The organism is Treponema brennaborense DSM 12168, assembly GCF_000212415.1.
GTDB lineage: Bacteria > Spirochaetota > Spirochaetia > Treponematales > Treponemataceae > Treponema_F > Treponema_F brennaborense.
In genome coordinates, this window is record NC_015500.1 from 173,015 (window position 1) to 634,387 (window position 461,373).

The 461,373-nt window shown below is 50.8% G+C and carries 357 protein-coding genes, 9 tRNA genes, 3 rRNA genes, 1 other RNA gene and 1 pseudogene (1 of these 371 running past the window's edge); 208 read left to right on the forward strand and 163 right to left on the reverse strand.

All coding sequences use genetic code 11. The annotated features are described in order from the left end of the window. The first annotated feature begins 392 nt into the window (after window positions 1–392). Entirely contained in the window at window positions 393–1,715 is a 1,323-nt protein-coding gene (locus TREBR_RS00735; RefSeq protein WP_013757324.1) for an MATE family efflux transporter, read from the forward strand. Window positions 1,716–1,890: 175 nt separating this feature from the next. On the opposite strand, the gene TREBR_RS00740 is transcribed toward TREBR_RS00735, so the two are convergent. Together TREBR_RS00740 and TREBR_RS00745 are read right to left on the reverse strand one after the other, a co-directional pair. After that, the gene (locus tag TREBR_RS00740) at window positions 1,891–2,790 is read right to left on the reverse strand and encodes a class I SAM-dependent methyltransferase (RefSeq protein WP_013757325.1); all 900 of its coding nucleotides are present in this window, start codon (window positions 2,788–2,790) and stop codon (window positions 1,891–1,893) included. Between the two features lie 124 nt (window positions 2,791–2,914). Beyond that, window positions 2,915–3,196, reverse strand: coding sequence for a CD3324 family protein (locus TREBR_RS00745; RefSeq protein WP_013757326.1), 282 nt, complete (start codon window positions 3,194–3,196; stop codon window positions 2,915–2,917). A 528-nt stretch (window positions 3,197–3,724) separates the two neighbouring features. Between TREBR_RS00745 and TREBR_RS00750 the strand changes: the two genes are divergently transcribed. Beyond that, window positions 3,725–4,417, forward strand: coding sequence for an aspartate/glutamate racemase family protein (locus TREBR_RS00750; RefSeq protein ID WP_013757327.1), 693 nt, complete (start codon window positions 3,725–3,727; stop codon window positions 4,415–4,417). A gap of 96 nt (window positions 4,418–4,513) precedes the next feature. Here TREBR_RS00750 and TREBR_RS00755 read toward each other — a convergent pair whose 3' ends face one another. Both TREBR_RS00755 and TREBR_RS00760 read right to left on the reverse strand, forming a co-directional pair. After that, the gene (locus TREBR_RS00755; protein WP_013757328.1) at window positions 4,514–4,840 is read right to left on the reverse strand and encodes a TfoX/Sxy family protein; all 327 of its coding nucleotides are present in this window, start codon (window positions 4,838–4,840) and stop codon (window positions 4,514–4,516) included. Window positions 4,841–4,857: 17 nt separating this feature from the next. Then, window positions 4,858–5,223 carry a VOC family protein gene (locus TREBR_RS00760; RefSeq protein ID WP_013757329.1) on the reverse strand — a complete coding sequence of 122 codons (366 nt, stop codon included), beginning with the start codon at window positions 5,221–5,223 and terminating at the stop codon, window positions 4,858–4,860. 298 nt (window positions 5,224–5,521) lie between these two features. On the opposite strand from TREBR_RS00760, the gene TREBR_RS00770 reads away from it, so the two are divergent. Next, window positions 5,522–5,806 carry a DUF3781 domain-containing protein gene (locus TREBR_RS00770; RefSeq protein WP_013757330.1) on the forward strand — a complete coding sequence of 95 codons (285 nt, stop codon included), beginning with the start codon at window positions 5,522–5,524 and terminating at the stop codon, window positions 5,804–5,806. Window positions 5,807–5,811: 5 nt separating this feature from the next. Here TREBR_RS00770 and TREBR_RS00775 read toward each other — a convergent pair whose 3' ends face one another. The 3 genes from TREBR_RS00775 to TREBR_RS00785 are packed head-to-tail and all read right to left on the reverse strand — an operon-like array spanning window position 5,812 to window position 9,637. Continuing rightward, on the reverse strand, window positions 5,812–6,663 hold the full coding sequence (locus TREBR_RS00775) for a GNAT family N-acetyltransferase (RefSeq protein WP_215904826.1): 852 nt from the start codon (window positions 6,661–6,663) through the stop codon (window positions 5,812–5,814). Between the two features lie 58 nt (window positions 6,664–6,721). Then, window positions 6,722–7,834 (reverse strand): DUF362 domain-containing protein, encoded by a 1,113-nt coding sequence (locus tag TREBR_RS00780; RefSeq protein ID WP_013757332.1) that lies wholly within the window; start codon window positions 7,832–7,834, stop codon window positions 6,722–6,724. 42 nt (window positions 7,835–7,876) lie between these two features. Next, window positions 7,877–9,637: a sensor histidine kinase gene (locus TREBR_RS00785; RefSeq protein ID WP_013757333.1), complete on the reverse strand. Its 1,761-nt coding sequence runs from the start codon at window positions 9,635–9,637 to the stop codon at window positions 7,877–7,879. A 173-nt stretch (window positions 9,638–9,810) separates the two neighbouring features. Here TREBR_RS00785 and TREBR_RS00790 point away from each other — a divergent pair, with 173 nt between their 5' ends. Beyond that, complete coding sequence (locus TREBR_RS00790; protein ID WP_013757334.1) at window positions 9,811–10,239, forward strand: hypothetical protein; 429 nt, start codon at window positions 9,811–9,813, stop codon at window positions 10,237–10,239. A gap of 132 nt (window positions 10,240–10,371) precedes the next feature. Here TREBR_RS00790 and TREBR_RS00795 read toward each other — a convergent pair whose 3' ends face one another. Genes TREBR_RS00795 through TREBR_RS00810 form a run of 4 tightly spaced genes read right to left on the reverse strand, consistent with a single transcriptional unit; the run spans window position 10,372 to window position 15,051 of the window. Next, window positions 10,372–11,088: a response regulator transcription factor gene (locus TREBR_RS00795; protein ID WP_013757335.1), complete on the reverse strand. Its 717-nt coding sequence runs from the start codon at window positions 11,086–11,088 to the stop codon at window positions 10,372–10,374. Between the two features lie 4 nt (window positions 11,089–11,092). After that, window positions 11,093–12,403: an MFS transporter gene (locus TREBR_RS00800; RefSeq protein WP_013757336.1), complete on the reverse strand. Its 1,311-nt coding sequence runs from the start codon at window positions 12,401–12,403 to the stop codon at window positions 11,093–11,095. A 40-nt stretch (window positions 12,404–12,443) separates the two neighbouring features. After that, window positions 12,444–14,318 (reverse strand): HAMP domain-containing sensor histidine kinase, encoded by a 1,875-nt coding sequence (locus TREBR_RS00805; protein WP_013757337.1) that lies wholly within the window; start codon window positions 14,316–14,318, stop codon window positions 12,444–12,446. Then, window positions 14,305–15,051: a response regulator transcription factor gene (locus TREBR_RS00810; RefSeq protein ID WP_013757338.1), complete on the reverse strand. Its 747-nt coding sequence runs from the start codon at window positions 15,049–15,051 to the stop codon at window positions 14,305–14,307. Before TREBR_RS00810 ends, TREBR_RS00805 begins: the two co-directional genes overlap by 14 nt. A 343-nt stretch (window positions 15,052–15,394) precedes the next feature. On the opposite strand from TREBR_RS00810, the gene TREBR_RS00815 reads away from it, so the two are divergent. The 3 genes from TREBR_RS00815 to TREBR_RS00825 all read left to right on the forward strand — a co-directional run bounded on the left by TREBR_RS00815 (window position 15,395) and on the right by TREBR_RS00825 (window position 18,345). Then, window positions 15,395–16,264, forward strand: coding sequence for a phosphate ABC transporter substrate-binding protein (locus TREBR_RS00815; RefSeq protein ID WP_013757339.1), 870 nt, complete (start codon window positions 15,395–15,397; stop codon window positions 16,262–16,264). Between the two features lie 147 nt (window positions 16,265–16,411). Beyond that, window positions 16,412–17,614 (forward strand): radical SAM protein, encoded by a 1,203-nt coding sequence (locus tag TREBR_RS00820; protein ID WP_245523722.1) that lies wholly within the window; start codon window positions 16,412–16,414, stop codon window positions 17,612–17,614. Further along, a complete protein-coding gene (locus tag TREBR_RS00825; RefSeq protein WP_013757341.1) occupies window positions 17,611–18,345 on the forward strand; it encodes a TetR/AcrR family transcriptional regulator in 735 nt (244 codons plus the stop codon). The genes TREBR_RS00820 and TREBR_RS00825 overlap by 4 nt, the downstream gene beginning before the upstream one ends. Here the strand turns inward: TREBR_RS00825 and bfr are convergent. Beyond that, window positions 18,330–18,800, reverse strand: coding sequence for a bacterioferritin (gene bfr / locus TREBR_RS00830; protein WP_013757342.1), 471 nt, complete (start codon window positions 18,798–18,800; stop codon window positions 18,330–18,332). The two genes, TREBR_RS00825 and bfr, sit on opposite strands and share 16 nt — an antisense overlap. 252 nt (window positions 18,801–19,052) lie before the next feature. Between bfr and pstC the strand changes: the two genes are divergently transcribed. Genes pstC through TREBR_RS00845 form a run of 3 tightly spaced genes read left to right on the forward strand, consistent with a single transcriptional unit; the run spans window position 19,053 to window position 22,482 of the window. Next, window positions 19,053–19,907, forward strand: coding sequence for a phosphate ABC transporter permease subunit PstC (gene pstC / locus TREBR_RS00835; RefSeq protein WP_245523723.1), 855 nt, complete (start codon window positions 19,053–19,055; stop codon window positions 19,905–19,907). Then, window positions 19,907–21,586: a phosphate ABC transporter permease PstA gene (gene pstA / locus TREBR_RS13350; protein ID WP_013757344.1), complete on the forward strand. Its 1,680-nt coding sequence runs from the start codon at window positions 19,907–19,909 to the stop codon at window positions 21,584–21,586. The genes pstC and pstA overlap by 1 nt, the downstream gene beginning before the upstream one ends. A 56-nt stretch (window positions 21,587–21,642) precedes the next feature. Continuing rightward, window positions 21,643–22,482, forward strand: a complete 840-nt coding sequence (locus tag TREBR_RS00845) for a putative ABC transporter permease (protein WP_013757345.1) — start codon at window positions 21,643–21,645, stop codon at window positions 22,480–22,482. A 58-nt stretch (window positions 22,483–22,540) separates the two neighbouring features. Here TREBR_RS00845 and TREBR_RS00850 read toward each other — a convergent pair whose 3' ends face one another. Then, a complete protein-coding gene (locus tag TREBR_RS00850; protein ID WP_013757346.1) occupies window positions 22,541–23,413 on the reverse strand; it encodes a hypothetical protein in 873 nt (290 codons plus the stop codon). A 48-nt stretch (window positions 23,414–23,461) separates the two neighbouring features. On the opposite strand from TREBR_RS00850, the gene TREBR_RS00855 reads away from it, so the two are divergent. Continuing rightward, window positions 23,462–24,037, forward strand: a complete 576-nt coding sequence (locus TREBR_RS00855; RefSeq protein WP_013757347.1) for a glycosyl-4,4'-diaponeurosporenoate acyltransferase CrtO family protein — start codon at window positions 23,462–23,464, stop codon at window positions 24,035–24,037. Window positions 24,038–24,123: 86 nt separating this feature from the next. Here the strand turns inward: TREBR_RS00855 and TREBR_RS00860 are convergent, their stop codons facing one another. The 3 genes from TREBR_RS00860 to hisG are packed head-to-tail and all read right to left on the reverse strand — an operon-like array spanning window position 24,124 to window position 26,684. Beyond that, window positions 24,124–25,158 (reverse strand): threonine aldolase family protein, encoded by a 1,035-nt coding sequence (locus tag TREBR_RS00860; RefSeq protein WP_013757348.1) that lies wholly within the window; start codon window positions 25,156–25,158, stop codon window positions 24,124–24,126. After that, window positions 25,155–25,805: an imidazoleglycerol-phosphate dehydratase gene (locus TREBR_RS00865; protein ID WP_013757349.1), complete on the reverse strand. Its 651-nt coding sequence runs from the start codon at window positions 25,803–25,805 to the stop codon at window positions 25,155–25,157. Before TREBR_RS00865 ends, TREBR_RS00860 begins: the two co-directional genes overlap by 4 nt. A 24-nt stretch (window positions 25,806–25,829) precedes the next feature. Continuing rightward, window positions 25,830–26,684 carry an ATP phosphoribosyltransferase gene (hisG, locus tag TREBR_RS00870; RefSeq protein ID WP_013757350.1) on the reverse strand — a complete coding sequence of 285 codons (855 nt, stop codon included), beginning with the start codon at window positions 26,682–26,684 and terminating at the stop codon, window positions 25,830–25,832. A gap of 456 nt (window positions 26,685–27,140) precedes the next feature. Between hisG and TREBR_RS00875 the strand changes: the two genes are divergently transcribed. Further along, the gene (locus tag TREBR_RS00875) at window positions 27,141–28,376 is read left to right on the forward strand and encodes a cation:proton antiporter (protein ID WP_215904827.1); all 1,236 of its coding nucleotides are present in this window, start codon (window positions 27,141–27,143) and stop codon (window positions 28,374–28,376) included. Between the two features lie 149 nt (window positions 28,377–28,525). On the opposite strand, the gene TREBR_RS00880 is transcribed toward TREBR_RS00875, so the two are convergent. Both TREBR_RS00880 and TREBR_RS00885 read right to left on the reverse strand, forming a co-directional pair. Continuing rightward, window positions 28,526–29,524, reverse strand: coding sequence for an NYN domain-containing protein (locus TREBR_RS00880; RefSeq protein WP_013757352.1), 999 nt, complete (start codon window positions 29,522–29,524; stop codon window positions 28,526–28,528). A gap of 62 nt (window positions 29,525–29,586) precedes the next feature. Beyond that, window positions 29,587–30,246, reverse strand: coding sequence for a tetratricopeptide repeat protein (locus TREBR_RS00885; RefSeq protein WP_083816410.1), 660 nt, complete (start codon window positions 30,244–30,246; stop codon window positions 29,587–29,589). Window positions 30,247–30,538: 292 nt separating this feature from the next. On the opposite strand from TREBR_RS00885, the gene TREBR_RS13355 reads away from it, so the two are divergent. The 9 genes from TREBR_RS13355 (at window position 30,539) to pgmB (TREBR_RS00935) (ending at window position 43,604) form a co-directional block, all read left to right on the forward strand. Then, window positions 30,539–32,389 carry an endo-1,3-alpha-glucanase family glycosylhydrolase gene (locus TREBR_RS13355; RefSeq protein WP_013757354.1) on the forward strand — a complete coding sequence of 617 codons (1,851 nt, stop codon included), beginning with the start codon at window positions 30,539–30,541 and terminating at the stop codon, window positions 32,387–32,389. Between the two features lie 212 nt (window positions 32,390–32,601). Then, window positions 32,602–33,333, forward strand: a complete 732-nt coding sequence (locus tag TREBR_RS13360; protein ID WP_013757355.1) for a hypothetical protein — start codon at window positions 32,602–32,604, stop codon at window positions 33,331–33,333. A gap of 71 nt (window positions 33,334–33,404) precedes the next feature. Then, complete coding sequence (locus tag TREBR_RS00905) at window positions 33,405–34,880, forward strand: hypothetical protein (protein ID WP_013757356.1); 1,476 nt, start codon at window positions 33,405–33,407, stop codon at window positions 34,878–34,880. A gap of 34 nt (window positions 34,881–34,914) precedes the next feature. After that, window positions 34,915–36,306, forward strand: a complete 1,392-nt coding sequence (locus tag TREBR_RS00910) for an ABC transporter substrate-binding protein (RefSeq protein WP_013757357.1) — start codon at window positions 34,915–34,917, stop codon at window positions 36,304–36,306. 176 nt (window positions 36,307–36,482) lie between these two features. Then, the gene (locus TREBR_RS00915) at window positions 36,483–37,355 is read left to right on the forward strand and encodes a carbohydrate ABC transporter permease (protein ID WP_013757358.1); all 873 of its coding nucleotides are present in this window, start codon (window positions 36,483–36,485) and stop codon (window positions 37,353–37,355) included. Between the two features lie 12 nt (window positions 37,356–37,367). Then, window positions 37,368–38,249 (forward strand): carbohydrate ABC transporter permease, encoded by an 882-nt coding sequence (locus TREBR_RS00920; RefSeq protein ID WP_013757359.1) that lies wholly within the window; start codon window positions 37,368–37,370, stop codon window positions 38,247–38,249. Between the two features lie 17 nt (window positions 38,250–38,266). Then, window positions 38,267–40,624, forward strand: coding sequence for a glycoside hydrolase family 65 protein (locus TREBR_RS00925; RefSeq protein ID WP_013757360.1), 2,358 nt, complete (start codon window positions 38,267–38,269; stop codon window positions 40,622–40,624). Then, a complete protein-coding gene (locus TREBR_RS13365) occupies window positions 40,621–42,981 on the forward strand; it encodes a glycosyl hydrolase family 65 domain-containing protein (RefSeq protein WP_013757361.1) in 2,361 nt (786 codons plus the stop codon). Before TREBR_RS00925 ends, TREBR_RS13365 begins: the two co-directional genes overlap by 4 nt. Then, window positions 42,969–43,604, forward strand: a complete 636-nt coding sequence (gene pgmB / locus TREBR_RS00935; protein ID WP_013757362.1) for a beta-phosphoglucomutase — start codon at window positions 42,969–42,971, stop codon at window positions 43,602–43,604. Before TREBR_RS13365 ends, pgmB (TREBR_RS00935) begins: the two co-directional genes overlap by 13 nt. Window positions 43,605–43,628: 24 nt before the next feature. Here pgmB (TREBR_RS00935) and TREBR_RS00940 read toward each other — a convergent pair whose 3' ends face one another. Continuing rightward, complete coding sequence (locus TREBR_RS00940) at window positions 43,629–44,645, reverse strand: LacI family DNA-binding transcriptional regulator (RefSeq protein WP_013757363.1); 1,017 nt, start codon at window positions 44,643–44,645, stop codon at window positions 43,629–43,631. Window positions 44,646–44,923: 278 nt separating this feature from the next. On the opposite strand from TREBR_RS00940, the gene TREBR_RS00945 reads away from it, so the two are divergent. From TREBR_RS00945 to amt, 3 genes are all read left to right on the forward strand, one after another. Then, on the forward strand, window positions 44,924–45,292 hold the full coding sequence (locus TREBR_RS00945) for a response regulator (protein ID WP_013757364.1): 369 nt from the start codon (window positions 44,924–44,926) through the stop codon (window positions 45,290–45,292). A gap of 168 nt (window positions 45,293–45,460) precedes the next feature. Continuing rightward, complete coding sequence (locus TREBR_RS00950) at window positions 45,461–45,907, forward strand: chemotaxis protein CheX (protein WP_013757365.1); 447 nt, start codon at window positions 45,461–45,463, stop codon at window positions 45,905–45,907. 15 nt (window positions 45,908–45,922) lie between these two features. Further along, entirely contained in the window at window positions 45,923–48,700 is a 2,778-nt protein-coding gene (gene amt, locus TREBR_RS00955) for an ammonium transporter (protein WP_013757366.1), read from the forward strand. 513 nt (window positions 48,701–49,213) lie between these two features. On the opposite strand, the gene TREBR_RS00960 is transcribed toward amt, so the two are convergent. The 4 genes from TREBR_RS00960 to TREBR_RS00975 all read right to left on the reverse strand — a co-directional run bounded on the left by TREBR_RS00960 (window position 49,214) and on the right by TREBR_RS00975 (window position 53,084). After that, on the reverse strand, window positions 49,214–50,098 hold the full coding sequence (locus TREBR_RS00960; protein WP_013757367.1) for a LysR family transcriptional regulator: 885 nt from the start codon (window positions 50,096–50,098) through the stop codon (window positions 49,214–49,216). Window positions 50,099–50,250: 152 nt separating this feature from the next. Next, complete coding sequence (locus TREBR_RS00965; protein WP_013757368.1) at window positions 50,251–51,105, reverse strand: LysR family transcriptional regulator; 855 nt, start codon at window positions 51,103–51,105, stop codon at window positions 50,251–50,253. Between the two features lie 88 nt (window positions 51,106–51,193). Further along, window positions 51,194–51,673 (reverse strand): GNAT family N-acetyltransferase, encoded by a 480-nt coding sequence (locus tag TREBR_RS00970; protein WP_013757369.1) that lies wholly within the window; start codon window positions 51,671–51,673, stop codon window positions 51,194–51,196. 376 nt (window positions 51,674–52,049) lie between these two features. Beyond that, window positions 52,050–53,084 carry an acyltransferase gene (locus tag TREBR_RS00975; protein ID WP_013757370.1) on the reverse strand — a complete coding sequence of 345 codons (1,035 nt, stop codon included), beginning with the start codon at window positions 53,082–53,084 and terminating at the stop codon, window positions 52,050–52,052. Between the two features lie 169 nt (window positions 53,085–53,253). Between TREBR_RS00975 and TREBR_RS00980 the strand changes: the two genes are divergently transcribed. Beyond that, a complete protein-coding gene (locus TREBR_RS00980) occupies window positions 53,254–53,598 on the forward strand; it encodes a helix-turn-helix domain-containing protein (RefSeq protein WP_013757371.1) in 345 nt (114 codons plus the stop codon). 37 nt (window positions 53,599–53,635) lie between these two features. On the opposite strand, the gene TREBR_RS00985 is transcribed toward TREBR_RS00980, so the two are convergent. Further along, entirely contained in the window at window positions 53,636–54,196 is a 561-nt protein-coding gene (locus tag TREBR_RS00985; RefSeq protein WP_013757372.1) for an MmcQ/YjbR family DNA-binding protein, read from the reverse strand. Between the two features lie 466 nt (window positions 54,197–54,662). On the opposite strand from TREBR_RS00985, the gene TREBR_RS00990 reads away from it, so the two are divergent. The 17 genes from TREBR_RS00990 (at window position 54,663) to TREBR_RS01070 (ending at window position 72,268) form a co-directional block, all read left to right on the forward strand. Continuing rightward, window positions 54,663–55,529, forward strand: coding sequence for an aldo/keto reductase (locus TREBR_RS00990; protein WP_013757373.1), 867 nt, complete (start codon window positions 54,663–54,665; stop codon window positions 55,527–55,529). Between the two features lie 144 nt (window positions 55,530–55,673). After that, on the forward strand, window positions 55,674–56,231 hold the full coding sequence (locus tag TREBR_RS00995) for a flavodoxin (protein ID WP_013757374.1): 558 nt from the start codon (window positions 55,674–55,676) through the stop codon (window positions 56,229–56,231). Window positions 56,232–56,296: 65 nt separating this feature from the next. Beyond that, window positions 56,297–56,761 carry an SDR family oxidoreductase gene (locus TREBR_RS01000; RefSeq protein ID WP_083816412.1) on the forward strand — a complete coding sequence of 155 codons (465 nt, stop codon included), beginning with the start codon at window positions 56,297–56,299 and terminating at the stop codon, window positions 56,759–56,761. 116 nt (window positions 56,762–56,877) lie between these two features. After that, window positions 56,878–57,435, forward strand: a complete 558-nt coding sequence (locus TREBR_RS01005; RefSeq protein WP_215904828.1) for a flavodoxin — start codon at window positions 56,878–56,880, stop codon at window positions 57,433–57,435. A gap of 34 nt (window positions 57,436–57,469) precedes the next feature. Continuing rightward, window positions 57,470–57,940 carry a cyclophilin-like fold protein gene (locus tag TREBR_RS01010; protein WP_013757376.1) on the forward strand — a complete coding sequence of 157 codons (471 nt, stop codon included), beginning with the start codon at window positions 57,470–57,472 and terminating at the stop codon, window positions 57,938–57,940. Between the two features lie 204 nt (window positions 57,941–58,144). Then, window positions 58,145–58,636, forward strand: coding sequence for a flavodoxin (locus TREBR_RS01015; protein ID WP_245523724.1), 492 nt, complete (start codon window positions 58,145–58,147; stop codon window positions 58,634–58,636). After that, the gene (locus TREBR_RS01020; RefSeq protein ID WP_013757378.1) at window positions 58,633–59,598 is read left to right on the forward strand and encodes an aldo/keto reductase; all 966 of its coding nucleotides are present in this window, start codon (window positions 58,633–58,635) and stop codon (window positions 59,596–59,598) included. The genes TREBR_RS01015 and TREBR_RS01020 overlap by 4 nt, the downstream gene beginning before the upstream one ends. A gap of 97 nt (window positions 59,599–59,695) precedes the next feature. Beyond that, window positions 59,696–60,283 carry a flavodoxin gene (locus TREBR_RS01025; protein ID WP_013757379.1) on the forward strand — a complete coding sequence of 196 codons (588 nt, stop codon included), beginning with the start codon at window positions 59,696–59,698 and terminating at the stop codon, window positions 60,281–60,283. 147 nt (window positions 60,284–60,430) lie between these two features. Further along, on the forward strand, window positions 60,431–61,219 hold the full coding sequence (locus TREBR_RS01030) for a formylglycine-generating enzyme family protein (RefSeq protein ID WP_156786580.1): 789 nt from the start codon (window positions 60,431–60,433) through the stop codon (window positions 61,217–61,219). Window positions 61,220–61,368: 149 nt separating this feature from the next. Continuing rightward, window positions 61,369–62,031: a DUF4405 domain-containing protein gene (locus tag TREBR_RS01035; RefSeq protein ID WP_013757382.1), complete on the forward strand. Its 663-nt coding sequence runs from the start codon at window positions 61,369–61,371 to the stop codon at window positions 62,029–62,031. A 263-nt stretch (window positions 62,032–62,294) separates the two neighbouring features. Next, window positions 62,295–62,504 carry a hypothetical protein gene (locus TREBR_RS14210; protein WP_013757383.1) on the forward strand — a complete coding sequence of 70 codons (210 nt, stop codon included), beginning with the start codon at window positions 62,295–62,297 and terminating at the stop codon, window positions 62,502–62,504. 198 nt (window positions 62,505–62,702) lie between these two features. After that, entirely contained in the window at window positions 62,703–64,022 is a 1,320-nt protein-coding gene (locus tag TREBR_RS13370; protein WP_052296125.1) for a TetR/AcrR family transcriptional regulator, read from the forward strand. A gap of 141 nt (window positions 64,023–64,163) precedes the next feature. Next, a complete protein-coding gene (locus tag TREBR_RS01050) occupies window positions 64,164–65,540 on the forward strand; it encodes a TolC family protein (protein ID WP_013757385.1) in 1,377 nt (458 codons plus the stop codon). Between the two features lie 12 nt (window positions 65,541–65,552). Beyond that, window positions 65,553–66,482, forward strand: a complete 930-nt coding sequence (locus tag TREBR_RS01055; protein WP_013757386.1) for an efflux RND transporter periplasmic adaptor subunit — start codon at window positions 65,553–65,555, stop codon at window positions 66,480–66,482. After that, on the forward strand, window positions 66,483–69,800 hold the full coding sequence (locus tag TREBR_RS01060) for an efflux RND transporter permease subunit (RefSeq protein WP_013757387.1): 3,318 nt from the start codon (window positions 66,483–66,485) through the stop codon (window positions 69,798–69,800). It abuts the gene before it with no gap. Then, window positions 69,790–70,173 carry a PG0541 family transporter-associated protein gene (locus tag TREBR_RS01065; protein WP_013757388.1) on the forward strand — a complete coding sequence of 128 codons (384 nt, stop codon included), beginning with the start codon at window positions 69,790–69,792 and terminating at the stop codon, window positions 70,171–70,173. Before TREBR_RS01060 ends, TREBR_RS01065 begins: the two co-directional genes overlap by 11 nt. A 181-nt stretch (window positions 70,174–70,354) precedes the next feature. Continuing rightward, on the forward strand, window positions 70,355–72,268 hold the full coding sequence (locus TREBR_RS01070) for an immunoglobulin-like domain-containing protein (protein ID WP_013757389.1): 1,914 nt from the start codon (window positions 70,355–70,357) through the stop codon (window positions 72,266–72,268). A gap of 99 nt (window positions 72,269–72,367) precedes the next feature. Here TREBR_RS01070 and TREBR_RS01075 read toward each other — a convergent pair whose 3' ends face one another. After that, window positions 72,368–75,229, reverse strand: a complete 2,862-nt coding sequence (locus TREBR_RS01075) for a M16 family metallopeptidase (protein ID WP_013757390.1) — start codon at window positions 75,227–75,229, stop codon at window positions 72,368–72,370. A gap of 165 nt (window positions 75,230–75,394) precedes the next feature. On the opposite strand from TREBR_RS01075, the gene TREBR_RS01080 reads away from it, so the two are divergent. Together TREBR_RS01080 and TREBR_RS01085 are read left to right on the forward strand one after the other, a co-directional pair. Next, complete coding sequence (locus TREBR_RS01080) at window positions 75,395–75,904, forward strand: flavin reductase family protein (protein ID WP_013757391.1); 510 nt, start codon at window positions 75,395–75,397, stop codon at window positions 75,902–75,904. Window positions 75,905–75,969: 65 nt separating this feature from the next. Then, a complete protein-coding gene (locus tag TREBR_RS01085; RefSeq protein ID WP_013757392.1) occupies window positions 75,970–77,712 on the forward strand; it encodes an ABC transporter ATP-binding protein in 1,743 nt (580 codons plus the stop codon). A 302-nt stretch (window positions 77,713–78,014) separates the two neighbouring features. On the opposite strand, the gene ettA is transcribed toward TREBR_RS01085, so the two are convergent. The 5 genes from ettA to TREBR_RS01110 all read right to left on the reverse strand — a co-directional run bounded on the left by ettA (window position 78,015) and on the right by TREBR_RS01110 (window position 84,084). Further along, window positions 78,015–79,775 carry an energy-dependent translational throttle protein EttA gene (ettA, locus tag TREBR_RS01090; RefSeq protein WP_013757393.1) on the reverse strand — a complete coding sequence of 587 codons (1,761 nt, stop codon included), beginning with the start codon at window positions 79,773–79,775 and terminating at the stop codon, window positions 78,015–78,017. Between the two features lie 159 nt (window positions 79,776–79,934). Further along, window positions 79,935–80,357, reverse strand: coding sequence for a hypothetical protein (locus tag TREBR_RS01095; protein WP_013757394.1), 423 nt, complete (start codon window positions 80,355–80,357; stop codon window positions 79,935–79,937). Between the two features lie 97 nt (window positions 80,358–80,454). Further along, the gene (locus TREBR_RS01100) at window positions 80,455–80,961 is read right to left on the reverse strand and encodes a DUF2147 domain-containing protein (protein ID WP_013757395.1); all 507 of its coding nucleotides are present in this window, start codon (window positions 80,959–80,961) and stop codon (window positions 80,455–80,457) included. 19 nt (window positions 80,962–80,980) lie between these two features. Further along, window positions 80,981–83,158, reverse strand: coding sequence for a methyl-accepting chemotaxis protein (locus TREBR_RS01105; RefSeq protein ID WP_013757396.1), 2,178 nt, complete (start codon window positions 83,156–83,158; stop codon window positions 80,981–80,983). 164 nt (window positions 83,159–83,322) lie between these two features. Next, complete coding sequence (locus tag TREBR_RS01110; protein WP_013757397.1) at window positions 83,323–84,084, reverse strand: DUF3298 and DUF4163 domain-containing protein; 762 nt, start codon at window positions 84,082–84,084, stop codon at window positions 83,323–83,325. A gap of 192 nt (window positions 84,085–84,276) precedes the next feature. Between TREBR_RS01110 and TREBR_RS01115 the strand changes: the two genes are divergently transcribed. After that, window positions 84,277–84,507 (forward strand): NifU family protein, encoded by a 231-nt coding sequence (locus tag TREBR_RS01115; protein ID WP_013757398.1) that lies wholly within the window; start codon window positions 84,277–84,279, stop codon window positions 84,505–84,507. Between the two features lie 32 nt (window positions 84,508–84,539). Then, entirely contained in the window at window positions 84,540–85,091 is a 552-nt protein-coding gene (locus TREBR_RS01120; RefSeq protein ID WP_013757399.1) for an FKBP-type peptidyl-prolyl cis-trans isomerase, read from the forward strand. A gap of 17 nt (window positions 85,092–85,108) precedes the next feature. Here TREBR_RS01120 and TREBR_RS13375 read toward each other — a convergent pair whose 3' ends face one another. Further along, window positions 85,109–85,723 carry a shikimate kinase gene (locus tag TREBR_RS13375; protein WP_013757400.1) on the reverse strand — a complete coding sequence of 205 codons (615 nt, stop codon included), beginning with the start codon at window positions 85,721–85,723 and terminating at the stop codon, window positions 85,109–85,111. A 65-nt stretch (window positions 85,724–85,788) separates the two neighbouring features. Between TREBR_RS13375 and TREBR_RS01130 the strand changes: the two genes are divergently transcribed. Next, a complete protein-coding gene (locus TREBR_RS01130) occupies window positions 85,789–86,427 on the forward strand; it encodes a PrsW family glutamic-type intramembrane protease (RefSeq protein WP_169310618.1) in 639 nt (212 codons plus the stop codon). Here the strand turns inward: TREBR_RS01130 and TREBR_RS01135 are convergent. The 15 genes from TREBR_RS01135 to TREBR_RS01200 all read right to left on the reverse strand — a co-directional run bounded on the left by TREBR_RS01135 (window position 86,351) and on the right by TREBR_RS01200 (window position 102,146). Continuing rightward, entirely contained in the window at window positions 86,351–88,774 is a 2,424-nt protein-coding gene (locus TREBR_RS01135) for a sensor domain-containing diguanylate cyclase (RefSeq protein ID WP_013757402.1), read from the reverse strand. The two genes, TREBR_RS01130 and TREBR_RS01135, sit on opposite strands and share 77 nt — an antisense overlap. A gap of 76 nt (window positions 88,775–88,850) precedes the next feature. After that, window positions 88,851–89,498 carry an ABC-2 transporter permease gene (locus TREBR_RS01140; RefSeq protein ID WP_013757403.1) on the reverse strand — a complete coding sequence of 216 codons (648 nt, stop codon included), beginning with the start codon at window positions 89,496–89,498 and terminating at the stop codon, window positions 88,851–88,853. 81 nt (window positions 89,499–89,579) lie between these two features. Continuing rightward, complete coding sequence (locus tag TREBR_RS01145; RefSeq protein WP_013757404.1) at window positions 89,580–90,431, reverse strand: ABC transporter ATP-binding protein; 852 nt, start codon at window positions 90,429–90,431, stop codon at window positions 89,580–89,582. Next, window positions 90,418–90,669 (reverse strand): AbrB/MazE/SpoVT family DNA-binding domain-containing protein, encoded by a 252-nt coding sequence (locus tag TREBR_RS01150; RefSeq protein WP_013757405.1) that lies wholly within the window; start codon window positions 90,667–90,669, stop codon window positions 90,418–90,420. Before TREBR_RS01150 ends, TREBR_RS01145 begins: the two co-directional genes overlap by 14 nt. Window positions 90,670–90,740: 71 nt before the next feature. Further along, window positions 90,741–91,034, reverse strand: coding sequence for a PTS sugar transporter subunit IIB (locus TREBR_RS01155; RefSeq protein ID WP_013757406.1), 294 nt, complete (start codon window positions 91,032–91,034; stop codon window positions 90,741–90,743). Then, window positions 91,031–92,701, reverse strand: a complete 1,671-nt coding sequence (gene ptsP, locus TREBR_RS01160; protein ID WP_013757407.1) for a phosphoenolpyruvate--protein phosphotransferase — start codon at window positions 92,699–92,701, stop codon at window positions 91,031–91,033. Before ptsP ends, TREBR_RS01155 begins: the two co-directional genes overlap by 4 nt. Continuing rightward, window positions 92,702–92,959, reverse strand: coding sequence for an HPr family phosphocarrier protein (locus tag TREBR_RS01165; protein ID WP_013757408.1), 258 nt, complete (start codon window positions 92,957–92,959; stop codon window positions 92,702–92,704). Between the two features lie 4 nt (window positions 92,960–92,963). Then, window positions 92,964–93,806, reverse strand: coding sequence for a BglG family transcription antiterminator LicT (licT, locus tag TREBR_RS01170; RefSeq protein WP_013757409.1), 843 nt, complete (start codon window positions 93,804–93,806; stop codon window positions 92,964–92,966). A gap of 12 nt (window positions 93,807–93,818) precedes the next feature. Further along, a complete protein-coding gene (locus TREBR_RS01175; protein WP_013757410.1) occupies window positions 93,819–95,252 on the reverse strand; it encodes a 6-phospho-beta-glucosidase in 1,434 nt (477 codons plus the stop codon). 24 nt (window positions 95,253–95,276) lie between these two features. Further along, window positions 95,277–96,905, reverse strand: coding sequence for a glucose PTS transporter subunit IIA (locus tag TREBR_RS01180; protein WP_083816415.1), 1,629 nt, complete (start codon window positions 96,903–96,905; stop codon window positions 95,277–95,279). Window positions 96,906–97,020: 115 nt separating this feature from the next. Then, window positions 97,021–97,257, reverse strand: coding sequence for a PTS glucose/sucrose transporter subunit IIB (locus tag TREBR_RS13380; RefSeq protein WP_052296127.1), 237 nt, complete (start codon window positions 97,255–97,257; stop codon window positions 97,021–97,023). Between the two features lie 302 nt (window positions 97,258–97,559). Next, window positions 97,560–98,882: a hypothetical protein gene (locus TREBR_RS01185; RefSeq protein ID WP_013757411.1), complete on the reverse strand. Its 1,323-nt coding sequence runs from the start codon at window positions 98,880–98,882 to the stop codon at window positions 97,560–97,562. Between the two features lie 65 nt (window positions 98,883–98,947). Then, window positions 98,948–100,429 (reverse strand): hypothetical protein, encoded by a 1,482-nt coding sequence (locus TREBR_RS01190; protein ID WP_013757412.1) that lies wholly within the window; start codon window positions 100,427–100,429, stop codon window positions 98,948–98,950. After that, window positions 100,426–101,454: a hypothetical protein gene (locus tag TREBR_RS01195; protein ID WP_013757413.1), complete on the reverse strand. Its 1,029-nt coding sequence runs from the start codon at window positions 101,452–101,454 to the stop codon at window positions 100,426–100,428. The genes TREBR_RS01190 and TREBR_RS01195 overlap by 4 nt, the downstream gene beginning before the upstream one ends. Before the next feature lie 116 nt (window positions 101,455–101,570). Beyond that, window positions 101,571–102,146 (reverse strand): hypothetical protein, encoded by a 576-nt coding sequence (locus tag TREBR_RS01200; RefSeq protein ID WP_013757414.1) that lies wholly within the window; start codon window positions 102,144–102,146, stop codon window positions 101,571–101,573. 416 nt (window positions 102,147–102,562) lie between these two features. On the opposite strand from TREBR_RS01200, the gene TREBR_RS01210 reads away from it, so the two are divergent. The 3 genes from TREBR_RS01210 to TREBR_RS01220 all read left to right on the forward strand — a co-directional run bounded on the left by TREBR_RS01210 (window position 102,563) and on the right by TREBR_RS01220 (window position 109,211). Further along, window positions 102,563–103,840, forward strand: a complete 1,278-nt coding sequence (locus TREBR_RS01210; protein ID WP_013757415.1) for a carbamoyl phosphate synthase small subunit — start codon at window positions 102,563–102,565, stop codon at window positions 103,838–103,840. A 120-nt stretch (window positions 103,841–103,960) separates the two neighbouring features. Then, window positions 103,961–108,253 carry a carbamoyl-phosphate synthase large subunit gene (gene carB / locus TREBR_RS01215; protein WP_013757416.1) on the forward strand — a complete coding sequence of 1,431 codons (4,293 nt, stop codon included), beginning with the start codon at window positions 103,961–103,963 and terminating at the stop codon, window positions 108,251–108,253. Window positions 108,254–108,617: 364 nt separating this feature from the next. Beyond that, window positions 108,618–109,211 carry a hypothetical protein gene (locus TREBR_RS01220; RefSeq protein ID WP_013757417.1) on the forward strand — a complete coding sequence of 198 codons (594 nt, stop codon included), beginning with the start codon at window positions 108,618–108,620 and terminating at the stop codon, window positions 109,209–109,211. A gap of 192 nt (window positions 109,212–109,403) precedes the next feature. Here the strand turns inward: TREBR_RS01220 and TREBR_RS01225 are convergent, their stop codons facing one another. The 8 genes from TREBR_RS01225 to TREBR_RS01260 all read right to left on the reverse strand — a co-directional run bounded on the left by TREBR_RS01225 (window position 109,404) and on the right by TREBR_RS01260 (window position 120,809). Then, window positions 109,404–110,582 carry a DUF2974 domain-containing protein gene (locus TREBR_RS01225; protein ID WP_013757418.1) on the reverse strand — a complete coding sequence of 393 codons (1,179 nt, stop codon included), beginning with the start codon at window positions 110,580–110,582 and terminating at the stop codon, window positions 109,404–109,406. 69 nt (window positions 110,583–110,651) lie between these two features. After that, complete coding sequence (locus tag TREBR_RS01230) at window positions 110,652–111,599, reverse strand: L-lactate dehydrogenase (RefSeq protein ID WP_013757419.1); 948 nt, start codon at window positions 111,597–111,599, stop codon at window positions 110,652–110,654. Window positions 111,600–111,765: 166 nt separating this feature from the next. Continuing rightward, window positions 111,766–112,911: a GGDEF domain-containing protein gene (locus TREBR_RS01235; protein ID WP_013757420.1), complete on the reverse strand. Its 1,146-nt coding sequence runs from the start codon at window positions 112,909–112,911 to the stop codon at window positions 111,766–111,768. 220 nt (window positions 112,912–113,131) lie between these two features. Then, window positions 113,132–114,661, reverse strand: a complete 1,530-nt coding sequence (gene mnmE, locus TREBR_RS01240; protein ID WP_013757421.1) for a tRNA uridine-5-carboxymethylaminomethyl(34) synthesis GTPase MnmE — start codon at window positions 114,659–114,661, stop codon at window positions 113,132–113,134. A gap of 16 nt (window positions 114,662–114,677) precedes the next feature. After that, window positions 114,678–115,757, reverse strand: coding sequence for a phosphatase PAP2 family protein (locus TREBR_RS01245; protein ID WP_013757422.1), 1,080 nt, complete (start codon window positions 115,755–115,757; stop codon window positions 114,678–114,680). Further along, window positions 115,747–118,080: a putative glycoside hydrolase gene (locus tag TREBR_RS01250; protein ID WP_013757423.1), complete on the reverse strand. Its 2,334-nt coding sequence runs from the start codon at window positions 118,078–118,080 to the stop codon at window positions 115,747–115,749. Before TREBR_RS01250 ends, TREBR_RS01245 begins: the two co-directional genes overlap by 11 nt. 23 nt (window positions 118,081–118,103) lie before the next feature. Next, on the reverse strand, window positions 118,104–119,657 hold the full coding sequence (pdxR, locus tag TREBR_RS01255; protein WP_013757424.1) for a MocR-like pyridoxine biosynthesis transcription factor PdxR: 1,554 nt from the start codon (window positions 119,655–119,657) through the stop codon (window positions 118,104–118,106). A gap of 129 nt (window positions 119,658–119,786) precedes the next feature. Beyond that, window positions 119,787–120,809, reverse strand: a complete 1,023-nt coding sequence (locus TREBR_RS01260) for an FAD:protein FMN transferase (protein ID WP_013757425.1) — start codon at window positions 120,807–120,809, stop codon at window positions 119,787–119,789. A 147-nt stretch (window positions 120,810–120,956) separates the two neighbouring features. On the opposite strand from TREBR_RS01260, the gene TREBR_RS01265 reads away from it, so the two are divergent. Then, complete coding sequence (locus TREBR_RS01265) at window positions 120,957–123,029, forward strand: [Fe-Fe] hydrogenase large subunit C-terminal domain-containing protein (protein ID WP_013757426.1); 2,073 nt, start codon at window positions 120,957–120,959, stop codon at window positions 123,027–123,029. Between the two features lie 86 nt (window positions 123,030–123,115). Here the strand turns inward: TREBR_RS01265 and aspS are convergent, their stop codons facing one another. The 3 genes from aspS to TREBR_RS01280 form a co-directional block, all read right to left on the reverse strand. Beyond that, complete coding sequence (gene aspS, locus TREBR_RS01270; RefSeq protein WP_052296128.1) at window positions 123,116–124,924, reverse strand: aspartate--tRNA ligase; 1,809 nt, start codon at window positions 124,922–124,924, stop codon at window positions 123,116–123,118. A gap of 55 nt (window positions 124,925–124,979) precedes the next feature. After that, window positions 124,980–125,357, reverse strand: coding sequence for a NifB/NifX family molybdenum-iron cluster-binding protein (locus TREBR_RS01275; RefSeq protein WP_013757428.1), 378 nt, complete (start codon window positions 125,355–125,357; stop codon window positions 124,980–124,982). Between the two features lie 87 nt (window positions 125,358–125,444). Then, window positions 125,445–126,023: a manganese efflux pump MntP gene (locus TREBR_RS01280; protein ID WP_013757429.1), complete on the reverse strand. Its 579-nt coding sequence runs from the start codon at window positions 126,021–126,023 to the stop codon at window positions 125,445–125,447. 142 nt (window positions 126,024–126,165) lie between these two features. On the opposite strand from TREBR_RS01280, the gene TREBR_RS01285 reads away from it, so the two are divergent. The 10 genes from TREBR_RS01285 (at window position 126,166) to TREBR_RS14445 (ending at window position 136,239) form a co-directional block, all read left to right on the forward strand. Next, complete coding sequence (locus tag TREBR_RS01285) at window positions 126,166–127,182, forward strand: substrate-binding domain-containing protein (RefSeq protein WP_013757430.1); 1,017 nt, start codon at window positions 126,166–126,168, stop codon at window positions 127,180–127,182. Between the two features lie 81 nt (window positions 127,183–127,263). Then, the gene (rbsD, locus tag TREBR_RS01290; protein WP_013757431.1) at window positions 127,264–127,659 is read left to right on the forward strand and encodes a D-ribose pyranase; all 396 of its coding nucleotides are present in this window, start codon (window positions 127,264–127,266) and stop codon (window positions 127,657–127,659) included. Window positions 127,660–127,672: 13 nt separating this feature from the next. Next, the gene (locus tag TREBR_RS01295; RefSeq protein WP_013757432.1) at window positions 127,673–129,166 is read left to right on the forward strand and encodes a sugar ABC transporter ATP-binding protein; all 1,494 of its coding nucleotides are present in this window, start codon (window positions 127,673–127,675) and stop codon (window positions 129,164–129,166) included. Further along, window positions 129,163–130,101 carry an ABC transporter permease subunit gene (locus tag TREBR_RS01300; protein ID WP_013757433.1) on the forward strand — a complete coding sequence of 313 codons (939 nt, stop codon included), beginning with the start codon at window positions 129,163–129,165 and terminating at the stop codon, window positions 130,099–130,101. Before TREBR_RS01295 ends, TREBR_RS01300 begins: the two co-directional genes overlap by 4 nt. Window positions 130,102–130,110: 9 nt before the next feature. Beyond that, a complete protein-coding gene (locus TREBR_RS01305; protein WP_013757434.1) occupies window positions 130,111–130,995 on the forward strand; it encodes a substrate-binding domain-containing protein in 885 nt (294 codons plus the stop codon). A 69-nt stretch (window positions 130,996–131,064) separates the two neighbouring features. Then, complete coding sequence (locus TREBR_RS01310) at window positions 131,065–131,991, forward strand: ribokinase (protein WP_013757435.1); 927 nt, start codon at window positions 131,065–131,067, stop codon at window positions 131,989–131,991. A gap of 103 nt (window positions 131,992–132,094) precedes the next feature. Continuing rightward, entirely contained in the window at window positions 132,095–133,918 is a 1,824-nt protein-coding gene (locus TREBR_RS01315; protein ID WP_013757436.1) for a methyl-accepting chemotaxis protein, read from the forward strand. A 159-nt stretch (window positions 133,919–134,077) separates the two neighbouring features. After that, window positions 134,078–134,689, forward strand: coding sequence for a LemA family protein (locus TREBR_RS01320; RefSeq protein WP_013757437.1), 612 nt, complete (start codon window positions 134,078–134,080; stop codon window positions 134,687–134,689). 25 nt (window positions 134,690–134,714) lie between these two features. Next, window positions 134,715–135,449, forward strand: coding sequence for a TPM domain-containing protein (locus TREBR_RS01325; protein ID WP_013757438.1), 735 nt, complete (start codon window positions 134,715–134,717; stop codon window positions 135,447–135,449). Further along, on the forward strand, window positions 135,439–136,239 hold the full coding sequence (locus tag TREBR_RS14445; protein ID WP_013757439.1) for a TPM domain-containing protein: 801 nt from the start codon (window positions 135,439–135,441) through the stop codon (window positions 136,237–136,239). Before TREBR_RS01325 ends, TREBR_RS14445 begins: the two co-directional genes overlap by 11 nt. A gap of 271 nt (window positions 136,240–136,510) precedes the next feature. Here TREBR_RS14445 and TREBR_RS01335 read toward each other — a convergent pair whose 3' ends face one another. Further along, a complete protein-coding gene (locus TREBR_RS01335) occupies window positions 136,511–137,041 on the reverse strand; it encodes a GNAT family N-acetyltransferase (RefSeq protein WP_013757440.1) in 531 nt (176 codons plus the stop codon). Window positions 137,042–137,047: 6 nt separating this feature from the next. After that, complete coding sequence (locus TREBR_RS01340; protein ID WP_156786581.1) at window positions 137,048–138,292, reverse strand: coiled-coil domain-containing protein; 1,245 nt, start codon at window positions 138,290–138,292, stop codon at window positions 137,048–137,050. A gap of 538 nt (window positions 138,293–138,830) precedes the next feature. Here TREBR_RS01340 and TREBR_RS01350 point away from each other — a divergent pair. Both TREBR_RS01350 and TREBR_RS01355 read left to right on the forward strand, forming a co-directional pair. Beyond that, window positions 138,831–140,678 (forward strand): proline--tRNA ligase, encoded by a 1,848-nt coding sequence (locus tag TREBR_RS01350; protein ID WP_013757442.1) that lies wholly within the window; start codon window positions 138,831–138,833, stop codon window positions 140,676–140,678. A gap of 13 nt (window positions 140,679–140,691) precedes the next feature. Beyond that, a complete protein-coding gene (locus tag TREBR_RS01355) occupies window positions 140,692–141,858 on the forward strand; it encodes a DUF7954 domain-containing protein (protein ID WP_013757443.1) in 1,167 nt (388 codons plus the stop codon). A 249-nt stretch (window positions 141,859–142,107) separates the two neighbouring features. Here TREBR_RS01355 and TREBR_RS01360 read toward each other — a convergent pair whose 3' ends face one another. From TREBR_RS01360 to aepX, 4 genes are all read right to left on the reverse strand, one after another. Continuing rightward, window positions 142,108–142,962, reverse strand: coding sequence for a GerMN domain-containing protein (locus TREBR_RS01360; protein WP_013757444.1), 855 nt, complete (start codon window positions 142,960–142,962; stop codon window positions 142,108–142,110). 172 nt (window positions 142,963–143,134) lie between these two features. Next, window positions 143,135–144,979, reverse strand: coding sequence for a 2-aminoethylphosphonate aminotransferase (locus TREBR_RS01365; RefSeq protein WP_013757445.1), 1,845 nt, complete (start codon window positions 144,977–144,979; stop codon window positions 143,135–143,137). A 17-nt stretch (window positions 144,980–144,996) separates the two neighbouring features. Next, complete coding sequence (gene aepY, locus TREBR_RS01370) at window positions 144,997–146,148, reverse strand: phosphonopyruvate decarboxylase (RefSeq protein WP_013757446.1); 1,152 nt, start codon at window positions 146,146–146,148, stop codon at window positions 144,997–144,999. Window positions 146,149–146,178: 30 nt separating this feature from the next. Next, window positions 146,179–147,480, reverse strand: coding sequence for a phosphoenolpyruvate mutase (gene aepX / locus TREBR_RS01375; RefSeq protein ID WP_041610285.1), 1,302 nt, complete (start codon window positions 147,478–147,480; stop codon window positions 146,179–146,181). A 180-nt stretch (window positions 147,481–147,660) separates the two neighbouring features. On the opposite strand from aepX, the gene TREBR_RS01380 reads away from it, so the two are divergent. From TREBR_RS01380 to TREBR_RS01465, 18 genes are all read left to right on the forward strand, one after another. Continuing rightward, complete coding sequence (locus tag TREBR_RS01380; protein ID WP_013757448.1) at window positions 147,661–149,379, forward strand: capsule assembly Wzi family protein; 1,719 nt, start codon at window positions 147,661–147,663, stop codon at window positions 149,377–149,379. 65 nt (window positions 149,380–149,444) lie between these two features. Beyond that, window positions 149,445–151,478, forward strand: a complete 2,034-nt coding sequence (locus TREBR_RS01385) for a pyruvate formate lyase family protein (RefSeq protein ID WP_013757449.1) — start codon at window positions 149,445–149,447, stop codon at window positions 151,476–151,478. Continuing rightward, on the forward strand, window positions 151,475–152,251 hold the full coding sequence (locus TREBR_RS01390) for a 4Fe-4S cluster-binding domain-containing protein (protein ID WP_013757450.1): 777 nt from the start codon (window positions 151,475–151,477) through the stop codon (window positions 152,249–152,251). The genes TREBR_RS01385 and TREBR_RS01390 overlap by 4 nt, the downstream gene beginning before the upstream one ends. A 10-nt stretch (window positions 152,252–152,261) precedes the next feature. Next, window positions 152,262–153,725: an oligosaccharide flippase family protein gene (locus tag TREBR_RS01395; protein ID WP_013757451.1), complete on the forward strand. Its 1,464-nt coding sequence runs from the start codon at window positions 152,262–152,264 to the stop codon at window positions 153,723–153,725. 409 nt (window positions 153,726–154,134) lie between these two features. Further along, window positions 154,135–154,299 (forward strand): hypothetical protein, encoded by a 165-nt coding sequence (locus tag TREBR_RS14215; RefSeq protein ID WP_156786583.1) that lies wholly within the window; start codon window positions 154,135–154,137, stop codon window positions 154,297–154,299. Next, window positions 154,300–155,412, forward strand: coding sequence for a UDP-galactopyranose mutase (glf, locus tag TREBR_RS01405; RefSeq protein WP_013757453.1), 1,113 nt, complete (start codon window positions 154,300–154,302; stop codon window positions 155,410–155,412). Continuing rightward, on the forward strand, window positions 155,390–156,301 hold the full coding sequence (locus TREBR_RS01410) for a DUF4422 domain-containing protein (protein WP_013757454.1): 912 nt from the start codon (window positions 155,390–155,392) through the stop codon (window positions 156,299–156,301). Before glf ends, TREBR_RS01410 begins: the two co-directional genes overlap by 23 nt. 5 nt (window positions 156,302–156,306) lie before the next feature. Further along, window positions 156,307–157,221 carry a glycosyltransferase family 2 protein gene (locus tag TREBR_RS01415; RefSeq protein WP_013757455.1) on the forward strand — a complete coding sequence of 305 codons (915 nt, stop codon included), beginning with the start codon at window positions 156,307–156,309 and terminating at the stop codon, window positions 157,219–157,221. Between the two features lie 4 nt (window positions 157,222–157,225). Continuing rightward, on the forward strand, window positions 157,226–158,386 hold the full coding sequence (locus tag TREBR_RS01420; RefSeq protein WP_013757456.1) for a glycosyltransferase family 4 protein: 1,161 nt from the start codon (window positions 157,226–157,228) through the stop codon (window positions 158,384–158,386). Then, window positions 158,377–159,213, forward strand: coding sequence for a glycosyltransferase family A protein (locus tag TREBR_RS01425; protein WP_013757457.1), 837 nt, complete (start codon window positions 158,377–158,379; stop codon window positions 159,211–159,213). The genes TREBR_RS01420 and TREBR_RS01425 overlap by 10 nt, the downstream gene beginning before the upstream one ends. A 94-nt stretch (window positions 159,214–159,307) precedes the next feature. Next, window positions 159,308–160,474: a nucleotide sugar dehydrogenase gene (locus TREBR_RS01430; RefSeq protein ID WP_013757458.1), complete on the forward strand. Its 1,167-nt coding sequence runs from the start codon at window positions 159,308–159,310 to the stop codon at window positions 160,472–160,474. A 6-nt stretch (window positions 160,475–160,480) separates the two neighbouring features. Next, window positions 160,481–161,647, forward strand: a complete 1,167-nt coding sequence (locus tag TREBR_RS01435) for a GumK N-terminal domain-containing glycosyltransferase (protein WP_013757459.1) — start codon at window positions 160,481–160,483, stop codon at window positions 161,645–161,647. A 27-nt stretch (window positions 161,648–161,674) separates the two neighbouring features. Next, window positions 161,675–162,802 (forward strand): dTDP-4-amino-4,6-dideoxygalactose transaminase, encoded by a 1,128-nt coding sequence (gene rffA / locus TREBR_RS01440; protein WP_013757460.1) that lies wholly within the window; start codon window positions 161,675–161,677, stop codon window positions 162,800–162,802. Continuing rightward, window positions 162,799–163,722 carry a glycosyltransferase gene (locus TREBR_RS01445; RefSeq protein ID WP_013757461.1) on the forward strand — a complete coding sequence of 308 codons (924 nt, stop codon included), beginning with the start codon at window positions 162,799–162,801 and terminating at the stop codon, window positions 163,720–163,722. Before rffA ends, TREBR_RS01445 begins: the two co-directional genes overlap by 4 nt. Before the next feature lie 13 nt (window positions 163,723–163,735). After that, window positions 163,736–164,068 carry an EamA family transporter gene (locus tag TREBR_RS01450; RefSeq protein ID WP_245523726.1) on the forward strand — a complete coding sequence of 111 codons (333 nt, stop codon included), beginning with the start codon at window positions 163,736–163,738 and terminating at the stop codon, window positions 164,066–164,068. Continuing rightward, entirely contained in the window at window positions 164,061–164,402 is a 342-nt protein-coding gene (locus TREBR_RS01455; RefSeq protein ID WP_013757463.1) for an EamA family transporter, read from the forward strand. Before TREBR_RS01450 ends, TREBR_RS01455 begins: the two co-directional genes overlap by 8 nt. Before the next feature lie 1,365 nt (window positions 164,403–165,767). Further along, window positions 165,768–166,268 carry a hypothetical protein gene (locus TREBR_RS14575; protein WP_245523727.1) on the forward strand — a complete coding sequence of 167 codons (501 nt, stop codon included), beginning with the start codon at window positions 165,768–165,770 and terminating at the stop codon, window positions 166,266–166,268. An 86-nt stretch (window positions 166,269–166,354) separates the two neighbouring features. Then, window positions 166,355–167,407, forward strand: a complete 1,053-nt coding sequence (locus TREBR_RS01465; RefSeq protein WP_013757465.1) for a glycosyltransferase family 4 protein — start codon at window positions 166,355–166,357, stop codon at window positions 167,405–167,407. Between the two features lie 91 nt (window positions 167,408–167,498). Here TREBR_RS01465 and TREBR_RS01470 read toward each other — a convergent pair whose 3' ends face one another. Both TREBR_RS01470 and TREBR_RS01475 read right to left on the reverse strand, forming a co-directional pair. Next, on the reverse strand, window positions 167,499–169,415 hold the full coding sequence (locus TREBR_RS01470; protein ID WP_013757466.1) for a hypothetical protein: 1,917 nt from the start codon (window positions 169,413–169,415) through the stop codon (window positions 167,499–167,501). A 26-nt stretch (window positions 169,416–169,441) separates the two neighbouring features. Then, a complete protein-coding gene (locus TREBR_RS01475; protein WP_013757467.1) occupies window positions 169,442–171,283 on the reverse strand; it encodes a hypothetical protein in 1,842 nt (613 codons plus the stop codon). A gap of 203 nt (window positions 171,284–171,486) precedes the next feature. On the opposite strand from TREBR_RS01475, the gene TREBR_RS01480 reads away from it, so the two are divergent. The 6 genes from TREBR_RS01480 (at window position 171,487) to TREBR_RS14735 (ending at window position 179,074) form a co-directional block, all read left to right on the forward strand. Beyond that, a complete protein-coding gene (locus TREBR_RS01480) occupies window positions 171,487–174,129 on the forward strand; it encodes a YidC/Oxa1 family membrane protein insertase (protein ID WP_052296130.1) in 2,643 nt (880 codons plus the stop codon). Further along, window positions 174,129–175,373, forward strand: a complete 1,245-nt coding sequence (locus TREBR_RS01485; RefSeq protein ID WP_013757469.1) for a CDP-glycerol glycerophosphotransferase family protein — start codon at window positions 174,129–174,131, stop codon at window positions 175,371–175,373. Before TREBR_RS01480 ends, TREBR_RS01485 begins: the two co-directional genes overlap by 1 nt. Before the next feature lie 20 nt (window positions 175,374–175,393). Then, on the forward strand, window positions 175,394–176,446 hold the full coding sequence (locus TREBR_RS01490) for a glycosyltransferase family 4 protein (RefSeq protein ID WP_245523743.1): 1,053 nt from the start codon (window positions 175,394–175,396) through the stop codon (window positions 176,444–176,446). Next, the gene (locus TREBR_RS01495) at window positions 176,424–177,542 is read left to right on the forward strand and encodes a glycosyltransferase (RefSeq protein ID WP_013757471.1); all 1,119 of its coding nucleotides are present in this window, start codon (window positions 176,424–176,426) and stop codon (window positions 177,540–177,542) included. The genes TREBR_RS01490 and TREBR_RS01495 overlap by 23 nt, the downstream gene beginning before the upstream one ends. Before the next feature lie 190 nt (window positions 177,543–177,732). After that, the gene (locus tag TREBR_RS14730) at window positions 177,733–178,857 is read left to right on the forward strand and encodes a diguanylate cyclase (RefSeq protein WP_156786584.1); all 1,125 of its coding nucleotides are present in this window, start codon (window positions 177,733–177,735) and stop codon (window positions 178,855–178,857) included. After that, window positions 178,829–179,074 carry a diguanylate cyclase gene (locus TREBR_RS14735; RefSeq protein ID WP_041610287.1) on the forward strand — a complete coding sequence of 82 codons (246 nt, stop codon included), beginning with the start codon at window positions 178,829–178,831 and terminating at the stop codon, window positions 179,072–179,074. Before TREBR_RS14730 ends, TREBR_RS14735 begins: the two co-directional genes overlap by 29 nt. Before the next feature lie 12 nt (window positions 179,075–179,086). On the opposite strand, the gene ppk1 is transcribed toward TREBR_RS14735, so the two are convergent. The 3 genes from ppk1 to TREBR_RS01520 are packed head-to-tail and all read right to left on the reverse strand — an operon-like array spanning window position 179,087 to window position 184,282. After that, window positions 179,087–181,258, reverse strand: coding sequence for a polyphosphate kinase 1 (ppk1, locus tag TREBR_RS01510; RefSeq protein ID WP_281054877.1), 2,172 nt, complete (start codon window positions 181,256–181,258; stop codon window positions 179,087–179,089). Continuing rightward, the gene (locus TREBR_RS01515; RefSeq protein ID WP_013757473.1) at window positions 181,255–182,814 is read right to left on the reverse strand and encodes a Ppx/GppA phosphatase family protein; all 1,560 of its coding nucleotides are present in this window, start codon (window positions 182,812–182,814) and stop codon (window positions 181,255–181,257) included. The genes ppk1 and TREBR_RS01515 overlap by 4 nt, the downstream gene beginning before the upstream one ends. Before the next feature lie 37 nt (window positions 182,815–182,851). Beyond that, window positions 182,852–184,282 carry an MGH1-like glycoside hydrolase domain-containing protein gene (locus tag TREBR_RS01520; protein ID WP_013757474.1) on the reverse strand — a complete coding sequence of 477 codons (1,431 nt, stop codon included), beginning with the start codon at window positions 184,280–184,282 and terminating at the stop codon, window positions 182,852–182,854. Between the two features lie 97 nt (window positions 184,283–184,379). Here TREBR_RS01520 and TREBR_RS01525 point away from each other — a divergent pair, with 97 nt between their 5' ends. Next, the gene (locus tag TREBR_RS01525) at window positions 184,380–186,713 is read left to right on the forward strand and encodes an asparaginase domain-containing protein (RefSeq protein ID WP_013757475.1); all 2,334 of its coding nucleotides are present in this window, start codon (window positions 184,380–184,382) and stop codon (window positions 186,711–186,713) included. Between the two features lie 40 nt (window positions 186,714–186,753). Here the strand turns inward: TREBR_RS01525 and TREBR_RS01530 are convergent, their stop codons facing one another. Then, the gene (locus TREBR_RS01530; protein WP_013757476.1) at window positions 186,754–188,547 is read right to left on the reverse strand and encodes a hypothetical protein; all 1,794 of its coding nucleotides are present in this window, start codon (window positions 188,545–188,547) and stop codon (window positions 186,754–186,756) included. Between the two features lie 63 nt (window positions 188,548–188,610). Between TREBR_RS01530 and TREBR_RS01535 the strand changes: the two genes are divergently transcribed. The 4 genes from TREBR_RS01535 to TREBR_RS01550 are packed head-to-tail and all read left to right on the forward strand — an operon-like array spanning window position 188,611 to window position 192,833. Next, window positions 188,611–190,119 (forward strand): tetratricopeptide repeat protein, encoded by a 1,509-nt coding sequence (locus TREBR_RS01535; RefSeq protein WP_013757477.1) that lies wholly within the window; start codon window positions 188,611–188,613, stop codon window positions 190,117–190,119. A 32-nt stretch (window positions 190,120–190,151) separates the two neighbouring features. Further along, window positions 190,152–191,345 carry a TraB/GumN family protein gene (locus TREBR_RS01540; protein ID WP_013757478.1) on the forward strand — a complete coding sequence of 398 codons (1,194 nt, stop codon included), beginning with the start codon at window positions 190,152–190,154 and terminating at the stop codon, window positions 191,343–191,345. A 25-nt stretch (window positions 191,346–191,370) separates the two neighbouring features. Then, entirely contained in the window at window positions 191,371–192,111 is a 741-nt protein-coding gene (locus tag TREBR_RS01545) for a hypothetical protein (protein ID WP_013757479.1), read from the forward strand. A gap of 23 nt (window positions 192,112–192,134) precedes the next feature. Next, window positions 192,135–192,833, forward strand: a complete 699-nt coding sequence (locus TREBR_RS01550) for an MgtC/SapB family protein (RefSeq protein WP_013757480.1) — start codon at window positions 192,135–192,137, stop codon at window positions 192,831–192,833. Window positions 192,834–192,887: 54 nt separating this feature from the next. Here the strand turns inward: TREBR_RS01550 and TREBR_RS01555 are convergent, their stop codons facing one another. Then, window positions 192,888–193,307 carry a PIN domain-containing protein gene (locus TREBR_RS01555; RefSeq protein WP_013757481.1) on the reverse strand — a complete coding sequence of 140 codons (420 nt, stop codon included), beginning with the start codon at window positions 193,305–193,307 and terminating at the stop codon, window positions 192,888–192,890. Window positions 193,308–193,702: 395 nt separating this feature from the next. Between TREBR_RS01555 and TREBR_RS01565 the strand changes: the two genes are divergently transcribed. The 4 genes from TREBR_RS01565 (at window position 193,703) to TREBR_RS01580 (ending at window position 196,880) form a co-directional block, all read left to right on the forward strand. After that, complete coding sequence (locus TREBR_RS01565) at window positions 193,703–194,545, forward strand: Cof-type HAD-IIB family hydrolase (protein WP_013757483.1); 843 nt, start codon at window positions 193,703–193,705, stop codon at window positions 194,543–194,545. 8 nt (window positions 194,546–194,553) lie between these two features. Beyond that, complete coding sequence (locus TREBR_RS01570; RefSeq protein ID WP_013757484.1) at window positions 194,554–195,522, forward strand: CBS domain-containing protein; 969 nt, start codon at window positions 194,554–194,556, stop codon at window positions 195,520–195,522. Window positions 195,523–195,640: 118 nt separating this feature from the next. Further along, window positions 195,641–196,015: a hypothetical protein gene (locus TREBR_RS01575; protein WP_013757485.1), complete on the forward strand. Its 375-nt coding sequence runs from the start codon at window positions 195,641–195,643 to the stop codon at window positions 196,013–196,015. A gap of 115 nt (window positions 196,016–196,130) precedes the next feature. Next, window positions 196,131–196,880: a PHP domain-containing protein gene (locus TREBR_RS01580; RefSeq protein WP_013757486.1), complete on the forward strand. Its 750-nt coding sequence runs from the start codon at window positions 196,131–196,133 to the stop codon at window positions 196,878–196,880. A 15-nt stretch (window positions 196,881–196,895) separates the two neighbouring features. Here TREBR_RS01580 and TREBR_RS13385 read toward each other — a convergent pair whose 3' ends face one another. Both TREBR_RS13385 and TREBR_RS01590 read right to left on the reverse strand, forming a co-directional pair. Beyond that, entirely contained in the window at window positions 196,896–197,729 is an 834-nt protein-coding gene (locus TREBR_RS13385) for a response regulator transcription factor (RefSeq protein WP_013757487.1), read from the reverse strand. After that, a complete protein-coding gene (locus TREBR_RS01590) occupies window positions 197,704–199,581 on the reverse strand; it encodes a cache domain-containing sensor histidine kinase (RefSeq protein WP_041610288.1) in 1,878 nt (625 codons plus the stop codon). The genes TREBR_RS13385 and TREBR_RS01590 overlap by 26 nt, the downstream gene beginning before the upstream one ends. A 154-nt stretch (window positions 199,582–199,735) precedes the next feature. Here TREBR_RS01590 and TREBR_RS01595 point away from each other — a divergent pair, with 154 nt between their 5' ends. The 4 genes from TREBR_RS01595 (at window position 199,736) to TREBR_RS01610 (ending at window position 204,230) form a co-directional block, all read left to right on the forward strand. Then, a complete protein-coding gene (locus TREBR_RS01595; protein WP_013757489.1) occupies window positions 199,736–201,037 on the forward strand; it encodes an ABC transporter substrate-binding protein in 1,302 nt (433 codons plus the stop codon). Between the two features lie 92 nt (window positions 201,038–201,129). Continuing rightward, window positions 201,130–202,011: a carbohydrate ABC transporter permease gene (locus tag TREBR_RS01600; protein WP_013757490.1), complete on the forward strand. Its 882-nt coding sequence runs from the start codon at window positions 201,130–201,132 to the stop codon at window positions 202,009–202,011. Between the two features lie 22 nt (window positions 202,012–202,033). Next, a complete protein-coding gene (locus TREBR_RS01605; RefSeq protein WP_013757491.1) occupies window positions 202,034–202,864 on the forward strand; it encodes a carbohydrate ABC transporter permease in 831 nt (276 codons plus the stop codon). Between the two features lie 4 nt (window positions 202,865–202,868). After that, entirely contained in the window at window positions 202,869–204,230 is a 1,362-nt protein-coding gene (locus tag TREBR_RS01610; protein ID WP_013757492.1) for a glycoside hydrolase family 30 protein, read from the forward strand. A gap of 418 nt (window positions 204,231–204,648) precedes the next feature. Here the strand turns inward: TREBR_RS01610 and TREBR_RS01615 are convergent, their stop codons facing one another. Beyond that, window positions 204,649–206,376 carry an AMP-dependent synthetase/ligase gene (locus tag TREBR_RS01615; protein WP_013757493.1) on the reverse strand — a complete coding sequence of 576 codons (1,728 nt, stop codon included), beginning with the start codon at window positions 206,374–206,376 and terminating at the stop codon, window positions 204,649–204,651. 156 nt (window positions 206,377–206,532) lie between these two features. Between TREBR_RS01615 and TREBR_RS13390 the strand changes: the two genes are divergently transcribed. The 7 genes from TREBR_RS13390 (at window position 206,533) to TREBR_RS01650 (ending at window position 213,780) form a co-directional block, all read left to right on the forward strand. After that, complete coding sequence (locus TREBR_RS13390) at window positions 206,533–207,639, forward strand: C40 family peptidase (RefSeq protein ID WP_013757494.1); 1,107 nt, start codon at window positions 206,533–206,535, stop codon at window positions 207,637–207,639. 166 nt (window positions 207,640–207,805) lie between these two features. Next, window positions 207,806–208,609 carry a hypothetical protein gene (locus TREBR_RS13395; protein WP_013757495.1) on the forward strand — a complete coding sequence of 268 codons (804 nt, stop codon included), beginning with the start codon at window positions 207,806–207,808 and terminating at the stop codon, window positions 208,607–208,609. Window positions 208,610–208,745: 136 nt separating this feature from the next. Continuing rightward, the gene (locus tag TREBR_RS01630) at window positions 208,746–209,228 is read left to right on the forward strand and encodes an NADH-quinone oxidoreductase subunit NuoE family protein (protein ID WP_013757496.1); all 483 of its coding nucleotides are present in this window, start codon (window positions 208,746–208,748) and stop codon (window positions 209,226–209,228) included. A 3-nt stretch (window positions 209,229–209,231) separates the two neighbouring features. Beyond that, entirely contained in the window at window positions 209,232–209,831 is a 600-nt protein-coding gene (locus TREBR_RS01635) for an ATP-binding protein (RefSeq protein ID WP_013757497.1), read from the forward strand. After that, window positions 209,832–210,227 carry a (2Fe-2S) ferredoxin domain-containing protein gene (locus tag TREBR_RS01640; protein WP_013757498.1) on the forward strand — a complete coding sequence of 132 codons (396 nt, stop codon included), beginning with the start codon at window positions 209,832–209,834 and terminating at the stop codon, window positions 210,225–210,227. A gap of 19 nt (window positions 210,228–210,246) precedes the next feature. Continuing rightward, window positions 210,247–212,028, forward strand: coding sequence for an NADH-quinone oxidoreductase subunit NuoF (nuoF, locus tag TREBR_RS01645; protein WP_013757499.1), 1,782 nt, complete (start codon window positions 210,247–210,249; stop codon window positions 212,026–212,028). A 9-nt stretch (window positions 212,029–212,037) separates the two neighbouring features. Continuing rightward, window positions 212,038–213,780: an NADH-dependent [FeFe] hydrogenase, group A6 gene (locus TREBR_RS01650; RefSeq protein WP_013757500.1), complete on the forward strand. Its 1,743-nt coding sequence runs from the start codon at window positions 212,038–212,040 to the stop codon at window positions 213,778–213,780. 118 nt (window positions 213,781–213,898) lie between these two features. On the opposite strand, the gene TREBR_RS13400 is transcribed toward TREBR_RS01650, so the two are convergent. Further along, window positions 213,899–215,830, reverse strand: a complete 1,932-nt coding sequence (locus TREBR_RS13400; protein WP_013757501.1) for a methyl-accepting chemotaxis protein — start codon at window positions 215,828–215,830, stop codon at window positions 213,899–213,901. Between the two features lie 230 nt (window positions 215,831–216,060). Here TREBR_RS13400 and TREBR_RS01660 point away from each other — a divergent pair, with 230 nt between their 5' ends. The 9 genes from TREBR_RS01660 (at window position 216,061) to TREBR_RS01700 (ending at window position 224,584) form a co-directional block, all read left to right on the forward strand. After that, a complete protein-coding gene (locus TREBR_RS01660; RefSeq protein ID WP_245523728.1) occupies window positions 216,061–216,261 on the forward strand; it encodes a SlyX family protein in 201 nt (66 codons plus the stop codon). A gap of 127 nt (window positions 216,262–216,388) precedes the next feature. Beyond that, window positions 216,389–217,621, forward strand: a complete 1,233-nt coding sequence (locus TREBR_RS01665) for a DUF3798 domain-containing protein (protein ID WP_013757503.1) — start codon at window positions 216,389–216,391, stop codon at window positions 217,619–217,621. A gap of 148 nt (window positions 217,622–217,769) precedes the next feature. Then, entirely contained in the window at window positions 217,770–219,368 is a 1,599-nt protein-coding gene (locus TREBR_RS01670; RefSeq protein WP_013757504.1) for a sugar ABC transporter ATP-binding protein, read from the forward strand. Beyond that, window positions 219,365–220,429, forward strand: a complete 1,065-nt coding sequence (locus TREBR_RS01675) for an ABC transporter permease subunit (RefSeq protein ID WP_013757505.1) — start codon at window positions 219,365–219,367, stop codon at window positions 220,427–220,429. Before TREBR_RS01670 ends, TREBR_RS01675 begins: the two co-directional genes overlap by 4 nt. Then, the gene (locus TREBR_RS01680) at window positions 220,426–221,574 is read left to right on the forward strand and encodes an ABC transporter permease subunit (RefSeq protein WP_013757506.1); all 1,149 of its coding nucleotides are present in this window, start codon (window positions 220,426–220,428) and stop codon (window positions 221,572–221,574) included. The genes TREBR_RS01675 and TREBR_RS01680 overlap by 4 nt, the downstream gene beginning before the upstream one ends. After that, window positions 221,574–221,954: a DUF6672 family protein gene (locus TREBR_RS01685; protein WP_013757507.1), complete on the forward strand. Its 381-nt coding sequence runs from the start codon at window positions 221,574–221,576 to the stop codon at window positions 221,952–221,954. The genes TREBR_RS01680 and TREBR_RS01685 overlap by 1 nt, the downstream gene beginning before the upstream one ends. A 140-nt stretch (window positions 221,955–222,094) precedes the next feature. Continuing rightward, complete coding sequence (locus TREBR_RS01690) at window positions 222,095–222,598, forward strand: winged helix-turn-helix domain-containing protein (protein ID WP_041610289.1); 504 nt, start codon at window positions 222,095–222,097, stop codon at window positions 222,596–222,598. A 130-nt stretch (window positions 222,599–222,728) separates the two neighbouring features. Further along, on the forward strand, window positions 222,729–224,048 hold the full coding sequence (locus TREBR_RS01695; RefSeq protein ID WP_013757509.1) for a phosphoadenosine phosphosulfate reductase: 1,320 nt from the start codon (window positions 222,729–222,731) through the stop codon (window positions 224,046–224,048). Beyond that, window positions 224,048–224,584 carry an IbrB-like domain-containing protein gene (locus TREBR_RS01700; protein ID WP_013757510.1) on the forward strand — a complete coding sequence of 179 codons (537 nt, stop codon included), beginning with the start codon at window positions 224,048–224,050 and terminating at the stop codon, window positions 224,582–224,584. The genes TREBR_RS01695 and TREBR_RS01700 overlap by 1 nt, the downstream gene beginning before the upstream one ends. Before the next feature lie 17 nt (window positions 224,585–224,601). On the opposite strand, the gene TREBR_RS13405 is transcribed toward TREBR_RS01700, so the two are convergent. The 4 genes from TREBR_RS13405 to metK all read right to left on the reverse strand — a co-directional run bounded on the left by TREBR_RS13405 (window position 224,602) and on the right by metK (window position 229,239). Then, window positions 224,602–226,212 (reverse strand): methyl-accepting chemotaxis protein, encoded by a 1,611-nt coding sequence (locus TREBR_RS13405; protein ID WP_013757511.1) that lies wholly within the window; start codon window positions 226,210–226,212, stop codon window positions 224,602–224,604. A gap of 336 nt (window positions 226,213–226,548) precedes the next feature. Continuing rightward, on the reverse strand, window positions 226,549–227,343 hold the full coding sequence (locus tag TREBR_RS01710; RefSeq protein WP_013757512.1) for a mechanosensitive ion channel family protein: 795 nt from the start codon (window positions 227,341–227,343) through the stop codon (window positions 226,549–226,551). 1 nt (window position 227,344) lies between these two features. After that, on the reverse strand, window positions 227,345–228,052 hold the full coding sequence (nth, locus tag TREBR_RS01715) for an endonuclease III (protein ID WP_013757513.1): 708 nt from the start codon (window positions 228,050–228,052) through the stop codon (window positions 227,345–227,347). Between the two features lie 14 nt (window positions 228,053–228,066). Beyond that, a complete protein-coding gene (gene metK / locus TREBR_RS01720; protein ID WP_013757514.1) occupies window positions 228,067–229,239 on the reverse strand; it encodes a methionine adenosyltransferase in 1,173 nt (390 codons plus the stop codon). A gap of 212 nt (window positions 229,240–229,451) precedes the next feature. On the opposite strand from metK, the gene TREBR_RS01725 reads away from it, so the two are divergent. Next, window positions 229,452–229,760: an isoamylase early set domain-containing protein gene (locus TREBR_RS01725; RefSeq protein WP_013757515.1), complete on the forward strand. Its 309-nt coding sequence runs from the start codon at window positions 229,452–229,454 to the stop codon at window positions 229,758–229,760. 76 nt (window positions 229,761–229,836) lie between these two features. Here TREBR_RS01725 and TREBR_RS13410 read toward each other — a convergent pair whose 3' ends face one another. Further along, complete coding sequence (locus TREBR_RS13410) at window positions 229,837–231,603, reverse strand: dihydroorotate dehydrogenase (RefSeq protein WP_013757516.1); 1,767 nt, start codon at window positions 231,601–231,603, stop codon at window positions 229,837–229,839. A 10-nt stretch (window positions 231,604–231,613) separates the two neighbouring features. Further along, complete coding sequence (pyrF, locus tag TREBR_RS01735) at window positions 231,614–232,576, reverse strand: orotidine-5'-phosphate decarboxylase (protein WP_013757517.1); 963 nt, start codon at window positions 232,574–232,576, stop codon at window positions 231,614–231,616. A gap of 244 nt (window positions 232,577–232,820) precedes the next feature. Here pyrF and TREBR_RS01740 point away from each other — a divergent pair, with 244 nt between their 5' ends. The 5 genes from TREBR_RS01740 to TREBR_RS01760 all read left to right on the forward strand — a co-directional run bounded on the left by TREBR_RS01740 (window position 232,821) and on the right by TREBR_RS01760 (window position 242,674). Further along, the gene (locus TREBR_RS01740) at window positions 232,821–234,077 is read left to right on the forward strand and encodes a radical SAM protein (protein ID WP_013757518.1); all 1,257 of its coding nucleotides are present in this window, start codon (window positions 232,821–232,823) and stop codon (window positions 234,075–234,077) included. 1 nt (window position 234,078) lies between these two features. Then, window positions 234,079–235,359, forward strand: a complete 1,281-nt coding sequence (locus TREBR_RS13415; RefSeq protein ID WP_013757519.1) for a lipase-like domain-containing protein — start codon at window positions 234,079–234,081, stop codon at window positions 235,357–235,359. A gap of 19 nt (window positions 235,360–235,378) precedes the next feature. After that, window positions 235,379–239,800: an AAA and adenylate/guanylate cyclase domain-containing protein gene (locus TREBR_RS01750; RefSeq protein WP_013757520.1), complete on the forward strand. Its 4,422-nt coding sequence runs from the start codon at window positions 235,379–235,381 to the stop codon at window positions 239,798–239,800. Between the two features lie 12 nt (window positions 239,801–239,812). Next, window positions 239,813–241,576, forward strand: a complete 1,764-nt coding sequence (locus TREBR_RS13420) for a metallophosphoesterase (RefSeq protein WP_013757521.1) — start codon at window positions 239,813–239,815, stop codon at window positions 241,574–241,576. An 84-nt stretch (window positions 241,577–241,660) separates the two neighbouring features. After that, entirely contained in the window at window positions 241,661–242,674 is a 1,014-nt protein-coding gene (locus TREBR_RS01760; protein WP_013757522.1) for a DNA-methyltransferase, read from the forward strand. Window positions 242,675–242,704: 30 nt separating this feature from the next. Here TREBR_RS01760 and TREBR_RS01765 read toward each other — a convergent pair whose 3' ends face one another. The 4 genes from TREBR_RS01765 to TREBR_RS01780 form a co-directional block, all read right to left on the reverse strand. Next, complete coding sequence (locus tag TREBR_RS01765; RefSeq protein WP_013757523.1) at window positions 242,705–243,553, reverse strand: ABC transporter ATP-binding protein; 849 nt, start codon at window positions 243,551–243,553, stop codon at window positions 242,705–242,707. After that, the gene (locus tag TREBR_RS01770) at window positions 243,553–244,530 is read right to left on the reverse strand and encodes an ABC transporter permease (RefSeq protein WP_013757524.1); all 978 of its coding nucleotides are present in this window, start codon (window positions 244,528–244,530) and stop codon (window positions 243,553–243,555) included. The genes TREBR_RS01765 and TREBR_RS01770 overlap by 1 nt, the downstream gene beginning before the upstream one ends. A 473-nt stretch (window positions 244,531–245,003) precedes the next feature. Next, window positions 245,004–246,008 carry an ABC transporter substrate-binding protein gene (locus tag TREBR_RS01775; RefSeq protein WP_013757525.1) on the reverse strand — a complete coding sequence of 335 codons (1,005 nt, stop codon included), beginning with the start codon at window positions 246,006–246,008 and terminating at the stop codon, window positions 245,004–245,006. A gap of 101 nt (window positions 246,009–246,109) precedes the next feature. After that, on the reverse strand, window positions 246,110–246,412 hold the full coding sequence (locus tag TREBR_RS01780; protein WP_013757526.1) for a helix-turn-helix domain-containing protein: 303 nt from the start codon (window positions 246,410–246,412) through the stop codon (window positions 246,110–246,112). Between the two features lie 139 nt (window positions 246,413–246,551). Between TREBR_RS01780 and TREBR_RS01785 the strand changes: the two genes are divergently transcribed. Beyond that, on the forward strand, window positions 246,552–246,899 hold the full coding sequence (locus TREBR_RS01785) for a hypothetical protein (protein WP_013757527.1): 348 nt from the start codon (window positions 246,552–246,554) through the stop codon (window positions 246,897–246,899). A 30-nt stretch (window positions 246,900–246,929) separates the two neighbouring features. Then, on the forward strand, window positions 246,930–247,571 hold the full coding sequence (locus TREBR_RS01790; protein WP_013757528.1) for an outer membrane beta-barrel protein: 642 nt from the start codon (window positions 246,930–246,932) through the stop codon (window positions 247,569–247,571). A gap of 91 nt (window positions 247,572–247,662) precedes the next feature. Here the strand turns inward: TREBR_RS01790 and TREBR_RS01795 are convergent, their stop codons facing one another. Next, window positions 247,663–249,000 carry a cyclic nucleotide-binding domain-containing protein gene (locus TREBR_RS01795; RefSeq protein WP_013757529.1) on the reverse strand — a complete coding sequence of 446 codons (1,338 nt, stop codon included), beginning with the start codon at window positions 248,998–249,000 and terminating at the stop codon, window positions 247,663–247,665. 183 nt (window positions 249,001–249,183) lie between these two features. Between TREBR_RS01795 and TREBR_RS01800 the strand changes: the two genes are divergently transcribed. From TREBR_RS01800 to TREBR_RS01840, 8 genes are all read left to right on the forward strand, one after another. After that, a complete protein-coding gene (locus tag TREBR_RS01800; protein WP_013757530.1) occupies window positions 249,184–251,100 on the forward strand; it encodes a DNA repair helicase XPB in 1,917 nt (638 codons plus the stop codon). Continuing rightward, a complete protein-coding gene (locus TREBR_RS13425; RefSeq protein ID WP_013757531.1) occupies window positions 251,097–253,493 on the forward strand; it encodes a helicase-associated domain-containing protein in 2,397 nt (798 codons plus the stop codon). The genes TREBR_RS01800 and TREBR_RS13425 overlap by 4 nt, the downstream gene beginning before the upstream one ends. A 23-nt stretch (window positions 253,494–253,516) precedes the next feature. Then, on the forward strand, window positions 253,517–254,311 hold the full coding sequence (locus tag TREBR_RS01810; protein ID WP_013757532.1) for an HAD family hydrolase: 795 nt from the start codon (window positions 253,517–253,519) through the stop codon (window positions 254,309–254,311). Window positions 254,312–254,882: 571 nt separating this feature from the next. Beyond that, window positions 254,883–256,424, forward strand: a 16S ribosomal RNA gene (locus tag TREBR_RS01820). 107 nt (window positions 256,425–256,531) lie between these two features. Further along, window positions 256,532–256,605: transfer RNA gene (locus tag TREBR_RS01825), tRNA-Ile, on the forward strand. A gap of 210 nt (window positions 256,606–256,815) precedes the next feature. Continuing rightward, window positions 256,816–259,792, forward strand: a 23S ribosomal RNA gene (locus TREBR_RS01830). 99 nt (window positions 259,793–259,891) lie between these two features. After that, window positions 259,892–260,000: ribosomal RNA gene (gene rrf, locus TREBR_RS01835) — 5S ribosomal RNA — on the forward strand. The 16S, 23S and 5S rRNA genes sit together here with 1 tRNA gene alongside, the layout of an rRNA operon. 183 nt (window positions 260,001–260,183) lie before the next feature. After that, window positions 260,184–260,606, forward strand: coding sequence for a DUF2871 domain-containing protein (locus tag TREBR_RS01840; protein ID WP_013757534.1), 423 nt, complete (start codon window positions 260,184–260,186; stop codon window positions 260,604–260,606). 142 nt (window positions 260,607–260,748) lie between these two features. Here the strand turns inward: TREBR_RS01840 and TREBR_RS01845 are convergent, their stop codons facing one another. The 8 genes from TREBR_RS01845 to TREBR_RS01880 form a co-directional block, all read right to left on the reverse strand. Beyond that, window positions 260,749–261,789: a ribonucleotide-diphosphate reductase subunit beta gene (locus TREBR_RS01845; protein ID WP_013757535.1), complete on the reverse strand. Its 1,041-nt coding sequence runs from the start codon at window positions 261,787–261,789 to the stop codon at window positions 260,749–260,751. Window positions 261,790–261,930: 141 nt separating this feature from the next. Beyond that, the gene (locus TREBR_RS01850) at window positions 261,931–264,465 is read right to left on the reverse strand and encodes a ribonucleoside-diphosphate reductase subunit alpha (protein WP_013757536.1); all 2,535 of its coding nucleotides are present in this window, start codon (window positions 264,463–264,465) and stop codon (window positions 261,931–261,933) included. Window positions 264,466–264,591: 126 nt separating this feature from the next. Then, window positions 264,592–265,779, reverse strand: a complete 1,188-nt coding sequence (rfbB, locus tag TREBR_RS01855; protein WP_013757537.1) for a dTDP-glucose 4,6-dehydratase — start codon at window positions 265,777–265,779, stop codon at window positions 264,592–264,594. Between the two features lie 12 nt (window positions 265,780–265,791). Next, a complete protein-coding gene (rfbD, locus tag TREBR_RS01860; RefSeq protein ID WP_013757538.1) occupies window positions 265,792–266,724 on the reverse strand; it encodes a dTDP-4-dehydrorhamnose reductase in 933 nt (310 codons plus the stop codon). A gap of 102 nt (window positions 266,725–266,826) precedes the next feature. Continuing rightward, on the reverse strand, window positions 266,827–267,408 hold the full coding sequence (gene rfbC / locus TREBR_RS01865) for a dTDP-4-dehydrorhamnose 3,5-epimerase (protein ID WP_013757539.1): 582 nt from the start codon (window positions 267,406–267,408) through the stop codon (window positions 266,827–266,829). A gap of 8 nt (window positions 267,409–267,416) precedes the next feature. Beyond that, on the reverse strand, window positions 267,417–268,292 hold the full coding sequence (rfbA, locus tag TREBR_RS01870; RefSeq protein WP_013757540.1) for a glucose-1-phosphate thymidylyltransferase RfbA: 876 nt from the start codon (window positions 268,290–268,292) through the stop codon (window positions 267,417–267,419). Between the two features lie 145 nt (window positions 268,293–268,437). Further along, complete coding sequence (locus TREBR_RS01875) at window positions 268,438–269,370, reverse strand: ParB/RepB/Spo0J family partition protein (protein ID WP_013757541.1); 933 nt, start codon at window positions 269,368–269,370, stop codon at window positions 268,438–268,440. After that, window positions 269,363–270,118: a ParA family protein gene (locus TREBR_RS01880; RefSeq protein WP_013757542.1), complete on the reverse strand. Its 756-nt coding sequence runs from the start codon at window positions 270,116–270,118 to the stop codon at window positions 269,363–269,365. Before TREBR_RS01880 ends, TREBR_RS01875 begins: the two co-directional genes overlap by 8 nt. 86 nt (window positions 270,119–270,204) lie before the next feature. On the opposite strand from TREBR_RS01880, the gene TREBR_RS01885 reads away from it, so the two are divergent. The 5 genes from TREBR_RS01885 to TREBR_RS13430 all read left to right on the forward strand — a co-directional run bounded on the left by TREBR_RS01885 (window position 270,205) and on the right by TREBR_RS13430 (window position 289,412). Further along, complete coding sequence (locus TREBR_RS01885; RefSeq protein WP_013757543.1) at window positions 270,205–270,549, forward strand: hypothetical protein; 345 nt, start codon at window positions 270,205–270,207, stop codon at window positions 270,547–270,549. A gap of 17 nt (window positions 270,550–270,566) precedes the next feature. Then, on the forward strand, window positions 270,567–271,946 hold the full coding sequence (locus TREBR_RS01890; RefSeq protein WP_013757544.1) for a class I SAM-dependent methyltransferase: 1,380 nt from the start codon (window positions 270,567–270,569) through the stop codon (window positions 271,944–271,946). Continuing rightward, complete coding sequence (locus TREBR_RS01895) at window positions 271,943–272,590, forward strand: HAD family hydrolase (protein WP_013757545.1); 648 nt, start codon at window positions 271,943–271,945, stop codon at window positions 272,588–272,590. The genes TREBR_RS01890 and TREBR_RS01895 overlap by 4 nt, the downstream gene beginning before the upstream one ends. A 383-nt stretch (window positions 272,591–272,973) precedes the next feature. Then, window positions 272,974–284,142, forward strand: a complete 11,169-nt coding sequence (locus TREBR_RS01900) for a hypothetical protein (protein ID WP_013757546.1) — start codon at window positions 272,974–272,976, stop codon at window positions 284,140–284,142. A gap of 17 nt (window positions 284,143–284,159) precedes the next feature. After that, window positions 284,160–289,412 carry an Ig-like domain-containing protein gene (locus TREBR_RS13430; RefSeq protein ID WP_156786586.1) on the forward strand — a complete coding sequence of 1,751 codons (5,253 nt, stop codon included), beginning with the start codon at window positions 284,160–284,162 and terminating at the stop codon, window positions 289,410–289,412. On the opposite strand, the gene TREBR_RS01910 is transcribed toward TREBR_RS13430, so the two are convergent. After that, window positions 289,383–290,543, reverse strand: a complete 1,161-nt coding sequence (locus TREBR_RS01910) for a hypothetical protein (RefSeq protein WP_013757548.1) — start codon at window positions 290,541–290,543, stop codon at window positions 289,383–289,385. The two genes, TREBR_RS13430 and TREBR_RS01910, sit on opposite strands and share 30 nt — an antisense overlap. A 106-nt stretch (window positions 290,544–290,649) precedes the next feature. Here TREBR_RS01910 and TREBR_RS01915 point away from each other — a divergent pair, with 106 nt between their 5' ends. The 5 genes from TREBR_RS01915 to TREBR_RS01935 all read left to right on the forward strand — a co-directional run bounded on the left by TREBR_RS01915 (window position 290,650) and on the right by TREBR_RS01935 (window position 295,780). Next, complete coding sequence (locus tag TREBR_RS01915; protein ID WP_041610290.1) at window positions 290,650–291,732, forward strand: hypothetical protein; 1,083 nt, start codon at window positions 290,650–290,652, stop codon at window positions 291,730–291,732. Then, complete coding sequence (locus TREBR_RS13435; RefSeq protein WP_013757550.1) at window positions 291,725–293,149, forward strand: HD-GYP domain-containing protein; 1,425 nt, start codon at window positions 291,725–291,727, stop codon at window positions 293,147–293,149. The genes TREBR_RS01915 and TREBR_RS13435 overlap by 8 nt, the downstream gene beginning before the upstream one ends. 64 nt (window positions 293,150–293,213) lie before the next feature. Continuing rightward, window positions 293,214–293,286 (forward strand) — tRNA-Ala (locus TREBR_RS01925). Between the two features lie 196 nt (window positions 293,287–293,482). Continuing rightward, on the forward strand, window positions 293,483–294,181 hold the full coding sequence (locus tag TREBR_RS01930) for a hypothetical protein (RefSeq protein WP_013757551.1): 699 nt from the start codon (window positions 293,483–293,485) through the stop codon (window positions 294,179–294,181). Between the two features lie 84 nt (window positions 294,182–294,265). Beyond that, window positions 294,266–295,780, forward strand: coding sequence for a catalase (locus tag TREBR_RS01935; protein ID WP_013757552.1), 1,515 nt, complete (start codon window positions 294,266–294,268; stop codon window positions 295,778–295,780). A 104-nt stretch (window positions 295,781–295,884) separates the two neighbouring features. Here TREBR_RS01935 and TREBR_RS01940 read toward each other — a convergent pair whose 3' ends face one another. The 5 genes from TREBR_RS01940 to TREBR_RS01960 all read right to left on the reverse strand — a co-directional run bounded on the left by TREBR_RS01940 (window position 295,885) and on the right by TREBR_RS01960 (window position 299,782). Beyond that, entirely contained in the window at window positions 295,885–297,264 is a 1,380-nt protein-coding gene (locus TREBR_RS01940; protein WP_013757553.1) for an FAD-dependent oxidoreductase, read from the reverse strand. An 18-nt stretch (window positions 297,265–297,282) separates the two neighbouring features. Further along, window positions 297,283–297,705, reverse strand: coding sequence for an RrF2 family transcriptional regulator (locus TREBR_RS01945; RefSeq protein WP_013757554.1), 423 nt, complete (start codon window positions 297,703–297,705; stop codon window positions 297,283–297,285). 3 nt (window positions 297,706–297,708) lie between these two features. Next, the gene (locus TREBR_RS01950) at window positions 297,709–298,101 is read right to left on the reverse strand and encodes a rhodanese-like domain-containing protein (RefSeq protein WP_013757555.1); all 393 of its coding nucleotides are present in this window, start codon (window positions 298,099–298,101) and stop codon (window positions 297,709–297,711) included. Between the two features lie 114 nt (window positions 298,102–298,215). Then, window positions 298,216–299,202: a carbohydrate kinase family protein gene (locus TREBR_RS01955; RefSeq protein WP_013757556.1), complete on the reverse strand. Its 987-nt coding sequence runs from the start codon at window positions 299,200–299,202 to the stop codon at window positions 298,216–298,218. Then, the gene (locus tag TREBR_RS01960; RefSeq protein ID WP_013757557.1) at window positions 299,189–299,782 is read right to left on the reverse strand and encodes a hypothetical protein; all 594 of its coding nucleotides are present in this window, start codon (window positions 299,780–299,782) and stop codon (window positions 299,189–299,191) included. The genes TREBR_RS01955 and TREBR_RS01960 overlap by 14 nt, the downstream gene beginning before the upstream one ends. Window positions 299,783–299,871: 89 nt before the next feature. Between TREBR_RS01960 and TREBR_RS01965 the strand changes: the two genes are divergently transcribed. Continuing rightward, on the forward strand, window positions 299,872–300,714 hold the full coding sequence (locus tag TREBR_RS01965; protein WP_013757558.1) for a sugar phosphate isomerase/epimerase family protein: 843 nt from the start codon (window positions 299,872–299,874) through the stop codon (window positions 300,712–300,714). 70 nt (window positions 300,715–300,784) lie between these two features. Further along, on the forward strand, window positions 300,785–303,361 hold the full coding sequence (locus TREBR_RS14585) for an FAD-dependent oxidoreductase (protein WP_013757559.1): 2,577 nt from the start codon (window positions 300,785–300,787) through the stop codon (window positions 303,359–303,361). Between the two features lie 78 nt (window positions 303,362–303,439). On the opposite strand, the gene TREBR_RS01975 is transcribed toward TREBR_RS14585, so the two are convergent. The 3 genes from TREBR_RS01975 to TREBR_RS13440 form a co-directional block, all read right to left on the reverse strand. Next, window positions 303,440–304,120, reverse strand: coding sequence for a Crp/Fnr family transcriptional regulator (locus TREBR_RS01975; protein ID WP_013757560.1), 681 nt, complete (start codon window positions 304,118–304,120; stop codon window positions 303,440–303,442). Then, a complete protein-coding gene (locus tag TREBR_RS01980; protein ID WP_013757561.1) occupies window positions 304,110–305,042 on the reverse strand; it encodes a GGDEF domain-containing protein in 933 nt (310 codons plus the stop codon). The genes TREBR_RS01975 and TREBR_RS01980 overlap by 11 nt, the downstream gene beginning before the upstream one ends. 64 nt (window positions 305,043–305,106) lie before the next feature. After that, window positions 305,107–307,623 (reverse strand): HD domain-containing phosphohydrolase, encoded by a 2,517-nt coding sequence (locus TREBR_RS13440; RefSeq protein ID WP_013757562.1) that lies wholly within the window; start codon window positions 307,621–307,623, stop codon window positions 305,107–305,109. A 187-nt stretch (window positions 307,624–307,810) separates the two neighbouring features. On the opposite strand from TREBR_RS13440, the gene glpK reads away from it, so the two are divergent. The 5 genes from glpK (at window position 307,811) to TREBR_RS02010 (ending at window position 316,121) form a co-directional block, all read left to right on the forward strand. Beyond that, window positions 307,811–309,307 (forward strand): glycerol kinase GlpK, encoded by a 1,497-nt coding sequence (glpK, locus tag TREBR_RS01990; protein ID WP_013757563.1) that lies wholly within the window; start codon window positions 307,811–307,813, stop codon window positions 309,305–309,307. A gap of 246 nt (window positions 309,308–309,553) precedes the next feature. Then, a complete protein-coding gene (locus TREBR_RS01995; RefSeq protein ID WP_013757564.1) occupies window positions 309,554–311,641 on the forward strand; it encodes a glutamine synthetase III family protein in 2,088 nt (695 codons plus the stop codon). A gap of 24 nt (window positions 311,642–311,665) precedes the next feature. Further along, window positions 311,666–311,869, forward strand: coding sequence for a hypothetical protein (locus TREBR_RS02000; protein ID WP_041610291.1), 204 nt, complete (start codon window positions 311,666–311,668; stop codon window positions 311,867–311,869). Between the two features lie 100 nt (window positions 311,870–311,969). Then, window positions 311,970–313,712, forward strand: coding sequence for an ammonium transporter (locus TREBR_RS14680; protein WP_013757565.1), 1,743 nt, complete (start codon window positions 311,970–311,972; stop codon window positions 313,710–313,712). Window positions 313,713–313,835: 123 nt separating this feature from the next. After that, window positions 313,836–316,121: a bifunctional diguanylate cyclase/phosphodiesterase gene (locus tag TREBR_RS02010; RefSeq protein ID WP_013757566.1), complete on the forward strand. Its 2,286-nt coding sequence runs from the start codon at window positions 313,836–313,838 to the stop codon at window positions 316,119–316,121. A gap of 108 nt (window positions 316,122–316,229) precedes the next feature. On the opposite strand, the gene purD is transcribed toward TREBR_RS02010, so the two are convergent. Next, on the reverse strand, window positions 316,230–317,576 hold the full coding sequence (gene purD / locus TREBR_RS02015; RefSeq protein WP_013757567.1) for a phosphoribosylamine--glycine ligase: 1,347 nt from the start codon (window positions 317,574–317,576) through the stop codon (window positions 316,230–316,232). 857 nt (window positions 317,577–318,433) lie between these two features. Between purD and TREBR_RS02020 the strand changes: the two genes are divergently transcribed. Further along, window positions 318,434–318,634 (forward strand): hypothetical protein, encoded by a 201-nt coding sequence (locus tag TREBR_RS02020; protein WP_156786587.1) that lies wholly within the window; start codon window positions 318,434–318,436, stop codon window positions 318,632–318,634. A 700-nt stretch (window positions 318,635–319,334) separates the two neighbouring features. On the opposite strand, the gene TREBR_RS14765 is transcribed toward TREBR_RS02020, so the two are convergent. The 12 genes and pseudogenes from TREBR_RS14765 to TREBR_RS02075 form a co-directional block, all read right to left on the reverse strand. Then, complete coding sequence (locus tag TREBR_RS14765) at window positions 319,335–320,243, reverse strand: type I restriction endonuclease subunit R, EcoR124 family (RefSeq protein ID WP_425358329.1); 909 nt, start codon at window positions 320,241–320,243, stop codon at window positions 319,335–319,337. A gap of 32 nt (window positions 320,244–320,275) precedes the next feature. Continuing rightward, window positions 320,276–322,489 (reverse strand): annotated as a pseudogene (locus TREBR_RS14770) (type I restriction enzyme subunit R domain-containing protein); the annotation flags it as partial. A gap of 4 nt (window positions 322,490–322,493) precedes the next feature. Next, window positions 322,494–323,207 carry a hypothetical protein gene (locus tag TREBR_RS02030; RefSeq protein ID WP_013757568.1) on the reverse strand — a complete coding sequence of 238 codons (714 nt, stop codon included), beginning with the start codon at window positions 323,205–323,207 and terminating at the stop codon, window positions 322,494–322,496. Beyond that, complete coding sequence (locus TREBR_RS02035) at window positions 323,194–324,582, reverse strand: AAA family ATPase (RefSeq protein WP_013757569.1); 1,389 nt, start codon at window positions 324,580–324,582, stop codon at window positions 323,194–323,196. The genes TREBR_RS02030 and TREBR_RS02035 overlap by 14 nt, the downstream gene beginning before the upstream one ends. A gap of 285 nt (window positions 324,583–324,867) precedes the next feature. Next, a complete protein-coding gene (locus TREBR_RS02040; RefSeq protein ID WP_013757570.1) occupies window positions 324,868–325,275 on the reverse strand; it encodes an ATP-binding protein in 408 nt (135 codons plus the stop codon). After that, on the reverse strand, window positions 325,272–326,786 hold the full coding sequence (locus TREBR_RS02045; RefSeq protein ID WP_013757571.1) for a radical SAM/SPASM domain-containing protein: 1,515 nt from the start codon (window positions 326,784–326,786) through the stop codon (window positions 325,272–325,274). Before TREBR_RS02045 ends, TREBR_RS02040 begins: the two co-directional genes overlap by 4 nt. Before the next feature lie 201 nt (window positions 326,787–326,987). After that, complete coding sequence (locus tag TREBR_RS02050; protein ID WP_013757572.1) at window positions 326,988–327,206, reverse strand: hypothetical protein; 219 nt, start codon at window positions 327,204–327,206, stop codon at window positions 326,988–326,990. Window positions 327,207–327,223: 17 nt separating this feature from the next. Beyond that, the gene (locus TREBR_RS14225; protein WP_013757573.1) at window positions 327,224–328,447 is read right to left on the reverse strand and encodes a restriction endonuclease subunit S; all 1,224 of its coding nucleotides are present in this window, start codon (window positions 328,445–328,447) and stop codon (window positions 327,224–327,226) included. Next, window positions 328,434–329,042 carry a BRO-N domain-containing protein gene (locus TREBR_RS02060; protein WP_013757574.1) on the reverse strand — a complete coding sequence of 203 codons (609 nt, stop codon included), beginning with the start codon at window positions 329,040–329,042 and terminating at the stop codon, window positions 328,434–328,436. Before TREBR_RS02060 ends, TREBR_RS14225 begins: the two co-directional genes overlap by 14 nt. Then, the gene (locus TREBR_RS02065; protein WP_013757575.1) at window positions 329,042–330,124 is read right to left on the reverse strand and encodes a virulence RhuM family protein; all 1,083 of its coding nucleotides are present in this window, start codon (window positions 330,122–330,124) and stop codon (window positions 329,042–329,044) included. Before TREBR_RS02065 ends, TREBR_RS02060 begins: the two co-directional genes overlap by 1 nt. Before the next feature lie 62 nt (window positions 330,125–330,186). Next, complete coding sequence (locus TREBR_RS02070; protein ID WP_013757576.1) at window positions 330,187–332,787, reverse strand: type I restriction-modification system subunit M; 2,601 nt, start codon at window positions 332,785–332,787, stop codon at window positions 330,187–330,189. Window positions 332,788–333,080: 293 nt separating this feature from the next. Then, a complete protein-coding gene (locus TREBR_RS02075; RefSeq protein ID WP_041610293.1) occupies window positions 333,081–333,341 on the reverse strand; it encodes a tyrosine-type recombinase/integrase in 261 nt (86 codons plus the stop codon). Window positions 333,342–334,240: 899 nt separating this feature from the next. Here TREBR_RS02075 and TREBR_RS02080 point away from each other — a divergent pair. Then, window positions 334,241–335,734 (forward strand): MATE family efflux transporter, encoded by a 1,494-nt coding sequence (locus TREBR_RS02080; RefSeq protein WP_245523730.1) that lies wholly within the window; start codon window positions 334,241–334,243, stop codon window positions 335,732–335,734. 43 nt (window positions 335,735–335,777) lie between these two features. On the opposite strand, the gene TREBR_RS02085 is transcribed toward TREBR_RS02080, so the two are convergent. The 6 genes from TREBR_RS02085 to TREBR_RS02110 all read right to left on the reverse strand — a co-directional run bounded on the left by TREBR_RS02085 (window position 335,778) and on the right by TREBR_RS02110 (window position 343,925). Further along, a complete protein-coding gene (locus TREBR_RS02085; protein WP_013757578.1) occupies window positions 335,778–337,958 on the reverse strand; it encodes a cation:proton antiporter domain-containing protein in 2,181 nt (726 codons plus the stop codon). A gap of 115 nt (window positions 337,959–338,073) precedes the next feature. Continuing rightward, entirely contained in the window at window positions 338,074–339,420 is a 1,347-nt protein-coding gene (locus TREBR_RS02090; RefSeq protein ID WP_013757579.1) for an MATE family efflux transporter, read from the reverse strand. A gap of 23 nt (window positions 339,421–339,443) precedes the next feature. Continuing rightward, window positions 339,444–340,805, reverse strand: coding sequence for a PFL family protein (locus TREBR_RS02095; RefSeq protein WP_013757580.1), 1,362 nt, complete (start codon window positions 340,803–340,805; stop codon window positions 339,444–339,446). Between the two features lie 136 nt (window positions 340,806–340,941). Further along, complete coding sequence (gene radA, locus TREBR_RS02100; protein ID WP_013757581.1) at window positions 340,942–342,330, reverse strand: DNA repair protein RadA; 1,389 nt, start codon at window positions 342,328–342,330, stop codon at window positions 340,942–340,944. A gap of 15 nt (window positions 342,331–342,345) precedes the next feature. Then, window positions 342,346–342,726 (reverse strand): NusG domain II-containing protein, encoded by a 381-nt coding sequence (locus tag TREBR_RS13445; protein ID WP_013757582.1) that lies wholly within the window; start codon window positions 342,724–342,726, stop codon window positions 342,346–342,348. Beyond that, window positions 342,723–343,925, reverse strand: coding sequence for an ROK family transcriptional regulator (locus TREBR_RS02110; protein WP_052296132.1), 1,203 nt, complete (start codon window positions 343,923–343,925; stop codon window positions 342,723–342,725). Before TREBR_RS02110 ends, TREBR_RS13445 begins: the two co-directional genes overlap by 4 nt. 165 nt (window positions 343,926–344,090) lie before the next feature. Here TREBR_RS02110 and TREBR_RS02115 point away from each other — a divergent pair, with 165 nt between their 5' ends. From TREBR_RS02115 to pgmB (TREBR_RS02140), 6 genes are all read left to right on the forward strand, one after another. Further along, window positions 344,091–345,104 (forward strand): LacI family DNA-binding transcriptional regulator, encoded by a 1,014-nt coding sequence (locus TREBR_RS02115; RefSeq protein ID WP_013757584.1) that lies wholly within the window; start codon window positions 344,091–344,093, stop codon window positions 345,102–345,104. A 97-nt stretch (window positions 345,105–345,201) separates the two neighbouring features. Continuing rightward, window positions 345,202–346,509 (forward strand): ABC transporter substrate-binding protein, encoded by a 1,308-nt coding sequence (locus TREBR_RS02120; RefSeq protein WP_013757585.1) that lies wholly within the window; start codon window positions 345,202–345,204, stop codon window positions 346,507–346,509. 89 nt (window positions 346,510–346,598) lie between these two features. Further along, entirely contained in the window at window positions 346,599–347,678 is a 1,080-nt protein-coding gene (locus tag TREBR_RS02125) for a carbohydrate ABC transporter permease (RefSeq protein ID WP_013757586.1), read from the forward strand. Continuing rightward, the gene (locus tag TREBR_RS02130) at window positions 347,678–348,586 is read left to right on the forward strand and encodes a carbohydrate ABC transporter permease (protein WP_013757587.1); all 909 of its coding nucleotides are present in this window, start codon (window positions 347,678–347,680) and stop codon (window positions 348,584–348,586) included. Before TREBR_RS02125 ends, TREBR_RS02130 begins: the two co-directional genes overlap by 1 nt. Window positions 348,587–348,593: 7 nt before the next feature. Beyond that, a complete protein-coding gene (locus TREBR_RS02135; RefSeq protein WP_013757588.1) occupies window positions 348,594–349,613 on the forward strand; it encodes a carbohydrate kinase family protein in 1,020 nt (339 codons plus the stop codon). Beyond that, window positions 349,610–352,792: a beta-phosphoglucomutase gene (gene pgmB / locus TREBR_RS02140; RefSeq protein WP_013757589.1), complete on the forward strand. Its 3,183-nt coding sequence runs from the start codon at window positions 349,610–349,612 to the stop codon at window positions 352,790–352,792. Before TREBR_RS02135 ends, pgmB (TREBR_RS02140) begins: the two co-directional genes overlap by 4 nt. Before the next feature lie 209 nt (window positions 352,793–353,001). On the opposite strand, the gene TREBR_RS02145 is transcribed toward pgmB (TREBR_RS02140), so the two are convergent. The 3 genes from TREBR_RS02145 to TREBR_RS02155 all read right to left on the reverse strand — a co-directional run bounded on the left by TREBR_RS02145 (window position 353,002) and on the right by TREBR_RS02155 (window position 356,211). Then, window positions 353,002–353,856: a carbohydrate ABC transporter permease gene (locus TREBR_RS02145; RefSeq protein ID WP_013757590.1), complete on the reverse strand. Its 855-nt coding sequence runs from the start codon at window positions 353,854–353,856 to the stop codon at window positions 353,002–353,004. 1 nt (window position 353,857) lies between these two features. Continuing rightward, entirely contained in the window at window positions 353,858–354,757 is a 900-nt protein-coding gene (locus tag TREBR_RS02150) for a carbohydrate ABC transporter permease (RefSeq protein ID WP_013757591.1), read from the reverse strand. Between the two features lie 110 nt (window positions 354,758–354,867). Beyond that, window positions 354,868–356,211 (reverse strand): ABC transporter substrate-binding protein, encoded by a 1,344-nt coding sequence (locus TREBR_RS02155; protein ID WP_013757592.1) that lies wholly within the window; start codon window positions 356,209–356,211, stop codon window positions 354,868–354,870. 418 nt (window positions 356,212–356,629) lie between these two features. Here TREBR_RS02155 and TREBR_RS02160 point away from each other — a divergent pair, with 418 nt between their 5' ends. After that, window positions 356,630–357,757, forward strand: a complete 1,128-nt coding sequence (locus TREBR_RS02160) for a hypothetical protein (RefSeq protein ID WP_013757593.1) — start codon at window positions 356,630–356,632, stop codon at window positions 357,755–357,757. Window positions 357,758–357,927: 170 nt separating this feature from the next. On the opposite strand, the gene TREBR_RS02165 is transcribed toward TREBR_RS02160, so the two are convergent. Together TREBR_RS02165 and TREBR_RS02170 are read right to left on the reverse strand one after the other, a co-directional pair. Further along, the gene (locus tag TREBR_RS02165) at window positions 357,928–359,232 is read right to left on the reverse strand and encodes a PCMD domain-containing protein (protein ID WP_013757594.1); all 1,305 of its coding nucleotides are present in this window, start codon (window positions 359,230–359,232) and stop codon (window positions 357,928–357,930) included. Beyond that, window positions 359,222–360,352 (reverse strand): glycosyltransferase, encoded by a 1,131-nt coding sequence (locus tag TREBR_RS02170; RefSeq protein ID WP_013757595.1) that lies wholly within the window; start codon window positions 360,350–360,352, stop codon window positions 359,222–359,224. The genes TREBR_RS02165 and TREBR_RS02170 overlap by 11 nt, the downstream gene beginning before the upstream one ends. A gap of 161 nt (window positions 360,353–360,513) precedes the next feature. Here TREBR_RS02170 and TREBR_RS02175 point away from each other — a divergent pair, with 161 nt between their 5' ends. From TREBR_RS02175 to TREBR_RS02185, 3 genes are all read left to right on the forward strand, one after another. Beyond that, window positions 360,514–362,493 (forward strand): adenylate/guanylate cyclase domain-containing protein, encoded by a 1,980-nt coding sequence (locus TREBR_RS02175; RefSeq protein WP_013757596.1) that lies wholly within the window; start codon window positions 360,514–360,516, stop codon window positions 362,491–362,493. 163 nt (window positions 362,494–362,656) lie between these two features. After that, entirely contained in the window at window positions 362,657–363,679 is a 1,023-nt protein-coding gene (locus tag TREBR_RS02180; protein WP_013757597.1) for an SLC13 family permease, read from the forward strand. Between the two features lie 3 nt (window positions 363,680–363,682). Then, complete coding sequence (locus tag TREBR_RS02185) at window positions 363,683–364,444, forward strand: tRNA-uridine aminocarboxypropyltransferase (RefSeq protein ID WP_013757598.1); 762 nt, start codon at window positions 363,683–363,685, stop codon at window positions 364,442–364,444. On the opposite strand, the gene TREBR_RS02190 is transcribed toward TREBR_RS02185, so the two are convergent. Then, a complete protein-coding gene (locus TREBR_RS02190) occupies window positions 364,419–365,216 on the reverse strand; it encodes a hypothetical protein (RefSeq protein ID WP_156786588.1) in 798 nt (265 codons plus the stop codon). The genes TREBR_RS02185 and TREBR_RS02190 overlap by 26 nt on opposite strands. 354 nt (window positions 365,217–365,570) lie before the next feature. Between TREBR_RS02190 and TREBR_RS13450 the strand changes: the two genes are divergently transcribed. Beyond that, the gene (locus tag TREBR_RS13450; protein ID WP_013757600.1) at window positions 365,571–366,446 is read left to right on the forward strand and encodes an Rpn family recombination-promoting nuclease/putative transposase; all 876 of its coding nucleotides are present in this window, start codon (window positions 365,571–365,573) and stop codon (window positions 366,444–366,446) included. A 120-nt stretch (window positions 366,447–366,566) separates the two neighbouring features. Here TREBR_RS13450 and TREBR_RS02200 read toward each other — a convergent pair whose 3' ends face one another. Genes TREBR_RS02200 through TREBR_RS02240 form a run of 9 tightly spaced genes read right to left on the reverse strand, consistent with a single transcriptional unit; the run spans window position 366,567 to window position 378,041 of the window. Continuing rightward, window positions 366,567–367,598 carry a glycosyltransferase gene (locus tag TREBR_RS02200; protein WP_013757601.1) on the reverse strand — a complete coding sequence of 344 codons (1,032 nt, stop codon included), beginning with the start codon at window positions 367,596–367,598 and terminating at the stop codon, window positions 366,567–366,569. A 10-nt stretch (window positions 367,599–367,608) separates the two neighbouring features. Continuing rightward, window positions 367,609–368,739, reverse strand: coding sequence for a glycosyltransferase WbsX family protein (locus TREBR_RS02205; protein WP_013757602.1), 1,131 nt, complete (start codon window positions 368,737–368,739; stop codon window positions 367,609–367,611). Beyond that, complete coding sequence (locus tag TREBR_RS02210) at window positions 368,736–369,953, reverse strand: EpsG family protein (RefSeq protein WP_083816424.1); 1,218 nt, start codon at window positions 369,951–369,953, stop codon at window positions 368,736–368,738. Before TREBR_RS02210 ends, TREBR_RS02205 begins: the two co-directional genes overlap by 4 nt. Window positions 369,954–369,955: 2 nt before the next feature. Continuing rightward, on the reverse strand, window positions 369,956–371,071 hold the full coding sequence (locus TREBR_RS02215) for a glycosyltransferase family protein (protein WP_013757604.1): 1,116 nt from the start codon (window positions 371,069–371,071) through the stop codon (window positions 369,956–369,958). After that, window positions 371,058–372,188 carry a polysaccharide pyruvyl transferase family protein gene (locus TREBR_RS02220; protein WP_013757605.1) on the reverse strand — a complete coding sequence of 377 codons (1,131 nt, stop codon included), beginning with the start codon at window positions 372,186–372,188 and terminating at the stop codon, window positions 371,058–371,060. The genes TREBR_RS02215 and TREBR_RS02220 overlap by 14 nt, the downstream gene beginning before the upstream one ends. A gap of 1 nt (window position 372,189) precedes the next feature. Beyond that, window positions 372,190–373,926 carry a thiamine pyrophosphate-binding protein gene (locus tag TREBR_RS02225; protein WP_013757606.1) on the reverse strand — a complete coding sequence of 579 codons (1,737 nt, stop codon included), beginning with the start codon at window positions 373,924–373,926 and terminating at the stop codon, window positions 372,190–372,192. A gap of 18 nt (window positions 373,927–373,944) precedes the next feature. After that, window positions 373,945–375,003, reverse strand: coding sequence for an NAD-dependent epimerase/dehydratase family protein (locus TREBR_RS02230; RefSeq protein WP_013757607.1), 1,059 nt, complete (start codon window positions 375,001–375,003; stop codon window positions 373,945–373,947). Then, the gene (locus tag TREBR_RS02235) at window positions 375,000–376,283 is read right to left on the reverse strand and encodes a hypothetical protein (protein WP_013757608.1); all 1,284 of its coding nucleotides are present in this window, start codon (window positions 376,281–376,283) and stop codon (window positions 375,000–375,002) included. The genes TREBR_RS02230 and TREBR_RS02235 overlap by 4 nt, the downstream gene beginning before the upstream one ends. Window positions 376,284–376,334: 51 nt before the next feature. Continuing rightward, on the reverse strand, window positions 376,335–378,041 hold the full coding sequence (locus TREBR_RS02240) for an oligosaccharide flippase family protein (RefSeq protein ID WP_083816425.1): 1,707 nt from the start codon (window positions 378,039–378,041) through the stop codon (window positions 376,335–376,337). A gap of 212 nt (window positions 378,042–378,253) precedes the next feature. On the opposite strand from TREBR_RS02240, the gene TREBR_RS02245 reads away from it, so the two are divergent. Then, window positions 378,254–378,637 (forward strand): helix-turn-helix domain-containing protein, encoded by a 384-nt coding sequence (locus tag TREBR_RS02245; protein WP_013757610.1) that lies wholly within the window; start codon window positions 378,254–378,256, stop codon window positions 378,635–378,637. A gap of 36 nt (window positions 378,638–378,673) precedes the next feature. Here TREBR_RS02245 and TREBR_RS02250 read toward each other — a convergent pair whose 3' ends face one another. Further along, entirely contained in the window at window positions 378,674–379,351 is a 678-nt protein-coding gene (locus TREBR_RS02250) for an HAD-IA family hydrolase (RefSeq protein ID WP_013757611.1), read from the reverse strand. A 2-nt stretch (window positions 379,352–379,353) separates the two neighbouring features. After that, complete coding sequence (gene rpoN / locus TREBR_RS14600) at window positions 379,354–380,916, reverse strand: RNA polymerase factor sigma-54 (RefSeq protein ID WP_013757612.1); 1,563 nt, start codon at window positions 380,914–380,916, stop codon at window positions 379,354–379,356. Window positions 380,917–380,973: 57 nt separating this feature from the next. Here rpoN and TREBR_RS02260 point away from each other — a divergent pair, with 57 nt between their 5' ends. Beyond that, window positions 380,974–382,353, forward strand: coding sequence for a DUF1015 domain-containing protein (locus tag TREBR_RS02260; RefSeq protein WP_013757613.1), 1,380 nt, complete (start codon window positions 380,974–380,976; stop codon window positions 382,351–382,353). A gap of 111 nt (window positions 382,354–382,464) precedes the next feature. Next, a tRNA-Leu gene (locus tag TREBR_RS02265) sits at window positions 382,465–382,547 on the forward strand. 75 nt (window positions 382,548–382,622) lie between these two features. On the opposite strand, the gene TREBR_RS02270 is transcribed toward TREBR_RS02265, so the two are convergent. Beyond that, entirely contained in the window at window positions 382,623–384,158 is a 1,536-nt protein-coding gene (locus TREBR_RS02270; RefSeq protein WP_013757614.1) for a YifB family Mg chelatase-like AAA ATPase, read from the reverse strand. 146 nt (window positions 384,159–384,304) lie between these two features. Here TREBR_RS02270 and TREBR_RS02275 point away from each other — a divergent pair, with 146 nt between their 5' ends. Further along, window positions 384,305–385,345 (forward strand): LacI family DNA-binding transcriptional regulator, encoded by a 1,041-nt coding sequence (locus tag TREBR_RS02275; protein ID WP_013757615.1) that lies wholly within the window; start codon window positions 384,305–384,307, stop codon window positions 385,343–385,345. 71 nt (window positions 385,346–385,416) lie between these two features. Here the strand turns inward: TREBR_RS02275 and TREBR_RS02280 are convergent, their stop codons facing one another. Further along, on the reverse strand, window positions 385,417–386,271 hold the full coding sequence (locus TREBR_RS02280) for a PHP domain-containing protein (protein WP_013757616.1): 855 nt from the start codon (window positions 386,269–386,271) through the stop codon (window positions 385,417–385,419). 78 nt (window positions 386,272–386,349) lie between these two features. On the opposite strand from TREBR_RS02280, the gene TREBR_RS14005 reads away from it, so the two are divergent. The 8 genes from TREBR_RS14005 to TREBR_RS02320 all read left to right on the forward strand — a co-directional run bounded on the left by TREBR_RS14005 (window position 386,350) and on the right by TREBR_RS02320 (window position 396,006). Next, window positions 386,350–387,594: a Crp/Fnr family transcriptional regulator gene (locus tag TREBR_RS14005; protein ID WP_013757617.1), complete on the forward strand. Its 1,245-nt coding sequence runs from the start codon at window positions 386,350–386,352 to the stop codon at window positions 387,592–387,594. Window positions 387,595–387,632: 38 nt separating this feature from the next. Next, window positions 387,633–387,705, forward strand: a tRNA-Thr gene (locus TREBR_RS02290). Window positions 387,706–387,878: 173 nt separating this feature from the next. Next, window positions 387,879–388,775 (forward strand): AraC family transcriptional regulator, encoded by an 897-nt coding sequence (locus tag TREBR_RS13455; protein ID WP_013757618.1) that lies wholly within the window; start codon window positions 387,879–387,881, stop codon window positions 388,773–388,775. Window positions 388,776–388,888: 113 nt separating this feature from the next. After that, on the forward strand, window positions 388,889–390,994 hold the full coding sequence (locus tag TREBR_RS02300; protein WP_083816427.1) for a methyl-accepting chemotaxis protein: 2,106 nt from the start codon (window positions 388,889–388,891) through the stop codon (window positions 390,992–390,994). A 56-nt stretch (window positions 390,995–391,050) separates the two neighbouring features. Beyond that, window positions 391,051–392,580, forward strand: a complete 1,530-nt coding sequence (locus TREBR_RS02305) for a methyl-accepting chemotaxis protein (RefSeq protein WP_013757620.1) — start codon at window positions 391,051–391,053, stop codon at window positions 392,578–392,580. A 9-nt stretch (window positions 392,581–392,589) separates the two neighbouring features. After that, a complete protein-coding gene (locus TREBR_RS02310) occupies window positions 392,590–393,600 on the forward strand; it encodes a hypothetical protein (protein WP_013757621.1) in 1,011 nt (336 codons plus the stop codon). After that, window positions 393,597–394,328 carry an HD-GYP domain-containing protein gene (locus TREBR_RS02315; RefSeq protein WP_013757622.1) on the forward strand — a complete coding sequence of 244 codons (732 nt, stop codon included), beginning with the start codon at window positions 393,597–393,599 and terminating at the stop codon, window positions 394,326–394,328. The genes TREBR_RS02310 and TREBR_RS02315 overlap by 4 nt, the downstream gene beginning before the upstream one ends. A 175-nt stretch (window positions 394,329–394,503) precedes the next feature. Then, entirely contained in the window at window positions 394,504–396,006 is a 1,503-nt protein-coding gene (locus TREBR_RS02320; RefSeq protein WP_013757623.1) for a potassium/proton antiporter, read from the forward strand. A gap of 29 nt (window positions 396,007–396,035) precedes the next feature. Here TREBR_RS02320 and TREBR_RS02325 read toward each other — a convergent pair whose 3' ends face one another. Further along, window positions 396,036–397,997, reverse strand: coding sequence for an ATP-binding cassette domain-containing protein (locus tag TREBR_RS02325; RefSeq protein WP_013757624.1), 1,962 nt, complete (start codon window positions 397,995–397,997; stop codon window positions 396,036–396,038). A 99-nt stretch (window positions 397,998–398,096) separates the two neighbouring features. Beyond that, window positions 398,097–398,894: a glutamate 5-kinase gene (gene proB / locus TREBR_RS02330; RefSeq protein ID WP_013757625.1), complete on the reverse strand. Its 798-nt coding sequence runs from the start codon at window positions 398,892–398,894 to the stop codon at window positions 398,097–398,099. 91 nt (window positions 398,895–398,985) lie between these two features. Here proB and TREBR_RS02335 point away from each other — a divergent pair, with 91 nt between their 5' ends. From TREBR_RS02335 to TREBR_RS02395, 12 genes are all read left to right on the forward strand, one after another. Beyond that, complete coding sequence (locus TREBR_RS02335) at window positions 398,986–399,855, forward strand: LysR family transcriptional regulator (RefSeq protein WP_013757626.1); 870 nt, start codon at window positions 398,986–398,988, stop codon at window positions 399,853–399,855. 158 nt (window positions 399,856–400,013) lie between these two features. Next, complete coding sequence (locus TREBR_RS02340) at window positions 400,014–400,940, forward strand: YitT family protein (RefSeq protein ID WP_245523731.1); 927 nt, start codon at window positions 400,014–400,016, stop codon at window positions 400,938–400,940. 61 nt (window positions 400,941–401,001) lie between these two features. After that, a complete protein-coding gene (locus tag TREBR_RS02345) occupies window positions 401,002–402,735 on the forward strand; it encodes a flavocytochrome c (protein WP_013757628.1) in 1,734 nt (577 codons plus the stop codon). A gap of 305 nt (window positions 402,736–403,040) precedes the next feature. Beyond that, on the forward strand, window positions 403,041–404,069 hold the full coding sequence (locus TREBR_RS02350) for a LacI family DNA-binding transcriptional regulator (protein WP_013757629.1): 1,029 nt from the start codon (window positions 403,041–403,043) through the stop codon (window positions 404,067–404,069). Between the two features lie 229 nt (window positions 404,070–404,298). Continuing rightward, the gene (locus tag TREBR_RS02355; protein WP_013757630.1) at window positions 404,299–405,237 is read left to right on the forward strand and encodes an ABC transporter permease; all 939 of its coding nucleotides are present in this window, start codon (window positions 404,299–404,301) and stop codon (window positions 405,235–405,237) included. 12 nt (window positions 405,238–405,249) lie between these two features. Further along, window positions 405,250–406,164 (forward strand): carbohydrate ABC transporter permease, encoded by a 915-nt coding sequence (locus TREBR_RS02360; RefSeq protein WP_013757631.1) that lies wholly within the window; start codon window positions 405,250–405,252, stop codon window positions 406,162–406,164. Between the two features lie 39 nt (window positions 406,165–406,203). Then, complete coding sequence (locus tag TREBR_RS02365) at window positions 406,204–407,625, forward strand: ABC transporter substrate-binding protein (RefSeq protein WP_013757632.1); 1,422 nt, start codon at window positions 406,204–406,206, stop codon at window positions 407,623–407,625. Window positions 407,626–407,725: 100 nt separating this feature from the next. Then, complete coding sequence (locus TREBR_RS02370; RefSeq protein WP_013757633.1) at window positions 407,726–410,083, forward strand: glycoside hydrolase family 38 N-terminal domain-containing protein; 2,358 nt, start codon at window positions 407,726–407,728, stop codon at window positions 410,081–410,083. Window positions 410,084–410,208: 125 nt separating this feature from the next. After that, window positions 410,209–411,987: an ABC transporter ATP-binding protein gene (locus tag TREBR_RS02375; protein WP_013757634.1), complete on the forward strand. Its 1,779-nt coding sequence runs from the start codon at window positions 410,209–410,211 to the stop codon at window positions 411,985–411,987. A 284-nt stretch (window positions 411,988–412,271) separates the two neighbouring features. Further along, a complete protein-coding gene (locus tag TREBR_RS02385) occupies window positions 412,272–413,942 on the forward strand; it encodes an ATP-binding cassette domain-containing protein (protein WP_013757636.1) in 1,671 nt (556 codons plus the stop codon). Beyond that, the gene (locus tag TREBR_RS02390) at window positions 413,939–415,054 is read left to right on the forward strand and encodes a glycosyl hydrolase family 18 protein (protein WP_013757637.1); all 1,116 of its coding nucleotides are present in this window, start codon (window positions 413,939–413,941) and stop codon (window positions 415,052–415,054) included. The genes TREBR_RS02385 and TREBR_RS02390 overlap by 4 nt, the downstream gene beginning before the upstream one ends. Window positions 415,055–415,145: 91 nt before the next feature. Further along, complete coding sequence (locus TREBR_RS02395) at window positions 415,146–416,237, forward strand: hypothetical protein (RefSeq protein ID WP_013757638.1); 1,092 nt, start codon at window positions 415,146–415,148, stop codon at window positions 416,235–416,237. 166 nt (window positions 416,238–416,403) lie between these two features. Here the strand turns inward: TREBR_RS02395 and TREBR_RS02400 are convergent, their stop codons facing one another. Both TREBR_RS02400 and TREBR_RS02405 read right to left on the reverse strand, forming a co-directional pair. After that, window positions 416,404–417,213 (reverse strand): rhomboid family intramembrane serine protease, encoded by an 810-nt coding sequence (locus TREBR_RS02400; RefSeq protein WP_013757639.1) that lies wholly within the window; start codon window positions 417,211–417,213, stop codon window positions 416,404–416,406. A 6-nt stretch (window positions 417,214–417,219) separates the two neighbouring features. Further along, a complete protein-coding gene (locus tag TREBR_RS02405) occupies window positions 417,220–417,999 on the reverse strand; it encodes an exodeoxyribonuclease III (protein ID WP_013757640.1) in 780 nt (259 codons plus the stop codon). A 66-nt stretch (window positions 418,000–418,065) separates the two neighbouring features. Here TREBR_RS02405 and TREBR_RS14685 point away from each other — a divergent pair, with 66 nt between their 5' ends. After that, window positions 418,066–418,191 carry a hypothetical protein gene (locus tag TREBR_RS14685; RefSeq protein ID WP_281054868.1) on the forward strand — a complete coding sequence of 42 codons (126 nt, stop codon included), beginning with the start codon at window positions 418,066–418,068 and terminating at the stop codon, window positions 418,189–418,191. A gap of 64 nt (window positions 418,192–418,255) precedes the next feature. After that, on the forward strand, window positions 418,256–419,560 hold the full coding sequence (gene eno / locus TREBR_RS02415; protein ID WP_013757641.1) for a phosphopyruvate hydratase: 1,305 nt from the start codon (window positions 418,256–418,258) through the stop codon (window positions 419,558–419,560). A gap of 79 nt (window positions 419,561–419,639) precedes the next feature. Here eno and TREBR_RS02420 read toward each other — a convergent pair whose 3' ends face one another. Genes TREBR_RS02420 through TREBR_RS02435 form a run of 4 tightly spaced genes read right to left on the reverse strand, consistent with a single transcriptional unit; the run spans window position 419,640 to window position 423,357 of the window. Next, window positions 419,640–420,434 (reverse strand): lysophospholipid acyltransferase family protein, encoded by a 795-nt coding sequence (locus tag TREBR_RS02420; RefSeq protein WP_013757642.1) that lies wholly within the window; start codon window positions 420,432–420,434, stop codon window positions 419,640–419,642. Window position 420,435: 1 nt separating this feature from the next. Further along, the gene (locus TREBR_RS02425; protein WP_013757643.1) at window positions 420,436–421,689 is read right to left on the reverse strand and encodes a glycosyltransferase family 2 protein; all 1,254 of its coding nucleotides are present in this window, start codon (window positions 421,687–421,689) and stop codon (window positions 420,436–420,438) included. Window positions 421,690–421,692: 3 nt separating this feature from the next. After that, a complete protein-coding gene (locus tag TREBR_RS02430) occupies window positions 421,693–422,541 on the reverse strand; it encodes a glycosyltransferase family 8 protein (RefSeq protein ID WP_013757644.1) in 849 nt (282 codons plus the stop codon). Window positions 422,542–422,577: 36 nt separating this feature from the next. After that, window positions 422,578–423,357: a 1-acyl-sn-glycerol-3-phosphate acyltransferase gene (locus tag TREBR_RS02435; RefSeq protein ID WP_013757645.1), complete on the reverse strand. Its 780-nt coding sequence runs from the start codon at window positions 423,355–423,357 to the stop codon at window positions 422,578–422,580. 424 nt (window positions 423,358–423,781) lie between these two features. On the opposite strand from TREBR_RS02435, the gene thyX reads away from it, so the two are divergent. Beyond that, a complete protein-coding gene (gene thyX / locus TREBR_RS02445) occupies window positions 423,782–424,618 on the forward strand; it encodes an FAD-dependent thymidylate synthase (RefSeq protein ID WP_013757646.1) in 837 nt (278 codons plus the stop codon). Window positions 424,619–424,786: 168 nt separating this feature from the next. On the opposite strand, the gene TREBR_RS02450 is transcribed toward thyX, so the two are convergent. Further along, the gene (locus tag TREBR_RS02450; RefSeq protein ID WP_013757647.1) at window positions 424,787–426,853 is read right to left on the reverse strand and encodes a hypothetical protein; all 2,067 of its coding nucleotides are present in this window, start codon (window positions 426,851–426,853) and stop codon (window positions 424,787–424,789) included. 24 nt (window positions 426,854–426,877) lie between these two features. Next, window positions 426,878–427,945, reverse strand: coding sequence for a DUF2804 domain-containing protein (locus TREBR_RS02455; RefSeq protein WP_013757648.1), 1,068 nt, complete (start codon window positions 427,943–427,945; stop codon window positions 426,878–426,880). Window positions 427,946–428,081: 136 nt separating this feature from the next. Between TREBR_RS02455 and TREBR_RS02460 the strand changes: the two genes are divergently transcribed. Beyond that, entirely contained in the window at window positions 428,082–429,623 is a 1,542-nt protein-coding gene (locus TREBR_RS02460) for an MBL fold metallo-hydrolase RNA specificity domain-containing protein (RefSeq protein WP_013757649.1), read from the forward strand. 49 nt (window positions 429,624–429,672) lie between these two features. Here TREBR_RS02460 and TREBR_RS02465 read toward each other — a convergent pair whose 3' ends face one another. Further along, window positions 429,673–431,061 (reverse strand): ATP-dependent 6-phosphofructokinase, encoded by a 1,389-nt coding sequence (locus TREBR_RS02465; RefSeq protein WP_013757650.1) that lies wholly within the window; start codon window positions 431,059–431,061, stop codon window positions 429,673–429,675. Window positions 431,062–431,298: 237 nt separating this feature from the next. Between TREBR_RS02465 and TREBR_RS02470 the strand changes: the two genes are divergently transcribed. From TREBR_RS02470 to TREBR_RS14250, 7 genes are all read left to right on the forward strand, one after another. Next, window positions 431,299–431,383, forward strand: a tRNA-Ser gene (locus TREBR_RS02470). Between the two features lie 69 nt (window positions 431,384–431,452). Beyond that, window positions 431,453–431,537: transfer RNA gene (locus TREBR_RS02475), tRNA-Ser, on the forward strand. An 8-nt stretch (window positions 431,538–431,545) separates the two neighbouring features. Beyond that, window positions 431,546–431,619, forward strand: a tRNA-Arg gene (locus TREBR_RS02480). Window positions 431,620–431,650: 31 nt separating this feature from the next. Next, a tRNA-Ser gene (locus tag TREBR_RS14240) sits at window positions 431,651–431,735 on the forward strand. Window positions 431,736–431,846: 111 nt separating this feature from the next. Further along, window positions 431,847–431,931, forward strand: a tRNA-Ser gene (locus tag TREBR_RS14245). 263 nt (window positions 431,932–432,194) lie between these two features. After that, an RNA gene (ffs, locus tag TREBR_RS13330) (signal recognition particle sRNA small type) lies at window positions 432,195–432,293 on the forward strand. A gap of 48 nt (window positions 432,294–432,341) precedes the next feature. Next, window positions 432,342–432,953, forward strand: coding sequence for a hypothetical protein (locus tag TREBR_RS14250; protein ID WP_013757651.1), 612 nt, complete (start codon window positions 432,342–432,344; stop codon window positions 432,951–432,953). 51 nt (window positions 432,954–433,004) lie between these two features. On the opposite strand, the gene TREBR_RS02495 is transcribed toward TREBR_RS14250, so the two are convergent. The 5 genes from TREBR_RS02495 to TREBR_RS02515 form a co-directional block, all read right to left on the reverse strand. Further along, window positions 433,005–434,519 carry a dihydroorotase gene (locus TREBR_RS02495; RefSeq protein WP_013757652.1) on the reverse strand — a complete coding sequence of 505 codons (1,515 nt, stop codon included), beginning with the start codon at window positions 434,517–434,519 and terminating at the stop codon, window positions 433,005–433,007. Continuing rightward, window positions 434,519–434,959: an aspartate carbamoyltransferase regulatory subunit gene (locus TREBR_RS02500; RefSeq protein WP_013757653.1), complete on the reverse strand. Its 441-nt coding sequence runs from the start codon at window positions 434,957–434,959 to the stop codon at window positions 434,519–434,521. Before TREBR_RS02500 ends, TREBR_RS02495 begins: the two co-directional genes overlap by 1 nt. After that, window positions 434,959–435,882 (reverse strand): aspartate carbamoyltransferase, encoded by a 924-nt coding sequence (gene pyrB, locus TREBR_RS02505; protein WP_013757654.1) that lies wholly within the window; start codon window positions 435,880–435,882, stop codon window positions 434,959–434,961. Before pyrB ends, TREBR_RS02500 begins: the two co-directional genes overlap by 1 nt. A 138-nt stretch (window positions 435,883–436,020) precedes the next feature. Next, a complete protein-coding gene (locus TREBR_RS02510; RefSeq protein WP_156786590.1) occupies window positions 436,021–437,457 on the reverse strand; it encodes a putative bifunctional diguanylate cyclase/phosphodiesterase in 1,437 nt (478 codons plus the stop codon). A gap of 3 nt (window positions 437,458–437,460) precedes the next feature. Further along, window positions 437,461–438,315 (reverse strand): cache domain-containing protein, encoded by an 855-nt coding sequence (locus TREBR_RS02515; protein WP_041610303.1) that lies wholly within the window; start codon window positions 438,313–438,315, stop codon window positions 437,461–437,463. Window positions 438,316–438,484: 169 nt separating this feature from the next. On the opposite strand from TREBR_RS02515, the gene TREBR_RS02520 reads away from it, so the two are divergent. From TREBR_RS02520 to TREBR_RS02530, 3 genes are all read left to right on the forward strand, one after another. Then, a complete protein-coding gene (locus tag TREBR_RS02520; protein WP_013757655.1) occupies window positions 438,485–438,961 on the forward strand; it encodes a GNAT family N-acetyltransferase in 477 nt (158 codons plus the stop codon). A 297-nt stretch (window positions 438,962–439,258) separates the two neighbouring features. Beyond that, a complete protein-coding gene (locus TREBR_RS02525) occupies window positions 439,259–440,629 on the forward strand; it encodes an MATE family efflux transporter (protein WP_013757656.1) in 1,371 nt (456 codons plus the stop codon). Then, window positions 440,610–441,539, forward strand: a complete 930-nt coding sequence (locus TREBR_RS02530) for a tetratricopeptide repeat protein (RefSeq protein WP_013757657.1) — start codon at window positions 440,610–440,612, stop codon at window positions 441,537–441,539. The genes TREBR_RS02525 and TREBR_RS02530 overlap by 20 nt, the downstream gene beginning before the upstream one ends. Window positions 441,540–441,631: 92 nt before the next feature. Here the strand turns inward: TREBR_RS02530 and TREBR_RS02535 are convergent, their stop codons facing one another. The 3 genes from TREBR_RS02535 to fliS form a co-directional block, all read right to left on the reverse strand. After that, a complete protein-coding gene (locus TREBR_RS02535) occupies window positions 441,632–444,028 on the reverse strand; it encodes a glycoside hydrolase family 94 protein (RefSeq protein ID WP_013757658.1) in 2,397 nt (798 codons plus the stop codon). A gap of 229 nt (window positions 444,029–444,257) precedes the next feature. Continuing rightward, window positions 444,258–444,767 carry a flagellar protein FlgN gene (locus TREBR_RS02540; RefSeq protein ID WP_013757659.1) on the reverse strand — a complete coding sequence of 170 codons (510 nt, stop codon included), beginning with the start codon at window positions 444,765–444,767 and terminating at the stop codon, window positions 444,258–444,260. Window positions 444,768–444,771: 4 nt separating this feature from the next. Beyond that, a complete protein-coding gene (gene fliS, locus TREBR_RS02545; protein ID WP_013757660.1) occupies window positions 444,772–445,212 on the reverse strand; it encodes a flagellar export chaperone FliS in 441 nt (146 codons plus the stop codon). A gap of 135 nt (window positions 445,213–445,347) precedes the next feature. On the opposite strand from fliS, the gene ftsH reads away from it, so the two are divergent. Together ftsH and TREBR_RS02555 are read left to right on the forward strand one after the other, a co-directional pair. Continuing rightward, window positions 445,348–447,330, forward strand: coding sequence for an ATP-dependent zinc metalloprotease FtsH (gene ftsH / locus TREBR_RS02550; RefSeq protein ID WP_013757661.1), 1,983 nt, complete (start codon window positions 445,348–445,350; stop codon window positions 447,328–447,330). A gap of 177 nt (window positions 447,331–447,507) precedes the next feature. After that, window positions 447,508–448,896, forward strand: a complete 1,389-nt coding sequence (locus TREBR_RS02555; protein ID WP_013757662.1) for an MATE family efflux transporter — start codon at window positions 447,508–447,510, stop codon at window positions 448,894–448,896. A gap of 102 nt (window positions 448,897–448,998) precedes the next feature. On the opposite strand, the gene TREBR_RS02560 is transcribed toward TREBR_RS02555, so the two are convergent. Both TREBR_RS02560 and TREBR_RS02565 read right to left on the reverse strand, forming a co-directional pair. Further along, window positions 448,999–449,268 (reverse strand): ACT domain-containing protein, encoded by a 270-nt coding sequence (locus tag TREBR_RS02560; RefSeq protein ID WP_013757663.1) that lies wholly within the window; start codon window positions 449,266–449,268, stop codon window positions 448,999–449,001. Window positions 449,269–449,461: 193 nt separating this feature from the next. After that, window positions 449,462–450,700 (reverse strand): deoxyguanosinetriphosphate triphosphohydrolase family protein, encoded by a 1,239-nt coding sequence (locus TREBR_RS02565; protein WP_013757664.1) that lies wholly within the window; start codon window positions 450,698–450,700, stop codon window positions 449,462–449,464. Window positions 450,701–450,754: 54 nt separating this feature from the next. On the opposite strand from TREBR_RS02565, the gene TREBR_RS02570 reads away from it, so the two are divergent. Then, window positions 450,755–453,370 (forward strand): hypothetical protein, encoded by a 2,616-nt coding sequence (locus TREBR_RS02570; RefSeq protein WP_013757665.1) that lies wholly within the window; start codon window positions 450,755–450,757, stop codon window positions 453,368–453,370. Between the two features lie 100 nt (window positions 453,371–453,470). On the opposite strand, the gene cysK is transcribed toward TREBR_RS02570, so the two are convergent. Next, window positions 453,471–454,409: a cysteine synthase A gene (cysK, locus tag TREBR_RS02575; protein WP_013757666.1), complete on the reverse strand. Its 939-nt coding sequence runs from the start codon at window positions 454,407–454,409 to the stop codon at window positions 453,471–453,473. A gap of 345 nt (window positions 454,410–454,754) precedes the next feature. Here cysK and TREBR_RS13460 point away from each other — a divergent pair, with 345 nt between their 5' ends. The 5 genes from TREBR_RS13460 to aat all read left to right on the forward strand — a co-directional run bounded on the left by TREBR_RS13460 (window position 454,755) and on the right by aat (window position 461,189). After that, window positions 454,755–456,794, forward strand: a complete 2,040-nt coding sequence (locus TREBR_RS13460; RefSeq protein WP_013757667.1) for a methyl-accepting chemotaxis protein — start codon at window positions 454,755–454,757, stop codon at window positions 456,792–456,794. Continuing rightward, window positions 456,769–457,494, forward strand: coding sequence for a DNA alkylation repair protein (locus tag TREBR_RS02585; RefSeq protein ID WP_013757668.1), 726 nt, complete (start codon window positions 456,769–456,771; stop codon window positions 457,492–457,494). Before TREBR_RS13460 ends, TREBR_RS02585 begins: the two co-directional genes overlap by 26 nt. Window positions 457,495–457,559: 65 nt before the next feature. Then, complete coding sequence (locus TREBR_RS02590; protein ID WP_013757669.1) at window positions 457,560–457,892, forward strand: ATP-dependent Clp protease adaptor ClpS; 333 nt, start codon at window positions 457,560–457,562, stop codon at window positions 457,890–457,892. Next, entirely contained in the window at window positions 457,889–460,480 is a 2,592-nt protein-coding gene (clpA, locus tag TREBR_RS02595; protein ID WP_013757670.1) for an ATP-dependent Clp protease ATP-binding subunit ClpA, read from the forward strand. Before TREBR_RS02590 ends, clpA begins: the two co-directional genes overlap by 4 nt. Next, a complete protein-coding gene (gene aat / locus TREBR_RS02600; RefSeq protein WP_013757671.1) occupies window positions 460,473–461,189 on the forward strand; it encodes a leucyl/phenylalanyl-tRNA--protein transferase in 717 nt (238 codons plus the stop codon). Before clpA ends, aat begins: the two co-directional genes overlap by 8 nt. Window positions 461,190–461,294: 105 nt before the next feature. Here the strand turns inward: aat and TREBR_RS02605 are convergent, their stop codons facing one another. After that, on the reverse strand, window positions 461,295–461,373 hold the 3' end of the coding sequence (locus tag TREBR_RS02605) for a DNA adenine methylase (protein WP_013757672.1). 1,067 nt of this gene lie beyond the right edge of the window; 79 of the gene's 1,146 nt are visible here — the last part of the coding sequence; its start codon lies beyond the right edge, outside the window; it ends in the stop codon at window positions 461,295–461,297.

Here is a 461,373-nt window from a genome sequence, read left to right on the forward strand (position 1 = left end):
GCGTAACGCTAAAAAAGCGCATCCGGTTCGCAAAAAGCGCGTATCCGGCGATAGAGATTTTTTTTTCAAATCCTGTTTTCCGTCAAATACTATAAAAACGGGATGTATTCCGATCTGCTGAACCTGCGCTCCTCCCGGCTGCGATGGTGACTTTATGGCCGCAGTGGTAACTTTCCAGTCGCAGCGATGCCATTCCGGCTCCGAGGGTTTTGCCGAAGCGATTCCTCCCTGAGCTCATATCGATTTAAAAGAGCAAGAATTCAGAGATATTAAATCCTTTTTTCTCCTATACTGAATCTGCAAGGAATAGATCGGAAGCTTCAAATCACTCCTCGTTCTCGAACCGCCGGTGCACGGCGGTATTGCTGTACAAATTCGTATAGGAGTTTTTCATGAATTCATTGAACGTGGCCGCCATTCAGGCGCATAAAACCGGAACCATCATGCAGTTTTCACTTCCGGCTGTTATCGGTATGCTGCTGACGTCGTTTATCACGATCGCCGACGGCTTTTTTATGGGAAATTTTATCGGCAAAGAAGCTATCGCCGCCGTAAATTTGGGGCTGCCGATCATATATCTGTTTCTGGCAACCGGTCTGATGATTTCCGTCGGCGGCTCGGTAATCGCAGGCATCGCGCTCGGTTCCCGGAATCTTGAACGATGCCGCGCCGTTTTCAATCAGACTATGGCGACGGTTACCGTCTGCCTTGTCGGGTTAAGCGCGGTCGTGCTGTTCTGCTTTGATCCCATGCTCCGCGTGTTGGGGGCCGAAGGAGCGGTCGCCGTCCATTTCAAGGCGTATTATCTGATCATGCTCGTCGAGCTGCCGCTGATGATTCTCAACTCGTTGTTTTCCATGTTTATCAGAAACGAAGGGCATCCGCTGTATTCGATGGGGGTGATGATTTTAGTCGTCGTGCTGAACATTGCGCTCGACTACGTGTTCGTCGGTCCGTGCCGCTTCGGTGTGCGGGGCATTGCGTTCGCGTCGCTGATTTCGGCGGCGGCGGGACTTTTATGCAGTCTGCTTTTCTTTTTGAAAAAATCGAGGGTTTTCGGATTCGCACGTTTCCGCTTTGACCGTGCGGTTTTTCGCAATACCGTTTTCAACGGATTTTCGGAGTTTATCGGTGAAATGTCCATGTGCGTGAGTATGTTCGCGTATAATTACGTCATTATGCACCGCATCGGTGTGGACGGCGTTACCGCTTTTACCGTCGTAGGATACGTTGCGTATCTGTTCAGCACTATCGTTATCGGTTTCGGGCAGGGAATAAGTCCGCTCGTCAGTTTTGCATACGGCGCCGGAGAAAAACCGCTTGCCCGGAGTTTACGCCGCCGGACGAACGCGCTGATATTCGCCGCGGGGCTGCTCATGATTTTGCTTATCAGCGGTACTTCGGTACGGTTCAGCACGTTGTTCGTCAAGGATCCCGGCGTTCAGTCGATGATCCGCACCGGTGTGCTTATTTTCATGACGAATTTCCTGTTCTGCGGCATAAACGCCGTCAGCTCGTTCTATTTTACTTCGATCGGAAAAGCGAAAGAATCCGCCGTCATTTCATCGGCTCGAGGGCTTGTCGTCCTTTTGATTTGCATTTTCACGCTGCCGGTGTTTTTCGGCATGAACGGTATTTGGCTCACCTCTCCGGTGTCTGAGGCGATTACGCTGTTCATTACGATTGCGTATATCGCCAAAGACAACCGGGCGTAATCTGCATAAACGGGCGCCGGTTTACGCTGATGCGTAACCGTCCGTATTGATGTGCAGTTGTTCGCGGAATCCGGCCGCAAACGACCGCAGAAGCCGCAAAAGGCCGCGGAAGCCGCAAACGACCGCAGAAGCCGCAAACGACCGCAGAAGCCGCAGAAGCCGCAAACGGCCGCGCTCAGCGCTTTTTGCCTATGTAAAATACGTAACCGTAATATTGACAGTACTTTGCGTACAGAGCCTGTTCGTGTTTTTGCGCGGCGACCAGGTTGCGTGCGGCCGGGCTGTCGGCGTGTTTTTGCAGAAACGTTTTTTGCACGGCGGCGGCCGGTGCGTAAAAATGATCCGTCCAGCATTCGCTGCCCAGTGTGAACGCGGCGATCGGCGTATATCCCGCTTTTTGCATCTGCGCGATTTTCTGCGGAATCGTTCCGATTTCGGGATACGCGTTGTTCCAAAACGCTTCGATTTCCGCCGGGCGTTCGTCGGTGAGCCACGTCGCTTCGGTTACGGCAAGATATCCGCCGGGTTTGAGAAAGCGCTTCCATTCGTTTACGCCGCGCTCAAAACCGATGTTGTAAATCGCGCCTTCCGACCAGATCAGATCGAGCGATTCGGGTTCAAAATCGAGCTTGTCCATAGAACCGATTTTTCCGTGAACGTACGCGGAAACGCCGCGTTCACTCGCATTCCGGTTGAACAATTCGACAAACTGCGGAAACAGATCGATTCCCGTAACGCTGAACGTCGCATCTGTATCTGAATCCGTACCCGAATCTGTCGTTTCGGCCGCGCCGCGTGCGGAATTTTCGTGCCGTCGGGAAAATCGCCGTACGAGTTCTTCGGCAAGCACCGTCGTCTGACCGCCGGTACCGCAGCCTACATCGGCGATCCGCGCGTTTGCCGGCAAATTCTCAATAAAACCGAGCGCGCGCCGCGTCGTTTCCGGGCTGCCCGGCCCCTGTCGGTTGAACGACGCAAAATATTCGCAGATGAGTGAAAAATCGAAATCGTGAATCGAATGCGGGGCCGCCGCATCGTGCGGAAGACCGCTGCCTGTGTCGTCGTTTGTTTTCATATCAGTATGATACTCTGAAACGCGCGCTTTTCAAACCGCTTTATCAATTCGGAAAAGAAAAAGAGACTGCCGAAATCCTTTCGGATTTTGACAGTCTCCGTTCAGCATACGGATCGCCTGCGCGTTAAACGCGTTCCGTTTTCAAACGATCCGCAATGATTTTATAAATCCGCTTGCCGGAAAGAAAATATGTTTCGGCAAGAACGGAAACCGGAACTCCGTCCGCATATTTATCGCATATTTCACGGTTCCGCCGGGCGAGCTGTTCGCGGGAGCAATTTGCTTCGCCCCATTTTTTTCTGCTGTCTCCGCGCCGCGGAATATACAGATACACGCCGTCGGCGTATCGCTGTACTGCGTCGAGTAATTCGGCAGGCAGCACGTCGCCGGCTTTTACGTAGCCCATTGTGCGCTCCAAACAAAATGATTTTTCAAACGATTTTGCCGAACGCGGTAGTGGCGCCGGATACCATCTCGAAACACGCCGTTACCGCGCGCTGCGAACAATATCCTTTTTCAAATTGATAGTATCGATAAGTCAAAACTCCTTATCCGTAAATCATACCACGGTCGACTCCGGAACGCAAGTACGGAAACGGACTGTCGGAATGTGCCCCGTCCGGCTGAATTTGCGGTAATGACGTAACTATTTTTCAGTTCGCTGTAATCACCGGCCGGAGGGAAGATTGTCAACGTCCATAAGTCCCTGATAGTAACGGTTCCGGCGGGCGAGATTCGTTTTTGCGTCGGCTGAATCCCGATGTCGAAGCAGCAGCCGCTGCCGGTGACCTTACTGAGTTCAAGGCGTCCGCCCTATTTTTTACCTGTACGTGGGGGCGGCGGAACAGCTTCCGTTTGGAAAGGAGCTTTGTTGTGGAGAAAGATTGTTTTCTGCTATACTTACGGAAAATACGATGCTGTGGCGGAGGCATACATGAAAACGATTGGGCTTATAGGCGGTATGAGTTGGGAAAGTACCGTAACGTATTACCGGATAATAAACGAAACCGTTAAAACGCGCCTCGGCGGGCTCCATTCAGCCAAACTGCTGCTGTACAGCGTGGATTTTGCGGAGCTTGAAACGTGTCTGCAAACCGGTGATTGGCAGACTATCACGGAAAAACTTACGGAAGCCGCGCTGACGCTTCAGAAAGGCGGCGCCGATTTCATTCTTGTCGGAACGAACACAATGCACAAAGTGGTACCGCACGTACAATCGCGGGTCGCCGTTCCGATTATCCATATCGCCGACGCTACTGCCGAAGCAATCAAAGTCCGAAACCTGACGACGGCGGGGCTGCTCGGTACCCGTTTTACGATGTCGCAGGATTTTATCAAAACCCGCATTGCACAGCGGGGAATCGGCGTCGTCGTACCTGATGGAACGGATTCCGCGTATATCGACCGGGTTATTTTTGACGAATTGTGCCGCGGAGTCGTTTCCCGGCAGTCAAAAAACGGTTATCTTGCAATTATCGATAAGCTGGCCGCGCAGGGAGCTGATTGCGTCATTCTCGGCTGTACCGAGATCGGGCTGCTTGTCAGTCAGAACGATACTTCGTTGCCCGTGTTCGACACTACGCTGATTCACGCGGAGAAAGCCGTCGAGCTTGCACTTGAAACGTGATTCGGTAAGAACGGTTGTTCCGAGCGGCGGCCTTTGACGGTCCGGCGGATTTTTTTGGGAGACTTGGGGCCTGTTTCCGTCTGCACCGCAGGTGTTTCAAGCTCCGCGTGTACGCTTCTTTTTGGGTTCGGGAAGTTCGCAATACATTTGTCTGATCATTTGCGTAAGTTGTTCCCGATCTTCAAGAATCGTAACCGGCAGCATCGGTTTTGCTCCCTCGTACGGTGGTTCCGGTTCGCTGTCGCTCATGAATTTTTTGCTTGTTTCCGTAATCTTCACGAGGAACCCGTTGCCGTATATGCCGCCGAATATCCGTCCGTTATAATAGAAGATATAACCGCCCATCATCGGTATGCAGCGGACATTTTCCAACTCCGCCAGCTGATCCAGTATGTATGCCGCCAATTCCTTGTTGCCGCTCATGCGCTCCTCCGCTGTGTTCAAATAAACAGGCACCATCGTACGCCGTACGCATCGATAAAATCCGTCATCAGCGGGCTGAAATCGCACGGGGCGAGCGGGACCAGAATTTGAGCGTCGTCTTGAAGGGTTTCATACGCGCGCCGGATTTTAGCTTCGTTTCCTTCACCGTAGTGCAGGCAGAACTGCATCACGTTTCCGCAAACGGCGGATTCCTGCCGCTCGGCAACGGCGAGAATTTCGCCTTCAATATCGAGTTCACAATGGTAGTACGACCCGTTTTCGTTCAGATAACTGCTGACGATCACCGCTGCGAACGCTTTTTTGTAACGTTCAACGGCTTGGATGCTGCCGGTAACGTACGCTTGCATTAAAACTCTTTTCATATGAATGCTCCCGTAAAAAACAGTTTGAACGCGAATTCGGCAGGTTTTATCTTACATTCCTGCTATCGTTTTGTCTACTTCGCAGTATACCGGAACAAGCGGCGTCAGTCTTGTAAAAATACGACATGCGACGCGGTTACGGCCGCATACCGTTTCGATTCAGGATCCGCGCAATCGAGTTTAAAAGCAGTACGTTCGCTTTCTCAGGTGTCGGGCGTAACGATCCGCAGTGTTTCCGCCGCCAAGTGCGTTTGCGAATCTTGTCATGCGCTCGCGGCAGCGGTATACTGAAACGGTTATGGATAATACCGAATCGATCGACGTGCTGAGAAACCACGTACGGCACGTGCACACGACGCCGCTGGGCGCCGAGCGTATAAAACGGAATCTGGGCCTTTCCGTCCCAGACGTCGTCGCCTGGTGCCGGAACAAAATACTGGATTCCCGCAGCCGCATAACGCGTCGCGGTAAAAACTGGTACGTGCTCACCGATGACTGCGAAATCACCGTAAATGCGTACAGCTATACGGTGATTACCGCGCATACTATAGAGGCATCGGTAACAATTGTCGAGTGCATTTGAAGTAATTATCGGCAAGTATTTTTGTTTTTTCTCCAACAATAAAACCCTGAAGATTCTGCAAACCCTATTTTGTGATAAAACTCTTGATCTGAAAGAACAATTGCCCGTTCTGCTCCCGACTCTCGTACCCTGTTTAATCCTTCATAAACGGCGGCTTTTGCGAGTCCAAGATTTCGGCAACGAGGTATCGTTACAACAGGTTCTATATATGCACTTCTGCCTTTCGTATACCATATCCCACAATGTGCGCAATAGTCATCCTTGTCAAATATGAATATTTTCAATTCTTCATCATAATTCGGGGAAGGGCTGAAAAACGAACGTTCCCGTTTGGCAGGAAGTCCGTCGTGATCAAACCCCCTATGAATTGCTATTTGATATTTCCAATTATCGATATCGAAATTCCTTGAACTGATTGTAAAGTCTTTGGGTAATTGATACTCAAACTTTCTGTTCAGTTTAATTTCCAACAGTTTTTCTTCAAGATTCTTTTTTATAAAACCGTACTCTGGCAAAATGGTTATCATGAATTTATCTTTTTCATTTATCTTTACATTATACTCGTCGTTTTTCAAAAGATATTCTATCATTTTCCTTAATAATTCTTCATCATCTCCTAAATGGATCAGATAATTTCTATCTTCATATGATGTATCATATAGTATCATTCCTATGATTTTTTCTTTGCTGTCTCTGAATATGGCAATCTTTTCAAGTTTTTCTTCATCAAGCATTGAATGATTCATCATCCATTCAAATCGTCCCCAATGGAAGTGTTCGTTATATCCGTAATCAGATGCTTCTGTCAGGAACTGATATATTTCTTCATACTGTTCATTAAATCTTTTGCGATTCATGTAATTTTCAATCCTCAACACTTCTTTCTCCTTGTACTGAAAACGTCTTTTGGCTTTATCAGATATGCACCAACTCGTATTTTCTGGTGCCGAGGTGCATCTTTTCCGCGTGGGAGATCTGCGTTTTCCAATTGGTGGAAGGATGGATGTCGCAGAAATGATCGCCGTGCGTGTGCTCTTTTTCATCCAGATACGAACCTTCGAGCACCGGCTGGGCGTTCACCGCGTCGGCGCACGCCTGATCGAGTGCAACCGGATCGAACGACGCGAACATACCTACGTCCGGCACGATCGGCGCGTCGTTTTCGGCATGACAATCGCAGAACGGCGACACGTCCATAACAAGGCTTATATGAAAATGCGGCCGCCCGCGCAGCACTGCCGCCGCGTATTCGGCCATTTTGCAGTTGAGAACGTCGCCGGAATGATCGGCTCCGGGATGAACGGCGTCTTTGGGACATGCGCCGATACAGCGGCCGCAGCCGACGCATTTATCGTGATTTATGGAAGCTTTTTTCGCTTCAATCGTGATGGCGCCGTGTGCGCAGTTTTTCCGGCACATACCGCAGCCGACGCACGCTTCCTGCGTGACTGAAGGTTTTCCGCTCGAATGCATTTCCATTTTACCGGCGCGCGAACCGCAGCCCATGCCGATATTTTTAATGGCGCCGCCGAATCCGGTTCCTTCGTGCGCTTTGAAGTGCGTCAGTGAGATGAAAATATCCGCATCCATAACGGCGCGTCCGATTTTGGCCTGTTTTACGTATTCTCCGTCGCTTAGATCGACGTACGCTTCGTCGGTACCTTTCAGCCCGTCGCCGATAATGACGTGGCATCCGGTGGAAAACGGACTGAATCCGTTCACATACGCGGCGTCCATATGGTCGAGCGCGTTTTTGCGGCCGCCCACGTACAGCGTGTTGCAGTCGGTCAAAAACGGTTTTCCGCCGAGTTCTTTAATCAGATCCGCAACGACTTTCGCATAATTGGGCCGCAAAAACGCGAGGTTGCCCGGCTCGCCGAAATGTATTTTTATCGCTGCGTACTTGTCGGTAAAATCGATGGTTTTCATACCGGCGGTGATCGCGAGCCGGCGCAATTTCTGTAGCAGATTTTCCGTCTGCGTCGTTCTGAACGATGTAACGTATACTTTCGATTTTTCAGTATTCATTGAATGGCCTCCGTATACAGCAGCTTATCAGTATATCCGATTTTACGACCTTTGCAAAGGGAGCCTGACCGTAAAGACGCTGCCGTGGGACGAACTCGATTCGAGCTCAAGCGAGCCGCCGTGCAGCGCTACGATGCGCCGCGACAAATTGAGTCCGATACCGCTTCCTTCCGTCTGATTTTCAACGGCCGCGTTGCCGCGCTGAAACGCGTCGAAGATCCGCTTGCGTTCTTTGCGGGGAACGCCGCCTCCGCGATCCGTAAACCGAACTACGGCGAACTCCTGTTCCCGGGAGGCTTCTATGTGCAGATAGCGGCCCGCCGCGGCGTGTTTTATTGCGTTTTCGGCAAGATTGCGGAAAACGCTCCTGATTGCGTTTTCGTCGCAGCCGACGGACAGCTCCTGCGGCGGCAGCGACAGTTCGACGCGCATCTGCGCTTCGCGTGCCGCCGGCGCAAGCAGCGCTGCAACGGATTCCAGCAGCGTACCGATATTGCATTCCCTGCACGGCAGTTTTGCCGCAGTGTTCATTTTTGCGTACAGCAGAAAATATTCAATGGAATTCCTGAGTTTTTCGCTTTCCGTGCAGATCATTTTTCCGTATTTCCTGATTTTTTCGGCGTCGGTTATGATGCCGTCGGCCATGTTCTGCGCGGAAGACGAAATAACGGTCAGCGGCGTTTTCAGTTCGTGCGTTACGGACGCAATGAATTCCTGCTGCCGATCCGCCAGGTTCTGTGCCTTCGCCATGTTCCGCAGCAAAATTCCGATTCCCGCAGTCAGTATGATGAACGCAATGAAAGAAAGCGTCATGTTCAGCGCCGCCGCCTTTTTGGCAGCGGACAGAACCGAACCGTCTTTATGAACGACTTCCAGTGTCAAATTGTACGGAAACGGTTTGATACCGCTCGAAAAATCGTCGTTGAAGGCGGCTTTCGTGCGCATATGGCTGCGCAATCCGGCGATTTCGTTTTCCTGTTTGAGCGAAAACAGTTCAATCGGCAAATCCCACGACGGATTGATCCTGTTGAACGCACCGTTTTTCTGCCGGTCGCTGCCGAAAAGCCGGTATGAAAAATCGGGATCGGTAAAATGTGCCGGATTGTAGGATTTTTCATTCGTATAGATAAGATTGCCGGTCGTTTCATCGTACACGCGAATTCGGTACGACGAATCACCGGTAAAAAACTTGGCGGTAAGAATCGGAATCAATTTTGAAGAAAGAACGGTCGAATCGATTTGGGATATCAGAACATAATCCGACTCTTCCGTCGTTATGGGCGAAACGATCAATTCGCCTATATCGGGAGATGAAATGTACCAAAGATCCGCGATTTCGGGCTTGCTTTGCAGAACCGAGTCGAGCATATCCGTAATGATCCGAGTCTGAGTCGGCGGTGCGCCGGCGAATCCCGTTCCGTCCCAGAGCTGCAGCGTTGCCGCACCGCTTTCCGTCAGGCTGTTTTTTGCATACAGATATATCGCGGAAAACAGTTCCGAAACGATCGCGTGTTTATTCCAGAATTTGACTGCATTCGATACGTTCGATGCGACTTGTTCATATGAAATATCCTGCGAATCGGTTTTTCCGCTCATTTTTGCGAGTACCGGCAGCAAAAGCAGTTCGTCTTCTATCATAAAAGCCGTCTGCGTCGTGTTGCGTGTTACTTCGTCAGTCAAATAACCGAGTTCCGCCCGATACTGGCCCAGCGTGAATCGTATCTGCATGATGAACAGTACGACGACGGCGAGTATGAGCGTCGCCGGCAGCGCAACTAAAACGATTGTTTTCGAGTGTTTCATACGTATATCATACTCCGTTTTAAGAAATCGTTCAGCGTTTTAAACATCATTTAGAATGCATTTCAGATGGATTTCAGATACTTTTAAGGTACAAACCGCCGGACTTGAGTATGTTATATCCGTAAGGCGAACGGAAAGTTTGCTAACGAAACAACATACAGGAGTGTACTATTATGAAAGCAAAGAAAATGATCGTTACCGTGTTATTGGCCGCCGTCGTAAGTGTGGGAGCGTTTGCGTCCGGTTCTGCGGATTCCGCACCGGTATATTTGAGCGCGTCGGTAAAAGGGCTGGGTACGCCGGTGATGCCGCTGGTGGTGGATCCGCCCGCAGCTATCGTGGACTGGTTTGCCGATCACGGACTGGATACGGCTTCCGTCGGAACGACGCTTGAATCGATGCCGGTCGCGTACCGCAATAAGATCCGCAGCGTATATGCCGATAACGAATCGGAACTGCGCGCCGTTGCCGCCGCCGCGCTGAAACCGTATCTGCAGGAAGGTGTCGTTGAAACCGTAACTACGACGTACGGACCGTTTTCCTGGACCGTTTCCTACGGAAAAGAAGTGGATGAAGATCTGTACGCACCGAAAGATTTATAATGCGGTGCGCGGCGGACCAGCTTACGCCGGAATCGCTTGCGCTGAACAAGCGCGTGCGGTTTCCGGTGTGAACGGTTCCGCTTTCCGAAAGCCGAGGCGTCCGATTTTCAGGACAGTCCCGGCTTTTTTCATTTACTGACCGGAAAAAATATAGCCGATGTTCCTGACCGTTTCGATATAACCGCCGGGGACTTGCGGCGTTTTCAGTTTTTTGCGGAGCCACGAAATATGCGTGTACAGCGTTCCGGATGCGGCGGCCGTTTCGTAACCCCACACGTATTCCATGAGCGTGTCTGTTTTTACCAGTTCTCCGCGGTGTACGACCAGATACATGAGCAGTTTGCATTCCATGAGCGAAAGCGGTACTGGTTTTCCGTCTTTTAAAAGCTGTACTTTTTTGAAAACCAGTCTGAACGGACCGAACACGTAATCGTTTTCATCGGTATAGTCGAGTTCGGCGGGAGAGTCCTCCGTTTCCGTTTGCGTTTTGGTGCGGCGAAGGAGCGCTTCTATGCGGGCGATCAGTTCGGGAAAATCGTACGGCTTCGTCACGTAGTCGTCCGCTCCCAATCGGAGGCCGGACACTTTATCCGTGAGTTCCGATTTTGCGCTGACGAATATGACCGGAACGCTGCCGCCGGCGCGCCGGTAATCGGTGATGATGTCGAATCCGTTTTTTCCGGGAAGCATGATGTCTATCAGCGCCAAGCTGCATATGTTTTTGGCAAGCAGCTGCGCGCCGGTCGTACCGTCCGAGGCGGACAGTACGTCGTACCCCTCCGCTTTCAGCCGGTCGGTCAGCGCTTCAAGCTGATTTTTATTGTCTTCTATAACAAGTATTTTACTCATACTTTCAAAACCCCGTTTTTTCCGCAAAATTACAGCGGCGGGAAGTGATCGTTTTGACGGCGGCCAACAGCAGCATGATTGCAAGCGCGAACGATATGGCGGCAATACCGCCGGCAATACCCGCCGTTTCGGCAACGGCGCCGACGATAATCGGCATCAGAATCGCACCGATCGTGGCCGTGGCGATGCACGTTCCCGTTGCCACGGTGGAAGACAAATACTGCTGCGGCATCGTGGACATCGTAGTCGGATAAATGCCGGACATGCTCAATCCCGTTCCCAAAAGGCCGGTAATGATGAGCGCCATATTCCGCGTGGAAATCATCAGTATGAAAAACACCGTCTGCGCCGCGGCCAAAATCAGAATGAGGACGTTTCGGTTCGTTTTTCCCGAAATCGATGCGCAGAACAATCTGCCCGCCATGATCATGATCCATAAAAACGTCGACGTGCTTTGCGCGAAAGCCTGTCCCATAAGGCCGCTGTCTTTGAAATAAGTTACGAGCCAGCCGACGATTGCCGATTCTCCGCATAAATAGAAAAACAGGAGCATCGTGTTAAGCCAATACCGGTACGATTTAAAGAACGGAACGGTATCCGCTGTCCGTCCGCTTTCCGGTGCGCGGGTGTCAGCCGAACCGTGTGCGTACGTGTCAGCCGAAGTTTGAATGTCAGCAGCCGGCCGCGCGCTCGTACGCGCCGGATGTCTGAGCGGCGGTGTGTTTGAAAGTTTAGATCCTGCCAAACAGATCAGCGCCGCCACTTCAAACGCCGCGACGACGTATACGGCGAATTTCCAGCCGTGAGGAAGCACCGCCGACGCGGCGATCGTAACGACGGGCGCGATGAGCGCGCCGACGGCAAAGCAGGCGTGCAGCAGGTTCAGCCCGGCGGTTTTGTTTCCGGTCGTTTCGGAAACGATTACGTTGCTGATATTGCTCATCGTGCCGCGCCCGACGCCGGTTGCGCCGAACGCGATCAAAAGCAGAACGGGGTTGCCGGTAAGTGTCGTGAGAACCAACCCGATCACGATACCGGTGCACAGCCCAACAGTCGATTTTTTCCGTCCGATAATATACGGCAGAAATCCCGCGATCAGTACGGCCGCCAGGTTTCCGATTTGATGAGCGGAAAGCATCATGCCGCCGAGTACGTAATTCAGCCCGTATTCTTCAGTCATTGCGGGAAGCACGGCGCCCAGCAGCGTGCTCATCATGCCGCTGGTAAAAAACGCAAAATAAACGATAAGCAGCAGCGCTGCGTCCTGTTCGCCGACCTTAGTCTGCGACAATACCGGTATAGCAGAAAGTTTCATGAGGCCGAGTATAGCACGTTTGCGGTGCGCAATCTACAACCTATGAAACCGCCGGTTCGGTGCTGCGGTCGGGCAGCGTGATTTCAAAACACGCACCCGGTTCTCCGCCGGGGCGGCCGCAGGCGCGAATGGTTCCGCCGTGCAGTTCCACGATATGCCGTGCGATCGACAGCCCCAATCCCGTTCCGCCGGTTTCCCGGCTGCGTCCTTTATCCACACGGAAAAACCGCTCGAAGATGCGCTTCCGGTATTCTTCGGGAATACCCGCCCCGTCGTCTTCTATGACGATTTTGACGGCAGGGTAGCGCCGTGCCGCCGTGCCTTCCTGCGCGGGAATCCGTTCCGCGCTGACGGAAACGGTAGAGCCGTCGGGACAATATTTGACCGCGTTGTTGACGATGTTCCCCAGCGCCTGCTCGAAAAGGCCCTCGTTCACCGCTATGCGTATGGGTTCGTTTTCCGGCACGTACGTTTGGCGGAACGCAATGTGTTTTGCATCGGCGGCGATTTGCTGGCTCAGCAGCACGTCCGCAACGCATTCCTGAACCGTCGTTTGCTGCGTTGCGAGCGTAAATCCGGTTTGTTCGAGTTTTGAAAGCGTCAGCAGATCTTCTATTATATTTATGAGCCGCGTCGACTGCTGATCCATAATGGAAAGGAACCGTTTCGCGGTTTCCGGTTCGTTCAGCGCGCCGTCCTGCAGCGTTTCTATAAATCCCTTGATGGAGGTTATCGGCGTTTTCAGTTCGTGCGAAACGTTCGCAACGAAATCCTTTCGCACCCGTTCGAGCCGTTTGAGCCGCGAAATATCGGTGATTACCAAAAGGAATTTGCTGTCCGGCTGCACGGTCGTTTTGATCGTTACGCAGCGAACCAGTACCGACCGGGTGCCGTTCCGTTCACTGTCTGCCGAGCCTGAAGACAGCAGCTGCGTTTCTATTTCGGTTTTGTTTTTTTTGCCGGAACCGTGGACGGTGTCCTTGATAAAATTGATGATATCCGTGTTCCGCAGCACCGCGATCAGCGACTTGTTTTCGGGCAGCGGCGCGTTTTGGGGAACGGAAAAAAAATCACGCGCCGCGTCGTTCATTTCCTGAATTTGGAACGATTCGTCGAACAGGATGAGCGCTTCGGTAATACCGGAAAACACCGCCACGAATTTATCCCTTCTGCGCGAAATGTCTTCGATATTTTTTTGAATGGTGCGCGCCATGCCGCTGAACGTTTCCGCCAATTCCGAAAATTCACGGGGAGAAGACACCGCCGGTACGTAGTCGAAGTCGCCCTGCTTGTACTGCTGGGCGGCTTTTTCCAGTTCTTCCAGCGGGCTGATGATACGCGCTGCGATTGCGAACGAAATGACCAAAACGATGAGCAGTACGATCACCGCCGACACGATGCTGTCCGTGCGCACGGTTGATGAAAAAAACACGTTTTTACGTACCGGAATGGAAAGCCTCAGCGCAAGGTTCCGATTCTGATACTGAAACGGTATTGCGTAGTACACGAGTGATTCGGCGTATACGGTGCTGACGCGCACCGCCGAGCTTTCCTTGCCGGCAAGGGCCGATCTTACTTCGGTACGCTGCAAATGGTTTTCGAGAATGGCCGGATCGGCGTCCGAATCGCCCAAAACGGTGCCGTCTTCGGCGATGATGGAAATGCGGAACCCCGGATCGTGCGACGCAATCTGTTTTACCAGATTGTCCAGCTGCGGCAGCGGCGCCTGATTCTGCATGAGTATTTTTTCAATCGCATACGCGAACGTCCGCAGGTTTTGCTGCGTCTGTTTGATGGACGTTTTTTCAAGCGTATTCAGACTGAGTACGATGAACGAAATAAATCCGAAACAGAGCGTGAGGCCGTTTATGAGAAAGAGATAAAACGACGTTTTAAGCGGTTTATGCTTTATCACCCGATGCTCCGGTATCTTCGGTCATGCGATAACCGACGCCGCGGACGGTTTCTATGATATTCTGAGCCGAATCGTTGCCTGCGGCTTCGGAAAGTTTTTTACGGATGCTCAGTATCTGCACGTCTATGGAACGTTCCGTTACCGGATACGAATCCCCTTTGATCGCATTGATGATCTGCTGCCGTGAAAACACGCGGCCGGGATTCTGGGCAAGGTGCAGCAGTATTGCGAATTCAGTCGCCGAAAACTGCACCTGTTTGCCGCTCACGGTGACTTCAAATTTTTCCGGCTTGATGACGAGGAAATGCCTGCTGACCGTTTGCAATCGGTCGAACGGCGACGCGGCGGTATCGGCCGGCTTCGCTTCCTGAGCGCGGCGCAGTATGTTTTTAACGCGGGCAACCAGTACTTTCGGTGAAAACGGCTTGGTTACGTAGTCGTCCGCGCCGAGTTCCAGTCCGGAAACGACGTCCGTATCTTCGGTTTTTGCCGTCGCCATCACGATCGGAATTACGGCCGTGGTTTTATCGTTGCGCAGGATTCGGCATATGTCGAATCCGCTCATATCGGGAAGCATCAGATCAAGTATGATAAGATCAGGATGTTCACTGCGGGCTATCTGGAGCGCCTTCGTGCCGTTTTCTGCGGTCACTACCGAAAAACCTTCTTTCTGCAAGTTGTACGAGACTAATTCGAGGATCGGCATTTCATCATCAACAACGAGAATTTTCATATACGAATTGTAACTTTAAAAAAGTTTTATGTGTATCCTTTTGCATCGTGTTTAACGCATTTTTAATGAAGCGCCGCCGTTTTTTTATCGGTTTCGCAACGGAAATACGGAGCCGGCATCTCTATAACGGAATAACGGTAAAAGGACAAAAACTTCACATAATTTTAACAGAACGCTGACGTTTCTTTCACGTACCGCAAGTATATTCTAGGCAAGACGAACGGAGCCGGCCGCGGATGCGGAAAATCCGGAACGTTCGCCCGAATTTGAGCGAAGTGCGGCGCCTGAAGCGCGCCGTAACACAAAACCGGCCCGTTACGGGTGTTTTGTATAGGAGATTATGATGAAAGCAGTAAAAACGATGATGTGTGCTGCCGCCGTGCTGAGCGCCGCGGTCTGTGCGTTTGCCGGCGGAACAAAAGACGCCGCGGCCTCGTCCGCAAAACAGGGCGGAACTTATTCCGGCTCGTATACGTTCGGCGGCTCGACGACCGTTCAGCCGATTGCGAACGGTATTATTGAAGCTTTGACGGCAGTCAACCCCGATCTGAAAATTTCATACGAAGGCGTCGGTTCGGGAACCGGCCTGAAACAGCTTTCCGCCGGAACGCTCTCTTTGGCCGGATCTTCGCGTGATCTGAAACAGAGCGAACTCGACGGCGGACTCGTTCCGACGGTTATTGCGAAAGACGGTATCGCGATCGTCGTCAATAAGGACGTATCGGTTGCGAACGTTTCAAAAGCCGATTTGGCCAAAATCTTTTCAGGTGAAATCACGAACTGGAACTCACTCGGCGGCAAGGACGAACAGATCCGCCTGATAAACCGCGACGAAGCGTCGGGAACGTACGCATCCTTTAAGGAAATCGTACTTGATCCGGCAAAAACCGAATTCAGCAAAAACGCGATCGTTGCAAAAGAAAACGGTGAAGTTGCGGCGAAAGTCGCTTCGACTCCCGGCGCGATCGGCTACGTCGGACTGGGCTTCGTCGGTGAAATCACCAAAGCCGGCGGAAAATCGCTTCTGATCGACGGCATTGAAGCCTCCTCGAAAACGGTGTTGGCCGGTACGTATCCGGTTTCCCGCGCGCTGTACGTTGCCACGAAAGGCCCGATAGCAGCCGGTTCCGTTGAAGAAGCGTTCGTCAATTACGCGCTGAGCGCCCGCGGTTCGGTTATTGTCTCCGACGCGGGATTCGTTCCGGTAAAATAAGCGAAATAATATAAAAAAAGTATAGCTGAAAAAGTTCGTTTCACTCGCGGCCGTTCCGGATTACTCTCTGCCGGAACGGCTTTTTTATGTTTTGTCGGGAACGCGCTGCGCTATTGACAGGCTAGCGTTTACTAGCTAATATACGGTATGTTTCAGATTTCGGCGGAACGGACGTTTCCGCACACGGAGGATTTCATGGAACCGTCGGATCTTAATTCGTATCTTGCAGGCGGCGTCGTCCGTATCGTCAAAGACGCGCTGCGCGCCGTTTTCGATAATCCTGAAGAAAGCGCGTTTGTCGCAGGTTTTGCAGCTGCGAGCCGCAAAGCCGCCGCGCTTCGGCAGTCTCACGCGTCGTCGGGTGAACACGTGCCGCCGTTTCTGATTGCGAGTATCACCGATTCCTGCAATCTGCACTGCGCAGGCTGCTATGCGCGTGAAAACCGGATATGCACGGACGGCGGCCCGAACGGTACCGGCAGCTGCGGTACCGGTAATTGCGGCGGCGGCGATCGCTTCGGCGGCAAAACGCCGCTCACTGCGGAAACCTGGGAGCGCCTGTTTATTGAAGCCGAATCGCTGGGCGTCGGTTTCATTTTGCTTGCCGGCGGCGAACCGCTTTTGCGGCGCGACGTGCTGGAACGCGCCGCCGGGCGTCCGTCGGTACTGTTTCCGGTTTTTACGAACGGTACGCTGATCGACGCTTCGTACGCAGCGTTTTTTGCCCGCAATCGGAATCTGGTTCCGGTGCTGAGCATTGAAGGCGGAAAGGAAACGACCGATCGGCGGCGCGGGAGCGGAACGTACGGCGCGCTGTCCGCCGCCATGGAACTGCTCGCGGCGGAAAAAATACTGTTCGGTGCGTCGGTAACTGTAACGGCGGCGAATATGGAGGAAGTTACCTCCGCAGAATTTTTGGAGCGACTGCAATGCAACGGATGCCGGCTGGTCGTATACGTGGAATACGTGCCGGTTTCGGCAAATACGGATAATCTGGCGTTGAACGGCGGTCAGCGCGCCGCGCTTGAACGGCACGTCGCGCGGCTTCGGGCGGAACGTGCGGCGATGATTTTCATTTCGTTTCCCGGCGACGAGCACTCGTCGGGCGGCTGCCTTGCCGCCGGCCGCGGTTTTTTTCACGTGAATCCGTACGGCGGCGCGGAACCGTGTCCGTTTTCGCCGTATTCGGATACGGACGTAACGGAAACCGGTATCCGCGGCGCGCTCAAATCGCCGCTGTTTACCGGATTGCGGGAAAGCGGTATGCTGCTTGAAGAGCATACCGGCGGGTGCACGCTGTTCCGCAAGCGGGAACAAGTCCGGGCGTTGGCGGACGGAGGCGCGCGGTGAGCGGCGTTTCCGGTGAAAAGGCCGGTTCTCCGGATTCCGTTCCCGTCTGTCCGGCAGCCGGTCCGTACGACGGGGCGCCCGCACGCTCGTCTTCGGCACAGTCGCCGACGAAAGAGCGCATAACGGACGAAGCGCTGACGCTGTTTTCCTGCCGCGGATTCAGCGGCGTCAGCGTGAAAGAGATCGCCTCCGCCGTCGGTATAAAAGACAGTTCGCTTTACAAACACTTTTCGACCAAACAGGAAATATTCGACACGATTTTACTGCAAATGACGGCGAAAATGGATGAATTGACGGTACGGCTTCACATTGCGGATGCAACGAAGGTCGATACGTCCGAATATTTTAAAAATCTTTCGACTGACGCGCTCGTCGAACTGTCCGAACGCGTGTTTTTGTTCTATCTGAAAGATCCGTTCGCCGCCCGTTTCCGCAGGATGCTTACGATCGAACAGTATTGCCGTTCGGAAATTTCCGATTTATATCGGAAAATATTTACGCGGGACAGTATTTCGTATCAGTCGCTGCTGTTTTCCCAGCTGATGGCTTCCGGCGTGTTCAAAAAAGGCGATCCGGAGATCGCCGCGCTACATTTTTACGCGCCCCTGTTTCTGCTGCTGACCCGTTACGACGGACGGCCCGAACAGGAGCGCGAAGCGTTGGAACTGCTTGAAAGGCACGTTCGGGCCTTCGCCGCGATATACGCAGCGGAAGCTCAGCCTTCCACTTGAGTAGACAGGAACAGTTGGACGCCCATCTGCGTCATCTGGTCTTTATATTCTTCAAGCGTGTCGATGTGTTTGTCTTCGTCGGCAAGAATGCTTTCAAGCAGTTCTTTGGTCGCGTTGTCGCCGACGTCGGCGGCGAGTTTTACGGCTTCGTTGTACGCTTTCCAGGCGTTGTGTTCCGCCGCAAGATCGGAATCGATCTGTTTGGGAACGTCGGCGCCGATGCGGATGTCGTTGAGAGAGCTTACGATGGGCGTTCCCTCAAGGAAGAGGATTCGTGCGATCAGTTTTTCGGCGTGTTTCATTTCCTGAATGGCGCGTTTTTCAACGCTGCCGTTCAGTTTGCCGTATCCCCAATTTTCGTCCATTTCTGCGTGAACCATGTATTGATTGACGGCGGTCAGCTCGTCTGCGAGCAGTTTGTTCAGCATGTCTATCAGTTTCTGATTTCCTTTCATTCGATACCTCCGATTGGTTTCTTGCGGGCGTTCGTCGAACCGTACGGTTTCGTTTTCGCCGTTATCTTTAAGTGTATGCAATCTTTTATGTAAGTCAAAAAAACGGCGTGCTTTTTAACGTGTTTTTAACCGACGATTGACGCTTTTCTTATGTTCGCTTTCTATATTTGGAGTGTAAGATTCGAGTAAACGGGGGGCCGGAGCATGAACGCAATATCGGCAAGAAAAAGACGGAGAGCCGGAGAGTGGTGTTTGGAAAAAACATTTCTGGTGTGTGCGTTGATTTCGATTTCCAGTGTCATTCTGATGAGCGTGTTCATATTCCGGCAGGGATTACCGCTGTTTGCGTCCGTCTCACCTGCGGATTTTCTGTTTTCGACCGATTGGGCGCCGACTCGGGATCCGGATCCCGGATTCGGTATCCTGTCGTTTGTTGCCGGATCGCTGTACGTAACGTTTCTTGCGCTGCTGATAGCGGTGCCGGTCGGAGTTTCCGCCGGAATCTTTTTGTCCGAAATGGCGGGCCGTCGCGCCGGGGCTTTTTTGCGGAATGCGGTGGAGCTGCTGGCGGGTATTCCGTCGGTCATTTACGGACTGTTCGGAATTTCGTTTATCGTTCCGTTCGTCAGGAACACGTTCGGCGGCAGCGGCTACAGCGTTCTGTCCGCCGCGCTCATTCTGGCGATCATGACGCTGCCGACGATCATCAATATGACGGAAGTTTCGGTCAGAAACGTCCCGAACGATCTGCGCGAAGGTTCGTACGCGCTCGGTGCCACCAAGTGGCAGACGATTATCGGCGTACTGCTGCCGGCCGCGCGGTCGGGAATCGTGACCGGCGTCGTACTGGGCATGGGGCGCGCGATGGGTGAAACGATGGCGGTGCTGCTCGTGGGCGGCAACGCGCCGATCATGCCGGACGGGCTTTCGTCGATGGTGCGTACGCTGACGATGAATATTATCACCGATATGGCCTACGCGGAAGGAACCCATTTGACCTCGCTGTTTACGACGGCGATCGTCCTGTTCGTGTTCATCTTGGCACTGAATCTGATAATTCAGCTCGTCCTGAAATCCTCCATGAAAGAACAGAAAGGAAGTTTGTAATGAAATCAACGGATATTGTTCGTGCAAAACGGCCGGCGCGCCGGCGGGTGCGCTTTTCAGAGCGGATCTCCGTAAGTTTTGTCTACGTTTCGGCCGGTGCCACGATTGGCGTACTGTTTCTGATTTTAGGCTACATATTGTTCAATGGATTTTTCTATAAAAACCGCGTGGAATATCCGGCGGCGTCTTTTACGTCCGATTCGGCGGCCGGTTTGGTTGCGCTGGCGAATACGGCGGTAAAACGGAAAGAGCTGACCTTCGATGTGCTGCGCGGCATTTATACGGACGGCTACGCGAACTGGAAAAAAATCAGCGATTCCGCAGCGGATATATATCCGTATCTGTCCGCGCAGGCTGCCGCCCGTGCACAGCCGGTTTTCGGCGGCATCGGACGGCTTTCGGAAGTATCCGACGGAGTCGAAAAAATGCTGCTGTACGCCGCGTCGAATCCCGGCGGAATCGTGCTGATAACCGAAGAAGAATACGAAGCGTTCGCCAAAAAGATTCCGCACCAATTGCGGCGTATTTCGCTCCGGAACGTAGCGCTTGCGTGCAATACCGACGTTACCGAATTGTTCGGCAATTTCAAAATAGGAACGATAGACGAATCTTCGATTGAAAAAATATATACCGGCAGTATTACCAATTGGCAGCAATTGGGCGGAAAAGACCTGCCGATTACGGTGATTCTGCCTTCATCCGCACAGTTTTTTGACAGTGCGGTAAGCGGCGAATCGGAAAAACAGCTGGCTTCCCTGTTCGCTCACGCCGAACGGGCTGAACGGACCGAACGGGACGGTTCTGCCCACGGCGGCGGCGCGGCGCGGTACGTGTACGCGTCGGACTCAGCGGAATATACGGCGCTGCTGCGGACGGTTTCCGGTGCGGCAGGATTGCTTCCCCTGTGGTACGCCGACGATTCGATCGACAGTTTGCGGCTTGCCCGTACCGAGCGGGGCGTGAATCTGACGCCGGCGTTCATATTTGAAAAGCCGGTCGACGGCGGCCGGTTCGGCGGAATATCTTCCATTATATTGAACACGCTGATGATGATCGTGCTGACGCTGCTTTTTTCGGTGCCGCCGGGATTGTTCGCCGCCGTGTATCTGGTGGAATATGCCAAAGAAGGACGTCTTATGCAGATATTGCGGCTCGGAACGGAAACGCTCGCGGGGATTCCTTCCATCATCTTCGGCCTGTTCGGTATGCTGATTTTCGTGCAGGGGTTCGGCTGGGGAATCTGTCTGCTGTCTGGTTCGTTAACGCTTGCGCTCATGATTTTGCCCACGGTCGTCCGCACTGCCGAAGAAGCGCTGAAAGCGGTGCCGCACTCGCTGCAGGAAGGCAGCCTCGCGCTCGGCGGTACCAAAATACAGACGATTTTCAGGGTCGTATTGCCGGCGGCGTTTCCGTCGATATCCGCGGGAATCATTCTGGCAACGGGCCGCGCGCTCGGTGAAACGGCGGCGCTCATCTATACGATGGGCTCCAGCTACAATCTTGCGCACGGCGTGTTCGATTCGACACGGACGCTCGCCGTGCACGTGTATCTGATTATCGCCGAAGGAATTTCAACCGATAAGGCGTTCGCCGCGGGAACGGTGCTCATTTTCTTCATTTTCATTATCAATTCCGCTGCGAAAATGCTGATTAAACGGATCGGAGCGAGGGGGCGGTAGGCGCTGCGATTCATTCGGGTCTTGTTTTTATTGCCTGTTGTACTTATATTTAAACCATGAGCTTATCCCGTCTTTTTCTGCTGTTTCTGGCGTATAGTTTTATCGGCTGGTGCAGCGAAGTCGTCTTCTGTTCAATAAAGGAACGCCGGTTCGTGAACCGCGGTTTTTTGTTCGGTCCGCTGTGTCCCATTTACGGATTCGGCGGAATGATGGTCATGTATCTTTTGAAGCCCTGGGCCGATACCTGGATTCCGTTGTTTTTTGCGGCAATGTTCATTACGACGGCGCTCGAATACGTAAGCAGCTGGGCACTTGAAGTACTGTTTCACACCAAATGGTGGGACTATTCCGACGTCAAAGTCAATCTGAACGGCCGCGTGTGCCTGACCGGCGCGGTAACGTTCGGCGTCATGGGAATGCTGGCCGCCCATTTCGTGCATCCGTTTTTGGAAGCGTTCGTTCTTTCGTTTTCCGATTTTACCGTCCGGCTGTGTGCGGGTGTGCTGTGCACCGTATTCTGCGCCGATTTGTACGTTACCGTAAAGCGTCTGGTCGGTTTCAACGAACATATGGCCAAGCTCAAGGAATTCGCCGAATCGCTTAAAGAACGGTACGCCGAAGAGTCCTGGTTCAAGGAAAAAGCGTCTTCGCTCAGTGAGATGTTCGACGCCGTCCGCGACCGCGCGAAGTCCGGACAAACCAAATTCAGCGAATCGCTTATGCGTAAAATAGAGTCGTTCTCCGCGCGTCAGGAAAAACTGACCGGCTTTATAAACCGCTTCCCGACGATGCGCAGTAAAAGCTATTCGGATGGAATTGAAAATCTTCGGCAGCGGACGAAAGCGCAGTTCGCGGCAAAAAAAGCTACGCGTAAAACCGGAAAAAATGCCGAGTGACGAGTTTTTGACGACTCGGCGGACGTTTTCCGGTGCAAATTATTTTGATTGCCGGCACTCAGCGTTTGAGCGCGGCTCCCAATTTTTTGTCGACTTTTTCACGGTTCAGCGTGTAGTAAAAATACGAATAGCCGGCTCCGTTCAATGCGGAAAAAGAACGTGCTTCGTACGTTCCCGGATATAATTCGTCCGCGTCCGCGAGCAGTTCGGCGCTCTCCCGTTTTTCGCCTTCTTCAAACAGAACTTGCGACAACAGCAGCGTCGCGTAGAACTGTTCCGGAACGGTTTTAGCAACGGCGCGTGCGGTTTCAAGCGCGGTGTGCGCTTTCTTTTTACCGCCGCCGCTGATTGCCGGTGCGTAAAAATACCATTGCGCGATGTTTATCAGCGTGAACACCATGTACGGATCCTGTTCCAGCGCGGTATCGTAATATTTTTTAACCGTAAGTCCTTCGGACATCGCCGTCGTAAGAGGCAAAAACTGCATACAGCAGGAAAGAATATCGCCGGCCGTATAATACAGCCACGTACTGTGCGGTTCGCCGGAATGCGTTTTGAACCAAGCTTTTACTTTTTCATATTGCGTTTTGATGAGCGGTTCCAAATCAGGATGCTTGATATCGCTTTCGTACAGGTAATTGTATTTTTCCCATACCAGAATATTTTCAAGTACCAGTTTTATTTCATCGGAAACGGCCGCGTTCGCCGTGTTTTCGGCGATGCGCGCGGCGTACGCGTCGATTTTTTCAACTGCTTCCGCGCAGCTTGCGGCGGTTTTCAGGGAAAATCTGAAATCGGTCGTTTCAGCCAACACTCCGGCTTCTGCTTCGGTAAGCACCGCCGCCGCGTGAATTGCGATCGGCGTCAGTACCAAAATAACGAAAACCGAAAAAAAACGTTTACTAATTATGTTTTGTCCTTTATACTGCATGTATCGACTATAATTGAAAATCGAAAACGCTACAAGCAGGGGTTCGGTATGCGCACGACAGTATATTTATGGATTCTCGGTATATCGATCACGATCGTTTTTTGTCTGAACGCGTTTCTGATAAATACCGGAATAGGTTTGGGCTTTATCGTATTGTGCGGATTTTTAAATCCCATTCTGATATTCGGACTTGACGCCGCCGTTGCGGCCGCCATTCACGCGCTGCCTGCGAAATGGTTTGATCCGTATGAAAAACGGTATCAGCCGCTGAAAATCGAAAATTCGATCTATCGCAGGATACGGATAAACGCTTGGAAAGATTACGTTCCCGATACCGGAAAATTGACTACGGGGCTTTCAAAGTCCGAGATTACCGGTACGGATACCGATTATCTGCATTTGTTTTTGGTGGAAACCTGTTACGCCGAAACCATTCACGTGTGGATGGCGCTCACGGGACTTATCCCCGTTCTGTTCATAACGCACAGCCTGCTGTGGTCGATGCTGATTCCGCACGCGCTGATAAACTTTTTTCTGAACATTCCGCCTATTTTAATTCAGCGCAACAACCGTCCCAAACTGATCCGGTTGTATGAGCGCAATTTACGGAACCGCGCCGGATAACGTTTGGCGCTGAAGGTACTAACCGGCGCCGGATAACGACCCGATTGCGATCCGCACTGAAGGTACCGACCCGCGCAGTTCCGAAATTACAGTTTCGCGATATCCGCAATCAGCCGATTGACGGCGTCTTCCGTCGTTGCCCAGCTGGTACAGAAGCGAACCGCCGTTCCGCCGTTTTCAAGCGGCTTCCAAATTGAAAACGCATAATCTTTGCCGAGCGCTTCAATCTGCGCGGCCGTCAGAATCGGAAACTGCTGATTCGTGTACGAATCGTACAGAAACGGAACGCCTTTTTCGGCGAACGCCCGCCTGACGCGCAGTGCCAGTGAAACGGCGCGTTCGGCTATGGAAAAATACAGCTTTTCGGTGAACAAAACGTCGAACTGGATGCCCAGCAGCCGTCCTTTTGCAAGCATTCCGCCTTTTTGCTTTATCAGATAACGGAAATCCTTTTTTAACGCGGAATTCGTAATGACGACGGCTTCACCGAAGAGCGCGCCGACTTTGGTTCCGCCTACGTAGAATACGTCGCACAGCCGCGCAAGGTCTGCAAGCGTTACGTCGTTTACGGGAGAGGCGAGTCCGTACCCGAGCCGCGCGCCGTCGGCGAACAGCAGCAGGTCGTTTTCGCGGCAAACGGCCGAAAGCCGCTCGAGCGCGGCTTTGCTGTAGAGCGTTCCGTTTTCCGTGGGGAACGAAACGTACACCATCGCGGGCTGAACCGAGTGTTCGCGTGAAGCGTCGTTCCGGTGTGCTTCGCAGAGCGCGGCGACCTGTTCGGCGGTTATCGTACCGTCGGCGGAGGGAAGCGGCAGTACTTTATATCCGCAGGCTTCTACGGCGCCGGTTTCGTGCCCGTTGATGTGCCCGCTGACGGCGGAAACGACGCCCTGGTACGGCCTGAGTGCGGCGCTGATAACGGTCAGATTCGTCTGCGTGCCGCCTACCAAAAAGTGAACGTCGGCGGCGGGTGCAGCGCACGCCGCTTTGATTTTGGAGCGAGCGGCTTCACAATATTCGTCCGTTCCGTAACCGGGCGTCTGTTCCGCGTTCGTACATGCGAGCGCTTCCAATATCAGCGGATGGGCGCCTTCGGTATAATCGCATTCAAACCGCGTCATACGATGACTCCTTTCGTCGAGGGGATTGCTCCCGTGCGGCGGCTGTCTGCGCTAACCGCGTCGCGGACGGCGCGGGCGGCTGCCTTGAAAAGCGCTTCCATTTTGTGATGATCGCTTCTGCCTCTCAAAACGTCGAGGTGCAGATTGCATTTTGCGCCCGAAACGAAGCCCTGCCAGAAATCTTCAAACGTATCCGTCTGAAAACTTGCAGCCGTGCCGTCCGCGCCGAGGGAAACGAGCGGTACGCCGGTAAGCGCGGCTTCGCACACCAGATACGGCCGTCCGCCGAAGTCGACGGCGGCGCGCGCGAGCGTTTCGTCCATCGGATAGAGGCACGAACCCGTGCGGTATATACCCGCGCAGTCGCCGAGCGCTCGGGCAAACGCCTGACCGAGAACGATGCCGGTATCTTCTATTAGATGGTGCTGATCGACGTGCAGATCGCCTGCGATGGAACCTTTCAAATCGAAAAGGCCGTGTTTGCAGAACGAGTTCAGCATATGAGCGAAAAAGCCGATCGGACACGCGACGCTGCACGCGCCCGTTCCGTCAAGATTCAGCTCAAGCGATATATCCGTTTCGCCCGTCGTGCGCGTAACGGCAGCGGTTCGCGCCGCCGCGTCTTGCCGCGAGTATGTACCGTTCATGGGAACCTCCTGTAAAAGCACCGGTTACGCAAGCACTTTGCGCAGATCGTATTCAAGAATGTCCGTTGCGCCGAGCGTTTTCAGTTTGGGCAGCAGATTGGGAACTTCGCTTTTTTTAACGGCGATTTTGATCGCGTATCCGTCGTCGCCGTACAGCGGCGAAACGGTGGGACTGCGCATGGAGGGCAGTCCGGTAACGAGTTCCTGAAACCGTGCGCGCGTAACGTTCATTTCGAGCATGACACGGTCGCGGGCATCGATGACGGCCTCGAAAAGCATTTTCAGTTCCATTATTTTACGCTTTTTTTCGGGATCGGCGAGCGCGGCTTTCGACGCGAACATGCGGGTGGAACTGGTCATGATGGTATCCACGATGCGCAGGCCGTTTTCAATCAGCGTTCGGCCGGTCGCCGTATTGTCTATGATCATGTCGGCGTCGTCGGGCGGAAACACTTCGGTCGCGCCGTAAGTGCGCACGACCAGCGAATCCATTTTGCTGCGGTCAAGCCAGCGGCGCGCGATGTGTTCGTATTCGGTTGCAACGATAACGCGTTTTGCGCGGAGAGCGTTGTCGTCGATTGCGGCGGGAACGGCGGCGACGATGCGAACCGTGTCGAATCCGAGATCCATGATTTCTTCAACGTCCGCACCGGTTTCTTCGATCCAGTCGCGTCCGGTAAAGCCGACATCGTGCGCGCCCAATTCGAGGAGTTTGCCGATATTCTGCGGCTTCATGACTTTTGCCTCAAGATCGTCCTGATTGACGGTAGGGCGGTACGCGCGCTCGGGCAGTTTTACGCTGATGCCCGCTCCGTTGAACAGTTCGACGACGTTGTCGTAAATTCTGCCTTTGGGCAACAAGATTTTCAATTTTTCCATAGTATCCTCCGTGTTCGTTACGCTCGGTTCACAGCCGAGGGCGCGGTCCGCGACTGAATCTGCCGAACGGCAGGGTGCGTGATCCGCGGGCACCAAATAAAAAACCGCTCACCCGAGAGGCAAGCGGTCTTCTGTATGACATTCGACATTCGCACGCGTCTTTCAGGCGGAAAAAGAAGAGAATGCGTGGTGATGTGAATGCAGTTTTATTTCAGTCATTATATTTGTATTAAATGCGATTTTTAGCGTTATGTCAAGAGGGCCGCTGATACGCCCGTTGACAATGCAAACCGAGTGCCGGCAAGAACCCGCGTGCCGCCCGTTGACAATGAGTGCCGATGTTTTTATAGTTGAATCGGGAATGAAGTTCTCCCGAGGAAAATCCTGAACCGGGACCGGCCGCCGCGCTGCAGAACGTAACTGCGCACGCACGGCGCGCGGTCTCTGATGACTTCTGTGATTACGATCGCAGAGTCTCCGTTCGGATTCTGCAAAGGGGAATATATGCTGGTAAGTCTCGCGCTCGTTTTTCTGTTCGGTTCCTTTTTCGGAAGTCTTCTTCAAAAACTGAAATTACCCGGGTTACTCGGCATGCTGATCGCAGGGATCGTGTTGGGGCCGTCCGTCTTGAACGTATTGGACGAATCCCTGCTGTCTTTGTCGGACAATCTGCGCCGGATAGCGCTGGTCGTCATACTGATGCGGGCCGGGTTGTCGCTGAACGCAGGTGATCTGAAAAAAGCCGGCCGTCCGGCGCTGCTGCTGTGCTTCGTGCCCGCCGCGTTCGAGATTGCGGGAATGCTGATCGTTGCGCCCGTTTTACTGTCGGTTTCACTGCTCGACGCGGCGATTTTGGGAACGGTAATCGCGGCGGTGTCGCCCGCGGTAATCGTACCCAAAATGATTAAACTTCAGGAAGAAGGCTACGGTTCCGCCAACCGGATCCCGCAGATGCTGCTCGCGGGCGCTTCGGTAGACGATATCTTCGTCATCGTGCTGTTTACGATTGCGACGGACATTGCGCTCGGAGGCACGGCGTCCTGGGCGACGCTGCTGAACGTTCCGATATCCGTCGTTTCGGGAATTGCCGCCGGAGGCGCGACGGGCGCACTTTTATCCGTCTTTTTTGCAAAAGTACACGTTCGGGATACGGCGAAAGTACTGATACTGCTGAGCGTGTCGTTTCTGCTGCTCGGCGCCGAGCAGGCGGTGAAAGCGTACGTGCCGTTCTCCGCGCTGCTTGCGGTGATGTCGTGCGGGATGGCGCTGCTGCGTTTCCGTCCGCCGGTTGCCCGGCGACTTGCGGTTAAGTTCTCCAAATTGTGGGTGGGTGCGGAAGTCGTCCTGTTCGTTCTCGTCGGTGCGGGATTGGACGCGTCGTACGCGCTGCAGGCCGGCGGTGCCGTCGTCGCGCTGATTGCGGCCGTGCTGGTTTTCCGGATGATCGGCGTCGCCGTCTGCGTGGTCGGTACGCACCTTTCCGTTAGGGAACGTCTTTTCTGTATGATCGCCTATATCCCGAAAGCGACGGTCCAGGCTGCCATCGGCGCGCTGCCGTTAAGCATGGGACTTGCGTGCGGTAACATCGTGCTGACCGTCGCCGTCGTTTCCATTCTGATAACGGCGCCGCTCGGCTCGTTTCTGATCGACCGGACGTACAAGCGGCTGCTGCCGCACGACCGCGAAAACTGACGCCGGAACCTCCGTTTCGGGCGTACTGTCGTATACGGCAGCGCTCGCCGCCGCCGCGCTGTTCCTGCGAAACCCGCTGCGTAATTCGGATGCCGGCAGTTCAGTCGGCGGTTCAGCCGGCAGTTCGCCCGTTGGTTCGGACGGCGGAATCAGTTCTTTTTGAGCTCCCAGGTGTTGCCGCTGTTGCGGATAGTGACGAAGCCGCGTTTTTCCGCGTCGAGGGCGAGCGACTTGAACCGCGTGTAACCGAATTTGCGCCAGTTGAATTTTTTGGATGCTTCGTCGAAGCGGATCCAGCCGCCGGTCGCGTCTTTGCCGGGAGCGGGTAACCCGCCGAGCAAGGCGGCAAACACTTCGGGAATGCGATCCGCGGCGGCGGCGTCGAGCGCGAGATTCGCTTCGTCTATGCCCGCGTATCGGACGTTCGTCTGCTTTACGGCGTCGTTGACGAACGATTTCCAGTTGCGGTACCCGATTTTGCGTTCGTCGAAGTCGGCGTTCAGCAGCTTCATGCGGATTTTAACGGCACCGATTGCGACCGGTTTTTTCGTTTTCTGTTTTTCTTTGGACATGATGCTGACCGCTTCTTCAAGCAGTTCAAATGCCTGCTGTTTGGTCATTTTGCGGTCGGGCTTCGATTCCGCGGAACCGGCTTTATCGTCTCCCGCAGCCGAGTCGTCGACGGACGTGTCGTCGTCGGCGATGATTTCGCGGTAGTCGAGGTATTTGTCGGCCATATTGAGCAGATCTTCCGACGCGTTGTTTTTAACGTCGCAGATGATGAGCGTCTGCTTTCCGTACTTGCGCAGCGAAAGCAGCAGCGGCCGAAAATCGGCGTCGCCGGTGATCAGTACGTAACTTTCGATATGCGGATATTGAAAGATGAGTTCCACGCCGTGTGCGACCATCGACATGTCCGCGCTGTCTTTGCGGGATGCCGGAACGTGTATCAGCTCGAAGCTGTTCGAGGCAAGCTCCGACGCGATGTTTTTGATGTTGTTTTTGTTCCAGTCGCCGAACGCCATTGCGTACGAGATTTTGCCCGCTTCGGAAATGGTGTCGATGATGGATTGAATATAGCTCGTGCCGGCCGGCGGCGTAACGTTTTCTATATCCCAAAGAATTGCGGTGTATACGTGATTTTCCATTATATCTCCTCTGATATGTATGCGCGCCGCCGTTAGAAAGTTTGAAGCGGCGGCGCGGCGGTTTACGGTTTTTCCTGCTTGAGGGCGTCTATGCGCGCGCGGATTTCGGCGGCGTGTTCGTATTCGAGCGATTCGGCTTTTGCCAGCGCCTGTTCCGCTCCGGCAAAGTCGCCGTTGAGCGCGCGTGCGAGCGCCAGATTTGCCTGCGGAACGTTTTGACTCGGATCGAGCGCGACCGCTTCTTCAAGTGCGCCGAGCGCCGCCGCTTCGTCGTTTCGCGCGATGTACAGTGCGCCGAGGCTTGCGTATGCCTCGGCCTGAGCGGGATCAAACGCAATCGCGTCGGTGTACGCGTGTTCGGCTCCCGCATCGTCTCCGGCCGCGCGGTACGTCATGCCGAGATTGATAAAACCGCGGTAGTCTTTTTTGGCGGCGAGTGATTTTTCCTGACATTCAATCGACGCAGCGTAATTGCCGGTCATCTTATAACTGTTGCCGAGCAGCATGTACAGGAGCGGCTCCGAATAGTTCGTTTTTTCGGTAAGCGCTTGTTCAAACCGTTCGGCGGCTTGCGCATAATTTCCGTTTTTATAATAATCCATGCCGGTTCGTACGGTTCGGTCTCCGGGTTTCGAGCCGAATACCGTAACGGCGATTCCCACGGCGAGGCAGGCGAGCGCGCCGATAACGAGCATACGGCTGAATTTTTGTCGATTATCCATGCGGTAACTATACTCTATTTCAGTCGGCGCGTATACGGGGTTCCGCCGCTCTCATACGAATACTGCCTTCGTACGAATACTGCCCGCTGCGCTGAAAGTGTCTGCGTGCCGCCCGCAAGCCGGTTTGCGCTTTCCGCCCGCCGCACGTGAGAAAATCGAAAAAGAACAAAAAAAGAAAACTTTTTGTTGACAGTTCCCATTTGTGGGTATAGACTAATTACAGGTTGAACGTTAAACCGATATAAGTAAAACGTTCAACCTGTAATCGGAATTATGCTTCGAGGAGGCTTTGATGAAAATTGGAAAGAGTCCGGCGGGGTTTGTCGCGGTCGTTTCAGCTGCCGTTCTGACGGTGGTGTTCGCTGCGTGTACGAGTTCAATCGGACCGAAACAGACGGAACCGGCTGATTTTTCAGCACAGATAGCGGCTGCCCGGGCGTCTTTACAGATATTTCCTCCGGCCGTGCGTGAAGAAAAAGAACCTTTGGTGCTCGTGCATTACATGCCCTGGTTTCAGGCACCGCCGGTTTCGGACGGATACGGTTTTCACTGGCATCAGGGCGGCGGCGTGTTCGATCCGTTTGAAACGGATCAGGACGGCAAGGCCAAAATAGCCTCCCATTATTATCCGCTGACGGGACCCTACGATACGCGCGATACGTCCGTACTTGAATATCAGGCCGCGCTGATGAAAATGAGCGGCGTGGACGGCGTGATTTTCGACTGGTACGGAATCGAGGACGCGCTCGACTATAAGGAAATTCAGGAATCGACGCTTGCAATGATTGCGGTGATCAAAAAAGCGGGGCTCAAATTCGCGGTTTGTTATGAAGATCAGAGCATCGGCAAAATGATAGAAGCCGCGGCGCTTGCAAAAGCCGACGCGCAGGCCGCCGGAAAGAAAGTGTTCTCCTGGATGCAGCAGAATTGGTTTTCCGACGACGCGTACGTTACGTATGAAGGCCGCCCGCTGGTGCTGTGCTTTGGCCCGCAGTTTTATAAGGATAAAGCGCAGTGGGACGATCTTTTTTCGGTTATGGAAGTGCGGCCGTATTTTATCGGTTTGGATAATCATAGTGAAGGCTGGACCGACGGTTCGTACGACTGGCCGCCGATGTGGGCTTCTTCCAGCGGAAAATTGTCGTTTGCCCGGCTGGTAAAATATCTGAACGAATTTTACGCCAAACAGAACGCCAAACCGTATCTGGTTGCGACGGCGTTTCCGGGCTTTCACGATATTTACCGGGAAGCAGGCAACGGATTTTCTTACGGATATCTTGAGTATGCGGATGGGGAAACGTTCAAGCTGACGATGGACGCCGCGCTGCAGGCGAATCCGGACGTTATTCAAATCGGAACCTGGAACGATTACGGCGAGGGCACGATTATTGAACCGACGATTGAGCGGGGATACCGTGAATTGGAATGCATTCAGGACGTAAAGCGGCGGTTCAATCCGGCGTTCGGCTGGGGATACGGCGATTTGCGTATGCCGATTGAACTTTACCGGATTTTGGCAGCCGATTCCGACCCGGACGGCCGCAAACCGTACGCCCGTGCCGCGGTAGACGCGCTGTTTGCCGGTGATGCGGCGGCGTATAAAGAAGCGCTGCGCGCCGGAAACATAAAAGCGTCGCTCGACGTAAAACCGGTGCTGCGTTCGGTTACGCAAGGTGCCGGCGGCGCTTCCGGTTCGGGAACGCCGGTATTCGACACGGCGGGCCGTAAGAACCTTGCGCTTGGAGCGCCGGTGGTCGTGTCGAGCCGTATCTACGATTTTACCGGCAATAAAGCCGTTGACGGCGATCTGCTGACTTATTGGGAGGGCGCGGCTAAACAGTATCCGGCGACGGTTACCGTTGATTTGATAGCAAGCCGGCAGCTTTCCGCGGCAGTGCTGAAATTGAATCCCAAGCGCATTTGGAACAAGCGGACGCAGACGTTTGCCGTTGAAACGAGCGACGACGGCACGGCTTTTACCGAATTGCTGCCGGCAGTGGAGTACGTGTTTGATCCGGCGGTAAACGAAAATACTGCGGTCGTTACGTTGAACGTTAAAGCTCGGTACGTGCGGTTCGTGTTTACGGCCAATACGGCGGCAAACGCCGGCCAAATTGCGGAGTTGGAAATTTACGGAGAATAAATAAGCGTAATGTAAAAAATAGATTTCGGTTCCGGTCGGCTGCCTGAAAAACGGCCGTTCGGGAACGAACTTGCTGCTGTGAAAAATCCCGTTTTTGACGATCCGTCGGATAGAAAAAATCGGGAAAAGTCGGCGGTACCGTGCGGGTGGAGAAAAGCGTGCGGTTCCGCCGCAAAACCGCTTATGCGGTGAATTATAAGGAGGAGCCGAATATGAAAAGAACGGCGAAAATTACGGGAGCTGCGCTGGCAGTTGTTCTCGGTTTGTGTATGACGGGATGTCCTAACGGAAACGGCGGTGGGGAGGCTCCTGCACCGGAAGATACTGTTCGGGATGCGGCGATCGTCAAGGATTGGCACATTGCCCCCGGAGACCAAAACAAAGTGGACGCTGCCAAATTAAAGATAGAGGCGGTAACGGCAGTCGCTGACAAGGCGAATTGCATGAAGGTTACTTGGTCTTCGTCAGCAGCATGGAAGATGTGCGAACTGTACGCCCTGCTGCCCGCCGATGTTGATTACGGTATATACGACGGACTCCAGTTCGACGTTAAATTACCCGTTTCTTCGAATTTCCTTCTTATGATCCGCAATCCGAAGGGTACCACGGTAAAGGTTGCTGAAGACTTTGTGTATCGTGGAACGGATGATGATGGCGCGTTCGTGTGGGTAACGGTTAAAAAGCCTTTTGCCGATGCGATTGACACCCAATGGGGACAACCTCTGTTAGGTGACGCTACTTTAAAGGAATGGCTTACGACGGATAAGACTACGCAAAAGCAGCTTAACCTTAACCCCGTGCTGAATCCCGGAGCAGATACCGTTATGGGTGAGGTCGATACGGATTATGTCACCTATTTTGATAATATCGGCTTTTATGTAAAAGGTGCGGCTAAGGACGGATCGGAAGATACGTTTACTGCCGTTTGGGACTTTGAAAAATAAATGAAGCGGAATGCGGAATCCTGCGGGGTTCCGCATTTAACCTTGCCTGAAGTTAAAAGGAAATTATCGTAATGAATAAAAAAATGGCAATTACGCTTCTTGTTTTTTTTACCTGTTTATGCGGATTGTTTGCCGGAGAAATTTCCCTGAGCGATTCGGCTGCGTTCAATATTACGTCGCGAACGTCGTTCGGAGTCGATTTGGATAATCCGTACCGGTACGGACTGAAACAGGAACTGACAACTTTTGAACTCGTCATAGGACTTGTTCCGTATCAGAAACTGAGCAATCGGGTTAATTCTTCGGGTGCCGTGGGGTTTATTGATTTTACGTTGTTTCATCTGGATCTGCTGTTTAGTGGCAAGGTACTAGGATACAATGCGCCCGGAAACGCCACTACGAACAGATATCAGACCGGTGAATTTATTGCCGGCATTGCAAAGGGTAACTGGGTTTTTCAGCTGAACGCCGCGGGCAACGAACCGTTTTGGTCTCCCTGGAACAAGGGAATTCAGTTTACGAACGATAAGGTGAAATTTACCTGGGCGTATCTGGATTCCATGGTCGACGTAAAGCGCGTCAGCAAAGTTTCCGAACTGAAACCGCAGGATCCCGTTGTAACACAGTTCCAGCAGGACGGGCCCGGATCGACCGACAAGTTCGGCTTGAATCTGACGGGGGCAACCGTTGCCGCGCTGTATAATAAAGAAGACGTGTTCGGCTTGAACTTGAAATTCGCAACGGAGTTTCCGTATGACAGCGAATCGATTTCAAAACACAATAAGAACGGCATCGCCGCCGGTGTGGACGCGGTTATTACGCCGCCCGCAGTGAACGGCCTTAAAATATTCGCCTCTGCAGGCGGTTCGTATCAATACGGTCCCGACGCGAACTCGGATCCGGTTGTGTTCGGAACGAAAATCGGCTATACCGTTCCGCTGAACGCAGACATTTCTGTGGAACCGTATGCCGGAACGGATATCGGCATCAAATTTAAAGACGGCGGCGGCACGGATCCCGTTGAATTTGAAGTGTCCGGCGGTCTGACGATGCGGTGGCCGGGTCAGGGCGGATGGTATACGGACTATATTTTGGAAAAAGAAGGCCGTGTGTTCCCCGGTATGTCTTTGGCGTACTGCGTGTACGGCACGAGCGACGCGGCGTCATCGCTTGATCACCGCGTTAAATTTACGTTGTTCGAGCCGCGCGGCGACGAAGGCTTGTTTTATAAACTCGGTTCGGAGATAATTGCGGACGCAACCAATCTGGGCAAAGACGATTGGCAGCTGCTGGGTACGTTTTATTTTGATTATGAGATGCCCGGATTTGCCGGAACCATGGGAACACTCGTTCCTTGGACGATTATCTGCTATGATAATTATTCGGACTCCGGTTCGCGGAAAAACGGATTTAAAACGGATATCGGTGTAAAACTTGAGAACGCCATTTCAAATACGACGTTCGGAATCGCCTGGAATACGGGAGATTTGCTGGCGGAAACGCCTGTTTTGGGATATTTGAAGCTGACTGCGGAAGTCAGGTTCTGATATAGGTATCATTTTCCATAAAAAGGAGGATTTTATGAGAAAAACTATGGTAACAGTCTGCGCGCTGTTCGTTTGCGCGGCAGGTTTGCTGTTCGCCGGTGGTAAAGGGGACGCGTCTTCTGGTAAGACGACGCTCAAATTGGGACTGTGGCCTGAGGAAACGCTGACCGGAGATATCAAGCTGCATGAAGGTTATTTGCAGAAATTCAAGGAAACGCATCCGGACATAGCCGTTTCACCGCTGTATTACAAGTACGCGACGGATACGTTCGTTTCACTGGCGGAATCGGGACAGCTGCCGACCGTTTTTGAAACCTGGTTTACCGAACCGCAGAAACTGATCGACGGCGAATTCGTCAAAGATATTACCGCCGAATTGAAGGCGCGCGGCTGGATTGAAAAAATGAATCCGTCCATTGCCAATCTGCTTTCAAAGAACGGTAAAATATACGGAGTGCCCCGCGACGCGTATGCGCTCGGTCTGATGCTGAACGTTGATCTGTTCAGAAAAGCCGGTTTAGTCGACGCAAACGGAGTGCCCAAGTATCCGAAGACATGGGACGAACTTGCACAGACCGCGAAAATCATCAAAGACAAAACGGGTGCCGCGGGCCTTTGTCTGCTGGCAAAAGATAACGCGGGCGGCTGGCATTTTTCAAATATTGCCTGGGGATTCGGCGCTGAATTCGAGAAATTCGACAAGAGCGGTAAATGCATCGCTCAACTCAATACTCCCGAAGTAGCCGCTGCGGTTCAATACGTAAAAGATCTGAAATGGAAGTACGACGTTTTGACTCCCGACCCGACGAACGAAGACTGGGGTACCGGTTTCCGCGCTTTGGGTACCGGCACTGCGGCCATGTATATTGCCGCTCAGGACGCCGTTAATATGCCTACACAGGTAAACGGCCTTGACGTTAACGACCTGTCCATCGTTCCGGTTCCCGCCGGTCCCAAAGGACAGTATTCGCTGATGGGCGGTACGCCGTATATGTTCGCCGCGAACGCGACGTCTGCCGAAATCAATGCCGCGCTGGATTATCTGGTTATCATGGGTAAATCGCCGGAAGTAACCGACGAATCCGTTGCAGGTATGAAAGCCGACGCTGCCAACCGTTACAACGAGGGAATTCCGGTCATTCCGCCGTTCCCCGCTTGGACTGATAAAGCGCTGCTTACTGCCCGCGACGCGGCCGAAAAACCGTACCGCAACGTAGACATGGCGCTGTTCAACGACTATTACGCCAAAACGACGGAAACGACGAATTTGAAGTCGGAAGAACCGATTCTTGCACAGGATTTGTACGCCGAATTGACGAAAGTGCTGCAGGCAGTTCTGACCGATAAAAATGCGAACGTGCAGACGCTGCTGAATACCGCGCAAAAGAATTTCCAGTCGATTCTTGATACGCAGTATAATAAGTAAAAATCGATACTTCGGGGAACTGTCCTGGAAGTTCAAAAAACTTCACACGGACAGTCTCCGGGTATTACCGGTTTTGAATCGGAACGGCCGGTATGAAAACTGCTGTTTTTTTACCGGCCGATTTTCCGTTTTACAACCCTTTTTGGAACGCCGGCGGCAGGAGACGGCTTGCTCTGATGAAAAATTTTATACGAAAAAATCTTCCGGGGTGGCTGCTGCTGCTGCCCGGTGTCATTTTGTTTGCCTTTTTTGTGTGGATACCGCTGCTTGAATCCGTGAAGATTTCCCTGTATTCGGCAAAAGGAATGCGTTTGATTGCGTTCGTCGGACTTAAAAACTACCGCGACGTATTCATGCATCCGGATTTTTGGCCGGCGATGCGCAATACGTTTCTTTATACATTGTGGTCGCTGGTGATCGGTTTCGCCGTTCCTATCGTTATGGGACTTTTTATCAGCGAACTTGTCCGCGGAAAATCGGCGCTTAAAATAGGTGTGTATCTGCCCAATATCGTGCCCGGCATGGCGATGGTACTCATGTGGAGTTTCATTTTCCGCCCCGGAGCGACGGGCGTGCTCAATATTCTGCTGGGAAAACTGGGCTTTCAGCCGCAGATGTGGCTTTCCAATCCGAAATGGACGATACCGCTCATCGTCGTCGCGCTGACCTGGAAAGGTGCGGGCGCAACTGCGCTGCTGTACGTAGCCGGACTGCAGGGGATTGATCCCGAACTGTACGAAGCGGCCATGATAGACGGCGCCGGTATTTGGAAGCGGCTGCGGTACGTAACGCTTCCGGGGCTGTACAATCTGATTCGGATGCTGTTCATTTTGCAGATCATTTCGGTATTCCAAATATTGTACGAACCGCTCGTCATGACGAACGGGGGGCCGAACAACGCGTCGATTTCGATCATGCAGCTGGTGTACCGGTATGCGTTTGAAAAATACGATTATCCGAAAGCATCATCCGTCTCCGTGATTATTTGTATCGTGCTGGTCATACTGACCGCCGTGTATACGAAGTTGAACAAAAAGCAGGAAGCGTAACGGGAGGCTGTCATGTTGAAAAATAAATCATCTTGCCGTGCCGGCGGTATTATCCGCGGTACGGATCTAAGCCGCATGTCCGTCCGAATTTGGTACGTCGCTATGTGCTGCGGTGCGGCGTTGTTTTTTATCGTCGGCGTACTGCCGCTGATTTGGACTGTTTTGTCGGGATTCAAATCGATTAAGGAGTTGACGGGACAGACGTCTTTACTGCCCGCCTCATTTAATTTCGATACGTTTGCAAAAACCTGGAAAGACCTGAAATTTTCAAAATATTACGTGAACTCCGGTATCACGGTTTTAGGAGCGGTGGCATGCGCCGTCGGATTCAACGCGCTGTTCGCGTTCGGGCTGTCGCGCGTCAGACCGGCCGGCTATAAAGTGCTGAACGCGCTGGTCATGTGGGGACTGCTTATTCCCGCAACGACGAGTATCGTTCCGCTGTTTTTGAATATCAACAAAGTTCATATGCAGGGAACGTTTATTCCGTTGTGGCTGTGCATGGGTGCGAACGCGTATTACGTCGTTCTGTTCAAGAATTTTTTCGATTCCATTCCGCAGTCGATGATTGAAGCGGCAAAGATAGACGGCGCTTCCGACCTGTTCGTTTTCAGCAAGATAATCGTGCCCCTCAGTCACGCGATCGTTATGGTCGTCGTGCTGTACGCGGTAAACGCGGCCTGGTCCGACTTCCTGCTGCCGTATTTGGTACTGAACAATACGGGCAAGGAAACGGTTATGGTGCGTCTGTTCACGATGGTTCGCGGTCAAAAGGTGAACGACGTTGAAATGCTGCGGGCAATCGTATTCGCAATCACGCCGCCGGTCATATTGTTTTTCATTTTTCAAAAACAGATTACGCAGGTGTCGATTCAATCCGGCATCAAAGGATAATGTAAAAGGTATTTCGTATGGGAAAAATAGCAGACAGATATTTCAAATTGGATCCGTGGAAAATTATTGAAGAAGGTTGGAGTGCAGCCCGCAATCTCGTTTCCGAGTCGGTTTTTTCGCTCGGGAACGAATACATGGGTGTCCGCGGATATTTTGAAGAAAGCACGACGGCTCCGTCCCTGCAAGGCAGTTATTTTAACGGCGTTTACGAAGAAGCGCCCGTGAAGGATACGGCGTATAAGGGCATCATAACGAAGACCCATTTTATGGTGAACGCGGCGGACTGGCTGTACACGCGCATTTCGTATGAGGGCGAGCAATTCGATATGAACACGTCGACGGTCAAAAATTTCCGTCGGGTGCTCGATATGAAAGTCGGAACGCTGTCGCGCGAATTGGATTGGATTACGCGCGGAGGTAAAACGTTACACCTCTCTTTTTTACGCTTTCTCGATATGGAAGAATCCGAACAGGGGTTTCAGCGGATTGGGGTAACGCCGGCCGGCTGTTCCGGTACCGTGCGGATCGTCTGCGGAATCGATTTTAACGCGATTCACGCGGGGCGCAAAACCTGTTTCTGGACCGAAATCAGGCACGCCTTTTTTGATTCCGCGGCGGCCGTTCTTGCCCGAACGCTTACGACCGGGCAGCGCGTGTTTTCCGGTTTCAGTTGGTATTCCAACCGGGACGTCGCTGCGGAACCGCTGAACCGCGACAAATTTGCCGCGCTGGTTTTTGATGTTCCGCTGATCGACGGTGAAGAAAGTTTCATTGAAAAGAAAGTTCTGAACGTTGTTGAAAAAAATCCGGCTGCCAACGCCGAATCGGCCGATACCGCCGTGTGGGAAAGCTCCGTAAGCAAACTGAAAGAGCTGCGGAAACGCCTCTTTTCCGACGCGGCCGCGCAAACCGAACGGTGGTGGCGGCAGATGTGGGAAAACTTCGACATCAAAATCACCGGCGACGAACCGAATCAGCAAGGCATCCGTTTCTGCATTTTCCAGATGCAGCAGACGTATCACGGTCAGAATCCGGCGAACAATATCGGGGCAAAAGGTTTAACCGGTGAAGCGTACAACGGACACGCGTTCTGGGATACGGAAACGTGCTGTTTGCCGTTTTATCTGTTTACGAATCTGAAAGCGGCAAAAAATCTGCTTGAATTCCGCTACGGCACACTCGACCGGGCAAAAGACCGGGCCGCACAACTCGACTGTGCGGGTGCGTGTTATCCGGTTGCCACGCTGAACGGAGCGGAAGCGTGCGATTTGTGGCAACATGCCAGTATTCAGTTTCAGCCCAGTACGGGAGTTGCGTACGGTATAGCCCATTACGTAAAAATCAGCGGCGATACCGATTTTCTGTACGGCGACGGGGCGGAAATGCTCGTTCAGATAAGCCGTTTTCTGCTTTCACGCGGCGCTTGGAATCAGGATAAAAGCGGTTTCGGTTTTTATGCGGTGATGGGGCCGGACGAATTTCACATGATGGTCAGCAATAATTGCTATACGAATATTATGGCAAAAAAAACGTTCGAGTACACGCTGGATACGCTTGCGCATATGCGGGAACGGTTTCCCGATCGATACGAAACGCTGGTTATGAAAACGGATTTGCGGGAAGCGGAACTGTACGAGCTTTCACGGTGTGCGGAGAAGATGATCGTTCCGTATCATGCCGAAACGAAACTGTTCGAGCAGCACGAAGGGTATTTTACGCTGCCGCATATCGCCGTCAATTCGATTCCGGTGGAAGATTTTCCGCTGTATTATCACTGGTCGTACGACCGCATTTACCGTACTGATATGATAAAACAGCCGGACGTTCTGATGTTTCTGTTTTTGTACGGCAGTGAATTTCCTGCGGACGTAAAGCGGGCAAACTACGAGTTTTATGAACCGCGGACGATTCACGAATCGTCTTTGTCGCCGTCCATTCACTCGATTTTGGCCGCCGAGTTGGGAAAACGTGCGGAGGCGTTCAAATTTTTTGAATTCGCAACCCGCATGGATTTGGACAATTACAACCGGAATACGGGTGAAGGTCTGCATACGACGAGTATCGCCGCCGCCTGGATGAACATCGTGTACGGCTTCGGCGGACTGCGCAGCGACGGCGACGTATTGTCGTGCGCGCCGTTCGTTCCGTCAGGATGGACCGAATACGAGTTCGGAATCGTGTACCGCGGTGCAAAACTCCGTTTTTCCGTTACGCGGGAAGACCTGTTTTTGACGGTATCCTGCGGCGACACCGCGTTGTGCGCCGGCAGTTTTTCCGTGCCGGCGGAGCCGGTTCCCGTTGAAATCTACGGCACGCGGTACGATTTGCTGCCGGGAGCCGTACGGATTTCCGTTCCCTGCGGAGGCCGGCAATGAAACTGGAACGGGAATGGCTTGCTTCCGATACGGGAACCGGTGAAAACGATATTCTGCTGAACGGAAATCGTATGCTTACCGGCAACGGATATATGGGATACCGCGGAACCGTTGAAGAAGCCGTAGCGGCGGATATGCCGGCGACGATCGTCAACGGAGTGTACGATAAAAACGGCGACAAATGGCGCGAACCGGTCTGCATACCGAACGCATTGTCTATCCGGCTGGAAACGGCGTCGGGAAGATCGCTGTCGCTGCGCAGTGAATCGCTTTTTCGGCATTCCCAAAGCCTCGATTTTCGCTACGGAATTTTCCGGCGGCATACGGAATGGCGTTTCGACGGAAATACCGCTCCCGGCGAGCGCGGATTCGTCCGCGTTGAATCCGAACGGTTCGTCAGTATGACGAACGCGCATTTATTGTGCGAACGGTATCTTGTTACGACGGATATGGAACTCAACGGCGAACGGCTGATAGACGGCAACGTGCGCGATATAAACGGGCCGCATTTGGAAAGTTTCGTTTGTTCCTGTGACACCGCGCGCCGCGCGTTGATTTTAACTGCGGAAACGATGGAAAAGAAACTGTCCGTAGCGGTAGTTTCCGCGTCGGCGTGGGACACGGCTCCCGCGAAAAATTTTTTTAGCGGAAAGGTTGAACGTTTTACCATTCAAGGAACGCCGATCTGCGGCAGTACGTACTGCCTGTACGTGTTCGCAGGTGTTTCCGCCGGAGAAAAAACGGCGGAAGCTGCGCTTGCGGCGGCCTCAAGTGCGGCGTTTTCCGCGGAATTCGCCGGCGGCGGCGGGCATAGTGCCGATGCGCATACTGCCGGCGGCGATTCTGCCAGCGGCGGGCACGTTCCCTCCGGTGAATACGTTCCTTCCGGTGCGTGCGTATCTTTCGCGGCCGAACGCTATATGACCGAGCTGAACGCCCACCGTGCCGAATGGGACTCAATTTGGGAGCGGGGAGACGTGGAAATAACCGGCGACGAATTCGCCCGCCGCGCGCTCCGCTACAATCTGTATCATTTGCAGATTATTGCGCCGCGCTTTGCGGCTCCCGGCAGCCGAGACGTTTCCGGCGGACTTTCCGTTCCGGCGCGCGGTCTTTCGGGTCAGACGTACAAAGGGGCGATATTCTGGGATACGGAAATGTTTATAAGTCCGTATTTCCTGTATACGGAACCGGAAATGGTAAAACGGTTCATCAGATATCGTGTCGAAACGCTCGACGGCGCGCGGCGCAAAGCTGCCGAATACGGGTATAGCGGCGCGTTTTACGCGTGGGAAAGTCAGGAAACCGGAGACGACGCCTGTTCGCTGCATAACGTAACCGACGTGTTTACCGGTCGTCCGATGCGCACGTATTTCCGGGATAAACAGATACATATCAGCGGCGCGGTCGTTCACGCGGTTCGCGAATACCTTGCGGCGACGGGCGACTTTGATATTCTGCGCGACGGTGCGCTGGAAATGGTCTTGGAGTGCGCGCGGTTTTATCTGTCGCGGATACACTATTCGCCGCTGAAAAAGCGGTACGAAGTGCTCGACGTAACCGGGCCGGACGAATATCACGAACGCGTGAACAACGATGCGTACACCAATCGGATCGTGAAAGACGTGTTCGATACCGCGGAATTCTGCATCGCGGAGGCAAAGGTCAGAGCGCCGGAAACGCTTGCTTCCGTTATGGACAAGATTCGCTTTACCGACGAATTGCCGCTGATGCGCGCAGCGTCGGCCGATCTGTACGTTCCCGCGCCCGGTGCGGACGGTATTATCGAACAATTCGACGGTTATTTTCAGCTGGAAAACTGTTCGCTGCAGGACGTCCGTTCGCGGCTGCTCGATCCGAAAGAATATTGGGGCGGTGCGAACGGCGTCGCTTCGGAAACGCAGATTATAAAGCAGGCGGACGTGATTCTGCTGCAGACGGTGTTTCCGGACGAATATACCGAAGCGCAGAAGCGCGTAAATTTTGCGTATTACGAACCGCGGACGGAACACGGCTCGAGTCTCAGTCCGTGCGTGTACGCGCTGCTTGCCTGCGCGGTCGGCGACACGGATTGGGCGTATCCGTTTTTTCTGAAAACGGCGGAGATCGATATCACCGGCGAATCGAAACAGTTCGCCGGGCTCGTGTATATCGGCGGCACGCATCCGGCGGCGAACGGCGGCGCATGGCTTTCGGCGGTACGCGGATTCTGCGGCTTTTCGGTTACAAACGGTGAGATCAGGGTTGCACCGCGGCTGCCGCCGTCGTGGGAAGAAATTTCATTCTCTGCGGTGGTACGCGGCGCGGCGTACCGAATTTCGATTACAAAGGACGGTTATACGATATGCAAAAAATAAAAGCGGCGTTGTTTGATTTGGACGGAGTGCTGGTGGATACGGCAAAATACCATTACGCGGCATGGAAACGGCTGGCGCAGTCGCTCGGTTTCGATTTTACGGAGAAAGACAACGAACGGCTGAAAGGCGTCAGCCGCACGGAGTCGCTGGAAATTCTGCTTTCGATAGGCGGTATTCATGCGGACGCCGTCCGAAAAGCGGAATTGGCTGCCCGCAAAAACGCTTGGTACGTTGAATATTTGAATGAACTCGACGAATCGGCGCTGCTCGACGGTGCGGCGGCCTATTTGCGTTATCTGCGGAACGGCGGTGTAAAAACCGCGCTCGGTTCGGCCAGTAAAAACGCTCCGCTCATTCTGGAGCGGCTGCGTATTGCGCCGCTGTTCGACGCCGTCGTCGACGGCAATTCCGTTGAAAAGGCCAAACCTGACCCCGAAGTGTTTCTTAAAGGCGCCGCCGCGCTGGAAACCGAACCGGCGGACTGCGCGGTGTTTGAAGATTCTCTGGCGGGAATTCAGGCGGCGAAAGCCGGCGGCATGTACGCGGTAGCGGTCGGATCGCCTGAAAATCTTCCCGGCGCGGATCGGTATATCCGCTGCTTGCAGGATATGCTGCCCCGCTGAGAAACGGTTTTCAGGCGGCGCCTGTTACCGTTTTTGTGAGACGCTGTCGCGTACCGTTAAACACACCGGAAGAATTTCGGTGGTACGGGGCAGCGTCTTTTTTTGTAAAAGCTGAATCATGAACTGCGCCGCTATTTCACCTTTGCGGTAGGCGTTCTGATGAATCGTCGTTAAATTCGGCTGCACGAGTCTGCACAGCGATATGTCGTCGAAGCCGATAATGGAAATGTCTTCCGGTATTTTTTTACCTGCCCGGTGGATACCGGCCATAATTCCCGCCGCCATAATATCGGCGGTTGCGAATACGGCCGTTATGTCCTGCCGGGAAGCGATGTGCATGCCGAGCTGTGTCGTCGCGTCTATGCTGAATTCCCGCTGGAAAAGCAGCGTTTCGTCAAACGGAATCCCGAACTCTGCCAACGCTTTGCGGTAGCCGTTCAATCGTTCTTCAACTACACCGTGATGAAGGATCGGCGGACAGGCGAACGCGATTCGCGTGTGTCCCCGTTCAATAAGGTACTGCGTGGCCAAATAGCCGCCCTGAAAATCTTCCAATCCGATGTTCGGCATACCGTAATAATTGTCAAGATAACTGTCTATCAGCACGATTCGTTTGCGTAATTCCGGCAGGCACTGAAAGAACGCGCCTTCGGTAATACCGACGAGGAACATTCCGTCGATATTCCAGTTTTGCAGGAAGCGTTTCAAGTCGTCGTTGTCGGTAACCGTTCTGAGCATAAAATAATAGCCGTTTTGCCGCAGGACTTCTTCTATGGAAGATATGAACGCGGTGTGAAACGGGTCTTCTATGAAACTGCCGCTTTTTTGCGGCACCAAATGGTTTATCATCGCGATAACTTTCGATGCGTTGGAAACGAGCGCCCGTGCGGACATATTCGGCGTGTAATGCAGATCCTCAATGATTTTATTGATCTGCCGTATCGTCTGTTCCGATACGTGTGACGTTTTACCGTGGATAACGTTTGAAACCGTCGTATAGCTTACACCCGCTATCTGGGCAATGTCTTTTATGGTTGCCATGCGTAAAGTTTAGCATATTATGGCTTGTGAACGCAAGTTTCCGCAGGCCGCTTTCAGGCCGCGCCGCTTACTTTCAGCCTGCTTTGCGCTTTCACCGCCGCCGTTTAGTTTCAGGCGCCGCCGCTTGTGCGTGAGGAAAACGTGAAAAACGGCCTTTTTTTGTGAAAAACGGTTTACAATTTTCATTTTTTATGGTATTTAAATTGCAACAGCAACGATGCTGCAGAAAACTGCGGCCGTTGCTGTTTTTTTTTGCAGCGCCGTACGAGGAGGCGCGTATGAAACTGATGATCGTCGATGATTCAAATATCATCAGGAAAATGATTGAAAACACGGTTCGTTCCCTGGGACTCGAAATTGCCGCCGTCGCCGGAAACGGTGAAGAAGCGGTAGAACTCTTCAAAAGGACGCTTCCCGATATCGTTACGATGGATATCACGATGCCGAAGCTCGACGGTATCGGCTGTCTGAAGCAGATCATGAACATCAAACCGGAGACGCGCGTCGTCATGTGCACCGCGCTCAAGGATCACGAAACCGGTCTGGCCGCGCTTAAAGCGGGGGCGTTCGGATTCGTTTCCAAACCGTTTACGGCGGTTCAACTGACGGAAGAATTGACGGCGGCAATGAACGATATTGCGGGCTGAAAAAGGAGTGCAAGATACAAACCGTCTGCAATATCGTCGGTTTGTATCTTTTATAAGTTTGCGTTGCAAACTTTTTCATCAAGTGCAGCTTCTCACTTTGCTGCGAAGCTGCGTAAAAAGCCAAGCCGGAAATTGACAGTTCCTCCTTGCCTTTTTAGGGGAGATCGTATGACGGATGCGGAATTGAAGATTTTTATCGATATCGTAACGGATTATTTTGAAACGGTTACCGGCGAAAAGGCCGAAATGGGGGTTCCGTATATAAAAAAGGAAAATCCCGTGATTTTGGGCTATACCGGTATCATCGGAATTTCGGGCAGCAGCAAAGGCGGGCTGTTCGTAACGGCGAGCGGCAGAATGCTGCAGATGCTCGCCTCGGCGATATTGGGAACGGAAGAGGTGGACGAGCAGGGGATTATCGATATGGCCGGTGAATTATCCAATACGATTGCCGGAAACGCGCGCGAATCGTTCGGAAGCCGTTTTATGATTTCGGTTCCGATCGTAATCAAAGGCGCGGCTGAAGATATTTTCGTACAGGTGGCGCCGCCGGTGTACGTGATTCCGGTAACGTGGAAATCGCATTCGTGCTATTTGGCGATCGGGTTGGAATGATTACGGGAGGACGGTATGGAACAATTGAGTGAGTTGCTGAATTATCTGTGGATAATCGTATCCGCGGCGCTCGTTTTTTTTATGCAGCCGGGATTTCAGATGCTGGAATCCGGTATGACGCGTGAAAAAAACAGCATAAACGTCGCCATAAAAAATCTGACCGATATGGGGATTTCTTTTTTACTGTATTGGGCGATCGGGTTCGCGTTCATGTTCGGAAATGATTTGCTGCCGGGGGTGTTCGGTTTCAGTCGGTTCTGTCCCGATTTTTGGGGCGCGGGCAGCAAGCAGCTCGCGATTTTCCTGTTGTTTCAGGCGATGTTCTGTTCGACGTCTGCGACGATCGTTTCGGGAGCAGTTGCCGAACGTATGAAATTCTCGGCGTATATTATCGTAACGTGTCTCATTTCGGGAATCATTTATCCGGTGTTCGGGCATTGGGCTTGGGGCGGTTTTCAGGGTGATGCGGTTTCTTCGGCGACCGGCTGGCTGCAGCAGATCGGGTTTGTCGATTTTGCCGGATCGTCGGTCGTCCATTCGGTCGGCGGCTACGTCGGTTTGGCGGGTATCATCGTTATGGGTGCGCGGAACGGACGTTTTGCCGCCGACGGTACGGCGCGTAAGATTCAAGGCTCGAACGTTCCGCTCGCCGTTGCGGGAGTGTTCGTTTTGTGGTTCGGCTGGATCGGATTTAACGGCGGCTCCACGCTGGCAATGAATTACGACGTAGCGCCGGTCATTTTGAATACGTGTCTGGGTGCGGCGGCGGGATTGGCCGGCGCGCTGTTCGTCGGATGGATAGTAACCGGGCTGCCGGACGTGGATTTCGTAATAAACGGAACGCTTGCCGGGCTCGTTGCGGTTACGGCGAACTGTCACTGCGTTACGCCGCTTGAGGCGATTATTATCGGCGCGGCCGGCGGCGTGATCATGCTGGGCGCTTCGTTTCTGCTCGAAAAACTGCGGCTCGACGACGCCGTGGGCGCGGTGCCGGTACATTTGGCGGCGGGAATCTGGGGAACGCTTGCGGTCGGTATTTTCGGAGATCCGGAAATTCTGGGAACGGAGCCGCTGTTCGGCAGTCAGCTGCTGGCGCAGGCCGTGGGTGTCGCCGCGTGCGGCGTGTGGGCGTTCGGATTGTCGTTCATACTGCTTTTCATTTTCAACCGGATTTCTCCGCTGCGGGTAAGCGAATCGGACGAGCACAAGGGGCTCAATATTGCCGAACACGGTGCTTCCACCGAAATTTTCGAGTTGTATGCGAAAATGGGCGAACAAGCGGCAACCGGAGATCTTTCGATCAGACTGCCGACGGAACCGTTTACGGAAATCGGGCAAATCGCGACGCTGTATAATAAAGTTATGGACGGTCTTGAGCAGACGACGATGGCGCAGGAAGAATACACGGAAATTCTCGATAACATTTCCGACGGATTATTCCTGCTTGCACCCGATTTGAACGTCTGTCCGAATTATTCGGCGGCGACGGAAAAAATCATGTGCCGGCGCGATCTTGCGGGGCTCAATTTTTCGGTGCTGATGAAACCGGCGCTTCCCGAAAAGGAATGGAAATCGCTCGGCGATTACGCGGAACTGCTGTTCGATCCGCAGTACAAAATGCACACGATTACGCGGCTGAACCCGCTGCACGACGCACACGTGTTCATCGATACGGGAAACGGACAAATCGAAAAGAAGTATCTTGATTTCAGTTTTACGCGTATTTACGGCAAAAACAAAAAAAGCATCGCGCACGTAATGGTACTGGTGCGCGACAATACCCGGCGTTTTGAAATGGAACAGGAAATGGCGGCGGAACGGCAGCGTACGGAAACGGAAATGAACGTGTTTTATCGGATTCTTCATTTGGATCCGGAGCTGTTTTCCGACTTTGTGGCAGGTTTTGAAGCCGATTTGAATAAGATCAACGGTATTTTGGAATCGGGTTCCGGTACGCTCCGGTCTCAGGCAGAAACCATTTTCAGATTGGTCCACTCCGTTAAGGGGAACGCGGCGCTGCTTGATCTGGATTTCATTGCGGAGGCGGCCCATGCGTTTGAAGATACGGTGAAAGGAATTACGGACCGGGAATCGATAGTAAGCGCGGATTTTATTCCCGTAACGGTGCGTTTGCGTGAAATGTACGATTCACTTGACAGCGTAACGCGGATGGTGGACAAACTGATGAATTTCCGCAAGGTGTTTTCGGATCATAATACGCTGAATGCGGATCTGATCGCGCTGTCGCTTAAAAATCTTGCCGAAAAAATCGCCGTGGAGCAGGGAAAATCCGTTCAGTTCCGGTACGAGGCGTTTCACGCCGCTCAGATTCCCAAAGAATGTAAAAAACGGATTCAGGATATTTTGATTCAGCTGATACGGAATTCCGTTTCACACGGTATCGAAACGCCGGAGCTGCGGATAGAACGTTCCAAAAACACGGCCGGACTGCTCGAAATCAGCACCGCGGTGGAAAACGGCATTCTGACGGTATGCGTGAAGGACGACGGTTCCGGAATCGATTTTGCCAAAATCGAGAAAAAGCTGCGCGCACAGAAACGGTCGGAGCCGCTGCCTGAGGGCGGTTTTTCCCGGAAGGATTTATTCGCGGCAATTTTTTCGGGCGGCATTTCTACGGCGGATACCGCCGACGTGCACCGCGGCCGCGGCGTCGGAATGTCGTACGTGAAAACACTCGCGGAGGAACTGCACGCGAAGCTGACGGTCAAGACGCGGCAGCATGAATTCTGCGAATTCCGTTTGAGCGTGCCGATAGAAGCGGCCGGATTGTGATTCGGGCAGCGGTGCAGCCCGGCGGAAAAGCAGCTCGCGGCAGCGCGCCGAACGTCCGCTGGCGCGTTTTTGGCGTTCGGACTGAATCCGAGCGCTTGCCGGCGTGTTTTTGACGTTCGGACTGAATCCGAGCGCTTGCCGGCGCGTTTTTGACGTTCGGACTGAATCCGAGCGCTTGCCGGCGTGTTTTCGGCGTTCGGACTAAATCCGAACGTCCGCTGGCGTATTTTTGACGTTCGGACTGAATCCGAGCGCTTGCTGGCGTGTTTTTGACGTTCGGACTAAATCCGAGCGCTTGCCGGCGTGTTTTTGACGTTCGGACTGAATCCGAGCGCTTGCTGACGTGTTTTCGGCGTTCGGACTGAATCCGAGCGCTTGCTGGCGTGTTTTCGGCGTTCGGACTAAATCCGAACGTCCGCTGGCGTATTTTTGACGTTCGGACTGAATCCGAACCGCGTTATTCCGGCTGATGGTGTCGCGCTGTATGTGCGCGCCGCTTTCCGCCGGATAATTTTAGTTAGGTTTAAGCTCGCTTTTTGCAAATCTGATGAACGCTCCGGCAAGCGGCGAAAGGCGCACGCTCTTTTTCCAGGCGATGACGGCGGAAAACGACAGTTCCGGTTCAAGCGGGCGGCAGGTAATCTGATTTTCCATGCCGAGCGGAACGGGAATTCCATCCGAGCCGATCGCCGTTCCCAATCCGTTCTGCACGAGAATCGCCGTGTTCGCTGCCAAGTTTCCGGTCGCTGCAAGGTTCAGTTTCTGCGCATACTCCCCGAACCAGGAGAACAGTTCGTTCCGCACGTTCCGGCGCACCGGAAAAATGAGCGGCAGCGGCGCAAGGTCCTGCGGCGTAACGGATTTCTTTTCGGCAAGCGGCGCGGAGCTTTGCATGACGGCGACGAACTGCACCTTTTTCTCCAGGCGGAAAAAATCATATTTTTCTATTTCCACCGGCTCAAGAAGCATCCCCGCGTCAAGCAGTCCTTTTTCCATCTGCTCCTTCACCTGGTCTGCGGTTCCCGTAAAAAAATCGAATCGGACGTTCGGATAGTGCGCTTTGAACGACACCGCAAGGCGCGCGATGTCCTGCACGGGCTTCATTTCGCCGAAGCCGATTGCAACCGTTCCCGCCATTTCCGCCGGGGATTCCGAAAGCTCTTCCTCCGTTTTGGCGGTAAGGCGCAGAATTTCTTCTGCGCGGCGCTTTAAAAGCTCGCCTGCTTCCGTGAGCGTGATTACTTTTCCGCGGTTGAGCAGCTTGCAGCCGAGCGATTCCTCCAGCTCCTGAAGCTGCCGGCTTAAATTCGGCTGCGAGGTATGGACTGCTTCCGCGGCGCGCGTGATGTTGCCTTCGTTCGCAACGGCAAGAAAAAAGGTAAGGTGTCGTAATTCCATATCTGGCATTGTAGTATGCGTAAAACGTATGGTCAATGATGGAAAATAAGTATTTTACATAAAAAATTCGTGGAATTTCACGCCGCGCGGAAAAATCGAAGGCGTTTCAAAAACGGAGCTGCAGGCGATTCTCGGAGACGGAAGCGTGCGCGTTACGACTGCTCGGTGATTTCTTTCAGACGATTTATGAATTCAAACGGGCAGACGATGTAGTACGTTACGTTCACTTCGTCGTCAAGCAGCGGAATTTCAACGCGGTTTTCCGTAGCGTATGCCGGAATAAGATGCGACTCCTTTGAAAAATCGGTGACGAAGCCGGGGAGCGTTGAGGAGCTGAGGATTTCACGCAAATCGGTCATTTCTTTCTGCGTGATGAACTTTGCATCGGGAATCATATCTTTTTTTATGCGCGACCAGAAACCTAAGTCCGCAAACATGATGAACGTTTCGCCGGCAAGTTCCGCAAGATGAAGCGAAGTGCGCCCGGCAAGCCGGTGATTCTGCGGAAGGAAAACGTACAGATGTTCGGAGAAAAATTCTTTTGCGTAGAAGGCTTCCGTCTGCGGAAATTCGTTCAGAATCGCAAAGTCAAATTTTCCGGTATGCAGGCCGTCGAGCAGGTCTTTATTGTTGTCAAGAATCTTTGTCTTGAACTGCGGTTTGTCGTACTTTTTTTTAATCAGTTCCGTCAGCTGCCACAGCGGCGCGGGCGCGATTGCCCCGATTGAAAAATGCTGCGCGTTCTTGCTGAGCTGAATAAGGCGCGATTCCATTTCCGTTTGGAGCGAAAGAATCTGCCGGGCATATTTTACGGCAAGCTTTCCGTTTGCGTTGAGCGTGATTGTATTTTTCGTCCGGCTGAAAAGCGGAATTCCGAGCTGCATCTCCAGTTTTTTGAACGACTTGGTGATTGCCGGTTGTGTGACGTGCAGCTTTTCACTTGTCTTTAAAAGCGTTCCGCATTCGGCGAACGCCGCAAGGTTTTGCAGAATATACGTTTCTATCATCGGCTGTAAGTATACTTCGTTTTTGCACTGCGGTAAACTGCTGAAAAAGGCGGCTTGAAACGGTGCCGCAGTCCGCTGAATAGCGCGCTTATTTTTCCGCGAGCTTTTTGAGCGTATCGCCGGCGGCACGGTAGACAGTCCAGTCGCTCATCTGCTGTGCGCCGAGCGAAAGGTAGAAGTCTATGCCGGGCTTGTTCCAGTCAAGGCAGCACCATTCAAGGCGTCCGCAGCCGCGCTCCACGGCGATTCGGGCAAGTTCCTTTAGAATCGCCTTTCCGTAACCTTTGCCGCGCTGTTCTTTCAGGACGAATAAGTCCTCCAGATAAATGCCGGCGCGTCCCAAAAACGTCGAGAAGTTGTGGAAGAACAGCGCGAAGCCGACTTCCGTGCCGTCCGAAACCGCGAACAGCACTTCCGCTTTTTTCTTTTGGAAGAGCCATTCTTTTAAAAGCTCCTCCGTGGCAACGACTTCATCAAGCATTTTTTCGTATGACGCAAGCTCTTTTATGAAAAAGAGGATTTTTGCAGCGTCCTTTTCCTCTGCGAATCTGAAAGATAGTGTACTCATTTTTTTTCTCCTGTTTATAGAAATTGTGGAATTATTGATTACCGTTTTGCGGGCTTTGAAAAAGTCGTGAAGGGAACCGTAAGGACCTGCTGTAAAACAGTTTTTTCAATGCTGCCTGTGATATGTTTTTCCATTCGATGTAGTCTATGCTCGCCTGGATTTTTTCTGCGTTGTTTTCCGTGTCTGGTCGTCAGTGTTTTCTGAAGTTTTTTCCTGATTGCTGTTCATAGTTTTTTTCTAGCATATCGAAAGGAATTTTGCAAGAAAAATGCGGTGATTCGTGCAGGAAAACGTTAAAAAAATTGCGAAAACCTGAAGCACTTTTTTAGTTTTTGCTTTTTTGGAGGGGCACGCTCAGAAAAATAAAAATGTTTTTCTACAGAAGATATTTTCTGACGGCCGGGATTTTCCGAAGAATCCATACGGAAACAAGAGAGCAGAATGCCGTTGCAAAAAAAGTTACTGTCCACATAAGAAATACGTTGTATCTGTCGGGCGTAAAATGCAGTGCTTTGTAGATAAAGTTGATAAAAACTGCATGGACGATGTAAACGCTGAACGAAAGCGGGACTATTTTTGTGTCGATGAAATTTTCTTTTCTGCCGCACCTCGTCTTTGCAAGAGAGAAAATTCCCAGTGACATCATTACTCCTGCTGGCGATGAAGTGCCGGAATATAAAATTGCTGCTCCAATCGATTGTTTCATTCCCGGAACAAACTGACCGAATATGCACCACAGAATTCCAAAAAGGATAAAACCGAAAGATAACGCCGGCTTGATTTTTAGTATTTGAATATGAACTGCATAGCCTAGAATATAATAGAACAGCCAGACTGAATTAAACGGAATATACCAGCCGAATGAAGTTTTTGTGATGTTATCTGTGAGCGGAACAATTATCTGAAAAACAAAAAGAACTGCAAGAAGCCATTTGACTTCATTTTGAGAAAGCGCGTGAACCATTTTCTGAAGAAACGGCGTTATAAGGTAAAGTCCTGCAATCATATACAGAAACCACATGTGATCCCATAATTTTCCGCAGTAAACATTGAGCAGGGAGCGCAGAAAAACGGAAAGATTTATCGTCCGCTCGATAGAAACGATTTCCATAAAGGCAAAGACTGTTCCGAAAAGTACTGTTACAAGAAGAATTCTCCTGAGATATTTTCTGCACATTTTTTCAAAACTGATTTCTCTTCCCAGAAAGAGCGCACCTGAAACCATCACAAAAACAGGAACAGCCCAGGCACGGAGAGCATTTGTCAGAAAATACGAAAAAAATTCTCCTGCACGGCTATAATAGTTTTCAAAAGAAGAAAACGGCGTGCATACAACGTGTATTCCGATGACTGCAAACATTCCGATGCATTTTAAAAATGAAAGATAGTGAAAATGTTCCTGATTCTGCATGAAATCCCTCTCTGCACTGTTTTATTTTGTTGTTTTAAGCGTGTTGGTGGCGTTTTACATAAAGTAATAGTGTATTTATACATTATTTTATTGTTGAATTCAAGTTAAAATATAAAAATAATAAAGTAAAAATGTAATTTTAAATTCGGTTTCCATTCATTCTTGGAGTATGGCAGAACCGTTACGCGATATTTTTATCAGGAATTTAAAATTCTACAGAAAAAGGCAGGGGCTTTCGCAGGAAAAACTGTCCTATGCAATTGATATGAGCATGAATTATGTGAACCAGCTGGAAAACAAGAATTCTTTTCCGCCGCCGGAGATTATTGATAAAATGGCAGCCGTCCTCAATGTAAAGCCGGCGCAGTTTTTTGACGAGAACGAAAGCCCTGAAAATATAATTGCGGCAAACAAAGAGGAATTTGTCCGCGAACTGACAGAGCAGATTCACAGCCGAATGAAGAACGACATTCGTAAAATAATTTCCGAGACGATAGGGGAAAAACTGCGATAGTTTTAATTTGCGGAAGTTGATCTGGCGGAGATGGGGTCTATTTTACCGCAAGCGCATAGCTTTCCTGAATGTGCTGCTGAATCTCCGTGTCCGGTACGCTTCCGTCAAGGATTTCCGCCAGCTCGTCCGAGTCGAGCCCGAGCTTTTTTTTCTGCACGGTCAGAACGGCGGCGTACCATTTGTTCGTGTCCTTTCTGCGCCATACGGCGTTGTCGTCAAATTTCTTCCATAGGAATTCAAGCTCGCCGCCCCAGGTGCGCCGCACAAAGTCTATAATCCGATTTGTCTGCTCCTGCTTGAATAGTGCCGGGTCAAAGCATTCGTCCGCGATGTTTTTCAGAAGCCGTTCTATTTCCGTTCTGATTTCCCCGACGAACGCTCCGGCGGCTGCCGTTTTGTACAGCACGTATTCCTCGCCGGTTTCCGTGTCTACAAGCTGCGTGTCCGCGGTGCCGTCAGAATCTATGCGGACGGTGAGCGCAAACGCTCCGTTTTGTATTACGGTGCCGTACCTGTGCGCGCCGCCGCCGTCGGAAAAGCCGAAGGCGCGTAGCTTGCTGGGATTCAGTTTTTTCTTGGCAAAAAGTGATTCAAACATAATTCTTACAGTATCATTTCCATATCGACCTGAGCAATTCCTTCCTCCGGATATTTTTCTGAAGCGGTGATAAAGCCGCGCCGCTTGCCGAATAGTTCCGCGTGCTTCTGCGCGTTGCTGCGGTATAACTTGCAGTTATACCGCAGCAACAAACTTTTATTGTTCAAATCTCGTTTTATGTTGTATGTTCATTTTGCAGTATGCGTCAGGGATTGGAGCACCTGCGCAGCAGTCCCGGAACGGAACGAAGTGAAGTGGAGCCAGTTTTGGTACAAAACTGGGGAAGTAAAAACGAAGTTTTTACGACGGATGAGCCGCGGTAGACGGCGAAGTGCGGAAAGCCCGACCCTTCAAAAAAGGAAAAACGTCAAAAAAAATTGCGAAAACCTGGAACAATTTTTTAGTTTTTGCTTTTTTGAAGGGGGACGCCCGTAAGAAGAAAAAATCGGAATTTTTTGGAGGTTATATGGATTTTGTAACGCTTAAAAACGGAGTGAAAATGCCGCAGCTGGGGTACGGTGTGTATCAGGTTTCGGCGGAGGAGTGCGAGCGGTGCGTGCGCGATGCGCTTGACGTCGGCTACCGGCTTATTGATACGGCGCAGTCGTATTTTAACGAGGAGCAGGTGGGCGCGGCGATTGAGCAGAGCGGAATTGAGCGCAGTGAGATTTTTCTGACGACGAAAGTGTGGATTGAGCATTTCGGCTACGAGGAATGTAAAAAGTCGGTGGAGGAGTCGATGCAGAAATTGCGGACGGACTATCTTGATTTGCTTTTGCTGCATCAGCCGTTCGGCGACGCGTACGGTGCGTGGCGCGCTCTGGAGGAATTTTATGAGGGCGGACGGGTGCGCGCAATCGGGATTTCGAATTTCTATGCGGACAGAATGGTTGAGTTTGCGAACTTCAATAGGATTTCGCCGATGGTGAATCAAGTTGAAATTCATCCGTTCAATCAGCAGGTTGAGGCGAAAAAATGGAACGACAAGTACGGAATCCAGCTTGAGGCGTGGGCGCCGTTCGGCGAGGGGCGCGGCGGTCTTTTTGAGAACGGGCTGCTTGCGGAAATCGGTGCGAAGTACGGAAAATCTGCGGCGCAGGTGATGCTCCGGTGGCATTTGCAGCGCGGAATCGTGGTGATTCCCAAATCCACTCACAAGGAGCGCATGGCGGAGAATTTCAGCGTGTTCGACTTTTCGCTTTCTGCGGACGATATGGAAAAAATCGCCGCGCTCGACAGGAACGAAAGTTCGTTTTTCAGCCATCAGGATCCTGCGATGGTGGAATGGTTTGTGAAGATGGCGGAAGAACGGAGGAACAAGGCGCAGAAATAGCGCAAACAGCGCAAATAGTGCAAATAGCGCAAATAGCGCAAATAGCGCGCAAAAATAGCGCAGAAACAGCGAATTGAAATAGGGCTCAGAAAAATGTGCAAATAGCGTACAAAAATGCGCGGTATACAAAAGGAGGATATTTTTATGAAAAAAGTAATGACAGCAATGCTGGCAGGAACCGTTCTTACGGCGGCAGCACAGGCAGAATCGCTGGTGGTGTATTTTTCTAAAACGGGCGAACAGTACGCAGTGGGAACGATAACGGAGGGCAACACGGCGAAAATTGCAAAAATCATCGCGGAGCAGACCGGGAGCGACGTATTTGAAATTGTGCCGGAAAAACCGTATCCGGAAGGCTACCGCGCTACGACTGACGCGGCAAAAACGGAGCTTTCGCAAAAAGCCCGCCCTTCGTTCAAAGGGAAAATCGAAAACTTTGACCAGTATGACACAATCTACCTCGGCTACCCGAACTGGTGGGGCGATATGCCGATGGTCGTCTACACATTTCTGGAAACGTATTCGTTCAAGGGAAAAACAATCCGTCCGTTCTGCACGCATGAAGGAAGCGGCGCTTCCGGCACCAAGCAAAAAATTGCCGCAGTATGCAAAGGCGCAATCGTACAGGACGTTCTTGCCGTCAGAGGAAGCGTTGCGCAGAACGACAGCGCTGCTCCGAAAAAGCCGTGCGCGACTGGCTGAAAAAATAGGCGGAGAAAAAATGAAAGACGTTCTTCTTTTGGCGGGCGCCGGGCGGAACGGGCATTATGATTTCAAGCCAGAACGGCTGGCGTATGCCGGCCCTTGCACCGGCGCAGGACGAGGCGCTCCCGCTCACTCCGGCGGAAAAACGTTTGTCGCTTGATTTTCTTCAGCCGGAACAGATACAAAGCACGCTCCACGCCTGCCAGCTTGCAAAACGGTGCAGCGAAAAGCGCGTGATGGCGGAAAGCGTCCGCTGGGGAATGCGCGGCGCGCGTATTAATGCCATTGCGCCGGGAATCGTCATTACGGCGCTTGCGCTTGACGAGCTGAACGGTCCGCGCGGAGATTTCTACAAGAATATGTTTGCAAATTGCCCGGCAGGTCGTGCAGGAACACCGAATAAAATAGCGAATGTCGCGGAGCTTCTGATGAGCGAAAAAGGCGCGTTTATCACCGGCTCAACGTTCCTTGCAGACGGCGGCGCTACGGCAAGTTATTTCTGCGGTCTGCTCCGACCGGAGAAATGATTTAGTATTCCTAAAACGCATACTGTGCAATTAAAAATAAGTATTTTACATATCAGGGTATCGGAATTATATTTTGTGTATGCAATGATGCGGGTGGAATTGTGATTGGAGGAAGAATGAAGCGATTTTTTGCCGTGATTTTATCGGGAGGACTTCTTATGGCTGGTGTGAGCGCAAAGACGCTTGTTGTGTACTATTCGTATTCTGAGACGGGGAACACGCGCAGGATTGCCGAACAGATTCAGAAGGAAACGGGTGCGGATATTGCGGAGATTGTGCCGGTCGTTCCGTATTCAAATGATTATGATGCGGTGGTGGACGCGGCAAAGCGCGACGTGAACCGTGACTACAAGCCTGAGATTAGGAAACTGGGCGTGAATGTCGGCGACTACGACACGATTGTAATAGGAACGCCTACCTGGTGGTATAAAATGGCTTCTCCGGTGCTGACGTTTATGAGCGGCACTGATTTTTCCGGCACGCACGTCGCGCTGTTCAGCACGCACGCCGGCTGGTCGGGAACGGTTATTGCGGATATGAGCGCGCTCTGCAAGGGAGCGGACGTGTTTGCGGCGGAGGAGATTCAGTTCGGCACGCGGGCTAAGGCCGGAACGCTTGTAACGAAGCAGGCGGTGGTGGATGAGTTCATCAGAAAAATACGGGAGCGGCGGTAAAAATTACGTCCGCGCAGTTTTATGTGAGGTGTGAATGAAAAATCTTTTTTGTACGGCGATTGTTTCTGTTCTGCTGATATTGTGTGCGGCCGCGGACGGTCAGGAATTTTTTGAGGGAAAGCGGATTTGCGGACGCATTGAAATCATCATTGCCGCGGTTAGTGGAGAAAAAACGCTGAGTGCTGTTCTGTATGACAGTTCATCTGCCCGTGCATTGCTCGAAAAGCTTGCAGGCGGCGGCATCACCCTCAATATGAATGATTACGGAGGTTTTGAAAAAGTTGCGGACTTGGGATTTTCGCTTCCTCAAAACGATACACCGACGGATACTGACGCCGGCGACTTGATACTGTATCTTGGGCGGCGGTTTGTCATTTACTACGACAAAAATTCGTGGAATTTCACGCCGCTCGGAAAAATCGAGGCTGTTTCAAAGTCGGAGCTGCAATCGATTCTCGGAGACGGAAGCGTTCGTGTTACGATTCGGAAACAGGAGCCGCGTTGAGGCGGGCGGTACCGTAATTTCTGCACGGTGAAAAAATGCGTTAGGGATGCGCAAGACGGCGAACTCCGGAGCGCGCCCGGCGGCAAACCCGCAGGTTTTGACGAACGCCCGGATTATGAATGAAAATCTTGAAAAAAGATGCGATTTGACGGAGGTTTTCAAATGAAAAAGATTTTTATGGCACTTTTAATTGGAGGTCTTATTATGACGAATGTAAATGCAAAAACACTGGTGGCGTATTTCAGCGCCACCGGAAATACGGCTCGTCTTTCACAGACGATCGCTTCCGCGCTCGGTGCGGATATAGTTGAGATTGAGCCGGCAGTTCCGTACTCGTCCGCGGATTTGGACTGGACGAACAAGCAGAGCCGCTCCACCGTTGAGTGCAACGATTCTGCGGCGCGCCCGGTGATAAAAAACCGCATTGATGTTTCCGGTTACGACACGGTAATCATCGCGTTTCCTGTCTGGTGGTACAACGCGCCCAAAATCATCTACACCTTTGTAGAAAGCGTTGATTTGAGCGGCAAGAAAGTCGTTCCGATATGCACGTCGGGCGGAAGCGGACTGGGACGAGCTCCCGGCGATCTGCAGAAAGTCGGCTCCAAGACGGCGGACTGGCGGAACGGAACGCGGTTCAGTCCGTCTGCGTCAGCGGCGGAGGTGAAGCGGTTTTTTGACGGAGCGCTGAAATGATGGAATACGCGGAATTAGGACACAGCGGTATAAAAGTAAGCCGGCTGTGCGTGGGGTGCATGAGTTTCGGAAAAGTGTTTCCGGATTTTCACCAGTGGGTGCTGAATCAGGAATCGACTGACGCGGTTGTAAAATATGCGCTTGAAAAAGGAATTACGTTCTTTGACACGGCGAACTGCTATTCCCACGGCACGAGCGAAGAATTCTTAGGTAATGCAATCGGAAAATATGCGGCGCGGAAAGACGTTGTAATTGCGACGAAAGTGTATTTCAACGAGGGAAAATTGAGCCGCAAGGCGATTCTCGCAGAGTGCGACGCTTCGCTCAAACGGCTCGGTACGGACTATGTCGATTTGTACGTCATTCACCGTTTCGACTATGGAACACCCGTAGAAGAAACGATGGAAGCGCTTGATTCGCTTGTGAAGGCAGGAAAAGTGCGCGCGCTCGGTGCGTCGGCGATGTATGCGTATCAGTTCCATACGATGCAGGTTGCGGCGGAAAAAAACGGCTGGACTCCGTTTACGTCCATGCAGCATCATTACAACGCAATCTACCGCGAGGACGAGCGCGAGATGATTCCTTTGTGCCGGCAGCTGAACGTGGCGCTCACTCCGTACAGCCCGCTCGCTGCGGGGCGGCTGAGCCGCACCGAATGGAAAACCGATTCCGCCCGCAGCCGCACAGATACGACTGCCGCCGGAAAATACGATTCCACCGAGGCGCAGGACAAACTGATTGCCGAGCGCGTGCGGGACGTTGCGGAAAAATACGGTACGAGTATGACTTCCGTTGCGCTTGCCTGGCTGTTTGCTAAAGGCGTTACGTCCGCGCTTATCGGAGCCACGAAGCCTGAGCATTTTGACGGAGCCGCCGCTGCGTTCGACGTTGCTTTAACTCAAGATGATATCAACTATATAGAAGAATTATACGTTCCGCACAAAATTGTAGGCGCGCTGTAGTTCACGCCGCTTCGTGCAGAATGTCTGTTTTTACGGAGGTGTGATACGGCGCTTCCGTACACTGCGCTAACGCAGGGTTTTTATGTGAGGATTAATTATGAAAAAAAGGAGCTGTATTATTGCGACACTTTTTGCTGCTGCCATGCTGTTTGGCACGGCTGAACCGGCGGCTGCTCAAAGTTCCACGAAAAATCAGAAGAAAAGTGATTCCAAAAAAACGCTTATCGTGTTCTACAGTTGGGGCGGAACAACACAGGGAATCGCGCGGAAAATTCAGCAGAAGCTCGGCTGCGATATGTTTGAAATTGAACTGGTAAAACCGTATTCGACTGATTACAATACCGTTCTGGACGAAGCTCAGCGCGACCAGCGGAATCAGGCGCGTCCGGCAATCAAAAACAAAGTCGCCGATTTCGCAAAGTATGACACAATCGTTCTGGGCTACCCGAACTGGTGGGCGTCGATTCCCATGCCGATTGCGACTTTTTTGGAAAGCTATGATTTTGACGGAAAGACGGTCATTCCGTTCTGCTCGAACGGCGGCGGTCGTCTCGGCCAAAGCGTTTCGGCAATCACAAAACTTGTTCCCGGCGCCAGCGTGAAAAATCCGCTTTCAATTTATTATTCAGGCGGAGCGTCGCTTGATTCAGACTTGAATAAATGGCTTTCTAAAAACGGGTTTTAGACTTTTGCTTTCAGATTTTCAGGCAGAAAAGGTTCGGTATATATGAAAAAAATTGCGTTTTTATCTGCACTTTTTTTGTTCGCGGGAGCAGCGCTGTTTTCGCAAGATTCAGGCTCCGGAAACGGTGCAGGCGGCGAAAAGAATTATATGACAAAAGACAATATGGTTTTGATTAAAGGCGGCTCTTTTGTGATGGGAAGTCCTGCGTCGGAAGCGTGGCGCGAAAAAGACGAGGTTCAGCATACGGTAACACTGGATGATTTTTACATTTCAAAATATGAAGTGACGCAGGCTGAATATGAATCGGTGATGAAGAAAAATCCGTCGTATTTTAAAGGCGCGAAAGGTGAAAATCTTCCGGTGGAAAGCGTTTCCTGGTATGATGCGGTTGCGTTCTGCAATGAGCTGAGCAGACGGGAAGGGCTCTCTGCGGCGTATACGATTGACGGAGAAACTGTCGTCTGGAACAGAAGTGCGGACGGCTACCGGCTTCCGACGGAATCTGAATGGGAATATGCCGCGCGTGCCGGAACTTCAACGCCGTTCAGTTCCGAAAAAGCGCCCGGCGATGTGGATGCGAATTTCTATGCGCACTATCCGTATAATATCGAGCAGAACTATTTTAACGACAGCGTTCTTGAAACCCGCCCCGGCTATTACCGGCAGAAAACAGTCGCTGTCGGAAGTTTTAAGCCGAATGCAAACGGTCTGTACGATATTCACGGAAACGTGAGCGAGTGGTGCTTTGACTTTTACGGCGCATATCCGAAGACTTCGGTGAAAAATCCGTCCGGGGCAGAAGACGGCTCTACCAGAGTGTGCCGCGGCGGCGGCTGGAACGATTTCGGAAAGCATTTGCGCTGTGCGTTCCGTTCAAGCGAACTGCCGGAAGAATCGTCTGCAAGCCGGGGATTCCGTGTCGCGCGGAACAAATAGGGGAGCGGAGGAATGGAGGCGAAAGCCGGAATTGCAGAAAGTCGGAATTCCGGAAAGCCGGAATTGCTAAAAGCCCGAATTGCGGAAAGCCCGACGAAGCAACCGCTGGTTGCGGCGAGCGCCCTTAAAAAAATTATCTGGAGCAAAATATGAACGGTAAAAAAATAATCCGCCGCGCACTTGATGCGGTGATGACGCTTCTTTCCGTCCTTTTGGCGGGCGGACTGTTTTTGTTTCCGAGCGATGTCGTTCACGAAGTTTTGGGAACGGTGCTGATTCTCCTATGGGTGGCGCACAATATTCTGAATCGCGGTTTTTACAAGTCGCTTATTAAAGGCAAATACACTGCCGTGCGCGTTATGATGATTGTCATAAACGCCGCGCTCCTTGTTTCGTGCGCGCTGCTTGCCGTAAGCGGCATTATGCTTTCTAACCGAGTGTTCGCTTTTATTGGAATCGAGCGCGGAATGGGTTTTGCGCGAAAGGCTCATCTTGCTGCAAGCCACTGGTACTACATTCTGATTGCGCTCCATTTTGCGCTGCACGCCGGTGCGGTGTTCAGCGGCATAAAACTGCGCAGAACGGCGCGATGGATTCGGCTCCTCGTGCATTGCACGATCGGCGCGGTGTCGCTCTACGGTTTGTATGCGTTCGTGCGGCTGGGTTTGTGGAAGTATCTGTTTTTGACGCAGGAGTTTTTCTTTTTTGATGTGCAGCGCGGATTTGCATTGTTTTTGGCGGACTATATTTCGATTTTCGTGCTGTTCGCGTCGGTGATGAACGGCGCAATGACGCTGTTCCGCAGGGTGTGAACGATATTGCTGCATATCGCAAACAGCATAGAAATGTCAGTATGGGAACACTTTTTCAGGGATGAGCGTTTAATGCGCCGCTTGCTTTCAGGACGGAGACGCAGGCGAGACAGGTGAATGCCGTGTGGGGCGGTTATATGCCGGAAAACTCAGCGGTTATTTACCGATTTTTTACGGATATTTTATCGGTTTTTCATACGAGTGCCGTACGCTGTGTGCGTACGGACGAGGCTGGCGCTTTTCGTCCGCTGCAGGAGGTTCGTATGAAATCCGAAAGACGGAACTTTGCCGGCCGTGAAGGATGGAAATCATTTCTGAAACTTGCCGCCGGAATCATTTTGATCATACTGTTATATTTGAGCGGGATTGAAAAAGTGCCGGAAAGCGCCATTTCCCGTGCGGAAAGAGAAACTTCTGCAGACAAGCCGGCGGCGCTTTATTGCGCGGTTCTTGCGGTCAATGTTATTGTATAGGTACCGGTGTCTCCTTCGGAGCTGTTACGCGCTGCGAATTCGGGCGCGGTTTGTAATTATCCGTATTATCCGGTAAAAGTTGCTTTCTGTGTAATTCCCGATGCAGCTGTTTTTTTTGTCCGTTTTTTTACTTGACAGTGTGCCGTCGATTCCGTATATTTTAAATGTTACCGAACAGTCGGTAACATTGCATTTTATATGAAACGGATGACGATTCGGGTGTTTTATGAATTTACGCCGCAGTATTTGTCGTTCGGGAGCGGTATTATGGACGGCGACGCGGTACATACTAAAATATCAACAAAAGAGCGCATCATACGGGAAACGTTCCTGCTGATGTCTTCTCAGGCATATTCAAATATTTCCTTGTCGCAGATCGCCGCCCGCGTCGGAATCAGCAAAACGGCCATTTTCAGACATTTCGCCAATAAGGAAGAGCTGCTGGGCGCGCTGAAAGAGCGTTTTATAGACGATGTCGCCGCGTGCTTTCTCAAAGACTCCGGACCGTGCGCTTCCGCCGATACGCTGCTTTCGGAAGCGTGCCTGTACCGGACCTGGAAAGAACTGGTTTCGCTTTCCTGCGTAAAGCCGGAATATATGTGTTTTTTCGTGCGGATGCTCGCCTCGTCGATCGATTTTTCGGCGATACTCGTCGACGGTCTCAAAAAACGGGGCGTTCCCATTCCGACGCATGAAACGGATAACGTACAATCGATCACCGAAATCAGTTACGTGTACACGACCACTTTTTTCTGTTTGATGAAATATTGGCATTTCAGTGAGACAGCCGATACGCGGCTGCCTCCTCCGTCTGAGTTTGCCGATATTTTGTTTTCGTTTTTAAAGAACGGCTGGAACGTATTGCAGCCGCTGTCCGCGGAAACGCTCGGCCGGCTGGACGGATTGTGCCGTTTTTCCGGCGGAGAGGCACTGCGGCCGCTCGATCGGTTTTTTATGGCGTTCGCGCAGGTGGTTCGGACAAACGGATTTCCGAACGTGACGGTGGAACTGATCGCCGCGGAATTGGGGATGGCCAAAAGTTCTTTGTACGGATACTTCAAAAACAAAGGCGAAATGATTCGTAATTTAATCGAAGAAGAAACCGTATATATAATTGAAGTAGTGGAAAAGAAATTTTCCCGATTAAAGGAGCTGTCTTTTTCCGAGCGGGTATACTGCATTCTGAGAATAAGTATCGAATACATATTGCTGCGCCCGGAAATTTTATCCGTTGCGACCTGGCTTTGCCTGCGGAACGAAGAATTCCCGTCCGCGCTCTTTAACCATATCAACGAAACCGGCGTATTCCGCGAATTGATCGCGCTTCATTCGGATCAGTTTCCCGCCGTCGGATTACCGGTGGGCGTCCTTTCGCTTCTTGAATGGCTGGTTACCGTTTCCGTATCGCAAGTGGTCGGTGGACTGCACCGGCACATGCCGGACGCGGCGCTGATCGATTCGGCTCGGCTCATGTACGGCGTACTGCAGCGAGGAGTGCGAAATGTTGCGGAAAAGTAGCAAAAAAGTAACGGAATTCATGTTGACAGGTGTTCTAATAATGAATATAGTATATCAAAAAGTAATATTATATTTAATATAATATTGTAAAATTAGTTGTATATATAAAACGCTGCGTGTGGTGTATAGAGGAGTTGTGTTATGAATAAATGGTGCGGAAAACGTTTTCTGCAATGCGCGTGCCGTTTGCTGCTGGCTGTCTTGCCGCTTGCTTCCGGTTTTGCCCAGACGGACGGGCAGCCGCTCGTTCTGACGATCGACGAAGCCGTAAAATACGCGAACGGGAACAGTAAGACGCTTAAAAGTTCTGCCATCGATTTGGAAGTAAAGAAACGTGCGTCCGATATGGTGTGGAATCAGTTTCTGCCGTCGGTTTCAGTCAGTGCGACGGCGAGCCGCAGTAACGAATATTCCGATACGATGGGAGCGATTTTATCTGCAATTCCCGGATTTCCGTATCAGCCTTCGGCGGTGACCGAGGCCGACCATTGGACGGCCGTGGGAAACGTGGGTATTTCGTGGAATTTTTCTTTCGCGCTTGTCGACGGCATCCGCATCATCAGGCAAAACTACGAAGCCGGTCTCGTTTCCTGGGATCAGACGCTGCGCCAGAACGAACTGCAGATTCGCAAACTGTTTTACGGGTTGCTGTTGCAGCAGGAAAGTTTTAAAATACAGCAGCAGTCGCTGCTCAACGCGCAGAAGCGGGTGGATCAGGCGAAGGTGAATTACCGCAACGGCTTGATTCCCGAGTTGGCACTGTTGCAGACTCAGGTAGCGTATGAAAATCAGAAGCCGGCCGTACTCAAAATGGAGCAGGCGGTAAATCAGCAACTTGATTTGTTTGCGTTTATGCTGGGACTTCCGGCGGGGACGAAAATAACGCTCGACGGAAAAATCGATCCGGTGTTTATTACGCTCGACGCGGAAACGCTGATCGACCAATATGCCTGGAATAATCCGGACATCGTATCTTTACAGAAAAATCTTGAAATACTCAGATTGAATCTTTCCGTTCAAAATCTTCAGGCGTTTACTCCCGCCTTGTCCTTGTCCTGGGGCTGGCAGCCGATGGTATCCGATATCGATTCCAATTGGATAAACACGTATACGGATCGCGGCGCGTTTTCGGCAACGCTCGCCTGGAATCTGACGAATCTGCTGCCGTTTTCCGCCAACCGTCAGCAGGCGAAAGATACCAAAGCGAATATCTCGAAACTGGAGTTGTCGCTTGAAACGCTGCTCCAAAAAGCGGAACTGGATATACGTACGCAGGTGGATACGCTGGCGCAGTCCCACGCTGCGATCGAGGCGAGCGCCGGAAACATCGCGCTCGCGCAGAAATCGTACGATATGACGCTCGCCGCATATCGCAACGGTACCAAAGAATTGCTCGACGTTCGCGACGCTGAAAATCAGCTGAATCAGGCGAAGCTCGGCCTTGCGAATGAAAAATACAATTATCTTTCAGGATTGCTGGATCTTGAATACAGTCTTAATACGAAATTTGTAAAGTAAATAGAGGATGTTATGAAATTGACGGTAAGAAAAACGATTTTTGCAGCGGCTGTTTGCGCCGTGCTCCTTTTGGTTTCGGGCTGCGGTAAAAAAGAAGATACAGCGGCAAAATCCGCCGCCGCTGCCGATGAAGAAAAAACGGTATACGCGGTAAACACGTACGTGACTTCTGCGGAAAACCTCGACGCGTATTTGGAATTCGGCGGCGACGTTGCGGCTTCTTCCAGCGTAGACGTCCTCCCCGACACGTCGGGCAAGCTGACCGGTATTCGGGTCAAGACGGGCGATTACGTTAAAAAGAACCAGCTGCTTGCGGAAGTGGATCCATCGCGGCCCGGCATGACGTACGAAACGAGTCCCGTCCGCGCGCCGGTTTCCGGTACGGTTACGTCGTTCCCGCTTTCGGCCGGTACGATGGTTGCGCCGTCCTTGTCTATCGGTAAAATAAGCAGTACCAACGATCTGGAGATTTCCATCAGCGTGGCCGAACGCTTTGTTTCCCGCATCAAAACCGGTCAGAAAGCCGTTTTGACGTTCGACGCGTATCCGGGCGAAACCTTTTCGGCAAAAGTGACGGAAGTAAGCCCGGTGCTCGACACGTACACCAGATCGATGAACGTAACGCTCCGCCTTGATCCGCCGGACAACCGGATAAAGATCGGCATGTATACGCGCGTTAAACTGATTACCGACACGAAAAGCGGCGTCGTCGCGGTTCCCCGAACGGCGATTTTGACGCGTTCCGAAAAGGAATACGTGTTCGTCGTCGATCCCGAATCGAAAACGGTTACCGCGCGGACGGTAACGTCCGGTATCACGGTCGACGATAAAATCGAAATTACGTCCGGTCTGACGGCCGGAGACGAAGTCGTCATGTCGGGACAAACTTTGCTCGACGACGGCAGCCAAGTTAACGTTGTATCCCGTACGGGAGGTAAATAAATGTCTTTGTCGAAAAGAGCGGTTTCAAAACCGACGACGGTGCTTATCCTGTTCGTTATTTTAACGGCATTGGGCATATATTCGACGACGAAATTGCCGTTGGACTTGCTGCCCGATATGGAGCTGCCGTATATTGCGATTTCCACTTCGTACACGAACGCCGGACCCGAAGAAGTCGAGCGTTCCGTTTCCCGACCGATAGAAAGCTCGATTTCCAGCGTTACCGGATTGAAAAACATGCAGTCGCTGTCGTCCACCGGTTCCAGCTTGGTTCTGCTCGAATTGAATTACGGAACCAACCTCGACGCCGCAACGAATGAAATTCGCGATAAACTGGATTTGGTCAAAGGTTATCTACCCGACGATACGGGCACGCCGCTGATCCTGAAAATGGACCCGTCGATGATGCCGATCATGCAGTACGTCGTTTCCGGTAACCGCACTCCCGAAGAGCTGCGCCTGTACGCCGAGGATATAATTCAGCCGCGGCTTGAACAGATCGACGGCGTGGCGTCCGCTTCCATAAGCGGCGGCCGTGAAAAGGCGATCGTCGTTGACATTCCGCGCGACCGGCTCGAAGCGTATTCGCTCACAATCACGCAGATTGCCCAGATGATCGGCGCTCAGAACGTACAGGGTTCCGGCGGAAGTATTTCCGAGGGAGACAAAACGTATTCGATCACGACGTCGGGCGAATATACGTCGCTGGACGACATCCGCAACACGGTAATCGCCTATAAATCTTCACCGGTTTCCGGCGGTACGCCGCAGGTACGCAAGATTCTGCTGCGCGATATTGCCGACGTGTACGAAGGGTATAAAGACGTTTCCAGTCTTGCGTATATGAACGGCACGCCGTGCGTTATCGTCAGCATTCAGAAACAGAGCGGCAAAAATTCCGTTCAGACGGCGAACAGCGTTCGTAAACAGATTACTTCTATAGAAAAATTGCTGCCGGCCGACGTCAAGTTGTCGGAAGAAATGAATACGACGGATATCATTGAAACTTCAATCAAGAATATCGTCAGTTCCGCATTGTCGGGCGCACTGCTCGCCATTATCGTATTGTTTATTTTTCTGCGGAGTATCAAAAGTACGATCATCATCGGTATTACGATACCGGTGTCGCTGATCATTACGCTCGGTTTGATGAAGTTTACCGGATTTTCGCTGAACATGATGACGCTCGCCGGTTTGTCGCTCGGTGTCGGTATGCTTGTGGATAACTCGATCGTTATTCTGGAAAACATTTACAGTTATCGGGCAAAGGGTGCAAAGCCGTCCGTTGCGGCGGTGCTCGGCTCCCAGGAAATGATCATGGCCATTACGGCCAGTACGCTGACCACGATCTGCGTATTTCTGCCGCTCGTCATGTACAGTAACGAACTGGGAATGGTCGGTCAGATATTTAAAGGACTGACGTTTACGGTCGTCTTTTCACTCGTGTGCAGTCTTGCCGTCGCCGTCGTGTTGGTTCCGGTACTTTCATCCAAGTATCTGAAACTCGAAAACATCGCCGGGCGTAAACGTACCGGTTTCGTTGGTGCGGTAGACTGCGCAATGACCCGCTTTTTTGAACGGGTCGACAAACTGTACGCGCGCGCCGTACGCGGCGTGCTGCACCATAAAGTCATTACGATCGGTATCATAGTCGCGCTGCTCGTTGCCAGTTTGGTTATGATTCCGGTTATCGGTTTCATTTACATGCCGGAGCAGGGCGCGGACAGCGTTTCAGTCAGTCTTGAAATGCCGAAAGGAACCCGGCTTGAAACGACCGACTCGGTTGTCAGACATCTTGAGGCGCTCGTTCGGCAGGACGTAAAAGGTGTCAAGTCTACGACGGTATCCGTCGGCGGCGGTTCGATGATGGGACTGGGCGGCTCAAATACGAACACGGCTTCACTGTATATCACTTTGTATCCGTTGGCCGAACGAGAGGAAGGCTGGGACAGCGACGAAACGGCGAAAGTGAAAATCAGAAAATATTTCGATCAGTTTCCCGGCGCCGTGCTGTCGTTCGGTTCAAGCGGTTTCAGCATGGGCGGCAGCGATATAGACGTCGTGATCAAGAGCAACAGTATGGAACAGCTGCGCAAAGCCGCCGACGATATCGTTGCGGCGCTGGGCGAGCATACCGGCGAGTATTTAACGGAAGTCAGCAGCAATCTTGAAGACGGTTTGCCCGAGGTCGAAATCGTAATCGACCGCAACAAACTGCAGGATTTGGGGCTGAACATTTACAGCGTGAGTAACGAAATCAAGGCGAACGTCAACGGAACGACGGCCAGCCGCTATCGCGACGGAGGCAATGAAATCGACATTACGGTTCAGCTTGCCGAAGACGATCGCACGCGGCTGCTCGATCTGGAACAGATATTCGTAACCAATTCTCAGGGACAGCGCATTCCGCTTTCGAGCTTCGCTTCGTATGAAGAATCCGAATCGCCGGTAACGATCATCCGCGAAAACCAGATGCGTACGATCCACGTTACCGCCAAAAAACAGAATTGGCGGCAGGCCACCACGCAGGTACAGACGGTGGTGGAAAAAGCCATCCGTGAAAACGTCGTATTGGGCGACGACGTGCGCGTTTCATACGGCGGAAGTTTTGAAAATCTGCAGGAAGGTTTGACGCAGTTCGCGGTCATTATCCTGATGGCGGTCATCCTCGTTTTTGCGGTTATGGCGAGCCAATTCGAGTCGTTCCTTGATCCGTTTATCGTTCTGTTTACGATTCCGCTTTCGGTTATCGGTATCGTTGCCATATATCTGATGACGGGTTCACCGCTGAACATGATTACGGCCGTCGGCGCGCTCGTGCTGGTGGGTATTATCGTAAACAACGGTATCGTTTTGGTCGACTATACGAATCTGCTGCGTAAGCGCGGTTACGCGCTGGAAGACGCGTGTATCAAAGCGGCGCAGAACCGTCTGCGGCCGATCCTGATGACGACGCTGACGACCGTTCTGGGATTGGTTCCGATGGCGTTCTTTCCCGGTGAAGGTTCGGAAATGACGCAGCCGATCGGACAGACCGTTTTGGGCGGTTTGACGTTCGGCACGCTGATGACGCTGTTTCTGATGCCGACGCTGTATTACGTTTTCAACCGTTTCCGCGAAAAACGGCAGGCCAAAAAATTGCTGAAAAAACAGCTCCGTGCGGAGCGCAAGTCGGCGAAGGCCGCCGGCGGCGACGGAAAACAGGCCGGTGCAAACGGGAACAACGCGGCGGTTTTATCCGCTTCCGGCACTCGTAAACCGGTATCGGGTCCGTCGGCGTACGGAACCGTCAGTATGGAGGATTTTGATGACGAATAAAGATATAATCGATATACCTGAATCCGACGCCGTTTCTTATGCCGGAAAAGACGCCCGGGGACCGGGCAAGGATGAAGACGGAAAACTGGTTCGCCTTGAAATCATCATGAGTCAATCGATGGAAGATGATTTTATTGCAGCCTTTACGAAGGCGGATACGGGTAAAATGTTTACCAAAATTCCGCAGGCGATGGGACAAGGGTTTTCCGTGCCCAAAATGGGGGACGCCATTTGGCCGCAGCTCAACTGCATTTATATCGTTTTCTGCACGAAAACCCAATACGCCGAAGTCCGCAAAATAATACACCGGCTGCGTAAAGAGTATCCGGGCGAAGGTCTGGCGTGTTTCCGCAGCAAGGCTAAAATGGTGTAACGAACATACTATAAAACGGCGGGCGCGTCTTCTGCGCCTGCTGCGGGAGAAAGAGCGGATGAAACGTTTCATCCGCTCTTTTTTTGTTTAAACCGTTGCGTTTTGGATTTAATGGTGAAAGTTGATATTTTATTTTTTTTTATTATAATAATTATTATAAACACGTTTTAGGAGATTCAAGATGAAACGACCTATTTTTAGGATGTTTTACGGTGCTTTTCTTGCGATTTGTACCGTATTTCTTTTTACCTCCTGCTCCGGTACGGAATCTGCTCCGGTTAATACCGATGCGGAGGCTGTTTCTGCAGCGAAAGACGCGCTTGCGATTACGTACGCGGCCGGCGATTCCGCCGCGGCGGTAACGAAGAATTTGACGCTGCCCGTTTTCGGTGCGAACGGCGTCGCAATTGCGTGGACGTCGTCGTCTGCTTTCGTTACGGATTCCGGTGAGGTAAAGCGTCCTGGCGACGTCAGTGAAGCGGTAACGATGACGGCAACCTTAACGAAAGGTTCCTCACGCGATACGAAAGTTTTCCCGCTTACGCTATACGGTGAAAATCAGGAAAAAGTTGATGCAGTAAAGGAAAAGCTTTCGATAAAACTGTTGATACTGAATTCAGAAAATAACATCACGCTGCCGCAATCTTTGGACGGTTATGATGATGTTGAAATTTCATGGACAAGCAGTGATACCGGTATCATCGGCGCTCCGAACGCAGAAACGGCTTCCGTTTCGATTCCTCAGGAAACGGTCGCCGTTACCGTTACGGCGACAATCAAGCCGAAGGCAAACGATGCGAAAGCCGAAACTTCAAAAGAATTCTCGATTAAGGTTTACGCGGCCAATGACAATCCCTCTGCGGATGATTGTATTGCTGCTGCAATGGATTCACTCGCGATTACGTATGCGGACGGCGATTCCGCCGCGTCGGTGAAGAAGAATCTGACGTTGCCCGGTTCCGGTGGCAACGATGTTGCCGTTTCTTGGGCAGTGGAATCGGGAAAGGAAAGCTGGTGTACGCCGGACGGTAAAATCACGCGTGATTTGACGGATATTCCGGTACGGCTGACGGCAACGTTGAGCAAATCGGATGGTACGCCGTTAATGAAAACCTTTGATATTATTGTCAGCCCAATCACCGAATTTCAAATTGCCAATACAAAATTCAGTTTTAATGGGAACGAACTGGTACAGATTCAGTATGGTCATGATTTTCTTAATCAGTTTGGCGGTGCCAAGTATGCGTATACCATCGACGCGGCGAATAAAAAATTGACCGTAACCCAAACAGCTCACTATAGCTACGATTATTTCGCTGCTACCGGTGAATGGATCACAAGATCTGATTTTATTCGCAAACAAACTGAGGGTATAACGGCTTTTGTGGATAGGGCTATAACGCTCACCGGTAAAAATCCCGTAACTCACGCCGACGTCGTTGCCCTTTTTCGTGCAGAAATGGAAATTGCCGGTCGAACGGATCTTTCGGATGAGAAGGTAAAATCATATATAATTTCTCATTGTGGATCGTCGAGTTACTTTTCCGTACCATTTCCTTGTGCGAATGTGAAAGAATTTGACGCTTTGCCGACTGACAAGCTGAAATCGACTGTAGAGAAATATTTAGCGCTGAGGCTTTCTCTGTTTGAACATCAATCTGAGATTACGATGACAAACTGGCAAGAAATCAAATCGCAGATAGGTTCTATAGTACGGAAAGCCGAAAAAATGAAGTTTAAAGATGCGGTATTTACTTATAAAATCGAATGTGACGAACAGGGATCGGTTGCCGATTTTCATACGGAAACAGACTATGACAACTCGAAAAAATGGTATGAACAGTATGGAATATACCAAAACGAAGCATCTTATGCTTTAGAATGCTACGGCAGACAAACGGGCTTGTTCTCCATTCCCGGTAATACTGAATATAGTGTAATATTTAACAGCGAGATTTCCTCATTTACGTATGAAAAAGATAACACCAATTTTTCATGGTCGATTACTGTGAACGCCGACAAAACTATAACGATAACCAATCTCACCACACCGTCGGAATCCCATGTGCTAACTTTTAAAGGTGGATCCCTGTAAAAGTGTTATAAAAACAGCGGGCGCGTTTTCTGCGCCCGCTGCGGTGTGAAAGAGCGGGTGAAACGTCCGTTTCATCCGCTCTTCTTTTGTTTAAAGCCGTCAGATTTCCGGTTCAAGGAATACGGTTACGTAATTGTCCGTATGCAGATACGTGTTCGCAAGATCGCGCATCGTCTGCGGCGTTACGAGAGTCGGAATGGTTTCCGTGTCGGAAACGGCGACCGGGTTCGTTCCCTCGATGACCGCTTGGGTAACGGACGATATCCAGTAGCCGTTCGTTTTGAGCGCCGTTTCTTTGGTTCTGCGGTACGTTTCTTTCAGCTTGGTCATGTACGATTCGTCGGTAAGCTGCGTTTGAAGCCGGGCGATTTCGGCAATGACGTCGTCTGCCAGTTCCTGCTCCCGTCCCGGTTCGCATCCGAACGAAATCTGCATTTCATACGCGCGCTCCGGATACGTATAAAACGAACCGTTTACGCTGACGCCGTAGGTGCCGCTCTTGTCTTCGCGGATCGATTCCCGCAGACGGATGTCAAGCAGCGAGCGCAGCATTTCAAACAGTTCCGTTTCGATGCGGCTCGTTTCCGCATCGGCGGCGGGAAGTCTGCCGCCGAACGCGATAAACACGCTGCTTTGTTTTTCAAGTCCTTTTCTGACTGTCGCCGCCGGTTTTCCCGCAGGGAATTCCGGTTCCGTAAAGACGGCCTGTTCCGGCGTCCGGTTTTCGCCGGCGCGTACGGGAGCAGCCGGCAGCGTCGCGATATACGTTTCGGCAAGTGAAACCAGCTCGTCCTCGTTAAAATCGCCGACGAATATGAACGTAAAGTCGGCGGCGTCGGCAAACCGTTCGCGGTATATGCGTTCGGCGGTTTCCCGGTTGAGCCTCGCCGCAAATTCCGGCGTCAGTGCGGATTTTCGCAGGCTGCCGCCGTACAGTATTTCCGTAATCTTATCCTGAAAAACGGTTTGCGGCTGCGCGGAACGGCTTGAAGCAATCAGGTTCGCCGTGGTGGTCAGATTGTTCCATCCGGTGTCCGTAAAATACGGTTCTGTAAAATACGAGCGCACGAGCTGCATGAGCGTCTCGAGATCGGTTGCCGCCGCGCTGCCGGACAAACCTTCGGTGTAACTGCCGATGTACGGAGACACGGAAACCTGTTTGCCGGCGAGCTTTTTCTGAAGATCCGTCGCGGAAAATCCGTTCAGGCCGGACATCGCAAGATAGTCGGTTGCAAGCAGCGCGGACGGTACGTCCGCCTCCGCCGCGACGGAAGCGCCGCCTCGGCTCACTGCCGAAAAAAGCACTTCGTTCGTTTTGAAATCGGTTTTCAGCGTGAGTACGTGCGCGCCGTTTGAAAGCGTACGGCGTACGATATTCGTTCCGGGAACCGTTTCCGTTGCGATAACGCTGCCCACGGCGGCGGGGAGTGAAGTCAGCGGCCGGTCGATATCGTTTTCACCGTAGGGTGTCAGCGGTTCTTCGCTTTTATGGGTGAGCCAGATGTTCAATATTTCCTCATCGGAAGGAACGTCCTGCGCCGCGTCGGGAACGGCTGCAATAAACAGCGTGCCGCGGTTCGTAAATCCGTCGCGGATGGCGCCGTCGACTTCCGCCGCGGTGATCGACGGTATGAACCGCTTCATCAGTTCGTAATCGGTGTCTGCCGAAACGACCGGCTGACCGGTCAGCGCATGATTGACCAGCGCAGCCGCGACGTTCGCCGATTCGACGTTGTTCCGGTTCAGCCAATCCTGTTCCGCGGCGGAAAGACTTTCGCGTTTTACGCGGTCGAGTTCGCTTTCGGTTATACCGAACTGCGTGATCCGGTCGAGCTCGTCGAGCAGCGCCGTCAGTGCTTGCGTGAACAATCCTTCTTTGGGAACGAGTGCGAGTGCGTTGAACGCCGAGCTGCGCGTCATTTCCGTTGAGAACGCAGCGGCGTCGAACCAGAGCGGATTGTCCGAATATGTCAGTTCGGCAAGACGTGCGTTAAATATGGCAAACGCCGTCTGATATACGAGATTTTGGCGAAACTGCGCTTCCGTTTCGATTTTGAGAGCCGGCATCTGTTCCAGTATCTGGATAAGCGTGTACGGCTGTTCCGGGTCGCGGATAACGAGTACCGCTTCCTCTTTTTGGGCTTTTACGTCGTATTCGGGGCGCTGCACTTTCTTTTGTGAGGCGGGAACGGATGCCATTGCCGAAACGATTGCCTGTTCCATGACCGCAGGATCGATATCGCCTACCAAAACGACCGACATCAGTTCGGGCCGGTACCATTTTTCGTAAAAATCGACGACCCGCTCGCGCGATACGTTTTTGATAACTTCCATGTCGCCGATGGGAAGGCGTTCGGCGTAGCGGGAATCCTTGAGCAGAAACGGAATCTGTTTGTCGGAAAGCCGTCCGCTCAAACCGCGCCGCAGCCGCCATTCTTCGGTAACGACGCCGCGTTCCTTATCTAATTCGACCGGGTCGAACAGCAGGCCGCAGGCCCAGTCGCGCAGAACGGTCATGCCCTGCGCAAGCATTTCCGGATTGTCGGCGGGAACTTCGATCATGTACACCGTTTCGTCGAACGAAGTATATGCGTTTACTTCCGGGCCGAACGCCATTCCGATCGATTCAAAATAATTGATCAGCTCGTTTTCGGCAAAATGTTCCGAGCCGTTGAACGCCATGTGTTCAACCAAATGGGCGACGCCTTTTTGATCGTCTTCTTCCATATTCGATCCGGCGTTGACCGCCAGACGCAGCATGATCCTGTTTTCCGGTTTGGCGTTGCGTTTAACGTAATAACTCATTCCGTTTTCAAGCGTACCGCTCAAAACGGCGGCATCCTGTTCCAGCGGCTGTGAAAGTTCCGGTTTCGTACCGGAAACGCAGCCGGCCAATATAAACCCGGCCGCAAGGCAAATGACTGCGCGGTACAGCGCAGCTTGCAGACTTTTCGTTTTCATGATAACTCCTGCTATAAAAGTAGTGCAATACGCCGTTTGTTACAAGCGGCTGAAGAATACGCGAATTCGCGGTTGTAATCAGGTGCTTCACGCGCTGCGGCAACGGTCCGTAGCGTACGGAAATTACGGCTTGACATTTGCGGTCGTTTCACCCAGAATTTACGTATGAACACATTCAAATCAATTTCCCCGTATGAAATGACGGTGAATCCGTTTACGATGATCGGCAAGGATTGGCTGCTGATCACTGCGGAAAAAGACGGCAAGGCGAACACGATGACCGCTTCCTGGGGCGGCGTCGGCATTCTGTGGAATAAACCGGTTGCGTACGTATTTATCCGGCCGCAGCGCTATACGAAAGAATTTGTCGATTCAAACGCGCGCCTGTCGCTTTCCGTGCCGGGCGGGGCTTTCCGCAAGCAGCTCAATTATTTGGGAAAAGTTTCCGGCCGCGACGAACCCAAAATCGAAAATGCCGGATTGACGCTCCGCACCGAAGACGGCGTGCCGTTTTTTGACGAAGCGCAGACGGTGCTGCTGTGCCGAAAAATGTATAAACAGGATCTGGACGGGCGGTGCTTTATCGACGCGGCTATTTCTCCGGCAATGTACGCGGAGAAGGATTTTCACACGATGTACGTGTGTGAAATCGAAAAGGTGCTGATTCGCGCATAAATGCGCATAAATACGCGTAAACGCTTTGCTTGCAGGCGGCGGCGCTTTCGGATACAATAGGCGGCATGAAAACTTCGTCGGTACGCAATGTAAAACGCTTTTTTTCGTATTATCGGCCGCATTGGAAACTTTTCGCCGCCGATATGGTGTGCGCGGCGTTCATTGCGGGGGTAGATCTTGTGTTTCCCGTATTGACGCGATTTACCGTTAATCAATTGCTGCCGGATCGGCTGTACGCGTTTTTTTTCACACTGATCGCGGTCATGGCCGGTTTATATGCGGTGCAGACGGCCGCGTCGTATTTCGTTGCGTATTTCGGGCATCTGTTCGGTACGTACGTTGAAACCGACATGCGGCGCGACGTGTTCGCCCATATCGAAAAGCAGTCGTTTTCGTTTTTCGACAATCACCGGACCGGACATCTGATGTCGCGCGTAACGTACGATCTGTTTGAAGTAACCGAGCTTGCGCATCACGGGCCGGAAGACGTGTTTATCTCCGCGGCGACCCTGATCGGTTCGTTCTGCATCATGCTGACGATCCGGTGGGAACTCGCGCTGGTTATTTTTACCGTACTGCCGGTGCTGATTTTTTACACGGCGCGCACCAGAGGCAAACTCAACGCGTCGTCCCGCGCGGTAAAAGAAAAAACGGCCGAAATCAACGCGTCGATCGAGTCCAGCATTTCCGGCGCGCGCGTTACCAAAGTGTTTACGAACGAACCGTATGAAAACGAACGGTTCGCGCGCAGCAACGGCGCTTTTCTGTGTGCAAAGCGGACGTTTTATCGCGCGATGGCGGGATTTCATTGTAAAGTCGATTTCGCCACGCACATTCTGAACGTCGTCGTACTGGCGTTCGGCGGTTTTCTGATTATGAAAGGACGCATGAATTTGGCGGATCTGATAGCCGCGAATCTGTTCGTAGCCGCGTTTTTGCAGCCCATCCGGCGGCTGACGAATTTCGTGGAACAGTTTACGACCGGAATGGCGGGCTTTACCCGATTCGTTGAACTTATGGACACGCACACCGAAACGCCCGAAAAGCCGGGCGCGAAGCCGCTTGCACCGGTACGCGGCGACATCGACTATGAAAACGTGTCCTTTTCCTACAACAACAACGTGGCGGTGCTGAGCGCCGTCAATTTTAACGTAAAAGCCGCTCAGAAAATCGCGCTCGTCGGGCCGTCGGGCGGCGGCAAAACGACGCTTTGCCACCTGCTGCCGCGTTTTTACGAAATAAGCGGCGGTTCGATCCGTATCGACGGCGTCGATATCCGCGACGTTACGATTGAATCGCTTCGGCGGCAGATAGGGCTGGTGCAGCAGGACGTGTTCCTGTTCGCAGGCACTATCCGCGACAATATCGCGTACGGAAAAGTGGGCGCTTCGGACGCCGAGGTTGCGGAGGCCGCCCGTCGTGCCGAAATACACGAAGATATTCTGAAAATGCCCAACGGATACGACACCGTCGTCGGCGAACGCGGCATCAAACTTTCGGGCGGACAAAAGCAGCGGATTTCGATAGCGCGCATTTTCCTTAAAAATCCGCCGATTCTGATTTTGGACGAAGCGACTTCGGCGCTCGATTCGGCTACCGAAGTCAAAATTCAGCGGGCGTTCGACGAATTGGCCAAAGGCCGCACGACGCTCGTGATTGCGCACCGGCTTTCGACTATCCGCAACGCGGACGCTATCATCGTCGTTACCGACGAAGGCATTGCGCAGTCGGGAACGCACGAAACGCTGATGGCGTCGGGCGGCTTGTATCGGGATTTGTATACGGCACAGTTTGCGGACGTGTGCTGAGCCGTAAGTGCGTTAGCGATTGCAGGGGCGCCGCAGGCGTAGCGCGCAAGCGCTATGGAGCGCGAAGACGCGGAACCCCGAAAAGCGCGGATGCAAAAGCCGGCGGGAGCCGGGTTTTGCATAACGCCCGAAACTGAATCCACCGGCATATGCTAACGGCGGCCTGCCTGCGGCAACGGGCGGTCGGTCTGCACTAACGGCAACGGGCGGTCGGCCTGCGGTAACGGTAACGGGCGGTCGGCCTGCGGCAACGGGCGGGCGGTCTGCACTAACGGTAACGGGCGGCCGGTAAAACCCGCCGCTTACCGCTCCATTTTGCGGTATACGGTTTTGTGAGGCCGGTCTGCGTCGGCGCCGAACTGTTTGCGCCGCCATTCGGCGTAATCGCTCCAGTTGCCCTCGAACCACATGACTTCGCTGTTGTTTTCAAACGCCAGAATATGCGTGCAGGTTCGGTCAAGGAACCACCGGTCGTGGCTGACGATGAGCGCGCAGCCGGCAAAGTCTTCTATGGCTTCTTCAAGTGCGCGGATTGTGGTAACGTCGAGGTCGTTCGTCGGTTCGTCCAAAAGCAGCACGTTCGCGCCCTGCTTGAGCATCATTGCCAAGTTGAGCCGGTTGCGTTCGCCGCCGGAAAGGACGCCGACTTTTTTCTGCTGGTCGGCGCCGGCAAAATTGAACCAGGAACAATACGCGCGCGAATTTACTTCGCGAATCGCGCCGTTGACGGGACGGCCTTTTTCGTCTACCGCGCCGAGCTTGATAATGTCGAGTCCGTCTGAAAGCTGCTCCCAGACGGTTTTATTCGGATCAAGCAGACTGCGCATCTGATCGACGTACACGAGCTTGACCGTTTCACCCACGCGGATGGAACCCGCGTCGGGTTTTTCGCCGCCGGCGGTTCCGTCGAGCCGTTCAACCGTTTGCCCCGCGGCGTCCGCAATCAATTTGAACAGCGTCGTTTTACCCGCGCCGTTGGGACCGACGATGCCGACGACCGCTCCTGCGGGAACGGTAAAATTGAGGTTTTCAAACAGCAGCCGATCTCCGAATCCTTTGGTCAGGTCGCGCGCTTCTATTACGACACCGCCGAGGCGCGGGCCTGCGGGAATGGATATTTTGGTATCCTTAACCTGTGCTTTTCCGTCCTGCGCGAGCAGCTGTTCGTATTTGGTAATGTGTTCTTTATGCTTGGCTTGGCGGCCTTTCGCGCTCATGTGTATCCATTCAAGCTCGCGTTCCAGCGCTTTTCGCCGTTCACTTTCGCCTTTTTCTTCCTGAGCCAGCCGTTTTTCTTTCTGCTCAAGCCAGCTTGAGTAATTTCCCTTGAACGGAAAGCCTTCGCCGCGGTCGAGTTCCAGTATCCAGCCGGCGACGTTGTCCAAAAAGTAGCGGTCGTGCGTAATGGCGATAACCGTTCCCTCGTATTGCTGTAAATGCCGTTCAAGCCAGGCGACCGTTTCCGCGTCCAAATGGTTCGTCGGTTCGTCGAGCAGCAGAATGTCGGGTTTCCGCAGCAAAAGCCGGCACAACGCAACGCGTCGGCGCTCGCCTCCGGAAAGTACGTCCGTTTTCTGATCCGCCGGCGGACAGCGCAGCGCGTCCATCGCCAGTTCGAGCCGTGAATCCAGATTCCAGGCGTCCATCGCGTCGAGTTTTTCCTGAACGGCCGCCTGCTTTTCGCACAGTTTTTCGATATCCGCGTCGCTTTCGCCGAACGCTTCGTTTATCGCGTCGAATTCGGCAAGCAAATCGATCACGTCTTTGACGCCCTCTTCGACGATTTCGCGCACCGTTTTGCCGCTTTCAAGTTCCGGTTCCTGCTCAAGATACCCGATCGAATAGCCGGGGGACACCGCCGTCTCGCCGGTAAAATCGGTGTCGACTCCCGCAAGAATCTTGAACAGGCTCGACTTACCCGAACCGTTCGCGCCGATGACGCCGATTTTGGCGCCGTAATAATATGAAATGCTTATATCTTTAAGAACTGTTTTTGTGCCGTACGCCCGCGACACGCGGTCCATGGAATAAATGATTTTCTTGTCGTCTGTTGTGGTTGCCATATCGGCTAGTATATAGAAAAGAACGGAAATATACAATGTGTGCGGGAGGAGCCCCTCCCCCGGTTCAAGCGAATCCGGCGCGGCGCGCCGGTTCCGCTTTTCCCTTCCCACCCTGCGGGGGAACGTTCCGACGCTCAGCCCCCGCAACGCCCCCGGTTTTTATCCGGCGGTGGCGGCCGTAAGCAGCTTATACGGCTTGTAGTCCTGCGCGCCGCACAACGCGACGGTTGCAGGGTTCATGCACAGTTTGAACAGCGCCTGGGCAGCTTGTTCTGCCGTTTCAAACGGAAACTCGAATCGGGTGTTTCCGTTGTCCGGCGCGCCGCCGAGTGCAAGCAGTTCCGCGTGCAGTTCTTTCGGCATCGTTTTCAGATGGCATACGGCGAATTTCATACCGGATTTTTTTTCGGCAATTTCAAAGGCAGTCAGCGTGTACGGATTGTGCAGCTTGAGCCGGATGTTTACGGAATGGGGCAGTTTTTCACTGCATATTTTAACCCGTCCCGGTTTGAACAGCACGTCAAGTTTCGATCGGCTTAAAACGGTTTCGAGCATGGTCCGCATTTCGGATATATCAGTCATACGCTGAGTATATCCGAATCGCGGACGGCTTGCAACACACACAGCGCTGTGTGTGTCGTTCAGCACTGTGTGTACCGCTCAGCACTGTGTATGCCGCTCAGCGCAGCGCTTCGGCTTCTTCTTTGGTTGCGCGCGTCCAGAATTGACTGCGTCCGATGCCTAATCCGATTTCTCCGCGCATTTCAAGCATATCGGTTTTATATTTTTTGCCGTCGGCCTTGCGGAACGTGATCTTGCATTTGTATTTTTTGCCGTCGTTCGGATCTACGATACTGCCCTTTGCCCAGATGCCTTCCGCCTGTTTTTCCAAATCGTAAATCCACGCCGTACCGACGGTAGTCATTTCAGCCAACTCGCCCGGTATCGGAAATCCTTCGTACGGACCGCGTCCCTTGCAGCCGAACGCTTTTACGTCCTGCGGAAACCCCGCGACCGACGTAATCATGCCGAACAGTTTTCCGTTTTCAACGTAGATTTTCCAACCGGCGGTCGCCTGATCGGTTTTTTCATCGACGCTTATCCAGTATCCTTCTACCGGATCCTGCGCTGATACGGCGCAGACGCACAGCATAACCGTTGCCAACAATACCGCAATTCTTTTCATACAAACTCCTTTAATAATTTTATTGGGACAGCGTTTCCGTCAGTTCCGCAATAACTTCCAAATTTTCTTCAGATACGGATTGAATCTGCTGCAGATTGTTTTTCAGTTTTTCGTTGCATTTTTGTTGTTCCCGTGAAGCAATCAGAATTGCGTCGGTTATCGTTTCAAGCAGCAGCAGCGATTGACGCAGATCCTCTCCGCAGCCTTTCTGATTCGCCGTCTGATCGGAAATCGTGTGAACGGTTTCAACCAGTGCGCTCATCGTCTCGCTGATACGGTTGTTCTGCGCAAGCTGATTTTCAAGGACGCGGTAAATTTCTTCCATGCCGGATTCCGTATTCGTATTTTCGGTGATGATGTCTTGCAGACGGGAAGAAACGAGAGATTCCTGCTTTTGGATGTTGCCGATTTTTTCAACCATTGTGGACAATATTTCGTTGATTTTGGCTGCGCTTTCACCGGACTGATTCGCCAGTGATCTGATTTCAGCGGCAACTACGCCGAATCCTTTTCCCGCCGCACCTGACCGGGCGGCTTCAATCGCCGCATTAATCGATAAAATATTCGTCTGCTCGGAAATGCCGCTGATCGTGTGTACGATTTCGTAAATGTTTTTTGAATAATTCGCCAGATCGTCTACAAATCGTGATGAATCGGCAACATCCTTGTCAGCGGCGGTGCACGCGTCGGTCAGCTTTCTGATGGTCAGCGCCGATTTTTTTACCAATTCGTCGGTTTTTTTGATTCCCGCAGACAAATTGTTGACGTCGGAAACGGTAACGGTAACCAGCGATTCGTGTTTTTCTACCATAGACGACATACTGCCGATCGCGTCGAAAATCTGATCGACGTTTCCTTTATTCGATTGTACCTGTTCGTACTGCATTTCGATATTTGAATTGATCTGTGCAAGACTTGTCAGATATTGTTCGGCAAGCAGACTGACCGACTCTATACTTTCACCGAGCGTCTTACTCGCTTTGTCGGCTTTGTCGGAGGCTCCGCGGATATGTTCGATAATCGCGTTTTGGCGGTCGCTTTGGGCTTCAAGCTCTTCGGCGAACAGAATGCATTTCCGGTTCGTGTCGGCGACTTCTTGGGAAATACTGTAAAATGTTCCCAGAATCAGCCCCATGAATCCGATTCCCTGCAACAGGACGAACGGCGTGTAGTCGAATACGAAATAGTACATATCGTATGCGGAAAACGCTATCGCCGCAACCAACCCGACGCCGATGCCGAGGTTTCTGATACCGTTCGTTTTGAGCGATTTAAAAAAGCCGACCGTGCCGAACGAAATGGCCGTTACCGGATACAGCAGCATAACCGAATGCCATGCGTCGAGTCCGGCGGTACTGCGCTGCAGATAGTAGCCTGCAATGAAGACTATTCCGACGGCGTTTATGGCAATTCGGAACGGTTTGGACGTTTTTATCCCGAAAAACCTCCTGAAAAACCGTATGACGAACAGCATGGACGCCGGAAAGCACGAATATAAGAACGCTTTCATGAGTACGTAGCTTCCGGGAAAATCATACACCGTAACGTTCAGCAAATAAATGGAAAACAGAAACGCTGCCAGCGCCAAATGCAAAAATTCTTTCTTACTGCGATAATTGATAAACATGAAAAACGAATATACTGCGACGAACAGCAGCATTACGCAGGCAAACCGCGGCAGCTGAATATCCAAAAATCCAAACAGCTGCATTGATTTTTCATAATCGTCCGCGTTCACAAAATCGAGCATTCTGATTTTATACGTTCCGGTATCGTTCCATATTTCCAGCCGGATAGTGTTCTGCGGCTGCAATACGGACGCCGGAATCAGCACGCCGCGCGTGATATACGGCTGAAAGAAAAAATCCGGTCCGGTTCTGCCGATCGAATCGATGCGGATATCGTTGACGTATACGGTGTACGCCATGAGGTTTTTATATAAAATCAGACCGATTCCGTCTTTCGGTACGTCTGAAAGGAAGAACGTTCCGGACAGTGTAACGGCGTCGTCAGCCGATTCCGGTTTTCCGGTTCGGACGGTAAGCGGATACGTTTCGACTTGTACGCTTTGAATCGAATTTCCGGTTGCCGACCAGTTTTCAATGCGGACGGATTCGGTTTCACGGGCAGACGGCAGTGCGGCGGCCGTAACGGCTGCGGCGGTCAGTACGGCGCATAACAACAATTTTTTTTTCACAAACTTTTCCCTCTTATGGAAAAGTATAACACATTTTTTATTTTTTTCTGTTTTTTGCGGTCTTTTGCAGGATCTTTCCCCGAAAAGTTGCGGAACCGCTCAGATAAATCTCCGTACGGTTCCGCAGCGGTCAGTACGATACGCCGTGCAGTGCGTCGTACGGATTATAGCCGTGGAATTGAAACGGTCTGTACGCCGTACGAACCCGCCGCGACTTGGTATTTGTTGAAATAAATCGTCAGTTCGGTATCGGACACGGTGAATACCCGATAATTTTCCGGTACGGGCGCCGTTCCTTCGGCGATCATCTGAGCGGTGTACGGATCGGCGGCAACCGACCCATCGGAAGAAACCGGTCCATCGGCGGATTTAAAACGTTCGGTCAGCTGTGTCCGGCAGATTTCCGCAAGTCGGTCGAGCGTGGCGGGTGCAACAAAATCGGCAAGTACGTCCGTAAGCGCGGCTTCCGTATCGGTACGGACGTTCCAGGTAAAGGAGGCAAGCTGTACGAAACCGTTCGCGCCGCCGGTATAACTGTACGATTCAAGCAGACAGCTGATATAATCGGCGTCATTTTCGGCGAGTTTCCAGGTTTGGTTGAACGTGCAAAACGGCATTTCGATTTCTTTCAGCTGGTCGGGCGCGGCGGTTTCGAGCCGGGCGGCGGTGTTTTCCCGGGCGTCGCGGCTGAACTCGGTGAACCAGTCGTCGCCCGTTTGCAGTATGCGCCGATTTAACGCCTCCCGGCCGTCGAATACGGGAAGTTCCGTTTCGGCAAGGTATATATCCGTTTCCGCCTTATTGCGGATAACGGAAACTCCTTTCTGCGGATCTTTCGCGGACGCGCAGGAAGCCGATACTGATAACAGCAATCCGCACAGAATTGCCGTTTCGGCCGTTTTACGTAATATGGTTGCAGTTTTCATAACGTAACTATATCGCGTCGTATGATTATAGGCAAGGATATTTGAATCATACAAATATCCGTAACGTTCGGAACGCGTGCTATTTACACAAAATTGACTTCCGTGTATCTTGTATGTATCTTTATAGTACGGAATGCGGCTGATTTATTCCGTGCGGTGTAAGAACATGAAACAATTTTGAGAGGAGCTTTTATGACGCTTGAAGATAAAGTAAAAGACGCGCTTGATAAAATCCGGCCGCAGCTGCAGGCTGACGGCGGCGACTTGGAGTTTGTCAGCATGGAAGCGGGCGGTAAGGTTTTCGTAAAATTGACCGGCGCGTGCGGTAATTGTCCGATGGCTACGATGACGCTCAAACAGGGTGTCGAACGTTTTTTGAAAGATACTATTCCGGAAGTAACTGAAGTCCTTCAGACTTTCTGATGTTTGCGGATAGACTTTTTATAGGAGTTTGAATGACGATAGCGAAAGACAAAGTGGTATCTATTGAATACACACTGAAAGATTCGGAAGGCGAGATTCTCGATTCGTCCGAAGGTATGGGACCGCTCGATTATATTCACGGTCACCAAAATCTGATTCCTGGTCTTGAACGGGAACTCGACGGCAAAAAAGCCGGCGACGAATTGTCCGTTACCGTGGAAGCTGCCGACGGATACGGTGAATACAATCAGGAACTCGTCGTAGAAGTTCCCAAATCGCAGTTTGAAGACGGCGTTACGATTGAAGAAGGTATGCAGTTTGAAGCATCAAGTCCCGACGGAAATCGCGTCGTTACGGTTATCGAAGTTACCGATGAAAAAGTAACGATTGACGCCAATCATCCGCTCGCCGGCGAAAAACTGTTTTTTACGGTAAAAATCACCGGCGTTCGCGACGCGACGGAAGAAGAACTCGCGCACGGTCTGCATGAAGAATGCGGCTGCGGCTGCGGCGGTGATTGCGACGACGGCTGCGACGACGATTGCTGCGGCGGACACGATCACTGCGGCTGCGGCTGTCACTGATTTTCGGAACGCCGTATTCAGGCGGACGGGGGCGAAACGGCTCCCGCCGTCCGCAGTGCGGCGGCCAGATTTTTTGCGTTCACGTCTTTGGACACCGCCTCCGGCGTCCAAGTTAGGTCGGCGATTTTACCGTATAGCGCCGTCCGTTCCTTATAAAATTCACTGAAACAGTTTCGTACGTCCTGCTCCGTCGCGGGATTTTTGCACGCGATATAGGCGGGCAGATTTCGCATGGTACCGTTCTCAAAGACGATTTCCGCCGCGATCCGGTCTGCGGCGAGCCGTTCGCCGATATCGAGAAAAACGAATATGCCGAACGTGTGTAAAATATCGAGCGCGCCCGTATTGCCGCAGATGCCGCCGCCGGTTGCGATGACGGCGGAAACCGTTTCCGCATATTTGTATTGTGCGGCGGAAAGTGTTTCCGCAAGAAACCGGCACGCGGCGGTTTCCGAAAAGGCGAACGCCTCGGCGCCGTTTTCCGTGTAGATTTCACGGGCGCTTCTGCCGGTCAGTTCGCGGATAACTGCGTCCGTGTCGTAAAACGGGCAGTTCAGCTCCTGTGCCAAGAGTCTGCCGAGTGCGGATTTTCCGCAGTGCTTTATACCGGTTAAAACGATCGCTTTATTCATTCCCCGATTATAACTTGCCGCCGGAACTGTTGCAACAGGCAAATTTTTCGGATATGCTGTACGGTATGAATTTATATGTGTCGCTCTTGCTCTGCTTCGTTCCGTTGATTGCATTTTTTATCATTTTCTGCGCGGCCGTTCCCGGATTCAAAATGCGGTACGGAATTTGGGCGGCGCTGCTCGGTTTGCTGTCCGTGATTCCGATTGCGTTCGTGCAGTTTTTCGTGCTGAGCCTGCCGGTGTTCACTGCGAACACGCTCGCCGCCGTATTGATCACCGCGCTGATCTTTAACGGATTGATAGAAGAAAGTATCAAGATGCTCTGCATGCTGTTTCTTCCGGCAAAAAAAACGCCGTTTTCGGTTTTTTTTACGATGGCACTGTTGTGCGGCCTTTCGCTCGGCTGTTTTGAAGCCGTTATTTATCTTATCGCCGGTTATCACCAGATCGGGCTGCGGCTCGTAACGGCGGTTATTATTCACATGCTGTGCGCGGGACTTTCCGGCGTGTACGTCTGGTCGTTCCGCAAAAAACGGACCCGGACGCTGCCGTTCGTGTACGCGGCGGCGCTGCACGGAATTTATAATTTTTTTGCGGGATTCAGCGGCGGATATCGATGGTTTGCGGTTATCGCGATTTTATTCGCCGCAGTCGAGTGCCGAATTTGGTATACGAAAACGCTTTCAGCCCAAAACGGTACATAAAAGCGGCACCGTTACATTTTATAGAGCGGAATGACGGGGGGGGGGGGTACTCGAAGCTGTAAACGGCAGCTTGATTTTTACCCTTACGTTTCGCGTCGTAAAGAGCGCTGTCTGCGCAGGAATACAATTGTACAAACGTTTCACCGTTTTCCGGTGCGAACGCGATGCCGATGCTTGCCGAAATAAGGTGTTCGGGGATTCCGTCGAACGTAAGCGACCAAAGCCGGCTGCAGATTCTTTCCATAAGCTGTTCGATCGATTTTTTGGACGGCAGTTCCCTGATAAAGCCGATAAATTCATCTCCGCCGAGTCTGCCGATAAGATCGTATTTTCTTGAAAAAGCGTTCAATTCGTCCGCGACGGCGATGAGCACGTCGTCTCCGGTCTGATGACCGTATTCGTCGTTGATATTTTTGAAATTGTCCAAATCCAGAATGAAAAGTGCGCACAATTCCCGCTGTTCGTCTATATGCGACAAAACGTTTTCTATCTTCATTTCAAGCGTCGCACGATTGTACAGTTTCGTAAGCGGATCGCGTTCCGCTTCAAATTTGAGCCGTTGTTCCTTGCGCGTCTGCGAATCGATATTTTTGGTATAGACGAAAACGAGTAAATCTTCGGTTACGGGATCTTCCACCAGATTGATGATACTCGCGTACCAATTTCCGCGGAATATGTATTTTTCCTGTATCTGCGAAGTTCCGTTCCGATATAGCGTGATCAGCGTATCCGGTTCGATCAGGTGCTGCATGGTCGTCCGTTTTTCTTCAGGTGATATGTCTTTGCAGGCGTCTTCGATTATTTTTTTCGTATAAGGGGTGTCGGTGAGCGGCGGAATCGTGAAAACGGCTTTTCCGTTGCTGATGACCGACAGTATCGTTTTTCGGGAAAGGTTGACCGACCAGCAGGTTTCATATTCGGCAAGCATCGTGTTCCTGAACTGTTCTTCCTGTGCGTAGCGGATTGCAGTCTGTTTTATTTCCGTAATGTCTTTTACGGTACCGATGATTGCTGTCGGCTTGTCTTTTTCATTCGTGATGGCCGACAGCGTGAGCCGGTACCACGCAGCGGGGCTTAACTCGTCGCCGTCGGTTATGTCGCAAAAAACGGGTTTGCCGGTTTGCCGTACGGTATGAAACACTTCGCAGAACTGTTTTTTTTGTTTTACGGGAATATCGTTGTCCGCATCAAGAGCGGCGGAAGACTTCGTGTGCAGGGCGGGCAATAATCTGATACTCGGCTGTGTCGTGTGCAGAACGGAAAAACGGTCTTCCGCGACGTCGTATTCAAAGATGGAAATTTGAGTTTGCGATACGGCCATGTTGAGAATCTGCGCCGATTTCTGTGCCGTGAACAAAGATGCTTTCAGAAACGCTTTGCTTCGATGATAGCGGTACGCAATAAGGAACGCGATGATCATAAACGCTGAGATCAGCTGAATCGCCAGGATGATGCTTTTGTGCTGCAGCCGCGCCGCATATATACCGACGGTGTTTTCGGGAATCGCGGTCAGAATGTACCAATCGTTGATACCGATGGGCGCGTACGCACACGTTTTCATTTTGCCGGTACCGGTTTTAATATGCAGAATGCCTTTTTTATTGTCCGCCATACCGATGCGCAGTTCGGTTATTTGATCCTGCGGATAGTGTATGCCTTCCAAATACGTAAAAAACGATTTTGAAAACAGTTTTTTCTGCGGCATTCCGCTTGAAGCGATGTTGATGCCGTCTTTAGTCATGATGTTGATCGTTCCCTGCTGATTGAAAACGGAAAACTGCAGCAGTTTGCTGATCGTTTCGGCTAAAAAAATTCCGTATATACAGCCGTTGACCGTGTTGCCGTCCGTGATCGGTGCGTAAACGTAGCAAACCTGTTCTCCCGTGGCGGGATCTTTGAGAAACGTACTGACGGATGTTTTACCCGGTTCCAACTTCGAGAAAAAATATTCCGATACGCTGCCGCTGGCTACGAATTGATTTTTAATGTTGTAGATGTTGCGGTCCGTATCGAGTACGTAAATATAATCGAAATCACTGTTTTCTTTGAGCAGCTGCAGGTATGTCTGTTTATTCCGGATGTCGGCAACGCAGTGAAGCAGCTGCGAAGCGTACGCTATCTGCCGCACGCTGTTTTTGAATTTGATATTGATAATATCGATTTCCTGCTGGGTGATTTTTTCAAGATATTCGTCTATAAGACGGGACGTGCTGTTGTATGCAGCACTGATGTAATCGAATATTCCGAGAAAGATGATAAACCCTGATATGCAGATACCGGCGGCGAATATTTGCCACGTTTTCTGATAAGGCAATAAGAGCCGGTCTTTATGTTTTTTTAGTTTCATCCGATGACCTTGACAGTATGATAACATAGTTCACTTGAAATGGCAATAAATTGTTATAGTAGTATGTTGAACATATTCAAATATCCTGCCCGTCGAATTCGGCGGCGGATTTTTTATAAGCCGCCGCGGTCAGCAAACCGTACAAAATACAGGAACCTGCCAAGACCGCAGTTTTGACGGATGCGTACAGCGGATCCGGCGTGTCGAGCCGGTCCCTGACGAACGGCACGGTATGCGTGCAGACTTCCAGTACGGCGCTCATCAAAAAAAATACGCTTGTCGCCGCGACGAACGACGTACCGACTTTCGCAACGTTTTTATAATAACGGGTAAAAAATATCAGATTGAAAATACCGTATAATAGGAAGGCTTCCGCCAATAATACGATGTTCGCGTCCATGCCGACGAGGTTGCCCGCCGGATTCGTTTTTCGGCTTAAAATCATGCACGGAACAACCAGCAGTATTTGGAGCAGCTGCAGCGTAACGGCAAACGCGAACCGCCCCGTTACGATATCCTTTTTGGCGATCGGCAGCGTCAGCGAATACGCAACGTCGTTGTTTTCGCGGCCGAGCAGACAGGTAAAAAATACGGCGAGCGTCGTGTAGAAAAAAACGACGGCGTACGGATAGTTCGGTACGAGCACCAGGGCAGATAAAATTAAACTGACGGGCGCGGTCGGATGCATGGAAAGCAGTATTTCCTTTTTGAGCAGTTTCAGCATGATAGTCTCCTGTTAAAAAGTCGGCGCGCCCTTTTCTGCCGTAAAACGCAGCTTCCGGCGGCGCAGGGTAACCGGGCCGGTTCAGGGCGCGGGTTGTTTTTCCAGATGAATCATAACGGATTCCAGATCCGCCGCGGCGGCGGTGATGCCGGGAATTTCCGGCGCGCCGGTGCGTATCAGCGCGGTGTATCCGGTTTTGCTGCGGCTTATACCGATCAAATGTTCCTTTTGGGCGGCAGTCAGCCGGATATCGGGCTCGGCAAACGAAACCGTTTTATACATACCGACGAAGGCCCGCAGCTCCGATTCGGCCAGAATACGGCCGTTTTTTATATAAATGATGTTGTCCGCACATTTATCCAAGTCCGAAGTTATGTGCGTGGAAAATAATACGGATTTTCCCTCGTCGCAGAGATCCATGAAAATGTCGAGCAATTCGTCGCGTGACACCGGGTCGAGGCCGCTCGTCGGTTCGTCCAAAACGAACAATTCCGCGTTGTGTGAAAGCGCGAGCGTGAGCGCATATTTTATTTTCATTCCGGCTGAAAGCTGCGACGGCGTTTTATTTTCGTCGAGGTTGAACGCGCGCATATATTCGGCGTACGCCGTTTCATCCCAGCCGCGGTAAAACGATCGGGTTACCGCCGTAATATGTTTGATTTTTTTCTTGGGATAGTACGTCATGCCGCTTGAAACGAAACCGACTTTCTGCTTTATGTCGAGTTCGTGTTCCGAAACGTTTTTGCCGAAAAAGGTGATCGTTCCCGCGTCGGGATGCACGAAATGCAGCAGTGAATTGAGCGTCGTTGATTTTCCGGCACCGTTGCGGCCGATGAAGCCGGTGATTTTCCCTTTTTCAAGGGAAAACGATACGTCGCTCAGCGCGAATCCCGGATACGATTTGCACAGGCCGGTTACTTCAAGTACGTTCACGATCGGCGTCCTCCTCCAATGCGGCGCTGCCGGAGCTGCCGAATATGGTTTCCGTCAGTTTTGCAAACATCGCTTTCGGCGGAATGGCGATACCCTGTTTTTCATCTCCGAGCAAAAGCAGCGTGTCTCCCGGCTTGATGCCGAAAATTTCCCGCGCTTCTTTGGGGATAACGAATTGCCCTTTTTCTCCCACTTTGACGATCCAGGCGTGTTTCCCGGGCGGCGGTGTGTTGTTCATACGGCGTTCCTTTTATTTAGGTGTGAAAAGTATGATTTGTATGACAAATATGCGCGCGGATCCGGAAAATGTCAAGTGCCGGCATCAGAGCTTGCGTCCGCAGTTATGTACTCGTACGTTTCGGAACAGAGCTTTTTGATGGCGCCGGCCTCCCACCCGATAATCAAATGTACTTCGTTTCGGCGTTCGATAATTCCTTTTACTCCGGGTAACTGCAAAAGCGTGTTTTTATCTATCCGCACATCGTTTTTCATTTTTACGCGCAGTCGGGTAGCGCAGTTCGTTATTTCCATGATGTTTTCCATTTTGCCGAGTGATTTGAAAAACAATTGGCAGGTCGTTTTTGTCCAGACGGAAGAGGTCACGGTAGACTCCTTATTTTTTTTCTGAGTGCATGGAGCGCCGAAGGTGCGGCGGACAGTTCGCTTATTCCCGCTTTTATAAAACGTTCCGTAAGGCTTGTGTCCGCGCCAAGTTCGCCGCAGATACCGCACCAGATACCGTGTTCCCGTGCGTGTTTTGCCGTGAGTTCTATGAGCCGGAGGACGCTTTCGTGATGAGGATCGCAATACTCGGCGATATCGGCGTTTTGCCGATCAACGGCAAGCGTATACTGCGTAAGATCGTTCGTACCGATGCTGAAAAAATCAACTTCAGCCGCAAGCACGTCGCTTATAACGGCGGCGGCCGGAGTTTCAATCATTATGCCCGTTTCAATCCGTTCTGCGTGCGGTACGTTTTCGTTTTTCAGATCGGCGGCCGCCGCCTTCAGGAATTGTTTTGCGCGGTGTATCTCCGACAGCGAACAGATCATGGGAAACATGACGGCAACGTTTCCCGTTACGCCTGCACGCAGTACGGCGCGCAATTGGGTGGTGAACAGTTGCGGATTTGCAAAACACAGCCGCAGCGCTCGTATGCCCAACGCAGGATTCGGTTCGTTTTGCATCGGAATGCACGCCGCCTTTTTGTCGGCGCCTATATCGAGCGTTCGGATGATGAATTTACGGGTTCCGAGTTTTTTTGCGGCTGCTTGGTAGACGGCGGTGAGTTCGGCTTCCGTGGGTAATACGGTGCGGCCGAGATATGAAAACTCGCTTCTGAATAGTCCGATGCCTTCCGCACCGCAGCGGACGGCGGCGTCTACGTCTTCAAGGCTGCCCGCGTTGGCGTATAATGTTATTTTTTTGCCGCTTTGCGTAGCGGTTTCCGGCGGCGGTAAAATTTCAAACAGTTCCCGCTCTTTTTCGGATGATTTTTCCGCAGATGATTTTTCGGCGGAGGCCTTTTCGGCAGATGATTTTTCGGCGGATCGGACCGCTTTCAGTTTTTGGGAATCGGGAGAAAAATACACGCCGCCGCTGACTCCATCGACAATGCAGGTTTGCCCGTTTACGGAGCTGTCGAACGTTACACCGTTTACGATGACGGCGGGAATGCCTAATGACCGCGCCAATATGGCTGTGTGAGACGTTGCACTCCCTTTTCCCGATACGAGGCCGAGCAATTGCAGCCCGCTGAACATGAGCGTGAGACTTGGCGTTATTTCATTTGCAACGAGAATTATTTTTTCCGTGCCGACCGGCGCCGGGGCCGTAGTTTTGCCGCGCAGTATGCGGATAATTCTGTCCGCAACATCCGATACGTCTGCCCCGCGTTCCGCGATGTATTCGCTGCCGGATTCTGCGAGTTCCCGCGAAAATTCTTCCGCGGCTTTGCCGACCGCGGTTTCCGCACTCAGCCTGTCTTCCGTAATCAGCGTTCGCATTCTGCTGTAGAAATCGCTGTCCTGCAGCATCATTTTATGTATCAGGAAAATGTCGGCGGCGGAAGTTCCCGCTTCGCGGAGCGTTTTTCTGTAAAGCTCGGTGAGTTCCGCCGCTGCCTTGTTGAGCGCGGTAATTAACCGTCTCGTTTCCTTTTTCGTGTCTTCCGTTTTTTCGGTACGGCAGACGGATCGTTCGGCGGCCGCAAAAAAAACGGTTCCCGCTGCGATTCCCGTTGAAACGGGTATTCCTTTATATTCTTTCATTTAATAATTTTCCCCGATATTTGCGGTGATTTCAGCATAGGCGTCTTCTTCGTCTTCGCCGTCGAAAAACAAACTGATTTTATCGTTCTGCTTTACTCCGAGTTTCATCAGCGCGAACAGTTTTTTTACGTTCGCTTCTTTGTCGCCGTATTTCATCGATATGCTGCATTTGTATTTCAGTGCCTTGTTTACCAGAATTCCTGCCGGCCGTGCGTGAATTCCGTCGGCGGCTTTTATCGTGTACTCGAATCGTTTCATGACATTACTCCTTGCCGGTGACTATCCGGTTTATATGTATCGTTAAATACGTTTTTTCGTTTTTATCCACCGTGTACGGATATTTTTCTTCTACGTACGCGGTAATCCGATCGACGCAGTTTCGTGCGGCGGGGAACGTTTTTGCGATTGAATCGTAGAGTTCCGTTTCGCCATCGGAACTTCCGCTTGCGGTCATGATTCTTTGGGCAAAAAAAGACAGATGCACGAGGAATCTTTGCCACGCCGGCGACGTTTCGTCGATTTTTACCGGAAGACAGCGTTTTACCAGAATGCTTACGTCCTGTACGAATTCCAGCATGGAATTGAGTTCCGGAGAACCGGCTCCGAGTTCCGCCGTAACGAAGTGCATCGTAATGAATGCGGCTTCATCAATTGAAAACGAACGTCCGGTCGCTTTTTTGATGATGTCGAGCGCATCCAGCCCGATCCGGAATTCCTCCGGATAAAAACTTTTGATTGCACTGGTAATCGGGCTGGTAACGGCGATATTTTGCTTTGCCCGTTCCATCGCGGCGTTCAGATGATCCGTGAGCGTTATGTATATGCTGTCGTGCAGTTCTTTGGGGCATAATTTTTTTGCATGTGCTATTATTTCTTCAGAAAGCAGCATATCTTCGATGGGAATGTTTTGAATGAATTCCTGAAACCGGAAATTCGTTTCTTCATTTTTGAGAATGAAGATTTTTTCGATTTTCGATTCATCTATTACGGCTCCGCATTTTTGCTGAAAAGCGAGTCCGCGACCCATCACGATTTTTTCAAATCCTTCAGGGTCCGTGCAGACTGCCGCGTTGTTATTTAAAATCTTTATTATTTTCAAAATCATATCTTCCGTATCTTATAATATCTCTCCGTTCGACTGTATTACCGCTTTATACCAATAAAACGATTTTTTAGGGGAACGGGCCAGACTTCCCTTACCGTTATCGTCTTTATCGACGTAGATAAGTCCGTAACGTTTTTTCATCTCACCGGTGGAAGCGCTTACGATGTCGAGCGGCCCCCACATGGTGTATCCCAGAAGCGGAATCCCGTCTTCCAGAACTGCCTTTTCCATTTCGAGGATGTGGGAACGCATGTATTCTATGCGGTAATCGTCCCGTATGGGTCCGTCGCTCGGTACGGTGTCGGCTGTTCCGAGTCCGTTTTCTACGATAAAAAGCGGTTTCTGATAGCGATCGTACAAATTGTTCATCGTTATGCGTAAGCCCTGCGGATCTATCTGCCATCCCCAATCGGATGTTTTGAGATACGGATTTTTTATCGTTTCAAAAATACCGTTCCCGCCTCTTTCAGCGGGACTTTCCGCATCCGCCGCGACGTTCGTGAAATAATAACTGAAGCTGATAAAATCTACGGTTCCTTCCCGCAATATTTTTTCATCCTCCGGTTCAAACGGAATCCGTATGTCTTTCCGTTTGAACAGATTGAGTGCGTATGCGGGATACGCGCCGCGGCTTTGGACGTCGATGAAAAACCAGTTTTTACGGTCGGCTTCCAATGCCGCCCATACGTCCTGCGGTTTGCACGTATACGGATAATTCTGACCCGCGGCGAGCATACAGCCGATTCGGGAATCAGGAATCATTTCGTGTGCCAATTTGACGGCTTTCGCGCTTGCAACGAGTTCGTGATGTGCGGCGGTATATTTTATGAGTTCTTCGTTATCGTCCGGTGTAAAATAAAGGCCCGCTCCCATAAACGGCGCGTGCAGAATCATATTGATTTCATTGAACGTGAGCCAGTATTTGACTTTATTTTTGTATCGTTCAAACACCGTGCGGCAGTACCGCTCGAAACAGTCTGTCATTTTTCTGTCTCGCCAGCCGCCGAATTTTCGTATCAAATGCATCGGCGCGTCAAAATGGCACAACGTTACGAGCGGTTCTATAGCGTGTTTCCGGCATTCGTCGAATATGTTGTCGTAAAAGGCAAGTCCCGCTTCATTGGGAACTGCGTCGTCTCCGTTCGGAAATATCCGCGTCCATGCGATTGAAAGCCTGTAACACGTAAAGCCCATTTCGGCAAATAGCGCGATATCTTCCTTATAATTGTGGTACATGTCGACTGCCGTATGGCTCGGATATGTGTGTGCGTCATCACAATCGAACATTTTCAGCTTTCCGAGTACGACGGGAAGCCGGTCTTTTCCGAACGGTACTACGTCTACGTTTGCGAGTCCGCGTCCGTCCATATTCCAGCCGCCTTCACATTGGTTTGCGGCCGTAGCGCCTCCCCATAAAAATCCGTCCGGCATTTTAAATCCTTTCATATAAAACTCCTATACAATTTTCCGTCAAAAATTCAGCGGAACTATCGAAAACAGCGGTTCGCCGACACTGATTATGCAGCCGGTTTCCTTTTCAACTGCGATGCTTTTGAATTCGTCCGAATTGTTTATCACGACAGGCGTAACGGTTTTATATCCTGCGGACGTAATGGCGCCGATATCGAATGTCATCAGTAAGTCGCCTTCCTGAACTTTCTGCCCTTCGATAACGTACGTTTTAAATCCTTGCCCCTTGAGTTCAACGGTATTCATCCCTACGTGAATAAGGATATCTATGCCGGAATCCGCCGTTATGCCGATTGCGTGCGCCGTTTCCGGCAGCACCGAAACGGTTCCGGTGAACGGTGCGCGGACTTCGCCGCTGGACGGCAGTATTGCGCAGCCTTTTCCCAGTGCGCCGCTGCTGAACGCTTCATCTTCGATTTTGTCGAGGTCGATGATTTTTCCTTTAAGCGGCGAAACGACCGTAATCGGTTTGGCCTTTTTGCCGGAATCATGAGTTCGTGCGTCGCGGCTTTTGGTAAAACTTCCGGATTCCGGTTCTTTATAGAAAAACATGACGAGCAGGAATGAAACGGCCATTGAGACGAGTACCGCGATGCTTGCCCATACCACTCCGTGCATCGATATCGGGACGTTGTACATTTTGGAATATTCTTCGGTCATGATGAATTCCGGGAATCCGAATACGCCGAGTCCCGCGGAAATGTATGAATATACTTTTGCCGCGGCAAGAATGGCACCGCCGACGGCGGCCCCGATACATGAATAGATGAAAGGTATTTTACGGGGCAGCGTGATACCGTAAATTGCAGGCTCGGTTACGCCGGCGATTGCGGAAATAACGGCGGGAATGCCGATACTTTTTGTCTGCTTATCTTTGGTTTTCAGCATGACGGCGATAAGGGCGGCAAGCTGTGCGAACGAAGCCGCGAACATCGGAGATAAAATCATGTCGTATTTCAGGTTGGCAAGATTGATGAACATGAGCGGAATAAGACTCCAATGCAGCCCGAAAATGACCAGTATCTGCCATAATCCGCCGAAAAGGAATCCGCCGAATACGGCCGCGCGGCTGAATACGAATATTACGCCCTTTTCGATTACTTCTGTCAGCATTGCGGCAACGGGACCGATAACGATGAACATCAGCGGAACGGTGATAATGAATACGAAAAGCGGTACGCCGAAATTCTTGATTACCGTCGGGATGACAGCCTTGATTTTTCTTTCAAGAAACGATGCGAACCAGATTACCAAGATGATGGGAACAACCGTAGACGTATAATTACCGGAAGCCGGCATGATAACGGGAATTCCGAACAACGTGGCGTAGTAATTCATTCCGAACAACGTGCCGAGCGGTTTGGGTGCGCTTCCGAATGCAACGGCGATCGCATTCGGAGCAAGGTTGACGAGTGTCGGTGCGCACATGACGAGCCCCAGCATGAGTCCCGTTATTTCGTTCATGCCGAATTTTTTTGCCGTAGTGTACCCGATGAGAACCGGCAAAAAATAGAATAACGCGTCGGCAGCGTTGTAAAGTATCGTATACGTGCCGCCGGCTGCATCCATAATATGGAAGAACGACAGCAACATCAGAATGCCTTTTATCATGCCGGTTGCGCATAACATTCCGAGCAGCGGAGCGAATACTCCGGTCAATATGGAAATGAAATTGGCCGACGGTGCTTTTTTTTTGCCTTCTTGAACTGCTTGTTCGTCGGTGCAGTTCTCAAGATGTCCTACTTCAACGAGCGCCTCGTATACGTCGGGTACTTGTACCCCCGATAACGACCTGATACAAACCGCCTGCTTTCAGCACGTTTACGATACCGTCCGTCCGTTTGAGGATATCCGTTTGGGCAAGATTTTCATCCCGCAGTTTAAAACGCAGCCGCGTTAAGCAGTAGGTAACGTTTTGAATGTTTGATTTTCCGCCGACATTTTGGAGAATAATCCGCGCAAGACCGTCGTACTTGTTCATAGTGCCTCCGTGAGCCGTGTGGGCTCGCTTGAAAAGTCTCCGCGCATAAAAAAAGGCAAAACCCGTTTCTCCCGTGCGGAGCATTCAGGTTTTGCCTGTCAGTAACAGTAACAATCCGATTTAATTTATAGTATATCCTAATATTTCATTTGTCAAATATTTTTTATCCGATAACCCGGAATTTAGATATATCGAATCGATGCGCCGTTTTTTGCACCGACGCAGCGGCCTGTCAGACGTAGCGGCTTGCTTGACACCGCGGACTGTCAGACGCAGCGGCTTGCTTGTGTGAACGCCGCCGGTTATTTCGCCTTTTGTGCGGGCGCGACGGGAATCGTCAGCTGAGCCGAAATGCCGGTCAGCTTCGTGTCCGTGTCGACGTTGAACGTAACGTCGCACACCCAGTTTTTGGGAAGCAGCACGCTCATGCCGATTTTTCCCGACCATAGGATATCCGCCCGAAAATCCCGGGCTCTGCCGTGTTGTTCGTACGACGACGACGTCTGCGGATACGTCTTTTTGACTGCTTGTTCGCGGTAATAGACGCGCGGCGTCATGCCGATAAAAAACGTGAGCGGCAGCGAGCCGAGCGCGGCGTTCAAACCGATGTCGGCGGCGACCGTTATGCCCAGATCGAACGTATGGGCGTCTTTGACGATGAGATCGGCGTACGCTTTCGGATTGAAGGCGGCGGTGAACGCGGGTGCGCCCGTTCCGGCGGCGTTCGCTTTTTGCGGCAGGCTGTAATCGTACCGGTTGGAAATGCCGAGCTGGAACATCGTTTTTTTCTGGATACCGCCGGCGAACGGCGTCGGTTCGAGTAAATCGCAGGAAAACTCCTTATTGCCGCCGGCAGCCCATACGTTCGTGCGGGTTCCGCCGGGAATAAGCGACTTGAACGCGATCTTATGATATAAGAAAAAATTGACGCCGGTGTCGCCGCCGCTTCCGGCTGCATCTTCGGTTTTCGACGTAACGACGGATACGCCGAAACTCGAATTGTTGACCGTAGTGCCGATGCGGTACGAGGCGGGAACTACGAACAGCAGCGACGCGTTTTGTTGCAGGATTCCGGCGTTTTCCCGGTAATCCGTTCGGACGCCGTTTACGGTGACCGTCTGCGTGTATTTGTCCGTGATCGTTTCGCTGCCGGTCAGATAGCATTGCAGACCGGCAGAAAGATCTTGCAGCTGCGGCACGCCGATAAGGAAAAATACGTTGGCGTAATACGTGTCGAACGCAGGCGTTACGTATTCGGTTTCGGTGACGGTTTCCGTTTTGGTGGTGCCCGAACCGCCCCACACGGTGCGGACGGTTTTGGTTACTTCTTCCGCGGCGGTCATGCGGAACGACGCGCCGACGGTGAACGGAAAGGCGGCGTGCCGGTGATAACCGAAAAACCCGCCGGTAACGGCGGCCGTACTGCCGCCGGATGATGCGGGCGTAAAATCCGTAAACGCTATCACGTAGTCCGACGACACGCGGTTGAAATTCTCACCGGGAAACAGCACCCAGTCGTTCGGATTTTCCACGACGCGGTTCGTCGCCGTCGATTGGAGCGACTGTTGGGCAAATGCCGGCAGTAAAAAAAGGCAGACTGCAGCAGCAGCAGATACTCGTTTCATGTAAAACTCCTGTAAAAATTCCGCGTGAGCCGTTCGGCCCGGATCCGCGCAACGAAACTTCCGCATTACGGAAGCGCGTCGCCCTGCTGTCCTTCATCGGCGGGATCGAGACCGCTGTCAACCGGCGGTTCGTCTATGTTGAGGTCGAACCAGGGCTTTAAAAGCAGATACGTTTCCGCCGAAAAATATTTGGGGTTATTGTAAATGAACCGCTCGAATTTATTGAGACCGTCGTTTCTGACGCCGCCCCAGCCGCGAAGCGATTCGCTGTTGTTCGCAACGGGGCCTTTGCCGTCGCCGAAGTCGAGCCAGCGGGCCCAGTCGTTTTCCGGTTTATAGTACCCGACGATGTCGGGATCGGGATACGGAGCTTTTCCGAGCCGGATGAACATGGCTGTCAGACTGGGCGCGTACGATTCGAGCGTTCCGTAACAGAACGAACTGCCGTGCCCGAACCCGATGCAGTGACCGAGTTCGTGTACGGTTACCGCCGAACCGCCTTTATAATGATTGAAAAACGCGTAGGTTGCGATTCCCAACACGGAGCCGCCGCCCAAACCGACGTATCCTTCCTTTGAATCGAGCCTGCCGAGCCGCAGGTCTTTGGGATTTTCTTTTGAGAAAAAAATCATGTCGTACAGGCGTTTCCGCTCGTTTTCCGTGCCGGCGACTTTGTTGACGTCGGTATCGGTGTGAAAGTAGACGTTTTCCTGCGGTGTGGCGCCTTTCTGATAAATGAAATAGTCGCCGGTGAGCGCTTTATAGTGATCCATGAGAACGTCGAATTCGGGGCTGCTGAACGTGTACGCCAAATTGCTGATGATAGCGATCCATTCGCGCGCGTGCGGTGCGTTCATGCGTTTCCAGCTGCTGCCGTTGTCGATGCGCAGAAAACCGATGCGCCAGTTCGTTTTGAGCGCCCGCAGTTTTTGATAGGCCGGATCGCTGCATCTGATTTCGATGCGCACCATGTCGCGCTGTAAATCGGGGATGTGCGGAATGTGGACGAGGCCGCCGCCGTCGGAAAGATATTCGCCTTCGTGCAGACTGAACGGTATATCGTATATGTTCTGCGCCAAAGCGGGCAGTTCCCGGATGGTCATAATGCGGAATGCGTGCGGATAGCCCGAAAGCGTCGCCCAAATTTCCGCATTGTACACGGGAACGACCATATAACTGGTTACGCGGAATTGATTGTGCGCTACCGGAATCTGGCGCTTCACCGGGTCCGATTTGCTTCCGCCTTCGTCGTACTGCGATTCGTGTTTTTGCGCAACGACGATCGGATCGTTTATGAGAAACACACGCAGCGAGTCGTCCGTAACGATTTCATACGGTTCCGAATTCTGCAGAATCTTTTTTTCATGCACCGAATAACGGGCGGCGTCGGTATCCGTCGGGACGCGGCCGGTTTGCAGTGCCTGATCGAACGGAACGACCGCTGCGTTGCTGCACGCGCAAACGACGGCGACGCCGATCAGCAGTGCGGCGGTTTTTAAGAGCGGAATCGCCGGTATTCTCCGGTGCGCTGCGGCGCCGTGCTTCATCGTGTTACTCCTGCGGTGCGCTCGGTGACGGGATACGCGGCCGCCGCGTAGCGTACGATTCCCCAATCCGCCTGTACGGTGAACGATATGACGCCGGCGTCTTCGGTCAGTCCGTACAGTCCGCGGATTTTATCGAACGGCTGGCCGTCCGGCGCCGACAGTACGATCAGCGGTGCGTCGAACGAATAGGACAGAAAATCCGGCAGCTCGTATATGTAAACGGCGGAACCCGCGGCGGCGGCGGCCTTCGTTTTGCCGAACGTAAACGCCCGAACCCGCTGCCCCCGAATCGGGCGGGATACCGTTTGTTCGGGCGCGGCGGCTTGCGCGGCGGTTCCTCGGCGGAACGTTCCGGTATTGAACCGGCAGACGCCGTCGGCCGAATCGGATGAAATGAATAAATCGCCGTTCCGTTCCTGCATTGAAATGCGGTTTCCTTTCCCGACGCTGAAATTCAATTTCAGATAACAAAACGGTTCGGCCGTATTTTTCCAGTCGGCGGCCAGCATGTCGGCGAGCCGGTATACTCGTACGTTCTGCCCCGTCGCTGCGACGTACACGTACGCGGTTCCCGCGTATACGTGCTGCGGATGCCACGGTCCGCTGCCGTTCGCCGCGTCGTGCGTGTACGAGTACGAACCGTTGCCTATCTGCACGGTTTTGCCGGTACCGTCCGCGTCCAGAGAAAACACGACGTTTTTGCCGTTTGCATCGCTCCAAGAGCCGACGTATAACCGGCCGCCGCTCATCATGAGCGAACTGATCCGATCCGTCTGCGCAGCCGGATAATTGACGAATTGTCCGCGCGAAAGATCGTCGTTGAGTTCGTACAGTTCGTTTTTTGCCGTAACGCCGAACAGCCGCGTCCGGTCGCTGCTGCCTCCGATCGCCGTATATCCGGAGACGACGGCGGTTTCAGGGCGCAGCGTGTAAGCGGCGTACTGCCGTTCCGACTGCTGCGTTACGCCGCTGCATGCGGTAAAACCGGCGAGTAATGCGCTTGTATACAAGAAAGCCGCTTTCATGTTCTCATATATACTATATTACGGTTTTTTCGGCAATCGGGCGATGAGTGCGGCGGATAAAAATAACGAACCCCGGAATGCGCGAATGTGCACGATTTCCGGGGCCGTGTACGCGTTTATTGTTTGATTAGAATTATTTGATTATTCCCATCCGTAGTATCCGAGAATTTCAACTTCGTTTTGGTACTGTTTACGGATAATGTGTTTCCCGATGCGGGATTCGCGATTTCTGCTTCCGTTTCTGCTTTTGTTTGTGTCACGGTCATTGTCATCGTGTACGGACTGCTTTGGGAGTATTCAGTGTTAGCCTCAGGTTGTGATGAAAAAATACTCCATGCGTCTGATGCGGAGATTTTCATGACTGCAGCTATCTTGTTTATCATGTCGGTCAAATCAAATTTTTGGATGATTTTGACGGAATCAGACCCTGCCGAAACTGGGTACATGATAGTCATTTCAGCTGTCACATTGTATGTAATTGCAGCTCCCGTGGGAGATTCGGTTGCCGGAACCGTTTCGGATCGAGAGATTTTTCCCGTCCAGGTTCCCTCCAAACCGGTTAAGGATGTAACCGGCGTCCAAGTTTCCTCTGCCGATCCCGAACCGTTTGCACACGACGTAACGCACACGGCAACCGTGAGCGCCAGAACGGCTGTAAACACTTTCACCGCTGTCCGAATTTGCTTTTTCATAAAACCTCCAAAAATCGTTTGCTTTGATAGCAAACGCCAATATCTTAGCAGTGTATATAATATGTTTTTGAAATGTCAAGTGTTTTTCGTTCATTGCACGAAAGATTTTTTTTTCACGAAGGCGCGAGGGATCGGAGCGGAAATGAGCGTACGCGCGCGTACGGGAATTGCAGCGGAGAGCCCGACCCGGGCGACCCGGCTTAAAAGGGTGGGGAACGCCGCGGAACCTGGCGTTCTGCAGCGAATCATCGTGCCGGAATCGTGCGGGGAACGCCGCGGAATGCGGTACGGCCGTGGTGAGGACGTTTTTCAGCCGGGAGCGGAGGGGCGCGCCCAAAGAAAACCGATTTAAAAGAATAAAAATACATTAAACCTCTTAAATATTTTTTAAAAATACGGTAAAATATGGCTTTAGTATGAATACTAAAGCTTATATCGTGCTCGCGAGCGGGCAAGTGTTTGAGGGAAAAAGTTTCGGCGCCTGCGGTTGTATTACCGGTGAGGCTGTCTTTACGACGGGAATGACCGGTTATCTGGAGACGCTTACCGATCCCAGCTATTACGGTCAGATTGTAATGCAGACGTTCCCGCTGATCGGCAATTACGGGGAGATTCCCGCCGATTTCGAGAGTGCGGCGCCGCACGTGCGCGGCTACATCGTCCGTAATTGGTGCGAAGTTCCGTCCAATTTCAGGTGTGCGGGAACGCTCGACGCGTTTTTGAAAAAGCACGGTATAATCGGTATTTACGATGTGGATACGCGGGCGCTGACCAAGATTATACGCGAATCTGGCGTTATGAACGCACGATTGATTGCGTTCAGCGGAGATTCGGCGCGCGACGTTCAGGCGGCTGAAGAAGCGTTCGCGGTCTGCGCTCATTCGGGGCTTGCGGCGAAAGCGGCAAAGACCCGCCTTTTGGAAGAAATCAAATCATTCAAAATTGAAAACGCGGTGGCTTCCGTTACCGGAAGCGCTGCCGGAGTCGAAAAAAGCGCCGATCGCGTATTTGCCGAATCGGCTGCGTACCGTGCGGTTCCCGTAACGGCGGAAGGGCTTAAAATGAACGATCCGTTTGAGGCTGCCCGCGCGGGAAAGAACGCCGACGGTTCGGCCCGGCGGGTGGTGCTGTGGGATTTCGGTGCAAAGGCGAATATCCGGCGCGAGCTTTTGAAGCGCGGTGTTGAAGTAGTAACCGTGCCGTCCGGCGCGTCGTGTGCCGATATTCTTGCGCTTGACCCGGACGGTGTGATGCTTTCAAACGGTCCCGGCGATCCGGCGGAAAATACCGTTATAATAGAAGAATTGCACAAATTGACTGAAAGCGGCGTGCCGCTGTTCGGTATTTGTCTGGGGCATCAGCTTTTGGCGCTTGCGCGCGGGGCAAAGACCGAAAAGCTCAAGTACGGGCACCGCGGGGCGAATCAGCCGGTGAAAGAAGTGTCGTCGGGGCGCGTGTACATTTCGAGTCAGAATCACGGGTACGCGGTCGTTTCGGATTCGCTTCCTGCAGGTGCGGAATTGTCGTTTATCAATACGAACGACGGTACGTGCGAGGGTGTTTCGTACACGGATTTCCCCGGATTTTCAGTTCAGTTTCATCCGGAAGCGTCGGGTGGGCCGCTCGACACCGGATTCCTGTTCGATCGGTTTATCGCCCTGATTGCCGACACCGGCTTTCGTGCCGGATTATAAGGAATTTTTATGCCGGACGGTCGCGCGGCTTCCGTGCCTTGCGACCTTTCGGGTTCCGTCTGTGCGGAACTCGTTGTATGCTGACACCGGCTTCCGTGCCGGATTATAAGGAGTGAACAGATGCCGTTGAATGCTAATATACACAAGGTTATGGTGATAGGTTCCGGGCCGATCGTTATCGGTCAGGCTGCCGAATTCGATTACGCGGGAACGCAGGCGTGCAAAGCGCTCAAGGAGCAGGGACTTAAAGTGGTGCTTGTGAACTCGAATCCCGCCACGCTCATGACCGATCACACGATGGCGGACGCCATTTACATTGAGCCGCTGATTCCCGAAACGATTAAGCGTATTATAGAAAAGGAAAAACCCGACAGTTTGCTTTCCACGTTGGGAGGGCAGACGGGTTTGACGCTTTCGATGCAGCTTGCCAAAGAAGGTTTTTTGGCCGAACACGGCGTGCAGCTTTTGGGCGCCCGTCCCGATACGATCGATAAGGCCGAAGACCGTCAGCTTTTCAAAGATACGATGCAGGAGATCGGCGAACCGTGCATTCCGTCCAAAGTGGTAACGGATTTGCAGAGCGCGCTCGATTTTACCGACGAAATCGGTTATCCGGTAATCGTGCGTCCGGCGTTCACGCTCGGCGGTACCGGCGGCGGCATCGCGTATTCGGAAGAAGAGCTGCGCGAGATTGCGCAGAACGGACTGCACCGTTCGCCGATTCATCAGATTCTGGTGGAAAAATGCATTTCCGGCTGGAAAGAAATCGAGTTTGAGGTTATCCGCGACGGCAGCGGCAACGTTATCACCGTCTGTTCCATGGAAAACTTCGATCCGGTGGGCGTGCATACCGGCGACAGTATCGTCATTGCGCCGACGGTAACGCTTGCGGATAAAGAGTATCAGATGCTGCGTTCGGCTGCGCTCAACATCATTTCGGCGCTCAAAATCGAAGGCGGCTGTAATTGCCAATTCGCGCTCAAGCCGGACAGTTTCGAGTACGCGGTTATAGAAGTGAATCCGCGCGTTTCGCGTTCTTCCGCGCTCGCCTCGAAGGCGACCGGTTACCCGATTGCCAAAGTCGCGGCGCTCATTGCTATCGGTTATAATCTGGATGAAATTCCCAACGCGGTTACCAAGAAAACCGCCGCGTGTTTCGAGCCGGTGCTCGATTACGTCGTCGTCAAGTTTCCCAAGTGGCCGTTCGATAAGTTCGTGTACGCCAAGCGCACGCTCGGCACGCAGATGAAGGCGACCGGAGAAGTTATGGCGATCGGAACGACGTTCGAGCAGGCGCTGATGAAAGCGGTGCGCGGCGCCGAAATTTCGGTTTCGTCGTGCCGGCTGCCGCTTTTTACGCGCGAGTCGAACGAACAGATCGTGCGCCGCGTGGGCGAATGCACCGATCAGCGGCTGTTCGCCATATACGAAGCGATGACGCGCGGGCTGCTTTCCGTTGAAAAGATTCATGAAATTACGAAGATAGATATCTGGTTTTTGGCGAAATTGCGGAATCTGGTCGCGATGGACGCGGAATTGCAGGCAGTCAAAGACGGAAACGCCGGATTGTCGCCGGAATCGTATCTGAAAGCCAAAAAGCTCGGCTATCCTGATAAAGTGATTCAGGAACTGAGCGGCGTTCATATTCCCGGTGCCGCCGGTGTGCTTGCGGAGACTGAAGCGGCGGCTTCGGCGCGCGCTGCGGGACTTCCCGCGCATTTGCCGGCAAAATACAAAATGGTAGACACGTGTGCGGGCGAGTTCAACGCCGAAACGCCGTATTTTTACGCAGGGTACGATACCGAAAACGAAGCGGAAACGTTCCTTTCCGCGCAGGAAAAAAAGCTTGCGGAATCGGGAACCGAATCAAAGGGCCGCATTCTGGTTTTGGGTTCCGGGCCGATCCGTATCGGGCAGGGAATCGAGTTCGACTACGCGTCGGTGCAGTGCGTATGGGCGCTCAAACGGTTGGGATACGAAGTCGCTATCGTAAACAACAATCCGGAAACGGTTTCGACCGACTTCGACACCGCAGATCGCCTGTATTTTGAGCCGCTGACTCCCGAAGACGTAATGAACATTATCCGTACCGAGCGGCCGCTCGGCGTCGTCGTCGCGTTCGGCGGGCAGACTGCAATCAAGCTGACCAAATTCCTGCACGATCAGGGTATTACCATTTTGGGAACGAGCGCCGATTCCATCGATATGGCCGAAGACCGCGAGCGGTTCGACGAATTGCTCGAACGGCTGAATATCAAACGGCCTAAAGGTTTTTCCGTGTTGACAACGGAAGAGGCCGTTTCCGCCGCCGAAAAACTGACGTATCCGGTGCTGCTGCGTCCTTCGTACGTGCTGGGCGGCCAGAACATGATTATCGCGTTTACGGAAGCCGACATCCGCGAATATATGGCTATCATACTCGCGCAGAATATCGAAAATCCCGTGCTGATAGACAAGTATCTGATGGGGATTGAACTTGAAGTGGACGCAATCTGCGACGGTGAAGACATTCTGATTCCCGGCATCATGGAACACATCGAACGGACCGGTATCCATTCCGGCGACTCGATCGCCGTGTATCCGGCGTGGAACCTGAACGACATCCTGACCGAAAAAATTATCAATCAGTCGCGCGAATTGGCGCTCGCCCTCGGTACGAAGGGGCTGGTCAACATTCAGTACCTGATTTACGATAACGAATTGTATATTATAGAAGTAAACCCGCGCTCCAGCCGCACCATTCCGTATATCAGCAAGGTAACCGGCGTGCCGATGGTGGAACTGGCCGTGCGCGCGATGCTGGGCGGAAAACTTACCGATATGGGCTACGGTACCGGACTGTACCGCATTCCGCCGTACGTGGCGGTAAAAGTGCCGGTGTTCAGTTTTGAAAAGCTCATCGACGTGGATACGCATTTGGGGCCGGAAATGAAATCGACCGGTGAAGTGCTGGGCATTGCCCGCACGCTCGACGAAGCGCTGTACAAGGGATTGATCGCCGCCGGGTATCGGATGAAAAAAACGGGCGGCGTGCTCATCACGGTGCGCAAAACCGATCAGTTCGAGATTGTGGACACGGCGCGTAAATATTACGACCTCGGTTTCAAATTGTACGCAACGGAAGGAACGGCGAAGGTTATCGGCGATTTCGGAATGGACGTGCAAGTGGTGAACAAGATTCACGAGAATCATTCGGACAACATTCTGACGCTGCTGGATACCGGCAAGATCGATTACGTCATTTCAACGTCCGCGAAAGGCCGTCTGCCGACGTACGACAGCGTGAAACTGCGGCGCAAAACGGTTGAGCGCGATATTCCGTGTCTGACGTCGATCGATACGGCGAACGCGATTGCGAACAGCCTCTTGAGCCGATATTCGCCTGAAAGTCTCGAACTGGTGAACATCAACGCGCTCAGTAATGCAAAGATCCGTCTCGATTTTGCAAAAATGCAGAGTACGGGAAACGATTTTATCGTATTCAACGCGATGGAACAGGAAATCATCAATCCGGAAGGGCTGAGCGTCCGGCTGTGCGACCGGCGGACGGGAATCGGTGCGGATTCGCTCGTACTGATTACGAAGTCGGCCGTTGCGGACGCGGGAATGCGGTTTTTCAACCGCGACGGTTCCGAAGGCAATATGGCGGGAAACGCGATTTGCTGCGTAGCCAAATATTTGTACGACAACGATATCAACGGTATCGCCGCGCGCGCCGCGTCGGCTGTCGGTACGCATTTTACGGCGGAAATCACGGTTGAAACCGCGTCCGGCGTAAAACGTCTGCTGGCGTACACTCAGAGCGGCAAAGTGTCGTCCGTGCGGGTCGATATGGGAAAACCTGAGTTCGATCCGGCAAAAATTCCGGCAAAACTCGCTGCGTCCGGCGTAACCGGTACGCCCGACGGTATCAGCATTATCGGCGGCGCGGCGGTTCCTTCTTATCCGTGCAGTGCCGAAAACGTCGCTTCCGGTAAACTGCCCGAAAAGGCCGTGGTGCACGCGGAATTGAGCGCGGCGGGCGAATCGTACCGCGCGGCGGTGCTTGCAGTCGGCACGCCGCACTGCGTACTGTTCAGCAGCTTCGTCGATAAAATCGACGTCCCCGGTGTCGGGCCGCTGTTTGAAAACAATCCGGCGTTTCCGCGCCGTATCAATACCGAGTTTGTGCGTGTCGCCGGCCGCAACAGTCTCAAAATGCGCGTCTGGGAGCGCGGCAACGGCGAAACGCCTGCGTGCGGAACCGGTGCGTGCGCGGCGGCCGTTGCAGCGGTGTTGAACGGGTTCTGCCCGCTCGATGAAAACATTACGGTAAAAGTGCGCGGCGGCGATCTGATCGTCAATTATACCGGTGATACGGTGTATCTGACCGGCGGCGCGGCTTTGGTCTATACCGGCGAAATAGAAATCTGACGGAACGCCCGTGCGTCGGCACAAGCGGCGTGCGGACGCAAAACGGCGGACGTTCGTCCAAATCCATGCGTTTTTAATGCCGCCGCGCGGCAGGACGATGCGGTAAGACGATGCGGTAAGACTGCGCGTTCTTGCCGGACGTCCCGTTTAACAAAAACGGGCCGGTTTACGGAACTATTCCGTGGAGTGCGTTTTACTGCGAATCGGGCCTTTTCGTTACAAATGTGCAGAAATTCGCTCCGAAAAGCGGTTATACTTAAAATAATGTGTTATTATAATGGTATATTGAGTTCGCGCGGGAGCTGCAAACTCAGATAGTTGCAGTATTTTTTTGACTTTGCCGAAAGTTTTCATAGGAGGTTTTATGAAAAAATTCACGGTCGTTTTATGCGCTTTGGTACTTTGTTTGTCTGCGGCTGCGTTCGCAGGTATAACCGATATATACGCTGCGATTCCGCTCAACTTTGATAAAAGTAACGGAACGGAAGTTCAAGGAACCGCTATCGGTGCCGGCATCATGTCCAGTACGCTGCGCCGGGACGGGATTTTCGGTATAACGATGGCGCTCACCGGATATTACCCGATGGATATTTCCATGAAAACCGACGGGGTGTCTTACACCGCTACCACTTCCGATATGTACTCGGTGCCGTTCGGACTGGACGCGATGCTGGGAATCACGCTGAATCCGTTCAAAATCGGCATCTTTTCGTTTCCGATAACGGTCGGTGCCCATGCAAAAACCGACTTCTATAAAATCGGTCAACAGTTCGATTTAGGCGCTGCCGGTAACGTCGGTCTTAAAATAAGTTTGGGCGGATTCGGTGTTTTCGTGCGTACGCAGATATCGTACGACTTTTACCGATTCACATTGTTGGATACGGGAAAAACGAGTTCCGATTCGATTTCCGTCTGGGGCGTTCAGCCGCAGATCGGTATCAGTTTCGCCGGTAAGTAAGCGCCGCTGTAATTCGCCGCTACCGGCGTAGCGCGCCGCCGTCGATTCGATGCGCGGGGTACTCCTGCCGTTTCGGCGGCACGTGGTTTCGGCGGCACGCGCCGGACGTGCGCTATGCTGCCGCCGATGCTGCCTTCTGCCGAAAGGTTTTATTGCGAAACGCTGCCGAACGGCGGCGGGAACGTCTTCCTGTCAGACTTTTTTTGTCCGACTTTTGGAATGCGTCCCGCTTTCCGGCAGCGTTTTTTTATGTTTCGTGCCGAACAGATCCGCAAGCAGCGGTATGTTTTCTTTTGCCGATTTGAATAACTGCTGCAGCGTGTCCCAGACGATGCGCCGGGTGTTTTCGTCGAGTTCAAGCAGCGCTTTGATGGCGGCCGCCGGATTTTTGGACCATTTTTCCGAAAGCTCGGAAAGCGTCGCCGCGTCGGAGCTGGTCAGAACGGTAAAAAGTGCGTCCACGAATTGTTCCCGCTGTCTGCAGTCCATTTTTGAAAGCCAATCGCGTATCGTTTTGTCGATTGCCAAACTCTTATCGGTGAGCGTGTCGAGTTTTTTGAATGCGGCGCCGACAATCTGCCATGAAAACGGGTCGTGCTGCATGATGCCGTTTTCTTCGCTTTCGATGACCGTATATTCTTCCTGATGTTCGAGCAGCATTCCGATAATCGAAGTTTGCGGCACGAAGGTTGCAATTTTATCACGAATTCCGGCAAATTCCGGCGTGCCGGTAATGTCTTTTTCAAACCCGGGACCGTCGTTATTGTACACGCTGACAATCCGCCGTTTGATTTTCGGCGGGCAGAATGTCGCTGCATATACGGCAAGGTTTCCGCCTTTTGAATGTCCGCCGATGCGGAGTTTGCCGGGAAGTTTCGCCGCTTGCCGGACGTACGCGAGTGCTTCCAGTTGGGAAGGAACCGGCGCCATGAACGCCATGTTGAAGTCTTCTTTCCAGCCGATGATCGTGTCGTCGGTTCCCCGATACGCGATGAAAACGCTTCCGTCGCCGGGGAGTGCGGTGAGTGCGGCGAACTGTTTTTCATGCGCCGGGTCGGTGCTTTCGGCATATCCGCACAGACGCACGTTTGCAAACCGTTCGGAATTCGCCATGTCGCGGAGCATTTCCACCAGCGCCGTATTTATGAGCAATCCGGTGTCGGAACGTTCCGTAAGATCGGGCGCATAGAAAAAATCATGCGCGGCGTCCGCCACCGTAATGCCGTTTTTTGAAAACGCCGCGGGTACGATGTCGTGCAGTTTAAGGTACGACAGCTCGCATAGGATAAGCGCGTCTATGGCGTTGAACGGCGACTGGTGCAGCGACAAATCTCCGCGCCACCTGATGTAGTCGAGTATACCGGTACCCATAATGCCTCCTCTATAAAGATACCGAGCTCGTGCTGAAAATGCAAGCGCGTACGCGTTTTTTCTTCATATTCAGCGAATGGATTGCAGCGCCGCTTTAAGCCGCGCCGCGCTCGCTTCGAGTGCCGTCTGTTCTTCGGCCGGCAGCGGGTTTTCAATGACGCGTTCGGCTCCGTTTCTGCCGACGACGCACGGAACGCTCAGACAGACGTCGTTCAGGCCGAACTCGCCGTCCAGTTCCGTCGAAACCGACAGTATGCTGCGTTCGTTCCGTAAAATGGCGCCGGCAATGCGCGTCAGCGCCAACCCGACGGCGTAATACGTTGCGCCTTTATAGTCTATGATGTGGTACGCCGAATTCCGCACTTCTTCGAGTATTTTTTCCCTGCTGAAGTCGAATCCGGATGCGCATTTGCCGTCTTCACAGTACGCGTCGACGCGCTGCCCGGCGATCGAAGTCATGGACCAGGCCGCGAATTCGCTGTCGCCGTGTTCGCCGAGAATATAGCCGTGGATATTGCGCGCGTCCACGCCGCATTCCCTGCTGAGCGCGTACCGGAAGCGGGCGGTGTCGAGCACGGTTCCCGACCCGACGACGCGGTTCCGCCCCCAGCCGGACGCTTCGCGCGCGATTTTGGTGAGTACGTCGACCGGGTTGCTGACGACGAGCATGACGCCGTTACAGCCGCTGCGGGCGATATCCGAAGCGATGGCGGCGATAATGCCCGCGTTGCGTTTCAGTAAATCGATGCGCGTTTCACCGGGCTGCTGTTTTGCGCCCGCGGTGATAACGACGATATCGCTGTCGGCGTAATCCGCTGCGCCGCCGGCGTGTATGTCCACTTGCTGAAGGAACGGCTGTCCCTGAACCAAGTCGAGCGCCTGTCCTTTCGCAAAATTTTCATTCATATCGGTGATTGCGATTTCATCGGCAAGTCCGCTCTGTGCGAGTGCGTATGCGAACGTTGAACCGACTGCTCCCGCGCCCACGATAGTAACTTTTCGCTTTTTTTCATCCATTTTCAATGCCCCCTGCTATAAATATAAGCGTTTTACTGGGAAATGGCAAATGGCGGCGGCACATGCGGGCGCTATGGCACATGCGGGCGCCATCGGCATCCGGAACATGCGGATGGTGTTTACGCACGGCCGATGTTTTTGTGCCGAACGGATGTTCACCGTTTTTTCATTCAGACACCGTGTAACGGCATTTTCCGTATTGCTTCGATTTATAGAGGGCCGCGTCGGCACGTGTATACAGATCTTCGTAAAATCTGCTGCGGTCGTCGTGTGAAAAAGCGATTCCTATGCTGCACGAAACGGCGACCGTTTTTCCGCCTTCCGTAACTGCCGGCGGAAAATTGCGGATAATGCGATCGGCCGCTTCCCGTGCGTCGTTTGGATCGGCAACGCAGGGCATGAATATCAGAAACTCGTCTCCTCCGAGCCGGGAAACGCAATCTTCCGGGCGGAACAGCGCCAAAAGATCCGCGGCGAGCTGTTTCAGCAATTCGTCGCCCGTATTGTGGCCGAACGTATCGTTTACGCCTTTGAAATTATCTATGTCCAAAATGAACAGCGCGTGCAGTCCGGCGTTTGAGGTAAAGGTGTTTATATATCGTTCAGCCGCCCGTCTGTTTTTCAGCTGTGTCAGACTGTCCATGTCGCGCTGCCGGATAAGCTCCGCAGTTATTTTGATTTCCGTGATTTTCATGCGTGAAAAATACGTATTGATAAAAATTCCGCAGTATAAAATGAACAGATTTTCAATACACAGAGCTGCAAGGGTGTATTTATCCAAAGTCTGAAAAAATACTGTTTCCAATATGTCGATTGACAGTAAAATTGCCAATAATATCGCGTAGGAGACGGGACTGGTGATTAAAGACATCGATGCGATAAGCATTGCGAACAATACCGGCAGAAATCCGAGAAAATCATCGAAAAGGGTGAATTGCAAATATGTGATAATGAAAAATTGGGCAATGTTGAACAATCCGAAGCATTTGACGCGGGTAAGCGTTGCCGGCGGCTTGTGTTGGATTACGACGTATAGTATGCATGAAAATGCGGATTCCGCGATTCCCAAATAAATACCGGCATTTATCCGGTGATATACGAGGTAATACAACAAAAAGAAAATAAAATTGAACGCGCCGTATATTTTTACAATGAAATGGATAAAATTTTCCTGTAAGCGAAGGGATTCTCTTATGATGTCGTCCATGTAGCGTTCGTAATCCTGCTTCGGTATTTTCTCGAAATTCGGCGATGTTAATGTGGTAAAAAAGCGGACTATTTGGGGAATCCGCCGTCTACGGTTGTTGCTCATACGGGGCTCTCTCAAGAAATGGTCTATGTATTATTGATATATAATAATAAAAATATTTCTCCGTGTACAGAGAGTAATATAATACGATTTTGTGCGGATGTCAGGTGAATCGCGGTGTTTGCCGATACCTGCGCGCGAGGTCAGCGTGCGGCGCTGCGAACCGCCGCGCTGCAACGTAGCCAAATGACTGGTGCGAACTGCGGCCGGTTGCCGGTTTCCGTTATTTTCCCAGACAGAAATTTGAAAACACTGTGTCCAGAATGTCGTCGGGGGTAACGGCGCCGGTAATTTCGCCTAACGCGTCGAGCGCGTCTTCCATATCCTGCGCGACGGCGTCCAGCGGATAGTTTTGCCGTGCGGCGAGCAGTGCGTGCCGCACCGAGTCGAGTGCGTCCTGCGCGCATTGTTTCTGCCGCGCGGAACCGAGTCCCGGCTGTTCGCGGTCGGTCGAGGCGGCGGCAGTGAGACAAGCCTTTATCGCTTTGGTCAGAGCCGCCGTTCCGCTGCCCGTCTTGGCGCTCAGCCGCACCGCTGCGGCGGGACTGAACGAGCCGAGTGCCGCGTTGGAGGTGAAATCCTCGGCGGTGGTACTGCCGGCGCTATTGAAGGCGGCAGTGTGCCGCGTAGCGGCGTCGGTGTTCATAGTGGCGGTGTTCATCGTGGCGGCGTGCATAGCGGCGGAATCGCCCGATTCGGACAGCTTATCGCATTTGTTCAATATCAAAATGAGCGGCGTGCGGACGTTCGGTGCCGCAGCGAACGCCGTAAGAAACGATTCGTCTTCATCGGTAATGCCTTCGACTGCGTCGACCACGTATAAAATCAAATCCGCGTCTTTTGTCAGATCGAAGGTGCGGCGCACGCCGCTTTGCTCGACGACGTCGTCCGTTTCGCGCAGTCCGGCCGTGTCGAACAGACGGGCGGGAATGCCTCCGAACGACGCCCAGCTTTCAAGCCAATCGCGCGTGGTACCGTGTATGTCCGACACGATGGCGCGTTCTTCTTTGAGCAGCATATTGAACAGGCTCGATTTGCCTGCGTTCGTTCTGCCGCACAGGACGACGCGCGCTCCGTCCTGATATAATTTTTCGCTTGCCCATGAGCTGCACAGCGACGCCAGTTCCGTTTCCACCCGGCGCAGCCGCGTGTCGTCGAAGGCGTCGGCAATCGTTTCTTCGTCTTCGGGATATTCGATTTCGGCCTCAACCGAAGCGAGCGTGGCGACGAGTTCTTTTTTTACCGCCGAGATTTCATCGTACAGGCTGCCGGCGAGTCTGCCCGCGGCTCTCCCGCGCGACTCGTCGGTTTTCGCGCTGATGATTTCGTGTACGGCTTCGGCGCGGGTCAGGTCGGCTTTGCCGTTTATGAACGCACGGAACGTAAACTCGCCGTGCTGCGCCGCGCGGAATCCGTTTTCGGTAAGCAGCCGGTATATTCCGGTAACGATCGCGGGGCCGCCGTGGCAGCAGATTTCGGCCATGTCTTCACCGGTAAAACTTTTGGGCGCGCGGAATACTGATATCAGCACTTCGTCTATACGGCGCACACCGCCGCCCGCCGGATCCACGATCCAGCCGTACACGAGCGTGTTTCCCGCTGCGTTCCGCAATGCTTCGGGGCGAGAAAACAGCGCCGCAACAAGTTCTATGCAGCCCTTTCCCGACGTTCTGATAATGCCGAGCGCTGCGGGTGCGATCGCCGTCGCGACGGCCGCGATCGGTTCTTCCGGGGTGTATCCGTTCGTATCCATACCAGTGTTATCTCCGTTATATATCCGATTCGCCGGATCCGTCCGCTTGCGGCCGATCCTGTTCCGGTGTGGAATCCCGTTTCGGCGGCTGCGCCAAATTGAACTTCAGAAACAGCAGCGGACTGAGAAACGAAATTGCGAATCCGGCGCCGCCGTAACGTATGAAGCGGCACAAGGCGTAATACGTGCTTTCTTTGCTGCCTGCGTCGATGACGCCGAACAGCACGGTCAATCCGGCGAATATGCCTGTACTGACGGCCGCGCCCGTTACCATGCGCAGAATCTTTTGCGTAAACGTTCCCGTTCGGGCGTCGAACCCGCCCCGTTCGCACAGCAGCACGTATCCGGCGGTAAAGCCGAACAGAAGGCCGGGCAGGGACGTGTCGCGCGCAGAAAACGTGTTCAGTGCGAAGCATACGAGCGCCGCCGTCAGCAGTTTGACGCTTCGCGGTGCCCGATTCAGCAGTTTCGCCGCGTCGTCCCAAAAAAGCAGTACGGCGAGTGCGGTCAGAAAACCGAATATCAAACCGATCAGAACGTCCGTCGGGTAATGTACGCCCAAATACATACGGGTAAAGCCGATCAGCAGCGGTACGCCCGCGGACAGCAGCAGTGCGCAAACGCGCGCGCCGGTAGTGCGGGTGCTTCCGGCGGTACGGGCATCCCCGGCGGTACGAGTAGTTTCGGTACTGCGGGTGCTTCCAGCGGTACGGGCATCCCCGGCGGTTCGCGTGTACCGGAACGAATGCATGAAAACCGGCCAGAAAGAAGCGGCGCCCTGCGCGTGACCCGACGGCGTTGAAAATCCCGTTTCTTTCATGATAAATACCGACGGATCGCGCTGATACGGGCGCGGTACGCACAGCGTTTCTTTAATCGCTGCGTTCAGCGCTCCCGAAAAGATGACGACCGTTCCCAATTTGAAGCCTTTTTTCGTATCGATGCACCAGAACGTGACCATCAGAAAAAAAAGGTAAAACGCCGGTGCGCCGAAGAACGTAATTCCCCGCACGGCGGCCGTCAGAAACGGCGACTGCACGCGCTGGATTGCGGTAATGACCGAGATTCCCCAGTCGTATACGTTTTCAAGGTTCATCGTGAACTGCCTCCGTCGTGCGCTGCGGCGCACGGGATTCACCGGCTGCGTCGAACGTACCGGTGAGTGCGGGTTTTCTGAACTCGGAACCGGCTTCGGCGGCGTTCCAGGGATACGGAGTATCGTCGGCAATATCGGGTCGGATATCGTCGAACCGGCCGGTATTGTTCCAATACATGTATCCGCGGTTTACCGAATCGCGCGTTCCGAATATTTGGCGCTGCACGTAATCCGCGTTGTAATAGGCGCGGTCGTACGACACGCCGATGTAAAAGGCCTGCGCCCAGGGGCGTATGACGCTCCGGTTGCGCGCGATCACCGAGTTGCGGTACGTACCGAAAAAGTATATCCGGTACGGCCGTTCTGCTGCCGGTGCGTGTGCCAAAAAAGTCTGCTCGAAGTGGCTCGGATAGAACATGGGACAAATGACGTCGACGTATTCGGACAGCAGCTCGACGTCCTGTCCGGTGCGCGCGCCGCTGCGGTACCAACCGTTCGCGCCGTAAATGTCGATTCCGATAGGTGCCTGAATGTTTTTGCGCGCGTACGATAGGAAGGAAATGAGCGCGCTTTCTTTGTCCATTCCGCGGTCCTGCCAGCGGTACGAAGCCTGTATCAGGTTGAGCCCGTCGGTGGGAAAGCGGATGTAATCGAACTGGATTTCGTCGAATCCGCGCGAAATGAGTTCTTTCGCGATGGCGACGTTGTACTCCCACACTTCGTGCGAATACGGGTCTACCCAGGCTTCGTCGTAATACGCCTGTTCCTGACCGGTAACGTTTCCTTCTTCGTCCGTAACGTCCTGCATACCGCGGGTTCCTATCCAGGGTTTGTTCAGCGTTTTGTTCCATACGGCGTATTTGCCGTTTGCGTATTGGGACAGATGTTTGTCTTTGAATACGACGATACGCGCGATAAGATACGTATCTTCGGCTTTGAATTTCTTTACGAACGCGTCGAGGTCGATCGCGTAGCGGCTGACGAATCCTTTCTGCATGACGAGCGGATCTTTTGCATCGTAACGGAGCAGTCCGTAATCGTCTTTCATGTCGATGACGACGCTGTTCAGTTCGTTTTCTTTGAGCGTTTTCAGTACGCCGTCCTGCCCTTCCTTTGTGCGTCCGACGTTCGCCGGTATGTATAACGACTTGATGTTTTTGAGCTGATCCGTTTCGTACGGCGTGAACACCCGATCCGGCTTGAGCAACCACAGTTCGTTCAGCAGCAGCCCCGTTTCAAATCCGCTCAAATTTTGGGGAATATACGCCGTGTAGACCGGTTCGGGAACGTGCATGAGCGACGCTTTCCACGACGCGTATTCGGCGGGAATGCCCGCGTTCGTGCCGGAAGCGATGTTGAATAAATCCAGTTCGCCGGGTTTGGTGTACAGCAGGTTCGTTCCCGTCCAGAACAGTCCGTCGATCGTGTCGGCGGGTTCGGTTCCGTGATAGATGCGCACTCCGCGTTTTTTTGCCCAGTCGAGCCGGTAGAGGTTCGGTATGAACGTCTGCGACAAATACAGTTCCGTGTACGCCGCGCCCGCCGCGTCGGTTCTGACGATGGCGGTCATATCCGCAATTTCATCGGGATACGTTTGCGTCGGCATCGTGTCGAATCCCGCGGTGATATCGACCCAGGCGGCTTTCGGCTTGTCGGGTTGAATATACGAAAGTCCGTAGATCGCATGGCTGAGAAAGACGGTCAGTTCCGTCTGATACGAGCCGTCGGCGTTTTTTTTGCCGGGAACGGGCATGTCCGCAACCGCGACCGCTTTTGCGCCGGCAGTTTTCGCGCTGAAACCGAGATCTTTCCAAGTCCGGCCGTTATCACGGCTTAAAAACACGGTGTCGCTCGTTGTTGCCGCAAGAATATTCGGATTTTGGGGATGAACGGCGATGTCTTTGATTTCCTTCGGATGCCCGGCGAGTTTCGTCTGCGTACCGTCGTATTCTTTTACGATGAGTACCGGCAGTCCGTTTTCACTGCCGATCGGAATAAAATTGACGAGATCGGAACTTTTAAGCAGACCTTTGCCGGTCGCAAAGAACCATTGTTCGCTGCCCGCCGTTTCCGTGCGCAAAATTTGCGTCACCCTGCCTTCCGTCCAGAGCGGAACCGCCGTATCGTTGCCGATTATTTTGTATAAACCGCTTTCGGTTCCTGCAAGAATATATTGTATGTGATTCGATTCCTGCTGCGGCGGTAATTTGGCGGGCAGTTGGTAAAGGGGGCGTGATTCGGTTCGGGGCAGGTCGCCGGCTTGCTGTGCCGGCAGTATTGCTGCGGTAATGCAGGAAAATAGAAAAAAAGCAAATTTGTACATATGGTGATTATCGGTTTTTTTACCTACTCCTCAAGCGGAATTGTGCTGCGCGTCTGCAAATAAACGGCCGCAGCCGTACGTGCGGCGAATCTGCACTCGTCTTCGGTCAAAAAGGGATACTTTACGATAAACGCAACGGTTTGCGTTTGCCCCTCAGTTTGCGTTTGCCTCGTGGCAACGGTTTGCGGCTTCTCGGCGATCTGCGGCTGTCCCGCGGCGTTCCGAACCGTCTGCACGAGTTGCGCCGTTATGCCGTTGCGGCGCAGCTGTTCGGCAAAACGTTCCGCGTTTACCGGCTCGGGCAATTCGACAAGAAAATGCGTTCCCGTTTTGCCCCCGATGATTACAGCGCCGGGCATCTCCCGTTCAAACTGCGCCGTGCAAAACGCCCGCCGCTGCCTGTTGAATTTGCGCGCCCGCGCGGCCAGTTTTTCCGCGTGCCCGTCTTTCAGAAACGCCGTAACGGCGCGCTGTTCCAGCAGCGGCACGGTGCACGAATAATAGGAAAACTGTCTGCGGAACAGATGCACCAGCTGCGGCGGCAGCACCAGATACGCGGTCTGCATCGACGGTACGGTCATTTGTGCGAACGTGCCGAAATATAACACTCGCCCTTGACTGTCCATGCTTTGCAGTGCGGCCGGCTGTGCCGCCGCGTAGTAATAGTCGCTGTCGTAACTGTCTTCTATAATATATCTGTTCGGCGTTTTATACGCCCAGCGCAGCAATTCCGCTTTCCGTTCAAGATTCATGGAACTTCCCGTCGGAAATTGATGCGCGGGAGTTACGCACACGATATCCGCGCCGGAGGAACCGAGAAGGTCGACGCTGATACCGTTCCCGTCAACCGGTATGCCGACGGTTCTGCCGTGCTGGTCTGCCGAAAACTCGGATTCGGCGGGAGTGAGCGCGTCGTCGAATATTTTCCTGATCGGATCGGAACCCGGTTCTTCCACTGCGTAAATCGACTGCCGGCCGGTTCGCGCCTGCAGGATGCGCACCGCGGTTTGCAGCACGTATTCCGTTCCGGCGCCGATAAGTATTTGGTCTTCCGAACAGACGACGCCCCGCCGGTCGCTCAAATATCGTGCGAGCGCGCGCCGAAGCTGCGGTTCTCCCGACGGATCGCCGCGTTTCAAATATATGTCGGTATCGGGATCGGCGAGCACCGCCCGGTATAATTTGCGCAGTACGCCGGCGGCGGCGCGTTCGGCAGCGGCCGTTCCCTCCGGTGTTCCGGTTGAAATGTCAAGCACCGCAGCCGCGGCGGCGTCCGGTGCGGCCGGATACACGAACGGTGCCCGGTCGGTCTGCGGAAAAACGAAATCGTTCGGAGTTGCGGTACGGAACCCGCTTCGGCTTTTTGCCGAAACGTATCCCTGCGCTTCAAGCAGCGCGTACGCGGCGGCGGCCGTGTTGCGGGAAACGTCCGCGAATCCGGCCAAGTCCCTGACGGACGGCAGGCGATCCGTTTTGGAAAACGCGCCGCTTCGTATCAAGGCGGCGAGATGCGCGCTCAATTGCCGGTACAGCGGTTCAGAGGAAGTGTGATCGTAAACGAATGCAGTCGGTAACATGGTCTAATCGGCTCCGTGGAATACTATATACTATCGCGCGCTCCGGTTCAAGAATACGGCCGCGCTGACCGGTACGCCGCGCCGGTGCACTATGTCAGTACGCCGTGCCGGTATACTGTGCCGGTACGATTATTCCGTTTTGAGTGAAAACTCAGGATTCATAATCGTCGTGACGCGCCGAATCTGCGGCGTTGCGTAAACCGCACGGTCTTCCGTAACGATAATGCCGTCGGCCCCCTGCGCGGCCAGCAGTGCAAGTCCGCTTTCCGGGCCGAGCAAAAAAACCGAAGTGGACAGCGCGTCGGCAAGCATGGAAGACTCGCTCACCACCGTGGCGGAAAGAACTTCGTTCCGCATCGGATATCCGCTTTTGATATCGAGAATGTGATGATAGCGGACGCCGTCCTGAAAAAAGAACCGCTCGTAAACGCCTGAAGTAACGACCGATTTGTTTTCCAGTTCGAGTTTGATAAGCGGCTGTCCTTCCGGAGCGAGCGGATTTTTTACACCGACTCGCCACGCCGTTCCGTCCGGCTTTCGGCCGTAGGCGTAGACGTTGCCGCCCAAATCGAACAGCGCCCGTTTGACGCCGTTTTCCGCCGCAATCGAGGCGAGTTCGTCCGCGGCGTATCCTTTAACGATACCGCCCAAATCGAGCTGCATACCCCGTTCCGCAAGAAAGACCGTCCGCTCCGTTTTATCCAGCCGGACGAGCCGGTAGTCGACGAGTTTTTTTGCGGCCGCGATTTCTTCCGGCTGCGGAACGTGTGCCGAATCGCTGCCGATTCCCCACAGCGAAACCAGCGGGCCGATCGACGGATCGAACATGCCGCCGGTTGCTTCCGCAATGGCAAGCGCTTTTTCGAGCACGTACAGCACTTCGTCCGAAACCGGCACGGGTTCGAGTCCCGCCGCGCGGTTTATGTTCGAGACGACCGAATCCGGCAGATTCACGCTGAATACGGCTTCAATTTCATTCAGGCGGCTGAACATCCGCTCATACAGCGCGTCGGTTCCCCGTTCGTACAGGTTGACCGTGCAGACCGTTCCCATTCGGAATTCCGTTTTTGCCGGAAGCGGCGTTTTTCTGCACGAAATAAAACAAATTGAAATTGCGGCGGCACAGCACACCGCGCTTATAATTTTTTTCATCAAAAAATCCTTCCTGAAACTGTTCCCGTTACTATATCATAAACAAGGCGATTTGTCGCCGATTACGGATTGCCGGCGGAATTAGCAATAAGAATTTGACCTATTGCAGACGATAATATAAAATGGAGAAACAACCGAGGGGCTGCCATGTCAACAAGTGTAAAACCCGTTATCCGGGTAGATAAAAGTAAATGCGTAAATTGTCATCGCTGTATCACCGTGTGTCCGGCAAAAATGTGCAACGACGGATCCGGAAATTACGTCGGCGTGAATACCGATTTGTGTATCGGCTGCGGTGAATGCATAGAAGCGTGCAGTCACGGAGCCCGCGTCGGACTGGACGATGCGGATGATTTTTTCCGTGCGGTGAAAAACGGAGAACCGGTGGTTGCCGTCGTTTCGCCCGCCGTTGCGGCAAGTTTTAACGGGGAATATTTACGTCTGAACGGTTGGCTCAAATCCGTCGGGGTAAAAGCCGTCTTCGACGTTTCGTTCGGCGCCGAACTGGCCGTACAGTCTTATGCCGAATATATGCGCAGACAGGATCCAAAACTGGTTATCGCGCAGACGTGCCCCGTTCTGGTGTCTTTTATCGAAATATACCGGCCGGAGCTGATTCCGTATCTCGCGCCGGTCGACAGTCCCGTGCTGCATACGATGAAATGGATTCGGCAGTTCAAACCGGAATACGCGTCGGCAAAAATCGCCGCGATTACTCCCTGCTACGCCGCTCGCCTTGAATTCGACGAAACGGGAACGGGCGATTTTAACGTGACGATCAAGTCGCTTGAATCGTATATCGAGTCACACGGAATCGATCTGAGTTCGTTTCCCGAAACCGAATTTGAAACTCCGCCGGCCGAGCGCGCCGTTACCTTTTCCACTCCCGGCGGACTTACGCGTACCGCGGAACGGGTCATGCCGGGTATTTCCGGTATAACGCGCCGAATCGAAGGTCAGCCGCAGATATTCACGTATTTGGCGCATCTTTCAAAGGCAATAAAAAGCGGCGACGCGCCGGTATTCAAACTGGTGGACTGCCTTAACTGCGAAATGGGATGCAACGCGGGACCGGCAACCTCGAACAGTACCTGCAACCGCGATAAGGTGGAAGGATATATTGAACGTCGTGCGGTAAAAGCCGCACTGAAAGCCGGAAAAAGGCGCAAGCCGATAACTTCGGCAAAAATGAACAAATCGCTTGAAAAATACCGGAAGCCCGGTTTGTACGACCGGACGTACGTGGATAGGTCGGATAAATTTGCGGAATCGTTCCATATTCCGACGGACGCCGAATTGAAAAACATGTACCGCGCTATGCGCAAAGAAACCAAAAACGATATGCTCAACTGCGGCTCCTGCGGATATAAAAGCTGCGAGCAGATGGCGGTTGCGCTGGCGAACAAACTCAATCGCCCTGAAAACTGCCGCCATTACATGACGTGCATGATCGGCGAATTGCATGAAAATCATCAGATGGAAATTTCCGGTACGGTAAGCTTGGTCGTCGGTTCCGCGTCGGAAAAACTCGACCGGACGAGCGAATGCGTGCAGCACCTTGCGGAAATGGTTTCGTCGATGGCGTCCTGCGTAAGCCAGTCGTCCGCCGCGATCGAGCAAATGGTTGCCAATATTTCATCCATCAGTTCCGTCTTGGATAAAAACGCAAAGGCGGTGGAACGGCTTGCGGCGGCTTCGCAGCGCGGCCGGGAGAGCCTGGACGGCGTTGTCCGGATGATTTCGGAAATCAAAGCCGGATCGAACGGGCTTGCCGAAACGAACGGCATTATCCGTAACATTTCAAGCCAGACGGGACTTCTTTCGATGAACGCGGCGATAGAGGCGGCGCACGCAGGCTCCGCCGGCCGCGGATTCGCCGTCGTTGCCGACGAAATCCGTAAACTCGCCGAAAATTCGGGTACGCAGGCAAAAAAGATTTCAAAGGTGCTGAAGAATATTAAAAACCTGATCGACACGACCGCCGCCGCTTCCGGTGAAGCACAATCCGGCTTCGAGCAGGTGGTCGATCTGTCGTCCGGCGTCCGCGATCAGGAACTGATTATCCGCAACGCCGTTTCCGAACAGGCCGGCGGCGGTTCCGAATTGCTCGCCGCGCTGCATCAGATGAACGATTTGATGCAGGGGGTAAAAGAAAACACCGAACAGTTGCAGGCGATCAGTGAAACGGTCATACGGGAAATCAAATCGCTTGCAGGCTGACGGAGCGCGCCGGCTGATAAACGAAAAACGCCGCTCGACCGGATTTCATTCCGTGCCAGCGGCGTTTTTATACCCGAACGGGGCGTTTATTCTTTGATGATCAAATGCAGTTCGTCGAGCTGCTTCTGATCGACTTCCGACGGACAGTCGTCCATGGGACTTTGCGCGAACGTATTTTTGGGGAACGCGATAACTTCTTTTATGGAAGTTTCCTTGCACATCAGCATGACCAAACGGTCGAGCCCCGGAGCGATACCTCCGTGCGGCGGCGCGCCGTATTTGAACGCTTCGGTAAGGAACCCGAACTTTTTCTGTCCTTCGGCTTCGTCGAATCCGACGATTTTGAAAATGCGTTTTTGCAGATCCGGATCGTGAATACGGATGGAACCGGAAGCCAGTTCGTACCCGTTCAACACCAAGTCGTACAGGTCGCCTTTTACGCTGCCCGGATCGGACTCAAGCGTGGCGTGATATTTTTCCTGCGGCATCGTGAACATGTGGTGAGCGGTGTCCCATTTGCATTCGTCTTCGTTCCATTCAAACATCGGAAAATCGACGATCCAGGCGAACGCGAACGCGTCGGGGTCGCACAGGCCGAGGTCTTTGCCGAGCCGCGTGCGTACGGCGCCGAGCGCGGTACAGGCGGTTTTCTTTTTGGTGTCGGCGACGAACAGCAGCAAATCGCCGGTTTTCGCGCCGAGGCGCGCGCATACGTCGCCCGCTTTTCCGTCGAAAAATTTGGCGATGCCGCCTTCAAGCAGCGGTGCGTCCGGCGTTCCGGCAACTTTCATCCAGCCCAAACCGCGCGCTTTGTATATTTTGGCGGCCGATTCAAGTTCTTCAATTTTTTTGCGGCTGTACGCTTCGGCGGCTCCGCTTACGACGAGCGCTTTTACCGCGCCGGTTACGCAGCCTTTTTCGTCCGGGGCGAGCGCGTCTTTGAACGCCTGAAACGTCCCCAGTTCCGCAAGAAACGCTCCGTCCTGCATTTTCATGCCGAACCGGAGTTCCGGTTTATCGCTTCCGTACCAGTCGATCGCGTCGTCGTACGCGATGCGCTGAAACGGCAGCGCCAAGTCGATGCCCATCGTTTCCTTGAAAACGGCCTGCATCATGCCTTCGGTCATGGCGAGTACGTCGTCACGCGAAACGAAACTCATTTCCATATCTATCTGCGTAAACTCGGGCTGACGGTCGCCGCGCGCGTCTTCGTCGCGGTAACAGCGGGCGATCTGAAAATAGCGGTCGAACCCCGATACCATCAAAAGCTGTTTGTACAGCTGGGGCGACTGAGGCAGCGCGTAGAATTTTCCCGGGTACAGACGCGACGGTACGAGGTAGTCGCGCGCGCCTTCAGGGGTCGATTTGATAAAAGTCGGCGTTTCCAATTCGTAAAAGTTGTGCGCGTCGAGATAGTTGCGCACGGCGATGGTTACTTTATGCCGCAGTGCCAGATGATGCTGCATACTCGCCGTACGCAGATCGAGATAACGGAATTTCAAACGCAAATCTTCGTTCGGAACGACTCGCGTACCGTCTTTGTTCAATTCGTCGATCATGAACGGCAGTACGTCGCTTTTTGAAAGGATCGAAATCCGCTTTGCAACGACTTCAACTTCTCCGGTGGGCATATCGGCGTTGATCATCGAATCGGGACGTCCGCGCACGATGCCTTCGACGGCGACGCAGTATTCCATTTTAAGGTCGGCTGCGGTTGCGGCGAGTTCCGCGGGAGAATCGGAATCCACGACGACCTGTGTCAAACCGTAGCGATCGCGTAAATTGATAAAAGAGATTCCGCCGTGGTCCCGTTTTCGGTGGATCCAGCCGTTCAGCGTAACGGCTTTTCCGATATCTGCCTTGCGTAAATCGCCGCAAGTGGCGGTACGTTTCATTGCTTCCATAATGGAACATATTATAGTGAGAAACGAATTGGGTGTACAGTGGCTTTTATTTGCAGCCGTGTTCGCCGCAGGTATGTGCGCTGCCTTCGTGGTGGTGATCGCATTTGCCGGCGGGGTTGTCTTTCAGATCGCCGTTTAAAAAGAACCGAAGCGCCGCTTCCGCCGCACCCGATTGTCCGGCAACGACGCGGATATTTCCGTTTTCAAGCGCGTCCCGCGCGCCTTGGCCCATTCCGCCGCAGATAACGGTATCGACTCCCAAATCTTTCAGAAACTGGAATAACGCGGAATGTCCGCTGCCGTTTGTTGAAACGACGTTGCTGGATGTTATCGATTTCCCGTCCGTTTCGGCTATTAAGAAAGACGGACATTTTCCGAAATGCTGGAAAATATCCCCGTTTTCATACGTAATGGCGATTTTCATGTGTAGCTCCTTGCATTAATGTAATCAAAAAAAGGGCGGGCGGCAAATAAGCGTATACGCCAACTAAGCACGCGGCAATCGGGCGTGTCAGGCTCCGGTCATATGTGAAATGAAGATTTTCAGCCCGATTCCGATCAGGATTACGCCGCCGAGAATTTCGGCCTTGTCGTTCAAAAACGTTCCCGATTTTTTGCCGATGCAAACTGCCGGAAAACACAGAACGGTTGTCGTGATGCCGATGATCGCCGCCGAAGTGACGATATCGGCCCGCACGGCGGCAAGGCTGATGCCGACGGCGAGCGCGTCTATACTCGTTGCGATTCCCTGCACAAGCAGCAATTTGAACGTCAGTTCGCTTTGAGCCGGGCAGCATTCGTCTTTCGGTTTTTGCCAAACCTTGATTCCCTCGAAAAGCATTTTGCCGCCGAGAAATCCGAGGAGAATAAACGCAACCCAATGGTCGAGCGTCCGTATCTGTTCGTAAAAAAGCGAACCGCCCAAATAGCCGATTACCGGCATCAGTGCCTGAAAAATACCGAACGTCAACGCGACTGCGGCGGCTTTTTTTGCCGTCATGTTGCGCAGACACATACCGTCCGAAACGCTGACGGCGAACGCATCCATCGACAGCCCGATTGCGAGAAGCAAGAGTTCCAAAAATCCCATTCGGATATTGTACCGTAACTGCCGCCGTTTATGCAACAATTTCAGTTTTTTCCGTAAAAAATTACGGCCGCCGCCGGAGTAAATCGGAAAACCGGAACGACCGGCTTGTTAAAAGTTCCCGGTTGTTATACAGTAACAGAAAATGCATACGATTCATGAAGTTGCCAAACTTGCAGGTGTCTCGACCGCGACCGTTTCTCACGTCTGCAACAATACCCGGTACGTGAGCGACGATCTGCGCCGAAAAGTGCTGGACGCCATGGCTGCGCTGCAATACAAGCCGAACGTAATCGCGCGCGGCCTGCGCGGCGGTTCATTAAAATCTATCGGACTGGTCGTTCCCGATTGTACCAATACGTTTTTTGCCGAAATCGCGCGGGCCGTAGACCGGGTGTGCTTTTCTCAAGGTTATAATATCATTCTCTGCAATACCGACAATAACGTGCAGCAGCAGTCGTTTTACATCGATATGCTTATATCAAAACAGGTCGACGGAATCATATTCATTTCCGCTGACGAAACGGATGCGGATATCCGTAAGTGTTTGGATTTTTCCATTCCGGTCGTCGTCGCCGACCGGGACGTTACGGATGATTCGGTGGACAATATTATCGTCGACAACGAATTGGGCGCATATCAGGCGGCGTCCCATCTGGTTTCGTGCGGGTTTTCCCGAATCGCCTGTATTACCGGACCGGAAAATATTCCGTCGAGCCGGCGCCGTCTGCACGGTTTTGAAAAAGCGCTGCGGGAAGCTTCCGTGCCGCTGCCGGAATCGTATGTTTTTACCGGCAATTTCCATTACAGCGGCGGCAGGGACGCTTTCGGGTATTTTTCATCGCTGCCGTGCAAGCCGGACGCCGTTTTTGCCTGCAATGACATGATGGCGCTCGGTTTTATCCATACCGCGTTGAGTTCGGGGCTCCGGATTCCTTCGGACGTATCTATTATCGGTTTTGACAATACGGAACTTTCAACGGTTATGTCTCCGAAACTTTCAACCGTGGCGCAGCCGATCGAAGAAATTGCCGAAATCGCGCTGCGTCTGCTGCTCGGCAAAATTGAAAAAACGGAAAAACGAATACGGAAAGTCGTTTTGGAGCCCCGGCTGATTCTGCGTGAAACGTGCGGAAAATCGGTACATTCAGCATCTGAATAAAAAAAATTTGACAAATACGATATCGGGTGTTATGATTCCTTTAGTTAAACGTTTACGTAAACGTTTAACTAAAGGAATCATATGAAACGCTTAGGAATTTTAAACAGCGACATTTCGCGAGTCCTTTCATACATGCGGCATACCGACACGCTGTGTATCGGCGACTGCGGCCTTCCGTGTCCGCAGTCGACTGAATTGATCGATATTGCGCTCGATAAAGGCGAGCCGCCGTTTATCAACGTGCTGAAGACGGTCGCTGCGGATATGCGGGTCGAATCGCTCGTGCTTGCCGAAGAAATCCGAACTGAAAACGGTGCCGTCCTTGCCCGGATACGGGAGCTGTTTCCCGATACGCCGGTGGAATTCGTTCCGCATGCGGAATTCAAAAAGCAAACGGCGTTCTGCAAAGCCCTCATCCGGACGGGAGAAGTAACTCCGTATGCGAACGTGATTCTGCGTTCCGCGTGTATTTTCTGAAAAGGCGGTCCGTATGCGTATTCACATGAACGGAATTTCCAAGTGTTTCGGTGAGGCTGCGATTCTTTCCGACGTGCATTTTTCACTCGAACCGGGCGAAATTCACGCTTTAATGGGAGAAAACGGCGCCGGAAAATCGACTCTGATGAAAATTCTGACGGGAGTTTATCAGAAAGATTCCGGAGATATTTTTATCGATGATAAAAAGGTTTGTTTTTCCGGACCGAAGCAGGCGGAACAAGCCGGCATTTGCTTTGTGCATCAGGAATTGAATAGTCTGCTCGATATGACCGTTCAGGAAAATATCTTTTTGGGCAGAGAATTGACTTCCGTACCGGGCGTGCTGTGCGTAAAGCGGATGAAACGTGAAACGGAACGGATACTGCAAACGTTCGGGGTGGCTATCGCTGCGGACGAATTGTTGGGAAATCTTTCCGTGGGGCAGCGGCAGATGGTTGAAATTGCGAAAGCGTTTCTCGTTCAAGCCGAGGCGGTGATACTCGACGAACCGACGGCCGCGCTGACCGATACGGAAGTTGACCGGCTGTTTTCCGTCGTTCGGCTTTTGAAGGAAAAAGGGACGTCTTTCGTTTACATATCCCACCGTATGGAAGAAATTTTCCGGTTATGCGATCGGGTAACCGTTATGCGCGACGGCCGCATCGTCGGAACGGAATCCGTACGCCGAACCGACGCCGACGAATTGATACGCTTGATGATCGGGCGCAGTTTGGGAAATCTGTACCCGAAAGAACCCGTTGCTCCGGGACCGATTTTGCTGCAGGCGGAGGGATTGTCCAAACAGGGTGTGTTTCGGGACGTCAGCTTTCGGCTCCATGCGGGGGAAATTTTGGGAATCGCGGGACTTATGGGCAGCGGCCGGACGGAGATTGCAAAAACGCTGTTCGGTTCCTATCGCGCCGATTCGGGATCGCTGTACGTCAAGGGAAAAAAGCTCTCGCTTCATTCCCATACTCCCCGTAACGCGCGGAAACTCGGCATTGCTTTCATTACGGAAGACCGCAAAGAAGAGGGGCTGATGATCCGTGAAAGTATAGCGAAAAACCTGTCGCTTACCAATTTTTCCGTGATAACTGATCACCGGTTTTTGATCAGCAAAAAGAAGGAACGAACGCTGACCGCTGCCGCCGTATCCCGGTTCCGTATTAAATGCCGGGGCGGAAACCATATTTGCGGAAATTTAAGCGGCGGCAATCAGCAAAAAGTCGTTTTTGCAAAATGGCTTTTTACGGAACCGGACATACTGATTCTCGACGAGCCGACGCGCGGCGTCGACGTGGGTGCAAAACAGGAAATCTATTCTATTATAACGGAACTTGTCAAACGCGGTGCCGCCGTATTGTTCATTTCGTCAGAATTGCCGGAGGTCATCGGTATGAGCGACCGGATTGCCGTCGTGCACGAAGGTACGATTGCGGGAATTCTTGAACGCGCCGACGTATCTCAGGAAAAAATAATGGCTCTTGCAACAGGAGGACGTGCATGAACATAACGACTGAAAAACTGAAAGGTTTGCGGGATTATGGAGCGCAAATCGCATTGATTCTGCTCATAATTGCTATCAGCATACTCAGTCCTGAATTCAGAACGGTAAACAACGCGCTTTCACTGCTGCGTCAGTCCGCGGTGAACGGTTTGATTGCGTTCGGTATGACTTTCGTCATTCTTACCGGCGGAATCGATCTGTCGGTCGGTTCCGTGTTGTGTTTGACGGCGCTGCTGTGCGCCGGAATGATCAAAGCTGCGGTTCCCGTTCCCGCGGCGCTGCTTTTGGCTTTTGCCCTCGGCATCGTTTTGGGATTTCTGAACGGTCTGATGATTGTAAAAGGGCGGCTGCAGCCGTTTATAGCGACGCTCGTTTCAATGACTGCGTACCGGGGTATCGGAATGATATACAGCAACGGCCGGCCCGTTTCCGATTTAGGGCAGAGTGCGCTCCTTGCCGGTCTCGGCAAAGGTCATTTTTTGGGGATTCCTGTTCCCGTGTGGATTCTGCTGATCGTATTTTTTATCTTCCTTTTCATTTTACAGAAAACGGTTTTCGGGCGGCAGGTGTACGCCGTCGGTTGCAATCCGAAAGCAGCCGCGCTGGCAGGTATCAGTACCGGACGGGTAACGTATTTAGTGTACGTAATTTCCGGCGCGGCGGCAGCCGTTGCCGGCCTGATCCTTGTTTCCCGGCTCGGTTCCGCGCAGCCGACCATGGGCAGCGGTTACGAACTCGACGCTATCGCCGCCGTTGCGCTCGGCGGTACCAGTATGAGCGGCGGCCGCGGCAGAATTCTTGGAACGCTCACCGGTGTGCTCATCATTGCAATCCTGAACAACGGTATGAATATACTCGGCATATCTTCATATTATCAGCAGGTTGTAAAAGCTTTGGTTATATTACTTGCGGTTCTGTCTGACCGTAAGCGGTAGGAGGCATATATGAAAAAGGCAATTGTATGGGGAATGGTTTGCATCGCTTGCTTGCTGAGCGGTTGTGCAAAAAAAGGCGAAACGGATACGGATCTGATCGGATTTTCGATATCCACGCAGAACAATCCGTTTTTCGTTACGCTTGCGGACGGCGCCAAAAAACAGGCGGCTACGGATAACAGCACTTTGGCAGTGGTCGATGCGGGAGACGACGTGGTAAAGCAAATAAGCGACATTGAAGATCTCATTTCAAAGAACGTAAAAGTGCTGATCGTTAATCCCGTGGACTCCGCCGCCGTTGCGCCGGCCGTTACCGCCGCAAAGAAAGCCGGTATTCCGGTAATCGCGGTAGACAGGGCCGTTATCGGTGAAACCGTCGCGTGCCAGATTGCGTCCGACAACGTCGCCGGTGCAAAAATGGCCGGCGAGTATCTGCTGTCGCTCGTGGGCGAAGGCGCTGAAATTGCCGAATTGCAGGGGATTCCGGGCGCTTCGGCAACTATAGACCGCGGAAAAGGATTTCACTTAGCCGTAGACGGAAAGGCGGAGGTGAAAGCAAGTTTGACGGCGAATTTTAACCGGGTTGAGGGGCTCGCGGTTACCGAAAACCTGCTGCAGTCGCACGGCGATTTAAAAGGGCTGTTCGCCCATAATGACGAAATGGCGCTTGGTGCGTTGGAAGCTGCGGCCGCCGCCGGTAAGCAAATCGTCATCGTCGGCTTCGACGCAACGGACGATGCGGTTGCAGCGGTAAAAGACGGACGTTTGGCCGCTACCGTTGCGCAGCAGCCTGCCGAAATGGGTAAAATTGCCGTACAAACCGCGATAAAACTTATCCGCGGTGAATCGGTTCCCGAATCGCTGCCGGTTGTCGTTTCATTGATCACAAAATAAGAAGTACGTCCCGGAATTCCGGTTCCGGGATACTTCGCACTATAAAATATGATTGTTTCAGGATTGCGTATGAAAATACTGAATTTCGGGTCGATCAATATCGACTATGTGTACCGCGTAACGCACTTCGTTCGGCCCGGCGAAACGCTCGCCGCGGACGAACGCTCCGTTTTTCCCGGTGGAAAAGGTCTCAATCAGTCCGTCTCGCTCGGCCGCTGCTGCGGAACTGAACGTGATATTTTTCATGCCGGATGTATCGGTCGAGCCGACGCCGATTTTATAGACGCTCTGTTGCGGGAAAACCGTGTCAGCGGCATGTTCGTGGAAACGTGCGAATCGGTTACGGGACACACGATTATTCAAGTTGACGAAAACGGGCAGAATTGTATTTTATTGTATTCGGGAGCGAACGGGGCACAGTCGGAAGCCCATATCGCCCGCGTTTTCCGCCGATTCGGCGCCGGTGATTACCTGGTGCTTCAGAACGAAATATCGTGCGTCGCTTATATTCTCGAGCAGGCTCATGCGGCGGGAATGAAGATTTTTTTCAACCCGTCGCCGTACACCGCCGATATCCGGAAATTACCGCTTGAATACGTCGACTGTTTTCTGCTGAACGAAATTGAAGCCGGAGATTTGTGCGGTACGCACGCTGCGGACGAATCGGTTTTGCTTGCAAAAACGGCCGCCGCGTTTCCGCGGGCGGAAATCGTGCTGACGCTGGGAAAGCGCGGCGTCGTCTGCAAAACTGATTCCGCCGTTTATCGGTACGGAACGTACGACGTACCGGTCGTCGACACGACGGCAGCGGGCGATACGTTTACCGGCTATTTTATCGGCTGCCGGGCGCTCGGTATGGACGCGCCGGCTGCGTTAAAGTATGCGTCGGCCGCGTCGTCGCTTGCCGTTTCGCAGCGCGGGGCGGTGCCTTCGATTCCCCGAATGCATCGTGTCCGTGATTTTGCCGACTCCGCCGCCGTTCCTTCCTTTAATTGAACGGCGCGTTCCGTTTTTTTTATAAAACGGTACCATATAAATAATTGACACCCGTCCGTCTGCGTGTTACGATTTTATCATCTAATCGGCAGAGGGGTTGTCCATGAAATTTTATTCAACGTATAAATTCCGTTTTATTTTTTTGATTACGTTGTTTATTACGCTTGTCTGTGCCGCAATAACCATTGTTGCGGTGCGCGACATTCGCAGTACCGCGGTAAAAGTTTTTGCCGAGCGCGGTGTGGCCGTGATTGAAAAAGCCGAACCGTATATCGACCCGGTGCGTTTTGCCGAGCTGTGCCGGACGCTCGATGCCGACGATTCCTATTATCTTGAAACATGGCGCAATCTGTTCGATATAAAACAGTCTCTCGGATGTGAATATTTGTATACGATGGTGCCTAAAAGCGGGACGGTTTTTACATATATTGTTGACGGAAGTTCAACGTTTGACGATGAGGATAATTTTTCACCGCTCGGAACGGACGAAGATATTTCGAGTTACGGCAGCTATCCGTTCGACGCACTTAAACGGCAGGAAATGGTCGTCGGAAACCTTCAGTATCAGGCGGACTGGGGCTGGACGATTTCCGTGTACGCGCCTATTATCGATGCGGCCGGAACGTCGATAGGGTTTCTTGCCTGCGACTTTGACGTTGAGAATCTCGTTTCCGTTATAAACGGCAGTACTATCAAAATGATCCTCGTTTTTGCGGTGAGTCTTGTCGTGGGGATTACCGCGCTTTGGTTCTTTGTCGTGTTCTTTTTCAAGCGCCTTTTTCGTGTGGTTCAGGCAATGCGGGATATTGCCGGCGGTGCAAGCGATTTGACCGCACGTATTCCCTGCGGAAATGCCGACGAACTCGACGCCCTCGCTGCGGAATGTAACGCCGTTATTGAACAAATGCAGCGGATGATACGGACGGTATCGCAGTCGGTGGGAACCCTTTCGGAAAACAGCGGTGAAATTTCCGGGCATAATCAGGAGATGCTTTCGCTTCTGAGCGAAGCGGGCACCGCTATCGACGAAATTTACGGAAAAGCCGGTACGCAATGCGGTCTTACCGAAGCCCTTTCAGGTGAAATCGGTACCGTCCGTACTGCCGTACAAACGCTCGAAGAAAAAATAGCGCATCAGACGGAAGCGGCGGCGCGTTCCTCTCTCGCCGTGGAACAGATAACGTCGAATATTCATACCGCCGATATGAATATCAGCCGAATTGCCGACGAATACGGGGCGATTGTGGATGAAACGGCAAAAAGCCGGCAAAAACAGAACAAAATGACGGAACAGATATCGCTCATTGCTCAGCAGGCAAAAAATCTTTCTACGGCGAACTCCGTCGTAACGAAAATAGCCGCGCAGACGAATCTGCTTGCAATGAACGCCGCGATTGAAGCCGCGCACGCAGGCGATTCGGGCAGAGGTTTCAGCGTTGTTGCCGACGAAATACGCGCGCTCGCGGAAACGTCGGCCAAGCAGACAAAAGCCATTCGGACGCTTATCGGCGGAATTGAGAAAACGGTTGAGGAGCTCGTCGATGCTTCCGGCAATTCCGAATCATCGTTCGGTGCGCTCGGAAACCGCATAGGCGAACTTGCCGTTCCGTTGCAGGAAATCAGGGTGGGCATGAACGGCCAAAACCGGGGTGCGGAAGATATTATTGCGATGATGCGCGTTTTGAGCAATTCGGCTGAAGCGATTGCGGACGCTTCAAAAAAAATGTCCGATGAAACGCTGCTCGTGTCCGAAAAAATCACTGAATTGCGAAAATCGGCGGACGACATTCTTTCGAGCGGCAGCGGTACGGCGGAACTTCTCAATCAGGTGAATACTTTTGCCGCCAACGCCGCCGTGTGTTCGGACGGCAACGTAACGCTTGCCGGAAACGTAAGGTCGCTCGTTGCAAGTTATAAAGTCGAGTGAGTCGGTCGATTGATGCCGGAAAATATGCATTGTACGTTTTAGAGCCGATTACAGCGCTTTACGGTCTCTGCGCGGTCCGTTTTTTGTTGACGTAACCTATTTATTTCAATATTTTTTCTATATAACATATGTCGATATAAAACCGATACGGAGGTTTGCATGAAAAGCGGAACGAAGATTTTGCTCGTCGTCGTCGGATTGCTGGTCGTTTTGGGAATTGCCGGTTGTCAATTCTACAGCGGAACGTATAATAAAATGGTCGCTTTGGACGAACAGGTGTCCGGGCAGTGGGCGCAGGTTCAAAACGTTTATCAGCGCCGCCTTGATTTAATTCCGAATTTGGTTGCGACGGTCAAAGGCTATGCGTCCCACGAATCGCAGGTATTTACGCAGATTGCCGAAGCCCGGGCTAAAGCCGGCGGCGTCGTTCAGATTTCTGCGGCGGATCTTGACGATCCGGCAAAGATGAAGCAGTTTCAGGAAGCTCAGAGTTCTTTAGGCGGCGCTTTACAGCGTTTGCTCGCCGTAACCGAAAATTACCCCGAATTGAAGGCCAATGAAAACTTTCTGGCATTGCAGGATCAGCTTGAGGGTACCGAAAACCGGATAACCGTGGAACGCGGCAGATTCAACGAATCCGTAACCTCCTACAATACGTTTATCCGCCAGTTTCCCAAAAACATTATTGCGAATATGAGCGGCTTCCGTACCAAAGAAAAATTCAGCGCCGACAGCGCCGCCCAATCCGCTCCCGCCGTTTCGTTCGAGTAACGGCGAGTACGGTAAGGACTGCATAATGAAGAAAGCGGTAATGCTTAAAAAATTGAAATTGACGGACGAGTCTCTGACCCGAATACGGGAAGCGGTTATGAAGGCCGAATCCCGTACGACCGGTGAAATCGCGCTTGCGGTAACCGCCGAAAGCGCGGCGTATTCGTTCCGGGAATTATTGGCCGCGCTGACCGCCGGTGTTTTCATATTCGCACTGCTGCTGCCGTTCGCGCACGTGATAGCGGAACTTTTTGAAAACATGATGTGGCATATGCCGCTGTGGTATCTGCCCGCGTTTTACGGCATTACCTGCTTCGGACTTGTGGCGCTGCTGTTCCGGATTGCGAACGTTCCGGCCGTCGATCGGCTGATTGTACCTCGTGCGGTCAGATCGCGCGCGGTGTATAACCGCGCCGTTCGGTATTTTGCCGAAAGCGGCGTGTATGCAACGAAGGATCATTCGGGTATTTTGATTTTCGTTTCATATATGGAACGGGAAGTACGCATCATTGCGGATACCGGAATTACTGCCAAAATATCGCCCGGTTTGTGGAATCTGATTGCGGCGGATTTGGCCGAAGGCTTGGGAACCGCCGATGCGGCCGGCACGTTTATCCGCGCAGTCGAACGCTGCGGTGAATTGCTGGAAGAATACTTTCCCGCGGTTGCCGGATCCGGTGCCGAACCGAACGGAACGGCGGAAAATCCCGACGAACTGGCGAACGGTCTTGTCGTTTTGGAGGAAGAAGATGCGTACTGATTTCCGGAACCGGCGGCGCGCTGTCTGCGCGGCCTTTTTCTGCATCGTTTTGTCGCTGCATCTGAGTGCGCTGAGTATTCCGCAGTGGATCGGCCCGGTCAACGATCAGGCGGGCGTTATGTCCGCCGCAGAAAAAAACGAATTGTCCGGTTATTTGACCGATCTGAACAATCAAACCGGCGTACAAATGGCCGTGCTCACCGTTCCTTCTTTGGGAGGCGCTTCAATAGAAGAACTGGCTATCCGTACTGCCGACGCCTGGAAACTCGGCCAAGCGGATACGGACAACGGTGCGCTGCTGGTCGTCGCGCTTGAAGAACGGGAACTGCGTATTGAAGTGGGATACGGGCTTGAAAGCGTTTTGACCGATGCAAAAAGCGGCCTGATTATCCGCAACGTCATAACGCCGTATTTCCGCGACGGAAAGTACGGTGCGGGCATTATCGCCGGTATCAAAAACATGGCGGGGATTGCGACCGACAACGCGGAACTCGTTTCGGAATCGGTTCAAAACGGTGACACGGCTTCCGATGCGATCGGTGCAGCGGCGTTCTTTTTCATCGTGTTTATCGTGATCGTAACGGCGGGCGTTTCGACTTCCATCCGTGGCCGCCGATACGGCCGTTACCGCGGTCCGATCATCATGCCCCCTCCGACGTTTCGCAGCAGAAACGATTCCGATCACCATTTCGGCGGCGGATTCGGAGGTTTCGGCGGGTTTGGCGGCGGCGGTGGTTTCTCCGGCGGAGGCGGCGGATTCGGCGGCGGCGGAGCGTCCGGACGCTGGTAGCGGCGGCGGCAAGCCGTCCGTGCCTTGCCGCCTTACGAGTTTGCCGTGCAAACTCGGCGTATGCAAAGTTGCCGCCGTCCGTGGCTGGGCGTATTCCGCCGTGTCGGCGGCAAGCCGTCCATGCCTTGCCGCCTTACGAGTTTGCCGTGCAAACTCGGCGTATGCAAAGTTCCCGCCGTCCGTGGCTGGGTGTATTCCGCATCGGCGGCGGCAAGCCGTCCGTGCCTTGCCGCCTTACGAGTTTGCCGTGCAAACTCGGCGAAGTGCGGTTTCAGCCGGAGTGCGTGCAGTCTTTTTCCAAAAGGTAAAACGTCCCTTTGACCCCGTGCGCTTCACCCGCCTTGCGGAAGCCGAGTTTTTCATACATGGCAAGCGACGGCCGGTTCCGTGAAAACGCGTCGAGCCGGACCGATTCATAGCCGCCGGTTTCGGCTTGATTGAGTACGTGTTTCATAACGGCGGAACCGTACCCGTATCGCTGAAAATCGGGGTGGACGCACAGTCGGTGTACTATCAGCGGGTTCGTCGCCGGAAAGCGCCACTGCGCCGTATCATACTGCGCGTCGCATTCGCCGTTTAAGACGACGCAGACGGCGATTCTCCCGGACGGCGCGTGCCGCGCGGTAAACAACTGCCGGCGGCGGATATCGTTCCGCAGAATATCCGCAGACGGATACCGGCGGTAGTCCCACATATCTATTCCCGTTTCCTGCATGTGCCGAATGGCCGCCCGATACAGCGCTTCTATTTCCGTAAAATCGCGGTCGGCTGTCGGAATAAGTTCAATGGGTAAAGCTGTCATAAAACCTCATGAGTTCTTTTTTGATTTACAATAAACGCTGAGAAAACACTTTTTTCTGGTATCTGTCCACGTATTTTTTGTACTCCGATTATCACTCGGCGTTTTGGGAATTGTAACGGTATAGCGCTCGTCTCCGTAATATGCAACCTTGTAATGTGCACTGCGGGGCATACTTTTGTCGATGAATTCATGTTTTCTTAAAACGGAGATCAGATCTGAACCGTTTTTTGAACAGTTTTTTATCCAATCGTCTTCGCATTTTTCATACCGTTGTGCCGCTGCTGATTCTGCAAAATTCCAATCGTCAATTTGCCCTTTTATATTTTCAACGACATGCGCTTTCCGGGAGTCGTTCTCGGCAGGTTCACTGTGAATCGTTTTGTAAAAAAGTCCTTTGACAAAATCTTTGATTTCATCAGGAAACAATTCATTTTCAGTGCAAGGTAGAGATACGGTTATGGAGGAATTGAGTTCTTGTTTATCGGAAAAACTTGCAGACAATGCGGCAATTTTCTCCGTTAGGATACGATTTTCTTCAGTTAGTTTCCGGTTTTCAGCCTCGAACGTCTCCATATACAGATTGAGTTCTTTTTGTTTTGCTTCCAGTTCTTTTTTCAAACGAGTGGACTCTTCTTCTTTTTCCTTTATTTGCGCTTGGAGATTGTCGATTCGGGCAGTACTACCGGTACTTAATCGTTCATATTCCGTTTTGAGTCGAGACTGCTCCCGTTCTGTTTCAAGCTGTAATAAGGTGAACCATGAAGTTCCTTTTGAAAACGGTTTTAAAGCCGTTACTTCGGCTATTTTATGATAGATGCTTTCTACGGTAAGTCGTTCCGATGGATGAAAATAAAAACGTTCTTTGTTTCCCCAATAAATACCAATCACGCCATTGAATACGTTATTTCCGTTAGTTTCTTTTTTTAATCGATATGAAAAATCGGTGCTCGGTTCCGTAAATACAAACGCCATGCAATGCAATTTTTCGGCAAGTCGTTCCGGATCGATAAGATACTGTCCCGACTTTTGTTTGCTGATATATACAACCGGCAGTTCTATCTTTTTTTTCCCGTTCAATATATCGATAAATAATTGAGCCATTGCGGGAGTGATGTCAGCCGATATCGATTCTTTCGGATTTCCGTTTGAGGATGTGTCTATAAGCGGAGTAATGAATTTTGAAAAGTATTGGGGTTTGTGGCCTGCGATATTTTTTGCAACTGTTCCGTCAACGGTGGTTTCAAATGTCAAATACGTTGCTTCTTTTTTTCTGCTGCATACGATATACGTGTTCCACGTTTTGTTCACTTCCTGTTCTTTAAGGCGGAATCCCCAATAAAAATCCGTATCTTTTTCAAGTTTTTTCGATTCGATTGTCGAATTTGCATCGGCAAATACTAAATGAGCCGGTGCTTTCTCATACGACAGCAGTTCCTTTTTTATATTATCCGAAGAATGAGGACTTTGAAGTCTCTAGTTTTTTACCGTTTCCCAAACATCATCTTCCGTAACGTTTTCTTTTAATTTTAGTTGTGTTCGGAATGTTGTCATGTACTGCTCCTTGCGAATTTTTATTATAACATACTGAATATCCTTTGTCACTTTCAGCAGGGATCCGTAAAATACCCGCAGCGGCGGCGGCAAGCCGTCCGTGTCTTGCCGCCTTACGAGTTTGCCGTGCAAACTCGGCGTATGCAAAGTTGCCGCCGTCCGTGGCTGGGTGTATTCCGTAGCGGCGGCGGCAAGCCGGCTTGTAAAATTCCCGCAGATAAGATAAAATCGGATAACTATGAAAACTTCCGAAACTTTGATTTCGACACTGCGGGAAGTTCCCGCTGAGGCGGTGATCGCCAGTCATCAGCTTATGCTGCGCGCCGGACTTATCCGCAAATTGGGAAACGGCCTGTTTACGTATCTGCCGTTCGGACTGCGCTCGTTCCGCAAGGTTGAAAATATTATCCGTGAAGAAATGGACGCAATCGGTGCGCTTGAAATAAAACCGTCTGTCGTCGTTCCCGGCGAGTTGTGGCGTGAATCCGGCCGGTGGGATACGATGGGGGCGGGAATGCTCCGCATCAAAAACCGCGTCGATCAGGAATTGGTCGTCAGCCCCACTGCCGAAGAAGCCGTTACCGCTCTTATCCGCGACGAATTGTCTTCTTATAAACAATTACCGATCGTCGCATATCAGATCAACACGAAATACCGGGACGAAATCCGTCCCCGCTACGGCGTTATGCGCGGCCGTGAGTTTATGATGAAAGATGCGTATTCGTTCCACGCCGATGCGGAAAGTCTTGATAAGACGTATTTGGCGATGGAAAAAGCATATAAACGGATTTTTAAACGACTGGGACTTTCGGTCATTCCCGTTTCCGCCGATTCGGGCGCGATGGGCGGCAGCGGTTCGGAAGAGTTTATGGTTGAAAGTCCCATAGGAGACGATACGCTCATTCTGTGCCCCAAGTGCGGCTACGCGGCGAATACCGAAAAAGCTGCGTGTGCTCCCGACGAGGTGCAGGATAAAGACGGTAAACCGCAGGTTGCGGCGACGCTTCCGATAGAAAAAGTCCCGTGTCCCGGCGTTGAAACGATCGCCCAGATGGAAACGTTTTTCAAGATGCCTGCCGAACAGTTCATTAAAGTGCTCATTTACCGGGTGTGCAACAGCGAGCTCGATTTGCGTACCGCGCCCGGCGGAAATACGTTCAAGCGCGATGCCGAAACCGGCGGCGCGCCGCACTATCCCGAAGCGTTTTTTGCAGTTGCAATCCGCGGCGATCTGGACGTGAACGAAGCCAAACTTGCCGCGGTGCTTAAAGCAAGCGAAGTCGAACTTGCTTGTGAAGACGACGTTATCCGGTTTTCCGGCGCGCCGCACGGATTCGTCGGACCGGTCGGTTTGACGAAACTGCCGCTGCTCGCAGACGAAAGCGTGATGGTTCAGTGCGAAGACGGTTCGTATACCGTGCGCGTGCACGATACGGTAACCGGCGGCGGTCAGGCGGACGTCGACAATCTGCACGTGGAACCCGTCCGCGATTTTACGCCGTTTATGACGGCCGACGTGCGAACAGTCGTCGCCGGCGACTTGTGTCCGTGCTGCGGCGCGGAGTTCTACAGCAAAAAAGGCAACGAGCTCGGCCATATTTTCAAGCTCGGCTACAAATACACTAAATCGATGAACGTAACGTATCTCGATGAAAACGGCAAACAGCAGGTTCCCACGATGGGCTGCTACGGAATCGGCGTTGACCGCTCGCTCGCTTCGATTATCGAAGAGCATCACGACGGTAACGGGATCGTGTGGCCGATGAGCGCCGCGCCGTATCAGGTGGTGATCGTGCCGGTCAAATACGAAGGCACGATGAAAGAGATTGCCGACTCGCTGTACGCGGAACTGCGGCAAGCGGGAATCGAAGTCCTGCTCGACGACCGAAACGAACGTCCCGGGGTCAAATTCAAGGATATGGATCTGATCGGTATTCCGGTGCGCATCGTCGTCGGTGAAAAAAATCTGCCGAACGTTGAATTGAAACTCCGTTCCGCTGCGGACAGCGATTTGGTTCCTGCGGCAGAAGCCGCCGGGAAAGCCGCTGCAATCGTGCGTGCGGAACTCGCCGCGCTCAACGGATAACGGAGCGGATGTGATGCGGGTACCGTGCGGGAATCGTAAAGAGGCTGCCGTCGTTTTTGCCGGTTTGATGTTGTTCGCAGCGAGCCGGCTGCCGGCGCTGCCGGGGATTTCGTCGTATCTGAGCGACGATTCCGGCTTGTACGTGTATTATCGCGATTATTCGTTTGAATATGAAGCGTACGTCGGATTTTTGCAGTACGACGATGCGACGTACGCGATGCGCTATTATTCACCCGTGCATCCGGTCGTGCCTGCCGATACTCCGGCTGCTTCGGCAACCGGCGGCGCGGTTACCGTAAACGGCGGGTCTCTTTCGGCAACCGGCGGTTCGCGGGGTGTACTGCCGAAATCGGTAGAAATATTGTTTACGCTGAATCCCGACGTTTCGTACACGGACATGACCGGTGAACGCTTCGTTTCGGCGGTAACTGCGGACGATACCGATTTGGTCAATTATCTGCATGATCTGGTGTACGAGCTTTCCGCCCGCCGCCGGAAAGTTCCCGGCGGCATCGTTGTTTCGCCGACGGTAATCCGGGAAGAGTTCGCTCAGTTCGGCGGCGCGGTCGATATGGCGTACGATTTTGATATTCCGCTGTTCGGTTTGAAGCGAATTTCGGCTGCCGACGGAAGCGTTTTATTCGATCTGGTAACGGCGGGACTGCTCGTTTCGTCGGCGGATACGTCGTTTTCGGCTTTTAAAGGATTTCCCGCGCCGCTGAACGACAAGCAGCGTAAATTTTTACCGGTTTCCGATGCTTCGGCGTTTCCCGTGGAATTCGGTGCGCAGAAGCTGCTGCTCGATTCGCAATGGACGCGGGCTGCGGAAAATATGTTCGTGCTCGGTGACAACGCGATTCTGGTTGTGAGCGCGTTCGACGAGACGCCCGGAGCGGAAACGGCGTATCCGGTGTTCGACCTGTTTACTCGCACTTTGTCGCTCGGTACGCAAGGTTCGTACGCTGATTGGCGGCAGCGGTCGGTGCGGCGTTCTCCGGTTCAGCTGATTACGGAAATGAAGTACCATATTCCGGCGGAAAACGCCGTTTCGCGTGATTTTAAGATTTTGACAAAACGCGATAAGCAGTATTGCATTTTGAGTCTTACCGTGTTCGACAGCGTGTACAAAAGCAACGCGGCGTATTTTGATTCCATTCTGAAAAGTTATTCCGTTCGGTAACCGCAGGTACGTTAGCGGATGAGTGAATGATTTTGCGTAACCGCCTAGCCCGGATTGGAGCAGTGCCGAAGGCAGTCCGTAGGACCGAAGCTGCGGAAAGCCGGTGTGCGATTGAGGCTGCTTCCGAATCTTGAAAAGGAAAAGGTTTTTCGGTGTCTCGGTTATGGTGCGTCGGCTGCGGCCTGCGCGGAAGATTCGCGTGGCCACTCTACTTGAAACTTGTACTTGAAAGCGGCGTTAGTCGCCGCTCTACTTGAAACTTGTACTTGAAAGCGGCGTACCGATCCAGACACCTTCGCTTCCGATGTATTCTTTGCGCTGGCCTTCTATCAGAAACTGGACGCTTTCAACGGTGGGAAAGGCTGCCGCCGTGTAGACGACTTGCATCAGCTGGCCGAGGTAGCCTTCAACTCCGTATCGGTTGTATTCGAATTCTTCGCTGAAATTGAGCGTTGCCACTTTGTTTTTGACGGCGGCGGAAAGCAGGCGCGTTCCATCGGGGATGAGTGTCATGCAGCCTTTTTCCAGTTCGGAAAGGTCCGGGCCTGAGAGCAGGGCGTTTAGGGCCGCCGTGAGCGGTGAATCGTTTTTAGGCAGATTGCGTGTCATTTCCCTGCGTGAAACCGAACCGTCGCCGTCTATCGTGACGAAGCAGAGTTTGGTCGGCAGTACGGCCGGCTGAACCGGCTCGTCGGCGGGGCGTTCCGTTTGTGCGGACTGTTCCACGGGTTGTGTTCCGGTGCCGGCGGAATCTGCGCTTGAATCGGGTGTTCCGGCAGCCGTTTTTTCTGCGGGTTTTGGACTGAGCGGAGGTTCCGTTTCCGTTTTTACTTCCGTGGAAGGTGCTGTGGGTACCGCGGGCTCCGTGTTCAGCGGAATTTGTATCGTTAGTTCGTCGGCGGTTCCTTCCGGCGGGGTTTTAGGCTCATATTGGGAAATGAAGTTTGGTTCTTTGCCGATCGTATGTTTGAAAAATCCGGTATCTTTGAGAACGCGCATGATGTCGTCCTGTTTAATGAGAAATATGATGAGCAGTACGAGCGCGATAAGTATCCAGCAGGCAACCGCAAAGCCTGCCTGATTGTTTTTTTTCTGCTGAGACATGGAATCAGTATAATACAATCGGCGCAAAGCGGCAAGACGGAAAATCGAAATGCGGAAAGGTACCCGGCGACGGATCGGTAAAATGAAAAGCCCGCCGAACCGCGGAATGCTGCTGTGCGTTCGACGGCCGGCGGGTTTGATGAATCAAGTCGGTTTTATTGTATGAAAACCATTATTCGCATTGGCCTATAGTTTTCATGTACACATGCAGTTTTTCCGTAAACCGTTTCATTTCCTCAACTTGGATATCTCCGATATTTGCGATACGGAACGTGTGTATATTTCCCAATTTTCCGGGATAAATGGTAAACGCGTATTGGCTTGCAAAATCGTGTAATTCGTTAAAATCATAGAGGGAGTTTTCTGGTTCCAAAATTGCCGTAATAAGATGACTTTGATATTTTTCTTCGACGAGCATTTTGAGTCCCATATCCTTTATTGCTTTAACCAATACTTTCCAGCAATCCGTATACCGTTGTGCGCGCGCCTCTACCGTCTCGACTTTCGTTTCAATAATGGCTTGTCGCAGCGCGTAGAAAGTCTGAACGGGCGGGGTAAAGCGGGTTTGCTTCGTTTTCTGAAAATACTGATACTGATCGTAGAGGTTCAGATAATAATTGCGTATGGGGATATCTTTGGTTTTTTCCAGTTCTTTCTTATTGCAAATCACAAATCCGATTCCGGCCATTCCCTGTATGTTCTTGTTTGATGTGGACGCCATAAAATCGATTCCCAATTCTTTCAGGTTCATCGGAATGCCGCAGTATGCGCTTACAGCGTCTACGATCGTTATCAGGCCGTATTTTTTTGCCATCGGGCCGATCGTATCCAACGGATTCAATAGGCCCGTCGTCGTTTCGTGATAAACTATGGCGAGGTGTGTGTATTTCTTTGATGCGAATTCTTTTTCGAGAGCGCGGATATCTATCGGTTCGTACGTCGAACTTGTGAATACGTCGTAATTCAGTTTATGGACTGCCGCGATCTTGGCGAGTCTGTTGCCGTATGAACCGTTATCGACTACGAGTAATTTTCCGTTTTCCGGAACGACGGAACAAACCATCGCTTCGTCCGCGCCTGTTCCCGAGCATCCGAACAATACCGTCGTATATTCTTCCGGAGATGCTGCGAAGGCGGTCAATTCCTGCGTACACCATTCCATCAACTCTCCGAATTCAGATTCCCGCGGACAAATATCCGCTTGGACTTGAGCGTATTTTACGCTGTCCGTAGTAGACGCCGGCCCCGGATTGAGTAATACTTCCCTGCGTATGGCCCGTAATTCTTCATTTTCCTTAATACGGGGATATATTACCGCAGTTGCCATTTCAAGGTGTTCTTCGCAGTCGATTTCACGCCACGCATAGTATTCTATCTTTTTTATATAAATCGGATCATTCCGTTTTGAGCTGACGTACTGCATTGCGTGTTCGTATTCCATTTTGGGCAGATCGTCATGATGAGCCGCTGCATACTCGCACATCCTTTTTAAGGTAGATTCGGAAAGACGGGTTATACCCACCAGTTCGCCGGCAACTTCGGCTATGCGGCTGCGGTCTTTTGAAAGATTTTCAAGAACGCTGCATTCGGACGTCTGTACATACACTTCATCACCGGATTCGGTCGGGCCTGAAGCAAGTATGACGTTTCGGCGCTGGTCGTTTATAAGAACTTGAAGTCCTATCGAGTCGTAAATCAGATCCGATTCAAGAACGAGCACGTCTCCTTTTACATACGGCGCGCATACTTCCAGTGTTCCCATGCTGCCGGTGTTTGCGTAGTTCGTATTGCAAACGGTTTTAATTATATGATATTTTTTTGCAAGCTTGTCGTACCACTCGTGACAATGACCGGTACCTATGATAATTTCTTCTATTCCCGCAGCAATCAATTTTTGTACCGACCATTCAACGATTGCGTGACCGTCTATTTCCAAAAAACCTTTCGGCATGGCGGTGGTACGGCCTTTGAGTCTGGAACCGAGTCCTCCCGCCATTATTACAGCCTGTTTAATCATGTTTCTTCCTCGTTCGATTATTTCTTTAAAAATTCCATAAACACTGTCTTGTTTTGTTGCGGTGTAGACTTCGGTCTGCCCAGATCCTTGCGGGCCCCTTTGCATACTTTTATTTCCACAAAGGTCAGTTCCTCTTTTCCATTCCGTTGCTTTTCTTCTATTTCCGCAAGCGCCGTGTCGAGTTCTTTTGCCGTTGCGATATCATATGTTTTTTTATAACCGCAGGAACGTGCGATATCCGAAAGCTTTATCTGCAATCCGACTGTCGGTTGGCCTCCGACTGAATCGTGTGCTCCGTTGTTCAATACGAAATGGCATAAATTTGCCGGGTTTCGGGTTCCTATCGTCGCCATTCCTCCCATCTGCATTATGGAAGCTCCGTCGCCGTCTATGCAGTACACGGGACGCCGCGGTTCCGCCTGCATGGCAAGGGATAATGCGATCTGGGACGCGTGTCCCATTGACCCGACGGTCAAAAAATCACGACTGTGATCGAAATGATGTTTTTCCCGTAACTCGTACAATTCCCGGCTGGCCATTCCGGTTGTAGAGACGAAAACTGTCCGCTCTGATGCAGAAAGCATAATCCGTTCGATAGCTTCTTCCCGTTTCATTTCTGCGTTTACAGCCGTGTTGTTCTTGAGTTTATATTCTTCAAATGAATCTTTACGCACTACGAATGCATAAGGTGCGCTTTGTGTGCCGATATAATCATATGCACTGGTGAAATCCGCTTCCAGTTTATTTTCATCCGTATCCGGTGAGAGAATCGTGTAGGGAATCTTCATTGCATCGAATAAATCACACGTTACTTTGCCTTGTTTGACATGCTGCGGTTCGTCATGAACGCCCGGTTCTCCCCGCCAGCCTATGACGAGAATCAGCGGTACCGAATATACATCCGGATCGGCAAGGGAAAGCAACGGATTTACGGCGTTGCCTATTCCGGAATTCTGCATATATACGAGCGGAATTTTCCCTGTTGCAAAATGATACCCGGAGGCAATTGCCGCTGCGCATCCTTCGTTTGCAGCGATTATGTGCTTTGAATCCGGTGTGTTATCCGTTAGGTAGGCGCAAAACGATTTCAGCAATGAATCGGGAACGCCGGTAAAAAAATCCGTTCCGTTCCGAATCAGCATATTATAAAATAGTTCCGGTTTGATCATACTGTTATCCTGATAAAATATAATTAACGGTTATTTCGTACCCGGGATCAATTCCAGAATCTGTTTGATCGGCATACAAATATCGTTTACTTCCAAAGAGCGTTCCGTACGTAAAATGGTTTCGGCACATTTTACCATTGCAGGATACGCCGCCCGCAGCATGTGGTTTGCGTATATGATAACGTTTGCACCCCACTCTTTTAATTCCTTCTCCTGAAACTGATTGTACGTTGTGGGTACGAGAACGATAGGAACGTTTTTATACATTTCACGGAATCGTTGGCAAAATTCCTTTATGTCTGCTCCCGTTTTTTCTTTTGAATGAATCATGACGCCGTCCGCTCCGGCTTTGACGTACAGATCGGCCCGTTCGAGTGCTTCATCTACGGTGTGTCCGGCAATAAGTTCTTCCAGTCGGGCAATAATCATAAAGTCTTTCGTAACTTGAGCTTTTTTTCCTTCGCTTATTTTACGGCAGAATTCTTCCGCAGGTGCAAGTTCCTGTTTTGCCTCCGTTCCGAATAATGAATTTTTCTTGAGACCGACTTTATCTTCGATAATGACTGCCGAAACTCCGTTCCGTTCCAACGTCCGTACCGTAAACACGAAGTGTTCGGTAAGTCCGCCGGTGTCTCCGTCGAATATGATGGGTTTGGTGGTACATTCGAGAATATCGGTAAGACTTTGGAGGCGGGTCGTCAAATCGACAGCTTCAATGTCGGGTTTGCCTTTGTCCGTAGAATCGGTAAGTGACGAGGACCACATGCCGTCGAACCGATGCATTCCGTCTTCTTTTTCAATTTCCGTGTTTTCGATGATCAGTCCGGAAAGTCCTGAATGTGCTTCCATAATACGGACAATCGGTTTTGCCGAAATAAGCCGTCTGAGCGTTTTCATTCTGATTTCGGGGGTCGTACCGATTCCTTTGGCATTTTCAACGAGAGCGGAAGAATCGATTCCCTTTGTGTAGGGAATTTCAATGACTTGTCCGCCCTGTCGTTTCATCGTTTCATAAACCTCTTCACGGACCTTACTCATGGAACCCGTTTTCCAGTCGTCACCGTGTATGATGTAATCGGGTTTGTATTTGATAAGGTTCGGAACGTAACTCCATTCTTTTTGCGGAACGATCTTTGAAACGCCTTTTATATTTTCTACGACCTTTTTGCGTTGTTCATACGTAAGATACGGTAACCGTTTGTGATTGACAATAGCCGAATCGGTAAGAAGGCCGATCGTGACCTCTCCGTATTTAGCTGCTTCCGCAATAATATTAATAATGCCCGGGTGAATGATATCGCCGGTAAGACCAAGATAGACCGTTTTTGCCAATGTAGACTCCTTGAACAGTGATCTGTGTTCAAAATAATTATACATTTGTTATACCTTAAAAAAATGTATTAAGTCCAGTATGTTTCGGTGATAAAATCGGATATTGCCTTTTTCCGGTATGATTACGGCAGTACAGGGGCGATCCTTTACAATAAGGAATATTTGTTTTACACTACTGGAATGAAGCCGTTCAAGATTATTACATTTATTTTTTTTATATTTTCGGTGCCCGCTCTTTTTTCTCAGGAAGCTTTAAAATCAGCAGAAGAAGAGTATTATGATTTTCTTTCATTGCAGGGCATGACGAGCCGTCCCTCGCTGAATTACCGGACTTTGAGTGACTCCGAATGGACTGTTGATGCCGGAGCGGAGCACGTGTGGTTTTCCAATAATTTGGGTACGAAACATATTCTTTTTGCGCCGGAAACGGCGAGCGGCAATGCGTTTTTGAGCGGAGTGAATCAGAATATAGCGTTTAAACTGTTCGGTCCCGAATGGTTCAACAGTTTTAATACGGCTGCCCCTTACGGTCAAAACGACGGCGCGTTATGGCAGGGTAGAGGGTACAATACGAGTTTGACCGCAGGCATACGATTTGAAGCATACGGATTGGCGGTAACTTTTAAACCGCAGCTCAGTTTTAGCCAGAATATGGCGTTTGATTATATAAAACCAAACTATAAAACAGTGGATTCAATCGGGGTTGCGACGATTTATAACGGAAAAGCTTCTGAGTATGGATATTACGGAGTTCCGTCTATAGATGCTCCCCAGCGATTCGGCGATAATGCATTTTTTACGTTTGATTGGGGTGACAGTGAAATCCGGTATACATGGAAATCTCTGACGGTCGGTTTTGGTACACAGACAATATGGTTAGGACCTGCCCAGCTGAATCCAATAATACATTCAAATAACGCCGCTTCATACCCGAAAATTGATATCGGGTTTCGCCGGACGCAAATCTGTCTCCCGTGGCTTGGCTGGTATATCGGTGATATGGAAGCCCGCGGATGGTGGGGAAAACTTACAGAGTCAGACTATTTTGATACTGATGAAAGTAATAACAATAACTTAATGGCAGGTCTTTCTGTTGCATACGCGCCGTCTTTCCTGCCGGGATTGACAATTGGATTTAATAGAACAATGCTCAGTAAGTGGAGTGATATTACCGCATATACTCTTTTTCGTATTTATACGCCTTTTATTCAAGGTGGAAGTGATGCAAGTGATCAACGTTTTTCATTCACATTTGATTATGTAATTCCAAAAGCAGGATTTGAAGTATATCTTGAATGGGCTAGAAATGATTTTAGCCCAAATTTTGATTATATCTTAAGATATCCGTTTCATACACAAGGATGGACATTCGGAGCCCAAAAAGCACTAAGTATATCAGCTAATTTTAAGTTAAAACTTTTGCTAGAACTCACGTATCTTGAATGTTCTGCTGATTATGATAGACTGATTAATTGGTATTCAACTTTCTATGCTCACCATCTTATCACTCAAGGTTATACTAATGGCGGGCAGTGGTTGGGGGCAGGTATTGGTACGGGCGGAAACAGTCAGTATTTTGGTATACAATTATATCATAAAAAAGGAGACATTACTTTATTTGCTCAAAGACGGAATCCTGACTTAGATTATACAATGTATATTGATGCAAAAAAATATGCAGAAGAATGTGCTAATGGTAACTATGTTGCAGAAAGTAACATACGTATGATGTTGAGTTTTGGTCTCAAAGGAAATTTTTACATTCAGAAAAATCTTCGTATATCCGGTGCCTATATTTTTACGGATGAAAGGAATCCATTGAATAAATCTAACGATGATCATTCTTCAAAACATCGTTATAATAATACTTTTTCAGTAAGTTTAAAGTATAATTTATAATGATTTTAGACTGCATGAAAAAGTAATAAAGATTGGTATAAATGAACTAGGTTGAGGTGCCCGTTATGGATATGAAAAAAACACTTAAAACCATGATAAAAGTATTGGTAAAAGATACTTTTATTTATAAGAGATTTATTCAAAAAAAAGAGGCATATAATAAATATTTTTGTGGTGCTTATTCCAGACTAGAGGTAATTGAACAAACAAAGAAAAGATTTTGCTATAATAATAAAAATAAAACAAAGCAATATAAAATTTTACTAAGAAAAATATATATCCAAATCAATCCTGGAAAAAGATTCCAACATTGGATTGATACTGGATATTATTTTTGTAATTTTTATACTTTACCAGATGCTTTGCCTCCTAATTATGAACTAATCATCAACTCTTCACTATATGAAATAATAAAAGAGAACAAAGGTAAAAAGAATTTAGTTGAACTAAATAATTACAATCTTCTTGTCGCAATTACAAGATATATTCAAAGGATTATAAAACTAATAAATAAAAAGAATAAAAAATTACTGGATGAAAATCTAGAAAAAACAAAAATATATTTTGAAAATATGCTATCAACCCCTGCTAAAACCTTAGAAGAAGGGCTGCAACGTATTTTATTTTGGTCTTCATTATTTTGGCAAACAGGATTTAAGTTAATTGGACTTGGAAGATTGGATAAACTTCTTGCTAATCTTGATTCCCCTAGCAATAATGAAGAACTTATTTCTTTGGTTGTTGATTTTTATAATGAACTTCATAATTATTATGCAATAAAAAGCAATGTACTTATGGGTGATACTGGTCAGGTTATAATTTTAGGTGGAACAGAAATTGACGGGTCATATTATTGTAATAAATTAACCTATATATTTATCGATAGTTTAATAAAAATAAGATCCCCTGATCCGAAACTCCTTCTGCGATGTGCTTCTAATATGCCAGACGCGCTTCTTGAAAAAGCGTTGTTCTGTAATAGTCTAGGTATTGGATGTCCTTTATTATCAAACGATGACATAGTCATTCCTTCATTAGAAAAATTTGGATATACTCATGGAGATGCATGTAATTATGCTACATCGGCTTGTTGGGAACCTCTAAATTATGGGAAAGGTTTAGGTCGTGGTAATTTGGGCGATATTAATTATGCCCAAGTTTTAGTAGATACATATGAAGATAATAATTTTGTTATTTCAAGAAAATTTAGTGAATTAGAGAATTTATATATTGAAAAATTAAAGGAACATGTTTTAAATAAAATAGCAGTTCTCAACGGAATAAAATGGGAAAAAGCACCTCTTCTGAGTTTGTTTACAGAAGGTTGTAGACTATCAGGAAAAGATATAAGTGAAGGAGGGGCCATTAATAACGATTACGGCATATCTACAGTAGGTTTGGCTAATGCGATAAATTCTCTTTTATCTATTAATGATGTTGTATTTGTAAAAAAAGTTTTTACAATGCAAGAGCTGAAGGACAGTGTTGAACATGATTATCAGGATAATCTAAAATTAAAAACCATTCTTTCAGAAAATGATTATTTTGGGCATGATGATAAAATAGTCCTTGATTTAGTAAATACCTTAACGACAGTTGTCTCAGATTTATGCAGTTCTTATAAAAATCCATTTGGAGGAAATTTAAAATTTGGATTTAGTTCTCCAAATTATATAAATTGTGGATTAAAAACACTAGCTACATTAGATGGTAGAAATGCGTATGCTCCATTGGCCGTACATCTTTCTGCCAGATTGGGAACTGCATATACAGAACTTCTTTCATTTGCTTCTCAGTTACAATATCAAGAAAACAGAGCAAATGGTAATGTTGTTGATTTATTTATTAGTCCAAATATCATTCATAGCAGTTTTGATAAATTTATGCAACTTATCAAAACTGCTATAGAAATAGGTTTCTTTCAAATTCAAATGAATGTTGTTAGTTCAAAAACTCTTATTGAAGCAAAAAATGATCCATCGTTATATCCGGATCTAATTGTTCGAGTCTGGGGTTTTAGTGCCTATTTTAATGATTTGCCAGAAGATTATAAAGAATTGTTAATTCAAAGAGCTTTAGAATCGGAAATGTCTGCATGAAAAATCTTTCAGAATCAATTATTATATCAAACATACAAAGATTTTGTATTCATGATGGTCCCGGAATACGAACTACGGTTTTCTTAAAAGGTTGTAATATTCATTGTCCATGGTGTGCTAATCCTGAAAATATTGCATTTACTCCTCAATATTATAGTAGTGATAATATACAGGGTCTCTTTGGAAAATATATTTCCGCAAATGATTTATATATGGAAATTTTAAAAGACAAACCGTTTTACAAAACAGAAGGTGGTGTTACTTTTTCTGGAGGAGAACCTCTCCTCCAGATGGAAAAACTTGTTCCTCTCATGGAAAAATGTAAAAGTAGTGAGATTAAATTATGTGCAGAAACCTCTTTGTTTGTTTCCACACATCAAATTGATATTGCTCTCTCGTATCTTGATACGATTATAATCGATATAAAAATTTTAGATTCTAGTGATTGCCTTTCAATTTTAGGAGGGCACGTTGATTGTTATTATAATAATGTAAATAGAATTATGATGTCTTCTATTCCGGTTATTTTTAGAATCCCATTAATAAATCCATATATAACGAATGAGAAAAATATCAAAGCAATCATATCTTTTCTAAAAAACAAAAGATATGATAAAGTTGAATTAATAAAAGGGCATAATCTTGCTACAAAAAAGTATGTATTGCTTAGGAAAGAAATGTATAGAGTTCCAGATTTATCAGAGGAACAGCTTCTTTTTATAAAAGAAAAATTTATTCAAAATGATATTAATGCAGAAATATGTAAAATGTAGGTAAGAGGAAATGGTAAACAAAAGTTTAAAAAGAAATTATATATATAATTTATTCCAACAGATATTAACCCTTATAACTCCTCTAATTACTGCTCCATACATTGCAAGGGTAATTGGGGCAGAGGGAATTGGAGCTTTTAGTTATACTTCATCAATTGTTTCATATTTTACCTTATTTGCTTCTTTAGGTATCTATGCTTATGCAAGTAGAGAGATATCTTATAATCAAGATAATCGTAAACAAAGATCTGTTATTTTTTGGAATGTAAAAATTCTGAGTTTAATTACGACTTGTTTATGTCTTGTTTTTTATCTAATATTTATTTATTTCAGTGATCAAAAATATAGAATAATATATTTTATTCAGATTTTTTCTCTTATTTCTATAATTGCAGATACAACATTCCTATTTTCTGGTATGGAAGAGTTTGGAATAACAGTTATGAGGAATATTATTTGTCGTATATTAAATGTTCTTTTAATTTTTATTTTTGTACATCAAAAAGAAGACCTATATACATATATTTTTCTGCTTTCTTTAACAACTTTTATTTGTAATATATCGCTATGGAGTTTCGTTCCTAAATTTATTGATAAGCCAAAATTCAAAGAAATTCATCCGTTTACAAGTTTTAATATAATTTTTTCACTATTTTTCCCTACAATAGCTATAAGTATTTATACAGTACTAGATAAAACAATGCTTGGTATATTAACATCTGGAACATTAGAAAATGGATATTATGAACAGGCTCTAAAACTTTCTAAAGTGGTTTTAGTTCTTGTAACATCTTTGGGAACTGTTATGGTTCCTCGAATTGGTTATCATTTTGAAAGAAAAGAAATATCACAGATACAAGAATTTATGTATAGAAGTTACCGTTTTGTATGGTTTTTAGGAATACCACTCTGTTTAGGTTTAATAGGAGTTTCTCCAAATTTTATTCCATGGTTTTATGGAGATGAGTTTAATAAGGTTATCCCCTTGCTTTCTATTTTAAGTTTTCTGATACTTGCCATTGGTATTAATAACGTGACAGGTGTTCAATATCTAATTCCAACTAAACGACAGAATGTTTTTACAATAACAGTAATTATTGGTGCGATGATAAATTTTATTGGAAATTTGATTCTTATTCCAAAATTTAAATCGATAGGAGCTGCAATTTCCTCTGTTGTTGCAGAAACTATTATAGCAACTATTCAAATTATAATTGTAAGAAAAGAATTAAAACCTCAAAAAATTCTGTCTAGCTCTTTTAACTATATTTGTGCAGGTATTATTATGTATGTAATTCTTTTAATGGAAAATCATTTTATGCGTTCTTCAGTTATTAATACTCTGATCATGATAGCTAGTGGTACTATCATTTATTTTATGATACTCTTTATGAGAAAAGATACTTTTTTCATATCGACAATTTTATCTTTTAAAGAAAAAATCCTAAAGAAGGTAACAAAGAAGCGGCTATAACTACCTCCTAATGCATGTTGGTCCTTATGATAATATATCTTTATTTCAGGTAAATAAAATAGGAAAAGAAAGGTTCTATTAATGTTAAAATATTTCAAGTTGAAGGAAAGCATCAAGGGCATAGAGAAGAAGTTGGTACTGTTGTGCAAAGCGGTTCAGATAAATAATCGTCTATTAATGGCATCTGGTAATAAATTGATAGCGATATGGATAATTAAGGCATATGCAAATAATATAAATCGATTTGGAATAAATAAAAAATGGAATATTAAAAAGGAGGCGAGGTAGTAATTGCCACAATTTATAAGTTTTATGAAATTGCATAGACGATTTTCTATATGTAAACTGAATTTCATCAATTTATATTTGGGAATCAGTCAATTTTTTCCCTGTCAAAAAGGGTAACTATATGGGATTGGGTGAAATCTTTCTTTGTAATTTAGCAACTAGTAAATCAAAGGCTATTATCGTTGCAGATAATGTAGTTGTAGGGCATCTTTCTTTTGGAATACAAAACGATTCTATGAAGGAATTTTTTTTAAGTCATATTGATGATTTTGATGTAGGTCGATAGATGAAATATAATTATCTTGTTGTCGGTTCTGGTTTATATGGTGCTGTATTTGCTTATAAGTTAAAGCAGATGGGAAAAAGTGTTCTTGTAATAGATAAACGACCTCATATAGGTGGCAATATCTATTGTGATTCCATTGCTAATATTAATATTCATACATATGGTGCCCATATTTTTCATACTTCGAATCAAGAAGTTTGGGAGTTTGTAAATAAATTTGTATCGTTTAATCGCTACACGAACGCTCCCGTTGCAAACTATAAAGGAAAGTTGTTCAATCTACCATTCAACATGAACACATTTTATCAGATGTGGGGAGTAACCACACCGGAAGAAGCTGTATTGAAAATTGAGCAGCAGAAAAAAGAAAGTGGGATTACAGAACCAAAAAATCTTGAAGAACAGGCCATAAGCCTTGTAGGGAAAGATATTTATCTCACACTCATTAAAGAATATACGGAAAAGCAATGGGGTAGACGGTGCACAGAACTTCCGGCGTTTATCATCAGGCGACTTCCCGTACGGTTTACATTTGATAACAACTACTTCAATGATTCATATCAAGGAATTCCTCTTGGTGGCTACAATAGATTGATTGAAGGGTTGCTTGACGGAATTGAAGTAAAGACGGCAACGGATTTCTTTGAACGCCGTGACCATTGGGAGTATATTGCTGATAAAATCGTATTTACAGGTAAAATAGATGAATTCTATGATTATCAGTTTGGAAAGTTAGAATACAGAACTGTACGGTTTGAGCAAGAAAGACTAGAATGTCAGAATTTCCAAGGAAATGCTGTCATAAACTATACTTCCCATGAACAACCGTATACTCGTATTATTGAGCATAAACACTTTGAGACTGAAAGCAAAGCTTATGGAATAAATACAACTATAATTTCAAAGGAGTATTCTTCTGAATGGAATAAAAATTCAGAACCTTTCTACCCTATTAATGATGAGAAGAATTCTATATTATATCAGAAATATAGAATTCTTGCTGATAATGAAAAAAACGTTATTTTTGGAGGAAGATTGGCTGAATATAAGTATTATGATATGGATGATGTTATTGAAAAGGCGATGAAAGATGTACAAGAGACAAATAGATAATTCAAAAATAAAAATATTAGTCTGTTGCCATAAACAATGTGAACTTCCGTTGAACACTGACAATATTTTTTTACCTATTCATGTTGGGGCTGCAATCAACAGTATCGATTTGAAAATGCAGCGTGATGACCAGGTAAATGGTGTACTGTGCGACAATATAAGTTCAAAAAATAAAAGTTTCTGTGAGTTGACGGCCATGTATTGGGCTTGGAAAAATATAAAAAAATTATATCCAAGCTTAGAATATATTGGATTGAACCATTATAGAAGGTATTTTGCATTTGAAAAATATTATGGACTGCGAGATATATATCCAGAAACAGATGTGTTGAATTATATTATTAATATGAAAAGATTGACTCATTTCCTTGCAGAAGGATATACAATAATTCCTAAGCGAAAAATTTATCCATATCCTTTACAAATCGATTATTCGGTTTGTCATGTAAGTGAAGACATTAGGACTCTTAGAAAAGTGATAATTGATTTATATCCTGAATATATAACAAGTTATGATCATGTGTTGTTACATAACAATAAATTGGCTCATTATAATATGCTAATAATGGAATATTCTCATTTTGATTCATATTCCGACTGGTTATTTTCCATTCTTTTCGAGGCAGAAAAACGAATTGATATTCATTGTTATAATGATATTCAAATGAGAATTTTCGGATACATGAGCGAACGGTTATTTTGTGTTTGGTTATACCATAATAAAATAAAAACAAAAGAAGTGCCTGTTTATTGGTTTACAAACATAGGGAAGCAAGGGCTATTACAGTATATGTTTGATAAACACAGAAATAAAACTGCATTTAGGATTAAATGGGATTATATGAATTCTCCTTTTAGAAAACTTATTAATATTTTTAAGGTAAAATAGCTATTATGGATGTTTCAATAATTATCGTAAATTATAATACTAAAAATCTTCTCAGAAACTGTCTGGAATCGATTTTTGAATATACGCAAGGCATTTCTTTTGAAGTAATCGTTTCCGATAACGGTTCCTCCGACGGTTCTGTAGAAATGGTAAAGTCAGATTTTCCGCAAATTATATTAATCGAAAATAACGCAAATCTCGGTTTTGGAACAGCGAACAATAGAGGTCTTGATATTGCGAACGGTAAATATATTTTCTATTTAAATAGTGATACCGTTTTATTGAATAACGCCGTTAAAATTTTTTTTGATTACTGGGAAACCTCTGATGAAAAAGAATCGATAGGTGCTCTCGGGTGTAATTTATTGGATGCGAATAAAAATATAAATGATTCATATGGAAATTTTTTTGATATAAATAGGACGATAATAGAGTTATTGAAAGCGAATTACGGACTATGGAAGATAGTTTTTTTGCAATTGTTTGGATATAAATATTGTAATCATGTGAAGAAAAAAATATCAGAGAAAAAGCTTGGTGAAGTTGATTGCATAATAGGAGCAGATCTGTTTTTAGCGAATACTCCATTGGCTCGTTTTGATGAACATATTTTCTTATACCATGAAGAAATGGATTTGGAATATCGATTGATGAAGTATAATAAAAAACGATTACTTATTGATGGTCCCTTAATAATTCATTTTGAAGGTCAATCATCTCGTTCTTCGGTAGTGTTTTGTATCGATGAAATAGAAAGCTTTTCTGCAAAATGTAAAAATATATCGCGGATATATTATTTTAAAAAAAATATTTCTCGTTCTAAAGCCCTTATTGTAAAAATTCTTACTGTTTTTCTTTGGATTAATCCTCTTGTGATCAAGAGCACTTATAAAACGTTACCACAATTGATCAGAAGGTGACAAAATGATTATAACTTTATATATTGCCAATATCATCTATAAATTCGGCGGTACCGAGTCTTACACGGCAAATCTTATTGAAGCTTTGCAGAAAATAGATCCTTATTTTCGGATTTCCGTAATAACGGAACATCATGCTGGAACGAAGAAACTTTCTTCGTTCCAGTTTGCGCATATGCTGAACGATGTCTACGGCGTCGATGTAAACGCCGACTATATCCGTATCGAATATGTAAAATCAAAAGAAAAAAGAGGGCGCTTTGACTCTTTTGTTTTTCAGCGCAAACTGAATTTTCTGACAAAACAGTCGGATATATTCTTCTATTGTTCAAAGGGACTGATGACCGGAAAGGCGAAACATAATGTTGCCGTAATTCATTTCCCGATGGAACGGAAAACATCATTTCCGACTTATAAAAAAATACCTTTTCTAAAGCCGTTGGCCGTGCATACTGATAAAAAATTTGCTGCTTCGTATGATTTTTTTCTTCCGAATTCGGAGTTTACTTCTTATTGGTTTAAAGAAAAGTGGTCTGTGGATGATAAAAAAATACGGATTTTATATCCTCCCGTAACGATGATTTCCGGAAAAAAGAAAAAGGAAAAAAACAAAATTCTGATTTGCAGCAGAATTGAACAATCAAAGAAAATTGAAGAACTTATAGCGGCATATTTGTCTTCCGAATATTTGAAGGAACATTGCGTATTGACAGTTGCCGGTTCTGCAAAAAAAGAATCTGCAGAATATGTTGAATCCTTGAAAAAAATCGATTCCGGAATTCGGTTTATACTGGATCCGTTAAGAACCGAAATCGAAGATCTATATGCCGAATCATTCATATTTTGGCATGCAAAAGGGTTCGGTGAATCAGATCCGTATAAAATGGAACATTTCGGTATTACAACGGTAGAAGCGATGAGTGCTGGTTGCATTCCGGTCGTCATAAATAAAGGCGGACAACCTGAAATCGTATCTGCACAGTGCGGCTTTAAATGGGATACGTTGCAGGAGTTGGTCAAATATACGGAATCCATTTATAAAAATCCGGATATGGCAGACTCCTTTGTGCGGAATAGTATCAAGCAAAGCAAGAGATTTTCAAAAGAAACCTTCATGGCGGAACTTAAAAATCTTTTGAACGAACAGGGAACCTTATGCGTATAATATCTCGTGTTTTTCGCCGGTTGGCAATGGAATGTAAACTGTATGCACCGGTATTTTCTCGTCGGTCGATTGATAATCTGACCGTCTCGTTGACTTCGTATCCGGCTCGTCTTCCTCTCCTGCATCAGGTTATCCGTTCTTTGCTTCATCAAACGGTAAAACCCGCGAGAATCGTATTGTATCTCGGAACCGATACAGAGGAACGTGATATTCCGACAAGTTTGAGAAAATTACAAAACCATGATTTTATAATAAAAACGGGATACGACGATATTAAACCGCATAAAAAATATTATTATGCAATGCAGGAATATCCGGAAGATATCATTATAACGGTTGACGATGATTTATTATATGATAGGAATTTGATACGGGATCTTTACGATTCTTATATACGACATCCGAATTGTGTTTCAGCGCGTCGGGTTCATAAAATGAGTAAAAAAGAAAACGGCAAGGATGTTGATTTGTACAATAACTGGGAGTGGGAGTGCAAAGATACGCTGCAGCCGTCGTTTTCATTGGTGGCTACCGGAGTTGGCGGCGTTTTATATCCTCCCAAAATTTTGCCTGCTGCCGCGTTTAATATTGAAAACATAAAGAAATATTGTCTGAATACGGATGATATATGGCTCAAATTTATGGAATTGGAAAATGACGTAAAAGTTGTATTTACGAATTCAAAAATTATCCATCCGCTTACAGTGAGAAATACGCAGAAGCACGCGCTTATGGCCGCGAATGTCGTTACTGAAAACGGAAATGATAGTGCGATAAAAGCTTTGCAGCAATGTACCGGAATAAATCTTGCAGATTATATAATATAGGGGTATTATCCTCTCTTGAGGCGATACAAATACTGATAGTTTCGGTTACCGGTATTTTATTACTAGCAGAAATTGCATAATAGAGGTTTTGTTTATGAACATCACAGTCGCAGGTACCGGATACGTGGGACTTTCCATTTCGATTCTGTTGGCGCAGCATAATGAGGTCGTCGCGTTCGATATACTTCAGCGGAAAGTCGATTTGGTAAACGATAAAAAATCTCCGATCGCGGATACTGAAATTCAGGAATATCTTGCGGAAAAAGAACTGCATCTCAGTGCAACGACTGACATTGGCGTAGCATATGCCGAACCTGATTTCGTTATTATTGCGACGCCGACTGATTACGATGCCGAAAAGAATTTTTTCAATACGTCGTCGGTGGAATCCGTTCTCCGTGATATTGAAAAGTATTGTCCGCACGCCGTCGCCGTTATCAAATCGACGATTCCCGTCGGATTTACGGAACGAATGCGAAAAGAACATCCTTCGCTTAAAATCATGTTTTCTCCGGAATTTTTACGGGAAGGCAAAGCGCTGTATGATAATCTGTATCCTTCACGGATCATCGTCGGTGATACGTCTGCCGATGCCCGTATGTTCGCCGCGTTGTTGCAGGAAGGGGCCGTAAAACGGGATATTCCCACGCTTTTTATGCCGCCGACCGAGGCAGAAGCGGTAAAGCTGTTCGCCAACACGTATTTGGCGCTGCGCGTCAGCTATTTCAATGAACTTGATACCTATGCGGAAGTCCGCGGACTCGATACGGCGCAAATAATAAAAGGCGTCAGTCTTGATCCCCGAATAGGCAATACGTATAATAATCCGTCTTTCGGGTACGGCGGATATTGTCTGCCGAAAGACTCGAAGCAGTTGTTGGCAAATTATCAAAACGTTCCGCAAAATCTGATCACGGCGATCGTCGATGCGAATAAAACCCGTAAAGAATATATTGCTCAGCGCATATTATCCAGACATCCCGATACCGTTGGAATTTACCGGTTAACGATGAAGGCGAATTCCGACAATTTCCGCCAGTCTTCAATTCAGGACGTGATGAAATTATTGCGGGGTGAAGGAATTGCTGTCGTAATTTATGAACCGGCTCTGAGCGGAACCGTTTTTGAAAAATATCGGGTCGAAAACGATTTTAACGTATTCAAATCCGAATGCGACGTGATCGTTGCAAACCGATTCAGTGAAGAACTTTCGGATGTAAAACGGAAAGTGTATACGAGAGATATTTTTTTGAGAGATTAAAAACCGATGCGGAAAATAGCGTTCATTACGGCACATAATTGGGATTCGCTACGGCTCGGCGGCTTTCATAAATTTGCGGAAGCGGCGGTAAACAGAGGGCTCGAAACGGTCTTTTTCAGTTTTCCCCGTCCGTATTACGGATATTTTATGAAACGGGAACAGCTGAATCCTGACGTGATTCGTACGTTGCGAAAAGGGAAATATTATACCGTCGGCGCCGAGCGGCGGACTATTCTCAATGTAACGTTTCCGACGTTCAGATTACCCGATGCGGCGGGTAAAATGCTTCCTGATTTTATCATGAATTTTCTATTGCAAAAATCGGTTACATCATTTTCCCGTTTCGCCGGTAAATTTTTGTCCGGTACCGATTGTTTCGTTTTTGAATCGTGCGAAGGAATAGTTTTTGCAGATAAAATAAAAAAGCTTTTTCCCGATGCAAAGATTGTTTACCGTCCGTCGGATCCGCTCGTATACGATTCGGTTCCGCTTCGTCTCAAACGAATGGAGCAGCGTATGCTTTATGCGGCAGATATGACTTATATCGTAAACGAAGAGGGCTTGCTTGCGTACCGTAACCGAATCCCGTTTTTTGACTCCAACGTGAGATACCGTATGCTGCCGAACGGTATCGATATGACTTCTTATAAACGAACTTATCCGGTACCGGATGTATTGGCCGGGAAAAATACCGTTTTGTACGTCGGCGCGTGGGGCGTTGAATGGGATTTGCTTTTTAAAGCAGCTGCAGAAACTCCGGAATTCGATTATATCGTCGTGTGCCCTAATTATCCGTCCGAGAAGGTTCAACGCCGAATTGCCGATTTTTCCAATTTAACGTATGTTCCCGGCATTCAACCTTCGGAAGTTCCGGCATGGATAACGAATTGCTCGGTTGTAATGGTTCCTTATGTAACGGATTTTTATAAAGACAGACCGTTGGGTATTACGGCAAAGTATTATCAGGCAATGGCTGCGGAAAAACCCATCGTGGCTTACTGTGATACTCCGAAATTAGCCGAAGTCGGTATTACCGTAACGTATTCGTATGAACGTTTTATTGAAGCCGTTAAGATCGCCGTATCTAAAGGAAAGCAAAGGTATGATTTCGATTTGCAGAACAGAAATTGGAATACCATTACCGATCGCTTTCTTGACGAAATAGCGCAATAACTATAGACTCCTTAAAAAAGGAGTTATATGATTCACTTTAATGTACCGCCCTGCACCGGTAATGAAATAACATATATTCAAAAGGCCATAGAAAATCATAAAATATGCGGAGACGGGGAATTTACCAAAAAGTGTTCCGGTTTTCTTGAAAATAAACTTGATAATCATAAAGTTTTATTGACCACTTCGGGAACAGCGGCGCTTGAAATGGCTGCCGTTCTATGCGATGTAAAACCCGGTGATGAAGTTATCATGCCTTCCTATACGTTTTGTTCTACGGCGGATGCTTTCGTTCAGCGGGGAGCAACGATCGTTTTTGTCGATATCCGTCCCGATACCATGAATATTGATGAAAAGAAAATAGAAGAAGCCGTTACTTCAAAAACGAAAGTCATAGTTCCCGTACATTATGCGGGTGTTGCCTGCGAAATGGATGCTATTATGGATATTGCCGGGCGGTATAATCTTAAAGTTGTTGAAGACGCTGCACAGGCAATCATGTCGGTTTATAAAGGTAAGCCGTTAGGTACGATAGGCGATTTCGGCTGTCTCTCGTTTCATGAAACGAAAAATTTCAGTATGGGAGAGGGCGGCGCCGTCGTGATTAATCACGAGAAAGATTTTGAGCGTGCGGAAATACTGCGGGAAAAAGGTACGAATCGGAGTAAATTCTTTAGAGGGCAGATAGATAAATATACCTGGGTCGATTACGGTTCGTCGTATTTGCCCAGTGATCTTAATGCCGCTTATTTATGGGCGCAGCTTGAACTGGCGGAACGGATCCAAAATCAGAGAATGACGATTTGGAATACCTATCAGAGCGAACTGTATGCTGTCGCGGAACGGAATGAATTAGAACTTCCGACCATACCGGATAATTGTGTTCATAATGCGCATATGTATTATTTGAAGTTCCCCTGTCAGGAACAAAGAGCCGATTTCATCAATTTTATGAAATCGAACGATATTCTTACCGTATTCCATTATATTCCGCTGCATTCTGCTCCGGCGGGAATGAAATTCGGGCGATTTGCCGGAACGGATGAACATACGACAAAAGAAAGTGAGCGATTGGTAAGACTTCCGCTCTATTACGGACTTACGTCCGCGGAGCAGATGAAAATAATCGATAAAATAAAAGAGTTTTTCCTATGAAAGAAATCAGCATCGTTATTCCGGTATATAACAGCGCTTCCTGCGTGAAAAAGCTGACTGAGCAAATTGCGGAAAGCTTGCGCGGTTTTGAATATGAACAGATTATGGTGAACGACTGTTCAAAAGATACGAGTTGGCAGGAAATAAATTCGGTTATCGATCAGGGGTTCCCGGTAATCGGAATAAATTTACGGAAAAATTCCGGACAGGATAACGCCATTTTTGCGGGATTGCAGGCAGCTGCCGGTAGATACGTCGTTATTATGGACGACGATTTGCAGCATTCTCCGGCAGATATTATAAAATTGTATGATAATATAAAAAACGGAGCGGATGTCTGTTATGCGGACTTTCCGCGAAAAAAGCAGCGACTGTGGAAAAATGTAGGCAGTTGGTTGAACGGAAAATGTGCGGAGATTGTAATCTCGAAACCGAAAGGATTGTATTTATCGCCCTTTAAAATACTGAAATCCGAAATCGTACGGGAAATACTGAAAACGCACAGTTTATATCCGTACATCGACGGATTGATTTTCCAAGTAACGAAAAATATCATACAAATTCCGATTGAACATCACGACCGGGACTCCGGAAAAAGTAATTATAATCTGATAAAATCGATCAAAGTCTTTTCCAAACTCGTTTTCGGATTTTCGGTTATACCTTTACGGATATCTTCCTATTTAGGATGTGTTTCCGCAATAGCCGGTTTCATTTTGGGCATATACTATTTGTTTGAATATTTTATGGGAAAAGTAGAAGTTGCCGGTTGGACTACTATCGTGATTCTTATTCTCTTCGTCGGCGGATTGAACCTTTTATCTTTGGGTATCATAGGCGAATATATCGGCAGATCATATCTGACGATAAATAACTGTCCCCGATTTACCGTTTCAGAAATACGAAAGAATGAAAAATAATATTCTTCACTACATGCTTATGCATACGGGATTTCTTTTGTATAGTTTTTATACCGTTTTGGGAAAAACGGCAGCAGGATATCCGTTCCTTTCCAAGACGTATTGCATTCTGTATGTTCTAGTGCTTTTCGTGTTGTTTTTATACGCCGTTTTATGGCAGCAAGTTTTGAAACATATCGTGTTATCCGTAGCGACTGCAAATAAAGCGGTTACCGTTATTTGGGGTATGTTGTGGAGTTTCATTTTTTTTCAGGAAACGATAACGATAAAAAAAATGCTGGGTGCGGGTATCATAATAACCGGTATTATATTGCTTGCCCGTTCCGAAAGGACAAGAAGTGAATAATCTTTTTTATATCCTCTTACTTTTTTTTTCCGTTTTCATATCAGCCGTTTCACAGATAGTATTGAAAAAATCCGCGATGGAACAGCACGCTTCTTTTTTTAAGGAATACGTAAATTTTAAAGTCATATTCGCCTACGTTTGTTTCTTTTCCGCAGTCTGTATTGATTTGTTCGCGTTAAAATTCGTTTCGGTTTCGTTCGTTCCGATTATAGAAACTTCGAGTTATATTTTCATAATTTTATTAAGCAGATTTATCTTTAATGAAAAAATAAGCAGAAATCAAACGATAAGTATAATGCTGATTATAGCAGGAATCGTCGTTTACGTGATATAACATAGTAAGGGCTCTAGGTTTGTTCAGGAGGAAGATATGAAGGAATTTTCAAAAAAAGCGAATATCATTTTACTTTCTTTATCATTTTTGGGGCTGATTCTCGGTTCCTTGCTCATTTTGTTTTCCAATAATTTAGTGAATGATATTCAAACTGTTCTTGAAACAAAAATTTTTCATAGAACCTTTGATATTACCAAATGGGCTGATACGATTACATCCCTGATTGCGTTTCCCCTTTTTACCGTTATCGCACTGGATGCCGTTTTATTTTTTAAATTTCCGGTAAAATCAAAAATCGTACTGTTGTCGGCGTTGTTTGTTTTATGTGCGTTTTTTACTTTATTTTGCAGTTATACGCGCGGTAATCAGGTTATTGATTCCGACATGGCTTCCGAAATCTTACTGGCAAAGGAATGTTTTCTGAAAAAATCTTTTTGGCCCCGTTCTTGGAATTATTCAACGGAAATAAGACTATTGAACACCCAAATACTCACTGCCCCCGTTTTTGCCTTCACTTCAAATTGGTTTCTTGTGAAAACGATTTCGGGTTTGATGCTTTGCCTTTTACTTCCTCTGGCACTTTTATTTCTTCTGTCACAATTGAAAATAAGATCGGTTTGGATGAGACTGCTTTCCTGTCTGCTGATTTTTTGTCCTTGGTCAGGCGAAATGTGGCGGATCGTTCAGTTCGGCAATTATTACATTCCTCACATTGCAATCGGTTTCGTTTATGTAGGGTTATTTCTGGCTTTGGCTTATTCGGAGCTTTCGGTAAAAAAACATCACATATTTCTTATTACGTTTTTTATAGTGGCGTTCGTTTCAGGTCTTTCCGGGATAAGATATATATTATATTTTCAATTTCCTTTAACCGTTACGATACTGGGATATGCGGTGTCGTCCTCCGTCAGGGCAAAGGTGCCGTATCGGTTTTCTTCTTTCTTCATAAAAAACAAGCCGACGTTCTACAGCTGCGGAGGTTTGTTGCTGGGCGGAGTCGGATATATTGCAAATAATTTAATTTTATCAAAATTGTTTACTTTTTCCCAGTTTAATACGACTGCGTTTAATACCATCGGTGACGTTACGTTCACGGATGTACATAGAGCGGTTTTTGAAATACTCGGATATAAAAACGGTGTTTCCGTATTTACGCCGTCCGGGGTAACCAATATTTTATTGTACGTTGCCCTCGCGTTTCTGATAATCTGTTTTATCGATTATTTTAAAATTCCTTTGCTGACTCCGCGGAAAGTTTTCGTGACGTTCGTTATCGTGATGTCCGTTTTTAACGCTTTTACTTATATTAATACTGAATATATAGCGCGCTATTTTATTCTCATTCTGGTATATATAGTTCCCTGTTTGGCTTTGTTTCTTTATGAAAAGGATATTTCTGCTTTGAAAAGGTATATGCTGGGCGTTTCTCTTGCAGCTGTTCTCATTTGCAGTTCTTTCATTACATACGAAACCGTTTTGTGTACCGATAATAACACTGATAAACACGAAGTTGCCGCGTTTCTTCAGGAACAGTCGTATACGTTCGGATACGCGACGTTCTGGAATGCAAACGTATTCACTTTCATGACGAACGGCAAAGTTGAAATTGCCAATTTGTACCGAAAAAACGACGGCGGAACGGATCTGATTACCGATCGATTTAAATGCGATAAATGGTTGACTCCGGAACGGTATTATGAAGATACCGAGAGAAACGATGAAAAAGTGTTTTTACTTGTTACAAACGACGAATATGACGCATCTTCCGATTTACGGATTTTTCAAACAGGTAAACGCGTATATACGGATGATTTTTATCAGGTTTTTGAATATGCAAACAATACCGTCTTTAAAAATGGGTTTTAAAATTATGAGTGTAGATTTGTCAATCGTAGTTCCCTGTTATAATGAAGAAGATGCGTTGCCGGTTTTTTATAAAAAGGAAGGCTGTGATGATAATCATAAACGGTGATTTTTTATGCAGGAATTTAACCGGAATTGAACGATTCGCATATGAAACGTGCATCCGCCTCGACTCGCTTGTTGAGAAAGATTCCGTTATGTTATACGTTCCTAAAAACGCGTTTTGCATTCCGAATTTTAAAAACATCAAAATCGTCGTATCCCGCAAAAAATGTACGTGCTTTCCGATTTGGGAACACGGTGTGTTTTCGTACTTCGTCAGGCGGAATCACGCCGTTTCTCTCGATTTTTCAAATGTGACTCCGCTGTTTTCTCCGGGGATAGTTTTCATTCACGATATCTATGCAAAACTGTATCCGCAGGACTTTCAAGGAAAACGGGATTTTCTGATGCGACTGTATATGTGTGCAATGTATAAACATGCAGTCGGCAGCGCAAAGAAAATAATAACCGTTTCGGAATTCAGCCGCCGAGAAATTGCCCGAACGTATTCTCTTGACGAATCGAAGATAAGCGTTATATACAACGGATGGGAACACGTGAAAAATATACAGGCTGATTTTTCGATTTTTAAATCGTTTCCGCAACTTGAAACAAATGATTTTTACTTTGCATTGAACAGTTTCCAAAAAAGAAAAAATTTGAAATGGATTACGGATTACGCTTTAAAGCATCCTGAAACGCTTTTCGCAATATCGGGAAAAGCCATTTCGGGACTGGTCTCAAACGAACTGCATACGTTACGTTCTTTGCCGAATATAATATTACTCGGATACGTTTCCGACGGGCAAGTCAAAGCACTGATGGAACGGTGCAAAGCTTTTATTTTCCCGTCGTATTATGAAGGGTTCGGGATTCCTCCGTTAGAGGCACTCGCGTGCGGCGCACCCGTAATCATCAGTAACGCGGCTTGTCTGCCCGAATTATACGGTAACACTGCGCATTATATCGATCCGTATAGTACGGATACTGATTTGGATAATTTACTTAAAAATCCGGTGGAACCGCCCGACGGTCTGCTGAAAAAATATTCGTATCAGAGTGCGGCAGAAGCATTGTATAACTTGATTAAATCTCGGTGAAAAACGAAATCTTTACCGGCGTAGTCGGTGTGCGTTAAAAAACGGGAATCGTATTCGATTCCCGTTTTTCAGCAATGAACTTTTGATGAGTTTACGGCCAAATTTTGATTCCCAACGTAAGCACTACGCCCGTTTGCACCGGATATTCGGAGGTATCAACGCTATGAAACGGCGTATTGCGGTCTGCTCCGCGTTTGTCATACACGACGTCATCAATAACCGTAAAATAACTGTACAAAAAGCCCGCGTTTCCGAAGAGTTGGAACGGAATTTTCGTTTTTTTGAAATCGTACGAAGCTCCGATGCTGACGATATGCATCCATTGATAGGCACCGTCCCGGAGAAAGTATTTTTTCAAACTGTCGCGGTTATACGGACTCATCTCCGAATATAAAGAACTGCCGGGAACTTGCTGTGAACCGTAATCGGCTCCGTGCCTGATAAATTGATATTGGAGTGAAGTGAGCATACTTGCTTTCGGTCTCACGTTGAAACGCAGCAGTAATTCGTCCGAGTTCGGCGGCAAGTAGTAGCCCAAGGCTTCTCCGTTGTTCGTATAATTTTCACTGATATAGTGAGCGTACCACGGAGTGTAGTTTATGGAATGGTGCGTGTAGCAGTACGGTTCGATTTTAGTGTACCGGACGGAGACCGTTGCAAACGGCAATTTGGGAATGACCACTTTCGTTCCTATTTGACCTGCAAACATTGCCCGCGCCGACGTAATGGGATTATTATTCAGCCCGTTTATTTCATCAAGATACAGCGACGCCCATAAAGAGCCGAGACCGGGCTTTTGAAATTTTACGTTGCCGAATAATGCAAGGTTGTCGTAGTCGCCTACATGATTCTGGTATTCAAGAAAAAGTGTCAGCGGGAATATATATCCGAGTTCAAACCGTTTAGGCCATACGACCGATGTTCCGGCATCGAAATGAAAATATTTAAAGTCGAGTTCAATCATGTTGATTGAAAACGCGTTTTGGAAAAAATACGAATCATCGGTTCTGTTTTTGTGATCACTCGCGTATGAATTTTCATTTATATAATCCTGATTGGGATATTCGAGAATGCCGGTGAGTCCCGAAAACTTCAGAAACGGGAAAAGTTCCACGGTAAATTCCGCCGCCATAAACGGACGGGCTTTTTTATTGAGAACGAGACTGCTGCCGTCATCCATAGCCGCCCATTCGCGGTAACCGCGGCCGGCGGATACGGATATTTTATTATTTAAAAAGGAACCTCTGATTTCACCCGTGATGTCTCCGCTCATTCCTAACGACTGCGCCCAGCCTTCAAGTCCCGACGCAGACATATTGGAAAGCAGATACATCTGTCCGCCCCATTTTTTTTGATACGAATAGGGTAAGTAGGACGTATTCAGAAATTTGTTAATCGTCCTTTTTGCCAAATCGTCCCCGTTTCCGGTTCCGTTAAAAAAACCTTCCACATCGGACTCATACCATGAGTACCCGATAAAGTAATCTCCCATTTTATGCAGCGGCATTCTTGTCAGATCGAAAAGAACGGAAGTCGCGTATGAAACGTTGTTTCCGATATCGCCGGAGAGAGATATCGACGGCATGATATCGAAGCCCCATTGGTTAAAAGCGGATTTCGTATAAAATCCGGAAGAAGCGGATGTTTCCAGCGATGCCTGAATCTGTAAGCTTAGCGGAAAGTTTTCCGCATCGTTTTCAAGACGGTAACGGGCGTTCCAGAGGTCCAAACCTTCTTTTCTGGTATGCGTTTCTTTGAAACCGTACAGGACTTCTTTTTCAGTAGGAAGCAATTTGCTTTCATTTTCCAAAATTTCATCTATTGCAATGAGAATACGTTGTTCCGAATACGGTTTTACGCCCGGTAAACTGCTGCAGAGACCGCGTAATCGGGCGATTTCAAGTACGGAATAGATACTGTCTGAGATATCTACGGACGTATTCATCTGCGGATGTGCGAACAATATGCTGAAACATAAAGCGGTAAAAAATGACAAAATCTTTTTCATATCATTCCTCCTTGGAAGATTGTCTGTTAAAAAACGGAATAGGTAAGTGCAAGTGATAATTCAAATCCCTGCTCAAAAATTCCTTGCTGATTCTTATTGTTAAAAATAAAAGTATATGCCGCGTGACCATTTAAAGTCAAATGGTCGTCGATACTATAGCTGGATTTCAATACGATCTGATTCGTGTATTGTATTATACCCGTTAGTTGATATGACTGGGCAAGCTGTTCTGCTTCTTGCGCGGTAAGACCTCCTTTCCCTTCCTGATTTAATTTATACAGTACCGACGGATAATAGGCGTAATATGTTTTTCCGTCTATGGTGACCGTGTTGTCGAGGAGGCCGAATGAATTCGTTCCGTGTGCGACAAAGAGATAATTTATTTCAGCATTCCATTTTTGCGGAACGGAATAACCGATGCGCGCCTGTAATCCTACGCAGTCGGGACCGAACGGAGTTCCGATCCATGAACATATAGGCAGTTTTCCGTTGCTCTGCATATTATACCGTTCCCGATACAGCGACCATTCCGCTCCGTGTTTTATGTATAAGAACGGTGTCGTATAAATTCCTTCCAGCGTGCCGAGCCACCAGCCGTTGTCGTTACCGGGAATGGTGAGTTCAAAACCTAATTGACCGCCGAGACTGTCCGGCATTGCCCGTCCCGTTTCCGATTTTCGTTCGGCGGGTATTTGAATTTCATTCTGGGCGTATAAACCGTAGATTCTCAAGTATTTGCACGGAGTGACATCTGCGTAAAATCCTATATATGCGCAGACGTGTGCTTCTCCGTAGTATGTTTTTTCTTCCGCAGACATGTATTCGTCCCATGCGCCGAATGAATGCATTATCATGAGCGGATTGAGAAATCGCAATTCAAAAGGTGCGTTTATGAGCGTCCCTTCTACCATGCCACCCTTAAACCATTTAATCGGGCGTATCTCAAGATTATGCAGATACATAAATTTATTTCTGGAAATTTGTATCGCATCGAGATTATATTTTATTTTTGGCGAATATATGTTCAGTTGCGTGTAACAATCTGTTTCAAAAGTCGAGTTGTAAATGATACTTCCCGTTTGCGTTTTACCTATTTGGAGTCCTTCTTTCGCAATGTTCAGATTTATACCCCAATTGCCAAAGCTTTTTCCTATGCTGCCGTAAGCGATCTGCGGCCATAAAAATTCAAAATCATCGGCCGTGTAAGGAATATTGGTAAAATTCCGTGCGGACGTCATTCCCCAAAAGCTTTTTCCGAAAAACGGAATCGTTTCCAGAAAAACGTAATCCGAAAAACCGAGATAAATCGGTATTGCGATGAAAGGTGTCGTCAGTTCGTTTCCGGAAAAAGACGAGGCGGCACCGTAGTCGATTCCCGTGTCATATGAAATGGAATCGGAAGACGTACTGGCAGCAGCAGCAGCAAAGGACTCCTTCAGTTTCGTACTTATAGTTGAGTTTTCTCCGTTTCCCGTATAATCCGTTCCGAACGACCATTTGATCTGATCGTTGCTTTTGTATAAAACACCGGGGGATACGGCAATATTCAAACCCGTGTATACGGAATCCGATAAGAACAGGTCTTTGCGGTTATCAAAAAAATCCGCCACTTGCCGGTAAAGTTCTTTGCCGGAAGAAGATAAGCGTTCGTATGAAATTTCCGAAAAATACATTGTAAGTTCGGCAATCGACAGCGGTGCGTTGGCAGTCAGGGACGTGCTGGCCGTTTCGGAATAGAGCATGGAAAGTGCATCGTAAATCCAATGCTTAGCCGGAACGAGTTGCTGCATACCCTGTGAAAAAGAATTTGCAGAAACGAAGATCAAAATAAGGAACGACAGTACGATTTTCCTGTTTGGACGGTTCATGTGGTAAACATTATCATCTTTTTATTCATTTTTCTAGTATAGGTAAATTTGATATTGAAGATACGTTCAGTTTATCGTAATCGGTTTATTTGAATACCCTTTATTGATTTTATCATATATAGAGTATATACTTTCCAACTATGGTTAGTTTTCTTTATACGGTAATTATATACCCATTAATTCAGATTATTGAATTCGCGTTCATGCTTTTTAACGGAGTCTTCAAAAATGCAGGAATCTCCGTTATTGGAGTCAGTTTTGCGGTCTCTATCTTATGCCTTCCGCTTTATATTGTTGCGGAACATTGGCAGCAGGTTCAGCGTGATATTGAAAAACGTCTTGATCCGGGGATAAGCCGCATAAAGGCCGTTTTTAAAGGCGATGAGCAGTATATGATTCTTTCTACTTTTTACAAACAGAATCATTACCATCCTATAATGGCGCTTCGTTCTTCTTTCGGGCTGCTTATTCAAATTCCGTTTTTTATTGCAGCTTACAGTTTCCTTTCAAAACTGCCCGTTCTGGCCGGAAAAAATTTTTTATTCATTAAAGACATGGGAGCGCCCGACGCTCTTTTTTCCATAGGAACTTTTCCCATAAACGTTTTGCCGATTGCAATGACCGTAATCAATATCGTTGCAGGCGCCATATATACGAAAGGTTTTAAGGCGAAAGACAAAATACAGATTTACGGAATGGCGCTTGTGTTTCTCGTCATTTTGTATAATTCGCCGTCAGGCCTTGTCTTGTATTGGACAATGAACAATATTTTTTCATTGGTGAAAAATATCTTTTATAAAATAAAAAATCCGTTAAAAGTTCTGTATCTTTTACTGGTAGTCGCTGTTGCCGGTCTGGATTATTATTTGCTGTTCATTCATAACGGCTTTCTGCATAAACGTATTCTTATGGCCGCGGTGTTTTCGCTTTTGCTTACGGCTCCGCTCGTACTCAAAGGAATCAGATTTCTGCTTGATACGGTGTTCGCACCGCTTGTGGAAGACCGGCGTGCGCGCTTGACTTTGTTTGTATGTTCTGCGGCTGCGCTTTGCCTGCTGGCCGGCTTCGTGATTCCGTCGTACGTTATCAATTCTTCCGCGGTGGAATTCGCGAATATCGACGGTTACGGAAATCCGCTGTTTTTTCTTTACAATTCGACTTTGCAGGTTTTCGGACTTGTGGTTTTTTGGGGACTTTGCGTTTATTTTCTTTTTAACGCCAGAGTTCAAGCGGTTTTTGCAATATGTATGCCGGTTGTTCTCTTTGTCGGATTGATTGACGCGTTTCTTTTTTCGGGAAGCTATGGCAATTTATCAAGATTGATTACCTTTTCAGCGACGATTACCGCAGCAAGCGGCACTATGCAGCTGCTGAATATGATCGGTATCATTGCAGCGGTGCTCGTTCCGATTATTATATTGAAATTCCGGAAAGTCAAATTGCTGAACGGTATCGTCTCGATTATTCTGATTGCGGAATGTGCCATAACGGTAATCCATATCGGTCAGATTAACGGCAGTTATAACGATTATGAAGACACCATCGCCGATGGAGTCAGCAGCGAAATGCATATTTCCCCAGTGTATCATCTTTCAAAAACAGGCAAGAACGTCGTGGTTTTTATGCTGGACAGGGCAGAAAACGCGTATGTGGAACCTATCTTTGAAACGTTTCCTGAACTTTACGATATCTACGACGGTTTTACTCTCTATCGGAATACAATATCGTATAATCAGGGAACGCTGCTGGGGGCGCCGCCGCTGTTCGGCGGTTATGAATATACGCCGGCAGAAATGAATGCGCGCAGTTCAGCGCGGCTGGTTGATAAACAAAACGAATCACTGCTGTTATTGCCGCGTATTTTTACGGAACAAGCCGATTTTAACGCGACTGTCTCTGATTTAAGTTGGGCAAATTACAGTTGGATTCCGGATATGTCTATTTGTGATCCGTACTCAGATATTACCGGATTTAATGTTCAGCGGAAATATTCAAGTTTGTGGGTAAAAGAGAATCCGGATAAAATTAAGGAAAATATTACCAGCAACGCCATAAAGCGGAATCTTACGTGGTTCAGTCTTTTTAAAATGGTTCCGCTTTTTATGCGTGACAGCGTGTATGACGACGGAATTTGGTGGTCGTCCGACGAGCAAACTGGTGATATAATGGAATTTATCGATTATTATTCTGCTCTTGCGTTTCTACCCCGTTTAACGGATTTTACCTCCGAGAAAAACGCATATTTTACTATCGTAAACGACACGACTCATTCGGGACAAGAGCTGCAAGCTCCGGATTACGAGCCTGCGATAGAAGTTACGGATAAGGGGCCGAAACCGTTAAGCGAATACAGCAGTGTCGGCGGAAATATCGCTGCTTTTAAACGGCTCGGCGAATGGATACAGTATCTTAAAGAAAACGATTGCTATGATAATACCAGAATAATCATGGTCAGCGACCACGGAATCGGCACTGCGGACGGTAAAAGGCTTGATTTTCCCGAAACTTGGAATATGGCGTATAATCCCGATCATAACCATCCGCTGCTGTTCGTGAAAGATTTTAACGCGACGGGTAAGCTCGTCATAAATAACGATTTTATGACTAACGCGGATGTTCCCGCTCTTGCGCTGAAAGACCTTGTGGAAAAACCGATAAATCCTTTTACCGGAAAAGAAATTACGGAAATAAAGCCTGAGGATAAAAAAGCGTCCGGCGTCGTTCTGACTCATAACTGGCGGCCGGGCGGAAACGGAATCAATACGTTCAAGGTTCCGCAGAAAGACTGGTATACGATAAAAGAAAATATTTTTGACGCTGCAAATTGGCAGCAGGGAATAAACTGATGAATATGATTTTTTTGCCGCTTTATATCGATCCCGGAACGGGAAGCATGTTGTTTTCGATTCTCATCGGCGCTGCCGCTACGTTGTTTTTTCTTGCAAAAGCTGCGGTAATAAAAGTAAAACTCTTTTTTTCCGGTAAGAAAAACGGAAGCTTGCAGGATATTTCCGTTTGCGATCCGTACGTCATTTATTGTGAGGGTATTCAGTATTGGAACGTTTTTAAACCCGTCGTAGATGAATTTGAAAAACGGGCGATTCCGCTCGTTTATTATACGTCGGCAAAAAACGATCCCGTTTTTGAACGGCAGTATCAGTTCATACGTGCCGAATTTATCGATGAGGGCAACGCTGCGTTTGCCCGTTTGAACCTATTGAGCGCCGGTATCGTTGTCATGACGACTCCGGGACTGCAAGTGTATCAGCTTAAACGTTCAAAAAACGTAAAGCATTATGCGCACGTTTTGCACATGACGAATGACGCGACGACTTACAGACTTTTCGGTCTTGATTATTTTGATTCGGTACTCTTAACGGGTGATTATCAGAAAGACGATTTGTGTGCGTTGGAACGGCAGCGAGGCCTTCCTCCCAAGCAATTGGTAACGGTGGGCTGTTCGTATCTTGATGTACTTGCAGACAAAATGCAATCCGTACCCGACGAAGCTGAGCATCGATTTACGGTTCTTGTTTCTCCTTCCTGGGGAGCTGCGGGTCTGCTTAAACGGTTCGGAGAAAAACTTCTTGATCCGTTGGTTGCAACCGGTTGGACGATTCTTGTTCGTCCGCATCCGCAATCAAAAAAATCGGAAGCGGATACGCTTTCCCGTTTGGAAGAACGATATAAAGCGGTTCCTAATATCGAATGGGACTATAACAGGGACAATATTTATGCCATGAAACGGGCTGATATTATGATTTCAGATTTTTCCGGAATCATATTCGATTATACTTTTTTATGTGACAAACCCGTTATATATGCCAATGCAGATATTGATTTACGGCCGTATGATGCGTATGATCTGAAGAAATCGATGTGGCAGTTTACCGTTCTTGAGAAAATGGGCATTAAGTTGGAAGAAAAAGATTTTCCGCAGATAAAAGACGTTATACAAAACGCGGCTGACAGTCCTGCACTTGCCGCCGAACGTCAGCTTGCAAAACGAACCGCATGGATGCATGAAGGAGAAGCCGGCTGCAGAATTGCAGATTTCATGATTAAAACCGTTTCTGAAAAATCAACATGAAAATTGCAATTGATTGCAGAATGATCGACAGCGGAGGCATAGGCTCTTACATTTCGTCTTTGCTTCCCTATTTTGTAAATCAAAATGAATGTCTTCTTATCGGTGCGCGTACGGAGCTTGAGCAATTTGCCGCCCGGAAGAACGTGAGTATTGTTGAATGCGATATACGACCGTTTTCCGTATGTGATTTATTTTTTTTCCCGTATTCTATAAAGAAACGGATACGTACTTGTGATGTTTTTTATTCTCCGTATTGCAACATACCGCTGCATTTAAAGATTCCCGTTTTTTCTACGATACATGATGTCGTCTTTTTGGATGTTCCCGGTCTCGTTTCAAAAATTGGAACTTTTTTGCGAAAAGTGCTTTATTTGTACGCGGTTCGGCAGTCGAACGTGATTTTCACCGTTTCGCAATTTTCTGCGGAACGTATCCGGTTTCATTTGAATTGCAAAAAACGGATCGTAGTTACTTATAATGCAGTTCCTCCGTGGCTGCTGGAAGCGGCGGAGACTGCCGTTCCGTCTGATAAAGAGAATTTCTTTCTATTTGTCGGAAACATAAAAAAACATAAAGGTTTATCCGTACTGCTTAACGCTTTCATACAGGCTCAGCAGCAAGGCGTATCGGCAAAATTGCTGATAGTCGGTAATGCTGATAATTTTCGGACGAAAGATGAATCCGTATTTGATAAGGTAGCTCTCGCGGCGCGTGGTTCCGTGGAGTTTACCGGTAAAATTTCCGATTTGCAATTGAAAAATCTTTATAAAAGGGCAAGACTGCTCGTTCAGCCGTCTTTTTATGAGGGGTTCGGAATGCCGCCGCTTGAAGCGCTGAGTCTGGGAACGCCGGCGGTGATTTCCGATATTCCCGTGTTTCGGGAAATTTACGGAGATTTTCCGGTAATATTTTTTAGAACCGGTGATTCTGATGATTTGGCGAAAAAGCTTATCGATTCCGAGCGATGTTCGATGGAACGAACCGATATCCCCCGCATTTATTCTTTTGAACGCACGGCGCGTATAATTCAACGTACACTAGAGGAATTTCATGAAAGTAGCAATCGTACATGACTGGCTGGTAAATTACGGAGGGGCCGAACTCTTTGTTGAATATCTGTTGAAGCTGTATCCCGATGCGGAACTTTTTACGCTAGTGTATGACAAAAAAAGATTGGGCGCCCATTTTGAACATTGTAAAATACACACTTCGTTTTTTCAGCGAATCCCTTTCTCTTCAAAGATTTATACCAAACTGCTGAAATTTATGCCGTCGGCGTTTGAATCGTTCGATTTTTCGGGTTTTGATTTGGTAATTTCAAGTTCTTCGTCTTGTGCTAAGGGCGTTATTACCCCTCCGTATGTTCCTCACGTGGCGTTCATTCACTCCCCGATGCGGTATGCATGGGATTTGTTTTTCGATTACCGAAAGAGAAGCGGATTTTTGACCCGTTTGTTTATGGATACATGGATGCCGCAGATCCGCTTATGGGATTACGTCAGCAGCCAGCGGGTGGATCTTTTGGCTGCGAATTCACGGTATATAGCGCGCAGAATCAAAAAATTCTGGAACAGAGACGCTGCCGTAGTGTATCTTCCGGTGGATGTCAGTCGATTTACACCGTGCGACGATGAACCGGATACCTTCTACGTTGCTTTTTCCCGTCTCGTTCCGTACAAGCGGATAGATCTCGCCGTTTCCGCATGTAAAAAGCTGGGGAGAAAGCTGATCGTCATCGGCAGCGGTTCAGAAGAAAAAAGGTTGCGGAAACTTGCGGCCGGCGACCGCAATATCGTTTTTACCGGCAGACTTTCCGACGAAGCACTTTTGAATTATCTGCAGCGGTGCCGTGCCTTGATTTTCTGTGCTGAGGAAGATTTCGGATTCGTTCCGCTTGAAGTTCAGGCATGCGGCCGGCCGGTAATTGCATTCGGGCGCGGCGGTGCTAAAGAAACCGTTGTGGACGGAAAAACGGGAATTTTTTTTGAAAAACAGGAAACGGATTCCGTCGCAGATGCAATTCTATCGTTTGAAGCATTAGATCAAAAGTCCGTCTTCAAAAAGGATGTGATATCGGCACATGCCAAATCATTTACGGAAGAACGCTTTCAGCGCGAATTCAAAGCGCTGGTTCAAGAAGCCTTCCGGAAAGCGACATATCAGCCATGATATCCGTTGCGGCGATTTTATCGAACACTGCTGCTGAATTATTGCGCCCGTAACGGAGCGGTTACGGGCAAAGGATTACCGTTTTGCTGAAAAGAACGAAACTGCTGTTTTTTTACAACTTTTCTGCTGTATATGCATCGTATTGCTGCTCTTGTTTCAGAGTTTGATTTTTTATCAGCATTACAGCAATTTGAGTTACTCCGTTCAGGCTGTTATCAACAACGATCTTAAGCAGACTACGCGGGAATGCAGATCCGTTCTGCAAAATCTGATAGATTCGTCGTTCGACATGCTGCACCGGCTTGCTTCGTTCTGGGCCGTTTCCGGCAGCAGCGACGACACGCCGTTTCGCTCTTTTTTGCAGAATTCCGAGGACTCCGGGTATATTATGGGCATCATGGACGCTTCGGGCATGGTATATTTCAGCGATACCTATCGTACGGACGTTTCTGATAAGGATTTTTTTACCCGGATCATGAACGGAGAAGACGTGATTTCCGATTCAATGCCCGTGAAGTACGCCGACGGTTCTCAGCGGGAATATGTGCTGCTGGGTGTGCCGCTGATCATCGACGGAACCCCATGCGGCGGCTTATGTATCATATACGATTCGCTTTATTGGGGAAACCTGCTGCTGCATGAAGATATCGAAGGAATCGGTACGAATATGGTGATCGACACGTCCGGCTGCCTGATCGCAACGCATGAAGATATGCGCTATTTTACCGATTTTTACGACATGATGGTAAAACGCGGTTTTATTACCGAACAGGAAGTTCCCGTGCTGAAAGAAAAAATAAATACGACCGAATCCGGTTATTTTACCTATAAAAACAAGGAAAACTCCGCACTCCGGTACGTATATTATCGGAAAGCGGATGTCAAAGATTGGATCATATTGAGTTTGGTAGTTCACGAAGCGTATGATACGGAGTTTTGGGATTTGAAAAACGAAGCAGTTGCCGTTTTTATAAAAACGGTGGTGATTTCCTTGCTGATATGCGGGTTCGTGGGAGCTTTCATCTTTTTACGCAAAAAAGAGCGGCAGCGGCTGCTGCGCGATTCCCTGACTAACGTGTACACCAGGAGTGCGGCGCGCCATATCGTCGAAAAGGATTTGCACGGCGCAAAAACCGCCGCTGCAAGCGAAACCGAACCGTCTCTGCTGTCGGGACACTTCAACTGCTGCATGTTTCTTGATGTGGATAATTTCAAATCGTTCAACGATACGAAAGGACATGCGTACGGCGAATCTGCTCGTTCAGACACTGCACCGGAACGACATCGTGGCGCGTTACGGCGGCGACGAGTTTAACGTGTGGTGCTTCGACGTATCCGGCAAAGACGACGCGCTGCAGCAGGCCGAATCGATCGTTCAGGCTTTCAGAACGAAATCGGAAATCCGGATCAGCCTCGGCGTTACGCTGATCAGATACGGTGAAAGCGACGCATCGTCGATTCTCATGCGTGCCGACAAGGCGCTGTACGAAGCAAAATCGCTGGGTAAAAACGGATTCGTATTCGCGGAGTAAAGGCGGCGCGTGTCAGTCTTTGCGTCTGACGACGAACTCGAGCGGAATTTCACGCTTCGATATTTCGGCGATTTGCCGGTACGAATGGTAAAAGTGCCGCTGTGCGCTGCTGTTTTCTTCACGCGGCGCGGCCTGCACCGGCTGCCACGAACCGTCCGGTTGGAGCCGCTGTGCGTGCGTGTTGTCCTTGAAATAGGACAGCAGCGTGTCTTTGACCGTTTTGAATATGTTTTCCTGCGTGATCGGAAACATCAGTTCCACGCGCCGATCGAGATTCCGCGGCATCCAGTCGGCACTGGAAAGATAGAGTTCTTCGGCCCCGCCGTTCAGAAAGTAAAAAATCCGCGTGTGTTCCAAATACCGATCTATGATGCCGGTAACGCAAATGTGCTCGCTTTGTTCCCGGACGCCGGGAACCAGCATACAGATTCCCCGAACGTTCAGCGCTATCTGCACGCCCGCGCGGCTTGCCCGATACAGCGCTTCGATGATTTCCCGATGGCCGAGGCTGTTCATTTTTGCCATGATCAAACCCGGTGATTCCGGCGTGGAAAGACTTATTTCGCGTTCTATTAAATCTATCAGGCGCGATTTCAGATTGACCGGCGCCATGATGAGCCGTTTCATCGGCTGAATGACCGAATAACCGGAAATGATGTTGAAAAAAAGCGTCGCGTCGTTTGCGATTTCCTGATTCGCCGTAAACAGGGACATGTCGACGTAAAATTTGGCGGTCTTGTCGTTATAGTTTCCGGTGGAAAGATGCACGTACCGGCGGATGCCGGCGCTTTCGCGGCGGACGACGAGCAGTATTTTTGCATGTACTTTCAAGTTTACGATCCCGTATACGACGATGACGCCGGCTTTTTCAAGCTGCGCCGCCCAGGATATGTTCTGCTTTTCATCGAATCGGGCTTTCAGTTCCACAAAAACCGTAACCTGTTTGCCGTTTCGGGCGGCCCGTTCGAGCGCCCGGATAATAGGCGAGTTGCCGCTGGTGCGGTACAGCGTCATTTTTATTGCGAGGACGTCGCCGTCGTCCGCCGCGTCGTTTACGAACGATATAACCGGTTCGTACGACTGGTAGGGAACGTGCAGCAAAATGTCCCGTTGTTTGAGCGTGTCCCACAGCGGAACGTCTTTGTGCAGCTCCTCCGGATAAAACCGTTCCCAGTCTTCGTATTTGAGCGCCGCGGCTTCGGGCAAATCGGCCAGATCAAGCAGCGTGGAAGGATCGAGCAGCCCTTCAACCCGATACACGTCTTTTTCCGAAAGGTGCTGTTTTTCCATCAGAAACGCCAAAATTGCGGGGCTGGTTCGGGTACACACCAGCCGCACCGGAAACGACGACTGCCGTTTTTCAAGCACTTCTTCCATCGCCTGAATGAAATCGGAGCCGGCGTCTTCGTCGACGGCAAAATCTGCATCGCGCGTTACTTTAAAAAGCATCGTTTCTTCAACGGTATAGCCGGGAAACAGCAGCGTTCCGTATTCGCTGATGATATCGTCGAGCACCGAGAACATTTTGCGTCCCGCCGGCGAGGGCAGCACGACGATGCGGGGAATCGCGGAGGGAACCTGCACGACGGCAACGGGCTGTTCGCCGTTCTGTGCCGCAAACGCGTCGTTGCGGACGGTGATGTCGGGCAGCGGCGACAGCAGAAAGGCGGCGTGCAGTTTCAGGTTCGATATGTGCGGAAATTCCGCCGTATCCGTGCGCAGCGGCGTCAGCAGCGGGAATATTTCGTCCTGAAACAGCGTTTGCGTAAACAGCCGCTGCTGCGCCGTGTAGTTCTTCGGCGGAACGTATTCGATTCCTTCAGCGCTCAGTGCGGGAATAACTTCGTTCATTAACACGCGGTACTGGTTTTCAACCAATTCGTGCACGCGTTTCGCAATCGCGGACAATTGTTCTTCGGCGGTCAAACCGGCAATATCGCGTTTGTCGGGCTGGGCTTTCTGCTGCCGTTTGAGCCCCGCGACTCGTACCATGAAAAATTCATCGAAATTTGAAGAAACGATGGCAAGAAATTTCAGCCGTTCAATGACCGGTATGTCGCGGCGGCAGCCTTCGTACAATACGCGCGCGTTAAATTCTATCCATGAGAGTTCCCGGTTAAAAAAAGTGTACGGTCGTTTCATCGTTTTCGTTACCTTATCAAAAAAATGTTTCGTGCCGTTTATACCAGAATGACTTTATAGCCGAATACCGATTCAAACACGTTCGATTTTTCGGCAACCGCCATCCGCTCCAGCATGATGTTGTGCGTTCCTTTGCATTTGATTATAAGACTGTCCTGTCTGAAATCGATGCTGAAATCGTTAATTTTTTGTGAATGCCCGCGGTCGAACGCGTCCGCGACGCGCAGAATGGCCGTCAGCTTCAGTATCGTGATGCGGTCTGCACGCGGGCGAACGGCAAACTGCGCGTCGTCCTGCGGAGAATGCGATCCGCGGTGATAATAGGCGACTTGCGATATTATCGCAATGTCGTCCTGCGTCAGCCCGAAAATATCCGCGTGTGCGATAATGTACATGCTGTGCTCTTCGTGTTTATCCGCCCGGATGAACATGCCGATGTCGTGCAGTATGGCGGCTACTTCAAGCAGCATCCGCGACCGTTCTTCAAGACCGAGTTCGGCCTTGAGCGCGTCGAACAGTTTAAGCGAAATCATGCTGACATATTCGGCGTGCTTTTCGTCGGCTTTATATTTCCGCGCGAGGCTGAGCGCCGACGCGGTAACTTGCAGGCGGAAGTCGTCCTGCAGTTTTACGTCCGGCTGCAGCAGTCTGCTTGCGATCAGTCCTTCGCGGATGCTCGTATGCGGCACCAGAATTTCCTGCGCGTTGGTCAATTTCAGAAAGAACTTGTACGCCATCAAGCCGATGTGCAGTGCCTGCGCGTCGCTGTACGGGATCTTAAAACGGGCGACGCATTCTTCTATAGAATACTCCTGAATGTCGTCGACGAAGCCGTCGAACGCCGTCCGCGAAATTTGCCGCAAATTGTCGGATATTTTGGTTCCGCAGATGCCTGCGGCGATCTGTGCTTCCGATCCGACGGCAATAAACTGCAGAACGTTCGACAGGTTCAGTTCCGTATCGAGCGAACCTCGCGTATTGCGGATGAATTCTTCCAGAAAGCGGCGCGCGTCCTGCAGCGAACCCATCATGGCCCGCAGCTGCTGTTCGATGATAACCGTTCCCAGCCGTAAACTGTGCGCGCCGGCCATTTTTCCCTGTTCGATGAGCATCAGTTCGGTAGAGCCGCCGCCGACTTCCAGAATGATCGAATTCATGCCTTCAAGGTGGAAGGTTTTATCCTTGAGACATTCACTGACCGCCAGATACATGAGCCGGTTTTCTTCTATTCCGTCGATAACTTTTACGTGAAAACCGGTTTTTACCATGATACGGTCGAGTACGGCGTCGCGGTTGCGCGCTTCCCGGAACGCGCTCGTCGCGATAACGGCGACGTGTTCGTTTTGGATTCCCCAGCCGGCGAGCTGTTCCTGAAATCGGTTCAGAATTTGCAGGCACTGCAGCAGCGTTTCGCGTGATATGAAACCGTCGGTAAAAACGTCGCGTCCGAGCGCAACGGGCATTTCCGAACGGTCTATAACCGTCCAGCCGGCTCCGTTCCGGTCGGCTTTTTCGTGCACGCCGTGTTCCCGAATTTGAGCTACCAAAAGCCGCAGTCCCGTTGATCCGATTTCTATAACTGCTTCAAGTTCCGTCATCGTTTTTCCTCAGAAGCGCCCGCTTCTCCGCAGGAACTCACAGCTTGTCTATAAGCATGGAACATTTTCCGGAGGGGATGGGCAGCGTTTTCTTTTTTTGACCTAAAATATTTATCGTAAAATAATACAGCTTTTCGCTTTCCATTTGGATTTCCCAGCCGCGCTGGCTTTTGTTGGAAAGAATGGTTATCAGGTTCCGTTTGAGCGACAGGTTTTCAATTCCCATGATTTCCAGATTCGGAATGATCCAGTCGACCGTTTTACGCGGTAGGCTTATGGACAAGCCGACGACGTTTTCGATCATAAGCGCGATTGTCGAAAGTCCCGCGTAATGGATGCAGCGTCTTCGCGGAAAATCGGGGTTTTCCGCCATGGACGCGACGCCTTCCTTGCAGGGCTGGTACGCTTCCCACAAGTCGCCTTTGTTGTGCGAACCGTTGGGAAACATTGCGTCGAGAATGTAATACAGATGCCGGATTGCGCATTCGCGGGCAAGGTCCCACCGCTGGTATTTCTCGAGTCCCTTGATAACCATAAAATTGAACGGCGGATATACGCCGCCGCGGAAACCTTCTCCGGTTTCGCGGAAGTCGAAACTGTCCGCGGACAGCGTCGGAAACGGATGTTCGGTTCCGAACGTCGCCGGATTCGACAAATGCGCAATCAACTGACTGGCGCGGTCTTCGTTCGGCATTTCGGCGAGCAGCGGCAAAAAACCCGCGATCGTCTTTTGCGGAAGTTTTTGTTCGTTTTCATCCAAATCGTGATAAAACGCGGTTTCGCCGTTCCACATCAGTGAATTGATGCGCGTCTTCAGTGAAAAATACATCCGTTTGTATTGAAAATTCAAATCCTTGTCGTTCAGAATGTCGCCGAGCGCCGCCATATACATGGCGTTTACTGCGAGTGCTGCGTTGAAGTCGATCGGGTAAAACGCGCCTTCCCGGGGTGAATTGTACATCGCGCCCGCGCACGGCGGAGCGGCGTACAGACCGTTCGGCTGTTTGAACGTGCGGTCGATCCAATCCATGTATCGCTGCAAAACGGGCATGATGTCCTTGACGCGGCGTTTATTCGCCGATTTATGGAACAGATTGAATTCCGCCCAGGCGAACAGAGGCAGCCCCACGCCTTCGGGATTTTCTGCGGAAACTATCGGAGCGTTGTCTTTTATGTCGTATTTCCAACGGATGGCACCGCTTTCTTCTTGTCTTGCATAGAAATAATCGATGTTTTGATTTGCCGGATAATTACGGTTCGAGTATACCAGAAAAAAAGACGAAAAAATTGCTTCAAATTGGTCGAGAATATATGTGTCGTTTTGCGGATAAACGAAATATCCGTCGGTTGCATTGTCGCTGTTTTTGGGATTGATCCAGTAGTCCTGGAGCCAAGCCCACGTTTTATCATAGATATCAACAAAATCCTGATCGTAAAAGTGGATTTTGGGAAAATCGCGTTTGTTCACAAAAGCTCCTATAGTTTAAACAGTATATCATATTTTCAGGAAAAGTTGTATATTAAAACAAATTTTTTTTACGGAATGTGATTCCGGGGAGAAACGCATGTACCAGTCCCACGTCTATCTTGAAGCGCGTATTCTGCTGTCCGCGGCGGACACGGTGTTTTCCGATGAAGGGAAACCGTGCGTTACGGCTCCCGGTATTCTGGAAACCGTTTGTCTGCTGGCGGGTACGCTGAGTTGTTCTTTTCCGGAAAAAGCCCGGTTCGAGCGATTGACGGGCGCGCTGCCGGAATCTGAATCCCGCCGCTTGACCGGCCTGTCGCTGAAAGTGGCGGAAAACGGACGGCTTGAGATTGAATTCCATCATCGGAAAAAGTCCGTTCATATTGAAGAAGTCCGGCTTGAAGAAGACGCGGGCAGACTGACGCGTTCGGAAGGGAAGACGCGCATGGATTATACGTACGCCGGTTATCCGAGCGTGCGCATCAAAACCGGAGCGGATTTTGAACTCGGAGAAGAAGCCGAGCTGTTTTTGAACGAACTGCGCCGGCTGATTCAGTATTTGGGAATTTCAGGCGATATTCAAATTGAAACGGCGATCCGCTGCAACGCGTACGCGGCGCTCGCCCGGTATCCTGAAATTCCGACGTACTACGTAAAACTGCGCAACCTGAATTCGTTCAATTTCGTGCGTAAAGCGATCAATTCGGAGCTCGACCGGCAGGAATCGGTGCTGACCGGCGGCGGGACGGTCGCGTCGGAAAGCCGCCTGTGGAACGAACGGCAGAATATCACCGAATCGTATAAGCAGCGCAGCCGTCAGGACGTACGCCGCTTCGAGCCGGTAACGCCCGCCGCCTACGAAACGATTCCCGCCGCAGGCAGCGTTCCGTGCGAACTGCCGGAACCGCGGCGCCGCCGGCTGTGCGCCGAATATTCGGTGAGCAGAATCGACGCGGATTTTATCTGCGATGAAAAAGAACGCGCCGATTTTTTTGAAGAAGCGGTGCGTCTCGGTGCAGACCCTGTTGCGGCGGCTCACATCATGAACGCGGATCTGGTTCGGCTTTTGAAACGGCAGAATCTTTCCATTTCGCAAAATCCCGTGTCGGCGGCGCGGTTCGCTTCGATCGTGCAGTTGTTCGTTGCGCATCGGATTCACGGCGGTTTGGTAAAACAGCTTATCCAGAACATCATAGATACGGACAAGGATCCCGAAGAAGCGGTCGAACGCAAAGGGTTCGCGCAGATTTCTTCGGAAGAAGAATTGCTGCCGCTGATACGGAAGGTAATAACGGCGAATCCTGCCGAGGCGGAAAAACTGCGTGCGGGCGACATGGCGCCGCTCGAATTCCTGACCGGACTGATCATGAAACGGACGGCGGGCCGCGCTTCTCCGCAAACGGTAAAATATCTGTTCAAGCGGGAACTGCACATCAGCATCGTGTACGTACTGTCCGCCGGCGGCGCTATCAGCGCGCGCCGCCGCCCCGACGGTTCCATTTCCGCAGAAGACGGTCAAGTGCTGCGCGAACTGTTCGCCCAGTCGGTTCCCGACGTGCGCGTGCAGGTGGTGCCGGTCGGCCGGCTGTTCAGCGAGGAAATGGAACCTGCCGATTTTGCGCCGCTGATTGCCGAAATTGCCGAACGGATCGCCGCCGGCATCGCGACAGGCATCGTCGTTGCGCACGGTAAGGATACGCTGCCGTATACCGCGGCGCTGCTGTTCTGGCTGTTTTCCGACGCGGCCGTTCCGGTCGTATTGACCGCTTCCGCGGCGCTGCCGGAAGATTCCGACGAAGCGCGGCGCAATCTGACGTTAGCTGCCGAAACGGCGGTCCGTGAAAAGAGCGGCGTGTACGTGGTTTTCGGCGGAAAGGTGCTTTCTCCGCTCAATTTGAAATTCGTGCGTCCGGCGCCGGACGGCTTCGTCAATTGGAATCTGAAAGAACCGGTTTTTACCGGTTCGGGGCCGCTCGCCGTTCAGTTTTCCGGAATTCAGGAACCCGATCCGCACGTCATGCGGAATCTGCTGCGCGAGGCCGCCGGCAGCATGATGCTGTGCCGGATATATCCGGGCTTCAAAGCCGAGCGGTACGTTTCGATGATAGAAGAAGGAACGCGGACGTTTTTTCTTGAACTGTACGAGTCGGGAACCGGCAACATGCGCGACGGAGATTATTCTCTGAAACCGCTGCTTCTGCGCGGGAAAAAACATAATTGCCGGTTTTACTGTACGTCGCAGCAGGAATGCCGCACGGAATTTTCGGATTATACCACGAGTCGCCGCGTTTGGCGCGAGGGCGCCGTTCCCATGGGGCTGCTTACGACGGAATCGGCCGTCGCGCTGTATTACGCCGCGGCGCTGCTGTGCGATTCGGCGGACGAACTCGACGCGCTGATGGAATCGTACGCCGAACAATACGCCGTGTAGCCGGCGGCGCACAAGTTAGCGGTGTGCGGTTTTACCGCCGCTATTCCGCTGCCGTTTCCGCGGCGGGTTCGGTTCGGTCGGATTCGCTATCGACCGGAGCCGGCGTATCGTAGTACAGTTTGACCGTTTCTTTCTGCGTTTTGTGCCGTGATTTCAGGAACAGCGTTCCGGTATCCCTGTTGTACACGTATCCCGATGAATTATACGTCTCGAATCGCGGATCGGTTCTGAACGCAACGCCGTAAATGTCTATTCTGCGGAACGGTTCAATCCCGTTTATGATAAGGTAGTGCGTTTCTTCCTGCGGAAAATCGACGGTCAGCAGCAGGTTCCCCGCCGAATCCCGTTCATATCCGATCGCCTGCGCCGCCGTCCAGGCCCAAACCGTTTTTCCCGTTCCCGACGACTGCGCGTTCGCAATCACTTCAACGTGCGGATAGGCCGAGTTGTTCGGTTCCAGAATCGGATACAGTTCGGACATCGTGCGCAGATCGAATCCTGCGGTACTGTTGATATACGAATTGATAATCATATAGCCGCTGTTCGTGTACTCTTCGGTACCGGTCAATTTTCCGTACGCAATCAGCGCCGTTCCTGCGGACGCAATCTGCAGCAGCGGAACCTGCGTGCCGTTTTCCGTCAGCTGCAGCGTCGTACCGTTCAGCGAACATGCGGCCGCTAGCACGTCGAGGCACTCATCGGTTACCGCACCGAGCGGCGCCGCCAATTCGGGATCCGTTTTGCTCAGCCCGGCGTACGTCAGCAGTATGCCGGCGGCCTGTGCGACCGTCGGGCTGAATTCGGTAAGCGTTCCCGGCAGGGAAAGCAGAATTCGGGCTTTTTCCCGATCGTTTTGGATACGCAGAATCGAATCCAATTTATATAAAGTGAAAATATCGAGCGATTTACTCTGCAGCGCGTAGTCGATCATCGAATTGACGTTTTCAATCTGCATGACGAGACTGCGGTTCATCGAAACGAGCGAATTGAAATACGGGGCGGAAAGATACGTTCGTTTGGCGCTGTTTTTGACCGAATCGGGGATCCGGTTAATCGCCGTTCGGTAATTGCCGTTTTCAGCCATCGCCGCCACGTAACTGACGGTACTCTGTTCGGTCAATGAATCTGAAATCGACTTTGCAAACAGCTGTGTAAAATCGGTTTTGAATTGTCTGACCGTCGTGTTGTACGCACTTTCGGAGGCGAGCGGCATTCCCGTAACGGACGTGAAATCGAAAAGACTCGTCGGGTCGTATGCTTCGTACAGTGCTGCCGCGTGTCTGCGCGAAAGCGTCAGATACGAATCTGCAACGGAAAACGCCGCGATTTCATATTGAGCCGATTTTGAACTGATGATGGATCGGGCCGCCGTCTGTTCGGTAACTATGTAGCCGCCCGCCGGTTTATAAGGAAGCGAAGCGGCCTGCACTGCTGCCGGCAGCTGCGCGGCGATGCTGAGCGAAGGCGAAGCGGTTGCTTCGGAGACGGTAAATGTGATAGAAATATCTTTGCCGAAACGCAGCGTACAGCTGAGCGGCGTCGGCTGTTCCCAGGAACTGAGCACGGCGTCCGCACGTGTGCCGTCGGCGTATTCGATTTTGACCGGATTCGTTTCGTCTCCCGACAAAATCAAGCCGCGGAACGCTATCAGAAAGCGGTTTTTCAGTTCTTTGGAGCCGTCGGCTTGCACCGTTTCGGCGATCTGCAGACGCATCTGCCCGATATTGACGGAAAACGCCGTTTCGCTTCTAAATTGAAGCAGAAAAATGCCGAGAATAATAACGATATAGAGGACGGTGAGTCCCAGAAATGTACGGATAGGATGCTTTATCATTTGTTTCAGTGTAGCTAATGATGGCGACAAAATCAACTATCCCGAACGGAAAATGGAGTTCGTATGAAAAAACTTTGTATGCTGCAGTCTTTGTCCCGTATCGTGTGCGCGGGAGTGCTTGCAGGCGGTTTGCTTTCCTGCGTCAGCACGAACGTGCCTGCGGAAAACGGCACTGAACGGGCGGAGACAGCCGCGGAAGCCGTTCCCGTTTCGCCTGCCTCAGTATCCGCTCCTGCAGCGGCGGACGACGAAGTTTTTTCACCGGTGAATTTTGCGGGCAACCTGCAGTCGGTGCTCGAATCGGGGTCTCTTGCCGAAGCGCTCGCGCTGTTCGATTCGCTTCCGCCCGAATACGAAAACGACGCGTCGCTGCAATATCTGCACGCGTCGCTGCTCATTTCAAACGGCGAATTGGACAAAGCCGCCGACATTACGGACACGCTGCTCAAAAAAAATCCCGACGATACGGACGTGCTGCTGCTTTCGGCCATGCTTGCCAAAGCTTCCGGCGACACGGCAAAAAAATCCGCCGCGCTGAAACGGATACTGAGTCTCGACCCGACCAACAGCGACGCGAACGTCGAACTGGGTGAAGAACAGATGCTGCGGCGCAATTATAATCAGGCCAAACGGTACTATCTGAAAGGTTTGTCCGGAGATCCCGGGCACGAAGGCGCGCTGTTCGGATACGGGCAGGTTTCCTATTATACCGGTGACGACGAAGCTTCCCGCTCCAGTTTTGAAAAAATACTGGAATCCGATCCGGAAAACAGTCTCGCCTACGCGTATTTGGGCAAACTCGCCGCCGAAAAAGAAAATTATAAAGTCGCCACGGAATATATCGAAAAAGCGCTGAAATTCGACGACGACATATACGATTATTGGCTCGATTACGGGCAGTATTTGCGGTATCAGGGTGATTTTGCCGGTGCGGAGTCGGCGTGGCGGCGTGCGGCGGAACTCGAATCCGATTATTTTCTTGCATACGCGTATCTTGCCGGTCTGTTCGACGAAGAAAACCGTTTCGACGAAGCGCTCGCGATGTACCGCAAAGTGATCGAACTGAATCCCAAATATTATTTCGCCTACGAGTCGCTGGGAATGTTCGCCTGGCATGAAAACGACTTTGCCGAAGTGCGCCGCGCGTTTGCACTCGCGCGCAGCATGAATGAAGAAAACGTGTCGTATCCGCTGATGATAGCCGCCGCATATTTGAAAGAGGGCAAAACGAAAGAATCGCGGGAACTTTTGGGTAAGGCGATGCGCAACAAGAGTCAGACTTCCGTTGAATACGCCGTGCTGCGTCTGTATTACGATCAGATAGGCGATCAGCAAGTCGTGCAGAAAGTTCTGAACGAATCGAACCGGAATCTGAAAGGAAAAATGCTCTATTATCTGGGGCTTTTTTATGATATAAACGGTAATGACGTTCTTGCGGAAAAGTATTATACTGACGTATTGAATCTGAACAGTCCGATGTTTTTTGAATATCGCCTCGCCGAATGGGCGGTTTCCGCTCCGGATGCGCCGGACGGTGCGCGCGCGGTTTCCGGAATATCGCCTGAAAACTGATATTTTCTCCGGAATTTTTTAGAGGAGTTACGATGAGTCAAACAGAAAAGCGCCTGATACTCGACGGGCGTGAAATCATCCTGCTGGGTACCGCGCACATTTCGCAGGAAAGTATTGCCGAAGTTACCGCCGCCATTCACACGGAAAAACCGGATTGCGTTGCGATCGAACTTGACGAACAGCGCTATCAATCCATGCAAAATCCCGAATCCTGGCGCAATCTCGACATCGTGAAAGTGCTGAAAAACGGACAGGGGTTCGTGCTTATGGCCAATCTCGTACTGTCGTCTTTTCAGAAACGGATGGGCGCCGACGTGGGCGTGAAACCGGGTGAAGAAATGAAAGCCGGTATCGCCGCCGCGGAAGAACTCGGCATCCCGTCCGTGATGGTCGACCGGCCGATTCAGATGACGCTGCGCCGCGCCTGGGCCAAAAACTCGTTGTGGGGAAAATGCAAACTGCTGGCCGTGCTGCTTTCGAGCGCGTTTGAAAAAGAAGAAATTTCCGCCGAACAGATTGAAAAGCTCAAAAATGAAAGCGAAATGGATTCCATGATGAATGAGATCGCCGAATATCTGCCCGCAGTCAAAACGGTGCTGATCGACGAACGGGACCGGTATCTTGCCGCTCACATCTGGGACGCGCAGATAAACGGTCAGGCAGCGCGGAAAATAGTCGCCGTTCTGGGAGCGGGACATTTGCCCGGCGTGGTAAAACATCTTGAAGCGCTTGCCGCGCGCAGCGAATCTTCCGATACGTCCGATATTTCCGTTCTGCCGCCGCCGGGTATCGGCGGTAAAATTGCCGGGTTGGTATTTCCGTTGGCGATCGTCGCGCTGATAGTCGCGGGATTTTTTACCAGCGGCGCAAAAACTTCACTCGACATGCTGCTGAATTGGATATTGTGGAACGGTTCGCTTGCGGCGTTCGGCGCACTTTTGGCCGGCGGCCACGTGCTGACGGTCCTCGCCGGATTCGTCGGTGCACCGATCGCGACGCTGAATCCCGTTATCGGCGTCGGACTTTTTACCGGTATCGTGCAGGCCTGGATCCGCAAACCGAAAGTGCAGGACATGGAGCGCCTTTCGGAAGACGCCGTGACGTTCAAAGGGTATTATAAAAACCGGATTCTGCGCGTACTGCTGGTTTTTTTCTTGTCGTCGATCGGCGGTGTCATCGGCAATTTTATCGCCGTGCCCGCACTCGTTTCCAGTCTCGTAAAATAATATCGCGGCAGCAGGAGGTTTCAGCGTGAAAAAAACGGTTCTTTTTGCCGGAAAGGAATATCCGGCCGGAAGCGACTTCGTTGCGGCAGCCGTTTCCTGCGGCCGGAACGCGGTCGTTACGGTTCCCGCCGCCGCCCGGGCCGAAGCCGAATCGGGTGAATTTTCAAAACCGGGTGTCAGACCCGCCGTGTGGAATAAATCGTCGTCCGTGTCCGCCCGTTCGGTCGTTTTGCAGGCTGAAAACGCGTTCCGCTCCGTCGAAGAGGCGGTGCTGCTCTTCGATACGGCCTGGTTCGCTCCCGAATTTCAAAAGATCGGCCCGGAAACCTGTTCCCGCGCACTCGATGCGATGATTGCCGGTTACGTGTATCTTTCCGCCGAAATAATCGGCCGATACGTGAAGAAAGGCGGCGGAACGCTGGTGTTCGCGCTGAAAGAACATCCGTCGTTCGCCGATTTGGCACGCACGGGTGCGCTGCGCTCCGAAGCGGCGCTGATTCCGGCGGGAATCCTGTGCGCAACCGCCGCCGGTGCGTTCGCCGCGCTTGCCGAAAATACGGCGGCCGGCTACGCGGATTCCGATACCGTTCGGATATTGCTGGCGCGCTCGGAACGCGGCGTTTCCGACGCGGCGTTTGCCGAATGGCTGTTTCCGTATCTCGACGCGTGGATCGCGTCAAAACCGAAAAGCGACGCGAAACGTGCCGCGCAGTGGGTAAAATTCGGGGCAAAGCCGCCCGCCGGGTTTACCCTGTTCCGGAAATAGCGTCCGGTATTGCAGGAGCGGGTATGAATGACGTATGGACTGAATTGACCGGCAGCGGCCTCGAATGGTACGTATGCCTGTTTCGCGTTGTGCTCAGTTTTTTTGCCGGTTGTATCCTCGGCCTCGAGCGGAAATTCCGTATGCAGTTCGTCGGTATGCGGACGCTGATTCTGATATGCGTTTCGTCTTCGGTGTTGATGATGCTTTCCGTTTATATGTCCCGGCTTGCCGGCAGTGCGGGCGGTGATCCTGCCCGGCTCGCTTCTCAAGTTGTGTCCGGTATCGGTTTTTTGGGCGGCGGCGCCATTTTGCGGCAGGGTTTCAACGTAAAAGGTTTGACGTCGGCGGCCATTATTTGGACGGCGGCCGCTCTGGGGCTTGCGCTCGGTGCGGGATTCGTTTTGCCTGCGGGAATTGCGCTTACGGTTTGCGTGATATCGCTGGTTTTCATTGAAAAAGTGGAAGATAAACTGTTCCCTACCGAGCAGCTCAAAAATCTGCGGATTTCGTATGCGAACGGTACTCCCGACGAAGCGCGTGTCAGGAAAATAGCGACGGAAAGCGGCATCGTGGTTTCGGGGCTTAAAGGCGCTTCTTCCAACCGGGCGGGGCGGATTGATTTGGTGTTCAGTGTCCGCGTGCCGAAATACGTCGATTTTTGTACGATGGCGAAGCGCCTTAAAGAAGATCCGGCCGTTACCGAAATTTTCCTGAACGATTAAGAGTGTATGCCGCCTAAGATTTCCGGGGCAAAGACTTGTTTGCCCGCGGCCGGTTTAGCGTAATTTACTCATGTTTATAAAATCTTTAGGTGTTATCGCTTCGAGCTTGGCAGCCGTGTAATCATTGATATTTCTTGTAATTATATAGTTTGCTTTGTGTCGAAACGCACATTCGATCAAGACGGAATCTTCAAAATCTTCAATTGATGATAAAACTGCGTTGCGGCAATCGGCAGAGTCAACGGCAAGAATTTCAACTAAAGAAAACAATTTCAAAAGGATTTCTTTTATTTGGACTTTGCCGTGACCGTATCTGTGCAAAATATAGGCAATGTCGGTAACGGTATTTGACGTTATACAGGCCGTCATGGATTCCCCGTTACATATGCGCATCGATTGAAAGGAATCTGAATAAAACGGTTGTCTTTGTGCCAGAATATCTATAATGATATTCGTATTAAACACAACCGTCATTTGCGTGTCCTGAGATCCTTGACTTCACTATCCGTTACACTTGGCGGAATAATTCCGCTTAATTCTTTCAGAACAGTCTCCCGGTTCCTGCGTCTCGTATTGTTTGAGGTGTTCGTATTGTTGCCGGTACGAAATTGAATAAAATCGATAAACTCGGAAACTTCTTGCAAATCCGTTTCTTTAAGCGTTTTCAATTTTTCCGCAACCAGTTCATACGGCATATTTTTACCTCCTTCAATAGTATTCTTTCCAATTTCAAGATAACACGCGGATTCTTAAAATGCAAGAAGATCCGGCCGTTACCGAAATTTTCCTGAACGATTAAGAGTGTATGCCGCCTAAGATTTCCGGGGCAAAGACTTGTTTGCCCGCGGCCGGTTTGATATACTCGCCGTATGAATTACAATAAATTACCCGCGGAAAAACTGCGGGCGGGCATAATCGCGATCGACCTCGACGATACGCTTTTGAAAGAAGATCTTTCGATTTCGGATTATACGGTGAGCGTTCTGCAGCGCGCCGCCGACGCCGGTATATACGTAACGCTTTGTTCCGGCCGTACCGACAACGCGATTCTGCCGTACGTGCGCCGGCTCGATCTTGCCGGAAAAGAGCAGGGACGGTATATCATCGCGCAGAACGGCGCCTCCGTTTCCGACCTGCACACGCGCCGTGAAATTTTTTCACGGACGGTCGATCCCGAATTGCTGATATACGCGCATCGCGCGGCGGCCGAACGGGGAATGTTCAGCGAAGTATACGATGCGTCGACCATTTACGTTCCGGCAGACAACGAGTGGACTCAAACGGACGTCAAGCTCAGCGGGCTGAAAATGCAGGTAGTTCCCGAATACGAAGCGCTTCTGGGTAAAGGGCATCCCAAAATGGTGATTCCCGGTGATCCTGCGGAAATCCAGCTGCTGCAGGCTGCGCTGAAAGCGGCGATCGGCGATAAATGCGTTATTTTTACCAGCAAACCGTATTTTCTCGAAATCCTGCCGTATAACTGCGGTAAGGGCGAAGCGCTCGAATGGCTGTCAGACCGGCTTGCTATCCCGCGCAGCCGAACCATGTCGTTCGGAGACAGCATGAACGACGAGTCCATGATCCGGTATGCCGAACAGAGCGTTGCCATGTGCAACGGGCTCGACGCAATCAAGGAACTCGCCCGGTACGTAACCGAATATTCGCACAATGAAGACGGTTTGGCGCGCTTTATCGAAAAATATGTGCTATAATAACCGATATGGAAACCATTCCGTTAAACACTGATTCTTCGCCAAACGCTGTCCTCGACCTGCTGTTCAAGCTCAAAGTGAAAGACGTCATGTCCGCTCCCGTGCTTACCGCCGGTGCGGGTGATTCGCTGCGTTCTATTCAGCTGCGGATGAAGCGGAAAAACATCACCGGTATGCCGATCGTCGCGGGGAACCGTTTAGTCGGCATCGTTTCCATGGACGATATCGTAAACGCGTTCGACGGCGGCTGGATAGACGACCGTGCCGAAGCGCACATGACGCGCGACATCATCGTGCTTCAGGAAACCATGTCCGTTTCGTTTTGCGTTTCGTATTTCAATAAATACGGCTTCGGCCGTTTTCCGGTGCTGAACGCGGAACACGAACTGACGGGAATCGTTACGGCGTCGGACGTGATTTCCGCGCTGCTCGTTTCGATGAACAGTGAAATGGAACGCCTCGAAAACGAAGCGGCCTCGCTCGCACCGGATGCGGAAGCTCGCACCGGATCCGCCGCGGCCGGTACCGCCGGAAATGCGGATGATAAAAACGCCGTCCGCGTCGTGGAATTCAAAACGGAACCGTTCAATTTTGAAACGGCCGGAATGGCGTCTACGGAAATAAAGAAACTACTGAAAACGATGGGCACCGATCCGTCTTTGGCTCGCCGGATCGGAATTGCAAGCTACGAGCTTGAAATCAATCAGGTGGTGCATTCCTGCGGCGGCGTGATGCGTTATTTTATTGCTCCCGAAAAACTCGTTATAGAAGCACAGGATACGGGGCCGGGAATTCCCGACGTTGCCAAAGCGCTGACGGAAGGGTTTTCCACCGCCGACGACCGTATCCGTGCGCTCGGCTTCGGTGCGGGCATGGGATTGCCGAATACGAAGCGCGTTTCCGATGATTTCGATATAACGTCCGCCCCCGGATCGGGAACGACGGTGCACGCGGTGTTCTATTTTAAGAATCCGTGAGCCGTTCTTGTTGCCGGAGCCGGCGTTCCCCGGTACGTGTTCGCGGCGTTCTGTTTTCGGAATTCGAGATCCCGTGTACGCGCTGCGCTGCTTTTCATACGGATCGCAAGGAGGAGTTATGACTGTTTCCCAAATGGCGGAAGCGCTTGAACTGACGTGCGCGGTTGCCGGAGATGAAGCCCGTCCCGTTCGCGCCGCGTACGCGTCCGATCTGCTGAGCGACGTGATGGGCAACGCGCCGGACGAAGCGGTGCTGATAACCGTTCAAGCCCACAAAAATACGGTTGCCGTCGCCGTGCTCAAAGACAGCCCGGCGATCATCATCTGCAACGACCGGCCGCTTCCTTCCGATATGAAAGAAGCCTGCCGCGCTGAGGGCATCGCGCTGTTCGTAACGCAATGCAGCCAGTTTACGGTCAGCGGCCGGCTGTATCCGCTGCTGTGTGCGGAAAACGGCGCGGATCAGGCGGATGCCGCGCTGTCCGCGGAATAGCTGTCGGTTCGCGGAATAGCTGCTGCTGTTCGCGGAATAGCCGCGCTGTCCGCGGAATAGCTGCCGGTTCGGATTGCGCCGCACTATACTGACGGGATGTTTTGCCGGAGGACGTATGACGATTCTTGCCGATTTTCATATTCATTCGTGCCTTTCGCCGTGCGGCGACTTGGAAATGTCGCCGTCCGTTATCGCGCGGAAACTTGCGGAAAAAGGCGTCGCACTCGCCGCGCTTACCGATCACAATTCGGCGCTGAACTGTCCCGCGTTCGCCGTCTCCTGCCGAAAATTCGGCGTACTGCCGCTGTTCGGCATGGAAGTGCAGACGGCGGAAGAAATTCACGTACTCGCCCTGTTTTCTTCGTGCCAAACGGCGCTCGACTTCGGGGCGGAATTATATGAAACGCTGCCGCCGGTTTTAAACGATCCGGAAAAAACCGGCGATCAGGTGTACGTTGATGCAGATGAAAACATCCTCGGCGAAGTAGAAAAATATCTGATAACGTCGGTTTCTCTTTCTATAGATGAAATCGGCGCGCGGATCCACGGACTCGGCGGCTTATGCATACCGGCGCACGTGGATCGTCCCGCGTTTTCATTGGTAAGCCAGTTCGGATACGTACCGGCGGCGAAGGACTGGGATGCGCTCGAATTCGTGTGTCCGCGAAATCCGGTGCCGACCGAAGCGGGTATGGCGCCGCCTTCGAGTCTGGGGCTGCCGGTGATTACTTCGTCGGACGCGCACTATCCGGAACACATCGCGCGCCGTGCGTTCACGCTCGATATCGGAGATTTGCCGCTGACCGGACCGGACGGCGCGGTCAGTCTGGACACGGTGCGTGCGGCGCTCAAACGGCTGACGTGAATTTTCGGCCCGTTCTTACAGGATAAGGGTGTCCCGGTACTGGTTCGGCGTGATGCCGGTATATTTTCTGAAAATGGTGTGGAAGTATTTTTCATCGGAAAATCCGCATTCATACGCCACGTTGTATATTTTTTTGCCCGGATCCGAGAGCAGTTCTTTTGATTTTTCAATGCGAAAATGATTCAGGTATTCTATAAAGTTCATGCCGGTCTGCTGTTTGAACAGCTGGCTTAAATAGGCCGGTGATATGAACGATTGCGCGGCTGCGGTTTCGAGCGAAATTTTTTCGGCGTAATGTTGCCTGATATATTTCATGGCCGATTGAATTTGGAGCGATACGCGTTCGGATTTCAGTGCATTCCGAACGGGATTTTCGGGAAAGGCGATGTGGTCGCTTTCCCGCTCGTCGGCTGAATTCGGTGCGCCGGAATTGTCTTTAAATTTTTTTATCAAGCTGCTGAACAGCTGCCGTTCCTCTTCGATTTCATTTACGGCTTTCAGCACCGTTCGGACGATTTCTTCAATGCGGCTCGGTTTGAGCAAATAGTCAACCGATTTCAATTCCAGCGCGGTTTTTACAAATTTGAAATCGTCATAGCCGGTGAGAATGATGTATTTCGTTTTCAGATTATGGGATTTTGCTTTCCGTATGGCGTCGAGCCCGCTCATTCCCGGCATGTTTATATCGATGAGCGCTATGTCGGGGTTCAGCCGGATCAGTTCTTCATACGTCCGGTTCCCGTCGTATGCTTCGCCGCAGATGGAAATATCGTATTTTTGCCAATTCGGATTGCTGCGCAGTACGGTGAATTTGTCCAATTCGTCATCCGCGATAAAAAGTGTGTGCATTTCCCGTCTCCTGTTTTACCGGTTCAAAAGGCAGCGTCAATTCGATTCGTGTTCCCGTGCCGGGATCGCTGCTGATAGTGAGCGTGTACGTGTTGCCGTAATATAACTTCAGCCGCTCCCTGATGTTTTTTATGGCGTAATTCGAGCTTCCTTTCCGTTCGCTGCCGTCCTGAAAAACGTTTGAATCCGTCAAAAGCGAGTTTAAAACCGCCGGATCGATTCCCGTTCCGTTATCGCCGATCAGGAAAAAAATGCCTTCGCTTGTCAGCGTACCGCACAGCGAAACGGTTACGGTGTACGAAGTATTGCAGGCTGCGTGTACGATTGCGTTTTCGACGAACGGCTGCAATATGAGTTTGGGAATCAGAAAATCGTATACGGTTTCATCTATATCCGGCTGAAAATCGAACCTGTTGTGAGAAATCGTTTTTTGAAGTTTTACGTAATGGGAAATCAGTTCGATTTCGTTTTTTACGTACGTCAATTCGTTTCCGCGGTTAAGAGTCAATCGGAAAAGGCGTGAAAGCGAGTAAATGACGGACGAAACGTCTTTTTCACCCGCGTTCAGGCATTTCCAATAAATCGTATCGAGGGTGTTGTACAGAAAATGCGGGTTTATTTGCGACACAAGTGCTTTAAGTTCCGCCTCGCGTTCGCTGATTTGCAGACGGTACACGGTGTTGATTTGATAGTTGAGTTTATTCATGAGGCTGTTGTATTCGTTTGCGAGCGTACCGATTTCGTCGGTGCGGCGGATGTCGACTATTCGGGAGAAATTCCCTTCTTTTGCAGCCGTGATGGATTCGAGCAGCCGGTTCAGCGGGTTCGTAATGAGTTTGCCTGAAAAAACGGCGGCAAACGTAAAAATAAGCAAAATGCAGACGGCGCTGATAAGAAACAGAATCAGGACGTTGTTCATGTTCTGCATTGCGTCCGTAATCCGAGTTAATCCGATAATATACGCGTTGCAGGATTTGATATGATATTTTGCAACTATGCAGGTTTCTCCGTTAAACCGGACGTATTCTCCGGCGGATACGGACTGCGGATCTATGATTGACGTTTCGCCGTTTCGTTTCCGGACGTACGTATACGTCGGCGGCGTTTCCGCCGTACCGAGCACCGTTCCACCTTCCGTAATGAAAAAGACCGTTTGCCGTGATTTTTGGCTCGATTCGGCAAAAAACGCTTCCTGAATGGTGCTGAAATCGACGCAAATGGTCAGAAATCCTTCCGGCTTGTACGTGTTCGTGTTCATAACGGCGCGGATGAGGGCGAGTTTCGGCCGCGTTCCGGCGGCGGATACGACGGTTGAGTCTTGCGGTATGATCATCCATATAGGCGCTCCCAGCTTTGCGGCCGCCTGCTCATACGGCGCCGCGTTCCGTATTTGTTCATACGGGTATCCTTCCGTTCCGCCGTCCCTGCTCACGTATAGCGTATAGCCGTTTTTCGCGGTAAACGATACGAAACTGACGTAATCGTTTGAAACGAGCGTATTGAACGACAGGAGCGACGCCGCGTCGAGTTTCGATTTTGCGGCTGCGTCCATATTCAGAAGTTTCGATTCGGGAAATTGGAGAATATCCTGCGTGTTTTGATTCAATATCAAATACGTCGACGTTCCGTAAATCGTTTCCTGCAAAAACGTGATGTTCTGTCCGATCGATTCGAGCGACTGCTGATACACGGCGGCAGTCTGTTCTCCGGTATTTTTACGGTAAATGAATACGAACGTCGTCCACATGACGATAATGGCGGTAAAGAGAATAATGCAGATGCAGATTGATATTTGGGATTTAAGCGGTCGGCTTAACAAAAACGCTTTGATTCTCCGATTCGTTCGTATCATGATTCGATTATAGCCGTGCTCCCGTTATACTTCAAGAAAGAAAAAGACGAATCCGAAAATATTGGAATAAATCGAAAAATCGTCTACTTACAGGAGCGGAATCGGCTTATATACTTACCCTATAGTCATGATTCATGATAAAGGAGGCTTTTGCATGAAAAAGTATGTTAAAACGGCTGCCGTGATAGTGATGTCACTGGTTCTGCTCGTTCCCGTGTTCGCCGGCGGAGGTAAGGATTCTTCCGGCAGCGCGAACGGTGTTACGACACTCAGATTTTTTTCCAATCTGCCGGATCGGTCGTCGAATATGGGGCTGCTGGAACAGACGCTGCTGGACGAATATCAGAAGGCGAATCCGAACGTGAAGATTGTCGTTGAAGCGCTGCAGGACGAACCGTATAAACAGAAGTTCAAAGCGTATATGGCCGGAAACAATCTGCCGGACATATTCGCGGTATGGGGTCAGCCGTCGTTTTTTGAGCCGGTAATGAAAGAAGGTTACGCTGCCGAATTGGATCCTTCCGTATACTCGGCGTACGCTTTTGTAAACGGTTCTTTAAATGGTTTTTCTTATGACGGTAAATTGTACGGACTGCCGCGCAATACGGATATGATGGTTGTGTTTTACAACGCGAAATTGTTTGCCGATAACGGCATCGCCGTTCCGCAAACCGTACCGGAACTGATTGCCGCCGCAAAAAAATTCAAGGCAAAGGGAATCGCACCGATTTCCATGGACGGCAAAGACGCGTGGCCGCTGGCAATTCTCTATCACGATCTCGTAATGAAACGGAACGGCGACGACCGCGCTATCCGCGACGCGTTGGCAAAAAAGGATTTCAATTCTCCCGTTTTGCTGCAGGCTGCCAAAGATCTGGTCGAATTGGTTGACGGCGGAGTTTTCCAAACAGGATTCGTTTCCGCCGATTACGGTGCGTCGCAGAATATCTTTTCACAAGGCAAAGCCGCGATGTATTATATGGGATCATGGGAAATGGGAATGGCGACGAACGACGCTTTTTCCGCCGAGTTCAAGGAAAATCTTGCCGTCATGAACTTCATGAGCATTCCCGGCTCGGTCGGCAGACAAACCGATATGATGGCGTGGAACGGCGGCGGATACGCCGTGTCCGGCAAATCGTCCAATAAAACCGAAGCCGTTAAACTGCTTGATTACATGATGCTTCCCGAAAACTGGACGAAACACGCGTGGCAGCAGGGGCTCGGATTCCCCGGTCAGAAGTTTGACGCTTTCCTTTCCGGAACTGAAACCGATGTGCAGAAAACGCTGGTAACCGTTTTGGGTTCGGCCACGAACACGAGCGGTACGCCGATTAACGACAGCGCAACCGCCGTTTTCAAAACGGAATGTGAAAATGCGGTGCAGGCGCTCGCTGCAAAAATAATTACACCCGAGCAATTCATTCAAAAATTGAACGATGCAATAAAAAAATAACACGTTACTCGCCTGGGCGGTTTGAACCGGAGCGTCCGTCTTTTTCCGCGGACGCTCCGTCATACCGCGCGGGTATGGAGGAGAAAGAAAACATGAATTCGGTATTGAGTGATAAACGGTATATTTTTTGGCTTGTATTTCCGGGTTTTTCGATTTTTGCTTTTGCCGTATTACTGCCGGTCGCCGTCAGTTTCTTTTTCGGTCTGACTGACTGGACCGGTATGGGGGCGATGCGCATAATCGGTTTCAAAAATTACGTTGAATTGCTTACGAAAGACGGTGTTTTTTACCGGTCGCTGCTTCACGCGGTCATTCTTGCGCTGGCAACGGTTTGCCTTCAGCATCCGGTTGCATTGCTGTTCGCTTATCTGATATCGCGCAGTGCCGGTAAATTTGAAAAATTCTTCAGGGCTGTTTTTTTCGTTCCGTGCGTCATTTCCGTCGTCGTAACTTCAAAAATGTGGGTGTCCGTTTACGAACCCACTTACGGCTTGCTGAATAAAATTCTCGCCGTGTTCGGTGTAAGCGCCCAGCAATGGCTCGGTGATCCGAAACTGGTATTGCTGTCCGTTATTTTTATCGTCATGTGGCAGGGCTTCGGTTGGGCGATGCTCATTTATTATGCGGGCATCAAAGGACTGAGTTCCGAGATTTTTGAAGCCGCCGCCGTCGACGGCGCGAACAAATGGACGCTTCTGACTAAAATTTCCCTGCCGATGCTGCTGCCCGTCGTTTCCGTAAACGTAACGCTTGCCGTCGTTTCTTCTCTGAAACAGATGGAAACCGTATACCTTACGACGAACGGAGGGCCGGGAAACATGTCGCAATTTCTTGCAAATTATTTGTATATTCAGGCGTTTTCATCGTATCGGTACGGATACGGCAACGCAATTTCCGTAGTGTTCGTCGCTTTTTGCCTGCTGATCACGTTGGTAATGAACAGGATGTTTAAAAAAGGTTTGCAGAATTTTTAACGGTTGCCGTACGGAGGTACGTATGAAAAAGAAATCGCTGCGGAACAAATGGATTACGGCGTTTTTATTGATAACGGGAATCGGCCAATTGTTTCCGCTGATTTGGTTGTTCGATTTTTCAGTAGCGAAAAGCGGTGATTTATTCGGCTCGCACATTCTGGTATGGCCGGAAGTTTTTCAGTGGCAGAATTACAAAACGGCGTGGATAAACGGAAAAATACCGTATTACCTTTTGAATTCGGTGATCGTCAACGTGCTTACCATTTTATTGACGACGCTGTTTGCGGTAATGCTTGCTTACGCGTTTACCCGCATGAAGTGGAAACTGCGCAGTCTGTTCTTCGGCTGCGTGACGATGGGAATCATGATTCCCATCCACGCGACGCTGCTGCCGAATTACGTCATTTTCAACAGGCTGCATATTGCGGATTCCTATTTGGGATTGATTCTTCCGTACGTAGCGTTCGCGCTGCCTACGGCAACGTTTATAATGACCGGATTCATGCAGTCGATTCCCAAAAGTTTGGAAGAAGCCGCGATAATCGACGGCTGCACGTTGTGGGGCGTGTTGTTTCGGATCGTTTTCCCGATGGTTCGTCCGGCTATGGTAACGGTTATTATCATGACGTTTATAAGTACTTGGAATGAATTCATTATGGCGGCAACGTACATTTCAAATGAAGCGCTGCGTACGCTGCCGTACGCGGTTTACAATTTTGCCGGACAGTATGCCTCGAATTACGCGGTTCAATTCGCGGTAATGATGCTTGTGGCGCTACCGTCGCTGCTTATTTACGTATTTCTGAGCGATAAAATTACGAAGGGTGTTGCCGAAGGAGCCCTGAAAGGATAACCGTATGATAAAAAGAGCCCGTGTTTTTGAAACCGTTCCGGCGGAATGCCGTTTTCTTCAGGAAGCGGCGGAAATGCCGTTCATTCCGGAACAAAAAGCCGAAATGAACGTTATCAGCGTGTTCCCCGAACGGGAATATCAGGAAATACTCGGATTCGGCGGTGCGTTTACGGAATCTGCGGGATATGTATACGCGCAATTGGGCGCCGCTGATAAAAAACGTTTGATAGAAGCGTATTTTGATCCGGATAAGGGAATCGGTTATACGCTGGGACGCACGCATATGAACAGCTGCGATTTTTCACTTGAAAATTACGCATGCTACGAGTCGGAGGCCGATTACCGTGCGGAACGTTTTGATCCTTCCCGTACTTTTAAATATACGGTTCCGCTCATGAAAGCTGCGTTCGCACACGCTGAGTCGTCCGGACGCAGCATAACGCTTCACGCCGTTCCGTGGAGCCCGCCCGCTTTTATGAAGACGAACGGAAACATGAATTGCGGCGGTTCGTTAAAGAGCGAGTACCGGCAGGCGTGGGCGGATTGCTTCGTGCGTTATATCCGCGCCTTGGAACGGGAAGGAATACGGACGGGCATCGTGTCGACCCAAAACGAACCCGCCGCTGTCCAGCGATGGGATTCGTGCCGGTATACGGCTGCGGAAGAAACGGCTTTCGTCCGCGATTACTTGGGGCCGACGCTTGCGGCCGCCGGCTTGGGCGATATAAAAATACTCGTTTGGGATCATAATAAGGAATCCGTTCTGGAACGTTCCAGTGCCGCATTTGATGACCGCGTCGCTTCCGAATACGTTTGGGGCGCCGGGTTCCACTGGTATTCGGGTGACCATTTTGAGCAGCTTTCGCTCGTGCATGAACGTTATCCGCATAAAGCGCTGCTGCTGACCGAGTTCTGCGTGGAAGAGCGCTCCGACGACGGTCCGCAGGGTAACGCCGAAAAATACGCGCACGAGCTGATCGGTGACTTAAATAACTTTGCGAACGGTTTTATCGATTGGAATTTGCTGCTAGATGAAGAAGGCGGCCCGAATCATGCACGAAATTTCTGCGACGCAGCGGTACGGACCCGTATCCGCGCCGGTAAAACGGAACTCGAATTCCGTCCGGCGTATTATTATATGGGGCATTTCAGCAAATTCATCTTTCCTTGCAGCCGCCGTATTGCGGTCTCCCGATTTTCGGATAAACTTGAGACCTGCGCGTTCAAACGACCGGACGGAAAACTTGTGTTAATCGTTCTGAACCGGTCGGATACTGCGGCAGAATCCGTCATTTCCGTACCGGAATACGGAATCGCCTCCGCCTCTTTTAAACCGCACAGCATCAAGACCGTCGTGCTGCCGTAATCGCTTTAGCCGATTTCGGCGTTTCTGCACTGACCGCACCGTTCGGTGTGGTCAACCTAATGGATAAATCAGTTATCTGCATTCATTTTTTCTTCGATCATTGCAACCAGCTGTGTTAATGAAATTCCAAGGTAATCGGCAATATTCGATAAGATCAGCCGTAACGCTGACAATGGAAATACAGTCAATGAAGTGCTTGAAATTAACTTGAACGGCAAAACGTACCGCGGACAAACGATTGAAGATATCTTTTCAACGCTTGTTTTTGTCTTTGCTGCGGATGGCACGATGTCCGACGGTTCGGGTGCTGCCGTCTGCAAGCCGGCCTCGCGTAAAAAAAGCGGCTGCCCTAAAAGTGATGAACTGCAACTTCACTTTCGGGGCAGCCGCGTTTTTTTATCAGGCGGAACGTTACGCGTTATGTATTATACGTCCGTTTTACTTTTTTGGTCGTCGTCATTTCGAGCGGTTCGTCGAGTATGACGACGTGTGAAATTCGGGCGTACGGCTGCAAAACCTTGTTTACTTTGGCAACGATCTGTTCCGTTTCTTCCTGTACGGCGGGCAGCGCTTCGGGGTCTCCGCGCACGACGTTGAGCCGTTTTATGAGTTCGTCGGACGGATATACGAGCGCTTCAATTCCTTCGGATTTCATCGCCTTATCCATGATGTATCCGCGCACGGTAATCTGTTCGATATCCGTATACAGCTGGAACGCGTTTTCTATCTCTTCCGGATAGACGTTTTTGCCGCCTTCCGTTACGATCATGTTTTTTGCGCGGCCGGCGAGGTACAGATAATTTTCCGCGTCTATTTTGCCCAAATCGCCGGTTTTGAACCAGCCGTCGTCCGTAAACACTTCGGCAGTCGCTTCGGGCATCTGATAATATCCCTGCATGACCATCGGGCCTTTAACGGCGACTTCGCCGATTCCGTCTTCGTTCGGATCCAGAATCTTCATTTCCATATAAGGCGCAAAGAATTTACCGACGCTTTCGATTTTGAACGCTTCTTTCGGATTCAGCGCAATGATCGGTGACGTTTCGGTCAGTCCGTATCCCTGGATAAAATCGATTCCCAATTCGTTGTAGACGCGGAACACGCTCGGTGCGAGCGGGCCGCCGCCGCAAATGGCGATGCGCAGCGTTGAAATGCTTGCTTTTTCCAGAACGGGTTTGAACAGTTTTTTGCCGGGATTCACTTTGAATATTTTCTTGACCAGATAGGAAATGCCCATCAGGAATTTCATGACGCCGTATACGACGGGACCTTTGTCCCTGATTCCTTTGAGAATTCCCGCCAGAAGTTTGTTGAACAGTAGCGGAACTCCCAGCAGCATCGTAATTTTACCTTCGCGCAGTTCTTTGAGCATACGCGAAACGGCCATCGTTTTTCCGAATACGATTTCCGCACCTACGGAAATCGCTTCTATAAAAACGGCGAGCATCGTGTACGAATGGTGAATCGGCAGCAGGGCGTAAAAAACGTCCGTGCTGTAAATGGAAAGATTCATCTGCGCAATGTAGCAGTCCGATACGAGATTTTTATGGGTGAGCATGACGCCCTTCGGTACGCCGGTGGTGCCGGACGTGAACAGAATGGCCGCCGTGTCGCTTTCCGATGCCGGCGTGATTTCCGCCGTTTTTGAAGTTTCCAGATTATACGCGTACGTGTCGGCGTGTTTGGGCGATAATGAATAGATTTGGGCGCCGCACGTGTGTTCGCTGAAATAATCGTATTTTTCTTCATCTACAAAGAAAAACGTCGGTTTCGCCGTGTTCAGGAGATTTTCTATTTCCGTGTCGTGCAGGCCGTAGTCGATCGGTACGATCGTTCCGCCGGCGAACAGCGTCGCAAGGTATACGGTTGCCCATTCAGGCGAATTTTTTCCGGAGACGGCGACGTGGTCCCCGTGTTTCACTCCGGCCGCATGAAGCCAGGCTGCAAGTTTTTCAATGTTCCGCAGCACCTGCGTATACGTGAGCGTATGTTTTTCAGGGATAAAATCCGTAAAACACGGGCGATCCGGATACCGCGCTACGGTAATGCGGAACATTTCCGGCAAAGTCGGCCATTCGCCCGAAAACAGTTTTCCCCTCCAGTCGTCAAGAAATCCCCAAGGTGTGTTTTTACCCGTCTGTTTCATAGTTCCCGTTCCTGTTGTGTGTAATTCGGCATACTGCCGTAAGAGGCGTACCCCGATCAGATACTATATAAGTATGACATACTTTCCGTCAAAAATGTTGCAAAAAAAATGTGATTTTTCGGGAATTTTTTGTAAATATGGTTTATACTCTGTTCTATGATTACGAATAGTCGGAAGTCTCTTTTTTTTCTGATCATATGCGGTGCGTTTTCGGCGTCTTTTGTCTGGGGCGCAGCCGAACGGATGTCTGCGGAAGAATCTCTCGCGGCGCGGAACAAGATGATTGCGTACGGCAAACAGTTCGTCGGCGTACCGTACGCGTACGGCGGTATTGATGCTTCGGGTATGGATTGTTCGGGGTTCATTTTTACCGTCGCGCGCGAGTCGATCGGCGTACAGCTGCCGCGCACCGTGTCCGCGCTCTATGCGAACGTTAAAATCATCGACGATATGTACAAGGAACCGGGAGATATCGTTTTTTTCCGGACGGTCGGCAATAAGATTTCTCACGCCGGATTATATATGGGAAACAATCAATTCATGCACGCGGTGAGCGACGGTCCGAATACCGGCGTCATCGTTTCATCCCTGAAAGAAACTTATTGGAAAAACGCGTACGCCGGTGCGGGGCAGTTTCTGCCTGCTTCAACGTACGTCGCCGGTTCCGAATCCGTGCAGATTCCTGTCTCGGGAACGGAAGACGGTTCACGCCCGTCCGCTGCGTCTGGTTCCGCTGCGTCGGGTTCGTTCGCATCCGGTATTGTGCTGGACGCGTCGCTCGGCGTGAATTGGAACCTGTTTACGGCCGATCGGTTTTTGCTGAATTTTCGCGGCGTTTCGGTCGACGTGCACGCCCGGTACGGTAAATGGGCGGCGCAGCCGGGACTCGGCGTCGGATTTACGTACGATCCGAGTATGCACGTGTTTCAGATCCCGCTTTTGTTTTCCGTAACGCTTTCCCGCGGAATCCGCGTGTACGCGGGACCGGTGTTTTCGATCGGATCGGCGGTGGAACCGGGTTCCGGCGATTCCGGCGAGGGGAGCCGCATCGAGCCGTCGATTTTTCCGGGCGTAATAGGCGTCTGCTGGCAGTCCCCGTCGATTTCGGCAGGCGGCGCCGAGTTTTCGCTCATGCAGGATATCCGTTATTCGGTGTTCAATAAGACGAACGGTGCGGCTTTGCCGTTTTTGAACTCAATGGCCGCCGGATTGGTGCTTTCCTCCGGTTTGCGCGTAACGTTTCCGCTGTCCCGCTTTCTTTAACGGTATACGTGCGGCGAACCGTTCGGTTCGGGTGCGGCGCATACCGGAACGCGCTGTGCATATCCGAACGTTCAGCGCATACCGGAACGTTCAGCGCATACCGGAACGTTCAGCGCCGGATACGATGTTTTTGCCTGCCGGTTTAACGGTGTAATAAGGAATTTATATGAAGTGCGATTGCGTATATGATGTATGTGAAATTTCCTGCGCCTCCGCGGCGCCGCTGCGGAAGCGACAGCCGTTACTGTTACGGCAGGCGCGTACGACGCGTGCCGTCGTCCTGATTGCCGCGGCGCTGCTCGCGTTCGTTTCCTGTTCCCCTTCTTTGTCCGTCGCGATTGCCGACGGCGGTGGCGTTGCGTGCTCGTTTGAAGCGTACGTTCCCGATTCGATTGCCGAAACGGTTCGTTCGTTCGGTGATCTGCCGTCCGGCGTTCCGCTGTTCGACGCGCCGCAGATACGCGCTTCTCTGGTACAGGCCGGATTTACCGACGTTGCGGTCGCTGCTCCGTCCGCTTCCGCCGTAACCGTTAAGGCCGCGGCAAAGTCCGTCGCGGCGCTGCTGCCGCAAATTCCCGGTGCGGTCGCGTATACGCCCGCTTCCGGAAAAGACGCCGCGTCGGTTACCGTGTCTCTGACGCCCGACGTGTTGCAGCAAATGCTTGCGCTGCTGCCGGCTGAAACGCGCGATTACGCGGATTTGCTGTCCGCGCCGGTGTTTACCGGCGAGCGGATGGACGCCGCAGAATATACGGATCTCATCGGCGCGGTATACGGAAAAACGATGGCGGACGAACTGGCGCGGGGCGTACTGAACGTTTCCGTGAGCGTTCCGCGCGCGGTTATCGCCGCGTTCGCCTCTTCGGAAAACGCCACCGTAATTTCCGCCGGCAAAACGGTTCGGTTCGGCGTTCCGCTCGCAGAATTTCTGACGCAATCGGAAAAAATAGAATTTTGCGTACGGTTCTAAATATAAGAATACGTTAGCAAGTATTGCTGTTTGCTGACATTTTATACTGACTCCTCTTTTTTTCTTTCCTTGCAGAATTTAAAATTCCAAAGTATACTATATCAGTACATTTTAGTATTTAGACGTGGGGGTCTATATGGCAGACAATAAAAATGCAGGGTTCTCTCCGGAACTTAATGCATTTATCGATGAGTGGAAAGTAAAGCCGGGGAATCTGATTATGATTCTGCACAAAGTTCAGGAGGAACAAGGCTTTATTTCCAAGGAGGCGGCGCAAGCCGTCGCGGAACGGACAAATTCTCCTCTTGCCCGTGTGTACGGCGTTATGACGTTTTATCACTTCTTCAAAACGCAGAAACCGGGCAAGAACAAAGTCAGCGTGTGTTTGGGAACGGCGTGCTACTTGAAGGGCGGACAGGATCTGATAGACGAAGCCCGTTCTATTCTCGGCTTGAAGGCCGAAGATATTTCTACGGAAGACGGCCTGTTTTCGGTTGAGCCGGTGCGGTGTATCGGCTGCTGCGGTCTTGCACCCGTTCTTTCGGTAAACGGAGACGTGTACGGCAAACTGACAAAAAATCAGATCGCCGGAATCCTTGACAAATACAGGAACGCGTAACCGGTGCATTACACCTTGTGCGACATGATAGCCGATTTGGCACAAAACGCCGTGGAGGCGGACGCCGGTCGGGTAACTGTCGAATTTATAGAGACGGAATCGGATATAGCGTTTTATATCCGCGATAACGGAAAAGGCATGAGTGCGGAAACGCTCGAACGTGTCAAAGATCCGTTTTATACGGACGGAACGAAACATCCGGGCAGAAAAATCGGACTCGGCATCCCGTTTTTGATCCAAACCGCCGCCGAAACGGGCGGAGAGTGGAACATCACCTCCCGGGAGGGAGAGGGAACGACCGTGTACGGAAAATTCGATCTGAAAAATATCGATACGCCGCCTATCGGAGACGTAACGGGGCTTTTCAGACAGATTCTGATGATGCCCGATATGTGTGCCCGTTCGGAACGCTGCGAAATTGAAATTATCAGAAAACGGAACCGCTCCGAAACGGTTCCTGCCGGCCGGTTTGAATACCGGATCAGCCGCTCCGATTTGCTCGGCGCGCTGGGGGAATTGCAGACTGCCGCTTCACTGGCGCTTCTGGGAGATTTTCTTTTATCGCAGGAACGTGATTTGGAATCGGAACATGAGGAGACTTGAATGGCTAAGATGTCGCTTGACGAACTGCGCAAACTGCGCGGTCAGATGAAAACTGAACTTGATAAACGGGATTCGGAAGGCAAAACCTTTCAGATCATCGTCGGCATGGGAACGTGCGGAATCGCTGCGGGAGCCAAACCGACGCTCGAAGCTTTTATTAAAGAACTCGATGCAAAAGGAATGGCCGGCAGCGTTATCATCCGTCAGACCGGCTGTATGGGAATGTGCGCGAACGAACCGACGGTTGAAGTCATCGCGCCGGATATGCCCGCCGTCATTTACGGCAACGTAACGCCGGAAGTTGCGAAACAGATCGTACAGACGCACCTTATCGATAAAAAACTGCTGGACAAACTGATTTTGGATCGTCCTTCGGCAGATATCGTAAAAAATTAACCGGCGGTAGGAGAACAATATGGCATTCACTCATTATATTCTGGTATGCGGCGGGACCGGTTGCGAGTCCAGCAGTGCGGATGATATTTTCAGGAATCTGCACGAAGAGGCAAAAAATTACAACGTTGCCGATAAAGTACAGATCGTAAAAACGGGCTGCTTCGGCTTTTGTGAAAAAGGTCCGATCGTAAAAGTGCTGCCGGAAGATTCGTTTTACGTCGAAGTAAAACCGGAAGACGCGAAAGACATCATCGCCGAACAGGTGGTAAAAGGGCGCGAGGTTACCCGCCTTTTGTATAATAAAGAAAAAAAGAGCCTTGAAGCCGTTGAAGACATTCAGTTTTATCAAAAACAGCTGCGCATCGTGTTGCGTAACTGCGGCGTCATAAATCCCGAAAATATCAACGAATACATTGCCCGCGACGGTTATCTCGCGCTTGAAAAAGCGCTGTTCGAGCTGACGCCGGAACAGATTGTGGACGAAATCAAGAAATCCGGGCTGCGCGGACGCGGCGGCGCGGGATTTCCGACCGGACTGAAGTGGGAAGCCGGAATGAAGGCGAGCGGCGACGTAAAATACGTCGTCTGCAACGCGGACGAAGGCGATCCGGGCGCGTACATGGACCGTTCCACTATTGAAGGCGATCCGCATTCGATTATCGAAGCCATGATCATCTGCGGAAAGGCGATCGGCGCCCATCAAGGTTTCGTGTATATCCGCGCCGAATATCCGCTGGCGATCGACCGTCTGCGTATCGCGATGGCACAGGCGCATGAAAACGGGCTGCTCGGCAAAAACATCCTGGGTTCCGGCTTCGATTTCGACATCGAGATCCGTTTGGGTGCGGGCGCGTTCGTCTGCGGTGAAGAGACCGCGCTTTTGCGCTCGATCGAAGGTCAGCGCGGTATGCCGACGCCGAAACCGCCGTTTCCGGCGCAGTGCGGCTTGTGGGGCAAGCCGACGGTTATCAACAACGTCGAGACTTGGGCGAACATTCCCGTTATCCTGACCAAAGGCGCCGACTGGTTCAACAAGATCGGTACGGACGATTCCAAAGGCACCAAAGTGTTCGCGCTGACCGGCAAGGTGAACAACTCCGGTTTGGTCGAGGTTCCGATGGGAACGACGCTGCGTGAAATCATTTTCGAGATCGGCGGCGGCATCAAAAACGGCAAGAAATTCAAAGGCGTACAGACCGGCGGTCCTTCCGGCGGTATCATTACGGAAGAACATCTGGATACGCCGATCGACTTCGGCGCGCTCATAAAACTCGGTTCGATGATGGGATCCGGCGGTATGATCGTCATGGACGAAGACGACTGCGTGGTCGACGTCGCCAAATTCTACATGGAATTCTGCGTCGACGAAAGCTGCGGAAAATGTTCGCCGTGCCGTATCGGTACGCGGCAGATGTACACGATTCTGGAAAAAATTTCGCGCGGAAACGGCGAAATGGACGATCTGCAAAAACTGAAGGACATCGGACAGGCTATGAAAACGTCTTCGTTGTGCGCGCTCGGTCAGTCCGCGCCGAATCCGACGCTGTCGACTATCAGAAAATTCGAGCAGGAATACATCGATCATATCCGGAATAAAAAATGCGCCGCCGGCAAATGCAAAAAACTCATCAGTTTTTTCATTACCGAAAAATGTATCGGCTGCGGTGCGTGCGCGCGTCAGTGCCCGGCGAACTGTATTACCGGTGAAAAGAAAATGCGTCATACGATTGAACAGTCGAAGTGTCTCAAATGCGGTGCGTGCGAGACTACCTGTAAGTTCAACGCGATCGTAAAGAAATAGGAGTAAGTTATGGTAACGATAAATATTAACGGCAAAGACGTACAGGTTGCCGAAGGTACGACGATTCTTGCCGCCGCAAAAAAAATCGGTGTTAAAATTCCGACGCTTTGCTATAATCCCGATCTTCCCGCTTGGGCTTCGTGCGGAATCTGTATCGTGAGATTGGCGGGAACGGCGAAGATGCTGCGTGCCTGCTGTACGGCGGCGACGAACGGCATGAAACTCATAACGCACGATCCTGAAATAACCAAAGCGCGGCGTACCGTGCTTGAACTGATTCTGTCGAATCATCCGTCCGACTGTCTGCAGTGTTCGCGCAGCGGGCAGTGTGAACTGCAGACGCTCGCCGCCGAGTTCGGTCTGCGCGACACGCGGTTCCGCAAAATTCTGAAAGAACAGCCGGTCGACGATTCGTATGAGGAAATCGTCCTCGATCGCGATAAGTGCATCAACTGCGGACGCTGCGTGGAAGCCTGCCAGATTATGCAGAACGCTTGGGCGCTCGAATATTCGGGCCGCGGAGACAAAACCGTTATCGGGCCCGTCGCCGGGGCAAAACTCGCAGACAGTCCGTGTATCAAATGCGGACAGTGCGCGGCGCATTGTCCGGTCGGCGCGATTACGACGCATAATCCGCTGCAGGAGTTGTGGAACAAGCTTGCGGATGAAACGCTTACGTCCGCCGTGCAGATAGCGCCGTCGGTGCGCGCCGCCCTCGGCGAAGAATTCGATTTGCCGGTCGGCACTATTACGACGCAGAAAATTTACACGGCGCTTCGGATGATGGGATTCAAGTACGTGTTCGATACGAACTTTGCCGCCGACCTCACCATTATGGAAGAAGGTACGGAACTGGTCGAACGATTGACGAAAGGCGGCGCGCTGCCGATGTTTACCAGCTGCTGCCCCGGCTGGGTCGATTACGCCGAAAAACACTATCACGATATGCTGCCGCATCTGTCGACGGCAAAAAGTCCGCAGCAGATGCAGGGCGCGGTGACTAAAACGTATTGGGCGGAACAGGCCGGTTTGAAACCGGAGCAGATATTTTCCGTTTCGATTATGCCGTGTACGGCGAAGGCGTACGAAGCGCGCCGCAATGACGACATGAAATCGTCCGGTGCGAGCGACGTAGACCTGGTGCTGACGACGCGCGAACTTGCGATGCTGATCCGGCAGGCCGGTATCGATTTTGTCAATCTGGAAGAATCCGCGGCGGATAATCCGCTCGGACCGTATTCCGGTGCGGGAACGATTTTCGGGGCTACCGGCGGCGTTATGGAAGCGGCCGTGCGTACGGCGTACGCGTTGGTAACTAAAAAAGAACTCGGTAATATCAATTTAACGCCGGTTCGCGGTCTTGAAGCGGTAAAAGCTTCCGAGATCGATCTGGACGGAACGAAGATCCGCGTCGCCGTCGTGCATCAGATGGGTAACGTCGATAAAGTCGTACAGCAGGTGCGTGAAGCGCTCGCCGCGGGAAAAGAACCGCCGTACCATTTTATTGAAGTAATGGCGTGCCGCGGCGGCTGCGTTGCCGGCGGCGGACAGCCGTACGGTGCCACCGATGAAGTTCGTTCAAAGCGCGCTGCGGCCTTATACCGCGACGACGATGATTGCGCGGTTCGCGTCAGCCATAAAAATCCGGAGATCGTCAAGTTGTACGACCGTTTCTTGGGAAAACCGTGCAGTGAAAAATCGCATCACTTGCTGCACACGAAATACACCGCGCGCAGTCTGTATAAAGAGTAACGTAAAATGGAGCGTGCCGACGTGCCGGGCAAAAACCCGGTTTCCGGGCGGCACGTTCCCGGTTCTCCATATCGCCAATGCGGCGATATGGAGAACAGGAATCCGCTGTAAATGCAAATCAGATTTTGAATTTACCTATTTGGAGCAATAGATTTTCTATGCTCTCTTTGTTCTGACGGGTGATTCCGTTCACGTTTTGCACGGCGTTGTTTATTTGCGTTATACCGTTCGCTATTTCGTTCATGCCGTCGGTAACGATGCCGGTCAGTCCGTCCAGTCTGCGCATTTCACCCGCGACCTCTTCTCCGCCTTTGAGCATTTCGGCGGAACCTTCTTTTACTTCTATCGTTACCGTGTTGATATTCCGTATCGCCGTGAGCACTTCTTTGCCGCCGCTCTCCTGTTCTTTCATTGCTTCGGTAATTTGGATGCTCATCGATTGAGCCTTGTCGGAAAGATCGTGGATGGTGGTGAATTTTTCTTCTACGTTTTTGGCAGCCGTTGCGAGCGCTTCGATTTCTCCGCTCAGATTATTTAAGGTCGACGTAATCGCTTTTCCCTGCAACGCGGACTCTTCGGCAAGTTTTCTGATTTCATCGGCAACGACGGCGAACCCCTTGCCCGCTTCTCCGGCATGGGCGGCTTCGATCGCTGCGTTCATGGCGAGCAAATTGGTTTGATTTGCGATATGCTGGATCACGTTGCTCGCCTCCAGCAGGCTGCCCGATTCTTCCGCAATTTTTTTGGTAATGCCGTTTGAATTTGAAATCGTTTCTTTTCCGGCGGCGGTTGCGGATGAAAGGGTGTGAATGACGCCGTCGTTTTTTTCAAGCGTTTGGGTGATGTTTTGTATGTTTGCAACCATTTCTTCAATCGACGCCGAAGACTGAGTGACGTTCACCGCCTGCGACTCTATGCTGGTGTTCAGCTGTTTTATGGTGCGGATAATCTCTTCTATCGTTGCGGACATTTCCGTAACGCTCGCAGCTTGCGTTAACGACTGCTGCTTTAAGTTATCGCTGTGCACGCTGATCTGATGAATCGCGCTTGCCGTTTCCGTCATATTGACGGAAAGCGTTTCTCCGATTCGGTTCATGTTTTGCGTGCTCGCTGAGACCGATTGCAGCGATTGAGCTATTTTTTCAATCGTGCGGTTAAAATACCGTACGATGTCGCCGATTTCGGCCTTTCCCGAAACTTCCAGTCTGTTTCGCAAATCACCGTCGCCTTCGGCAATATTCCGCAGCGCGCGGGCGATTTTTTCCAGAGGTTTGCTGATGCGCATGATTAAAATGACGGTATTAAGCAATAAAAGCGCGATACAGATACAGAATATCAATACGGAAATAGAAGAAATGAAACGGGTTTCCTTTTTGAAACTGATGTAAAAGTTTTGCTTGTCATTTTCTATACTGTCGATATAACAGCCCGTACCGATCCACATGTCGGTACCGTCGACACGCATCGCCGTTCCCAGCTTCGGATACGCATTTCCGTACGGATCGTCCGGTTTGGTCCAGAAAAATTCCAAAAATAACGTACCTTTTTCTGCAACGGCATCCAGTTCCCGGATGATATAGTGCGTTTTCTGCGGATCCTGCAAGTCCCATAAGTTCGTGTTTTCAAGACTCGTGTCCGATCCGTGTATCAGACAGACACCCGTACCGTTTTGGTACGCGTAATAATATCCGTCCGTGCCGAATTTCATGTTCCGCACGGTTTCTGCCGCGAGTGCGAGCTTTTCGGTTTCATCTATATCGGTTCGCTTGTAAATCTGCTTAACGAGCGAAACGGCGATTTCCGTAGCGGTTTTCATTTCCTGCCTGAATTTATCGTACAGCAGTTGCGTTTCGATTTTTTCAAAAAAAGAGTTGTAGCGATTTTCCGACAATTTCAGAATCAGCACTACGATTGAAAACATAAAGATTGATATGAAAAAAAGCGGAACGAAAATTTTGAATACGATCCGGTCGTATATTTTTCTTCCCTCGGCGGAGCGTTTGTCTGCCGTGTGAACCTCGTTCAGCGGGGCCAGGTCCGTTTGCTTCATTTCTACAATATCTCCTTCCTATAATGTAGTATATCAGTTATAATTATAACAAATAAAATCTAAAATGTAATATTCCGTTACGCAGTATTCGGCAGACTGCCCGTTCCGCGGTGCGTAAATTCCGCTTTAAGGTGAATCTTGATATAATGCAAAGAATCGGGTACAGTAAACGGAGTTATGAAGGATTACCGATGACAGCCGAACAAATACGATCTATAGTAGAAGAAACCGTGGGCGACAGATGTACCGCTTTGGAAATAAAACTCGCATATCTGGAAGATTTTTTGAATAAACTGCAGAATATTGCAGTCGAACAGGGGGCCGCCGTAGACCGGCTGCAGGCTGAAAACCGTCTTATGAAAGATAAAATAAAAGAACTCTCCGATAATCAGGAGGGCGATATTCCGAACGTCCGGCCGCCGCATTATTGATATTTTGCCCGAGTAATTGTCTTTTTTTTGTTAAATTCTTAAATACAACTCTTTACCATTGTACATAAAGGCGATAAAATATATAGGTTAACCATATTTTATTCTATATTATGGAAGGAGCTCTCTTATGAAAAAATTGGCAACACTCATTGCCGTTATTGCATCAGTAGCGTTGATATTCACATCATGCTCCAAAAAAGACGATGCGAAAAAAAGCGCCTCAGCTGATTCCTCCGCGTATCATATCGGTATCGTAACCGGTACGGTTTCCCAGTCGGAAGACGATCTGCGCGGTGCGGAAGAATTGATTAAACGATACGGCAAAGCAAGTGAAGGCGGTGTTATCCAGCACATTACGTATCCCGACGACTTCATGTCCCAGCAGGAAACGACCATTTCCCAGATCGTCGCGCTGGCCGACGATCCGCTGATGAAAGCGATCGTCGTTAATCAGGCGGTCCCCGGTACGGCCGAAGCGTTCAAACGGGTAAAAGAAAAGAGAAGCGACATCCTGTGTTTTGCCGGTGAAGCGCACGAAGATCCTCTGGTCATTCAGGCTTCCGCGGATCTGGCTATCAACGCGGACTTCATTTCCCGCGGATATACTATTATTTGGGCTGCGAAACAAATGGGTGCGAAAACGTTCGTGCACATTTCATTCCCCCGGCATATGTCGTATGAATCGTTGGGCCTGCGCCGCCAGATTATGGAAGCCGCGTGTAAGGATTTGGGGCTGACGTTCGTGTTTGAAACAGCTCCCGACCCGACGAGCGACGTCGGCGTTGCCGGTGCGCAGCAGTTCATTCTTGAAAAAGTACCGCAGTGGGTACAGAAATACGGAAAGGAAACGGCGTTCTTCTGTACGAACGACGCGCACACCGAACCGCTTCTGAAACAGCTTGCGACGTACGGCGGTATGTTCGTTGAAGCCGACCTTCCGTCGCCGCTGATGGGATATCCGGGAGCATTCGGAATCGATTTGACGGCTGAAGCCGGTAATTTCCCCGCTATCCTGAAGAAAGTTGAAGACGTCGTCGTAGCGAAAGCCGGTCCCGGCCGTTTTGGAACCTGGGCGTACTCGTACGGATTCAGCGTGTCGGCCGGTCTGGGTGAATACGCAAAACGCATCATCGACGGTACGGCGAAAAAAGGCAGCATGAGCGATTTGTATGCAGCTCTGGGTGAATTCACTCCGGGTGCAAAATGGAACGGCGGCAGCTATATCGACGCGAACACCGGTGTCCGCGCAAAAAATCACACGCTGATCTATATGGATACCTATATTCTGGGTACCGGTTATCTGCCCACTACCGGGCTTGAAGTACCCGAAAAATATTATAACATCAAATTCAACAAATAACGCGTAAGAAGGATAAAGCCCCGTTCCGAGTGCCGCCGTACTGCGGTTTCGGAGCGGGCTTTTTTTCCGACGCTTTATCTGTATCTGCGCCGCCGATTGGACATGCGGTTTTCGGCGCGATCTTATTTTTATATTGTTTAGGAAGTATATGCCGAACGAACACCCTTTGCTAGAACTGCAGAATATTACCAAAGATTTTGCCGGAACAGTTGTCCTTGAAGATGTCAGTTTTTCCCTTAAAAAAGGGGAAATTCTGGGGTTGGTAGGTGAAAACGGAGCCGGAAAAACCACGTTGATGAGTATTCTGTTCGGAATGCCGGTCATTGCCGAAACAGGCGGATACGGCGGAAGTATCAAAATGGACGGGCAAGAAGTACGCTTCAAGACACCGTTCGACGCCCTTGATGCGGGAATAGGAATGGTTCATCAGGAATTCTCATTGATCCCCGGATTTACCACCACGGAAAATATCATGCTCAACCGTGAAATTACGAAACCGAATCCTGCCGTCAGTATTTTCGGACCGCGGATGAGTACCTTGGATCGGCCTGCCATGAAAAAAAGCGCCGAGCATGCGATTTCAAAGCTGGGTGTTCAGATAGACAGTAACATGAAAGTTGCGGAAATGCCCGTCGGTCATAAACAGTTTACGGAGATTGCCCGTGAAATCAGCCGCGAAAAAGTTCAGCTGCTCGTTCTTGACGAACCGACGGCCGTTCTGACCGAATCGGAAGCCGATATTCTGCTCGATTCGCTGAAAAAACTCGCGGCGTCCGGGATCGCGATCATTTTCATTTCGCACCGGCTGCACGAAGTAACGGAAATCTGCGATCGCGTCGTAACGCTGCGCGACGGAAAATCGATCCGCGACGTGGCGACGTCGGAAACCGATATAGAAGATATAGCAGCGTCGCTTGTGGGACGTGAAGTCGCGCAGACCCATGCGGCCGAAGCGCGCGTTATCGATGCGCCCGATATTCTGACCGTTGAACATTTGTGGGTCGACATGCCCGGTGAAACGGTGTGCGACGCTTCGTTCGCGGTTCGCAAAGGTGAAATTTTCGGTATAGGCGGTCTCGCCGGACAGGGAAAACTCGGCGTTCCGAACGGTGTGATGGGATTGTATCCCGCCGGCGGAACCGTGCGGTTTAACGGAACTGAAATCAAGCTGAACGACCCGCGCGCGGTGCTCGACGCCAAGCTTGCGTTCGTTTCGGAAGACCGGCGCGGCGTAGGTCTTTTGCTTGACGAAAGCCTCGAATGGAACATCGCGTTTACCGCGATGCAGACGCAGAACCGTTTTCTGCATTCGTTTCTCGGCGGATTGGTCAAATTACGCGATGAAGGCGCGATGAAAGAACTCGCGCAAAAATATATCGACATGCTTTCCATTAAATGTACCGGTACCCGGCAAAAGGCAAAAGAGCTTTCCGGCGGGAATCAGCAGAAAATCTGTCTTGCCAAGGCGTTTTGCCTGGAGCCGCAGTTACTGTTCGTCTCCGAACCGACGCGCGGTATAGACGTCGGTGCAAAGGAAATCGTTCTTGACATACTGCGCGAATACAACCGCGAACGGGGAACGACGATCGTAATGATTTCAAGTGAATTGGAAGAATTGCGTTCCATTTGCGACCGGATCGCGGTCGTTTCCGGCGGAAAAATCGCGGGCGTACTTTCTTCGAAAGACACGCCGATCGAATTCGCGCTGTATATGTCCGGTGTAAAGGGTGAAGGTGCCGCCGTATGATGAACAGAACTGATTTTTTTACTATGTGCAAGACCAAGCTCGCCGAATTCGGCTGGCCGCGTATCATTATCACGCTGTTTCTCGTGTCGCTTTTTATCGCCGCGCCGTTCGTCGGCGTCAGCATGTCCGCCTCTCTTTCCGATATCATAAACCGTTTCGGTATGAACGCGCTGCTGGTTTTGGCTATGGTGCCGATGATTCAGTCCGGCTGCGGGCTGAACTTCGGCCTTTCGCTCGGCGTCATCGCCGGCTTGCTCGGCTCGACTGTCGCGATGCAGATCGGTTTTACCGGTTGGGCGGGAATTTTCGGCGCGATGCTTTTATCGGTGCCGTTCGCGGTGCTGTTCGGCTGGCTGTACAGCGGTCTTTTGAACCGAGTCAAAGGTGAAGAAATGACGATCGCCATGTACGTCGGCTTTGCGGCGGTCATGCTGATGTCGATTATGTGGCTGGTTCTGCCGTATACGAGCAACAACATGGTGTGGGGCTACGAAGGCAAAGGGCTTCGTACGACGATTACGCTGGACGGTTATTGGGTAAAGCAGCTGAGTAATTTTCTTGCGATCCGTATCGGGCAGAATTTCGTATTCCCTACCGGTATGGTGCTGTTCGTCGCGCTGTGCTGTTTTCTCATGTGGGTTTTTCTCAGAAGCAAAACGGGAACGGCGATGACCGCCGTCGGCTCGAATCCGGATTTTGCCCGGTCGAGCGGCATCAGCATCAATAAAATGCGCCGTACGAGCATTATCTTGTCTACGGTGTTCGGCGCGCTGGGAATTCTGGTGTATCAGCAAAGTTTCGGTTTTATCCAGCTGTACGCGGCGCCGCTGTATATGGCGTTTCCCGCCGTTGCGGCGATTCTTATCGGCGGCGCTTCGATAAATAAGGCGTCCATTTTGAACGTGATAATCGGAACGGTTCTGTTTCAGGGAATCCTGACCATGACTCCGTCGGTTATAAACAGCGTTCTGCAGACGGATATGTCGGAAGTTATCCGTATCGTATTGTCCAACGGTATGATACTGTATGCTCTGACCCGCAAATCGGGGGCAACGAGATGAAAAAGACGCTCAACGTAAAATCTTTTTTGGCGAATAATCTGGTGGCGGTCATCTTTTTGATCCTTACGGTCGTTTCGATTCCCCTTTCGGGATTTTCGGCGCCGTACATTATCAACGAGATTTTGTCGCGCATCGGGCGCAACGCTTTTTTGGTGTTTTCCCTGATTCTGCCGATTATGGCCGGAATGGGGATCAACTTCGGCATGGTGCTGGGCGCCATGGCGGGGCAGATCGGACTTATTTTCGCGATGGATTGGCAGCTGGCGGGCATAGAAGGTATCGTGTTCGCGGCGCTCATCGGACTGCCGATTTCCGTATTTCTCGGCTGGATTGCCGGTTCCATTCTGAATCGCGCCCGTGGGCGTGAAATGGTAACCAGCTACATTCTGGGATTCTTTTTTAACGGAATCTATCAGTTCGTGGTGCTGTATCTGTTCGGTTCGGTGATTCCGATGCATAATAAGGCGATTTCGCTTTCACGCGGATACGGCGTGCGCAATACGCTGAATTTGGAGCCCGTCCGGCAGGTGCTCGACAATTCGCTGATGATTACCGTCGGCGGAATCAAGATTCCGATGCTGGCGTATTTGATTATCGGAGTATTGTGCGTGTTCATCGTTTGGTTCAAAAAGACCAAGCTCGGACAGGATATGCGCGCGGTCGGTCAGGATCAAATCGTGTCGAATACGGCGGGTATTCCGGTGGAAAAAACGCGCATACTCGCGATCGTTATTTCGACCGTGCTGGCGTGTTTCGGACAGATCATTTTTCTGCAAAATATGGGAAACATGAATACGTACAACGCGCACGATCAGACCGGATTTTTTGCCGCGGCGGCGATTCTGGTCGGCGGCGCGACGGTTTCAAAAGCGACGATTCCCAACTGTTTCGCCGGTGTGCTTTTGCTGCACCTTATGTACATCGTGGTGCCGCGCGCCGGACAGAACGTTTTCGGAGACGGAAATATCGGCGAATATTTCCGGCAGTTTATCGGATACGGTGTTATCGCCCTGTCGCTCGTTATCCACGCGTGGCGGACGAAACGCAACGCCGAGCGCGCGCGTCAGGTTTTGAGCCGCGGTGCTTCGGCTGACGGCGCGGCGGGATCTGACCATGCGGCGGAATCTGCCGGAGCGGAGGCGTAATGATGATAAATAAAAAAACTGCCGCCGTCAGAGCGGCGCTCGCCGCCGCGTACGTATTGCTGCTGGTTTGCATGTTCGTGACCGGGCGCACCCATACGCTGCTGGTTGACAACAAAGCTGCCGAAGACGGCAGCTTTACGGCCGTGCGCGGTATGGAAGTTACGGTGAACAAGGGTGAGCCCGTTGAATTCATGAAAGGCGACCGTGACAAATTCACGGTAAAGGGGCAAACCGTCCGGCTGCACGTGGAATTCTTTGACGGGACTGAAGCGTGTGATTTTAAAGTAAAGATTCCGTTGTCTCAGGATATGGTTTTGCTTTCAATTCCGAAATTACTTGCAGGTATCGAACCGGCGATGGAACCGTTTGACAGTTTGTGATATAAACGATAATTCTGTTTAAGCCTATGAGATGCACCTCGGAAATTGGATACGATTCAGTTTCGGGGTGCATTTTTTTATACGGCTGCCAGAGCAAGTCGCCGTATAATATAATACAATGGTTACGGGAGAGCGTTGCATTGAAAAAAAACATGAGTTTGATCTATTTGGATTCGGAATTTATTGATTGGCTGTGCGACCGATTGATACGGGAAGCACCGGAATGCGTGTGTGCCGGAGAATTGTTGTGCGGCATACGGGATTTGTCTGAGGGTATAATAGAAAACGTTCTGCTCGGTACCGCCGGTAACGAGCAGGCGTTCGATGGTTTTAACGACGATACCCTTTGTATCAGAAATCTGGTCATCTACCCTAAAAGGCGTAAAGTGCTGCTCGGTAAAGTGAAAATCGATTTGACTCCAACTGAATTCGATATTCTCTATTTTCTTGCGCGGAATAGAGGCGTCGTTTTCAGCAAAGAGCAAATTTACCGCGCCGTATGGGGCGAAGGCGTATTATTTACCGACAGCAATATTATGGCGTTTATCCGGAAATTACGGAAAAAAATCGAACCGGATCCCGATAAGCCGGAATATATACTGACGGTCTGGGGCAGCGGTTATAAAATTACCGATTTGCCGTAGCGTGCAGCGATCCTCTCATATCTTGTTAAATCGCAATAAAATTGCAAGTTTTTAGTTATGGTAATAGCGTGTATATTCGATTATACTAACCCCAGCTGCTAATTTTATCAGTGGAAGGGAGTAAAAGAGCTTGCAGCGCAGATATGAGAGTATAAACGTATACGAAGCTTTTCAGCAACGGTTACAATTCATTTTTGCAGAGTTTGAAAATATCTTCGTCGCGTTCAGCGGAGGCAAGGACAGTGCCCTGCTGCTGCATTTGCTCATGGATTATAAAAAAAAGCATAATCTGAGCACTGAAATAGGCGTGTTCCATCAGGATTTTGAAGCGCAGTATCAGGCTACGACGGAATACATTGAATCCGTGTTTGAACGGTATTTATCCGAAATCGATCCGTATTGGGTCTGCCTGCCGATGGCGGTGCGGACTGCAGTGAGCAGTTATCAGATGTACTGGTATCCGTGGGATGACAAAAAAAAGGATATTTGGGTCAGACCGTTGCCGGATAAACCGTACGTAATTCATCAGGGAAACAATCCGTTTTATCTATATAAGTACCGGATGCTGCAGGAAGATTTGGCCAAGCAGTTCGGCCGGTGGTATAAAAAAATACACGGCGACAAAAAAACAGTCTGTCTGCTCGGTATACGTGCGGAAGAATCGCTCCAGCGATACAGCGGCTTTGTAAATAAAAGATACGGATACAAAGAGCAGTGCTGGATTTCCAAACAATTTAAAGACGTGTGGGCGGCTTCGCCGCTGTACGATTGGTCCGTCTCCGACGTGTGGACCGCGTATTATAAATTCGATTATCCTTACAACAAGCTGTATGATCTGTATTATAAAGCGGGACTTAAACCGTCTCAAATGCGGGTTGCCTCGCCGTTTAACGAATATGCAAAAGATTCGCTGAATTTGTATCGGATATTGGAACCGCAGACCTGGACGAAATTGGTCGGCCGCGTGCACGGAGCCAACTTTGCCGCCGTTTACGGAAAAACGAAAGCGCTCGGCTACCGGAATTTGACGCTGCCGGAAGGACACACCTGGAAATCGTATACGCAGTTTCTTTTGTCAACGCTTCCCGTTCGGCTGCGGCACAGTTATATGGAAAAATTCAAAACGTCGATTCAGTTCTGGCATTACACGGGCGGCGGGTTACCTGAAGCCGCTATCGAAGAATTATTTGAAAAAGGATATAAGATTTATAAAAACGGCGTTTCCAATTATACGCTGGACAAAAAGACGCGGGTCGTCTTTCTGCAGAAAATTCCCGACGATACCGACGATATCCGTTCGACGAAAGACATTCCGTCTTGGAAACGGATGTGCTATTGTATTTTGAAAAACGATCATTTATGCCGGTTTATGGGATTCGGCTTGAGCAGACAGGAACAGAACAAAATAAATCTGATACGAAAAAAATATAAAGGTTTAGAGGAGTGGTAATGGAATTTAAAAGTCCTGTTTATCAGGTGATTTCAGTGCCGATAGAAAAAATAACGGCGAATACGTATAATCCGAACAGCGTCGCCCCTCCTGAAATGGATCTGCTGTACGACAGCATAAAAGAAGACGGCTACACGCAGCCTATCGTGTGCTATTATTCCGTGCCGGACGATACGTACATTATTGTTGACGGCTTTCATCGTTATCGCATTATGATGGAGCACCGTGACATTTATCAGCGTGAGCAAGGAAAATTGCCGGTGGTAGTGATCGATAAAGCGCTTGATCATCGTATGGCAAGTACGATTCGGCACAACAGAGCACGCGGTTCCCACGATGTGGATCTGATGAGCAACATCGTCAAGGAATTGCATGACATAGGCCGCAGCGATGCCTGGATTTCAAAGCATCTCGGAATGGATCGCGATGAAATCCTCCGGCTGAAACAAATTACCGGACTTGCGGCGCTGTTTCGGGATACGGAATTCGGCAACGCTTGGGTACCGGAAGACGAAGAGCTGGACGGAGAGTTGTAAAGCCTCGTATGGCCGGCTTAAAGTTCTTCAAAATTGAGTCCGGTATCGGATTGCAGTTGCCGGATGACCTCCGATTCGGAATTATCCGCATCCCGGTCAAATTTGAAATGTCTGATCGTCGTCAGCAGCGTCGCCGCGTGGGATTCAAGCTGTTGCGCCATATCGGCGAGCGCGACGGATTCCGATGCGTTTTCTTCAACGACGCTGTCCAGTTGTGAAATGGCGGCGTTTATCTGTTGAATACCTTTATCCTGCTCGCTGCACGCGCTGACGATTTCCTGTACGAGTTCCGCGGTGGATTCTATGTTCGGGACGACTTGTTCCATGAGTTCGCCTGATTTTTCGGCAACGGCGACGCTCTGCTGAGACAGTTCGCTGATTTCCTTGCTTGCGGTTTGGCTGCGTTCGGCGAGTTTTCGGACTTCGCTCGCAACTACGGCGAATCCTTTTCCCGCTTCTCCCGCACGCGCCGCTTCTATGGCTGCGTTCAGCGCCAGCAGATTCGTCTGGCTCGCGATGCTTTCAATAATCGTGATTTTTGCCGCGATCTGCTGCATGGCGGAAACGGTCTGCTTGACGGCTTCACCGGATATGCGTCCGTCTTCCGCCGTTTTCTTTGCAATCTCGCCGGTTTTCTGAGCATTCATATCGGTCTGGCGTACGTTCGAGGCCATTTCATCCATCGTTGCCGAAAGTTCTTCTATTGAGGCGGCCTGTTCCGACGCGCCGGTACTCAGCGTTTGACTGTTTTTGCTTATCTGCGTGCTGTTGCCGGCCACGTTGATTGCGCCGCTGTGTATCGCGCGGACAATGTCCGTGAGCGATTCGAGCAGGACGTTCAATGCTTTTCCCATGCCGGCGACGGCATCTTTGCCTTCGGTAACTTTCTGTCGGTCTTTGGCTGACAGCTCTTTCATGATAAGATTACCGGTCGACATAAGGGAAAGTCCCGTATGCACCGTGTTAACCGGCCGAATGATCGACTGTGAAAGCAGGTAGCCGATTACAACGGAAAACGCGACGACGGCGGCCATCAATACGACGGTAAACAGGATTTTTTGTGAAACGAGCGCGGTCAGTTGCTGCTGGGCGGCAAGTATGTCGGCGTCGAGCGCCGTGCTTAATTCGGTGAGACTTTTATTGTATTGCGTCGCAATGGCGGACAATGCAGCGTATTCGCTGCCGAAAACGATGCGGCGATCGGCGTTTTTTTCTATTTTTTCGCACCACGTGTTTCCGGTTTCGATGTATGCGGAAAACGCTTGGCGTGCTGTATCGAGTAGCGTTCGCGACGCAGCGCTTACTGAAATCGTTTCAAATTGGTCAAAATTCCGTTTCGCGTCGCTGGCCGCCGTATCCAATCGGTTCGTCATTTCGGAAACGTCTTCACCGTAGGTGACCGACAGTACGATTTTCGGATATGCCTGACGAAGTTCCGCCGAATCTATCAGCAGCGCTTGTAGCAGACTGCTGAGCCGTATCGTCTGCGAATGCGCTTCCTGATACTTTTTTTGGATCGACGTTGCCGTCGAGATGGAAATGATACCGAGTGCAAGCGCGAACGCGGATACAACGGTAAAACAAACGACGATGCGTGCCGTTATTTTTAATTGGCGTAACATACTCATGTTTTTTCTATCCTTATCACAGAAAGAAAAGCTCTCCCTGAACGTATTTTTTTTACATTGCCCTTATTATATAAAATTATATCCGTTGTGTAAATGAAAAGCTGCGTATTATTTCGGGAATCATGTGCAGATTTTATTTTTCATACATAAAGTGGCGTGTGAAAACTGGTCATAAATGTGAAACATATATCAAAATCATTTATTGCTTGCAGAAAAGCGGAAATTCGGCCAAAATCCCTACGAATACAAAATGAATTTTCAAAAAACTCGGCGCGGCTTGCAGATATAACGTATCCGTATCCGCCGCTTCCGTCGTTCCGCGTTATCCTGCTGGTTTTATTGACTCACGTGCACGTCCATCTGCGGAAACGGGATTTCAAGTCCGTTTTCGTCGAACGTTTCCTTGACGGCGATATACGTCTGGTTTTTTACAGCGATAAAGTTTTCGTTTTTAAGCCACACGCCCAAAACGATATCGATTCCCGAATTGCCGAATCCGTCGTAGTATATGATCGGTGCAGGATCCGTGAGCACGAGCGGGCATTTTGCCGGGACGCTCGCGAGCACGTCGTATACGCGCTGCAAGTTTTCCTTGTATGAAACCGAAACGCGCACGTTCAGTCTCCTCGTCGGATAGAACGACGTGTTTTGCAGATTCGTTTTCAGAATGGTTTCGTTCGGAATGCGTACCATTTGGTTGTCAGGCGTTTTGATTTTGACGGAGAGCATGTCGATCGAGTCGACCGTTCCCGACACGCTGTCGACGGTGATGTAATCTCCGATTTTAAGCGAATGTTCGGTCAGTATGAAAAAACCGCTGATGATGTTGCTGAAAGACGTCTGCGCCGCAAAACCGATGGCAATGCCGGCGATTCCCGCCGCACCGAACAGGGCGGTAAATTTTATATCGAAGATGCCGAGTACGTATACGACGACGAGTACGTAAAACGTATATTTAACGACTTTGGACAAAACGGAAACGGTGCGCGGTTTGAGTTTTTTTGAGGAAACTTTTTTGATAAACTTCTGTGTGATTACGTATACGAGAAAAAAAATACCGACGCCGACGGCGGTTGTCAGCAGTTTGTTGAGTATGTCCGGCGTAAAAAATTCCCGCAGTATGTCCAGCATGTCATTCCTCCTGCGCAACGTTATTGCGCATACAGATATCACCGACCGGACATTCGGCACACTGCGGATTTCGGGCGGTGCAAACGTATCTGCCGTGCAGAATGAGCCAATGATGCGCGTGCTGCATATATCGTGCGGGAATCCGCGCGACTAAATCTTTTTCTACGGCTTCGGGCGTCGTTCCGTCCGACAAGCCGAGTCTCGGACTTATTCTGAGCAGATGCGTGTCAACCGGCATCGTCGGTTCACCGTAAACGACGTTCAGAATGACGTTCGCCGTTTTACGTCCGACGCCGGGCAGTTTTTGCAGTTCTTCTCTGGTACGGGGAATGCCGCCGCCGTACTCCGCCGCCAATATGCGGCTCAGTTCCATGATATGTTTTGCTTTGGAACGGTATAAACCGATCGATTTTATGTAGGAAATGAGCGTTTCTTCCCCGAGGTCGAGCATTTTTTGCGGTGTGTCGGCTGCCGCATACAGCGCGGCGGTCGCCTTGTTGACGCTTTTGTCCGTTGCCTGGGCCGAAAGCACTACGGAAACGAGCAGCGTGTACGGATTCGGCGCGGCGAGTTCCGTTTTCGGTTCAGGATTCGCCGCCTTAAAACGCTCGAAGAGTTCCTCAATGCGTTCCGGCGGAAGCAGCCTGAAAGGTTTCTCCGAATGTGTCCGTGCGTGTGCGGATTTGTCCGCTGCGTGTGAACCGTTCATTCGCTTCTGCTCCGTTACGATCGTACCGTTTTTTTGAGCTGGTCGGCTTTATCGGTTTTTTCCCAGCTGAACTCGCTGCGGCCGAAGTGTCCGTACGCCGCCGTTTCGCGATATATCGGTCTTTTCAAATCGAGCGTTTTAACGATGCCGGCCGGCGTACAGTCGAAAACGTCGGGAATCGCGGCGGCAATCATCTGATCGGGAACGGCGCCCGTTCCGAACGTATCGACCATAACGGAGACCGGATAGGGAACGCCGATCGCGTATGCGAGCTGAATTTCACAACGTTCGGCAAGCCCCGCCGCAACGATATTTTTTGCAACGTAGCGCGCCATATACGCCGCCGACCGGTCTACTTTTGACGGATCTTTTCCGGAAAAACAGCCGCCGCCGTGCCGTCCCATACCGCCGTACGTGTCGACGATAATTTTACGGCCGGTGAGTCCGGTGTCGCCGAACGGTCCGCCGATAACGAAACGTCCGGTCGGATTGATGAAAAATTTCGTTTTCGCATCGATCAGCCCCGTCGGTTCAAGAACCGGTTTGATGATTTCTTCTATAAGACTTTCTTTTATGGTTTCATACGCGATTTCCGGATCGTGCTGGTGCGAAATGACGACCGTATCGATGCGGACGGGTTTGTGTCCGTCGTACTCGATCGTAACTTGACTTTTTGCGTCGGGGCGGAGCCACGGCAGCACGCCGCCTTTGCGCAATGCCGTCGCTTTGCGCAGCAGCGAGTGCGCGTACGTAATGGGTGCGGGCATCAGTTCCGGCGTTTCCGTGCAGGCGAATCCGAACATCATCCCTTGATCGCCGGCTCCCTGTAATCCCTTGAATTCCGCAAGTCCGTTTCCGGCGACGCCCTGATTGATATCGGGCGACTGGGCGTGAATCATGTTGAGAACGGCCATAGAATTGCAGTCGAGTCCGTAAGCGGAATCGGTGTATCCGATTTCAGCCGCAATTTTGCGGGCAACTTCCTGTACGTCGACGAACGTTCGGGTCGTGATTTCACCGCCGATAAGCACCAGCGCGGTGGAAGCGAACGTTTCGCAAGCCACGTGGCTGTCCGGATCGTCCTGCAGGCAGGCGTCGAGCACTGCGTCCGAAATCTGATCGCATAATTTATCGGGGTGTCCTTCCCCGACGGATTCAGAAGTAAAAAAGTATGAGTTCCGAGTCATAAAATCCCCTCTAAAATTGTCGTGTTGCGGGAACTGCCGCGTTAAAATGCGGCTGATGCGGGCTGCCTGCCCGTTACGGCAGCTGCGCCGTATCCCGATGTTCTTTTAAATAATAATTTTCCGGTATTCCAGAAAAATACTATACCACATATTTAAAATATAGTATACTGAATTCAAAACCGTGATTGATATCCGTATTGAGGAGGCGTAATATGGCTTTGTATAAAACGTATATGAAGACTCAGAAAATTTGCAAGGTTAAATTCGAACTTTCGGCTGAAGCTGCCGCCGGTGCGGAACGCGTTTGGCTCGCAGGTGATTTCAATAGCTGGAGCAGTGTGGATACTCCCATGAAAAAGCAGAAAGACGGCAGTTTTTCCGTAACCGTTCCGCTGGAAACGGGCTGCGAATATCAGTTCCGCTATCTGCTCGACGGTAAACGGTGGGAAAACGACTGGGCGGCGGATAAATACGTACCGGCACCCTTTTCAAATACGGACAACAGCGTCGTTATCGTCTGATCCGCGCCGGCTGGAACGTCTGGAAAGCACGCCGCTTTTCCGCCGTTCCGTGGCGTTCCATGCGCTTAAAACGGCGTCATTCCGTTTGAGCCGCGCCGCGCAGTTCGTCCAGCGAACGGTATCCTTTGCGGCGCATAAAATTTCCGATTCCTTCAATTATATGCTTCATACACAGCGGATCTGCAAAAGTCGCCGTTCCCACTTGAACGGCACTTGCGCCCGCCATGATGAATTCCACCGCATCCTGCCACGTTGCGATTCCTCCCAAACCTATTACCGGAATACGTTCCCGCTGCGGAAGGCGGTTCATTGACTGAACCAGATCGTATACAAGGCGGAGCGCGAGCGGTTTTACCGCGGGACCTGAAAGTCCAGCCCTGACGTTCGCGAAGACCGGGCGGGCCTTTTCTATGTCGATGGCAATCGCCTGTACCGTATTGATCAGGCTGATTGCGTCTGCACCCGCCGTGCGCACGGCGTGCGCTACGGCGACGACGTCGGGCGCGTTGGGTGACAATTTGACGATAAGCGGTGTGCGCGGCGCAGCTTTGCGCACGGCGGCGGTTACGTCCGCCGCACTGCACGGGTCGAGACCGAACGCCATGCCGCCGGCTTTTACGTTCGGACACGAAATGTTGAGTTCGATCATCGGTACGTCCGTGCCGGCAAGCAGCTGCGCGCCTTTGACGTAAGTTTCGATCGACGAACCGGATAAATTGGCGATTGCGACGGGTTTGAGGGCCAGCATTTGCGGCAGTTCGTGCGCGATAAAATGCGGAATGCCGGGATTTTCAAGGCCGATCGAGTTGATGACGCCCGCCGGCGTCTCGTGCAGCCTGACGCCGGAATTGCCGGGACGGCCTTCAAGCGTCAATCCTTTTGAACAGATGCCGCCGAGCGACTGCACGTCCGCAAGTTCTCCGTATTCGCCGCCGTATCCGAACGTGCCGGAGGCGGCGATGACCGGATTCGCAAAACGGACTCCCGCGATCGTTACCGACAGATCCGGTTCCGCGCCGTCGGTGCAGCTGCCGCGCCGCGTTGCTTCCTGCGGCAGCGGAAACCGTACGATGCTTCCCGGAAAGACCGGGCCGTCTGCGCAGCAGCGTTTGTTGCCTTCGGTCGTCGCGATCGTGCAGCCCAAACACGCACCCATTCCGCACGCCATGCGGGCTTCCATACTCAAATAACACGGAACGTCCGCTTCGGCGCAGATATCGCGGACGTAAGCGAGCATCGGTTCCGGCCCGCAGGCGTACACGGCGCCGTAGTTTTTTTCCCGCAGGGTCCGCACCGTTAAAACGGCCGGAAGCATTCCTTTAACGCCGCGGGAACCGTCGTCGGTGGTTACGGTGAGCGTGCGCGCGCTGATTCTTTCAAGTCCGTACGAACCGGTTTTGAAACAGGCGTAAAAGTCGTACGTTTCCTTTTCGAGCGATTCGGCAAATCCGGCTACCGGCGCGACGCCGATTCCGCCGCCGACGATACATACGGGACCGCGTTCCGGCTGCGGAAACGAATTGCCGACGGGGCCGATGAGCGTAACCGCGCCGCCCGCTTCAAGCGTGCATAATTCGCCGGTACCGGTTCCTTTTTTCAAAATCAGGAATTCAACGGCGGCGGTGTCCGGAGTAACGGTTTCCGCGTGATAGACGCTGATAGGACGGCACAGCAGCGTGCCGGACGGTTCGGCTTTAAGCATGAAAAACTGCCCGGGGCGTATCGGTGAAACGCCGTCGGGAACCGAATACGACACGGTCAGTTTACGGACGCCGCTTGCGACGTTTGACGCCGCGGTTACCGCCGCGTGCGTGTATACGGGATGCGATTCTGAACAGGCCATCGTGCTTCCTTTAACCGCGCAGCAGTTTCTGCGCGTTGCACAGATCCGTTTTTGCCGCCGCCGCCGCTTCCGCCGCCGCGTCGGCTATATCGTTGAGCGTGAGCGTACCGGCGTCGCGTTTCGCTGCGAGCGCTTCGGATTTTTTCCACGCGGTAAGAATGCCGCGCGACGAGTTGACCGTTCCGCCGGCTTTGTTGAGCAGCGTCGCCGCTGCCCGCGCCGCGCCGCCTTGCGCGCCGTAGCCGGGAATCAGAAAGTATACGTCGGGATACGCATCGCGCAGAGATCGCGCGTCGGATTCTTCCGTGCAGCCGACAACGGCGCCCACCGGCGAACAGCGTGCGTCCGGGTATACCTCGGAAAAAGCGCGTCCGATAGACGCTAATTCCGCGCCGACCCGGTCGAGCACCGTGCTGCCGGCGGGGATGCCGTGTGCCGCAGCAAGCGGCAGTTTTTCTATATCGGTCATACCGGGATTCGACGTGCGCAGCAGGACGAAAATTCCTTTGGCGCCGTTTTCCGGACGGGCAAAATCCGTAAAGGAAACGAGCGTGTCAAATCCCATGTACGGATTCACCGTGATGATATCGGCTTCAAAATCGCCGGAAAAATGCGCGCGGGCGTAGGCGCGCGCGGTGTCGGCTATGTCGCCCCGTTTTACGTCGGCGATAACCGGCATTCCCGCGCGGCGGACGGCTTTAAGCGTTTCCGCGTACGACGCGAGGCCGGCGAGCCCCATCGCCTCGTAATAGGCGATCTGTACTTTACAGCACGCAGCCAGTCCTCCCGACGCGCTGCCTTCGGCGATCCGGGAAACGATGGCTTTATTGTACGCGAGCACTGCCTGCGCGGGCGAATCGAACGCGGTGAGCACCGAATTCGGCAGATAAGACGGATCCGTGTCCAGTCCCACACACAGCGGTCCGTTCCGTAAGCCTGCTTCCTGCAGGCGCGACATAGCGTGATTGTTCATGCGGTCAGTATAGCGGATTTTCCGCGCCGTGCAAAGAGCGCGCCCCGAACCGTTCCGCGGTACGCTTTGTACGATGCCGCAGTGCGCCCCAAACCGTTCCGCGGTGTGCTTGGTACGATGCCGCGGTGGTTCCGCGGAGTGCCTCCCGCAAAAAAATAAAACCGATTTCGTTTCCGTCCGTTTTTTCCCGAAGTATGTGTTATAATAATAAGACAGAATAAAATGTTGTAAAGGAGTGTGTTTTATGGTTGGTACCCAGTTGTACGGATTCAGCAAGATCGGAGCGATGCTCGACATGCTGAAAACGCCGTCGATGAAAAAACTTTCACTGCGGGAATTACTTGCGATGAACTACGTTGCAAACGCAAGCAAGCTGACCCGCGTCGGTGACCGGGTGTATATGAATACGTTCACGCCGTATTTTCCGTCTCCGGCTTTCGATCGATACGTCGATGGAGTCATGAAAACGGCTCACGGTGTTCCGACGCCGATCATGATGAATTTTGCGGTTACCGCCGACTGTATCTGTAATTGCTGGCATTGTTCGTTTGCAGACCGTATCAAAAAGAATAAACTTTCAATGGAAGAATTAAAAGACGCTATCCGTCAAATGCAGGATTTGGGTACCAGCATGATAGGTTTTACCGGCGGAGAGCCGCTGCTGCGCAAAGATATGCCTGAAATACTGTCTTTAGTGGGCGATAAATCCATGTCGCTGATGTTTTCCACTGGATTCGGTCTGACGAGGGAACGGGTGCGTGAATTGAAATCCGCCGGACTGGGAATTCCCGTTGTCAGTTTGGATCATTATAATCCCGAAATTCACGATAAACGCCGCGGTAAAGAAGGTATGCACGCAACTGCAATCCGTGCGATAGAAATGTATCAGGCTGAAGGTATGTACGTAGCGGTTTCGTTCGTGCCCGACCGCAGTCTGATTGCCGACCGTGAAGAACTGTATAAAACGTTGGAATTTTTCAAATCGCTCGGCGTAAACGATATGCGCCTGACGTCTCCCATTTTGAGCGGACATTTGAACGATCATCCGGAAGAAAAACTTTCGGCCGACAACGTGAAAACGGTTCAGGAAGTTCAGAAATTCCTGATAAAACATGAAGGCTATCCGGCGTGTTTTGCGTACGACGTGTTTGAAAGCAGTGAATTTTACGGCTGCGGCGCGGGTTTCCATTTCGTATTCATCGATTCGTCCGGAAACGTGTGCCCGTGCGATTTTTGTTCGATTTCACTCGGCAACATCCGCGAGCGGCCTATCCGCGATATTTGGCAGGATTTTTCGCGGACGTTCCGCGCGCCCGGCTGCAAATGCTACGCGAACGTTATCAGCAACGCGATCACTGCACGCAACGTAACGGTACGGCCGCTTTCCGTTGCGGATTCCAAATCCGTTATCGCCGAATGCCCGCCGTTCAATACGCAAACGGTTCCCAAATTTTACGCGAAAATGGGATTCCCGAAAGACAAACTGACGGAACGTCCGTAACATGGCGGCGCATCGGGAACAGTCCGATTCTGCGCCGATCGTCATGGTTCACGGACTTTTCGGCTGGAACGGACAGGAACTGTTCGGTTATCCGTATTTTCGCAGTGCCGAACGGATTACGACGGGACGTAAAGCGCTGCGGTATTATCCTGAGGGGAACGCGCCGCGCCTGCTGTTTCCCGGTACGGGTGCGGTGTCTTCCCTGCACGATCAGGCGTGCGAACTGTTTTATCAGCTTAAAGGCGGAACGGTCGATTACGGCGAAGCGCATTCAGCCGAATTCGGTCATAAACGCTTCGGGCGCACGTACGATGCGCCGCTGTACGCCGAATGGGACGCCGCGCATCCGCTCGATTTCGTAGCACATTCGATGGGCGCCGCCGTCGTACGAATGTTGCAGTATTTGCTGGCTAACGCTTTTTTTCATCGGCCGGACGGGACGGCGTACGAAACGGCGCCCTCCTGGATTCGATCCGTGTCGGCGGTCGCGGGCGTGCACAACGGATCGACGCTTGCGTGGATATTGGGCTGCAGCGAGACCGACGGTACGCTCAAGAATACGGCGAATTTTATCGGTCTGCTGGGTACTCTTTTTGCAAAGTGGCAGAAGCTGTCCGACAAAAATCCCGCCGTCCGCACGTTATACGACTTGCAGCTCGATCAATGGGATATCGGCACGGGAACGCCGCCGTCTGCATTGTTTGCTTCCGATGCGCTGGAGGAATTTTTCAAGTCGCGCGATGCCGCTCCCTACGATTTAACGCCGAACGCGATGGCGCGGTGGAACACGGAATTGATCGAATATCCCGATACCTGGTATTTTTCGTATCCGGTGTGCGCCACGATTCCCGCGTGTTCCGTGCAGCTGCCGCTGTATCCGTTTCTGCATCTGTTTTTGCTGTATTTCGGATTTAAAATGGGAACGTTCGTGTGCGCGCCGGAAAATCCGTTCCGAGCCTTGCAGAAAAAATTTCGGGCGAACGACGGTATGTGCCCGACCTGGTCAGAGCTGCGCCCGATTTTGGGACGAGATTCCGCCGCGGTAACTCCCGCAGCCGCTGCCGCACCTTTCGTGCGGCCGGCGCGTTCCGATTTGCCGGCTTCCGGCGTTTTATCGGCTTCCGGCGGAACGGCAAAAGGAATTTGGCACTGCATGAAACCGGTGCGCGGTCGTGATCATGCCGATGTTGCGATGCTGCCGCGTTTTTTCACGCTTACGGGGACAGACAGACTGTACAAAACCGTTTTCGATAGGATATACTTATTGCGGCGTATTACCTGATTTTTTATGGAGAGAGAAAATGTGTAAAAACGATTGTGTCCGCTGCAAAACTCTCACCGGATTTATTCCTTCCCGCAGAGAAGTTGCTTCCATTATTACGTATTTACCGCATCGAATCGTGAATCAACTTGACGAATGTCCGTGCTGTGTTTTCGAGCGTAATAAAGAACAACTGCGCGGAACCGTCGTGTATATCGATCTGGTCGGATTTACGCCGATCGTCCTGAATTATATCAAGGATGCGCGCGGCCCGATCGAGAATCTGTCCGAAATCTTTTTTGAATATTTTAACCGGCTGATCGAACCCATTCAGAAATTGGGCGGTTCCGTTTATCAGATTGCGGGAGATTCGCTGCTTATCGGTTTTGAACTGCTTGCCGGTGAAACCGAGTATACGAACTGGAATCGGGCCTGGACTGCCGTGCAGATTTGCTGTGCGAACAGTGCTGCGTACAACGCGGAGTGTAAGGAACGGAACGGTTTCGAGCTCGTTCCCAAGACGGGCGTCGGATTCGGTGATTTTTATCAGCTGATAGTCGGCAAGCGCGGCAATCTGCACACTTTGGATGCGGCAGCCGATTCGGATACCGTATCGCTCGGTTCGGATGCCGAGCCGCTTGATTCGGCGCATCCGTACGCAGGCGAACAGTATTTTACCGCGATCATCTGCGGCCGGGCCGTCGACGATGCGGTCAACAGTGAAAAATCGTGCAAACCGGCGCGGATCGTGCTTGCGGCGAGCGCAATGTCCGCCATGCGGAAATACGTCGCTGCGCCGCCTGCGTGTACGCCGATAGGCGACTCGTTTTACGAACTGTCGCCGGCCGGAGACTGGCACGGCGACTATGATCCGGTACAATGCGAACTCGAGTTGAATCGGAAGATCGACGAATTGTCGAACGAACGGTTTTTCGGCCGTGCGCTTTCTTTTACCGCGCCGCAGCTGCACGAACAGATCATCAAAAACTTCAAACTGTTTTCGGGTGAGTATCGCGACGTTTCGTGCGTCATGGTGCAAGTGTCCGGCGATTTTATCGATACGGTCGGCGACGATCGGCAATTTAGCGCCGGTTTCGGTAATTTCAGCAATTTGTACGATATCATTCAGGAAGACGCGCTGCGGTTCGGCGGATTTTTGCTGAAACCGGATATTTCCGACAAGGGAAACGTGTTTCCCGTACTGTTCGGTGCGCCGAACGCGATCGAAAACGCCGAAAAAAAGGCGGTGCTTTTTTCCGATGCGTTGTACAAAAAAAGCATCCAGCTGCCGTTCGTCGATGCGTTGAGCATCGGCATCGCGAGCGGCAAGGTGTATTGCGGTGAAATCGGCTCTAAAATGAGAAAGGATTTTTCGGTCGTCGGCGTTACCGTAAATCTGGCGTCGAGATTTATGACCGCTTCGGGAAAAAATTGCATTTTTACGGATGAAGCGACTAAAAACGCCATTCCCGATTTGTGCGAGTTCAGTGAAAAAATGCTGATCAAGGCGAAAGGTTTTACCGAACCGCAGCCGGTGTACCGGATACTTTCGGTGAGGCACGCGGGCGGTTCCCGTAAGAAATCGGTGCTGATCGGTAGGCGTGAAGAATTGGAATTTTTGAAAAGCCGTCAAAAGCTTTCCGAAGCGGGCAACCGACTGATCACCGGTATTATCGGCGACGCCGGTATGGGAAAATCGTTGCTGGTAGAAACGCTGTTGGAAGATATCGGGCGCGGACGCAGTGTACCGGAGATCATTTGCGGGTCGTGTTACCAGTACGAGCAGACGACGACGTTTTATCCGTGGCGTGAAATTGTGCGGACTATGTTCGATATTCCCGAAGCGTGTCGGCCGGAAGAATTGGAAGAACTGCTGCGTGAAAAGACGGAGCAACTGTTCAGTGATGAACAGAAAAAATGGACGGTGCCGTTTTTTATCATGATGGGCTGTCTGGTTGAAGAACCTGACGAAATAAAAGACATCGATCCGTCCATTAAACAGATGAAAATATTTTCACTGGTCAATCATATCCTGTCCGACCGGGCGCAAGATCATCCGGTAGTTATCGTCATAGAAGACATACATTGGATAGATCATCTTTCATTAAAACTCGTGGAATACTTGGGTGCGGCGGTTGCCGATTCGCCGGTGCATTTCATTTTGCCGTCGCGGCAGGAAGACTGTTTTGCGCACGTAAAATCGTGCCACAATGTGTCCGTTTTGCACTTGAAAAAACTGGAACACGACGCGGCGTTTGAACTCGCACAGCGGCTTTTAAATTCGGAATCGGAAGAAGCGGTGCTGATAGAAAAAATTATCGGAGCCGCCGACTGCAATCCGTTCTTTATAGAAAACATCGTACTCAATTTGGTAAGCGAAGGATCGCTGCAGGAACTCGACACGGGTAAACGGCGATTGGTAAAGTCGATAGATCAGATCGTGATTCCGTCGTCGATTCAGGGAATCATTCTCTCTCGGCTCGATTCGCTGAAATTCGACGAGCAGATTATCATCAAAACGGCGTCCGTAATGGGGAGAACGTTCATTCCCGAAATACTGCAGGCGGTCATTCCGCCGTCCATTCCGGAAAACGTGTTCAAAACGGCGCTGTATCATTGTGAAGCGAACAATTTCATTCTGTGCGAACAGGCGGAAACGGTCAACTATATTTTCAAACACGTGATGATTCGCGACGCGCTGTACAACACGCTGCTTGAACGGACCCGGCATGAAATAAACAAATTGCTGCTTTTGTATTTGGAACACGCGTTCAAAGACAACCTGATTCCGATCTGCGAACGGTTGGCGTATCACAGCATCGAGTCGGGCGACACCGAGCGGATCATTACGTATTCGCTGATGGCCGCGTCGAAGGCCGAAAAACAGTATGCGATTCAGGAATCCGTTCATCATTACGAAAACGCGCTGCGCTCCATTGAAAACAGCGGCGACGCGCTCGTTCTGAAAAAACTCGGATCCGTGCAGCTGCGGCTCGCCTCCGTTTACCGGCAAAGCGGCGAATATCGCAAAGCCGTCGCCCTCTATAACGAGGCAAAAAAATCCGCGGCTTCCAAAATGGAACTCGCCGAAATTTGGCGCGGAGTCGGGCATTGCTATCAGGAACAGGGCTCGTTTTCCGACGCTATCGGCGCGCTTGAAACGTCGCTCAAGCTGCTCGGTATTCACACGCCGAAGCGCCCGGTATACATCGGGCTGTCTCTTGTGCGTGAAGTGCTCGTTCAGGTGTGCAACTGGCTGTTTTTTAAAGATTCCGCGATTCAGGCAAAAAACGCGCAGATCGATCGGATTGAAAAAATATGCCAGAATTTTCTGGTGTTGGACAAGCTGTATTATTTTGACCGTGCCGAAAAATTGGCCTGGTCTACGATTGCCGGGCATAACATGGCGGCAAAACTGGCGGGGCGCAGCGATATCCGCTGCATTTCAAACGCGGATTACGGGGTAACGCTGCTGAGTATCGGTATGCTCAAGCTGAGCCGCCACCAGTTCGGCATTGCCGAAAAGGCATCCGAGGCGATGTCGAACGCGACCGTTTCCAGTATCTATAAGGCGCGGTACGCGTTCTTCTATCTGTTTTACAATCAGCCTATCAGGTCGATGCAGCTGTTGGAAGAAGCCGTCGCGCATTTCCGCAACGCCGGTGAAATGTGGGAACTGATGACGGCGGAAGGCGCGCTCGCGCAGAATTATTTTTTGATCAGCGACGTGCGGAAATCGGAAAAAGCGTACCGCGAATCAGGCGATATTGCGACGCGGCTCAACTCGCCCATGCACATCGGTTGGGCGTATAATAAAATTCCGTTCATAAAATACTTATGTGCGGAACTTGCCGCGCGTGAAGCCGAGCAGGTACTGAAAAAAGGTATCAAGCTGAGTGCTTCGACGAACGATCACATGACGCTGTGCATCCATTACGGTCATTTGTGCTACATTGCGGAAAAAGAAAAAAACGTTCAGAAAACGGTTGAATACGTGCGGCAGATTATGCGTGAAAATGAAAAATATCCGGTCAATATTCCCCACGTCAAAATATCATACGTAAACGCGGCGGAGGGGATTCTGTTCGTGCTTGAACGGATTGCCGACGGCGCCGTCGATGCGTCGGACCTGCCGTGTTCGGTTTTTAAACTGGAAAAACTGCTGCGCCGCGCGCTGAAACAGGCCGAACGGCTGGGCGAGACGTTCGATTTGATAAAAGGCGGCGCGCTGCGTGCGCAGGCACGGTATGCGCGGTATTCGGGTAATACCGGCAAAGCTGCCCGGCTGGCGCTGCTTGCCTCGGATTTTCTGAAAACGACGCCGTTCCGGTGGGAATATGCGAACGCGCTGCTCGAAACTGCGCGCTGCATCCCCGAACGTGCGGAAGCGTGCCGCAGTAAGGCGCGCCGCATTTTTACGGAATGCGGTATGCACGGCGAAGCGCAGCGAATGGGTGAATAAATCGGAGGAAGCATGGAAGATACGAGTATCAGGACATATTCAAAATTAAAACAATGGCCGAAGCGCGTCCGGCAGGCGTTGTTCCGTTTCTTTTTATACGGCGCGTCGCTGATTGCGGGAGAAGTTGCGTTTTATACGATTACGAAAATCGGCCGTTCGATAAAACCGATTGCATGGCTGTTTACGTATCAATGGAGCGTCGATCCGCGGTTCCATTTGGATACGATTTGGGACACGGGTGTCGTGCCGATTTCAAGTCTGTACGGGCAGGCGAGTTTGTATATGTTTTTGGTATACGGCGCTATCTGCGTGTTCGGCCTTGAGCCGGCGTACCGGTGGCTTAAAAGCAAGAACGTTCCGGCGTTTTTCCGCGGGGTGCTGTATATGTTCATCATCCTGTTTATGGAGTGCCTGCTCGGCTGGGTGTTGCGGGGCATAACCGGTTTTGATATTTGGTTTTATGCCGATGCCGGCGCCATTCTGCGGTATACCAGTTGGGCTATCGCGCCGATGTGGTTTATCTGCGGCATGATTTCGGAAAACGTGATCAATTTGATAGATTCGTTCGACGCCCTGAAATTCAGGTTTTACGGATTCGACGGATACACACCGGAAACGGTCGGAACGGAAAAGCCGCGTACGAAGACCGTTTTTTTGAGTGACATTCATATTACGCACGGCAGGCGTTCCGCCGTTTTCAGCAAGGCGTATCCGTATCAGCTTGCCGTCGTACTGCGCAAATATGCGTACGACGTGCGGGTAAAAGAATTGGTGCTGCTCGGCGATATTTTCGATACGTGGATGTACGGCGTCGACGAGCGGCCGCTTTCCATTCCGGAAATTATCAAGCTGTGGGAACGGACGCCGCTGATGGATTCGCTCAAATTATGTTTGGAACGGATTCCGCAGGTGTATTATATTCCCGGCAACCACGATATGGAAGCGACGCGGGAGCGGCTTACCATTGAAGGTGTTGAAAAGCAGCTGCTGTGCGTTTCTCCGGGCGGCTTCAATAAACTTCATGCAAACGAAGGATTGTACGCGGAGCACGGTAACCGCGTCGATCTGTTCAATGCGCCCGATACGGCGCAGGACGCGCTGTGCGGACTGCCGCTCGGTTATTTTATGACGCGCATCGCCTGTTCGACTGCGGAACCGGAAAAGGTGCTGCATCGGATTTCAAAAGAACGGATTCTGGCTCGGAGTTTGAAGGAATTCGCGCAGTTTGCCGGTTCTTTGGATACGCGGCAGATGCAGGCGAACTGTGAGCTTGCGGGGCAGAGCAGCGTGCTCGTGAAACTGATTGTGGACGTTTTGGTCGCGTATGCGAACCGGAAGCGGAACGGGCTGCCCAAATTGACCGACGAGACGACGATTTTAATGGGAGCGGAAAACGATTCCGTTACTATCGGCGACATAAAGAAATCGTACGGATCGCTTTTTATCCGATGGTTCGAGCGCAAAGACGTTCCGTTCGTCAAAAGCATTTTGGCCGCCGCCGGTAAGCACGGACTCGACTGGTATGCGGACAGTTTGTGCGGCGGTAAGGATTTTCGGCTCTTTTTTTCACGGCTTTTGTGCCGCAACAAGGTTGAAAAAATCATCGTATTCGGGCATACTCATTGCAGCGTCAAATCCTTTATTCAAAACAGGAAAATCCCCGGTTTGTATGTGAATACCGGCTGTTTTTGTAAAACCGGCAAAGATCGTTCCCCCACCTGGGTGGAAGTCGTTGAGCGGAACGGAAAGCTGAAAGCGTTTATCCGCCGGTTTTAGCCGAACGGCAGGTCGTTTTAAAGCGCCGCCGTTTTTGGGGATACGCGGCCGAGAGACGATACGGTAAGGAATGGTTTCACCGGAATGGAAGAAAAAAAACGTTCATCCCGCAATAAAACGCTGATTTTGACGGACAGCGAACGGAATGCGTATCGGCGTGAATTGCGGTACGTTTCCGCTGATAGCGGCGACTGCGGCGAAGGTTCCCGTGAAGGTGCACGCGCACAAAGCGGCAAAGGTGCACGGGACGGTTCCCTTTTTTCCGCAGAATCGCTCGACGGCAGTTTGTTCTGCGGCGACCTGTTCGACGTGCTGCCGCGGCTTCCCGCCGAATTTGCCGATTTGCTGATTTTGGATCCGCCTTATAATCTTGATAAAACGTTCGACGGAATGCGGTTTTCTGCAACTGATCACAGGCAATATTCGGCATATCTTGAAAGCTGGTTTACGCCGCTGCTCGAAACGCTCAAGCCGAACGGTTCGCTGTATCTGTGCGGTGACTGGAAAAGTACCGGTTCGTTGTTTTTGCTGCTTGAAAAGCACGCGCACATTCTGAACCGGATCATCTGGCAGCGTGAAAAGGGACGCGGCGCGCTGCGTAATTGGAAAAACAACTGCGAAGACATTTGGTTCGCGGTAAAATCGCCGCAGGCCGAATATTATTTCGACGCGGAAGCCGTAAAGCAGAAGCGCCGCGTCATCGCGCCGTACCGTGAAAACGGCGCGCCGAAGGACTGGACGGAAAGCGACGGCGGCAAATATCGGCTGACTTCCGCCGGAAATTTTTGGGACGATATTACCGTTCCGTATTGGTCCATGAAGGAAAACACGCCGCATCCGACGCAAAAGCCTGAAAAACTGTTGGCAAAGCTTATATTGGCAAGTTGTCCGCCGGGCGGAATGGTGTTCGATCCGTTCGCCGGTTCCGGTACGACGCTGACGGCGGCAAAAAAGCTCGGCCGCCGGTTTTGCGGTATCGAGCGCAGTGAAGAATACTGTCTGTTTGCACGTAAGCGGCTTGCGCTTGCCGAAAGCGACCGTTCGATACAAGGATACCGCGACGGCGTTTTCTGGGAACGTAATTCCGCCCCGCAGTAACGCGCCGCGGCCGCCCTGTGCGGAAGCCGCTTACTGCAACAGAATGCGGTCGCTGGCGGCGTTCGGGTTTTTTATCGAGCGGAACCGTTCTATAAGATCGTCGAGCGTGAGCCGTTCCTTTTCCTGCGCGTTTATGTCGAGAATGATGCTGCCCGCGTCCATCATCAGGAGGCGGTTGCCGTATTCGAGCGCGTGATTCATATTGTGCGTGATCATCATGACGGTGAGCCCGTATTCTTTTGCGAATTTAAGCGTCAGATTCATGACGATATCTGCGTTCGCCGGGTCAAGGGCGGCGGTGTGCTCGTCGAGCAGCAGCAGCGCGGGCTTGGACATGACCACCATGAGCAGGGTGAGCGCCTGCCGCTGTCCGCCCGAAAACTGTTCGACGTTGTCGTGCAGGCGATTTTCAAGTCCCATATTCAATTCGGTAAGGCGGCTCCTGAAATAATTCCGCGTTTTATTGTTCAGACTGATTTTGAGTCCTTTGTAGCCTTTGCGGGAACAGATCATCATGTTGTCTTCAAGCGTCATTTTTCCGGCGGTACCCAGCAGCGGATTTTGGAATATGCGGCCGATGTAGTGCGCGCGCCGGTATTCGCGGTCGCGGGTGATGTCACGCTGCCCGTCCGGCATTTTCGCACGCGGGGCGGATATTTGCGTTGCGGTGATCTGCGGCATGTCGAGCAGAATGCGGCCGTTCGTGGGAGTGAGCGTTCCCGCGATAACGTTGTACAGGGTCGATTTTCCGGCTCCGTTGGAACCGATGACGGTGATGAAGTCTCCCTTATTGACGGACAGGTTGATATTTTTGAGCGCGACGTTTTCATCCGGCGTTCCGGCGGCGAACGTCATGCCGATGTTTTCCAGCGTAAGCATTATTCGTTTTCTCCTTTCGCGACCATGTCGGGAGCGGCGTTGCTACCGGCGGGAGTGGTATGGATGCCGGCGGGTTTCGCCGTGCGCCCTTTGCGTATTTTGTCGAGGATACCCGTTTGTGACAGAATCAGGCAGACGATTATCAAAATGCCGGTGATGAGTTTAAGGTCGTTCGCGGTCATGCCGATTTTGTAGCCGTACATGCGCGCTACGAACATAAGCGCGCGGTAGACGACGGAGCCGAGCAGCACGCGGAACGTGAGCAGTCCGATCCTGTTCGATTTCAGCAGGAATTCACCGAGCATGAGCGAGGCGAGTCCCGAAACGACGATGCCGGTTCCCGATCCGACGTCCGCGAATCCGTTGTACATGGCGGCAAGCGCTCCCGCCGCCGCGGCCAGTCCGTTTGCAAGGCAGATACCGACCGTTTTTATCACCTGCGGATTCATCCCCTGCGACATGATCAGCTGCGGATTCGAGCCGAGCGCACCCATCGTGAGTCCGAAGTCGGTGTGAAAAAACAAATCGAGCAGTATCTTGACTGCGGCTGCGACGAGTATCAAAAAAACGACGGTCAGCAATTCCGGCGCGGCTCCGGTTCGTTCCGCCAGGCGGCTGATACCGGAAAAAACGGTGTCCACTTTCAGAAGCGAAACGTTCGCGCGGTTTGCCATGATGCGCAGGTTCACCGAATACAGCATGGTCATGGTAAGAATACCGGAAAGCAAATCGGGAACGTGCAGTTTGGTATGAATCAGCGCCGTAACGAGACCTGCTCCCATGCCGGCTGCGAACGCGGCGAGCAGTGCCGGAACGGGATGCACTCCGTTGATGAGCAGCATCGCCGTTACCGCTGCGCCGAGCGGAAACGAACCGTCTACGGTCATATCCGCAAAGTTCAGCACGCGGAACGTGATGAACACGCCCAGCACCATAAGACCGTATATCATTCCTTCTATTAATATGCTTTCTATCATGACATATCCTGTTATTGTAAATAGTAACAGAATTATAACACGGTTTGCAGGTCGTGCGCAAGCGTTGCGGTGCCGGACGTCAGGACAGGCGCATTACTTTGTGCCGGAAAACTGTATCGACGTACTGTTTTCACGTTCAAACCTTACTGTTTTCACGTTCAAACCTTACTGTTTTCACGTTCAAATCCTACTGTTTTCACGTTCAAACCTTACTGTTTTCACGCTCAAACCTTACGGCCGTGGTTCTCAAACCTTACGGCCGTGGCTCTCAAACCTTACGGCCGTGACGCTCAAACCTTACGGTCACATTCTAAAAGAAGCTGTTTTGATTGAGTTCGATAGCCGGGCGCTTTCATGCCTTCTTTTTCCGGACAGAAAGCGCTTGTGCAAGGCTCTTCAACTTTTATAATCCGGTTTGCAGGCCGTGCGCAAGCGTTGCGGTGCCGGACGGACGTCCGGCAAAAGAATCCGATTTATTTCTGAGTAAGCGTGCCGTTCCGGTAAATCATGTTCGCGCTGTCAACGTAGGTTTGGGGAACGGTGATTCCGCACAGTGCGGCGGCGTCGAGGTTTATCAGCAAGTCCGAGTCGGACGGTTCGGTCATGAATCGGACGGGAATGTCGGCGGGCTTTGCACCGTTGAGAATCTGTACGACCATTTCTCCCGTAGCGTATCCGGCTTTGTAATAGTTGAACCCGGAGGCAATAAGGCAGCCGCCGTTCATTGCGCCGGTAACGTCGCCGGAGAATATCGGTTTGCGGGCTTTATCGAACACTTGAATGAGCGAATTCAGCGCCGAAAACACGGTGTTGTCGGTGGTAAGATAGACGCCGTCTACGCGGCTGACGAGCGCTTCGGCAGCCTGTTTGACTTCCGCCGAGGTTGAAATGGATTGGGTTACCAGTTTTATGCCGAATTCGTCGCAGGCCGATTCAACCAGGGCGAGCGCGGAAACGGAGTTCGCTTCATTGCTGGTGTAGATGTAGCCGAGCGTTTTGATTCCCGCGATATCTTTGAACATTTTAATATGCTCGCGGGTAGGAATGGCGTCCGACATGCCGGTAACGTTGCCTTCTCCGTGTGCGAGCGTCGAAACCAATCCGGCGCCGACGGGGTCGGTGATGGTACCGAACACGACGGGGCGGTCTTTGATGGCTGTGGCGAGTGCGACGGCGACGGGGGTTGCGATACCGACGGCGACGTCTACCTTTTCGGCTTTGAATTTTGCGGCAATTTGGGCTGCGGTGTTGACGTCGCCGTTGGCGTTTTGCAGGTCGTACGTTACGCTGAATCCCGCGTCGTTAACGGCGTCGATGATGCCCTGTTCGACTTGATCGAGCGCGACGTGCTGGACGATTTTTGCGATGCCGATTTTTACGGTTCCGTCGTTTGCGGCGGCGGTGTCTTTCGTTCCGCCTGCGAAAAGCGCTGCGGAGGCGAGGGCTGCCGTGAACAGCAGGGTAAGTGTCTTTTTCATGTATTGCTCCTTTTTCTTTATACGATACGATCGGTATGTTGTTACTATTTGAAGTAACAAGAGCAGTGTACCGGAGTTTGTGCGGTGTGTCAAGCGGTTTCTTACAGCAAATTGAGCGCGTCGGTTACGGTGCGGATGACGAGCGCTTTCGCTTCATGTGAAAGTATTTCCGCCGCAGGCTCTTTTTCAGCGGCGGGATCGGCGAACAGCCGTGCCGGGGGTATTTCCAGTACCGCTGCCATGACGAGGATAAGATCGAACGACGGCTTCGCCGCGCCGCATTCGATATTGCCGATCGTTCCGTTTGAAACGTCGCAGCGCTCGGCGAATTCGCTTTGCGAAAATCCTTTTTGCTTCCGAAAAAATTTAAGATTCCGTATAAACTGGATGTGATAATCGGACATTTTCTCAGTATAAAATGAAAAAATATTCATTGATATATATTTTAACTGAGGGTAAACTAAGATCGTGCTCAGTTATAATGAGTGAAAAGAATATGAGTAAGTTTTTCCTCTTTTCCAATGTTTTTTATCGGAGGTTGTATTGAAACGTATTTTTCTGATTGCGGTCGCCGTTATGTTCTTATTCGGCAGTTGTACCGTGGTCGTTTCCGCGCCGGAAAATTCCGGCGGCAGCGGAGACACCGTTCAATACCCTGTTTTAATTCCCGAATTTGAAGCGGGAACCGTATGGAAGATTTCGAATTCCTATGCTCCTGCGAATAGCTGTGTTTATTTGGAATTTAACAATTCTACTTCCGGCGATGTCTACGTTTACGACTCGTCGTCTTCTTCTTGGGAAAGCGAGGAATTCGGATATGTTTCTGAAACGGGTATTTTAGTATTAAACGGGGAATCCGCACTACGATGCTTTCTCGTAAGCAATCAATAGAAAGCAATGAAATGAAAGGAGAAAGATTGTATGAAAAAGGTGTATGTAATTATTTTTACGTTGTTTACAGTCATATGGAGCGGTTCTGCATTAACTTTCGGTATTCGCGGAGGTGTTTCATACGGATTAGGTACCTCTTGGTCTGATTTTGGTGCGAATTTTTCCGGTAATTTTTCTGTTAGAGATGATATTCCCATAGGTGGAAACATAGCAGTATACAGTGCTTTTCCGGTAAATGGTTTTCTTTTTTTTCAACCGGAGTTTTCTTTTATGATAAACAACGGTATGGGGGTAAGCATCAAAGAGTCAGGACTTTCGACGAGTATGCAGTTAAAATATTCGTCCCTTGATATTCCGATTCTTGTCGGATTCTCCTTCCACTCTTTCAATAAAATGAGGTTATGTTTTCTTGGCGGATTATATCTTTCATTCCCCTTGGGAGAAATGGAAGTGAGCACTTCCTCTGACGGAAAAACGGAGAGAGTTGCCATTTCGTCTGGACTCATTTGGGGGGTTACCGGTGGCATTTCCTCGGTAATCCCTTTTAAAACCGGAGCCTTTATTGTCGATTTACGGTATCTTTCTGATTTTCGTTCTATAGAAGTAGCATACATATCTATGTTTACAAGACGAACATTCGTCCTGTCAGTAGGATACGAATTCCGGTTTTAACCGTTGTTACGCCGGACTCTGAATCAGCGCCGAACGGAAAACGTGTGAACTGAGCGGGACACACGGTCCGTTCGGGATACGCGCGGCCCGTTCAGCTTTCGCCTGCGTCGCGGTTTTCGGCGGATGCCGGCTGTAGCCCGTTCAAGCGGCTCAGCTCCGATTGGAGCGCCACCGTTTTCTGCGTTTGGGTTTGCAGCCGTGCGGCGAGCAATTTGGACAGAAACAGTCCGTAATGCGGATATTTACGCAGGAGCTGCAAAAAGTCGATTTTCGGAATCTTGATGAGTTTTCCGGTATCGGCAGACATGAGCGACGCCGAGCGGCGGTCGTTCAGCAGGAACGACATTTCTCCGATGAACATGTCCCGGGGAGTAAGTACGTGAACCAATCGGTTGTTCGAGTAAACGGCGTATCGGCCCGATACGATAAAATATAAGTCGTTGGTTAATTCGTTTTGTCTGCACACAATCTGTTTCGGTGCAAACGTGATTTCTTGGTACGGTTTCATGGCAACCGGAACCGAGTTCGTCGAATCCCGTACGTTGCTGATGGAAAACGAAACGCTGTTGCCTTTTTCATTATATGAAAGCGTTTTGACCAGATCGGAAGACAGCCGTATGCCGCGTCCGTGTGTTTCTTCCGGAGCGGCGGAAACGTGCGACCGCCAATCGAAGCCCGCCCCCTGATCCGTGATACGGAACTCGGAACGTTCCGCACCGATAACGTAATCGATCCTTATCTTCCGCGCGGCGATTACCGGATCCGCGTTCCGTTCGGCGATCAGTTCCAGTATGTTTCCGCCCGCTTCCAGACAGGCACTCTTATCCTGATACGAAATTTCGCAGTTTCCGTGTTCAAGCGCGTTGGTCAGCAATTCCATGAGCGTCGTAAACAAATTGAACCGATCGTCGTTGCTGATACGGTTGGAACAGTACAGATAGTTTACCAGAAAACCGGTGTACAGGCGCAGTTCGATCGGATTGTTGCCGCAGACGAATTGTCCTTGTTCTTTTGCTCCCAACTGTTCCTGCATTCGCCGCGTAAACAGGAATTGTTGGTTCTGCCACAGCATTCCGAGCAGAATGGTAAAATTCTGCGTGAACGTATACATCGTCTGCGTGATAAGTATGTTCGGATTTTTGCGGTCTTCCGCTTCCTGCGCTTGCGCCGGTGTTGCAGTAACGGCGATAACGCCGCCGTTGTGCAGCCACGGATCGGAATCGATCGCCGCCAATACTTTTTCGGCTCCGCCCGCATCCGCCGAAAAATCCAAGATTTTTATTTCCGGCAGTTCGTAATCCATAAATACGACGGCTTCCGCCGCGTCGATGAAAAATACCGGTTCAAAAAGTTTTTCAAAATGTTTACAAGCCGATTTTACGGTGTGAATCACCCGGTCGTTGTCGGAATATACCAGAATTTTCTTCATATTCGTATAGTATACGGCAAGATTTCAGTATTTTCAATGATAATTTGAATCGATAGCAGCGGGCCGGATGCGATGTCGTGCGCGCCGATTTACCGGATGCGCCGATTTACCGATGTCGTGCGCGAACGCCGGATGCAGGTTCGCCCTTGTTCCGATGCGCGCGTTTTGGTATAATAAAATGTTATGCAATATGATAATCCGCTTATCGTTCAAAGCGACCGGACGCTGCTGCTCGACGTGCACGCACCGCGTGCGGCGGAATGCCGCGCTTCCCTGATTCCCTTTGCGGAACTGGAACGGTCGCCCGAACATTTACATACATACCGGCTGACGCCGCTTTCGTTGTGGAACGCGGCGAGCGCGGGATTTTCTCCCGAAGACGCGGTCGCCGTGCTGAACGAATTCGCCCGCTACGACGTGCCGCAGTCGGTTACGATGTGGATACGGGAAACGGCCGGCCGTTTCGGTAAATTGCGGCTGGTTCCCGCTCCGTCGATGGACGTTCCGGCGCTCCCGTCGGCTTTATTTTCCGCCGGCGGAAACGATTCCGCGGCTGCAAGTGAACTTGCCGCGGAGAGCGCGGCGGGACGTACGGTTCGTGAAGAATTTTTGTATCTGGTAACCGAATCGAAGGCCGTATTCCGTGAAATAGCGGCAAACCCCGCCGCGTGCAAGCTGCTCACGGAATGCACGTATCGGGAACCTGCCGCGGTTTCCGAATCAGCCGCGGCGTCTGAAAGCGTCGTGCCGCCGGTCAGCGAAGCCGAAAAACGGTTCTGTTTTACGCTGCGTCTGACCGATCGGGGAACGGTCAAGCAGGAACTGCTGCGTTTGGGTTGGCCGGTCAAGGACGACGTTCCGCTCGTTGACGGCGAACCGCTCGATATCGAACTGCGCGAACGGACTGTTTCGGGCAAACCGTTTGAAATCAGGAATTATCAGAACGAAGCCGCCGACGCGCTGGTCGGCGACAAACGGCCGGGAACCGGCTTCGGCACGATCGTACTGCCGTGCGGAGCGGGAAAAACGATCGTCGGCATGAATATCATGAATCGGCTCAAAACGAGTACGCTCATCATTACGACGAACATTTCGGCGGTGCATCAATGGATAGACGAACTGCTCGACAAAACGAGTCTGGCTCCGGATCAAATTTCCGAATACACCGGCGAATCGAAGACGATTAAACCGGTAACGGTCGCGACGTATCAGATTCTGACGTGGCGGCCGGAAAAAGACGCGCCGTATCCGCACTTTCAGATTTTCCGCGAACGCGCCTGGGGTTTGATTATTTACGATGAAGTTCACATGCTGCCGGCGCCCGTGTTTCGGGTGGCGGCGGAACTGCAGGCGGTGCGCCGCGTCGGCCTTACGGCTACGCTCGTCCGCGAAGACGGCTGCGAAGGCCACGTGTTCAGCTTGGTAGGCCCCAAACGCTACGACGTTCCGTGGAAAGAATTGGAGCATTCCGGCTGGATTGCAACGGCCGAATGCGTTGAAGTGCGCATCGATCTTCCGGCTGATACCGAAATAGAATACGCGGTCGCCGATTCGCGCAAGAAACATCGGATTGCAAGCGAAAATCCGGCCAAAACGCCGGTCGTGCAGGAACTGATAAAACGGTTCCCCGAAGATAAGATTCTGATCATCGGGCAGTATCTGGATCAGCTTGCGGAACTCGCCCGCCTGCTGAACGCACCGGTGATAACGGGCAAAACGCCGACGGCCGAACGCGACCGGATTTATGCGGATTTCAGAAACGGCGTGATTCAGGTGCTCGTGGTTTCAAAGGTTGCGAATTTTGCCATCGACTTGCCTGACGCCTCAATGGCGATTCAGGTTTCTGGTACGTTCGGAAGCCGGCAGGAAGAAGCGCAGCGGCTGGGGCGGATTCTGCGTCCCAAAGAGCGGACGTCCCGTTTTTTTACGCTTATCACGCGCAATACGGTGGAGGAAGAATTCGGCTCGAACCGGCAGAAATTCCTTGCCGAACAGGGATACTCGTATCGTATTATCCGGTATGCGGAGCCGGACGATCTTGACGAACTGTCCGCGCCGCTTGCCCTTCCCGGAACGGGCGGCCGAGGAGACTGCGTATGACGCTTTCAAACAGCCGTTCCGGTGTTGAATCGCCTCAGAACGAGCAGGTGCGCAAAGTGCTTTTGTGGCGCGAATCGCTTGCGCGGCTTCCGGATACTCATTTTTTCGAGTTGATACGCATGTATTTGGGCGAAGTCAAAACGCCGTATAACAAACAGAAACTGATCGAGTCGCTCGGTGCGTTTCTGCATCGTCCCGAAAATAAACGCACTATCGCCGCGCTGCTTTCCGCCGGTGATATGCAGATCGTCAGCGCCGTTTTTTTTATTCCGGCTGCGTCGCAGGAAAAGCTGTCCGATTTTTTTACCGGAACGTTTTCGTTCGCGGAATTGTACGAGCGGCTGATGAATCTTGAAGAACGCCTGCTCCTGTTTCGGTATGCCGACGCGCAGACCGGCCGCACGGTGTTCGGAACGAATCCGCTGCTCGACGACATACTGCGGCCGCTTGCGGATATCAGATATCTGCTGCCGCCGACCGGCCCGTACGAGCACCGCGTGCGCGACGAGCCGCAGCTGTCCGCACAGCTGCTGGCGGCGCTGCTGTCGTTCGCGGCGTCTGACGCGGATATGTGCAAACTGGACGGATCGTTTAAAAAGCGTACGGTGCAGCGTCTGGCGGATGTTTTTCCGTGGGTAAAGGACGAGCGCAGCGTGCCGTTTTTTCAGACTGTTATCGCGGCGTTGAAAAATCTTTCAATTCTGCGGCAGAACGGAAAAGGGCTGCAGCCCGATTTTCGCCGTGCCGCTTCGTTCGCCGCACAAAGCGAAGCCGCTCAATACGCGTACCTTGCGGCGGCTGCCGGCGGCCACTGCTCGCGCTCCGAATTGCAGAAACGGGCGCAGTACGTCCTCGATATTCTCGCCGCCGTGCCGGCGGACGGCTTTACCCGGAAAATACTCGAGCGTTCCGAATTTCTGGTAAAACACCGGAATAAAGGCGCAGCGGCGGAGGGTGCCGGAAAGAGCCGTTTTGCCCGTATGCTTGAGCGTTCCGCGTCCGCTGCGGAAAACGACGGTCCGGCTCATGGCCCGGAAGACGTTTCAGTTCCGGACGGCGGATTGCCGGCCGTGTCGCTTACGGAAAGCGCAATCCGCTTGGGGCTGCTCCGGTATGCAGGGACATTGCCGGCCGGTAAAAGCGACGGCGAGGTCGTGTACGTTCCCGCGCTTCCGTGCGGCGCGACGGCGTTTTGTGAAACGGTCGCGGCCGCATCCTCCGACGCAGGCACGGGATTGTCTGCGGCAACGGACACAGAATCGGCAACAAGCACGGAAGCGGCAACGAGCACGGACACGGCGCGGTCGGATCTTTCGGCCCGGGGTGCGCTGACGCGGAACGTATTGACGATCGACGCAGGATTTTCCGTTACGATGATGCCCGGCTTGCCGCTGAGCCGGATGATTCCGCTGATTCGCTGCATGGACATCGTGCGGTTTGACACCGTGTCCGTTTTTGAGATTACCAAACAGTCGTGCCTGCGGGCGTTCGACGACGGACTCTCTCCCGAAGATATCGTCGCGGCTTTTTCGCCGTTCCTTCCGTATCAGCTGCCGCAGAATTTAGTCGTTTCAATGGAAGATTGGGCGCGTTCGTATAACGCCGCCGCGCTGTATAAAGGATATATTCTGCACGTAACGGACGGCAGCAGGCTGATAGAAAACAATCCGGCAATCGCGCCGTATATCAGAAAGACGCTCGCTCCCGGATTGTTTTTGCTCGATTTTGCCGACGACGCGGAGGCTTCGGACGTTATCGCGCGGAGCGGGCTGGATTCAATTGGTTCGGTTAAAACGGCGGCGCAAACGGCTGTGCCCGTGCCGTTTTTACCGCTCGGTAAAGGCCGATCCGATTTTTCCAAATCTCCTTCGGCATCGGCTGGCGGCGGTGCTGTGTGCGGCGGCTGCGATACTTCCGGTGTTACTGCTGCATCCGGCGGCGCTGCCCTCGGTTACGGCGGACTGCGTGCGGAAACCGAACGGTCGGATTTTTTTAATTCGATGCGGGCCGAACTCGACGCACTGAATCTTCCGCGCGAACAGGCCGACGGACTCAAGTCCCGTATCGAGCGGAAAATCATTTTGAACGCGCAGCAGCTGCGCGGGGATTCGGTCAGATCCGAAAAAATAGAAGCCGGCGGTATGGATTTTCTGGGAAAAATTCACGTAGCCGAGCACGCGATTTCAACCGGCAATATGCTGGAGTTGGTGTTTGAAGACGCGACCGGCGGGTCGCGCAGCGTGATCGTCGGTATGCCGATTGCAATCGAAAAGAAGCAAGGCGACGCGCTGTTGTGCATAAAAGTAGAACCCGGTCAGAATGTGGAAACCCGATCGATCGGGCAGGCGTCGTTTGTGCGTCGTCTGCGCGGTGCGATTTTTCGGGAAATATAGGCACGGAGGACAGAAGCTGCCGTATGAGTGTTTTTTTTAAAGCGGTAATTTTTGATTTCGACGGCGTCGTTGCGAACACGGCGTCTGATATCGCGTCTTCGGTAAACGCGGCTTTGACGGAATTCGGTTTTGCACCGATAGAAGAGCAGCGTATCATTACGTTCGTGGGCGACGGCGCGCGGACGTTGCTTGAACGCGCGCTTGCCTGGTCAAAAGAGCGCGCTCCCCGCCGCGTCGGATCCCGGCAGCACGGCGGTGACTTTGATTTTGAAACGTTTTACCGCTGGTACGTCGACTATTACCGGATGCATTCGGTTGAAAAAACCGTGCTGTATCCGGGTATCGCGGGGTTGCTGGAATTGCTTCAGATCGTTTCAATACCCGCGGCGGTCGTATCGAATAAACCGGTCGCGGTTACACGGGAAATTCTTGAAAAATTCGAGTTGACGCCGTTTTTTACCGCCGTCGTCGGTCCCGAGCAGATCGACCGGATAAAGCCTGCTCCCGACGGGCTTTTTCTTGCGCTTAAAATGATAAACGCCGCGCGATCCGCCGCTCCCCGATCGGGTTCCGCCGATCGAAACGTGCCGTTCGAGCGCACTATGTACGAGCACAACGTGCCGTACGTGCCGATTCTGCCTGCCGAAACGCTTATGGTGGGTGATTCGGCAACGGATATTCAGGCTGGTCGTGCGGCGGGCTGCGCGACTTGCGCCGTGACCGGCGGCTTCGGTAATCGGGCCGCGCTCGATGCGGAACGCGCCGATATGAGTGTCTGTCTCGCGTCCGAACTGATGGTGCCGTTTTCACAGGTGTGACGGAATGGCGGCGTGCGCTCGATTCCATAACCGAGATGCCGGTTTCTTCCATTTATTATTGTAAATTATATTGCATAAATAATAGAAAAAAAGGAAAAAAAAGAGTTGACAAAGGGGAGAGAAGTGTGATAGATTAGTCAACGTCGCCGCTAAACAGCACTTCAAAACACTGAAAACGGTAACAATACCTTGAAAACTTTGCAGTTCCGTACCAATAAAAAAAACGGTTCAGAAAGAAAGTTCACAAAGTATCTTGAAAGAAAAGCCGAGTTGTGATAAACTCAATGCACTTGCGAAAGCAGGAATAAAGCTGAAAGCCTGAGAAAAAAGGGGAGTAAGCGATGATATTTGACAGTAAAGGGAAGGGAAAGAAAGACAAAGGTTTAATGCAAAAGCAGAAAACCGGTAAGGTCAGTACGTTCGGTACGGGAAACCGTATTGAAAGAGAAAGAACGGAAGACAGAGTAATATCTGTAAACCCGCCGAGTATGAAAATATTCGGCAGATTCCTTGAAAATAAGAAGGAATCGAACTGAAATGAAATCATCGGCTCTTCGGAGCTAATGAATAAATCATGGAGAGTTTGATCCTGGCTCAGAACGAACGCTGGCGGCGCGTCTTAAGCATGCAAGTCGAACGGCAAGAGATAGCAATATCTCCTAGAGTGGCGGACTGGTGAGTAACACGTGGGTGACATACCCTTCAGATGGGGATAGCTATTAGAAATAGTAGATAATACCGAATACGAGCACAGAGGTTAGAGAGCTGTGAGGAAAGGAGCTAAGGCTCCGCTGAAGGAATGGCCTGCGGCCCATTAGCTAGTTGGTGAGGTAAAAGCCCACCAAGGCGATGATGGGTATCCGGCCTTAGAGGGTGAACGGACACATTGGGACTGAGATACGGCCCAGACTCCTACGGGAGGCAGCAGCTAAGAATATTCCGCAATGGACGAAAGTCTGACGGAGCGACGCCGCGTGGATGAAGAAGGCCGGAAGGTTGTAAAATCTTTTGAAACTGAAGAATAAGCGTTGTAGGGAATGACAGCGTGGTGACAGTAGGTTTTGAATAAGCAACGGCTAATTACGTGCCAGCAGCCGCGGTAACACGTAAGTTGCGAGCGTTGTTCGGAATTATTGGGCGTAAAGGGCATGTAGGCAGTTTTGCAAGCTTGGTGTGAAATCCCGGGGCTCAACCCCGGAACCGCATTGAGAACTATAAGACTAGAGTTACTGAAGTGAAACTGGAATTCCAGGTGTAGGGGTGAAATCTGTAGATATCTGGAAGAACACCAATGGCGAAGGCAAGTTTCAGGCAGATAACTGACGCTGAGGTGCGAAGGTGCGGGGAGCGAACAGGATTAGATACCCTGGTAGTCCGCACAGTAAACGATGTACACTAGGTGTCTGGTCAAGAGACTGGGTGCCAAAGCAAACGTGATAAGTGTACCGCCTGGGAAGTATGCCCGCAAGGGTGAAACTCAAAGGAATTGACGGGGGCCCGCACAAGCGGTGGAGCATGTGGTTTAATTCGATGGTACGCGAGGAACCTTACCTGGGTTTGACATATACTGGAATGTGTTGGAGACAACAGAGCGTAGCAATACGCCGGTATACAGGTGCTGCATGGCTGTCGTCAGCTCGTGCCGTGAGGTGTTGGGTTAAGTCCCGCAACGAGCGCAACCCCTACTGCCAGTTACCAGCAAGTAATGTTGGGGACTCTGGCGGAACTGCCGGTGACAAACCGGAGGAAGGTGGGGATGACGTCAAGTCATCATGGCCCTTATGTCCAGGGCTACACACGTGCTACAATGGTTGAAACAGAGCGAAGCGAATCCGCAAGGTAGAGCAAAACGCAAAAAAGCAATCGTAGTTCGGATTGGAGTCTGAAACTCGACTCCATGAAGTTGGAATCGCTAGTAATCGCGCATCAGCACGGCGCGGTGAATACGTTCCCGGGCCTTGTACACACCGCCCGTCACACCATCCGAGTAGAGGGTACCCGAAGCCGGTAGTCTAACCCGAAAGGGAGGACGCTGTCGAAGGTACGTTTTGTAAGGAGGGTGAAGTCGTAACAAGGTAGCCGTACCGGAAGGTGCGGCTGGATCACCTCCTTTCTAAGAGAAAGGTAACAGCAGTATAAAAGCTGCAAAAGGTATTGTGTATATACCGCCCGTTCACTGATTCTTATCACTCTTTCTTTCCTTTTCCCTTTTTGTTATATGGGACTGTAGCTCAGTTGGTTAGAGCACTTCTCTGATAAGGAAGGGGTCATAAGTTCAACTCTTATCAGTCCCAGTAAAATCGGAATGAAGTGAAGTTCATTTTGATTGAGAGATCTTTGAAAAGAACAGGGAAGGGAAACGAAGAAGGAATTGAATGAAAGTTCAATTTCGGAATGAAGGTAAAAGAAGATACCTTTGATATGCGAGGATGCGGAAGCGAAGCTTGACGAGAAAAGAGCGGAAGTATCCGAGAGAGTGTATTGAAGGGAAGAAAAGATAATATGGTCAAGCGAAAATAGGTTTATGGTGGATGCCTAGGAGCTGAGAGGCGAAGAAGGCCGTGATAAGCTGCGAAAAGCCGCGGGTAGGAGCAAATATCTGTTAAACCGCGGATAGCCGAATGGGGTAACCCACAGGGAGCGATTCCTGTACTACAGTGACTGAATAAAATAGGTCAGTAGAGCCAGACTGTGTGAAGTGAACCATCTAAGTAACACGGGAAAAGAAATCAAGAAGAGGAGCGATCCTCCGGAGATTCCGAAAGTAGCGGCGAGCGAAATCGGAAGAGCCCAAACGTAAGTACCGCAAGGTACAACGGGTTGTAGGGCCGCATGGGGATGACCCGAAGAGTTGAGATAAAACTTATTTATAGCAGAAAGGTATGGGAATGCCTGCCGAAGAGGGTGAAAGCCCCGTAAGCGAAATGAATAGGACTCTTTGATGCGGTACCTGAGTACGGCGGGGCACGAGAAACCCTGTTGGAATCTGGGTCGACCACGATCCAAGGCTAAATACTCCTCAGCTACCGATAGTGAACCAGTACCGTGAGGGAAAGGCGAAAAGAACCCCAGTAAGGGGAGTGAAAAAGAACCTGAAACCATAAACTGACAAGATGTCACGGCACGAAAGTGTTGTGGCGTGCCTTTTGTAGAATGAACCTGCGAGTTACGTTATGCAGCGAGGTTAAGGCATAGTAGTGCTGGAGCCGGAGGGAAACCGAGTCTGAAAAGGGCGAACAGTTGCATGGCGTAGACCCGAAGCCAAGGTGATCTAGTCATGAGCAGGTTGAAGCAAGGGTAAAACCTTGTGGAGGACCGAACTATAATCTGTTAAAAAAGGTATGGATGACTTGTGACTCGGAGTGAAAGGCTAAACAAACCTGGAAATAGCTGGCTCTCCCCGAAATGCCTTTAGGGACAGCCTCATACAAAATTGCAGGAGGTAAAGCACTGGATGGGCTAGGGGGCGTCACTGCCTACCAACCCCAATCAAACTCTGAATGCCTGTAATCAACGTATGGGAGTGAGACTGCGTGCGACAAGGTTCGTAGTCAAGAGGGAAACAGCCCAGACCAACAACTAAGGTCCCGAAATACCGCTAAGTGTAAAATGAAGTGCAAATGCAAAGACAGCCAGGAGGTTGGCTTAGAAGCAGCCATTCCTTAAAAGAGTGCGTAATAGCTCACTGGTCGAGCATGTGTGCGCAGATAATGTAACGGGGCTAAGCGGTATACCGAAGTTTTGGATCAGTATCATAAGATACTGGTGGTAGGGGAGCATTCCATTAACTGAAGAAGGAAGACCTGTGAGGGGTTCTGGAGGAAATGGAAGAGAGAATGCAGGTATAAGTAACGCAAAGACGGGTGAGATCCCCGTCCGCCGAAAACCTAAGGATTCCTGGGTAAAGGCAATCTGCCCAGGGTAAGTCGGCCCCTAAGGCGAGGACGAAAGTCGTAGTCGATGGGAATCTGGTTCAAAATCCAGAACCTTCAATAGTTTCGAGGGCAGGACGCATGAGGTGAAACCCGGCCGGAGAATGGTAGTTCCGGTCGAAGCGACGAGCTGAAGAGAGATACAGGTAAATCCGTATTTTGAGGTGAGTTGTGACAGCGAGCGGAGAGAAAGTCGAAGTGAAGCGGGTGTAATCAAGGTGCCGAGAAATACTGTCTAAGGCTAGGCTATTGAAGACCGTACCGGAAACCGACACAGGTAGGAAGGATGAGAAATCTAAGGCGCACGAGCGACCTCGCGTTAAGGAACTCGGCAAAATGCACACGTAACTTCGGAAGAAGTGTGGCCCCTGATTGGTAAAAGAATGGGGGTGGCACAGAGCAGGCCCAGGCGACTGTTTATCAAAAACACAGCCATCTGCGAATCAGTAATGAGACGTATAGGTGGTGACACCTGCCCGGTGCTGGAAGGTTAAGAGGAGCGGTAATACGAGAGTAGAAGCTGTGAATCGAAGCCCCAGTAAACGGCGGCCGTAACTATAACGGTCCTAAGGTAGCGAAATTCCTTGTCGGGTAAGTTCCGACCCGCACGAATGGTGTAACGATTCTGGGCACTGTCTCAACGCGAGACTCGGTGAAATTTATATACCGGTAAAGAAGCCGGTTACCCACAGTTAGACGGAAAGACCCCGTGAACCTTCACCGTAACTTACTATTGGGATTCTATTTATGATGTGTAGAATAGGCGGGAGACAGAGAAGCATGGGCGTCAGCTTGTGCAGAGTCGAAAAGTGAAATACCGCCCTTTATGAATGGAATTTCTAACCGGAGCCATGAAGCTGGTGCCGGGACAATGGTAGGCAGGCGGTTTGACTGGGGCGGTCGCCTCCAAAAGAGTAACGGAGGTGCGCGAAGGTCTCCTCACGCTGGTTGGAAATCAGCGCACGAGTGTAAAGGCACAAGGAGGCTTGACTGCGAGACAGACATGTCGAGCAGGTACGAAAGTAGGTCTTAGTGATCTGGCGGTAGCGAGTGGAAGCGCCGTCACTTAACGGACAAAAGGTACTCCGGGGATAACAGGCTGATCTTCCCCAAGAGTTCACATCGACGGGAAGGTTTGGCACCTCGATGTCGGCTCATCGCATCCTGGGGCTGGAGCAGGTCCCAAGGGTTTGGCTGTTCGCCAATTAAAGCGGTACGTGAGCTGGGTTCAGAACGTCGCGAGACAGTTCGGTCCCTATCTGCTGTGGGCGTTGGATGGTTGAGAGGAGCTGCTTTTAGTACGAGAGGACCGAAGTGGACGAACCTCTGGTTTACCAGTTATCCTGCCAAGGGTAAGTGCTGGGTATCTAAGTTCGGAAGGGATAACCGCTGAAAGCATCTAAGTGGGAAGCCCACCTCAAGATAAACCATCCCTGAGGGTTTAACCCTCCTGAAGACTCCAGACAGACTATCTGGTTGATAGGCTGCAGGTATAAGTATAGTAATGTATTCAGCCGAGCAGTACTAATAAGTCGTGAGGCTTGACCATATTATCGTTTCTTGATAATCTTATGAAACCTTTGAAGCGCAATAGCCTGAACCGCAGCGGTTTTTGATATTGTTTCGTTTCCTTTAATCTGTTTAATTGCCTGGTGGCCATAGTGGAGAGGTAATACCCGTTCCCATCCCGAACACGGAAGTCAAGCTCTCTTACGCCGATGATACTGCTATTGCGGGAAAGTAGGTTGCTGCCAGGCTTTTTTTATTTATAGTCCCCTCATCCTGTATTTGTATACGAATCAGTGAGTTCCTTTCGACTGTATCATTTGTATATCAAACAGCTGATCATATGAATCTTTTTTCATCGATTTTTCTTGCATAATTCGTATGCAGCTTGTATTATAAAAATATATATTTTTGAGTAGCGTAAGGTGGATAATATGAAACGTCTGATTTCTGTCTCGTTTGCCTATGCGATAGCAGCCATGTGCGGCGGTGTGTTTTTCCGTGAATTTACAAAATTTACGGGATTTACCGGAATTACGGCGTTGTCTGTCGTTCATACGCATTTATTTGTGCTCGGCATGTTGTTTTTTCTTATTGCCGCATTGTGTTCGGCGGTTTTTCCCCTTATGGAGCAGAAAAAATTCCGCGTGTTTATGATAACGTACAATATCGGCGTACCGCTGTTGGCGGTGATGCTTTTGATCCGCGGTGTTTTTGAAGTGCTCGGAACCGATTTGTCTTCTGCGGCTGACGCTGCCGTAGCGGGTGTTGCCGGCCTCGGTCATGTTCTGGCAGGTGTCGGCATCATTTTCTTTTTCCTCGCACTGTTTCAGGCGGTCTCTTCCGGACGGAACTGATATCGGTATGGACGGAACTGATATCGGTATGGACGGAACTGATATCGGTATGGGCAGAATTGATATCGGTTTAAGGGAACTGATATCAGTTCAAGGCGGAGTTTTTCCGTGGCCGGCGGTTCTGCCGGCATACACGGCTGCATTACAGATCGTCGACGAGTGCGGTGCTTTTTGCATACGCAGTGGATCGGGCTTCAAAAAAATCGGTTTTAACCATATTTGCGTTTGAATACGCGCTGACCCACGCCATATCTTCCGGCTCAGTATCGAATCCCGGATAGAGCGGCGGAAAATCAAGATTCGTCCAGCGCAGATTTCCCAGATACGTGATGTAATCGCGTACCATTTTTCTGGTCAAACCGGGTATATCGTCGCCGATGACGTATTCGCCCCATTCAATCTCCTGCCGCACGCCTTCTTTCAGCATTTCCGCGTACGAGGCGACTTTCTCTTCCGTGAACATATCCGGACGTTCCTTTTTGAGTTCCAGAATGATATTTTTGAACAGCCACAAATGCGTGTTTTCATCGCGATTGATATAGCGGATTTCCTGTGCGGAGCCGGGCATTTTTCCGTTGCGCGCCAGATTATAGAAGAACATGAAACCCGAATAAAAATAAATTCCTTCAAGGATATAGTTCGCGATAAGCACTTTCATGAAACGGAAAAAATCCTTGTGTTCCTGAAAATCATTGTAGCAGCCGCCGATGAACGTATTGCGCTTGAGCAGCCGTTCGTCGGTTTTCCACTGATACAGAATCTCGTTGCGCTGTTCAGGTGAGCAAATCGTGTCGAGCATGTACGAATAGCTTTGCGAATGCACGCATTCCTGAAAAGTCTGAATACTCAAGCACAGATTGACTTCGTTTGCGGTGATATATTCGCCGACGTTCGGCAGATTTGCCGTCTGGATTGAATCCAAAAATATCAGAAAAGACAGAATCTTATCGTACGCGGTGCGTTCAGCCTCGTCCAGATGGGGATAATCTTTAGTATCTTGCGAAAGATTGATTTCTTCGGGTATCCAGAAATTGTTCATTGCCTGCCGATACCAATCGGAAACCCACTGGTATTTCATGTTGTTAAAATCGTTCAGGTTCGTGGTGTTGCCGCCCACCATACTGCGCAGACGCACGTCGGCGTCTCCGTCGGGGTTGAAAAGCGGCCGTTTTATTAAATCCATATATACTCCTGTTGAAACGTACTGATATATTCATACTCATGTGCGTTTCTGATGCAGCGTGTGTTCGCTCTCTCCGCGGTGCGATTGCTTCGGTTCCGTTAGATATCAGCCGTTACCGCGCTCACCGTTAGCTTTTGCCCGTTACGACGCGCAGCTTTCACATTCTTCAACTTCAAGCGATTTGCTGCGCACGTAATATACCGATTTTACGCCGCATTCCCACGCGAGCAGGTACAAGTCGAGTACTTGTCTCATCGTATATTCGTTCGTAATGTACAAATTCATGCTTTGCGCTTGGTCGATGTGCCGCTGCCGGATACCGCACGAACGGATCGACCATTTCTGATCGATCTGATGGGCGTTTTTGTAATACCACCACGTTTCGGGACCCAATTCCGGAGCGGTGCGGGTAAGCATATAGCCTTTTTTCTCCTCGAGGAACCAGCGCTTCATGACCGGATCGATGCCGGGAGTCGTTCCCGCGATGATGCTGGTGGAACTGGTGGGCGCGACCGCCAGCAGATACGCGTTCCGCATTCCTTGTGCCCGTACTTTCTGTGCGAGCGCTCGCCATTCGGCGGAATCGTATCCGCGCTTTGCAAAGTACGCGCCGGTCTGCCAGTCCGAGCCGTCGAAACAGCTGTATGCGCCTTTTTCTGCGGCGTTGTCGGAACTCGCTTCAACGGCGGCGCGGTTTATCGTTTCAAACACGCGATCGGCGAACGCCAGGTGTTCGTCGCTTTCCCATTTTATGGCACGTTTGGCGAGCGCGTGATGCCAGCCGCTCACACCGAGTCCGATCGGTCGGTACGCGCGGTTCGTGATTTCGGCGTACGGAACGGGATAAAAGTTCAGATCTATAACGTTGTCGAGCGCGCGTACCGCAGTGCGGACGACGCTTTGAAGGTATGCCGTATCTTCAAGCGGAAGGTTTCCCAAGCTGAGCGACGCCAGATTGCACACGACGAAGCTGCCCGGTTTGGTCGTGTGCACGACGACCGTTTCGCCGTTTTGCACCGTGATCTGCGTTGAAACCGATTCGATTCCGCTCATGTTTTGGGCGATTTCGGTACACAGATTGGAACAGTAAATCATCCCCCGATGTGCGTTCGGATTCGCTCGATTGACCGTGTCGCGATTGAACACGAACGGCGTTCCCGTTTCGACGGCGGATTTGAGCACCAGCCGCACGATGTCTTTAACGGAAACGGCGCGTTTCGCGATCCGGTTATCGTGAACGCAGTCGGCGTAGCGTTTTTCCCATTCTTCGCCCCAAAAATCTTCCAGATGATAGCCTTTTACGGTACATATTTCGTGCGGACACATCAGGTACCAATCCTGATCGAGATTTTCCTTCGCCATTTTCCAAAACAAATCGGGATAGCATACGCCGGGAAACACGTCGTGCGCTTTCATCCGGTCGTCGCCGTTGTTCGTTCTGATATTCAAAAACTCGGGCAGATCCCGGTGCCACGCGTCGAGGTATACGGCGACCGCTCCGGCGCGCACGCCCAACTGGTCGACCGCCACCGCCGTGTCGTTTACCAGCCGTATCCAGCGGATAATGCCGCCGGCGGCTCCTTCAAAACCTCGGATAGCGGAACCGGCGGCGCGTACTTTGCCGAAATACATACCCATGCCGCCGCCGAATTTGGAAACTTTGGCAAAGTTGTCTATCGACCGGTAAATGCCGTTAAGACTGTCCGGCACCGTGTCCACGAAGCAGGACGAAAGCTGATGGTACGGTTTGCGCGCGTTTGCGAGCGTAGGCGTGGCCATCGTTACTTCCATGCGGGAAAGCATATCGTAAAAACGCCGAACCCAATTCATTCGCTCAGCCGGTTCGTTCATGGCGAGATGCAGCGCGATTCCCAAAAACATTTCCTGCGGCGTTTCAAGCGGAACGTGTTTTCCGGTGCGGATAACGTACCGTTTAAGCAGCAGATCAAGTCCCGAATAGGTGAACAGATCGTCGCGTTCGGGAACGATGAACGCTGCCGCTTCTTCTATTTCAGCCTTCGTATAAGATTTGAGAATGTACGAACCGTACATTCCCGCTTCGGTCAGATATTCGAGTTTATCGTAGAACGATTTCAGCCCGAGCCGTTCCGTATCGGCGCGCAGCCGGTGGCGGAACGAATAATTGAGCAATCTGCCCGCGATGAATTCCCATTTGGGAGCTTCGGGACTGACGAGCTCGGAAGCGGCGCGGATAAGCGCGGCGAGCCGTTCGCTTTCGTTCATGTTTTCTTTGGAAAACGAAACGTATTTCGCGCTCAGCGTTTTCAGCGAATAACTTTCATCCTGATATGATTTTTGGATACCCGAAAATACTTTTTCCAGCGGTGTTTCACCTTCACCCGAATCGACTCGGATAAGGGCGCACAGTTCTTTTCGTGCGGCTCTGAATTCGGAGCGTTTTTGCCGGAACAGAATATAGCTTTTGGCCTCGGCAAAAAAAAGCGATTCCATAAGCGCCTGTTCGACCAGATCCTGTATCTTTTCTACGGATTTTACCGTTTCCCTGTCGAGTTTTTCTTCTACTGACGTCAGCAGCGCACGCAGCGTGGTTTGCGGAACGTCTCGGCCGGTACTTTTGAACGCTTTGGTGATTGCGTTGATAATTTTTTGACCGTCGTACGTTTCCGTTTTTCCGGTTCGCTTGATTATCTCCATATACTTGTTTCCTTTCGTTCAGGTAGTATTCTAGCTGAAAAGAAACGGCCTGTCCATACGTACGGGCGGTGAGGAAGTCTGCCTGATTTTGAGGATATCTGCTTGAAGGCGACTTACCGGCCGGAGCTATCTGGAACCGTAATTGCGTTCAATCCATTTCAGGTATTCGCCGCTCCTGATTCGGTCGATCCATTCGGGATGCCCCAGATACCAGCGGACGGTGGCCGTGAGCCCCTCTTCAAACGTCATTTTGCGCTGCCAGCCGAGTTCCGTTTTTATCTTGGTACAGTCGATGGCGTACCGGCGGTCGTGGCCGGGGCGGTCTTTGACGTACGTAACGGTTTCCCGTATACCGGCGGCCGTTTTGCCGCTTTCCGGACCGAGTTCCTGCGCCGTCAAATCGATCAGTTTATCGAGCAGCCGGATGTTTTCCCATTCGTTTTCTCCGCCGATATTGTATTTTTCACCGATTCTGCCGTCTTTCATGATACTGAAAACGGCCCGGTTGTGATCTTCAACGTAGATCCAATCGCGGATATTTTTGCCGTCGCCGTATACCGGCAGCGCCTTGCCTTCGGTCATGTTCAAAATCATGAGCGGAAGCAATTTTTCGGGAAACTGATACGGGCCGTAATTGTTCGTGCAGTTTGAAAGCGTAACGGGCAGTCCGTACGTGTGAAAATACGCCATCACCAAGTGGTCGCTGGACGCTTTGCTTGCCGAATACGGGCTGCGCGGATCGTAGGGCGTCGTTTCGGTAAAATAACCGGTTTCGCCGAGCGAACCGTATACTTCGTCGGTACTGATGTGATGAAAAAGCACTCCGTCGCGGAACGGACCGGACGAAATTTTATCACCGGCTGCGGTTTGCGCGCCGTCTTTTTTCCAAAAGTTGCGCGCCGCGTCGAGGAGGGTAAACGTTCCCGTTACGTTGGTGCGAATGAACGCTTCGGGACCGGAAATGGATCGGTCTACGTGACTTTCCGCCGCAAAATGGACGATCGTATCCACGTCGTATTTTTTGAGAATCTCCTCGACTGCGGCGCGGTCGCAGATATCAGCCTTTTCAAAAAAATACCGGCGGCGCGACGCGTCGGTGCAGCCGGAACCGAACGCCGCGTCGACGTCGGCAAGACTTTCGGGATTTCCCGCGTACGTCAGACTGTCCAAGTTGACGACGATGCCGTCGAACCCCGCGTCTGAAAACGCGCTGCCGCCCGACGCGGACAGTCCGAACAAATAATGGATAAAATTGCAGCCGATAAAACCCGCGCCGCCGGTTACCAGAATCCGTGAAAGTGACCGTTTTGCCATGACATGTTCCTCTTATTTCGTTGTGGGACGTTCTTTGAACATCGGACTGCTCATAAACGCAAGCAGACTTTCCTGCCACGAAGGCAGTTTTATGCCGAGTGCTTTTTTCAATTTCGATTTGGAAAGTACCGAATACGCCGGGCGGGCGACTTTTGCGCCGTATTCCGCCGTAGTACACGGTTTTACCGTACAGTTTCGCGTTACGATACCTTTCAGTTTGCCGATACGGTATATTTCACACGCAAAATCGTACCAGGTCGTTTCTCCTTCTCCCGTGCAGTGATAAATTCCGGGAGGAACGGCCGATATCGTCTGCCGGCCGGCCGCTGCGGAAACCCCGCTTTGCCGGTCGCGCAGTATGACGGTAATGATGCAGCGCGCAAGGTCCATCGTGCACGTGGGACTGCCGAACTGGTCTGCTACGACCGTGATCGAATCCCTGCCGTTCATGAGGTCTACCATCGTATAGACGAAATTTTTACCCCGCGGACCGTACAGCCACGCGGTGCGGAAAACGTACGCGTCGTCCAGCGTTTCTGTAACGAGTTTCTCTCCGTCCGCTTTCGTTTTGCCGTATACGCCGAGCGGCGAAATCGGCATGATTTCCGTGTACGGTGTTTTTCCCGCGCCGTCGAAAACGTAATCGGTTGAAATATGGATCATCCGTGCGCCGGCCTTTTTCGCCGTGCGCGCGATGTTTCCGGCTCCCTCCGCGTTCAGCCGTGCGGCGAGTTCAGGTTCTTCTTCCGCTTTTTCGACCGCCGTGTACGCGGCGCAGTTGATAATCCAGTCGATACCGTGATTGCCGTTCGCAAACGAATCGAGCGCCGCTTGATCCGTAATGTCTATTTCACGATCCGTACCGACGTATTCCAAATCAGCGCGTTCAAGCTGGCGTGCGATTTCGCTGCCGAGCATTCCGTTTTTTCCGATAAGCCAAATCATACTCCGAACATCCTCTCTTTTTATGATCAACTGCGGCGTACGGCTGTTTGCGTCGAGGCGTGCAGCCGTCGCTCAGCCGCGACGCGTTACGATTCCGGCGTGTTACGATATCCAGACGCCGTTTTCGTCAAAATACGCCGCGGCCGGATCGAACGCCGGATGCGCCGTGTCTTTTGCCGACAAAATCGGTTCCGTTCCGGGAGCGAGCGCTCTCCAATCGATGCCGAACGCCGGATCGTTCCACGGAATCCCGCCCTCATCCTCTGGATGATAAAAATCGGTACATTTATACGCGAACACCGCCGTATCGCTGAGTACGAAAAAACCGTGAGCAAAACCCGCCGGTATGTAAAACTGATTCTGTTTTTCCGCCGAAAGAACTACGCCGTGATACTGTCCGAACGTGGGCGAACCGACGCGCAGGTCGACGGCTACGTCGTATACTTCACCCGAAAGCGCGCGCACCAATTTGCCTTGCGGAAACCGTTTCTGAAAATGAAGCCCGCGGAGCACGCCTTTTGAGGACGACGACTGGTTGTCCTGCACGAACCGCATCGTGAGTCCCGCGGCAAAAAAATCCTTTTCACTGTACGTTTCAAGAAAGTACCCGCGGCTGTCGCCGAATAATTTCGGCTGTATTTCGTACAGTCCGCTGATGGAGCATGGAGTAAACGTAAATGCCATATTCGTCCCTAGTGCATACGGGCGACGTATTCGAGGTACGTCCCGTATTCCGTTTTGTATTCTTTTGCCGAGCACAGCAGCCGTTCCTGCGTGATCCAGCCGTTGCGGTACGCGATTTCTTCTATGCAGGATACGTACAATCCCTGCCGTTTCTGAATCGTCGCGATAAAATTGGAAGCTTCCAGCAGTCCGTCGTACGTTCCCGTGTCGAGCCAGGCCATACCGCGGCCGAGCAGTTCTACGGAAAGTTTTCCCTGTGCTAAATACGCTTCGTTTACGGACGTTATTTCGATTTCTCCGCGAGCCGAAGGCTTTACTGAAGAAGCGATATCGACGACGGTGTTGTCGTAAAAATACAGGCCGGGAACCGCGTAATTCGATTTCGGCCGGGAAGGTTTTTCTTCTATGCCGAGTACCGCGCCCGACGCATCGAATTCGACGACGCCGTACGAAGTCGGATCTTTGACGTAATACCCGAAAATAACCGAACCGCCGGTACTGCCGATTTTATCCGCGGCGTTTTTGAGCGTTCGGGTAAAAGTCTGTCCGTAAAATATATTGTCTCCGAGTACGAGCGCGACCGAATCGTTCCCGATAAAGTCTTTTCCGATGATAAATGCGTCGGCCAGTCCCCGCGGCGACTCCTGCACTGCGTATGAAAACTGCATTCCGAGCTGTTCTCCGGATCCGAAGAGTTCCCTGAAAACGGGAATATCGCGCGGCGTGGAAATGATGAGCACTTCCCTGATTCCGGCAAGCATCAGAACCGACAGCGGATAGTAAATCATCGGCTTGTCGTACAGCGGTAATATCTGCTTTGAAACGGCTTTCGTAATCGGATACAGGCGCGTCCCCGACCCGCCTGCTAAAATGATTCCTTTCATATGAAAAGGATACCATATTCCGAAGCGATTGTAAACAATTAATACTGAAGGCGGGCGGATGCGTCCCGAGGTCTCGTATCGATGCGATCGGGGTATACCGGCGCACTCGGATATATCGGCGCGGAATGCACCGAACCGGCCGCCGTTACCGGGCGGCGATGAGGGAATAGAGCCGATCCAAGTCGTCCCGTGAAAAGTATTCGATGGAAATGCAGCCGCGCTCGAACGAACCTTTAATGGCGACTTTCGTACCGAGCGCGTCTATGAACTGCTGTTCTATGGATACCATTTCGGGTGAAATGTCCTGCGTTTTATCTTTGACTTTTTTTGCCGCACCGGCGGCGCGGCTGCCGTTGTTCAGATCCGAAGCGTATTGTTCCGCTTCCCGGACGGACATGCCGCTGCCGGTTATGCGGCCGAACAGAACGCGCTGATCGGAAGGATTGAGCACCGAAAGGATAGCCCGCGCATGGCCTGCGGAAATCAAACCGGACGCGAGCGCATGCTGCATGTCTTCCGGTAATTTGAGCAGCCGCAGCGCGTTCGCAACGGTGGAGCGGTTTTTGCCGACGCGCCGCGCGAGTTCGTCTTGGCTGAGGTTTCCCAGCTGCATCAGCTTGTAATAAGCAGACGCCTCTTCAATAGGATTCAGGTCTTCACGCTGGATATTTTCTATGAGTGCGATTTCCAGCTTGCGTTCTTCCGAATATTTTTTGAGCTGCACCGGTATGCGGGTAAGTCCGGCAAGGCGCGCGGCGCGGGTTCTCCGTTCACCCGCTATTATATAGAAAGAACCGTTGCCCGCGTCTTCTACGGTAACCGGCTGAATAATGCCGTGCTCGCGGATGGAATCCGCCAGTTCCTGCAGCGCATCCGCTTCAAATTCAGCGCGCGGCTGGTGCGGATTGGGAACCAATTTTGAAACGTCGGCGAACAATATTCCGTCGCTTTCCATAACGAGCCCTTCGGGTAATTGCACCGCCGGAGCTGCAGCCGCCGCTGCCGCGGAAAAACGGTTTTCTTCCTCCGACTCCTGAATCAGCGCTCCCAATCCTTTGCCTAATGCAGATTTAGCCACGTTTGATTACCTCTTCTGCAAGATTTTTATAACTGCGCGCGCCGGTGCATGACGGATCGTATTTACAGATAGGCAATCCGTGGGAAGGTGCTTCCGAAAGGCGTACGTTGCGCGGAATGATCGTGCTGAACACGGCGTCTCCGAAATACGATTTGACTTGCGTAACGACGTCCTGCGCAAGCCGGGTTCGGGAGTCGTACATGGTAAAGAAAATGCCGCCGATACCCAAAGCGGGGTTGATGCTTTTCTGCACTTTTTTCACGGTCTGAAGCAGCAGTGTAATTCCTTCCAATGCAAAATATTCGCACTGCATGGGAATGAGCACCGCGTCGGCCGCGGCGAGTCCGTTCAGCGTCAATATACCCAGCGACGGCGGACAGTCGATCAGTATGTAGTCGTATTGGGAAACAAGCGGTTTTAATGCGTTTTTAAGGTAGAATTCCCGATCAGCCTGCCCGACGAGCTCTATTGAAGCTCCCGACAAGTCGATTGAAGCGGGAATTACGTCCATTCCCTCAACGTCGGAACGTTTTATGACTTGCTGGGGAGTCGCCAGTTCGGCCATCAGTTCGTAAATAGTCGGCTTCTCTTTTGATATGCCGACTCCGGACGTCATGTTCCCCTGAGAATCGAAATCAACCAGCAGCACTTTTTTACCTGCTTCGGCCAGGTACGCGCCTAAATTAATGACGGAGGTCGTTTTGCCGACTCCGCCTTTCTGGTTTACAAAAACAAAAACCTTTCCCATAAAATGAGTATATCATTTTTTTTTAAATGAGTATATATTGAAATTCAGATGTACTGACGTAATTCCCTTTTTTGAAGGAAGGAGCGATGATTACCATAGCCGATATTATAACGAGCCTGCCGGCGCACCTCGTTTCCGCCGGATCCCACGCGAAGGATATTCAGATTACGAATATTATTGCAGGAGACCTGATGAGCGATATTCTCGTATCCGTCGATACCGGCTGTTTATTGGTTACCGGACTTGCTTCCGAACAGGCGGTGCGTACCGCCGATATCGTGTGTGCGGAGGCGGTGCTGCTGGTGAACGACAAGCTGCCTTCCGCCGGAATGAAAAAACTTGCGGAAGAAAGCGGTATGACGCTGCTTGCGACTCCGCTTCCGATGTTCGACGCCTGCGTTGCGCTCGGCAATATATTATCGTACAGTTGAGGATCCCGTTTATAATTATGGAAGATTTTTTGCAGGAATTGACGGACGGGGCCGACCGCGTGCTGTCCGCCGCGTTTTCGACACCCGTAAAGGGGACGAGGTCTGTCGGCACCGGTGCAGCGGCGGTTGCAGCTGAAGCTGCTTCTGCCGAGTTCATTCCGGTTCCCGCGGGACAGACGTGTCTTAAAATAAAAGTCAGGCCTTCGGCTTCCGCGGCGGCGAACAACCGCAGCGCGGGCGTTTCGTTTTACGCCGAGTTTTTTACGGAAAAGCAGGCGTTTCACCGAACGCTGGACGCGGCGGCGTTTACGGCGCTGGTCGGTCGCTGTGCCGGCTCGTTGTTCAAAAATACGGTGATTCAGCTGACGGAGCGCGGCGGAACGGGACGGATTGAAACCGTTTCCGTTTTGGCGAACAAAAAGGGAACGGTCCGCGTTATCCGCTCGGCCGCACGCGCACCGGCGTTGCAGCCGCCGCCCGCTTCAGGCGGAGACCGGCAAAAACGGTATCTGCTGCCCGAAGGCACTCCGGTTCCGTTTCTGGTGTTTTTGGGAGTGATGACGGCCGACGGCAAAGTGGTTCAGGCGAAGCGCGACAAGTTCCGGCAGATTAATCGTTTTTTGGAATTTATAGACGACGTGCTGCCGGCGGTGCTTGACGGACGGGAATCGGTGTCGACGGAACAGCCGCTGCGGATCGCGGATTTCGGCTGCGGAAAATCATATTTGACGTTCGCCGTGCACTATTATCTGACGGAAATAAAACGGCTGCCGGCCGCGATTACCGGACTCGACCTGAAAGACGATGTCGTTGCCGATTGCGCCGCGCTTGCGTCCCGCCTGCACTGTTCCGGCTTGACGTTCCGCCGCGGCGATATTGCCGCCTACGGGAGCGACCGCACCGGAACGCCGCCTGATATCGTGATTACGCTGCACGCCTGCGATACGGCTACGGATTATGCGCTCGCGTACGCGGTGGATCACCGTGCGCGCGCCGTTTTGTCGGTGCCGTGCTGCCAGCATGAAGTGAATGCGCAACTACGCGCCGGAGACGTGCCGCCGCAGTTCGCGCCGCTTGTAAAATACGGGCTGATAAAAGAACGGTTCGCCGCTTTGGTAACCGACGCGGTTCGGGCTGAACTGCTGGAACGGGCGGGATACGCGGTGCAGATACTGGAGTTCGTCGACGGCAGCGCGACGCCCAAGAATCTGCTTATCCGGGCGATCCGCAAAAAAACGGCGGAGTCGCCGGTGTGCGCTTCTTCTCCGGCCGCGCTCGGCTCGGAAGTACAAGCCGCCGGTGGGGTTGAAGTACAAGCCGCCGGTTCCGGCGCGGCTGCGCTGACGGAAGCGCTGCGCGTGCGAACGACGATGCAGACGCTGTTGGAGCGCGAATGACCGTTGACAGCATATTGTTCGATCTTGACGGAACGCTGTGGGATTCCACTGAGGGCGTGTGTGAAAGCTGGAACCGCGTGTTCGCGCAGCGCGGAATCAGCCTGAACGCGTCGCGCCGGCTGCTCGCTTCGTTTTTCGGCAAACCGATGACGGCGATTTTCGACGAGCTGTTTCCCCTGCTTTCCGCGGACGAGCGGGACGCGCTTCGCAAAGAGTGCTGTGCGGAAGAAAACCGGTTGCTCGCGGACAAAGGCGGTACGCTGTACGCCGGCGTTCCCGAAACGCTGGAACGCCTTTCAAAATCGTACCGGCTGTTCATCGTCAGCAACTGCCAGGACGGGTATATCCAGACGTTTCTGAACGTTCACGGACTCGGCGGCCTGTTTGAAGGTTTTGAAAGCTGGGGGCGTACGGGACTTTCAAAGGGAGAAAACAATCTGCTGGTCATAAAGCGTTTCGGTTTGAAGCGGCCGGTATACGTGGGCGACGCCGCGGTGGACGAACAGTCGGCTGCTGCTGCGGGAATTCCGTTCGTTTACGCGGCGTACGGATTCGGAACGGTCGGCTCGTTCAATGCGAGTATCTCGTCGTTTCCGGAAATTGAACGGACACTGCAACGATTGAACGGACACTGCAACGATTGAACGGACACTGCAACGATTGAACGGACACTGCAACGATTGAACGGACACTGCAACGATTGAACGGACACTGCAACGATTGAACGGCCGCGCCGCACCGGTTGAGAATGCTCCGTCGTTTTAGAATACTTTATTTTGTTTATTTTCTTTAAAATGTAAAAAAAATCAAGAAAATATAATAAAAGACTATACAAATTCTCCATTATTACCGATAATATAAAAGTATAACTGTACTTTTAAAAGTCAAGGGGTATCTATGCGTTTTGCCGCCGCCGGCTGCACGTATCGCGTAGTGTCTGCCGCTCTGATATTGCCGTTATGGGGGAGTTTACGGAGTTGCTCCGGAAGATTCCGTTTTCCGGTAGCCATGCTTTTTGAGGAACGATATGAGAAAATGTAACGCTGTTTTTAACGGTATTGTCGTTTCGCTGTTGACTGTGTGCGCCGCTTTCATGTACACGACGTGTGAAGTCGGTTTGGGAAATTCCGTCGATACACAGCCGCCGGCGGTAACGATCGCATATCCGCCTGAAGCCGCCGTTATCCGCGGCCAATTCGTCGTAAACGGTACGGCCTCTGATGAAACGTTCGTTAAATCCGTCGCCGTCGTTTTTACTTCCACGGAGCAGGAAAGCAAAACGTACGGCCCGTATCAGGCCGAAATAAATAAAGAATCCAAAACCTGGGCCGTCCGGCTGAATGCACAGGACGCAAGTTCCGGTTCATACGCCATCCCCGACGGTAAATATGCGGTAACCGTGACGGCGGCGGACTCCGCTTCACGGACTTCCGTTGCGACAACCGTATATGAAATCGACAATACGGCGCCGGTGCTGTACGTGCAGCGTCCCGGTTCGCGTGATGAAACGAGCCCCGATACGTACGGAAGTTCGGTTTCCGTTTCCGGACAGGTGTACGACGCGCATCTCATTTCAAAACTGACGTTTTCCGTGTTTGAAAAAAATCCGGACGGTTCGTTTTCCCGAAAAGGCGGCAAGACGATTGAAAACGTCGCGCCGAATATTTCCGTTGTTTTGGCGGATTTTGACGACGATCTGGACTCCTTATATACATCGCTGTACGGTTCGGATAAAAACGCCGGAGAGAAAACCTTCTATTGTACCGTCTCTGTGGAAGACGAAGCGCGCCCGTATACCGGCAGTGCGGATACTTCCGGCGGAAACAAGTCGGCGGGATATTATCTGTACGATGAAGTTTCGGCCCTCGTTTCCGCAAAAGATTTGTATACGGCGCGGAGTTCCGGCTCGCTGCTTGCTGACGGCGTGGAGACCTCATTGTCGGCCGCTTTTATCAGCACGACCGATGAAACCGACGTAAAAGGCGTGTTTTCTCTTGATCCCGCCGTTTCGCCCAAGTGGACCGTAATAAATCTGTCCGTTTTTGAGACCGGCTATTTGGATACCGACGCGTATAAGGTTCCCGCCGGTTCGTCCTTGACGATTCGCGTGGAACCGAGTCTTAACAACAGTGCTATCGTCGACGATTCGCTGGCCGTGTACGTACAGCGGTGCGACCGTTCGGGCACGGTGAGCGCCGGTGCCGAAAAAATCTATCTGATGAAAAAGGCCGACGACTGTACTCCCGAAGAACGTATCGAACGGAAAAACGCCATAAAGACGGTCGGCTCGAACCGGACGCTCACCATAAATTCTCTGGCTGCTCTGCCGGTAAACACGGCGTACCGGCTGTTTGCCGAAGGTACCGACGCCGCTTTGAACATCGTCGCGGCGGCCAACGATGCACAGTACGGTTTTTTTCTGGAAGGCAACGGCGCGCCGCCGGAAATCACGCTCGACGGCCTGTCGTATTATACGAACCCTGCCGGACAATTTTCCCTTTCCGGTTCGTGCACGTCGCAGACCGGCGATTCGGTAACGTTAATCATCGCGCTGTCCGGCGGTTCGTATCTGAAAGAAACGACGGTCAATTCCGGCGCCGCGTGGAATTTTCCGTTTACAGCGGCCGAGCTGCTCGCCAAAGCGGAGGAAACCGGCGCGATCGATCGGACAAAATCCAAAACGTATTCGCTTGAAGTGCGGGCTCAGTCCGGCATCTCCACGACGGCAATAAAAAACTGTTCCGTCTATTACGATGCGGAAAATCCGATACCTGAAATTGCGTCCGTAACGCCTCAGGTGAGCGCCAACGGCAAAGATACGAACGTCAACGGCGTAATCCTCTGCAAGGGAACGGCGTCGGACGAAGATAAAGTCGAAACGTCCGTACTCAAATTGTACACGTCGGCAGACGGTGCTTCCGGCTGGACGCCGGTTGCGTGGACTGCCGGCGGCGGGGTCGTCAGCGTTCCGAACGGCGCGGTAAACGACGCCATGCGGTTCTGTTACGCTGTCGATACGAAGGCAGTCGATTCCGCCGGTGCGGCCGTTTTCGGCGACAAAAAATATTTGAAATTGGAAATCGTTTCGACCGATCGGTCCGGCAACACCGGCGCTGCGGAGTTGGTGCTGTACGTCGATCAGTCGACGGATAATCCCGTCGTGTCGTACTTTAACGTGAGCGGTACGAACACGCTGTTCGGCTATTCGGGAAACAATACGATACTCGGCACTATTACGGACGACGACGGATTGGCGTCCGTCGAGTTATACGTCGACGCTGAAACCGTTCCCCGGAAAACGTTTGTCGCGGCTGTTTTGCAGGGAACCAAATCGAAAGCGTTTGAATACGATATCTTTGCCGATATTCCGGCGGGTGCGGCGGCGCTTGCGGAAGGTTCTCACGAGCTGTATTTCAAGATAACGGATACGGAGAATGGCAGCTTTGATAGTGCGAAACAGTTGTTCGTCGTCGATACGGCGGTTCCGCTCATTGCGGTAACTGCTCCCGTTTCCGGCGGATTTGCCGGCAAGGACGTAACGGTGAAGGGCACGGCGTCAGATACGCGCGGCGTTGCAAAAGTCGAATACAAGCAGATTGACACAGCGTCGGGAGCGGTAACCTGGACGGCCGTAACGCCGAAAACTGCCGCAGCCGATGGCTCCGCGGCGGATTGGTCCGAATGGAGTTATCCGATAACCGGTCAGGCCGATACCGGCGCCGGAGCGGGGTATACGCGCGTTTTCCGTGCGACGGACCTTTCTGGGCGGACGGCGGAAACGTCGGTAACGTACAAAGTAGACACGATTTCTCCCGCGTTCGGACTCAAGCTGAAATTCAGCGGATATAGTCAAGATGATTATCCGGGACTGTCGGGAAGCGAGCGCGTATGGCTTACGGCGACGGCGCAAACGCTGTCCGGCACGATGACGGAAGTGAATCCCGGACAGATCAATTTTACCGTAACGGGTGCAACCGACGCGTCGGGAGCCGTTTCCGCTGTTGCAGGAACGAATTCTCCGTTCCGTACGACGATCATGTTTGAAGAAGGCGAAAGTTCGGTTACTTTTACGTCGCAGGATACGGCCGGAAACGCGGCAATTCCGCTGAGTCGTTCCGTTTATGTGGACGCAACGCCGCCGGTATTGTCCGACGTCTCGCTGCCGGACATGGACGATTCCCGGCATATTACGAACGGCGGCGCCGATATTATCGTTAAGCTGACGGCTTCGGACGCCGTCAGCGGTGTGAACGCCGGCAGTGCGGCATCTAAAGTCGTCGAACTCGGATCGGGAGCAGGCTTTAAAACTGCGGTTTTCTCCGGTTGGCTGACTGCGATTCCCGGCGACGAAAATGAAAATAGATATAGGCTGACCGTTCCCGCCGAGACAATCCGTGCGCTCGGCAACGGCGTGCACACGCTGTATATCCGTGTCGCCGATAAGGCCGGCAATAAGAGCGAAATTGCGCTGCCGGAATTGACCGTTGATCTTGATGCGCCGACCGTCTCGTATACGACGCCGGCGGCAAACTCGGTAGTGAATAAGAAGATAACGCTCAAAGGAACCGTTTCCGATGCGAACCTGGCTGCCGATGCCGCGCCCGCTTTATACGTGTGGAATCCGGCTATTTCAGATTGGCACTTGCTCGTTAAAACAGGTGACAAAAATGACAAACATATTCCATACGACATTGAAATTGCCGGTCTCGATATACAGCCCGTTTCGACCGGTTCCGAATGGACTGTCGGCGGCTTCGACACGGATGCCGCCGGACTAAAAGCCCTGCTACTGGCTTCCGACGGAAGCTGTAAACTGCAGGTGCGGTTCACGGACCGTGCGGGAAATCCTCCGTCAGATACCGCTGCTCAGATTTTTCAGCCTTTGTTGCTGACGGTCGATCAGTCGACGGATAATCCCGTCGTGTCGTACTTTAACGTGAGCGGTACGAACACGCTGTTCGGCTATTCGGGAAACAATACGATACTCGGCACTATTACGGACGACGACGGATTGGCGTCCGTCGAGTTATACGTCGACGCTGAAACCGTTCCCCGGAAAACGTTTGCCGCGGCTGTTTTGCAGGGAACCAAATCGAAAGCGTTTGAATACGATATCTTTGCCGATATTCCGGCGGGTGCGGCGGCGCTTGCGGAAGGTTCTCACGAGCTGTATTTCAAGATAACGGATACGGAGAATGGCAGCTTTGATAGTGCGAAACAGCCGTTCGTCGTCGATACGGCGGTTCCGCTCATTGCGGTAACTGCTCCCGTTTCCGGCGGATTTGCCGGCAAGGACGTAACGGTGAAGGGTACTGCGTCAGATACGCGCGGCGTTGCGAAAGTCGAATACAAGCAGATTGACACAGCGTCGGGAGCGGTAACCTGGACGGCCGTAACGCCGAAAACTGCCGCAGCCGATGGCTCCGCGGCGGATTGGTCCGAATGGAGTTATCCGATAACCGGTCAGGCCGATACCGGCGCCGGAGCGGGATATACGCGCGTTTTCCGTGCGACGGACCTTTCTGGGCGGACGGCGGAAACGTCGGTAACGTACAAAGTGGACACGATTTCTCCCGCGTTCGGACTCAAGCTGAAATTCAGCGGATATAGTCAAGATGATTATCCGGGACTGTCGGGAGGCGAGCGCGTATGGCTTATGGCGACGGCGCAAACGCTGTCCGGCACGATGACGGAAGTGAATCCCGGACAGATCAATTTTACCGTAACGGGCGCAACCGACGCGTCGGGAGCCGTTTCCGCTGTTGCAGGAACGGATTCTCCGTTCCGGACGACGATCATGTTTGAAGAAGGCGAAAGTTCGGTTACTTTTACGTCGCAGGATACGGCCGGAAACGCGGCAATTCCGCTGAGTCGTTCCGTTTATGTGGACGCAACGCCGCCGGTATTGTCCGACGTCTCGCTGTCGGGCACGGACGTGTCCGGTTCCGATTCCCGGCATATTACGAACGGCGGCGCCGATATTACCGTTAAGCTGACGGCTTCGGATGCCGTCAGCGGTGTGAACGCCGGCAGTGCGGCATCTAAAGTCGTCGAACTCGGATCGGGAGCAGGCTTTAAAACTGCGGTTTTCTCCGGTTGGCTGACTGCGATTTCCGGCGACGAAAATGAAAATAGATATACGCTGACCGTTCCCGCCGAGACAATCCGTGCGCTCGGCAACGGCGTGCACACGCTGTATGTCCGTGTCGCCGATAAGGCCGGCAATAAGAGCGAAATTGCGCTGCCGGAATTGACCGTTGATCTTGATGCGCCGACCGTCTCGTATACGACGCCGGCGGCAAACTCGGTGGTGAATAAGAAGATAACGCTCAAAGGAACCGTTTCCGATGCGAACCTGGCTGCCGATGCCGCGCCCGCTTTATACGTGTGGAATCCGGCTATTTTAGATTGGCAGTCGGTCGGTGCTTCCGGCAGCGGCTGCGCCATTGAAATTGCCGGTCTCGATATACAGCCCGTTTCGACCGGTTCCGAATGGACTGTCGGCGGCTTCGACACGGCCGCCGACGGACTAAAAGCCCTGCTACTGGCTTCCGACGGAAGCTGTAAACTGCAGGTGCGGTTCACGGACCGTGCGGGAAATTCTCCGTCAGATACCGCTGCTCAGACTTTGTTGCTGACGGTCGATCAGCACAAGGATCGCCCGACGGTCAAAATTTCAAACATGAGTTTTATGAATGCGGAGTCTAACGGAATGAGCGAAGCCTCGCCCGTATGGCTCAAACAGACCCGCACCTTGTTCGGTACGGTTTCGGACGACGACGGCGCGTGTACGCTGCAGATTTCTGAAAACGGCGGTTCGTTTACAGATGTGAGCGTCGACAACGGCTCGTGGAATTATGCATTGAGTGCGGACGGCGTGCGAACGGTTGTGTTCAAAGTTACCGACAGCGCCGGCACCGTTTTCACTTCTGCCGCGGCAGCGGACGACGCAGCTCTGCTTGACACGCCTATTCTCAGCGACGGTACGCATTCGTTCGGTGAGAAAGGCAGTACCGGATCCGCAGCGGATTCCCGGCTGCATATTAAAGTCGACACGAAAGTACCGGAAATACGAACCGTTAAGTGGCAGCGCCCGTCCGATTCGCAGTGGCTGGATACGTTCCCGACGGAAAAATTCGGCGGTACGCGTACTGCCGCTACGCTGCGGGTAACGGCGTGGGATGACAACGGTATCAAATCCGTCGTATTCCTGAAAAGCGGTACGGCGATATCGACTTTGACGAGTCCGTCCGGAACGCTTTCAGCAGATGAAGGCGGCGCTGATTATTGGAGTGCCTCCGTTCCCACCAATTCCGGCGACGGCTATCAGGAAGTTACGATTAAGGTAACGGATACGGCCGATCTCGAAACGACCCGCACCGTACAGATAAACGTCGACAATACGGCGCCGGTTGTGAGTATCGACAGCCATAAAAGCGGCGAACAGGTGAACGGTGAAATCGTACTGAAAGGAACGACCGACGGCGCCGCTTCCTTGCGGTATGCGGTGGCGTCTTCCGATTCCGCTGCTATAGATTGGAACACTGCTTCCGCCGTTATGAGTGACTCGTTCATTTCATGGCGGATTTACTTTGACGGTAAATCGGTTACCGGAGAGACGCACGGCCTGACAATGAACGGCTATCTGGTCTCTTTGGGTATAACGACGGATACGGCGATAAAAGACAACTCGTATGCGAATCTGACGGATCTGTTCGTCTATCTGCGTGCGGTGGATGAATGCGGAAACGTGAACGACGTTCAGCCGTTGAAATTGGTCGTCGATCCGCAGGGAGACCGGCCAAAAGTTGTGATGACGTATCCGGACCACAACGATGAAACGTTGGGCGGTACGATCCGTATGACGGGAACGGCCGAGGACAATTCAAAAGTCAGCGCGGTGTACGTGCAGATAGATCCCGACTACAACGGTGTAACGGTTGCTCCGAAACTCGCTCAGAGTGATTGGAATACGGTGAATACAAAATTCGGAACGTCGTATACGCTTGAATCGTTCGGTTCCGGCACGGCGGTTCAAACCGGATTCAAGACGACCGGAACGCTGAGCTGGAATTTCAATTTGAACACGAAAGGCGAATTTGATCCGTCCGGCGACGGCACGCGGCGGATTGCGCTGCGCGTTTACGCGGTAGACGACGGCGGCAATATCAGTCAGCCGTATGAACGTATCATCACGGTCGATAAAGACACGCCGCTTATCGGCAGCAGCGAAAAATTGTATTTGCGTAAATATGCCAATTCGGACGGCAGCGGAACGCCGATCGCGTCGGTTGAATATACCGACGGCATGTGGATAAACGGTTCCTGGTATCTTGAAGGCAGCGTCGAAGACGCTTCGGGCATCAAGGATTTGACCGTTACGAACCCGGGCGGAGCTCCCGTCGATCATATCGTAACCGCTTCGGACGATACGAGCGGAACGCTCGTTGACCCTGCAAAGGCGACGGCTGTCGAATCAAACGGTGCGTTCGGTGTGAACAGCGGATACCGAATCAAAATTCCGGTCGGTTCCGAGACAGATTCGTTCGGTATGCTTGAGTACACGATCCGGGCGACGGAGGGAACGTCCAAAAATCTGTTTGCGGAAAAAACGATCCGCTTGAATTACGATAATAAAGCGCCCGTTATTCGGCAGCCGGGAGCGAGCGGCTTCAATATCAGCGACTCGGTCGTGAACAGCAACGGTTTTTACACGTTGGGATCCGCCGTAAACGAAGACGGTTCGGGCCTCGACAGTCAGAGCGGTTTTTCCCGCGTCGTATTCTATTTTGAACGAACGCTGAACGACGTTACTTCCATATACGATCCCCTGCTGAAACCGGCGAACGCGGCGAATAAGGTTAATCAGACCGATTTGAGAAGCGAAGACGGTTTGTGGTGGAAAGTAAAAACGGTTACCCGCGACTCCAACTTGCTGACGGCTTTGACGCTGGATTCGTCGGATGAAAATATCCGCAGCGGCGGTATCGTAAAAATCGGCGGCGCCATTTACCGGATTACGAACGTCAGCGGTACGGCGGTAACGATAGACGGTTCGCCCGTGGTTTCCGAAACGGAAGCACTTTTTGCGGTAGCGCAGGTCGCCGACAATCTGACGACTGAAACGCCGAATACGGCTTCTCTTAAAAATGAAAACGGATATTATCCGGTCGTGAACGACGACGGCGACGGTATGGTGGAAGGTGTGACCAAAATCGGTACCGAATACGTGTGGGAAGCTTCCATAAACTCGAAAAATATTCCCGACGGGCCGGTTACGATCCGGTACGTCGTGTTCGATAAAGCCGGAAATCATACGGTCGGTTCGGTGAGCGGAACGGTCAGCAACAACCGTCCCCGCATTGCGGGCGTTTCGTTCGGTACGGACGACAACGGCAACGGCATCGTCGACGATACGGAATTCAATTCCGCCTGGAGCGGCTTGTACGCGAACAGTCAAGCCGGTTTGCCTAACGGCTACAGTTCGTCAAATACGAAAGTGCACGAACTGAACGTGCAGCAGACTAACGGTATGGCAGTGCTTAAAATCAAGGGAAAAACCGTTGTCAGGCCGGAAATCGTCGGCGGCAACAATTCGCTCGCATACACGTATACGGTTACTAAAAAAGGCGTAACGGATCCGTATTACACGCAGACGGTTCCCGTCAGCCTGTCAACCGAGCATTCCGATTCGGACGATATCCGTACGGGATTGTCCGATATCGCCTTGACAGTCAAGGACTTTTTATCGGCGGGAACGACCGGAACCGAAATAACCGATGCCGACGATCAGCGTTTCTCTTTTACGCTGTGGGACGCGACGGACGGTACCGTGCAGGGGCAGAACAGTCAATACGCACGGATAAATATGGTAATGGACGTCGCGCTGCGCGATACCGTTTCTCCGACGGCGTCTATCCGGCCGTTCTATTGGAACGGAAAATCGGACAATTCGCTGTACCTGAACAGTCTTGAAAACGGTCATATCGAACTCGGATCGGATCTTCCGGCCGACTCATTTAAGGATTCCGGCACGGGAGTAAACGACCGGGATCCGAAAGTTTCGGGCAAAGTCGTCGTTACCGGTACGGCGAACGACAACAACTTGCTGTCGGAACTGTATATTAAAATACCGGGGCTGACCGATTCCGGTACGGACGGTTATAAACGGATTGCGTACCGCGATGGTACAAGCGGATCATGGACTGCGGAAGGAACGCTTGATGCCGACGGCTGGCAGTTCGTTGCGGAAAGCGATACGTTCTCTCAAACTGCGGGCAATACGGTAACCTGGAAACTGTATTGGGATACGGCGAAGATTACGAACCGTGCCGCCGCCGACGTTGAGGTTCGCGTTCGGGCGGTGGACCGCGGTACGGTGTCTCTGAGCGGAGACATACTGAAGTATACGCCGAACGCGCCGTCCGCCGAATCGAACGTTCAAACTAAAGACGACGCTTTGACCTCGTACTATCGGGTCGACGTCGTACCGTACGTAAGCAAGCTGACCACGAATCTGTCAAAACTCAAGTCGAACAACCCGTCGGTATACAACCGGACGGCGCTGGGACGCTATCCGGTGAACGCTACGGAAACCGTTTCGATTGCAGGCTTCAATCTTGAAGGCGCCGACGTGGGCGGCACTTCGGCAACAGGTGAATCGTACGCAAATGGCGTCGTAACGGTTCCGGTGACTTCCATGAAAACGGGCGCGCTCGAACTTACCGTCAACGGTATCGGCGTACTCAACAACCGCAACAGCAATACGGCGGAATACAACAAGCAGCCCAACGGCGACAACAACAATTTGCTGACCGACGACGTGGAACTCGACGTGTGGGAATTCAATTCAAGTGCTGCCCGGACGAATCGCGGGTTGGTAACCGATCCCGTTATGCGTATTAATCCCGTTAACGATATCGTCGGATTCGCGTTTGCTAACGGGCCGGATTATTTCAGTATGAGTGACGGCCAATCCAATTCGTATACGCTGTGGCAGCGCAACTACGACGATTTTGCCGGCACCTCTTTTATTTATGACAGTGCGGGAGTCTCTCACGGAACAAACGTTGGCCGTGATATCAATTCGAGCAGCAATCACGCGGGTAAGTTCGTGTATCTGACGAGCCGCTGGGGAATCAGCGGAATCAATGGTCAAGGAGGAAATTACGGTAATACTAACTCGCTCCGTATGGAAAGTCTGGGACAATCCGGTTCTCCCGTTATCCTTGACAAGAGTCGCATTCGGTCTCCGTCTCTGGCTTCCGTCCGGCACGGCAGTTCAACGAGTCTGTATCTTGCGTATTATGACGATATAAATCAGGAAATACGTTTCCGGTATGGAGCTCTTGCCGACAATAGTTCCCATACGAATTTCGGTCAGTTTTATGATGAAGAAACTGACAATGCGGTTTCCGCTGTCGATTACAGTCATGTCAGTTTGATCGCCGGCGGAAACACGGGACAGAATCCCGGCGAATACGTTTCGTTGGCGATTGTTCCCGGTGCTACGGCGGATAAGGATGTTGCTGTGGTCGTTTGGTACGATGCGCTGTCCCAAAAATTGCTGTACAGTTATAATACGTCTGCGGCTACGGATCGTTCCGGTGATAAATCCGGTACCGGCTGGAGTTCTCCGCTTACGATCTACGATCAGGCGGGTGAGCATTGCCAAGTTACCGTAGATGTAGACAAAGGAATTCATATCGCCGCATATGAAACGACCGGCGCCGATCTGATATATGCGTATCTTCCGTCATATGAGAGTACGGAGATAAAATCCTGCATCGTCGATTCGTACGGTATCGTCGGAACGTATATTACGATCGATACGGCCAAAAACGTTGACGATAAGGTTATTCCGTATATAGGCTACTATATGGCTTCTTCTATCAGACCGAAACTTGCGTATTTGGTAAATACGGCGGAAAAAGCTCCCGCCGGTACGAATCTTGACGCTTTTACCGGAAATTGGGAAATAACGTTGCTGCCGACGACCAGTACCATGCTTGCAGACCGGATCAATGTAGGAGTCTGGAAGATGTCGACAGGTGTTTTGAAAAATTCCGTCACGGGAAATTCAACTTCGACTGCGACGTCCGGAACGTGTTACGGCAACGGTACCGCAAATCCCGTTTTGGGATACGCGATAAAAACGGGAACGACCGGTTTTATTGAAACGGCGCAGAAGCGGTAATGAAAAAAGGGTTTGGTATGCAAAAACGTTTGATATGGATACTCGTCGGAACCGCGGTGCTGCAGGCGGCGCTGTTCGCCGGAGGTAAAAAGGATATTACCGAGCAGCAAGCCGAATCGCTTGAGAGCTGGCAGGAAACCTTCGATATCTCCGGTAAAAAAAGCGGCAAGTATAATATCGTCGTAACGGCGGAGGATAAGGGCGGTAACGTGCAGACTGCGGGGCCGTTCAACATCACCATTGATCCTGCTTCCGATCTGCCGGTGGCAGGCATTACCAACCCCGTGTCCGAAATGCGCGTTTCCGGCAACCTGAACATCGTCGGCACGTGCGTCGACGACGACGCCGTCGATCATATCATGCTGATTTTGGACGGAGACACGGAGCATCCGGTGCGGGCGGCGGGAGCCGACTTCTGGTCGTATTATCTGGAAACGGCGGCGCTTGCCGACGGTGCTCATACGGTTCTTGCTTACGGTGTCGACGTAAACGGCGTGGAGGGCAATCCCGTTTCGGTTACCTGGCATCTCGACCGCCGCCAGCCTGTAACGGTCGTCGAAAACTACGGACAGGGGCCGCTCGTTTCCGGCAAAGTAACGCTGACCGGCCGCGTATCCGACGGAAACGGCATTAAATCGTTTGCGTATTCGACGGACGGCGGTTCGTCGTTTGTTCCCGTCAAATTGTCCGAAAATAAAAAAACGGGAGAATGCACGTTCAGCGTTCCCGTCGATACGGTAAAAATGAACGACGGCGCGGCTGTCGTCTGGTTCCGTGCGGAAGACAAACATGGCAGTGAAAATCTTTCGTCGTTTCTGTTTTTCGTCGATAATACGAAGCCCGACGTTCGGATTCTGTATCCGCTGCCGGGTGAACCGGTGAACGGTATTTTTGCGGCGGCGGGTTCCGCGTCCGATACGATCGGCATACAATCGCTGACGTGGGAATTCGACGGAAAAACCGGTTCGTTCGACTTGATTGCGGGAAATCCGTATTGGACGTGCGAATTCGACGTGCGCGGCTATACGAAAAAATCCGCCGAACTGGTCGTTACCGCGAAAGATACCGCCGGAAATACGACCGTAAAGAAAACGTCCGTTTCAATAGACAACCGTCTCGACCGGCCCGTCGTAAACGTGTCGTATCCTGAACCCGGCTCCGTCGTATCCGGAGCTGCGGACTCCCTTTTTATCCGCGGTGCTGCGTACGACGACGACGGGGTTGCCGGTGTGTATTACCGTGTCGACGGCGGTGCCGAATGGAACGTTCCGAGCGACGGCGCGTTTTACGCGGATTTCAGCGCGATGCTTGAATCTCGTACCGCACTTCCTGCCGGAAAACATTCCGTTTCCGTTTACGCGGTCGATGTTCACGGCGTCAAAGGCGAACCGCAGGTGATTCCGTTCGTTTCGCAAGGTGCGGAGCCCGCGTTTTCGGCGCCGGTCGTTGCGTTCGGAAAGGCCGAAACGCAGCCGTATTCGTTCGGGATGGAAATTCATCCGGAAGCGGCGGCCGTGTTCAAAACGGCGGTTTCCGCCGAGTGCGGGATTGCGGCTGCACAGTGGACGGTAAACGGCGAAGCCGCCGGTTCGGCAGCGCTTAAAACGCCGGCAAAGTCAGTTCCGATCGAAATTCCGCTCAATTCCGATTTGCCTTGGGGCGTGGTTCGCCTTTCGGCGACGGCAGAAGACGCGTACGGCAGAATCGTTTCGCGCGAATGGCTGGTGTACGTTACCAATTTGAGTAAACTTCCGCCGCTTCCCGCAGAGTTCGCCGCGGATGTTTCCGACACGGCTGCCGTTTCGGAAACCGTGTCGGCGGCGGCCGTCCGCTTCGATTCGGTGAGCGGCGAACCGTACAGTACCGGTATGGCCGTAGAACTGCCCGCCGCCGCTTCAAAAAGCAGCGGAAAGGTGCTGTGCGTGTCCGTTTCGTCTGCCGAACCGGTGTCTTCCGTAACATATACGATTGCGGCCGCCGCTTTGACCGGTTCAGCCGAAAGTTCCGCCGTTTACGGCGGAACGGGAACGCAGACCGGCCGCGCCGCGCTCCGTAAAACGGCGGATCCGACCGTTTTTGAAGCGGACGTTCCGCTGCAGAATCTGCCCGCCGGCTGGCATTCGATAACGGTGAGTGCGGCGGGAAAAACGGGAACGCTCGCTTCTGCCGCGGCGCTCGTCGGTGTCGTCCGATCAAAAGACGCTTCCGCCGTGCAGGATGACGGCGAAATGTATTGGAGCCGCGTGCAGGACGACCGGGTTTCGGGCTTTTTCAACATAACGCCGCCGTTTACGGCATATCTTGAAGAATCGCCGCGCGCCGCCGCGCCGCACGTGTCCGTCGAAACGGACGGAAAAACGGTTACCGTTACGGCGGACGGCGACGGTTCGTATAAAAATATTCTCATCCGGGCGGACGACGCGTCCGGAACTGCGCATCTTGCGCCGCCGATCGATATCGAGCCGAACGCGGAAGCGCCGCTGCTTGCGCTTGAAACGCCTGAAAACGGCGCCTGGGTACGGCAGGAATTGAGCGTCCGCGGCACGGCGTCCGACGCGCACGGGATACGTTCCGTGGAAATATCGCTTGACGGCGGCGCTTCCTGGCAGCCGGCTGAAATTCAGCTGGCAGATTCCGGTACGCAAGTCGGCACTCAGCCGGCAGGTTCCGGCGCTCAGCCCGGCTCGGCCGGATTCAGTGCGGTCGTGCCGCTCGCCGCTTTGCCTGACGGACTGATTTCACTGGACGTGCGTGTTACGGACTCGCTCGGCCGAACGGCGATCGTTCGCCGCGCGGTGTGCAAAGATACCGAAGCGCCTGCGGTGCGCGTGATTACGCCTGCGTTCGGCGACGTAGTGAACGGCGAAACGCGTATGGTCTTTCAGGTTACGGACAACGGCCGAACCGTTTCCGCTCAATACGTTCCGCCGCTGACTGAAACGGATCCCGCCGTTTCCGCACTGCCGCTTGAACTCACCGCGCTTCCGTCCGTGTTCACCGGTACCGCCGCCGCGCCGCTGGGCGATACGATGGCGTTTGAATTTACCGACGCCGCCGGCAACGTTCAAAAAATTTCTTTATGGGAATTTGAAATCGACGCCGTTTCCGACATGCCGCGCACCGAAATCCATCTTCCGCAGGAAGGCGCGGTTCTGACTTCTGATTTCGTCGTTTCGGGCGTCATATACGACGACGACGGCGAATCGCGCATCAGCTACAAAATCGACGACGGCGAGTACGTGCATCCGGAAACGTACGGCACCTCGTTTGCCATTAACGTTCCGATCGGGCCGCTGGGCGACAACGAACACACCGTGTCCATCTACGCGGAAGACATTCACGGCGTCCGCGGAGAAGAAGTGACGCGGACGTTCCGCATTTCGCTTGCCGAACCGCAGGGTGCCGTAACGTCGCCGCTGCTGAGCGAAACGGTTAACGGTTCGGTAAAATTGACGGGAACGGCCTCCGACGCGAACGGTATCGCGGGCGTTCAGATTTCCGTCGATAACGGAAACTCGTTCAACGATGTTTCCGGAACCGAAAATTGGGAATACGAATTCGATACCAGAGTGATTCAGGACGGCACGCACGTCGTGTTCCTGCGCGTTTTCGATTCGTACGGAATTTCGGCACTGTACACGAGCTTGGTCAATATCGACAACACGGCGCCCGAATTGTCGCTCGAGTTGCCTGCGGACGATTCGTCCACTTCCGGTATGCTGTTTTTTTCCGGTCAGACAACCGACAACATCAAACTCGAAAAACTCTACATCACGATACGTCCGCTCGGCGAAAACGCCGCGCCGCTGCCGCCGCATCTGGCGTACATCGATTTGGTGCCCGACAATATCATTTCGCACGCCGTCGATATTTCGGCGCTTCCCGACGGTTTTTACAATATTGAATTGACCGGAGCCGATGCGGGCGGAAACACGCGCCGCATTTCGCGCAATATTAAACTCGATAAAAATTATCAGGCGACGAAAGTGGACGTCCTGTATCCGCTGAACGGCGAGCATGTGCAGGGCGTGTTCAACGTATACGGAACGGCCGTGTCCGAATCGCCCGTAGAAAAGCTGCTGCTGTACGTCGACGACGCGTTCGTCGGCGAAACGACGCTGTCTGCAACCGGTTATTTCAAATTTGAACTGACGCCCGAACTGGTAACGGCGGGTGTCCACTCGCTGAGCGTTCGGGCCCTGTCCGCGTCAACTTTGCTGGTGGAATCGAACGCGCAGCGTATTTCGTACGAGCCGTCCGGTCCCTGGATCAGCATCGATAATTTTACGATGTGCGACTTTGCCGTCGACCGGCCGTATCTGGAAGGGCGCGCCGGATACGTGTTTACCGAACAGGATTTGCTGCTCGCGCGGGCAAAAGATTCGGCGAAATCGGAAAAACGGAAAATTGCGGATAAATCGGTGGCAAAAGTCGAGCTGAGCTTCGACAACGGAAAAACGTTCACGGTGGTCGGCACGGGCGGTCTGTGGCGCTATCGGATCGAAAACGAAGATATGCGCGAAGGCTACCATTTTCTGCTTGCGCGGGCAACGATGAAAAACGGCGAAACGGCCGTAACCCGCTCCATTATCAGGATCGATAAAACCCGGCCTTCGATAAAACTCATTTCACCGGGAGCCGGCGGTTCGTTTAACGACGAACTGGTGTTTTCGGGACTGGCGTCCGACGACGTCGCGCTCAAGTCGGTAACGTTCGCGCTGCGCAGCGGCGACAAATCCGCGTACGAAGTGCCTGCTTTCATACAGGGATTGTATTTCGACTGGCATTTCTGGGGCGCCACGCTGTACGACGTCGGCGTCGGGCTGACTTTTTTTGACGACAACGTAAAACTTCAGGCGCAGTTCGGGCAGTTTACGCAGCTGCAGCGCGAACTGTTCGATAAATCCGGCAACGACATGCGGTACGGCGGCAACGTGTTCGGCGTAAAACTGCTGGCAAACGTTGCGTACGTGCCGTTCCGATACTTTTTCGGGCCGAGCTGGGATTGGCTTTCGGCCGGATTTGCCGTCGGCGCGAATTTTTCGATGTTTACGGAAACGCAGAGCGCCAAACCGCAAATCCTGTCAGCCGTTTTGGCGCAAATCGAATTTCCGCGCGTGACGCTGCAGAATCAGAAAATGTTCAGAACGTTTTCCCTGTATACGGAAATGCAGGTTTGGTTTCTGCCGACGGACGTGCAGACCGGCGGCGCGGATATAAGTTCCATCATTCCGCAGATTTCAGGGGGCGTTCGCGTCAACGTATTCTAAGATGAGCGCGCGCAGTTTGCCGGCTGCGTCGTTTTGCTGCGGGACGGTTTCAAACGCCGCTTGACCCGCGCTCGGAACGATGCCGGCGGCGGCGGCCCAATAGCGGACGTCCGCGGCCTGAACGTCGGCCGTTTCCGCACGTGCGTGCACCGGAGCGAGTCCCGCATCGGACGACAGCGCGTATTGCACGTCTGCGCCGGACAGCGCTTTTAAAACGGTTTCCGCCGTGTGCGCGCGTTTTTCGGTTCGGGCGAGCGGAACGCCGTACAGAACCGGTATCGCGAGCGCTCTGGCGGGCGTTCCCGACACGGCCGGAAAAAACGACGACTGATACCGTTCGGCGCCTTTGAACGGAACGGTGCGCCGGAACGACAGCGGCATGAAAACGGCGCCCGGCGTTCCGTTTTGCATGAGCTGCGCGAGGTCGTCCTGCGTTATTCGGAACACGTACGGCGGAATTGTGCCGGAATTGATATACGAAGCGATCAGTTCGGCCGTTTCGCGTACGATCGGAGCCGAGTGCAGATCGCTCCGGCGTAACCCGTCGGCAAATTCCGCGGTTTTGTCCGCGCCGAACGCCGCTTCGGCAACGCAGCCCGCGAACGCGAGCAGCGTCGGCCCGTCGGCTCCGGCGAACGCGAGCTGCCCGTCGGCGGGATTATCCCGGCGGACGGCGAGTTCGTAATGGTCGAGCAGCAGCGGTACCGCGCAGATTCGGCCGCTCCGGTTGTCGAGCGCCGTTTTCCGTATCGAAACGGGTACGGAGGCGAGCACGGCCGGAGCCAGTCCCGGATTCAGTTCACGGGAACGCTGCGCGGCGCTTTCCGCCGATTTTCCGGCGAACGTAAAGACCAAATCCGGCAGCGGTTTCTGCGTCAGATACCGTTCGAGCGGCTGGTCGGCGGCAAACGTTTTGAAGGCCGGTTCGAGCTTGCCGGAGCGTCCGTCCGCAGAATCTTCCAGAACGCGCCGTATTTGTACGGTAAGCGCCGCGGCGGCTGCGTCCGGTATATCGTAAAAAGCGACTGTAAAGACACGCGGTTTTGCGGCGTAAAATACGGCGGCGGCTGCGCACAGAACTGCCGCCGCTGCGGCAATCGCCGCACTGCTTTTTTTGAAGGAGATGTTCATATGCGTATAGTAGCACACTCTTCGGGTGCGGGCAATGCGCGGCTGGACATATTTGACATATTATATTCAGGCTGATACAATTATGGACGTATCGACGGAGTGTACGGTGACGGAACGTAACTGCAAAAAACGGAAATATGTTTCTCTGCTTTGTCTGCTGCTGGTTGTTTCCGGCGGGCAGCTGTGTGCACAGAAAGCTATGACTGCCGACGTACTGCGTACGGTAGACGCTGCGTTTGCGGCAAAATCGTCGGATACGCTGGCGACGGTGCTGGAACGCTACGTTTCCGTATCCGACTACGCCGAGCTGGAATCGTATACGCTGAAAAAAATCAGACAGCAGGTCGTGGGCAACGAACTGGATTTTGCCCGGGAAGCGGCGCTGCTGCTCATCGACAACAATTTGGACAACGGCGAGGCGATTGCCTTGTATTCTTCCATAACGAAAGCGATCGATCGGCGCACCGCGCTGCTGCAGGAACAGAAAGAAAAAGAACGGGTCCTTGCAGAAAAACGTCAGGCGGAAGACGATCGCAACCGTACCAGTTTGCAGAAAGAATACGCTCAGGTTACAAACGTCTCTTCAGGGGAAACGTTTTACTACAATTTGGGAAAAAGCGGGTATTCGCCGATCGATTGGGATATCAATATGGGGCTCGCCGACGTCCTTCTGACGGTAAACGGTTCCGGTACGGCGGTGAAATACGGGTTGGCGCTGGACGCTTCTTTTTTCTATACGGGTGAATCCGTAACCGCCGGTACGCAAGCGTTCGCCGATATCCAGCTGCTGACGTTCAACGGCGAGCAATCCGTCGTGTCTTCGGTAAAGTTCATTCCTTCGGTGGCCTTTTCACCGGTGTCCGATTCGCTTTTTTTCAGATTCGGAGTGTTCGCCCAACTGATGGAAGCCGTGTTCGTGACTCCTGCGGCGGGGATCGGTTTCAGGGCCGGAACGGCGGGCGGCGTTGCGTTTGACGGATTCGCCGATTATTACCCGGGGCATTTCGCGTATGAAGATATGAACGCGGCGTTCGCTGCGGGCGCGGCCGTTTCGGTTCCGATCGTAAAAGCCGAAGCGGTGAATATCGGATTTAAAGCCGGAATTTCGGATACCGTATATATGCGGAAATCGGGTGTTGAAAACAATATAAAATGTATCTTTAGTATTGGAGTTGGAAAGAATGACTAGAAAATATCGTGCGGGTACCGCTGCGTTTCTCGTTTTGCTCGTTTCAGGGTTTGCCTTTGCGGCCGATCCGCTCGCGGGAAAATTCCTTTCGGAAGCGAACGACCGCTATTCGGAAGGAAAATACGATAAAGCGTATGAATACGTCAATCGAACGCTGGATTTTTATCGGGCGGAAGAGGTTCCCGCAAACGTTTCGGTCATTGCCGAACCGATTTATTACGAATATCTGCGCCAGCTCCGCGAAACCGGCGGCGAAGACGCGTTCGCCGCTTATAAAGTCCGCCTTGCGGAATTCCCTGCGGTCGTTTCGCCGCGGATACGTGAAAGCGTCGCCGCGTTCGACGCCGCGCTTGCAAAACGGGCCGCAGTTCAGCCGGCGGCGGCTCAAACCGCCGTCGCGGATACCGTGCGGAACGAAGTGCTGCAGCAGCAGCTTGAAGCCGAACGGCAGCACAACGCGCAAGTGCTGCAGGAAGAGCGTGAACAGCAGGCCCGGATCATGCTTGAAGCCATCGATGCGCAGTCCGAACAGTTCCGTTCGGCAATGGAACAGAGCACAACGCAGTCGCAGTCCGCGAATCAATCCGTGCTGCTGATCGTGATCATATTGGCAGCCGTTTTGGCGGTCGTGTTCGTGATCGTCGTGATTATCGTCGTCGTCAATTCGCGCAATACGAAAAAGCAGCAGGAACAGTTTGCCGCAACGCTTCAGATGGTTTCCAAAATGAACCGGATTCCATCGGAACAGCTGATGCTCGGCAACGTCGTGGATATTTACGGCGACGCTCAGCTGCGGTCGGCCGGCAGTTCGCGCTGGACAAAAGAGTCCTTGCCCGAACCGGAGTTGTCGGAAGAAGACCGGCTGGCGGTGCGGGAACTTGCGGTCAAATGCGAACAAATCGGTACGGAAATCGACGTTATGACCGGACGGAAAAACAATTCAAAGAACATTTCCGAAATGGTGTACAAAATCGCGCTCAATATGGGCATCGGGCAGAATACGGCGATGCTGTATTTCTGCGCTTCGATGGTATACGATATAGGATTTCTTGCGCTCGGCAAGGATTTACTGCAGGCAGAATCGCTTACGGACGAACAGAAGTACAGTATCCGTTCGCACGTCAAATTTGAACCGGATTCGTTCGACTTCGTGCCCGAGCGGTTCCGCCGCGTGTTCGCGGACGCCGCCGCGATGCATCATGAAAATATGGACGGTTCGGGATATCCTGACGGGTTAAAAGGCGATGCCATTCCGCAGATAGCGCGTATCATTCACGTGGTCGAAACGTTCGTATCGCTCATTTCGCGCCGCAGTTACCGCGAGATTTTCGATAAGGAATCGGCCATTGCGGAATTGAAAGCTCATGCGGAATTGTACGATCAGCAGATAGTCGGCGTGCTCGATTCGATCGTATGACGCTATTTATTTCAAACCGGGGCTTGCAAAAAAAAACGGTTTGTGATATTATATGAATCAACTTGGGGAATTAGCTCATCTGGTAGAGCGATTGGTTCGCAATCAATAGGTGGTCGGTTCGAGTCCGATATTCTCCACGGAACGAAGGATCCGTCTCAAAATAAAAGAGACGGATCTTTTTTATTTTAAACGGAACGTTTCGTGCCCGGTGCGTCCAGTTCCGCTTTCGGCTGCATTCCGCCGACGGCTGTTTTGCACGCGGATACGGCCGAATCCCACCGAAAACGCTTGACTTCCCGTCTGGATGCCTTATACTTGAAACCGAGGCACGCGATGGGAAAAAAACGCATCTTCGGTTTCATTCGTGCGGAGGGGCTCTCGCCCCGACGCTTCGCTTCGTTGGGTGAAGCCGTGTTCGATACGGTGTACCTGTGCACCGTTTTGGCTTTCGGTGTATATCTGATGATCCGTGCGGAAAAATCCGTTCAGCTGTTGGCCGGCGTTATGGCTTTGATTTTGGGGTTGGGCGATGCGTTCCATTTGGTGCCGCGGATACGGGCGTCGTTTTCCCGTGAACCGGCGGAACGGTTCCGCCGCGCGCTCGGCGTCGGTAAGCTCGTTACCTCGGTGTCGATGACCGTCTTTTACGTGCTGCTGTGGCACGTGGGTATGCTGCTTTTTCCCGTTCCGTCCGCAGCCGCGCCGACCGTGTGCGTGTACGTTCTGGCTGCCGTCCGTATTCTGCTCTGTTTTATGCCGCAGAACGGCTGGACTTCCGTCCATCCGCCCGTTTCCTGGGCCGTTTTCCGTAACATTCCGTTTTTCCTGCTTGCGGCGCTCGTCGCGTGGCCGTTCGCCGCGTATGCGGGAAGCGTTCCCGCCGTAACGTATATGTGGCTTGCGATTGCGCTCAGTTTTCTGTTTTACGTACCGGTCGTCTTGTTTTCCGACGCGCATCCGGCTGTCGGGGCGCTGATGATTCCGAAGACGGCGGCGTACGTTTGGATCGTGGTAATGTGTTTGTTTTTATAATCGGTATCCGGGCTGCCTGCTTATTTTTACGGAAGACTGCCTTGATAAAATGTCGGAGTTCGAGCGTATAACGGAGGAAAGAGTATGGCCGAATTCAAAAAATTGACGAACGAGGCCGGCGCGCCGGTTGCAGACAATGAAAACGCGATAACGGCCGGGCCGCGCGGTCCCGTCGTCATGCAGGATGTGTGGCTTATGGAAAAAATGGCTCATTTTAACCGTGAAGTCATACCCGAGCGCCGTATGCACGCGAAAGGGTGGGGCGCGTACGGCAAATTGACCGTTACGCACGATATTTCAAAGTACACGAAGGCGAAAGTTCTTCAGCCGGGCGCCGTTACCGATCTTTTTATCCGATTTTCTACGGTTGCCGGCGAGCGCGGAGCTGCCGACTGCGAACGTGATATTCGCGGCGTCGCCGTCAAATTTTATACGGACGAGGGAAACTGGGATCTGGTCGGAAACAATACGCCGACGTTTTTTATCCGCGACGTTCACAATTTTTCCGACCTGAACCGTGCGGTCAAGCGCGATCCGCGTACGGGATTGCGTTCGGCACAGAATAACTGGGATTTCTGGACGCTGCTTCCCGAATGTTTTCATCAGATAACGGTCGTCATGTCCGATCGCGGTATTCCCGCGTCGTTCCGGAACATGCACTTTTTCGGCGAACATACGTTCAGTTTTTACAACGCGAAGAACGAGCGGGTTTGGTGCAAATTCCATTTCAAAACGCAGCAGGGAATCAAAAACCTGAGCGACGACGAATCGGTTCGGATAAACGGCACGGACCGCGAATATCACGGCCGGGATCTGTTCGACGCGATAGAGCGCGGCGATTTTCCCCGCTGGACGATGTACGTGCAGATCATGACCGAGGCGCAGGCCGGAACGCATTATGAAAATCCGTTCGACATTACCAAAATTTGGCGGCACGCCGAATATCCGCTGATCGAAGTGGGCGTGCTCGAGTTGAACCGAAATCCCGAAAACTATTTTGCGGAAGTCGAACAGGCGGCGTTTACGCCCGCGCACGTCGTTCCCGGCATCGGGTTTTCTCCCGATCGTTTTTTGCAGGGACGGTTGTTCGCGTACGGCGACGCTCAGCGGTACCGGCTCGGTGTGAATCACAATCTGATTCCGGTAAACCGTGCAAAATGCGAAGTCAGCGACTATCACCGCGACGGTGCGATGCGCGTGGACGGGAATTACGGGCGCACGCCTTCGTATTCGCCGAACAGCGCGGGATACTGGACTGCCCGGCCCGAGGTGGCCGAACCGCCGCTCGAATTGGAAGGCGCAATGTGGCGCTACGATCCGAAGGACGATCCTTCAGACGATAATTTCCGTGCCGGCGGCGATTTATGGCGCGTCATGACCGAGGATAAAAAGCGAATTCTGATAGAGAATACCGCGGCGAACATCGCGCCGGTAACGGTGAACGTCAAATACCGGCACGCCGCGCACTGCTACCGTGCCGATCGCGAATACGGTGAGCGTATGACGAAAGCGCTCGGCCTTTCGGCCGAAAAAGTAACGGCGCTCGCCGCGCTGAACAATGACGAGCTGATACGGGCGACGCTTTCCGCATCGATGTAGCCGGATCAGCCGCAAACGGAGACCTGCTGCTTGCAGGAAATCGCCGCAAACGGGAAATCGCCGGAAGGGCGTTTTTGCTCTTCCGGCGGTTTTTTTGATGAAAGTTACGGGAGCGCGGCGAACAGATCGTTCAGGGCTTCGCTCATCGTCGGATGGGTGAAAATGCCGTCGCGCAGTTGCGTGTACGGCAGTTTCGCGTCTATCGCCAGTTTTACGAGGTTGATCATTTCGTGCGATTCGGCGCAAAACAGATGCGCGCCGAGTATCAGTCCCGTTCGGGAGTCGACGACCGCTTTCAGCAAGCCCGCGCTTTGCTTCAGTATGTGCGCTTTGGGTACGGCGGCGGCCGGAAGGCTTGCGATCGCAACGTCGTAGCCTGCCGCGCGCGCTTCGGCTTCGGTTAATCCGACGCGGGAAAGCGGCGGATCCATGAACACGCTGTACGGTACCGCGCCGCGGTTCTTCGTCGTACGGTCTGCCGTGCCGAGCAGCTGCGACTTGAGAATCCGGCTGTCGTCGAGCGATATGTACGTAAACTGCAGGCCGCCGGCGACGTCTCCCGCGGCGAAAATATGGGGAACCGACGTTCTCAGGTGTTCGTCCGTCTTCACCGCTCCGCGCTCGGTCAGTTCGATTCCGGCGGCTTCGGGGTGCAGCGCTTCCAGATTCGGGCGTCGGCCGGTGGCGACCAGTACCGCTTCAGCTCCCAATTCCTGCTGCCCGTTTTCGGTCTGTACGGTTACCAGCGCGTGTTCGCCGTCTTCGCGAACGGACAGTATCCGGGCGCCGGCGATAATTTTTACGCCGCGATTTTCAAGATGCTGCCGAACCGCTGCGGATATTTGGGCGTCTTCGCGCGGAAGAAATTCCGCTCCGTCCTGTACGACCGTTACTTCCGTCCCGAAATTTGCGTATAGCGAGGCGAATTCCATGCCGATGTAGCCGCCGCCGATGACGATCATCCGTGCGGGCAGTTCGTCCAGTTCCATAAGCGATTCGCTGGTATGGACGAATCGGTTTCCGTTCAAACCCTCGATCGGCGGCACGAACGGGAGCGAGCCGGTGTTGATCACGATTGTGTCCGCTTCAAGCGTTTCTGTACCGCCGCCGTTCAGGGCGACCGAGACGCCGGTTTCACTTATGAACGACGCGGTTCCCGTCAGGACGGTAACGCCCGCGTTTTGTAGTTTTTCCAGATTTTTTTGGCGCAGCATCGCGGTGAGCACCCGTTTTTCCGCAACGGCCGTGCGGTACCGCGCCGCTTTCCGCTCGAACGTGTCGTGTGCGTCCGCCGCGGCGGCTGAAAGGCGGGCATTGTATTCAAGCGCTTTCGTCGGAATGCAGGCGACGTTGATACACGTACCGCCGTACATTGCGGGCGAGCGTTCTATAAGCGCGACCGATTTGCCGGCAGCGGCAAGCGCTGCGGCGAGGGTTTTTCCGGCCTTGCCGAATCCGATGATAACGGAATCAAAATGTTTCATATATACTCCCGTAAAAAGTCAATACGGTTTTTTGCCCGTAAGGTTCAGCTCGATGTCTGCGACGGTTATGCGCCGCAGACGTTCCAGACAGCAGGCGTTCAAATCCGCCATAATGGTATCCATGGCGGCGGCCATCCCCGAGGAAATGAGGCACGGTTTGTCGATGCTGCCGCTGCGCCAGTTCATGACGGTAAAATCGACGTTCAGAATGCCGGCTACGTCGGCGAGCGTAACGTGCGCCGCGTCGCCGGTAAAACGGTAGCCGCCGTCGGCGCCTTCTTTGGTTTCGACGAGCGCTGCACCGGCGAGTTTGGACAGCACTTTGCGGATTCTGACCGGATTGGTGCAGATGTTTTCAGCGAGTGCGTCGCTCGACAGTACGCCGTTTTTGTGGCTGAGGTAGACGAGTGCGTGCACGGCAATACAAAAATCGCTGGTCACCGTTTATTCCTTACCCGTAACCGTTTCATACGGCCAGTCGATGATGCCGCCGAAATCGTACACGTTCGTATAGCCGAGTTTGATCAGTTTTCGGGCGGCTTCCGCACTTCTGCGGCCGGAGCGGCAATAGACCAGAACGGTTGCGTTCGTGTCGTTCAGTACCGCGGGTTTTTTATCGGCAACGGTTTCGTTCGGCAACAGAATAGCGCCGGGAACGTGCCCCGCTTCGTATTCCGCCGGCGTGCGGACGTCCACGATGATCGGAGTGCCGCTGTCCATCATGGTCTTTGCCTGTTCCGCGCCGATTTTCCGGTATCCGCCGGTTCCTTTTTCCGTTTGCGCGCTTGCGGCGAATACCGCCAGCGTCAGCACTGCCGCTGCCAAAAGATATTTCATGGTTCCTCCTGCTGCGTCGGTGCGGCGCAGTATATGACGGTAACTGTAAATTTAATTATTACAGTTACCGATTTAAGAATACTACTTTATGCGCCGCTTGTCAAATTCCGATATTCAGCTTGCGTCAGACGCGTGATCGGGATACCGTTCGAGCAGATCGGCGTTCAGCAGGTCGCTGACCGTTTGGCGCGTCATGAGCGTTTCTTTTGCGCAGGCCAAGCCGTACTGGATGCAGCGGCGCACCGGTTTACCGTCGAGACAGCCGAACAGATAACCCGATGCGAACGCATCTCCGGCGCCGATCGTGTCGATAATACGCGGCGGCGCGTACGGTTTTTCTATATATGTGCCGCCGCCGCTGTGAACGAGCACGCCGCGCTCGCCGAACGTTACGATAAAATCACGGAAGCCGAGCGAGCGGAACGCTTCCGACAGTTCCGTTCCCGGAAGCAGCGGCTCGAACGGCAGCGAAATTCCGGCGTAGTTCAAAATCGCGGCGGCTTCGAATTCGTTGCATGCGAACAGGTCTATCAAAGCGGCGTACGGAAGGCTTTTGTGCGCGATGTCCGGCGCCGTTGCGTTTTGAAAGATAAACGGCGGTTTGCACAGGCCGTTCGCGGCGGCCGGTTTGCAGGCCGTTTTCAGTCCGTACAGAGACGCGAGCGTGGTTTCGGATACGTTGGAATCTATACAAAGCACGTCTACGTTCCGTTCCGCAACGTAGCGGCGCACTTCGTCGTCGACGGTTATTTCGGAAAGCACGTCGTTGCAGTAGATGCAGGACGCCGGTTTACCGTAAGACGCCATGACGGAAAAGAGCGACGTTTTGCGCGTATCGCTCGTTCTCAGCAGCGTCGTGTCGACGCCTTCGGCAATTAAACCTTTTTTCAGATAATCGCCGAAAATGTCGTTTCCGACGACGGACAATACGGCGGACGGCAGTCCCAGCCGGTTCAGATTCATGGCCATACCGCGCGCAACGCCGCCGGGTACCAAATCGATCGTACCGTCGCGGTACGCTTCGTTTTCGTCGTCTATCGTACTGAACGCTTTGATATCTACGGAAACGGAGCCGACGCTCAATATTTTATGCTTGTTCATGAAAACCCTGCACGGCAAATTCAATTTCGGCAAGCGATAAGCGGACGTATGCCGTTACGTCCTGCGCGCTTTCTCTCCAGCCGTATAATAAAAACGTAGCCGGCTCCCATAAGGCGACCCAGCCGATTATGCCGAAGCTCTGATTGAGCGTGTTGAACAGGTCTTTTTCACGGAAGACCGGCAGTGCGAAGAATTGACTCGCGGCGAGGCAAACTGCCAGAAACGCGACTCCGGTAATCAAATTGATGCGGCCGGCTCTCATACGGCGTTTGTTCGCTGCAATCGTTTTTTCGGCTTTCCGGTGAAAATGACGCGTGATGGTGGCGCGCACGTCGTCGGTAATGCCGCTTTTTTCGGAAACGACGACGCGGATTTTAACGGGAACGGCGAGTTTTATCGCTTTCACCGCTTCAACGAGGTATTCTTCAAGCTGTCCGTTTATGTTTTTATTATCGGGCGGGGACGGGTCGAACGGATCGAAAAGCGATTCAGGTGATTCGATGCGTACTTGAATCAGTTCCGCCGGGGTCTGCCGATTTATTCCCGCAAGCAGCTGCCTGCTCCGTTTATTGAAGTCCATACGGACAGTATATCCTGAAATCGGAATTTTGCAAAATGGTATCGGCGAAATAATTTGACAGAACGGGGATTTGCCGGTAGGGTATATATATGAAGATTTGTGTCCGCGCCCACGATTTGGGAAAAATGTCCGCGTCCGCGCTTGCAGCCGCCGCCGCCGATTACGGGTTCGACGGGGTACAGCTCGTGTTGGGAAAAGCTATCGAAGGTCAAACCGGAGCGCCCGGTTCCGTTACCGCGTCTTTTGCGCAGTCCGTGCGCGAAACGTTCGCATCGGGCGGAGTGGAAATCGCCATGCTCGGTGCGTATTTTAATCCGGTGCACAGCAATAAAAGCCTTGTTGCGTCGAATATCGAAAAATTCCGGGAACATTTGCGGTTTGCGCCGCTGTTCGGTTCCCGGTTCGTCGGCAGTGAAACCGGTTCGTTTAACGACGACAAGTGGACGTATCATCCGCAGAATCGGACGCCCGAAGCGTTTGCCGAAGTGTCGCGTATTTTCGGTGATCTGGCCGTATCCGCAAAGCAATACGGTTCAAACCTCGCCCTTGAAGGCGCCTGGGGGCACTGCTGCTGGAATCCGGGTACGTTGCGGCGGCTGGTCGACTCGATCGACAACGGGCACGTGTACGTTACGGTCGATGTATACAATTATCTGTACGAAGGCAACTACGCGCGTCATACGGAGATTTTTGACGAATGTCTGGACTTGTTCGGCAGTAAGATCGTGATTTTCCATTTGAAGGATTTCGTGGTTGCCGGCGGTGCGCTTCGTCAAGTCGGTTTGGGGCAGGGAATCATGGACTGGGAATACATGATTCCGCGGATTGCGGAGCGCTGTCCCGGCGCGTATCTGATTTTTGAAGGCGTGCCGCCGCTGAACATGCGTTCGAGTTACGCGCATATTTCGCGACTGCTCGGTACTCTTCTGTGACTTAGTCACGGAAATCTCTCCTGAAAAAGAGTATATTCAAATAGAATATTTTACGAGCAGGAGAATCCGTATGGCAGACAAAACACTTATTATCGGCGGCGTGGCCGGAGGCGCTACGGCGGCTGCAAGACTGCGCAGAAGAAATGAATCGATGCAGATCATCATGTTTGAACGCGGCGAGTACATTTCGTACGCGAACTGCGGGTTACCGTATTACATCGGCGGCGTTATCCACAACCGGGACGCGCTTCTGCTCCAGACGCCGCAGGCGATGCTGAAAAAATTCAACGTAGACGTCCGAACGTCGAACGAAGTGACGGCCATACGCCCTGCCGAAAAAAAAGTGACCGTGCGCAATCTCAAAACGGGCGCCGTGTACGACGAATCGTACGATAATCTGATTATCGCGACCGGTTCGTCTCCGGTAAAGCCGCCTATTCCCGGTATCGAGTCGCCGGGAATTTTCACGCTGTGGACGGTTCCCGATACCGACCGTATCAGGAATTTTATCGAAGAAAAAAAGCCCGCGCGGGCGGCCGTCGTCGGCGGCGGTTTTATCGGACTTGAAATGGCCGAAAATTTGAAAAGCGCGGGGCTTTCCGTCAGTCTCATCGAAATGCAGGAACAGGTCATGGCGCCGCTCGATCGGGAAATGGCCGAAATTCTGCACGTCCATTTGGAGCGTAACGGCGTGGAGCTGATTTTGGGCGACGGCGTGAAACGGTTCCGCCCGGAAGCCGGCGGAACGGTCGTAGAACTTGCGAGCGGCAGAACGGTTGTTGCCGATATGGTCGTGCTCGCTATCGGCGTAAGACCGAACAGTCAGCTCGCCAAAGACGCGGGGCTCGCACTCAACGCAAAAGGCGGCATCGTCGTAGACGAGTATCTTCGGACGTCTGAAAAAGACATTTACGCCGTCGGCGACGTGATTGAAGTTACCGATTACGTTTCGGGCGGAAAAACGATGATACCGCTCGCCGGCCCCGCGAACAAGCAGGCGCGTATTCTTGCGGATAATTTGAGCGGAGACCGCAAAACGTACGGCGGAACGATCGGGACTGCCATTGCGAAAGTATTCGAGTTGAACGCGGCTTCCGCGGGTTTAAATGAAAAGCAGCTCGCCGCCGCCGGTAAAAAGAAAGATGCAGATTATCACACGGTGCTGATCAACCAGAAATCTCACGCAGGTTACTATCCGGGAGCGACGACGCTTACGCTCAAGCTGCTGTTTGAAAAAAACGGCACAATTCTGGGCGCTCAGGTCGTGGGGAGCGACGGCGTTGATAAACGGATAGACACGATCGCGACCGTGATGCGCCTGCGCGGTACCGTTCACGATCTTGCCGAACTTGAACTCGCGTACGCACCGCCGTTTTCTTCGGCTAAAGATCCGGTGAATATGCTCGGCTTCGTCGCGGAAAACGTACTCGATACGTTGGTAACTTGCATCGAATGGCGCGACGCCGAAGCGCTGTTGCGCAGCGGGTCGGACGATTTTACCGTATTGGACGTAATGGAGGACTCGGAGCGCACGGTGTTCGCCGTTCCCGGATCGTATCATATTCCGCTCGGACAGCTGCGGGAACGGTTGTCCGAACTGGATCCGTCCAAACTGATCGTTCCGTACTGCGCCGTCGGCGTCCGTTCGTACAACGCGGCGCGGATTTTGATGCAGAACGGATTTAAACGCGTCGCGATGATTTCGGGCGGCACGTCGTTTTACAAGGCGACGCATCGCGAGTCTGACGCCGTATCCGAGGACGCTGCGTATTCGGCAGCCGTAGGCGCCTTGTCGGAGACCGCCGCTCATTCGGCAACCGTAGGCGCCGCATCGGATACGGAGTATTCCGCCGACCGCTCGATCAAAATACTCGACTGCAGCGGTTTGCAGTGTCCCGGCCCCATTATGAAAGTATACGAAGCGCTGTGCGATATGGAAGATTCGCAGATTCTGCAGGTTTCCGCAACCGATATGGGGTTTACCGCCGATGCGGCGGCGTGGTGCAGGCGGACGGGAAATACGTTCGTTCGCAGCGAACGGCGCGGCGGCGAATACGTGGTGTATATCAGGAAAGGCGGCGACTGCTGCGACCCGCACGATCGGGGAACGCCTCGGAAGCAGGAATCCGCACCGTCGCAGGGGGCCGCACAATCGCCGGAAACAGCATTGTCGCCGGCACAGGGAAAGACGATCATCGTGTTCAGTGGCGACCTCGACCGGGTGCTCGCTTCATTTATCATTGCGAACGGCGCCGCCGCTATGGGCAGGCCGGTAACCATGTTTTTTACGTTTTGGGGATTGAACGTGCTGCGTAAAACGCGTACCGGAAAAATCAAAAAGCCGTTTATGGATAAAATGTTCGCTTCGATGATGCCGAAAGGCAGTGCGAAACTCAAATTATCCAAACTGAACATGGCCGGTATGGGCACCGCGATGATGAAAAAAGTCATGAACGATAAAAACGTGGATTCCCTTGAAACGCTTATCAGACACGCGCTCGATAACGGCGTCAAACTGATTGCCTGTACCATGTCGATGGATATCATGGGAATTACCAAAGAAGAACTGATAGACGGCGTTGAATTCGCCGGCGTGGCCTCCTATTTGGGGGACGCCGAGGAGTCGAACGTAAACCTGTTTATTTAGGAATCGGCGGCTGCCGTTTTTGCTGATTGCTGTGGCTGCCGTTTTTGCTGCCGTCGCCGCGGGGCGGCGGCGTTCGGCTCACCGCTTGCAGAACGAGTGCAGTTTCGCCTCGTCGCAAATCGAGATACCGCCTCTGGAAAGCGAAACGCATCTTTCACTTTCAAAATATTTGAGCATCCGCGACACTACTTCACGGGCGGTGCCCAGGCGTTTGGCAATCAGTTCGTGCGTGAACCGCAGTTCCGGTGAACCCGTGCGGGAGCGTTCTTCGAGCAAAAAGTTCGCGAGCCGTGCGTCGAACCGGGTGAACAGCAATTGCTGCATCGCCCACATTACGTCCGAGAACCGTTCCGCCGCCAGTTTGTACGCATATAATTCCGCGTGCACGTTTTCCGCGCACAATCGGGCGAACGCGGGGGCGCCGATGACTGCCGCGCTGCACTCGGATTCGGCTTCAATTGAAACGGTAAAATCGATGTGTTCCAGTACGCAGGCTGCGGACAGTACGCAGACGTCGTTTTTTGCCAGACGGTAGAGCGGCACTTCGCGCCCGTCGTCAGAGGTGAGATACACGCGGAGTGCGCCTGCCGTTACGATCAGCACGCCGATGCATTCCCGTTCGCCGCGGCCGAGCGTCTGTCCCGCGGTGAAACGAACCGTCCGCGCACCCGTGCACAGTGTCTCTTTCTGTTGCCGATCCAATTGCGGCCAAAACGGCAGCGTGCCGCCGAACAGCGTTATTGCTTCGTCAGCGAGCACGGAGCTCTCCGTGCGGTTCCGGTACGCCGTTTTTGGGGAGATTTTTCTTTTTCATTTTCGCGTCGTACATCCGCTGATCAGCGAGAGACAAGAGTGTGTTCCAGGACCACGGTTTTTCCAGTTCCTTGCAGGACGCCGTGCCGATCGTTATGCTGAACGGAATCCGGACAGTTTCCGAAAAACGGCATGTTTTATGCATACGGGCGTAATGATCCGCTATTTCCCGCGTAAAAACTTCAAATTCCGATCCGCACACGATGATCAGCATTTCGTCTCCGCCGGTGCGCACCGCCATCCGTTTTTCGTTTCTTTTGTGGGAAAAGAAATGCTGTTTCCAGAACGCGGCGATGTCTTTCAGCAGAGCGTCACCGGCTAAATGTCCGTACGTGTCGTTTACCTGTTTGAAATCGTCGATATCCATGACCGCGATGTTGATGTTCTCGTTGTTCTCTTGGCCGTAGTTGAGCGCCGGCTGAAAAATTTCGTCTAAGAAACGCCGGTTGTACAGGCCGGTCAGCGGATCGGTCATCAGCTGCCGGTTATAATTGGATATCAGTTTGGCAAATTCATCCTGCTGGTTGCTGTCGAGAATCAGCGTGTCCGTAACGTCGTTCGCCGTTTCGAGGACGAACGGTTTTCCGTCTATCCGCAGAAAACGGGAAGTAACCCAATAGGTCCGGTTGTTCAGAATTTCTATCTTGAACGCCCGCTGCTGGCTGTGCAGAACGCGCAGCGACGTGCAGTTTTCGCATCTCATGCTGCGTCCCCACAATTCGCTGCAAAGAAAACCGGTATCGTTCATACCGATGTTGTCGTACACTTTCCGTTCTGCAGGATCTACGAGACGGGCAACGTCGTTTTCAGCTTGTAGAACTTCGAGCAACGCCGCCGCTTCCTGCTGCGTGAAATCCGTTTTCCTCATACTCCTCTATACTCCTATACGCTCTTGTTAAAGAGCCTGCATTGCTGATAAGTTTGCACCGGTTTTATAGAACGGACGCGGTGCCGGCGTCGTCCGGATTGTCCGCGATAATACCGCATAAATCATGAAAATGACGCACGAACAAATCCGTAATCCGCGGGTCGAACTGTTTACCGCGTTCGGCGCTCATGATTTCAAAAACGGTCTGCGGCGGAAACGGTTGTTTGTACGACCGTCTGCTTATGAGAGCGTCGAATATATCCGCAACGGCGGTGATGCGCGCCGCGATGTGTATCCGTTCTCCGGCAATTCCTTCCGGATAGCCGCCGCCGTCCCAGTGTTCGTGGTGCTGCTTCGCAATGACGCGGGCGTACGCCATGATCGGGCCGGGCGCGTTGTGCAGCAGTATTTCGCCGTCTGTCGTATGACGTTTTACGACGGCGAATTCCGCTTCCGTCAATTTGCCGGCCTTTTCCAGAATTTCGGGCGGAACGAACAGTTTTCCGACGTCGTGCAGCATGGCCGCAATGGAAATATACTCCAGTTCGCTGCCGTCGTAACCGAGCTGCGCGGCAAGAAACCGCACGCATTTTGAAACGCGTGTAACGTGCGCGGCGGTTTGTCCCGATTTGTTTTCTACGATGCTTGCAAGCGACTCCAGTACTTCGTACTGGCTTTTTGTCACTTCCTGCATGAGTTCCGTTTTTTCACCGATCAAAGATTCGATATTCCGGCTCAAATTGTTGACGCATCGGACGAGTACGCCGATTTCGTCTTTTGCCTTTTCAGGCATACGCAAGTTGAACTTTCCGCCGCTGATCTGCTCGATGACGCTCGTGGTATGCCGCAGTTTCCGCGTGAACAGCAGCGCCGCACCGGCGCATATGCTCGCCAAAAGCAACGCGTATCCGGCGAGCATATACGGCGGCCACAGAATGAAAAACTGTTCCCGTATGCTTTCGATTGCCGTGTACAGGCACACGTAGCCGACTGCGCGCTGCACCGGATTCGCAACGGCCGAATAAGCGAGAATCAGCTGCCGCTCTTCCATGAAAAGAGTGCCGTGCGGTTCGGTCGAGCCGGAAAGCAGCCGATTGACCAGCAGCGATCTGCCGAATATGTCCGCGTATCCCCGGTTCGACGCGATGATGCCGAAATTGCCGTTTGCGTTTTCGGGAATGACGGCCAGAGCTGCGGTATCTGATTCTATTTCGTAAAGACCGTAGTTGTCCACGAGCAGCCGGCTCAATTTTGCGTAATTTTCCGATGCGGCGGCCGAACTGTTTTTTATTTCCGAAACGGTGTTTTCATCGATTATTTGCGCCGTCAGGTGTGCTTTTTTCTGCAAAAAATCCATATGCTGGCGGACGTACTGTCCGTATTCGGAATAAATGGCGAAGAAACCTATTCCGATGAAACAGAGAAACGCAGTAAGCGCGTACAGCACGAGTTTCGTCGCGACGTATCTGCCCTGCACGAGCACTAACCAGAGGATGCACGCCTGAGCGTATATGAGTGCGCCGATCAAAAGCGGCATACGGATCAGTTTTATCAGCTGCAGCACTGCTTCTTTTATGAACGGAAGAAACGGCAGTTTTGCCCGCGTCTGCAGCTGTCTGACGATGGAATCTTTCGCGTACCACGGAATTCCGTTTGAAATACCCATAACGGCGTCCGGCTGTACGGCCAGTTCAAAAACGTTTTCATTGAACGGAATCAGGCTGTGCCATTCGGGTTTAAGCAGCGTGCCGTTCCGTAATTCATACAGTTTCCGTTCCCAGTAATCGTAGACATACGTGCAGCCGCCCGTATACCGTACGTAATACGGGCGGACGCCGGTATCTTCGGGCACTGCGTATTCGCTCCGGTACAGTGCCTGCTGTGTTCCGCCAAGCGTGCCGGTACCGAGTTCGCCGGTGATTTTGGCGTACCGGTACGTTCCGTCGGGGTACGCCGCTACGTCGTTATATAGAAACGGAATGTCGCTTTCAAGTTCTTCCGCCACCGAAACGGTTCCCGTGGCAAGCTCGATCCGGTACAGCTGCGCTTTATAGATTTGATACCGGGTAAAAAACAGCGTGCCGTTTTCGGCGTACAGCGGTGACGTCCGTACCGTCTGTTTTTGGTCGACGGCCGTGTAATCGATCGTAAACAGCCGTTTGACGAACGTTCCCGCGGAGTCGTACTGGCAGATAAAGTCGGTCAGCGTGATGCCCCGTGCGTTTTGCGTTGAGAGATAAAAATACAGGTTGTCGTTTTCATCGAGCGCGAGTCCGGTTATTTTCTGGTTTTTCTTTGCGTCGATATGGAATTTCAGCAAACCGTCGGGCTTGATGCATAAAATCCTGAACGAGTCATCGTTGATTACCGTACTGCCGTCGCTCATAACGGCTAGTTCCGTCGGAGTTCCGCAGCTCACCGTCTGTTGTCGGACATCGAGTACGGTTTCGTTTATCGTCAGTTCCTTCACGCAAAGCATCGCGGCGAGCACTCCGGAGGCCAGTACCAAATACCGCCAGATGAACACGCTCGATAAAATATCCGTCACTTTCCGTTTGAGGTACGCATTACTTTTGTGCATTTTACAATTTTTCTCCGGAATCGACTGCGAGTTCGTTGACTGAAACCGGCAGCGATTCATTCTTGCATACCAGTTGATTATACAATAGCTTGCGTGCGATCGTCAATTAATCGATATGGAATATCTCTCCGGCAAAAACTTGACACCGGCAAAATACATTTGATACAATGATTTTACAGGAGTCTGCATGAAACGATACGTCGTCGCGCTGGATCAGGGAACGACCAGCAGCCGCTGCATCATATTCGACCGCGAACAGCGCGTCGTCTGTCAGGGGCAGCGCGAATTTACCCAGTATTATCCCAAACCCGGCTGGGTCGAACAGGCTCCCATGGAGATTTATTCGTGCCAATACGGCGTGCTGATGGAAGTTCTTGCGCAGAGCGGCATTCCCGTTTCCCAAATCGCCGGAATCGGCATTACGAATCAGCGTGAAACGACGATCGTCTGGGATCGGGAAACCGGGCATCCGGTCTATAACGCGATCGTCTGGCAGTGCCGCCGGACGGCGAAATTGTGCGAAGAACTGAAAAAGGACGCCGCGTTCGCCGCCGCCGTAACCGACAAAACGGGACTGCTCGTGGACGCGTATTTTTCGGCAACCAAAATAAAATGGATTTTGGACAACGTGCCGGGCGCGCGTGAAAAAGCGCGCGGCGGCGAACTGCTGTTCGGTACCGTCGACACCTGGCTCGTCTGGAAACTGACCGAAGGGCGGCTGCACGTTACCGATTATACGAACGCGAGCCGCACGATGCTGTACGATATCAACCGTTTGTGCTGGGACGAGGATATCTGCGCCCGGCTCGATATTCCGACGGCGATGCTGCCGGAAGTTCACAATTCGAGCGAAATATACGGTACGATGAACATTCAAGGCAAAGAAGTTCCGCTGGCGGGCATCGCCGGAGACCAGCAGGCAGCGCTGTTCGGCCAAACGTGTTTCGAGCCGGGCGACGTAAAAAATACGTACGGAACCGGCTGCTTTTTGCTCATGAACACCGGCGACACGGTGTGCCGCAGCAAAAACGGGCTGCTTTCCACGATTGCCGTGGGACTGAACGGTTCGGTGCAATACGCGCTTGAAGGCAGCGTATTCGTCGGCGGCGCGGTTATCCAGTGGGTGCGCGACGAACTGCGGCTCATAACGGAAGCCTGTGACGCCGAATATTACGCGCGAAAAGTGCCGGATTCCGGCGGCGTGTATTTGGTGCCCGCCTTTACGGGGCTGGGCGCACCGTATTGGGACATGTACGCGCGCGGTTGCCTGATCGGGCTGACGCGCGGCACCAAACGCGAACATATCATCCGCGCCGCGCAGGAATCGATTGCGTATCAGACTTTCGATTTGGTGCGTGCGATGGAAAAAGATACCGCGCTTCGGTTGGGAACGCTCAACGTCGACGGCGGTGCGACGCGCGATAAATTCCTGATGCAGTTTCAGGCGGACATTTTGGGAACACCGGTGCAGCGGCCGCTCGTCCGTGAAACCACCGCGCTGGGAGCGGCGTTCCTTGCGGGATTGGCAACGGGATTCTGGCACGATACGGATGAAATACGGCAGCTGCGTCTTTTGGACAATCGGTATCTGCCGCAACTGCCGCCGGAACGGCGCGCGTCGCTGCTGGACGGCTGGCATAAAGCGGTCGGGCGCAGCCTCGGCTGGGCGGAACCGGAAGCGTAATCGCCGCTCGGCGGTTATACTCACGCGGTTACGTTTTCTCAGTTGCGTTTCCGCGGAAAATTCCATGCCGTTCCTGCTGCGTTTTTTTTGCAAGAAAATAACGCGTACCGGTTGACTTTTTTATTACAAAAGTATATAAAGTAACAGTAAACATCAATGGCGATGTGAACGACGAAAACCGTTCACATCGCCTTTTTTTTTAATTCTTCCCGGCGCGTACCGGATGAGATGATAGGGGGCAATAAAATGAGTACAGTTCCTGAACTGTTCGGAAGCATGGTTTTCAATGAAACAGTCATGAAAGAACGGCTTCCCAAGGATACTTTCAAAGTATTGAAAAAAACGATGGACGAAGGCTCTCCGCTCGAGGAAGGCGTTGCGAACATCGTTGCAAACGCGATGAAAGACTGGGCCGTGGAAAAAGGAGCGACCCATTATACGCACTGGTTCCAGCCGATGACCGGCATTACGGCTGAAAAGCACGACAGTTTTATTTCTCCGCAGACGGACGGAACCGTTATCATGGAATTTTCCGGAAAAGAACTGATCAAGGGCGAACCCGACGGCTCCAGTTTTCCTTCCGGCGGTATCCGCGCAACGTGCGAAGCCCGCGGATATACGGCGTGGGATCCGACGTCTCCTGCTTTTATCAAGGACGGCTCGCTGTGCATTCCGACGGCGTTCTGTTCCTACGGCGGTGAAGCGCTGGACAAGAAAACGCCGCTTCTGCGCTCCATGGACGCGATCGACAAACAGGCCAAGCGCATCCTGAAACTGTTCGGTAAAACGGTAAAGCGCGTCTGCACGACCGTCGGCCCCGAACAAGAATATTTTCTGATCGACAAAACGCTGTGGGAACAGCGCAAGGATTTGATTTATACCGGCCGGACGCTGTTCGGCGCCAAACCGCCGAAAGGGCAGGAATTGGAAGATCACTACTTCGGAACGATCAAGCCGCGCATTTCCGCGTATATGAAAGAACTCGACGAAGAATTGTGGAAGCTGGGCATTCTTGCCAAGACGAAGCACAACGAGGTTGCGCCCGCGCAGCACGAAATGGCGCCCATTTTTACGACGACCAACATCGCCGCCGACGACAATCAGCTGACGATGGAAATGATGAAAAAGGTTGCCGCCCGGCACGGTTTGGTGTGTCTGCTGCATGAAAAACCGTTCGCCGGCGTGAACGGTTCGGGCAAACACAACAACTGGTCGCTTTCGACCGATAAGGGTGAAAACCTGCTCGAACCGGGCAGCACGCCTGAAGAAAACGCCCAGTTTTTGCTGATTCTGACCGCGATCATCAAAGGTATCGACGAATATCAGGATCTGCTGCGCGCGTCCGTCGCGACGGCCGGCAATGACCACCGTCTGGGTGCCAACGAAGCGCCGCCGGCGATCATTTCGATGTTTTTGGGAGACGAGCTGGACTCCATTCTGGAATCCATCCGCACCGGCAAACCGTACGACCGCAAGGCGAAGGAAGTGCTCCGCCTCGGCGTAGACGCGCTGCCCGCGTTTCCCAAAGACAATACGGACCGCAACAGAACGTCGCCGTTCGCGTTTACCGGCAACAAATTCGAGTTCCGCTCGCTCGGGTCGAGTCTGTCGATTTCATGCCCGAACATCATGCTGAATACGATTGTTGCCGAAGAATTTGCCCAGTTTGCCGATATTCTGGAAAAATCCAAGGATTTTACCAAAGATCTGAACGAACTGATCAAAAAGACGCTGAGCAAACACCACCGGATCATTTTTAACGGAAACGGCTATTCGGACGAGTGGGTGCGTGAGGCGGAAAAACGGGGGTTGCTGAATCTGAAAACGACGTCCGACGCAATGCCGTATTTTATCGCGCAGAAAAACATCGATATGTTCAAAAAGCACGGCGTCTATACGGGTACGGAAATGAAGGCACGCTACGAGATTCAAATGGAAGAATACGTAAAAGTGCTGAACATTGAAGCGCTGACCATGATCGAAATGACCCGGAAACAGATCGTTCCGGCGGTGTTCAAATATCTGCAATCGGTTTCCGCGACGGCAGCCGGTATCAAGGCGCTGGTTCCCGGAGCGGAATGCAGTGCCGAAGCCGGAATCGTTCAGACCGTTTCCGGACTGTGCGACGCGGCGGTAAAGAAAATCGCGGCGCTTGAAACGGCGATGCTGAACAGCAAGGAATGCGCGGATATCACCGCTGAAGCGAAGTTCTACACGGCGTCCGTTATTCCGGCTATGACGGAACTGCGTGCGGTTGCGGACGAGCTTGAAACGCTGGTCGGCGAAGACTATTGGCCTTTCCCGACGTACGGCGATCTGCTGTTCAGAGTCTGAGGCTGGTGCAGATATTGACGGAGCGTGCGGTCAACGGCTGACCGTGCGTTCAGCAGACAACTGCGCGTTCAGCAGACAACTGCGCGTTCAGCAGACAACTGCGCGTTCAGCGGTCAGCTGCGCGTTCAGCAGACAACTGCGCGTTTAGCAGACAACTGCGCGTTCGTGGGATTCATATTTAAACTGACGGATTTTAAGTCAAAATCCGTATCAGTCGGTTCGGGCTAAAACCGAATCGGCGTTAGGCACAACGGCGTGCACCTTTTTTGCGTATCGGACGCGGAAAGGGTGCGCGCCTTTTTTTATATTTTTTTGAAGGGGGCTTTTTATGGAAGCTGAATCGATTATCAAGGCTGCGTCGGAAGCTGCAGCCGGCGACATCTGGGGCGTTTGGTTCCTGATGGGAGCCGCACTCGTTTTCTTCATGCAGTGCGGTTTTGCAATGGTAGAAACCGGTTTTACCCGGGCAAAAAATGCCGGAAATATCATCATGAAAAACCTGATGGATTTCTGCATCGGAACCGTCATGTTTATCCTGATCGGTTTTACGCTGATGATGAGTGAAAATTATCTGTTTGGCTTTCTCGGAATGCCCAACTGGCAGATTTTCACCGATTACGCCAATTTTGAATGGTCGAGTTTCGTCTTCAACTTGGTGTTCTGTGCGACGTCCGCGACGATCGTCTCCGGCGCCATGGCGGAACGCACCAAGTTCAGCGCATACTGCATTTATTCGGCGGTTATCAGCGCGGTCGTGTATCCGATTGAAGCCGGCTGGGTGTGGAATTCGCAGGGCTGGCTGGCGCAGCTGGGATTTATCGATTTTGCCGGTTCCGCTGCGATTCACATGGTTGGCGGTACTTCCGCTCTGATCGGTGCGGCCATCCTCGGTCCCCGAATCGGTAAATATTCCCGCGACAAAAGCGGCAAAGTAACGAAGGTCCACGCCATTCCCGGTCACTCGCTGACACTGGGTGCGCTCGGCTGCTTTATCCTGTGGTTCGGCTGGTACGGATTCAACGGTGCCGCCGCTACCGCGCTCGACGGCGTGGGCGGCTTGGCTTCGATTTTCGTTACCACGACGATCGCACCGGCGGTTGCAACGTGCGTAACGATGGCTTTTACCTGGATTAAAAACGGCAAACCGGACGTGTCGATGTCTTTGAACGGTTCGCTCGCCGGATTGGTCGGCATTACGGCCGGCTGTGCCGCACTGGATGCGTTCGGTGCGATTATGGTCGGTCTGGTGTCGGGTATCCTGATCGTGGTCGTGGTCGAAGGTCTCGATATGAAACTGCATATCGACGATCCGGTCGGTGCGGTTGCCGTTCATATGGCGAACGGTATTTGGGGTACGCTTGCCGTCGGATTGTTCGCGGTTGAAGGCGGTCTGTTTTACGGCGGCGGATTCAGTCTGTTGGGCGTTCAGGCGCTCGGCGTGATTTCGATTCTTGCCTGGACGACGGTGTGTATGCTGATTACGTTTACCGTGATCAAAAAAGTACACGGACTGCGCGTTTCCCGTGAAGAAGAAATCATCGGTCTGGATAAACTGGAACACGGAATCCTTTCCAGTTATGCGGATTTCGTTCCGGCGTTTCACGCCGAATTCGGCGAATCGGCCAATGCCGGTGAACCGGTCGCTCCCCCGGAGACCGCGGTTCCCGTAACGACCGTTACGACCGAAAAAGCTTCCAAGCCCGCCGGTGCGGTCAAATTGTCGAAAGTGGTTATCGTAACCCGCCAGAACAAATTCGACAGTTTGAAAGTTGCGCTGAACGCCATCGGCGTAACCGGTATGACGGTGGCCAACGTAATGGGCTGCGGTATCCAAAAAGGTGCGAGCGAATACTACCGCGGCGTGCCGGTGGAAATCAATCTGCTGCCCAAAATTAAAGTGGAAGTCGTGGTGTCGAAAGTACCGGTAAGCACCGTTATCGAGGCGGCCAAAAAAGCCTTGTACACGGGCCATATCGGCGACGGAAAGATTTTCGTCTACGACGTTGAAGACGTCGTAAAAGTCCGTACCGGCGAAACCGGCTACGATGCGCTCCAGAACGAAGATGAATAGCGTTTCATACAGGTAAAAATCTCCATTTCAAAAATAGAAGACCGGACGGAATCGCGGCAGCGTTCCGTTCGGTTTTCCTTGTATTTTAGCATTTCTGATGTTATACTGTATCCGGAGTTTTTGATGGATACTGCTATCTTGTATAAACAGGGAAAAAAACACCAGTTTGCCCCGTTCAGCATCGGGTTACTCTTAATTTTATTCTCCGTTTTTCTGCTGTATGCGGATCATATAAAACGGCTGAGCACCATTTTTGATACTGAAAGCGAATTGTACGTGCGGGAAATATCGCGTCAGACGGAAATGCTGATAGAAGACCGGTTAAAAAATCGGCTTATGAATCTTGAGCAGCTGGCGACGGTATTCCGTTATTCGGAAAATCTCCATTCCGATGTCGTGTTCGATTATTTGGCCAAGCAGGCGGTTCGATCGGGGGTTATCCGTTTCGGCGTGGCGCTTCCCGACGGAACGTATCGGACGAGCGACGGTCAAACGGCGCATCGGGCCGTTTCCATTACCGATCGGGATTATTTCCGAAAATCGATGAACGGCTTGAATGCCGTCGAATTTTCGCTGCACTCCCTCGTCGACGGGCAGGAAATCTTTGTCTGCAGCGTGCCGATCATGCAGGAACGGGGAATCGGCGGCGTTCTGACCGGTATTTACGATGTGGCCGCGATAGAAAACGCGCTGACGCTGCAGGGGTTCAGTAAGGACGGTTTTTCGGTTATCATAGACGCGGACGGCGATTTCATTACGGGGCGGGGTGATACGAATCTTGCGTTTTTTGACGGAAACTTTTTCCGGAACGTGAGCCGCAGGAACTTCCGGTCGCGGGAGGCTTTCGCCGATTTCAAAACGGCGTTTTCACAGCGCACCGAATATATATCGAGTATGCGGTTTTCGGAAAATCCGTATTTCGTGTACATACACCCGCTTTCTTTCGATAATTGTTCGCTGCTGATGATGTTTCCGGCAAAACTGCTGACGCTCGCTTCTTCCCGGTTTACGGTGCTGACCGTTTTTTTGTGCGTGTTCCAGATATTGTTTTTGGTCATGATTATCGCGATTTTTGGGCTTATGTACAAGAAGAACAAACGCGATTTGTACGTGCTTGCGTTTGAAGATTCCATTACGAAAGGCGGAAACAATTCGTGGTTTTCCATAGAGGCGAGCAGTCTGCTCTCTTCGTCCCAAGATACGCAGTACGCGTTCGTGATAATCGATATCGATCATCTTAAAATACTGAACGATACGTTCGGCTATGAAAACGGGAATCGGGTGCTGAAATACGTATACGACTGTCTGAACGGTATGCTGGTTTCAGACGAGATTGCGGTCCGCGCCATGCAGGATGATTTTATCATGCTGCTGAAGTTTCACTCCAAAGAAGTCCTGCAGGACCGTCTGAAGCTGATGGCCGCGCGCATCGGCAATTTTAACGTTGAAGACGACCGCAGATACGTCATTTCCATCAGCGCGGGGATTTATCAGGTTGAAGATCCGCGGCTGGATATACTGACCATGCAGGATCGGGCGTTTATCGCGCTGGAAAATGCCAAACGGCAGCGCGGCAGTTTGCTGCGCTGTGCGTATTTTAGGGAACAGGACCGGAAGCGGCTGCGGGAAGAAAAGCGGATCGAAAACCGAATGGAAGAAGCGCTCGCTTCCGGTGAATTCATCGTGTATCTCCAGCCGAAATACGATATCGGCTCCGATTCCGTTACCGGCGCCGAAGCGCTTATCCGCTGGCTCGATCCGGAGCGCGGAATGATCCGCCCCGACGAATTCATTCCGCTGTTCGAGCGGAACGGGTTCATTTTCAGCATCGATCTGTTCGTTTTCGAGCAGGTGTGCAAATTGCTGCGTTCGGAACTGGATCGGGGACTGACGCCGCATACCATATCGGTAAACCTTTCGCTCGCGTATTTGAACCGGCCCAATTTTCTGCGGTTTTTCAAGGATATCTGTCTGAAATACGATATCCCGCCGACGTATCTGGAATTGGAACTGACGGAAACGATCGTGTTTGAAAATATGGAACTGCTGATCCGCATCATTCGCGAAATGCACGAGTTCGGTTTTACCTGTTCGCTTGACGATTTTGGCAGCGGTTATTCTTCTTTGAACATGCTGAAAGCGGTGCCGGTGGACGTTCTGAAACTGGACAAGGAATTTTTTGCCGACAACGGAAACGATGATCTGCGCGGTACGTCCGTTATCGAAAGCGTGATAGAACTCGCCCGAAAACTGAAAATGAAAACGGTTTCCGAGGGCGTTGAAAAAAAATGGCAGGTCGATTTTCTGCGTCAAGTCAAATGCGACATGGTGCAGGGGTTTGTCTATTCACAGCCGGTATGTATCCGCGAATACGAACAGCTTGCGTTCGGCAGCCCGGCGGAACCGTAATATATACGTCCGGCGGGCCGCCGAAAGTGTGAGTCGTTTCAACGTTTCAAAATCGCTTCGAGCCGTTCCCTAAGCGCTGCGTACCGTTTGCGGGTACGCAGGTTCGGTTTACAGTGCTCCCGATTCGGCCGCGCCGGGAAGTCCGATATCCGTACGGAAGAACATGTCGGTAAACGTAATGCCCGCCATCGTTTCGTACGCGGCGCGCCTTGCTTGCTCAAACGTTTCGCCGTAGGCGCTGACTGCGAGCACCCGTCCGCCGGAGGTTACCAGTCCGGTTCCGTCGTTTTCCGCCGTTTTGGCTCCCGCGATGAATATTTTTACGTCCGGGGCGTTTTTCGCTTTTTCCGTTACCCTCAGCGGAAGTCCTTTTTTATAGGCGTGCGGATATCCGCCCGAAACGGCGACCGGTGCACAGACGAAGCCCGGTTTCCAGGTACACGGAAAATCTTTCAGCGTGCCGTTCGTGATAGCCCGGCACAATTCGGCAAAGTCGAAGTCCATGAGAGGCAGCACGGCCTGCGTTTCGGGATCTCCGAGACGCACGTTGTATTCGAGCAGCTTCGGCCCGTCCGCGGTAAGCATCAGTCCGAAGAAAATGAATCCCCGGTAATCCATGTTTTCCGCAATCATGCCGGCGAGCGTCGGTTTGAGTATGCGTTCGTCGAAGGCGGACATCTGTTCCGGCGTTACGTCGCTCACCGGTGCGACGGCGCCCATACCGCCCGTGTTCGGGCCTTTTGCTCCGTCGAGCAGCCGTTTGTGGTCGCGCGCCGTTACGAACGGTACAATGCACGCTTTTCCGGCTTTCGCACTTTCGGGAGTGACCGAAACGGCGGCGAGCACGGATATTTCCACTCCCTGAAGGTATTCTTCTATAACGAGTTTTTTTCCGGCGGCGCCGAGCGTTTCTTTGCCCATGAATTCATCTACGGCGTTCAGTGCGTCCGCTTCCGTGGCGGCAACTACGACACCTTTCCCGGCGGCGAGACCGTCCGCTTTGACGACGATCGGCGCACCGTGCGTTTTTATATAAGCGCGCGCCGCTTCTGCATCGGTAAACGTTTCGCTCGTGGCGCAGGCAACGCGGTGTGCGTGCATGAACTGCTTGGCAACGTCTTTGCTCGCTTCAAGCGCCGCTCCCTTCGATTTGGGGCCTACGGTGGGAACGCCCGCGTTCCACAATTCGTCGGCAACGCCCGCGGCCAGCGGATCTTCAGGGCCGACGACGGCCATCGTGCAGCCTTCGTGCCGCGCGATCGCCGGATATATATCCGTTCCCGAAACGCCGTCCAAATACGCGCACGCAGCGGGATCCAGGTTGCGGCATTTGGATTCGGCTGCCGTTCCGCCGTTTCCGGGAACGCAGACGATTTCCGTTACCGAAGGACTTTTTGCCAATGTCCAGCATATTGCGTGTTCGCGTCCGCCGGAACCGATTACCATTATTTTCATATATATATACTATAGGGAATAACGGATTTTTTCAAGCTGTCCGGTGATAAGCGATAATTCCTATGATGAAGGTTCTTGCAAGGGTGTTTAAAAATCCGGCAGGCCTGAGTTCTGTTCCATATTTTAATCCCCCGCATAAGAATCAAGAGAAGCGTTCCGGATAGAATAAATTTTATTTTGCGAGTTTTCTATAAAAACCACGAATATATATTGTTGGCATAGAAAATAAAAATATCAACACGCCGATGAAAGCGCAGTAGCCGTCACTTAAAATGATTACGGCGTATAAAAAGCTAAAAAGACCATATAATTCCAGTTTTAATGGTTTAAAAATCAAAAAAAGAAAAATCCTATAACGTTTATTGTTATTGCGAATATCGTTTTAATTGAGAGACTTTAATTTCTGCAATGAATGTTTTTAAATGAGATATGGCTGTTCATTTCAGTTCATTACAACCGGCAGCATCGGTTATTGAAAATACTTTTTGGCACAAACATTCACATTTTCTGGAGCGTATCGGCGAAATTATAACAAGGTATCACAATTTTTACAATGTTAATCATTACTTGGGCAGGGCAACCGCATTATAAACCCACTCGACAAAACCGAAAACGGAAGTAACCTTCATCAGCTTTGTTGAGGATGCAAAAGTGTTTTTGAGATAAAGAGTCATGGAATTAAGATTTGATGATAAATTCGGTAATATGAACTTGCATCCGAATTGTTTGAATTTCCGTACAGGTAATCAAGCAAGTAAAATCGGAAATAAAGAACAGGCGCATTACTTTGTGCCGGAAAACTGTATTGACGTACTGTTTTGACGCTCAAACCCTATCGTGCGACTACAATCCTGCGCGTGCTTGCAAGAATCGACGACAAGCAGCTGGAAAAAGTTTTCTGCGAATACGCAAAAGGAATATTCAGTGTCAGACTTCCGGAAACGGAAGTAATCGCAATCGACGGAAAAACAATCAGAATATCGAACGACAGGGAATCAAAAGTCGTCCACGTGGTTTCTGTCTGGGCAAGTACGGCGGCGGGTGATGTATGTGTGTAGGGGTGGGGCAGACAGAAGAAAATATTGGCATATTACTTTGGCAATAACCGGTGGTTTTTGAGTTGGCAGGGCCAGAAAATGGGGTGAAAACTGAATTATGCACAACGCGTTGAAGAAAGAGAAAAAACATGAAAGAAAAATATAGTGATAAATTACTAATTTCAATAATCGTATCTACTTACAATAGGCCTGATAAATTGAAAAAGCAATATCTTTTATTCATTGGTATACTTTTATCGTAAGGTGGTTATGAATCGGGAGAATGAACAAAATACACTTTTTGAAAAAAATAGTCTATCTAATCATGAATGAGCGTGGTACAACGTATAAAATGAAGAAAAATATGAAATTTTTAAGTTATATTAATAATTCTAGTTATTTTGGTTATATGCAGTTGTTTACCCTACAAGGCCGAAGAGCTTTTAACAAAAGGTGATAATGGCGGAAAATTTTACACGATCGAGATGTACCGATGATTGTATGACCTGATGATATCAGGAAAAAATGTGCTCATAATTAGTACAGTATCTTCTTGCAGTACCGACTGTGCGCCGGGCAATTAAATTTCTATCTGTAATTACGACAATGGTCAGCGAATTAATTTTCTGCTGCAAAAGGCAGACGTAAACTGTAAGAAAATATCTAACTGGCTGTAAGAAAATAGTATTTTAAAAATTTGTCTTAAAATATATGACTAAAATCATTTCTCTATTTCAATCCCACCGGATAAAAGAAACTTTTGCAGCAAGGTCTGAATTTTAATGTTCACTGCAAAAGGCGATACAGGATTGCCTTCTAACTGCTCAAAATAAGACTTTGCCTTTTCTTTATCAACAGAAGCTTTCAATTCATCAAAGCGACCAAACTCATTGATGTTGTTTTCTGTTAGACAGCAATTCATCATGCTTCTTAACTTCTTTTCATCCAGACCAAGGGCAGAACATAAGTGGCTAACCTGTTCATTTTCTGCATTGTGCTGATATAAAGACACATATTCTCTAAAGCTGATGTTGCTATCTACTTCAACATTCCCCATCTGAACATCATGGATAAAAATGTTTGCATACTTTTGCTCTTCCTGCGTAAGAAAAGCAAATGATTTGTGCAAATCATTCAATCCTTGTTCAAGCTGTTCTTCAGTTACATTTTCTTGAGAAAGAATTTTCAAGTATTTTGTAAAACGGGAGTTCATATAGTCAACGTCAATCTTATCTGTATCGATTTCTGTTAGGTAGCCTTCTATTTCATAAGGTACATCTTCTGAACCTTCTGAATCCGAATCTTTACCAGAGAACAGTTCTTTATAACGCAAAGCCATAGCTAAATAGGTATTTTCATCAAGATTCAGGCTTACCGATGTTGTTTGTTCTTCTTCATCTTTGTTTTCTGTAACTTCATATTGAAGCTTGTCCCATGTAAAGCCCTGCACTCTTGCCGATTCTAAATATTCATTCAGTTGTTTAAATGCCTTTGCAAATTTGCCTCTTTCTGTTTTGTCTTCCGGTAATTTTGTAAAATCATCGGAACCTGCTTTTGAGAACAAATCTGAAATATCGGCAAAAACTTCGTTCATCTTTTTTATATTAAAGCTAAGGCGTTCTACAAACATTCCAATGGGTTTGTCGCCGGAGTACAATTTTACAGCGTCTTGAATATTGCGTTCCATTGTGTGTGGTTTTCTGTAATACTTTATAATTCCGAAAGGCTTCTTTTCTCCAAACAAACGGTTTGTTCTTGAAAATGCCTGTATAATATTTTCGTATTCCAAAATCTTATCAAGATACAGTGTGTTAATCCATTTTGAATCAAAACCTGTAAGCATTTGGTCAACCACAATTAATAAATCAAGTTCTTTTTCCGGAGTGCGTTCAATAAGAATATACGGCTCTTTATGTGAAAGACGAGCAGCAATATCTTTTTTAAACTGTGCGTGAGTTGCAAGAGAAAAATCCACACCGTAACGCTGATTGTAGTCTGAAATTATTTCTATCAAACCGTCTTCTTTTAAGGCAAAGCCGTCGTTATTGTCAATGTTAGGATCAAACAATGCGGTGATTTTTAATTCAGGTTTCTGTTTTTTTATGAGGCGATAATATTCAATTGCTTCATCAATACTGCTTGTTGCAAAAATTGAATGGAACATACCATTGTTACTTAGACGGACATAATCACCTAAAATATCATTTATAACTTGCTGCTGATGTTCCTTGCGTCTGTATTGAGAGTTTGAAATATAATCTTCAATACCTTTTACATCCTTGCCATCATCTCCAACAAAGCCAGCCATCTTAACTTTAGAAGAGTCCATGAACTTGTTAAAGACTTCGCTCTTTTTAGGATCGGCTAATGCCTCTTCCACTATTTTAGATTGTGATTTATCCAAGGCGACGGCTTTTCTTAAATCCTTATCTTTGTATGTTAGAATTTTGTACGGATCAAAACCCAGTACATTTTTATCCCGAATGCCGTCTGCAATGCTGTAGCGGTGCAATTCATTACCAAAAACGGTAGTTGTTGTGTTCATCTTTTTTTGATTTTCCACCTGAATTGGAGTACCAGTAAAGCCAAAAAAATTGCATTTGGAAAAGTCTTTTTGATTGTTATAAGCATATCGCCAAAAGTTGAGCGGTGGGCTTCATCAATAATAAAAACAATCCGCTTGGAATTCATTATAGAAATATCATAGGCATTCAAGCCGTCTTCTTCATTTTTAATGTTACTCATTTTTTGAATTGATGTAACAATGAGCGTGTCATAATAGTTGTCGCTTTTTAATTTTGTAATCAGGATATTTGTGTTTTCTGTTCCTTGAATTTCTTCGTTTTCATTTGCAAAGTTTCTATATTCTTTTAAAGACTGAGTTCCAAGCTCAATTCTGTCCATTAGGAAAATAACTTTATCAGCATCTCCTGAATTTGCAATAAGCTCTGCGGACTTAAAACTTGTCATGGTTTTGCCGGAACCTGTTGTATGCCAAATAAAACCGCCTAAAATACTGTGGCTTCCCCATTCGATTTTTGAAACAGTGTCAGAAATTGCATTTGCCGCATAATACTGGTAGCTTCGCATTACTTTTAGAACACCGTCAGAACCGTCTGCAACTGTATAAAAACCGATTAACTGATGAGCCATTGGAATAGAAAGCAATGAAGATGCAATCTTTTCCCAATTATTGATTCTTTCATTATTAAAATCTGCCCAATGAAAATAATAATCAGAATTGAATTTTCCATCCGGTCCGGGATTTGCAAAATAAACAGTTTCGTTTGGTTCCATTGCCACAAAAACTTGAACCAAAGAGAACAATCCTGTAAAAATACCTTCATACGCATACTTTTCTATTTGGCAGCAAGCCTGTGTAACAGAAACATTGCTTCGTTTTAACTCAATATGGAAAAGCGGCATTCCGTTTATTAAAAGCATTAAATCGCCACGACGATTATTTAACAGTGCAGACTTTGCCTTGAACTTTGGCTGTCGAACAATCTGGTATCTGCTTTGACCTGCTGCAATTTCGTTTCTGTCATAGATTTTAAGACTTACTTCATGCCCCAGATGCAATGTATCTTTTGGGTTATCTCTTGTTACTGATATTGTTTTGCCGTTGATTAAGCCATTTAACTTTAGCGGAGTTTTTAATTTTGCAATCTGCTCAAGAATCTGTGCCATTTCGCTGTTAGTTAAGGGAATGTTATTAAGACGGTCAATTTCCTTATTGTTTTCAAAAAGGATTGAAGCCCAGTTTTGTATTAAGTCTTCTTCTGTTGGATATTCGATTATTTGCTCTTCCCAACCCTTTTTTGTAAGTGTGTTTATTAGAGCGTCTTCAAAATCTGATTCTTGGGTAAATGGCATGGGATTAGTCCTTAAACAAAAGATTAAGATTACTATATCGCTTAAGGGAGTTTTTGTCTTTTAGAATAAAAACCCATGTCTCTGAATATGTGCCAGGCACAGCAAAATTAGTATCGTTTATAAAGTCTAAAAAACTTTTCAAATCTTTTTTCTCTCCATATTTGTCATCAAAAGAATTTGAAAGATTTTTTTTATCTTCGTCTGTTAGGTTTTCAATTTTATTATGAAGAACATGTTCCAAATTCCTTGAAAAGAAAAATATTTGATATGGAATATCAAAAATTTTCTGGAGTTTACATAATTTTTGTACTATAAGTCTTTTTGCTTTATTTCTTTCTTCTATTTGATTTCTACTATTTGTAATTATTTCATTTTCTGTATATTGAATCTTATTGTTTGTTCCTTCCATTACATATTCAGGAGAAATAAAAGCTCCATCCGTGTCTATAATATGAATTATTCTTTCAACATCAGTAGGAAAACGAATTCTATCTATTGCTAAAGAATCTGTGATTCTTTTACTGATAATACTAATTATATCTCCCGGTGTTGGATCTGTCATTGTTATTGGATTTGGTTCTGTTGTTATATCGCAATACATGACAGCAACTTTAACACTGCTGTTTTCAAAGTAGTTTTCAAAAATACTTTCTAGCGAAACTTTGTCAGAAAGTCCTTCCACAATGACGGCTATAGCTTTTTTTCTATTCTTCGACATGGCAACCTGCCTTGCGTAAACAGCGCCTTATTGTAGATTCCTTTATTTCAACTGCTAACGGTTCGTTCTCACCTTCCAAAGACAACGCACGTAGATAACAGTCACGAAGATTATTGGTTGGTTTTATATTTGATAATTTAATGTAACGGTTTTTGTCATTAGCAGAGGAAAAAATAATACTATTTTTGTTTAATACTTCTAGCGGACGTAAATTATGGGAAGTAAAAATTAATTGTCCTTTTCCAGACTCTTCAATGACGGACAACAATTTTCCAAGAAGAAGTTCAAAAACACCACTATCCAATTCATCAATAGCTACACATACAGAAGGATCATTAAACATAACAATAAGAACATTCAGAATTGAAATTATTTTTTTAATGCCTTCTGATTCATAGCGAAGAGGAAACTGCAATCCATCTCTTTTAGAAACAAGCTCAAATCGAATACCACCAGTTCCATTTTCTTGTAATTGCTCTCCATAGTTAATAAAACCAACAGATAATCCTGGAACAAGTGCATCTAATACGCAATTCATATTACTAATGACTGTTTCAATCATTTCAAAAGCAGCTTTAGGAAGAATCGTTGGATTTTGTAAGTCAATAGGAATATCTCCAACTGATAGTGAGTTTTGATTTTTAAGAATAAATGCAAGCGGCATAAACATATTTAAGCTTATTCCGCCACTATGGGAGGTTAGTATTATGAATAATTTTTGCATTACATACTTTTTAATTATACTAATAATAATGCCAAGTTCATTTTGTGGAGACTGTTTTAATATATCAGAAAACTCTTTTGAAAATAAAAAGGATTTATTTGTTTCCTGTGCCATTTTGTAAGCAACGGACAACTCAATTATTTTGTCTCGGTTTTTTGATACAAGTTCATCATATTGATTTTTGGGTGTAAATACCTGCAACGCATCATTGTAAGAGCATTCAAAATACGGTTTGTCTTTAACCCATGAACCATCTTCTAACATTTTTGAAACATTCAATTTTTCAGAAGAAAAAACAGCCTTTTCTTCTTTTTTTGAAATGGTGCAACCATAAGTAACTTTATACTTTTCATTTTCTGATTTTTGAATTGCTAGTTTTATTTTAAAAGTACATTCTTCTTTATTAGCAGAAATTACTTTTTCCATGTCTGCCCAAAGAGAATTGCCAGAAGCTATGTTTTTAAATAAAGAAAGCGTTTGAATTACTGATGTTTTACCAGAGCCATTCTGACCGTATATTCCAGCTATGTCTGCATCTTGAGAAAACTCATCTTTATCATTAGTTTTAGGCATAGAAAAAAGACCATTTGAGACATTCTTAAAATTCTCAATTTCAATGGACATAACCCGTACTAATAATGATTCGCTCATATTCATACCTTCTGTAATCTGATTATATGTACTGTATCGGCATTTTTGATTAAAATCAATAGTGTAAAATGGAAAACGTTATATTTTATTACGATTTTAGGTTTTAATATAGCTTTTTGTGTAATTTGGACAAAAAAATAGAGCGCCGTCATAACGCCGCTCTTACAAAAACATTGTCGTTTTTTGTTACTGATAATAATATAACTTCTATAGTGTCATTTGTCTACAAAATAAAAGATTGATACTATCAAATGGTTGGGGTTAGTCCTTAAAGAAGTTCATCATTTAGATTTTATTTAATATATCATTTGTTTGTTTTAAATTGTCTTTATTTTCAGCACCTATAGAAGAGTATATTTTTTTAATCCAATCAACGTCACATGACTGTTTTGTTGCATACTGTTTTAGTTCTGTACAAGTTTTTCCACTGGTTCTTGTTGCTGAGACAGCAACATCAGGGTTTGTCTTATTAAAATATTTAATATTTTCGTTAAGCTGGTTTTCATTATCCCCTGCAGTACAAATAGAGACTATTTTGCCATTAAAACTAATTGTTTCTCGTCTATCGCAGACATTGTTTTGCGGACTAGGCTTTTTACAGCCAGTAGTTTTTTCTTCTAATAAATCGATTAATAAGTTGAGTGTTGAAGTTTTTCCACAATTACTTCTGCCATACAATCCAATTACTTTCATTTTTCTTTCTCCTTTTTGTTAGTCTCATTTATGACTATATCATTTTTTTTCGAAGTTTTATCATTGAATAACTCTTTTTTTATTTTCGCAATAGTACAAAAATACTTATTAATGATTAATGGATTACCTAAAGGATCTTCATTAGAATTTCTAATCATACACATAGTGCAAAAATCTCTATCTGAACAATTTATACATTTTGGAAAATCCTTTTTTTGTAAATCTCTTAAATATCTTACTTTATCAGATTCCTCCCAAATTTCTTCAAGTGATGTATTTTTTATATTTCCAACAACATATCCCTGCCAGCCTGCACATGGATATACATCTCCATTATCATTTATACAAATTGATGAATGACAAACACTACATATACTATCATTTGGTAAAGTATTCTTTTTATCTTCAACATCTTGCTTCATCTGTCTTAAAAATTTTGAATCATTTTCCATTTTATAACTAATTATTTCTTTTACTTCATCGATGAATAATCGGCATTTCAAATTACTTGTTGTATTGTTATAACCAGCAATAATAACATAATCAGCTGAAACTTGAATTCCATATTTTTCAGCCCATTTAATAACATCTGTATATGAGTCTTTATTTTGTTTGATTATAGGACAACTTATTTGCAATGGAATATCATTTTCAATTAGTCTAAGAATCCCATTTTTAGTTTTTTCGAAACTTCCTTTTATTTGTGTTATTTCATCATGAATAGTAGGATTCATGGAATATAATGAAACTTGAACTCCTAAAAGTGGATTAGATTTCATTTCAGCTAAAATGTCATCATTAAGTAATGTCAAGTTGCTAAGGACATTCACTGAAAAATTATTATCATTACATTTTCGTAAAAAATTACAAAAATCTTTATGTAACAAAGGTTCTCCACCACTTAAATTTATATGTAATACATTCAATTCTCTGCATTGATTAAGAATATTATAAAACAATTCATAACTCATTTCTGTTGTCTTATTTTCATGCGGTATATAGCAATGAACACATCTTTCATTGCATTTGCTTATAATTTCTATATGTACATTTGTAAGTTGTGGTTTCCCATCAAAATAGTTGTCAAGAAAATCCTGAGTTTCTTTCTTCACATTAAAAACACAAGGATGTGTTTTTACTACTTTGTTTTCTATATTTGTTTTTTTATAAGAAAATTTAATTTCGTTTTCTTCACATTCTTGATATGTTCTGCCGGCTACAATAAAGCCATCTTTATTTAGTTTCTGTAGAAAATCACAAACGTCAGCCTTAATTATATTAAAGTCAACATCTGTAAAGCAAATGCATATTTTTTTTACAATATCATCGATAAATTGTGGTTTTTTTGTTAAAGCAGAAATAAAAATACATCCTACATCCGAAACTATCCTGTCTCCTATAGGAGATTCTCCATCATTAAGGAGTTTATACCTGAAATTTCTATTGTCAGTTATATAACCAAACGAATCAAACTCTCTAAATATAATACTTGAACTTAGTTTAAAATACATAATATTCTCCATTCCATGGTGGAGACGATGTGTTTATTAAGCAAAACAACATCGTCTCTTTGTTACTTAGCGTCCACTTGGTTTTGGCGGATTACAAGGTCTTCCACTTGGTTTGCTGTTTGGACGGCATTCTGCCATGTAAACAGTACTTTGTGCCAAAACTTCTGGTTTTTTGTACATCATACAAGTACCTCCTTTTATTTATTTTATTTTAACATTACTAAAAATAATAATGTTCTCAAAATCAGTATCGTTTTTGTATTTTTCACAGTCAGAATCTTCTAAAACAAAATCTCTATTTATTTGTTTGTTTTCTAATTCGTTTTTTAATAGATTTAAAGCTTTTTCTTTTTTCTCTGTTTCTGCAAAAAAACTGTGCATAATGAGTATAAATATTAAAATTACGAATCTGTTATTCATAAACTTCACCTTTTCTTCTACACAAACATCCGTTCCAGCAATGCTTTTTTTACGTTCTGAAGTTTATCCAGTTCCTTCTTTTGCAAACTTAGCAATGTATCTAGTTGTTTGAAAAAATTACCGATTTTGGTTTGTTCGGCTTTATCAATCGGTAAGATAATGGGTGTTTTTTTTCCACTTTCTATTGTGTAGGTTCCAACAGTGCCTGTCCCTGCTGATTCTTTAATAAAATATTGAATTTTTTTTCCACAAAAGGAATAATAAAAAAAATTCCCATTTATTTTATTACTATTCTGAAACCAAATGATATTTCCATCTTTAAAATATACTGGTTCTAGATTTTCTATTTGCATTGGAATACCAATAGTTCCAACTCCTGTAACTAATAAATCTTCGATTTTTACTTTCCCAGAAATAGAAGTATATTCATCATATTTTTGCTTTGATATAAAAAGATTATCCGTAATTTTCTCATTTTTATAACTTGCCACAATATCTCTTGCACGTAAAAATTTTATGCCTTTATTAGTCCAATCAGATTGATGTATTCTTTTTACAGAAGTTATATTCATAATTTCTCCCATCGTTTTCTCTTTCCAATCTTCTGTAAATCCTTTAAAGCGTAGTGCAGGAGTGGCTTGTCCGTCTTGTGGGAACATTTTTTCTAGCAATGATTTTTTTATTTGCAGGAGTTTTTCGTATTTAGCTTTTTTTGATGTAATAAGAGTGTCAATATTTTTGAAGAGCGTGCCGATTTTGGTTTGTTCTATGGAATTCGTGGTAATATAAACAGATAGATTTTCTAATGTGTTTGAATTTATTGCAGGATAACTCGTACCAGTACAATTATCAAGAACTAATTTGACAAATTCATCTTCTTGAAGTTTTGTAAATAAAAAACTGCTGTCAATAAATGGTCTAATTTGTGCATACCCTGTTGAAAATACAAAATCCAAATCATCTTTATCATAAAGAAAATTATTTTTTTGATAAGGTCTTACAGTCTGATAAAAAATATCATTTTTTCTTGCTAATCTTTGAGCTCTTGAGGGAGCAGAATCCTTTGTCTCCGTCCGATATTGTAAAAGTTGAGTACCAGAAACTGATTCTAAATCAACATACTTAAAAATATTAGGTATTTCTGACTTAGGATTAAAATCACTCACTTCTCCCAGTGTCTTCTCTTCCCAATCTTCTGAGTATCCTTTAAATCGTAGCTGTGGCTTTTTAGATTCTTTCATTTATCTTTACCGCCCGTTGAGTCTGAGATTCCTTGTGATTTAATTTCCAAAGAAGGCTTGTCATTTCATTTGTTAAAATGGCGTAATCTTTTTCTTTCTCAATTCCGCGCTCTTTCCATTCATCAGTCAGTTCCTTACGCATTTCAATTGTCTGCAAACGCTGATTTATCCACCCTTCTGTATATCCTTTGGCTCTGTAAAAATCTGCTCCTCTGATTATTGCCTTTTCAGGGTCTGCAATTTCATCCAGTCGTTTACTGCCTAATTTTGCAAGCCAAAGTTTAAAAGGTTCCGCCTTTGGTGATGGAATAGACTGAATAAGGCGGAAGAGCTGTTCTGTGTTTAGACAATCAGTAAGACGTATTTTTCCATCAGCGGCAGGCATTTTCAAACCGTGACAATTTGTCACGGTTTCATTTCCTTCTGCTATAAGGCGTTGTTTTAGTTTACGCCAATATGCAGTTGGATTCTTGCTATCTGTAAGAACGGTAATAACATCAACAACAGAAAAATACCATTCTTCTTCATCTGCGTTCCAAGAGGTGCGAACATTCTTTTTATCAAATAAACGTATTTTAGTGCTGTTTTCTTCCATTATTTGTCCTGCCTTTCTTCCACAATCTGCTCTTTTGATTTTTCTCGATTGCCACACGAATTAGAACAATCTGCCTGTTTTCTTTTTTTTATTTTTTTTTCTATGCTTAACAACACGTTCAATTCTTCATCATCTTTGCGATCGGCTTCTTTTGCGTCATATGCTTTACGAGAAGAATCAAACGCAAGATATATTTCTTCTACTTGTTTTTCCATTTGCTTGTGAGAACGACTGCCTTTATTATCAAGAAGCGGCAATGAATAATCTTTAATGATTTTATCAACATTGTTTTCCCAAAACTTTATTGTTAAATCTTTGCGCATTTTTACATGGAGTTCTGCACTTTCTAAAAAGATTGCAACTATTCTGTTTAATGAATCAATTTCATCTTCTGTTAAATAATTTTTAGAAACATAAATATCTTGCTTTCGTACAACAGAACCTTTCCAACTTGTTAGATTCATATTTGGCTTTGAACTGTCAGCTCTGCTTAAAATCAGCTCTGCAGCTGTTTTATTTGTTATCGCATAAATTAGCTTGTTTTGAACAGTTGCAAAAAACATCTGAGTCGCTTTATCGCTACCGTCGTAGTCAGAAGATAGTGCGAATAAATCGCGAATTTTCTGGTAAAAGCGTTTTTCACTTGCACGGATGTCGCGAATTCGCTCAAGAAGTTCATCAAAATAGTCAGGTCTGCCGTCCGGATTTTTTAAACGCTCATCATCAAGAATAAAGCCTTTCTGCAAATATTCAGTTAGATTGGTATTTGCCCATTTTCTAAACTGTGTACCGCGAACGCTTCTAACTCTAAATCCAACAGCTAAAACCATTGGGAGAGCATAATAAGTAACTGAATAATTTTTTCCGTCTGCAGCAGTTGTTAAGTAATCCTTAACAACTGATTTTTCATCTAATTCCTTTTCCTGTAATATATTAGAGATGTGCATACTGATATTGGGTTTTGAGGTGTCAAAAAGTAAAGCCATCTGCTGTTGGTTCATCCAGATAATTCCGTCTTTTGAGTAGAGTTTTACATCAGCTTTTCCGTCATCTGTATTATATATTATTATTTCATCAGTCATTTATTCTTATTTCTCCTGCTTTTCTATAGCTATATATACCTGTTTTATATACATATTCATGTTTATTTCCCTGACAAAAGCGTCTGCAGTTCCAAAATAGCCTTCATGTCGTACTCGTTGCCATTCAAATCACTGAGCAAGTTTGACAAATTCTTTTCGCTTTCTGTAATTTCATTTTCAAGGCTTAACAATGTATCGCTGTATTTTGTTGCAAGGTTTTCTATCTGTTCAGAAAAATCATGAATCAATACAGACGGCATATTGTACAAAGCGGTTATCAGCGGTGTAATCCATTTTAATTCAAGTAATTTCTTTTGTTCTTCTTTAGACAAGCCTTCAATTGTTTCCTTAGTTTTTATATGCAATGCGTTTTCTTCATTTTTAATAGCATCTTTTAATGGCTTTTGTGATTTTATGATTTCATCAGCCTTCAAAAGTTTTGCCTCAAAGGTGTCGTCGTTTCCTGTATAAACTGGCAAAGGCTGCTTTTCTTTTTTGCAGTCGTCCTTTATTTCTTTTATTGCAGAAGCTAGTTCTTTTGTTACAAAGGCATCGTTTGTTTCATTTAAGATGCTGCCTTCCTTTTCTTCTTCTGTAAAACTTTCAATTATTTGATTTAGTTCTTCTTCTGTTTGAGAAAGCTGTTCTTTTTTTTGTTCAATTGAATTTAATTCTGTTTGCAGCAGTGTTTTCTGCACCAGTTCAAATGGCAGAATATGACCGACCCAGCCTTCCTGCACTTCTTCTATCAGACCTTTTTTCTTCTTTTCAACCATGTGCGGGTCAACTTGCGTTATTGCCGCATCTCCTTCTGTCTGAATTATTTCAATATCGTCGGTAATCTTATTCCAGCCATCATCTAAAATCTGGAACGCCTGATATTTATCGAGCAGCTCCATATCAGTAAACCGGGCAAATAAATCATCAGATAAAATGCTTTCTTCTTTATTAGTATTTATGGACTGAATATCGTCCAGCAGTTCTTTTTTGAGATAGTCAGTTATTGTGTTAAAATGAAAATCAAACAGTTTTTCAAACTTTTTAATATCAGCATGATTTGTTATGCACTCTTTAATGTCTTTTACTGCCAAAGCTGAATATGAATCATTCACTGGCGTAAACAATGCTTTTTTCAATGCGGAGAATTTTTCCCAGAAATTGTTTAGTTTTTCAATTTCATTGTTTGGAATTCCTCCGAATAGAGAAGAATATAAATCATAGCTTTCTGATGTATCTGATGAATCAACATACCGAGGTATGTTCAAATTGTATTCGTTTTGGCGGATTACTTCTTTTTTTACAAGCGAAGAGTAACCTGGAATTGAAAGGCGGCCATTTACGGTGTCAGTTATCCGCTTGATATCAGAAGAACGCAGCTTGTTGTTTTTTCCTTCTTTTATATACCCCTTGGAAGCGTCAACTATGAGAACATCGGAATCGGTTCTTTTTTGTCTCAGAACTATAATAACTGTTGGGATGCCTGTTCCAAAAAAAATATTTGCAGGCAATCCTATAATTGCCTGTATCTGGTCTTTTTCTATAAGCTTCTTGCGTATTTCGCCTTCTTCACCGCCACGGAACAAAACACCATGCGGAAGTACGATTGTCATAATTCCATCTGGTTTTACGTGATACAAATCATGAAGCAAAAAAGCGTAGTCAGCCTTTGATTTTGGAGCAAGTCCATAATTTGAATAACGCGGGTCATTTTCTTTATTTGTTGAATCCCACTTTTGTGAATAAGGCGGATTTGAAACTACTGCATCAACATACAACGGGTCGTATGTATGAACCGGATCGTTTTCATCAAAGTACGGCCAGTCGCTTTCCAAGGTGTCAGCATTTCTGGTAACGATATTATCAGGCAGAATATTTCGCATAATAAGATTCATTCTGGTAAGGTTGTATGTATTTTGCTTTAGTTCCTGTGCGTAATATTTTATGTTGTTTTTGTTATCGATATGTTTTGCAACACTGCGACCAATGTTTATTAAAAGAGAACCAGAGCCGCTTGTTGGGTCATAGATTTTTATTTCTTTTCTGTTTTTTAAATGGAACGCAATAACTTCAGACATTAAAAGGGAAACTTCATGTGGCGTGTAGAATTCACCGGCTTTTTTACCTGCATTCGCGGCAAACATGCTGATTAAATATTCATAGACAAAGCCCAATACGTCGTAATCCTGCTTTCCGTCCATTGGTATGTCATTTATTAAAGCGAGAAGTTTGCTGATTGCACTTGTTTGAGAGGCAGCTGTTTCTCCCAGTTTGCTCAAACCAGATTGCAATGTATTAAAGATACCGTCAAATACTTTTTTATGGGCAGGATTGATTAAACGGCTAAAAGCGGAAAGTGCATCACGTACATTTGAAACGTCAAAATCTTTCCCTTTAGTTATCCATGTGGAAAATAGATTTTCATACGCTATAAAATATCCAATATTGCTTTTTATGTAGGTAGCAGTTTCTGCATCATTTTCAGAAAACTTTTTAATATCGGCGTCAGTACAGCCATTTTTCTTTGCAAAACGCAACTCTGTTTCTGAAAGATATTTATAGAAGATAAAGCCAAGTATGTAATCTTTATATTCATTCGCTTCTATTTTAGACCGCATTTCATTTGCAGATTCCCAAATTTTTGTTGCCAGCTGCTGTTTGTTCATAGAATATTGCTCCAACGGTTTATCACATTATTATAACATTATTTATATGGATTTAACAGATACAGGTTCCTGCTTTTTCTGTCAAATATCACTCTTTTAAAATGTTTTCAAGTATACGCTTCTGCTGAATTATAATTCCATTTATTTCAAGGTGTTCACTTTAAAGAAAGAAATTTCTGGCTAACTTAATATTTGCAAGTTTTCTACGAAAACTCGGTAAGTTTGCGCAGCAAACGACATTTTCCATATTCCAAGAAATTCAATTGTATGTCTGTTTCTTAACCAATTTTTGATTATGTCAGCCGCTCGGTTTTCACTTTGTTTACTATTTCCCACGGATTGAATTCCAGCCGCTGCAGGAGTGCGTCGTGCAGTTTTTTTGAAATCGGTACAGGGCGATCTTCTCCGTTCTTCGTGGATTTTATGCCGATATAGTCATCCCAAGAGTGTGCAACAAGGATGTAATCCTCATGTATGTCCTCCACGCGTAGAGTCTGAATTTCCCCGGCGCGCATTCCTGTGTACATCGCAAGAATGTTCTCGAGCTGGTACATCTTGTTCTCCCATTTTGTCTCGAACAGTTTCGGGATAAGTTCCGCGGACTTTTTTTCTTTTCTGTAGGGGGATTTTTCGTAGTTCTAGAATTCAAGAAGATACGGAACGACAGGATTGCTCTCCAGTGTCGCCCTCACGATTCCCGATACAAGGTATTTCCGCTCAATCAGAATGTTCACGATTTTCTGAATGTCCGAGAAATCAAAGTTCATGATTTCAGTTGCCTGAGCCAGTTGATTTTCTCAAGGTCGGTCTTCGCCTTGTCGGGTTTGGCTGCGTTGATTTTTGCCGGGATATTGCCGTTTGCAAGCCACTGATACGCCACTTTCTGTGCGTCATCATAATTGGCAGTTCCCGTGCTCTTTTGGAACGTGAGGAGCCATCTTCAAGACGAAATTTCACGTAGTAATTGCCGCCATGGCGTTTTGTTGTTGAATAAAAAAGTCTGGCCATAGAAACCACCTGAAAATACAGCCTGAAAAGTTTTCATAAAAACCTTTCATAAATCTGCTATGTAGTTCCACGCTAAGCCTATTCAAGATAGATTTAGAAGTATCGTAGCTCCTTGTAACACAGAGGTTTGAAAATTAGCCGAGTGGCGCTCGGAACGGTAGTGGCACGCGAGGGCAGAACTCGAACCAACGGCCTCCGGGTTATGAATCTGCGGATCGCGCCTGCCGCAGGTTCATCTGTTCCCGTATCAGGTACTGAAACCGTACGTGTAGCGTTGAATATTACGTGTCAAGTAATAAAGCCTCGTGTCAGACGAGGAATCTGCGTGTCAGACGAGGAATCTGCGTGTCAGACGAGAAATCAGTGTGTCAGACGAGGAATCTGTATGTCAGACGAGGAATCTGCATGTCAGACGAGAAATCAGTGTGTCAGACGAGGAATCTGTGTGTCAGACGAGGAATCTGTGTGTCAGACGAGGAATCTGTGTGTCAGACGATGCTGCCGGCTGTATGCGGGTTTGTGGAAAATACGGGTTCTTGCACAAACGGCGGAATTGTTTCAGAATATCGGAATGAACCGTTTTGAAGCGGATACCGCCGGGTTTTCCGCAATGCTTGAAACGCCGGTACCCCGGCTTGTCTCCCGGCTGGCCGTCCCGACCATTATCAGTATGCTGGTATCCGCGTTATACAATACGGCGGATACTTTTTTCGTCTCGCAGCTCGGAACGAGTGCAAGCGGAGCGGTCGGAATCGTTTTTTCGCTGATGGCGGTTATTCAGGCCGTCGGATTTACGCTCGGTATGGGGGCGGGCAGTCTGGTTTCGCGGAATCTCGGCGCGCGGCAGCCGGACGCCGCCGACGGCATCGCTTCGACCGCGTTTTTTTCCGCACTGTTGGGCGGTCTGATCATCACGGCAGGCGGTATGCTGTTTCTTGATCCGCTGATGCATCTGTTGGGGGCGACTCCGACGATCCTGCCGTATGCCCGCGACTACGGCCGCTATATCCTGTTCGGTGCACCGCTGATGTGTGCGTCGTTCGTGCTGAACAATGTACTGCGGTCACAGGGAAAAGCCGCGCTTTCCCTGATCGGCCTTGCATCGGGCGGTATCCTGAACATCATACTTGATCCGATGTTCATTTTCGGTTTGGAGATGGGCATATCGGGTGCCGCTGTCGCGACGCTGATCAGTCAGTGTGTCAGTTTTTCCCTGCTGCTGAGCATGTTTGCGCGGCGCAAAAGTACTGCGCGGATCAAATTACGGTTTGCATTCGTCCGATTCGGCCGGAATGCGGTGCAGATTGTTAAAAACGGTTTGCCGTCTTTATGTCGGCAAGGACTTGCGGCTCTCGCGGCTGTCGCTCTGAACGTTCAAGCCGGCCGGTACGGCGACGCAGCCGTTGCGGGAATGTCCGTAACGGCTCGTGTTTTTATGTTCGTCGCATCCGTTATGATCGGATTAGGGCAGGGATTTCAGCCGGTGGCGGGATTCAATTACGGCGCCGGCCGGTATGACAGGGTCAAAGCTGCGTTTTGGTTTATCGTGCGTACCGGCTGCGTGCTTATGGGGTGCGCGTCGGTAATCCTGTTTATTGCCGCTCCGCACGTCGTCCGCGTTTTCAGAAACGATCCCGCAGTCGTTGCGGTCGGAAGTGCCGCTATCCGCTGGCAAAGTGTGGCGCTGATACTTCAACCGCTCATCGTCGGTTCAAATATGCTGCTGCAATCGACCGGACAGTCCCGGCAGGCGACGTTCCTTTCAAGTTGCCGGCAGGGTATCTTTTTTCTGCCGCTTATCGTGCTGCTGCCGTACGCCGGCGGTTTGGCGGGAATAGAAATAACGCAGACGGTTTCGGATTTGCTGACCGCCGCCGTTTGCGTTCCGTTTCTGATTCGTTTTTTCCGCAGGCTGAACGCCGCACCGATCGCGCGTTAGCCGATGAAGCCCGCGCGCGACGGTGAATCGAAGCGGTTCCAGATCAGCAGATCGCGGCTGAAATCAATTTGACTACTTCTTCCGCCGTTTGTGCGTTGATGATGCGTTCGCACACTTGCCCGTTGCGGATGACGCCCGCGATCGAAGCGAGAAACTGCAGATGCGGCGCCGCCGTGTGTTTGGGAGAAACCACCATAACGAACAGTTTCGACGGGTTGCCGTCGAGCGAGCCGAATTCGATGCCTTCTTTTTTAATGCCGATCGCGACGCACAGGGACTGCACGCCGTCGGTTTTGGCGTGCGGCATGGCGATTCCGTTCTGCATACCGGTGCTCATGGTGCTTTCACGGGAAGTTACGTCGTGCAGAACCGTTTCCCAATCGGTTACCTTTCCCGAATTGGCGAGCAGCGCCACCATTTCCTGCAATATCTGATCTTTCGTGGTTCCTTTCAGGTTTACGGAAACCGTATGAGGCGTTATCAGCTTGAACAGATGCGGATCGGCTTTTATTTCGCCTTCAATCGTGTTCCGTTTGAATTCAAGCGGATCGCACGCGGCTTTCAGATCCTGAATGGATTCGCTTAACTTCAAAACGACTTCGTACATCGACGTGCGTACGAAGCCCGCCGTATTCGCCGTCGTTTCTATTTTGACGAACTGTTCTTCTTCTATAATGGAAAGCGACATGCTGCCTTTGCGTGCCTGTGAAAGCCCGTCGTCGATATTCATCATTTGGACGTAAAAACCTTCCGCTTTCAAGTCCTTTATCAGCGTGTCCACGACCAAATCTGCAATTTCGTCGGTACCGAAGTCCCACGACATCGTTTCCGAATCGCTCGCAGCCGATTCGCGTCTGGTACCGCGGCCGGGCATTTTAAGTGAAAAGTTCAGAATCGGCGGGGCAACGAGTGTCGTAACGAGCGTCATCATGATGACGACGCCGAACAGCCGTTCGTCGAGAATGCCCGCCGTCATACCGATGCCGGCTATGATAAGCGCGACTTCACCGCGCGGAATCATTCCCGCACCGATTCGGAACGCCCCTTTCAGGTTGAAGCCGAGCACGAGCGTCGGCAGTCCGCAGCCGAGGACTTTCGCAAGAACGGCGCCGGCGGTGTACACCAGCCCGAATATCAGCACCGGGGCGGAAGCCAATTCGCCGACGTTGACCATCATACCCATGACGGCAAAAAATATCGGTACGAAAAACTCGTACAAGCCGTGGATGCGCTCCTGAATGACGGCGGCGATGTCCGTTCCCGACAGGGACAGTCCCGTAACGTACGCGCCGATGATCATCGCGAGTCCCTGTTTTTCAAATACGCCGGCAAGCAGCAAGCCGATTCCGAGCGCGCAGATCGAAAAATCATACGAATGCTTGAAGAATTTAAGGAATCCCGCGATTTTTTTTGAAAAAATGAGACCGAGCGCCGTAAAACCGAGCCAAATGCCGAACGCGCGCGCGGCTATCAGACCTATTTTGACTCCGCTGACTGAACCGCCGGAACCGGTCATAACGGCGACGATGCCGAGCACGACGGCGAGCAGGATAATACCGAGTACGTCGTCGAAAACCGCCGCGGCGAGCGTGGTAACGCCTTCAGGCGAATCCATTTTTTTCTGATCGGAAAGGATTCGCGCCGTGATGCCGACGGACGTGGCCGTAGACATGATGCCCATGAACAGACAGCGCGGATCCATCAGCGAGGTATGCAGCATGAACGCGCCCACGCCCGCTCCGAAGCCGAACGAAAACACGACGCCGCCGATACCGACGATGCCGCCGGCAACCGAATACTTCAAAAACAGCGCGAAGTCCGTTTCAAGCCCGGAAGCGAACAGCAGGATAATGGAGGCTACGGTCGCAAAACTGTACAATTCGGGACTGACGGCGAGCGTCGCGGAATTGAGCGGGAACATGCCCTGCGGAAAACCGGGAAGCGCGATTCCGCCGAGTGCGTACGGCCCGATTGCCACGCCCGCGAGCAGTTCGCCGAGCACGCTCGGTATTCCGAGCTTTTTGACCAGCATACCGCCGAATCTGACTGCAAACAGGATAATTCCTATCTGCAGTACCAGATTTGCCATAACGGCCGTAATGTCTTCATCAGACGCGAACGCGGAACCCGTGGCGAATGCGAACAAGAGAACCGCCAAAATCAAATACCGGTACGCGAACGTTTTGCGCGCAAGGGTTTTCGGTTTAAATTTTTTTGTGTCCATAATTTCCCTCAAGTTTTGATAAGTATGTCATATTTTGAGCAGCGGCTCAATCTTTCGTATAAATATTAACCGTTTTTTAACGGAAATCTCATATTTTCAGTGTAACGGATTTCTGTTACACCGTAACGTCGTGCAGCCATTTTTTCGATTTTAACCGAACGAATCCCGCTGAGGATTTGAAAATTTCTTCCGATAAAATGCAGATGTAGACAGCCCACGGTTCGGCGTGCAGCACGAGCGCCGCAACGGCACCCAACGGCAAGGCAATCGTCCACATGAACAGAATGTCGCAGATTGCAGCGAATACGGTGTCTCCGCCGGAACGGCAAATTCCGACGATCATGCACATGTTGAAACTTTTGAACGGATACGTGCACATCATCACGAGCAGCATCCGCGCCGCCTGCATAATGATTTCCGGATCTACTTTAAAAAACAACGGCAGCGCCTTTGATAAGGGAATCAGCCATATGCCGATAAACACCGACATGATCGGCATGAAAACGGCGAATTTATTCGCGTACCGGTATGCTTCCGTCCGATCGCTCGCGCCGATTTTTTTGCCGATGATGATCGCCGCCGCGTTTCCGACGCCGATGAAGAACACCCAAGTCAGCTGTGAAATGGTGCCGGTGATATTGAACGCGGCTATGGCGTCGGTTCCCGCACGGGCAAAGATTGCATTCTGCACGGTAATGCCGAGCCCCCAAAACGTTTCGTTCAGGATAACGGGAAACGCTATTTTCACGTATTTTGCAACGAACGCCGTCCCGTACGAGAACAATTCTTTCGGCCGCGCCGCCGCTTCGTATTTTTTCCGGTAGGCGGTAACGAGCAGCACGGCGAGTTCCAATGCGCGCGAAATGACTGTCGCCGCGGCGGCTCCCACGACGCCCATCGCCGGAACGGGGCCGGCGCCGAAGATGAACACGTAATTCAGCAATCCGTTCGCTACGAGTGACGCGATCGTCGCAATCATGGGCAGTTTCACGTGTTCGGTGCTGCGGAAAGCCTGCGAATACACGAAACTGACCGCCATCATCGGATAACTGCACGCAACGACGCGCAGATACGCGCCGCCTGCTTTGACGACCGCGGGATCTTTCGAGTACAGTCCGATAAGGAATTCGGGAGCCGCAAGCGCCGCTGCGGTAAACAGCGCCGCAACTACGCTTGCAAAACTGAGCGCGATACCGAGCGTCCGCCTGATGCCGGCGACGTCTTTTTTGCCCCAATATTGCGCGATAAAGATGGCGCCGCCGGAGGAAATGCCGAACAGGATCATGTTCAGCATGAAAAATATCTGGTTGCCCAGTCCGACTGCGGCAATCTCGACCGCGCCCAATTGCCCGACCATAATCGTATCGAGCATATTGATAAAAGACTGCATCAGATTCTGCAGGATAATGGGAACGGCTATGACGACGAGCGTCCGGTAAAAGGTTTTGTCAATTCTGAACATAATGCAAACGGAAAAACGCGCCGTCAGTTTCTGAAACTGTGGATAGGTGCCGGTATGCGCCCGCCGCGTTTGATGAATTGTTCGCAGGAGAACGTGCTGACCGGCAGAATCGGCGCGCCGCCGAGCAGTCCGCCGAATTCGGCCCAGTCGCCGACTCCTTTACCGGGAACCGGAATGAGGCGGACGGCCGTCGTTTTGTTGTTCACCATACCGATCGCCATTTCGTCGGCGATGATTCCGCTGATGGTCGATTCGCTCGTATCGCCGGGAATGGCGATCATGTCGAGTCCGACGGAACAGACGCACGTCATGGCTTCCAGTTTTTCCAAATTGATGGAGCCGGCTTTTACCGCCGCAATCATGCCTTCGTCTTCCGAGACGGGAATGAACGCGCCGGACAATCCGCCTACGTTCGTGCTCGCCATAACACCGCCTTTTTTGACCATGTCGGTAAGCATGGCCAGCGCCGCAGTCGTTCCCGGTGCGCCGGCCGATTCAAGACCGAGTTCTTCGAGAATGCGCGCGACCGAGTCTCCGACGTACGGTGTGGGTGCGAGCGACAAGTCCAAAATGCCGAAATCCACGCCGAGCCGCTTCGCCGCTTCCGAGCCGACGAGCTGCCCCATACGGGTGATTTTGAACGCCATTTTTTTGATGCCGTCCGCAACTTCGTCCAACCGCTTGCCGCGGTACGCTTCGCACGCGGCTTTTATGACGCCGGGACCCGAAACGCCGACGGAAAGCACCGCGTCGCCTTCTCCCGGCCCGTGGAACGCGCCCGCCATAAACGGATTGTCTTCCGGCGCGTTGCAGAATACGACCAGTTTTGCGCATCCCAATCCGTCCGTGTCTTTGGTGCGGGCGGCGGTTGCCTTGACGATCCTGCCCATGTCGCGTACGGCGTCCATATTGATGCCGTTTTTCGTCGTACCCAGATTTATGGAAGCGCAGACGCGATCGGTTACGGTAAGCGCTTCGGGAATCGACTCAAGCAGCGTCCGGTCGCCGGGCGTGATTCCTTTCTGTACCAAAGCGGAAAATCCGCCGATGAAATCGACTTCAAGTTCTTTTGCGAGCGCGTCGAGCGTAACCGCCCATTCAACGTACGAATCTTCGCCGCTGGGTTCGGCCACGAGTGAAATCGGCGTTACGGCTATGCGTTTGTTGATGATGGGAACGCCGAATTCGTTTTCTATGCAGCGCCCGGTTTTCACCAGTTTTCCCGCGTAGCGCAGTATTTTTTCGCGGATACGGCGGCGGCTTTCACTGCCGCTTTCACAGGCGCAATCACGCAGCGAGATTCCCATGGTAATCGCGCGTACGTCAAGTTTGTACTGCATGAACATATTGACTGTTTCTTGAACTTCGACCGGTGAAAACATCATAGCAAACGACCTCACAATTCCGTACGATTGTACCTGAAAACGCAGACATATGCAATGACTGCGGAATATGCAGGAGCCGCGCGGTGCGGGTGAACCGGCGCGTTCGCCGACAGTGCGGCGTTGCAGCCGCGCGGTGCTACCGGGTTTTTGCTTCCTTGCCGAACAGCGTTTTGACGAGCGATTTGACGTCCGGCACGTACGTGATGCCGCTTTCCTTTTCGGGAGCAAGAAACGATGCGAATCCCAGATTCTGTACGGTTTTCAGCCGCTGTCTGATCCGTTGTACCGGACGAATTTCGCCTGCGAGGCTGAGTTCTCCGGCGAGCGCCGTGTTTTCCGGAAGCGGTAAGTCCGTTCGCGCCGAATACAGCGCGGCGGCGAGCGCCGTGTCGATCGCGCTTTCGGTGAGCCGGACGCCGCCGGCGACGTTTATATACAGATCCTGATCGCTGAACCGCAGGCCGGCCCGTTTTTCCAGTACCGCGGCAACACGGCTGACGCGGGCGGAATCTATTTTATCCGAATAGACGCGCGTAACGGCGGCTTTAGCGGGAACGGTGAGCGCTTGAATTTCCACCAGAAAAACGCGGCTGCCCTCAAAAACCGGCACGTACGCCACGCCCGCCGGCAGCGTTCCCGTGCGGCGCGTGATGAACAGTGCCGACGGATCTTCCACCGGCGCGAGCCCCGTTTCGGTCATTGCAAAAATGCCCAGTTCGTCGACGGAACCGAATCGGTTTTTCTGGGCGCGCAGAAAACGCACCTGTTCGTCGTTCCGCTCGAACGAAATGACCGCGTCCACCATGTGTTCGAGCGATTTCGGACCGGCGATCATTCCTTCTTTCGTAACGTGCGCGGCGAGGAACAGAACGGCGTCGCGTTCTTTAATCCAGCCGATCAATTCGTTCGCACAGTATTTGAGCTGATTTACCGTTCCCGGCACGATGCCCGCTTCCGCGCCGTACACCGTTTGGATGGAGTCGACGACGACGAAGCCCGGATTCAAGTCGTTGAGCGCGTCTTCTATGTCTTCGAGCCGCGTGGTACACAATAAGTTGATGTTTCCGGCTTCAACGGTTTGAGTCAGTCCGAGCCGGTCCGCTCTGGATCTGATTTGCGAGGCCGATTCCTCACCCGAAACGTATACGATTTTTCCGGCCGCGCCGCTTTCGGCTATTTTTGCGGCGGTCTGGAGCAGCAGCGTCGATTTGCCGATTCCCGGCTCGCCGCCGACGAGTATCGCCGAGCGTTTCATGGCGCCGCCGCCGAGTACGCAGTCGAATTCCGCGATGCCGGTCGAAATCCTGCTGCCTTCCATCGGATTCACCGACGCGAGCGGCACCGGTTTCGCTTTCAGTGCGAGCGCGGTTCCCGGCAGCGAAGACGCGCGGGCTGAGTCGTCGACGCGGTGTTCGACGAAACTGTTCCATTCGCCGCATTCGGGACAGCGCCCCAGCCATCTGGGCTGCGTAAATCCGCAGGACGAGCACGAGTATATTACGGAACCTGTTTTTTTCTTTGCCATACGTATCCGCCGGAATCAGAACGCGGTTATGTCGACGCCGCTGTCGTCGTTTTCCGCTTCTACGCGGATAAAAATCATGTTCGGCAGACACGCCGACCAGTCGCCGTTTTTGCCGACCGGCGGGGACGAAACGCACGTTTTATTCGCACACGGTGAATCTTCAAAAACCGCTTGTCCGCCGCAGATGTGAATGCGCGAAACGCCGATACTGCCTTTTACCTCTATCGTTTCGTCTTGTGTCAGCCGATACACGTATTCGCCGTCAGGAGAATCGATTATCAGCACCGGAGTTCCCGATTTGCCGTTTACCGCCGCAAATACCGAAAAGGCGCAGATTCCCGCCGCTGCCAGAATGCAGACCGTGTCGAACAGATGGAGCGTCCGATGCTTGTTCAAAAGCGCACCTTCGCCGTAGCCCGTTGTGCGTGCGCTGCGTCTACCGTTTCAAACACCGTATCCCAGTCGATCGGATTGGAACCTTCGCCGTGAAACGTAATATCGGGAACGGAAAACAGTTTTTTCAGATATCGGCACGCCGCTCCGCAGGCAACGTTGAAATCGTCCACCTGCGCGAATTCCATGGTGCAGCCGTTCTTTTCGAGCACCGCGGAGAACTGAGGTACGCACGTTTCTATGGTTGCGAGTACGAAATCCTTGTATTGAACGGGATAGCCGTGCAGATACAGCACGTCCGGAGCGAACGCGGTAATGATCGGCGTCATGGTCGCAAAAAAGTCGGTCAGCCACGCCTTGAACGCTTCCACGTCGGTAGTGATGTGATCGGTTATCTGCGCACTCAATCCGGTCTGACCTTCGCGTTCGGGCCGCCACGAAAGCGACACGAACTCGCCGGCGGTAAAGTTCCGCCCGTATCGGATCGCACCGTCGACGGAAAAGGCGAGTCCCGCACTCAAGCCGGCGCGGGTTTTGTCGTTTACCCGTTTTTCGTGATATTCGGCGATGACGGCGATAAAATCGCGGATATTTTCTTTTCGGTGCCGCACCGTGTCGAGCCAGGCGCAGCAGCGCGCGTCGTTTTCGGCAAAAACGGGGATTCCGTACCGTTCGCTGAATTTTTTGCTGAAATCCAAATTATGCAGCTCAAGCGGAACCGACTCGATAATCCGGCCTTTGTCCGGATCGATAATGCCGGGCATTCCCGTGCAGACTGCCAGAACCGGCACGTTCAGTTTTTGAATGTCGGGTTTAATTTCACTGACGATAGCGTCGAGCCGGTCGGTGAACGTGTCGCCTTCGGTTCGGCCTTTTTTGCGGTAGATAATTTCACTGTTGATGTCGACGGCAACCGCGTAATATTTATGCGGCTGGATTTCGATGCCGACGACGCAGCCGAATGCGGCGTTCAGCGTCAGAAAAACGGGCTTTCTGCCGCCCAGAACGGTCGAAACCCCGGATGCCGTTTCAATAACGACGTTTTTTTCCAACAGCAGATTTATGATGTTGGAAACGGTCGATCGATACAGATCCAACTGTCTTGAAATTTCAACGCGGCTTACGGTTGAATTCCGCCAAATTGTTTCTACTACGCGCGATATATTTGAATTACGCTGAAAACTGTTGTTGTTGATATGCACCTTACTATTATACTGCGTAAAATACGGTACTGTCAAATATATCCGGCGTGGAGAGAGTCGGATCGTCCGATTCGGGAAAAAAAATTGTTGACAGCGGACGATATCGGGTTTATACTTTTATCAGTTATGAAACTGCTTTCATGAAATTAATTTCAGGAGTTCCGCATGGCAGAACGATTACCGACGATTTACGATGTAGCCCGTACGGCGGGGGTGAGCCCCGCGACGGTTTCACGGGTACTGAACGAACCGTCACGGGTACAGAACGAGAAACGTGAAAAAGTTATGGATGCGATCGGCGAATTGCACTTCGTGCCGAAAGCCGACGCCGTTGCGAAAGCGCGTCGGCAATATAAAAAAATCGGCGTCATCGCTCCGTTTTTTACCGAGCCGTCTTTTATGCAGCGGCTGCGCGGCATCGCGTCCGTATTGTCCGGCAGGCATTACGAATTGGTTCTGTACGTGATAGAAAGTATTTCGGAACTCGAAGCCTATATCGACATGCTGGTGTCGAGCAGACGCGTCGACGGTCTTATCGTGCTGTGTCTGCAATTGGGGGACGCGTCTGTCGGCAAACTGGCGCGACTGGGGCTGCCGGTATGCTTTGTTGAATCGGACGTTTCCGGATTCGACTGCGTTATCGTGAAAAACGAGGCCGGCGGCCGTATGGCGGCCGAATATTTGTATTCCTGCGGATTCCGCCGGCCGGGTTTCGTCGGGGAAGTGTCGCTGCGGCCGTACGCGGTGCCGGCTACGGAGCTGCGGCTGAGCGGATACGAAGCCTTTTTTGCCGAACGGGGCATACCGTTGGACGAACGGTTCGTGTGCGTGAGCGAATTCGCCGGCGGAAAGCTCGACGCGGAAATACTGCGGATTTTGAAGCAAAAAGAACGCCCCGACTGCGTTTTCACGTCGAGCGACGTGATTGCAGCTCGCTTTCTCAAAGCGGCGGCTTCCGTGGGACTGTCGGTTCCTCAAGATATCGCCGTCGTGGGATTCGACGATCTTGAAATGGCGGAACTGATCGCGCTTTCGACGGTGAGCCAGTCGCTCGACGAATCCGGCAGACTGGCGGCGGAAATGGTGCTGGATCGGATAAAAGACGGCGCGCGCTCTCCCCGATGCGTGTTCATTCCGCTTTCGGTTAAGGAACGGGAAACGGCGAAGCGCGGCTCCTGACGCGGCGGCGTGTACCGTTGCGTCTGCGGCGCATTGCGATGCATTTTTCGGCGGCGGCGTACCGACGCTTCCGCCGGATTTTTATAGGAGGCTCGGAATGAGAAAGAGCGTAAAATTGGCGATTGCTGTTGCGGTAACGGCGTCGGTGGTTTTTGCGTCTGCGTTTGCAGGCGGAAAAATGGAAAACAGCTCCGCTGCGAAAAGCACCGGCGCGGATAAGACCATCCGCGTGTTCGGCGCCTTCCGCGGCGAAGAGGCGGCGCGATTTGATGAAATCATCAAAATTTTCAACGCAAAAACCGGCTACAACGTGGTGTACGAAGGCAGTCCGGAATTTGAAACGCAGATTTTGGTGCAGGCTGAAGCCGGAACCCCTCCCGACATCGCCGCGCTCCCGCAACCCGGTATGATGAAAAACTTTGCAAGCCGCGGTTTTATTAAACCACTTTCCGCGAATGTTGTCAGCAAAATCGACGAAAATTATGCGAAAGTATGGAAAGAATTGGGAACCGCCGACGACGGACGCGTGTACGGCGTGTTCCACCGGGTGAACGCAAAGAGTTTCGTGTGGTATCCCAAAAAAGCCTGGGAGGCGAAGGGGTATCGCGTTCCGCAGACTTGGGACGAATTGCTTTCGTTGCAGAAACGGATGATTGCGAACGGCGACACTCCCTGGTCGATCGGTTTCGAGTCGGGCGCTGCGACCGGCTGGGTCGGCACCGACTGGCTGGAAGACATCATGCTGCGCACTGCGGGGCCGGAAGTCTACGATAAATGGGTAAATCATGAAATTCCGTTCAACGATCCCGCCGTACGGACCGCGCTGCGGTATATGGGCGACATCATGCTGGACAGCCGCAACGTGTACGGCGGTACGACGTATATTTTGACGTCCAATTTCGGCGATTCGGTAAAGCCGCTGTTCGATACGCCGCCGAAAGCGTATATGAACCGTCAGGGCAATTTTATCACCGGCTTTATGCCGGAACGGGTGCAGGCGCAGCTTGAAGAAGAAGTCGGCGTGTTCGCGTTCCCGGCGATAAATCCCGAATGGGGAACGCCCGTGCTCGGCGGGGGAGATCAGTTCGTCGCGTTCAACGATCGTCCCGAAGTGCAGGAATTTCTTGCGTTTTTGACTACGTGGGAATCGTGCGCTCCGTGGGCCAAAATCGGCGGCGCCCTGTTTCCGCATAAAACGCAGAACTTCGACGATTACGGAAACGCGATCGAACGCGATATCGCCAAAATTCTGGTTAACGCTTCGGTGTTCCGCTTCGACGGTTCGGATCTGATGCCGGCCGAAGTAGGTGCCGGAACGTTTTGGACCGGTATGGTCGATTTTATAAGCGGACGGAAAGCGGAAACCGTTTTGTCCGATATCGAAAAGAGCTGGCCTGAAAACTAGCTGAGCGCTGAGCGGCGCGGCTGTCCGATGCGCGGCGAATACCGTGCCGGGCAGCCGAGCCGCCGTTCGGCATTCGCCCGGAGATTAACATGATTGTATCTTTACACCGGCGGGAACCCGCCCGGTTTTTCAAAGTTGCAGCCGTTTTGCCGATTACGGTTTTTATTGCGGCCGGAGGTTTTCTGTTTCTGCGCGCCGGGATGCTGCCGCAAGTGCCGACGACGATTTTCGCCGTCGTGTGGGGCACGTCGAGTGTGCTGCTCGTTTTTTATTCGCTGAATTTACTGACGCAGCTGCTGAGCGTGAAGGCGTACAACGCCGTCGTTCCGTTCGTTTTTATCGGTCCCGCAGTGCTGATAATGAGCTGGTATCTGCTGATACCGACGCTGCGGACGTTTTACTTGAGTTTTATGGATAAATCGTCAACCGGTTTCGCCGGATTATCCAATTATGTCTACGTTTTTACCGACGCGACGATGCTGAGCGCGCTGCGGAACACGGTGCTGTGGCTGGTGTGCGGAACGTTTTTCAGCGTGCTGCTCGGACTGTCCGCCGCGATTTTGGCCGATCGGTCGGCAATTGAAAAGCTCGGAAAAACGCTCGTTTTTTTGCCGATGGCAATATCTCTCGTGGGCGCCGGCGTTATCTGGAAATTCATATACGCGTACCGCCCCGCGGCAGACGAACAGATCGGTCTGCTGAACGCGCTGGTCGTCTTTTTTGGCGGCGAACCGCGGAACTGGCTGGGCACGGCGCCGGCGAACAATGCGTTTCTGATCGCGATTTTCGTGTGGCTGCAGACGGGCTTCGCGCTCGTCGTATTATCGGCGGCGCTCAAAGCCGTTCCCGTTGATATGATTGAAGCCGCCCGCATTGACGGTGCCGGTGAATGGAGCGTTTTGACTCGTATCGTCGTTCCGTCAATTGCCGGCAGCATCGTAACCGTGGCTACGACGATACTGCTCGCCGCGCTCAAATGCTTCGACATCGTTTTTTCCATGACGAACGGTTTGTACGGAACGGAAGTTCTCGCCAGTCAGCAGTACAAGCAGATGTTCAAGTTTCTCCATTACGGGCGCGGCTCCGCGATTGCCGTTCTGATTTTGATCGCAGTCAGTCCGGTGATTTGGTACAATCTGAAAGAATTCGGCAAGCGGGAGGTGTTCTGATGACGGTAAAAGCGAATCGCGGCAATCTGCCGAAAAAGATGATAACGGCGGTTTTGCTGCTGCTCTGCGCGGTATGGACGGTTCCGACACTCGGCGTTATGGTAACGTCGTTCCGTACGAAGGACGCGGCGGCTTCAGGCGGTTGGTGGCAGGCGTTCAAAACACCGCGTGAGTTTACGCTCGACAATTACGCGCAAGTTCTCGGCGGCCAGCGCTATACCGTCGCCGACGCACAGGGAAACCGAATCACCGCGCGCGGCGCGACGATGGCGAGCGCGTTTCTTTCAAGTCTCACCGTTACGCTGCCGTCCGTAATCATTCCGATTTTCATTGCAGCCGCCGCGGCGTACGGGTTCGCCTGGCTCGATTTTCCCGGACGGAAGGTGCTGTTCGCGATGATTATCGCACTGCTCGTGGTTCCGCTACAGATTTCGCTGATTCCGGTTCTTCGGGATTATCAGAAAATCGGTTTGAACGGAACGTATTTGGGGATTTGGCTGGCTCACACCGGATTCGGACTGCCGCTGGCGACGTACATGATGTTCAATTACGTTTCCACGCTGCCGCGCAGTATTTTGGAATCCGCGTTTATGGACGGAGCGAATCATTTTACGTGTTTTTTCAGACTGATTTTGCCGCTGTGCGTACCGGCGCTCGCCTCGTTCGCCATATTCCAGTTTATCTGGGTCTGGAACGATTTGCTGGTTGCGCTGGTATTTTTGTCCGGTGCGGGTCAGTCCATGGAAGTAGCGACCGTCCGCCTTTTGAATATGGCGGGTACGCGCGGTTCAGAGTGGCATTTGCTGACTGCCGGCGCTTTCGTTTCGATGTTGTTGCCGCTTTGCGTCTTTTTGGCGTTACAGCGGTATTTCGTGCGCGGACTTTTGTCCGGCTCGGTAAAAGGGTAAGGCAAATATGATAAAACGAAAAGAATTTCCGTTCGATATAACGGCGGTGGGTGAGATTCTGATCGATTTTACGGAATCGGGCGTCAGTGCCGGAGGAAATCCGTTGTATGAAGCGAACGCCGGCGGTGCACCGGCGAACGTAGCCGCTGCGGCGGCAAAATTGGGCAGTAAAACGGCGTTCATCGGAGCGACGGGCACCGACCGGTTCGGCGTTTTGCTGCGCCGGGCGCTTGAAGCGTGCGGAACCGATACGTCCGGTATGCAGTCTGCGGCGCACCGTCATACGACGCTTGCGTTCGTTTCTCTCGGCGAAGGAGGGGAGCGGCAGTTTTCGTTTTGCCGGAATCCCGGTGCGGATACGGCGTTTTCACTCGATGGTCCGGCGGCGGCGCTGGTAAGCGGATCGCGGTTTTTGCACGTGGGATCGCTGTCGCTGACCGAAGAGCCTGCGCGGAGTTCGACTTTTACGGCGGTTACCGAGGCTAAACGGAGCGGCGGTTTCGTTTCGTACGATCCGAACTGGCGGGAAGCGCTTTGGCCGTCTTTGCAGGCGGGACTTGAGGCGATGCGTTCGCTGCTTCCGTATGCGGACGTGGTGAAAGTGTCCGAATCAGAGCTGACGCTGCTGACCGGAGCCGCGCCCGATCCGGCCGGTTTGTCGCGCGGTGCGGCCGCGTTGCTTGAACACGGCGCGCGGCTGGTGTGCGTAACGCTCGGCGCGCGCGGCGCTTTCTATAAAACGGCGGCGTGGGAAGGGCTGATTCCGGTACCGCCGTATCCGGTTCCCGTCGTCGATACGACCGGCGCCGGCGATGCGTTTACGGGCGCGCTGCTGCACCGACTGGCGGCCCGGCTGCGGAACCGGTGCGACGACGGCTGTTTTCTGCCGGAAACGGCGGCGGAATTGGAGGCGGATCTGGCGTTTGCGAACGCCGCCGCGTCGCTTTGCGTAACGAAGCGGGGCGCCATACCGGCTGCACCCGACGGAGCTGCGGTCAGCCGTTTTCTCGGGACGGGCGCGGTATGACTGATACGATGAAACTGGTTCGCCGCGGTTATTCGGCGGCGGACGCCGCGCGGTCTGAAACGCTTTTTACCGTTGCGAACGGAACGTTCGGTTTGCGCGGCGATTACGAAGAGCGCGCCGGGTGCTTTCACAAAGGCACGTATATCAACGGTTTTTTTGACAGCGAACCTATCGTATACGGAGAAAGCGCGTTCGGTTATGCAAAAGAACATCAGACGCTGCTGAACGTACCTGACCCCAAAAACGTCGAATTGACGGTCAACGGGCATCCGTTTTCGCTCGATTCGGGGACGGTCGCGTCGTTTTCTCAGACGCTCGATTTCCGATCGGGACTGATGACCCGGCTCGTCGATTGGATTGCGCCGGACGGTACGTGCGTCCGAATACGGTCCGAACGGCTCGTTCCGTTTACGCGCTCCACGTGCGCCGCAATCCGGTACGACGTAACGGTAACCGGACATGCCGGTGATTCCGGTCATGCCGATGATTCCGGTCAGACCGGCGACCGACAGCCGGTGACCGTGCGCATAGAAAGTGCCGTCGATGCGTCCGTTCGGAATCTGAGCGCCGAAGACGATCCTCGCGTCGGGGCGAAATTCTCTTCCGCACCGCTGCTGATCGACCGCCTGAGTGCGGTTCCCGCCGAGACGGACGGTTTCGACGTCGTTTCGTTCGGCGCTCATACGCGGAACAGCGGTTTGCTGCTCGCGGGTACGGTTTTGAGCCGGTATTCGGTGTTTGAAGCGGGGGGCGCACATACTGCGGATGCTGTCGACGTCTGCGATGCTACCGAAGTTGCGGCGGAGGCCGAATTTACGGATTCCGGCGAATGCAGCGTTTGCGGCGGCAGAGGCTGCATTGCGCGGACGTTTTCATTAGCTGCAGGACAGAGCGTCCGCCTTGAAAAATTCATTTCGTACGATACGGCGCGGCGTTCCGATTCGGCTTCAAACAAGAAACAGAGCGGGAGCCGGAACGGAGAGCCGCAGGACGGGACGCAAACCGGGGAACAGGACGCTCCGCTCGCGGCGTTCGCCATGGTTCACGCGTCGGAGGCGGCTTCCGCGGGATTTCCGGCGCTGTGCCGGGAACAACGCGCGTATTTGGACGACTTTTGGCGGACTGCGGCGGTTTCCATCGGCGCGGACTCCGAAAGCGAACGCGCCGTCCGGTTCAGTCTGTTCCATTTGTTGCAGTCGGCGGGCAAAGACGGCCGAACGAGTATCGCCGCCAAGGGGCTGACGGCCGAAGGCTACGAAGGGCATTTTTTTTGGGACAGTGAAGCGTACGTGTGTCCGGTGTTTACGTATCTGAAACCGTCCGTCGCCGCTTCGCTGCTTCGATTCCGCATCGGAACGCTTCCCGCCGCCCGCGAACGTGCCGCGCAAATGAACGCCGCCGGCGCGCTGTTTCCGTGGCGGACGATCGACGGAGCGGAAACGAGCGCGTATTTTCCCGCGGGGACTGCGCAGTATCACATAAACGCCGATATTATGTTCGCGCTCAACCGTCTGCTGACGGCCGTTCCCGGCGGCGCGGGGATTCCGGAGCGGGACACTGCCGAACTTGCGGCGGAGACGGCGCGCATGTGGATGAGCCTCGGCTCGTATATACCGGAAAAAGGCGGCCGTTTTTGCATCAACGAAGTAACCGGTCCCGACGAGTACACCGCCTGCGTCAACAACAACGCGTATACCAATCTGATGGCGCGTGAAAACCTTCGGATCAGCGCCGCTTTGTGCGCGCACGCCGGATCGGGCGTTTCCGAGGCGGAACGGGAATCCTGGCTGCGAGCGGCGGACTCGATGTACGTTCCTTACGATGCCGCTTCCGGCGTGTATCCGCAGGACGATTCGTTTATGGAAAAAGCGCCGTGGGATTTTGCCGGAACACCGCCGGATCACTATCCGCTGCTGCTGCATTATCATCCGCTGGTAATTTACCGGTACCGCGTTCTTAAACAACCCGATTTGGTACTCGCACAGTTTTTGCTGCCGGATCAGTTCAGCCTTGCGGAAAAAATCCGTAACTTCCGTTTTTACGAACCGTATACGACCGGCGACTCGTCCCTTTCTCATTGCATCCAGAGTATCATGGCGTGTGAAATCGGCGACGGCGACAAAGCCGAACGGTATTTCCGCCGCACAGTCGCAATGGATATCGCCGACGAACACGGCAATACCCGCGACGGTATTCACACCGCGTGCATGGCCGGAAGCTGGATGGCGTTGGTGTACGGATTCGCCGGATTCCGCGACTACGGCGGTAAATGGCGGTTCGCTCCGCAGCTGCCGCGTTCCTGGACGTCGCTGTCGTTTTCACTCCTGCTGCGCGGACAGCGGTTAACCGTCGAAATCCTGCCCGATTCGGTTACGTATTCGCTCGGTTCGCCGGATGCGGCTGAACGGCCGCCCGAATCCGCGTCTTCTTTCATACCGGCGCTTTCGTTTTTTCACCGGAACCGCGCCGTTACGCTGCGCTGCGGAGAATCGCGTTCGTTTTCGCTCCGATCGGAATTGAAAGCGGTTTTGTGCGATCTCGACGGCGTTATCACTGACACCGCCGAACTTCATTATCAGGCGTGGCAGAAAATTGCGAATCGGTACGGACTGCACTTCGATCGCGCCGTGAATGAAAAACTGCGCGGCGTTTCGCGTGAAGCGTCTCTTGAACTGATTCTTGCGCACAACCGGCGGATTTCGGTTTCTTCCGGCGGCGAGGAGTGGACTCCGGAGCGAATAAAGCGCGCCGCCGCGGAAAAAAACGGCGTATATGTGTCTTTGCTTGAAAATCTGGGCCCCGCCGACATTCTGCCGGGAATAGCGCCGCTGTTCACCGAACTGCGCGAGCGCGGAATAAAAATCATCCTTGCGTCGGCGAGTGCCAACGCACCGGAAGTATGCCGGCGGCTCGGCATCACGGAACGCTTCGACGCAATTGTGGATCCGGCGAGCGTTAAAATGATGAAACCCGAACCGGATATTTTTTTGGCGGCGGCCGCACTCGCCGGCGTTTGGCACACAGACTGCGTCGGCATTGAAGACGCTCAAGCGGGTATCGACGCGCTGAACGCGGCCGGAATCAAATCAGTGGGAATCGGCGCGGCGTTGCGCGGTGCCGATCTCACCGTATGCGATACGTCGCTGCTTGAGTACCGGCGGCTTGCCGAACTGTTCTGATTCCTTCGGATATTCCTTCGGAACGGAGCCTGCGCGCCCGGAAACGCTTTTTACCGCTTGTGAACGGAACGTCCGGTTTACGCGGCGATTACGAAGAACGCGCCCGCCGCGCCGCCGATAAAAAAAGGGCCGAATATCTTGAACGGTTTATCCTTTCAAGATATTCAGCCCTCTCCCTTTTTATGGAAGGATTTGAACGTGCGTGCCGTTTAGCCTTTTACCGCTCCGGCCGCAACACCTTTGGTGATTTGTTTTCTGAATGTCAGATAGAATACGAGCATCGGAACCAGGCCGATGACGAGCGCGGCAAACTGCTTACCGTAGTCGGAAGCGAGCGCACCCGAAAATTTCTGGATACCGACCGGAAGCGATTTGATCGACTCGCTCGAAGCAAGCATGTTGATCAGCATAAATTCGTTCCAAGTTCCGGTACTGGATAAAATGGCGAGCGTTACGCCTACCGGCATCGCCATCTGGATGATGATTTTCGCAAAAATCGTCATGTACGTGGCACCGTCGATGCGGGCAGATTCGATAAGCGACATCGGTATGCTTTTAATATAATCCGTCGCAAGATAAATCCCCATCGGCATTCCGACACCGATGTAGCAAACCAGTACGCTTATGCGCGTATCGTACAGGCCGACCATGCTGACCATCAGGAAAATCGGTACCATGATACACTGGAGCGTGAGCAGAATTCCGATGATAAAGCTGCCGTGAAGGGGTTTCGTCGCTTTATTCGGAATCTTTGCGAACGCGAATCCCGCCATAAATGAAAAAATGACGATTGCAACCGTTGATACGGTCGTATAGAGCAAGCTGTTCAAAAACAACATACCGAAGTTACCCCGAACCCATGCGTCCGGATAGTTGCGCCACCACCATTGCTGCGGCAGTGCGAGCTTGCTGGTAAGCTGGAATTCCTGCGTCGTTTTAAAGGACGAAATGGCAAGCCAGACGAGCGGATATATCGCCATTACGGTAAAAAACAGCATGACCAGATACGTTATGAATTTTGCAGTTTTCTGTCCTGCGCCTATTGATGTACGGACGTCCGCCATATTATTCCTCCTTGCCGCCGAATGTTTTTTCTACCCGCTGCACGATGAAAATCAGGATGAACGAAATGATAACCATTACCGTGGAAATCGCGTTCGCCATCGGGTAATCGGGGGCGCCTTTAAATGCCTTGTCGAACATGTATAGAGACAGAACGTTCGTCTGTTTTGCAGGGCCGCCGCCGGTCATGACGTATATCAAGTCGAATGATTTCAGCGAACCCGAGATAGCCAAAATTGCAGAAGTTACGAACACGCCGGAAAGGGCGGGGAATATAACGTACCGCAGCGTCTGGAATTCAGACGCTCCGTCTATTTTTGACGCTTCAATGATTGCCGGATCTATTTTTTGAAGATTGGCAAGGAACAGGATCAGATATGTTCCTGTATACATCCAGAGCATAACGAATAAAACCGGAATGATCGGCTGACTGTTCATGCTCCATTCAAAAGAAGGATTAAGCAGCTTCATGATTTCCTGAAACGCGCCGTGTGCGGAAAAGAACGTCTGCCACAAGATACCGATAACGACGGTCGAAATAACGCACGGCAGGTAAATCATCGTCTGAAAGAAGTCCGTACCCTTTACCAAGCCCCGGCTCAAAATGTAGGCGAGTGCAAAACCGAGCGGCAGCTGGCCGAATACCGAAACGAGTACGATGTACAAGTTGTTTTTCAGCGAAAGATAAAATAATGAATCGTTAAAAACTTTTACGTAGTTTTTGAGACCGATAAATTTCAGCGCATCTTTTGAAAAGAGAGAACCTCCCTTATAATCAGTCAAACTTAAAAAAACTGAAAAAACCGTCGGAAAGGCCATGACCGCAAAATAAAAAAGCAATGCGGGCAAAACCAGTGTCCAGTACGAAAAATACAGTTCTTTTTTTGATGATAGATTTTTCACAGTATCCTCCATGGTGACTGTCTGGCATGAAAAAACAGGGCTGGCCGTCCTGTCCCGTCAGTATACCTTTCTGGACAAGCCCGGACAACCCTGTGTCTGTTGCTTATTTTTTATTTTTTAAATGCTTCCCATGCTTTCTGCATGTCTTTGCAAACGTCCGCAGCCGATTTTTTGCCCAAACCGAGCTGCTGCAGACCTACGTTACACGCCACGTTTACGTCGCCTTCAAATTTGGAATCGAAAACCGGAGTAACCGCACCTGCGTTCTGGTAGAACTGAACACGTTTGATCATGAGCGGTTCCATTTTGGCTTCGTCGAATACGATGCCTTTCGCCAGTGACGGGAAAGACGCACCGGTATCCAAACGGCGCTGCTGCACGACGGGACCGGAAAGCCATTTGATAAGTTTCCAGGCCGCCTGTTCTTTTGCGGAACCGGCGGGAATCGCGGCGCTCATACCGTATCCGACACCGAGCGTCGAAGAGTTCGATCCGGCAACGACTTCACCCGGAATTGCGGGGAACGTAACCATTTCGATGGAACTTTTCTGTTTGGCGGGGCTGATCAGCGCCTGACCGGTCGACTGATCGGTGATGAACGCACCTGCTCTCCAGTCGCCGTCGATCATGTACGCGCCTTTTCCGGATGCGAACAGACCGACTACGTCGCCGTAAGAAGTAGCCAGCGTCGACTTGTTCAGAACGTTGTCGTCGTACATCTGTTTGACGAATCCGACTGCTTTCTGCATGAACTCGTCGGTGAACTTCGATTTACCTGCGACGATGTTGTCTGCCCAGGCGGGACCGCCGAAGCGTCCTGCTACCAGCGAGAACAGGCAGGACTGCATGACCCAGTCGTCCATGTTTGCCATCAGGATGGTTTCGTATCCTTTCGCTTTCAGAACGGGAACCTGTGCTTTCAATTCTTCATACGTTTTGGGGATTGAAAGACCGCATTCCTTGAGAATATCGGTGTTTACGTACATAACGTGCGTCGTGGTGATACCGAACGGAATTTCCGCGATGTAGTTCGCGATCTGTCCGGCGGGGTCCATAGCCGCAGTCGAATAATCGGCAAGCAGACCGTCTTTTTCAAGCAGCGGTTTCAGATCTTTTGCAAGATGCTGCGTGTGGATCGCCGTGGAGCGTCCGCCCGGCCACATGTAGAATACGTCGGGCATGTTGCCTGAAGCGGCGTATGCCGCCGATTTCTGATGGAAGGGTTCGTTGAACAGCACTTCGCGCTGAATGATGATGTCGGGATTCGCTTTTTCAAACGCTTCCCATACGTAGGTGTTGTCGTCGAACGCGTTCGGCGCCGTTGAATCCGCATAGTCCAGAACTTTCAGAACGATCTTACCGTTGGCAGATCCATCTTTGGTTCCTCCCGCAGACACGGTACAGACCAGAACACTTACAGCAAGCAATATAGCTGTAAACTTTTTAATACTCATGTAATCCTCCTTAGAAAGTATGAGTAAACGAAACGCATATGATTATGTTTGTTCATTGTGCGTACAAACTAGATTGTAGCATTGCTTTTTTTGTACTGTCAAGTAAAAGTTTGCAAAAAAGCGTTTTTTCTCCGATTCCGATGCGATCGGGTCTTCCGGCAGTATGAAAACGCACCATTTATAGATAATATTCTGAAAAATGATTTTTTTGTAAAAAACTCATTTTAAAAATGCTGAAATAAAACCGGTTTATCTCTTTTTTTGTCATTTTTATATTAGATTTTTGTTGACATATGAAAAATCTGGTGTTAGTATTCTGTTTGTACGAACAATGAACAAACAAATTCGGTTTAGCAGTTCTACATACGTTTTTCTCCGGGTGGAGCCGAACGTAATAAAAATCCGTAGGAGGAATGAAATGAAAAGAGTTGTAGCAGGTATTGCCGTTCTGCTGCTGGCCGTCAGCGTGATTTTCGCAGGCGATGTTGGGGTTTCAATGGAAGCCAAAGCAAATCTGTGGACAAAGTCTGCTGATGGAAATAGCGATGGATTCGGAATCGTTTCCGGTGATGATTATTTGGGTCAGTTGATGACTTCCTATGATGCGGAAAAGGGCGGCGGATTCCTCCGCTTCCGCGTTATGGAACGTTCTGCCACGTGGGATGGTGTTACTGCAAATAACGCGCTGCATCTTGACCGCTGGGCCGTATACGTAAAACCGTTCGGCGGCGTAAAACTGGGCATGATGACCGCTCCGTACGAAGTGTTTGCCGAAAGCATCAACTGGCATCCGATTTTTGCAGCCGCGCTGTTTGAAACCGGATCCCCCAAACTGTATGCTGAAATTACGGCAGTTAAAAACCTGACGCTGGTTGCCGGTGTCGATTCCGATCTTACTGATGCTGAAAAACCGTTCAATACGTTCGGTGCAGCCGCCAAATACGATATCGAAGGAATCGGTGCTGCGTCCGTGATGTTTGAAAACCGTGCAGGTATAAGCGGACAGGGTAAAGCGCAGGTTATCGGTGCCGCGTTCAATTTTACCGGCGTACCCAACCTGACCGCGTTGGTCGGTTATGCGGCGATCCTCAACGATACCGCTAATATGAATTCTTTCGCTCAGAACCGTATTGAAGCGTTCGTTACCTATACGGCGGGTGCGTTCAGCGTCAGCTTGTACGACGGTGTCGTTCTGCGCAACGCCGATTACGTTGCCAAAAAAGCGGACGGCAGCGACGGTGTCGGCGGATTCGGTAACCGCGTGGCGGTAAAAGCTTCTTACGCACTGAACGACGTTGTTACTCCCTCTCTGCGCATCAACCACTACATGAACTACGGCGATGCGTCGTGGGGCGGCCTGGGACTTGCCGGTCCTGCTGAAACGACCGGTTCTCTCATAGTTGAGCCGAAAGTCAACTTCAACTTGGGCAACGGAATCGGCTGCTATGCCGGTGCGGTTATTACGTACAATATGAACAAAGACGTTGCTGACGGTAACAGCCGCACGACGTTCTCCGTTCCCGTTGGAATCACGGTTGATTTCTAATCCCGTATAAACCTTTCTTGTATAGTTAATGCTTACGCGAGGCGGGTGCCTCGCGTAAGTGCTCGGATACCGGCAGACATCCTTCACAGTCTATTGATTATATGCGAAAGTTTTCTCCTAATTTTGAAGCTGCCCGGAAGCTCACGTTTTCAGGCAGCTTCTCTGCTATATTAATAGAAGAATTCAAAATCTTTTACGATAAGCCGGGCGCCTTTTACGCCCTTAAAATAATCCCCTCGGGCGCTTGAAGCAAAAACGACGTTCACGTGCGTTATATCCTCGGCTGCGTTTCCTTGTACCGCTCCTTCCGGCAGCGGATCGGCGTTTTGCGGCGGCTCTCCGTAAATGAACGCCGTTTCAAGCGTACGCAGTCCGTTTCCATCCGGCTCAGACAATGAAACGATTCCTTCCGACGCGGTGTCTCCGTCCGTTTTGCCCGTATACCAGGCCGTTCCGACAAAGCGTCTGGTTCCCGTGCTCCGGTTTTCGAGCGTGGCCATAATCGTGCAGGAATCGCCCTTTCCGTCGTATTTGAATTTTACGCGAAAACCTTTGGGGCGCGCTTCAAACGGAACGCCCCAATCGATGAGCGCTTTTCCGTCCTTATCGGTAAATCCGAGTAATTGTGAAAGGCTCAAATCCCGTTCGACCCGGCCGGTAAACAGATTGCCGCTTGCAATAATGCCGAGTATGCTGCGGGTCGTCAGTTCCGCCGCGTACGTTCCGTCCGCAAGTTCAATACGCTTCGTCGGCCAATTTTTACTGCCGGACGCCGCGTACGCCGGATTTCCGTTGTCCCAGACGGACTGTCCCGCGGTTCCCGTCATTTCGGTGCATTCGGTTGTTCCGATCGTAATGAAGCCGGAAACCCGCTCCGTATGCCAGTTTGAAAAGTCGCTGTCCGGGAGCTGGTAGCCGCCGGATACGTACCATTCGACGCTTTCTCCTGCCGGCGTCGTTATCGTAAAAAACGTCGGTTTTCGCAGATCGACGACCGGCGGAAGCGTGTGGGCGGCGTCCGCAGACAGTGCGAACGCTTCGACCGGTGCGGCCGCCAGCGGATACACGGAGCCGTCTGCGCTCAGATACGGAACCGAAACGAAAACGGATCTTTTTTCGGTATCGATCACCGCCGGAGCGGTCTGTCCTCTTACGCTGAACTGTACCGGATAGGGGGCGCCGGTTTGCGCTGATACGCCGGTTTGCGCTGATACGCCGGTTTGCGCTGATACGCCGGTTTGCGCTGATACGCCGGTTTGCGCTGATACGCCGGTTTGCGCTGATACGCCGGTTTGCGCTGATACGCCGGTTTGCGCTGATACGCCGATTTGCGCGGCGGCGGGTTCCCCGGTGTTAACTGCCACCGCGGCGTTCGCTTCAATCGCGGTGGTTGCCTTCGCCGCAAACGCCGCTCCCAGCAGCAGCCAAAGCGTCGCTACCGGCATTTTCCGCCGAAAACAGATGTCATTTTTCATCGGCCGGCTCCTTCGTCCGTTCTGTGAGCAAGCCGTATACGGCTTCCATTTTTTTAACGGAAACGGAAACGCGGTACTGTTCGCCGGCGGCGGCGTACCGTTCGCCGAGCGTTTTGCGTTCTTCAGGGTGTTCGATCCAGTAATCGATTCGCTCGGCAAGACTTTGCGGATCACCGGCTTTGAACAGCGATTTTTCATCGAGTGCGAATTGTACGGTGGCGCTTTTGGGCGCGTCGGCGATAACCGGAACCAGCGCGCAACTGAACGCTTCCATGCAGGCGATCGCTTCGATTTCCACGTCGGAAGCGTGCACGTATAAATCCATCGACCGTATCAGCTGCAGCAGTTCGTTCGTCGTGTAAAAATTGAAACTCGGCGGATGCGGCATGTCTTTGGACATTTTGACGTACGTGTCGAGCATCGGCCCTTGTCCGGCAAAATGCAGTCTGATTTTATCCGCGTATTTCGATTTGCGGACGGCCCGTATCACGATATCCTGCCGTTTTTCGGGGGAAAGTCTGCCGATCATCAGCAAGTTGATCGTGTCGTGCGGAATCGGTTCCTGCGGAACGAACACGCCGTCGACACCGTTGCTGATAACGTGCAGCCGCGCCGGATACCCGTTCGCTTTTAATTCGTCCGCGATAAACTGCGTCGGACAGTGAATATCGGTAAAGCGTTTATAAAAATAATTGTACAAAAATCGGTAAAAAAAGCGCGCCGCGCGCTGGTTGTTGCCCAATCCGATGTTGTAGGTGATGTTTTCCGCCTGTACGTGGAACGCGGCAAGACAGGGAACGCGCATTTTCCGCGCAATTTTTTCGGCTGCACGGGCAAGCGGAAACGGCAGATAGAAATGTACGACGTCCGCTCCGGTGAGCGCTTCGCGTATGACGGACGGAACGGCTTTTGAAAAAATGATTCCCTGTTTGCGAGCGAGCAAGGAAACGATCGGTATGTTCATCTGAGGCAGAATATATTTGTCGGGTCCCGGTTCTCCCGAAGTCAAAATCCGGACGGTGTGTCCGCATTTCCGCAGATTTTCCACAAAACGGCGCGCCGACGCGGTCGTACCGTTATTTAATGCATCGTACTGATCGATGACGAGAACTATAATCATATGAATCCTTTTTTTATTTGCAAAATACGACGTATTTTGCAAGCGTTTTCATGTATTTTCACTCCATAATATATGTAAAACACGTGAGAAATGCAAATGGTATCAAAAAAGTACGTTTACTTTTCCGCGGCGCCCGTGCTATACTATGACAAAGCGGTAAAATGATGAATGCAGTGTCTCTGTTCCGGAAAATTGCCGGTGTAGTTGCAGTTTCTCTTTTTTTGATTATCCTGTCGGGATACGGGCGATCAATTTATGGCGGTACGGTGATTCGGAACGGCGAACTGCGCGTTTCGTTTTTGAACGAGGTCGAACAATATCAGGAGCTGCGCGGAAAATGGTTTTTCTGGAAAGACGAATTGCTTGATCCGCAGGTCGTTCCGCTTCGGATGGCGGATTATGCGGGGCCGTTTATGAACGTTCCGGGAAGATGGGCCGATACCGGCGTGAGCGGCCGGGCGGACGCGCTGTCTAAGGGCGGAACGCTGGCGCTTCGCCTGGTGATTCCGCTGTCCCTTACCGGCCGGACGCGCGAATGGGCGGTTCAGTTTGCAGACGCAAACAGTTCGTGTTCTTTGACCGTCGTTACGCCCGAAGGAACGGTGCTCGCTTCGCAGCGCATCGGAACGCCGTCGTTTGATCCTGCGGAGTACGTTCCCGCGAAAGGCCGGAAACGGCTGCCGTTCGTTATTCCGCCGTCCGACGCCGATACGGAACTGATTCTGGTCATGCAGGTTGCCAATTTCAGCACGCCGTACACCGGTACCTGGGACAAGGTGTCTTTCGGTACGGAACGGACGCTGGCTTCGCTCCAGTCCGGCCGCCGCGTTGAGACCTCGCTGATTTGCGGCGCCATGTTGTGCATGGGCTTGTACCATTTGTGCCTGTATTTTTTGCGTAAAAAAGACGTCAGTTTGCTGCTTTTTGCGCTGATCTGCATTTTCATGACGCTGCGCGCGCTTCTGATGGGGGAGCGGATGCTTGCTTCTTTGCTGCCTGAAACGTACGGAGTCTGGCGGTTCCTGTTTGCCGCCGAACATTTGTCCATACATTTGTGTCTGCCGCTGTTTTTCTTTTTTTTCAGAGCCGTATATCCGCAGGAAATGCCGCTCGTGCCGGTAAAGATCGTCGCGTCGATAAGCGCAGTGTGGGTTGCACTCGAAATTTTTACACCGCCGATGATACATCATCGGTTTTTGCCCTGGTTCGAGTACGTCGTCGTCGCAGGCTGTATTGCGGTTGTGGTAATTCTGATACGCGCTATGATCCGTAAGCGGGAAGGGGCGTTCATCATTTTCAGCGGATTGATCGTGCTTGCCGCCGCCGCAGTGAACGACGTGCTGTTTTCAAACGGCGTTATAGAATCCGTATATATGACATCGGAAGGAATGCTTTTTTTCGGATTCGCGCAGTCGTTCTTTTTGGCGCGCCGGTTTTCGCGGCTGTTCGTAATGGTGGAATCGTACGCGGATGAACTTACCGAACTGAACCGTGCGCTCGATCGGTTCATTCCGCACGAAATGCTCGCGTTTCTGGATAAAAAAAGTATCGCCGACATTCAGTACGGCGATTACACCGAGCGCCGTATGACGGTGCTTTTTCTTGATATACGGAGTTTTACGGCGCGGTCCGAAAACATGACGCCGGGCGAAACGTTCCGTTTTATTAATGAATTTCTGGCGCAGTTCGGCCCCGTCGTTCGGGAAAACGGCGGATTTATCGATAAATATTTGGGCGACGGCTTTATGGCGCTGTTTCCTACTTCCGCCGACGACGCGCTGGCGGCGGCGCTTAAAATGCGCCGGCAGCTCCGCTTGTATAACGATGCGCAGACGCACAGCGATACGCAGGCCGGCGGCGGTGAACCGGTGCGGATCGGAATCGGTATTCACACCGGACAGCTGATGCTCGGAACGATCGGAGAAAATCAGCGGATGGACTCGACGGTCATTTCCGATACGGTCAATACGGCGAGCCGCATGGAGCAGCTGACGAAAAAATATGAAACGGATATTCTGCTGTCGCAAAACGTGGTGGCGGAACTGCGCGAGCCGGAGCGGTACGGTTTGCGTGAAATCGGTTTCGAGCATATCCGCGGAAAATCCGTTTCCGTCTGCATTTATGCGGTTGAAGATGCGTGAGCGGCGGTTACGGGTGAAAATCGGCGGAATTGATGAAGGTCGGCAGAACTGATGAAAATCGGCGGGATTGACGAAGGTCGGCGAAATTGCGAGACTGCGTAAAATCGGGAATTGAGGATAGGAATGTTCGCCGTGATTTTTCATCGGCGGTATCGAGTGTTATATGAAAAGTAAAAATGCAGCGGCGTGGGCCGCACAGTTTGTCAAACGGGAAGCCGTTTTATGCGCAGCCGTGGTGCTGGCGGCGGTTTCAACGTGTGTCGTACGCCCTTCGTTGGCAGCGGTGAACGCCGCGATCGACCGGCGAGTGCTCGCGCTGTTGTTTTGTCTGATGCTGATCATTCAGGCGTTCCGGTCGCTGTCCGTCTTGGATGCGGCGGCCGATTTTCTTTTAAAGCGCTGCGCCGGCGTCCGTTCCGTGTACGCGGCGTTCGTAGCGTTGATATTCGCGTCTTCCCTGTTCGTAACGAACGACGTCGCCTTGCTGACGTTCGTTCCCGTGTCGTTAGCGGTGTGCCGCCGTTCCGGGATTGATCCGGTTCCGCTGGTAATACTGGAAACGCTCGCGGCGAATTTGGGATCCTGCGTTACGCCGATGGGAAATCCCCAAAATTTATTTTTATATTCGTTTTACCGTATGGAGCCGGCGGCGTATACCGTGGCGCTGGCGGTGATTTTGCTCGCCGTGTTCCGGGTCGTCGACTATCCGGTGTGTATGGCACTGAGTGCGGCGGTCGTCGCCGTCTGCAATTTCCGTTTGTTTGCCCGCGTCGATTACGGTTTGCTGCTGACGTTCGCGGCGTTTTTTCTGTTTACCGAGAACATTTCGCTGCTGCCGGATATTTCGGCGGCGTTGCAGTCGGCGCTCGACAGCCGGTTCGCCGTGTATATGGGAGGAATCGCCGCAAGTCAGGTTATCAGCAACGTTCCCGCGGCTTTGCTGCTTTCAGGATTTACCGATTACGGACGGGAATTGCTGCTCGGCGTGAACGTCGGCGGATTGGGAACGCTGATCGCGTCTTTGGCAAGCGTTATTTCCTATAAGTTATACAGCGCCGCCGCGGCGGAAACGGAAGACGCACGCGCGCACGGTTCGGGGAGGTATCTGCTGCAATTTACGGTGTATAATCTGATTTTTCTTGCGGTGCTCATACCGCTCGTATACGTACTGTCGTTGAGGGGGTAGCGCGTGGCTGAAAAATGTCTGAAATGCTTTCGCCCGGTATCGCATTGTTACTGCGGCGACATCGTTCCGTTCGACCCGGGGTTTAAATTCGTTTTTTTGATGCATCCGAAAGAAGCGTACCGGCAGCGAACCGGAACGGGGCGGCTTGCGTCGTTATCCCTGATCGATTCGGAAATCATCGTCGGAATCGATTTTACCCGAAACGCGCGTCTTGCCGGTTTGCTGGCGGATCCCTCGTTTTATCCGGTCGTGCTGTATCCGGGTCCGGATGCCTGGCGTGCAGGCGACGCGGGGTTTGCTGCCGAATTGCGGCGCTGCGGTGTAGGGGCGCAATTCGCTTCCGGCCGAAAAAAATTGGTGGTATTGGTTATAGACGCCACGTGGTTCTGTGCGAAAAAGATGCTTCGACTGTCGCCGAACTTGCTTACGTTTCCCCGGCTGTCGTTTTCCGGCTCGTATCGATCCCAATTCGAGTTCAAGAAGCAGCCGGCGGACGGATGCGTTTCAACGATCGAGTCGTGCTATTATCTGATAAGGGAATTGCAGTCGGCCGGAATTGCCGCGCCTGAGACGGATCCGGAACCGCTGCTGCGCGTGTTCAAGAAAATGGTGTCTTTTCAAATCGAGTCTGAAATTCGGCGCATAGAATCCGGAACTCCGGGGCGCCATGCGTACGACGCGGAACGGGATCCCCGGCGGCTTCGGCAGCTGCGTGCCTCGCGGCCGGGACTCACGGATTTTACCGGCAGTGCGCCGGATCAATGAAAATATCCGCCGGATCGCCTTTAAGTGAAATGATAGATTGGCGAAAAAAGCAAAGATCGCAGATGAGTTCTTTGGACAGGCTGCGGTAACAGCGCCATTGCGAACCGATGCCGTTCGGTGCGGGGGGTAAGTCGTTTTTTTCCCGTGGGAGGGCGTCCGCGTATCCGTTCTCCGTCAGATAAGACAGAAATGCGACGGTTCGTTCCAGACGCTGAACGACGGGGGCGCACGCACGGGCGAACGCGGTCCGTTCAGACCAGAGCGACGGATTTATTTCGGTTTGCCGTACGATCAGTTCGGCCTGATTCGATGCCGGATAATAGACGGTAAACGGGGAATCCGGGGCGACTGCGCCTGCGACGGCGTTCAGATACAGCCGTGCGATTTTTCGTTCTGCAGGAGGCGTGCAAAATGCGGAATCACGTGATACGGCAGAATCATATGCTGAGCGCCGCTCGGTTTTGCAAAGTGCGCGATTATGCGGTAAGGGACGACCTGTTTTGCAAAGTGCGCGATTATGCGGTACCGAGACAGGTACGGAAATCGCAGAGGCGATGGTAGCGGCTAATGGCGTACCAGCTGCTGATGCCGCAGATTTTATGCCGGACGCATGGCCGGCTGCTAACGCGGTACCGGCTGCCAATACTGCGTTTTTATTTTCGCAAGAGTCGGACAGAATGGCAAGGATTGCCTGTTCAAAAGATGAAAGATTTTCCATAATTTCCAGTGAATCGACGCTTCCTGCGGCGCCGTATACGGCTAATTTTTTCAAAAAAACTTGCTCGATGCAGCAAATTCGCTCTATTTTCTCCCATAATATATATGCCGATTGAGCAGCGCGGCAGCGCATTGTATACGGCGCGTCGTATACGCTGAGACGCAGTCCGCACCACCAGCAACCGGCGCTTTTGGCCAACGCGGCCGGTTGCCACAGCTCGCGGATTAGTCGCTAAGCCGCAGCTATTTGCTGAGCCTCGGCCAGTCGCTAAGCCGCGGCCGGCGTCTTCGGCCAACGCGGCCGGTTGCCAGAACTCGCGGATTATTCGCTGAGCCGAGCCGCCGACTTTGGCCAACGCGGCGCCGATTATCGTAAATTCCGCCCGGAGCGTCATATACAGGAGAGACCATGAACGCAGATTTTCCCCGCTGGGAAGACGTTACCATCACCAACGACTTCTTCTTCGCCTACTCGATGCTTCACGACACCGAACTGTGCCGCCTCCTTCTGCGCACCCTGCTCAAGCTGGACGCAAAGGAAATCACCTACGTCAATACGCAGGAAACCCTCGCCGCCGCCCCCGGCTCCAAAAGCGTCCGCCTCGACGTGCTGCTCGAAACCACGAACGAGATCGTCAACGTCGAGATGCAGACGACCTCCGAGCCGAACCTGTTCAAGCGGATCCGCTATTACCAAAGTTCCATCGACATCGGCACCGCACAGAGGGGCGCCGATTACGACGACCTGAAAAAGCTGTACGTCCTGTTCATCTGCACGAAGGATCCGTTCGGCGAGGGTCTGCCGCGCTACACGCTCAGGACCGTCTGCGACGAGCACACTGCGCTCGACGTTCGGGACGAACGGTTTGCCGTCGTCTATAATGCGGCGGCGTATGAAAACGAGCTTGATTCGGAAACGGCGGCCATGTTACACTATATAGCGGAAGGCGGAACGGACACGGAGACGGCGAAGAGCTTTGCAGAACGGGTGTTCAAGCTGAAAACCGACGGTGCCGCCAAGGGGGCGTTCATGAAGTACGAAATAGAAATCAAACGCATCCGTAAGGAAGGCTTCGCCGAGGGCGAATCCCTCGGTTTTGCAGCAGGCGAATCGAGCGGTATTGCTAAGGGCGAAATACGCGGCATGGAGAAAGGCAAAGCGGAAGGAATCTACGCCACGGCCGGCAATCTCCTTTCTATGGGAGTGCTTACGCCGGAGCAGATTGCCGCCGCAACGGAATTACCGTTGGAAACCGTGCAGGAACTCGCTTGCCAAAAGAGATAAGCGTGTTGCCGGTTTGGTTGTTGTAAGAATAGATTGCCATTTTCAATAGCCTTTACTCATATAGTGTTGACTGAAACGACAGAGGTCTTGCACTTTCTGTTTATGTAAGCGGTGTGCAAGTTAAACGTGTAATGCAATATCCGAGTTTTCATTAGTTTTATACAAAATCACTTCGGAAGCAGGTATTTCAATAATATTATTTATATCCGTATCGAGTTGTTTTGCTTTTATCAGTAATGTATCGTTTTCTTCAAACTCCAGCAATGCTTCAAATAGATGCCCGTTTTTCATAAAGACATAACTGCTGAGGACTTTTAAATTCATATATTTCTCCAAAAATAAGTTTTCCCGTTTTTTAGAAAGATATAGTTTTTTATTCAGTTTATTGGGAAGAAAACGTGTCAACAATTTGAGAACGGGGAGTATGCTTGATTTATTAATACCGTTCACCGTATTGAGATATTTTGAACAAATTACAAATTCCGTAAATGCTTTTGATGCGGATCGTCGATGAAATGTTGCATCAGTTATTCTAAAGTGAACGAGCGGTTCCTGTAATGTCTTGATAATATATCCATCGCCAAGTATTCGCAGCCATAAATCGATATCTTCATTACATTTTGTATCAATATTATATTTATATTTCTTCAGAAGTTCGGTTTTCATCATAACGGAGGGATGTGCGATCGGAGTTCCCCTGTACAATGTTTTCGATTTTCGTTCTGTTCTTTTTGGATATAGGCGTATTTTCCTATATTCTCTACCTTTCCCGTCCAGATAGAATTCTTCAATACCTGATCCGAGTATTACGGTATCTTTATGCATCTCAAAAAATAAAACCTGTTTTTCAAATCTGTCGGGGTAACAGATATCGTCGCTGTCCATTCTGGCGATAAGTTCTGTCTTACAAAACTGAAGTCCGTAATTGAGCGCGTATGCCAACCCGTGATTTTCTGAATATCCGACGACATATAGGGGAAGTTTTTGTTGCCAAGCAAAAATAACAGATTCAAGTTCGTCTGTAAGAGGTCCGTCTTTAACGAGAATAATACATTCGGGTAACAACGTGTTTGTTGCAATACTAGTGAAGCATTCTTCAAGAAAATCAGGAGAATCTTTTTTGTAAACAGATTGAAGAATTGTAAAATGCATCGTGTATTGTTTAGTTGGAGTTTAAAACTTCATAGATTATTTCTAAATTTTCAAAACCATATTTATCATCCGGTTCCAAATAGGCGCCTTCCGACCATTCGTTCCATGCATTAAAAAAGATAAATTCAGAATCTGAATTTGAAACTTTCTTATACAGGTCCGAAAAATATTTCCGTTTTTCAAAACGGGTAAGTTCTGAAAAAATTGTTGCCCGATTTCTGTATCTGGGGGTATTGTCCCAGCCCCAAAAAGCACTTTCAAATATTTTTAAATTCGGAAACATGGGATAATCATTTACACATGCGTTTTTCAATAAATAATCCCAAATTTTATTGGATGAAAGTATCACATATTTTGAATGTGTTCTTTTTATATCACCAATAAATAATCGTAGTTTTTCCGGAAGTAAACGGAGAAATTTTATGCTGTGTATCTTTTGCCGATTGGGATTTTTGTTTGAAGTATTTGCTTCTCTCGGTTGGAATTTCAGTAAGGAATCGTAGTTTTCCAGAAAAGAAGGATTCGGAAAATCAAAGTTTTTTATTGCCATAAAATGAATGCCTTCAAATCCGTTTTCTATTGCAAGTTCATTCCATAAATGGAACATTTCCTTTGTTTTTTTTATCAGTTCCGGATTATATATTGACAGAACCGGTTTATTATCTATTTTTACGTAACGTTCGTCTTTAAAAAATGGGACTAAATACTCAAAATGTTTTTTCCATAAATTTCTATCAACTGAATGCTTTTGTTCGAGGAGAATTTCATTATGTCCCAACCATTTCCTTGTCCAGCTCTCGTTTGCCCAAGAGATGAAAAAAGGGATATTTATTTCCTTATATGCGAGGAGCATTTCCATCGGTTTTTCAAGCATCAATTTGCCGTCAAACCAATAATGGTAAAACATAAACCCGTCAATACCGTATTTTTGGGCGAGCAAAGCTTGCCGTTTTAATACCGCAACTTCTCGCGGGTCGTAATATCCATCGATAGGAACGCGAGGTTGATAATGTCCCGGAAATAAAGGTGCAGCATTTTTTACAAGATTCCAATCTGAAAAGCCTTTTCCCCACCATTCATCATTTTCTGGGGTTTGATGAAATTGCGGAAAATAAATTGCGATAAGTTTTGTTTTTTTCATAATTGATCATCCAAATAGTTAGAAAAATTTTTCATCAACGGATATCGTTGTTCGTATGTTTTATGTGGCAGCAAAGCATTTTCGTAATGAAAAAATAAGGAATTACATGTACTGCATTTTAAAAGTCCGTATATTAAAAATATGAGTAGAAAGTATTTTTTACGTTTGCCCGATGTTAAAAAATAAATTTGGGGAAATAGAATCCAATATCCAAAAGAAAACAACAATCCGACTCGATTTAATATGATCGATATTTCCGAACAGTACAAGTAAATGAAAATAAATATATAAAAAGAATTAATAATAATCTTATTTTTTTTATTATGCTCCAGTAATCTTTTTTCAAACAGAAAGACTGCCAAGAAGGAAAATGTCCTTTCAATATAGCCAACGGAGAGTCCCCATTCTCCGGAATATTTTTTCATTCTTAAATATACTTCTATTAAACTATAAAAGGGGGTATGGATCGATTCGTTGAAAAACTGTAAAAATTCTTTTAACCATTGTATATGCAGCAAATAAATCCCGTTACCTATAATAAATAATAATAAAATCAACCTACGGGGAAAACTTTTGTTAAGAATGAAATAAAAAGGTAAAAATAAGAGTGCTATCGTATGGAACGTAAAGCCCAATAAGTTTAAAAATAAAAAAAACTGAATTTTTTTCTTTTCTATATACCTTATTGAAACCAGAAAACACATCATTGCTTTTGCGTTACGCATTAAATTGACTTCAAGGCCAAACCCTAATACTCCGCCAAATAAAAAGAAAAAAACGAAAGACATAAAAATTAATTTGATGTCAATAAAATAATATTTGAAAAAATAATATAGAATTATAAAATCGATTATAAACGATATAGCTTGAAATACGAAATAATTGGAAGAAATCGTTTTACAAAATATGGTGAAATATAAATAACCGATATTCCAACTGTCATGTTTTTTTAAGAAGTTGTCTCTTTTTTCCCGTATTGAAAAAAAAGAAGGAGTTTCTTCAAAAACTTTGCCGTAAACATTCCAATCGGTATAAATATATCCTCTAAAGCCTATAAAAAAAATAAAAATGAAAAATAACGCATAAAGAGAGAACATCCTATGAGCTTTTACGGTTAATTGATTTCCGGAGTTCGTATTATTTATACAAAACGAAAAAGAAATAAGAAAAAAAAGCATATATGGGATTGAATAAGAAAAACTGTAATACTGCATTTTCAGACTATGTTTTCCAGTATGGTAATTACTGCATTTGCCGATATTTCTGGGGCAATGAAACCTTGCTCATAATTACGGACTTTTTCAGCCTGCGCTCCGATATCGAAACAGATTATATTGATGCCAAACATAATTAATTCGGAAACGGTATAGGAAAAGGTTTCTGCGCAGACAGAGGGGAATATAACTGTATTGATATTGTATTTTTCCATCAAATACGGTAACTCATCGTTTTTATAGGGGCCGAAATTTAGTACAACTTTATTTCTGCGGGCTTTACCATTTAAAGGTATCTTGCCGAATAAAACGATTTCTTTTTTATCGTAATAAGTCACTAAATCATTGACTATTTTATTTCCTTTTGCCACCGTATTGCAGCTGCCGACTATGGCAATTCTGGCGGGTTCTTCCGTTCTTATTTTATAAGGCTTGAAATGACAATAGGATAGGTCGTGCGGTTGTATATTGAATTTGTCGGTATGCAAATCGGGATATGCCTGCAAAATCATGTCTTTTGAGCTTTCACTGAAAACTCGAATTTCATCTATTTCAGAAAAAAAATTTTTCCAAATTAATCTCCATTCGATTATATCTGCATTAATTTTGCATTTATGGGTACTGCAGTCCAAATTACAAGAGAAATCTTTCGCTAGAAGCGTAAAATTCGGACAGATGCAGTGAAAGTCGTGTATCATATAGCAGACAGAGGCGTTTGTCTTATTTTTATATTCAATAATACTTTCAAGCATCCTTTTACAATTTGTATACGGAATGATAGAACTCACCGTTATTTTTGAGGGGCGTAAATTTTGAAACAAATAATCTAGCTTTTTAACGTTGAAAACATAATGTTTCTTTTCTCCATATTTATTTACAGTGATATATTTCGTTTTGAATCCGCGAACGTTTCTCATTATAAAAATATTTTTCGTATTTTTTAAATAGTTATTTTCAAAGGTTCTCGTCCCGCCGCCAAACGTATGTGTAATGAATAATTCCGAACAATTTGCATATAAATCATTAGGCCCTGTTCCCTTTTGGAAAGAAATGATGCAGGCTAAAAAAGTATCAAATATATTTCTGAATATATGATAAATAAATTTAATCACGATCATTTAAAAATTCGTTTATAAAACTGCGTGCTTGCCACTGTATTTTTTTTATGTCACAGCTGTATTTTCTTTCAAGCAAATCAAAATTGTAATTGTGAATGAACCTATTTTCCATTTCGCATAATGTAAATAAAGAATCCATTCTGCAATTCAAGCTTTTGTAGCGACCACTCAGCGGTATGACAGCGAACGACGTATCGGCCAAGATCGAAAATAGAGCGCAATGAAAACTATTGGTGATGACATATTCAGCATTTTTTATTAGTGAAAGCCACTCAGGGATAGTAGCAAATGTTTTTTGACGATTATCAACCAACCCGTTGCCTGTAATAAATTTGACTTCCAACTTTTTTTGTGCTGCCCAAATGAAAACTTCATTCAGGTTGAATGTGTTAGTATTGTTTAACATATACAAGACGATATATTTTCCTGTTTTATTTTCTGTAGTTTGAGCAATTTCATTAAAATATATTTGTGGATTTATTAAAAATGTCGGATCCGGACAGCATACGGCGCCTTCATAGCCGCATTTTGTACAAAGTGAGATACCTTTTTCTTCCCGAACTGAAACAACGTTAAATCGCTTAATTAACGGTTCTATTAATTTTATATATTCTTTTGAAATGGTATCCGTTCCCCAGCTCGCTGCATATGCGATTCTTTTTATTTTATCAGACCCGAAATTCAGAAAATATGCGTTGGCAATATTTTTATAACTTTTTATTGGAGAAAGTACGCAGCTCCACACTTGATCGCTACCCACAATGTAGCAGTCGGCGTCCGGTGGATTGGCTTTCAGTTCGGCGTAAGATTCATAGAGCAGGGCGGACTGTTTTATGTGATTTGCTCTAAATTCGTTAAATTTACGATCGTGGATTTTTTGTTCTGTGGCAATCGTATAAAACGTTTTTTTATTTTTCAGATAGGTATATAATAATACCGGATTACACACTTTCAGAAGTTTTATTGGAAGCGATTTTGACACGTCTTTTTCATATCTATACCGAATCAAATACGCATCGTGTCCTTGATCCCTCAAATATCTTTGCAACGCATAGCATTGCAGAATTTGTCCGTAATTATTCTGTGACCACCAAAAAGTCATTATTCCGATTTTCATATTATTTTTTTAACGTGTTTTTTATCAGATTCATTCCGCTGTCACCAAGTATGTTCTTTGCCAATCGTTTTGCCTTTCCGCCGAAACTGTCTTCCATATGCATAATCGATTCTAAAGCGCAGCTTTCATCTTCTGCAGAAGTAAAAACTTCAAATAAGATTGGCTGACTTACTGAATCTGTTGTAATAAACTGTTCGTATGTATTTTCAAATTCCGCTTTGGAACTTGCCGAAATATATTTGAACCCCAAATCTTCTGAATAATGTTTTACTAAATACTTTGATTTGTTGCCGAAATGCCCGGCCGCCGCCATAAAGGCATCTCCGTCTGTACCGAACTTTGCTGCCGGATGATTATAATTTTTAAATTCGGTACCGATACCGTTATTAACGAGCAAAATACGGACGTTATTTCCTATATGCCGAATACCGAGTACGTTCATGTCATAAAAAAACGCTAAATCTCCTGTTATACAGAAGTAAATTTTATTTTTATTTACCAAGGAAGCTCCAATTAAAGAAGAAACACCTCCGTCTATTCCGAACCCTCCCACGTTGGAAAATGTGGAAACGGAATCCGGTACCGTAAAAAAATTCCATGCTCGTAAAGTATTATATATGCTTAAATATGCACATGAGTCGGGAGGTAGCAGCGGGGAAATTTTGGACGCTATCCATATATTTGAAAAAGGCAAGTCCGGTATTTTTTCATACAGGGAAGTAAGCGTGCTTTTGCAAAAATCAAAATATTCATGGGCGACCTCCGTATTATCGGTTGCATATCGTATAAAAAAAATACTTTCCGGTATTTCAAATATATATCGAAGTTTTTTTAAATAATCGCGGATTTCACCATCTTCGCTGATTCTCCATACCTGTTCCGTTTTTATAAATTGGCTGTATGCTCCGGATATTTCGCCTATATGTATGAGTACATCGGCACGGTTACGGCCCATAACCTGATCCTGGCAGGCTACCAGATCATACAAAATTCTATACTTTCCGTTGTAGCCGCTGGTATGATCGCAAAATACGACTGCATTATGGGATTTACAGAAAGAATCGATTTCTGCGGTAAGTTTTTGAGACATAGGAGCGTGAGAACCGACGAATATCGCTATGCGACCTTTCGGTAATTCTGGAAAATCTTGCGTATCCGTAATCCGTCGAATAACTCTAACCGACGGCAACGTTTTTATATTATAGACCTTGCTGTATTCCGTCGGCAGATTGATGTGAACCGGTCCGCCGCCTCTGTGATTCAATTCAAGAAGTGCTTTATTTATTTTTATTTCGCAGTCCCAAAAATCATTTTCATCTTTAACAATCGGAAGCGTCACGGTTAACCGGACGGAATCAGTCGGCGGTGAGCTTCTGTCGATTACTTGTGCAATGTGATGCCCTATTTTCGATATATCCTGCGTTGAGGTAATCGCCAAAATAGGTAGTTTTCTGTAAAATGCTTCAGTCAGACCCGGCAGATAATTGCGTGAAGCAGTTGCTCCCGTACAACTTAAAATGACAGGTTGTTCCGATTCATAGGCTAAACCACACGCCATATAAGCCGCTGAACGTTCATCTACGCAGGAATATATCTCAAAAAACGAATCTTGCTGGACGCTGCCTACGAACGCCATATTCGTGGTACCGGGAGATGCAATTATCTTTTTTATGTTGTGAGCTTTCAATAAGGCAATAAGTATTTGTACATTTTTTTCATCCGTATAGGAGTGTTCCATAACAGGCCTCGATTTCATTTATTTAAGTAAAAATCTGAATAAAATATATTTGATTTTTTGTTTAATACTTCTTATTTCTTTTAACGGTGTATATTCATGTGTTAATCTGTCTTTATACGCTTCCGTTCGCCCATTCAAATAAAAAAACGGAGTATCTTTCAGAAATTCCGTTAGACAATCGGATAAGCCCTTTTCTGTATTTTTGAATGATTCAACGTCAATAAACTGCTTTATACGGGAATTGTCAAAAACTCTGTCAAACATTCTGTCGTATTTTATCTGATATTCGGCAAAATGACATTTCATAAAATCAGTCATACTGCACAACAGTACTTTCGGCGTATATCCCAATTCTTTTTTTAATACACCTACATATATATTCAGAACGTCATTCCATGACACTGACTGATTTCCCGTTATTTGAAATATGCGGCTATAAGCGAATTCATTACCGATCAGTGTATATAGCCCTCTTGCGACATCATAGCCGTGTGTCAGCGTGGTTGTTTTTTTTGCAATATTTTCAGAAAAAACGATCGTTCTGCCGTGTAAAGCCCTATATAACCATTCTTCTTTTTCAAGTACACCGAGCTGCAGCCGTATCTCCGAATAGGTGATATACGGACGAATAATGGTCCAGTTTGTTGTACCCGAATTACGCAGTATGTCTTCCTGTCGGGCCTTGGCGAGTGCATATTCATCCGTTGCAAGAAAAGCCGCGTCGGTAGAAATATCCAAAAGACGCGGTGAATCTTCGGTAATGGGTGAATCAGAATTAGCATAAACTCTTGAAGAACTCAAAAATACATACTGTTTCGTATTACTCAGCAGTTTTTTATAACGATATAAAAATTCTTGCGTAGTATATATCATAAAATCTACAATGCAATCATATTGCTCTTGCAGCAAGTTTTCCAAAAAACGTCTATCACGGGCATCGCCTTGTATATAACGGATATGGCCTTGCGAGTTACGTTTTTTTCTTGAAGTAACAACTGTTTCCACCCCGTCTCTATCAAGCAAATTCACCAGATGTTTTCCCATTGCGCCGGTTCCGCCGAGAATAAGGATTTTCATTTACCCAACACCCTTTTTTTTATATTTGAATATCGGCTTCCGAGCAGAAACCGAACACCGCGTATTGCCGTCCGTTTCAGCAAATACGGAAGTTTTACGATTACTGCTATGAAATACGGCGGAATAGGATTTCCGTTCTGTAACGCAAGGTCAACGTTTTCTTTAGCGAACACACTCGTTCGGTATAAAAGCCGTTGTTCACATTTGTATGCGAAGGCGTATTTCTTATAAAGCCTGATATCGAACACAGTGGAAAAATCGTTCAGTTTGCCGAGACTTTCAAGAGTCAGTAACGTCCGTAAACATTTGGAGCAGATAGAACAATTTTCAGCTGTTTGTGTTTTTTCTGACGTTTGAACGCATACGTTCAGAATTGTACGGGCAGGTGCATAATCGGCGACTTTTGAGGTTTTTTGCGTACGTGTGTACTGATGTCCATCAGAAATTATCTCAAGTCCGCCCCATTCTCCTCCGTATGTTCCCGCAGTACTGAGCAGCGGATAAAGATACGGCGAAGAATATTCATCAAGATTCGCTTCCAATCTTCCCGTTTCAAGCATTGCCTTGTACGTATTGGCTGACGGGGCATAATAAAGTCTCATTACTTTTTCAAAGACAAGTGCTCCTGCTCCGCGCAGAAGATCTCCGGCATCATACTCCCAGTGTGGTTTATAGAAATCAAATAAATTCGAATCCATCAAAATAAACGGAATTTCTTTCTGGTGTGGATAAGTTGAAAGGTATTTGAATCGGTTTTCAAATCTGGTTTGAACTTCTTTCGTTCTTTTTCCACCATGACTTCCCACGTTGAAAAAGAAGAATGTATTTATCCTGTATTCCTCATTAGGTTCTTTTTCAAGATGATCTATGATCGTCGTAAACGAATCTATACCGGCGGAAAAAGGAGCTCCTACTAAAGTTCCTTTTTCCATATGATTGATAAATCCCTTTACTGTTATATCGATTTTATGAAAAGAATTTTTATCTTCATTTTTAAGCGTCGTAGCAAAATCCGTTATAATGGCCTGAACATGGCAAATCACATTGCGGTACAATTTTTGGGAAACGAGACCGTCTATTATAATCGGTTCGTTGTAATACATTGCAGGATACAGTGCAGCAATGAGAAAGGCATCGTAATTCGTATCGGTAAGCATTCTTTCATATTCTATAGGAACTGAAAACCATATTTCTTTCGCCTTTGAAAACGTACATTCGGTATCGCATACGAGATAAGCCTTGTTTTCTCTGGTTTTCGTACGCAGATTCGATAGTTTCATATTTATTATCCTTAAAAATCAATAGGAATGTTTAATTTGCCGTTGCAGCGGTTAGTGCTTTTTCATACATTTATTTTTTATACTTTCAATAAACAGCTTTTTTTCATATGTATCCAAGCCGACTATAAATACCGTAAATGCAACAAATACCATTTCTAATACTGCAAATACGATAAGACTTTTAATATCTTCTGCATGAAACGGAAAAAATATCCCTGCGGTAAAACATATTGCGGTAACCGCAACACAGGGTAATGTGAGTTTTTTGAGGCAAAGCGTAAAAGAACCTTTTTGTATACATATCAGGAATACCATTCTTGCAAAGGAAATAAGAATCTCCAGTATCGCTCCGATTGCAAAAACACTTTGCGGGGCAAACCCCATTTTCAGTGCAGCAAATGAAATCGGTAAGTTAAAAAAGCTAATTATGCTCAGGGTTAATTGGTATGTTTTTATTCTTCCTGTTGCTTGATTTGCCGTCATAAGCGGGAGCGAAATTGATTCTGCAAGTGATTCCAAGAGGAGCAGTTTTGAAAACGGAACAACGTATTCGGGAACGACGCCGAGCCACAAGGCGAGTACTTGATTCATGTTCATATAAAGCGGAATGACGACGATGAGCATTAAAAAAAACGTCATCTTACAGCTTCGGAATAAAAAACTGAAAAAAATAGGATAGTCAAAAGATGCGTATAATTTTGTAATCTGTGGTTTTACTGCCGTTGAAAAATTTTGCGAAAAAACCTGCGTAGCTTGTCGTACTTGTAAAGCAATACCGCGTGAAGCATTCACAATCGGGCCGAACTGCGTGTTCAGAAGAATTGAAATGCCCTGTGACTTTATAATCCATGCAAAACTGCCGAAAAAATTCCATCCGATAAAACGGATCATTTCCGTATACAATTGCCTATCCCACATAAATCCCGTATGAAATGTTTTATTTCGTATTTTTGTTCTTCTCGTACAAGATGCGGAAGAACAAGTATCTGTTGCACCACATTCTCTATAGTGATAACGGCAGTATATCCGGTACAGCAGTGTCGTTATGAATGTAACGACAAAAAGCAGCACGCCATATACAATCAATTTATCATACGGCAGGGCTTGCAGAATGAACACGACGATAAGTTTCAACACGGCTTCCGCAATACTTACGTACGCATACACGTTCATATTTTCATGCGCAATGATAGCGGCCATATACGGAGTCGTCATCATGGTAATCACAAACGACAATACGGCAAATTGATAAATCCATTTTGCTGCAGTGAGCCGCTCCGCCGGAATGATAAGCTTGTTGCAAACGAACCACAAACCCGCCGTTTCAGCAAGGAATACGATTATCAGTACAATCAACGCGTAGATCGTAAGTGTAACGCCGAAAATTTTTATAAGCGCGGCGGTTTTCTCTGTTTCCGAAATATCCCCACGCCCCATCTCGAAACTGAAATACCGCTGGCTTGCCGTCGCCATTGCGCCGCTTAAGAAGCCGAACATGGTTACCACTCCGGCCACAACGTTGTAGATTCCGTAGTCTTCCGCGCCCAGCACGTTCAGCACCTCGCGCACCGTGTACAGGCTTACCAACATGATGAGTATTTGGCGGAAATAGAGCATGAGTGTATTTTTTGCTATGCGCCTAGCCGGCGTTTGATACATTGAATTATCCTGGCGGGGAATTTTTACACGGTTGCGGCTGTGGCTGATGGAGCGTGTACGGGATGATGCGCGGCGTATCGATGAAAATTCGTGCCGCATCGGACGATTCCTTCGGAACAGCCGAATTGCAGGGCGCACCGTGGAAACTTCCGTTTCGAGACTATTTGTAAAACCGGATGATCCCGCCGAAACTGGGTATCAAGAGGCGGCCTGTTGACCGTGTAAGATACTGAAATCTAAGTATTGCTAATAATATACTGTTAACTAAGTATATGTCAAGTATAGATACTGATATGTTGGTATAACAAGATATGTTTAGAGATCGTCTGAGAGATCAACTTGAATATAAAGGTTTATTGCGCAAAGAACTTTCGCAACTGACGGGAATCAGTAAACGGACAATAGATACCTATTTGGATAGACAGGCGGTGCTGCCGAATGTGGAAATCGGCGTCCGGCTTGCGAAAGCGCTTGACGTAACGGTTGAATATCTGGTGACCGGTGAAGATTCCGGTTCCGTTCGCTGCGGAGACGTTTTGCCCGCAAAATACGCGCCGTACCGGCTGCTGTTTGAAAAAATCATTCAGCTGCCTGAATCGGTTCAAAATGAGATAGACAGTTTTGTCGATTTTAAATGTATGGAAACCAAGAAAAAACTCAATCAAGAGAAAAAAAATGCGATTACGGCTGGTTAGGTAGGAAATTGTCCGCAGCCCTTCCGGACCGCGGCATCAGTGGCTGCGTGCCAAGCGGGCGAGCAATGCCGGAATGTCGTAAACCGAACTTATCACGTACGTCTTCGCATCAGAATCCGCGTGCACCTGTGATACTGCGGAGTCGATTCCGCTCTGCTGTTTGACTAAAACCGCCGTACCGCCGATGTGTACGTAGCCGTCCGTGTACTTTTTGTGGTCGTCGAAAAAAAGCGTTTCGGAAACGGTCGAGCCCGCGCCTTCGATCGCCGTAAGATACGCCTGCGGATACGGTTTGCCTTTGAAACCGTTCGACTGAATGTCGTATATTCCGGTGAACAGGTCCGCTACGTTCAGAAAATCAAGAACGCGGAGCGCGTGTATTTCGGGTGCGTTCGTCAGAACCGTCATCGGCAGGGCGAACGACTGCAGCAGGCTTCGTAAATGCGGATCCGGAGTCAGTTCTTCAATTTCCTGCGGCGGATGTACCGCTGCAAAATAGGCATCCGTGTCCGTCAGTCCGTGTTCGCTTCTGAGCCATTCGAGCGTAGTTCCGTAATTCGGCAGTCTCCGCTCGCGTTCCTTTACCGCCTGTTCGTACGATACGCCGAGCAATTCCGCGGTAAAGTGCAGCATTCTGGTCGTTATTCCCCGATCCATTGCTGCGCTGGCCGGATACAATGTGTTGTCAAGATCCAATAAGAGATGGGTGAACATGGTTATTTCCTGTCGAAAGACGAATCTATGTTAAGTTCCGTCCGATATTTTGCTACGGTTCTCCGGGCCGCGCGTATTCCCCGTTCCGCAAGCAAGTCTGAAAGTTTTTGATCGGAAAGCGGCTTCGCGCCGGGGTGCGCCGCACGGTATCCGTCTATGAGCGCTTTCAGTTCAAATTTTACGCTTTCCTTTGAAAGCGGTGCGTCCCGCTGCGTGGCTCCCGATGCTTTCGGCAGCGGTGCGAGCTGCGGCGCATTCGCGCTTACCGGTGCCGCCTTTGCGCTTACCGGCGATATATTCGCGAGCTGCGGCGCATTCGCGCTTACCGGTGCCGCGCGCGACACTTGCGATGAAAAGAAATACTTGATTTCAAACAATCCCCATTCGCATTGCAGATACTTGCCGTTTGCGATGCGCGATACGGTCGTTTCGTGAACGCCGACGATTTCCGCGATGTCTTTCATCCTCAGCGGTGCGAGCGCTCGCGGTCCCGCTTCAAAAAAAGCGCGCTGTGCGGATACGATCGCGCGGCCCGTTTTGAGAAGCGTCGATTCGCGCTGCTCGACTGCCGAAATGAACCATTGCGCGTCGCGGACGGCTTCTTTTGCGAATTTTCGGCCTTGTTTTTCCGATTCGGTTTTCGGCAGCGGTGATTCGGCCAGTTCGGTAAAAACAGGCGAAAGCGCAATTTCCGGAAACGAGCTGCGAGTGAGTTCAACTTCAAACCGCCACGCGCCTTCCTCGTCCGCCGGCAGCCGGGTAACGCGGATATCCGGAGAAACGTACGCCGTTGCCGAACTCGCGTAATTGCGTGCCGGCAGCGGATCAAGGGTTTTTATGAAGTCGAGCGCTTCCGTTACGGACGCTTCGGTAAGCGGCGGCGGTATTTCGTCCGTCTCGGCGAGCGCCTGCAATTTTTTCAGCACGAGCGGCGGCCGGGGTTTTTCAAGAAGATCAAGCCGTCCGTTCAGCAAGTACCGTGCGAGCGGCGGCACGTAGGGTGCGTTATCCGCCTGTATCAGCAGGGTTTCCGTTACGTCGGCCGCGGCGCATCCTACCGGGTCCAAATGCCGTATCGTCCTGATGCACCGATTCAGCAGTTCCGGCGTTTCTTCCGGCCGTGCCGGATCCAGCAGCGATTCCGGCGGCGCAAGGTGGAATCCTCGCGAATCGAGGTTACCGATAATCTTTTCGGCAAGATGCAGTTCGGCCCGATCAGAGGTCTGCAGCCGGTATTGGGCGGTCAAATGTTCCTGCAGCGATTCTTCGGGCTGCGGTGCGCTTTCTATAAATGCCTGAAAATCGTCGCTCGCAGCCGTATTGCCGCCGGACGAAACGATCCGCTCTCCGGTGCGTGCCGATATTTTACTGACCGTTACGGTTTCCGGCTGCGCGTCGCGCGTTATTTCCAGCGCCGGATTCCGCTGCGTTTCTTCATATATATAATCGCGCAGTTCGGCCGCGTTCATCGTCAGCAGTGAAAGCGATTGGAGCATCTGAGGATTCATTTTCATGTGCAGCGATTGCCGCTGCTGCTGTGAAACGTTCATGCTGAATCCCGGCATACATCCTCCATACGTTAAGTATAGCATAAAATCCCCGTTTTACGGTATACTGTCGCCATGAAAAATTTTGATAAGTTCGGACTGTCTGTCCCGCAGATTTTGCTGCCGCGGAATTCAGGCGATTTGAAATCTTGGGCCGTAATTGCCTGCGATCAGTATACGCAGGATCGCGGTTATTGGAAAAAGGCGGAAGCGGCTGCGGCCGGAAATCCTTCCGCACTGAATCTCATTCTGCCGGAAGTATATCTGAACGACGCCGATAAATCCGAGCGTATCGCGGAAATTCACCGCTGCATGGAAGCGTATCTTAAAAGCGGTGTGTTTGTCGACCCCTTCGAGGGGTTCATATATCTTGAACGCACGACGGAATACGGCCGCGTCCGTAAAGGTTTGATTGCGGCCGTCGATCTTGAAACGTACGAATGGAAGCCGTTTTCAGCGGCGTTGATTCGTGCCACGGAAGCGACGATTCCCGAACGTATTCCGCCCCGCATGGAGATCCGGCGCGGCGCCGCGCTCGAATTGCCGCACATCATGCTGCTGGTAAACGATCCGGAACGTACGCTGGTTGAAGCGTGCGGAACCGCGGTAAAAAACGGCTGCACACCGCTGTACGACGGCGAATTGATGCTCGGTGCCGGACGGCTTGCCGGATACGGCGTCGCGGGCGCCGCGCTCGACGGAGTTGCAGCGGCGCTTGAAAAACTTTCCGCGGCCAATACCGCGGCGGACGGTTCCGTGTTCCTGTTCGCCGTGGGCGACGGAAACCATTCCCTTGCAACGGCGAAAGCCGTTTGGGATGAGTACAAGCGCTCCCTGACGGCGGCCGGTGCAACGGACGGGCAGCTGAAACAGTCTCCCGTCCGCTACGCGCTTGTTGAAATCGTCAATATATACGACGACGGTTTAACGTTCGAGCCCATTCACCGCGTGTTGTTCAACGTTGATCCCGAAAAATTGTTGGCATACTGCGCGGAGCAGCTCGGCGGCACCGTTACGGAGTGCCCGTCCGCCGACGCTCTTGCGTCGAACGTCGGCGTATGCGGCCGTCCGCACGAATCGGGTGCGTCGTTCGGATTCGTGTATCCGGACGAACAGGGAAACGCCCGATATTTCTGCCTGAAGACTGCCGTTACGGAACTTGCCGTAAGCCGCCTGCAGCCGGTTTTGGACGTATTTTTGAAAGCTGCCGAAATGGGCGCCGCGTATAACAGCAAAGACGTCCCCGAAATCGACTACATTCACGGCAGCGAAGAAGTGTTCAGGCTCGGTGCGCAGCGGAATGCGTGCGCGATCCTGCTTCCGCCGATCGCAAAAGAAAGCTTTTTTTCTACGATTGCGGAATGCGGTCCGCTGCCGCGGAAAAGTTTTTCAATGGGTGAAGCCAGCGAAAAGCGCTTTTATCTTGAAGCCCGCCGGTTGTTCGGCGACAATTGACGGTGATTGCCGACGATTGACGGTGATTGCCGACGATTGTCGGTACGTACCGAAGAATCCGCGCCGGTATCTTGATTTTTTTTATCGCGTGTGATAAAGTATAAAAACCGCGCCGGCGTGGTGGAATGGTAGACACGACAGACTCAAAATCTGTTGCGGGTGACCGTGTAAGAGTTCAAGTCTCTTCGCCGGTAGGAAGGGGCTGTCCAAGAAGTTGTTTAATACACTTCAAACGGGCAGCCTTTTTTATTGCCGCACGTGCCGCCGTTTCATTCCGAATCTGCGTATAATTCCGTATGCAAACCTCCTTCGTTTTTCCGGTAAGTTATCGCTTCCCGTATATGCGTTTCCGTAATGATATCTTCACGCTGCATATCGGCTATCGTCCGGGCAAGTTTCAGGCAGGCGGATACGGCGCGGAGTGAAAAACGGTACGTGCGTGTAGCCGTTTCCAGCAGCCGTTTCGCCGGACCGGTTTGCGGACAGTAACGCTGCAGTTCTTCCGGCAGCAGATTCGCGTTGCTTTTTCCCTGCCGGTCGTTTTGAATCGCCGCAGCCTGGGCGATTTGCACCCGTAATTCCGCCGTAGACCGGCATTCGGTTCCGTCCGCCGGAAACACCGGAATCCGCATATCCATTCGGTCGAGCAGCGGCGCCGAGAATTTCTTCCAGTACTGTTCGACCGTGCGGGCGCTGCATAAACAGATTTTTCCCGGTATGCCGAAATTACCGCAGGGGCAGGGGTTTGCCGCGGCGAGCAGCTGAAATTGCGCCGGGTACGTCGTCGTTCTGCCGGCCCTGCTCAGCGTGATTCGGCCGCTTTCAAGCGGTACGCGCAGTGTCTGCAATACGCTTTGCTTGAATTCAAACGCTTCGTCAAGAAAGAGCACGCCGTTGTGTGCGAGCGATATTTCTCCGGGACGGCATAAAATTCCGCCGCCGGCGATTCCTTCCATGCTCGCGCTTTGATGCGGCATTCGGAACGGCGCCTGCGTGATTTCCGCATGGTCGGGCGGAAGCAGTCCCGCGAGACTGTAAATGCGGGTAACCGGCCGGGACTGTTCGGCGGTCAGCAGCGGCAGCAGCGCCGGAAACCGCTGCAGCGCGAGCGTTTTACCGCAGCCGGGCGCACCGTACGCGAGCACGTTGTGTCTGCCGGCGGCGGCAATCTGCAGTCCGCGTACCAAAAACGGCTGCGCTTTTACATCCGCGAATTCAAGAGCCGCCGTCGTTTCCTGAAATTCGGGGAATCCGGTACTCCGCGGCGGCTGTTCACCGGCGGAAACGAACGCTTTGGGGTCATAGAGTGCCTGAAACGCCTGCCGCACGTCGCCCGCCGCGCACACGCGCATTCCCGGAACGGCAGCCGCTTCCGCCGCGTTCGCTTTCGGAACGATACAGCGCGAAATGCCGCGTTCCGCCGCAGTTGCCGCCGCCGCGTATATTCCCCGTACCGGCCGGATTTTACCCGAAAGTTCCAACTCGCCCATAACCAAAACCGCCGCCGTTTCCGCGCACGTGCAGGGAAGTTTTTTTGCGGCCGCAAGCACGGCGAGTGCGATTGCAAGATCAAAGGCGGCTCCTTCTTTTTTGATATCGGCCGGCGACAGGCTGATAAGAATCCGTTCGGGCGGAAACTCGAATCCCGCGTTCCGGACAGCTGCGCGCATTCGCTCCCGCGATTCGCGTACGGCTCCGTCGGCAAGTCCCACCATATCGATCGCGGGAATACCGCGCCGCAAGTCTACTTCGACGGTTACCAGACTTCCTTCGTAACCGAACGGTGAAAAACTGAATATGTGCATATGATTCCTGAAAACGGAAGATTTATATATATTATTGGTATTTTTTTGCATGATTTGTACGTTTTTTACAGTGTAATGCGTTAATTCTGAAAAGAAATCCGTTTTTTCGTTGATTTTTTGGGAAAACAGTTTATAATAGAAGTGTTATGACAAAATCGGGTAAACCAACAATTAAAGATCTTGCGGAAAAAGCAGGCGTTTCAAAGACGGCCGTTTCTTTTGCGTTTAATTCTCCTGAACGGATTTCGTCCGAAACGTATCAGCGAATCATGGAAATTGCCGAAAAAATGGGATATTCTCCGGATCCCGTGGCCCGTATTTTGGCAAAACGGGAAACGAAATCGATCGGCATTCTTCTGCCGCAGTCGATTCCCGAAACGTTTCAGAATCCGTATATTACCGAAATTCTCCGCGGAATCGGATCCGTGTGCGATCGCGAAGGGCTGTCCATATTGGTGTTGTCACCGTTCAAGGGAATAATTGCCCATACGATACTGAACGCCGCCGTCGACGGACTGGTGATTATCGGTGTTACGGGAACGAGCGACGTTCACGCCGTGTGCCGCCAGCGGAATATGCCGTACGTTACTATCGACGCCGGGCAAAGTTCCGATTACGTTAACGTCGGTATCGACGATAAAAGCGCCGCCCGGAAGCTGACGGAAATGCTGCTTGAACACGGGCACCGGCGCATCTGCGTTTGTACGCTGGAACCCATTTCCACCGATTTGACGGATACCGCTTCATCGGAAACGATGCAGGCCCGCCGGGCGGGGATTTTTGAAGCGGCGCGGCACGAACTTGCCGAAAACGCCGGCGCCGTTTATTTTGTGGATACCGGTGCAACGTACGAGCGGGCGTATCAGATCGCCTTGCAGGAATTGAAGCGGAAAGACCGTCCGACAGCCGTCTGCTGTATGGCGGCCATTCAGGCGTACGGATTTTACCGAGCCGTGCGGGACGTGGGGCTTTCCATTCCGGAAGACGTGTCGGTGGTTACGTTCGACGCTTTGCCGATGAGTTCCGTCCTGTATCCGCAGCTGACGGCGGTAAATCAGCCCGGATTTGAGAAAGGTGAAGCAGCCGCCGGTCTGCTGGTTAAACTGATCGCGGGAGAGGCGTGCCGTTCCGTAGTGCTCGATTCCGACATATGGGCCGGTAATTCCGTTGCGGCGGTAAACGGCTGATTTTCCGGTTCGCTGCCGTTTCAAAAGGGCGCGGCGGTCTCGTTCCGGCGCGTCTTCATTTTGCAGCCGATTCAGTGCCGGGCACTGCCGAGACGCGGCTCCAGCTCTTCAGTCCAGAACCGATCGGAGATTTTTTCCGCGCCGCTGGAATGTCCTATTTTTCTGTCTTTGCGGACGTTTTCTCCGTGGAAATCGCTTCCGGCGGTAACGAAAAAGCCGAGTTTCCGCGCCAGTTCTTCAAGCCGGAGCGCTTCGGTTTTGCGCGCTCCGGGATGAAACGCTTCCAGTCCCTGTATGCCGCGTTCTTTCAACTCCGCAAGAACCGGTTCCATTTTGCCCCATGAAACGTACAAAGACAGCGGATGTGCGAGCACCGGAATGCCGCCCGACTTGCAGACGGCACCGATAGCGTCGTCCAAATCGGCTCCGGTCCGTTCCACGTAATACGGCCGGCCTTTGCCCAAGTACGTATCGAACGCCTGCTGCCGGTTTTTGCATATTTTTTGCCGAACGAAATATTCGGCGATATGCGGTCTGCCGATAATCGCGCCGGGATATGCGCTCTGCAGTTCGGTAAGTGAAACGTCGAATCCGTCGTTTTTCATTTTTTCTATGATCTGCGAATTCCGATTTTTTCGGCCTTCCTGCAAAAAGGCGATAATGCGTGCAAGTGCCGGATCGGTGTGCTGCAGTCCCAAACCGAGCAGATGGAATTCCCCGGTGGGCCATGAAACGTTCAGTTCGATACCGGGGACGAACGTAACGTCTGCCCGGCTTGCCGCGTCCGCCGCTTCGGTAAGTCCTGAATCGGTATCGTGATCCGTGAGTGCTAAAACGCGTATACCTTTTGCCGCCGCGTATGAAATCAATTCGGACGGCGGAAGGCTGCCGTCCGACGCGGTTGAATGGGTGTGTAAATCAATCATGCTGAAAGCATAGCATAAAAATCGATTTTGTGTTATCATAAAGAAAATGGATTTTCATAGATAAACGGGGGGAATACGATGCCCAAAGCTACACCCTTTACGAAAGGTTCGATTATTTATTTTTCGGGCGACAAAGACGAGCGGATTTTCATTCTGCAAAAAGGGATGATCCTGCTGACCAGTGCGGATATTGAAACCGGTAATCCGGTAACGGAGCATATCCGCGAGGGGGAATTTTTCGGCGTAAAATCGGCTTTAGGTCATTCTCCGCGCGAAGAAACGGCAACCGTTCTGACCGATTCCATTACGATTTCGATGACGGTGGCGGAATTTGAAAAACTGTTCAGCAGCAATAAACAGATCATCATGAAGATGCTCCGCGTGTTTTCCAATCAGCTGCGCGCCGTTCACAAGAAGAGCGAATCCATTTTGAGCAGCGGCAAGGAAGTGAACGTTCAAAACGGTATGCTCGCCGTTGCGCAAAGTTTTTACGATGAAGAGCAGTATCGTTCCTGCTGCGACGTTTGTCTGAAATTCTTGAAATTGTACGCGACTTCCGCAGCAAAAGATCAGGTTGTCCGATTGTATGCGGATGCAAAACTGCGTATGGACAAAATGCAGCACCGCGTGAATCGGATTGAAGAAACGACAACCGCCGATATGTCCGGCGCAATGAAGCAATTTTCGCTGCCTGCGTTTGCCCGGTTTGCCAAAACGTTCGAGCCGGGTTCCGTCATCATTTCAGAATACGAACCCGGACAGACGTTTTATCTGATTCAGTCCGGTTCCGTTCAGCTGGTAAAATGCGCGAACGGTTCGCGCAAAAATCTTGATATTCTGCGTCCCGGTGAGTTTTTCGGTGAAATGGCAATTCTTGAAAATTCACCGCGTTCGGCTACGTGCGTGGCGATCGATACGGTGGAAGTACTTGAATTCAATAAGGAAAACTTTGAAGTTTTGATAACGGGAAATCCGCAGATTGCGCTGATATTGCTGAAACTGTTCTGCAAGCGCATTTACGATCAGAAGCGGCGGCTGCGTATTTTGGTCATTTCCGATTTGTCGGCGCGCATTGCCGACGTGTTTTTGATGTTTGACGAGATGACTCCGCCGGTTAATCCGAACGATAAAGTGCGCCGGTTCAGTTTGACGATTCCCGATATTTCGCATTGGGCCGGTTTGCCGCTGGAAGCCGTGAGGGATGAAGTCAACAAACTGGTCGAAAAGCGTAAAATCGAAGTGTTTGACAATTATATTATTGTCAACAATATTGTGGATATGAAACGTCTTGTTGATTCCCGGCGGACTCAGCGAGCCTCTTGACCACTTTTATTTTTTTTGGTATAGTAACGTTCGTTATTGCCAACTTAGCTCACCTGGCAGAGCAGCACCCTCGTAACGTGCAGGTATTCGGTTCAAGTCCGAAAGTTGGCTCTTTCAAAAACCGCTGGTTTCTGCCGGCGGTTTTTTTATGCCTTCGCACGCGGCACGAGAGTAGGCGGCAACTTGTATCCGTATCGGATTTCGTTAAACTGAGCATTCAAATCTTGCATTTTACTTGTCAAGTTCGTATTATGATATCAAAAATACTATAAGGACAAAATAGAATGGCATTTTTGTTTAAAGAAAACGGTTTTTACGATGAAAAACGATTCATCATTTCGAGGAAGTTTCTGGCTGAATGGTGCGTGCATCCGCTAGTAAAACCGCTGTACGTGTCCGGAACCGGTTATATTCCCGAAGCCGTACATCACGGTGTAAACAGACAGGAAGGTGTTCCCGGTTACCTTATGCTGTACTGTGTTTCAGGGTGCGGAATCGTTGAATTGGATTCCGCAAAGATACCGATACAGGAAAAATCCGTATTCTGCATTTCGCCGAATACTGCGTATCGGTTATATGCGGATGCGGAAACGCCGTGGACGCTGCTGTGGGTTCATTTTGACGGAACCGACGTTCCGTTGTTGCCTTTGAATACGGATCATCCGATTCTGATTAAATCGATGCAGGATGACAACAGGATACAATTTTATTTCATCAGGCTTTTCGATATTCTCAGTTACAGCAGGCTGCTGGATAATTTCATTTGTGCGTCGAGCATATTGCGGATCATTATTTGCGCCGTTTTTTTTCTAGAAAGAACTCCTACTGATGGAATTGAAGACCATTATTTTGCGTTAGCCAGCCGATATATGCAGGATAATTTGGATAAAGTGCTGTTTCTTGACGAAATTGCGGAGCATCTGCATATTTCAAAAAGTTGTTTAAATACGGTTTTCAAAAATAAAACGGGTCTTGCTCCGATGGAATATTTTATAAATCGAAAGATCCAACAAGCGTGTAAATATCTGCGGCTGACCCGCTTATCCGTCTCTGAAATAGCAATGAAAGTCGGATATACGGATCAGTATTATTTTTCACGGTTGTTCAAAAAGGCAACCGGCGTTTCACCGAAAGGGTACCGAACAAAAAAAGAAAACGATCATTTATTTTATTTTATGTAAATTTTGTAAAAATGTCCATTAAAAAAGAATTTTCTTCATTTTTCCATTGACCATTCAAGATGTATCTTAGTTGAAATAAGATACATCTTTGGAGGTCGATTTTTTTGAACGGAATGAGATTGTCTGAAAATCAGAAATCTAAAAAAGGTAAAATCCTGTACGGATTTGTGGCGGGTATGTTGATCTGTTTGACTGTTGTTCAGGTCGTACAAGTCAGATATCTGTCAGTATTGGAGCAAAAATATTCGGAATCGGCATATGAAACTTTTTGTTTGCAGGTGGTAAAAAGCCGTGCCGCGCAGATTTCGATGGCTGCCAGAATGTATAATGCGGAATTGCGTTTTTTTACCGACGACAAGGCGGTACTTTCCGGCAGCATTCCACGCATCCGAGCGCTGCTGGCAGAAAGCGGAAATTTTGCGACTGAATATTTTATGTCCTTCGGATTTATCGATATGGACGGAAATCTTTATTTATCGAACGGTGCTGTTCGCTCGGTTCAAGACTATCCTTATTTCAAAGTGCTTGTGAACGGTAAACTTGGTTCATATGTAACCGAACCGTATCTTTTGGCAGGAGAAGTCATTACCATTGTTGCAAGGGCAGCTTACGATGCGTCGGGAAAACTGATAGGTTGGATTACCGGCTGTGCCAATGTACGTGTCTTTGAATCGATAATCGACGCCATTCACATTGGCGAAAACAGCCGCGCCGTTATACTTGCAGGAAACGGCGCGGTCGTTGCGCATACGAACAGCTCGCTCGTTTTCAATACGAATTACATTGCGCCGGCAGACGATTCCGCGGTAAGCGAGACTCTCGCTCGAGCTGCACAGAATATGGTCGCTTTGCAGAGCGGTTTAGCTTCGTTTGCAGACGACCGGGGCCGGGTGTGTCTGTTTTACAGCCCGATTGACGGAACTGAGTGGTCGTTCGGTATTGAAATACCGTTTTCGCAGATTTACGAACAGTCGGATCGTATTCATCAGGTGATGCTGTTCGTCTGCATCGGTATCGGCGCCGTACTGTTCCTTTTCAGTGCCTTGTTTTTAGCAAAGGCGCTGAAACCGCTGAAAGCAGTTGAAAAGGCCATTGCCGGCATTGCGCACGGCGAGGCCGATTTGAAATACCGGATCGATATAAACCGCAACGACGAAGTAGGGCGGCTCGTAGACGGGTTCAACGCTTTTATGGCAAAACTGCACGAGATCGTTTCAAACGTAAAACATTCCGAAACCGATCTGATACAGGTTGAAAATCAGCTCAGGGAATGCGTGGAAAATTCGGCCAGTTCCATGATCGAAATTACGGGCAATATCGATTCCGTTGCAAAGCAGATTGCCAATCAGTCCGCCGTCGTAGATCAGACGGTCAGTTCCGTTACCCGCATTACGGAAAATATCGATATGCTGGAGTCCATGATTCAGGAACAAGTGTCGGGCGTAACGGAAGCGTCCGCTGCGGTTGAACAAATGGTCGGAAACACGAGTGCGGTCAGCAGCACCGTTGAAAAGATGGCGGGAAAATTCAACGAATTGGAATCGTCCGTTACGGACGGACTGCACTATCAGCAGTCGGTGAACGATGCGATCGTTCTGATAGCGCAGCAGTCTTCTGCGCTTATGGAAGTGAATACGGTTATCGCCGATATTGCCGATCAGACGAATCTGCTTTCAATGAACGCGGCGATAGAAGCCGCTCACGCCGGAGACGCCGGAAAGGGATTTTCCGTCGTTGCCGACGAGATTCGCAAACTTTCGGAAACGTCCGCAGCGCAATCGCGCACAATCGGAAACGAACTGAAAAAAATCCTTGCGTCGATCGAAAGCGTCGTGCGCGCGTCGGAAAAATCGAAAGAGGTGTTTACCGCCGTATCGTCGCACATACGGCAGACCGACGAAGTCATCCGCCAGATAAGTTCGGCGATGGAAGAACAGCAAATCGGTTCCAAACAGATTCTCGATTCGCTGCGCATCATGAACGACAGTACGGCGAACGTCGATTCCGCGTCAAAAACGATGGCCGCGGAAAACGAATCTATCCTCGCGGAGATAGAAATGCTGCAGAATACGGCCGCCTCGATTACCTGCAGTACGGAAGAAATGACCGCCGGTGCGGCGTGTATCAATTCGGCCAGCAGCACATTGTCCGATGTTGCCGCGGCCGTGTCAGATTCGATTCAGAGCATTAAAACTGAAATCGATACGTTCAAAATATGATCTGCCGCCGGTACTGAGAGAAAGTGCGTTCGGCGTCCGGAACAGAAGGAGTTGTTATGAAATTATCGCTTAAATTACGGGTTACGGGAAGCTTCGCGCTGATTTTAGTACTTACGGTATTGGTCGGTGTCGCGGGCATTATGGGGATGAGAATTATCAATAAAAAAATGACGGACATGTATGCGAATCATACGGAGTCGATGCCGTATGTTGCATACATGATCCGTTATTACAATCAGCTGCGATCGACGGTACGCGGCGCGCTGGTCTTTACCGATCAGTTGGAGCAGTCGCGTAAAGACGACGACGCTGCGGAAATCGGGTTTCGGCAGGCGCTGAGCGATTTTCGCTCAAGGGTTTCGGATCCTGCAGTGCTGGACAGCTGTAACGAACTTGAGGTGGCGTTCAACGAGTTTATCACGTATAAAACGGGCGATTTACGGAATCTGATAAACACGTATGCCGAAACCGGTAATCGAGAGGATCTGCTGGCGGCAAAAGCGCTTATCATGGATCAGGGAACGGTTTTTCAGACGAGGATCGGCGGAGCGTTGGACGACATGCTGGATCGGAAAATTGAAATGGCTTCAACGGAAAACGCGCAGTGCGACGAGATCGGCACGCTGCTGCTTATGGTCATTTCGGGACTCCTGTTCTTTGCCGTAGTTCTCTCCATTTTTATTGCCGTAAACGTTACCAATTTTATTCTGCATGCGATCGGCGGTGAGCCGCATTACGCGGTCGAAATGCTTTCGCGCATCGGCAACGGCGATCTTTCCGTCCATGTCGACGTAAAACCGCACGACACGTCGAGTATGCTGTTTGCCGTACATATCCTGTCGGATAAGTTGCGGGACATTTTACAGGTAATAATCAGCTCCTGTTCGCAAATTTCCGCGGGAGCCGCTCAGATCAGTTCAGCCAGTCAGAGCGTGTCGAGCGGTGCCTCCGAGCAGGCGGCTTCTACGGAAGAAGTGAGCGCCACGATGGAACAGATTGCGTCGATCATCAAACAGAACGCCGATAACGCCGAACATACGTCCGTTATTGCCGCAAAAGCCGTCGACTCGAGTACGCGCGGTAATCAAGCCGTTTCGCGTGCGGTAGAAGCGATGGAAGCTATCGCGTCAAAGATCAATATAATAGAAGATATTGCGAATCAAACGAATCTGCTCGCGCTCAACGCAGCCATAGAAGCCGCGCGTGCCGGAGAGTCGGGGAAAGGTTTTGCCGTCGTGGCGAGCGAAGTCCGTAAATTATCCGAAAGAAGTCAGATCGCCGCGTCGGAAATCAAGGATCTTTCCGTACACAGTGTGGCGGTTGCCGAAGAAAGCGGAGAGCTTATCAGCGGCATGGTTCCCGACATTCGGAAGACCGGCGATCTGGTGCAGGAAATTGCCGCGGCTTGTAAAGAGCAGAATACCGGCGTTCAGCAAGTTACCGGTGCAATCGTGCAAATGGACGGCGTAACGCAGCAGAACGCCGCTTCGTCCGAGCAGCTCGCCGCAATGGCTGAGGAATTGGCCGCGCAGTCGCAAACGCTGCAGGATTCGATCGTTTTTTTCAAATTGGAAACTGATAATTAAAGGAGTTTTATGCAGTATTCGTTCATTCATTCCGCCGTACAAATCGTTATTTCAGTACTGGGACTGAGCGGTGCCAGCGGATGTCTGTACTCCGTTTATAAAATGGAACCGTCGCGGGAACAGAATCTTATTATGCTGCTTTCCAGTTTCGTTGCCGTCGTTTGGGTTTCCTGCGTCATATATAACAGCGGAATTTCGGTTGAAGTTGAAATTTTAGGTGTGGAAATACTGATTTTCTGTTCCGGTTTCATTTATGAATTGATAGCGTTCATTTTTTGCAGTATCTGTTCGCTGCGTATTCCCAAAATGTGTTGGGTAATATTGACGTGCGGCAACGTGTTTGAAATTATTTTGGGCTGGGTATTCAAATATAACGGCGTCTATTACGGAGTCAGCACGCTGTTCGGATTTGGCAGTATCGGCAATCTGTTCAAAAGCGATTTTTCGTTAAACTACGATATGCTTATCGTTACGCTCATTATTTATGCGATTGTGTTCAGCGCCTTGTTCGTGTATAAAATCATATCGGATAAAAACCGATCGGTTTTTGAAATACTGCTTTTTTATGTCAGTATCATGTTTTCCGCCGGCATCTATTTTCTTCTGAGATTCTGCTTCAAAAACGTCATTTTACTGACGCCGATCGCGGCCGGACTGCTGATAACCGAATTATCGTTCATATATCTGATTAAAAAAGGTTCGTTATTCGATATTCATAAATTTGCGTTTGAGAAAATCATGCAGACGATAGACGACGGTATTATCATTCTTGACAGTTCGTACACCGTCCGTTATATGAACAATATTGCAAAGCGGGTGTACGATCAGTATATGACGTTCAACAACAGCATGTGCTTTGACAAACAGCAAGTGGACATGCTGATTGCGGATACGGAACAGCAAAAACAGTTCCTGTTTTTGAAAATATTTCCGGAAAATTATCTGAAGTGTAACGATCGGTGCTATTACGAACAGGCGTTCACGCTTGCGGATGAACGCAAAAAAAACGCGGATACGTGATCGTTGCAAAAGACGTTACGATGCATTACCGTGAATACGCCACCGTCATCGATCAAAAAGTTCACTTGGAATACGAAGTCAAAAAACGTACCGAAAAGTTGGCGGAGCGGCAGTGGAAAACGATCTTTGCGTTTTCCGCCATGCTTGAAGAAAAAAGCAATTTTACCGGCGGCCATATCAAGCGAACCAGCGGCTACGTAAGCATTCTTGCCAAAGAACTGCATAAACGCGGCACGTACGGTGAAATAACCGAAGATTACGCCCGATTGCTTGAACAAGTTGCGCCGCTGCACGATATAGGCAAAATAACGGTACCGGATGCGATCCTCGAAAAATGCGGAAAACTTTCCGACGAGGAATTTGAAGTTATCAAGCGGCACGCGCAAAGCGGCGGTGAATTGATTGACCGTAATTTTAAGGAGATCCTTGATCCGCATATTTATGAGATTGCAAAAGAGGTCGCCTATTTTCATCATGAAAAATGGGACGGCAGCGGCTATTTCGGGCTGAGGGGAACGGCGATTCCGCTGTCCGCCCGCATTATGGCGCTTGCGGACGTATTCGACGCGCTCGTTTCCGAACGTCCGTACAAACCGGCGTTCTCCTTATCGGAAGCGTTCGATATTATCGGCCGCGGTCGGTGCAGCGCGTTCGATCCGCTGCTCGTGGACGTGTTTTTCGGCATCCGCAAAGATATTGAAATGTTTTACGCGCAGTGTTCCGCATGATATGCGTTTGTTAATTTTACGTTAAAAAAAACAGGAGGCGGCGGGGATATATTAAAAAACTCATATTTATTTTATAATATGATCACCCGCTACAATAAAGCCTCGTTCTGACGTTTCAGTTCGCACAGGCGTGTTACGGAAAAATCCAATTCTCTACGGTTCAGGAGGAATTGCCATGTCCGCCCCCCTTTTGCTCGTTTTCGGTATACTGATCGTTGCCGGTACGTTCGCTTCAAAAATCAGTTCCCGCTCGGGAATTCCGGTGCTGCTGATATTTCTTGCAATCGGTATGATAGCCGGAAGCGACGTTCTGAATCTGATTTATTTTGACAATTACGAGATTGCGCGCGATCTTGCAAACTTTGCGCTGATGTTCATTTTGTTCGACAGCGGCTTTAATACGAAACGCGCCAATCTGAAAAAATATTTCGGCCCGTCGCTGACGCTCGCGACGGTCGGTATTATCGTAACGGCGCTCTGTCTGGGCGTGCTGATTCATTTTCTGCTCAAAATGGACTGGCTGTATTCGTTCCTGATAGGTTCCATTATTTCTTCTACGGACGCGGCCGCCGTCATGACCATTATGCGCGAACGTCCGGTAAAAAGTCACGTATCTTCCACGCTCGAAATCGAATCCGCCGCGAACGATCCGATGGCAATTCTGCTGACGCTTTTTATGGTCAATTTGGTGCAGAACGCGGGCAGCGCCGCCCCGTCCGATTATCTGCTGTTCGTTGCGCGGCTGGCATGGCAGTTCGGCGGCGGAATTCTTACCGGATTCGTGCTGAGTAAAGTCGCAGTGTGGCTGTTCAATCATTTCGGCAGCGGAAATCAGGCGATGTTTTACGTTTTATACGTCGGATCCGTGCTGTCCATTTACAGTACGGCGGATATTATGGGGGCGAACGGTACGATCGCCGTCTTTTTTGCCGGATACTGGATGGGCAATACAGATTTCGTGTTCCGCCGCGGCGTTTCACATTTCATATCCGGCGTTTCCTCGTTTGCGAACATGTTCGTGTTTTTGCTGCTCGGTATATTGGTTTTTCCCCGTTCCGTTGCCGGCGTTTGGCAGGAAGGTTTGATTCTTGCCGCGGCGCTGATTTTTATCGCCCGGCCGGTTACGGTGTTTTTGTGTACGGCTCCGTTCCGGTTTTCGTTCAAAGACCGTCTGTTCATTTCCTGGGGCGGACTTAAAGGTGCGGTGCCGGTCGTGCTTGCAACGTATCCGGCTGCGTTCGGACTTGACCCGGATTCGCTGATTTTTAACATCGTGTTTTTCGTCGTAGCGCTTTCCTGTCTGCTGCAGGGTACGACGCTGTCGTTTTTAGCGGAAAAGCTTGGCCTGTCCGTTTCAAAGCAGGTACATTCGCCGTATTCGCTGGAGTTGTTCGCTCTGGATAAAACGGAGTTCGACGTAGTCGACGTGCAGATTCACGAAGATTCGCCGTGGAGCGGTAAACGCCTCGCAGAGCTTTCCCTGCCGGAAGATATCGTCGTGTCGTCTATGGTGCGCGACGGAAAAATCCTGTCACCGCGGGGCAACACGTTGATACATAACGACGATATCCTGTTCATTATGGGAAGTCCCGACCGTATCGAGCAGGTAGTGGCCGGCGGCGGAGCGGAAACGACCGTCGCCGAACTTCACGACGGTCGCGCGGAAGATACGCCGTAACGGCGCGTGTTTGCCGAAACGCCGCGCGGTCAGTTTTCGCCCAGAATACCGAGTTCTTCCCAGCGCGCGTATTTCGCTTCAAGCGCGGCCGTGAGTTCGCGGTATTCCGCGCTTAAATCGCCCATTTTACCGTAGTCGGTTTCGCCGCCGGAAAGCAGCGCTTCAAGCGTTTTTTTGCGCTCTTCCGCACTCATTATGTCCGCTTCAAGCGCTTCAAATTCCCTTTGTTCCTTATAGGTCCGGCGTTTCACGGCGCGCGGCGTGCCGTCCGCGTTTTGAGCCGCGGACGCGTTATTTTCGGTTTTTGCGGCGGTTTGTTCTGCCTTCGTCCGTTTTTCTTTTTCCTGCGCGCTTCGTTCGGTTTCTTTGCGGTGCGCTATGTATTCCGAGCAGGAGCCGACGAAGCCGGACACGCCGCCGCTGCCGTCAAGAATCAGCAGCGTGTCCGCCGTTTTGTCCATAAAACAGCGGTCGTGCGACACGACGACCAGACATCCGCTGTACGTCTCCAAAAAAGATTCAAGCGCCGACATGGTAAATATGTCGAAATCGTTCGTCGGTTCGTCGAGCACGAGAAAATTCGGATTCATCATGAGCAGCCGCACCAAATAGAGGCGTTTGCGTTCGCCGCCTGAGAGCGCGGTTACCGGCGAATACTGGATTTTGCCTTCAAAACCGAACAGTTCCAGCATTTTTGCGGCGGAAAGCGTTTTTCCGTTGTTCATGGTGATGACTTCCGCCGTTTCAAGGATATATTCGAGTACCGTGGGCGCGTCGCTTTCGGGAGCAGGATCGGCGAGTACCGGATTTTGCAGATAATAAGCGAATACGGTGTTTTCGCCTTTGGTAACCGTCCCGGTATCGGGGGCGATCGTTCCCGTCAATATGTTGAGCAGCGTCGTTTTTCCCGCGCCGTTTTCGCCGAATATACCGAGTTTTTCGCCTTTTTTGAATACGTATGAAAAATCCGAAACGACCGTGCGCGGCGTACCGTCGGCCGAGCGCCACGTTTTGCTCACCTGATCGAGTTCAAGAATTTTACCGCCGAGGCGCCGCCCGGTGGTTTCAAACGTAAAGCCTTTATCCTGCGCAAACTTTTCACGGTTGATGAGCCGATGTATCGCGTCCACGCGGGCGCGGGCTTTGGTTCCGCGCGCCTGCGGACCGCGCAGCAGCCATTCCCGTTCCGTTCTCAGCACCGATTCGATACGGCGCTCCGTGTTCGCCTCTATTTGCGCTTCGGTTTCCTTTTTTTCAAGATATTGTGAATAATTGCCGCTGTACAGTTTCAATCGTGCGCGCGCCAACTCGTAAATGGACGAACAGACGTTGTCCAGAAAATACCGGTCGTGCGTTACCATAAGCACCGCGCGGTTCGTCGTGCGTAAATATTCCTCGAGCCAGGCGATAGCCGAAATGTCCAAGTGGTTCGTCGGTTCGTCGAGCAGCAGTAATTTGGTGTCGTCGATGAGCACTTGCGCGAGGGCGACTTTTTTGACCATACCGCCCGAAAGCGTTCCCATCGTACGGTCGAGCTCCGTTATGCCGAGCGTCGACAGCACCTGTTTTACGTGCGTTTCGTAATTCCACAGATCGCGGTCGGTCATCTGTTCAGTCAGCGCGTCGAACCGGAGCCGCTGCGCCGCCGTCAGTCCCGCCGCATCGGACAGTGCGCCGCACGACTGTTCGTATTCGCGGATAACGGCGAGTTTGCTGCTTTCCGACTTGAAAATATGCTCCCGGATCGTGTCGTCCGCGTTGAATTGCGGATTTTGCGGCAGAAACGACACGCCGCAGTTTTTAGCCGTTACGACGGAACCGTCGTCCGGCGCGAGTTTGCCCGCGATGCAATTGAGCAGCGTACTTTTGCCGCACCCGTTTTTACCGATGAGAGCGGCTTTTTCGCCCTCGTCGAGACCGAACGTAACGCCGGTGAACAGCGGCTGTTCGCGCCCCATTTTTGCAAGTTCTTTTACGGAAAGCAGATTCATACCGCGCAGTATATCCGATTTTAGAAGTTTTGTCTGTGCCGTGCGGCATTTGCCGCTGCCGGTTTACGAACGCCGGCAAAAAACGACAGGGAAACGCGATTATCCGGTAAATACCGTTCCGATATTTTTTCCGCCAACGATTTCATACAGTTCCGTAATTCTTTTACCGTTCGTGATGATCGTATCGATTCCTTGTGCCGCCGCCAATGACGCGGCTTGAATCTTTGTCCGCATACCGCCGGTTCCTCTTCGTGAACCGGCTCCTCCGGCGAGCGAATAAATGCGGTCGTCGATCTTATCCACTTTTTCGATACGTTTCGCGTCCGCATACAAACGGGGATCTTTATCGTAAAAGCCGTCTATATCGGAAAAAATAATCAGTTTATCCGCTTTGCAAAGAACCGCGACTACGGCGGAAAGCATGTCGTTGTCGCCGAACAGCCGTTCGTGCGATTCTATTTCGGTATAGCTGACCGAATCGTTCTCATTCACGACGGGAATTACGCCTGTTTCCAACAATGCATTAAACGTGTTCATCAGGTTTTCTTTTTTTTCTTCCTGCTGAATATCTTCCGCATTCAAAAGGATTTGAGCGATGGTTTTATCGTAATCGCTGAAAAACTTGTCGTACAAATACATAATGCTGCATTGGCCGACTGCCGCCGCAGCTTGTTTTGAAGCCATTGCGGTCGGATTTTCGATGGTAATTTTATTTTTTCCGACGGCAATTGCTCCGGACGTAACGAGTATCACGTCGTAACCTCTGTTGCTTATATCCGAAAGAGCGTATGCAATCTTATCAAAAGAGCGCAAGTCGCTTTTTCCGTTTTCATTCGTCAACGTTGATGTTCCGACTTTTACGACGATTCGATACCGCTTGTTTTTTCTTTCACACATGGTAGAAAAAATATACAATATTCTTTATGATGATAAAAGCGAATATTTGTAATAGATATCATTACAATAACGCATGATAAGGTTATAATTTATGGATTCAATGAACCTGCAGAAATACAAAACGTTCATAAAAACCGTCGAATGCGGCAGTTTTACCAAGGCGGCCGGCCTGCTCAATTATTCTCAATCGGCTGTAAGCAGAATGATAGATGATCTGGAAAAGGAATGGCAGGTTTCGTTGTTGGAAAGAAGCAGAAAAGGCGTTAAACTTACTTCCGACGGGATGAAACTGCTGCCGTATGCAAGAAAAGTTTGTGATGAATACGATAATCTGCAGGCTGCCATTGATGAAGTTACCGGTTTGCAGTCGGGATTAATCCGTATCGGAACTTTTTCAAGCGTCGCGACGCATCGGCTGCCTCGGATCATAAAAAAATTTCGGAAAGATTATCCTAATATAGAATATGAATTGCTGCTTGGAGATTACTACGAAACGGAAAGTTGGATTATGGATGGCCGTGTTGACTGCGGTTTTTTATTGGAACCGACGGCGACGGATTTTGAGGTTATTTCTTTGGAAACGGATCGGCTGCTTGCCGTGCTGCCTGCAAAGCATCCGCTGGCAAACTGCCGGAAATTTCCCGTAAAAGCGCTTTGTGATGATCCGTTTCTGCTGCTTGAAAAAGGCGGAAAATGCGAAGTAAGGGATTTTCTGGAAAAAAACGGAATATCGCCTAAAATAAGTTTTACTACCTGGGACGACTATGCGATAATGGCCATGGTGGAAAACGACTTCGGAATCAGTATATTGCCGGAGTTAATATTGGAACGGAATCCGTATAACATAGTTACGAAAGAATTGGATATTCCGGCTTTCCGGAAAATCTGTTTTGCTTTCAGAAATAACGGAACGACTTCCGTCGCCGTAAAAAAGTTTACGGAGTATTTGTCGTGCAGATAAAGCCGCAGGTTGCCGCTCGGCCCGCAGGCTGCAGGTGACGGCCGTGGGTGACGGTTGACGGCTGCAGGTTCCCGCTCGGCCCGCAGGCTGCAGGTGACGGCCGCATCGGATTTATCGGAGTATTTGCCCAAAGTGCCGAAGTACGGTATACTTCGGGCATGACGTTAAAAAAACCGGCAGCGCCGCCGCCCGTCTGCGGTACCGATTCACCGCCACGGTCGCCGGCAAAGCCGCTGCTTATGAATCCTTTTATCCGTTTTGCTCTGGTATTGCTTGCCGCCGTTTTGATGGCAGTCAACGTGAATTCGTTCGTGCACAGTGCGGGCCTGTTTCCCGGCGGCTTTATGGGGCTGACGCTGCTTATTCAGGAAATCGGAAAACGGTTTTTCAATCTGGCCATTCCGTTCACGCCGATAAATCTGGTGCTGAACGCCGTCCCCATCGTGATCAGTTTCCGTTTTATCGGCCGTAAATTCACCGTGTATTCCTGCGTTATGATCGTGATTACGGCGTTTTTGACCGATCTGATTCCGGCGTTTCCGGTTACGGACGACGTCCTGTTGTCGGCCGTGTTCGGCGGACTCGTGAACGCGTGCGCTATCAGCTTGTGCCTGTTCGCGGGAGCAACGAGCGGCGGCACGGATTTCGTCGCCATTTTCATCTCCGAACGGTACGGCCGGGACGCGTGGAATTATATCCTCGTATTCAACATCGTCGTCCTGACCGCCGCGGGAATTCTGTTCGGCTGGAATAAAGCGCTGTATTCCATCATTTTTCAGTTTACGGCGACGCAGACGCTGCAAGTTCTGTACCGTCGGTATCAGAAAACGACGCTGCTCATCATCACCGACAACGCGGAGTCCCTATATAAAATTATCCGCGAAGAAACGCATCACGACGCTACCGTTTTTAACGGAACGGGATGCTACGGCAAAACCGATAAAACCATGCTGTATTCCGTTATTTCGGGAGACGAAGCGCGGAAATTGGTTCCCAAAATTCGCCGCTGTGATCCGGCGGCGTTCATAAACGTGCTCAAATCGGAACAGATAAAAGGCCGATTTTATAATCGCCCCAAAGATTGATGCTCCCGCGTGCGGAGCCGCTTTGAGGCGGATAAAAATAATATCCATATTGGGAGGTACTATGAACCGAATTGGAAAATTTGTTGCCGCGTTCGCCGCGGCAGTCCTTCTTGTCGTTGCGGCAGGATGCAGCTCGAAAGACGCGTATAAACCCGGTGTTTATTCAGCGACAGCCGACGGAAACAACGGTCCTATCGCGGTTGAAGTGACGGTCAGTAAATCGAAAATCGAATCCGTCAAAATAACCGAAAGCAGCGAGTCCGATTTTACGTCCGGTGCGGTCGATTCGATTATTGCGAAGGTAATCGCGGCCAACGGAACCGCCGGTATCGACGCCGTCAGCGGCGCTACGTATACGTCGAACGGCCTGCTCGCCGCTATCAACGCCGCCGTGGCTCAGGCTGCGACCGGCGCCGCCGTCAGCGGTAACGCGTCCGCACAGACGAAAGCCGAGGACGCAAGCTGCGACATCGTCATCATCGGAGCCGGCGGCGCGGGATTGTCCGCAGCTACCGAAGCCGCTTCAAAAGGTGCGAAAGTCATCGTCGTTGAAAAAATGCCGATCATCGGCGGCAACACGAACTACGCTACCGGCGGTTTGAACGCTTCCGAAACGTCCGTCCAGAAAAAATTGGGCATTGAAGATTCAAACGAAGTGTTTTACAACGACACCATGACCGGCGGTAAAAACCTGAACGACCCGGCGCTCGTCCGTGAAATGGTAGAACAGTCGGCAGAAACCGTCGACTGGCTTATCGGCCTCGGCGCGGACTTGTCCGACGTCGGTAAAATGGCCGGTTCCACCAACAAACGCACGCACCGTCCGCAAGGCGGCGCCGCCGTCGGTAGCCATCTGACGCAGGTGCTTACCGCTGCCGTTAAAAAAGCGGGAGTCGATCTGCGGCTCGAAACGAAAGCGACGGAAATCCTGTCCAAAGACGGCGCTGCGGCCGGAATTAAAGTTTCAAGTCCCGCCGGTGATTATACGATCAATGCGAAAGCCGTTGTCGTTACGACCGGCGGATTCGGCGCGAATCCCGAGCTTGTCGTTGCGTATAAACCTTCGCTTGCCGGTTTCGGGACGACCAATCACCCCGGAGCGACCGGCGACGCGATCAAACTGGTAACGCCGTTCAGCGCCGCGTTCGTCGATATGGATCAGATTCAAACGCATCCGACCGTCGTTCCCGTCAAAAACACCATGATCACCGAAGCCGTCCGCGGCAACGGAGCCATTATGGTTAACCGTGAAGGCAAACGTTTTTCTTCCGAATTGGCGACGCGCGACGTCATGTCCGAAGCGATTCTGAACCAAACCGGAAAAACCGCCTACCTCGTATTCGATCATGGCGTGCGTGAATCGCTGTCCGCGATCGAATCTTACGTAAAACAGGGATTGCTCACCACCGCCGACACCCCCGAAGCGCTTGCCGGTGCGCTCGGCATAGATCCGACTGCGTTTGCCGCAACGATCGCTTCGTACAATAAAGCCGTCGCGGATAAAAAAGACGCGGAATTCGGCCGCAACGACCTGCCGCGCGCTTTGGACAAAGGTCCGTACTACGCCGTTGAAGTGGGCCCCGCCGTTCACCACACGATGGGCGGACTCAAAATCAATCCCGCCGCGGAAGTTCTCAATACGTCCGGCGCCGTTATTCCCGGACTGTTCGCCGCAGGTGAAGTAACCGGCGGCGTGCACGGTGCGAACCGCCTCGGCGGCAACGCCGTTGCAGACATCACCGTGTTCGGAAAAATCGCGGGCGACAACGCCGCCCGTTACGCCGTCAGCCGCTGACGCTCCGCCGTCAGGGCTGGCGCTTTTGATAAGCCGCTTGACAAGCCGCTGACGCTCCGCCGTCAGCGACGTCTTGCGTGAGCGGTGCGCTCGGTTATTTCGGGCGCATCGCTCCGTTCCGGCCGGTTTTCCTCGCGCCGTGTGCTTCAGGGTTCCGGTATTTGGGTTATATGCATCGTTTTGCGGACTTCGGTTTTCGCCTGTATCATAAAAGTAACTGCCATCGTAAAATAACTGTACTTTATTTACATTTTGAAGTAAAATGAACGATACCGTAAGAAAATAACGGAAAGGCTGATTCACCGATGGCTAGAATAACGATGCAGGATATTGCTGACGAGTTGGGAGTTTCCCGTATCAGCGTATGGAAAGTATTCAACAATGTCGACACTGTTTCTCCTGTGCTGAAAAGTCGTATACTTGATAAGGCCTCCGAACTCGGCTACGTCAAAGCTGCGCAGCTTGCCGAGTCCCGTTTGTGCGGCGGAGAAACGAACGTAGCCGTCGTTGTGAGCCGTCCCGAGTCTTCAACGTTTTGGTCGACGATAATACACAGCATGGCGGAAACTTTTTCATGTGAAAAAGTCAATCTGCTTTACGTGTACGTTCCTTCCCGATATTCCGCGGATTTCGTGTTTCCGGAAATATTGCGGCATCATATGGTAGACGGAATCGTAGTGATCAACGTATATGATACGGAAATTCTCGATATGCTTAACGCGCTTCCCATGGCGAAAGTTTTTTTGGATATCACGACGGATTATCCGTTTCTGCGTCTGAAAGGCGATCTCGTTTTACTTGAAGGAAAACAGACGGTAAAATTGATTACCGGAGATCTGATCCGAAACGGATGTACCCGAATCGGTTTTATCGGAGACATAAAATACGCGCTGACCAATAAATTGCGCTACGAAGGCTATACCGCTGCCATAACGGAAGCCGGGCTGGTGTGCGAAAATGACTATCTTTTTTATGATAAAATAGGGATAAACGAATACTATGCGTCCATATCGGATTATTTGGATTCGGTAACTTCTTTTCCCGACGCGTACGTGTGCGTTTCCGATTTCGTTGCGCATTTTATTTACCGCTATTTTCTTGAACACCCCCGAAGATTGAAAAATCCGCTCGTCGTTACCGGGTACGACGGCAGTTTTGAATATCCGGCCGTCGCCGATTCCATCACTACGGCCCGCGTCGATACTCGTAAAATCGGAAAACTGCTTGCCGATAGGATCTGCTACAGAATAAAAAATCCGTCCATGCCGAAAGAAATATCGTACGTTTTTCCGGAAGTCATACTGAAAGACAGTTGTCTGACGCCCGTCATCTGAGTTCCGGAATTATAAGACACGGAAATCTCTTTTAATATCTCCTCCCGTTCGCACGTTTTCAGTCAATATGAATGCGCCTGATTCGGTGTATCCGTTCCGAATTCGCAAAAAAACTTCTGATTTTATAAAATGTTAAATTTAATATAAAAAAAAGTTTATTTTAATTAAATATTTTTGTTGCAAATTTAACAATGTGATATATACTGAAAAGTGAAGGAGATTCTGCTGCATGAAAAACAGGAAATCGCGCTGGACAAAAGACGATACGGAACTGACGTTTTTGTGCTTTCCGACGCTCGTTTGGTATTTTCTTTTCAGTTACCTTCCTATGTTCGGTATCGTTATCGCTTTTAAAAATTACCGGGTGTCGCCGGGGCACGGATTCATTTACAGTTTATTTCACAGTAAAACCGTGTGGTTCGATAATTTCAAATTTTTTATTACCAGTCCCGATTTTCCGATACTGTTGCGCAATACGTTCCTGTATAATTCTGCGTTTATCGTTCTCGGAATTATCATTCCCGTAGCTTTGGCAATTATTCTGACCAATATCCATTCGGGTTTTAAAAGCAAATGTTATCAAACGCTTATGTTTTTTCCCCATTTTATGAGTTGGGTCGTCGTCAGCTATTTCGTATACGCGTTTTTGAGTCCCGATAAAGGCTTTTTGAATATGGTTTTGGCTGCTTCGGGAAAACAGACGATCAATTGGTACGCGGATGCGCGCTATTGGCCGGTCATTCTGATATTTATGAATTTATGGAAAACGACCGGATATACTATGGTCGTGTATCTTGCGGCGATAACCGGCGTGGACGGAACGATGTATGAAGCCGCCGTAATCGACGGTGCGACGAAATGGCAGCAAACGAAGCGGATTACCATTCCGTCAATCCTGCCGATCATCATCATGATGTTCCTTTTGAATGTCGGTAAGATTTTCTATTCGGACTTCGGGCTTTTTTATCAGATTACGCAGCGGGTTCCGCAGCCGCTGTACGGCGTCGCTTCAACGTTCGACACGTACATTTACAATGCCATCCAATCCGGTATTCCGCTCGGACTGAATGCGGCGGCGACTTTCTTTCAATCGATTGCCTGTTGTATTACCGTTATGCTCGCCAACGCGGTCGTCAAGCGTATCGATCCCGACAGTGCGATAATTTGAGTGAGGTTCCGTATGCAAAAAAAGCTTTCCGTCTATGAATATAACAGTATAAGCAAACCGGTCGATTTTCTGTACAATGTGATTCTGTCGCTGTGTGCGCTGATATGCATCGTTCCGGTGATTTTCGTATTCATGATAAGCATCACCGGCAACGACAGCCTGATGAGAAACGGGTACCAGTTCATACCGTCGTCGGTATCGCCCGAAGCGTATCTGTTCCTTTGGAATGAAAAAAGTACCATTGCGCACTCCTTTTTGATTTCGGTTCTCGTTACCGGCAGCGGCTGCGTGATCGGCCTTGTGCTCACTACGACGATGGGCTACGTCATGAGCCGCCCCGCTTACCGTCTGAAGAAGTTCGTTATGTGGGTCGTGTTTATCCCCATGATATTCAACGGCGGCATGTTTTCATCGTACGTCGTCAATACGCAGTTGCTGCATTTGCGGAATTCGATTTGGGCTTTGATTCTTCCGATCGCCGTTTCGTCTTTCAACGTGATCATTGCCCGGACGTTTTTCAGAACCGGCATTCCCGATTCCCTTATCGAATCGGCGAAACTCGACGGAGCCAGTCAGCTTTCGATTTTTACCCGAATCGTTTTACCCGTTTCGACGCCGCTTTTGGCGACTATCGGTATTTTTCTGGCGTTCGGATATTGGAACGATTGGTTTTTATCAAGTTTGTATATCAACGATACGTCGCTTATTTCACTGCAGGCATTGCTGGACAACATACTTAAAAATATCCAGTTTATTACCAATAATCCGTCTATCGGCGTCTCTTTGGAACAATACCGGGCAAATATGCCGACCGAGTCGGTGCGTATGGCGATCGCCGTCGTAATCGTCGTGCCGATTGCGTGCGCGTATCCTTTTTTTCAGCGTTATTTTATAAAAGGTCTCACCGTCGGTGCGATAAAAGGTTGATGGGTTCCGTCGGGAACTTAAAATACACAGGAGGTATACATGAAAAAGGTTTTGAGGACTTGCGCAGCCTTTCTTTGCGCGGCACTGATTGCTGCCGCCGTTTTTGCGGCGGGAGGAAAAGACTCCGGCAGCGGCAACGGCGCCGTTCCCACCGTGAAATGGGTTTTGATCGGAAACGGAATGCCTGACAATTACGACGCGTGGATCGCTTCCGTGAATACCTATCTTGAGCGGAAACTCGGCTGCCGTCTTGCGGTTGAAGTGATTTCATGGGGAAACTGGAACACCAGAAGAAACGTCATTATCAACACGAACGAACCGTTCGATATCATTTTTACGGATGAAAATACGTTCGTAAAGGACGTCGCGCTCGGTGCGTACGCGGATTTGACCCCGTATTTGGAACAGCGGCGCGCCCTGACAGATTTCATTCCGGCCGACTATTTCCGCGCGACGACGATAAAAGGCAAAGTATACGGTATTCCGACGTATAAAGATTCTTCGGCAACCTATTATTTCGTCTGGGACAAAGCGATTACCGACAAATACGGCGTTCCGTATGAAACCCTCGACACGCTTGAGAAAATTGAACCGTACGCGGAAAAAATTCGCGCCGGTGAAGGAAAACCCGTGCGCATTTTGGCGAACGACGCACCTACCATTTTCTGGTACGACCCGATCGGAACGGGACTGACCGCGATGGGCGTTGACATTCACGACAAGACGCGGACGGTCGTACCCGTGTTCGAGCAGGCCGATGTGATGAATCATCTGCGGACGCTGCATCGCTGGTACAAAAAGGGGCTGGTCAATGCCGACGCGGCGACGCTCCCCGAAGCGCCGCAATATATGCCGTTAAAAGTCGCTCAGGGCTGGCCGTTCGCCGCCGTAACGACCTGGGGACCGCAAATGGGATGCGAAGCAGTCGTCTGCCAGTACGGTGAAACCATTTTGTCCAATTCGACGGTTCTGGGTTCCGTAAACGCCATCAGCGCGTCGAGCAAACATATCGATAAAGCGCTTGCCGTTCTTGAACTTGCAAATACCGACACCCGTTTCCGCGACATGCTCTATTACGGACTTGAAGGTACGGATTTTACGTATACGGACGATAAAAAAGTCCACAAAATCAACAACAGTTGGCCGATTCCCGGTTACTGTCAGGCGTCGTTTTTTACCGTAAGCCAGCAGGATACCGAAACGTACAATCAGTGGGATGAAGTGCGGAAACTGAACGAACAGGCAATACCGTCGGCAATGCTCGGATTTTCCATGGATATCACGCCGGTCGAAAACCAAGTTATCAACTGTAAGAATATCTGGATGAAATATAAACAGCAGCTTTTGACCGGCGCCGTCGACCCGGACGTATACGTTCCGCAGATGATGAAAGAAATGCGGAACGCCGGCTTCGACCGGATTATCAGCGAAGCGCAAAAACAGATCAAGGCGTATTTCTGATTCGTGCGGAACGTTGCATATCCCGCCGGTCTGCGGCGGGGTATGCCGATTCGATCGTGCGGGGCAAAAAATAATTTCCGGTAAAAAGGCGGAATCTCTTATGGTAAAGAACATATATTTGGTACATCACAGTCACACGGATATCGGCTACACCGATTATCAGGAAAAAATCGTTTTCAACCACGTTGCGTTTATCCGCGATTTGCCGAATACCGTGAACGATGATTTCAAGTGGAACTGTGAAACGCTGTTCTGCGTTGAACGGTTTCTGAAAGAAGCGGATGAAAACGAAAAAAAAGAATTCTTCAGGCTGGTCAAAGAAGATAAAATCGGACTTTCCGCTACGTATCTGAATTTTACCGATTTGGCGGACGTTCCCCATCTGACGGCCAGAGTCCGCCGCATACTGTCCGAACTTGCGGAAAACGGCGTTACGGTACGCACGGCGATGTTCTGCGACATCAACGGAATCTCTTTGGGCTCATTGGACAGTTACCTTGATTCGGGAATCGAGTTTCTGTTCACGAACGTGCATTGTCATCACGGCATGTATCCGCTTTTCCGGAATCAGCAGCCGTTTTTTTGGAAGAGCATGAAAAGCGGCCGTTCCCTGCTCGTATGGAACGGCGAACATTATAATTTGGGCAACGCGCTCGGTTTTACCTGTACGAAACGGGCGAATTTCATGACCGAAAACTATTTCGGTTCGCGGCATTTCGATGACGCCGTAAAAAACTGCACTGCAAACGTAAAACGGTATATCGCCGAATTGGAAGAATCCGGATACGACAAAGATTTTCTTATTTCCGCCGTTTCCGGTGTTTTTTCGGATAACGCTCCGCCGAATCCCGAAATCGCCGCCATCGCCAAGGGCGTTGAAACCGAATTGGGAACCGGTTTTTCCGTAAAAATGGTTACGCTCGCCCAACTGTATTCGCTGATACAAGACGACTGCCGGAACGCGCCGGTTTATACAGGCGATTTTACCGATTGGTGGAGCTTCGGCGTCGGCTCGAACCCGTACGCAACCAAGCACTATCTTGAGGCGGTGCGGACGCAGCGGAAAGCCGAACTTTTCGGAGCGGAAGGCGTCCTTTCTCCGGCGCTGAACGACGCCTACGTCGACAACGCGCTTTTATACGCGGAACACACGTTCGGCCATTCCGCCACCGTTACGGATCCGTCCGAAACGATGGTGCAGAATCTGGAATTCAGAAAAAGCAGCTACGCTTCGCGCGCTAACGAAGCCGCCAATATGAATCTGCTGCGGGTGTACGGAAGTTTGCACGACAGCTGCACGTATTATGACCGGGACGGCCGTATCCGCGTACTGCATAAAGGCAACGGCGGGCTCGTGCCGATTTCGTTTTATATCGAGTGCTGGCCGTACGAACTGTTTGAAGTTGTCGATGAACGAACCGGACGAAAAATGGAAACGCAAGTTTCAAAACATCCGCGCGGCGCACTCGTATCCTTTTACGACACCTTTGCACACGGGGAAGAAAAACGCTATCGGTATGCGGAAATTCCTCTGCCAGCCGTGCAAATCAACACCCGGCACGCATACTGCGGTTCGGAACGGGTAAGGGATATCGTCAACGAATACGATCCGGTTACGTATACGCTGCCGTATCAGATAGACAGCCCGTATTTTCGCATCACTTTTTCCGTCGGCGGCGGAATCACCGGCGTTTACGACCGTGTACACGACAGGGAATTGCTTTCGGACGGAGACTATGCGCTTTTTAATCCGGTATACGAAGTAACGGAAGGCGAAACGGATTTGTACGAACAACGGCGGCTTCTCGGCCGGAACATTCGCGGGCTCCGGTCAAAACGGTACACCGCCGTCGTAACCGGTGTTACGGAAGTCGAACGGGGAGCGGTTTTTAACAAAACGGTTCTTTCGATGGAACTGTACGGTCTGAAAAAACTCGATATGGTGTTGAAACTGTACACGAACATTCCCAAAATCGAGGTAACCTTGAAAGTGTACAAAAATTTGTGTCTCGACGCGGAATCCCTGTTTTTGCCGCTTACGTTGCGCCAAATGAAGTCGCTGTATTTTAATAAAGGCGGAGCGTATTTCCGTCCCGGAGTCGAACAGATTCCGGGCAGCTGTATGGAATATTATCTGCTGACCGACGGCTTGGTTTACGAAGCTGCCGATACGAAATACGCGATCGGCCTGCCGGACGCTCCGCTGGTTTATACCGGTGAAATGAAACATCACCCGGTCAGACTTTGCCGGAACCTCCCGGAAGATAACCTGCGGCCGCTTTATTCGTGGATCATGAACAACAATTGGGAAACCAATTTTCCGCTTTCGCTGGCGGGCATTACGGAGTTCCGGTATACGCTCACTCAGTGCGACGCGGCGCTGCCGGACGTTTTTGCGTATCTGAACACGGATTCTCTTGAAACGGCGGTGATAATGGAAAAAAATCAGCGCGGGTAACAGCGCCGCCCGTTACGCTATCGGCCGCTGACGCTCTGCCGTCAGGGCTGATAAGCCGCTGACGCTCTGCCGTCAGGGCTGATAAGCCGCTGACGCTCTGCCGAATAAAAAAGGATGCGCCGAAAATGCAAAAGCAGTCGTCCGCCGAATATCAGTTCAATGTGCGGAAACCGTTGGCGACAATCGTTTCCCTGTTGGCACGGGAAAAAAAGAATTTAATCCCCGCCGGATTGTTTTTTATAATAAAAAACAGTCCGTCATGGGGATTTCCGATTATAACGGCCCATATCATAAACGCAGTTACGTATATATTGCAAAATCCGGCAGATAAAACCCGCTGGATGCACAGCATTATCGTTAATTTGTGCGTGTTCGCGGCACTGGCCGTTCAGAATATACCAAGCCATACGGCATTCGTGTATTTTTTGGCAAAAGGGATCCGCAGCATTGAAGCCGACATGCGTTTGTCGATTATCAGACGCTTACAGCAGTTGTCGGTGTCTTTTCAGGATAAAACGCCTTCCGGTGTGATTCAGTCCAAAATTTTGCGCGATGTGGAATCCATCCGCAACGTCATCATGGTGCTGATGAATAACTACCTTTCGGCCATAACTTCCTGCATTCTGGCGTTCGTTATGACGCTGCAAAAAGTTCCGATCATGGCAGTTTTATATTCGGTTACGATACCGCTCGTATGGCTGCTGATGAAAATCTTCCGGCGGCGGGTTAACGAATCCAATTCCCGGCTCCGGCACGATATGGAACAAATGAACGCCGATGTTGCAGAAATGATAGCTATGCTGCCCGTCTCAAAGGCTCACGGAGTTGAAGATTCCGAGATACGTAAAATGTCGCAGGAATTCGGAATCATATTTCGGAACGGATTGAAATTGGATACCATAAGCGCCGTGTTCGGTTCCGCGAATTGGGTCGCTTTTCAGTTGTTGCAGGCCGGCTGCCTTCTGTTTACCATTCCGCTGGCATTGAACGGCGTTATCGATACGGGAGACATCATTTTGTATCAAGGATTTTTCAGTTTGGTCCTGGGATCCGTAACCGCCGTTATCAATACGTATCCGGACATGCTGCGCGGAATGGAAGCCGTGCGTTCAATCGGAGAAATCCTGGATTCAAAGGAACTTGATTACAATGAAGGAAAAACGCGCCTTGCGGACGTATCCGGCTGCGTCAGTTTTAATAATATCCGGTTTTCCTATTCTGCGGAAAAAGGAATCGCCTTAAAGGATGTGAATTTTTCCGTAAAACAAGGCGAAAACGTTGCATTCGTCGGCGAATCCGGCTCGGGAAAATCTACGGTTATTCAGCTCATCTTGGGCTTACGCCATCCGCAGCGCGGTACGGTAACCGTCGACGGACACGATTTGACGCAGATAGATTTACGTTCGTATCGTCAGCGGATTTCTATCGTACCGCAAACGGTCGTCCTTTTTTCGGGTACTATTGCAGATAATATCAGCTACGGATTACCGCACGTTTCTTTCAGCCGGCTCAAGGAAGCCGCCGAAGCCGCCAATGCGCTGGAATTTATTGAAAAACTCCCGCACGGATTTGATACGATTATCGACGGAACGGGAAATTCCCTCTCCGGCGGTCAGCGGCAGCGAATCGCGATAGCCCGGGCTTTCATTCGGGATCCCCGTATTCTGATTCTTGATGAAGCAACGAGTGCGCTCGACGCTTCATCGGAACAACTCGTGCAGTCAGCCGTGGATACGCTGATAAAAAACCGTACCTGCTTTATCGTTGCACACCGGTTATCCACCGTACGCCGTGCGGATCGGATATTCGTTATGAAAGCAGGCCGCATCGTTGAAGAAGGGGCGTATGATCACCTGCTTCAGGCGGGCGGGGAATTTACCCGTCTCCATTCTCTGCAATCGTAATCCTCGCGGCCGCCCCCTGCGCGTATTCGGCAAAAGGCGGATGCGCCTTTTTCGGGCGTTGCGCTCGGAACCCGGCAATCCTTCTTTAACCCCGAACGGCGGGCGTTCCGGCCGGTTTTCCTCGCGCCGCGTGCTTCAGGGTTCCGGCGTTCGCCTCCATTATAAAACGCCCGCCGCTTTGCGCCGGGCGTTTTACAACGCTCCGCGCCCTTTCGCCCGCTAACGCTCCGCATATCGCCGCGTCCTTGCCCAGCGCTTCCCCCTCGTGTTATAGTGGTGTCATTATGGAACACTCTGCATCGCTTATTACCGTACAATCGTGCCGTATCGTCCGTAACGGCGAACCGGCCGTGGCCGCGTTCTTGTGGACGATGAAGCCCGGCCGGACGTGGCTGGTAACCGGACCGAACGGCGGCGGCAAGGCGCATTTTATTGCGGCGCTCGCCGGTTCTTCCGGCGCCGCGTTTGAACCCGTCGGAGAAGGCGCCCTGTACGCGAACATATTCAAAAACGATACCGCCGTGGTCTCTCTTGAAACTGCCGCGGCGCTCATTGCCGAAGAACGCGCCAACGACGACGGCGACTATATCGAAGGCGGCGTCGATATCGGACGCACCGCGCGCCGCTATATTTCGGAAGTATACGACGGCGGCTCTCCGCTGGAAGCTCTGAGCGAAATCGCGCTGTGCGGCGTGCAGCCGGTGCTCGATCGCGGCTTGAAATATCTTTCAACCGGCGAAATCCGGCGCGTTCTGCTGTGCCGGGCGCTGTTGTCGGGCAAAAAACTGCTGATCCTGTCCGATCCGTTCGCCGGTCTCGACGCCGCGTCGCGCACCGTGCTGCGGAATTTCTTTTCCGGCGCGCTTGCAGCTTCCGCCGAACCGTCGCCGCAAACCCGCCCGACGCTCCTTTTATGCATGGAACGCTATCGTGAAATTCCCGACGGCGTTTCCGACGTTATCGAATTTTCCGGCGGAGCGGTCGGGTATTGCGGCGACCGTGCAGGCTATGAAGCCGAACTCGCGCTTCGGGAACGGGAAGAAAGCTCCGCCGCCGCTGCGGAAAAATCCGCCGTTGCGGAACGTTTCTGCGAGCTCAAAAACGAACGCGCCCTGTTCGGCACTTCGGCGCCGTCCGCCCCTTCGGCTACATCCGCTGCTTCGGCGCCGTCCGCCGACAAGCCGCAGCTTGTCGCTGTGCAGCTTTCTGCTTCGGCGCCGTCCGCTTCGGTGCGTGAAATCGAGCGGACCGAGTTGGTCCGTATGCGCAACGTTACGGTCGGCTGGGACGGCCGTATCGTGCTCGACGCGCTCGATTGGACGCTGTATGCCGGCGAACATTGGCTTATCCGCGGTCCGAACGGTTCGGGAAAGACGACGTTCCTCGAACTGATCACCGGCGACAACATGCAGGTTTTCAGCAACGACGTTTCCCTGTTCGGCCGCCGCCGCGGTACCGGTGAAACGCTGTGGGAATTGAAAGAACAGATGGGAATCGTTTCGTACCGCCTGCACCTCGAATACCGGATGGTCGGCGGCACCGATCTTGAAGCCGTCCTGCTTTCGGGGCTGCACGACAGCATCGGACTGTACGAACAGCGTTCGCAGGTGGAACAGCTGTCCGTCCGCAAATGGCTCGCGCTCGGCGGCTTCGCCGGCAGGGAGCGCGAACCGTTTAATTCGCTGTCGTACGGTGAACAGCGCGCCGTCCTTATTCTGCGCGCCGCAGTCAAATGCCCGCCGCTGCTGATTCTCGACGAACCGTGCCACGGCCTTGACGAAACGCATCGCGCGCGCATTCTCGGTCTGCTCGAATCCGTTGCGGAAACGGGAACGTCCACGCTGCTGCACGTTACGCACGATCCTGCCGAAGCGCTGCCGTGTGAAAAGCATATTCTGGAACTGCGCCCCGGAGAAACGCCCATGTACCGTATTATCGAACCGGAGACCGTATGAGCGCTCCGAATCTTTGCACACGACGGGCGTTTCGCGCCGCCGTATTTCTTTTTTCAGCCGCAATCGTATCCTGCGCTTCGCGCTCGCCGGAAAACGCGGGTTCGGCCGCGGATACGGGTTCGGCGGCTTCGCATGAACCGAACGCGGCGATTTTAATCGAGCCGGAAGGCGATCCCTCCTTTGAAGCCGCATATCCGTACCGAACCGCCGCGCTGCAATTCGACCAAGTGTGGGCGTATCTGATAGCCGGACAGGAATCGTATTTGGACTACGGATATCCTCTTTCCGACGTGGGCTATTTCGGCGCGGAGATCAACAGTTACGGAGAACTCGCGGGCGTACCGGACCGCACTGTCATCGCGGCGTTTCCCGGACGGGTACACCTCGTCGTCGTCTGCAACAGTACGGCGCTGACTCATTTTTGCCTTGATCCGGCAAGCCCGGCGCGCGCTCCGCTGATTGAATCGCTCCTTGCCGCCGCCGAGCCGTACGACGGACTTCAGATCGACTTTGAACTGGTGCCTAAAAGAGACGGGGAGCATTTCGTTTCCTTTTTGACCGAATTGAAATCCCGGCTCGGCGATACGGTTCTGAGCACGGCCCTGCCGGCCCGGACCCGCGTCATAGAAAACGACGTGTACGATTATGCAAAAATCGCCGCCGTCGTCGATTCGGTGTTCGTCATGGCCTACGACGAACACTGGTCGACGAGCGCGCCGGGCGCAGTCGCGTCTCTGGATTGGTGCGTGCGCATCGCTTCCCACGCAACGGAAACGGTTCCTCCCGAAAAGCTCGTTATGGGACTGCCGTTCTACGGCCGCACCTGGGGCAGTGTGTCGGTAAACCGCGCGTTCTATTTTTCCGGTATTCAGCGTATTCTGCGGGAAAACGGCGTAAAATCGGTGCGGCGGGAAAACGGTGTGCCCACTTTTACGTATGAAATTCCTTCGGTAACGGTAACCGGGTATTACGATGACGTGTATTCGCTTGCCGCCCGGCTGGAACTGTACCGTGCCGCGGGAATCCGTGCCGCCGGTTTTTGGTGCCTGGGGCAGGAAGATCCGCGTATTTGGGACGTGCTGCGCGCTCCGGTTACGGCAATAGCAGAATAATGCAACAATATGACGGAAATTTTTGAATCCTCAATGGTATAGTGATTATATCGGAACGATGTTCCAAAAATCACTTAGGAGGATTCTTTTTATGAAAAAGATCATAGGCACACTGGCTATGGCAGCGCTCGTTATGGGAGCTGCTTCAGCACAGACAATCAAACTGAATTACCGCACACAGGCAAATATCGTAACTGTGGACAAAGCAAAAGATGCAGACGCAGCCGTATCGTTTTTCGATTTGGAAAAATACGGTTCCGCGAAGGATTCTTTCAGCTTTGAACTTTCCGGAGACAAAGCCGGAGCGTACGTTGAATTGGAACCCTCGCTGTCAGCCATCGGTCTCGCAAAATATTACGGCTGGCTGAGCTTCGGCAATCTGAAATTTACCGCCGGTAACTTCGATTCACGCTACATGAACCGCGTAAGCAACTTCGGCGGCAACTACAACGGTGTCGTCGGTGAATACGTAAAACTCGGCGGTTTGAAAAAAGCATCTATCATTGTTGACGCCGACAACTTCGGTACCATTAACGGATCCAAACTGCACACGATGGCTGCGGACTATACGTTCGCCGTCGGTGAATCGGACAAACTGCTGGTTAAAGCCGCCGTTCACGAAAAGGATATCAAAATCAACGACACCACCAATTGGGTTGCCGCTTCTCTCGGTTTGGGCTACAGCATGAAATCGTTCGGAACTGCCGAAGTCATCTTCCGCAATACGGCCAAAGATACGTACGTATTCGGTGCGTACCTGCGCCCGAACGCACTGGTCAAAAACCTCGATGCAGTTGCCGGTTTCACCCTGGGTATGGGTAAAGACAGCGCCGACAAATCCGTTACGGAAATGGGTATCGACGCCCGTGCTCAGTACAAAATCAACGACGTATTCTCCGTTGCAACGAACATGAACTTTACCCAGTATCAGAATGAAAAATGGGGTATGTGGATTGCCGGTAACGCAACCTATAAAATGAACGACGTTGTAACCGGAAAACTGACCGGTTCGTATATCGATGAATCGAAAAATGCCGGAACGAAAACGGTCAACGGTCTGCTCGGCGGCGAATTCACCGCGACCAAAAACGCATCGATTTCAACCGGTGTTGAAGTTCGCTATGACCTCGACACCGAAGGTATGAAACTGTACGTTCCGTGCATACTGCGTGTGAAACTGTAATCCGGTAATCCGGAAAACGATCGTAACCGATCAAAGCCTGCCGCGCTGAAACTTCTCCGGTAACGGAAAGTCAGCCGGCAGTTTTTTTTAGGGCGAACGCGCGCTTCACGCAGTTTGCCGTATCACCGTCCCGCGCAGTATATGCAAACCCGCGCGCTCCGTCCATTTAAAACCGGATACTTGATATTTCGATCGTCGCGTCGTCCGCAGCACTCCGTTTGACGTCCGCGCCGTTCCGGCCCGTTCCGGTGTCCGGCTTCGATTTTCCGGCAGCGGAAACCTGCGCCGCCCGTCCGGTACGGACTCCCGCCGCCGTCTCGGCGCCGGATTTCGTTCCCTGCGGTTTCGCCTTTTGAACGACCGCCTGTTTTCTCGGCGCGCGTACGGTAAGAAAGCCGAACAGGCTTCCGCACAGTCCGCCGGCGATATGTGCGAACGACGATATGTCATCCCGTTTGAACCCCGCGACGATTTCATTTCCCATGTACAGAATCATTATCAGAATGAACGTCAGCGGAATCTCGTTTTTCGTAATCGTCGTAAAAGACGCGAGCAGTATCATCATAAATGCAACGCCGCTGGCGCCCAGCAGCCCGACCGGCATAAAGCAAGCGTTCAGTACGCCCGTAACGAACGCCGTAACGCTCATCATCAGCGCGAGCATCCCCGACCCGTATCGTTCTTCCAGCAGCGGTCCCAGCAGGAGAATGAACGACAAATTGCTTATCAGATGCCCCCAATCGGCGTGTCCCAGAACGTGCGTAAAAAGCCGCACGTAATCCAGTGCGTTTTTCCAGTCGAACGCGTATGCCGAACCGATGCGCCCCGGCACGACGAAAAACGCGTCGGTCAGCCCGTGCAGAACGGTATCATTCAGCAGCAGAATGAGTGCCGCCGCGAGGGAAAACGTAAGCGTAACCGGCGCGTTGTAACAGACCTTGAGTCCGTTCCGCCGGGTTTTCCGTTTAACAGTCATAAAAACTTACACCTCCGCTTCCAAAACGATGGGGCAGTGATCAGAACCTTGAACGTCGTTCAGAATCGCCGACGCCACGACTTTGCCGGCAAAAGCCTCGTTCACGCACTGGTAATCTATACGCCACCCGATGTTTTTTTCGCGCGCGTGAAACCGATAACTCCACCAGGTGTACTGCTGCCCGTCGGTGCAGAATTTCCTGAACGTGTCGCAGAAGCCGGCGGCGGTGAACTCATCCATCCAGGCGCGCTCTTCCGGCAGATATCCGGCGTTGCCTTCGTTCGCTTTCGGATTCGCAAGATCGATCGGTTTGTGCGCGATATTGTAATCACCGCACAGCACGATATCGTATCCGTTTTTCACGAGATCCGCGCAGAACGCGAGCATCGCGCGGCAGAAATCGAGCTTATAGGCCAATCTGGCTCCCGCTTCCTGACTGTTCGGAAAATACGCACTGATTACGGCCAGCGTACCGTACTTTGCCGCCAGAACGCGGCCTTCGTCGTCGAACGCCGGATTGTTCATCAATTCGACGGAATCCGGTTCCTGCAAACTGTAAATTGCCGTACCCGAATAGCCGGGACGTTTCGCGCTCGACCAGTACGACTTATACGTCCGTCCGTCCGCTGCGGCCGGTGCGATCAGTTCTGAAGACAGCTGTTCGGGGCGCGCCTTCGTTTCCTGGATGCATATGATGTCGGCTCCGCTGTACGCCGCCCACTGCAAAAATCCCTTTTTTTCCGCCGCGCGGATGCCGTTTACGTTCCATGATATAATCCGTTTCATCTTTCCATTGTATCACGCGCCGCCGCCTTTTTGCAACCGCGCCGTGGCCGCAAGGACCGCCGCGAGGTGTTCGCCGCATACGTCGTGTTCTCAGCGTTGGGCGCATACGCAGCGTTGGGCGCATACGCAGCGTTTACCGCATACGCAGCGTTTACCGTTCCCGCCGCCTCCGCCGTCATTCCGATCGATTGATTTTGTCGATTGAAAATTTGTTTTCCGGCGGCAACTGCGGTATATTTATAAACGGAGGTACGATATGCACGATTGTACTATTGCGGATATTATCGGACGGGAAATTATCGATTCGCGCGGTAATCCGACCGTAGAAGCCGAGGTTGTCCTTGCCGACGGTTCGGTGGGTGTCGGAGCTGCGCCGAGCGGTGCGTCTACCGGTATGTTTGAAGCGCTCGAATTGCGCGACGGAGATAAAAAACGTTTCGGCGGAAAAGGTGTTTTGAAAGCCGTTTCCCATATCAATACGGCGATACGGAAGCTGCTGCTCGGTTACGACGCCGCGGCTTTGTACGATATCGATGCGGCGATGATTGCGGCTGACGGCACTAAAGACAAATCGAAGTTCGGCGCGAATGCGATTCTCGCCGTTTCCATTGCGTGTGCGAACGCTGCATCCGCGTCGCTGGGTATTCCGCTGTACCGTTTTTTGGGCGGAGTAAACGCGACCCGTATGCCGGTTCCTATGATGAATATTCTGAACGGCGGCGCTCACGCGGCGAACACGCTCGACGTTCAGGAATTTATGATAATGCCCGTCGGCGCGTCCTCGTTTAAAGACGCGGTACGGCAATGTACGGAAGTGTTTCACACGCTGCGTTCGCTGCTGAAAGAAAAAGGGCTCGCAACCGCCGTCGGTGACGAAGGCGGCTTCGCCCCCGACCTTGCGTCCGATGAAGAAGCCATCCGGTTCATTTTGCAAGCCGTCGAGCGGGCCGGCTATAATCCGGGAACGGATTTCGTGCTGGCGATCGACGCCGCCGCGAGCGAATGGAAAGGCGCTGCCGCCGGTGAATACCGTTTGCCGAAAAGCGGCGAGCGGTACACGTCGGCGCAGCTGGTGGCTCATTGGAAAAAGTTGTGTTTGGCTTATCCGATTTACTCTATCGAGGACGCGCTCGACGAAGAAGATTGGAGCGGCTGGCGGCAGCTTACCGCGGAGCTGGGCGGAACGGTACAGCTCGTCGGCGACGATCTGTTCGTTACGAACACCGAACGGCTTCGCAAAGGTATAGACGAGGGCTGCGGTAATTCGATTCTGATAAAATTGAATCAGATAGGTTCCGTTTCTGAAACGCTCGAAGCGGTGAAGATGGCGCACGAAGCCGGCTATACGGCGATCATTTCGCATCGGTCGGGTGAAACGGAAGATACGACGATAGCCGATCTCGCCGTTGCGCTGAACGCGGGGCAGATAAAAACCGGCGCGCCGAGCCGCAGCGAGCGTACGGCAAAATACAACCGGCTTTTGCGGATAGAAGAAGCGCTCGGTTCCGCGGCCGTTTATCCGGGATTCGCCGCGTTCAACGTCAAGCGGACGTCCCGGTAAGCCGGTTGCCGTTTCCCGTTAAATTCATTCCGGGCTGACTGAAAATCGGTTTTCAGTCAGCCTTTCGGAAGACGTTTTATCAGGTATACCATTCGGCGTATTTTTTCATGCAGGCTTGAACGTTTTTTTCTTTTAATATGCGGATGTTTTCCCGTTTTGAAAGGGCGGGATCCGGATAGATCGGTTCCAGAAAATGTACCGTAAAACGGCGTTTTTCAATACCGCTGCTGCGGTCGAACTTTCCGGTTTTGGTGAACGTGATAAACGCCGGTACGACGGGGACTCCGTTCGCAGCGGCGTAATGAAACGCGCCGTCCATAAAGGGGCGCGGTTTTTCATAGCACCACCACTCGGAACCCTCAGGAAAGAACAGAACTTTGGTGTTGTGTTTCAGATAATAAGCGACTGCGTTGCTGAAACTGGACAGCGTTTCCCGCGCGGGTGAAAAGGGCAGAATGCCCGACGCCCGCATCATGTCGCCCAGAAATCCTTTGCGGTTGTTGAAATCGGCCGTCATGATTTTGAGTCGGTGCCCGCGCAGTGCGTACCGCATTACCAATCCGTCGAATTTATTGATATGATTGCAGGTTACGACCGCGCCTTTAATACCGTGCAGGCGGTTTTTGCCGCGAACGTTCGTATGGAATACGAACCGGTTGAGCGACCAGGTGAACATGTTCAAAAAATAGAAATTACGCCACCAATACCGTATTTTTAATTTTGCGTCGGGAATATACGGAAACGCCGCGTCGACCGGCAGACTGTCCGAATAATCGATCGGATCGAGATGTGCCGAAAAGTCGCCGTTTTTTTCCGCTTCCGCTATTTTTTCCAGTACGTCGGGCGTTGTTCCCGCAAGCGTATAATAATTCATGTCAGCTCCGTGATTTTACGCGGTCTATTACTTCCCATTCCTGCGGTTTTCGGATGAAAATTGCGCGGGCAACGATTTTTATGTATCCCATGTAAAAAACGGGATGCACGAGTAATACGATCAGTTTTCCGAACGGCGACAGCTTGATGTTTTTCCGGTCTACGATAAGAGCCGAAAGCGTCAAAACGAAGAACGCGGCGTAAATGGCGCCGAGCGCGGCAAGCGCCGTGTGCAGAAACTGCGCCGCGTCCGGACTGTGAGCCAGCATCGCAAGTCCCGCGGCACCCGCGTTCGCCGCACACATGACGACCATCGACCCGATGAACAGATAAACCAGCCACAGGCACAGCATAAAATATTTATTCAGCCATTCGTGGAATCCGCCTTTTTTCATCAACATATCGGCGCCGTATATGAAGTCGGCGTTGGTAAGTCCCGTCATCCAGCGCGTTCTGCGTTTGTTCGTAGTCGAAAGAGACGGCGATTCTTCCATGAAAAATTTTGCGTGGGAATAGTAAAACGTTTGGTAATCTCTGACCGCGCAGTCCCGCTGCAGTTCCATGTCTTCTGTGAGCGTTTCGCGGTAAATCCAGCCCTGCCATTTTTCGACGAGCCGTTTGCTGAACAGAATACCGGTCGTTACCGTCATCGTCGTAAAGCCGTGATCGGACTTCCAGCGGTTTCCCATGTCGTCCATAAACGTCCAGATCAAGCCGTTGCACGACGTTACCCAGTTTACGTTTTCCTGATTGTCCGTAAAATAATTTTTTACCAGTTTTTTGGCGTTGATAACGTCGGCGCCGGACGCCATGGCGTTGTTCATTTCTTCCATAAAAGTGGGCGCCAATATGCAGTCTGCGTCCACGATAATATAGCCGTCATAGACGTTCGGTTTTTCCGCCAGAATGCGCTTAAAGCAGTAATCAAGGCAGTCGCCTTTGCTCGTCTGAGCCGAGTCGACGTATACGGAAGCGTTGATCATTTTGGCGTATTCGTGTACCGGATCGTCCGGTTCTTTTACGACGATGTATACATCGAAGTGTTCCGGTGCGTAGGATTGTTTTTGAATCGATTTCAGCAGCGGAATGATGGCGGTACCTTCGTTTCGTGCTGGAATGACCAGTGCAAGTTTATTTTTTTTGTCATTGTGCAGCCGCGGCTGTTTTCGGAGTGCGGCGAACCAGCACCACATCCGGGGAAGATATAAAATGAAAAAAATGAATGTGATTAATTTGACCGTTTCAATACTGAACATATATTACTCCTGTTTTTGCGTACAACCGGCTGATGACTGCTTGTACATGCGTACTCTGGTTAGGTATTCATCAAGCACATCGTCGTATGCGTGAAGCTTATAAACGGTTCTCACTTTCTCGACTTCCCACGGTTTGATATTGACCGTGTGATAGAAAGGAAACCATCGTATCGATTTACTGAAATGCTGAATAACGGTATCTTTTTTAAGTTTCCGCTGTTCGTTGTATTTCCGGGGTAAGAATTTTTTCTTACATACCAGTAAATTGAGCGCACTCTGATCCGGAAACCACATTTTGTGCATCCGGCACCGTTCCCGAGCCTTGGCAAACAATCCCGTTTCACGGATTTTATCCATATTCAGATATAAAACGCCCGCGTTCTGATAATCGTAGCGGATGAACACTTTGCCCAGATAATCTCTGACGGCCGCAAATTCGTAATCGTCTATATCCGTTTCAAATATCGGTTCGATGTCTGCGTTAGCCACCGTGTCCGTATCCAAGTACAGCAGCCGCGGCGGCAGATCCGTCAGCGTGTCCGCAAACAGCCGCGTCAGCGTATAGGGCGTATAGTCGGTTGACATGTTCGGGCTGTCCGTCATTTCGGCCTTAAACGCCGCCGTTACGTCGATCAGTTTTATAAAGCTTTCGCTGTGTACCGTTTTAATCATGTCTTCCAAATACGCGATTTGTGCCGCAGAAAGCGGGCGGTACGCGCCGTTCATATCGGTTAAATCCATTGTCAATGCATATACGTGCAGCGGCGATTTAGTATGTTTCGTGATGGAAAGCAGTGAAATCAGCATTCCGTCAAAAATGTTGTCGTTTCCGCAGTATAAAAGATTTACCATACCTTATCCTTGCTCTATTGCAGCCGTTTTCCGCAGTTACCGCGGCAGCGGCGCTTTTCTGTATATGATATACTCGTAGGTAGAATTTTTACTCCTTTCTACCATTATATTATACACTTGATCACGCAATTTCTGTTCCGCTTCTTTTTTGCCGACGGACGAATCGGCTTCAAACGGACCGTCTACGTATACCGTTATCGCCGGTTTACGGCCGAATTTCCGCTTCCGGTACGTCGTCGTAAAACAGAAAACTTTTTTACCGAACAGGATCGGATACCGGAACGCGTCCGATTTAAACGGTCTGATGCCGGTATAATACGGCCATATGTGGGCTTCCGGATAGATTGCGATTCCCTGATTATCTTCCGCAAGATACTTCATATAAGTCATAAAATTCCGCATTCCCGACAGCCTGTTCGGCAGGGGAACCGCTCCGATCATAGCCATAAACGTCTGCGTTCCCGGCAGGGAAACGTTGTCCGCGTTTACAATTACCGCATCTTTTTTGGGAAACGTAAGCACCGTGGGAATGTATCCGTCTCCGGGAACCTGCGTGTGATTTCCTATCAGAAAATACGATTCTTTTTTTCCCTGTTTCAGTACTTGCCGATTTTCAATCCGTAAGTGAAACTTGCATTTCAGATACAGATACGCTATCGGCGTCATTACGATGCGGTACACGATGAACGAAAGGATTTTCCACCGGAAGTCCGTGTGCAGATACGTATAGGAATGATCAACGGTAACGGTGTTGCGCTTGATGCCGGAGAATTCATCGTTGAGTTCATCTGTATAATAAAAGGTTTCCCGCTCCATTCCCTTTGCTGATCCTTTGCCGTACCGCTCCGTTTTCGCCTGAAATGGTAGTACAAATTACCATAAATTACAAGGCACACCGTGCGGCGCTTGCCGCCGTCTTTTATTAGACACTTCCGGACAGAAATGGTTGCAAAAAATATTCAAATACGGACGCTCGCGTGCGGAAAAGGTGCAGATATCGTGCATGTTCGTACAGAGAAAAAAACTGTAAGGTGTACGTCGCAAGCTCGGCCTGCGGATTTTACGTCTGAACCTGCGCACTGCGTACCGGAGACCGCATACCGTGCACTGCTCACCGTAAACTGCGCACTGCAAACTGCGCACTGCATACCGCAAATCGCTCACTGCCGCCACAAATTATTGACCCGCCGGCACTGCTGTGATACACTGAACCAGTTTTATCAAAAATAAGGAGTTCGTAGTGGCGCATTGCATCGTTACTGAAGCGGAAGAAATTCTTGATAAAGAATACCCGGTTCTGGATAAAGGTTTTGTCCGACTCGTAGACTATTTCGGAGGTGACGCCCGTATCGTGCAGGCTGCGAGAGTTTCGTACGGAGCAGGTACTAAAACGGTTCGTGAAGACGCGGGACTCATCGACTATTTGCTTCGGCACGAACATACTTCTCCGTTTGAACAGGTTGTACTGACGTTTCATTTGAAAATGCCGATTTTCGTTGCGCGCCAATGGGTTCGTCATAGGACCGCCCGTATGAATGAAATTTCGGGTCGTTATTCGGTGATGCGCAACGAGTTTTACGTTCCTGCGGAGGCCGACGTCGCCGTTCAGAGTTCGGACAATAAACAAGGGCGAAGCGATTCCGTCGTGTCCGCCGAATATGCGGAAAAAGTCCGCAGTCTGCTTGAAAAAGGGCAGGACCAAGCGTACGCTGCGTATTCGGAATTGGTCGAATCGGGACTTGCCCGTGAAATTGCACGCGTAAATCTGCCGTTGTCGCTGTATACCGAAATGTATTGGCAGTGCGATCTGCACAATCTGATGCATTTTTTGAAGCTGCGTTTGGATCCTCACGCCCAGAAAGAAATCCGCGTGTATGCGGAAGTGCTGCTGGAATTGACCCGCAAAGTGGCGCCGATGGCCGTGCAGTCTTTTGAAAATCATACCAGAAACGGCGTGTCGTTTTCCGGAGATGAACTGGACGCGCTGCGTGCCGTATTGGACGGTAAAGCGAATCCGCTCACCGGAAAGAAACTTGAGCGCTTTACGGCAAAAATCGAGCACGGCATTCAATTGTAGCCTCTGCTTCTTGCCGCCCGCTGCGATTACGGTTGCGGTTAAGGTTTTCGGGCCGCGCCCGCGGTTGAGCAGCAGTTTATGCCATTCGCCGCGGTTGCGGTCGGGCAGCGGTTGCGCTTCGCTCTGCCGCTTGGCCGCGTGAAGCGCCGCTTTCGGTACGGGCCCCCGTCAGGTTTCCGCTGCCGGCTGCACGCCGGGCGCCGCCGCGGCTTTTATGCTGTGCACAAACAGTTCGTTCTGATCGGACCGTTCCGGTACGGAAAAAACCGGCGAACCGTCTTCCGGTGAAGTCCGGTAAAGCTGGTTATCCGATCCGGCGTACGCGGGACTGCTTTTATTGTTGATCCACCAATCCAATACGGCCGCGATTGCAAGCATGTATTTCAGCAGGTTTGCATTCGTCGCGCGCCCGCCCTGTTTCTTTTTGGCACCCAGCAGCACGTCCAGTCTGCGCGATACGACGTTCGGAATATCGTACCGGTACGGCGCGTGTATATTGGGTATTTCAAGCGATTCTTTACCCGACTTCGCCGTATCGTCGGCAATGAGCGTAAACCGGAACAGCTCGTTAACCAGAAGCGGCGTTCGTATGTATAACGGCCGCACTTTCGCTTCGTTTACCGGTTTTTCAAGCAGCAGCTGTTCAAATTGCAGATACGGCAGAAAATTGTAGCGGGTATGCCAGAGAATGTTCGACATCAGCTTCTTTCCGTACTGCGATCGGGTGAAATCTTTTTGCGTATACAAATGATTCACCAAATCTTTCAAATTCGATACGTACAGTTTTTCAAACAGCGTTTCTCGGTATGTCGTCCATTCGTTCATTATTTTACCGAACGAATCGTTCTGCGAATTGCCGGCAAGATCTTTTTTGTCCGAAATCGCCGCGAACGTTATGTTCCGGCAGCCTTCCATAAAATCTTCTATTATCTTTATCAGGATGATAACGACCTGCATCGGATTTTCAGGCGGAATGAAATTCAGCCCTTCAACGAACGTGTACAGCGGCTGATAAAACGGATACAAATCGGGTGCTTCGTCGAGGTGCAGCCAGCCTGCGCCGGGAAAAATCCGATCCAGCAATTTTAAACCGGTCTGCACCAATTCGAGCTGCTTTTGTTCGGCTTCCTTTTTCCGTCTTTCCTCTTCAAGCTGTTCTGCCGATTTTTCCGGTACCGCCGGCGAAGTTCCCGCATTTTCTTTTTTCGCCTTTTTTTCCGGTACGAGTACGTCGAATTTGGTTATGTTCAAAAACGAAAAGATCTTTGCGGTATGCAGTATGAAAAAATCGGGAAATGCCTGAAAGTCCGGGCTGCACATCCGCATCAGAAGCGGATACAGTCCTTTTATGACGCGATTGTATACGTACAGCCACTCGGAAACCGCTTCTTTTGCGATTTCAAACGCACGTTCCTTTTTGGCGTCGGGATAGACTGCAATATCCGTATATACGGATTTGATAAGCTCGGTGGTTTTGCTTTCGCCCAGAAAGAAAAGAGACAAAAGCGGTTTGTATATCTGCTTTATGAGCGGAATCATCATCGTTACGGTGATTTCCGTCGGTTTGCGTTCCAAATCCGCATACAGCGTCTGTACGTTTTGCAGCGACCACGATCCGGCTGTTTTCAAAAATCTGAATTTCAGATCTTCGTCCGTTTCCAGCTTTTTTCGATACGATTCGGGAGCTGTCCGTACGAGTTCCTTTATTTTATTGCTGAAATTCTGCATCCGCAGAATATAGGTTTTCAGTGTGATCGTTACGAACGGAGCGGCTATTTTTTCCTGACCGTTTTTCGTCAGTGAAGCGAATATGTTGAATATGCCGTAGTTCGGTTTGATCCGATATTCCGGAGCCATCATCAGTTTTTCGATTTTACCGCGTTCTTTTGCCGGAATATCGGGAAGCATGTCGCGGTTGTTTTTGACGGCCGAAGCGGCGCTCGCCGTCTGCGCGGCGGTGCGTTCGGCGACAGGCTGCGAAGCCGGATCGCGCGGCCGCTTTGAGGAAACGACACCGGAACGCAATTCGCTCGTTTTCATTGCCGAGCGGACTTTTTTCAGTGCCGCTTCGTCTATCGGTGCCGATTTTTCTATACCGATTTCGCCTCCGAGCAGTTTCGCTATTTTTTGCGCTTCACCGGGATCGATATTACCGATATTTTTTCTGGTTTTGTCCAGTTCTCCCGGTTCGTATCGCTGCGGAGGTGATTTGCTTTGACTGATAGATTCATCCATTCCCTTATACTCCGGTTGTCCGGGTTATAGCCGCAGCATATTCTTGCGTACTATACCCGGAAAATCTTTGAGAATAATTTTTTCGCCGTTTTTGGCAGCGAGCACCCCGTCGAACGTACCGTACAGACTGTGGTTGCGCGTGCGCAATATGAAAATGCTGATCGTCCGTACGTGATCGGAAATCGGAGTGAACGTCAGATCGACCATGCTTTCCGTATCCTGCAAAACCCATTTGCCGTTTATACCGAGCGGATGGGTGAGCTTTACCGGCGGCAGCGGCGTCGTTTCTCCGTTGACGAACAGTACGTTTTCGTTATACAGATCGGGAGTCGCCGCCTCCTGAGAAGACGAAGTGATACTGAACGTAACCGGGCGGCCCTGTACGTTCCCCGCTGCAATGGCGAATGAACTTTTCGTGCGCAGCTTATAATACGTGCGGTCCGATTCAAACAGCACGTATCCGCCCGTATCGTGTTTTTGCTGCGGCTGCTGATTCGGAAACGTCGCCGACAGCGAGCCTGTAAGCGGCGCCGTCAAAAACCAGACGGCGCGGCAGCGGCGCATGGTGGGGGCGGGCAGCACGGCGGAAATTTCCGCAAATGCCGGAGCTGCCAAATTTGCCGTAAAAGCCGCCGAAACGCTCGGGCGTACCGAATCTCCGTTCAAATTGAAAATCACCGACAGACAAGCGCGCGAACGATCCCAACTGACGCGGATATACCGGTTGTGCCTGAATGAAATGCAGACTCCCGCCGCCGTTTTTTTTGGAATCAGCCGGCGCCGCGGTCCGATAACCGTTCGATATGAGAATTTCCGTCCGGTCGTCTTATTCCAGAACAGTACTTCGGCGTATCCGAACAGCTTTGCGTCAAAAAAATCGACGGACCCGACGTACTCGTCCGTATGGAACATAAACGTCAGCGTGCTCCTGATTCTCAAATCCGTGATAAACGTCGGCATCGGAAGCACGCCGAACGGGCGTTCCACGCCCCGTATGTCGAGTCGTTTCGGCGCGCCGGAAAACGTTCCGAATATCGGTTTTCCGTTTTGAATCAGAGGATCCGGCGCTGGTATGATTTCTCGTGAATACACAATGTCTTCCTCGGATTACCAGTATATACCGAAACACACTAAAATAGCAAAGGTTTTTTGACTTTTCACTTGCAGATTCAAAACTTACGGGCTATTGTTATAAATACATAATTTTACGGTAAAACGAGGTTTGCGTATGGGGATAACGATATATTCGTTGGGAGCTGCGGAGGAAGTAACCGGTTCAAAACATATTTTTGAAATAGACGGACGGGCTTTTATGATAGATTGCGGTGCGTTTCAAGGTCGCCGCAATGAAGCGGATCGTAAAAACCGGAATTTTGAAGTGCCGGTCGATAAAATCGAATCCGTCATTTTGACTCACGCACATTACGATCACTGCGGATTGCTTCCGCTGGTCGGAAAAAACGGATATAACGGCAACATATATGCGACGCCCGCGACGCGGGATTTGGCCAATCTTATCATGATGGACAGCGCCCGTATCCAAGCGCGGGATGCTGAATATCTGCGTAAACAAGCGGCAAAAAAAGGTGAAAAATTCGTCTGGAATCCGCTGTTTACCGAAAAAGACGTCGTTGCGGCGGCGAATCAGATCGTAACGCTTTCCTATAACCGAAAGATGTACATTGCGCCGGACGTTCAGCTCGAATTTTTTGACGCGGGTCATATTCTCGGCGCGGCGTTCGCGTATATTACCGTTACCGGACAGAAAAACACGACGAACGGCACCTCCGGGGCAAAAAAACTGCTGTCTCCGAAAGAGTTTTGGAATCGGCTTTTAAGCCGCAAACGTTCCGACGTAGAACCGCGGGGAGCGGGGAGCGCGCCGCCTTCATCCGCGGACGACGAAATCCGCATTTTGTATACCGGAGATCTGGGGCGCCGGAATAAACCGATTATCAGGGATCCGGCAACCGAACTTCCCGCGCCGGATTACGTTGTGCTTGAAAGTACGTACGGCAATCGCCGCCATGAAGATTCCCAGAGTGCGCTGGACGAACTGGTCAGAATCGTGCGTAAAGCGATTGCACAAAAAGGCAAAATCATCATTCCGTCGTTTGCGATAGAGCGCACGCAGGAATTGGTGTATTATTTTCACTTGCTTGTCGATCAAAAACTCATTCCCGAAATACCGATTTACGTCGATTCGCCGATGGCAACGAACGCTACGGGTATTTTTCAAGTTCATCCGGAGTGTTACGATCAGGCGACGTACGACGCGTTCCTGCGGCACCATAAAAATCCGTTCGGATTCAACTCGCTGTCGTTTACGACGAGCGTCGAAGAGTCTAAGGCGTTGAACGACAAACCCGGTCCGATGATTATCATCAGCGCCGACGGTATGTGCGAAGCGGGGCGTATTCTGCACCATTTGGCGAACAATATCGGCAATCCGGCAAACCAGATCCTGCTGGTCGGTTTTATGGCCGAACATACGCTCGGCCGCCGCCTGCAGAACGGTGAAAAAGAAGTCAAAATCATGGGCGAATGGTATGAAGTGAAGGCGGACGTTGATCAAATCAACGCGTTCAGTGCGCACGCCGATTACGTCGAATGTACGGAATGGCTCAAACAGATAGACACGTCCCGTTTGAAGCAGATTTTTATGGTGCACGGCGAACCGGACGCACAGGCGGCGTTTAAAACGTACCTTGCTGCCAACGGATTTCCGGACGTTACGATCGTCAAATACGGCGAATCCTACGATTTATAGCGGGTGCGCCCCGTAATGCGGCGCGCATCCCGTTTTAAGCGGAAATCTTCTATTTTATTGCAGTCGCCGTGTCGTCGTCGCCGTTGAGCGGCGGCGGCAGCGCGTCCTTGTCGTTCACCATCAGAATGGGCTGTCCCGTCGCGTCGAGCGCGTCGCGCCACAACGAACCTTCGGGATTAACCTTATTCCGTTTTGCCGTAACGAGCCGGATAGGCAAGTGCACGTATTTGTCGTGAACCAAGCCGATAACCAGATTCGTTTTGCCGGACATGGCTGCGTGTACGGCGTTGTTTCCGAGCCGTTCGCAGTAGATTGAGTCGGTCGGAGTTGCCGGCGCCGAGCGGATTTGGTAACTGGGATCTATGTACTTTAAGTTGATGTGAATTTTGCGTTCGGCAAAATATTCGTTGATCCTGTCGCGCAGGAACGTGCCGATGTCGCCGAGTTTTTTGTTTCCGGAAGCATCCGTTGCGTTCGTTGCGTTCAAATGGTTCTGCCCGGCGCCCTCGGCGACAATGACGACGGCGTGATGCCGTTTGACGATGCGCTGCTCAAGTTCCGCCAGAAATCCTTCGGGACCGTCCAGATCGAACGGCACTTCGGGAATCAGGCAGAAGTTCGCTTCGTGGCTGGCAAGCGCGGTGGCCGTCGCGATAAATCCTGATTCCCGGCCCATCAGTTTGATAAGGCCGATGCCGTTTATATGGGAGTGGGCTTCCATGTGCGCGGCAGCGACCGCGTCCGTCGCTTTCTGTACCGCGGTGTCGAATCCGAACGATTTCTGGATAAAGATGAGATCGTTGTCGACGGTTTTCGGAATGCCGACGATAGCCACTTTCAGTCCGCGTTTTTCGATTTCTTCGGAAACTTCGAGCGCTCCGCGCTGCGTACCGTCTCCGCCGACGATGAACACCATGTTCATGTTGAGCGCTTCGATCGCGTCGACGATATCCATAACGCGGTCGCCGCCGCCGCGGCTGGTACCGAGGAACGAACCGCCTATTTTGTGAATGTCGTCTACGACGTCGGGCGTCAAATCGATGGTGTCGAATCCCTGTTCGGGAAAAAAGCCTTTAAAACCGAATCTGATACCGCGTATCCGGCGCACGCCGTACCGGTTGTACAAACAGCGTACGACGGAACGGATAACGTCGTTCAGTCCGGGGCACAAGCCTCCGCAGGTACAGATTCCCGCGTTTACGTGTTTGGGATTAAAATAAATGTATTCGCGCGGACCTGCTTTCTGTATCAGGTTGTGCGCGTAAGCGTCGGCTTCCGTTTCCAGAATATTATCGTAAATATCAAGATTGTATCGGATAAATTCATTGTCTTTTACGTAATTCGCACGGTAATCGCCGTGCTCCTTCGATAATTGGATGGGGGAAAGAACCTTGCACGGTCCAAGTTCATCAATCGTAAAATCGAAACGACCTTTCATAGTCTGCGCTCCTTGCTGCCAGAGATACGGCGGCCGGCGCGTACTGTGCCGACCGGCATCTTCATAAAGATAGTATGATTCGTTCTTTTATGCAAGGTCTCGCGTCGGCTATTTGTAGGAGAAATGCGGCGGTTTTTTGTATCGTCCCTGCCGTGAGCCTTAGAAAAAAGATGAGAAAATGGTTCAATCGTATTGACATGAACGCCGTTTTCCGGCTAATATAATCAAGCCTTTTTTGGAGCGGTGTCCGAGTGGTTTAAGGAGGCGGTCTTGAAAACCGTTGTGCCGAAAGGTACCGGGGGTTCGAATCCCCCCTGCTCCGGTTGCCGATAACGTTCCGATTCTGAAAAGGGCATGTTTGCAGACAGGGTAATTCCTCTGTTGCGGTTAAGGAAGCGTGGTAGAGCGGTAATACAACGGATTGCTAATCCGTCGGTTCTTCACAGGCCGGGCAGGTTCGACTCCTGTCGCTTCCGTTTATTTTGAGACTATAGCTCAGCTGGATAGAGCGTCAGATTGCGGATCTGAAGGCCGGTGGTTCGAATCCACTTAGTCTCGTACAGGGTGATACCTGGAAAAATGTTCTGCTGGAGAGATGCGAGAGCGGTCGAATCGGGCGGTCTCGAAAACCGTTGTACCGCAAGGTACCGGGGGTTCGAATCCCCCTCTCTCCGTTGTAAAGAAACGGTGCTTGTTTTTTTGCGTGTGCGGAGAGGATTCGGACTTGGAATATTTCACGTCGATTCTGAACTAATCCCGCAATAAAATAGGTACGCGTTGTTTTTGGAAAGATGTCCGAGTGGTCGATGGTGCAGTCTTGGAAAGGCTGTGTACCGAAAGGTACCGGGGGTTCGAATCCCCCTCTTTCCGCTTAGTGATAGTTTGATATGTAATACCGGAAGCGGTGTAACGTTCGGGGGATTTGAAGCGGAATCCGCGCCGAGCGAATGCGAGGAAAAGCGGACAGGGATGTACGCGGCAGCGGATGAAGCCGGGACGCAGCGAGCGTTCAGGATGTACGCGAGCGGAGTCCGAATCCCCCTCTTTCCGCTTAGTGATGGTTCGGTGTTCATACCGGAATCAGTAAAAACCGGCATCCGTGCCGGTGTTTTTTTATGAGACTCTTGCGATGAGTCCAGGTGCTATGCAAGAAATTGCTGCCGAACCCCGTCAGATTCGGAAGAAAGCAGCGGTAGGCGGATAATTTCTGTGCCGTAGATTACCTGGGCTCTTCGGAAGGGTTTTTTTTTGCGGTACGCTCGAATAAGCGGGAGGTACGTGTGCTTTGGATTGAAATTCTCGGGTACGTTTCGTCTTTTTTGGTCTTGATTTCACTTTCCATGAAATCGCTGGTAAAACTGCGGTTTTTGAACGCGCTCGGAAGTCTGTTTTTTGCGTTGTTCGGTTTGGTTTCCCGCTCGTATCCGACCGCTTTTATGAACGTCTGCATCGTCGTGATCGATATCATGTATCTGTACCGGCTGTTCAATACGAAAGATAAATTCGATATTCTGCAAGTTAAATCGGATGATCCGGTGTTTCTGTTTTTCTGTGAAAAAAATCGGGAAGAACTCGACGCGTTGTTCGGATTCGACGCGCTTTCCCGCGCGCAGGAAGCGGCCTTTTTTTTCCGAAACAACGACATCGCGGGTTTGCTTGCTTTTACGCGGACGGAAGGTTCCGGTGCGCGTATTTGCATCGATTACGTAACGCCCCGGTATCGCGACGGTGCGGTCGGCCGCCACTTTTTTGTAAAAGATCTTTCTTTCTGGCACGACCGGAATATCGATGAACTTGAAATTTATGCGCCGGCCAAAGAGCATATCCGATATCTTGAAAAAATGGGTTTCCGGCAGGACAACGATCCTGCAACCTGGAAAAAAACTCTGTAGCGGAGCGATTTCCGCAAAACGGTGACTTTCTCCGTTTTATCTCCGCGTTTTCTAATCCCGCTTAAACACGCAGATTCCGCGGCGGTACGTTGCCCGAACCGTTCCGCTCAGCGTCCGCCCTTCAAGCGGCGTATAAGTGCCTTTTGAAAAGAAATTTTTACCTGAAACCTGCCATTCGGCGTTCGGATCCGTAAACACGAGGTCCGCGGCGAATCCCGGCGACAGCAGCCCTTTCGGACACGCCGTTTTGTCGAGGCCGAGCAGTCGTGCCGGTGCAGCGGACATCAATTCGGACAGTTTGCGGGCGCTGATAATACCCGTCTGCACCAATTCCGTATGACACGCCGCAAACGCCGTTTCAAGCCCGCTGAAGCCCGGAGCTCCCGCCGCTTTGTCGGCCGCGGTGTGCGGTGCGTGATCAGTTGCGATGACGTCGACGGTGCCGTCTCTGATTCCTTCAATAACGGCGAGTCGGTCGCTTTCGCTTCTGACCGGCGGATTTACGATATGGCGCAGATCTGTTCCGCGCGTAACGCTGAGCGTGATGTGGTGAGGCGTCGCTTCACACGTCGCGTTTTGCCCCGAGCGTTTTGCTGCTCGTACGGCGGCGAGCGACCGGGCGGTGCTGACGTGCGCAATGTGGATACGGCAGTCTGCTGCTGCGGCGAGTGCGAGATTTCTGAGCGTGGCCGTGTCTTCGGCGAGTGCCAGCAGATCGTTCGCCCGGGTGAGCAGCGTTTCCGCGCGCCGCACGGCGGCGGCCTTCGCCGAGTTGTCCGCCGAGTCGGCTGAGTCCGCCGCGGCGTATGACGCGAGTGCGTCGGTGCGGTACGGTTTTGCGGCGGCGGCGAGGGAAGCGTCTTCGCAGTGGCAGGAGACGATAAGATTGCGGTCCGCGCATTTTTTCATTGCTGCAAGCATGACCGCGGCGGACGCGACGTCCCGGCCGTCTTCGGTAACCACGGGAATCGCTTCTGATTCGGGCGTTTTCCCGGGAACGTACGGCGGTATCCCGTCCAGATGCGCAGTGTCTTCGCCGCCGAATCCGGCGGTAAGGCTGACCGTTTGAAATACGTCGGCAAGGGCGAACGCGGCCGCTTCCGCACGTATGCGCTGTGCGGCCGCCGCGCTCGACACGACGGGAACCGTGTTCGGCATCAGTACGAGCGTGCCGAATCCGCCTGCCGCGGCCGCGTGCAGGGCGCTGCCGAGGTCTTCTTTTTCAGGCTGTCCCGGATATCGGAAGTGTGCGTGCATGTCTATGAACGCCGGCTGTACGGTCAGTCCGCGTGCGTCGACGAGTTCCGCCGGTTTTTCGCCGGCGCCGCTATTTCCGGTGAGAGTGCTATTTCCGGCGAAAGTGCTATTTCCGGCGAAAGCTACGACTGCTTTTTCCGCCGCCGCGCGGTCGGTAAAGTCGCCTTTCAGCACGGCCCGTATCGTGCCGTGCCCGATTATCAGCGCGCCGCTGCAGTCGGTGTCTGCGTCGAGCAGCCTCGCGTTATAGATGCAGCAAAGCCTGCTGCCGTTTTGCGCGGCTTCCGCCGTGTGCCGTTCGCCATTCATCAGAATACCTCACCCACGCCCGCGCGGTATAATTCGTCGCAGTATTCGCAGCGGTATTCCGACCGTTTTTTATCGACGAGCAGAAACACGTGCGGCAGATAAGGTTCGGTACTGGTAATGCAGCGGGGATTTTTGCATTTTATGATGTTTTCGACCCGTTCCGGCAGCGACAGCGTTATTTTGCGCGTGATGTGTTCGTTTGAAACGACGTTGACGGTGATGTTCGGATCTATGAAACCGAGTACGGAGTAGTCGATGTTGATGATATTGTCGAGTTTGATGATGTCTTTGCGTCCGAGCTGCTTGGACGAGACGTTCATGATCAGTGCGACGCAGAAATTGACTTTATCGAGTCCGAGCCATGAAAAGATACGCGGACCGGTTCCCGCGCGGATATGGTCTATGACGAGACCGTTTTTTATCGTATCGACGTGCAGCATTATAAAGCTCCTGTTAATTTGGCGATCAGCGCCATGCGGGCGAACATACCGTATTTTACCTGCTTGAAGTACGCGGCGCGCGGGTCGGCGTCCACTTCGGGCGATATTTCGTTGACGCGCGGCAGCGGGTGCAGGACGATCATTGAATCTTTGGCGAGTTTCATTTTTTCGCGATTGAGGATGTAACTGTCTTTGAGGCGGATGTAATCCTGTTCGTTGAAAAAGCGTTCCGCCTGTACGCGGGTCATGTACAGGATGTCGAGGTCGCCGATGACGTCTTCCAGACGCAGCGATTCCGAATACGCGATGCCGGACGGTTTGATAACTTGGGAAACGATGTATTCGGGAATCGTCAGTTCCGGCGGGCTGATAAGGACGAACGTATTGTTCTTGTAGCGGCTCATCGCTTTTGCCAGACTGTGCACGGTTCGCCCGAAGCGGAGATCGCCGCAGAACCCGATTGTGTGTCCGTCCAAATCGCCTTTCAGCGAGCGGATCGTGAGCAAGTCGGTGAGCGTTTGCGTCGGATGGTGGTGTCCGCCGTCGCCGGCGTTGATGACGGGTACGGCGGAATACTGCGAGGCGACCAGCGCCGAACCTTCTTTGGGGTTGCGCATCGCGATGACGTCCGCGTAGGAGGAGACGACCCGAATCGTGTCTGCGAGGGTTTCGCCTTTGGTCGATGATGTCGACGCCGCGTCCGCGAATCCGAGCGTCGAACCGCCGAGTCTGAGCATGGCCGCTTCAAAGGAAAGCCGCGTTCTGGTGCTCGGCTCAAAAAAAAGTGCCGCAAGAATTTTCCCGCGGCACACATCGGTAAAAGCAGAAGGATCGACGATAATTTGTTCTGCAAGGGAACAAATTTCATCAATTTCCTGCACTGTCAGATCTGCTGGTTCTATCAGGTGACGTCCTTTCAGCATACAACCTCCATTCCGGTTATCATACCACGCCGCCCGTGATAAAATCAATGGATTCCGGCGTAAAAACTGCGGCGCGGCGATTATCGTGTTCCCGCTACGCAGCCTGCACCCGTTCCCGCGGCACTCAGCGTGTTCCCGTTACGCGTCGGTGGGAACGCTTTTCTTATACAAATGGTTGTGCTCGAAGTCTGCGTACGGTTCGGGCTTGCCGAAATAATACCCCTGCACGTACGTACAGCCGCATTTTTTGAGAAACGCGACCTGTTCGCCGGTTTCTATACCTTCGGCGACTATTTCAAAATCCAGATTGCGCAGCATGGTGATGATCGACGCGACGATTATCTGACCGTTTTCCGTATCGAGTGAAGAATCGAAAAATCCCTTATCGATTTTGATGATATCGGCTTCACTGCCCTGCAGCATGTTCAGCGTCGAAAGTCCCGAGCCGAAGTCGTCCATCGACGTTTTGAATCCCAGCTTTCTCAGCTGCCGGAATTGATTGCGGACTTGCTGCGAATCTTCCACGATGGCGCTTTCGGTGATTTCAAATTCGATCAGATTATACGGTATCCCGTGTTTGTCGACGATGAGCTGGATATCGTGCACGTAGTTCGGATTGTAGATGTGCAGCCGGGACTGGTTTACCGAAACCGGAATTCCCGGATGACCTTCGCTGATCCAGGCTTTGATCAAGCCGCACACGTGATCGAGCATGTACATATCGAGCTGCGTTATGAATCCGTTTTCTTCAAATGCCGGAATGAACGAATCGGGATAGATGAATTCCGTTCCGTTGAGCTTCCACCGGACGAGCGCTTCCGCGCCGGACAGAATCGGCTGTTCATCCAGTATCGCGTATTTCGGCTGCAGATATATCAGAAATTCTTCTTTTTCAAGCGAAGAATGCATGTAGCGCGTGATTTTGTTTTTCCGGTCGAGTCTCTGCTGTAATTTTTCATCAAAAAACGAAGCGGTACTGTGGCTGATATTGATGATGTTTTCACGCGCTTCAAACGCGCAGTCCGACAGCGTTTGAAACGATTTGTGCTCGTCGTCCGGTTTCAGTTCGTACAAACCGCAGCGGCACGTTATCCGGTAGTCCATGGTGTCGGAACTGAAAATGGTGTTTTCGGCTATTCTGAAAAAAGTTTCCAGCCGGTTGAGCATGTATCCTCTTTCCGGACATTCCAGCAGCAAAAGAAATTTGTCTTCCGCAAACCGGCAGTACAATTCGTTTGGCGTAACGCGCGATTTAATCAGTCCGTATATGCTGCGCAGCACCCGGTCTCCCGCCTCGTATCCGAAAATGGCGTTCACCGCGCGGAAGTTGTAGATGTCGAACAAGGCGAGTGCGTATCGGGAAGAAAACACGTCTTTCTTTTTTTCAAATTCCCGTTTGAATTTCGTGTAATTGAACGAACCGGTCAGCTGATCGTGGAACGCGAGATAGTTTATTTCTTTTTTCGTATTCCGTTTGAGTATCGAAATCAGTGAAAACAGGAACAGAATGATTACGACGACGACGCCGGACAGCAGCATGGACGCTATCTGGATATTTCTCTGTTTTTCCTGCAAAATCTACGTCGGCGCAACGAGGATCAGAAACCAGTCGTTGATGGCGAGCGGCTGATACGTTACGAACTGTTCGGCACTGCCGGGCAGTTTGAATCCGAACGAACCGCGTTTGCCGGCTTTAAGATTGGCAAGAAACGCGTCGTAGGAATACGTCTGTTCAAAGTCGTTGTCAAGAAAATTGTCCGGATTTCCCGCCGTATCCGCATATTTTGATAATATGAGTATGTTTCCATTTGAATCGATAATATGGAATCGTGCCAAACCGCCGAAGACCGGCAGTTCGACTTGTTTTTGCAGTTCTGCTTCCGAAATGATGCCGCACAGAATGCCGCACAGAATGCCGTGGACTGCTGAGTCGCTATCCGCATATATCGGTACGCTGATCGTAAAAGACGGCACGTTCGTTTTAAAATCTTTTTTGAACGCTTCTATGGCGATTTTCCCTGCAAGGGAATCGTGAAAATAATTACGATGCAGAAAATTTCCCGACAGCACGTCGATATTTTTGTCTATACCGATGCCGATGCCGTTCGGATCAATGACGCCGATACGGTCGAATTGGTTCGTTACCAGTTGTTTCCGCAGCACGGTCATAGTGTTGTTTTCGTCGATTTCCGACCAGCCGATGACGGCGGCGAGCGTTTCAAGCGAATCGATGTAGCATTTGATGCGGTTCCGAAACGCCGTCGCCGTTTTTTCCGTTATTTCATACATGTACGTTTGCAGGTTTTCCTTTTCAAGATTGTCCAGATATCTGATGTACAGGCTGCAGAAAAATAACGTGATGCAAATGACGATGAGGAAGCTTATGGGAATGCCGATAGCTTTTTTAAAGCCGTATTTTCTATTATATATCATAATGTATGAATAATTAAAACATGAAAATAATGCCGTGTCAATGAAAAATATGCAGCGTCGGTAAAAGGAATGCTTTTTTATACTTACGATTTACGCTTGCGGCAGCGTGTTTTTAATGTTAGTATGTTCGCAGTTAGAACAAACGAATTGCAGGTTTGAGGAGGTTTTCATGGGTTCGTACGCAGGCGATATGATCGCCAATTTGACGACGCTGCCGCCGGTGCCGCAGCTTGACGGCGCGATCAAGCTGAAGCGGGTATACGCCGGAGATAAAAGCGAAGTGCTTGAGTTTATCCGCAGCAATTTCAATCAGACCTGGGTGAACGAGGCTGAAGCCGCACTTTCCCAGAATCCGATTGCGTGTTTTATCGCGACGGAAAACGGCCGGATTTTGGGATTCGCCTGTTACGACGCGACGGCGAAAGGCTTTTTCGGTCCGACGGGCGTTACGGAAGCGGCGCGCGGCCGGAATGTCGGAAAAGCGCTGCTTATTCGCACTATGGAGGCGATGCGCGAAGCGGGCTACGGCTACGCGATCATCGGCTGGACCGACGTGGACGGTTTTTACCGGAAAGCGGTCGGCGCCGAGTATATTCCCGGCGGAACTCCCGAAAACAGCGTGTATTCACGGATGGTTTCCCGCTGATTTTCTTACGGTTCCACACAGGCGGCGCGGAACCGGCGAGGCGCGCCTTGCCGTAATAAGCTGCGGCGGCGCGGTACGTTTGTGCAGCTCCGCCGTTTCGCGACGCCGGATTCGCGTAGTGCCGCGCCTCAAATTCGGGCCGGTGACCGTCTGCCGTTTCGCGCTGCCGTGTTCGCGTAGTGCCGCGCCTCAAATTCGGGCCGGTGACCGTCTGCCGTTTCGCGCTGCCGTGTTCGCGTAGTGCCGCGCTGCCGCCGCCGCTAGCCGAATCGTTTTTTTAACGGTATATTTAAACACATGACAAAACAAGAAGAACGGTTGGGAACCGAAAAACCGGGTAAGCTGATCCTGTCGCTTGCCATTCCGGCTGCTGCGGCGCAGCTTATCAACGTGCTGTACAACATAGTCGACCGGATGTATATCGGACATATTCCGGGTGCGGGAACCGCGGCGCTGACGGGCGTGGGCGTTACGTTTCCGGTTATCATGCTGATTTCAGCGTTCAGCGCGTTTGCCGGAGCGGGCGGTGCGCCGCTGGCATCCATCGCGCTCGGGCGCGGCGACCGCGCGGGTGCCGAACGGATTCTCGGCAACGCGGCGACGCTGCTCACGGTGTTCGCGGGCGTTTTAACGGCGCTGTTCGCCGCGTTCATGCAGTCGGTGCTGTATCTGTTCGGTGCAAGCGCCGCGACGATAGGATACGCAACCGATTATCTTTCCGTTTATTTAGTCGGTACGTTTTTCGTACAATACGCGCTCGGCCTGAACATGTTTATCAGTTGTCAGGGACGGGCGAAGACGGCGATGCTGTCCGTTCTGATCGGCGCAGTGCTCAACATTGCGCTTGATCCCGTTTTCATTTTCGCGCTGAATATGGGCGTCAGGGGCGCCGCATTGGCTACGATCATTTCTCAGGCCGCGAGCGCCGCCTGGGTCGTAAAGTTTTTGTGCTCGGATAAATCGGGGCTGCGCATCCGCCGTCGGAACCTCAGCTTGGACGGCTCCATCGTAAAAAAAATCATGGGACTCGGCGTTTCTCCGTTCATCATGCAGGCGACCGAAAGTCTTATCATCATCGTTTTGAACAGCGGATTGCAGCGCTACGGGGGCGACTTGTACGTCGGTTCCATGACGATTTTGCAGAGTGTCATGCAGTTCGTGTTCGTGCCGGTGTCGGGGCTCACGCAGGGAACGCAGCCGATCATCAGTTACAATTACGGTGCCGGAAATCCTGAACGGGTCAAAAAAACGTTCCGAATCGTGCTCGCTGCGACCGTTTCTTTAACCGTGGCAAGCTGGGGCCTGACGGCGCTGATACCGGGATTGTTTGCGCGGATATTTACCGGAGAGGCGGCGCTCATCGCGCTGGTGGAACGCGTCATGCCCGTTTTTATGGGCGGATTTTGGATTTTCGGCGTACAGATGGCGTGCCAGTCGGCGTTCGTCGGACTGGGACAGGCAAAAATTTCATTGTTTTTGGCTATGCTGCGCAAGATTATACTGCTGATTCCGCTTTCGTTTATTTTCCCCCTGTTTTGGGGTGTCGACGGTATCTATTGGGCGGAGCCGGTTGCCGACATTACGGCGGCAATCACGACTGGTACGCTGTTTTTATGTAAATTCAATTCGATTTTGGGAGTTAAAAAAAATGACTGCAAAATATCGTAAAGCGCTGCCGGTTCCGGTAAGAAATCCGGTAAGGTATCCGGTAATGCCGTCCGATAAGTCGGGCCGCATGAAAATGTCTTTTTATTGCCGGCTCAGAACGCTTTTATGCGTTTGGGCCGCGCTGTGCGGCATAGTGGTTTCCGCTGCCGCGCTTTCCGAACGCGAACAGGCTTCCGTCGATCAGTTTATGCAGTTCAGAATGGAAGTTTCCGCGTGCGAACCCGACGAAGCGCTCGCCCGTGTGGCCCGTTATGAAACGGAACTGTTCGGGACGGAAGAGGCTTCGTCTTTTTCTCCCGAATTCCGTCTCATCATGGACAATCTGCTCGTACTCGAACGGTATAATTATCTGTATGAAAAGGACATTGCGCATCCTGGGCTGGAAGGGCTGATCAGCGCGCAGAACGATGAAAACGAATCGCGGCTTAAAAACGCGAAAGGCGCTCGTGTCGATACCTGGCTGTACTGTACGGCCGGCGACGTCATTTCCTGCTGTATGCAGTTCATGCCGGTAACCAAAGCCATGAACCGCGGTCTGGTGATAAAAAAATATTACGATACGGCCGTTTCACAGGATCCCGATTGTGCGTACGCTCTGATGAATACGGCTCAGTGGTATTTTCACGCGCCGGCAATCGGCGGCGGGAGCAAAAAGAAGGCGCTCGATTATTTCGAGCGGGCAATCGCCGCAGCGCGGACTCCCGCCGAATCGTTTTACGCGAAAATCCTGTGCTCTCAGGCGCTGTTCGACGGCGGCAGTACGGAACGCAGCGCCGCGCTGCTTGCCGAAGCGACCGCGCTGTGTTCGGAAAGCCGGTACGCCGCTCATATTAAAAAACTGAACGACGCCGGCTATTCTCTTTTTTATTACATGCTGAATCGGGCTAAAATCGACGCCGAGCTGCGTTAGCCGCCGGATTGTACCGCAGTCGGATTGTACCGCAGCTGAGCGCGTTTTCCGCCGGTTGTTCCCACCGAGGCGGAACCGCGCTCGCCGCCGGTTCAACCCATCACGACGATAACTTCGTTGACACTGCCTTCCGGCTGTGCGGGAATCGCGCCGGCAACCGGTTTTCCGTTCAGGGAAACCGATTTTACGCCTTTTTCCGCGTGCGTCGGATTTTTGACCGTAATCTTGTACGTGGCGCCGCGCCAGATTCGGCTCGCTTCAAAGCCGTCCCAGTCGGACGGAATGCACGGATCGACGATCATGCCGTCGAACGTACATCTGATGCCGAGCATGTAACGGGTCGCCGCAAAGTACGACCAGCCCGCGGATCCGGTCAGCCACGGATGGCGCGCCCGCCCGTGAGCGGTGTGGTCGCGTCCCATGACGAACTGGCAGTACGAATACGGTTCGGACTGGCGGATTTCGATTTTATCGTTCTGATTGTACGGACACAGCGCGTCGTAGTATTTCATGGCGCGGTTTCCGTGTCCGAGTTTTGTTTCCGCAACCCAGGCCCACGGATTGGGATGGGAGAAAATGGCGCCGTTTTCCTTGATACCTTTGTACACGCGGGTAACGAATCCGATGTCGTCGTTCGGCGTTCCGTACGACGGCGCGTTCAAATGGATGCCCCACGGCGAATACAGGTATTTGTCTACGGAATCCATCGCTTTTTCCGCGTGTTCGCCTTGCGCGACGCCGGAGATGACGGCCCACGTGTTCGATTCAAGATGCACTTTGCCTTCCGTGTCTTCGGCCGTGCCGATTTTTACGCCGTTTTTGGTGATGCCGCGGATGTACCATTCCTTGTCCCACAATTCCTTTTCGCAGGCGGCGCGTACTTTTTCCATGAGCGCGCGGTATTTTACCGCGTCGTCCGTGCGGCCGTAATGGTCGGCGAGTTCGGCAAAATTGTCCATCGCCCAATAGTGCAGGAACGACACGAGCGCGCTTTCGCCGCCGCCCAGATTCAGGCAGTCGTTCCAGTCGGCGCGCAGTCCTTTGCAGATACCCGTCGCGCCCACCTGTTCGGCTGAAAAGTTCAGAATGCGCATCATATGGTCGTACACGGTCGACTCGCCGCCGTCGGCAAACGAAACGACTTCATCCGCGAATCCGTATTCGCCCGTTTCCTTGATGTATTCGCAGATTGCCGGAACGAGCCACAGTGCGTCGTCCGAGCAGGTGTCTTTGAGACCGTGAACGAGGCTGGCTTTGTCCGGTTCGGGTTTTACCGTCGGCGATTTAAACGGCGGCTTGGGTTTTCGGTTCGGGTTGAACAGTTCCGGCTCGAACAGGTGCAGTCCGTAGCCTGCCTGCGTTAAACCGCGCAGCAGATCGATGAGGCGGCTGCGGCATTTTTGCGGATTGGAGTGGGGGATGCACATCGCGTCCTGCGCCGTGTCGCGGTATCCCAGCCCGGTGCGCCCGCCGACTTCGATAAAACTCGAAAATCGTGAAAACACGACGTTCGTTTCGGACTGATACAGATTCCACGTGTTGATCATGGTGTTCATTGCGCTGCTGGGCGTTTTGATCTGAAGCGCGGCGCATTTTTTGTCCCAATACGCTTTGATTTCCCTGAACGCCGCGTCGACTGCGGCCGTATCGGAAAATTTTGCTTTGACGGCTTTACCCGCTTCGCGGCTGCCGACGCCGAGCATGAACACGACGCGGATTTCCTTGCCGGCCGGAATTACGAATTCCTTGCACAGCGCGCCGCAGTGATTGTTGCCCAGTTCCGCGGAACCCGACAGTTTTCCCGTCTCGACGCCGATGGGATTCGTTTCCGTCCGGTACGGGCCGATAAACGAATCGCGCAGACAGTCGAAGCCGTCCGCGTCGAAACTCGAAGTAAAATAATGATACATATCGGGATTATAGAAGTTGTCGACTTCAATGACGCCGTCTTTATAACTTGAACCGGAACAGTACAAACTCATCTGGAAATTCTGGTTGTCGATTTCGATCATCTGAAACGAAAATTCGCAGTATGAAAACAGGCTGATTTTCCGGTCTTTCTGCGAAGTGTTTTTGACGCGGACGTCCCACAATTCGCAGGCTTCGCCTCTGGGAATGAACAGCGTCTGCGTCGCGTCTATTCCCTTATAGTTGCAGGAAAATTTGGAATACGACATGCCGTGGCGGCATTCGTAGCGGGCTTTGTCGAGCGGTTTTCCCACGGGCTGCCAGGAAAGCGACCAGTATTCGCCGTCGTCGTTGTCACGCAGATATACGTAATGTCCGGGGCGGTCGAGCGGAACTGCGTTCGCCCTGAACCGGGTTACGCGGTGGTATTCAGGCGATTCGTGCCACATGTAGCCGCCTGCGTTGTGTGAAACGACTGCACCCGTCGATTCCGTGCCGAGATAGTTTGTCCAGGAAACGGGGACGTCGCACCGGTTGATAACGTATTCCCGGTTCTTATCATCAAAAAAACCGTAATTCACAAAGATCCTCCATAATTTCGGGCCGCTTAGAGTAGCAGTTGTTACTCCGCCGCCCTGTGATCAGTATAACAGATGCCCGGTAAAAAGAAAAGCAGAAAATAATAAAATGATTATTTAAACGATGTTTTTTGAAAAAACGGCACAATACGTATCAGTTTGTTTGCTCTATGAACATACCTGTGATGTCAGAAAAACTTGTTTTTGCAGATACGTGCGGAAAGCTCCGCACTCAGACGCTGATATTGATTACGGAGGCCGCGTCGTTCGCGTGCGTGTACACGCTGCGCGTCGTTCGGTACGGATTTTGAACGGCGTTCAGGCGGTCTTTTATTTCGGCTATATGGATCTTGAGCAGTTCCCTGTTTCGGGCGTTTTGGGCGAGCACTTGCCGCTGCAGCTGTTCCAGATCCGTTTTGAGCAAGGGAATAACCGACTCGTCGGTTTCCCCGGCGTTGTCCGTGCGTTCCGCCGCCGCGCCCTTGCGCGGATGCGTGTCCCGGTACATCGTTTCTATCGGTTCGATGACTTTTTGCAGATTTACAATGTTGGCTGCGATTTGCTGCTCAAGTTCCGTGTGGGCGAGCAGCGCTTCGGAATCTTCCGTTTCGATCTTGTCCGCCTGTTTTTCAAGTACGTTCAGGTATTCGCGGAATTTCGCGCGCTGCTGTTCAAGCAAAGTGCGCAGCCGCCGCAGTACGGCGGTTCTTTCTGCCAGTTCGGCAGGGGACAGCTGCATCATGTTTTTATCCGTTTATATCGATGCCGGTATGCACTGCGGGTGCGGGCGTCGCGCCTGCCGACGCCGAAGCGACCGACCAAGCGTCTCTGAGCTGACTCATCATGTCGCATACGAAACCGATCTTTTTCTTGTCGCGGCTGATGTTTGCGTTCAGCAGTTCCTTATTGAAGAAAATGTACAGCGACATCAGGTTTTTGGAAATGTCGCCGCCGGCTTCCATATCGAGCGCCACCATCAGTTCCGTGATGATTTCCTGCGTTTTCAGGATGTTTTTGTTGAACGCTTCTATGTGCTGCGCGCCGATTTTTTCGTCCGCGGAAAAATGCGCGAGCGCAAAATTCAACTGTTTGACCGCTTCGTCGTACAGCATGACGACCAGTTTTCCCTGACTTGCCGTTTTGACTCCCGTTTCACGGTACGCACTGTATGCCTGACTGTATCCCATTTTAATACCCCCTGTCAGTTGTTCTTTATAGTTATCGGCGGTGAGCGGCGCAACTTTACATTTTTTTAAAATATCCGGTATGCTATCGACTATTTACGGTTTATTTCGTATATTTTATCTTATAGAGGTATGAGCATGAGTGATGCAGACAAAGATAATAAAAATTCAGAGCGCGACCCCTTTGATTTTTTCAAATTATCGTCCGAACCGGGAAATTCAAACAAAGGTTCGGATAAAAAAAAGCCCCGCATTCCGTTTTGGGGTATAATGCTGATAATCGTTGCCGTAACGGCTTTTATCAATTTTTTTCTGATGTCCCGGTCGGATGATCTGATCCCGTTTTCCGATTTCAAGGCGATGGTGGAAAACGGACAGATCGTTTCCGTCGATTTGGGCGAAACGTATTTTACCGGTTATACGTCGTCGTCGGCTGAAAGCAGCGATGCCGGCAATTTTTCGCTTTTTTCGACCGGCGCGGCCCGCAATACGTATAAAACGGCCGGTATTCTGACCGAAAGTTTTCTGAAACTGCTCGACGATAAAGGTATCACGTATAAAGTGGTGGCGAAGCAAGGGAACTTTCTCATGCAGCTGCTGCTGAACTTGGTCGTTCCGTTCGGTTTTATCTTTTTGATGTGGTTTTTCTTTTTCCGCAAAATGGGCGGAATGGGCGGCGGCTTGGGCGGAAGCATTTTTTCCGCGGGAGCGTCGCGGGCGAGCGCCGTTGAAGAAGGTCAGGTTACGACCCGGTTTGCCGACGTAGCGGGCGTGGACGAAGCCAAAGAAGAATTAGTCGAAGTGGTCGATTTTTTGAAATCGCCCAAAAAATATACCGATATCGGCGGAAAAATTCCCAAAGGCGTGCTGCTCGTCGGCCCGCCGGGTACGGGCAAGACGCTGCTCGCGCGCGCCGTTGCCGGCGAAGCGAACGTTCCGTTTTTCAAGATTTCCGGTTCCGACTTCGTCGAGATGTTCGTGGGCGTCGGCGCGAGCCGCGTGCGCGATCTGTTCAAGCAGGCGCGTGAAAAGGCGCCGTGCATCGTGTTCATCGACGAATTGGATGCGATCGGTAAAAGCCGCGTCAATTCGATCAACGGCAACGACGAGCGCGAGCAGACGTTGAATCAGCTGCTCGTCGAGATGGACGGGTTCGACAATTCAAAAGGACTTATCCTGCTTGCGGCGACGAACAGGCCCGACGTATTGGATCCGGCGCTGTTGCGCCCCGGCCGGTTCGACCGGCAGGTGGTTGTTGACCGCCCCGACGTGAAAGGCCGCGAAGCTATCCTTAAAATTCACGCGAAAAACGTCAAGCTCGGAAACGACGTCGATTTGGCGGCCATCGCGCGCACGACGTCCGGCTTTGCAGGTGCGGATTTGGCGAACGTCGTGAACGAAGCGGCGCTGCTCGCCGTCCGCGGCGGGCGAAAAACGGTCGGTATGGAAGATTTTGACGAAGCGGTTGAAAAGGCCGTGGCCGGTTTGCAGAAAAAAAGCCGCGTCATAAAGGAAAACGAGCGGCGGATCGTGGCGTTCCACGAAACGGGGCACGCGCTTACCGCCGCGTTTACCGACGGCGCGGACAAAGTGCATAAAATTTCGATTATTCCGCGCGGCGTGGCTGCGCTCGGGTATACGCTGCAAATGCCGGAAGAAGACCGGTATCTGCGTACGGAAAAGGAATTGTACGGTGAAATAGACGTGCTGCTCGGCGGCCGCGCGGCGGAACTGATTGCGTTCGGCGAAGTTTCCACCGGTGCGTCTAACGATCTGCAGCGCGCGACGGACATTGCCCGCAGCATTTTGACTGATTACGGTATGAGCGGCCGGTTCCGCAACGTGGTGCTGTCCCAGCGCGGCGGCGGATACGGAGCGGACTCTCCGCAGCTTATCCGCGAATATTCGGAATCGACCCAGCAGTATATCGACGAAGAGTTGGCCCGCATTATGGCGGAACGGTTCGAGCACGTTACGGCGCTGCTGAAAGAAAAACGCGACGTTATGGAATATATCGCGAGCAGACTGCTTGAAAAGGAAATCATCGATGAAGCCGAGTTTACCGATATCATAAAAGCCCGCGAGCATCTGGACGAACTGCAGGACCGCGGACAGGCGTAAGCCTGATCGAGCCGATTCGGCGCGCCGCTTTTGGGTGCGCTTTGAAAGCTGAAAAACGGGAACGCGTATGAAGCAGTGAGCTTCGGGGCGTTCCCGTTTTTTATCGCCCGATGTGAAAACGGTTCCACATATTGACATTGTATTTGATTTTATATACTGTGCTTTCGAGGTTACGTTATGGCACTTCAGTTCCGCATGGCTCCGAAACACGCGGCGAGCGCGGCAAAAGATATGACCGTCGGCAGTCCGCTGAAATTGATATTTTTGTATTCCGTTCCGCTGCTGGCGGGTAATCTGGTACAGCAATTGTACAGCATGGCCGACACCATAATCGTCGGGCGGCTGCTGGGAACCGAAGCGCTCGCGGCGGTCGGCAACACGGGTCCGATGAACTTTTTGGTGTTGGGGTTCGTTCTGGGACTGACGTCGGGATTCGCCGTTATTACCGCGCAGCAGTTCGGCGCAAAAAACGAAGCGGGCGTGCGGCGCTCCGTGGCGATGAATATTATCCTGAACGGCGTTTTTGCCGTGATTATGACGGTGCTTTCCGTGGCGACTGCGCGGCCGCTTTTAGAACTGATTCGCACGCCGCAGTCCATTATGGACGGGTCGTGTTCGTATATCGTCATCATTTACCTCGGAATCTGTACGACCGTTTTATACAACGCGACGGCGTGTATCCTGCGCGCGCTGGGCGACAGCAAGTCGCCGCTGTATTTTCTGATCATATCGTCGCTGCTGAATATCGGGCTCGACGTTTTGTTCATTTTGCAGTTCAATATGGGGATTGCCGGTGCTGCCTGGGCGACGGTCATTTCACAGGCATTCGCGGGGTTCGCGTCGCTGGTGTATATGATCGTACGGTTCCCGATTCTGCGGGTTTCCCGGAAAGATTTCGAGTTCAATCCGTGGTTCGCCTGGCAGCATTTGCGGATCGGACTGCCGATGGCGTTCCAGTTTTCGATTACGGCGATCGGCGTCGTCGTGCTGCAGGGGGCGCTGAACGTGTTCGGTCCGGTGAAGATCGCCGCGTACACGGCGGCACAAAAAGTGGAGCAGCTTATCGCGGTGGCGGCGTCGACGTTCGGCGTTACGATGGCGAATTATACCGGGCAAAACCTGGGCGCGGGGAGGCTGGACCGCATAAAAGAAGGAACGCGCACGTGCAGTCTTTTGACGATCGGTGTGTCGCTGATTTCGATGCTGATAGCGCTGCTGCTTGCCGAACAGCTGACCGGGTTGTTCGTAAAAGGCGAGCAGCCGGAAGTGATTCTGGCCGCCGCGCAATATCTGCACATAACGTCGGTGTTTTATCCGGTGCTGTTTATCATTTTCGTATACAGGAACGTTTTGCAAAGTATCGGGCGCGGCTTTATGCCGCTGATGGCCGGTGTGGGCGAATTGGTGGCCCGTGCGGCCGCGGCGTACACGCTGCCCGCGCTGATGGGATACACAGGTATCTGTTTTGCAGGCCCGCTGGCTTGGTTTGCGGCGGCTTTGCCGTTGTTCATTGCGTATACGATTATTATGAAAACGTTTAAAATAGAAAACGCGGCTGCACGATGAGGGGGTAGCGGAAAAGACCGGAACCCCGAAGCGATACGCGCAGCGTTCGGTTCGGGGCGAGGACTTAGGAGCGAGGGGGAGACTTCCCCCTCCGGCTGAATATTATATGCGGTGCATGGCGCTGAACACGCGTTCGTGCATGATGTTTATGTCGACGCCGAGACTGCCGCCGAGGGCGTTCATTTCGGAGCGCAGATCGTCGATGGGAACGTCGGAGCTTGCAAGATCGACCATCATCATCATGACGAAGTTGCCTGAAAGAATCGTTTGACTGATGTCCGCGATGTTGATTCCGTGTTTTGCAAGGAATGCGCTGACTTTTGCGATGATACCGACTTGGTCCGTACCGACGACCGTAATGATTGCGTTCATGCGGATATACTAGCGCATTTCGAGCGGCTGCGCAAGCCGGCGGAAGCTGTACGCGGCCGGCGGAAGCTGCATGCGGCCGGTATCATTTCGGCGGCGACGTTGTGTGCGCGCCGTCATTTCGGCTGAAGTGGCGCACGCGACGGATGAACGGGCTGTGACTGCGTTCAGACCGATGATCCGTGCGGCGGCGTATCTAAAAGCTGATTATTTCTTCATACACGCAGATTGCGAACTGGTCGGTCATGCCGGACAGATATTCGATGATACATTTGTCGTACGATTCTTCGTTCGCGAGGTCGAACACGGTGCGTACGCCGTCGTATTTGAGAACGTGTTTGCGTTCCTCGTCGTACTGCGTGTATTTTACGAGCCAGTTTTCAAAGGTGCGGCAGAGAACGGGAAACTGTTTGAGTGCGAACGGTATTTTTCGGGTGCGGGCGGCAGGATACGCGCGGCGCAGCGTGCTGCAGATAGTGCGGATAATGTTCGCCGCGTACGACTGGAATTCACGCAGGCGCCAATGACTGTAGATGTTTTCATAATTGAATCGTTTTATTTCGGTGATAAAGCGGTAGTTTTCAGGTGAAAAACACAAGCCGGTTTCGGGCGAACTGCGGCTGCACAGGTCGACGATAAGGTCGTTTATGAGTACCGTGGTGTTGACGGTTTTGCCGGTTTTGAAGCCGAAGCACGAGGCGACGATTTCGCGCAGCTGGCGGTACGCGCCCATGTCCAGAATATGGTATTCGCGGGCGTCTTCAATGTCGCGGCCGAGGTAGGCGATTTTGTCGGCAAGTTTGACGACGCAGCCTTCCCAGGTGAACGGCTGCGCGCTTCCGGCACGCCGTATCGTGTACAAATCGAGCGGATTCGTGCGCGGCCGGATTCCCGATTCGTCTATTTCACCGCAGTGACAGACGATGCCGTCGCGGACGGCGTACGTCAGGTCAAGGTGCCGAGCGGCGCCTTCGGTGTCTTGCAGCGTTTCTATGTAATCGGCAAAAAAAAGACTGTTCCGTTCGTGCCAGAATTTTTTCGGTGCGTTTTTGCCCGGTTTCTGTTCCAAAAGCGAATTGAGGCATTCTTCGCCGTAATGGCCGAACGGCGCGTGGCCGATGTCGTGGCCGAGCGCGATGGCGGACGCGAGCTGGTCGTTCAGTCCCAGATATTTGGCGACGGTAGACGCGACGGATGCGACGTGCGACACGTGTTCCATGCGCGTGCACACGTGGTCGTTGTGCGGTGCGAAAAAGACCTGCGTTTTATGTTTGAGCCGGCGGTACGCTTCGCAGTGAAGGAGACGCGTGTAGTCGCGTTCAAATTCGGAGCGGATATCGTTGTTCCGGCCGTACAGCGCCTGTTCGCGCGCGACGCAGGTTTCCCAAAGAGGATTCGTTTCATCGGTTCTGACTGACTGAAAGGAGCCTTGCATTCGTACACCTCCGCGTTTCTTGCATATTATTAACGCTTACAGTACATTTATAGTATGAAACGAAGCTTTTTTACAATATGCAATGTCGTCGGTTTGTCGGTTTTGTTTTTTTCCTGTTATGCGTGTGCGGTCAATCCGGCGAAGGTAAATCCCGACGTGCTGACCGGTTTTAAATTGCAGGATTCGGTTTTGCTTGCCGATCGTCCGTCGGAAGATATCAACGGTTTTTTGCCCGATCAGATATACGTTAAAACGCTCACGCAGACGTTCTGCCGCGATTATCAGTTTTGTCTGGTCGACGGGCGCATTTATTACAAATCCATGCCGGACGCGGCGTATTCGACTCCCGGAAAAGATGAAAGCATCTGGACGCTCGTAAACGGAACGGGACTGCCGTACCCCAAAAACGGAAAAGATTTCGACGTGCCGAAGCGGATCACCGAAATATCCGCCGACGCGGACAGTCTGTTCGTTTTTTCGTCCGATGGGGAAATGTACCAGATGTTTACGAACAACAATGCGCCCGAAAAACCGTTCGTGTGGCTCGGTTCTTTCGGTTGGCCGGAAAAAATCCGGCTGACGCAGAATCAGTACGTGAAGAACAAGCGCGGCTGGAGTTCCGGAACGCGGCGGCAGGACGTGCTGTGGCATGAAGACATCTTCGGCAATCCGCATCATTACGGTACGATGGGGATCGAAACGCTGTATTTTCTGACCGAAGACGGTCAGCATATCCGTTTTACGGACTCGGGACTGCCGGCTGATTTCAGCCGCAGCCTGCAGGGGCCGGAAGACGGCGCGTTCATTGCGGAAAATATCAGCGCGAGCGCTTCGACGATGTTCCTGATCGATAAGGCCGGGCGTATGTACACGCGCCTTGCCGACTTCGATACGATCGGCTGCGATCCGATGTTTTTCCGGTACACGTACGATAAGCTCGAACAGAAATATACCGGTTACGATTATCTATCCAACTACGCAGCCTGGGGACTGCCGTCCGAACCGTGGCGCAGTCAGCCGGAAATACCGCTTGAAGGCAAGGCGCGGCTGACGCGTTTTATCACCATATTGCAGAACGGACATGGAAACGCGGCGCGGGAACTGCGCGTTGCGGGACTCGATTCCGCCGGCCAGCCCGGATACTATTCAAAGCAGATTATGGACGAGGCGGCCGCCGACTGGACGTTCGTAGCCGCGCCGCTTTCGCTGCCGGAAGATTCGTTCCTGCCGGTAACGGCGGCCGGTATTCCCGAAGACGCGGCGGAACACTTGACCGGAGAGCGGCAGGAAATTGCGTACAAGGGCTTTTTGTGGCAGGACGGCGCCAGAAACAAAGGTATCGAATGTTCCGTTCCCGATTTTTCGATGAGCGACGGCGAGTGTACGCTTTTCTTGACGTATAAAGATGAAACCAAGCAGGTTACGCTGTATCCGGTGGAAATCTGGTCGTATATGTTCCGATCCGATCCGGGATTCGACGGAACGACGAAAAACTTTTTCATTACGTTCAGCTTCGAGCCGGATTTGTTTGAATCCGCGTATCCCGAATTTACCGAAACGCTTGAGCGGCTCTTTAAAGGAAAGCATCACGCCGTTTTTTCGTCGAAAGCGTCCGCAACGGAAAAATATTTTAAGTTATCGGTGGAATATCGGCAGAAACTGGATTACGAGCTGCCGCTGTCCGCCCGGATTGACGACATACAGCCGATTGCGGCCGTTTCCGTGCCGGAAAAAAACAGTTTCGTATTTTTCCTGACGAATACGCGGTATCAGTCGCCCGTTCAGGAATTCGCGGCGATTCCGCTGTTCTACGATTCGCCGATTTTACAGTATTATTATTCTGAAGCGCTGTGGCTGCCGCCGGGACGGAGCATTTCCATTACGAACCGGGGCGTGCTGGATCGATGTGTTGAAGAAAATCAGACGTATCTGAAAACGCTGCAAAACCGGCTTACACTGTACAAAAAATATGCCAAACGTGCGGATCTTTCGCGCTGGGGATATAACGTGGTGGACTTGTTTACGACGGTTACGTTCCTGAATCAGCTCGATTTTCCCAAAATAAAAACGGTTACCAGTTTCGGCAATCAGATTATGGACGAAAACGCCGATACGTATAAAACGGTCGCCGAATCGAACGAATGGGCGTATTCCCACATGTTCGAGCTGCTTGAACTGCGGATTAACGCGTACGAGTCGATCCAGCACGCTTTTGCCAAAGGTGTCAGAGAAGAAGCGGTGCCGGACGGTTTGCGCAACACGTATATCGAGTATTATGCCGATATCAATCTGCCGCGGTCGCTGGCCGGTGTAACGGAACTGCCCGGCACGTCGTACGCGGCGATGTATCAGCTGACGAACACACCGATGTTTCCCGGTTTTTGCGTTATGCTCGGTGACGAGGATTCGACGAGTATTTTTGTCGAATTGAAAGATTCGGCGGAAACCGTCTTTTCGCTGAAACACGCCGTTTCAAAAGAGCATCCCGTTTCGTTCCCGGCAAAACTGCACGTGTTTACCGACAGGGGCGGTGATTCGGAAATAATAAAAGCGATCTCGGGGAAATCCGCGAAAGTGATATGGGACGGCACGAAACTGAGCGTTACGGTCAGGGCGGGATTGTTCGGATCGAAAACGGTGTTTGCGGGTTCAACCGGAACGGCGTTATAGCCGTTCGCGCTCGGGTACGGCAAAGGTCGGCCGGTTCGTTTTCGCGGTACCTTTGCAATACGGCCGAGCGCGATTACGGCAAAGGCCGCACCGCAGGCGGTTACGGGTTGCCGTACAGCGGCGTTGACAGATAGCGGTCGCCGGAGTCGGGCAGCAGGACGACGATCGTTTTGCCTGTGTTTTCCGGCCGTTTGGCGACTTCCGCGGCGGCGTACAGCGCGGCGCCCGAGGAAATACCGGTAAGAATGCCTTCCGTCACGGCGAGCGCGCGGCCCGCTTCGTAGGCCTGCTCGTTCGTTACCCTGAAAATCTCATCGTATACGGCGGTGTCGAGCACTTTTGGAACGAATCCCGCGCCGATGCCTTGTATGCCGTGCGGTCCCGGCGCTTCGCCTGACAGTACGGCGCTTGCGTCCGGTTCAACGGCGACGATGCGGACTGCGGGATTTTTGCTTTTCAGATATTTTCCGACGCCGGTAACGGTGCCGCCGGTTCCGACGCCGGCAACGAAAACGTCCACTTTTCCGTCAGTATCTTCCCATATTTCGGGGCCGGTCGTGGCCACGTGAACGGCAGGATTCGCCGCGTTGTCGAATTGGCCGAGTATCAGCGAGCCGGGAATGGATTTCTGCAGTTCTTCGGCTTTTGCAATCGCGCCTTTCATGCCTTTGGCTCCTTCGGTCAGAACCAATTCCGCACCGTACGCCTTGAGCAGCGTGCGGCGTTCCGTGCTCATCGTTTCGGGAAGGGTAAGAATCGCTTTGTATCCTTTCGCCGCCGCCATCGCCGCAATGCCGATTCCGGTGTTGCCGGACGTCGGTTCGATGATTGTTGCGCCGGGTTTGAGCAATCCTTTGCGCTCGGCGTCTTCTATCATGGACAGCGCGATACGGTCTTTGACCGAACCGGTCGGGTTAAAATATTCGAGTTTTGCCAAAAGCACCGCTGCCGTTGTACCGTGTTTCCGTGCGTAATTGTTCAGTGCCAGAAGCGGAGTGCGTCCGATCAATTCTGTTGCGCTGGATTTGATGTGAGCCATTCTTATCCTCCTGCGATATAGGCTGAACGTATGATAGCGTATAATTCCTACTATGTCAATAGGAATTGAGCGCGTCAATCAGAGACTCCGCGGTAAATTTGAAAATCCGGCGGATTGCGCTGCAAACGGGAATTATCGGCACAATATCGGCACAATATCAGATTTTTATAAAAAAAATGGTTAAAAGTCCATCTTTTTAGAATTTTTTTCAAAAAAAGTTGTGTTGTATACTAGATATGCCGATAATATAGTTATATTTTCTTATTCTTGAGAAAATATGACTCCTGAGTTCGGGGGGGGGGGTCTAACTGTCTTATTTTATCGGGAATGATTAAGGAGTTTTGCATGAAAAGCTTACGGACAACCTTAATTGCGGTAACAACGACATTAGTGTTGATTGTCTGCCTGTGTTCCACGCTGCTTGCGTATGTGTTCGCGCGCAACGCTGCGATGGATATTATCATCGCCGATATGAGTGTTCTTGCCACGTCGGTTGCAAAGGAAGTCAAACAAACCGTTGCAACCGAATCGGAATCGCTGCGACTGCTCGCACTGCAAAGAACGCTGTATTCGGAAACGACTTCGCTGAATGAAAAGGTCGCCGAACTGCAAAGCGCGCTGTCCATTGATCCGGCGCGGATTGCGTACGCAGTGTGCGATACCTCCGGATTCGGCAGAACGACGTCCGGGGACTCGATTTCCGTCGGCAATCAGTCGTATTTTCAGGATGCGCTGGCAGGAAAAACGGTTATCAGTGATCCGGTTGAAAGCGCGCTGCGCTCCGATTCTTTGGTGATGGTGTACGCGACGCCGATAAAGACGCCGGAGGGCCGCGTTACCGGTGTTCTGACACTTGAAAAGAGTGCGGAAGGATTATCGACTCTTTTAAAAAGCATCGTCGTCGGAAAGACGGGCGGACCGTTCGTCATCAGCAACACGACCGGCAATACGATCGGCTACGCGGATTATAAACGGGTAACCGACCGCGAAAACATTCAGACGCTTGCCCGGTCGGATTCCAGCATGACGGCGCTTGGCGCCGCCGTGGCGGAAATGCGAAGCGGTGCTTCCGGCTCAGCCTCGTATACGTTCAATAAAACGTCGTATCTCATGTCGTACACGCAAATTCCCGGGCAGGCGTGGAGCATCGCCATCAGGGCGCCCGTGAACGAATTCACTTCGTCGATAACCGTCATGCTCGTTACGATGCTGATCGTAGCGGGAATTTTCGGCATACTCGGAATTGCGGTTGCGGTGATCTTTTCTTTCAAAATAACGGGCCCCATTACGACGGTGCAGAAAGCGCTGCTGTCGATAGCCGAAGGCGATCTTGCCTGCAATTCGATCACCGAGGAACAGCGGATCGCCATAAACAAACGGTCTGATGAAATCGGTGCGATGGGCCGCGCCGTTTCAGACATGCTCGAACAGCTTTCCAGCATAACGGCGGCAATTCTTCAGTCTGCCAAGCAGATTGAAAGCGGCAGCGCTCAGATCAGTTCCACCAGTCAGGATCTTTCTTCCGGTGCGTCGGAACAGGCGGCGTCTTCCGAAGAAATGTCTTCAACGGTTGAAGAGATGGCATCCAATATCAAGCAGAACGCCGATAACGCACTGAAAACGCAAAGCATCGCCGATTCTTCCGCCGCCGACAGTGAAAAAGGTGAAGCGGCGGTTCGCAGCGCCGTGCAGAACGTAAAAGATATCGTTGATAAAATACATATCGTGGAAGACATCGCCAATCAGACGAATCTGCTCGCGCTGAACGCGGCGATTGAAGCGGCCCGTGCCGGAGAGGCCGGAAAAGGATTCGCGGTCGTTGCGAGTGAAATCAGAAAACTGGCGGAACGCAGTCAAGTCGCTGCCGGTGAAATCAGTGAATTGTCGGTTCTCACGCTCGAATCCGCGGAAACGGCCGGTTCCATGATTTCAGGCGTTATTCCCGGTATCCACAATACTGCCGAGCTCATAGACGAAATCGCGGTCGCATGCCGCGAACAGGACAACGGCTCCCAGCAGATCAACAAGGCTATCGTGCAGCTCGATTCCGTAGTGCAGCAGAACGCCGCCGCGTCGGAGGAAATGGCCGCCATGGCGGAAGAACTTTCGTCGAACGCACAGAATTTGGTTGAGATTATAAGCTTTTTCAAACTGGCGGACGGTTCGTGTGCTGAAGCGGCTGCCGCGCAAAAAGCGTCGCCCACGCAAAATGTCGCCGGAAACGCTTCTGCGCGGCCGACTCCCGCACGGCCGGTTTCGGGCATCGCCGTGCCTAAGAGCGCCGTACCCAAAAGCACGCCGCGAAGCGCCTTGACCGGAGGGGTATCGTCGCCGTCGAGTTTGCCGATATTATCTACAGATGATACCGATTTTGAAGAATTCTGAGACCGCGGCGGCGCGGGACCTTTTTGCGCTGCAGGATACGGCGTATCGTGCTTTTCACGCGAAACTGGTCCCGACGCTCGACGCCGAACGCATTATCGGCGTACGGACGCCCGCGCTGCGCGCTTACGCGGCGCAGTGTGCCGCGAAGTGGACGGACGGTGAAAAACGGGCGTTTTACGCCGCCGTTCCGCATTATTATTATGAAGAAAACAATCTGCACGCGTTTTTGCTCGCGCGGCAGCGGGTGCCGGGCGACGTTCCGTTCGACCGGGCAATGAGCGCAGTGGATGCGTTTTTGCCGTATATCGACAACTGGGCGACGTGCGACATGTTCGCACCGAAATTTTTTGCCGCGTATCCTGCGCGCGTGCTCCCGTTCGTGCGCAGATGGCTTGCAAGCGGCCGCACGTATACGGTTCGGTTCGCCGTCGTAACGCTGCTTCAGTTTTTTCTTGATGAAAATTTTACGCCTGAAATACCGGAACTTGCCGCATCGTGTCCGGCCGGCGATTATTACGCGGATATGGCCGTCGCCTGGTTTTTCAGCACTGCGCTGGTAAAACGGTACGACTCGGCGCTGCCGTACCTTACGGAGCGGCGCTTGAGCGTCTGGGTGCACAATAAAACGATTCAAAAAGCGGTTGAAAGCCGCTGCGTTTCCGCCGAAACGAAAACGTATCTGCGTTCCCTGAAAATCTGAAATCGCTTGATGCGGAAAACGCTCCATAGTTTAAAAAACGCCGCGGATGTGTTATATTATATGATATGGAAAAACAAAATGGTAACGAAGTGCGTGAAACCGGAAACGGTGTGGAAGCCGTCGTTGACAGTTACAATGAAATCATGGAGCCCCGTGATTGTACCGTTTTTTTGCTGAACGATGATTTTACGACGAAAGAATTCGTAGTTGAAGTTTTAACCGCCATATTTCATAAAGGAACGGAAGAAGCGACCGTTTTGATGGAAACCGTTCATATGCAAGGTAAAGCCGCCGTCGGCGTGTATGCGCGCGACATCGCGGTAACGCTGGCGGCCCTTACGGTCAAAACCGCCCGTGAAAACGGATTTCCGCTTCGCTGTGAATTGGAGGAATTATGAAAATTACGCCGCAACTCCAAAAGATAATCAATTCCGCCATGGAAGACGCCGGAAAATCCGGTCACGAATTCGTAACGCCGGAACATCTGCTGTACGCGTCGCTGAAATTTCCGCCGGTGAGAGATTTGCTGCTCGTCTGCGGCGGCGACGTGGATACGATTTTGACGAACGTGAATTCATACCTTGAGACTAAAGTGCCGGTTGCCAAAGACCATACGCCGATTCAGACTGTCGGATTTCAGAACGTGATCGAACGGGCGGTACTGCACTGCGTTGCGGCCGAAAAGCAGGAACTTGAAATAACCGACGTGATCGTGAGTATGCTCGACGAACCGAAAAATTACTGTTCTTATTATTTGCACAAAGGCGGTATAGACCGGCTGCGGCTGATCGAAGTCATCAGTTACATCAAATACAAATGCGACGAGTCGGCCGACTTGCAGTCGTGCATCGCGGCGATGCTTGAGGACGAACAGTTCCGCGACGGAGTAACGGATGCGTTTCCGGTCCGGAGCGTCGGAGCGTCGGAAAAGCCGTCCGCCGACAGCGCGAAATCTGCGGCCGGCACTTCCGCTTCTTCTGCCGGAGACGGTGCGGAAAGCGCGGAAGGCGGCGGTGCCGGAAAAAGCGCGCGCCGGACGGCGCTTGAACGGTACGCCGTGGATTTGATTGCGGAAGCTAAAAACGGAAATTTGGAATCGTTTATCGGGCGGGATGCCGAATTGGAACGCACGGTGCAAGTGTTGTGCCGCCGGTCAAAAAACAATCCCATCCACGTCGGCGACGCCGGCGTCGGTAAAACGGCGATTACGCACGGACTGGCGGCCCGCATCGCGGCGGATCAGGTACCGGACGCGCTGGCCGGGTACGCGCTGTACAGTCTGGATATGGGAGCGCTTATCGCCGGAACGAAATTTCGCGGCGATTTTGAAGATCGGTTTAAACGGATTATCGACGAACTCCTGAAAAAAGAAAAAGCGATTCTCTTTATAGACGAAATTCATACGATAATCGGAGCCGGCGCGTCCGGTTCCGGCAACCTCGACGCGTCGAATTTACTGAAACCGGTGCTGACTTCCGGCAAAATCCGCTGCATCGGTTCCACGACTTTTGAAGAATACGCGCGTATTTTTGAAAAAGACCGGGCGCTCGCGCGGCGGTTCCAAAAGATCGACATACTCGAACCGGGCGCAGCCGATACGGTTAAAATTCTTGAAGGACTCAAGCCGGCGTACGAAGCGTATCACGGCGTTTCGTACACTGCGCCGGCGCTCGCCGCAGCGGTCGATTTGTCGGTGCAGTATCTGCCCGACCGGCGGCTGCCGGATAAGGCGATCGATATTCTGGACGAAGCGGGTGCGTACGTGCGGATCCACCGGAAGGCGGCGAACCGTCCGCGTACCGTTTCCGCTGCTGCGGCAGCCGGCGGAAGCGGTACGGTTTCTTCGGCAGCGTTTTCCGCCGGTGCGGCGTTTTCTCACGGGGCAGCCGTGCCCCGTCCTCAGCGTAAACCGCGCGTAACGGTTGCGCTCGTTGAAAAAATCGTTTCTAAAATGGCGCGCATTCCTGAGCGGAGCGTCAAAACCGACGAGCGCGACGTGCTGCGCAATTTGGAATCCGTGCTGGAGCGTGAAATTTTCGGTCAGGATGAGGCCGTTTCGCTCGTCGTACAGGCGGTGAAGCGCTCGCGCGCGGGGCTGCGCGATCCTGATAAAACGGCCGCGAACTTTTTATTCGCGGGGCCGACAGGCGTCGGTAAAACGGAGCTTGCCCGCGCGCTCGCACAGTCGCTCGGTATGCCGCTTCTGCGCTTCGATATGAGCGAATATCAGGAAAAGCATACGGTGAGCCGCCTGATCGGTTCGCCGCCCGGCTACGTCGGGTTTGAAGAAGGCGGACTTTTAACGGACGCCGTGCGCAAAGAACCGTACGCAGTCGTGCTGCTTGATGAAATCGAAAAAGCGCACGCCGACATTTACAATATTCTGCTGCAGGTAATGGATTACGGGCAGCTTACCGACAATCAGGGGCGCAAAGCCGATTTCAGGAACGCGATACTCATCATGACCAGCAACGCCGGCGCGCGCGATATCGGCAAACCGCTGATCGGGTTCGGCGGGCGGGCAGCGGACGGTTCCGCCGTTCGGGAAGCGGTGGAAAAGGCGTTTACGCCCGAGTTCCGGAATCGCCTCGACGCGGTGGTGCCGTTCGGTCATCTCGACCGGCTCGTCGCCGAAGATATCGTCCGGAAAGAACTGCGCAAACTGGCTGCGCGACTGGCACGGAAAAAGGTGTCGCTTGAAGTCGACGACGCGTGCGTCGCGTTTCTTGCCGACCGCGGATATTCGCGTGAATTCGGCGCGCGCAACGTTGCGCGTACCGTGGATTCGCTAGTCGCGTCTGCGCTGGTAGACGCCGTACTGTTCGGAAAACTGGCGGACGGCGGAACGGTTCGCTGTTCGGTAAGCGGCGGCGCCCAGACTGCCGTCGGCGGCGTTCAATCTGCCGGTACTTCGGGTGCCGGCAATACGGCTGCGCCGGCCGACGTTTCGGGTGCCGAGCGCTCCGTTACGTTCACGTATGCATAACGCGGGTTCGGACGGCACGTTCCGCCCCGTCGTGTTTCCCGAGCCGGACGGCGGGCGGGGAATCGTTGCGGTAACGGAAGATATCAGCGTGGACTCGCTGTATTCGGCGTATCTGCAGGGCGTGTTTCCGTGGTTCTGCGAAGACCGCGGCGAACCGGTCGTCTGGTGGTCGCCGGATCCCCGCTTCGTTCTGCTGCCCGGCGAACTGCACGTTCCGGACAGACTCGAGCGGTTTTTGAAACGGACGCCGTATCGGTATACGTTCGACGTCGATTTTGAAGCGGTGATTACCGGCTGCGCGAACGTCCGCCGTCCGGGACAGGCCGGTACCTGGATCGGTCCGAAAATTATCGACGCATATTGCCGGCTGCATCGGGAAGGAATCGCCCATTCCGTGGAAGTTTGGCGCGGCGATACGCTCGCGGGCGGATTGTACGGCGTACTCATCGGGCGGGTGTTCTGCGGAGAGTCGATGTTTTCACTGGAAAGCGATTCGGCTAAATCCGCGTTCGTGCTGTTCGTTCGTGCGTTCGCTTCGTGCGGCGGTGCGCTGATCGATTCTCAAGTGTATACGGATAATCTTGCCCGATTCGGCGCGAAAAACGTTTCACGCGCTGCGTTTCTGCGCCTTGAAAGGGAATTGCTGCCGCAGCCGCTCACCGAAGATCCGGCGGAGGCGTTTTACCGCGCGTGCCGGGGCACTGATTAGTACCGGGGAAGGGCGATTCGTGCGTCGGGGTTTATGCCCGGCAGTCTGTGGTCAGGCAGAGCGCTTCGTGCTCCCGTTCAGGATTTTTTTGCCGCTTTTCAAATTTTACCGTTTTTCAACCAGATACAAATATTCGGTTACGTGCGTGCTGCGAGCTGCCAAATTCCGCGAACCGCGGAACGCG

Excerpts from the sequence above, each read along its gene's own strand:
- TREBR_RS01380 (WP_013757448.1), top strand. The coding sequence starts at position 147,661 with ATGAAGCCGTTCAAGATTATTACATTTATTTTTTTTATATTTTCGGTG.
- aepY (WP_013757446.1), bottom strand. The coding sequence starts at position 146,148 with ATGATCAAACCGGAACTATTTTATAATATGCTGATTCGGAACGGAACG.
- TREBR_RS13395 (WP_013757495.1), top strand. The coding sequence starts at position 207,806 with ATGAAGTGCGATTGCGTATATGATGTATGTGAAATTTCCTGCGCCTCC.
- TREBR_RS01540 (WP_013757478.1), top strand. The coding sequence starts at position 190,152 with ATGAGTCAAACAGAAAAGCGCCTGATACTCGACGGGCGTGAAATCATC.
- TREBR_RS01065 (WP_013757388.1), top strand. The coding sequence starts at position 69,790 with ATGACGAATAAAGATATAATCGATATACCTGAATCCGACGCCGTTTCT.
- TREBR_RS00880 (WP_013757352.1), bottom strand. The coding sequence starts at position 29,524 with ATGGAAAATCACGTATACACCGCAATTCTTTGGGATATAGAAAACGTT.
- TREBR_RS01185 (WP_013757411.1), bottom strand. The coding sequence starts at position 98,882 with ATGAAACGAGTATCTGCTGCTGCTGCAGTCTGCCTTTTTTTACTGCCG.
- TREBR_RS01230 (WP_013757419.1), bottom strand. The coding sequence starts at position 111,599 with ATGGATGAAAAAAAGCGAAAAGTTACTATCGTGGGCGCGGGAGCAGTC.
- TREBR_RS00780 (WP_013757332.1), bottom strand. The coding sequence starts at position 7,834 with ATGAATACTGAAAAATCGAAAGTATACGTTACATCGTTCAGAACGACG.
- TREBR_RS01250 (WP_013757423.1), bottom strand. The coding sequence starts at position 118,080 with ATGTACAAATTTGCTTTTTTTCTATTTTCCTGCATTACCGCAGCAATA.
- TREBR_RS02170 (WP_013757595.1), bottom strand. The coding sequence starts at position 360,352 with ATGATTATAGTTCTCGTCATCGATCAGTACGATGCATTAAATAACGGT.
- clpA (WP_013757670.1), top strand. The coding sequence starts at position 457,889 with ATGAAAATTACGCCGCAACTCCAAAAGATAATCAATTCCGCCATGGAA.
- TREBR_RS14215 (WP_156786583.1), top strand. The coding sequence starts at position 154,135 with ATGGGATTGGGTGAAATCTTTCTTTGTAATTTAGCAACTAGTAAATCA.
- rfbD (WP_013757538.1), bottom strand. The coding sequence starts at position 266,724 with ATGATTTGGCTTATCGGAAAAAACGGAATGCTCGGCAGCGAAATCGCA.
- TREBR_RS00795 (WP_013757335.1), bottom strand. The coding sequence starts at position 11,088 with ATGAGTAAAATACTTGTTATAGAAGACAATAAAAATCAGCTTGAAGCG.
- TREBR_RS01665 (WP_013757503.1), top strand. The coding sequence starts at position 216,389 with ATGAAAAAATTGGCAACACTCATTGCCGTTATTGCATCAGTAGCGTTG.
- mnmE (WP_013757421.1), bottom strand. The coding sequence starts at position 114,661 with ATGGATACGAACGGATACACCCCGGAAGAACCGATCGCGGCCGTCGCG.
- TREBR_RS01060 (WP_013757387.1), top strand. The coding sequence starts at position 66,483 with ATGTCTTTGTCGAAAAGAGCGGTTTCAAAACCGACGACGGTGCTTATC.
- TREBR_RS01050 (WP_013757385.1), top strand. The coding sequence starts at position 64,164 with ATGAATAAATGGTGCGGAAAACGTTTTCTGCAATGCGCGTGCCGTTTG.
- TREBR_RS02335 (WP_013757626.1), top strand. The coding sequence starts at position 398,986 with ATGGATTCAATGAACCTGCAGAAATACAAAACGTTCATAAAAACCGTC.
- TREBR_RS01445 (WP_013757461.1), top strand. The coding sequence starts at position 162,799 with ATGAAAGAAATCAGCATCGTTATTCCGGTATATAACAGCGCTTCCTGC.
- cysK (WP_013757666.1), bottom strand. The coding sequence starts at position 454,409 with ATGGCTCACATCAAATCCAGCGCAACAGAATTGATCGGACGCACTCCG.
- TREBR_RS00915 (WP_013757358.1), top strand. The coding sequence starts at position 36,483 with ATGAAAAATTTTATACGAAAAAATCTTCCGGGGTGGCTGCTGCTGCTG.
- TREBR_RS01490 (WP_245523743.1), top strand. The coding sequence starts at position 175,394 with ATGATCGACAGCGGAGGCATAGGCTCTTACATTTCGTCTTTGCTTCCC.
- TREBR_RS02305 (WP_013757620.1), top strand. The coding sequence starts at position 391,051 with ATGAAATTATCGCTTAAATTACGGGTTACGGGAAGCTTCGCGCTGATT.
- TREBR_RS02350 (WP_013757629.1), top strand. The coding sequence starts at position 403,041 with ATGGCTAGAATAACGATGCAGGATATTGCTGACGAGTTGGGAGTTTCC.
- TREBR_RS00950 (WP_013757365.1), top strand. The coding sequence starts at position 45,461 with ATGACGGATGCGGAATTGAAGATTTTTATCGATATCGTAACGGATTAT.
- TREBR_RS01120 (WP_013757399.1), top strand. The coding sequence starts at position 84,540 with ATGACGATAGCGAAAGACAAAGTGGTATCTATTGAATACACACTGAAA.
- TREBR_RS02465 (WP_013757650.1), bottom strand. The coding sequence starts at position 431,061 with ATGAAAGGTCGTTTCGATTTTACGATTGATGAACTTGGACCGTGCAAG.
- TREBR_RS02060 (WP_013757574.1), bottom strand. The coding sequence starts at position 329,042 with ATGGAAGAAAACAGCACTAAAATACGTTTATTTGATAAAAAGAATGTT.
- TREBR_RS02450 (WP_013757647.1), bottom strand. The coding sequence starts at position 426,853 with ATGGATGAATCTATCAGTCAAAGCAAATCACCTCCGCAGCGATACGAA.
- nuoF (WP_013757499.1), top strand. The coding sequence starts at position 210,247 with ATGGCATTCACTCATTATATTCTGGTATGCGGCGGGACCGGTTGCGAG.
- pyrB (WP_013757654.1), bottom strand. The coding sequence starts at position 435,882 with ATGCTGAAAGGACGTCACCTGATAGAACCAGCAGATCTGACAGTGCAG.
- TREBR_RS13370 (WP_052296125.1), top strand. The coding sequence starts at position 62,703 with ATGAAACGGATGACGATTCGGGTGTTTTATGAATTTACGCCGCAGTAT.
- TREBR_RS02585 (WP_013757668.1), top strand. The coding sequence starts at position 456,769 with ATGATACCGATTTTGAAGAATTCTGAGACCGCGGCGGCGCGGGACCTT.
- TREBR_RS01410 (WP_013757454.1), top strand. The coding sequence starts at position 155,390 with ATGTACAAGAGACAAATAGATAATTCAAAAATAAAAATATTAGTCTGT.
- rfbB (WP_013757537.1), bottom strand. The coding sequence starts at position 265,779 with ATGGCAAAACGGTCACTTTCACGGATTCTGGTAACCGGCGGCGCGGGT.
- TREBR_RS01890 (WP_013757544.1), top strand. The coding sequence starts at position 270,567 with ATGGAAGATTTTTTGCAGGAATTGACGGACGGGGCCGACCGCGTGCTG.
- TREBR_RS02240 (WP_083816425.1), bottom strand. The coding sequence starts at position 378,041 with ATGCGGCACGAATTTTCATCGATACGCCGCGCATCATCCCGTACACGC.
- TREBR_RS00750 (WP_013757327.1), top strand. The coding sequence starts at position 3,725 with ATGAAAACGATTGGGCTTATAGGCGGTATGAGTTGGGAAAGTACCGTA.
- TREBR_RS00820 (WP_245523722.1), top strand. The coding sequence starts at position 16,412 with ATGTTTCAGATTTCGGCGGAACGGACGTTTCCGCACACGGAGGATTTC.
- TREBR_RS00970 (WP_013757369.1), bottom strand. The coding sequence starts at position 51,673 with ATGAGTACACTATCTTTCAGATTCGCAGAGGAAAAGGACGCTGCAAAA.
- TREBR_RS02420 (WP_013757642.1), bottom strand. The coding sequence starts at position 420,434 with ATGAATTATTATACGCTTGCGGGAACAACGCCCGACGTACTGGAAAAA.
- TREBR_RS01135 (WP_013757402.1), bottom strand. The coding sequence starts at position 88,774 with ATGAAACTAAAAAAACATAAAGACCGGCTCTTATTGCCTTATCAGAAA.
- TREBR_RS02095 (WP_013757580.1), bottom strand. The coding sequence starts at position 340,805 with ATGATGTTTTCACCGGTCGAAGTTCAAGAAACAGTCAATATGTTCATG.
- TREBR_RS02540 (WP_013757659.1), bottom strand. The coding sequence starts at position 444,767 with ATGATGCAGCTGTCCCCTGCCGAACTGGCAGAAAGAACCGCCGTACTG.
- TREBR_RS01315 (WP_013757436.1), top strand. The coding sequence starts at position 132,095 with ATGAAATTTTATTCAACGTATAAATTCCGTTTTATTTTTTTGATTACG.
- TREBR_RS02370 (WP_013757633.1), top strand. The coding sequence starts at position 407,726 with ATGGTAAAGAACATATATTTGGTACATCACAGTCACACGGATATCGGC.
- TREBR_RS01310 (WP_013757435.1), top strand. The coding sequence starts at position 131,065 with ATGAAAATACTGAATTTCGGGTCGATCAATATCGACTATGTGTACCGC.
- TREBR_RS02400 (WP_013757639.1), bottom strand. The coding sequence starts at position 417,213 with ATGACTGTTAAACGGAAAACCCGGCGGAACGGACTCAAGGTCTGTTAC.
- TREBR_RS01350 (WP_013757442.1), top strand. The coding sequence starts at position 138,831 with ATGAAAACTTCCGAAACTTTGATTTCGACACTGCGGGAAGTTCCCGCT.
- TREBR_RS01010 (WP_013757376.1), top strand. The coding sequence starts at position 57,470 with ATGAAAAATCTTTTTTGTACGGCGATTGTTTCTGTTCTGCTGATATTG.
- proB (WP_013757625.1), bottom strand. The coding sequence starts at position 398,894 with ATGTGTGAAAGAAAAAACAAGCGGTATCGAATCGTCGTAAAAGTCGGA.
- TREBR_RS01195 (WP_013757413.1), bottom strand. The coding sequence starts at position 101,454 with ATGAAAGCGGCTTTCTTGTATACAAGCGCATTACTCGCCGGTTTTACC.
- TREBR_RS01265 (WP_013757426.1), top strand. The coding sequence starts at position 120,957 with ATGTCAACAAGTGTAAAACCCGTTATCCGGGTAGATAAAAGTAAATGC.
- TREBR_RS00740 (WP_013757325.1), bottom strand. The coding sequence starts at position 2,790 with ATGAAAACAAACGACGACACAGGCAGCGGTCTTCCGCACGATGCGGCG.
- TREBR_RS02360 (WP_013757631.1), top strand. The coding sequence starts at position 405,250 with ATGCAAAAAAAGCTTTCCGTCTATGAATATAACAGTATAAGCAAACCG.
- TREBR_RS02275 (WP_013757615.1), top strand. The coding sequence starts at position 384,305 with ATGACAAAATCGGGTAAACCAACAATTAAAGATCTTGCGGAAAAAGCA.
- amt (WP_013757366.1), top strand. The coding sequence starts at position 45,923 with ATGGAACAATTGAGTGAGTTGCTGAATTATCTGTGGATAATCGTATCC.
- licT (WP_013757409.1), bottom strand. The coding sequence starts at position 93,806 with ATGATTTTGAAAATAATAAAGATTTTAAATAACAACGCGGCAGTCTGC.
- TREBR_RS01525 (WP_013757475.1), top strand. The coding sequence starts at position 184,380 with ATGTACCAGTCCCACGTCTATCTTGAAGCGCGTATTCTGCTGTCCGCG.
- TREBR_RS01995 (WP_013757564.1), top strand. The coding sequence starts at position 309,554 with ATGAGTACAGTTCCTGAACTGTTCGGAAGCATGGTTTTCAATGAAACA.
- TREBR_RS01180 (WP_083816415.1), bottom strand. The coding sequence starts at position 96,905 with ATGTTATGCGCAACCGGCATGATAAAAGGCATTCTGATGTTGCTGTCG.
- TREBR_RS00770 (WP_013757330.1), top strand. The coding sequence starts at position 5,522 with ATGGATAATACCGAATCGATCGACGTGCTGAGAAACCACGTACGGCAC.
- TREBR_RS01000 (WP_083816412.1), top strand. The coding sequence starts at position 56,297 with ATGATTTCAAGCCAGAACGGCTGGCGTATGCCGGCCCTTGCACCGGCG.
- TREBR_RS01765 (WP_013757523.1), bottom strand. The coding sequence starts at position 243,553 with ATGCTTACGCTGGAAAACATCGGCATGACGTTCGCCGCCGGAACGCCG.
- TREBR_RS00745 (WP_013757326.1), bottom strand. The coding sequence starts at position 3,196 with ATGGGCTACGTAAAAGCCGGCGACGTGCTGCCTGCCGAATTACTCGAC.
- TREBR_RS02500 (WP_013757653.1), bottom strand. The coding sequence starts at position 434,959 with ATGCTGCACGTCGATACGATAAAAAACGGTCTCGTCATAGACCATATC.
- TREBR_RS02050 (WP_013757572.1), bottom strand. The coding sequence starts at position 327,206 with ATGAATAACAGATTCGTAATTTTAATATTTATACTCATTATGCACAGT.
- purD (WP_013757567.1), bottom strand. The coding sequence starts at position 317,576 with ATGAAAATAATGGTAATCGGTTCCGGCGGACGCGAACACGCAATATGC.
- TREBR_RS13365 (WP_013757361.1), top strand. The coding sequence starts at position 40,621 with ATGAAACTGGAACGGGAATGGCTTGCTTCCGATACGGGAACCGGTGAA.
- TREBR_RS02155 (WP_013757592.1), bottom strand. The coding sequence starts at position 356,211 with ATGAGTATTAAAAAGTTTACAGCTATATTGCTTGCTGTAAGTGTTCTG.
- TREBR_RS00860 (WP_013757348.1), bottom strand. The coding sequence starts at position 25,158 with ATGACGCGGTTTGAATGCGATTATACCGAAGGCGCCCATCCGCTGATA.
- TREBR_RS01260 (WP_013757425.1), bottom strand. The coding sequence starts at position 120,809 with ATGAAAAAAATTATAAGCGCGGTGTGCTGTGCCGCCGCAATTTCAATT.
- TREBR_RS02180 (WP_013757597.1), top strand. The coding sequence starts at position 362,657 with ATGAAAAGTAAAAATGCAGCGGCGTGGGCCGCACAGTTTGTCAAACGG.
- TREBR_RS01895 (WP_013757545.1), top strand. The coding sequence starts at position 271,943 with ATGACCGTTGACAGCATATTGTTCGATCTTGACGGAACGCTGTGGGAT.
- TREBR_RS13435 (WP_013757550.1), top strand. The coding sequence starts at position 291,725 with ATGACTAGAAAATATCGTGCGGGTACCGCTGCGTTTCTCGTTTTGCTC.
- TREBR_RS02590 (WP_013757669.1), top strand. The coding sequence starts at position 457,560 with ATGGAAAAACAAAATGGTAACGAAGTGCGTGAAACCGGAAACGGTGTG.
- TREBR_RS01570 (WP_013757484.1), top strand. The coding sequence starts at position 194,554 with ATGGAAACCATTCCGTTAAACACTGATTCTTCGCCAAACGCTGTCCTC.
- TREBR_RS01245 (WP_013757422.1), bottom strand. The coding sequence starts at position 115,757 with ATGAACCTTGAAAACGTATACGACTGGGGAATCTCGGTCATTACCGCA.
- TREBR_RS13385 (WP_013757487.1), bottom strand. The coding sequence starts at position 197,729 with ATGCACACACTTTTTATCGCGGATGACGAATTGGACAAATTCACCGTA.
- aspS (WP_052296128.1), bottom strand. The coding sequence starts at position 124,924 with ATGAAACGTACCGCCACTTGCGGCGATTTACGCAAGGCAGATATCGGA.
- TREBR_RS01305 (WP_013757434.1), top strand. The coding sequence starts at position 130,111 with ATGAAAAAGGCAATTGTATGGGGAATGGTTTGCATCGCTTGCTTGCTG.
- TREBR_RS01600 (WP_013757490.1), top strand. The coding sequence starts at position 201,130 with ATGAATTCGGTATTGAGTGATAAACGGTATATTTTTTGGCTTGTATTT.
- TREBR_RS01220 (WP_013757417.1), top strand. The coding sequence starts at position 108,618 with ATGAAAAAATTCACGGTCGTTTTATGCGCTTTGGTACTTTGTTTGTCT.
- TREBR_RS02570 (WP_013757665.1), top strand. The coding sequence starts at position 450,755 with ATGAAACGAAGCTTTTTTACAATATGCAATGTCGTCGGTTTGTCGGTT.
- TREBR_RS13380 (WP_052296127.1), bottom strand. The coding sequence starts at position 97,257 with ATGAACAAGTACGACGGTCTTGCGCGGATTATTCTCCAAAATGTCGGC.
- TREBR_RS02085 (WP_013757578.1), bottom strand. The coding sequence starts at position 337,958 with ATGGACACAAAAAAATTTAAACCGAAAACCCTTGCGCGCAAAACGTTC.
- TREBR_RS01740 (WP_013757518.1), top strand. The coding sequence starts at position 232,821 with ATGGTTGGTACCCAGTTGTACGGATTCAGCAAGATCGGAGCGATGCTC.
- TREBR_RS02235 (WP_013757608.1), bottom strand. The coding sequence starts at position 376,283 with ATGAAACTATCGAATCTGCGTACGAAAACCAGAGAAAACAAGGCTTAT.
- metK (WP_013757514.1), bottom strand. The coding sequence starts at position 229,239 with ATGACTCGGAACTCATACTTTTTTACTTCTGAATCCGTCGGGGAAGGA.
- TREBR_RS01850 (WP_013757536.1), bottom strand. The coding sequence starts at position 264,465 with ATGGAGATAATCAAGCGAACCGGAAAAACGGAAACGTACGACGGTCAA.
- TREBR_RS00905 (WP_013757356.1), top strand. The coding sequence starts at position 33,405 with ATGAATAAAAAAATGGCAATTACGCTTCTTGTTTTTTTTACCTGTTTA.
- TREBR_RS01795 (WP_013757529.1), bottom strand. The coding sequence starts at position 249,000 with ATGAAGAAAATTCTGGTATATTCCGACAACGACCGGGTGATTCACACC.
- rpoN (WP_013757612.1), bottom strand. The coding sequence starts at position 380,916 with ATGCCGGGATTCAGCATGAACGTTTCACAGCAGCAGCGGCAATCGCTG.
- TREBR_RS02525 (WP_013757656.1), top strand. The coding sequence starts at position 439,259 with ATGACAAAACAAGAAGAACGGTTGGGAACCGAAAAACCGGGTAAGCTG.
- TREBR_RS01360 (WP_013757444.1), bottom strand. The coding sequence starts at position 142,962 with ATGTCTCAGCAGAAAAAAAACAATCAGGCAGGCTTTGCGGTTGCCTGC.
- TREBR_RS13420 (WP_013757521.1), top strand. The coding sequence starts at position 239,813 with ATGGAAGATACGAGTATCAGGACATATTCAAAATTAAAACAATGGCCG.
- TREBR_RS01610 (WP_013757492.1), top strand. The coding sequence starts at position 202,869 with ATGATAAAAAGAGCCCGTGTTTTTGAAACCGTTCCGGCGGAATGCCGT.
- TREBR_RS02225 (WP_013757606.1), bottom strand. The coding sequence starts at position 373,926 with ATGGAACACTCCTATACGGATGAAAAAAATGTACAAATACTTATTGCC.
- TREBR_RS01980 (WP_013757561.1), bottom strand. The coding sequence starts at position 305,042 with ATGAGGAAAACGGATTTCACGCAGCAGGAAGCGGCGGCGTTGCTCGAA.
- TREBR_RS01115 (WP_013757398.1), top strand. The coding sequence starts at position 84,277 with ATGACGCTTGAAGATAAAGTAAAAGACGCGCTTGATAAAATCCGGCCG.
- TREBR_RS01085 (WP_013757392.1), top strand. The coding sequence starts at position 75,970 with ATGAAAACTTCGTCGGTACGCAATGTAAAACGCTTTTTTTCGTATTAT.
- TREBR_RS00985 (WP_013757372.1), bottom strand. The coding sequence starts at position 54,196 with ATGTTTGAATCACTTTTTGCCAAGAAAAAACTGAATCCCAGCAAGCTA.
- TREBR_RS01335 (WP_013757440.1), bottom strand. The coding sequence starts at position 137,041 with ATGACAGCTTTACCCATTGAACTTATTCCGACAGCCGACCGCGATTTT.
- TREBR_RS13405 (WP_013757511.1), bottom strand. The coding sequence starts at position 226,212 with ATGAGTATGTTACGCCAATTAAAAATAACGGCACGCATCGTCGTTTGT.
- TREBR_RS01880 (WP_013757542.1), bottom strand. The coding sequence starts at position 270,118 with ATGGGAAAGGTTTTTGTTTTTGTAAACCAGAAAGGCGGAGTCGGCAAA.
- TREBR_RS01650 (WP_013757500.1), top strand. The coding sequence starts at position 212,038 with ATGGTAACGATAAATATTAACGGCAAAGACGTACAGGTTGCCGAAGGT.
- TREBR_RS00850 (WP_013757346.1), bottom strand. The coding sequence starts at position 23,413 with ATGCAGTATAAAGGACAAAACATAATTAGTAAACGTTTTTTTTCGGTT.
- pdxR (WP_013757424.1), bottom strand. The coding sequence starts at position 119,657 with ATGTTACCGACTGCATTCGTTTACGATCACACTTCCTCTGAACCGCTG.
- TREBR_RS01910 (WP_013757548.1), bottom strand. The coding sequence starts at position 290,543 with ATGAACATCTCCTTCAAAAAAAGCAGTGCGGCGATTGCCGCAGCGGCG.
- TREBR_RS01095 (WP_013757394.1), bottom strand. The coding sequence starts at position 80,357 with ATGACTGATATATCCGAAATGCGGACCATGCTCGAAACCGTTTTAAGC.
- TREBR_RS02210 (WP_083816424.1), bottom strand. The coding sequence starts at position 369,953 with ATGCAGTATTACAGTTTTTCTTATTCAATCCCATATATGCTTTTTTTT.
- TREBR_RS02045 (WP_013757571.1), bottom strand. The coding sequence starts at position 326,786 with ATGTATTTTAAACTAAGTTCAAGTATTATATTTAGAGAGTTTGATTCG.
- ptsP (WP_013757407.1), bottom strand. The coding sequence starts at position 92,701 with ATGAAAGAATATAAAGGAATACCCGTTTCAACGGGAATCGCAGCGGGA.
- TREBR_RS01140 (WP_013757403.1), bottom strand. The coding sequence starts at position 89,498 with ATGCTGAAACTGCTCAAAAAGGAAATACTGCTTTCCATGCATCCGACC.
- TREBR_RS02115 (WP_013757584.1), top strand. The coding sequence starts at position 344,091 with ATGGCAGAACGATTACCGACGATTTACGATGTAGCCCGTACGGCGGGG.
- nth (WP_013757513.1), bottom strand. The coding sequence starts at position 228,052 with ATGAACGGTTCACACGCAGCGGACAAATCCGCACACGCACGGACACAT.
- pgmB (WP_013757589.1), top strand. The coding sequence starts at position 349,610 with ATGACTGATACGATGAAACTGGTTCGCCGCGGTTATTCGGCGGCGGAC.
- TREBR_RS01465 (WP_013757465.1), top strand. The coding sequence starts at position 166,355 with ATGATAATCATAAACGGTGATTTTTTATGCAGGAATTTAACCGGAATT.
- TREBR_RS13410 (WP_013757516.1), bottom strand. The coding sequence starts at position 231,603 with ATGGCCTGTTCAGAATCGCATCCCGTATACACGCACGCGGCGGTAACC.
- TREBR_RS01435 (WP_013757459.1), top strand. The coding sequence starts at position 160,481 with ATGCGGAAAATAGCGTTCATTACGGCACATAATTGGGATTCGCTACGG.
- TREBR_RS14445 (WP_013757439.1), top strand. The coding sequence starts at position 135,439 with ATGCGTACTGATTTCCGGAACCGGCGGCGCGCTGTCTGCGCGGCCTTT.
- pstA (WP_013757344.1), top strand. The coding sequence starts at position 19,907 with ATGAAATCAACGGATATTGTTCGTGCAAAACGGCCGGCGCGCCGGCGG.
- TREBR_RS01930 (WP_013757551.1), top strand. The coding sequence starts at position 293,483 with ATGGGAAAAAAACGCATCTTCGGTTTCATTCGTGCGGAGGGGCTCTCG.
- TREBR_RS01950 (WP_013757555.1), bottom strand. The coding sequence starts at position 298,101 with ATGAAATATCTTTTGGCAGCGGCAGTGCTGACGCTGGCGGTATTCGCC.
- TREBR_RS00995 (WP_013757374.1), top strand. The coding sequence starts at position 55,674 with ATGAAAAAAGTAATGACAGCAATGCTGGCAGGAACCGTTCTTACGGCG.
- TREBR_RS01210 (WP_013757415.1), top strand. The coding sequence starts at position 102,563 with ATGAATACTAAAGCTTATATCGTGCTCGCGAGCGGGCAAGTGTTTGAG.
- TREBR_RS01790 (WP_013757528.1), top strand. The coding sequence starts at position 246,930 with ATGAAAAAGGTGTATGTAATTATTTTTACGTTGTTTACAGTCATATGG.
- TREBR_RS01885 (WP_013757543.1), top strand. The coding sequence starts at position 270,205 with ATGATTACCATAGCCGATATTATAACGAGCCTGCCGGCGCACCTCGTT.
- TREBR_RS02010 (WP_013757566.1), top strand. The coding sequence starts at position 313,836 with ATGGATACTGCTATCTTGTATAAACAGGGAAAAAAACACCAGTTTGCC.
- TREBR_RS02130 (WP_013757587.1), top strand. The coding sequence starts at position 347,678 with ATGACGGTAAAAGCGAATCGCGGCAATCTGCCGAAAAAGATGATAACG.
- TREBR_RS13450 (WP_013757600.1), top strand. The coding sequence starts at position 365,571 with ATGAACGCAGATTTTCCCCGCTGGGAAGACGTTACCATCACCAACGAC.
- TREBR_RS02070 (WP_013757576.1), bottom strand. The coding sequence starts at position 332,787 with ATGAACAAACAGCAGCTGGCAACAAAAATTTGGGAATCTGCAAATGAA.
- TREBR_RS01750 (WP_013757520.1), top strand. The coding sequence starts at position 235,379 with ATGTGTAAAAACGATTGTGTCCGCTGCAAAACTCTCACCGGATTTATT.
- TREBR_RS00800 (WP_013757336.1), bottom strand. The coding sequence starts at position 12,403 with ATGAAACTTTCTGCTATACCGGTATTGTCGCAGACTAAGGTCGGCGAA.
- TREBR_RS01475 (WP_013757467.1), bottom strand. The coding sequence starts at position 171,283 with ATGAACCGTCCAAACAGGAAAATCGTACTGTCGTTCCTTATTTTGATC.
- glpK (WP_013757563.1), top strand. The coding sequence starts at position 307,811 with ATGAAACGATACGTCGTCGCGCTGGATCAGGGAACGACCAGCAGCCGC.
- TREBR_RS13415 (WP_013757519.1), top strand. The coding sequence starts at position 234,079 with ATGGCGGCGCATCGGGAACAGTCCGATTCTGCGCCGATCGTCATGGTT.
- TREBR_RS00990 (WP_013757373.1), top strand. The coding sequence starts at position 54,663 with ATGGATTTTGTAACGCTTAAAAACGGAGTGAAAATGCCGCAGCTGGGG.
- TREBR_RS00785 (WP_013757333.1), bottom strand. The coding sequence starts at position 9,637 with ATGAAACACTCGAAAACAATCGTTTTAGTTGCGCTGCCGGCGACGCTC.
- TREBR_RS02090 (WP_013757579.1), bottom strand. The coding sequence starts at position 339,420 with ATGTTCAGAATTGACAAAACCTTTTACCGGACGCTCGTCGTCATAGCC.
- pgmB (WP_013757362.1), top strand. The coding sequence starts at position 42,969 with ATGCAAAAAATAAAAGCGGCGTTGTTTGATTTGGACGGAGTGCTGGTG.
- TREBR_RS01810 (WP_013757532.1), top strand. The coding sequence starts at position 253,517 with ATGAGTGTTTTTTTTAAAGCGGTAATTTTTGATTTCGACGGCGTCGTT.
- TREBR_RS01390 (WP_013757450.1), top strand. The coding sequence starts at position 151,475 with ATGAAAAATCTTTCAGAATCAATTATTATATCAAACATACAAAGATTT.
- TREBR_RS01485 (WP_013757469.1), top strand. The coding sequence starts at position 174,129 with ATGAATATGATTTTTTTGCCGCTTTATATCGATCCCGGAACGGGAAGC.
- TREBR_RS01395 (WP_013757451.1), top strand. The coding sequence starts at position 152,262 with ATGGTAAACAAAAGTTTAAAAAGAAATTATATATATAATTTATTCCAA.
- TREBR_RS01675 (WP_013757505.1), top strand. The coding sequence starts at position 219,365 with ATGATGAACAGAACTGATTTTTTTACTATGTGCAAGACCAAGCTCGCC.
- TREBR_RS01580 (WP_013757486.1), top strand. The coding sequence starts at position 196,131 with ATGACGATTCTTGCCGATTTTCATATTCATTCGTGCCTTTCGCCGTGC.
- TREBR_RS01300 (WP_013757433.1), top strand. The coding sequence starts at position 129,163 with ATGAACATAACGACTGAAAAACTGAAAGGTTTGCGGGATTATGGAGCG.
- TREBR_RS01355 (WP_013757443.1), top strand. The coding sequence starts at position 140,692 with ATGCGGGTACCGTGCGGGAATCGTAAAGAGGCTGCCGTCGTTTTTGCC.
- TREBR_RS02035 (WP_013757569.1), bottom strand. The coding sequence starts at position 324,582 with ATGAGCGAATCATTATTAGTACGGGTTATGTCCATTGAAATTGAGAAT.
- TREBR_RS01940 (WP_013757553.1), bottom strand. The coding sequence starts at position 297,264 with ATGAAACATTTTGATTCCGTTATCATCGGATTCGGCAAGGCCGGAAAA.
- TREBR_RS13355 (WP_013757354.1), top strand. The coding sequence starts at position 30,539 with ATGAAAATTGGAAAGAGTCCGGCGGGGTTTGTCGCGGTCGTTTCAGCT.
- TREBR_RS01535 (WP_013757477.1), top strand. The coding sequence starts at position 188,611 with ATGAAAAAACTTTGTATGCTGCAGTCTTTGTCCCGTATCGTGTGCGCG.
- TREBR_RS01605 (WP_013757491.1), top strand. The coding sequence starts at position 202,034 with ATGAAAAAGAAATCGCTGCGGAACAAATGGATTACGGCGTTTTTATTG.
- TREBR_RS13390 (WP_013757494.1), top strand. The coding sequence starts at position 206,533 with ATGATTACGAATAGTCGGAAGTCTCTTTTTTTTCTGATCATATGCGGT.
- TREBR_RS13425 (WP_013757531.1), top strand. The coding sequence starts at position 251,097 with ATGACGCTTTCAAACAGCCGTTCCGGTGTTGAATCGCCTCAGAACGAG.
- TREBR_RS02365 (WP_013757632.1), top strand. The coding sequence starts at position 406,204 with ATGAAAAAGGTTTTGAGGACTTGCGCAGCCTTTCTTTGCGCGGCACTG.
- TREBR_RS13400 (WP_013757501.1), bottom strand. The coding sequence starts at position 215,830 with ATGAAGCAAACGGACCTGGCCCCGCTGAACGAGGTTCACACGGCAGAC.
- TREBR_RS02515 (WP_041610303.1), bottom strand. The coding sequence starts at position 438,315 with ATGATATATAATAGAAAATACGGCTTTAAAAAAGCTATCGGCATTCCC.
- TREBR_RS02560 (WP_013757663.1), bottom strand. The coding sequence starts at position 449,268 with ATGAACGCAATCATTACGGTCGTCGGTACGGACCAAGTCGGTATCATC.
- TREBR_RS00790 (WP_013757334.1), top strand. The coding sequence starts at position 9,811 with ATGAAAGCAAAGAAAATGATCGTTACCGTGTTATTGGCCGCCGTCGTA.
- TREBR_RS02320 (WP_013757623.1), top strand. The coding sequence starts at position 394,504 with ATGTCCGCCCCCCTTTTGCTCGTTTTCGGTATACTGATCGTTGCCGGT.
- TREBR_RS01035 (WP_013757382.1), top strand. The coding sequence starts at position 61,369 with ATGAACGGTAAAAAAATAATCCGCCGCGCACTTGATGCGGTGATGACG.
- TREBR_RS00845 (WP_013757345.1), top strand. The coding sequence starts at position 21,643 with ATGAGCTTATCCCGTCTTTTTCTGCTGTTTCTGGCGTATAGTTTTATC.
- TREBR_RS01070 (WP_013757389.1), top strand. The coding sequence starts at position 70,355 with ATGAAACGACCTATTTTTAGGATGTTTTACGGTGCTTTTCTTGCGATT.
- TREBR_RS01685 (WP_013757507.1), top strand. The coding sequence starts at position 221,574 with ATGATGATAAATAAAAAAACTGCCGCCGTCAGAGCGGCGCTCGCCGCC.
- TREBR_RS01845 (WP_013757535.1), bottom strand. The coding sequence starts at position 261,789 with ATGGATTTAATAAAACGGCCGCTTTTCAACCCCGACGGAGACGCCGAC.
- TREBR_RS01190 (WP_013757412.1), bottom strand. The coding sequence starts at position 100,429 with ATGAAGCACGGCGCCGCAGCGCACCGGAGAATACCGGCGATTCCGCTC.
- TREBR_RS14680 (WP_013757565.1), top strand. The coding sequence starts at position 311,970 with ATGGAAGCTGAATCGATTATCAAGGCTGCGTCGGAAGCTGCAGCCGGC.
- TREBR_RS02495 (WP_013757652.1), bottom strand. The coding sequence starts at position 434,519 with ATGAATGGCGAACGGCACACGGCGGAAGCCGCGCAAAACGGCAGCAGG.
- TREBR_RS02310 (WP_013757621.1), top strand. The coding sequence starts at position 392,590 with ATGCAGTATTCGTTCATTCATTCCGCCGTACAAATCGTTATTTCAGTA.
- TREBR_RS14005 (WP_013757617.1), top strand. The coding sequence starts at position 386,350 with ATGCCCAAAGCTACACCCTTTACGAAAGGTTCGATTATTTATTTTTCG.
- TREBR_RS02120 (WP_013757585.1), top strand. The coding sequence starts at position 345,202 with ATGAGAAAGAGCGTAAAATTGGCGATTGCTGTTGCGGTAACGGCGTCG.
- TREBR_RS00945 (WP_013757364.1), top strand. The coding sequence starts at position 44,924 with ATGAAACTGATGATCGTCGATGATTCAAATATCATCAGGAAAATGATT.
- TREBR_RS00755 (WP_013757328.1), bottom strand. The coding sequence starts at position 4,840 with ATGAGCGGCAACAAGGAATTGGCGGCATACATACTGGATCAGCTGGCG.
- TREBR_RS01775 (WP_013757525.1), bottom strand. The coding sequence starts at position 246,008 with ATGAAAAAGACACTTACCCTGCTGTTCACGGCAGCCCTCGCCTCCGCA.
- TREBR_RS02520 (WP_013757655.1), top strand. The coding sequence starts at position 438,485 with ATGGGTTCGTACGCAGGCGATATGATCGCCAATTTGACGACGCTGCCG.
- TREBR_RS02175 (WP_013757596.1), top strand. The coding sequence starts at position 360,514 with ATGATGAATGCAGTGTCTCTGTTCCGGAAAATTGCCGGTGTAGTTGCA.
- TREBR_RS02280 (WP_013757616.1), bottom strand. The coding sequence starts at position 386,271 with ATGATTGATTTACACACCCATTCAACCGCGTCGGACGGCAGCCTTCCG.
- hisG (WP_013757350.1), bottom strand. The coding sequence starts at position 26,684 with ATGGAAAAATTGAAAATCTTGTTGCCCAAAGGCAGAATTTACGACAAC.
- TREBR_RS01725 (WP_013757515.1), top strand. The coding sequence starts at position 229,452 with ATGGCTTTGTATAAAACGTATATGAAGACTCAGAAAATTTGCAAGGTT.
- TREBR_RS01365 (WP_013757445.1), bottom strand. The coding sequence starts at position 144,979 with ATGATTAAACAGGCTGTAATAATGGCGGGAGGACTCGGTTCCAGACTC.
- TREBR_RS13455 (WP_013757618.1), top strand. The coding sequence starts at position 387,879 with ATGGCATTTTTGTTTAAAGAAAACGGTTTTTACGATGAAAAACGATTC.
- rfbC (WP_013757539.1), bottom strand. The coding sequence starts at position 267,408 with ATGGCATTTACGTTTACTCCATGCTCCATCAGCGGACTGTACGAAATA.
- TREBR_RS00910 (WP_013757357.1), top strand. The coding sequence starts at position 34,915 with ATGAGAAAAACTATGGTAACAGTCTGCGCGCTGTTCGTTTGCGCGGCA.
- ftsH (WP_013757661.1), top strand. The coding sequence starts at position 445,348 with ATGAGTGATGCAGACAAAGATAATAAAAATTCAGAGCGCGACCCCTTT.
- TREBR_RS01565 (WP_013757483.1), top strand. The coding sequence starts at position 193,703 with ATGAATTACAATAAATTACCCGCGGAAAAACTGCGGGCGGGCATAATC.
- TREBR_RS00815 (WP_013757339.1), top strand. The coding sequence starts at position 15,395 with ATGAAAGCAGTAAAAACGATGATGTGTGCTGCCGCCGTGCTGAGCGCC.
- TREBR_RS01955 (WP_013757556.1), bottom strand. The coding sequence starts at position 299,202 with ATGAACAAGCATAAAATATTGAGCGTCGGCTCCGTTTCCGTAGATATC.
- TREBR_RS14210 (WP_013757383.1), top strand. The coding sequence starts at position 62,295 with ATGAAATCCGAAAGACGGAACTTTGCCGGCCGTGAAGGATGGAAATCA.
- TREBR_RS01670 (WP_013757504.1), top strand. The coding sequence starts at position 217,770 with ATGCCGAACGAACACCCTTTGCTAGAACTGCAGAATATTACCAAAGAT.
- TREBR_RS13440 (WP_013757562.1), bottom strand. The coding sequence starts at position 307,623 with ATGCACAAAAGTAATGCGTACCTCAAACGGAAAGTGACGGATATTTTA.
- TREBR_RS00975 (WP_013757370.1), bottom strand. The coding sequence starts at position 53,084 with ATGCAGAATCAGGAACATTTTCACTATCTTTCATTTTTAAAATGCATC.
- TREBR_RS02425 (WP_013757643.1), bottom strand. The coding sequence starts at position 421,689 with ATGTTCAGTATTGAAACGGTCAAATTAATCACATTCATTTTTTTCATT.
- TREBR_RS13360 (WP_013757355.1), top strand. The coding sequence starts at position 32,602 with ATGAAAAGAACGGCGAAAATTACGGGAGCTGCGCTGGCAGTTGTTCTC.
- TREBR_RS02125 (WP_013757586.1), top strand. The coding sequence starts at position 346,599 with ATGATTGTATCTTTACACCGGCGGGAACCCGCCCGGTTTTTCAAAGTT.
- TREBR_RS01615 (WP_013757493.1), bottom strand. The coding sequence starts at position 206,376 with ATGAAACAGACGGGTAAAAACACACCTTGGGGATTTCTTGACGACTGG.
- TREBR_RS02145 (WP_013757590.1), bottom strand. The coding sequence starts at position 353,856 with ATGGCGGACGTCCGTACATCAATAGGCGCAGGACAGAAAACTGCAAAA.
- TREBR_RS02040 (WP_013757570.1), bottom strand. The coding sequence starts at position 325,275 with ATGAAAGTAATTGGATTGTATGGCAGAAGTAATTGTGGAAAAACTTCA.
- TREBR_RS01325 (WP_013757438.1), top strand. The coding sequence starts at position 134,715 with ATGAAGAAAGCGGTAATGCTTAAAAAATTGAAATTGACGGACGAGTCT.
- TREBR_RS01175 (WP_013757410.1), bottom strand. The coding sequence starts at position 95,252 with ATGAAAGGATTTAAAATGCCGGACGGATTTTTATGGGGAGGCGCTACG.
- TREBR_RS00810 (WP_013757338.1), bottom strand. The coding sequence starts at position 15,051 with ATGAAAATTCTCGTTGTTGATGATGAAATGCCGATCCTCGAATTAGTC.
- TREBR_RS02375 (WP_013757634.1), top strand. The coding sequence starts at position 410,209 with ATGCAAAAGCAGTCGTCCGCCGAATATCAGTTCAATGTGCGGAAACCG.
- TREBR_RS02325 (WP_013757624.1), bottom strand. The coding sequence starts at position 397,997 with ATGAATCTGCTTTCCGTAAAAGAACTTGCAAAAATGGGGCGCGAACAG.
- TREBR_RS02220 (WP_013757605.1), bottom strand. The coding sequence starts at position 372,188 with ATGAAAATCGGAATAATGACTTTTTGGTGGTCACAGAATAATTACGGA.
- TREBR_RS01275 (WP_013757428.1), bottom strand. The coding sequence starts at position 125,357 with ATGAAAATCGCCATTACGTATGAAAACGGGGATATTTTCCAGCATTTC.
- TREBR_RS01495 (WP_013757471.1), top strand. The coding sequence starts at position 176,424 with ATGAAAGTAGCAATCGTACATGACTGGCTGGTAAATTACGGAGGGGCC.
- TREBR_RS00885 (WP_083816410.1), bottom strand. The coding sequence starts at position 30,246 with ATGGATAATCGACAAAAATTCAGCCGTATGCTCGTTATCGGCGCGCTC.
- TREBR_RS01285 (WP_013757430.1), top strand. The coding sequence starts at position 126,166 with ATGCATACGATTCATGAAGTTGCCAAACTTGCAGGTGTCTCGACCGCG.
- TREBR_RS02215 (WP_013757604.1), bottom strand. The coding sequence starts at position 371,071 with ATGATCGTGATTAAATTTATTTATCATATATTCAGAAATATATTTGAT.
- TREBR_RS14225 (WP_013757573.1), bottom strand. The coding sequence starts at position 328,447 with ATGAAAGAATCTAAAAAGCCACAGCTACGATTTAAAGGATACTCAGAA.
- TREBR_RS01005 (WP_215904828.1), top strand. The coding sequence starts at position 56,878 with ATGAAGCGATTTTTTGCCGTGATTTTATCGGGAGGACTTCTTATGGCT.
- TREBR_RS00855 (WP_013757347.1), top strand. The coding sequence starts at position 23,462 with ATGCGCACGACAGTATATTTATGGATTCTCGGTATATCGATCACGATC.
- ettA (WP_013757393.1), bottom strand. The coding sequence starts at position 79,775 with ATGGCAACCACAACAGACGACAAGAAAATCATTTATTCCATGGACCGC.
- TREBR_RS01590 (WP_041610288.1), bottom strand. The coding sequence starts at position 199,581 with ATGATACGAACGAATCGGAGAATCAAAGCGTTTTTGTTAAGCCGACCG.
- TREBR_RS14765 (WP_425358329.1), bottom strand. The coding sequence starts at position 320,243 with ATGTTTGTAGAACGCCTTAGCTTTAATATAAAAAAGATGAACGAAGTT.
- TREBR_RS00735 (WP_013757324.1), top strand. The coding sequence starts at position 393 with ATGAATTCATTGAACGTGGCCGCCATTCAGGCGCATAAAACCGGAACC.
- TREBR_RS01965 (WP_013757558.1), top strand. The coding sequence starts at position 299,872 with ATGAAGATTTGTGTCCGCGCCCACGATTTGGGAAAAATGTCCGCGTCC.
- TREBR_RS01630 (WP_013757496.1), top strand. The coding sequence starts at position 208,746 with ATGGCAGACAATAAAAATGCAGGGTTCTCTCCGGAACTTAATGCATTT.
- TREBR_RS01200 (WP_013757414.1), bottom strand. The coding sequence starts at position 102,146 with ATGAAAAAGCAAATTCGGACAGCGGTGAAAGTGTTTACAGCCGTTCTG.
- TREBR_RS01280 (WP_013757429.1), bottom strand. The coding sequence starts at position 126,023 with ATGGGATTTTTGGAACTCTTGCTTCTCGCAATCGGGCTGTCGATGGAT.
- TREBR_RS00960 (WP_013757367.1), bottom strand. The coding sequence starts at position 50,098 with ATGGAATTACGACACCTTACCTTTTTTCTTGCCGTTGCGAACGAAGGC.
- rfbA (WP_013757540.1), bottom strand. The coding sequence starts at position 268,292 with ATGAAAGGAATCATTTTAGCAGGCGGGTCGGGGACGCGCCTGTATCCG.
- TREBR_RS01710 (WP_013757512.1), bottom strand. The coding sequence starts at position 227,343 with ATGCTGGACATACTGCGGGAATTTTTTACGCCGGACATACTCAACAAA.
- TREBR_RS02065 (WP_013757575.1), bottom strand. The coding sequence starts at position 330,124 with ATGACTGATGAAATAATAATATATAATACAGATGACGGAAAAGCTGAT.
- TREBR_RS01595 (WP_013757489.1), top strand. The coding sequence starts at position 199,736 with ATGAAAAAGTATGTTAAAACGGCTGCCGTGATAGTGATGTCACTGGTT.
- TREBR_RS02135 (WP_013757588.1), top strand. The coding sequence starts at position 348,594 with ATGATAAAACGAAAAGAATTTCCGTTCGATATAACGGCGGTGGGTGAG.
- TREBR_RS01025 (WP_013757379.1), top strand. The coding sequence starts at position 59,696 with ATGAAAAAAAGGAGCTGTATTATTGCGACACTTTTTGCTGCTGCCATG.
- TREBR_RS01470 (WP_013757466.1), bottom strand. The coding sequence starts at position 169,415 with ATGAAAAAGATTTTGTCATTTTTTACCGCTTTATGTTTCAGCATATTG.
- TREBR_RS02345 (WP_013757628.1), top strand. The coding sequence starts at position 401,002 with ATGAACCGAATTGGAAAATTTGTTGCCGCGTTCGCCGCGGCAGTCCTT.
- TREBR_RS01320 (WP_013757437.1), top strand. The coding sequence starts at position 134,078 with ATGAAAAGCGGAACGAAGATTTTGCTCGTCGTCGTCGGATTGCTGGTC.
- TREBR_RS01415 (WP_013757455.1), top strand. The coding sequence starts at position 156,307 with ATGGATGTTTCAATAATTATCGTAAATTATAATACTAAAAATCTTCTC.
- pyrF (WP_013757517.1), bottom strand. The coding sequence starts at position 232,576 with ATGAACAATCACGCTATGTCGCGCCTGCAGGAAGCAGGCTTACGGAAC.
- TREBR_RS02160 (WP_013757593.1), top strand. The coding sequence starts at position 356,630 with ATGAAAAGAGTTGTAGCAGGTATTGCCGTTCTGCTGCTGGCCGTCAGC.
- TREBR_RS01840 (WP_013757534.1), top strand. The coding sequence starts at position 260,184 with ATGAAACGTCTGATTTCTGTCTCGTTTGCCTATGCGATAGCAGCCATG.
- TREBR_RS00760 (WP_013757329.1), bottom strand. The coding sequence starts at position 5,223 with ATGAAAAGAGTTTTAATGCAAGCGTACGTTACCGGCAGCATCCAAGCC.
- TREBR_RS02430 (WP_013757644.1), bottom strand. The coding sequence starts at position 422,541 with ATGGTAAATCTTTTATACTGCGGAAACGACAACATTTTTGACGGAATG.
- TREBR_RS01935 (WP_013757552.1), top strand. The coding sequence starts at position 294,266 with ATGGCCGAATTCAAAAAATTGACGAACGAGGCCGGCGCGCCGGTTGCA.
- TREBR_RS01100 (WP_013757395.1), bottom strand. The coding sequence starts at position 80,961 with ATGAAAAGAATTGCGGTATTGTTGGCAACGGTTATGCTGTGCGTCTGC.
- TREBR_RS01800 (WP_013757530.1), top strand. The coding sequence starts at position 249,184 with ATGCAATATGATAATCCGCTTATCGTTCAAAGCGACCGGACGCTGCTG.
- TREBR_RS02075 (WP_041610293.1), bottom strand. The coding sequence starts at position 333,341 with ATGTACCAGCTCGAGAACATTCTTGCGATGTACACAGGAATGCGCGCC.
- TREBR_RS02355 (WP_013757630.1), top strand. The coding sequence starts at position 404,299 with ATGAAAAACAGGAAATCGCGCTGGACAAAAGACGATACGGAACTGACG.
- TREBR_RS02555 (WP_013757662.1), top strand. The coding sequence starts at position 447,508 with ATGGCACTTCAGTTCCGCATGGCTCCGAAACACGCGGCGAGCGCGGCA.
- TREBR_RS01150 (WP_013757405.1), bottom strand. The coding sequence starts at position 90,669 with ATGAACAACACACCGCCGCCCGGGAAACACGCCTGGATCGTCAAAGTG.
- TREBR_RS02260 (WP_013757613.1), top strand. The coding sequence starts at position 380,974 with ATGAAAAATTTTGATAAGTTCGGACTGTCTGTCCCGCAGATTTTGCTG.
- TREBR_RS01030 (WP_156786580.1), top strand. The coding sequence starts at position 60,431 with ATGACAAAAGACAATATGGTTTTGATTAAAGGCGGCTCTTTTGTGATG.
- TREBR_RS01130 (WP_169310618.1), top strand. The coding sequence starts at position 85,789 with ATGAATTTATATGTGTCGCTCTTGCTCTGCTTCGTTCCGTTGATTGCA.
- TREBR_RS01700 (WP_013757510.1), top strand. The coding sequence starts at position 224,048 with ATGGAATTTAAAAGTCCTGTTTATCAGGTGATTTCAGTGCCGATAGAA.
- TREBR_RS13430 (WP_156786586.1), top strand. The coding sequence starts at position 284,160 with ATGCAAAAACGTTTGATATGGATACTCGTCGGAACCGCGGTGCTGCAG.
- TREBR_RS01020 (WP_013757378.1), top strand. The coding sequence starts at position 58,633 with ATGATGGAATACGCGGAATTAGGACACAGCGGTATAAAAGTAAGCCGG.
- TREBR_RS01960 (WP_013757557.1), bottom strand. The coding sequence starts at position 299,782 with ATGGACTTCAATAAACGGAGCAGGCAGCTGCTTGCGGGAATAAATCGG.
- TREBR_RS01760 (WP_013757522.1), top strand. The coding sequence starts at position 241,661 with ATGGAAGAAAAAAAACGTTCATCCCGCAATAAAACGCTGATTTTGACG.
- TREBR_RS01080 (WP_013757391.1), top strand. The coding sequence starts at position 75,395 with ATGAACACATTCAAATCAATTTCCCCGTATGAAATGACGGTGAATCCG.
- TREBR_RS02460 (WP_013757649.1), top strand. The coding sequence starts at position 428,082 with ATGGGGATAACGATATATTCGTTGGGAGCTGCGGAGGAAGTAACCGGT.
- TREBR_RS00965 (WP_013757368.1), bottom strand. The coding sequence starts at position 51,105 with ATGATAGAAACGTATATTCTGCAAAACCTTGCGGCGTTCGCCGAATGC.
- TREBR_RS02395 (WP_013757638.1), top strand. The coding sequence starts at position 415,146 with ATGAAAAAGATCATAGGCACACTGGCTATGGCAGCGCTCGTTATGGGA.
- TREBR_RS01110 (WP_013757397.1), bottom strand. The coding sequence starts at position 84,084 with ATGAAAACTGCAACCATATTACGTAAAACGGCCGAAACGGCAATTCTG.
- bfr (WP_013757342.1), bottom strand. The coding sequence starts at position 18,800 with ATGAAAGGAAATCAGAAACTGATAGACATGCTGAACAAACTGCTCGCA.
- TREBR_RS01235 (WP_013757420.1), bottom strand. The coding sequence starts at position 112,911 with ATGAGCAACAACCGTAGACGGCGGATTCCCCAAATAGTCCGCTTTTTT.
- TREBR_RS01075 (WP_013757390.1), bottom strand. The coding sequence starts at position 75,229 with ATGAAAACGAAAAGTCTGCAAGCTGCGCTGTACCGCGCAGTCATTTGC.
- TREBR_RS01770 (WP_013757524.1), bottom strand. The coding sequence starts at position 244,530 with ATGATAGAAAGCATATTAATAGAAGGAATGATATACGGTCTTATGGTG.
- TREBR_RS02405 (WP_013757640.1), bottom strand. The coding sequence starts at position 417,999 with ATGAAACGGATTATATCATGGAACGTAAACGGCATCCGCGCGGCGGAA.
- TREBR_RS01550 (WP_013757480.1), top strand. The coding sequence starts at position 192,135 with ATGAATGACGTATGGACTGAATTGACCGGCAGCGGCCTCGAATGGTAC.
- TREBR_RS13375 (WP_013757400.1), bottom strand. The coding sequence starts at position 85,723 with ATGAATAAAGCGATCGTTTTAACCGGTATAAAGCACTGCGGAAAATCC.
- TREBR_RS00775 (WP_215904826.1), bottom strand. The coding sequence starts at position 6,663 with ATGAATCGCAAAAGATTTAATGAACAGTATGAAGAAATATATCAGTTC.
- rbsD (WP_013757431.1), top strand. The coding sequence starts at position 127,264 with ATGAAACGCTTAGGAATTTTAAACAGCGACATTTCGCGAGTCCTTTCA.
- TREBR_RS01295 (WP_013757432.1), top strand. The coding sequence starts at position 127,673 with ATGCGTATTCACATGAACGGAATTTCCAAGTGTTTCGGTGAGGCTGCG.
- TREBR_RS00920 (WP_013757359.1), top strand. The coding sequence starts at position 37,368 with ATGTTGAAAAATAAATCATCTTGCCGTGCCGGCGGTATTATCCGCGGT.
- fliS (WP_013757660.1), bottom strand. The coding sequence starts at position 445,212 with ATGGGATACAGTCAGGCATACAGTGCGTACCGTGAAACGGGAGTCAAA.
- TREBR_RS01055 (WP_013757386.1), top strand. The coding sequence starts at position 65,553 with ATGAAATTGACGGTAAGAAAAACGATTTTTGCAGCGGCTGTTTGCGCC.
- TREBR_RS02340 (WP_245523731.1), top strand. The coding sequence starts at position 400,014 with ATGACGTTAAAAAAACCGGCAGCGCCGCCGCCCGTCTGCGGTACCGAT.
- eno (WP_013757641.1), top strand. The coding sequence starts at position 418,256 with ATGCACGATTGTACTATTGCGGATATTATCGGACGGGAAATTATCGAT.
- carB (WP_013757416.1), top strand. The coding sequence starts at position 103,961 with ATGCCGTTGAATGCTAATATACACAAGGTTATGGTGATAGGTTCCGGG.
- TREBR_RS02250 (WP_013757611.1), bottom strand. The coding sequence starts at position 379,351 with ATGTTCACCCATCTCTTATTGGATCTTGACAACACATTGTATCCGGCC.
- TREBR_RS01480 (WP_052296130.1), top strand. The coding sequence starts at position 171,487 with ATGCTTTTTAACGGAGTCTTCAAAAATGCAGGAATCTCCGTTATTGGA.
- TREBR_RS00865 (WP_013757349.1), bottom strand. The coding sequence starts at position 25,805 with ATGAACGGTACATACTCGCGGCAAGACGCGGCGGCGCGAACCGCTGCC.
- TREBR_RS01530 (WP_013757476.1), bottom strand. The coding sequence starts at position 188,547 with ATGATAAAGCATCCTATCCGTACATTTCTGGGACTCACCGTCCTCTAT.
- TREBR_RS01385 (WP_013757449.1), top strand. The coding sequence starts at position 149,445 with ATGGATATGAAAAAAACACTTAAAACCATGATAAAAGTATTGGTAAAA.
- TREBR_RS14585 (WP_013757559.1), top strand. The coding sequence starts at position 300,785 with ATGGCAGACAAAACACTTATTATCGGCGGCGTGGCCGGAGGCGCTACG.
- TREBR_RS13460 (WP_013757667.1), top strand. The coding sequence starts at position 454,755 with ATGAAAAGCTTACGGACAACCTTAATTGCGGTAACAACGACATTAGTG.
- TREBR_RS00940 (WP_013757363.1), bottom strand. The coding sequence starts at position 44,645 with ATGGCAACCATAAAAGACATTGCCCAGATAGCGGGTGTAAGCTATACG.
- TREBR_RS01225 (WP_013757418.1), bottom strand. The coding sequence starts at position 110,582 with ATGGGTACCGGTATACTCGACTACATCAGGTGGCGCGGAGATTTGTCG.
- TREBR_RS01575 (WP_013757485.1), top strand. The coding sequence starts at position 195,641 with ATGACTGTTTCCCAAATGGCGGAAGCGCTTGAACTGACGTGCGCGGTT.
- TREBR_RS02200 (WP_013757601.1), bottom strand. The coding sequence starts at position 367,598 with ATGCATTTTACAATTCTTCAATCTGTTTACAAAAAAGATTCTCCTGAT.
- radA (WP_013757581.1), bottom strand. The coding sequence starts at position 342,330 with ATGGCAAAGAAAAAAACAGGTTCCGTAATATACTCGTGCTCGTCCTGC.
- TREBR_RS00925 (WP_013757360.1), top strand. The coding sequence starts at position 38,267 with ATGGGAAAAATAGCAGACAGATATTTCAAATTGGATCCGTGGAAAATT.
- TREBR_RS02530 (WP_013757657.1), top strand. The coding sequence starts at position 440,610 with ATGACTGCAAAATATCGTAAAGCGCTGCCGGTTCCGGTAAGAAATCCG.
- TREBR_RS02270 (WP_013757614.1), bottom strand. The coding sequence starts at position 384,158 with ATGCACATATTCAGTTTTTCACCGTTCGGTTACGAAGGAAGTCTGGTA.
- TREBR_RS02385 (WP_013757636.1), top strand. The coding sequence starts at position 412,272 with ATGGAACACTCTGCATCGCTTATTACCGTACAATCGTGCCGTATCGTC.
- TREBR_RS02300 (WP_083816427.1), top strand. The coding sequence starts at position 388,889 with ATGAGATTGTCTGAAAATCAGAAATCTAAAAAAGGTAAAATCCTGTAC.
- TREBR_RS01430 (WP_013757458.1), top strand. The coding sequence starts at position 159,308 with ATGAACATCACAGTCGCAGGTACCGGATACGTGGGACTTTCCATTTCG.
- TREBR_RS02165 (WP_013757594.1), bottom strand. The coding sequence starts at position 359,232 with ATGAAAAATGACATCTGTTTTCGGCGGAAAATGCCGGTAGCGACGCTT.
- TREBR_RS01515 (WP_013757473.1), bottom strand. The coding sequence starts at position 182,814 with ATGACGGAACTTGAAGCAGTTATAGAAATCGGATCAACGGGACTGCGG.
- TREBR_RS02030 (WP_013757568.1), bottom strand. The coding sequence starts at position 323,207 with ATGTCGAAGAATAGAAAAAAAGCTATAGCCGTCATTGTGGAAGGACTT.
- TREBR_RS02390 (WP_013757637.1), top strand. The coding sequence starts at position 413,939 with ATGAGCGCTCCGAATCTTTGCACACGACGGGCGTTTCGCGCCGCCGTA.
- TREBR_RS01015 (WP_245523724.1), top strand. The coding sequence starts at position 58,145 with ATGACGAATGTAAATGCAAAAACACTGGTGGCGTATTTCAGCGCCACC.
- TREBR_RS02565 (WP_013757664.1), bottom strand. The coding sequence starts at position 450,700 with ATGCAAGGCTCCTTTCAGTCAGTCAGAACCGATGAAACGAATCCTCTT.
- aat (WP_013757671.1), top strand. The coding sequence starts at position 460,473 with ATGCATAACGCGGGTTCGGACGGCACGTTCCGCCCCGTCGTGTTTCCC.
- TREBR_RS02230 (WP_013757607.1), bottom strand. The coding sequence starts at position 375,003 with ATGAAAATCCTTATTCTCGGCGGAACCGGCGCAATGGGAAAACATCTG.
- TREBR_RS01900 (WP_013757546.1), top strand. The coding sequence starts at position 272,974 with ATGAGAAAATGTAACGCTGTTTTTAACGGTATTGTCGTTTCGCTGTTG.
- rffA (WP_013757460.1), top strand. The coding sequence starts at position 161,675 with ATGATTCACTTTAATGTACCGCCCTGCACCGGTAATGAAATAACATAT.
- TREBR_RS01165 (WP_013757408.1), bottom strand. The coding sequence starts at position 92,959 with ATGAAACGATTCGAGTACACGATAAAAGCCGCCGACGGAATTCACGCA.
- TREBR_RS02205 (WP_013757602.1), bottom strand. The coding sequence starts at position 368,739 with ATGAAAAAAACAAAACTTATCGCAATTTATTTTCCGCAATTTCATCAA.
- TREBR_RS01780 (WP_013757526.1), bottom strand. The coding sequence starts at position 246,412 with ATGTCCGATTATCACATCCAGTTTATACGGAATCTTAAATTTTTTCGG.
- TREBR_RS01425 (WP_013757457.1), top strand. The coding sequence starts at position 158,377 with ATGCGTATAATATCTCGTGTTTTTCGCCGGTTGGCAATGGAATGTAAA.
- TREBR_RS01640 (WP_013757498.1), top strand. The coding sequence starts at position 209,832 with ATGGCTAAGATGTCGCTTGACGAACTGCGCAAACTGCGCGGTCAGATG.
- TREBR_RS01420 (WP_013757456.1), top strand. The coding sequence starts at position 157,226 with ATGATTATAACTTTATATATTGCCAATATCATCTATAAATTCGGCGGT.
- TREBR_RS01555 (WP_013757481.1), bottom strand. The coding sequence starts at position 193,307 with ATGACGGTTGTGTTTAATACGAATATCATTATAGATATTCTGGCACAA.
- TREBR_RS02245 (WP_013757610.1), top strand. The coding sequence starts at position 378,254 with ATGTTTAGAGATCGTCTGAGAGATCAACTTGAATATAAAGGTTTATTG.
- glf (WP_013757453.1), top strand. The coding sequence starts at position 154,300 with ATGAAATATAATTATCTTGTTGTCGGTTCTGGTTTATATGGTGCTGTA.
- TREBR_RS00980 (WP_013757371.1), top strand. The coding sequence starts at position 53,254 with ATGGCAGAACCGTTACGCGATATTTTTATCAGGAATTTAAAATTCTAC.
- TREBR_RS01680 (WP_013757506.1), top strand. The coding sequence starts at position 220,426 with ATGAAAAAGACGCTCAACGTAAAATCTTTTTTGGCGAATAATCTGGTG.
- TREBR_RS02435 (WP_013757645.1), bottom strand. The coding sequence starts at position 423,357 with ATGGAGCGGGAAACCTTTTATTATACAGATGAACTCAACGATGAATTC.
- TREBR_RS01450 (WP_245523726.1), top strand. The coding sequence starts at position 163,736 with ATGCTTATGCATACGGGATTTCTTTTGTATAGTTTTTATACCGTTTTG.